At 72.3% G+C, this 461373-nt stretch carries 415 protein-coding genes, 9 tRNA genes, 3 rRNA genes, 4 pseudogenes and 1 riboswitch (2 of these 432 cut by a window edge); of the genes and pseudogenes, 285 read left to right on the top strand and 146 right to left on the bottom strand.

The window, feature by feature from the left end; genetic code table 11:
- Together NRK68_RS08105 and NRK68_RS08100 are read right to left on the bottom strand one after the other, a co-directional pair.
- Positions 1–435, bottom strand: partial view of an S-adenosylmethionine:tRNA ribosyltransferase-isomerase gene (locus NRK68_RS08105; RefSeq protein ID WP_257855461.1) — the 5' end (the start) only. Its footprint begins 786 nt before the window's first position; 435 of the gene's 1221 nt are visible here — the first part of the coding sequence; the start codon lies at positions 433–435; the stop codon falls past the left edge of the window.
- Positions 432–1184, bottom strand: coding sequence for an SDR family NAD(P)-dependent oxidoreductase (locus tag NRK68_RS08100; RefSeq protein WP_257855459.1), 753 nt, complete (start codon positions 1182–1184; stop codon positions 432–434). Before NRK68_RS08100 ends, NRK68_RS08105 begins: the two co-directional genes overlap by 4 nt.
- Before the next feature lie 195 nt (positions 1185–1379).
- Here NRK68_RS08100 and NRK68_RS08095 point away from each other — a divergent pair, with 195 nt between their 5' ends.
- The 4 genes from NRK68_RS08095 (at position 1380) to NRK68_RS08080 (ending at position 4734) form a co-directional block, all read left to right on the top strand.
- Positions 1380–2528: a GAF domain-containing sensor histidine kinase gene (locus NRK68_RS08095; protein ID WP_220819651.1), complete on the top strand. Its 1149-nt coding sequence runs from the start codon at positions 1380–1382 to the stop codon at positions 2526–2528.
- Complete coding sequence (locus NRK68_RS08090) at positions 2521–3183, top strand: response regulator (RefSeq protein WP_183069633.1); 663 nt, start codon at positions 2521–2523, stop codon at positions 3181–3183. The genes NRK68_RS08095 and NRK68_RS08090 overlap by 8 nt, the downstream gene beginning before the upstream one ends.
- 149 nt (positions 3184–3332) lie before the next feature.
- The gene (locus tag NRK68_RS08085; protein WP_030962220.1) at positions 3333–3578 is read left to right on the top strand and encodes a chaplin; all 246 of its coding nucleotides are present in this window, start codon (positions 3333–3335) and stop codon (positions 3576–3578) included.
- A 145-nt stretch (positions 3579–3723) separates the two neighbouring features.
- Positions 3724–4734, top strand: a complete 1011-nt coding sequence (locus tag NRK68_RS08080; protein WP_183069634.1) for a YVTN family beta-propeller repeat protein — start codon at positions 3724–3726, stop codon at positions 4732–4734.
- Positions 4735–5090: 356 nt separating this feature from the next.
- Here the strand turns inward: NRK68_RS08080 and NRK68_RS08075 are convergent, their stop codons facing one another.
- Positions 5091–5864 carry an Rv1486c family protein gene (locus tag NRK68_RS08075; protein WP_257855455.1) on the bottom strand — a complete coding sequence of 258 codons (774 nt, stop codon included), beginning with the start codon at positions 5862–5864 and terminating at the stop codon, positions 5091–5093.
- 138 nt (positions 5865–6002) lie between these two features.
- Between NRK68_RS08075 and NRK68_RS08070 the strand changes: the two genes are divergently transcribed.
- The 4 genes from NRK68_RS08070 to NRK68_RS08055 all read left to right on the top strand — a co-directional run bounded on the left by NRK68_RS08070 (position 6003) and on the right by NRK68_RS08055 (position 9265).
- A complete protein-coding gene (locus tag NRK68_RS08070) occupies positions 6003–6797 on the top strand; it encodes an ABC transporter ATP-binding protein (RefSeq protein ID WP_030829467.1) in 795 nt (264 codons plus the stop codon).
- A gap of 106 nt (positions 6798–6903) precedes the next feature.
- On the top strand, positions 6904–7332 hold the full coding sequence (locus tag NRK68_RS08065; RefSeq protein WP_046775451.1) for an NfeD family protein: 429 nt from the start codon (positions 6904–6906) through the stop codon (positions 7330–7332).
- An 84-nt stretch (positions 7333–7416) separates the two neighbouring features.
- A complete protein-coding gene (locus NRK68_RS08060; protein ID WP_183069636.1) occupies positions 7417–8403 on the top strand; it encodes an SPFH domain-containing protein in 987 nt (328 codons plus the stop codon).
- A 91-nt stretch (positions 8404–8494) separates the two neighbouring features.
- Positions 8495–9265, top strand: coding sequence for a sulfite exporter TauE/SafE family protein (locus NRK68_RS08055; protein WP_183069637.1), 771 nt, complete (start codon positions 8495–8497; stop codon positions 9263–9265).
- A gap of 50 nt (positions 9266–9315) precedes the next feature.
- On the opposite strand, the gene NRK68_RS08050 is transcribed toward NRK68_RS08055, so the two are convergent.
- The 3 genes from NRK68_RS08050 to NRK68_RS08040 all read right to left on the bottom strand — a co-directional run bounded on the left by NRK68_RS08050 (position 9316) and on the right by NRK68_RS08040 (position 11485).
- Positions 9316–9819, bottom strand: coding sequence for an HNH endonuclease (locus NRK68_RS08050; protein WP_183069638.1), 504 nt, complete (start codon positions 9817–9819; stop codon positions 9316–9318).
- Between the two features lie 149 nt (positions 9820–9968).
- A complete protein-coding gene (locus tag NRK68_RS08045; protein ID WP_183069639.1) occupies positions 9969–10505 on the bottom strand; it encodes a YbhB/YbcL family Raf kinase inhibitor-like protein in 537 nt (178 codons plus the stop codon).
- A 197-nt stretch (positions 10506–10702) separates the two neighbouring features.
- Positions 10703–11485, bottom strand: coding sequence for a sporulation protein (locus NRK68_RS08040; protein WP_183069640.1), 783 nt, complete (start codon positions 11483–11485; stop codon positions 10703–10705).
- A 108-nt stretch (positions 11486–11593) separates the two neighbouring features.
- Between NRK68_RS08040 and NRK68_RS08035 the strand changes: the two genes are divergently transcribed.
- The 6 genes and pseudogenes from NRK68_RS08035 (at position 11594) to NRK68_RS08010 (ending at position 20311) form a co-directional block, all read left to right on the top strand.
- Positions 11594–12235 (top strand): DNA-3-methyladenine glycosylase, encoded by a 642-nt coding sequence (locus tag NRK68_RS08035; RefSeq protein ID WP_183069641.1) that lies wholly within the window; start codon positions 11594–11596, stop codon positions 12233–12235.
- 553 nt (positions 12236–12788) lie between these two features.
- Positions 12789–14312 (top strand): 16S ribosomal RNA (locus tag NRK68_RS08030).
- 285 nt (positions 14313–14597) lie between these two features.
- Positions 14598–17717: ribosomal RNA gene (locus tag NRK68_RS08025) — 23S ribosomal RNA — on the top strand.
- 77 nt (positions 17718–17794) lie between these two features.
- A 5S ribosomal RNA gene (rrf, locus tag NRK68_RS08020) occupies positions 17795–17911 on the top strand.
- The 16S, 23S and 5S rRNA genes sit together here, the layout of an rRNA operon.
- A gap of 330 nt (positions 17912–18241) precedes the next feature.
- Positions 18242–19060 (top strand): annotated as a pseudogene (locus NRK68_RS37050) (hypothetical protein); the annotation flags it as partial.
- Positions 19061–19462: 402 nt separating this feature from the next.
- On the top strand, positions 19463–20311 hold the full coding sequence (locus NRK68_RS08010; RefSeq protein ID WP_373024416.1) for a tetratricopeptide repeat protein: 849 nt from the start codon (positions 19463–19465) through the stop codon (positions 20309–20311).
- Between the two features lie 77 nt (positions 20312–20388).
- Here the strand turns inward: NRK68_RS08010 and NRK68_RS08005 are convergent, their stop codons facing one another.
- On the bottom strand, positions 20389–21660 hold the full coding sequence (locus tag NRK68_RS08005) for a DUF1015 family protein (protein ID WP_183069308.1): 1272 nt from the start codon (positions 21658–21660) through the stop codon (positions 20389–20391).
- Between the two features lie 87 nt (positions 21661–21747).
- On the opposite strand from NRK68_RS08005, the gene NRK68_RS08000 reads away from it, so the two are divergent.
- From NRK68_RS08000 to NRK68_RS07985, 4 genes are read left to right on the top strand one after another with little or no spacing between them, the layout of a single operon-like run.
- Entirely contained in the window at positions 21748–22833 is a 1086-nt protein-coding gene (locus tag NRK68_RS08000) for an HAD-IIA family hydrolase (protein WP_257855451.1), read from the top strand.
- A 46-nt stretch (positions 22834–22879) separates the two neighbouring features.
- On the top strand, positions 22880–23938 hold the full coding sequence (locus NRK68_RS07995; protein ID WP_183069310.1) for a FecCD family ABC transporter permease: 1059 nt from the start codon (positions 22880–22882) through the stop codon (positions 23936–23938).
- A gap of 41 nt (positions 23939–23979) precedes the next feature.
- Positions 23980–24981, top strand: a complete 1002-nt coding sequence (locus tag NRK68_RS07990) for a FecCD family ABC transporter permease (RefSeq protein WP_257857793.1) — start codon at positions 23980–23982, stop codon at positions 24979–24981.
- Positions 24978–25832, top strand: a complete 855-nt coding sequence (locus NRK68_RS07985; RefSeq protein ID WP_220819578.1) for an ABC transporter ATP-binding protein — start codon at positions 24978–24980, stop codon at positions 25830–25832. Before NRK68_RS07990 ends, NRK68_RS07985 begins: the two co-directional genes overlap by 4 nt.
- Here the strand turns inward: NRK68_RS07985 and NRK68_RS07980 are convergent.
- Entirely contained in the window at positions 25829–26176 is a 348-nt protein-coding gene (locus NRK68_RS07980; protein WP_183069312.1) for an SCP2 sterol-binding domain-containing protein, read from the bottom strand. The genes NRK68_RS07985 and NRK68_RS07980 overlap by 4 nt on opposite strands.
- Before the next feature lie 65 nt (positions 26177–26241).
- Here NRK68_RS07980 and NRK68_RS07975 point away from each other — a divergent pair, with 65 nt between their 5' ends.
- The 5 genes from NRK68_RS07975 to NRK68_RS07955 all read left to right on the top strand — a co-directional run bounded on the left by NRK68_RS07975 (position 26242) and on the right by NRK68_RS07955 (position 31590).
- Entirely contained in the window at positions 26242–26595 is a 354-nt protein-coding gene (locus tag NRK68_RS07975; protein WP_257855450.1) for a hypothetical protein, read from the top strand.
- A gap of 7 nt (positions 26596–26602) precedes the next feature.
- A complete protein-coding gene (locus NRK68_RS07970; protein WP_183069313.1) occupies positions 26603–27418 on the top strand; it encodes a TlyA family RNA methyltransferase in 816 nt (271 codons plus the stop codon).
- Complete coding sequence (locus NRK68_RS07965; protein ID WP_046780610.1) at positions 27415–28323, top strand: NAD kinase; 909 nt, start codon at positions 27415–27417, stop codon at positions 28321–28323. The genes NRK68_RS07970 and NRK68_RS07965 overlap by 4 nt, the downstream gene beginning before the upstream one ends.
- A gap of 176 nt (positions 28324–28499) precedes the next feature.
- The gene (recN, locus tag NRK68_RS07960) at positions 28500–30224 is read left to right on the top strand and encodes a DNA repair protein RecN (RefSeq protein ID WP_183069386.1); all 1725 of its coding nucleotides are present in this window, start codon (positions 28500–28502) and stop codon (positions 30222–30224) included.
- Between the two features lie 253 nt (positions 30225–30477).
- On the top strand, positions 30478–31590 hold the full coding sequence (locus NRK68_RS07955) for a glycosyltransferase family 4 protein (RefSeq protein WP_257855449.1): 1113 nt from the start codon (positions 30478–30480) through the stop codon (positions 31588–31590).
- Positions 31591–31864: 274 nt separating this feature from the next.
- On the opposite strand, the gene NRK68_RS07950 is transcribed toward NRK68_RS07955, so the two are convergent.
- The 3 genes from NRK68_RS07950 to NRK68_RS07940 all read right to left on the bottom strand — a co-directional run bounded on the left by NRK68_RS07950 (position 31865) and on the right by NRK68_RS07940 (position 36830).
- Entirely contained in the window at positions 31865–33484 is a 1620-nt protein-coding gene (locus NRK68_RS07950) for a PucR family transcriptional regulator (protein WP_183069315.1), read from the bottom strand.
- A 22-nt stretch (positions 33485–33506) separates the two neighbouring features.
- Positions 33507–34892, bottom strand: coding sequence for an FAD-binding oxidoreductase (locus tag NRK68_RS07945; protein WP_183069316.1), 1386 nt, complete (start codon positions 34890–34892; stop codon positions 33507–33509).
- A 108-nt stretch (positions 34893–35000) separates the two neighbouring features.
- Positions 35001–36830 carry a glycoside hydrolase family 15 protein gene (locus NRK68_RS07940; protein ID WP_183069317.1) on the bottom strand — a complete coding sequence of 610 codons (1830 nt, stop codon included), beginning with the start codon at positions 36828–36830 and terminating at the stop codon, positions 35001–35003.
- Between the two features lie 446 nt (positions 36831–37276).
- On the opposite strand from NRK68_RS07940, the gene pyrG reads away from it, so the two are divergent.
- The 14 genes from pyrG to NRK68_RS07870 all read left to right on the top strand — a co-directional run bounded on the left by pyrG (position 37277) and on the right by NRK68_RS07870 (position 53002).
- Positions 37277–38947 carry a CTP synthase gene (pyrG, locus tag NRK68_RS07935; protein ID WP_183069318.1) on the top strand — a complete coding sequence of 557 codons (1671 nt, stop codon included), beginning with the start codon at positions 37277–37279 and terminating at the stop codon, positions 38945–38947.
- Between the two features lie 81 nt (positions 38948–39028).
- Positions 39029–39661 carry an NUDIX domain-containing protein gene (locus tag NRK68_RS07930; RefSeq protein WP_183069319.1) on the top strand — a complete coding sequence of 211 codons (633 nt, stop codon included), beginning with the start codon at positions 39029–39031 and terminating at the stop codon, positions 39659–39661.
- Between the two features lie 340 nt (positions 39662–40001).
- On the top strand, positions 40002–41978 hold the full coding sequence (locus tag NRK68_RS07925; protein ID WP_257855447.1) for a tetratricopeptide repeat protein: 1977 nt from the start codon (positions 40002–40004) through the stop codon (positions 41976–41978).
- Positions 41979–42131: 153 nt separating this feature from the next.
- Complete coding sequence (ald, locus tag NRK68_RS07920) at positions 42132–43247, top strand: alanine dehydrogenase (protein WP_030855324.1); 1116 nt, start codon at positions 42132–42134, stop codon at positions 43245–43247.
- Positions 43248–43696: 449 nt separating this feature from the next.
- Entirely contained in the window at positions 43697–44734 is a 1038-nt protein-coding gene (locus NRK68_RS07915) for a ParA family protein (RefSeq protein ID WP_225884681.1), read from the top strand.
- Positions 44719–45258 (top strand): hypothetical protein, encoded by a 540-nt coding sequence (locus NRK68_RS07910; RefSeq protein WP_220819579.1) that lies wholly within the window; start codon positions 44719–44721, stop codon positions 45256–45258. Before NRK68_RS07915 ends, NRK68_RS07910 begins: the two co-directional genes overlap by 16 nt.
- Positions 45259–45628: 370 nt before the next feature.
- Positions 45629–46777: a segregation and condensation protein A gene (locus tag NRK68_RS07905; RefSeq protein WP_257855442.1), complete on the top strand. Its 1149-nt coding sequence runs from the start codon at positions 45629–45631 to the stop codon at positions 46775–46777.
- A complete protein-coding gene (scpB, locus tag NRK68_RS07900) occupies positions 46774–47406 on the top strand; it encodes an SMC-Scp complex subunit ScpB (protein ID WP_183069321.1) in 633 nt (210 codons plus the stop codon). Before NRK68_RS07905 ends, scpB begins: the two co-directional genes overlap by 4 nt.
- Positions 47406–48677 carry a pseudouridine synthase gene (locus NRK68_RS07895; protein ID WP_257855440.1) on the top strand — a complete coding sequence of 424 codons (1272 nt, stop codon included), beginning with the start codon at positions 47406–47408 and terminating at the stop codon, positions 48675–48677. Before scpB ends, NRK68_RS07895 begins: the two co-directional genes overlap by 1 nt.
- A gap of 134 nt (positions 48678–48811) precedes the next feature.
- The gene (pnuC, locus tag NRK68_RS07890) at positions 48812–49420 is read left to right on the top strand and encodes a nicotinamide riboside transporter PnuC (protein WP_046780596.1); all 609 of its coding nucleotides are present in this window, start codon (positions 48812–48814) and stop codon (positions 49418–49420) included.
- Entirely contained in the window at positions 49417–50496 is a 1080-nt protein-coding gene (locus tag NRK68_RS07885; protein WP_183069323.1) for an AAA family ATPase, read from the top strand. The genes pnuC and NRK68_RS07885 overlap by 4 nt, the downstream gene beginning before the upstream one ends.
- On the top strand, positions 50493–51233 hold the full coding sequence (locus NRK68_RS07880) for an NUDIX hydrolase (RefSeq protein ID WP_257855438.1): 741 nt from the start codon (positions 50493–50495) through the stop codon (positions 51231–51233). The genes NRK68_RS07885 and NRK68_RS07880 overlap by 4 nt, the downstream gene beginning before the upstream one ends.
- The gene (locus NRK68_RS07875) at positions 51230–52240 is read left to right on the top strand and encodes an ADP-ribosylglycohydrolase family protein (protein ID WP_257855437.1); all 1011 of its coding nucleotides are present in this window, start codon (positions 51230–51232) and stop codon (positions 52238–52240) included. The genes NRK68_RS07880 and NRK68_RS07875 overlap by 4 nt, the downstream gene beginning before the upstream one ends.
- Positions 52241–52243: 3 nt before the next feature.
- Positions 52244–53002 (top strand): nucleotidyltransferase domain-containing protein, encoded by a 759-nt coding sequence (locus NRK68_RS07870; protein ID WP_257855436.1) that lies wholly within the window; start codon positions 52244–52246, stop codon positions 53000–53002.
- On the opposite strand, the gene NRK68_RS07865 is transcribed toward NRK68_RS07870, so the two are convergent.
- The 3 genes from NRK68_RS07865 to NRK68_RS07855 form a co-directional block, all read right to left on the bottom strand.
- The gene (locus NRK68_RS07865) at positions 52991–53671 is read right to left on the bottom strand and encodes a nucleotidyltransferase domain-containing protein (RefSeq protein ID WP_183069326.1); all 681 of its coding nucleotides are present in this window, start codon (positions 53669–53671) and stop codon (positions 52991–52993) included. The two genes, NRK68_RS07870 and NRK68_RS07865, sit on opposite strands and share 12 nt — an antisense overlap.
- 73 nt (positions 53672–53744) lie before the next feature.
- Positions 53745–54233, bottom strand: coding sequence for a Rieske (2Fe-2S) protein (locus tag NRK68_RS07860; protein WP_183069327.1), 489 nt, complete (start codon positions 54231–54233; stop codon positions 53745–53747).
- A gap of 82 nt (positions 54234–54315) precedes the next feature.
- A complete protein-coding gene (locus tag NRK68_RS07855) occupies positions 54316–54657 on the bottom strand; it encodes a DUF952 domain-containing protein (protein ID WP_183069328.1) in 342 nt (113 codons plus the stop codon).
- A gap of 57 nt (positions 54658–54714) precedes the next feature.
- On the opposite strand from NRK68_RS07855, the gene NRK68_RS07850 reads away from it, so the two are divergent.
- The 5 genes from NRK68_RS07850 (at position 54715) to der (ending at position 59462) form a co-directional block, all read left to right on the top strand.
- Positions 54715–55245 carry a YidB family protein gene (locus NRK68_RS07850; RefSeq protein WP_373023485.1) on the top strand — a complete coding sequence of 177 codons (531 nt, stop codon included), beginning with the start codon at positions 54715–54717 and terminating at the stop codon, positions 55243–55245.
- A gap of 118 nt (positions 55246–55363) precedes the next feature.
- Entirely contained in the window at positions 55364–56452 is a 1089-nt protein-coding gene (locus NRK68_RS07845) for a prephenate dehydrogenase (RefSeq protein ID WP_183069330.1), read from the top strand.
- A gap of 118 nt (positions 56453–56570) precedes the next feature.
- Positions 56571–57278: a (d)CMP kinase gene (gene cmk / locus NRK68_RS07840; protein ID WP_183069331.1), complete on the top strand. Its 708-nt coding sequence runs from the start codon at positions 56571–56573 to the stop codon at positions 57276–57278.
- The gene (locus tag NRK68_RS07835; RefSeq protein ID WP_257855434.1) at positions 57233–57922 is read left to right on the top strand and encodes a lysophospholipid acyltransferase family protein; all 690 of its coding nucleotides are present in this window, start codon (positions 57233–57235) and stop codon (positions 57920–57922) included. The genes cmk and NRK68_RS07835 overlap by 46 nt, the downstream gene beginning before the upstream one ends.
- 76 nt (positions 57923–57998) lie before the next feature.
- Complete coding sequence (gene der / locus NRK68_RS07830) at positions 57999–59462, top strand: ribosome biogenesis GTPase Der (RefSeq protein ID WP_183069332.1); 1464 nt, start codon at positions 57999–58001, stop codon at positions 59460–59462.
- 13 nt (positions 59463–59475) lie between these two features.
- On the opposite strand, the gene NRK68_RS07825 is transcribed toward der, so the two are convergent.
- Positions 59476–59928 carry a hypothetical protein gene (locus tag NRK68_RS07825; protein WP_183069333.1) on the bottom strand — a complete coding sequence of 151 codons (453 nt, stop codon included), beginning with the start codon at positions 59926–59928 and terminating at the stop codon, positions 59476–59478.
- Between the two features lie 157 nt (positions 59929–60085).
- Complete coding sequence (locus NRK68_RS07820) at positions 60086–60898, bottom strand: DUF8842 C-terminal domain-containing protein (protein ID WP_183069334.1); 813 nt, start codon at positions 60896–60898, stop codon at positions 60086–60088.
- Positions 60899–61193: 295 nt separating this feature from the next.
- Between NRK68_RS07820 and NRK68_RS07815 the strand changes: the two genes are divergently transcribed.
- Positions 61194–62030 carry a LysM peptidoglycan-binding domain-containing protein gene (locus NRK68_RS07815; RefSeq protein WP_373023484.1) on the top strand — a complete coding sequence of 279 codons (837 nt, stop codon included), beginning with the start codon at positions 61194–61196 and terminating at the stop codon, positions 62028–62030.
- A gap of 305 nt (positions 62031–62335) precedes the next feature.
- Here the strand turns inward: NRK68_RS07815 and NRK68_RS07810 are convergent, their stop codons facing one another.
- Both NRK68_RS07810 and NRK68_RS07805 read right to left on the bottom strand, forming a co-directional pair.
- A complete protein-coding gene (locus NRK68_RS07810; protein WP_257855432.1) occupies positions 62336–63412 on the bottom strand; it encodes a phosphatase PAP2 family protein in 1077 nt (358 codons plus the stop codon).
- A 238-nt stretch (positions 63413–63650) separates the two neighbouring features.
- Positions 63651–64766, bottom strand: coding sequence for a putative hexosyltransferase (locus NRK68_RS07805; RefSeq protein ID WP_257855431.1), 1116 nt, complete (start codon positions 64764–64766; stop codon positions 63651–63653).
- Between the two features lie 283 nt (positions 64767–65049).
- Between NRK68_RS07805 and NRK68_RS07800 the strand changes: the two genes are divergently transcribed.
- Positions 65050–66693, top strand: coding sequence for an MFS transporter (locus NRK68_RS07800; protein WP_257855430.1), 1644 nt, complete (start codon positions 65050–65052; stop codon positions 66691–66693).
- 159 nt (positions 66694–66852) lie between these two features.
- Complete coding sequence (locus tag NRK68_RS07795) at positions 66853–68022, top strand: acyl-CoA dehydrogenase family protein (RefSeq protein ID WP_257855429.1); 1170 nt, start codon at positions 66853–66855, stop codon at positions 68020–68022.
- 9 nt (positions 68023–68031) lie between these two features.
- Here NRK68_RS07795 and NRK68_RS07790 read toward each other — a convergent pair whose 3' ends face one another.
- Positions 68032–68481 (bottom strand): cell division protein SepF, encoded by a 450-nt coding sequence (locus NRK68_RS07790; RefSeq protein ID WP_046780579.1) that lies wholly within the window; start codon positions 68479–68481, stop codon positions 68032–68034.
- A 285-nt stretch (positions 68482–68766) separates the two neighbouring features.
- On the opposite strand from NRK68_RS07790, the gene NRK68_RS07785 reads away from it, so the two are divergent.
- The 3 genes from NRK68_RS07785 (at position 68767) to NRK68_RS07775 (ending at position 72857) form a co-directional block, all read left to right on the top strand.
- On the top strand, positions 68767–70170 hold the full coding sequence (locus NRK68_RS07785; RefSeq protein WP_183069339.1) for a DUF5685 family protein: 1404 nt from the start codon (positions 68767–68769) through the stop codon (positions 70168–70170).
- A gap of 1225 nt (positions 70171–71395) precedes the next feature.
- Positions 71396–72280 carry a S1 family peptidase gene (locus tag NRK68_RS07780; RefSeq protein ID WP_257855428.1) on the top strand — a complete coding sequence of 295 codons (885 nt, stop codon included), beginning with the start codon at positions 71396–71398 and terminating at the stop codon, positions 72278–72280.
- Positions 72281–72377: 97 nt separating this feature from the next.
- On the top strand, positions 72378–72857 hold the full coding sequence (locus NRK68_RS07775) for a hypothetical protein (RefSeq protein WP_046780577.1): 480 nt from the start codon (positions 72378–72380) through the stop codon (positions 72855–72857).
- Positions 72858–72938: 81 nt separating this feature from the next.
- On the opposite strand, the gene NRK68_RS07770 is transcribed toward NRK68_RS07775, so the two are convergent.
- The 8 genes from NRK68_RS07770 to NRK68_RS07735 form a co-directional block, all read right to left on the bottom strand.
- Complete coding sequence (locus NRK68_RS07770) at positions 72939–73847, bottom strand: DUF4231 domain-containing protein (protein WP_257855426.1); 909 nt, start codon at positions 73845–73847, stop codon at positions 72939–72941.
- A 64-nt stretch (positions 73848–73911) separates the two neighbouring features.
- On the bottom strand, positions 73912–77913 hold the full coding sequence (fxsT, locus tag NRK68_RS07765) for an FxSxx-COOH system tetratricopeptide repeat protein (protein ID WP_183069343.1): 4002 nt from the start codon (positions 77911–77913) through the stop codon (positions 73912–73914).
- Positions 77897–79288 (bottom strand): TIR-like protein FxsC, encoded by a 1392-nt coding sequence (locus NRK68_RS07760; protein WP_257857792.1) that lies wholly within the window; start codon positions 79286–79288, stop codon positions 77897–77899. Before NRK68_RS07760 ends, fxsT begins: the two co-directional genes overlap by 17 nt.
- A gap of 43 nt (positions 79289–79331) precedes the next feature.
- Positions 79332–80216 (bottom strand): AAC(3) family N-acetyltransferase, encoded by an 885-nt coding sequence (locus NRK68_RS07755; protein ID WP_308296086.1) that lies wholly within the window; start codon positions 80214–80216, stop codon positions 79332–79334.
- Positions 80213–82465: a radical SAM/SPASM protein FxsBH, inactivated beta-hydroxylase extension form gene (gene fxsBH, locus NRK68_RS07750; RefSeq protein WP_257855424.1), complete on the bottom strand. Its 2253-nt coding sequence runs from the start codon at positions 82463–82465 to the stop codon at positions 80213–80215. The genes NRK68_RS07755 and fxsBH overlap by 4 nt, the downstream gene beginning before the upstream one ends.
- A gap of 28 nt (positions 82466–82493) precedes the next feature.
- Complete coding sequence (gene fxsA, locus NRK68_RS07745; RefSeq protein ID WP_063838172.1) at positions 82494–82658, bottom strand: FxSxx-COOH cyclophane-containing RiPP peptide; 165 nt, start codon at positions 82656–82658, stop codon at positions 82494–82496.
- Between the two features lie 342 nt (positions 82659–83000).
- Positions 83001–83903: an alpha/beta fold hydrolase gene (locus tag NRK68_RS07740; protein ID WP_183069345.1), complete on the bottom strand. Its 903-nt coding sequence runs from the start codon at positions 83901–83903 to the stop codon at positions 83001–83003.
- Positions 83904–84309: 406 nt separating this feature from the next.
- Positions 84310–85326 (bottom strand): YhgE/Pip domain-containing protein, encoded by a 1017-nt coding sequence (locus tag NRK68_RS07735; RefSeq protein ID WP_257855422.1) that lies wholly within the window; start codon positions 85324–85326, stop codon positions 84310–84312.
- A gap of 163 nt (positions 85327–85489) precedes the next feature.
- Between NRK68_RS07735 and NRK68_RS07730 the strand changes: the two genes are divergently transcribed.
- The 3 genes from NRK68_RS07730 (at position 85490) to NRK68_RS07720 (ending at position 91127) form a co-directional block, all read left to right on the top strand.
- Positions 85490–89047: a DNA polymerase III subunit alpha gene (locus NRK68_RS07730; RefSeq protein WP_183069347.1), complete on the top strand. Its 3558-nt coding sequence runs from the start codon at positions 85490–85492 to the stop codon at positions 89045–89047.
- Positions 89044–90048 (top strand): DinB/UmuC family translesion DNA polymerase, encoded by a 1005-nt coding sequence (locus tag NRK68_RS07725; RefSeq protein ID WP_257855421.1) that lies wholly within the window; start codon positions 89044–89046, stop codon positions 90046–90048. Before NRK68_RS07730 ends, NRK68_RS07725 begins: the two co-directional genes overlap by 4 nt.
- Positions 90049–90266: 218 nt before the next feature.
- Entirely contained in the window at positions 90267–91127 is an 861-nt protein-coding gene (locus NRK68_RS07720; protein ID WP_183069349.1) for an esterase/lipase family protein, read from the top strand.
- A gap of 34 nt (positions 91128–91161) precedes the next feature.
- Here the strand turns inward: NRK68_RS07720 and NRK68_RS07715 are convergent, their stop codons facing one another.
- The 3 genes from NRK68_RS07715 to NRK68_RS07705 form a co-directional block, all read right to left on the bottom strand.
- Positions 91162–92244 carry a lytic polysaccharide monooxygenase auxiliary activity family 9 protein gene (locus tag NRK68_RS07715; RefSeq protein ID WP_183069350.1) on the bottom strand — a complete coding sequence of 361 codons (1083 nt, stop codon included), beginning with the start codon at positions 92242–92244 and terminating at the stop codon, positions 91162–91164.
- A gap of 230 nt (positions 92245–92474) precedes the next feature.
- Entirely contained in the window at positions 92475–92957 is a 483-nt protein-coding gene (locus tag NRK68_RS07710) for a ribonuclease FAU-1 family protein (protein WP_183069351.1), read from the bottom strand.
- On the bottom strand, positions 92942–93895 hold the full coding sequence (locus tag NRK68_RS07705) for a GNAT family N-acetyltransferase (RefSeq protein WP_257855420.1): 954 nt from the start codon (positions 93893–93895) through the stop codon (positions 92942–92944). Before NRK68_RS07705 ends, NRK68_RS07710 begins: the two co-directional genes overlap by 16 nt.
- Positions 93896–93966: 71 nt before the next feature.
- Here NRK68_RS07705 and NRK68_RS07700 point away from each other — a divergent pair, with 71 nt between their 5' ends.
- Entirely contained in the window at positions 93967–94356 is a 390-nt protein-coding gene (locus tag NRK68_RS07700) for a GntR family transcriptional regulator (RefSeq protein ID WP_257855418.1), read from the top strand.
- Between the two features lie 123 nt (positions 94357–94479).
- On the opposite strand, the gene NRK68_RS07695 is transcribed toward NRK68_RS07700, so the two are convergent.
- Positions 94480–95574, bottom strand: coding sequence for a DUF5925 domain-containing protein (locus NRK68_RS07695; RefSeq protein WP_183069353.1), 1095 nt, complete (start codon positions 95572–95574; stop codon positions 94480–94482).
- Positions 95575–95779: 205 nt separating this feature from the next.
- On the opposite strand from NRK68_RS07695, the gene NRK68_RS07690 reads away from it, so the two are divergent.
- Positions 95780–96583 (top strand): SGNH/GDSL hydrolase family protein, encoded by an 804-nt coding sequence (locus NRK68_RS07690; protein WP_183069393.1) that lies wholly within the window; start codon positions 95780–95782, stop codon positions 96581–96583.
- Here the strand turns inward: NRK68_RS07690 and NRK68_RS07685 are convergent.
- The gene (locus NRK68_RS07685; RefSeq protein WP_257855417.1) at positions 96553–98295 is read right to left on the bottom strand and encodes a serine/threonine-protein kinase; all 1743 of its coding nucleotides are present in this window, start codon (positions 98293–98295) and stop codon (positions 96553–96555) included. The two genes, NRK68_RS07690 and NRK68_RS07685, sit on opposite strands and share 31 nt — an antisense overlap.
- A 290-nt stretch (positions 98296–98585) precedes the next feature.
- Between NRK68_RS07685 and NRK68_RS07680 the strand changes: the two genes are divergently transcribed.
- Positions 98586–98855 carry a hypothetical protein gene (locus NRK68_RS07680; RefSeq protein WP_183069355.1) on the top strand — a complete coding sequence of 90 codons (270 nt, stop codon included), beginning with the start codon at positions 98586–98588 and terminating at the stop codon, positions 98853–98855.
- A gap of 54 nt (positions 98856–98909) precedes the next feature.
- Here the strand turns inward: NRK68_RS07680 and NRK68_RS07675 are convergent, their stop codons facing one another.
- The 3 genes from NRK68_RS07675 to NRK68_RS07665 all read right to left on the bottom strand — a co-directional run bounded on the left by NRK68_RS07675 (position 98910) and on the right by NRK68_RS07665 (position 101983).
- A complete protein-coding gene (locus NRK68_RS07675; RefSeq protein ID WP_257857791.1) occupies positions 98910–100106 on the bottom strand; it encodes a CaiB/BaiF CoA transferase family protein in 1197 nt (398 codons plus the stop codon).
- A gap of 108 nt (positions 100107–100214) precedes the next feature.
- Positions 100215–100997, bottom strand: coding sequence for an ABC transporter permease (locus NRK68_RS07670; protein WP_183069356.1), 783 nt, complete (start codon positions 100995–100997; stop codon positions 100215–100217).
- Positions 100994–101983, bottom strand: a complete 990-nt coding sequence (locus NRK68_RS07665) for an ATP-binding cassette domain-containing protein (protein ID WP_257855410.1) — start codon at positions 101981–101983, stop codon at positions 100994–100996. The genes NRK68_RS07670 and NRK68_RS07665 overlap by 4 nt, the downstream gene beginning before the upstream one ends.
- A gap of 73 nt (positions 101984–102056) precedes the next feature.
- On the opposite strand from NRK68_RS07665, the gene NRK68_RS07660 reads away from it, so the two are divergent.
- Complete coding sequence (locus NRK68_RS07660; RefSeq protein WP_257855409.1) at positions 102057–102782, top strand: TetR/AcrR family transcriptional regulator; 726 nt, start codon at positions 102057–102059, stop codon at positions 102780–102782.
- Between the two features lie 266 nt (positions 102783–103048).
- Here NRK68_RS07660 and NRK68_RS07655 read toward each other — a convergent pair whose 3' ends face one another.
- Positions 103049–104173, bottom strand: a complete 1125-nt coding sequence (locus NRK68_RS07655) for a type ISP restriction/modification enzyme (protein WP_183069395.1) — start codon at positions 104171–104173, stop codon at positions 103049–103051.
- A gap of 184 nt (positions 104174–104357) precedes the next feature.
- On the opposite strand from NRK68_RS07655, the gene NRK68_RS07650 reads away from it, so the two are divergent.
- On the top strand, positions 104358–104519 hold the full coding sequence (locus tag NRK68_RS07650) for a hypothetical protein (protein ID WP_183069359.1): 162 nt from the start codon (positions 104358–104360) through the stop codon (positions 104517–104519).
- A gap of 61 nt (positions 104520–104580) precedes the next feature.
- Here the strand turns inward: NRK68_RS07650 and NRK68_RS07645 are convergent, their stop codons facing one another.
- Both NRK68_RS07645 and hmgA read right to left on the bottom strand, forming a co-directional pair.
- Positions 104581–105330: a GntR family transcriptional regulator gene (locus NRK68_RS07645; protein WP_257855407.1), complete on the bottom strand. Its 750-nt coding sequence runs from the start codon at positions 105328–105330 to the stop codon at positions 104581–104583.
- A gap of 163 nt (positions 105331–105493) precedes the next feature.
- Entirely contained in the window at positions 105494–106822 is a 1329-nt protein-coding gene (hmgA, locus tag NRK68_RS07640) for a homogentisate 1,2-dioxygenase (protein WP_183069361.1), read from the bottom strand.
- Positions 106823–107107: 285 nt separating this feature from the next.
- Here hmgA and NRK68_RS07635 point away from each other — a divergent pair, with 285 nt between their 5' ends.
- The 8 genes from NRK68_RS07635 to NRK68_RS07600 all read left to right on the top strand — a co-directional run bounded on the left by NRK68_RS07635 (position 107108) and on the right by NRK68_RS07600 (position 119809).
- Positions 107108–109204, top strand: coding sequence for a right-handed parallel beta-helix repeat-containing protein (locus tag NRK68_RS07635; protein WP_257855405.1), 2097 nt, complete (start codon positions 107108–107110; stop codon positions 109202–109204).
- A 359-nt stretch (positions 109205–109563) separates the two neighbouring features.
- Positions 109564–110385 (top strand): cupredoxin domain-containing protein, encoded by an 822-nt coding sequence (locus NRK68_RS07630; RefSeq protein ID WP_257857790.1) that lies wholly within the window; start codon positions 109564–109566, stop codon positions 110383–110385.
- A 358-nt stretch (positions 110386–110743) separates the two neighbouring features.
- Entirely contained in the window at positions 110744–112072 is a 1329-nt protein-coding gene (locus NRK68_RS07625; RefSeq protein WP_373024409.1) for a hypothetical protein, read from the top strand.
- Between the two features lie 42 nt (positions 112073–112114).
- Positions 112115–112735, top strand: a complete 621-nt coding sequence (locus tag NRK68_RS07620) for a TetR/AcrR family transcriptional regulator (RefSeq protein ID WP_257857788.1) — start codon at positions 112115–112117, stop codon at positions 112733–112735.
- 492 nt (positions 112736–113227) lie between these two features.
- Positions 113228–115426 (top strand): molybdopterin-dependent oxidoreductase, encoded by a 2199-nt coding sequence (locus tag NRK68_RS07615; RefSeq protein ID WP_257855404.1) that lies wholly within the window; start codon positions 113228–113230, stop codon positions 115424–115426.
- Positions 115427–115499: 73 nt separating this feature from the next.
- A complete protein-coding gene (locus NRK68_RS07610) occupies positions 115500–117044 on the top strand; it encodes a CitMHS family transporter (RefSeq protein ID WP_257855402.1) in 1545 nt (514 codons plus the stop codon).
- Positions 117045–117140: 96 nt separating this feature from the next.
- Positions 117141–118553, top strand: a complete 1413-nt coding sequence (locus NRK68_RS07605) for an aldehyde dehydrogenase family protein (RefSeq protein ID WP_257855401.1) — start codon at positions 117141–117143, stop codon at positions 118551–118553.
- Between the two features lie 170 nt (positions 118554–118723).
- Positions 118724–119809: a Zn-dependent alcohol dehydrogenase gene (locus NRK68_RS07600; RefSeq protein ID WP_183069366.1), complete on the top strand. Its 1086-nt coding sequence runs from the start codon at positions 118724–118726 to the stop codon at positions 119807–119809.
- Between the two features lie 56 nt (positions 119810–119865).
- Here the strand turns inward: NRK68_RS07600 and NRK68_RS07595 are convergent, their stop codons facing one another.
- Positions 119866–120603 (bottom strand): TetR/AcrR family transcriptional regulator, encoded by a 738-nt coding sequence (locus NRK68_RS07595; protein ID WP_257855400.1) that lies wholly within the window; start codon positions 120601–120603, stop codon positions 119866–119868.
- Between the two features lie 90 nt (positions 120604–120693).
- Between NRK68_RS07595 and NRK68_RS07590 the strand changes: the two genes are divergently transcribed.
- The 3 genes from NRK68_RS07590 to NRK68_RS07580 all read left to right on the top strand — a co-directional run bounded on the left by NRK68_RS07590 (position 120694) and on the right by NRK68_RS07580 (position 123006).
- Positions 120694–121845, top strand: coding sequence for an acyl-CoA dehydrogenase family protein (locus tag NRK68_RS07590; protein WP_183069368.1), 1152 nt, complete (start codon positions 120694–120696; stop codon positions 121843–121845).
- Positions 121846–121986: 141 nt separating this feature from the next.
- A complete protein-coding gene (locus NRK68_RS07585; RefSeq protein ID WP_030770220.1) occupies positions 121987–122274 on the top strand; it encodes a YiaA/YiaB family inner membrane protein in 288 nt (95 codons plus the stop codon).
- Positions 122275–122370: 96 nt separating this feature from the next.
- On the top strand, positions 122371–123006 hold the full coding sequence (locus NRK68_RS07580) for a TetR/AcrR family transcriptional regulator (protein WP_183069369.1): 636 nt from the start codon (positions 122371–122373) through the stop codon (positions 123004–123006).
- 23 nt (positions 123007–123029) lie between these two features.
- Here NRK68_RS07580 and NRK68_RS07575 read toward each other — a convergent pair whose 3' ends face one another.
- Entirely contained in the window at positions 123030–123491 is a 462-nt protein-coding gene (locus NRK68_RS07575; protein ID WP_183069370.1) for a MaoC family dehydratase, read from the bottom strand.
- A gap of 104 nt (positions 123492–123595) precedes the next feature.
- On the opposite strand from NRK68_RS07575, the gene soxR reads away from it, so the two are divergent.
- On the top strand, positions 123596–124039 hold the full coding sequence (gene soxR / locus NRK68_RS07570) for a redox-sensitive transcriptional activator SoxR (protein WP_257855399.1): 444 nt from the start codon (positions 123596–123598) through the stop codon (positions 124037–124039).
- A gap of 26 nt (positions 124040–124065) precedes the next feature.
- On the opposite strand, the gene NRK68_RS07565 is transcribed toward soxR, so the two are convergent.
- From NRK68_RS07565 to NRK68_RS07550, 4 genes are all read right to left on the bottom strand, one after another.
- Positions 124066–124860 (bottom strand): 3-keto-5-aminohexanoate cleavage protein, encoded by a 795-nt coding sequence (locus tag NRK68_RS07565; RefSeq protein ID WP_257855398.1) that lies wholly within the window; start codon positions 124858–124860, stop codon positions 124066–124068.
- Complete coding sequence (locus NRK68_RS07560; protein ID WP_183069371.1) at positions 124857–125438, bottom strand: hypothetical protein; 582 nt, start codon at positions 125436–125438, stop codon at positions 124857–124859. Before NRK68_RS07560 ends, NRK68_RS07565 begins: the two co-directional genes overlap by 4 nt.
- 95 nt (positions 125439–125533) lie before the next feature.
- On the bottom strand, positions 125534–126910 hold the full coding sequence (locus NRK68_RS07555) for a serine-threonine protein kinase (RefSeq protein ID WP_257855397.1): 1377 nt from the start codon (positions 126908–126910) through the stop codon (positions 125534–125536).
- Positions 126911–127001: 91 nt separating this feature from the next.
- The gene (locus NRK68_RS07550) at positions 127002–128366 is read right to left on the bottom strand and encodes an exo-beta-N-acetylmuramidase NamZ family protein (RefSeq protein ID WP_257855395.1); all 1365 of its coding nucleotides are present in this window, start codon (positions 128364–128366) and stop codon (positions 127002–127004) included.
- 124 nt (positions 128367–128490) lie between these two features.
- Here NRK68_RS07550 and NRK68_RS07545 point away from each other — a divergent pair, with 124 nt between their 5' ends.
- From NRK68_RS07545 to NRK68_RS07535, 3 genes are all read left to right on the top strand, one after another.
- Complete coding sequence (locus NRK68_RS07545) at positions 128491–129255, top strand: SDR family oxidoreductase (RefSeq protein WP_183069373.1); 765 nt, start codon at positions 128491–128493, stop codon at positions 129253–129255.
- Positions 129240–131081 (top strand): AMP-binding protein, encoded by a 1842-nt coding sequence (locus tag NRK68_RS07540; RefSeq protein ID WP_257855394.1) that lies wholly within the window; start codon positions 129240–129242, stop codon positions 131079–131081. The genes NRK68_RS07545 and NRK68_RS07540 overlap by 16 nt, the downstream gene beginning before the upstream one ends.
- Before the next feature lie 74 nt (positions 131082–131155).
- Positions 131156–131761, top strand: a complete 606-nt coding sequence (locus NRK68_RS07535) for a TetR/AcrR family transcriptional regulator (RefSeq protein WP_183069375.1) — start codon at positions 131156–131158, stop codon at positions 131759–131761.
- Between the two features lie 89 nt (positions 131762–131850).
- Here the strand turns inward: NRK68_RS07535 and NRK68_RS07530 are convergent, their stop codons facing one another.
- The 7 genes from NRK68_RS07530 to NRK68_RS07500 form a co-directional block, all read right to left on the bottom strand.
- Positions 131851–133095 (bottom strand): acyl-CoA dehydrogenase family protein, encoded by a 1245-nt coding sequence (locus NRK68_RS07530; protein ID WP_183069376.1) that lies wholly within the window; start codon positions 133093–133095, stop codon positions 131851–131853.
- 10 nt (positions 133096–133105) lie between these two features.
- Complete coding sequence (locus tag NRK68_RS07525; RefSeq protein WP_183069377.1) at positions 133106–134173, bottom strand: phosphotransferase family protein; 1068 nt, start codon at positions 134171–134173, stop codon at positions 133106–133108.
- A 200-nt stretch (positions 134174–134373) separates the two neighbouring features.
- On the bottom strand, positions 134374–135285 hold the full coding sequence (locus NRK68_RS07520) for an MBL fold metallo-hydrolase (protein ID WP_257855393.1): 912 nt from the start codon (positions 135283–135285) through the stop codon (positions 134374–134376).
- Positions 135286–135429: 144 nt separating this feature from the next.
- The gene (locus NRK68_RS07515; protein ID WP_183069379.1) at positions 135430–135726 is read right to left on the bottom strand and encodes a hypothetical protein; all 297 of its coding nucleotides are present in this window, start codon (positions 135724–135726) and stop codon (positions 135430–135432) included.
- Positions 135727–135808: 82 nt separating this feature from the next.
- Entirely contained in the window at positions 135809–136120 is a 312-nt protein-coding gene (locus NRK68_RS07510; RefSeq protein WP_183069402.1) for a DUF202 domain-containing protein, read from the bottom strand.
- Between the two features lie 2 nt (positions 136121–136122).
- Positions 136123–136521: a YidH family protein gene (locus NRK68_RS07505; protein ID WP_030963723.1), complete on the bottom strand. Its 399-nt coding sequence runs from the start codon at positions 136519–136521 to the stop codon at positions 136123–136125.
- Positions 136522–136530: 9 nt separating this feature from the next.
- Entirely contained in the window at positions 136531–137061 is a 531-nt protein-coding gene (locus NRK68_RS07500) for an NUDIX hydrolase (protein ID WP_220819582.1), read from the bottom strand.
- 76 nt (positions 137062–137137) lie between these two features.
- Here NRK68_RS07500 and NRK68_RS07495 point away from each other — a divergent pair, with 76 nt between their 5' ends.
- A complete protein-coding gene (locus NRK68_RS07495; protein WP_183069380.1) occupies positions 137138–138793 on the top strand; it encodes an FAD-binding dehydrogenase in 1656 nt (551 codons plus the stop codon).
- Between the two features lie 101 nt (positions 138794–138894).
- On the opposite strand, the gene NRK68_RS07490 is transcribed toward NRK68_RS07495, so the two are convergent.
- Positions 138895–139320: an ASCH domain-containing protein gene (locus NRK68_RS07490; protein WP_183069381.1), complete on the bottom strand. Its 426-nt coding sequence runs from the start codon at positions 139318–139320 to the stop codon at positions 138895–138897.
- 381 nt (positions 139321–139701) lie between these two features.
- Here NRK68_RS07490 and NRK68_RS07485 point away from each other — a divergent pair, with 381 nt between their 5' ends.
- The 3 genes from NRK68_RS07485 to NRK68_RS07475 all read left to right on the top strand — a co-directional run bounded on the left by NRK68_RS07485 (position 139702) and on the right by NRK68_RS07475 (position 143960).
- Positions 139702–140649: a hypothetical protein gene (locus tag NRK68_RS07485; RefSeq protein ID WP_183069382.1), complete on the top strand. Its 948-nt coding sequence runs from the start codon at positions 139702–139704 to the stop codon at positions 140647–140649.
- A gap of 117 nt (positions 140650–140766) precedes the next feature.
- Positions 140767–142311 carry an APC family permease gene (locus NRK68_RS07480; protein WP_183067697.1) on the top strand — a complete coding sequence of 515 codons (1545 nt, stop codon included), beginning with the start codon at positions 140767–140769 and terminating at the stop codon, positions 142309–142311.
- A gap of 209 nt (positions 142312–142520) precedes the next feature.
- Positions 142521–143960 (top strand): amino acid permease, encoded by a 1440-nt coding sequence (locus NRK68_RS07475; protein WP_257855392.1) that lies wholly within the window; start codon positions 142521–142523, stop codon positions 143958–143960.
- A 334-nt stretch (positions 143961–144294) separates the two neighbouring features.
- Here the strand turns inward: NRK68_RS07475 and NRK68_RS07470 are convergent.
- Together NRK68_RS07470 and NRK68_RS07465 are read right to left on the bottom strand one after the other, a co-directional pair.
- A tRNA-Leu gene (locus tag NRK68_RS07470) sits at positions 144295–144382 on the bottom strand.
- A 143-nt stretch (positions 144383–144525) separates the two neighbouring features.
- Positions 144526–144613, bottom strand: a tRNA-Leu gene (locus tag NRK68_RS07465).
- Between the two features lie 173 nt (positions 144614–144786).
- On the opposite strand from NRK68_RS07465, the gene NRK68_RS07460 reads away from it, so the two are divergent.
- The 3 genes and pseudogenes from NRK68_RS07460 to NRK68_RS07450 form a co-directional block, all read left to right on the top strand.
- Complete coding sequence (locus NRK68_RS07460) at positions 144787–146112, top strand: M20/M25/M40 family metallo-hydrolase (RefSeq protein ID WP_046780538.1); 1326 nt, start codon at positions 144787–144789, stop codon at positions 146110–146112.
- A gap of 131 nt (positions 146113–146243) precedes the next feature.
- Entirely contained in the window at positions 146244–146477 is a 234-nt protein-coding gene (chpH, locus tag NRK68_RS07455; protein ID WP_030963738.1) for a chaplin ChpH, read from the top strand.
- A 158-nt stretch (positions 146478–146635) separates the two neighbouring features.
- Positions 146636–146821, top strand: a pseudogene (locus tag NRK68_RS07450) (chaplin); the annotation flags it as partial.
- Between the two features lie 651 nt (positions 146822–147472).
- Here the strand turns inward: NRK68_RS07450 and NRK68_RS07445 are convergent.
- Entirely contained in the window at positions 147473–147661 is a 189-nt protein-coding gene (locus NRK68_RS07445) for a DUF5703 family protein (protein ID WP_030037337.1), read from the bottom strand.
- A gap of 47 nt (positions 147662–147708) precedes the next feature.
- Between NRK68_RS07445 and NRK68_RS07440 the strand changes: the two genes are divergently transcribed.
- Positions 147709–148413, top strand: a complete 705-nt coding sequence (locus NRK68_RS07440; protein ID WP_257855390.1) for a hypothetical protein — start codon at positions 147709–147711, stop codon at positions 148411–148413.
- A 103-nt stretch (positions 148414–148516) separates the two neighbouring features.
- Here the strand turns inward: NRK68_RS07440 and NRK68_RS07435 are convergent, their stop codons facing one another.
- The gene (locus NRK68_RS07435; protein ID WP_257855389.1) at positions 148517–150520 is read right to left on the bottom strand and encodes an ATP-dependent DNA helicase; all 2004 of its coding nucleotides are present in this window, start codon (positions 150518–150520) and stop codon (positions 148517–148519) included.
- A gap of 500 nt (positions 150521–151020) precedes the next feature.
- Complete coding sequence (locus NRK68_RS07430) at positions 151021–152004, bottom strand: aldo/keto reductase (protein ID WP_183067693.1); 984 nt, start codon at positions 152002–152004, stop codon at positions 151021–151023.
- A gap of 100 nt (positions 152005–152104) precedes the next feature.
- Between NRK68_RS07430 and NRK68_RS07425 the strand changes: the two genes are divergently transcribed.
- Positions 152105–153154, top strand: a complete 1050-nt coding sequence (locus NRK68_RS07425) for an LLM class F420-dependent oxidoreductase (protein WP_183067692.1) — start codon at positions 152105–152107, stop codon at positions 153152–153154.
- Between the two features lie 193 nt (positions 153155–153347).
- Complete coding sequence (locus tag NRK68_RS07420) at positions 153348–154136, top strand: ferritin-like domain-containing protein (RefSeq protein WP_183067691.1); 789 nt, start codon at positions 153348–153350, stop codon at positions 154134–154136.
- 64 nt (positions 154137–154200) lie between these two features.
- Here the strand turns inward: NRK68_RS07420 and NRK68_RS07415 are convergent, their stop codons facing one another.
- The gene (locus NRK68_RS07415; protein ID WP_183067690.1) at positions 154201–155193 is read right to left on the bottom strand and encodes a magnesium and cobalt transport protein CorA; all 993 of its coding nucleotides are present in this window, start codon (positions 155191–155193) and stop codon (positions 154201–154203) included.
- A 55-nt stretch (positions 155194–155248) separates the two neighbouring features.
- On the opposite strand from NRK68_RS07415, the gene NRK68_RS07410 reads away from it, so the two are divergent.
- The 4 genes from NRK68_RS07410 to mshC all read left to right on the top strand — a co-directional run bounded on the left by NRK68_RS07410 (position 155249) and on the right by mshC (position 158860).
- A complete protein-coding gene (locus tag NRK68_RS07410; RefSeq protein ID WP_183067689.1) occupies positions 155249–155968 on the top strand; it encodes a histidine phosphatase family protein in 720 nt (239 codons plus the stop codon).
- A gap of 77 nt (positions 155969–156045) precedes the next feature.
- Complete coding sequence (locus tag NRK68_RS07405) at positions 156046–156636, top strand: DUF3090 domain-containing protein (RefSeq protein ID WP_183067688.1); 591 nt, start codon at positions 156046–156048, stop codon at positions 156634–156636.
- Positions 156637–156722: 86 nt separating this feature from the next.
- Positions 156723–157520 carry an SCO1664 family protein gene (locus NRK68_RS07400; protein WP_183067687.1) on the top strand — a complete coding sequence of 266 codons (798 nt, stop codon included), beginning with the start codon at positions 156723–156725 and terminating at the stop codon, positions 157518–157520.
- 110 nt (positions 157521–157630) lie between these two features.
- A complete protein-coding gene (gene mshC, locus NRK68_RS07395) occupies positions 157631–158860 on the top strand; it encodes a cysteine--1-D-myo-inosityl 2-amino-2-deoxy-alpha-D-glucopyranoside ligase (protein WP_046780530.1) in 1230 nt (409 codons plus the stop codon).
- A gap of 352 nt (positions 158861–159212) precedes the next feature.
- Here the strand turns inward: mshC and NRK68_RS07390 are convergent, their stop codons facing one another.
- From NRK68_RS07390 to NRK68_RS07370, 5 genes are all read right to left on the bottom strand, one after another.
- Complete coding sequence (locus NRK68_RS07390) at positions 159213–160250, bottom strand: PAC2 family protein (RefSeq protein WP_183067686.1); 1038 nt, start codon at positions 160248–160250, stop codon at positions 159213–159215.
- 126 nt (positions 160251–160376) lie between these two features.
- A complete protein-coding gene (locus NRK68_RS07385) occupies positions 160377–161984 on the bottom strand; it encodes a glycerol-3-phosphate dehydrogenase/oxidase (protein WP_183067685.1) in 1608 nt (535 codons plus the stop codon).
- 40 nt (positions 161985–162024) lie between these two features.
- Positions 162025–163551, bottom strand: a complete 1527-nt coding sequence (gene glpK, locus NRK68_RS07380; protein WP_183067684.1) for a glycerol kinase GlpK — start codon at positions 163549–163551, stop codon at positions 162025–162027.
- A gap of 79 nt (positions 163552–163630) precedes the next feature.
- On the bottom strand, positions 163631–164413 hold the full coding sequence (locus NRK68_RS07375; protein ID WP_257855388.1) for an MIP/aquaporin family protein: 783 nt from the start codon (positions 164411–164413) through the stop codon (positions 163631–163633).
- Positions 164414–164727: 314 nt separating this feature from the next.
- A complete protein-coding gene (locus tag NRK68_RS07370; protein ID WP_183067682.1) occupies positions 164728–165495 on the bottom strand; it encodes an IclR family transcriptional regulator in 768 nt (255 codons plus the stop codon).
- A gap of 274 nt (positions 165496–165769) precedes the next feature.
- Between NRK68_RS07370 and metH the strand changes: the two genes are divergently transcribed.
- The 4 genes from metH to NRK68_RS07350 all read left to right on the top strand — a co-directional run bounded on the left by metH (position 165770) and on the right by NRK68_RS07350 (position 173986).
- Positions 165770–169294, top strand: coding sequence for a methionine synthase (gene metH, locus NRK68_RS07365; RefSeq protein WP_257855387.1), 3525 nt, complete (start codon positions 165770–165772; stop codon positions 169292–169294).
- A 113-nt stretch (positions 169295–169407) separates the two neighbouring features.
- Positions 169408–170109 (top strand): HAD family hydrolase, encoded by a 702-nt coding sequence (locus NRK68_RS07360; protein ID WP_183067680.1) that lies wholly within the window; start codon positions 169408–169410, stop codon positions 170107–170109.
- Between the two features lie 617 nt (positions 170110–170726).
- The gene (locus NRK68_RS07355; protein ID WP_183067679.1) at positions 170727–172331 is read left to right on the top strand and encodes an ABC transporter substrate-binding protein; all 1605 of its coding nucleotides are present in this window, start codon (positions 170727–170729) and stop codon (positions 172329–172331) included.
- A gap of 71 nt (positions 172332–172402) precedes the next feature.
- Complete coding sequence (locus tag NRK68_RS07350) at positions 172403–173986, top strand: ABC transporter substrate-binding protein (RefSeq protein WP_183067678.1); 1584 nt, start codon at positions 172403–172405, stop codon at positions 173984–173986.
- Positions 173987–174118: 132 nt separating this feature from the next.
- Here the strand turns inward: NRK68_RS07350 and NRK68_RS07345 are convergent, their stop codons facing one another.
- Both NRK68_RS07345 and NRK68_RS07340 read right to left on the bottom strand, forming a co-directional pair.
- Positions 174119–174790 carry a response regulator gene (locus NRK68_RS07345; RefSeq protein ID WP_030963767.1) on the bottom strand — a complete coding sequence of 224 codons (672 nt, stop codon included), beginning with the start codon at positions 174788–174790 and terminating at the stop codon, positions 174119–174121.
- Between the two features lie 106 nt (positions 174791–174896).
- Complete coding sequence (locus tag NRK68_RS07340) at positions 174897–175784, bottom strand: RecB family exonuclease (protein ID WP_183067677.1); 888 nt, start codon at positions 175782–175784, stop codon at positions 174897–174899.
- A gap of 256 nt (positions 175785–176040) precedes the next feature.
- Between NRK68_RS07340 and NRK68_RS07335 the strand changes: the two genes are divergently transcribed.
- The 3 genes from NRK68_RS07335 to NRK68_RS07325 all read left to right on the top strand — a co-directional run bounded on the left by NRK68_RS07335 (position 176041) and on the right by NRK68_RS07325 (position 178911).
- Entirely contained in the window at positions 176041–177174 is a 1134-nt protein-coding gene (locus tag NRK68_RS07335) for a site-2 protease family protein (protein ID WP_183067713.1), read from the top strand.
- Positions 177175–177245: 71 nt separating this feature from the next.
- The gene (locus tag NRK68_RS07330) at positions 177246–178142 is read left to right on the top strand and encodes a tRNA (adenine-N1)-methyltransferase (RefSeq protein ID WP_030833375.1); all 897 of its coding nucleotides are present in this window, start codon (positions 177246–177248) and stop codon (positions 178140–178142) included.
- A 175-nt stretch (positions 178143–178317) separates the two neighbouring features.
- Positions 178318–178911: a hypothetical protein gene (locus NRK68_RS07325; RefSeq protein WP_257855385.1), complete on the top strand. Its 594-nt coding sequence runs from the start codon at positions 178318–178320 to the stop codon at positions 178909–178911.
- A 4-nt stretch (positions 178912–178915) separates the two neighbouring features.
- Here NRK68_RS07325 and NRK68_RS07320 read toward each other — a convergent pair whose 3' ends face one another.
- On the bottom strand, positions 178916–179236 hold the full coding sequence (locus NRK68_RS07320; RefSeq protein ID WP_030963772.1) for a ferredoxin: 321 nt from the start codon (positions 179234–179236) through the stop codon (positions 178916–178918).
- 264 nt (positions 179237–179500) lie between these two features.
- Here NRK68_RS07320 and arc point away from each other — a divergent pair, with 264 nt between their 5' ends.
- The 6 genes from arc to prcA all read left to right on the top strand — a co-directional run bounded on the left by arc (position 179501) and on the right by prcA (position 185666).
- Positions 179501–181267, top strand: coding sequence for a proteasome ATPase (arc, locus tag NRK68_RS07315; RefSeq protein WP_030655926.1), 1767 nt, complete (start codon positions 179501–179503; stop codon positions 181265–181267).
- A gap of 263 nt (positions 181268–181530) precedes the next feature.
- Entirely contained in the window at positions 181531–183042 is a 1512-nt protein-coding gene (gene dop / locus NRK68_RS07310) for a depupylase/deamidase Dop (protein WP_183067676.1), read from the top strand.
- 175 nt (positions 183043–183217) lie between these two features.
- On the top strand, positions 183218–183430 hold the full coding sequence (locus NRK68_RS07305; RefSeq protein ID WP_030233608.1) for a ubiquitin-like protein Pup: 213 nt from the start codon (positions 183218–183220) through the stop codon (positions 183428–183430).
- A 37-nt stretch (positions 183431–183467) separates the two neighbouring features.
- Positions 183468–184067 carry an endonuclease VII domain-containing protein gene (locus NRK68_RS07300; RefSeq protein WP_257855382.1) on the top strand — a complete coding sequence of 200 codons (600 nt, stop codon included), beginning with the start codon at positions 183468–183470 and terminating at the stop codon, positions 184065–184067.
- The gene (gene prcB / locus NRK68_RS07295) at positions 184019–184858 is read left to right on the top strand and encodes a proteasome subunit beta (protein WP_183067674.1); all 840 of its coding nucleotides are present in this window, start codon (positions 184019–184021) and stop codon (positions 184856–184858) included. Before NRK68_RS07300 ends, prcB begins: the two co-directional genes overlap by 49 nt.
- A gap of 43 nt (positions 184859–184901) precedes the next feature.
- Positions 184902–185666: a proteasome subunit alpha gene (gene prcA / locus NRK68_RS07290; RefSeq protein ID WP_030655938.1), complete on the top strand. Its 765-nt coding sequence runs from the start codon at positions 184902–184904 to the stop codon at positions 185664–185666.
- Positions 185667–185733: 67 nt separating this feature from the next.
- Here prcA and NRK68_RS07285 read toward each other — a convergent pair whose 3' ends face one another.
- On the bottom strand, positions 185734–186738 hold the full coding sequence (locus tag NRK68_RS07285; RefSeq protein WP_257855381.1) for a LacI family DNA-binding transcriptional regulator: 1005 nt from the start codon (positions 186736–186738) through the stop codon (positions 185734–185736).
- A 134-nt stretch (positions 186739–186872) separates the two neighbouring features.
- Between NRK68_RS07285 and NRK68_RS07280 the strand changes: the two genes are divergently transcribed.
- The 12 genes from NRK68_RS07280 (at position 186873) to NRK68_RS07225 (ending at position 199079) form a co-directional block, all read left to right on the top strand.
- The gene (locus tag NRK68_RS07280; protein ID WP_183067672.1) at positions 186873–188135 is read left to right on the top strand and encodes an MFS transporter; all 1263 of its coding nucleotides are present in this window, start codon (positions 186873–186875) and stop codon (positions 188133–188135) included.
- A 152-nt stretch (positions 188136–188287) separates the two neighbouring features.
- A complete protein-coding gene (pafA, locus tag NRK68_RS07275) occupies positions 188288–189649 on the top strand; it encodes a Pup--protein ligase (protein WP_030655944.1) in 1362 nt (453 codons plus the stop codon).
- Between the two features lie 114 nt (positions 189650–189763).
- Positions 189764–190705 carry an FKBP-type peptidyl-prolyl cis-trans isomerase gene (locus NRK68_RS07270; protein WP_183067671.1) on the top strand — a complete coding sequence of 314 codons (942 nt, stop codon included), beginning with the start codon at positions 189764–189766 and terminating at the stop codon, positions 190703–190705.
- A 39-nt stretch (positions 190706–190744) separates the two neighbouring features.
- Positions 190745–191125, top strand: a complete 381-nt coding sequence (locus NRK68_RS07265) for an FKBP-type peptidyl-prolyl cis-trans isomerase (protein WP_046780512.1) — start codon at positions 190745–190747, stop codon at positions 191123–191125.
- 127 nt (positions 191126–191252) lie between these two features.
- The gene (locus NRK68_RS07260) at positions 191253–192209 is read left to right on the top strand and encodes a helix-turn-helix transcriptional regulator (protein WP_046780511.1); all 957 of its coding nucleotides are present in this window, start codon (positions 191253–191255) and stop codon (positions 192207–192209) included.
- 105 nt (positions 192210–192314) lie between these two features.
- Complete coding sequence (locus NRK68_RS07255; RefSeq protein WP_046780510.1) at positions 192315–193283, top strand: helix-turn-helix transcriptional regulator; 969 nt, start codon at positions 192315–192317, stop codon at positions 193281–193283.
- 14 nt (positions 193284–193297) lie between these two features.
- On the top strand, positions 193298–193525 hold the full coding sequence (locus NRK68_RS07250; protein ID WP_183067669.1) for a CpXC domain-containing protein: 228 nt from the start codon (positions 193298–193300) through the stop codon (positions 193523–193525).
- Positions 193526–193552: 27 nt separating this feature from the next.
- Positions 193553–193753: a hypothetical protein gene (locus NRK68_RS07245; protein WP_183067668.1), complete on the top strand. Its 201-nt coding sequence runs from the start codon at positions 193553–193555 to the stop codon at positions 193751–193753.
- Between the two features lie 169 nt (positions 193754–193922).
- A complete protein-coding gene (gene tatA / locus NRK68_RS07240; RefSeq protein WP_046780508.1) occupies positions 193923–194216 on the top strand; it encodes a Sec-independent protein translocase subunit TatA in 294 nt (97 codons plus the stop codon).
- A 47-nt stretch (positions 194217–194263) separates the two neighbouring features.
- Positions 194264–195229: a twin-arginine translocase subunit TatC gene (tatC, locus tag NRK68_RS07235; protein WP_183067667.1), complete on the top strand. Its 966-nt coding sequence runs from the start codon at positions 194264–194266 to the stop codon at positions 195227–195229.
- Between the two features lie 75 nt (positions 195230–195304).
- Entirely contained in the window at positions 195305–196192 is an 888-nt protein-coding gene (locus tag NRK68_RS07230) for a diacylglycerol kinase (RefSeq protein ID WP_257855375.1), read from the top strand.
- Positions 196193–196238: 46 nt separating this feature from the next.
- Positions 196239–199079 carry a DEAD/DEAH box helicase gene (locus NRK68_RS07225; RefSeq protein WP_257855371.1) on the top strand — a complete coding sequence of 947 codons (2841 nt, stop codon included), beginning with the start codon at positions 196239–196241 and terminating at the stop codon, positions 199077–199079.
- On the opposite strand, the gene NRK68_RS07220 is transcribed toward NRK68_RS07225, so the two are convergent.
- The 4 genes from NRK68_RS07220 to NRK68_RS07205 form a co-directional block, all read right to left on the bottom strand.
- Complete coding sequence (locus tag NRK68_RS07220) at positions 199076–200059, bottom strand: RluA family pseudouridine synthase (protein ID WP_183067664.1); 984 nt, start codon at positions 200057–200059, stop codon at positions 199076–199078. The two genes, NRK68_RS07225 and NRK68_RS07220, sit on opposite strands and share 4 nt — an antisense overlap.
- Before the next feature lie 18 nt (positions 200060–200077).
- Positions 200078–201616: a serine hydrolase gene (locus NRK68_RS07215; protein WP_257855370.1), complete on the bottom strand. Its 1539-nt coding sequence runs from the start codon at positions 201614–201616 to the stop codon at positions 200078–200080.
- A gap of 178 nt (positions 201617–201794) precedes the next feature.
- Positions 201795–202634, bottom strand: a complete 840-nt coding sequence (locus NRK68_RS07210) for a siderophore-interacting protein (protein WP_257855369.1) — start codon at positions 202632–202634, stop codon at positions 201795–201797.
- Between the two features lie 47 nt (positions 202635–202681).
- Positions 202682–203587, bottom strand: coding sequence for a 5'-3' exonuclease (locus tag NRK68_RS07205; protein WP_183067711.1), 906 nt, complete (start codon positions 203585–203587; stop codon positions 202682–202684).
- Between the two features lie 312 nt (positions 203588–203899).
- On the opposite strand from NRK68_RS07205, the gene NRK68_RS07200 reads away from it, so the two are divergent.
- Positions 203900–204448, top strand: a complete 549-nt coding sequence (locus NRK68_RS07200; protein ID WP_183067710.1) for a helix-turn-helix domain-containing protein — start codon at positions 203900–203902, stop codon at positions 204446–204448.
- Between the two features lie 5 nt (positions 204449–204453).
- Positions 204454–205173 carry a helical backbone metal receptor gene (locus tag NRK68_RS07195; RefSeq protein WP_373023481.1) on the top strand — a complete coding sequence of 240 codons (720 nt, stop codon included), beginning with the start codon at positions 204454–204456 and terminating at the stop codon, positions 205171–205173.
- Positions 205174–205780: 607 nt separating this feature from the next.
- Here the strand turns inward: NRK68_RS07195 and NRK68_RS07190 are convergent.
- Positions 205781–206962: a TDT family transporter gene (locus tag NRK68_RS07190; RefSeq protein WP_183067660.1), complete on the bottom strand. Its 1182-nt coding sequence runs from the start codon at positions 206960–206962 to the stop codon at positions 205781–205783.
- Between the two features lie 70 nt (positions 206963–207032).
- Here NRK68_RS07190 and NRK68_RS07185 point away from each other — a divergent pair, with 70 nt between their 5' ends.
- Positions 207033–207956 (top strand): LysR family transcriptional regulator, encoded by a 924-nt coding sequence (locus NRK68_RS07185; protein ID WP_046780450.1) that lies wholly within the window; start codon positions 207033–207035, stop codon positions 207954–207956.
- On the opposite strand, the pseudogene NRK68_RS07180 reads toward NRK68_RS07185, so the two are convergent.
- The 5 genes and pseudogenes from NRK68_RS07180 to NRK68_RS07160 all read right to left on the bottom strand — a co-directional run.
- A pseudogene (locus NRK68_RS07180) lies at positions 207953–208249 on the bottom strand (thioesterase family protein); the annotation flags it as partial. The gene NRK68_RS07185 and the pseudogene NRK68_RS07180 sit on opposite strands and share 4 nt — an antisense overlap.
- 64 nt (positions 208250–208313) lie before the next feature.
- On the bottom strand, positions 208314–209123 hold the full coding sequence (locus NRK68_RS07175) for a hypothetical protein (RefSeq protein WP_183067658.1): 810 nt from the start codon (positions 209121–209123) through the stop codon (positions 208314–208316).
- A gap of 122 nt (positions 209124–209245) precedes the next feature.
- Positions 209246–209953, bottom strand: coding sequence for a gamma-glutamyl-gamma-aminobutyrate hydrolase family protein (locus tag NRK68_RS07170; protein WP_183067657.1), 708 nt, complete (start codon positions 209951–209953; stop codon positions 209246–209248).
- Positions 209954–209998: 45 nt separating this feature from the next.
- Positions 209999–211477 carry an ethanolamine permease gene (gene eat / locus NRK68_RS07165; protein ID WP_220819195.1) on the bottom strand — a complete coding sequence of 493 codons (1479 nt, stop codon included), beginning with the start codon at positions 211475–211477 and terminating at the stop codon, positions 209999–210001.
- A gap of 135 nt (positions 211478–211612) precedes the next feature.
- Positions 211613–212359: a FadR/GntR family transcriptional regulator gene (locus NRK68_RS07160; RefSeq protein ID WP_257855364.1), complete on the bottom strand. Its 747-nt coding sequence runs from the start codon at positions 212357–212359 to the stop codon at positions 211613–211615.
- A gap of 77 nt (positions 212360–212436) precedes the next feature.
- Here NRK68_RS07160 and NRK68_RS07155 point away from each other — a divergent pair, with 77 nt between their 5' ends.
- The 4 genes from NRK68_RS07155 to NRK68_RS07140 all read left to right on the top strand — a co-directional run bounded on the left by NRK68_RS07155 (position 212437) and on the right by NRK68_RS07140 (position 217494).
- On the top strand, positions 212437–213807 hold the full coding sequence (locus NRK68_RS07155; RefSeq protein WP_257855362.1) for a glutamine synthetase family protein: 1371 nt from the start codon (positions 212437–212439) through the stop codon (positions 213805–213807).
- Positions 213808–213844: 37 nt separating this feature from the next.
- Positions 213845–215224: an aldehyde dehydrogenase family protein gene (locus NRK68_RS07150; protein WP_183067654.1), complete on the top strand. Its 1380-nt coding sequence runs from the start codon at positions 213845–213847 to the stop codon at positions 215222–215224.
- 5 nt (positions 215225–215229) lie between these two features.
- Positions 215230–216021: a 3-oxoacyl-ACP reductase gene (locus NRK68_RS07145; protein WP_031150387.1), complete on the top strand. Its 792-nt coding sequence runs from the start codon at positions 215230–215232 to the stop codon at positions 216019–216021.
- A 177-nt stretch (positions 216022–216198) separates the two neighbouring features.
- Positions 216199–217494, top strand: coding sequence for a haloacid dehalogenase-like hydrolase (locus tag NRK68_RS07140; RefSeq protein WP_257855361.1), 1296 nt, complete (start codon positions 216199–216201; stop codon positions 217492–217494).
- Here the strand turns inward: NRK68_RS07140 and NRK68_RS07135 are convergent.
- Positions 217491–218693 carry an amino acid deaminase/aldolase gene (locus NRK68_RS07135; RefSeq protein ID WP_257855360.1) on the bottom strand — a complete coding sequence of 401 codons (1203 nt, stop codon included), beginning with the start codon at positions 218691–218693 and terminating at the stop codon, positions 217491–217493. The genes NRK68_RS07140 and NRK68_RS07135 overlap by 4 nt on opposite strands.
- Positions 218694–220000: 1307 nt before the next feature.
- On the opposite strand from NRK68_RS07135, the gene NRK68_RS07130 reads away from it, so the two are divergent.
- The 3 genes from NRK68_RS07130 to NRK68_RS07120 are packed head-to-tail and all read left to right on the top strand — an operon-like array spanning position 220001 to position 222822.
- Positions 220001–220834 (top strand): hypothetical protein, encoded by an 834-nt coding sequence (locus tag NRK68_RS07130; RefSeq protein WP_257855358.1) that lies wholly within the window; start codon positions 220001–220003, stop codon positions 220832–220834.
- On the top strand, positions 220831–222057 hold the full coding sequence (gene mycP, locus NRK68_RS07125; protein WP_257855357.1) for a type VII secretion-associated serine protease mycosin: 1227 nt from the start codon (positions 220831–220833) through the stop codon (positions 222055–222057). The genes NRK68_RS07130 and mycP overlap by 4 nt, the downstream gene beginning before the upstream one ends.
- Before the next feature lie 21 nt (positions 222058–222078).
- Positions 222079–222822: an SseB family protein gene (locus NRK68_RS07120; protein ID WP_257855356.1), complete on the top strand. Its 744-nt coding sequence runs from the start codon at positions 222079–222081 to the stop codon at positions 222820–222822.
- A gap of 75 nt (positions 222823–222897) precedes the next feature.
- On the opposite strand, the gene NRK68_RS07115 is transcribed toward NRK68_RS07120, so the two are convergent.
- Positions 222898–223281 carry a DUF1844 domain-containing protein gene (locus tag NRK68_RS07115; RefSeq protein WP_030963249.1) on the bottom strand — a complete coding sequence of 128 codons (384 nt, stop codon included), beginning with the start codon at positions 223279–223281 and terminating at the stop codon, positions 222898–222900.
- Positions 223282–223606: 325 nt separating this feature from the next.
- On the opposite strand from NRK68_RS07115, the gene infC reads away from it, so the two are divergent.
- The 10 genes from infC (at position 223607) to NRK68_RS07065 (ending at position 234807) form a co-directional block, all read left to right on the top strand.
- Positions 223607–224320: a translation initiation factor IF-3 gene (gene infC, locus NRK68_RS07110; protein ID WP_046780439.1), complete on the top strand. Its 714-nt coding sequence runs from the start codon at positions 223607–223609 to the stop codon at positions 224318–224320.
- Positions 224321–224424: 104 nt separating this feature from the next.
- Positions 224425–224619, top strand: coding sequence for a 50S ribosomal protein L35 (gene rpmI, locus NRK68_RS07105; RefSeq protein ID WP_030012385.1), 195 nt, complete (start codon positions 224425–224427; stop codon positions 224617–224619).
- Positions 224620–224725: 106 nt separating this feature from the next.
- Positions 224726–225112 (top strand): 50S ribosomal protein L20, encoded by a 387-nt coding sequence (rplT, locus tag NRK68_RS07100; protein WP_007263143.1) that lies wholly within the window; start codon positions 224726–224728, stop codon positions 225110–225112.
- Between the two features lie 198 nt (positions 225113–225310).
- The gene (locus NRK68_RS07095; protein WP_183067708.1) at positions 225311–226171 is read left to right on the top strand and encodes a TrmH family RNA methyltransferase; all 861 of its coding nucleotides are present in this window, start codon (positions 225311–225313) and stop codon (positions 226169–226171) included.
- A gap of 57 nt (positions 226172–226228) precedes the next feature.
- Entirely contained in the window at positions 226229–227470 is a 1242-nt protein-coding gene (locus tag NRK68_RS07090; RefSeq protein WP_257855354.1) for a sensor histidine kinase, read from the top strand.
- A 152-nt stretch (positions 227471–227622) separates the two neighbouring features.
- Complete coding sequence (gene pheS, locus NRK68_RS07085; RefSeq protein WP_183067647.1) at positions 227623–228750, top strand: phenylalanine--tRNA ligase subunit alpha; 1128 nt, start codon at positions 227623–227625, stop codon at positions 228748–228750.
- Positions 228750–231278, top strand: coding sequence for a phenylalanine--tRNA ligase subunit beta (gene pheT, locus NRK68_RS07080; protein ID WP_183067646.1), 2529 nt, complete (start codon positions 228750–228752; stop codon positions 231276–231278). The genes pheS and pheT overlap by 1 nt, the downstream gene beginning before the upstream one ends.
- A gap of 152 nt (positions 231279–231430) precedes the next feature.
- Complete coding sequence (locus NRK68_RS07075) at positions 231431–232468, top strand: PP2C family protein-serine/threonine phosphatase (protein ID WP_183067645.1); 1038 nt, start codon at positions 231431–231433, stop codon at positions 232466–232468.
- 411 nt (positions 232469–232879) lie between these two features.
- Entirely contained in the window at positions 232880–234220 is a 1341-nt protein-coding gene (locus NRK68_RS07070; RefSeq protein WP_183067644.1) for an NsdA family TPR-like regulatory protein, read from the top strand.
- A 53-nt stretch (positions 234221–234273) separates the two neighbouring features.
- A complete protein-coding gene (locus NRK68_RS07065) occupies positions 234274–234807 on the top strand; it encodes an NUDIX hydrolase (RefSeq protein ID WP_030029331.1) in 534 nt (177 codons plus the stop codon).
- 19 nt (positions 234808–234826) lie between these two features.
- Here NRK68_RS07065 and NRK68_RS07060 read toward each other — a convergent pair whose 3' ends face one another.
- Positions 234827–235720 carry a 3-hydroxybutyryl-CoA dehydrogenase gene (locus tag NRK68_RS07060; protein WP_046780433.1) on the bottom strand — a complete coding sequence of 298 codons (894 nt, stop codon included), beginning with the start codon at positions 235718–235720 and terminating at the stop codon, positions 234827–234829.
- A gap of 139 nt (positions 235721–235859) precedes the next feature.
- On the opposite strand from NRK68_RS07060, the gene NRK68_RS07055 reads away from it, so the two are divergent.
- Complete coding sequence (locus NRK68_RS07055; RefSeq protein WP_183067643.1) at positions 235860–237101, top strand: glycoside hydrolase family 10-like protein; 1242 nt, start codon at positions 235860–235862, stop codon at positions 237099–237101.
- Positions 237102–237130: 29 nt separating this feature from the next.
- Here the strand turns inward: NRK68_RS07055 and NRK68_RS07050 are convergent, their stop codons facing one another.
- Both NRK68_RS07050 and NRK68_RS07045 read right to left on the bottom strand, forming a co-directional pair.
- A complete protein-coding gene (locus tag NRK68_RS07050; protein WP_030656039.1) occupies positions 237131–237328 on the bottom strand; it encodes a DUF1918 domain-containing protein in 198 nt (65 codons plus the stop codon).
- A gap of 33 nt (positions 237329–237361) precedes the next feature.
- Complete coding sequence (locus tag NRK68_RS07045) at positions 237362–238291, bottom strand: DMT family transporter (protein ID WP_257855353.1); 930 nt, start codon at positions 238289–238291, stop codon at positions 237362–237364.
- Here NRK68_RS07045 and NRK68_RS07040 point away from each other — a divergent pair.
- The 8 genes from NRK68_RS07040 (at position 238290) to NRK68_RS07005 (ending at position 246577) form a co-directional block, all read left to right on the top strand.
- A complete protein-coding gene (locus tag NRK68_RS07040) occupies positions 238290–239747 on the top strand; it encodes an aminotransferase-like domain-containing protein (protein ID WP_183067641.1) in 1458 nt (485 codons plus the stop codon). The genes NRK68_RS07045 and NRK68_RS07040 overlap by 2 nt on opposite strands.
- Positions 239748–239779: 32 nt before the next feature.
- Positions 239780–240355 (top strand): histidine phosphatase family protein, encoded by a 576-nt coding sequence (locus tag NRK68_RS07035; RefSeq protein WP_183067640.1) that lies wholly within the window; start codon positions 239780–239782, stop codon positions 240353–240355.
- Positions 240356–240660: 305 nt separating this feature from the next.
- Positions 240661–241689, top strand: a complete 1029-nt coding sequence (gene argC / locus NRK68_RS07030) for an N-acetyl-gamma-glutamyl-phosphate reductase (protein WP_183067639.1) — start codon at positions 240661–240663, stop codon at positions 241687–241689.
- A complete protein-coding gene (argJ, locus tag NRK68_RS07025; RefSeq protein ID WP_257855352.1) occupies positions 241686–242858 on the top strand; it encodes a bifunctional glutamate N-acetyltransferase/amino-acid acetyltransferase ArgJ in 1173 nt (390 codons plus the stop codon). Before argC ends, argJ begins: the two co-directional genes overlap by 4 nt.
- Positions 242855–243787 (top strand): acetylglutamate kinase, encoded by a 933-nt coding sequence (gene argB, locus NRK68_RS07020; RefSeq protein ID WP_183067637.1) that lies wholly within the window; start codon positions 242855–242857, stop codon positions 243785–243787. The genes argJ and argB overlap by 4 nt, the downstream gene beginning before the upstream one ends.
- Positions 243784–244989: an acetylornithine transaminase gene (locus NRK68_RS07015; protein WP_257855351.1), complete on the top strand. Its 1206-nt coding sequence runs from the start codon at positions 243784–243786 to the stop codon at positions 244987–244989. Before argB ends, NRK68_RS07015 begins: the two co-directional genes overlap by 4 nt.
- Positions 244990–244996: 7 nt before the next feature.
- Positions 244997–245533 (top strand): arginine repressor, encoded by a 537-nt coding sequence (locus NRK68_RS07010; RefSeq protein ID WP_037925941.1) that lies wholly within the window; start codon positions 244997–244999, stop codon positions 245531–245533.
- Between the two features lie 105 nt (positions 245534–245638).
- Positions 245639–246577, top strand: coding sequence for a hypothetical protein (locus NRK68_RS07005; RefSeq protein WP_257855350.1), 939 nt, complete (start codon positions 245639–245641; stop codon positions 246575–246577).
- Here the strand turns inward: NRK68_RS07005 and NRK68_RS07000 are convergent.
- Entirely contained in the window at positions 246564–247262 is a 699-nt protein-coding gene (locus tag NRK68_RS07000; protein ID WP_183067707.1) for a L,D-transpeptidase family protein, read from the bottom strand. The two genes, NRK68_RS07005 and NRK68_RS07000, sit on opposite strands and share 14 nt — an antisense overlap.
- An 87-nt stretch (positions 247263–247349) precedes the next feature.
- Complete coding sequence (locus NRK68_RS06995) at positions 247350–248825, bottom strand: hypothetical protein (RefSeq protein ID WP_257855349.1); 1476 nt, start codon at positions 248823–248825, stop codon at positions 247350–247352.
- A gap of 241 nt (positions 248826–249066) precedes the next feature.
- On the opposite strand from NRK68_RS06995, the gene argH reads away from it, so the two are divergent.
- On the top strand, positions 249067–250497 hold the full coding sequence (argH, locus tag NRK68_RS06990; protein ID WP_257855348.1) for an argininosuccinate lyase: 1431 nt from the start codon (positions 249067–249069) through the stop codon (positions 250495–250497).
- 144 nt (positions 250498–250641) lie between these two features.
- Here the strand turns inward: argH and NRK68_RS06985 are convergent, their stop codons facing one another.
- Positions 250642–251814 (bottom strand): hypothetical protein, encoded by a 1173-nt coding sequence (locus tag NRK68_RS06985; protein ID WP_183067632.1) that lies wholly within the window; start codon positions 251812–251814, stop codon positions 250642–250644.
- A 103-nt stretch (positions 251815–251917) separates the two neighbouring features.
- On the bottom strand, positions 251918–252427 hold the full coding sequence (locus NRK68_RS06980) for an HAD domain-containing protein (RefSeq protein WP_183067631.1): 510 nt from the start codon (positions 252425–252427) through the stop codon (positions 251918–251920).
- A gap of 89 nt (positions 252428–252516) precedes the next feature.
- Between NRK68_RS06980 and NRK68_RS06975 the strand changes: the two genes are divergently transcribed.
- The 3 genes from NRK68_RS06975 to NRK68_RS06965 all read left to right on the top strand — a co-directional run bounded on the left by NRK68_RS06975 (position 252517) and on the right by NRK68_RS06965 (position 256203).
- Entirely contained in the window at positions 252517–253068 is a 552-nt protein-coding gene (locus tag NRK68_RS06975; RefSeq protein WP_183067630.1) for a TetR/AcrR family transcriptional regulator, read from the top strand.
- Entirely contained in the window at positions 253065–254609 is a 1545-nt protein-coding gene (locus tag NRK68_RS06970; protein ID WP_257855346.1) for an MFS transporter, read from the top strand. The genes NRK68_RS06975 and NRK68_RS06970 overlap by 4 nt, the downstream gene beginning before the upstream one ends.
- A 118-nt stretch (positions 254610–254727) precedes the next feature.
- Complete coding sequence (locus NRK68_RS06965; RefSeq protein WP_257855345.1) at positions 254728–256203, top strand: membrane-associated oxidoreductase; 1476 nt, start codon at positions 254728–254730, stop codon at positions 256201–256203.
- A 39-nt stretch (positions 256204–256242) separates the two neighbouring features.
- Here NRK68_RS06965 and NRK68_RS06960 read toward each other — a convergent pair whose 3' ends face one another.
- A complete protein-coding gene (locus tag NRK68_RS06960; RefSeq protein ID WP_183067627.1) occupies positions 256243–256932 on the bottom strand; it encodes a lysophospholipid acyltransferase family protein in 690 nt (229 codons plus the stop codon).
- A 244-nt stretch (positions 256933–257176) separates the two neighbouring features.
- Between NRK68_RS06960 and NRK68_RS06955 the strand changes: the two genes are divergently transcribed.
- The 3 genes from NRK68_RS06955 (at position 257177) to NRK68_RS06945 (ending at position 259578) form a co-directional block, all read left to right on the top strand.
- Positions 257177–258373, top strand: a complete 1197-nt coding sequence (locus tag NRK68_RS06955) for a glycerophosphodiester phosphodiesterase (protein WP_257855343.1) — start codon at positions 257177–257179, stop codon at positions 258371–258373.
- A 73-nt stretch (positions 258374–258446) separates the two neighbouring features.
- Positions 258447–259034: an RNA polymerase sigma factor gene (locus NRK68_RS06950; RefSeq protein ID WP_183067625.1), complete on the top strand. Its 588-nt coding sequence runs from the start codon at positions 258447–258449 to the stop codon at positions 259032–259034.
- A gap of 37 nt (positions 259035–259071) precedes the next feature.
- Positions 259072–259578 (top strand): GNAT family N-acetyltransferase, encoded by a 507-nt coding sequence (locus tag NRK68_RS06945; protein ID WP_183067624.1) that lies wholly within the window; start codon positions 259072–259074, stop codon positions 259576–259578.
- A gap of 25 nt (positions 259579–259603) precedes the next feature.
- Here the strand turns inward: NRK68_RS06945 and NRK68_RS06940 are convergent, their stop codons facing one another.
- Together NRK68_RS06940 and NRK68_RS06935 are read right to left on the bottom strand one after the other, a co-directional pair.
- The gene (locus NRK68_RS06940; RefSeq protein ID WP_308296336.1) at positions 259604–259930 is read right to left on the bottom strand and encodes a hypothetical protein; all 327 of its coding nucleotides are present in this window, start codon (positions 259928–259930) and stop codon (positions 259604–259606) included.
- Between the two features lie 85 nt (positions 259931–260015).
- Complete coding sequence (locus NRK68_RS06935) at positions 260016–260384, bottom strand: hypothetical protein (RefSeq protein ID WP_046780414.1); 369 nt, start codon at positions 260382–260384, stop codon at positions 260016–260018.
- Positions 260385–260951: 567 nt separating this feature from the next.
- Here NRK68_RS06935 and NRK68_RS06930 point away from each other — a divergent pair.
- The 8 genes from NRK68_RS06930 (at position 260952) to NRK68_RS06895 (ending at position 271995) form a co-directional block, all read left to right on the top strand.
- Positions 260952–262037, top strand: coding sequence for a methionine ABC transporter ATP-binding protein (locus NRK68_RS06930; protein WP_183067622.1), 1086 nt, complete (start codon positions 260952–260954; stop codon positions 262035–262037).
- The gene (locus NRK68_RS06925) at positions 262034–262702 is read left to right on the top strand and encodes a methionine ABC transporter permease (protein ID WP_183067621.1); all 669 of its coding nucleotides are present in this window, start codon (positions 262034–262036) and stop codon (positions 262700–262702) included. The genes NRK68_RS06930 and NRK68_RS06925 overlap by 4 nt, the downstream gene beginning before the upstream one ends.
- A gap of 121 nt (positions 262703–262823) precedes the next feature.
- On the top strand, positions 262824–263687 hold the full coding sequence (locus tag NRK68_RS06920; protein WP_183067620.1) for a MetQ/NlpA family ABC transporter substrate-binding protein: 864 nt from the start codon (positions 262824–262826) through the stop codon (positions 263685–263687).
- 246 nt (positions 263688–263933) lie between these two features.
- The gene (locus NRK68_RS06915) at positions 263934–264662 is read left to right on the top strand and encodes a GNAT family N-acetyltransferase (RefSeq protein ID WP_257855342.1); all 729 of its coding nucleotides are present in this window, start codon (positions 263934–263936) and stop codon (positions 264660–264662) included.
- Positions 264663–264732: 70 nt separating this feature from the next.
- On the top strand, positions 264733–265935 hold the full coding sequence (cbiE, locus tag NRK68_RS06910) for a precorrin-6y C5,15-methyltransferase (decarboxylating) subunit CbiE (RefSeq protein WP_183067618.1): 1203 nt from the start codon (positions 264733–264735) through the stop codon (positions 265933–265935).
- A gap of 275 nt (positions 265936–266210) precedes the next feature.
- Positions 266211–269456, top strand: coding sequence for a nicotinate-nucleotide--dimethylbenzimidazole phosphoribosyltransferase (gene cobT, locus NRK68_RS06905; protein WP_183067617.1), 3246 nt, complete (start codon positions 266211–266213; stop codon positions 269454–269456).
- Positions 269457–269903: 447 nt separating this feature from the next.
- The gene (gene cobA / locus NRK68_RS06900) at positions 269904–271139 is read left to right on the top strand and encodes a uroporphyrinogen-III C-methyltransferase (protein ID WP_257855341.1); all 1236 of its coding nucleotides are present in this window, start codon (positions 269904–269906) and stop codon (positions 271137–271139) included.
- A gap of 43 nt (positions 271140–271182) precedes the next feature.
- Positions 271183–271995, top strand: a complete 813-nt coding sequence (locus NRK68_RS06895) for a TrmH family RNA methyltransferase (protein WP_183067615.1) — start codon at positions 271183–271185, stop codon at positions 271993–271995.
- A 17-nt stretch (positions 271996–272012) separates the two neighbouring features.
- Here the strand turns inward: NRK68_RS06895 and NRK68_RS06890 are convergent, their stop codons facing one another.
- Positions 272013–273215, bottom strand: a complete 1203-nt coding sequence (locus NRK68_RS06890; protein ID WP_373023479.1) for a serine/threonine-protein kinase — start codon at positions 273213–273215, stop codon at positions 272013–272015.
- A 545-nt stretch (positions 273216–273760) separates the two neighbouring features.
- Between NRK68_RS06890 and NRK68_RS06885 the strand changes: the two genes are divergently transcribed.
- Positions 273761–273946: a hypothetical protein gene (locus NRK68_RS06885; RefSeq protein WP_046780405.1), complete on the top strand. Its 186-nt coding sequence runs from the start codon at positions 273761–273763 to the stop codon at positions 273944–273946.
- A 245-nt stretch (positions 273947–274191) separates the two neighbouring features.
- Here NRK68_RS06885 and NRK68_RS06880 read toward each other — a convergent pair.
- The 5 genes from NRK68_RS06880 to NRK68_RS06860 all read right to left on the bottom strand — a co-directional run bounded on the left by NRK68_RS06880 (position 274192) and on the right by NRK68_RS06860 (position 274656).
- Positions 274192–274266 (bottom strand) — tRNA-Val (locus NRK68_RS06880).
- Positions 274267–274306: 40 nt separating this feature from the next.
- Positions 274307–274378, bottom strand: a tRNA-Val gene (locus NRK68_RS06875).
- A 19-nt stretch (positions 274379–274397) separates the two neighbouring features.
- Positions 274398–274469: transfer RNA gene (locus tag NRK68_RS06870), tRNA-Val, on the bottom strand.
- A 1-nt stretch (position 274470) separates the two neighbouring features.
- Positions 274471–274544, bottom strand: a tRNA-Cys gene (locus NRK68_RS06865).
- 39 nt (positions 274545–274583) lie between these two features.
- Positions 274584–274656: transfer RNA gene (locus tag NRK68_RS06860), tRNA-Gly, on the bottom strand.
- A gap of 180 nt (positions 274657–274836) precedes the next feature.
- Here NRK68_RS06860 and NRK68_RS06855 point away from each other — a divergent pair.
- The 3 genes from NRK68_RS06855 to NRK68_RS06845 are packed head-to-tail and all read left to right on the top strand — an operon-like array spanning position 274837 to position 277623.
- Positions 274837–275919, top strand: a complete 1083-nt coding sequence (locus NRK68_RS06855) for a chorismate-binding protein (RefSeq protein ID WP_257855339.1) — start codon at positions 274837–274839, stop codon at positions 275917–275919.
- The gene (locus NRK68_RS06850; RefSeq protein ID WP_257855338.1) at positions 275916–276737 is read left to right on the top strand and encodes an aminotransferase class IV; all 822 of its coding nucleotides are present in this window, start codon (positions 275916–275918) and stop codon (positions 276735–276737) included. The genes NRK68_RS06855 and NRK68_RS06850 overlap by 4 nt, the downstream gene beginning before the upstream one ends.
- Positions 276738–276780: 43 nt before the next feature.
- A complete protein-coding gene (locus NRK68_RS06845; RefSeq protein ID WP_257855337.1) occupies positions 276781–277623 on the top strand; it encodes a GNAT family N-acetyltransferase in 843 nt (280 codons plus the stop codon).
- A gap of 45 nt (positions 277624–277668) precedes the next feature.
- Here the strand turns inward: NRK68_RS06845 and NRK68_RS06840 are convergent, their stop codons facing one another.
- Complete coding sequence (locus NRK68_RS06840) at positions 277669–278163, bottom strand: DsbA family protein (RefSeq protein WP_183067610.1); 495 nt, start codon at positions 278161–278163, stop codon at positions 277669–277671.
- Between the two features lie 205 nt (positions 278164–278368).
- Between NRK68_RS06840 and NRK68_RS06835 the strand changes: the two genes are divergently transcribed.
- On the top strand, positions 278369–278809 hold the full coding sequence (locus NRK68_RS06835; RefSeq protein WP_183067609.1) for a hypothetical protein: 441 nt from the start codon (positions 278369–278371) through the stop codon (positions 278807–278809).
- A 293-nt stretch (positions 278810–279102) separates the two neighbouring features.
- On the opposite strand, the gene NRK68_RS06830 is transcribed toward NRK68_RS06835, so the two are convergent.
- The gene (locus NRK68_RS06830) at positions 279103–279723 is read right to left on the bottom strand and encodes a CGNR zinc finger domain-containing protein (RefSeq protein ID WP_183067608.1); all 621 of its coding nucleotides are present in this window, start codon (positions 279721–279723) and stop codon (positions 279103–279105) included.
- A 198-nt stretch (positions 279724–279921) separates the two neighbouring features.
- Positions 279922–280335 carry an SsgA family sporulation/cell division regulator gene (locus tag NRK68_RS06825; protein ID WP_030011909.1) on the bottom strand — a complete coding sequence of 138 codons (414 nt, stop codon included), beginning with the start codon at positions 280333–280335 and terminating at the stop codon, positions 279922–279924.
- 177 nt (positions 280336–280512) lie between these two features.
- Between NRK68_RS06825 and NRK68_RS06820 the strand changes: the two genes are divergently transcribed.
- Together NRK68_RS06820 and NRK68_RS06815 are read left to right on the top strand one after the other, a co-directional pair.
- A complete protein-coding gene (locus NRK68_RS06820; protein WP_183067607.1) occupies positions 280513–281001 on the top strand; it encodes a TIGR02611 family protein in 489 nt (162 codons plus the stop codon).
- Positions 281002–281047: 46 nt separating this feature from the next.
- Positions 281048–281119, top strand: a tRNA-Val gene (locus NRK68_RS06815).
- A gap of 67 nt (positions 281120–281186) precedes the next feature.
- Here NRK68_RS06815 and NRK68_RS06810 read toward each other — a convergent pair.
- Positions 281187–283517 (bottom strand): SCO7613 C-terminal domain-containing membrane protein, encoded by a 2331-nt coding sequence (locus NRK68_RS06810; protein ID WP_257855336.1) that lies wholly within the window; start codon positions 283515–283517, stop codon positions 281187–281189.
- A 139-nt stretch (positions 283518–283656) separates the two neighbouring features.
- Between NRK68_RS06810 and NRK68_RS06805 the strand changes: the two genes are divergently transcribed.
- Positions 283657–283728, top strand: a tRNA-Val gene (locus NRK68_RS06805).
- 60 nt (positions 283729–283788) lie between these two features.
- Here NRK68_RS06805 and NRK68_RS06800 read toward each other — a convergent pair.
- Positions 283789–284514: a 3'-5' exonuclease gene (locus NRK68_RS06800; RefSeq protein ID WP_046780397.1), complete on the bottom strand. Its 726-nt coding sequence runs from the start codon at positions 284512–284514 to the stop codon at positions 283789–283791.
- A gap of 222 nt (positions 284515–284736) precedes the next feature.
- On the opposite strand from NRK68_RS06800, the gene NRK68_RS06795 reads away from it, so the two are divergent.
- Both NRK68_RS06795 and NRK68_RS06790 read left to right on the top strand, forming a co-directional pair.
- Positions 284737–285351, top strand: a complete 615-nt coding sequence (locus NRK68_RS06795) for a DUF4365 domain-containing protein (RefSeq protein ID WP_183067605.1) — start codon at positions 284737–284739, stop codon at positions 285349–285351.
- On the top strand, positions 285351–286595 hold the full coding sequence (locus tag NRK68_RS06790; protein WP_257855335.1) for a hypothetical protein: 1245 nt from the start codon (positions 285351–285353) through the stop codon (positions 286593–286595). Before NRK68_RS06795 ends, NRK68_RS06790 begins: the two co-directional genes overlap by 1 nt.
- On the opposite strand, the gene NRK68_RS06785 is transcribed toward NRK68_RS06790, so the two are convergent.
- The gene (locus NRK68_RS06785; protein ID WP_183067604.1) at positions 286537–287061 is read right to left on the bottom strand and encodes a GNAT family N-acetyltransferase; all 525 of its coding nucleotides are present in this window, start codon (positions 287059–287061) and stop codon (positions 286537–286539) included. The two genes, NRK68_RS06790 and NRK68_RS06785, sit on opposite strands and share 59 nt — an antisense overlap.
- A 961-nt stretch (positions 287062–288022) precedes the next feature.
- Between NRK68_RS06785 and thrS the strand changes: the two genes are divergently transcribed.
- Entirely contained in the window at positions 288023–289999 is a 1977-nt protein-coding gene (thrS, locus tag NRK68_RS06780; protein ID WP_030965188.1) for a threonine--tRNA ligase, read from the top strand.
- A 71-nt stretch (positions 290000–290070) separates the two neighbouring features.
- Positions 290071–290631, top strand: a complete 561-nt coding sequence (locus NRK68_RS06775; RefSeq protein WP_183067603.1) for an HIT family protein — start codon at positions 290071–290073, stop codon at positions 290629–290631.
- Positions 290632–290672: 41 nt separating this feature from the next.
- Here NRK68_RS06775 and NRK68_RS06770 read toward each other — a convergent pair whose 3' ends face one another.
- From NRK68_RS06770 to NRK68_RS06760, 3 genes are all read right to left on the bottom strand, one after another.
- Entirely contained in the window at positions 290673–291074 is a 402-nt protein-coding gene (locus tag NRK68_RS06770) for a DnaJ family domain-containing protein (protein WP_183067602.1), read from the bottom strand.
- Between the two features lie 214 nt (positions 291075–291288).
- Positions 291289–292953 (bottom strand): AbeC-like domain-containing protein, encoded by a 1665-nt coding sequence (locus tag NRK68_RS06765; RefSeq protein WP_257855334.1) that lies wholly within the window; start codon positions 292951–292953, stop codon positions 291289–291291.
- 158 nt (positions 292954–293111) lie between these two features.
- Positions 293112–295307, bottom strand: coding sequence for an elongation factor G-like protein EF-G2 (locus NRK68_RS06760; protein ID WP_183067600.1), 2196 nt, complete (start codon positions 295305–295307; stop codon positions 293112–293114).
- A gap of 313 nt (positions 295308–295620) precedes the next feature.
- Here NRK68_RS06760 and pgsA point away from each other — a divergent pair, with 313 nt between their 5' ends.
- Genes pgsA through NRK68_RS06745 form a run of 3 tightly spaced genes read left to right on the top strand, consistent with a single transcriptional unit; the run spans position 295621 to position 298360 of the window.
- Positions 295621–296286: a phosphatidylinositol phosphate synthase gene (gene pgsA, locus NRK68_RS06755; RefSeq protein WP_183067599.1), complete on the top strand. Its 666-nt coding sequence runs from the start codon at positions 295621–295623 to the stop codon at positions 296284–296286.
- Positions 296286–297191: a phosphatidylinositol mannoside acyltransferase gene (locus tag NRK68_RS06750; protein ID WP_257855333.1), complete on the top strand. Its 906-nt coding sequence runs from the start codon at positions 296286–296288 to the stop codon at positions 297189–297191. The genes pgsA and NRK68_RS06750 overlap by 1 nt, the downstream gene beginning before the upstream one ends.
- On the top strand, positions 297188–298360 hold the full coding sequence (locus NRK68_RS06745) for a glycosyltransferase family 4 protein (protein ID WP_183067597.1): 1173 nt from the start codon (positions 297188–297190) through the stop codon (positions 298358–298360). The genes NRK68_RS06750 and NRK68_RS06745 overlap by 4 nt, the downstream gene beginning before the upstream one ends.
- Before the next feature lie 47 nt (positions 298361–298407).
- On the opposite strand, the gene NRK68_RS06740 is transcribed toward NRK68_RS06745, so the two are convergent.
- Entirely contained in the window at positions 298408–298998 is a 591-nt protein-coding gene (locus tag NRK68_RS06740; protein WP_183067596.1) for a hypothetical protein, read from the bottom strand.
- Between the two features lie 107 nt (positions 298999–299105).
- Between NRK68_RS06740 and NRK68_RS06735 the strand changes: the two genes are divergently transcribed.
- From NRK68_RS06735 to NRK68_RS06680, 12 genes are all read left to right on the top strand, one after another.
- Complete coding sequence (locus NRK68_RS06735) at positions 299106–299648, top strand: LemA family protein (protein ID WP_183067595.1); 543 nt, start codon at positions 299106–299108, stop codon at positions 299646–299648.
- Positions 299649–299795: 147 nt separating this feature from the next.
- Entirely contained in the window at positions 299796–300713 is a 918-nt protein-coding gene (gene pdxS, locus NRK68_RS06730) for a pyridoxal 5'-phosphate synthase lyase subunit PdxS (RefSeq protein WP_030656154.1), read from the top strand.
- A 7-nt stretch (positions 300714–300720) separates the two neighbouring features.
- On the top strand, positions 300721–301314 hold the full coding sequence (gene pdxT / locus NRK68_RS06725; RefSeq protein ID WP_183067594.1) for a pyridoxal 5'-phosphate synthase glutaminase subunit PdxT: 594 nt from the start codon (positions 300721–300723) through the stop codon (positions 301312–301314).
- 57 nt (positions 301315–301371) lie between these two features.
- Positions 301372–302124 carry a YebC/PmpR family DNA-binding transcriptional regulator gene (locus tag NRK68_RS06720; protein ID WP_046780386.1) on the top strand — a complete coding sequence of 251 codons (753 nt, stop codon included), beginning with the start codon at positions 301372–301374 and terminating at the stop codon, positions 302122–302124.
- Positions 302125–302328: 204 nt separating this feature from the next.
- Positions 302329–302859 (top strand): crossover junction endodeoxyribonuclease RuvC, encoded by a 531-nt coding sequence (ruvC, locus tag NRK68_RS06715; protein ID WP_183067593.1) that lies wholly within the window; start codon positions 302329–302331, stop codon positions 302857–302859.
- Positions 302856–303479: a Holliday junction branch migration protein RuvA gene (ruvA, locus tag NRK68_RS06710; protein WP_257855330.1), complete on the top strand. Its 624-nt coding sequence runs from the start codon at positions 302856–302858 to the stop codon at positions 303477–303479. Before ruvC ends, ruvA begins: the two co-directional genes overlap by 4 nt.
- Positions 303480–303649: 170 nt before the next feature.
- Positions 303650–304723 (top strand): Holliday junction branch migration DNA helicase RuvB, encoded by a 1074-nt coding sequence (gene ruvB / locus NRK68_RS06705; protein ID WP_183067591.1) that lies wholly within the window; start codon positions 303650–303652, stop codon positions 304721–304723.
- A gap of 165 nt (positions 304724–304888) precedes the next feature.
- Entirely contained in the window at positions 304889–305332 is a 444-nt protein-coding gene (yajC, locus tag NRK68_RS06700; protein ID WP_183067590.1) for a preprotein translocase subunit YajC, read from the top strand.
- A gap of 153 nt (positions 305333–305485) precedes the next feature.
- Positions 305486–307264, top strand: coding sequence for a protein translocase subunit SecD (gene secD / locus NRK68_RS06695; protein WP_079026088.1), 1779 nt, complete (start codon positions 305486–305488; stop codon positions 307262–307264).
- A gap of 3 nt (positions 307265–307267) precedes the next feature.
- Positions 307268–308326, top strand: a complete 1059-nt coding sequence (gene secF, locus NRK68_RS06690; protein WP_183067589.1) for a protein translocase subunit SecF — start codon at positions 307268–307270, stop codon at positions 308324–308326.
- A complete protein-coding gene (locus tag NRK68_RS06685) occupies positions 308323–308877 on the top strand; it encodes an adenine phosphoribosyltransferase (RefSeq protein ID WP_183067588.1) in 555 nt (184 codons plus the stop codon). The genes secF and NRK68_RS06685 overlap by 4 nt, the downstream gene beginning before the upstream one ends.
- A gap of 190 nt (positions 308878–309067) precedes the next feature.
- A complete protein-coding gene (locus NRK68_RS06680) occupies positions 309068–311521 on the top strand; it encodes a RelA/SpoT family protein (protein WP_257855329.1) in 2454 nt (817 codons plus the stop codon).
- A 75-nt stretch (positions 311522–311596) separates the two neighbouring features.
- On the opposite strand, the gene NRK68_RS06675 is transcribed toward NRK68_RS06680, so the two are convergent.
- Together NRK68_RS06675 and NRK68_RS06670 are read right to left on the bottom strand one after the other, a co-directional pair.
- A complete protein-coding gene (locus tag NRK68_RS06675) occupies positions 311597–312826 on the bottom strand; it encodes a DUF349 domain-containing protein (RefSeq protein ID WP_046780380.1) in 1230 nt (409 codons plus the stop codon).
- A gap of 190 nt (positions 312827–313016) precedes the next feature.
- The gene (locus NRK68_RS06670; RefSeq protein ID WP_183067586.1) at positions 313017–313802 is read right to left on the bottom strand and encodes a peptidylprolyl isomerase; all 786 of its coding nucleotides are present in this window, start codon (positions 313800–313802) and stop codon (positions 313017–313019) included.
- A gap of 153 nt (positions 313803–313955) precedes the next feature.
- Here NRK68_RS06670 and NRK68_RS06665 point away from each other — a divergent pair, with 153 nt between their 5' ends.
- From NRK68_RS06665 to NRK68_RS06645, 5 genes are all read left to right on the top strand, one after another.
- Positions 313956–314666 carry an MBL fold metallo-hydrolase gene (locus NRK68_RS06665; protein WP_183067585.1) on the top strand — a complete coding sequence of 237 codons (711 nt, stop codon included), beginning with the start codon at positions 313956–313958 and terminating at the stop codon, positions 314664–314666.
- A gap of 10 nt (positions 314667–314676) precedes the next feature.
- The gene (hisS, locus tag NRK68_RS06660) at positions 314677–315936 is read left to right on the top strand and encodes a histidine--tRNA ligase (RefSeq protein ID WP_257855328.1); all 1260 of its coding nucleotides are present in this window, start codon (positions 314677–314679) and stop codon (positions 315934–315936) included.
- 113 nt (positions 315937–316049) lie between these two features.
- Complete coding sequence (locus NRK68_RS06655; RefSeq protein ID WP_183067583.1) at positions 316050–316667, top strand: vitamin K epoxide reductase family protein; 618 nt, start codon at positions 316050–316052, stop codon at positions 316665–316667.
- A 129-nt stretch (positions 316668–316796) separates the two neighbouring features.
- Entirely contained in the window at positions 316797–318155 is a 1359-nt protein-coding gene (locus NRK68_RS06650; RefSeq protein WP_257855327.1) for a replication-associated recombination protein A, read from the top strand.
- A 33-nt stretch (positions 318156–318188) separates the two neighbouring features.
- A complete protein-coding gene (locus NRK68_RS06645; RefSeq protein WP_257855326.1) occupies positions 318189–319094 on the top strand; it encodes a DUF2199 domain-containing protein in 906 nt (301 codons plus the stop codon).
- A gap of 37 nt (positions 319095–319131) precedes the next feature.
- Here NRK68_RS06645 and NRK68_RS06640 read toward each other — a convergent pair whose 3' ends face one another.
- Positions 319132–319827 carry a DUF2470 domain-containing protein gene (locus NRK68_RS06640; RefSeq protein WP_257855325.1) on the bottom strand — a complete coding sequence of 232 codons (696 nt, stop codon included), beginning with the start codon at positions 319825–319827 and terminating at the stop codon, positions 319132–319134.
- 286 nt (positions 319828–320113) lie between these two features.
- Between NRK68_RS06640 and rpsD the strand changes: the two genes are divergently transcribed.
- A complete protein-coding gene (gene rpsD, locus NRK68_RS06635; RefSeq protein WP_030026606.1) occupies positions 320114–320725 on the top strand; it encodes a 30S ribosomal protein S4 in 612 nt (203 codons plus the stop codon).
- A 77-nt stretch (positions 320726–320802) separates the two neighbouring features.
- Here rpsD and NRK68_RS06630 read toward each other — a convergent pair whose 3' ends face one another.
- Entirely contained in the window at positions 320803–323049 is a 2247-nt protein-coding gene (locus tag NRK68_RS06630) for an ATP-binding protein (RefSeq protein ID WP_257855324.1), read from the bottom strand.
- A gap of 160 nt (positions 323050–323209) precedes the next feature.
- Between NRK68_RS06630 and NRK68_RS06625 the strand changes: the two genes are divergently transcribed.
- The 15 genes from NRK68_RS06625 (at position 323210) to nusB (ending at position 336713) form a co-directional block, all read left to right on the top strand.
- Positions 323210–323650 carry a DUF948 domain-containing protein gene (locus NRK68_RS06625; protein WP_183067578.1) on the top strand — a complete coding sequence of 147 codons (441 nt, stop codon included), beginning with the start codon at positions 323210–323212 and terminating at the stop codon, positions 323648–323650.
- An 8-nt stretch (positions 323651–323658) separates the two neighbouring features.
- The gene (locus NRK68_RS06620) at positions 323659–324003 is read left to right on the top strand and encodes a DUF6167 family protein (protein ID WP_183067577.1); all 345 of its coding nucleotides are present in this window, start codon (positions 323659–323661) and stop codon (positions 324001–324003) included.
- Entirely contained in the window at positions 324003–326672 is a 2670-nt protein-coding gene (gene alaS / locus NRK68_RS06615) for an alanine--tRNA ligase (protein WP_257855323.1), read from the top strand. Before NRK68_RS06620 ends, alaS begins: the two co-directional genes overlap by 1 nt.
- Before the next feature lie 2 nt (positions 326673–326674).
- A complete protein-coding gene (gene ruvX, locus NRK68_RS06610; RefSeq protein ID WP_046780370.1) occupies positions 326675–327145 on the top strand; it encodes a Holliday junction resolvase RuvX in 471 nt (156 codons plus the stop codon).
- 128 nt (positions 327146–327273) lie between these two features.
- Positions 327274–329037 (top strand): endolytic transglycosylase MltG, encoded by a 1764-nt coding sequence (gene mltG, locus NRK68_RS06605; protein WP_257855322.1) that lies wholly within the window; start codon positions 327274–327276, stop codon positions 329035–329037.
- Positions 329038–329043: 6 nt separating this feature from the next.
- Positions 329044–329871, top strand: coding sequence for a shikimate dehydrogenase (locus tag NRK68_RS06600; RefSeq protein WP_183067574.1), 828 nt, complete (start codon positions 329044–329046; stop codon positions 329869–329871).
- A 114-nt stretch (positions 329872–329985) separates the two neighbouring features.
- Positions 329986–330177: a hypothetical protein gene (locus tag NRK68_RS06595; protein ID WP_183067573.1), complete on the top strand. Its 192-nt coding sequence runs from the start codon at positions 329986–329988 to the stop codon at positions 330175–330177.
- Between the two features lie 133 nt (positions 330178–330310).
- Complete coding sequence (gene aroC / locus NRK68_RS06590) at positions 330311–331495, top strand: chorismate synthase (protein WP_183067572.1); 1185 nt, start codon at positions 330311–330313, stop codon at positions 331493–331495.
- Positions 331492–332010, top strand: a complete 519-nt coding sequence (locus NRK68_RS06585; protein ID WP_046780365.1) for a shikimate kinase — start codon at positions 331492–331494, stop codon at positions 332008–332010. The genes aroC and NRK68_RS06585 overlap by 4 nt, the downstream gene beginning before the upstream one ends.
- Positions 332007–333098, top strand: coding sequence for a 3-dehydroquinate synthase (aroB, locus tag NRK68_RS06580; protein WP_183067571.1), 1092 nt, complete (start codon positions 332007–332009; stop codon positions 333096–333098). Before NRK68_RS06585 ends, aroB begins: the two co-directional genes overlap by 4 nt.
- Entirely contained in the window at positions 333095–333535 is a 441-nt protein-coding gene (gene aroQ, locus NRK68_RS06575) for a type II 3-dehydroquinate dehydratase (RefSeq protein ID WP_183067570.1), read from the top strand. Before aroB ends, aroQ begins: the two co-directional genes overlap by 4 nt.
- A 93-nt stretch (positions 333536–333628) precedes the next feature.
- Positions 333629–334399 carry an AAA family ATPase gene (locus NRK68_RS06570; protein WP_183067569.1) on the top strand — a complete coding sequence of 257 codons (771 nt, stop codon included), beginning with the start codon at positions 333629–333631 and terminating at the stop codon, positions 334397–334399.
- A gap of 144 nt (positions 334400–334543) precedes the next feature.
- A complete protein-coding gene (locus NRK68_RS06565; protein ID WP_183067568.1) occupies positions 334544–335650 on the top strand; it encodes an aminopeptidase P family protein in 1107 nt (368 codons plus the stop codon).
- Positions 335651–335709: 59 nt separating this feature from the next.
- Positions 335710–336276 (top strand): elongation factor P, encoded by a 567-nt coding sequence (efp, locus tag NRK68_RS06560; protein WP_030026187.1) that lies wholly within the window; start codon positions 335710–335712, stop codon positions 336274–336276.
- A gap of 2 nt (positions 336277–336278) precedes the next feature.
- Positions 336279–336713 (top strand): transcription antitermination factor NusB, encoded by a 435-nt coding sequence (gene nusB, locus NRK68_RS06555; protein WP_030965741.1) that lies wholly within the window; start codon positions 336279–336281, stop codon positions 336711–336713.
- A 198-nt stretch (positions 336714–336911) separates the two neighbouring features.
- On the opposite strand, the gene bldD is transcribed toward nusB, so the two are convergent.
- Complete coding sequence (gene bldD / locus NRK68_RS06550) at positions 336912–337412, bottom strand: transcriptional regulator BldD (RefSeq protein WP_030026184.1); 501 nt, start codon at positions 337410–337412, stop codon at positions 336912–336914.
- Between the two features lie 287 nt (positions 337413–337699).
- On the opposite strand from bldD, the gene pyrR reads away from it, so the two are divergent.
- The 14 genes from pyrR (at position 337700) to NRK68_RS06480 (ending at position 354327) form a co-directional block, all read left to right on the top strand.
- Entirely contained in the window at positions 337700–338275 is a 576-nt protein-coding gene (gene pyrR, locus NRK68_RS06545; RefSeq protein WP_030656222.1) for a bifunctional pyr operon transcriptional regulator/uracil phosphoribosyltransferase PyrR, read from the top strand.
- Between the two features lie 129 nt (positions 338276–338404).
- Positions 338405–339394 carry an aspartate carbamoyltransferase catalytic subunit gene (locus tag NRK68_RS06540; protein WP_183067567.1) on the top strand — a complete coding sequence of 330 codons (990 nt, stop codon included), beginning with the start codon at positions 338405–338407 and terminating at the stop codon, positions 339392–339394.
- A gap of 2 nt (positions 339395–339396) precedes the next feature.
- On the top strand, positions 339397–340683 hold the full coding sequence (locus NRK68_RS06535) for a dihydroorotase (protein WP_183067566.1): 1287 nt from the start codon (positions 339397–339399) through the stop codon (positions 340681–340683).
- A complete protein-coding gene (locus NRK68_RS06530) occupies positions 340680–341261 on the top strand; it encodes a PH-like domain-containing protein (RefSeq protein ID WP_046780359.1) in 582 nt (193 codons plus the stop codon). Before NRK68_RS06535 ends, NRK68_RS06530 begins: the two co-directional genes overlap by 4 nt.
- On the top strand, positions 341258–342406 hold the full coding sequence (carA, locus tag NRK68_RS06525) for a glutamine-hydrolyzing carbamoyl-phosphate synthase small subunit (protein ID WP_183067565.1): 1149 nt from the start codon (positions 341258–341260) through the stop codon (positions 342404–342406). The genes NRK68_RS06530 and carA overlap by 4 nt, the downstream gene beginning before the upstream one ends.
- Positions 342399–345707: a carbamoyl-phosphate synthase large subunit gene (carB, locus tag NRK68_RS06520; RefSeq protein ID WP_183067564.1), complete on the top strand. Its 3309-nt coding sequence runs from the start codon at positions 342399–342401 to the stop codon at positions 345705–345707. Before carA ends, carB begins: the two co-directional genes overlap by 8 nt.
- An 89-nt stretch (positions 345708–345796) precedes the next feature.
- Positions 345797–346906 (top strand): quinone-dependent dihydroorotate dehydrogenase, encoded by a 1110-nt coding sequence (locus NRK68_RS06515; protein WP_183067563.1) that lies wholly within the window; start codon positions 345797–345799, stop codon positions 346904–346906.
- Complete coding sequence (pyrF, locus tag NRK68_RS06510; protein ID WP_183067562.1) at positions 346903–347742, top strand: orotidine-5'-phosphate decarboxylase; 840 nt, start codon at positions 346903–346905, stop codon at positions 347740–347742. The genes NRK68_RS06515 and pyrF overlap by 4 nt, the downstream gene beginning before the upstream one ends.
- A gap of 339 nt (positions 347743–348081) precedes the next feature.
- Positions 348082–348405 carry an integration host factor gene (locus tag NRK68_RS06505; protein WP_030008746.1) on the top strand — a complete coding sequence of 108 codons (324 nt, stop codon included), beginning with the start codon at positions 348082–348084 and terminating at the stop codon, positions 348403–348405.
- 61 nt (positions 348406–348466) lie between these two features.
- On the top strand, positions 348467–349030 hold the full coding sequence (gene gmk, locus NRK68_RS06500) for a guanylate kinase (protein ID WP_183067561.1): 564 nt from the start codon (positions 348467–348469) through the stop codon (positions 349028–349030).
- Between the two features lie 74 nt (positions 349031–349104).
- Complete coding sequence (gene rpoZ / locus NRK68_RS06495) at positions 349105–349377, top strand: DNA-directed RNA polymerase subunit omega (RefSeq protein WP_004948662.1); 273 nt, start codon at positions 349105–349107, stop codon at positions 349375–349377.
- 130 nt (positions 349378–349507) lie between these two features.
- Positions 349508–350722, top strand: coding sequence for a bifunctional phosphopantothenoylcysteine decarboxylase/phosphopantothenate--cysteine ligase CoaBC (coaBC, locus tag NRK68_RS06490; RefSeq protein ID WP_373023478.1), 1215 nt, complete (start codon positions 349508–349510; stop codon positions 350720–350722).
- Positions 350723–350919: 197 nt separating this feature from the next.
- Positions 350920–352128 (top strand): methionine adenosyltransferase, encoded by a 1209-nt coding sequence (gene metK, locus NRK68_RS06485; RefSeq protein WP_183067559.1) that lies wholly within the window; start codon positions 350920–350922, stop codon positions 352126–352128.
- A gap of 99 nt (positions 352129–352227) precedes the next feature.
- Positions 352228–354327: a primosomal protein N' gene (locus NRK68_RS06480; RefSeq protein ID WP_446459250.1), complete on the top strand. Its 2100-nt coding sequence runs from the start codon at positions 352228–352230 to the stop codon at positions 354325–354327.
- 217 nt (positions 354328–354544) lie between these two features.
- Here the strand turns inward: NRK68_RS06480 and NRK68_RS06475 are convergent, their stop codons facing one another.
- Complete coding sequence (locus NRK68_RS06475) at positions 354545–355126, bottom strand: hypothetical protein (protein ID WP_183067557.1); 582 nt, start codon at positions 355124–355126, stop codon at positions 354545–354547.
- A 251-nt stretch (positions 355127–355377) separates the two neighbouring features.
- Between NRK68_RS06475 and fmt the strand changes: the two genes are divergently transcribed.
- From fmt to NRK68_RS06455, 5 genes and pseudogenes are all read left to right on the top strand, one after another.
- Positions 355378–356322, top strand: coding sequence for a methionyl-tRNA formyltransferase (fmt, locus tag NRK68_RS06470; RefSeq protein ID WP_183067556.1), 945 nt, complete (start codon positions 355378–355380; stop codon positions 356320–356322).
- A gap of 181 nt (positions 356323–356503) precedes the next feature.
- Complete coding sequence (locus NRK68_RS06465) at positions 356504–357979, top strand: RsmB/NOP family class I SAM-dependent RNA methyltransferase (protein WP_046780349.1); 1476 nt, start codon at positions 356504–356506, stop codon at positions 357977–357979.
- Between the two features lie 204 nt (positions 357980–358183).
- Positions 358184–358297: pseudogene (locus NRK68_RS36915) on the top strand (DUF6507 family protein); the annotation flags it as partial.
- Positions 358294–358803, top strand: a complete 510-nt coding sequence (locus NRK68_RS06460; RefSeq protein ID WP_257855314.1) for a hypothetical protein — start codon at positions 358294–358296, stop codon at positions 358801–358803. The pseudogene NRK68_RS36915 and the gene NRK68_RS06460, both read left to right, overlap by 4 nt.
- Positions 358804–358897: 94 nt before the next feature.
- Positions 358898–359317 (top strand): hypothetical protein, encoded by a 420-nt coding sequence (locus tag NRK68_RS06455; RefSeq protein WP_257855313.1) that lies wholly within the window; start codon positions 358898–358900, stop codon positions 359315–359317.
- 467 nt (positions 359318–359784) lie between these two features.
- Here NRK68_RS06455 and NRK68_RS06450 read toward each other — a convergent pair whose 3' ends face one another.
- On the bottom strand, positions 359785–360066 hold the full coding sequence (locus tag NRK68_RS06450) for a hypothetical protein (protein WP_257855312.1): 282 nt from the start codon (positions 360064–360066) through the stop codon (positions 359785–359787).
- A gap of 114 nt (positions 360067–360180) precedes the next feature.
- Between NRK68_RS06450 and NRK68_RS06445 the strand changes: the two genes are divergently transcribed.
- The 6 genes from NRK68_RS06445 (at position 360181) to NRK68_RS06420 (ending at position 365317) form a co-directional block, all read left to right on the top strand.
- On the top strand, positions 360181–360675 hold the full coding sequence (locus tag NRK68_RS06445) for a hypothetical protein (protein ID WP_257855311.1): 495 nt from the start codon (positions 360181–360183) through the stop codon (positions 360673–360675).
- 1477 nt (positions 360676–362152) lie between these two features.
- Complete coding sequence (gene rpe / locus NRK68_RS06440; protein WP_046780343.1) at positions 362153–362839, top strand: ribulose-phosphate 3-epimerase; 687 nt, start codon at positions 362153–362155, stop codon at positions 362837–362839.
- 138 nt (positions 362840–362977) lie between these two features.
- Positions 362978–363994, top strand: a complete 1017-nt coding sequence (locus NRK68_RS06435) for a sugar-binding transcriptional regulator (RefSeq protein ID WP_030964475.1) — start codon at positions 362978–362980, stop codon at positions 363992–363994.
- A 150-nt stretch (positions 363995–364144) separates the two neighbouring features.
- Positions 364145–364366 carry a CarD family transcriptional regulator gene (locus NRK68_RS06430; protein WP_030036649.1) on the top strand — a complete coding sequence of 74 codons (222 nt, stop codon included), beginning with the start codon at positions 364145–364147 and terminating at the stop codon, positions 364364–364366.
- A gap of 49 nt (positions 364367–364415) precedes the next feature.
- A complete protein-coding gene (locus tag NRK68_RS06425; protein ID WP_257855308.1) occupies positions 364416–364904 on the top strand; it encodes a guanyl-specific ribonuclease in 489 nt (162 codons plus the stop codon).
- Entirely contained in the window at positions 364901–365317 is a 417-nt protein-coding gene (locus NRK68_RS06420) for a barstar family protein (RefSeq protein WP_257855307.1), read from the top strand. Before NRK68_RS06425 ends, NRK68_RS06420 begins: the two co-directional genes overlap by 4 nt.
- Positions 365318–365619: 302 nt before the next feature.
- On the opposite strand, the gene NRK68_RS36740 is transcribed toward NRK68_RS06420, so the two are convergent.
- The 5 genes from NRK68_RS36740 to NRK68_RS06400 all read right to left on the bottom strand — a co-directional run bounded on the left by NRK68_RS36740 (position 365620) and on the right by NRK68_RS06400 (position 369101).
- Positions 365620–366090: a group II truncated hemoglobin gene (locus NRK68_RS36740; protein ID WP_183067546.1), complete on the bottom strand. Its 471-nt coding sequence runs from the start codon at positions 366088–366090 to the stop codon at positions 365620–365622.
- Entirely contained in the window at positions 366087–366416 is a 330-nt protein-coding gene (locus NRK68_RS36735) for a putative quinol monooxygenase (protein ID WP_030036642.1), read from the bottom strand. The genes NRK68_RS36740 and NRK68_RS36735 overlap by 4 nt, the downstream gene beginning before the upstream one ends.
- A gap of 72 nt (positions 366417–366488) precedes the next feature.
- Entirely contained in the window at positions 366489–366998 is a 510-nt protein-coding gene (gene abmR, locus NRK68_RS06410; protein ID WP_183067545.1) for an ATP-binding transcription factor AbmR, read from the bottom strand.
- Between the two features lie 55 nt (positions 366999–367053).
- Positions 367054–368805 (bottom strand): FAD-dependent oxidoreductase, encoded by a 1752-nt coding sequence (locus NRK68_RS06405; protein WP_257855306.1) that lies wholly within the window; start codon positions 368803–368805, stop codon positions 367054–367056.
- Positions 368802–369101: a UBP-type zinc finger domain-containing protein gene (locus tag NRK68_RS06400; RefSeq protein ID WP_257855305.1), complete on the bottom strand. Its 300-nt coding sequence runs from the start codon at positions 369099–369101 to the stop codon at positions 368802–368804. The genes NRK68_RS06405 and NRK68_RS06400 overlap by 4 nt, the downstream gene beginning before the upstream one ends.
- Positions 369102–369362: 261 nt before the next feature.
- Here NRK68_RS06400 and NRK68_RS06395 point away from each other — a divergent pair, with 261 nt between their 5' ends.
- From NRK68_RS06395 to NRK68_RS06265, 27 genes are all read left to right on the top strand, one after another.
- A complete protein-coding gene (locus tag NRK68_RS06395) occupies positions 369363–370187 on the top strand; it encodes a type 1 glutamine amidotransferase domain-containing protein (protein ID WP_030964488.1) in 825 nt (274 codons plus the stop codon).
- 42 nt (positions 370188–370229) lie between these two features.
- Positions 370230–371870 (top strand): thiamine pyrophosphate-binding protein, encoded by a 1641-nt coding sequence (locus NRK68_RS06390; protein WP_257855304.1) that lies wholly within the window; start codon positions 370230–370232, stop codon positions 371868–371870.
- Between the two features lie 77 nt (positions 371871–371947).
- Entirely contained in the window at positions 371948–372382 is a 435-nt protein-coding gene (locus tag NRK68_RS06385) for a nuclear transport factor 2 family protein (RefSeq protein WP_046780336.1), read from the top strand.
- A 64-nt stretch (positions 372383–372446) separates the two neighbouring features.
- Complete coding sequence (locus NRK68_RS06380) at positions 372447–372902, top strand: nuclear transport factor 2 family protein (protein ID WP_030964493.1); 456 nt, start codon at positions 372447–372449, stop codon at positions 372900–372902.
- A 15-nt stretch (positions 372903–372917) separates the two neighbouring features.
- Positions 372918–373289: a nuclear transport factor 2 family protein gene (locus NRK68_RS06375; RefSeq protein ID WP_183067541.1), complete on the top strand. Its 372-nt coding sequence runs from the start codon at positions 372918–372920 to the stop codon at positions 373287–373289.
- A gap of 10 nt (positions 373290–373299) precedes the next feature.
- A complete protein-coding gene (locus NRK68_RS06370) occupies positions 373300–374919 on the top strand; it encodes a GMC family oxidoreductase (protein WP_257855303.1) in 1620 nt (539 codons plus the stop codon).
- Entirely contained in the window at positions 374912–375523 is a 612-nt protein-coding gene (locus NRK68_RS06365; protein WP_183067539.1) for a DJ-1/PfpI family protein, read from the top strand. The genes NRK68_RS06370 and NRK68_RS06365 overlap by 8 nt, the downstream gene beginning before the upstream one ends.
- Complete coding sequence (locus tag NRK68_RS06360; protein WP_183067538.1) at positions 375523–375960, top strand: VOC family protein; 438 nt, start codon at positions 375523–375525, stop codon at positions 375958–375960. Before NRK68_RS06365 ends, NRK68_RS06360 begins: the two co-directional genes overlap by 1 nt.
- A 1-nt stretch (position 375961) precedes the next feature.
- Complete coding sequence (locus NRK68_RS06355; RefSeq protein ID WP_183067537.1) at positions 375962–377785, top strand: AGE family epimerase/isomerase; 1824 nt, start codon at positions 375962–375964, stop codon at positions 377783–377785.
- 37 nt (positions 377786–377822) lie between these two features.
- Positions 377823–378167, top strand: a complete 345-nt coding sequence (locus NRK68_RS06350) for an STAS domain-containing protein (RefSeq protein WP_046780331.1) — start codon at positions 377823–377825, stop codon at positions 378165–378167.
- Entirely contained in the window at positions 378164–380311 is a 2148-nt protein-coding gene (glgX, locus tag NRK68_RS06345; RefSeq protein ID WP_046780330.1) for a glycogen debranching protein GlgX, read from the top strand. The genes NRK68_RS06350 and glgX overlap by 4 nt, the downstream gene beginning before the upstream one ends.
- 16 nt (positions 380312–380327) lie before the next feature.
- A complete protein-coding gene (locus NRK68_RS06340; protein WP_030964503.1) occupies positions 380328–380639 on the top strand; it encodes an STAS domain-containing protein in 312 nt (103 codons plus the stop codon).
- Positions 380640–380653: 14 nt separating this feature from the next.
- Positions 380654–381109, top strand: a complete 456-nt coding sequence (locus tag NRK68_RS06335; RefSeq protein ID WP_257857786.1) for an ATP-binding protein — start codon at positions 380654–380656, stop codon at positions 381107–381109.
- The gene (locus NRK68_RS06330; protein ID WP_257855301.1) at positions 381091–382350 is read left to right on the top strand and encodes a PP2C family protein-serine/threonine phosphatase; all 1260 of its coding nucleotides are present in this window, start codon (positions 381091–381093) and stop codon (positions 382348–382350) included. Before NRK68_RS06335 ends, NRK68_RS06330 begins: the two co-directional genes overlap by 19 nt.
- Complete coding sequence (locus tag NRK68_RS06325; RefSeq protein WP_183067535.1) at positions 382351–383094, top strand: MinD/ParA family ATP-binding protein; 744 nt, start codon at positions 382351–382353, stop codon at positions 383092–383094.
- Between the two features lie 69 nt (positions 383095–383163).
- Positions 383164–383904 (top strand): type 1 glutamine amidotransferase domain-containing protein, encoded by a 741-nt coding sequence (locus NRK68_RS06320; protein ID WP_257855300.1) that lies wholly within the window; start codon positions 383164–383166, stop codon positions 383902–383904.
- 36 nt (positions 383905–383940) lie between these two features.
- Complete coding sequence (locus tag NRK68_RS06315) at positions 383941–385425, top strand: aldehyde dehydrogenase family protein (protein ID WP_183067533.1); 1485 nt, start codon at positions 383941–383943, stop codon at positions 385423–385425.
- A 31-nt stretch (positions 385426–385456) separates the two neighbouring features.
- On the top strand, positions 385457–386071 hold the full coding sequence (locus tag NRK68_RS06310; protein WP_183067532.1) for an NADPH-dependent F420 reductase: 615 nt from the start codon (positions 385457–385459) through the stop codon (positions 386069–386071).
- Positions 386068–386580 carry a (2Fe-2S)-binding protein gene (locus NRK68_RS06305; protein ID WP_373024401.1) on the top strand — a complete coding sequence of 171 codons (513 nt, stop codon included), beginning with the start codon at positions 386068–386070 and terminating at the stop codon, positions 386578–386580. The genes NRK68_RS06310 and NRK68_RS06305 overlap by 4 nt, the downstream gene beginning before the upstream one ends.
- 5 nt (positions 386581–386585) lie before the next feature.
- Positions 386586–388991, top strand: a complete 2406-nt coding sequence (locus NRK68_RS06300; RefSeq protein WP_183067530.1) for a xanthine dehydrogenase family protein molybdopterin-binding subunit — start codon at positions 386586–386588, stop codon at positions 388989–388991.
- Positions 388988–389818 carry an FAD binding domain-containing protein gene (locus NRK68_RS06295; protein ID WP_257855299.1) on the top strand — a complete coding sequence of 277 codons (831 nt, stop codon included), beginning with the start codon at positions 388988–388990 and terminating at the stop codon, positions 389816–389818. Before NRK68_RS06300 ends, NRK68_RS06295 begins: the two co-directional genes overlap by 4 nt.
- 89 nt (positions 389819–389907) lie before the next feature.
- Complete coding sequence (locus NRK68_RS06290; protein ID WP_183067528.1) at positions 389908–391128, top strand: MFS transporter; 1221 nt, start codon at positions 389908–389910, stop codon at positions 391126–391128.
- Positions 391125–392654 (top strand): ATP-binding protein, encoded by a 1530-nt coding sequence (locus NRK68_RS06285; RefSeq protein ID WP_257855296.1) that lies wholly within the window; start codon positions 391125–391127, stop codon positions 392652–392654. Before NRK68_RS06290 ends, NRK68_RS06285 begins: the two co-directional genes overlap by 4 nt.
- Before the next feature lie 12 nt (positions 392655–392666).
- Entirely contained in the window at positions 392667–393008 is a 342-nt protein-coding gene (locus tag NRK68_RS06280; RefSeq protein ID WP_183067526.1) for a nuclear transport factor 2 family protein, read from the top strand.
- Between the two features lie 101 nt (positions 393009–393109).
- Positions 393110–393754 (top strand): TMEM175 family protein, encoded by a 645-nt coding sequence (locus NRK68_RS06275; protein WP_183067525.1) that lies wholly within the window; start codon positions 393110–393112, stop codon positions 393752–393754.
- Positions 393755–393827: 73 nt separating this feature from the next.
- On the top strand, positions 393828–395138 hold the full coding sequence (locus NRK68_RS06270; protein ID WP_308296072.1) for an IS701 family transposase: 1311 nt from the start codon (positions 393828–393830) through the stop codon (positions 395136–395138).
- Positions 395138–396310, top strand: a complete 1173-nt coding sequence (locus NRK68_RS06265; RefSeq protein WP_257855294.1) for an XdhC family protein — start codon at positions 395138–395140, stop codon at positions 396308–396310. Before NRK68_RS06270 ends, NRK68_RS06265 begins: the two co-directional genes overlap by 1 nt.
- Here NRK68_RS06265 and NRK68_RS06260 read toward each other — a convergent pair.
- A complete protein-coding gene (locus NRK68_RS06260; RefSeq protein WP_183067522.1) occupies positions 396291–396656 on the bottom strand; it encodes a cupin domain-containing protein in 366 nt (121 codons plus the stop codon). The two genes, NRK68_RS06265 and NRK68_RS06260, sit on opposite strands and share 20 nt — an antisense overlap.
- Before the next feature lie 247 nt (positions 396657–396903).
- Here NRK68_RS06260 and NRK68_RS06255 point away from each other — a divergent pair, with 247 nt between their 5' ends.
- The gene (locus tag NRK68_RS06255; protein ID WP_046780468.1) at positions 396904–398367 is read left to right on the top strand and encodes a GuaB1 family IMP dehydrogenase-related protein; all 1464 of its coding nucleotides are present in this window, start codon (positions 396904–396906) and stop codon (positions 398365–398367) included.
- A gap of 104 nt (positions 398368–398471) precedes the next feature.
- Here NRK68_RS06255 and NRK68_RS06250 read toward each other — a convergent pair whose 3' ends face one another.
- The 6 genes from NRK68_RS06250 to NRK68_RS06225 all read right to left on the bottom strand — a co-directional run bounded on the left by NRK68_RS06250 (position 398472) and on the right by NRK68_RS06225 (position 405004).
- Positions 398472–399719, bottom strand: a complete 1248-nt coding sequence (locus NRK68_RS06250; RefSeq protein WP_257855293.1) for a sensor histidine kinase — start codon at positions 399717–399719, stop codon at positions 398472–398474.
- Positions 399716–401446: a sodium/solute symporter gene (locus NRK68_RS06245; protein WP_183067520.1), complete on the bottom strand. Its 1731-nt coding sequence runs from the start codon at positions 401444–401446 to the stop codon at positions 399716–399718. Before NRK68_RS06245 ends, NRK68_RS06250 begins: the two co-directional genes overlap by 4 nt.
- Positions 401447–401539: 93 nt before the next feature.
- Positions 401540–401815, bottom strand: a complete 276-nt coding sequence (locus NRK68_RS06240; RefSeq protein ID WP_046780317.1) for a hypothetical protein — start codon at positions 401813–401815, stop codon at positions 401540–401542.
- A gap of 197 nt (positions 401816–402012) precedes the next feature.
- Positions 402013–402837 carry a LytR/AlgR family response regulator transcription factor gene (locus NRK68_RS06235; RefSeq protein WP_183067519.1) on the bottom strand — a complete coding sequence of 275 codons (825 nt, stop codon included), beginning with the start codon at positions 402835–402837 and terminating at the stop codon, positions 402013–402015.
- Positions 402838–402962: 125 nt separating this feature from the next.
- Complete coding sequence (locus NRK68_RS06230; protein WP_257855292.1) at positions 402963–403910, bottom strand: SCO0930 family lipoprotein; 948 nt, start codon at positions 403908–403910, stop codon at positions 402963–402965.
- 116 nt (positions 403911–404026) lie between these two features.
- Complete coding sequence (locus NRK68_RS06225; RefSeq protein ID WP_257857784.1) at positions 404027–405004, bottom strand: GDSL-type esterase/lipase family protein; 978 nt, start codon at positions 405002–405004, stop codon at positions 404027–404029.
- A gap of 626 nt (positions 405005–405630) precedes the next feature.
- Here NRK68_RS06225 and NRK68_RS06220 point away from each other — a divergent pair.
- Entirely contained in the window at positions 405631–407121 is a 1491-nt protein-coding gene (locus NRK68_RS06220; protein WP_257855291.1) for an amino acid permease, read from the top strand.
- Positions 407122–407131: 10 nt separating this feature from the next.
- A complete protein-coding gene (locus NRK68_RS06215; RefSeq protein WP_030027017.1) occupies positions 407132–407587 on the top strand; it encodes an Lrp/AsnC family transcriptional regulator in 456 nt (151 codons plus the stop codon).
- A 42-nt stretch (positions 407588–407629) separates the two neighbouring features.
- On the opposite strand, the gene NRK68_RS06210 is transcribed toward NRK68_RS06215, so the two are convergent.
- Positions 407630–407821: a DUF1059 domain-containing protein gene (locus tag NRK68_RS06210; RefSeq protein WP_183067516.1), complete on the bottom strand. Its 192-nt coding sequence runs from the start codon at positions 407819–407821 to the stop codon at positions 407630–407632.
- A 168-nt stretch (positions 407822–407989) separates the two neighbouring features.
- Here NRK68_RS06210 and NRK68_RS06205 point away from each other — a divergent pair, with 168 nt between their 5' ends.
- From NRK68_RS06205 to NRK68_RS06195, 3 genes are all read left to right on the top strand, one after another.
- Positions 407990–408727 (top strand): SAM-dependent methyltransferase, encoded by a 738-nt coding sequence (locus NRK68_RS06205; protein WP_183067515.1) that lies wholly within the window; start codon positions 407990–407992, stop codon positions 408725–408727.
- A gap of 160 nt (positions 408728–408887) precedes the next feature.
- Entirely contained in the window at positions 408888–409688 is an 801-nt protein-coding gene (locus NRK68_RS06200; RefSeq protein WP_257855290.1) for a carbon-nitrogen hydrolase family protein, read from the top strand.
- Between the two features lie 77 nt (positions 409689–409765).
- On the top strand, positions 409766–411463 hold the full coding sequence (locus NRK68_RS06195; protein WP_183067513.1) for a flavin monoamine oxidase family protein: 1698 nt from the start codon (positions 409766–409768) through the stop codon (positions 411461–411463).
- Positions 411464–411690: 227 nt separating this feature from the next.
- Here NRK68_RS06195 and NRK68_RS06190 read toward each other — a convergent pair whose 3' ends face one another.
- The 4 genes from NRK68_RS06190 to NRK68_RS06175 form a co-directional block, all read right to left on the bottom strand.
- Positions 411691–412254 (bottom strand): hypothetical protein, encoded by a 564-nt coding sequence (locus NRK68_RS06190; protein ID WP_183067512.1) that lies wholly within the window; start codon positions 412252–412254, stop codon positions 411691–411693.
- 117 nt (positions 412255–412371) lie between these two features.
- Positions 412372–413013 carry a DUF5995 family protein gene (locus NRK68_RS06185; RefSeq protein WP_257855288.1) on the bottom strand — a complete coding sequence of 214 codons (642 nt, stop codon included), beginning with the start codon at positions 413011–413013 and terminating at the stop codon, positions 412372–412374.
- A gap of 76 nt (positions 413014–413089) precedes the next feature.
- Positions 413090–414487 carry a uracil-xanthine permease family protein gene (locus tag NRK68_RS06180; RefSeq protein ID WP_183067703.1) on the bottom strand — a complete coding sequence of 466 codons (1398 nt, stop codon included), beginning with the start codon at positions 414485–414487 and terminating at the stop codon, positions 413090–413092.
- A 163-nt stretch (positions 414488–414650) separates the two neighbouring features.
- Positions 414651–415892 carry an MFS transporter gene (locus NRK68_RS06175; protein ID WP_257855287.1) on the bottom strand — a complete coding sequence of 414 codons (1242 nt, stop codon included), beginning with the start codon at positions 415890–415892 and terminating at the stop codon, positions 414651–414653.
- A gap of 55 nt (positions 415893–415947) precedes the next feature.
- Here NRK68_RS06175 and NRK68_RS06170 point away from each other — a divergent pair, with 55 nt between their 5' ends.
- Positions 415948–417099, top strand: a complete 1152-nt coding sequence (locus NRK68_RS06170; RefSeq protein ID WP_257855286.1) for an ROK family transcriptional regulator — start codon at positions 415948–415950, stop codon at positions 417097–417099.
- Positions 417100–417173: 74 nt separating this feature from the next.
- On the opposite strand, the gene NRK68_RS06165 is transcribed toward NRK68_RS06170, so the two are convergent.
- The 4 genes from NRK68_RS06165 to NRK68_RS06150 all read right to left on the bottom strand — a co-directional run bounded on the left by NRK68_RS06165 (position 417174) and on the right by NRK68_RS06150 (position 423327).
- Positions 417174–417614, bottom strand: coding sequence for a DUF6086 family protein (locus tag NRK68_RS06165; protein ID WP_257855285.1), 441 nt, complete (start codon positions 417612–417614; stop codon positions 417174–417176).
- A 1433-nt stretch (positions 417615–419047) separates the two neighbouring features.
- Positions 419048–419914, bottom strand: coding sequence for an SDR family oxidoreductase (locus NRK68_RS06160; RefSeq protein ID WP_257855284.1), 867 nt, complete (start codon positions 419912–419914; stop codon positions 419048–419050).
- Between the two features lie 60 nt (positions 419915–419974).
- Positions 419975–420874, bottom strand: a complete 900-nt coding sequence (locus tag NRK68_RS06155) for an RNA polymerase sigma-70 factor (protein ID WP_257855283.1) — start codon at positions 420872–420874, stop codon at positions 419975–419977.
- A gap of 101 nt (positions 420875–420975) precedes the next feature.
- On the bottom strand, positions 420976–423327 hold the full coding sequence (locus NRK68_RS06150; protein WP_257855281.1) for a chitinase C-terminal domain-containing protein: 2352 nt from the start codon (positions 423325–423327) through the stop codon (positions 420976–420978).
- A gap of 296 nt (positions 423328–423623) precedes the next feature.
- A riboswitch (FMN riboswitch) is annotated at positions 423624–423753 on the top strand.
- Between the two features lie 150 nt (positions 423754–423903).
- On the opposite strand from NRK68_RS06150, the gene ribD reads away from it, so the two are divergent.
- The 10 genes from ribD to NRK68_RS06100 all read left to right on the top strand — a co-directional run bounded on the left by ribD (position 423904) and on the right by NRK68_RS06100 (position 432645).
- Positions 423904–425040, top strand: coding sequence for a bifunctional diaminohydroxyphosphoribosylaminopyrimidine deaminase/5-amino-6-(5-phosphoribosylamino)uracil reductase RibD (gene ribD, locus NRK68_RS06145; RefSeq protein WP_183067505.1), 1137 nt, complete (start codon positions 423904–423906; stop codon positions 425038–425040).
- Positions 425041–425670, top strand: a complete 630-nt coding sequence (locus NRK68_RS06140) for a riboflavin synthase (RefSeq protein WP_183067504.1) — start codon at positions 425041–425043, stop codon at positions 425668–425670.
- Positions 425667–426320 carry a nicotinamide mononucleotide transporter family protein gene (locus NRK68_RS06135; protein ID WP_046780306.1) on the top strand — a complete coding sequence of 218 codons (654 nt, stop codon included), beginning with the start codon at positions 425667–425669 and terminating at the stop codon, positions 426318–426320. The genes NRK68_RS06140 and NRK68_RS06135 overlap by 4 nt, the downstream gene beginning before the upstream one ends.
- Positions 426317–427606, top strand: a complete 1290-nt coding sequence (locus tag NRK68_RS06130) for a bifunctional 3,4-dihydroxy-2-butanone-4-phosphate synthase/GTP cyclohydrolase II (RefSeq protein ID WP_257855280.1) — start codon at positions 426317–426319, stop codon at positions 427604–427606. Before NRK68_RS06135 ends, NRK68_RS06130 begins: the two co-directional genes overlap by 4 nt.
- A gap of 53 nt (positions 427607–427659) precedes the next feature.
- The gene (gene ribH / locus NRK68_RS06125) at positions 427660–428145 is read left to right on the top strand and encodes a 6,7-dimethyl-8-ribityllumazine synthase (RefSeq protein WP_007262951.1); all 486 of its coding nucleotides are present in this window, start codon (positions 427660–427662) and stop codon (positions 428143–428145) included.
- Between the two features lie 61 nt (positions 428146–428206).
- Positions 428207–428488 carry a phosphoribosyl-ATP diphosphatase gene (locus NRK68_RS06120; protein ID WP_046780304.1) on the top strand — a complete coding sequence of 94 codons (282 nt, stop codon included), beginning with the start codon at positions 428207–428209 and terminating at the stop codon, positions 428486–428488.
- A gap of 68 nt (positions 428489–428556) precedes the next feature.
- Positions 428557–429405 carry an ATP phosphoribosyltransferase gene (hisG, locus tag NRK68_RS06115; protein WP_046780303.1) on the top strand — a complete coding sequence of 283 codons (849 nt, stop codon included), beginning with the start codon at positions 428557–428559 and terminating at the stop codon, positions 429403–429405.
- A 65-nt stretch (positions 429406–429470) separates the two neighbouring features.
- Positions 429471–429935, top strand: coding sequence for a PH domain-containing protein (locus tag NRK68_RS06110; RefSeq protein ID WP_183067502.1), 465 nt, complete (start codon positions 429471–429473; stop codon positions 429933–429935).
- A 200-nt stretch (positions 429936–430135) separates the two neighbouring features.
- Positions 430136–431605 carry a hemolysin family protein gene (locus tag NRK68_RS06105; RefSeq protein ID WP_257855279.1) on the top strand — a complete coding sequence of 490 codons (1470 nt, stop codon included), beginning with the start codon at positions 430136–430138 and terminating at the stop codon, positions 431603–431605.
- A complete protein-coding gene (locus NRK68_RS06100; protein ID WP_183067501.1) occupies positions 431602–432645 on the top strand; it encodes a hemolysin family protein in 1044 nt (347 codons plus the stop codon). The genes NRK68_RS06105 and NRK68_RS06100 overlap by 4 nt, the downstream gene beginning before the upstream one ends.
- Positions 432646–432715: 70 nt before the next feature.
- Here NRK68_RS06100 and NRK68_RS06095 read toward each other — a convergent pair whose 3' ends face one another.
- Together NRK68_RS06095 and NRK68_RS06090 are read right to left on the bottom strand one after the other, a co-directional pair.
- The gene (locus tag NRK68_RS06095) at positions 432716–434650 is read right to left on the bottom strand and encodes an AAA family ATPase (RefSeq protein ID WP_257855278.1); all 1935 of its coding nucleotides are present in this window, start codon (positions 434648–434650) and stop codon (positions 432716–432718) included.
- 389 nt (positions 434651–435039) lie between these two features.
- Entirely contained in the window at positions 435040–435675 is a 636-nt protein-coding gene (locus NRK68_RS06090; RefSeq protein ID WP_183067499.1) for a uridine kinase family protein, read from the bottom strand.
- A 109-nt stretch (positions 435676–435784) separates the two neighbouring features.
- Between NRK68_RS06090 and NRK68_RS06085 the strand changes: the two genes are divergently transcribed.
- The 5 genes from NRK68_RS06085 (at position 435785) to NRK68_RS06065 (ending at position 440177) form a co-directional block, all read left to right on the top strand.
- The gene (locus NRK68_RS06085; RefSeq protein WP_183067498.1) at positions 435785–437152 is read left to right on the top strand and encodes a C39 family peptidase; all 1368 of its coding nucleotides are present in this window, start codon (positions 435785–435787) and stop codon (positions 437150–437152) included.
- A 95-nt stretch (positions 437153–437247) separates the two neighbouring features.
- A complete protein-coding gene (locus tag NRK68_RS06080) occupies positions 437248–437679 on the top strand; it encodes an SPW repeat protein (RefSeq protein ID WP_183067497.1) in 432 nt (143 codons plus the stop codon).
- A gap of 241 nt (positions 437680–437920) precedes the next feature.
- Positions 437921–438073, top strand: coding sequence for an SCO1431 family membrane protein (locus tag NRK68_RS06075; protein WP_257855277.1), 153 nt, complete (start codon positions 437921–437923; stop codon positions 438071–438073).
- Positions 438074–438167: 94 nt separating this feature from the next.
- Positions 438168–438857: a TetR/AcrR family transcriptional regulator gene (locus tag NRK68_RS06070; protein WP_257855275.1), complete on the top strand. Its 690-nt coding sequence runs from the start codon at positions 438168–438170 to the stop codon at positions 438855–438857.
- Positions 438858–439004: 147 nt separating this feature from the next.
- Complete coding sequence (locus tag NRK68_RS06065) at positions 439005–440177, top strand: acyl-CoA dehydrogenase (RefSeq protein ID WP_257855274.1); 1173 nt, start codon at positions 439005–439007, stop codon at positions 440175–440177.
- Between the two features lie 30 nt (positions 440178–440207).
- Here the strand turns inward: NRK68_RS06065 and NRK68_RS06060 are convergent, their stop codons facing one another.
- Positions 440208–440348, bottom strand: coding sequence for a hypothetical protein (locus NRK68_RS06060; protein WP_234327941.1), 141 nt, complete (start codon positions 440346–440348; stop codon positions 440208–440210).
- A gap of 2110 nt (positions 440349–442458) precedes the next feature.
- On the opposite strand from NRK68_RS06060, the gene NRK68_RS06055 reads away from it, so the two are divergent.
- Positions 442459–443592, top strand: a complete 1134-nt coding sequence (locus NRK68_RS06055; RefSeq protein ID WP_183067494.1) for an Rv3169 family protein — start codon at positions 442459–442461, stop codon at positions 443590–443592.
- Positions 443593–443638: 46 nt separating this feature from the next.
- Positions 443639–444730 (top strand): phosphotransferase family protein, encoded by a 1092-nt coding sequence (locus tag NRK68_RS06050; protein WP_183067493.1) that lies wholly within the window; start codon positions 443639–443641, stop codon positions 444728–444730.
- A 55-nt stretch (positions 444731–444785) separates the two neighbouring features.
- On the opposite strand, the gene NRK68_RS06045 is transcribed toward NRK68_RS06050, so the two are convergent.
- Positions 444786–445256 carry a hypothetical protein gene (locus NRK68_RS06045; protein ID WP_183067492.1) on the bottom strand — a complete coding sequence of 157 codons (471 nt, stop codon included), beginning with the start codon at positions 445254–445256 and terminating at the stop codon, positions 444786–444788.
- A 212-nt stretch (positions 445257–445468) separates the two neighbouring features.
- Between NRK68_RS06045 and NRK68_RS06040 the strand changes: the two genes are divergently transcribed.
- The 4 genes from NRK68_RS06040 to fxsA (NRK68_RS06025) all read left to right on the top strand — a co-directional run bounded on the left by NRK68_RS06040 (position 445469) and on the right by fxsA (NRK68_RS06025) (position 449478).
- The gene (locus NRK68_RS06040; protein ID WP_030663734.1) at positions 445469–445909 is read left to right on the top strand and encodes an Lrp/AsnC family transcriptional regulator; all 441 of its coding nucleotides are present in this window, start codon (positions 445469–445471) and stop codon (positions 445907–445909) included.
- Between the two features lie 69 nt (positions 445910–445978).
- A complete protein-coding gene (locus tag NRK68_RS06035; protein ID WP_183067491.1) occupies positions 445979–447607 on the top strand; it encodes an amidohydrolase in 1629 nt (542 codons plus the stop codon).
- 364 nt (positions 447608–447971) lie between these two features.
- Entirely contained in the window at positions 447972–448793 is an 822-nt protein-coding gene (locus NRK68_RS06030) for a polyprenol monophosphomannose synthase (RefSeq protein ID WP_257855272.1), read from the top strand.
- A 91-nt stretch (positions 448794–448884) separates the two neighbouring features.
- The gene (gene fxsA, locus NRK68_RS06025; RefSeq protein WP_257855270.1) at positions 448885–449478 is read left to right on the top strand and encodes an FxsA family membrane protein; all 594 of its coding nucleotides are present in this window, start codon (positions 448885–448887) and stop codon (positions 449476–449478) included.
- A gap of 87 nt (positions 449479–449565) precedes the next feature.
- On the opposite strand, the gene NRK68_RS06020 is transcribed toward fxsA (NRK68_RS06025), so the two are convergent.
- From NRK68_RS06020 to NRK68_RS06010, 3 genes are all read right to left on the bottom strand, one after another.
- Entirely contained in the window at positions 449566–449940 is a 375-nt protein-coding gene (locus NRK68_RS06020) for an RNA polymerase-binding protein RbpA (protein ID WP_007262928.1), read from the bottom strand.
- A 313-nt stretch (positions 449941–450253) separates the two neighbouring features.
- Complete coding sequence (locus NRK68_RS06015; RefSeq protein ID WP_183067489.1) at positions 450254–451636, bottom strand: MFS transporter; 1383 nt, start codon at positions 451634–451636, stop codon at positions 450254–450256.
- 67 nt (positions 451637–451703) lie between these two features.
- Entirely contained in the window at positions 451704–452474 is a 771-nt protein-coding gene (locus NRK68_RS06010; RefSeq protein ID WP_183067488.1) for a glycerophosphodiester phosphodiesterase family protein, read from the bottom strand.
- Positions 452475–452646: 172 nt separating this feature from the next.
- Between NRK68_RS06010 and NRK68_RS06005 the strand changes: the two genes are divergently transcribed.
- Complete coding sequence (locus NRK68_RS06005; protein ID WP_183067487.1) at positions 452647–454149, top strand: SCO1417 family PLP biosynthesis transcription factor; 1503 nt, start codon at positions 452647–452649, stop codon at positions 454147–454149.
- A gap of 121 nt (positions 454150–454270) precedes the next feature.
- On the opposite strand, the gene NRK68_RS06000 is transcribed toward NRK68_RS06005, so the two are convergent.
- Both NRK68_RS06000 and NRK68_RS05995 read right to left on the bottom strand, forming a co-directional pair.
- Positions 454271–455839 (bottom strand): P-loop NTPase family protein, encoded by a 1569-nt coding sequence (locus NRK68_RS06000; protein ID WP_257855269.1) that lies wholly within the window; start codon positions 455837–455839, stop codon positions 454271–454273.
- Between the two features lie 69 nt (positions 455840–455908).
- Positions 455909–456103, bottom strand: coding sequence for a hypothetical protein (locus NRK68_RS05995; RefSeq protein WP_030031218.1), 195 nt, complete (start codon positions 456101–456103; stop codon positions 455909–455911).
- 301 nt (positions 456104–456404) lie between these two features.
- Between NRK68_RS05995 and NRK68_RS05990 the strand changes: the two genes are divergently transcribed.
- Both NRK68_RS05990 and NRK68_RS05985 read left to right on the top strand, forming a co-directional pair.
- Positions 456405–456821: an ankyrin repeat domain-containing protein gene (locus tag NRK68_RS05990; protein ID WP_257855268.1), complete on the top strand. Its 417-nt coding sequence runs from the start codon at positions 456405–456407 to the stop codon at positions 456819–456821.
- A gap of 320 nt (positions 456822–457141) precedes the next feature.
- Positions 457142–458539 carry a HEAT repeat domain-containing protein gene (locus tag NRK68_RS05985; protein WP_183067486.1) on the top strand — a complete coding sequence of 466 codons (1398 nt, stop codon included), beginning with the start codon at positions 457142–457144 and terminating at the stop codon, positions 458537–458539.
- 93 nt (positions 458540–458632) lie between these two features.
- Here the strand turns inward: NRK68_RS05985 and NRK68_RS05980 are convergent, their stop codons facing one another.
- The 4 genes from NRK68_RS05980 to NRK68_RS05965 form a co-directional block, all read right to left on the bottom strand.
- Complete coding sequence (locus tag NRK68_RS05980) at positions 458633–459319, bottom strand: hypothetical protein (RefSeq protein WP_257855267.1); 687 nt, start codon at positions 459317–459319, stop codon at positions 458633–458635.
- Positions 459316–459891 carry an RNA polymerase sigma factor gene (locus NRK68_RS05975; RefSeq protein ID WP_257855266.1) on the bottom strand — a complete coding sequence of 192 codons (576 nt, stop codon included), beginning with the start codon at positions 459889–459891 and terminating at the stop codon, positions 459316–459318. The genes NRK68_RS05980 and NRK68_RS05975 overlap by 4 nt, the downstream gene beginning before the upstream one ends.
- A gap of 73 nt (positions 459892–459964) precedes the next feature.
- Positions 459965–460831, bottom strand: coding sequence for a 5-oxoprolinase subunit C family protein (locus NRK68_RS05970; protein WP_257855265.1), 867 nt, complete (start codon positions 460829–460831; stop codon positions 459965–459967).
- Positions 460828–461373, bottom strand: the 3' portion of a protein-coding gene (locus NRK68_RS05965) for a 5-oxoprolinase subunit B family protein (RefSeq protein ID WP_257855264.1). It continues 93 nt past the right edge of the window; only the last 546 of its 639 coding nucleotides appear in the window; the start codon falls outside the window, past its right edge; it ends in the stop codon at positions 460828–460830. Before NRK68_RS05965 ends, NRK68_RS05970 begins: the two co-directional genes overlap by 4 nt.

Genomic DNA, 461373 nt, shown 5'->3' with positions numbered 1-461373 from the left:
CGTCCCGCCGCCCGCCGGGGCGCGCAGCTCCACCGCCCAGCGGCCGTCGTCCCCCCGGGTCGAGAAGTGCACCACCAGGGCTTCGCCGCCCAGCCGCGCGTCCACGGCTGCCGCGAGGGTGGCCGAGGTGTTCACCACCAGCACGTCGCCGGCCCTCAGCAGGTGCGGCAGCTCCCGGAAGGCGTGCAGCGACACCCGGGTGCTGCCCCGGGACACCAGCAGCCGTACCGCGTCCCGCCCCAGCCCCGGCCCCCGCTGCTCAGCCGGAATCCGGGCCAGCAGTTCGCGAGGAATGTCCCTTATATACAGTCCTGCCCTCGGCTCTTCGTGCACCGCCGCGGCCCGGCTCCCCGCCGCGGCCCGGCTCCCCGCCGCGGCCCGGCTCCCCGTCCGGCTCCCGTCCACCCCACTGCCGCGGGCACCGGTCCCGCTCATCGCCGGGTCCCGCCGCCCGCCGAGGACCCGGCCGGTGCCCGGGCCGCGGCCGAGGCCCCTGCCAGCCCCTCCGCCGTGTACCGCCCGCTGGGCAGGGCCCCCTCCAGCAGCCGCAGCAGCACCGGCGCCACCTCCTCCGGCGCCGGCAGCCCCGCCAGGTCCTCACCCGGCTCGGCCGCCGCCATCATCCGCGTCCGCATCGACCCCGGATCCGCCCACCACACCCGCAGCTCCGGCTCCTCCACCGCCAGCACGGCCGACATCAGGTCCGCCGCCGCCTTGGTCGCCCCGTACGCACCCCACGTGGCGTACGGAACCACCGCGGCGTCCGAGCTGATGTTCAGCACCGCCCCCGCCGCCGAGGCCCGCAGCAGCGGCAGCCCCTCCTGGACCAGACCCAGCGGCCCCAGCACATTGACCTCGAACGCCTCGCGCAGCCCGGCCTGCGGCTGGGCCTCCAGCGGCACCAGCGGCTCGGCCCCCAGCACCCCCGCGTTGTTCACCAGCAGGTCCAGCCCGCCCAGCCCCCGCGCGGCCGCCACCAGCGCCGCCCGGTGATCCGGCGAGGACACGTCCCCGGCCACCGCCACCACGCGCACCCCCGGGGCCCGCTCCGGCCCGGCCGCCACCTCCTCCAGCGCCGCCGCACCCCGCGCGCTCAGCACCAGGTCCCAGCCCCGCCCCGCCAGCTCCCCGGCCAGCGCCCGGCCGAGCCCCCTGGAAGCCCCCGTCACGATCGCCACCGACATGACAGCACCTCTCGCCTTCGTCCCGATCAGCAGATGCCCTCAACCTAGGAACGGCCGGGCCCCCACCGCGTCGGCCGCCGGCCCCACCCGTACAGGTCCCTTCGACCTACGCCCTGCGGGGTGCCCCGGGTCCCTCCACCGCCCGATCCCGCAGGTCACGGCCCCCGGTACGGTGAGGCCATGACCGCAAGCCCCCTGCAGGGCGGACCTCGCAGCGGCCTGGCCGCCGTGAGCACCGCGCTGCTCGCCATGAGCCGCCGCCTGGAGGTCCGCGACGTCCTGCGCACGATCGTGGTGTCGGCCCGCGAACTGCTGGACGCCGAGTACGCGGCCCTCGGCGTCCCGGACGACCACGGCGGCTTCGCCCAGTTCGTCGTCGACGGCATCAGCGCGGAACAGTGGCGGCAGATCGGACCGCTGCCCCGCCAGCACGGCATCCTGGCCGCGATGCTCCACCGGAACGGCCCCGAGCGGCTGGCCGACGTACGCAAGGACCCCCGCTTCGAGGGCTGGCCCGCCGCCCACCCCGAGATGTCCGACTTCCTCGGCATGCCCGTCCGGGACGGCGAGGAGACCCTCGGCGCGCTCTTCCTCGCGAACAAGCGCAGCGCCCCCGACGGCAGCACCCGCGTCTTCACCGACGAGGACCAGGAACTCCTCTCCCTCCTCGCCCAGCACGCGGCGATCGCCCTCACCAACGCCCGGCTCTACGAACGCAGCCGCGAGCTCACCATCGCGGAGGAACGCTCCCGCCTCGCGCACGAGCTGCACGACGCCGTCAGCCAGAAGCTCTTCTCCCTGCGCCTGACCGCCCAGGCCGCCGCGGCCCTCGTCGACCGCGACCCGGCCCGCGCCAAGGACGAACTCCAGCAGGTGGCCGCCCTCGCGGCGGAGGCCGCCGACGAACTGCGCGCCGCCGTGACCGAGCTGCGCCCGGCGGCCCTGGACGAGGACGGCCTGGTGGCCACCCTGCGCACGCACGTGCACGTGCTCGACCGCGCCCACACCGCGCACGTCACCTTCACCTGCGACGGCGTACGGGCCCTCCCCGCGGCCCAGGAGGAAGCGGTGCTGCGCGTCGCCCAGGAGGCCCTCCACAACGCCCTGCGCCACTCGGACGGCGACCGGGTCGAGGTCACCCTGGCCCGGACGCCCGCCGGGGGCGCGGTCCTCAAGGTCGTCGACTCCGGCAAGGGCTTCGACCCCCGGGCCGTCCGCCGGGCGGGCCGTCATCTGGGCCTGGTCTCCATGCGGGACCGCGCGAGCGGCGTCGGAGGCCGCCTCACCGTGCACTCGGAGCCCGGGCAGGGCACCACGATCGAGATGGAGGTCCCCGGTGGCTGAGAGCACCGGCCGAAGCGGCAGCCGCATCCGGGTCCTGCTGGTGGACGACCACCAGGTGGTCCGGCGGGGCCTGCGCACCTTCCTGGAGGTCCAGGAGGACATCGAGGTGGTCGGGGAGGCCTCCGACGGCGAGGAGGGCATCGCCCGCGCCGAGGAACTGCGCCCCGACGTGATCCTCATGGACGTGAAGATGCCGGGCACCGACGGCATCGAGGCCCTGCGGCGGCTGCGCGAGCTGGCGAACCCCGCGCGCGTGCTGATCGTCACCAGCTTCACGGAGCAGCGGACCGTGGTCCCCGCCCTGCGCGCGGGCGCCGCCGGATACGTCTACAAGGACATCGACCCCGACGCCCTGGCCGGAGCCATCCGCTCCGTCCACGCCGGACACGTCCTGCTCCAGCCGGAGGTGGCCGAGGTCCTGCTCGCACAGGAGGAGCAGAGCCCCGCGGCGGGCCGGCCCGGCGCGCTGACCGACCGCGAACGCGAGGTCCTCGGCCTCATCGCGGACGGCCGTTCCAACCGCGAGATCGCCCGCGCGCTGGTGCTGTCCGAGAAGACGGTCAAGACGCACGTCTCGAACATCCTGATGAAGCTGGACCTTTCCGACCGGACCCAGGCCGCATTGTGGGCGGTCAGGCACGGAATCACGGACTGAGGCGGCCGAATCGGACCGACTCCTTCCGGTCTGAGATTCATACGGTCGGGTGTATGTAGCCCACATGGCGTATCCCCGGCCGTGGGGCGGCCGTTCTCCATGGCGTGCCGCGACGGCTGGTCGCGGCCGACGTACTGGAGGACGAGAACGTGAAGAACTTCAAGAAGGCCGCAGCCGTCACCATGATCGCGGGCGGCCTCCTCGCCGCCGGCGCGGGTGTCTCCTCGGCGCACGGCGGTGCGTCGGCGGAGGGCGAGGCCCTGAACTCGCCCGGCGTGGCCTCGGGGAACCTCGTCCAGGCCCCGGTGCACGTCCCCGTGAACGTCGTGGGCAACACGGTCAACGTGATCGGCCTGCTCAACGGCGCCTGGGGCAACACCGGCGTGAACGCCTGACCCCGCCCCGACATGCGGCCCCGCTTCCCCCCTCTCCCTGGAAGCGGGGCCGCATCGGCGTGGCCGGACGGCGTACGGGTGCCGTCCCGCGCCCCCGGCGCGAGCCTCACCGCGCCGCGCCACCGGCCGACCTAGCGTGGCCCGCATGACAAGGAACGGGGACCTCGTACGCCGGACCGCCGCCGTACTCTGCGCGACCGCGGCCCTGACGGGACTGGCCGCCGCACCGCCCGAGCGGCCCGGCCCCGTCGTCTACGTCGCGAACCTGCACTCCGACACCGTCTCGGTCGTCGACCCCCGCACCGGCGGCGTCGTGGACGACGTGCCCGTGGGCGACGGGCCCGACAGCGTCGCCGTCAGCCCCGACGGCGCCCGCCTCTACGTCACCGACTCCGCCGCGGACACCGTGTCCGTGATCGACACCCGCACCAGGACGGTCGTCGAAACGATCGGAGTCGGGCGGGAACCGAGCAGAGTGACCGTTTCACCGGACAACGAGCGCATTTACGTGGCCAACGTCGCCGGGGACACCGTGTCGGTGATCAGCGCCGCCACCGCCACCGTCACGGACACCATCGCCGTGGGCGACGCGCCCCTGGGCCTGGCGGTGACACCGGACGGACGCACCCTGTACGTCGCCAACGCCGGTTCCGACAGCGTCTCGGTCATCCGCACCGACGACGGCACGGTCACCGGCGCCGTCCCCGTCGGCGCCGGACCCACCGCGCTCGCGCTCGCCCCCGACTGCCGCCACCTCTACGTCTCCAACCTGACCTCGGACGACGTGTCGGTGGTCGACCTCCGGGAAGGCACCGAGACGGCCCGCGTCCCGGTCGGTGACCAGCCCGCCGGCATCGGCGTACGACCGGACGGCCGCCGCGTCTACGTCGCCGACATCGGATCGGACACCGTGTCGGTCATCAGCACCCGCAGCCACACCGTCACGGACACCATCGCCGTGGGCGACGGCCCGAACGGCCTCGCCATCGCCTCGGACGGCTCCCACGTCCACGTCAGCAACTTCGACGCGGACACCTTGACCGTGATCGACACCGAAACGTCCACCCCCACAGCCACCATCCCCGTGGGCAACGGCCCCACAGGCGTCGCCACACAGACGGCCCCGCCGACCCCATCCGGCCCCGCCGGCGTCTGAGGCGCCCCCACCCACCCCAGCCCCGCCGGACCCGGGCGCGCACCGTCACGCCCCGCCGGCGGTTCGAAGCGCGGAGGGTGGGGCGGAGCCCACGGAGCCCGGGCGCGGCCCGGGTCCCCCCGTACCTCGCCGGAGGCGTATTGCTAGGGGGTGTCCGGCGGATCAGGGCCGGGCCCGGGCCGCCCGGCACCGCGGCCTGCCGCGTTGTCGTCGGTCGCCGACGCTCCGCGTGGGCTCCCTCCTCCGCCTTGCATTCCTTCCCCTCGGCCCTGCGGGCCTGGGGAGACCCCATGGCACCGGACGACCCAGGCCGTCCGACCCCGATCCGCCGGACACCCCCTAGTGCTGCTCCACCGCTAGTGCTGCTCCACCGCCGAGTTGTACGCCGCAACCAGCGCCCGCCGCGCAACCCGCTCCACCGGCCGCAGCGCCTCCGACCGCGCCGCCATCTCCGAAGCGGCCACCGCACCCCCGTGCCCGCTCTCGTACGCCAGCGACACCATCAGGTCCACCCGCTGCGCCAACGCCAGCACCCGTACCGCCCGCGCCGGATACCCCGGCGCCAGCGCCTCCCGCCCCGCGTCCGCCCGCGCCCGGTACGCCGACAGCGCCGCCTCCGCCACCGGACCCGACCCCGCCACATCCAGCCGGGTCAGTACCACCGTCGCCTCGCGCAGCGCCTCCGCCAGCTCACGTTCCGCCTCGCCGAGCGACGGCACATCCGCCGGCGGGGCCTCCCGTACCGGCAGTACGTGCCAGGTCACCGACACGTGCACGTCACCGGCCGGACCGGCCTCGACCACCTCCGGCACCAGCCCCAGCGCCGCACCCACCGCGACGACCGCCTCCTCGGCCTCCAGCGCCCGCGCGTTGAACTCCGGCGGCCCGCTCAGCCCCAGCGGATGCCCCGGCGCCGGCAGCGCGACCCGCAGACCCGACACCCCCAGCGCGCGCAGCCGGCCGAGCGCCAGCGTGAGCCCGACCGGACCCGTCTCGCCCGGCAGACCCGCCACCCGGTGCACGGAGTCCTCACCCACGATCGACATCGCGGCTTCGTCGGGCGAGACCAGACCGGCCAGCAGCGCGTTCCCCCAGGCGGCCAGCCGCCCTGAACGTGGTTCGAAAAGCATCCCCCCACTTTACGGATCGCCCCCGGCACCGGGCCCCGGCCCCGGACCCCTTCCCGAGTGGCGTAGGTTTTCCCCTGGGGCTGCGTCTACCGGCGCACAGAGAGCCGAACCGTGACTGCAAGGGGTGACAACACGCTCATGAGCGATGTTCTGGAGCTGGTGGACGTATCCGTGGTCCGCGAGGGCCGGGCTCTGGTGGACCAGGTCTCCTGGTCGGTGAAGGAAGGCGAGCGCTGGGTGATCCTCGGCCCCAACGGCGCCGGCAAGACCACTCTGCTGAACCTCGCCTCCAGCTACCTCTTCCCCACCAAGGGCTCCGCCACCATCCTCGGCAGCACCCTCGGCAAGGTCGACGTCTTCGAGCTGCGCCCCCGCATCGGCGTGGCCGGCATCGCGATGGCCGACAAGCTCCCCAAGCGGCAGACCGTCCTGCAGACCGTCCTCACCGCCGCCTACGGCATGACGGCGACCTGGCAGGAGGAGTACGAGGCCGTCGACGAGCAGCGCGCCCGCGCCTTCCTCGACCGCCTCGGCATGACCGAGTACCTCGACCGGAAGTTCGGCACCCTCTCCGAGGGCGAGCGCAAGCGCACCCTGATCGCCCGCGCGCTGATGACCGACCCCGAACTCCTGCTCCTCGACGAGCCCGCCGCCGGCCTCGACCTCGGCGGCCGCGAGGACCTCGTACGCCGCCTCGGCCGTCTCGCCCGCGACCCGCTCGCCCCCTCCATGGTCATGGTCACGCACCACGTCGAGGAGATCGCCCCCGGCTTCACCCACGTCCTGATGATCCGCCAGGGCAAGGTCGTCACCGCCGGTCCCATCGACCTCGAACTGACCTCCCGTAACCTCTCGCTCTGCTTCGGCCTCCCCCTGGTCGTCGAGCGCAACGGGACCGACCGCTGGACCGCCCAGGGCCTGCCCCTCGGCTAGGGGGTGTCCGGCGGATCAGGACCGGGCCGCCGCCGCGCCGGTCACCCTACGGGTACGGGCGCCCGCACCCTGTCCCGACCGTGCCCACCCGACCTACCATGACCACGTGGACATCGACGCGTGGGTGTGGTGGCTCATCGGCGCGGTCGGACTGGGCATCCCCCTGGTCCTGACCGCCATGCCGGAGTTCGGCATGTTCGCCGTCGGGGCGGTGGCGGCGGCCGTCACGGCGGCTCTCGGCGGGGGAGTGGTGGCCCAAGTCCTGGTGTTCGTGGTCGTGTCGGTCGCGCTCATCGCCGTCGTCCGGCCCATCGCCAACCGGCACCGCGACCAGCGGCCCCAACACCGCAGCGGAATCGACGCGTTGCGGGGCAGAACCGCAGTCGTCCTCGAACGCGTCGACGGCAGCGGCGGCCGCATCAAGCTCGCCGGCGAGGTCTGGTCCGCCCGCACCCTCGACTCGGACACCAGCTTCGAGCCCGGCCAGTCCGTCGACGTGGTGGAGATCGACGGGGCGACCGCCGTCGTGATGTGAGAAGCAGCCTGCTCGCGGCCCACAGGTCTGCGAGACTCCGATCAACGGGGCAGCACAGACAGCCGGAAGGGCACGGGGAACCGCATGCAACCGATCATCATCGTCCTGATCATTCTGGTGGTTCTGGTCTTCATCGCACTGGTCAAGACGATCCAGGTGATCCCGCAGGCCAGCGCCGCCATCGTCGAGCGGTTCGGCCGCTACACCCGCACCCTCAACGCGGGCCTCAACATCGTCGTCCCGTTCATCGACTCCATCCGCAACCGGATCGACCTGCGCGAACAGGTCGTCCCCTTCCCGCCGCAGCCCGTCATCACCCAGGACAACCTGGTCGTCAACATCGACACCGTCATCTACTACCAGGTGACCGACGCCCGGGCCGCGACGTACGAAGTGGCCAGCTACATCCAGGCCATCGAGCAGCTCACCGTCACCACGCTCCGCAACATCATCGGCGGCATGGACCTGGAGCGCACCCTCACCTCCCGCGAGGAGATCAACGCCGCCCTGCGCGGGGTCCTCGACGAGGCCACCGGCAAGTGGGGCATCCGCGTCAACCGCGTCGAGCTCAAGGCCATCGAGCCGCCCACCTCCATCCAGGACTCGATGGAGAAGCAGATGCGCGCCGACCGCGACAAGCGCGCCGCGATCCTCCAGGCCGAGGGTGTCCGGCAGTCCGAGATCCTGCGCGCCGAGGGTGAGAAGCAGTCCTCCATCCTGCGCGCCGAGGGTGAGGCCAAGGCCGCCGCACTCAAGGCCGAGGGCGAAGCGCAGGCCATCCGTACGGTGTTCGAGTCCATCCACGCGGGCGACGCCGACCAGAAGCTCCTCGCCTACCAGTACCTGCAGATGCTTCCGAAGATCGCCGAGGGCGACGCCAACAAGCTCTGGATCGTGCCCAGCGAGATCGGCGACGCGCTCAAGGGCCTCTCCGGAGCCATGGGCAACTTCGGGCCCCTCGGCGGAGGTTCGGGCTTCAACCCGCAGGGCTCCGGCAAGGACGGCGGCGGCATCCCGGCCGCACGCGACAAGGACTCCGCGGAACGTCGCGAGCAGCCCCCCATCGACTGAGCCCGCACGCCCCCTGATGCATGATCAGTGAGGCCCCTCGACCTTCATGGCGGGGAGGCGACTCACTCATGCAAAGGGGATGGCACAGTCCATGTCCATCTGGGAAGCACTCGCGGTCCTCGCCGCCGGCATCGGCGCGGGCACGATCAACACCATCGTCGGGTCCGGCACCCTCATCACCTTCCCGGTGCTGCTGGCCACCGGCCTGCCACCGGTCACCGCCAACGTGTCCAACACCCTGGGCCTGGTGCCCGGTTCGATCAGCGGGGCCATCGGCTACCGCAAGGAGCTCCAGGGGCAGCGCGCCCGCATCCTGCGCCTCGGCTCGGTCTCGGCCGTCGGAGGGCTCACGGGCGCGGCTCTGCTCCTCGCCCTGCCGTCGGAGTCCTTCGACACCATCGTGCCGATCCTGATCGGACTCGCACTCGTCCTCGTCGTCCTGCAGCCCCGGCTCGCCGCCGCCCTGCGACGGCGCCAGGAAGCCGCCGGCGGCGACACCGGCCACCCCGACGGCGGCCCGGCCCTGCTCGGCGGCATGCTGCTCTCCAGCGCCTACGGCGGCTACTTCGGCGCGGCCCAGGGCGTGCTCTACCTCGGGCTGATGGGCCTGCTGCTCCACGACGACCTGCAACGGATCAACGCCGTCAAGAACGTCATCGCCGCCCTGGTGAACGGCATCGCGGCCGTCTTCTTCCTGTTCGTCGCCGAGTTCGACTGGACGGCCGTGCTCCTCATCGCCGTCGGCTCGACGATCGGCGGGCAGATCGGCGCCAAGGTCGGCCGCCGTCTCCCGCCGACCGTCCTGCGCGGCGTCATCGTGACGGTCGGGGTCCTCGCAATCGTCCAACTGCTGGTCCGCTGAGCGACGTAGGAGCACTACGCCGCTCAGCGGAGACGGTCCAGGCGGACGGTCTAGGCGGAACGCTCCAGCCACTCCGGGAGCGCCTCCTGCCCGGCCACCCCCAGCGCGAGCAGCATGGCATCCGCCGGAGACGGCACGAAGGGCTTCCGGAGGAGCGGCATCCCCGCCTCCTCCGGAGTCCGGGCCGCTTTGCGGTGGTTGTCCTCGGCGCAGGACGCCACCGTGTTCAGCCAGGTGTCCCCACCGCCCTGGGCCCTCGGCAGCACGTGGTCCACCGTCGTCGCGCGCTTGCCGCAGTAGGCGCACCGGTGCTGGTCCCGGACCAGGACCCCCCTCCGCGACCAGGGAGCATGTCTTCGGAAGGGCACCCTGACGTACCTGCAGAGCCTGATCACACGGGGCATCGGAAGATCCATGGTGGCTGCGCGGACACGGAGATCGGGGTGCGACCGTTCGACGACGGCCTTGTCCTGGAGCACCAGAACCACAGCCCGGTTCAACGTCACCGTCGACAGCGGCTCGAAGCTCGCATTCAGCACCAGCGTGTCCCGCATCTCGCCCACCTCCCGTGTGCAGGCCCGCGACCACCATGGCGGCAGGGCCCGCAACCACTCTGGCCGCGCGCGCCACGCGGGACAACGCAATAAAAATGCCCGGTCCCGGCCTTCTTTAGACCAGGACCGGGCGAACGCCGGGCGAACGATCAGCGCGCGGCGGGCGCCTCGTACTCGGCGACGAGCTGCGCACGCCCCAGGGCGTGGAACCGCAGATGGAAACCGACGACCGCCGGCGAGGAGTCCTCGTCCGGGCCGAGCTGCTCGCGGTCCACCGCGTACACGGTGAAGACGTAGCGGTGCCGCTCCCCGCGCGGCGGGGCCGCACCGCCGAAGTCCCGCGTCCCGTAGTCGTTCCGCGCGTGCACGGCACCTTCCGGCAGGCCCGGGAAGTCCCCGGTGCCCGCACCGGCCGGCAGCTCCGTCACCGAGACGGGCAGGTCGAAGAGGACCCAGTGCCAGAACCCACTGCCCGTCGGCGCGTCCGGGTCGAAGCAGGTCACGGCGAAGCTCTTCGTCCCCTCGGGGAAGCCCTCCCAGCGCAGGTGCGGCGAGACGTTCTTCCCCGTGAGGACCTGGGCGGCGTGCAGGTCGGCTCCGTGGGAGACGTCCTCACTCGTCACGGTGAACTCGTGCACCTCGGGATGGAAATCATGGGGGAGCGGCGCCCTGTCACGTTCGGACACGTCAAGACCTCCTGGTCGGAATGGCGAACCCTGCAAGGACGGAGCCTAAAGCTCCGGCGCATGAGCGCATCGCACGGCGACACCGCCCCTGCCCGCCCCCGGACCCGGATGCGGTCCCCCACCCGCAGACGCGGACGGGCCCCGGACACCACTGGCGTCCGGGGCCCGTACCCGCCGTCCGGATCAGAAGCAGCGCGTCAGAACCAGTTGCGCTGCGAGCCCACCGAGGCGATCCACTGGTTCAGGTACGCCGCCCAGTCCGTGCCCTGGTACGACTGCAGACCCACCTGGAAGCAGCGGTAGGTGTCACTGCCCTCGCTGAACAGACCCGGCTTCTTGTCCATCTCCAGGACGACGTCCATCTCCCGGCCGTCCGAGACGAAGGTCAGCTCGACCTGGTTCAGCCCCCGGTACTGCGACGGCGGCAGGAACTCGATCTCCTGGTAGAAGGGCAGCGTCTGCCGCGTCCCGCGGATGTGCCCCCGCTCCATGTCCGCGCTGCGGAAGGTGAAGCCCAGCTGCCGGAAGGCGTCCAGGATCGCCTGCTGCGCCGGCACCGGGTGCACGTTGATCGGGTCGAGGTCGCCGGCGTCGACCGCACGGGCGATCTCCAGCTCGGTGCTGACCCCGATGTTCATGCCGTGCAGGTGCTGACCCGCGAAGTGCGTGATCGGCGTCTCCCAGGGGATCTCCATCGCGAACGGCACCACGTGCAGCGCACCGGCCTGCACCTTGAAGGCCCCGCCGAGGCGCTGCTTGGTGAAGACGACGTCCTGCTTGTATTCCTGGTCCCCGCCCTCGACCTCGACCCGCGCCTGCAGCCCGACGGACAGCCCCTCGATCTGCTGCTCCACGGATCCGCCCTGGATCCGGACCTCGCCCTGGACGATCCCGCCCGGAACGACGTTCGGCTCGGTGATGATCGTGTCCACCGAAGCACCACCGGCACCCAGGCTCGCGAACAGCTTCTTGAAGCCCATGCTCAAACTCCCCTTGAACGATCTGGCGACTACGCCGCGACTACCCCTTACCAACGCGGAACATTAGGCCCCGGTTGCAGGTGGGCGCGGTCCACTACGCTCGACCGGATGAGCGCGCGTCCTGACCGTACGCCCCTGTCCCGGTCCTTCTTCGACCGCCCGGTCCTCACCGTGGCCCCGGACCTCCTCGGCCGCACCCTCGTCCGGCGTACCGAGGAGGGCCCCCTGGAACTGCGCATCACGGAGGTGGAGGCGTACGAGGGGGAGTCCGATCCGGGCTCGCACGCCTACCGCGGGCGCACGGCACGGAACGCATCGATGTTCGGCCCGCCCGGACACGCGTACGTCTACTTCATCTACGGCATGTGGTTCAGCTTGAACCTGGTGTGCGGCCCGGCAGGCCACGCGAGCGGGGTCCTGGTGCGCGCGGGCGAGATCACGGTCGGCGCCGACCTGGCCGCCAAACGTCGGGTTTCAGCCAGAAACCCACGGGAACTCGCCAAGGGGCCGGCTCGCCTCGCCACGGCTCTGGACGTGGACCGTTCGCTGGACGGGACCGACCTCTGCGGAGGCCCCGATTCCCCCCTGTCCCTCCTCGCGGGCACTCCCACCTCGTCCGATCTGGTGAGCAGCGGGCCGCGCACGGGAGTCGGCGGAGCCGGCGCGGACCACCCGTACCGCTTCTGGATCACTCACGACCCGACGGTGAGCCCGTACCGGGCCCACGCGCCCCGCCGCCGCTCAACTTGACTCCCCCATGCCGGACGCCTAACGTAGTTCGAGCCGCTTTTACGGGCACTGCCATCGGCAGACCCCGGGAGCGGCCAACCCACTACCTACGACCTACCCTTGGCGGGGCTCTATTCGGCGTGCCCGAATTCCCGGCCGGCGGCTCGATTATGAGTCGCAAGGGAAAAGCGCTAACGTAGTGAACGCCGAAAGGCAAAGACCCCCAACGGTCACCGAATTCAAATCCGAAACCGGAAACGGCGCGGAAATGATCTGGTAGAGTTGGAAACGCAAGACAGCAGAACGAAAGCCCGGAGGAAAGCCCCAGCCGATGTTGCTGAGGGTGAGTACGAAGGAAGCGTCCGTTCCTTGAGAACTCAACAGCGTGCCAAAAATCAACGCCAGAAGTTGATACCCCGTCCACTCCGGTGGATGAGGTTCCTTTGAAAAAGACCTGTCGGGCCTTCGGGCACTGGCAGGCGACAAACACAGCGAGGACGTTGTGGCGCGTCGGTCATATTCCGACATGATGCGCCCGCTCTTTCGTGCGTGTGCACCCGATCACGGGTAAACATTCATGGAGAGTTTGATCCTGGCTCAGGACGAACGCTGGCGGCGTGCTTAACACATGCAAGTCGAACGATGAAGCCCTTCGGGGTGGATTAGTGGCGAACGGGTGAGTAACACGTGGGCAATCTGCCCTTCACTCTGGGACAAGCCCTGGAAACGGGGTCTAATACCGGATACGACTGCGGAAGGCATCTTCTGCGGTGGAAAGCTCCGGCGGTGAAGGATGAGCCCGCGGCCTATCAGCTTGTTGGTGGGGTAATGGCCTACCAAGGCGACGACGGGTAGCCGGCCTGAGAGGGCGACCGGCCACACTGGGACTGAGACACGGCCCAGACTCCTACGGGAGGCAGCAGTGGGGAATATTGCACAATGGGCGAAAGCCTGATGCAGCGACGCCGCGTGAGGGATGACGGCCTTCGGGTTGTAAACCTCTTTCAGCAGGGAAGAAGCGAAAGTGACGGTACCTGCAGAAGAAGCGCCGGCTAACTACGTGCCAGCAGCCGCGGTAATACGTAGGGCGCAAGCGTTGTCCGGAATTATTGGGCGTAAAGAGCTCGTAGGCGGCTTGTCACGTCGGATGTGAAAGCCCGAGGCTTAACCTCGGGTCTGCATTCGATACGGGCTAGCTAGAGTGTGGTAGGGGAGATCGGAATTCCTGGTGTAGCGGTGAAATGCGCAGATATCAGGAGGAACACCGGTGGCGAAGGCGGATCTCTGGGCCATTACTGACGCTGAGGAGCGAAAGCGTGGGGAGCGAACAGGATTAGATACCCTGGTAGTCCACGCCGTAAACGTTGGGAACTAGGTGTTGGCGACATTCCACGTCGTCGGTGCCGCAGCTAACGCATTAAGTTCCCCGCCTGGGGAGTACGGCCGCAAGGCTAAAACTCAAAGGAATTGACGGGGGCCCGCACAAGCGGCGGAGCATGTGGCTTAATTCGACGCAACGCGAAGAACCTTACCAAGGCTTGACATATACCGGAAAGCATTAGAGATAGTGCCCCCCTTGTGGTCGGTATACAGGTGGTGCATGGCTGTCGTCAGCTCGTGTCGTGAGATGTTGGGTTAAGTCCCGCAACGAGCGCAACCCTTGTCCTGTGTTGCCAGCATGCCCTTCGGGGTGATGGGGACTCACAGGAGACCGCCGGGGTCAACTCGGAGGAAGGTGGGGACGACGTCAAGTCATCATGCCCCTTATGTCTTGGGCTGCACACGTGCTACAATGGCCGGTACAATGAGCTGCGATACCGTGAGGTGGAGCGAATCTCAAAAAGCCGGTCTCAGTTCGGATTGGGGTCTGCAACTCGACCCCATGAAGTCGGAGTCGCTAGTAATCGCAGATCAGCATTGCTGCGGTGAATACGTTCCCGGGCCTTGTACACACCGCCCGTCACGTCACGAAAGTCGGTAACACCCGAAGCCGGTGGCCCAACCCTTGTGGAGGGAGCTGTCGAAGGTGGGACTGGCGATTGGGACGAAGTCGTAACAAGGTAGCCGTACCGGAAGGTGCGGCTGGATCACCTCCTTTCTAAGGAGCACAGTACCGATTGCAGACAAACGTTCTGCACGGTCAGCTCATGGGTGGAACGTTGATTAGTTGGCACGGTTTCTGACACTTCCTGTAAGTACTGCTTCGGCGTGGAACACAGCGAAAGTCGACGGGATCGTGCTTGGCACGTTGTTGGGTCCTGAAGGTACGGCCGTTGGTCATGTCTTCAGTGCCGGCCCCAGTGAACTTGCCAGCTTGTCTGTGATCAGGGTGATGGGTGGCTGGTCGTTGTTTGAGAACTACACAGTGGACGCGAGCATCTGTGGCCAAGTTTTTAAGGGCGCACGGTGGATGCCTTGGCACCAGGAACCGATGAAGGACGTGAGAGGCCGCGATAGGCCCCGGGGAGCTGCCAACTGAGCTTTGATCCGGGGGTGTCCGAATGGGGAAACCCGGCAGTCGTCATGGGCTGTCACCCGCTGCTGAACACATAGGCAGTGTGGAGGGAACGAGGGGAAGTGAAACATCTCAGTACCCTCAGGAAGAGAAAACAACCGTGATTCCGGGAGTAGTGGCGAGCGAAACCGGATGAGGCCAAACCGTATGCGTGTGATACCCGGCAGGGGTTGCGCATGCGGGGTTGTGGGAGTGAGCTTTCACGGTCTGCCGGCTGTGAGGCGAGTCAGAAACCGTATGGATAGGCGAAGGACATGCGAAAGGTCCGGCGTAGAGGGTAAGACCCCCGTAGCTGAAATCTGTACGGCTTGCTTGCTCATTTCCCAAGTAGCACGGGGCCCGAGAAATCCCGTGTGAATCTGGCGGGACCACCCGCTAAGCCTAAATATTCCCTGGTGACCGATAGCGGATAGTACCGTGAGGGAATGGTGAAAAGTACCGCGGGAGCGGAGTGAAATAGTACCTGAAACCGTGTGCCTACAAGCCGTGGGAGCGTCGGATGCAGCTTGCTGCATCTCGTGACTGCGTGCCTTTTGAAGAATGAGCCTGCGAGTTAGCGGTGTGTAGCGAGGTTAACCCGTGTGGGGAAGCCGTAGCGAAAGCGAGTCCGAACAGGGCGATTGAGTTGCACGCTCTAGACCCGAAGCGGAGTGATCTAGCCATGGGCAGGTTGAAGCGGAGGTAAGACTTCGTGGAGGACCGAACCCACCAGGGTTGAAAACCTGGGGGATGACCTGTGGTTAGGGGTGAAAGGCCAATCAAACTCCGTGATAGCTGGTTCTCCCCGAAATGCATTTAGGTGCAGCGTCGTGTGTTTCTTGCCGGAGGTAGAGCACTGGATAGGCGATGGGCCCTACCGGGTTACTGACCTTAGCCAAACTCCGAATGCCGGTAAGTGAGAGCACGGCAGTGAGACTGTGGGGGATAAGCTCCATGGTCGAGAGGGAAACAGCCCAGAGCATCGACTAAGGCCCCTAAGCGTACGCTAAGTGGGAAAGGATGTGGAGTCGCAGAGACAACCAGGAGGTTGGCTTAGAAGCAGCCACCCTTGAAAGAGTGCGTAATAGCTCACTGGTCAAGTGATTCCGCGCCGACAATGTAGCGGGGCTCAAGCGTACCGCCGAAGTCGTGTCATTGCAGCTATAGGGCCAACGCCCGCTGTGATGGGTAGGGGAGCGTCGTGTGCCGGGTGAAGCAGCAGCGGAAGCTAGTTGTGGACGGTTCACGAGTGAGAATGCAGGCATGAGTAGCGATACACACGTGAGAAACGTGTGCGCCGATTGACTAAGGGTTCCTGGGTCAAGCTGATCTGCCCAGGGTAAGTCGGGACCTAAGGCGAGGCCGACAGGCGTAGTCGATGGACAACCGGTTGATATTCCGGTACCCGCTTTGAAACGCCCAATATCGAATCAGGCGATGCTAAGTCCGTGAAGCCGTTCCGGACCCTTCGGGGAAAGGAAAGTGGTGGAGCCGACGAACCAGACTTGTAGTAGGTAAGCGATGGGGTGACGCAGGAAGGTAGTCCAGCCCGGGCGGTGGTTGTCCCGGGGTAAGGGTGTAGGCCGAGGGGTAGGCAAATCCGTCCCTCATACAAGGCTGAGACCTGATGCCGAGCCGATTGTGGTGAAGTGGATGATCCTATGCTGTCGAGAAAAGCCTCTAGCGAGTTTCATGGCGGCCCGTACCCTAAACCGACTCAGGTGGTCAGGTAGAGAATACCGAGGCGTTCGGGTGAACTATGGTTAAGGAACTCGGCAAAATGCCCCCGTAACTTCGGGAGAAGGGGGGCCATCACTGGTGATCCAACTTGCTTGGTGAGCTGGGGGTGGCCGCAGAGACCAGCGAGAAGCGACTGTTTACTAAAAACACAGGTCCGTGCGAAGCCGTAAGGCGATGTATACGGACTGACGCCTGCCCGGTGCTGGAACGTTAAGGGGACCGGTTAGTGACCTTTCGGGGTTGCGAAGCTGAGAACTTAAGCGCCAGTAAACGGCGGTGGTAACTATAACCATCCTAAGGTAGCGAAATTCCTTGTCGGGTAAGTTCCGACCTGCACGAATGGCGTAACGACTTCTCGACTGTCTCAACCATAGGCCCGGTGAAATTGCACTACGAGTAAAGATGCTCGTTTCGCGCAGCAGGACGGAAAGACCCCGGGACCTTTACTACAGTTTGATATTGGTGTTCGGTTCGGCTTGTGTAGGATAGGTGGGAGACTTTGAAGCATCAACGCCAGTTGGTGTGGAGTCGCCGTTGAAATACCACTCTGGTCGTGCTGGATGTCTAACCTCGGTCCGTGATCCGGATCAGGGACAGTGTCTGATGGGTAGTTTAACTGGGGCGGTTGCCTCCCAAAGGGTAACGGAGGCGCCCAAAGGTTCCCTCAGCCTGGTTGGCAATCAGGTGTTGAGTGTAAGTGCACAAGGGAGCTTGACTGTGAGACCGACGGGTCGAGCAGGGACGAAAGTCGGGACTAGTGATCCGGCGGTGGCTTGTGGAAGCGCCGTCGCTCAACGGATAAAAGGTACCCCGGGGATAACAGGCTGATCTTCCCCAAGAGTCCATATCGACGGGATGGTTTGGCACCTCGATGTCGGCTCGTCGCATCCTGGGGCTGGAGTCGGTCCCAAGGGTTGGGCTGTTCGCCCATTAAAGCGGTACGCGAGCTGGGTTTAGAACGTCGTGAGACAGTTCGGTCCCTATCCGCTGTGCGCGTAGGAATATTGAGAAGGGCTGTCCCTAGTACGAGAGGACCGGGACGGACGAACCTCTGGTGTGCCAGTTGTCCTGCCAAGGGCATGGCTGGTTGGCTACGTTCGGGAGGGATAACCGCTGAAAGCATCTAAGCGGGAAGCCTGCTTCAAGATGAGTATTCCCACCTCCTTGAGAGGGTAAGGCTCCCAGTAGACGACTGGGTTGATAGGCCAGATGTGGAAGCCCGGTAACGGGTGAAGCTGACTGGTACTAATAGGCCGAGGGCTTGTCCTCAGTTGCTCGCGTCCACTGTGTTAGTTCTGAAATAACGAACAGCTGTGATGTCAGCCAGCGTTCGAATTTCATAGTGTTTCGGTGGTCATAGCGTTAGGGAAACGCCCGGTTACATTCCGAACCCGGAAGCTAAGCCTTTCAGCGCCGATGGTACTGCAGGGGGGACCCTGTGGGAGAGTAGGACGCCGCCGAACAATCTTTCAAAGGACCCTTGGTCCAGCGTTCAACGCTGGACCAAGGGTCCTTTTTGTTTTTCACTTCTTTACGCCGAAGCGCGGCCATGGGTTGGTTGCGCGAGAATGACTAGCGGTACCCCGAAGACAGGAGTCACACCCATGTCCAACTCTCCCGACGATCGTCCGGAGCGCGAGCCTCGGCGCAACGACGGCGGTGACAGGGGCGGCTACCGCGGGGGCCGTGACGACCGTGGGGGCGACCGTCCCCCGTTCCGTCGCGACGACCGCGGCGGCAGGCCGGCCAGTGGCGGTGGCGGTGGCTACCGTCGCGACGACCGTGGCGGGCGTCCCACCGGCGGCGGTGGCGGCGGCTTCCGCCGTGACGACCGCGGTGGCGACCGTCCGTCCTACCCGCGTCGCGACGACCGGGGCGACCGGGGCGGGGACCGTCCCTCCTTCCGCCGTGACGACCGTGGCGAGCGTCCCTCGTACCCCCGCCGTGACGACCGGGGCGGCGACCGCCCCAGCTTCCCGCGTCGTGACGACCGCGGTGACCGTCCGTCGTACCCGCGGCGCGACGACGACCGTGGTGGATACCGTGGCGGCCGTGACGACCGCGGTGGCGACCGCCCGTCCTACCCGCGCCGTGACGACCGGGGCGACCGGGGCGGGGACCGTCCCTCCTTCCGCCGTGACGACCGCGGCGAGCGTCCCTCGTACCCGCGTCGTGACGACCGGGGCGACCGGGGTGACCGTCCGTCGTACCCGCGTCGCGACGACGACCGTGGCGGGTACCGCGGTGGCGACCGTCCGTCCTACCCGCGTCGCGACGACCGTGGCGGGGACCGTCCCCCCTTCCGCCGTGACGACCGTGGCGAGCGTCCCTCGTACCCCCGCCGTGACGACCGCGGTGACCGTCCGTCCTACCCGCGCCGTGACGACGACCGTGGTGGATACCGCGGTGGGCGTGACGACCGCGGTGGCGACCGCCCGTCCTACCCCCGTCGTGACGACCGGGGCGACCGTCCGTCGTACCCGCGCCGTGACGACGACCGTGGTGGATACCGTGGCGGCCGTGACGACCGCGGTGGCGACCGCCCGTCCTACCCGCGCCGTGACGACCGGGGCGACCGGGGCGACCGTCCGTCGTACCCGCGGCGCGACGACGACCGTGGCGGGTACCGCGGTGGCGACCGTCCGTCCTACCCCCGTCGTGACGACCGGGGCGACCGGGGCGACCGTCCGTCGTACCCGCGGCGCGACGACGACCGTGGTGGATACCGTGGCGGCCGTGACGACCGCGGTGGCGACCGCCCGTCCTACCCGCGCCGTGACGACCGGGGCGACCGGGGCGGGGACCGTCCGTCCTACCCGCGTCGTGACGACCGGGGCGGCGACCGTGGTGGGTACCGTGGCAGCCGGGACGACCGCGGCGGCTACCGGGGTCGCGATGACCGCGGCGGCGACCGTGGCTACCGCTCGGACCGCGACCGCGACCCGGTCAAGCGGCTTCCGATCGACGAGGACGTCACCGGCCTCGAGATCGACGCCGATGTGCGTCAGGAGCTGCTGAGCCTGCCCAAGGGGCTGGCCGAAGAGGTCTCCAAGAACCTGGTCATGGTCGCCCGGCTGATCGACGAGGACCCCGAGCAGGCGTACGCGTACTCGCGCATCGCCCTGCGCCTGGCCTCCCGCGTCGCCGCCGTCCGCGAGGCCGCCGGCTTCGCCGCGTACGCCACGCAGAAGTACAGCGAGGCCCTCGCCGAGTTCCGCGCCGCCAAGCGCATGACCGGCTCCGTCGAGCTGTGGCCCGTCATGGCCGACTGCGAGCGCGGCCTCGGCCGTCCCGAGCGGGCGCTGGCCATGGCCGGTGAGCCCGAGGTCCAGAAGCTCGACAAGGCCGGCCAGGTCGAGATGCGTCTGGTCGCGGCCGGTGCCCGGCGGGACCAGGGGCAGCTCGAAGCGGCCATCGTGACCCTGCAGAGCCCCGAGCTGGCGTCCAATGCCGTCCAGCCGTGGACCGCGCGCCTGCGGTACGCCTACGCCGACGCCCTGCTGGCGGCCGGTCGTGAGGACGAGGCCCGCGAGTGGTTCGGCAAGGCCCTCGAAGCGGACAAGGACGGGGCCACCGACGCCTCCGACCGTCTCGCCGAGCTCGACGGCGTCGAGTTCGTCGACGCCGCGGACCTGTCCGACGACGAGGACCGGGACGGGACCGAGAACCTGGTCGACGACGAGGACGGCGAGGACGGCGAGGACGAGTACGACGAGCACGAGGACGACGACCAGGACCCGGCGGAGGTCGCCGCGGCCGAGCGCGCCACCGACGTGACCGAGTACTACGACGAGGACGACGAGGAGTACGAGCCGCTGGAGCAGTCCGCGTCCGACACCGACGTCCGCGGCGACAAGGCCTGAGCCACGTCGACGTGACAACGAGAAGGGCGGTACCCCGACCGGGGTACCGCCCTTCTTCGTGTCCGGTCCGGGAGACCTCAGCCCAGTCCGCGCAGGACCAGGCCGGTCGCCGGCTTGGGCCCGAAGGACGTGGACTTCCGGGGCATCGTGACCCCCTGGCGGGCGAGGTCGCGCACGACCTCCTCCCGTACGGGGTGCATCAGGACGGCCGTGCCGCCGTGGCGTTCGGCCATGGCCACCGTGGACGCGGCGTCGTGGATGTAGGTGATCTGGTCGGGGGTGTCCGGCACGTGCCAGAGGGCGTCGAGCAGCGTCGCGTGCAGCACGGTGGCGTCCAGCCGGCGCCAGGCCTCGGGGCGGTCGTGGCGGACCGTGCGGTCGAGGAGGGCCGGATCGGGATCGGTGACCAGGTGGAAGGTGCCGGCGCCGGCGAGGAGGAAGGCGTTGCCGCGTTCCGCCGCGTCCGCGAGGGACTCCAGGGCCAGCGGGAGCGGCCCGTCGACCGTACGGACCCGGAAGTGACCGGCGACGGCGGCCAGCGCGTCGGCGACCGGCAGCCGGCGCAGCATGCGGTGGATGGCGCGGACCTGGAGCGGATAGCGCGCGGTGTCGACGAGCAGGACCAGGCCGAAGTCCCACGCGGTGGGGGAGCCGTGCTCCTCCTGGAGGCGCAGGTACGTCGCCCAGCGGTGGTGGCCGTCGGCGATGAGGGCCTGGCGGTGGCTGAGATCGGCTGTGACGGCGGCCAGTTCGGCCGGGTCCGTGATCGCCCAGAGGCGGTGCTGGACGCCGTCCTCGGTGGTGGTCGACAGCAGGGGCGCGCGCTGGGCGGTCCGCTCGACGACCGCCGCCGCACCCGCGCCGGGGTCGTCTCCCCGGTAGGTGAGCAGCAGCGGCTCGAGGTTGGCGGAGGTGGCGCGCATCAGGCCGGCCCGGTCGGTCACCACGTCCGGCATGACGTCCTCGTGCGGGAGGACGATGCCGGCGTCGGCGGTGGACAGGGCGAGGGCGCCGATGACGCCGCGCTGCAGCAGCCCGGTCCGGCGCTGTTCGTACACGTAGAGCGCGGGCTCGGGGTCGGCGGAGAGGATGCCCTCGGCGAGCCAGTGCCGCAGCGTGCGCGCGGCCTGTTCGTTGCGCGCGGCCGGGGTGCCGGCCTGCGGGAGGATCAGACGGACGATGTTGTGCGGGTCGGCGGATTCGAGGTGGTCGACTCCGTCGGGGCGCACGACCACGTCGTACGGCGGCGAGGTGACGGCGGCGAGGCTGCCGACACGCTCGGGGACGTAGCGCAGGCCATGGAACGGGATGAGGCGCAGCCCGTGGTCCGCGGTGCCAGGAGTGGTCATTAGTGCATGGTAAGTCGCGTCTCGCCATGCGGGATGATCGGGGCAGCAGGGAATCGGACAAGATCGATCACAGAGGGAGCGGCCAGGATGACCCGGCAGATCAGGACCAGTCCCGCGGCGTGTGACCAGAGTCTGCACCAGGCGTACGACACCGCTCTCCTGGACCTGGACGGTGTGGTGTACGCGGGCGGGCGGGCCATCGGCCACGCCGTGGAGTCGCTCGCGGCGGCCCGCGCCGACGGCATGCACCTCGCGTACGTCACGAACAACGCCCTGCGGACGCCGGAAGCCGTCGCGGAACACCTGGGCGAGCTGGGCATCCCGACGGAAGCGGCCGAGGTGATCACCTCGGCGCAGGCGGTGGCCCGGCTGATCGCGGAGCAGGTGGAGCCGGGGTCCAAGGTGCTGGTGATCGGCGGGGAGGGGCTGCGGGTCGCACTGCGCGAACGCGGGCTGGAGCCGGTGGACTCCGCCGACGAGGAGGGACTGGCGGCGGTCGTGCAGGGCTACGGGGGGCCGGACCTGGCGTGGGGCCGGTTCGCGGAGGCCTCGTACGCGATCAACCGGGGCGTGCCGTGGTACGCGTCGAACACCGACCTGACGATCCCGGGGGCGCGGGGCATCGCGCCGGGCAACGGGGCGGCCGTGGAGGTCGTACGGATCGCCACGGGCGCGGAGCCGCAGGTGGCGGGCAAGCCGCTGCCCCCGATGCACCGCGAGACGGTGCTGCGGACCGGGGCGAAGCGGCCGCTGGTCGTCGGGGACCGGCTGGACACCGACATCGAGGGCGCCTTCAACGGGGAGGTGGACTCGCTGCTGGTGCTGACCGGGGTGACCGACGCGGAGCAGCTGCTGCGGGCCGAGCCCCGGCACCGGCCGACCTACGTGGACCGGGACCTGCGCGGGCTGCTGGCCGGGCAGCCGGAGGTGGTGCCGGCCGCGGAGGGGTTCCGCTGCGGCGGCTGGACGGCGGTCGCGCTCAACAGCGGTGTGCTCGAACTGAGCGAGGCCGACGAGCAGGACGGGACGGGCGGGCAAGACCCCGCAGGACGGGCCGGCCTCGACCCGCTGGACGGGCTGCGGGCGTTGTGCGCGGCGGCCTGGACGGCCGGCGCGGAGGGCGTGTGCACGCTGGACGCGGCGAAGGCGCTGGCCAGGCTGGGTTTTCAGTGACCTCCGGGGGTCCGTTCGAGGCGGAGGGTAGGCTAACCTAACCTCCGTGTTGGTTGAGAGTCCTCCCGAATCCGGGCCGAGCGCGGCGCACCCGCCGGACGCCGTCGCCCGCCCACGTCATGCCGCACGCGCCGCGGGTCTGGCCGGCGCCCTCGTGGTGCTCGCCCTCATCGCGGTGGTGAGCATCTCCGTGGGCGCCAAGCAGATGCCCCTGGAAGAGGTCTGGCACGGCCTCTTCCACTACTCGGGAACCACCTCGGACGTGGTCGTGCGGGACCTCCGGGTCCCGCGCACCCTCCTCGGGCTGATGGTCGGTCTCGGGCTGGGCCTGTCCGGGGCGGTCATGCAGGCGCTGACCCGCAACCCGCTGGCCGAGCCCGGCATCCTCGGTGTCAACGCCGGCGCCGCGGCCGCCGTGGTGTCCGCGATCAGTTTCCTCGGCGCGAGCTCGCTGTCGGAGTTCGTGTGGTGGGCCTTCCTCGGCGCCGCCGTCGTCTCCGTCGTCGTGTACGTGCTCGGCGGCAGCCGCAGCGCCACACCGGTACGCCTCGCGCTCGCCGGTACGGCGGCCAGTGCGGCCCTCGTCGGCTACATCAACGCCGTGCAGCTGATGGACAGCAAGGCGCTGGACAAGCTGCGCTTCTGGACGGTGGGCTCGCTGGCCTCGGCCAACATGGACACCGTCCGGCAGGTCGCCCCGTTCCTGCTGGCCGGCGCGGTGATCGCGCTGGCGCTCGGCCGGCCGCTGAACGCGATGGCGATGGGCGACGACACGGCCAGGGCACTCGGCGCGAACCTGACACGGACCCGGGTCGGCGCGATGCTCGCCATCACCCTGCTCTGCGGTGCGGCGACCGCCGCCTGCGGGCCCATCGTCTTCATCGGCCTGATGATCCCGCACCTCGTGCGCGTGTTCACCGGACCGGACATGCGCTGGGTGCTCGCCTACTCGGCCGTCCTGTCGCCCGTCCTGCTGCTCGGCGCGGACGTCGTCGGCAGGGTCGTCACCCGGCCCGCCGAACTCCAGGTCGGCATCGTCACCGCGCTCATCGGCGGGCCCGTCTTCATCTACCTCGTCCGGCGCAAGAGAATGGCCCAGCTGTGACCGTGACCGCCAAAGCCCGTCCCGTGCGGCTCCCGGGCGGGATGTCGCTGCGGATCGAGCGGCGCGCCCTGGCCGTCGGCGGCCTGCTCGCCCTCGCCGCGTTCGTCATGGCCGTCCTGCTCATCGGCACCGGCGACTTCGACATCGCGCCGTGGGACGTCGTACAGACCCTGCTCGGCAACGGAACCCCCGCCAACGACTTCATCGTCAACGACCTGCGGCTGCCCCGGGTGCTGGTCGCCCTGCTGGTCGGCGCGGCCCTCGGGATGGCCGGAGCCGTCTTCCAGTCGGTGACCCGCAACCCGCTCGGCTCGCCCGACCTGCTCGGCTTCTCGTACGGGTCCGCGGTCGGCGCCCTCGTCGTGATCATCCTGCTGAACGGCTCGGCGACCGAGGTCGCCGCCGGTGCGCTGCTGGGCGGGCTGCTGGCCGGCGCCGCCGTTTACCTGCTGGCCTACAAGCGGGGCATCCACGGCTACCGGCTGGTCCTGGTGGGCATCGGCGCGTCCGCGATGCTGGTGGCCGTCATCCAGTACCTGATCACGAAGGCCCAGCTGGTGGAGGCCTCGCGGGCGATGGTCTGGCTGACCGGTTCGCTGGCCGGCCGGGACTGGGCGCAGGTGTGGCCGCTGCTGGCGACCTGTGCGGTGCTGTTCCCGCTGGTGCTGGGGCAGAGCCGGGCCCTGCGGATGATCGAGATGGGGGACGACGCGGCGTACGCGGTGGGGGTGCGGGTGGAGCGCACCCGAATGCTGCTGATGCTGGCGGCCATCCTGCTGACCACGGCGGCGAGCGCCGCGGCCGGGCCGATCAGCTTTGTCGCGCTGGCCGCGCCGCAGCTGGCCCGGAGGCTGACCCGCTCGCCCGGTGCCAACCTGCTGACCGCCGCCCTCATGGGCTCGGTGGTGCTGCTGCTCTCGGACTGGGCCTCGCAGCGGGCCTTCGGCGCGGACCAGCTGCCGGTGGGCGTGGTGACCGGGCTGGTCGGCGGTGTCTATCTGCTCTGGCTGCTCGTCACCGAGCGCAAGGCAGGACGTATATGAACCTCAGGAGTGCGCAAGTGCAGCGGTTGACCGCGGAGAACGTGACCCTCGGCTACGACCAGCGGGTCATCGCCGAGAACCTGTCGGTGGAGATCCCCGACAACTCCTTCACGGTGATCGTCGGCCCGAACGCCTGCGGCAAGTCCACGCTGCTGCGGGCCCTGTCGCGGATGCTGAAGCCGTCCGAGGGGCGGGTGCTGCTGGACGGCCAGGCCATCGGGTCGATGCCCGCGAAGCAGGTCGCCAAGACCCTCGGCCTGCTCCCGCAGTCCTCGATCGCGCCCGACGGCATCACGGTGGCCGACCTGGTCTCGCGCGGCCGGTACCCGCACCAGGGGCTGCTGCGGCAGTGGTCGCCCGAGGACGAGCGGGTCGTGAACGAGTCGATGGCCTCGACCGGGGTCGCCGAACTCGCCGACCGTGCGGTGGACGAGCTGTCGGGCGGGCAGCGGCAGCGCGTGTGGATCGCCATGGCGCTGGCGCAGCAGACCCCGCTGCTGCTGCTCGACGAGCCGACGACGTACCTGGACATCCAGCACCAGATCGACGTGCTGGACCTGTGCGCCGAACTGCACGAGACGCAGGGGCGCACGCTCGTCGCGGTGCTGCACGACCTCAACCACGCCGCCCGCTACGCCACGCACCTGATCGCGATGCGGGGCGGGAAGGTCATCGCCGAGGGGCCGCCGCAGGAGGTGGTCACCGCGGAGCTCGTGGAGAAGGTGTTCGGGCTGCGCTGCCAGGTCATCGACGACCCGGAGACGGGCACGCCGCTGGTGATCCCGGCGGCGCGACGCTCCCGCGCACAGGCCTCCGCCGAGGCCGGCGCCCTCACCGGCGGCAGTGCCTAGAGCAGGCTCTTCAGCCGCAGCAGGTCGCGGAAGCCGGCCTCCAGCCTGACCCGGCCGGAGGCCCAGGCCTTCGCGAACTTCAGCTCGCCCGCGACCAGCGAGACCAGGTCGTCGCCGGTCATCGCCAGGCGGATCTCGGCCTTGTGCGCGGGCGGGCCCGGAGCGACCCCGTCCACGCGGATCCGGCCTCCGTCGAGCCGGCCCGTGAAGGTCCGGTCCAGGTCCGTGATGTGGCAGCTGAGGGAGCGGTCGAACGCGGCCGCGCCGCGCACGCCGGCCTCGGCCCGCTCGAGGTTGTCGGAGAGTCGGTCGAGTGCTTCACGGCACTCCTGGATCGTAGCCATCGTGATCACGACCGTACCGCAGAGCCGCGCGTGGCCGTGGGGGCGCTTCGGGGTAGCGTCGTGGCATGACCGACGAAGCAGCCGAGACCCGGGCCGAGGCCCCGAGCGCGGCCGGAGCCGGAGCCGGCGCAGAGGCCGGGGCGGAAACCCCCGTGGAGCCGGCCGAGCCCGCCGAGCCCGCTGAGCCCGCCGAGCCCGCGGGGCCGGCCGAGCCCGCCGGGCCCGTGGCGCTGGGCGTCGTACGCACCCCCACCGGCCACGCCGGGGTGGACGCGCACCTGGCGCGGCTGGCGGACGCGGACCACCTCGGGGCGGACGGACACGTCGAGGTGTACGAGGATGTCCACCGGGGGCTGCGTGAGGCGCTGACCGCGCTGGACGCACCCTCCGTCCCCGGACCGTACGAAAACAGGAGCTGAACCGAACGTGGCAGGAGTGGCACGCCGCCGCCTGGACGCCGAACTGGTACGCCGCAGCATGGCCCGCTCGCGCGAGCACGCCGCGCAGCTGATCGCCGCGGGCCGGGTGACCGTGGGCGGCACCACCGCGACCAAGGCCGCCACCCAGGTCGAGACCAGCGCGGCCCTCGTCGTCCTCAAGGACGACGACGACCCCGACTACGTCTCGCGCGGCGGACACAAGCTCGCGGGCGCCCTCGCGGCCTTCCGGCCGCAGGGCCTGCGGGTCGAGGGCCGCCGGGCGCTGGACGCGGGCGCCTCCACCGGAGGCTTCACCGACGTGCTGCTGCGCGCGGGCGTGGCCCACGTGATGGCGGTCGACGTCGGCTACGGGCAGCTCGCCTGGTCGCTGCAGAGCGACGACCGGGTCACCGTGAAGGACCGCACGAACGTGCGCGAGCTGACGGTCGAGCAGCTCGACGGCGTCCCGGTGGACCTCGTCGTCGGCGACCTGTCCTTCATCTCCATCGGCCTGGTGCTGCCCGCGCTGGTGCGGTGCACGGCGCCGGACGCGGACCTGGTGCTGATGGTGAAGCCGCAGTTCGAGGTCGGCAAGGAGCGGCTGGGCAGCGGCGGCGTCGTGCGCAGCCCGGAGCTGCGGGCGGAGGCCGTGCGCGAGGTCGCGGCCCGGGCCGCGGAGCTGGGGCTGGGCGTTCTCGGGGTGACCGCCAGTCCGCTGCCGGGGCCGTCGGGGAACGTGGAGTACTTTCTGTGGCTGAGGGCGGGGGCACCGGCACTCGACCCGGCGGATGTTGACCGTGCAGTGGCGGAGGGGCCTCAGTGACAGATTTTCCGGGGGAACGGACCGTATTCCTGCTCGCGCACACCGGGCGGCCCGCGGCCATCCGCAGCGCCGAGCTGGTCGTCAAGGGACTGCTGCGCTGCGGGCTGGGCGTACGGGTCTTCGAGCACGAGGCGGTGGACCTGCCGCTGCCGCCGGAGGTGGAGCTCGTCACCGAGTCCACGCCGGGGGTGCTCGACGGGTGCGAGCTGCTGGTGGTGCTGGGCGGCGACGGGACCCTGCTGCGGGGCGCCGAGTTCGCGCGCGCCTCGGGCGTGCCGATGCTGGGCGTCAACCTGGGCCGGGTCGGCTTCCTCGCGGAGGCCGAGCGCGACGACCTCGACAAGGTCGTGGACCGGGTGGTGACGCGTTCGTACGAGGTCGAGGAGCGGATGACCCTCGACGTGATCGTGCGCACGAACGGCGACGTCGTCCACCGGGACTGGGCGCTGAACGAGGCCGCGGTCCAGAAGGTGTCCCCGGAGCGGATGCTGGAGGTCGTCCTGGAGATCGACGGGCGCCCGGTGACCGGCTTCGGCTGCGACGGGATCGTCTGCGCCACGCCGACGGGTTCGACGGCGTACGCCTTCTCCGCGGGCGGGCCGGTGGTCTGGCCGGAGGTGGAGGCGCTGCTGATGGTGCCGATCAGTGCGCACGCGCTGTTCGCGAAGCCGCTGGTGACCTCGCCGAACTCGGTGCTGGCGGTGGAGGTGCAGAACGGCACCCCGCACGGTGTCCTGTGGTGCGACGGCCGGCGCACGGTGGAGCTGCCGGCCGGGGCCCGGGTGGAGGTCCGGCGGGGGGCGGTGCCCGTACGGCTCGCCCGGCTGCACCACGCGTCGTTCACGGACCGGCTCGTCGCGAAGTTCGCGCTGCCCGTGTCGGGCTGGCGGGGCGCACCCCACTGACGGCTTGTGCCGGAGGCCGGCGGGGCCGTGGCCCCCAAGCCCGGCCGGGATTCCGGGTGTTGCCGTCCGGTGCCCTTCGCGACAGCATTAATAGCACACGCGTTCGAGAAACTCGGAGCGGGTGACGTCACATGGCACCCGGGAAACCTCGGTATCGTCGTCCCGTGCTTGAGGAGATGCGGATACGGTCGCTCGGGGTCATCGACGACGCGGTGGTCGAGCTGTCGCCCGGTTTCACCGCGGTGACCGGCGAGACCGGCGCGGGCAAGACGATGGTCGTCACCAGCCTCGGGCTGCTGCTCGGCGGCCGGGCCGACCCGGCCCTGGTACGGATCGGGGCCAAGGCGGCGGTGGTCGAGGGCCGCATCGTCATGCGCCCGGACGCCCCCGCCGCGGTACGCGCCGAGGAGGCGGGCGCCGAGCTCGACGACGGCGCCCTGCTGATCAGCCGGACGGTGTCCGCCGAGGGCCGCTCGCGCGCCCACGTCGGCGGCCGGTCCGTGCCCGTCGGCCTGCTCGGCGAACTCGCCGACGACCTGGTCGCCGTACACGGGCAGACCGACCAGCAGGGCCTGCTCCGGCCGGCCCGCCAGCGGCAGGCGCTCGACCGGTACGCCGGGGACGCCGTCGCCGTCCCGCTGGAGAAGTACGGCTCGGCCTACCGCAGGCTGCGCGCGGTCACCGTGGAACTCGACGAGATCACCACCCGGGCCCGGGAACGGGCCCAGGAGGCGGACCTGCTCCGCTTCGGGCTCGACGAGATCGCCGCCGTGGAGCCGGTGGCCGGCGAGGACGCCGAGCTGGCGGCCGAGGCGGAACGGCTCGGGCACGCCGAGGCGCTGGCCCAGGCGGCCCAGGCGGCCCACGGCGCGCTCGCGGGCAACCCCGAGGACCCCGAGGCCATCGACGCGAACATGCTCGTCGCCGGAGCCCACCGGGCGCTGGAAGCCGTACGGTCGCACGACCCGGCGCTCGCCGCGCTCGCCGAGCGGATCGGTGAACTCGGCATCCTGCTGTCCGACGTGGCCGGGGAACTGGCGGGCTACGCCGACGACCTCGACGCCGATCCGCTGCGGCTGGCCGCGGTGGAGGAGCGCCGGGCGGCCCTGACGCAGCTGACGCGCAAGTACGGCACCGAAGGCACCGTGGAGGCCGTACTGGCGTGGGCCGAACAGGGCGCGGCGCGCCTGCTCGAACTGGACGGCGACGACGAGCGGATCACCGAGCTGACCGCGGAACGCGACGGGCTGCGCTCCGAACTGTCGCTGCTGGCCCAGGCCCTGACCGACGCCCGGGTGGAGGCGGCGACCCGCTTCGCCTCCGCGGTGACGGCGGAGCTGGCGTCGCTGGCGATGCCGCACGCCCGGGTGACGATCGACATCCGGCAGACCGAGGACCCCGAAGGAGTGGATGTGGACGGCCGCCCGGTCGCCTACGGCCCCTCCGGTACCGACGAGGTCGAACTGCTGCTGGCTCCGCACCCCGGCGCCCAGCCGCGGCCGATCGCCAAGGGCGCCTCGGGCGGTGAGCTGTCCCGCGTGATGCTCGCGGTGGAGGTCGTCTTCGCGGGCACCGACCCCGTTCCCACCTACCTCTTCGACGAGGTCGACGCCGGCGTCGGCGGCAAGGCGGCCGTCGAGATCGGCCGGCGGCTGGCGAAGCTCGCCAGGTCGGCACAGGTCGTGGTCGTCACCCACCTGCCGCAGGTGGCCGCCTTCGCCGACCGGCAACTGCTGGTGGAGAAGACCAACGACGGCTCGGTCACCCGCAGCGGGGTCACCGTCCTGGAGGGCGAGGACCGCGTCCGTGAGCTGTCGCGCATGCTCGCGGGCCACGAGGACTCCGTCTCCGCGCGGGCACACGCCGAGGAACTGCTGGCGGCGGCGCGCGCCGACATGTGAGCCCGAACACCACCCGAGGGCCCGGAACGCATGGCGTTCCGGGCCTTCCGCTTGTCCGCGACAGACCGGTTCGGAACCGAAAGGGATCGATCGGAGCGTCACTCTCCGGATTCCGCTTACGCCGTGTGAGTGAGGCCGGGGGGTGTCCTGCCGTATCTCGCACAGGATCCGCACCCGTATGGTCCCGGAACGCGCGTGCGGACTGGCATTCTTGGCGACGTCTCTGACTCCCCTCATCCTGGAGCTTCGGCCAGTGAGCAGCTCCCCGGTCTCCACCTCCGTCGCGGCACAGCCCTACGGGCGCCCGCCGCTGCGCACCGTCCAAGTGCTCGGCGACGGTGCGGGCGCCGGCAGCTGCGCGCACGTCCGATCACTCGCCACCGGGCTCGCCGCGCGCGGGGTACGGGTCACGGTGTGCGCCCCCGTCCAGGCGGAGGGTGAGTACGACTTCACCGGCGCCGGGGCGGAGTTCGCGCCCGACGCGGTGAGCGTGCTGCGGGCCGCGTGCGCCGGCGCGGACGTCGTCCACGCGCACGGAGTGCGGGCCGGCCTGCGGGCCGCGCTGGCCATACGCGGGCGCCGGGTGCCGCTGGTGGTGAGCTGGCACGGCGAAGGCCCGACGGCGCACGGCGCGCTCGGACGGCTGAGCCGGATACTGGAACGGCGCGTGGCGCGGGCCGCCGCGGTGGTCCTCGGGGCCTCCTCCGACCTCGTGGACCTGGCCCGCCGGCGGGGCGCCAGGGACGCGCGGCTGGCGCCGGTGGCCTTCCCGGCGGGCCCGGAAACGCCGTCGGACCCGGGCAAGGTGCGTGCGGAACTCGGCGTCGTGGAACGGCCGTTGCTCATCGCGGTCGGCAGTCTCGTGGCGCACCGCGGGTACTCCGTCCTGCTCGACGCGGCGCGGGAGTGGCGGGCCCTGGAACCAGCGCCGCTGCTGGTGATCGCGGGGGAGGGGCCGCTACGGGCCGAACTGGCCCGCCGGATCGCGGCGGAACGGCTGCCGGTCCGGCTCCTCGGCCGCCGCCGGGACGCGGCGCACCTGCTGGCCGCGGCGGACCTGGCGGTGCTGCCGAGCCGGTGGGAGGCGCGGGCCCTGCTGGCGCAGGAGGCGCTGCGGGCGGGCGTACCGCTGGTGGCGACGGCGGTGGGCGGTGTGCCGGAGCTGGTGGGGGAGGGCGCGGTGCTCGTCCCGCCGGGGGAGGCGGGGGCCCTGGCGTCGGCCGTGGCCGGCCTCCTGGCCGATCCGGCCCGCCGGTCCGACCTCGTCGCCGCAGGGCGCATCCAGGCCGCCACGTGGCCGTCGGAGGACGACACCGTGGCCCAGGTCCTGTCCGTCTACGACGAACTGACGGAACGCCGCCGTTAGCCCCGGCGGTGACGGACGGGGCGCCCCGCCGCGGGGCTCCGCGTACCCAGCCCCGCCGGCGATTGAGGCGCGGTCCGGGCAGCGCCCGCGTACCCAGCCCCGCCGGCGTTCGCAGGGCCACCCCGCCACGTCCGGCCGCGCCGCCGCCGCGGGGGCTCCGCCGCCGAACCCCCGCGCCTCAAACGCCGGCGAGGCTGAATCGGCCTGGCCCGGAGTCCGGCGCAGCGGCCGAAGCCCGCGAGGCCCCCAGGGGCCGAGCGGTGCGAGGGGCGCGTCAAGAAGGCGTGGTGTGGCGGCGGGCTCTGAGGGCCAGGCTGAGGGAGAGCACCGTCTCCGGGTCGTCAAGGTCCGTGCCCAGCAGCTCCGAGATGCGCGCCAGCCGGTTGTAGAGGGTCTGCCGGTTCAGGTGGAGCTCACGGGCCGTCTCCGCCTTGCGGCCCGCATGCGCCAGGTACGTCTCCAGCGTCGGCAGCAGCGGCGGCCGCGACGTCGCGTCGTGCGCCCGCAGCGGGCCGATCGCGCGGTCCACGAAGGCCGCCAGGTCCGGGTGTTCGCGCAGCCGCCACAGCAGCAGGTCGATGTCGAGGCGGCGGGCGTCGTACCAGGGCCTGGCCGGCAGGCCGTGGGCCGCCGTGGCGGTCTCCGCCGCGTGCCGCAGGCCCGAGGAGGCGGCCGCCCAGCCGCCCGCGACGCCGACGACCACCGCCGGCGGGGCGGTGGCCCGCTCCAGGCCCGCCCGTTCCACACCCGCCCGCAGCGCCGCCGCGACCCGGTCGGCGACCGCCGTGCGTTCCGACTCCGCCCGCAGCGACACCAGCAGCGGCACCCGGCCCTCGACCGGGCGGACCCCCAGCAGGACCGGCACCCCGACGGACGACAGCTCCTCCAGCACCGCGCGGGCCAGCACGGCCCAGTTGCCGGACGGGCCGAGGTCCGAGAGCCGCATGACCACCGGCAGCAGCGGTCCGGCACCCGGCCTGAAACCCAGCACCCGGGCCTGCGCCGGCGCGTCCTCCGCCGAGATCCGGCCCTCCGCCAGGTCCGTGAGGAAGTCGCCGCGGCCGCGTGCCGCCAGCTCCTCCTCCTGCCGCGCCTGCATCAGCACCACGGCCAGCACACCCGCGATGCGCTCCGCCGCCATCCGGTGCACCGGGAGCAGCGGGGCCGAGACCCCGACCAGCACCACCCGGGCCCGCACCGAGCCGGTGCCGTGGCCGCCGCCCGGTACGTCGATCACCACCGTGTTCGCGGACGGTTCGGCCTCGCGCTGGCCGCGCAGCCCCTCCCACACCTGGAGCGGGTCCGCGCCGGGGTCCCCGGCCGAGCTGGCGGCCGCGTACAGCAACTGCCCGTCCGGGGTCTCCAGGAAGACCGGGTTCCCCGTGAAGTCGGCCACGATGCGCAGCACCTGCGGGATGCCCCCGCCGCCCAACAGGGCCTCCGTACAGCGCCGGTGGACCTCCTCCGCCCGCTGGAGCAGCGCGTAGTGGCCGTTGACGATCTCGGTGTGGACCTCTTCGGTGACCGCGACGAAGGGGACCTCCCGGTGGAGCTGGACCAGTGGCAGTCCCGCCGTGCGCGCCGTCTCCACGATCGTGGCGGGCAGCCGCGTGAAGCGCGGGCCCAGTTCGACCACCAGCGCGGCGATGCCCCGGTCCGCGAGGCGGCGTACGAAGGCCCGCTGTTCGGCGGGGCGGGTGCCCAGGCCCAGCCCCGTGGTCAGCAGCAGCTCGCCGCCCTTGAGCAGGGAGGCGATGTTCGGCACCTCGCCCGCGTGCACCCAGCGGACGGTGCGGCCCAGGCGGTCGGCGCAGGCCACCACCTCCGGCAGGCCGCTGCGCAGCCCCGGCAGCTCCAGTGCCCGCTGAACCGTGATCCCGCCCTGGTTGTCCATGTCGCGGGACGCTATCAGGGGGTCAGGCCGGCCGGATGTTGTGGTTGAAGCGGAAGACGTTGTCCGGGTCGTACTCGCGCTTCACCCGTTCCAGGCGGCGCATGTTGTCCGCGCCGAGCCCGGAGACCACCCGGTCCGAGCCCTCGTCCCCGGTGAAGTTCAGGTACACCGCGCCGGTGCTCCACGGCTCGACGTCCGCGCGGACGTCCTTGACCCACTGCCGGCAGCGCTCGTCGTCGGCGGGGTCCTCCCAGATCCCGAACGGGTGCACCACCCAGGGGGAGTCCCGGTACGGCACCGGGTAGTCGGCCGGGCCGGAGGCGATCGCGCCGCCCTGAGGGAACAGGATGTGCTGGGTCCCGGTCGGCACCGGCATCGACGCGGCCCGGGAGCAGAACACGTCGACGAAGGCGTCCGGGGCGCCGGTCAGGTACTCCGCGGACCAGTAGTTCCGCAGCCCCGGCGGGTCGTCGATCATGCATTGGAGATCGGCGTACGCAATGGCGGTGACCAGCGCCGCCTCGTGCGGCAGCGCCAGCAGCGGCTCGGCGAGCTTCCGCAGCCGCTCCTCCGGGCCCGCGTACGTGAGCAGCGCCGCGCACACCAGCCGCCCGGCCAGGTGCGGGGGCACGAGCTCGTCGTCCGGGGGACCGGTCAGGAAGATCACGCCCCCGCTCGCCTCCGGCGGCCCGCCCTCCAGGATGTCCCGGTAGGTCCGCATCACCTCGGGACCGTTCTCCGGCAGGTACAGGACGAACGCGATGGCCATGCCGGGCAGTTCGTGCAGCCGCAGGGTGATCGCGGTGGCCACGCCGAAGTTGCCGCCGCCGCCGTGCAGGGCCCAGAACAGCTCCGGGCGCTCCTCGGAGGTGGTCTCCACGACCGAGCCGTCGGCCGTCACCAGCTCCACGCCCAGCAGGTTGTCCACGGCCAGCCCGCACTTGCGGTCCAGCCAGCCGCTGCCGCCGCCCAGGACGAAGCCGCCGACGCCGGTGGTGGAGGCCCGGCCGCCGGTGGTGGCCAGCCCGTACGGGGCGCAGGCCCGGTCCAGGTGGCTCATCGTCGCCCCGCCCTCGACCCGTACGGCGTGGGCCCCGGGGTGGACGGTGACCTCGTGCATCCGGCGCAGGTCGATCACGAGCGCGCCGTCGCCGAGGGCGGAACCGGAGACGCTGTGCCCGCCGCCCCGTACGGCGATCTTCAGGTCGAGGTCCCTCGCGAAGCGCACGGCGGTGGCCACGTCCTCCGGGCTCTCGCACTGGGCGATCACGGCGGGCCTGCGGTCGATCATCGCGTTGAAGACGGTCCGGGCCTCGTCGTAGCCCGGATCGTCCGGAGCGAACACCTCGCCGGACAGATCCTCGCGGAGCGCGGTCAGGGCCGCGCCCGCCTTCGAGAGGGGAGCCATGGCTGCCCCCTTCCAACGGACGGAGGGCATAAGACCATTCCAGCCTAGGCCCGGCGGATCACCGGGGCGCGGCGAACCGCACCGCACCCCGGGCGGGTCGTGGCCGGCTCAGCCGCCGTAGGCCCCGCTCGCGGTCAGCCGCAGCGCCGTGTCGATCAGCGGAACGTGGCTGAAGGCCTGCGGGAAGTTCCCGACCTGCCGCTGGAGCCGGGGGTCCCATTCCTCCGCGAGCAGGCCCAGGTCGTTGCGGAGCGCCAGCAGCCGCTCGAACAGCCGTCGTGCCTCGTCCACCCGGCCGATCATCGCCAGGTCGTCGGCCATCCAGAACGAGCAGGCGAGGAAGGCCCCCTCGTCGCCCTCCAGGCCGTCGACACCGGCCTCCTCACCCGCCGTCGGGTAGCGCAGGATGAAGCCGTCGGGCGTGGACAGCTCGCGCTGGATCGCCTCGATGGTGCCGATGACCCGCTTGTCGTCCGGCGGCAGGAAGCCCATCTGCGGGATCAGCAGCAGCGAGGCGTCCAGCTCCTTCGACCCGTACGACTGGGTGAAGGTGTTGCGTTCCTTGTCGTAGCCCTTCTCGCACACGTCCTGGTGGATCTCGTCGCGCAGTTCCCGCCACCGCTCCAGCGGGCCGTCCGCGTCCCCGCTCTCGATCAGCTTGATCGTGCGGTCCACGGCCACCCACGCCATCACCTTGGAGTGCACGAAGTGCCGGCGCGGGCCGCGCACCTCCCAGATGCCCTCGTCCGGCTCGGACCAGTGCGTCTCCAGGTAGCGGATCAGCTTGAGCTGGAGCACGGAGGCGTAGTCGCTGCGGGCCAGGCCGGTCATGTGGCCCAGGTGCAGGGCCTCGGTGACCTCGCCGTACACGTCGAGCTGGAGCTGGCCCGCGGCGCCGTTGCCGACGCGCACCGGGCGGGAGCCCTCGTATCCGGGCAGCCAGTCCAGCTCGGTCTCGCCGAGCTCGCGTTCGCCCGCGATCCCGTACATGATCTGCAGGTTCTCCGGGTCGCCGGCCACCGCGCGCAGCAGCCACTCGCGCCAGGCGCGGGCCTCCTCACGGTAGCCGGTGCGCAGCAGCGAGGAGAGGGTGATGGCCGCGTCCCGCAGCCAGGTGTAGCGGTAGTCCCAGTTGCGGACCCCGCCGATCTCCTCCGGGAGGGAGGTGGTCGGCGCGGCGACGATCCCGCCCGTGGGACCGTACGTGAGGGCCTTGAGAGTGATCAGCGAGCGGACCACGGCCTCCCGGTAGGGCCCGTGGTACGTGCACTGCTCGACCCACTCGCGCCAGAACTCGGCGGTGGACTCCAGGGCCGCCTCGGCGTCGGGGGCCTCGGGCGCGCCGCGGTGCGAGGGCTGCCAGCTGATGCTGAACGCGACCCGGTCGCCGGGTCCGACGGTGAAGTCGGAGTACGTCGTCAGGTCCTTGCCGTAGGTCTCCGCGTCGGTGTCCAGCCAGACCGAGTCGGGACCGGCGACGGCGACGGTGCGCCCGTCGACCTTGTGCACCCACGGCACCACCCGGCCGTAGCTGAAGCGCATCCGCAGGGTCGAGCGCATGGGGACGCGCCCGCTGACGCCCTCCACGATGCGGATCAGCTGCGGTGCGTGGTGCTCGCGCGGAGGCATGAAGTCGATCACGCGGACGCTGCCCCGGGGGGTGTCCCATTCGGACTCCAGCACCAGGGAGTCGCCGCGGTAGCGGCGGCGGGTGGCCCGCGGGGCCTCGGAGCCCGCCGGGAACGCCGGGCCGATCCGCCAGAACCCGTGATCCTCGGTGCCGAGAATGCTCGCGAACACGGCATGGGAGTCGAAGCGGGGCAGGCACAGCCAGTCCACCGCCCCGTCCCGGCAGACCAGCGCCGCGGTCTGCATGTCCCCGATCAGTGCGTAATCCTCGATGCGCCCGGACACGTGCATCTCCAGTCGAACGGCCACGTCCGCCCCGAAGGGCGCTTGCAATGCGCGTTTGCGCGGTCTCCTGTGTGCAGGTATCGCCGCGTGAGCCCATGATTCCGTATATCGGCCCGGTTAGGCCGTCCGACGGACTGCCCGGCGGTGATGTGTGCAATATCCGAGCAGGATATGACGGCACCCTAGTGATCTTCCCCAGGCCGCGGGGAATGCCGTTGCGCCGAACGGGTGAGCCGCGGGATCTCCGCCCCGGCGCACTTCGGCGCTCTGCTACGAGCCGTCGACGGCGCGTGGCCGGAGGCGGACCGGCCCGGGCGCTGATAGGCTGGTACCCCGTGGACCGGTGGTCTGCCTGTGCGAATCAGGGGCCCCGAAACCGCAGCTTCGGCGCCCCCTGAAACCCTTCCGGATCGACGGTGGCCGGCGTCGGACGCACCTCACTTCGCGACCACGGGAGCCCCCTCTTGGCGATGCCGCCCGCTGCTTTCCGAAACAGCACAGCCATGACGACCAAGCACATCTTCGTCACCGGGGGTGTCGCTTCCTCCCTCGGCAAGGGCCTGACGGCCTCCAGCCTGGGTGCGCTTCTGAAGGCGCGCGGCCTGCGGGTCACGATGCAGAAGCTCGACCCGTACCTGAACGTCGACCCCGGCACGATGAACCCGTTCCAGCACGGCGAGGTGTTCGTCACCAACGACGGCGCCGAGACCGACCTGGACATCGGCCACTACGAGCGCTTCCTCGACGTCGACCTCGACGGCTCGGCCAACGTCACCACCGGCCAGGTCTACAACACGGTCATCGCCAAGGAGCGCCGCGGCGAGTACCTCGGTGACACCGTGCAGGTCATCCCGCACATCACCAACGAGATCAAGCACCGCATCCGCCGCATGGCGACCGAGGACGTCGACGTCGTCATCACCGAGGTCGGCGGCACCGTCGGCGACATCGAGTCGCTGCCGTTCCTGGAGACTGTCCGCCAGGTCCGCCACGAGGTCGGCCGCGACAACGTCTTCGTCGTGCACATCTCGCTGCTGCCCTACATCGGCCCCTCCGGCGAGCTGAAGACCAAGCCGACCCAGCACTCCGTCGCGGCCCTGCGCAACATCGGCATCCAGCCCGACGCCATCGTGCTGCGCGCCGACCGCGACGTGCCGACCAGCATCAAGCGCAAGATCTCGCTGATGTGCGACGTGGACGAGGCGGCCGTGGTCGCCGCCATCGACGCCAAGTCGATCTACGACATCCCGAAGGTCCTGCACACCGAGGGCCTCGACGCGTACGTCGTGCGCAAGCTCGACCTGCCCTTCCGCGACGTCGACTGGACCGTCTGGGAGGACCTCCTCGACCGCGTCCACAACCCCGACCACGAGGTCAAGGTCGCGCTCGTCGGCAAGTACATCGACCTGCCCGACGCGTACCTGTCGGTGACCGAGGCGCTGCGCGCCGGCGGCTTCGCCAACAAGGCCCGTGTCCAGATCAAGTGGGTCACCTCCGACGACTGCAAGACCCCCGCGGGCGCGGCGGCCCAGTTGTCCGACGTGGACGCGATCTGCGTGCCCGGCGGCTTCGGCGACCGCGGCGTGAACGGCAAGGTCGGCGCGATCACCTACGCCCGCGAGAACAGGATCCCGCTGCTCGGCCTCTGCCTGGGCCTGCAGTGCGTGGTCATCGAGGCCGCGCGCAACCTCGCGGGCATCGAGGACGCCAACTCCACCGAGTTCGACGCCTCCACCCCGCACCCGGTCATCTCGACCATGGAGGAGCAGCTGGCCTTCGTCGAGGGCGCGGGCGACCTGGGCGGCACCATGCGCCTGGGCATGTACCCGGCGAAGCTCGCCGAGGGCTCCATCGTGCGCGAGGTCTACGGCGACCAGGCGTACGTGGACGAGCGCCACCGCCACCGCTACGAGGTCAACAACTCCTACCGCGGTGAGCTCGAGAAGAAGGCCGGCCTGGTCTTCTCCGGCACCTCCCCGGACAACAAGCTCGTCGAGTACGTCGAGTACCCGCGCGAGGTCCACCCCTACCTGGTGGCCACCCAGGCCCACCCGGAGCTGCGCTCGCGCCCGACGCGCCCGCACCCGCTGTTCGCGGGTCTGGTCAAGGCGGCGGTGGAGCGGCAGCAGTCCGCGAAGTGAGCGCCTGACCGCATAACGTAGACGGCCGGGGTACGGAAGATCCGTACCCCGGCTGTCGCGCGTTGTGGAGGGCTTCGGGGCATGAACATCAAGGACACGTCGGAAACCTGGGAGACGCTGTCGAGCCGACGGCCGTTCCAGGGCGCGAAGACGGCGGTGGACTCCGACGAGGTCCGGATGCCGGACGGCTCGACCGCCCGCCGCGACTACCAGGTGCACCCCGGCTCGGTGTGCGTGCTCGCGCTGGACGAGGACGGGCGGGTGCTGGTCCTCAGCCAGTACCGGCACCCGGTGCGGCGGCGGCTGTGGGAGCTGCCGGCCGGGCTGCTCGACGTCCCCGGCGAGAACCCGCTGCTCGGCGCCCAGCGCGAACTCTACGAGGAGGCGCACGCCAAGGCCGAGGACTGGCGGGTGCTGGTCGACTTCTACGCCTCGCCCGGCGGCTCGGACGAGGCGATCCGGGTCTTCCTCGCCCGGGGCGTGTCGGAGGCGGACGGCGAGCGCTACTCCGAGTCCGGGTCGGAGGAGGCGGACATGGAGGTGACCTGGGTGCCGCTGGCCGAGCTGGTACGGGGCGTCCTGGCGGGCGAGCTCGGCAACCCGGGCCTGGTGACGGGCGTGCTGGCGCTGTCCGCCGCGCTGGCCGGCGAGGGCGGCGTCGACGCCCTCCGCCCGGCCCTCGCGCCGTGGCCGGCCCGGCCGTACGAGGCGTAGCCGAGGAATCCCGCCCGCAGCCCCGGCCCGCAGCCCCGGCCCGCGGCCCCGGCCCCGGAGATTGCGGGCCCCGTCGGAGATCGGGGCGCGGGCTGCGGGGCAGAGCCCCCGGGTAACGGCGCGACGGCGGGTCGGGGAGGGCCCCGCGCGGCGGCGAACCCCGGCCGCGTTGCCGCGGCCCGGCCCGGTCCGCGGCAACCCGGCCGCGCCGCCGGGCACCGCACGGGAAAAAGCGGACCATCCGCTGATCCGATTGGGGGATTTACCCGCCGCGCTCCCCACGGGCCGTCGCTCTGCGTGAACTACGCTCGCAATCCGAAGCAGGGAGAGGAGCGGATCCGTGACGGATTTCGTCGGGCGGCGGCGTGAGCTCAAGGAGCTGCGCGAGGACATCGCGCGGACCGGGCTCGACACCCTCTCCGGCCGCAAGGCCAAGGCCCCGCGGGCGCGGGTGCTGCTCGTCGCCGGCCGCCCCGGATCCGGCCGGACCGCCCTCGCGGAGACGTTCGTGCGCGAGGTCGCCGACCAGTACCCCGACGGGGTGCTGCGGACCAGGCTCACCGCCCCGGGCGGGGAGACCGTCGCGACCGAGCGCGCCCTGCGGGGCCTGCTCGCCGGGCTGGGCCGGCGCACCCCGCCCGGCGCCGGTGAGGACGAGCTCAGCTCCGCCCTGCGTACCGCGCTCCAGGAGCGGCGGGCGATCATCCTGATCGACGACGCGGCCGATCCGCACCAGGTCGACGCCCTGCTTCCGGACACCCCCGAGTGCCTCGTCGTCGTCACCGCCGAGGGCCCGCTCACCGGCATTCCCGACGTACGCCCCTGCACCCTCGGCGGCCTGGACACCGTCTCCGCCGTCGCGATGCTCGCCCGCCGCATCGGCGACACCCGCATCACCGCCGACCCGCGGGCCGCCGAGGCCCTCACCGAGGCCTGCGGGGGCCAGCCCGCCGCCCTCGAACTCGTCGGCGGCTGGCTCGGGGCCCGCCCCAAGGCCGCCGTCGCCGACGTGGCCAAGCAGCTCCACGACACTCCCGCCGGCGCCGGCGGGCCGCTCGCCCGCGCCTTCCGGCTCGTCTACGACTCCCTGCCGCAGCCCGCCCAGCGCACGCTGCGCCTGCTGCCGCTCGCCCCGGCCGGCCTCGTCGACTCGCACACCGCCTCCGCGCTGGCCGGCTGCTCCGTGGCCGCCGCGCAGTCCACGCTCGACGACTTCGCCGCTCTGGGGCTGCTCCGGCACGCCCCCGACGGCCTGTTCCTGCTGCCCGGCTGCCTCGCGCCGATGCTCCAGGCTCTGCTGGAGACCAAGGAGCGGCCCGCCGAGGTCCAGCTGGCCCGCGCCCGGATGCTGGAGCGGACCGTCCGGCTGCTCCACTCCTGCCGGGCCATGGCGGCCGCCGAGGGCGACGCACTCGACGCCGACCTCCAGGAGCTGCTGGACGGCCTCCCGCGCGCCCTGCGCTTCCCCGACCGGCGTGCCGCCGCCGTCTGGCTGGACACCCGGCTCCCGGCGCTCTCCGCGGCGGCCTCCCTGGCGGTCGCCGACGGTGAGCTGGACACCCTGGCCCGCCGGCTGGTCGCCGCCCTCGTACGGGCCCTCGCGGACCACCGGGGGACCACGGAGGCGGCCCCCGAGCTCTACGGGCTGCACCGTCTGGTGCTGGACGTGGCCGAGCGCCGCGGCCTGCACCGGGAGCAGGCGGCGGCGCTGCTGAACCTGGCCGACCTGGACGCGGAGACCGGCCGCACGCAGGAGGCCCTGGAGCGCTACCGGGCCGCGCTGGACGCCGGACGGGCGGCGAACGACCCGTACGCGACGGGCCGCGCGATGGAATCCGTAGGGGGTGCCTACCAGGAGCTGGCCGACTGGCACCGGGCCTCCGACTGGTTCGGCCGGGCCCTGTCCCAGGCACTCTCGCGCGGGGAGCGGGCGGACGAGGCCCGGCTGTACGGGCGCCTCGGCAACGTCCACACGTACGCGGGCCGGTACGGGGACGCGCTGCGCAGCTGGCGGGCGGCCGCCGCGGGCTACCGCAAACTCGCCGATGTGCCGGGCCAGGCCAAGGCGTTGAGCGAGATGGCGCGGGTGCAGGAGTACGCGGGCCGGCCCGAGGAATCCCTGCACACCTGCCGCGAGGCGGTGGAGCTGGCGCGCCGGGCCGGGGACCAGCGACTTCAGGCCGCGCTGCAGGTCCGGCTGGCCGACACGCTGGACCGGCTGGGGGACCCCGCGGCGGCGAGACTGCACCGCTCCGCCGCAGACAGATTGCTGGGAGACGACCCCGCTGCCTGCGAAATCCGCAGTGGATCCGACTGAGATTATTGGTTTGCAAGGCTAGACAGCGACTCATCCTTCATTAAACTGGCTTCACCACGTCATCTCGTGGTGCATCCCGTTGCGCACTCTTGTGGGCGGGTATGTATGGAAGTGCCCCGTTATTTCCCCCTGAGTCAAGGACCGTGATCGACGATGAAGGTCGGCATCCCCCGCGAGGTCAAGAACAACGAGTTCCGGGTCGCCATCACGCCTGCCGGCGTGCATGAGCTGGTCCGAAACGGCCACCAGGTCTTCATCGAGCAGAACGCCGGCGTCGGCTCCTCGATCACGGACGCCGAGTACGTCGCGGCGGGCGCGGAGATCCTCGGCACCGCCGACGAGGTCTGGGCCACCGCCGACCTGCTGCTGAAGGTCAAGGAGCCGATCGCGGAGGAGTACCACCGTCTCCGCAAGGACCAGACGCTCTTCACCTACCTGCACCTGGCGGCCTCCCGCGAGTGCACGGACGCCCTGCTGGAGTCCGGCACCACCGCCATCGCCTACGAGACGGTCGAGCTCGCCAACCGCGCGCTCCCGCTGCTCGCCCCGATGTCCGAGGTCGCGGGCCGCCTGGCCCCGCAGGTCGGCGCCTACCACCTGATGCGCTCGGCCGGCGGCCGCGGCGTCCTCCCGGGCGGTGTCCCCGGCACCCACGCCGGTGAGTGCGTCGTCATCGGCGGCGGCGTCTCCGGCTGGAACGCCGCGCAGATCGCCATCGGCATGGGCTTCCACGTGACCCTGCTCGACCGCGACATCAACAAGCTCCGTGAGGCCGACAAGATCTTCGGCACGAAGATCAAGACGATCGTCTCCAACGCCTACGAGCTGGAGAAGGCCGTCGTCGAGGCCGACCTCGTCATCGGTGCCGTCCTGATCCCGGGTGCGAAGGCCCCGAAGCTGGTCACCAACGAGCTCGTCGCCAAGATGAAGCCCGGAAGTGTACTTGTCGACATTGCAATCGACCAGGGCGGCTGCTTCGAGGACTCCCGTCCGACCACCCACGCCGAGCCGACCTTCCAGGTCCACAACTCGGTCTTCTACTGCGTCGCCAACATGCCGGGCGCGGTGCCGAACACCTCCACCTACGCGCTGACCAACGCCACGCTGCCCTACATCGTGCAGCTCGCGAACCTCGGCTGGGTCGAGGCGCTGCGCCGTGACCCCGCGCTCGCCCTGGGCCTCAACACCCATGACGGGCAGGTCGTTTACGGTCCGGTCGCCGAGGCCCACGGCCTGGAGACCCTCGAGCTCGGCACCCTGCTGGGCTGACCCGTCAACGACTGACGTCAATCTCACGTATCCGGCCGGACCTTGCCCGCAAGGTCCGGCCGGACGTGTTTGCGGACTGTCCCGGGATCCCGCTCAACTCGCCTCGAACGTAACCCTTTAACCCTTTCGCGCACCCGCGAAACTTCGCGGCGGCGGCGTGGACGCCCTTGACAGAGTGGTGTTCGGTTGCCGACACATCGTGCCGGGTCCGGCGGATTGTGTTGCCGCTGGGTGGTGACACGCCATAGAGTCGCCAACCGTCGGCATGGTGCCACGCTGACCTATCGATAAGTGTCCTGGTCACGTCCGAGGAGGTAAGACGACTTGTGAATGAGTCGACATTTACTCCTGGGGGTGGTGCAGCAGGCGTCCCTGAGCGGGGCCAGAGTCCTGCCGGGCTCGAAGCTGTCGGCTCCGTCGCAGTACGCACCTTCGCAAACCACCAGCACATGACGACGCCCCAAAAGAGCATGGACGGCCTAGACGTGAACTCCAGGGCCGGCGACCTGAGCGGCGATACGCCCACGGGATTCGCCGACTACGACAATGTGCCCGAGGGGCACTTCTACGACCCCGACGCGGAGTACGAACCGGACCCCGAGTACGCGGCCACCCTCGCCCCCGACGCTGCCCGCCAGCGCCGTGAGCGGATCGGCCCGACCGGACGCCCGCTCCCGTACTTCCCGATCCCGGGTCCGCTGACCGACCACGGTCCGGCGAAGATCATCGCGATGTGCAACCAGAAGGGCGGCGTGGGCAAGACCACGTCGACCATCAACCTGGGCGCCGCACTCGCCGAGTACGGGCGCCGCGTGCTGCTCGTCGATTTCGACCCGCAGGGCGCGCTGTCCGTGGGCCTCGGCGTGAACCCGATGGAACTCGACCTGACGGTCTACAACCTGCTCATGGAGCGGGGCATGTCGGCCGACGAGGTGCTGCTCAAGACGGCGGTCCCCAACATGGACCTGCTGCCCAGCAACATCGACCTGTCCGCTGCGGAAGTGCAGCTGGTCAGCGAGGTCGCGCGCGAGTCCACCCTGCAGCGGGCCCTGAAGCCCCTGATGGCCGACTACGACTACATCGTGATCGACTGTCAGCCCTCGCTCGGTCTGCTGACCGTGAACGCCCTGACGGCGGCTCACAAGGTCATCGTCCCGCTGGAGTGCGAGTTCTTCGCACTGCGCGGCGTGGCGCTGCTGACCGAGACCATCGAGAAGGTGCAGGAGCGGCTCAACCCCGAGCTGGAGCTCGACGGCATCCTCGCCACGATGTACGACTCCCGTACGGTGCACAGCCGCGAGGTGCTGGCGCGTGTCGTCGAGGCGTTCGACGACCACGTCTACCACACGGTCATCGGCCGCACGGTGCGCTTCCCGGAGACCACGGTCGCCGGTGAGCCGATCACGACGTACGCGTCCAACTCCGTCGGCGCCGCCGCCTATCGCCAGTTGGCCAGGGAGGTGCTCGCCCGTTGTCACGCCGAGTGAGTCTGCCCGGCGCCGACGAACTGTTCCGCACGACCGGGGGGATGGCGCTGCAGTCGTCCTCGCCGCGCCGCGGGGCCGAGGAGGCACCCGCCGCGGAACACTCGGCCGCTCCGGCCGGGGGTACGGCGGGAGAGGGCCGCAGCCGGGAGGCTGAGGCCGGTACGGACGCGGGCGGACCCGTCGTGGGGCAGCCGCGGCGAGCGCAGGAAGGTTCTGTCAGCCCGGCCGGGCAGACCGCCGGGGCGGCCGCCGCCCCGGCCGGGGCGACCCGGCGGGGCAAGGGCCAGGGCCGCGGCGCGAACCGGCGGCCCAGCGGCCGCGAACGGCACGACGAGAAGATCACGGTCTACGTCTCCGCCGAGGAGCTGATGGACCTGGAGCACGCGCGGCTGGTGCTGCGCGGGGAACACGGCCTGGCCGTCGACCGCGGCCGCATCGTCCGCGAGGCGGTGGCGGTCGTCCTCGCCGACCTGGAGTCCCGCGGCGACGCCAGCATCCTGGTCCGCCGCCTCCGCGGCCGCTAGGCCCCCTGCGGGCCGCCTGCGGCGCCGCTCAGCCGGGACGGAACCGTGCCGTGCCCGATGTCTTGCCGAGAGGCCGCCGACCTGCCGTCGGCGGCCTCTCCGCTTCGCAGTCTGCGGCGCCACCTGCGGTGCGCTTCCCGGGCTGCCGGCCGCCGGCCCGCAAGCGCCTGCCTGGACGGCCCGCCTGCCGCGGGCTCTGCGGCCCCACTCCCGTGCGGGCGCCGCGTGCCGATCGGCCGGCGGGGTGCCGCCGGGCCAAGCCCGGCGCGGCGGTCGCTGCGGCCCGGCCCGCCGGGCGGGGAATCGTTCGGGCAGGGCCTAGGCTTTTCGTGGCCGACCTGCCGTTTCTTCCGTACCCACCTGGACCGCCATGCCCCCCGATCACCACGCCGCCCGCCCGGCCCGCCGGAGCCTGGGGCGCGGGCCGGGCGCCGCCGAGGCCCCGGTGTCCGACCCGGAGGAGGCCGAGGCCCCCGTCACCGGCCCGGCTGGGCCCGTCGGCGGTAGCTCGGCCGCCGCACGCGTCACCGAGGTGCCCGGCGCCGGGCCGGGTGCCGCCGAGGCCCCGGCCCCCGCTGCGGTCGCGCCCGAGCCGGCCGGCGGGACCGGGGAGCCGGCCGGGTCTGTCGACGGGGCCGGCGGGGCGACGGAGGCGGCCGGGGCCGCTGCGGGGGCGGGGGCGCGGGAGCCCGCGGGCGCCGGCGCGGCGGGTCCCGCGGGAGGCGACGGGCGGTTCACGTTGCGGCTCGACAACTTCGAGGGGCCCTTCGACCTGCTGCTCCAGCTGATCTCCCGGCACAAGCTCGACGTCACCGAGGTCGCGCTGTCCAAGGTCACCGACGAGTTCATGACGTACATCCGGGCCATGGGGCCCGACTGGGACCTCGACCAGACCACCGAGTTCCTCGTCGTCGCCGCGACCCTGCTCGACCTCAAAGCCGCCCGGCTGCTGCCGGTGGCCGAGGTCGAGGACGAGGCCGACCTCGCCCTCCTGGAGGCCCGGGACCTGCTCTTCGCGCGCCTGCTGCAGTACCGCGCGTACAAGCAGATCGCCGAGATCTTCGAGCGCCGCGCGGAGACCGAGGGCCGCCGCTACCCCCGGACGGTCGGGCTGGAACCGCACCACGCCGACCTGCTGCCCGACGTCGTCATCAGCATCGGCGCGGAAGGGTTCGCCCGGCTCGCCGTCAAGGCCATGCAGCCCAAGGCCAGGCCCCAGGTCTACGTGGACCACATCCACGCGCCCCTCGTCAGCGTGCGCGAGCAGGCCGGCGTCGTGGTGCGGATGCTGAAGACGCGCGGCGAGGCGACCTTCCAGGAGCTCACCGAGGACGCCGAGGACACCCTCACCGTCGTGGCGCGCTTCCTGGCCCTCCTGGAGCTCTACCGGGAGAAGGCGGTCGCCCTCGACCAGGAGGAGGCCCTGCGGACGCTCACCGTGCGCTGGAGCGGCGGGGACGGCGACGGCATGCCGACGGTGACCGACGAGTTCGACCAGATCGTGGAGGCGAAGGATTGAGCAGCGACGTCGGCGCGGTCGCCGCGCTGGAACTGAAGCCGGCCCTGGAGGCCGTCCTCATGGTCGTGGACGAGCCCGCGACCGAGGCGCACCTCGCCAAGGTGCTGGAGTGCACCCCGCGTGAGGTCGCGGACGCGCTGCGGGAGCTCGCCGACGAGTACACGGCCGCGCGCCGGGGCTTCGAGCTGCGGCTCGTCGCGGGCGGATGGCGTTTCTACACCCGGGCGCAGTACGCCCCGGCCGTGGAGGCCTTCGTCCTCGACGGCCAGCAGGCCCGGCTCACCCAGGCGGCGCTGGAGACCCTGGCGGTCGTCGCGTACCGCCAGCCGGTGAGCCGGTCGCGGGTCTCCGCCGTACGCGGAGTCAACTGCGACGGGGTCATGCGGACCCTGCTCCAGCGCGGTCTGGTGGAGGAGGCGGGGACGGAACCCGAAACAGGTGCGATCCTATACAGGACGACGAACTACTTTCTGGAGCGGATGGGCCTGCGCGGCCTGGACGAGCTCCCGGAGCTCGCGCCCTTCCTCCCCGAGGCGGACGCGATCGAAGCCGAGACGCAAGAAGGTGTGCCGTCGTTCGATCCGGACGCACCGGACACCGATGAAGACGACAAGACGACGGAACTTTGATGCGAAGCAGCGGCAACGGCAACGGTGGCAACAGGAACAGCGGCGGCGGTGGCGGCGGCGGGCGCGGTAGCGCCCGTGGCGGCGGCTCCGGCGGCGGCGGTGGCTACCGCGGCGGCTCCGGCAGCGGCGGCTCCCGTGGCGGCAGCGGTTCCGGCGGTGGCGGCTACCGGGGCGGCAGCGGCTCGGGCGGCGGCTCCGGCAGCGGCGGTGGCTACCGCAGCGGTCAGGGCGGCTCGCGCGACCGCGACCGCGACCAGGCGCCCCAGCGTCCCCGCAACCCCCGCCCGGAGGAGCGCCGCTACGACGTCGGCCCCGAGGGCGAGCGCACCCGCGGCGCCCGCGGTGACGCGGCGCGCGGCGGCGCCAAGGGCGGTCCCCGCACCTCCAAGACCCCCGGCATCGGCGGCGCCGGCGGCCCGCGCCGCGGTCCGGGCAGCCGCAGCGGCCAGTCCCGCCCGCGTGAGCTGGACGCGCGCATCGAGGAGCGCGTGCGCGACCGGTACGCCGACAAGCCCGTGATCCGGACCCCGAAGACGTTCCCGGGCGCCGAGCAGGAGGGCGAGCGGCTGCAGAAGGTCCTCGCCCGCGCCGGCATGGGCTCGCGCCGTGCCTGTGAGGAGCTCATCGAGCAGGCCCGCGTCGAGGTCAACGGCGAGATCGTCACCGAGCAGGGCAAGCGCGTCCAGCCGAAGGACGAGATCAAGGTGGACGGCCTGACCGTCGCCACCCAGTCGTACCTGTTCTTCGCGCTGAACAAGCCGGCCGGTGTCGTCTCCACCATGGAGGACCCGGACGGCCGCCAGTGCCTGGGCGACTACGTCAACAACCGCGAGACGCGCCTGTTCCACGTCGGCCGGCTCGACACCGAGACCGAGGGCATCATCCTGCTCACCAACCACGGTGAGCTGGCCCACCGCCTCACGCACCCGAAGTACGGCGTGAAGAAGACCTACGTCGCCGCGATCACCGGCTCGCTGCCGCGCGACATCGGCAAGCGGCTCAAGGACGGCATCGAGCTCGAGGACGGCTGGGCCCGCGCCGACAACTTCCGCGTGCTGGACCAGGTCGGCAAGAACTACATGGTCGAGGTGACCCTCCACGAGGGCCGCAAGCACATCGTCCGCCGCATGCTGTCCGAGGCGGGCTTCCCCGTCGACAAGCTCGTCCGGACCTCCTTCGGACCGATCGAGCTGGGAGACCAGAAGTCCGGCTGGCTGCGCCGCCTGACCAACACCGAGGTCGGCATGCTGATGCGCGAGGTCGGTCTGTAGGACCCCGCGCCACCCGCTCCACCCCGCTCCACGAAAAGCCCGCAGTGCCCACGGCACCGCGGGCTTTTCCCTTGCCCCCGCCCCGCATCCCTGTTTATAGTCACAGTGACTATTAAAGGAAGTGGGGGCCGGGCATGAACTGGACCTTGAGCTGGACCGAGGTGCTCGGGTTCGCCACGGGCGCCCTGTGCGTCTGGCTGGTGGCCCGCCAGCACATCGCCAACTGGCCGATCGGCATCGCCAACAACGTCTTCTTCATCGTTCTCTTCACCCAGGCCGGCCTCTACGCCGACGCCGGGCTCCAGATCGTCTTCATCGCCCTCGCCGCGTACGGCTGGTGGTCCTGGACCCACGGGGGTGGACCAGGAACCGCCGAAGCCCTGCCGGTGCGCCGCACCACGCGCACCGAATGGGTCTGGCTGGCCGCGGCGGGGGCGGCGGGGACCCTCGGCCTGACCCTGCTCCTGTCCCGGGCCACCGACTCGACCGTCCCCTTCTGGGACGCCGTCACGACCGCGCTCTCCCTCACGGCGACGTACGGCCAGTGCCGCAAGCTGGTCGAGTCCTGGTGGCTGTGGATCGCTGCCGACCTCGTCTACATCCCGCTGTACGTCCACAAGGGGCTCCACCTCACCGCCCTGCTCTACGTCGGCTTCCTCGCGCTCTGCGTCGTCGGCCTGCTCGGCTGGCGGCGCACGCTCGCCGAACGCGGCACCCGCACGGCCCTGGGGGCGACGGCATGAGGCGCTTCGGCCACGGGCTGGTGCTCGGCAAGTTCTACCCGCCGCACGCCGGCCACCACCACCTGGTGCGCACCGCCCAGGACCGCTGCGAGCGGCTGACCGTCCTGGTCTGCGCGGCCTCCGTGGAATCGGTGCCGCTCGCCGACCGCGTCGCCTGGATGCGCGAGGCCCACCCGGACGCGGACGTCGTCGGAGCCGTCGACGACATCCCCGTCGACCTGCACGACCCCGAGATCTGGGAGGCCCACATGGCGATCTTCCGGGCCGCGGTCGGCCGCCCCGTCGACGCCGTCTTCACCTCGGAGGAGTACGGCACCGAACTCGCGCGCCGGTTCGGCGCCGAGGAGGTCTGCGTGGACCCCGCCCGGACCCTGTTCCCGGTCTCCGGGACGGCGGTCCGGGCCGACCCGGCCGCCTGCTGGGACTTCCTGGGACCCGCCGTACGGGCCCGCCTCGCGCGCCGTGTCGTCGTCCTCGGCGCCGAGTCCACCGGGACGACCACCCTGTCCCGGGACCTGGCCGCGCATCTCCGGGCCCGCGGCGGGGTCTGGGCGGCCACGGGCTGGGTCGAGGAGTACGGACGCCGCTACAGCGAGGAGAAGCTCGCCGCGGCCCGGGCCGCCGACCCGGCCGCCACCTGGGCGGACGTCTCCTTCACCTCGGAGGAGTTCCCCGTCATCGCCCGCCGCCAGGACGAGGAGGAGGAGCGGGCGGCCCGCCAGGGCTCCCCGGTGCTGGTCTGCGACACCGACTCCTTCGCCACCGGCATCTGGCACGAGCGGTACATGGGCGGCCGCAACGCCGAGGTCGAGCGGATCGCCGCGCGCACGCACCGGAACCTGTACCTGCTCACCGAGGACGCCGACGTGCCCTTCGAGGACGACGGACTGCGCGACGGGCCCCACCTCAGACCGTGGATGACCCGGCGCTTCCGCGAGGAGCTGGAAGCCACCGGCAAGCGCTACGTGTCCGTGCGGGGCGACCGCCGGGAGCGGCTCGCCACGGCGGTGACGGCCGTCGACGCACTGCTCGCCGAAGGCTGGCGGTTCGCCGACCCCCTCCCGGAGAACCGGTGAACGGGGCGGCGGGGCCGGGCTATGACCCGTATGCCTTCGAGCCGTTCGCGGTGACCGTCGACCTCGCTGTCTTCACCGTGCGCGGCGGCGCCCTGCACGTCCTGCTGATCCGGCGCGGCCAGGAGCCGTACGCGGGCTCCTGGGCGCTGCCCGGCGGGTTCGTCCTGCCCCGGGAGTCCGCCGAGGCGGCCGCCCGGCGTGAACTGGCCGAGGAGACCGGCCTGCCCGAACACATTGTGGCGGCCCTGCACCTGGAACAGCTGCGCACCTACAGCGAGCCCGACCGGGACCCCCGGATGCGGGTCGTCTCGGTGGCCTTCACGGCCCTCGTCCCGGACCTGCCCGAGCCGGCTGCCGAGGGCGGAGGGGACGCGGCGCAGGCCCGCTGGCTGCCGCTGGGCGAGGCCCCGGACCTGGCCTTCGACCACGCGGTGATCCTGGCGGACGCGCGTGAGCGGGTCCGCTCGAAGCTGGAGTACACCTGCCTGGCCACCGCCTTCTGCCCGCCCGAGTTCACCCTCGGGGAGCTCCTGGCCGTCTACGAGACCGTCTGGGACACCGTGCTCGACCGCCCCAACTTCCGCCGCAAGGTCCTGACGACGCCCGGGTTCGTCGAGGCCGTACCGGGCGCCGCCCGGCTCACCGGGGGACGCGGCAAACCGGCCGCCCTCTACCGGGCCGGCCCGGCGACCGCCCTCCATCCACCTCTGCTCCGACCGGAAGGACCCACACGATGACCAAACGAGCCGCGACCGGCGCACTGATCGGCCTGGCCCTGGGCGACGCCCTGGGCTTCCCGACCGAGTTCAACGACGTTCCCGCGATCCTCGCCAGGACGGGCCCGTGGCGCGAGATGCACCTGCCCCGCCCCGCGATCGTCACGGACGACACCCAGATGACCCTCGCCCTGGCCCGCGGCATCCGCACCGCGACGGCCCGCGGCCACATAGGACCGCTGTGGCTGACCCCGCCCGTCCGCCAGGAGTTCGTCGACTGGTACCACTCCCCGGAGAACAACCGGGCGCCCGGCAACACCTGCCTGCAGGCCTGCAGCCTGCTGAACGACCCGCAGCGCGACTGGCGCGACGCCAGCCGGACCGGCTCCAAGGGCTGCGGCGCGAACATGCGAGTGGCCCCCGTCGGGCTGGTGCCCGGCTGGACCGACGAGGAACGGGCCGGCGCCGCCCAGCTCCAGTCCGCCCTCACCCACGGCCACCCGACGGCGCTCGCCGCCTCCGACCTGACCGCGCGGGCGGTGCACCTGCTGGCCGCCGGCATCGAGGTCACCGGGCTCGTCGGACAGCTGCGCTCGTACGCCCTGGAGAACCGCACCCGCTATCACGAGCGCTGGCTCGGCGACCTCTGGATGCGCACCACCTCCGACGCCACGCCCGAATCCTTCATCGCGCGCGGCTGGGACGAGTGCCTGGAGGTGCTCGACCGGCTGGCGGCCGCCCTGAAGACCCCGTCCCCCGAGACCGACCCCTGCCTGACCACCGGCGACGGCTGGATCGCCGAAGAGGCCCTCGCCACCGCCCTGCAGTGCTTCCTCCTCTTCCCGGACGAGCCCCTGACCGCCCTGCGCCGCGCCGCCTGCACGAGGGGCGACTCCGACTCCATCGCCTGCCTCGCCGGCGCCTTCGCCGGAGCCCACCTCGGGGCGGACGTCTGGCCGCGCGAGTGGGAGGGCCGCATCGAGTACCGGGACGAACTCCTGGCCTTCGGCACCCTCTGGGATGCTTGATCCATGCTGGACGCCCTGAGTATCGACCTGACCCCCGTCGTGGCGGAGCAGCCCGACCCGCTGCTCTTCGCCACGGTCTCGGGCGCACACCTGTACGGCTTCCCCTCCCGGGACTCCGACATCGACCTGCGCGGGGCGCACCTGCTCCCCGTCGAGGACCTCCTGGGCCTGCGCGAGCCCGAGGAAACCCGCACCCGCATGTGGGACCGCGACGACGTGGAGATGGACCTCGTCACGCACGACCTGCGCAAGTTCGTCCGCCTCATGCTCAACCGGAACGGCTATGTGCTCGAGCAGCTGCTGTCCCCGCTCGTGGTCCACACGACGGAGGCCCACGAGGAGCTGGTCGCGCTCGCCCCGGGCGTCCTGACCTCCCACCACGCCCACCACTACCGGGGGTTCGCGAACACCCAGTGGCGGCTCTTCGACAAGGCAGCCGAACTCAAGCCGCTCCTCTACGCCTTCCGGGCGCTGCTCACCGGCATCCACCTGATGAGGGCGGCCGAGGTGCAGGCGCATCTGCCGACCCTGCTGGCCGAGGTTCCCGAGGCGCCGCCGTACCTCGCCGCCCTGATCGAGGCCAAGGCCGACGCCGAGCACGGGGGCTACCAGGGCCCGCCCGTCGCCGCCGTACGGGAGGACTTCGAGGCGCTGCACGCGCTGCTGGACACCGCGCAGGCGGGCACCGCGCTGCCCGCGCACGGGTCGGCGTACGACGCGCTGGACGCGTTCGTCGTCGCCCGCCGGGTCCTACGAGGCTGACGCCCGCCGGGTGCGGACAAGGAAGTCCTCCACCCGGGCACGGTCCGGGTCCTCCGGCAGGGGAGTGCCGGCCAGGGCCCGCTCCGTCTCCTCCTGCAGGCGGGTCATCCAGGCGTCGACCTCGTCCCAGGTGAGCTCCCCGCGGCGGACGGCGAGGAGGCGGTCGCGGTACGGGCCCGCGTCGATGCTCAGGAGGCCCGTGCGCAGCAGGTCGCGGCAGGACAGCAGCAGGCGCAGCAGGTGCATCGCGTGCTTCCAGCGCGGCGCCCCGTGGACGCGGACGTCCGCGACGAGTTTGCCGTGCTGGGAGGCCGCGTACCGGCTGAAGCTGGTGTGCGCCCGGCGGGAGAGGAAGGCCCCGCGCAGCGACAGCAGCTCCCGGCCGACCGGGTCGGCATGCTCGACCAGGGGCGAGTGCAGGCACTCCAGGATGTTCGGGTTGGCCCGCAGGGCGAGTTCGCAGAAACGTTCCAGCTCCCAGGAGAACTCCTCCTCCCGGGGCCCCTCGACGTGCGTGGGCGGCTTCTCGAACCGCCAGAACAGCGGTGTCGGGGCGAGGTAGACGCCGCGCCGGTCGGTGTCGCTGCTCTCCGTGGCCAGCCCGAACGCACGGGAGCCCATCACGCACCGGTAGACCGTGTGGTCCCGTACCAGCGTCAGATCGTCCATCCGGGGAGCCTATGCCAGGGCGCACCCGCCCTGCCGGGCCTTTTCCGCGGGCCGGCAGGGCTGCGAGCGCCCGCTACGCGAGCGTGATGCTGCCGTCCGCCGAGACCGTGATCTTCTTCTCGGCGAGCCCCTTGGTGGCCGGTCCCGAGATCTTCGAGCCGTCCGTGGCCTTGAACTCGCTGTTGTGGCAGGCGCAGTTGATGGTGTTGTCCGCCACCTTGCTCACCAGGCAGCCCTGGTGGGGGCAGACCGCCGTGAAGCAGCGGAAGGAGCCCGCCGTGGGCTGGGTGACCACGAGCTTCTCCTCCTTGAGGACCTTGCCGCCGCCCACGGGCACGTCCGCCGCCTTGGCGATGGACTTCGTACCGGCGGCCGCGCCGCCCGCCGAGGGCGCGTCGGCCGGGGCGGAGCCGGGCGGCGGGGTGGCGGCGCCGTTCGGTTCGCCGGTCGCTGCGCTCCCGCCGTCGCCGCCACCGCCGCAGGCGGTGAGCGCACCGCCGGCCAGGGTGGCCGCTCCGATCACCAGTACCTTGCGCCGGGCGGTCTGCGTGGGGTCGCTCATCAGTCTCTCCTCGCTGTGTGGCGGATCGGCGTGCAGCATCCTGACGTGCGGCGGGCCCCAGGTGAAGCCTGCCGCGCCCGAATCACGAGCTCCACTGCCACGGTGTCAGTGATGCGGGTGTGCCAGGTGTGCGTACGACCTCCCACACGTGGACCACGGCGTCCCGGTTCAGCGGACCGAAAACATGTGGGAAACGGTCGCCGGAATCACCCTCCCGGCGGACCTCCGCGGTCAGCGCGTCCTCGTCGAGCTCGACCGCCAGCAGGGTCCCCGGCTGCTCCCGGTAGTGCGTGTCGGCGATCCCGAGCGCCGTCGTACGGTCCGCCGAACAGTGCACGAACCCCTCGGAGTCGAGCGAGGGCGGGGCGTACGGCAGCTCGGGTGCGGCGGTCCAGTCGGCGAGCGGGACGATGTGGAAGATCATGCGGATCGTTCTACCGCAGCGGAACCGGGCCCGGGTGCCGGGTGGCGACACCACCCGGTGTGGGCGACATTGTCCGTGTCCCGAAGCCGGGTACGGGCGCTGTCCGCGCGGCCCGGCCCTTCTGCGAAAGGCACGACGATGGCAGGCAACGACCTCGGCTCGCTCCTCGGCGGCCTCCTCGGCGGTGGTGGCGGGCAGGGCGGCAGCGGGAGTGGCGGGGGCGGCGCAGGAAACGTCCTCGGCGCCCTGCTCGGCGCGCTCATGGGCGGCGCCGGCGGTGCCCGGACGGGCGGCGGCGCGAACAACCCGCTCGGCGGCCTCATGGACATGCTGACCAGGTCCGGCCTGGCCGACCAGGCGCAGTCCTGGATCGGCACGGGCGAGAACCAGCCGGTCAGCGGCGCGCAGATCAGCGAGGCCCTGCCGGACGAGACCCTCCAGCAGGTCGCCGCCCAGGCCGGCGTCTCCCCGGAACAGGCCGCGGACCAGATCGCGCAGAGCCTGCCGCAGGCGGTCGACAGGCTCACCCCGGGCGGAGAGATCCCCTCCGGTTCGATCGAGGACATCATCCGGCAGCAGAAGTTCTGAAGACCTGGTCCCACCAGGGCCCGGCCGCCGTCCCACAGGGCGGGCAGCCGGGCCCTCGCCGCGTACCGTCTGGCTACCCTGAGTCAGAACCTGTCGTCACGCACCTGTGGAGCGCCCCGTGAGAACCGCCGTCGTCATCGGAACCGGACTGATCGGCACCTCCGCGGCGCTCGCCCTGACAGCCCGCGGGGTCACCGTGCACCTCGCCGACCACGACCCGGACCGGGCCCGTACCGCCGCCGCCCTCGGGGCCGGCACCGACGAGCCCCCGCACGAGCAGGTCGACCTCGCGATCGTCGCAGTCCCGCCGGCCCACGTCGCCGCGACCCTGGCCGACCTGATAGGGCGCGGCGCGGCGCGGGCCTACGTCGACGTGGCCAGCGTCAAGGGCGGACCGCGGCGGGAACTGGCCGCGCTCGGCGTGGACGCCACCGCCTACATCGGCACGCACCCGATGGCGGGCAAGGAGCAGTCGGGGCCGCTCGCCGCGACGGCGGACCTCTTCGAAGGCCGCCCCTGGGTGCTCACCCCGACCCGCGAGACCGACCACGAGGTGCTCAACCTCGCCCTGGAGCTCGTCGCCCTCTCCCGGGCCGTACCGGTGGTGATGGACGCCGACGCCCACGACCGGGCCGTCGCGCTCGTCTCGCACACCCCGCAGCTCGTCTCCAGCATGGTCGCGGCCCGGCTGGAGGAGGCCGACGAGACGGCCGTACGGCTGTGCGGGCAGGGCATCCGTGACGTGACCCGGATCGCCGCCTCCGACCCGCGGATGTGGGTGGAGATCCTGTCGGCCAACCCGGGACCGGTCGCCGACGTCCTCGCCGGGATCGCCGCCGACCTGGAGGAGACCGTCGACGCGTTGCGCAGCCTCCAGTCCGCCGACGTGGAGAAGCGCCGCGGCGGCGCCGCGGGCATCGAGGACGTACTGCGCCGCGGGAACGCGGGCCGCGTACGGGTGCCGGGCAAGCACGGCGCGGCGCCCACGGTCTACGAGACGGTGGCCGTGCTCATCAGCGACCAGCCGGGCGAGCTGGCGAGGATCTTCGCCGACGCCGGCCGCGCAGGCGTCAACATCGAGGACGTGCGGATCGAGCACGCCACGGGCCAGCAGGCCGGTCTCGTCCAGCTCATGGTCGAGCCCCGGTCCGCCGCCGCCCTCACGGCCGAGCTGCGGGAAAGGGGCTGGGCCCTGCGCACCTCCTGAGCCCGCGAGGTGCGCAAACCACGGGCGGGGCCGGGGGGTGGCCGGGGCCCGGTAACCTTGGAGAGGGGCGCTTTGCCGCGCCCTGACACGCACGCGCAACCAGGAAGGTGCCCGCACCGTGGAAACCGCAGCTCCGTCCGCCGTGATCGTCGCCATCGACGGTCCCTCCGGCACGGGCAAGTCCAGCACCTCCAAGGCCGTGGCCGCCAAGCTCGGGCTGCGCTACCTGGACACCGGTGCCCAGTACCGGGCCATCACCTGGTGGATGATCTCCAACGGGGTCGACACCGACGACGCGCAGGCCGTGGCGGTCGCCGCCGGCAAGCCGTCCATCGTGTCCGGCACCGACCCTGCCGCGCCCACCATCACCGTGGACGGCCTCGACGCCGCCGGTCCCATCCGGACCCAGGAGGTCACCTCCAGGGTCAGCGCCGTCAGCGCGGTCCCCGAGGTGCGCACGCTCATCACCGAGCTGCAGCGTGCCATCGCCGCCGAGGCGGCCCGGGACGCGGACGGGATCGTCGTCGAGGGCCGGGACATCGGCACGACCGTCCTCCCCGACGCCGACCTCAAGATCTTCCTGACGGCCTCCGCCGAGGCGCGCGCCGCCCGGCGCAGCGGAGAACTCCGCGGCAAGGAGGCCGCCGACCTCGCGGCCACCAAGGCGGCGCTGATCCGGCGCGACGCCGCGGACTCCGGCCGCAAGACCTCGCCGCTGGCCAAGGCCGGCGACGCGGTCGAGGTGGACACCACCGAACTCACGCTCGACCAGGTGATCGAGTGCGTCGTGACGCTCGTGGAGGAGAAGCGGGCGGGCCGCAAGTGAGCGCAGCGCCCTCCCTCAAGGGTGCGGCGGTCGGCAGGCGCATCGGCATCGGCCTCATGTACGGGCTGTGGAAGCCGCGCGTACTGGGCGCCTGGAAGGTGCCCGCCTCGGGCCCCGTCATCCTCGCCGTGAACCACACCCACAACATAGACGGCCCCATGGTCATGGGTACCGCACCCCGCCCCCTGCACTTCCTGATCAAGAAGGAAGCGTACGTGGGTCCGCTCGGCCCCTTCCTGGACGGCATCGGCCAGGTCAAGGTCGACCGCTCCGGCGCCGACCGGGCGGCGATAGGCCGCGCCCTCGCCGTGCTCGACCAGGGCGGGGCCCTGGGGATATTCCCCGAGGGCCGCCGGGGCGAGGGCGACTTCGCCTCCCTGCGCGCGGGACTCGCGTACTTCGCGGTCCGCAGCGGCGCGCCCATCGTGCCCGTCGCCGTCCTCGGCAGCGCCGAGGGCCGCGGCAGGCTCATCCCGGGCCTGCCGCCCTTCAAGAGCCGGGTCGACGTCGTCTTCGGCTCGGCCTTCGACGCCGGGGACGGCAGCGGCCGCCGCACCCGTACCGCCCTGGACCTGGCGACCGTACGCATCCAGGACCGGCTGACCGCCCACCTGGCCGACGCCAAGCGCCTGACCGGGCGCTGAGCGAGACTTGAACCCAGTAGTGGAACCGCGCTGCGCGGGCACCACCGATCACCACGAACGACGAGGAACGGACTTCATGAACGACCAGCACGACCACGGAGCACTTGGCGACGCCGAGTACGCGGAGTTCATGGAGCTCGCCGCGGAAGAGGGCTTCGACCTCGAAGACGTCGAAGGTGCCATCGAGGAGGCGGGCCACGGCCCGCTGCCCGTCCTCGCCGTCGTGGGGCGCCCCAACGTCGGCAAGTCCACCCTGGTGAACCGCATCATCGGCCGCCGCGAGGCGGTCGTCGAGGACAAGCCCGGCGTCACCCGCGACCGCGTCACCTACGAGGCCGAGTGGGCGGGCCGCCGCTTCAAGGTCGTCGACACCGGCGGCTGGGAGCAGGACGTCCTCGGTATCGACGCGGCCGTCGCCGCCCAGGCCGAGTACGCCATCGAGACCGCCGACGCGGTCGTCTTCGTCGTGGACGCCAAGGTCGGCGCCACCGACAGCGACGAGGCCGTCGTCAAGCTGCTCCGCAAGGCCAAGAAGCCCGTCGTCCTGTGCGCCAACAAGGTCGACGGCCAGAGCGGCGAGTCCGACGCGGCCTCGCTGTGGTCGCTGGGCCTCGGCATGCCGCACCCGGTCTCCTCCCTGCACGGCCGCGGCACCGGCGACATGCTGGACGCCGTCCTCGACGTCCTGCCGGACGCCCCCGAGCAGACCTTCGGCGGCGCCGCCCCCGGCGGCCCCCGCCGCATCGCCCTGATCGGCCGCCCGAACGTCGGCAAGTCCTCGCTCCTGAACAAGGTCGCGAAGGAGAACCGGGTCGTCGTCAACGAGCTGGCCGGCACCACCCGCGACCCGGTCGACGAGCTGATCGAGCTCGGTGGCGTCACCTGGAAGTTCGTCGACACCGCCGGCATCCGCAAGAAGGTCCACCTCCAGCAGGGCGCCGACTACTACGCCTCGCTGCGCACGGCCGCGGCCGTCGAGAAGGCGGAGGTGGCGGTCATCCTGATCGACACCACCGAGACCATCAGCGTCCAGGACCAGCGCATCATCACCATGGCCGTCGAGGCCGGCCGCGCGATCGTGATCGCCTACAACAAGTGGGACGAGCTCGACGAGGAGCGCCGCTACTACCTCGAGCGCGAGATCGAGACCGAGATGCAGCAGGTCTCCTGGGCGCCCCGGGTGAACGTCTCGGCGCTCACCGGCCGTCACATGGAGAAGCTGGTCCCGGCGATCGAGACCGCCCTCGCGGGCTGGGAGACGCGCGTTCCCACCGGCCGGCTGAACGCCTTCCTCGGTGAGGTCGTCGCCGCCCACCCGCACCCGATCCGCGGCGGCAAGCAGCCCCGCATCCTGTTCGGTACCCAGGCGGGGAGCAAGCCGCCGCGGTTCGTCCTCTTCGCCTCCGGCTTCCTGGAGCACGGCTACCGGCGCTTCATCGAGCGCCGTCTGCGCGAGGAGTTCGGCTTCGAGGGCACCCCGATCCACATCTCGGTGCGGGTGCGCGAGAAGCGCGGCGCCCAGTACAAGAAGAAGAAGTAGCGGCGGTCCGGGGTCAGTAGCCCCGGCGTGGAGCGGGCGGCAGGGCCGCCGGGATGTGCGTCATCCCGGTCTGGTGCTGCCGCCCGTCGGCGTATCCGGAGCCGCCCGCGTACGAGTAGGCGGGCTGCGACGGGGCCGGTGCGGGCGGGGGCGGCGCCGGTGACGGCGTCTGCGGGGTGTAGGAGGGCTGCCAGTCGGTCCGCTGCCATGCCGAACCGTTCCAGCCGCTGCCGTAGGTGCCCCCGGTGTAGCCGCCCCCGTACGAGAAGGCCGTGAAGCCGAGATCCTCCTCGCCCGTACGGTCGCCCGGCAGGGCCCGGAAGGCGCGCAGGTACTCCGAGTACAGCGTGTCGTAGATCGGGGTGTGCGAGACGGCGGCCGGAGAGCTGTCCCGGTCCCGTACGGGACGCATGGCGGGAACGGTGCTCGGATAGGACGGGGCGCGGGAGGAGTCGTATGGATGCACGTATCAGCCAACGAAACCGGCGCGCTGCGGATGCGGGGTGAGGGGGCGGGAAACGCAGATCGCCGGGGGTGTGCGGGACGGACCGCACACCCCCGGCGCACGCCGCCCGGCCCCCACTGCGGGGGGCCGGGCGGCCGCTTTCGGTACCGGCTCGGGATCAGGCGCCGGGCGTTCCCGCCAGCGGCATGGCGGCGGCCACGAGCTTGCCCGCGGCGGCGGCCTTGTCGAGCGCGTCGCGCAGCAGGTCCTCGCGCGGCTGCTGGCCGATGGAACCGACCGGCGCGGCGTAGATCAGCACGCGCTGGGTCTTCTGGACGGCGGTCCGCCAGCCGTCGGTGACCGACAGCGCCTGGTGGGCCTGCCACCAGGCGACCTGGCCGCCGCCGTCGGTGCCGGGCTGGAGCACGGCGTGCAGTTGTCCGGCCGCGAGCAGGACCGACCAGCCGCCGAGGAGGGTGGGCAGTTCGGTCGTGTCGGTCACCGGGATGAAGCCCTGCTCGATCAGGAGCGGCAGGAAGTCGTCGCCGGGGCCGTCGCTGCCCGGGCGGGCGATGGGCGCGGTCGGCTCGACGACCAGGGCGGGGTGCAGCTCGCCGCCGATCAGCACGAGGCCGCTGGTGATGCCGAGGACGGCCTGTCCGCCCGGCACGTTCTGCGGGGCGGGCGCGCCCGTGTCCTGCGCGGGCGCCGGGCTGTCACCGGTGATGCTGCGGACGGCGCCCTGGAGCTGCTCCTCGGAGACGGAGACGACCTGCGAGGGGATGCAGGTGGCGTGGGCGAAGGCGAGGACGGCGGTCTCCTCGCCGACGAACAGCACCGTGCTGGTGCGGTCGTTCTCGGGGTCGCCCGGAGTGCGGCAGGAGGTGCAGTCGTAACTGCGCGGCGCGTCGTCGCCGACGAGCAGCCTGTCGGCTTCTTCGTCGCCGATCTCGGCACGTACCTCATCACTGACGTCGAGCATGCGCGGCACGGGGTGGCTCCTCGGCATAGGTGCGGGTCCGGGAGGCTCCCGGCTCGCCGGGCACAACGCAGGAGCGGCGGCCGGGGTCACGCCATTTGAGGGAACGGATTCGAACCGGGCGCCCGGAAGGGTGAACCGTGCGTCCCGGGCTTCGGTTTTGTGCCAACTGTTTTCTGGTTGTGCGCAGTTGGTGGCCGGGTGTGGCCGTTTCGGCGGGATCGGGGGGTCGGCCGACCGGGTGGGGTGGCGTGACCGCCGCGTGGCGGGCCCCGCAAGCCCGTGGAGTGCTGCGTAGCGTGACCCGATGCCCAACCTCCGGACCCCCCGGGCCCACCGGGCCGCCCGCGCCGCTGCCGTCGTCGCCTCCGTGCTGGCGCTCGTACCGCTCGGGGGGACGGCGGCCGCGGCACCACCGCCGCCCGCGCCGGGTCCGGCCGGGGCCGCGCACCCGGGCTCGCCGGGCGTGATCGGGAGCGGGCCCGGGGACTGCGGCCCGGGCGGGGAATGGCCCTGGGACTGCGTGGCCGACTGCGAGAGCGGTGGCCGGTGGGCCGTGAACACCGGCAACGGCTTCTACGGCGGGCTGCAGTTCTGGCAGCCGACGTGGGAGGAGTACGGCGGCCTGGTGTTCGCGCCGCGGGCCGACCTGGCGGAGCGCGCGCAGCAGATCCGGGTGGCACAGGAGGTCCTCGCCGCGCAGGGCTGGAACGCGTGGCCGGTCTGCTCCAAGCGGTACGGGCTCGCCGGGCGGATGCACACCGTACGGAGCGGGGACACGCTGGTCACGATCGCCCGCGAGCGCCGGGTGCGGGGCGGCTGGCAGGCGCTGTACGAGGCCAACCGCGAAACGATCGGGCCGAAACCGGAGGCGATCACGGTGGGCACCCTGCTGCTCCTCCCGGAGCCGAACCCCGTGCCGCACCCCGTGCCGAACCCTGTGCCGAACCCCGTGCCGACGGCGAAGCCGAAGCCGCATCCGGTGCCTGTGGCCGTGGTCAAGCCGACGCCCGCGCCGGTGCCCGAGGCGAAGCCGAACGCCGCGGCCGTGCCGGGGAACCGGCCGACGCGCACACCTGCCTGCTGTGCACCGGGCCGCGAACCCGGACGTTCCGGTGATTCACATCATGCTGCTCGGCCGTGAGTTCGAAGTGAAGGAAATGTAGCGGATCTGAGGGGGATTCAGCCGGCCCGGTCCAGACGGTCCATGGAAATCCGATGCGGCAATTCTGTGGTTCTCGGTGGAAATTCGAATACGTCTGGACGCCGGGCGTGTCGTGCTTCGGAAAGCAATTGGCGACTGTAGATATTCTGTGACACAAGCGTGACCCGGGATGGACGAACGTCCGGGCGCGGCGCTGACGAACGCCGAAGGCGGGCCGGGTCGACGACCCGGCCCGCCTTCGCGTCGCGGGGGTGGATGGTGCGTACCGCCCCCTTCGTGGAACGTCAGCCGCCGGCCACCGGACGGGCCGCGGTGCCGCGGGTCCCGGCCCGCTCGGTGTGTGCCGTGTGCGCGGGGCGGCGGCTGCCGGCCGGGGTGAGCGGCGTCCGCTCGGAGCGGATCAGGTGCGGCCGGTTGGCGGGGTGCGCGATCGAACGGTGCGCCGGGGCGTGCCCCGTGGCGGCACCGGCCGGCGTGGCCGGGGCGGGCGCCGTGGACGGTCCCTCGGCGGGCACCGCCACCGGCTTCAGCTGCCACTTGCCGCCCGCGGAGAGCAGCGGCGTGAGCGCGGTGACGACCGGGGCGGGCATCCGCCCGGTCTCGGCCCGGCGGCGCAGCAGCTCGCGCAGGTCGAAGACGTAGGCCTCGGTCCGTGCGATGAGCGGCTCGAACCAGGGGAGCGCCAGCATGATCAGCAGACCCGCGGACCAGCCCAGCAGGACGTCGCTGACCCAGTGCGTGCCGAGGTACACGGTGGTGGCGCCGACGCTGAGCGAGACGACCGCGGACACCACGGACAGCACCCGCCGGGTGACCACGGTGGACGCCAGGTAGGCAAGGATTCCCCAGGTCACGACGGCGTTGGCGGTGTGGCCGGAAGGGAATATATCGCCGCCCGCGAAGAGTTCGGCCGAGCCGATCTCCGTCGCGTAGTGCGGGCCGAGCCGGCCGAGGCCGAGCTTCACGGACCCGACGGTGACGTTGAGCAGCAGCAGCGCGACGCCGAGGGTGATCAGCGGGCGGAGGGTGTGCTGGCGCCATGAGCGCCAGCCGAGCCACGCGGCGACCATGACCGCGGTGGGCCCGCGCTGGCCGAGCACGACCAGGTAGTCGAGGAACGCGTGCAGCTGCGGCCACTGCTCGTAGGGCCGGAAGAACATGATCTGCCAGTCCAGGCGGACCAGCCACGACGTGGTCAGTACGGCCACCACGATGGCGAGGTAGAACGCGAGGGTCGACCCCAGGAGCACGACGCGGTGCCGGCTCATCTGCGGGGTCTGCAGATGAGCCGGTCGCTCCGGTTCCCGGTCCAGCCGGGCGAAGACCCGCTCCAGACGGGTCAGGATTTGATCGGTACGCACTCAATCGACGTTACCGTGAGGGGATGGTCGGCCCGGGCGAATCGCGGGGTTTGTGATGACCATGTGATGTGGAGTTGGTCTCACGCCGGCCCTAATTCCCGGTATTCCGGCAGGGGTTGGATCCTTCCCGATCCGATGTCCGGAAATTGTTTCCGATGCTTATTCGGACTTTATTGCCGCAGGTCGATTCCCTCACCCGTGGACGGCCGGCGAAGATCCGCCCGGACACGCGGGGTTCCTACGGAGGGCCCGAGCCGTTCAGCCAGAACGCCCCGTACACCGCCGAGACCAGCGCGGCCGCGCCCACCACCAGGACCGCCCGCCGGGCCCGCCACCGGGCGAGCGCCACCGCCGGCACCAGCATCAGCGGGAAGGCGGGCAGCAACAGCCGCGGCTTCGACCCGAAATACCCGGACGCGCACAACGCCAGCGCCACGACCACCCCGCAGTACACGAGCAGCGGCGCCGGCTGCCGCTGCCGTACGCACGCCACGTACAGCCACAGCACCAGGACGACCCCGGCGACCAGACCCAGCCCGGCCGGGAAGGCGGACGAGGTCAGCTTCGCCCCGACGAAGCGGGCAAAGGCCCAGCCGCCGTCGAACCCGTTGCCCCAGCCGGCCTGCACCTCCAGGTACCCGAGCAGCCCGCCCCCGGTGCGCGCCCCCACCCACAGCACGTACGCCGCCGCCCCCGCCGGAGCCAGCAGCGACCCGGCGGCCATCCGCCACGACCGCTCCCCGCGCCGCAGGGCCAGGACGGCGGCCACCCACACCGCCAGGACGACGGCCGCACCGACCGGGCGGGTCAGGCCGGCCCCGGCTGCGAGCAGGCCCGCCGTCAGCCACCGGCCGCGCAGGGCCCCGTACAGCGACCACGCGGCGAGCGCGGTGAACAGCGACTCGCTGTACGCCATCGACTGCACGATCCCGACGGGCAGCGCCGCCCAGACGGCCACCGCGAACACCCCGGTCCGCCGGCCGTGCAGCAGGTCGGCCACCGCGAAGATCCCCCACGCCGCCGCGAGCCCCGCGCACACCGACACCACCAGGCCCGCCGAGCCGTACGAGAGCCCGGTCGGCGCCGCCACCACCCGCTCCAGCCACGGCAGCAGCGGGAAGAACGCCAGGTTCGAGTGGACGTCCCCGTTGGGGAGGGCGATCTCGTAGCCGTACCCCTCGGCGGCGATACGGGCGTACCAGAGCGAGTCCCATCGGGCCGACAGCAGCGTGTGCGGGCTGCTGCCCGCCACCGCCCCCCACACCGCGAGCACGGTCAGCCCCAGCAGCCGGACCGCGGCGAAGGCGGCCAGCGCGGGCGCGGCCCGGCGAAATCCAAGATCTTCCACGGGCATGATTATCGGTGGCGTCCGACCTGGGCCGACGCCGAGAACCACGGACCGTGATCGGGCGTGTACGCGGGGGGAGGCTTCGGGGTGGGGGAGTGGCGCACGCCACACGGGGGGCGTCGCCGGGATGAGAGCTTGGCCACGTGCCGGGCTCACGAACTCGCGTACGCTGACCGTTCACTCGCGTGTCGATGCCGGACCCCGTTGGATGCCGCACAGCGCACCACCCCCCGTGGCTCCACAAGACGCTGGTCCACCGAGCGCGAGGGATCACCTGGGAGGTACATGCATGGCGGGGACGAACGCGGCCACGGCCGGGACCCCTTCGCCCTGGCAGCGGCTGGGAGCGGCCTCCGGCGGCGCCAACCGCTGGGTCGTCCTGGCGGTTCTCTGCGTCAGCCTGGTCCTCGTCGCGCTCGACGCGACGATTCTGCACGTGGCGGTCCCGTCCGTCACGGAGGACCTGCGGCCCGGCCCGATCGAGCTCCTCTGGATCGTCGACGCCTACCCGCTGGTCTGTGCCTCGCTGCTGATCCTCTTCGGCACCCTCGGCGACCGGGTCGGCCGCCGCCGCATCCTCCTCCTCGGCTACGGACTCTTCGGCGTGGCCTCCGCGATAGCGGCCCTCGCCGACAACGCCCAGGTGCTCATCGCCGCCCGCGCCCTGCTGGGCATCGGCGGCGCGATGATCATGCCGGCCACCCTGTCGATCCTGCGCCAGGTCTTTCCCGACCGGCGCGAGCGGGCCCTGGCCATCGGCATCTGGACCGCCGTCGCCGCGATCGGCGCGGCCAGCGGCCCGGTCCTCGGCGGCTTCCTCATCGAGCACTTCTGGTGGGGCTCCGTCTTCCTCATCAACATCCCCCTGATGGCGCTGATCCTGCCGCTCGGACGCTGGCTGCTGCCGGAGTCGCGCGGCTCCGCGGACGGGCCGTGGGACGTGCTCGGCGCGCTGATGGCCGCCGCCGGCGTGCTCGGCTCGGTGCTCGGGATCAAGCGAATCGGCGCCGAACGGCACCTCCTCGACGCGCAGGCGCTGGTACCGCTGCTGCTCGGCGCGGTGCTGCTCGTGCTGTTCGTACGCCGCCAGAAGCGGCGCGAGCACCCCCTGATCGACATGCGGATGTTCTCCCGGGCCGCCTTCTCCACCTCGGTCGCCTGCATCGTCCTCGCCATGCTCGCGCTGGTGGGGCTGGAGCTGATCGCCGTCCAGTACCTCCAGCTGGTGCTGCACCTCAGCCCGCTGGAGACCGGCCTGCGGCTGCTGCCGCTGACCTTCGCCGCCATGGCCGCGGGTGCCACCGGCTCCTACACGCTGGCCCGGGTCGGGCCGCGCACCATGGTGTCGCTGGGCTTCCTGCTGACGGGCTTCGCCGTGCTGCTGCTGACGCTGATGGGCCAGCAGGACCGGCCGGTGCTGCTGACCGTCGGCTTCATCCTGCTCGGCTTCGGACTGCAGACCACGCTGTTCGCCGCGTACGAGTCGATGCTGAGCGAGGCCCCGGCCGAGACCGCGGGCGGGGCGGCCTCGATCGGCGAGACCTCCTACCAGCTGGGCGCGGGCATCGGCATCGCCCTGCTGGGCAGCGTGATGAACGCGGCGTACCGGCCGGGCCTCGTCTCCGTCCCCGGCGTCCCGGCGGCGGACTCGGCGGGCGCGGCGAACTCCCTGGGCGAGGCCTACCAGATCGCGGCGGGCCTCGGCGGCCCGGCCGGGGCCGCGCTGTACGCGGCGGCGCGGCACTCCTTCGTGCACGGGCTGCACGTCACGCTGCTGGTGAGCGCGGCGCTGCTGTTCGCGGGGGCGGTGATGGCGCTGAAGCTGCCGCGGGTCATGGACTGCGGGGCGTCCGAGGACGCCGAGCCCGTGCGGTTGCCCGCGCAGGCGAAGGGCGACGCGGCGCGGCCGACCCCGGTCGAGCAGGCCGGCTGACCGGAGCCGGCCGCACTTCGCACACCGGCGGGGGGCCGGAGCGGTGAGGGCCGGCCGGAGCCGTGAAACAGGGCTGGATTTGCCCGCCGCAGGCCAATAGCTTCGGGTGGGCGCAAAAACTTGCGCCGCTAGGTTCCGCTCAGGCCGCCGGGAGGCCCCGTGTCCTTCGTTCCCACCGATCCGCTCGGGCTCGACGAGCTCCTCGGGCCCGAGGACCTCGCCGTCCGGGACACCGTCCGCGGCTGGGCCGCCGACCGGGTGCTGCCGCACATCGCCCAGTGGTACGAGAGCGGAGAGCTGCCCGCGATCCGGGAGCTGGCCCGGGAACTCGGTGCCATCGGGGCGCTCGGCATGTCCCTGGAGGGCTACGGGTGCGCCGGTGCCAGCGCCGTGCAGTACGGCCTCGCCTGCCTGGAGCTGGAGGCCGCCGACTCCGGCATCCGCTCGCTGGTCTCCGTACAGGGATCGCTGGCCATGTACGCGATCTGGAAGTACGGCTCCGAGGAGCAGAAGCAGCGCTGGCTGCCCGGCATGGCCGCCGGCGAACTGATCGGCTGCTTCGGGCTGACCGAGCCCGACGTCGGGTCGGACCCCGCCGCGATGCGGACGTACGCCAAGCGCGACGGCACCGACTGGGTGCTGAACGGCCGCAAGATGTGGATCACCAACGGCTCCGTCGCCGCGGTGGCCGTGGTGTGGGCGCAGACCGACGACGGCATCCGCGGCTTCGCGGTGCCCACCGACACGCCCGGGTTCTCCGCCCCGGAGATCAAGCACAAGTGGTCGCTGCGGGCCAGCGTCACCAGCGAGCTGGTCATGGACGACGTACGGCTGCCCGCCGACGCGGTGCTGCCGCTCGTCACGGGTCTCAAGGGGCCGCTCGGCTGCCTCAGCCACGCGCGGTACGGGATCATCTGGGGATCCATGGGCGCGGCGCGCGCCAGTTTCGAGGCCGCGCTCGACTACGCGAGGACGCGGGAGCAGTTCGGCAAGCCCATCGGCGGCTTCCAGCTCACCCAGGCCAAGCTCGCGGACATGGCCCTCGAACTCCACAAGGGCATCCTGCTCGCCCACCACCTGGGCCGGCGGATGGACGCGGGCACCCTGCGGCCGGAGCAGATCAGTTTCGGCAAGCTCAACAACGTCCGCGAGGCCATCGAGATCTGCCGCACCGCGCGGACCATCCTCGGCGCCAACGGGATCTCCCTGGAATACCCCGTCATGCGGCACGCCACCAACCTCGAATCGGTCCTCACCTACGAGGGCACCGTCGAGATGCATCAGCTGGTGCTGGGCAAGGCGCTCACCGGGCTCGACGCCTTCCGGTGAGAGCCCTGCTCAGCTCTGGTTGAAGAAGTCGCGCGAGCGGCCGCCCGCCTCGCCACTGACGATCTGGGTGTCGGCCGGGGTCAGCAGGAAGACCCTGGTCGCCACCCGCTCGATCGAACCGCGCAGCCCGAAGGTCAGACCGGCCGCGAAGTCCACGACGCGCTTCGCGTCGGTCGGGTCCATCGACGACAGGTTCACGATGACCGGGACGCCGTCGCGGAACAGCTCGCCGATGCCGCGCGCGTCACGGAATCCGTCCGGGGTGACCGTGGCGATCCGGCGGCCGTGCTCCACGGCCGACTCGGAGGCCACCTTGACACGGGGGTCGGTCACCCACTGGTCACCGGGGCCCGCCACGGAACCGTGGGAGCCCTCCGCGTAGTCATCGTCGTAGTAGCGCTCGTCGTCGCTGTCCTCCACGAGACCCAGCCAGGCACTCGCCTTGCGCACCGAACCCATGGACTGCCTCCTTTCACCGCGGTCAGTCTGTCTTTCTCTCCGCTGCCCCTATGCTCGTCCATGATGCTGACAACGCGCCAAGTGGATAGTCGCCGCGCAGGGGTTTCGTGACGGTACTGGTGCAGAACATCCGTTGCACGGTCAAGGATCCTGGTCGTCACCGCTGCTGACTGAGTGAAAATACGACGACCGCCGCCGTACGGGTGGGCGACGGGGACGTACGGGTGAAAGACGCGGGTCGATACGATGCCGGGCAAGCACGCGTACGACACACGGGGGAGCAGCTTGTTCGGCATAGTCAGACCCTGCACGCACCGGCTCGGGGAGCGGTTCAAGGCGGAGTGGATGGCCCATCTGTGCGGGCTGTGCCTGGCACTTCGGGGGGATCACGGGCAGTTCGCCCGGATCGTTACGAACTATGACGGGTTGCTCGTCTCTGTTCTGACGGAGGCTCAGTCGGGTCCCGCACCCGGCTCCCGGCGCACCGCAGGCCCCTGCCCGCTGCGCGGGATGCGCACCGCCGCCGTCGCCAAGGGCGAGGGCGCCCGGCTCGCGGCCGCCGTCTCGCTCGTCCTGGCCTCCGCCAAGGTGCGCGACCACGTGGCGGACCGGGACGGGCTGTTGGCCCGGGCCCCGATCGCCCTTGCCGCGCGCAAGGTGGCCCGCGGCTGGGACCGCGCCGGTGCGCGCACCGGCGCCTCGCTCGGCTTCGACACCGCGGTGCTCGTCGACGCCGTGGACCGGCAGGCGGGCATCGAGACGCTGGCCGGCCTCGGCACGTCCGTGCTCGTCGTGACCGAGCCGACGGAGACCGCGACGGCCGCCGCCTTCGCGCATACCGCACAGCTGGCCGGACGGCCGGGCAACGCCGCCGCGCTCGCCGAGGCCGGCCGGTACTTCGGGCGGCTCGCGCACCTGCTGGACGCGGTCGAGGACCAGGGCGCCGACGCGGAGGCGGGCGCCTGGAACCCGCTCACCGCCACCGGGACCTCGCTCACCGAGGCCCGCAGGCTCTGCGACGACGCCCTGCACGGCATCAGGCTGGCGCTGGGCGAGGTCGAGTTCGCGGACGCGGGCCTCGCCCACAAACTGCTCGTGCACGAGCTGCGCACCTCCGTGGACCGGGCCTTCGGAACCATGAGCTGCGGCCACACGGCCACCGCCTCGGCCGGGCAGGGCCCGAACCCGTACGCCTCGAACCCGTACGACGGGAACGGCGGCGGCCCCTACGGCGGCAACCCCTACGGCGGTGCTCCGCACGGCGCGCAGCCGTACGGCGCCGGCCCGCACGGTGTGAACGCCCCGCAGGCCCCGGGCGGCGGCAGCGGCCCCGGCGGGTACGGCGGTGGCGGAGGCGGCGGCTTCGGCGGGGGCGACGGCTTCGGCGGCGGTGGCTTCGGTGGCGGCGGTCAGCACCCGCAGCGGCCGCGTCGCGGCCTGCTGGCCGGCTGCGCCGTGGCCATCGGCCTCTTCTGCACCTGTCAGATCTGCTGCACCGAGCACGAAGGCCCATGGTCGCGCAAGAAGCGCGACCCGTGGTGCGACGCCTGCGAATGCTGCGACTGCTGCCCGTCGGGCTCCTCGTCGGCCGGCGGCTCCGGAGGCTCCGGCGGTTCCGGCGGCGGTTCCGGTGGCGGCGGGGGCGACGGCGGCTGCTGCGACTGCAACTGCGGCTGCTGCTGCGACTGAGTCCGCGTCAGTTCCACACGTCCGGACGGCGTATGCGGGGATTCCCGTCCGGACGCGCGTGGAAGGGCTGAGCGGATGAGCGATCACGCAGACGATCCGCACGCGGCCCGGCGGACACGGCGCGCACACGGCCGCGCCCGGGTCCGCCGCGGGCGCTCCACCCGGCCCCCCGCCCCGCCCGGCTCCCTGGCCCCGCCCGGCACCCCCGCCCCGCCCGGCCCCCGCGCGCCGGGCGGTGGCCTCCGCCCCGCCGGACACCCGGAAGGTCGAATTCCGGCCGTTCCGGGGCCGCGGACCCACTGCCGGGTGGTGCCCCCGGGCCCCGCGGCGCCGGGCACCGCACCTCGCCGCGTTCGCGGGCGCGCCCGCGTGCGTCCGGTACGCGGGAGGCCCGCCGCCGTGCGGGCCCGGGGAGACCTTCGGGCGCCGCACGCCGGGCGGCCCGCGCACCCGGCGGGCGGTGCCGCTCGGCGGTCGGTCCCCGGCCGCGCCCGCGGCGGCGGCAGGCTCCGGGCCGCCACCACCGGGGACCGCGCACCGCGGCCCCGCGTGCCCGCCGCGGACGGTGCCGTCCCGGCCCTCGCGGCGCGGCCGCCCGCACGGTGCGAAGGTGCGGCCGTGACCGCCCGGGCCGTCGCCGTCGGGCCCGAACGGCACCGGGCCGCAGGCGTTTTCGGCCTTGTCACCGCGGGTGTCGAGCCCCTCCGGGGCGCCCCCGCGGCCCCGCCGCCGGGGAGCCCGCCGCCGTACGCCCGCGACCGTACCGGTCACGTGGCGCAGACCCGAGGGTGCTCATACGGCCGCGGCGGCAGGCCGCCCGTCGCTCCCGGCGCCGTCGGGCCCGTGGCGCGGACCGCCGTCGGCGACGTCCCGTACGGGGTCGGCCGGCGCCCCTCCCGCCGCCCGCAGGCCGGCATATCCGGCGCGCGGGGCGCGATCACCGCGGAGCCCGACCGGGCTCCGCCGCGCCGCCCGACCGCGCCTTCACGGACCCCTTCCCACGGCCTTTCCCCCCACCGGGGAGCACGCCGCCCCCCACGGTGAAAGGCGGCGGGCGAAGGCCGAAAGCCGCTCTTGCGACCGGTATCCGACGCCAGGACACTCCCGACAGCGCTTGTCAGGGACACGGCCAAAGTTCATGCGCCCGTCGTGCCCCCGGCTGCGCCTCACGGGCCCTGGCACCCCCACGACCGCCGGCCCCCGACCCTCTCCAGGAGGACGAGAAGTGAGGATCAAGCGCACCACCCGTAACAGGCTGCTCGCGGTGGCCACCGGCCTGGCCGCCGCCGCAGCGCTCGCCGCCCCCACCGCGGCGAGCGCGGACCCCCAGGACGGCGGCTTCAGCGCCGACCGGCTCGCCTCCGCCGGCGCCTCCGTCCTGCGGGCCGACGTCGCGGGCACCGCCTGGCACGCCGACCCCGCCACCGGAACCCTCGTGGTCTCCGCCGACTCCACCGTCTCCGCCGCCGCCATCGCGAGAATCAAGCGCGAAGCCGGGACCGACGCCGGGGCACTGCGCATCGAGCGCATCCCGGGCAGACTCACCAAGCTCGCCTCCGGCGGCGACGCCATCTACGCCAACAGCTGGCGCTGCTCGCTCGGCTTCAACGTCCGCAGCGGAAGCAACTACTACGCCCTGACCGCCGGACACTGCACCGACGGCGCCGGCACCTGGTGGACCAACTCCGCCCGCACGAACGTCCTCGGCTCCACGACCGGGTCCAGCTTCCCCAACAACGACTACGGCCTCATCAAGTACGCCAGCAACACGCCCACGCCCCCCGGGACCGTCGGCGGCCAGGACATCACCAGCGCCGTCAACGCCACGGTCAACATGTCCGTGACCCGGCGCGGCTCCACCACCGGCACCCACAGCGGCCGGGTCACCGGCCTCAACGCCACCGTCAACTACGGCGGCGGCGACATCGTCTACGGCATGATCCGCACCAACGTGTGCGCCGAGCCCGGCGACAGCGGCGGCCCCCTCTACTCGGGCACCCGCGCCGTCGGCCTCACCTCCGGCGGCAGCGGCAACTGCTCCTCCGGCGGCACGACCTTCTTCCAGCCCGTGGTCGAAGCGCTCAACGCCTACGGGGTCAGCGTCTACTGACCGTGCCCCGTGCGCCCCTGCCGGCACCCTGGACGTCCTCCCGCCTTCTGGGAGGATGTCCAGGGCGGCCGTGTCCACGGGGGAAGCAGGTTCCTGCATGAAACGCATCGGCGTGACCGGGCACCGGTCCCTTCCCGACTCGGTGCTCGGCCATGTGGAGAACGGCCTGCGGGCCGTACTGGACGGCCACGAAGGCCCGCTGGAGGCCCTCTCCAGCCTCGCCGACGGAGCGGACCAGCTGTTCGCGGCCATCGCACTCGAATGCGGCGCCGACCTCACCGTGGTGATCCCCAGCGAGGACTACGAAGAGGCCTTCGAGGGCGCCGAGGCACTGGACCGCTACCGGCGCCTCAGGCTCCGCGCCACCCAGGAGATCCGCATGGACTTCGCCCGCTCCACGGACGAGGCCTACTACGCCGCGGGCACCTACATCGCCGACTCCTGCGACCGGCTCGTCGCCGTCTGGGACGGCCGGCCCGCCCGCGGCCACGGCGGCACCGCCGAGATCGTGGCCTACGCCCGGGCCCTGGGCAAGCCGGTCACCGTCCTGTGGCGCGAGGGCGTGACCCGGGACTGAGCCACGCCCTCCCACCCGCGACCGGCACCTCTCGACCGCTGTGCCGTCTGACCGCTGTGCCGGATCAACCGCTGTGCCGTCTCAACTGCTGTGCCGAACCAGCCAGTCCGTGTGCTGCGGCGACACGTACCGCTCGGTCTCGTACACCGACGACGGCCACTGGACCTCGGTGATGGTCGTCTGCATCACGACCATCATCGCCGCCAGGTCCTGCTCGATCAGCGTGTGCGCCTCGATCAGCGGATGGTGGCGGCGCACCTCGTTCCAGGCGATGCCGGCCGCCGCCGCCGTGCTCAGCAGCCCGGTCAGGCCCGCCCCCGGGCCCGAGCCGAACGTCCTCAGCAGCGCGAACAGCAGCGCCAGACAGGTCAGCAGGACGATCGTCCACGACCACAGGCGCGTCGCCCGCCGGGACACCTCCGTCCGCCGCCGGTACCAGTTGCGCTGCTCGATCAGCCGGTCCCGTACATACGTCTCGCGCCGCACGTGGTAGTCCCTGCCGCGCAGCCGCCGCATCGCCCCGGTGATCTCCGCACCCTCCGGCACCGCGCCCGCCGTCCGCGGATCCTCCCAGCCCATCTTCCGCAGCTCGGCAAGACCCGCCTCCAGCCGCGTCCGGTACGTCTCCCCGGGATCGGCCACATCACTGCCGAACGGCGCCCCGTGCACCGCGTACCGCCAGGCCAGCGACTTGATGAACTCCGCCGCACTGCGGTTGAGCTGCCACTGCGGCCGGGCCCGGCGCCTGGTCGCCCGCATCCCCACACCCAGCACCGCCGCGTACGAGACCACGCTCAGCAGCCCGAACAGGTGCAGCGGGCCGAGCTCCGGCCCCGGCGGCAGGGCGGCGGCCCCCGCGGCCGCGACGAGCAGCAGCAGCTGCGCCCGCGTGGCATGGGTGGACTCCCGCTGCCGGGAGACCGCCGCCTGGTCCGTGTGGTGGAAGAGGGCCGGCAGGTCCTCGTTTCGAAAGGTCGTACTGTCGGTCACAACGCCCCCCTCGTCTCGGGTGGCGGGCGGCGGGGACCGAGGGCCCCCGCCGTCCTCCGTCGGATCACACGGCGAGCGGCTCCAGGTCCCGGTGGACCCGCCGCTCGTCACGCGCGTACCGGGTCAGGCTGTGGTCCTCGCCGAGCAGCCGGGTCAGCTCGGACACCACCTCGGCGCGCAGCCGGGCCGCCTCCTCCTTGCGGCCCATCGAGTCCAGGCTGATCGCCATGTTGGAGCTGCTCGCCAGGGTCTCCGGATGGTGTGCCCCGAGCGCCTCGCGCAGCCGCAGCACGGCGAGCCGCTCCAGCTCCAGGGCACCCTCCGGATCACCCAGGTCGGCCCGGGTGTTGGCCAGGTTGAGATGCGCGAACACCGTGTGCGGGTGGTTGTCGCCCAGGACGTCCCGCATCAGCCGGATCGTCTGCCGCAGCATCGCCTCCGCCGGCTCCGCCGCGCCCGTGCCCCAGTGGAAGACCGCCAGGTTGTTCACGGCCGCCAGCGTGTACGGGTGCCGCTCGCCCGGGACCTTCATGTACTCGTCGACCACCTCCTGCGCCAGATCCCGCGCCCCGCCCGGGTCCCCGGTCGCGAACAGGTCCGAGGCCAGGTTCAGTTCGCAGGAGAGCAGGTCCGGATTGACCGAGGTGTACTTGGCCCGGTAGCGGGCCCGGGTGGCCGTCGTCAGCCGCAGCGCGTCCTCCAGCTGCCCGGCCCGGCGCAGCGACACCGCCAGGTTCTTCGCGGCCGACAGGGTGCCCGGGAACGCCCTGCCCAGCGTCCGCTTGTAGATCTCGTACGTCCGGCTCAGCAGCTGCACCGAGTCCTCGTACCGGCCCACCTCGCGCAGGTCGCGGGCGAGGTTCTGCGCGGACGACAGGGTGTACGGGTGCTCCGGGCCGAGCACCTCCGTGCGCAGGTCGTACACCTCCGTGTCGATCTCGCGGGCCCGGGTGTACTGGCCGACCAGCCGCAGGTTCAGCGCCAGGTTGTTCGCGGCGGCCAGGGTCCGCGGGTGCGCCTCGTGGAAGATCTGGCTGAAGCCCTCGTGGGCGTCGGTCGCCAGCTCCATCGCCTGCCCGTACTGGCCCAGCGCGCCGAGGGTGTTGGCCAGACCGCTCATGGTCATGTACGTGTGCGGGTGCGAGGGGCCGAGCACCGCGCGCTGCCGCTCCAGCGTGACCTCGTCCAGCTCCTTCGCCTCCACGAACCGGCCCTGCGAACGCAGGATGTTCGACAGGTGGAACCGCAGGTACAGGTACTGCAGGTCGTCGTTGCCGAGCATCTCCTTCCAGGCGTCGCGCAGTTCCTCGCCGAGCTGGTAGGCGGCCTTGAAGTCGCCGCGCTTCCAGAGGTAGCGGACCCGGTCGATCAGCAGCCTGCGCGTCTCCGGCTCCTTGCAGTACCGGGCCTCGGACGGGGTGAGGTGCGACCAGATGGTGTTGAACCGCGGCCAGGTCTCCGGGTTGTCGATCGGCTCGTCGTCGTCCGGGCGGGCGCCCGCCAGGATCCGGTGGACGGCGTGCCGGGCCTCCCGCTGATCCTCCTCCGGCATCTGCGACCGGATCACCGCCTGCACCAGCCGGTGCACCTGGATGCTGTTGCTGACCTGGTCCACCTTGGCCAGCGCGAAGCGGCCGATCTCCCGGATCACCCGGCCCAGCACCAGCTTCTCCTGGAGCGAGGCGTCGTACGGCTTGAGTGCGTCGATCATCTCCTTGCTGTAGAGCAGGTTCGCGGAGATCGGCTCCGGCGCGAGGAAGGCGCACAGCTGGAGCAGCCGGACCGCGGCCGGGGAACGGGACTGGAGCCGTTCTATGGAGATGTTCCACGTCGCGGCCACCGGCTCCGGATATCCGGGCGGCTGGTTCAGGCCCAGCACGCTCGCCGCCTGCTGGGCCAGCTGCTCGATGTACGCGGCCACCGGCGTCGCGGTCTCCGCGATCCAGGCGCCCGCCTGCTCGACGGCCAGCGGCAGGTCGCCCACCGCGATCGCCACCTGCTCGGCGTCCTCCTTGGTGAGCCCCGGGGCCCGCCGCTGGAGGTGCTCGATGGACTCCTCGCGCAGGAACACGTCCACCGGCAGCGCGTCGCCGTACTGCGACCAGGACTGGTTGCGGGAGGTCACCAGCACATGGCCCGGACCGCCCGGCGGGAAGAACCGCTTGAGGGTCTCGGGATCGTCCGCGTTGTCGAAGACCAGCAGCCAGCGGGAGGACGGCACCCCGCGCCGCAGCAGGTCGATGGCCTCCTGGGAGGCGGCCGCCATGTCCTCGCCGGTCTGCGCCCCCAGCCGTACGGCCAGTTCCGCGAGCGCGGCCACCACGTCGTCGGTCTGCTCCGAGGAGATCCACCACACCAGGTCGTAGTCGGCCATGAACCGGTGCACGTACTCCAGCGCCACCTGGGTCTTGCCGACGCCGCCGAGGCCGAACAGGGTCTGCGGCTGCGGGAGCACCACGGCCATGCCGCCGCCGAGCTGGTCGCGCATCCGCTCCAGCACGATGCTGCGGCCGGTGAACCCGGGATTGCGGGGCGGAGCGTTCCAGATCTTCGGAACGGTCCCCGGGAAACGGGGGCCGGGCTGCGAGGCGCTCGCCACGCTGTCGGGCAGGGCCATGGGCCGCTCCACCGCACGCAGCAGGGCGGCGGTGGCGTGCACCTCGTCGAGGCGGAACAGGTCCACCGGGTTGCGGTCGATGTACGGCGTGGACAGCCGTACGTCACCCACCCTCAGCGGCACCAGCTGGCGCCGGCCCCCGGTCGGGTCCTCGGCGGCCGCCCGCTCCCACACGTCCACGGCCCGCGCGGACTTCAGGTAGGCCGTGGAGAGCAGCACCACGGTCCGGGCGGCGGTGTCGACGCTGATGCCCGTGCCGCCGCCCAGCGTGTCCCCGCCGGACCCGGTGCCCGCGGCCGGCGCCGGGCGCTCGGCCGAGACGTCCTTCGGCACCACCCGGAAGCCGGCCCGGGTCAGCACCGACTCGATCCAGTCGGCCCACATCCGGTTCTCGGCGACGTACGACAGGAACAGGTCGGCCGGCAGCGCCGGGCGCCGCCGCGTGAAGGCGTCCCTGATGCGCAGACGGACCTCCTCGCCGATGGCGGGCATGGAGGTGATCTCACCCTCGGTGACCACGGCGGTCAGCCGCTCGAAGGCCGAGAGCAGGGAGTTGGTCAGCCCCGCCTCGTCGCCGAAGGTGGCCAGCGTCTCCTCGTAGGCGTAGTACGGCCGGTAGGGGATCTCCACCGCGCCCCAGTAGGAGGTCAGCTCGTCCCCGACCAGGCCGCCCGGGAACCGGTCGAACTTGATCCGGGCCAGCGCCCGGCCCGCGTCGGCCTTCTCCTTCTCGCCCTCGTCGATCCGCATCGGAACGGGATAGATCTTGATGCCGCGGTCGTTGAACCGCTCGTCGATCTGACGGGCGACGGACGCGGCACCGTCGATGGACTGGTCGGACAGCGTGAAGCAGTCGACGAGGACATCCGGCAGATGCACGGTGCAGATGTCCGCGATGTCGGACAGGCCCGTACGGCTGTCGATCAGGACGTAGTCGTAGTTGCTCTTCATGTCGGCGCGTAAGGCGTCGAAGAACAGCCCGCCGCCGAGCCGGTCGTAGAAGTTGTCCCAGTCGAAGGTGGACACCGTCGCCGAGTACTCGCGGTTCTGCCGGCCCGCCGAGACGAAGTCCAGGGTTCCGCCGTCCGGGAACTCCCAGCCCAGCGTCTCCGGAGTGAGGGAGACGGCGTGCGGCTGGATCCGCGCGTAGTCCTTGTGCCAGTCGTCCGCGCGCGTCACCGGACTGGTGGCCGCCCACGCGTACTCGCTGATCAGGTCGATGACCCCGGTGGTGGCCCCGAGCGTCGACGGGTCCAGGAACGGGTGGAAGAACCGGTGCAGGCCCGGCGCCTCCAGGTCCCAGTCCACCGCCAGGACCCGCTTGCCGTTGGCCGCCAGGATCCAGGCGGTGTTGGCGAGGGCCATGGTGCGGCCCGTGCCGCCCTTGTACGAGTAGAAGGTGACGATGCGTCCGTCACGGCCGTCCCTGCTGTCACGACTCGCTGTCATCCGCGTCCCCCCGGTCGGTGTCGTTGCTGTCGTTGCCGTCGTTGTGGCCGCCGAACGTGTCGGGCGGGAAGGGCGCCCGCGGCGGGGCCGGAGGCCCGCTCATCCCCATCGGCCCCAGCAGTCGAGGGCGTTCGGTGTGGGTGCTGCCGGCCGGCAGGTAGACCTGGGCGTGCCTGAGGAACTGCTGCGCCGCGGCCTCGACCACCTGCGGCAGGATCTGCCCGAGGGTCTCCATGTTGGCCACCCCGTTCGCGGCGGCCCGGCAGGCGGCCCGGCCCTGGCCCATCTTGACGGGCAGCGTCTCCTCCAGCCGCCGCGCCAGCTCGGTCTCCTTCGCGCGGCTCTGGTGGTCGTAGCGGTTCCACGGCACGACCACGTTGACCCACGGGCGGGACTCCTGGTCGAAGGCGGCCAGCCGCTGGCGCCGGTGCTCGTCCTCCACCACCCAGCGGTCGACGATCAGGATCTCCGGCCGGGTCGGGGGCTGCTTGCTGTCGTAGTGCCCGGCCTCGTCGTCGAAGGAGCCGATGCTGGTCTGGTAGTTGAGGTTCTTGACCAGGTCCTCGGCGACGTAGGCGATGGGCCGCTGCGCCACCGGGTGGTACGGGTTCCACTCCAGCGCGTTGTCCCCGTAGTACTCGGGGCTGCGGCCGTCCGGCAGGTCGTGCCGGGAGGCGGCGGCGACGGTCACGTGCAGGGTGCGGGCGGGACTGCCGCCGCCTGTGGGGCCGAAGGCGCTCGGCACCCCCCGGTAGTCCAGCGGGCGGACCGGTTCGAGCCGGACGGTCTCGGCGACCCGGACGATGCGCTTGGCGAGCTCGTACACGGCCCGCTCGTACTGCTCGGCGTAACCGCGCAGTTTGATCAGCCCGTACAGCCCGTCGGTGACGTAGCGCTCGCCGAAGGTGTTGTGGTTGAACTGCAACCGCTCGGCCGGACCGGGGAGTTGCGAGGGAGGCACCGGCACCCATAACGCGGGCACGATGGCCTCGGCGGGCTGGTTGCTCAGGGCCCCCTGATGGATCGCCCGCTGCGCGAAGGCGTACCACTCCTTGCCGCACATCTCACTGGCGAAGTACCGCGGCGAGAACAGCGGGACGAAGACCCGGCAGGTGGCGAGCGCCGCCCCGAGCCGCTCCGACCAGCCCTCGCCGCTGCGTATCTCCCGGTCCATGAAACCGGCCTCGGCCCCCGCGGGCAGATCCGTCAGCGCCATGACATGGCTGCAGAGATCCCGGAACAGGCGCTCGACCCACATGTCGGGGTCGGGCCCCCCGGCCCCGAATCTCGGTGTATGCGCATAACTGAGAAAAAAGTACGGCTGCACTGATGCGGGCACACGCCCCCCGTCCCGAAGCTGCGAGCGAAGAAACATCATTCCGGAGCTGCTTCGCCACATCCCCTCATCGTTCAGTCAATCAGCGTCTGTTTTCGGTCATCCAGTCAAGGGCGTGGTCAACGGCTTCCGGGACGGAGAAGAGCATGCACGACGCCGCTGCGACCCGCCCCCTGCGCACCCGCGAATCCGGGAACGCCCTGCCGATCTCCGCGAAGTCACGGTCGTCCAGTGCGACGTCCTCGTATGCGGTCCACTCCCCCTCCTGGCGGGACCCCTGATGACCCTCCGGAAGGTTCACCTTCACCACACACTCGTACATGCGCAAGGGGGGCTTCGGAATTCGGTACTCCGCGAGATGGAAAGCGGTGCAAACGGAAAACCCCACATTGATCATGAGTACCTGTCCGCCCTCCCAGCACAGCTTTCCCAGGGGTGTCTCCTCCCCCAGGTGGCTTTCCAGGCGGTGGCCCGCACAGAGCCGCTCCGCGTCCGCGCCGAGCGCGGCGAAGGAGGTCTGCGGGTGGGAGCTGCGCGCGGCGCCGGGCGCGGTCCGGACGGCCTCCGCGAGGGAGCCCATGCCCTGGCTGGGGGTGCTCGCCGGGTCGAAGGGGGGCATCCGGTCGACGAAGGCCCGCACCTCGGCCTCGTCCATCCCGGCGATCCGCTCCAGGTGGGCGCTGGACGTCCTGGAGTTCTGCGGGGTGAACGCCGGCACCACCAGGGTCCCGCGCGGGCCCAGGACGCCCCTGAGGGCGTCACGCAGCTGCTCCGGGCGCAGTCCGGTCCCGCGCAGCGAGGCGTGCACCAGGAGCCGCATCCCGGGCCGTACCCCCAGCAGCCGCAGCTGCACCGCGAGCTGCAGGGCGCCCGTGGTCCGGCGGCCCCGGCCCGGGCCCGCCGGGGAGGGCGCCGGGGCCGGGGAGTGGGCGTGCGAGTGGGAGTGGGCGTGGGAGTGTGCGCTCACGCGTCGACCGCTTTCAGTTCGTAGCGCAGCTCCGCCACCAAATGCTTGCCGGTGACCGTCAGCTCGGCCGCGGCCGAGAGCCGGTCCAGCGCCTCGTGGATACGGTCCGCGCCGCCCGGCTCGGGACCCGCCGTCGCCCGCCGGTACGCCTCCACCGCCACCCGCTCGTGCACGTCGGCCAGCAGCCGCGACACCGGCACCGGGCGCGACCGCCACGGCGACGGATGCTGCCACTGCCCGTCCAGCGCGTACAGGTCGGCGACCTCGGTCAGGGCCCGCAGCCGGGTCCGCCGCCGACCGGTCAGCAGCGCGAGCGCGGTCTCCCGTACTCCCGCCGCGTACGGCACCCCGAGCGCACCCGGCCCGTGCCGGCCCGCCTCGCCCCAGCCGCCGGCCCGCGGGCCGCCCGCGAGCGGGGTCAGGGTGGTCAGCCCGGCCGCCGCCGCCCGGGCGAACCCGGGCACCGCCTTGTGCAGCAGGGCCCAGGCCCGGTCGAGCCTGCCCCGCCACTCCTCGGTCTCGCCGGCGCCGAGCCGCAGCCGGGGCGGGCGGGGGAAGCAGTTGCGGTACGGGTCGAGGTCCTCCAGCGCCACCGGCGCCGTGTCCGGGCCGGGCGACCAGGTGCGTACGGGCTGCCAGCGGGCGTCGCCGGCCGCCGGCCCGAAGCGGTGCTCGGAGCGGCCGTCCCGGGCGGCGTAGCCGTCGTCGGTGACGCGCAGCGAGGCCCGGCCCTGCGTGCCCGGCTCCCCGAGCCGCAGCAGCCCGAGCGTCGGCAGGTACACCTCGCCGTCCCGGTAGGCCACCTCGGCCGGCAGGTCCAGCCCGCCGCGCAGCACCGCCGCGGCGGCCAGCGCGGTGAGCCGGCGGGCCGCCTCCGGGCCGCCGGGGCGGCCGTCCCGCGCGGCGTCCAGGGCCGCCAGCACCCAGGTCCGGGTGAAGGGGTGGTCCAGTACGGCGTCCAGCGCGTCGGCGCCCGCCTCTCCGGCCCGCTCCACGGCGGCCACCAGCTCCCAGGCCTGCGCCCAGTCGGGGTCGCCGGCCAGGTCCGCATTCAGCCGGGCCAGCAGCATCCGGGTCAGCTCCTCCTGGGAGCGGGCCAGTTCGGCCGGGTCGCAGAGCTGGGGAGCGGTCTCCCGGAGCGCGGTGCGGCCCTCGACCCCGTCCACGAGTTCGCGCAGGTCGGTGCAGTACACGGAGGGGTTGTCGAAGCCGTTGCGGTCGCGGTACCGGTGGGTGTAGAGCCCGCCCCCGCACGAACGTACGACGGGGCAGCGGCGGCATGTGTCGCTGACGCCCGCGAGGCCCAGTTGCCGGGCGCGGACCCCGGGATGGGCCGCGACCTGGTCGAACGAGTGGTCGAAGACGTTGAACCCGGTGGCGGCGGCCCCCTCGAAGGCGCTCTTGAGGGAATCCACCTGCTCCAGGGTGCCGTCGGTCTCGACGACGACGAGGTCGGTGGGCGCGAGGCCGAGCGACTCGGTGAGGCTGGGGCCGCCGCGCAGGGTGGACAGCAGGGACTCGAAGAGCCGTACGGGCACCGGGCGGCCCAGCCGCTCCCAGTGGTCGAAGATCCGCAGGAGCCAGCGGGCGTAGGCGTCCGGCTCCCCGTCCGGACGGGCGGGGGGTGTCTCCCAGGTGGCGTGCGGAAGGAGGAAGTCCACCCGCGGGGGTTCGAGTTCGACGAGCGCGTCGAGCACGGCGACGGGGTCGTTGGCCACGTCCACGGTGCAGAGCAGGCCCTGGTAGAGGTGGCGGTAGGGCGCGGAGCGCAGCCGCTCGACGGCGGCGAGGACCAGCGGATGGCTCGTACGGCCGTCGGCGAAGCGGCGGTGGCGGTCGTTGGCGGCGCGGTCCCCGTCGAGGGAGATGCCGACCCGGACGCCGAACTCGGCGAAGAGGTCGAGGCAACGGGTGCCGAGCTGGAGCCCGTTGGTGTGGATCCGCAGGTCGAGGGCGGCGATCCCGGAGAGCGCCCGGCTGAACTCCTCGCAGACGAGTCGGAGCCGGGCCGTGCCCGCCAACAGGGGTTCCCCTCCGTGGAGAATCACCGTGACGGAGGGGAGTGCATGGTCACGGGCATGTTCGGCGAGCCTGGACGCGGTATGTGAAATAACCTCGGGGGAGATCACTTTCGGCCGGGCCCGCCAGCTCTGATCTGCATGTTCGTAGACGTAGCAATGATCACAAGCGAGATCGCATCTGCTGTGAACTTTCAGGACGATCTCGCGAAATGCGATCAGGCCGGTCATTTGGCCAGTCTAGAGCTCTCGCTCCGCCTCAGAGCGCGGAGTTGAAGATCGGTGCCTGAACCGGACGGCCGGATGCGGCCGGGAGCACGCGACCGAGCGTCGTGGCCGCGGACGCGGTTTCGACGTCGATCTTGGCGAGCGGGACCCGGCGGGCCTTGACCGTGCTGGTCGGGGGGGTTGCGGAAGTGTTCACGACACCGTCCTCGGGGAAGTCAGTGGAATGGGCATGTGAATGACAACAGCGACGCGCTGCCGTCAAGCGTGGACTTTACTCGGCCACACCCCATTGGCAACCGAGACATGACGCCTGGTCAACCGTTCTATAGCGAGTGCGGCGTATTTCCCGAGGTGGCTTGTTCGGCCGTTCGCCGGACGGCAAGATCCTTTTCTTTCGGCGGTGCACGGGAGGGCCGCCCCGGAGGCCCGGCCGGGGCTCGGCGTGACACTGTTCGAGGTGCTCGCCGTAGCGGCGGGGCGCACCTCGCCGGGGGCCGGGCGGGGCCCCTGGGGGTGCTGCGGGGAGGCCGAACGGCCGTTACGCGGGCTGCTGTTCGCTGAGTGGCGGGGTCGGGAGGTCGCGCAGCAGCCAGTTCAGTACGTCGGGCAGCGCGCGCAGGGCCGCGAAGTGGGCTGCGGCCGGCTCGATCGTGGTGGTGGCCCCGGGGATCCGGCGGGCCAGCCAGCGGGAGTGGCCCACGGGGGAGAACACGTCGAGCTCCCCGTGCCAGATCAGTACCGGGCAGCGGATGTCGGCCGGGTCGAAGCCCCAGGGGCGGCTGAAGGCGAGGACGTCGTCGATCCAGCCGTACGCCGAATGGCGCAGCCCCTCGCGGTAGTTCCGCAGCAGCATCGACCGCAGCCCGGCGTCCGAGACGATCATGCGGTCGTTGTCGGTCAGTTCCCGGCGCAGCTCGTCCAACAGCCGTCCCGGATCCTTGCGGATGCCGTCGGCGCGCGGGATCAGCCGGGCGGCCAGTTCCTCGGGGTCGGTGGAGGCGGTGGTGTACTCCCGGACGTTCGACGCGGCCATTCCGGCGAACCAGTCCAGGTCCTCCGCGTCCCGGGGGGCCAGCCCGACCATCGCCGCGGTGCGGGTGACCCGCTCCGGCAGCAGCGCGGCGCAGGCGAGGGCGCCGGCGGCGCCTCCGGAGCGGCCCGCCACCGCGAACCTGTCCAGACCGAGGGAGTCGGCCACGGCGGCAACGTCATGGGCCACGTCCGCGACGGTGCGGCCCGGGTGACGGTCGGAGCCGCCGTAGCCGGGTCTGTCGTAGGCGATGAGCTGCATCCGGCGCTGGTAGAGGACCATGCCCCGGGGGGCCGGGCCCAGGCGGCTTCCGGGCATGCCGTGGAGCAGGAAGACGGGCTTGCCCTCCGGATCGCCCCAGCGCTCCACGGTCAGAGCACGCCCGTCCGCTGTGCGCACCTGATGGCGCACGCGCTCCCTCCCTCACGGTCGGTGTGGATCGGTGTGAGTCGTCACGGCGATTGTGCTCGCTGGGGGAGGAGTGCGGTAGGGCGCACTCAGGGGGCAATTCCGGTGCCGGCCCCCGCAGGCGCACGCCGCCGCCCCCGCCGCCCGGCTCCCGCCGGTGGTGCTGGGGCTCCGCCCCGGGCCCCGCGCCTCAAACGCCGGCGAGGCTGAGTTTGCCGCTGCGCGGCTGGGCGGTGGGGTGCGGCGCCCCGGCGGAAGCCGGCTCGGCACGACAAGGCCGCACGCGCCGGGCCGAGGAGACACCCCTGCCCGGCCCCCCGACCGCGCTCCACCGTGCCCGTATCCCGCCCCGCAGGACGATCCGGACCCCGCGAAGCAGCCCCGGACCCGCCGAGCAACCCCGCAGGGGTTACGTCGGGCGGCCTCGGCGGAGGGTGGCGCAGGCCAGGGTGATGGCTGAGCCGGCCACGGCCCAGGCGCTCAGTACCAGCATCGGTCCGCCGGCCCCGTTGCCGCTGAAGTAGGTGATGGAGCGCGCGGCGTACGTGCCGGCGCCCGGCGGCAGGGCCGGGCCGATGGTGCTCCAGAACGGCGGCAGCAGCGGGTACGGGTAGGCACCGCCCGCGCTCGGGTTGCCCAGGACCACGATCACCAGGATCGCCAGGCCGATGCCGATCACGCCCGCCAGCCCCTGGAAGGCGAGGGTGATCGCGCCGACCGCGAAGACGACCAGGGTGCCCAGTCCCCACAGGCCCCAGATGCTGCCGGGCAGCGCGTCCAGGACCGGGCCGGCGATGACCGCGCCGAGCAGTCCGGCCGCGAGCGCGTACACGAGCAGGGCGCCGAGCCGGATGACGGCGCGGTGTGGGTTGGCGGGCCGCGCGCCGGAGCTGATCGCGAGGATCGCGGCGCACAGGTAGCCGCCCACGCACCAGCCGATGACGAGGTAGAAGGAGCTCAGGCCACGGCTGTCGCCCTCGGCGGCCGGGGCCACGTCGGTGACCCGCAGGGTCCGCCCCTGGGCCCGTTCGGCCGCGCCGACGACCTCCTCCAGGGCCTGGGACAGCGAGGCTCCGGCGCCCGAGGCGACCAGCAGCCGGTCGGTCCGGCCGGCCGGGGCGATGATCAGCGCGCCGTCCACGTCCCGGTTCTCGACCTGGGCGCGCGCCGCGGCCTCGCCCTCGACCACGCGGGGGTCGAGCGGGTCTCCCGGCAGGGCGCCGAGCTGTTGCGCGGACCGCTCGGCCACCGGCGCGGCGGGCGCGGTCACGGCGATGGGGATCTCGCTGGGCTTCGGATGGTGGAAGGCCCCGATGTACGAGGTGATGAAGGCGAGCTGGAGCGCCAGTACCCCCAGGACGAGCAGCGCCGCCCGGGTGGTCACGGCGTCCTTGATCTCGGCGAGGAAACCTTGGGACGGGGTCATGTCTCACACGCTCGGCGTGCGCGGGGCGGGCCGCAGCAGGGGCGGGCCGAACGGATGACCTCGTCGCACCCCGGTGATCGAACATCTGTTTCGCACGGGTATTCGAATTGCTCTATGGTGGAGAGCGGGGGTGGTGTTCTACGAGCGAAGCAGGAGGCCGCGGGTGCCTGGTTTTACGCATCTGCACACCGTTTCGGGGTTCTCCATGCGCTACGGAGGCTCGCACCCGGAACGGCTGGCGGAGCGTGCCGCCGAGCGGGGCATGGACGCCCTCGCCCTGACCGACCGCGACACCCTGGCGGGCGCGGTCCGGTTCGCGAAGGCGGCGGCCGAGGCGGGCATCCGGCCGCTGTTCGGCGTGGACATGGCGGTGCCGCCCGCCGGTTCCCCCACGGCGGGCCCGGCCGGGCCGGGGGGCTCGACCGCGTCCTCCGCGGGCGGCGGTCCGGGCGAGGCGTCGTACCGGCGGCGCACCCCCGTCAAGGGCGGGGCCTTCCTGGACGAGTCCGCCGCCCGGGCCGTCTTCCTGGCCCGGGACGGGGCCGCCGGCTGGGCCGAGCTGTGCCGGATGGTCACCGCCGCCCACGCCGGCGCGCCCGAGGTCCCGCTCGTCCCCTGGGACGCCCTGCGCGGGGAGGGTGTCTTCGTGCTCCTCGGGCCCGGCTCCGAAGTGGGGCGGGCGCTCGCCGCGGGCCGCCCCGACCGGGCCGCCCGGCTGCTCGCGCCCTGGCGCGAGGTCTACGGGGACTCCCTGCGCCTGGAGGCCGTCCATCACGGCCGCACCGGTACCGGCCCCGGCTCGCTGCGGCTGGCCGCCCGTACCGTCGGCTTCGCCGCCGAGCAGGGCGTCCCGGCCGTGCTCACCAACGCCGTCCGCTACGCCGACCCCGGCCAGGGCCCGGTCGCCGACATCCTCGACGCGGCCCGCCGCCTGGTCCCCATCGACCGCCGCGGCCCCCTCGACACCGGCGAGCGCTGGCTCAAGGCCCCCGCCGCCATGGCCGAGGCCGCCGACCTGATCGCCCGGGCGGCCGGCCTCGGCCCCGCCGACGCCCGCCGCCTGCTCGCCCAGACCCGGCACACCGCCGAGGCCTGCTCCGTGGACCCCGAGGACGACCTCGGCATCGGCTCCGTGCACTTCCCCGAGGCCCGGCTCGTCGGCGCCGCCCACCGCAGCGCCCAGCGGGTCCTCACCTCCCGGGCCTCCGCCGGCATGGTGCTGCGCGGCTACGCGGGCGACCCCGCCTACTGGGAGCGGATGCACCACGAGCTCGACATCATCGCCCACCACGGCTTCGCCTCCTATTTCCTGACGGTTGCTCAAGTGGTGGACGACGTGAGGGAAATGGGGATCCGGGTGGCCGCCCGGGGATCCGGAGCGGGTTCCCTCGTCAACCACCTGCTCGGGATCGCGCACGCCGACCCCGTCGAGCACGGCCTGCTGATGGAGCGCTTCCTGTCCAAGCGCCGGCGGGTCCTGCCCGACATCGACATCGACGTGGAGTCCGCCCGGCGGCTGGAGGTCTACCGGCGGATCATCGACCGGTTCGGCGCCGAGCGCGTCGCCACCGTCTCCATGCCCGAGACCTACCGGGTCCGGCACGCCGTCCGCGACGTCGGCGCCGCCCTGTCCATGGACCCGGCCGTCGTCGACCGGCTCGCCAAGGCCTTCCCGCACATCCGGGCCCGCGACGCCCGCGCCGCGCTGGAGGAGCTGCCGGAACTGCGCGACGTACGCGGGGAGTCGTACGGGCGGCTGTGGGAGCTCGTCGAATCGCTGGACGCGCTGCCGCGCGGGATCGCCATGCACCCGTGCGGGGTGCTGCTCTCCGACGCCTCGCTGCTCGCCCGTACGCCCGTGGTCCCCACCAGCGGCGAGGGCTTCCCCATGTCCCAGTTCGACAAGGACGACGTGGAGGAGCTCGGGCTGCTCAAGCTGGACGTGCTGGGCGTACGGATGCAGTCCGCGATGGCCCACGCGGTCGCGGAGATCCGGCGCGGCACGGGGGAGGAGCTCGACCTGGACGACCCGGCGCAGGTGCCGCCGGGCGACCGGGCGACATACGAGCTGATCCGTTCGGCCGAGACGCTGGGCTGCTTCCAGATCGAATCGCCGGGCCAGCGGGACCTGGTGGGACGGCTCCAGCCGGCGACCTTCCACGACCTGGTCGTCGACATCTCCCTCTTCCGCCCGGGTCCGGTGGCCGCCGACATGGTGCGGCCCTTCATCGAGGCCCGGCACGGGCGGGCGCCGGTGCGCTTCCCGCACCCGGACCTCGCCGACGCGCTGCGCGAGACGTACGGGGTGGTGGTCTTCCACGAGCAGATCATCGAGATCGTGGACGTCATGACCGGCTGCGGGCGGGACGAGGCGGACCGCGTGCGGCGCGGGCTGTCCGACCCGCCGTCGCAGGCGCGGATCAAGGTCTGGTTCGCGGCGAAGGCCGCCGAGCGCGGCTATCCGGTGGAGGTGATCGCCCGTACCTGGGAGATCGTGGAGGCCTTCGGCAGCTACGGCTTCTGCAAGGCGCACGCGGTGGCCTTCGCGGTGCCCACCTACCAGTCGGCGTGGCTGAAGGCGCACCACCCGGCGGCCTTCTACGCCGGGCTGCTGACCCACGACCCGGGGATGTACCCGAAGCGGCTGCTGCTGGCGGACGCCCGGCGGCGGGGCGTTCCGGTGCTGCCGCTGGACGTGAACCGGTCGGCGGTCGCCCACCGTATCGAACTGGTGTCCGATGCGGGTGGTGTGTGGGGACTGCGGCTGGGGCTCGCCGACGTCCACGGCATCAGCGGGGCCGAGGCGGCCCGGATCGAGTCCGGGCAGCCGTACGCCTCCCTGCGCGACTTCTGGGACCGGGCCCGTCCCGGGCGCCCGGTCGCCGAACGGCTCGCCCAGGTGGGCGCCCTGGACTCCTTCGGCGCCAACCGGCGCGACCTGCTCCTGCACGTGACCGAACTGCACGGCGCGCAGCGGGCGGCCGGCGTGCGCGGCCCCCAACTCCCGCTGGAGGGAGGCCGGTCCACGGCGTCCGTCGGACTGCCCGACCTGTCCGACGCGGAACGGCTCAGCGCCGAGCTGGGCGTCCTCGGCATGGACACCTCGCGCCACCTGATGGGCGACCACCACGCCTTCCTGGCCGAGCTGGGAGTGATCCCGGCGCGCCGGCTGCGGGAGGCCGAGCACGGACGGACCGTCCTGGTCGCGGGAGCCAAGGCGGCCACCCAAACCCCGCCGATCCGGTCCGGGAAGCGGGTCATCTTCACGACGCTGGACGACGGCACGGGCCTGGTCGACCTGGCCTTCTTCGACGACAGTCACGAGCGGTGCGCGCACACCGTCTTCCATTCCTTCCTGCTGCTGGTACGAGGCGTCGTGCAGCGCAGGGGCCCGCAGAGCCTGAGCGTGGTCGGGGCGGCCGCGTGGAACCTGGCGGAGCTGGTGGAACTGCGCGCGACAGGCGGCCTGGACGCGGTCGCGGCCCGCCTCGCCGAGCCGCCCGGCAACGGCACCGGCGGCGGCACCGGCGAACCCGCCGCCCCGGGCGGGGACGCGGCCGGCGACGCGGCCGGCGGGGAGCCGCCGGCGAAGGGGCCCGGGCGCACGATCCGCATGCCCACGGGGTACGAGATGAACCCCTGGGCGGACCTCCGGCCGCCGGGCACCGGCCCCGCGACCGGCCGCAAGCTGTGGCACTCCAGCCCGGGGAGCGCGGGATGAGCGCCACCGGGAACGCCGTGCTGTGCCTGCGGCTGCACCCCGCCGGCGGCGGACCGCTCGGGGCGCGGGAGTACGCCGGGGTGCTCGCGCTGCTCGGCGGGATCACCCCGGCCGTGCAGGCGCTGCCGCCGGACGCCGCCCTCGCCGATGTCGGCGGCGCGCTGCGCTACTTCGGCTGCGACGCCCGTCGGCTGGCCGCCCTGATCCGGGTCCGGGCCCTCGCCCTGTACGGCGTGGACGCCGCCGTCGGCGTGGCCGGCAATCCGATGCTGGCCCGGGCGGCGGCCCGCGAGGCCCGCCCCGGGGGAACCGTGCTGCTCCCCGAAGACCCCGCCGCCGTACGGGCCTTCCTGGCGGACAAGCCCGTCACCGCGCTCGACGGGGTCGGTCCCAAGGCCGCCCGCACCCTGTGCTCCTACGGCCTCGATTCCGTCGGCCGTGTCGCCGCCGCGCCGCCCGCCGCCCTGCGGCGGATCCTCGGCGCCCGGCTCGGCCGCGAGGTGCACGAGCGCGCCCTCGGGATCGACCGGACCCCGGTCCGGCCGGGCGCGGCCGCCCGCGCCCTCGCCGCCGAGCGGCTCTTCGACCGGGACGAGCTGGATCCCGTACGGCACCGGCGGGCCCTGCTCTCGCTGACGGAGGAGCTCGGAGCGAAGCTTCGTACACAGGAGGGCGGGCAGGTGTGCCGCGTCCTGTCGCTCACCGTGCGCTGCGCCGACCGCACCACGCTCACCCGGACCCGCACCCTGGCCGAACCCACCGCGCACTCGGCGGCCCTGACCGCCGCGGCCTACGCCCTGTACGAGGGCCTCGGCCTGCAACGGGCCCGCGTGCGCGCGCTGTCCCTGCGGGCCGAGGAGCTGATCCCGGCCGGACGGGCCGCGCGGCAGCTGAGTTTCGACCCCGAGGACGAGAAGGCCCGCCGGCTGGAGGCCGTCACCGACCGGGTCCGTACGCGCTTCGGTCCGCACGCCATCGCCCGTGGCACGTTGGCCGCCTGACGGACGGACGGACGGACGGACGGTCGGACGGTCGGTCAGGGTCGGTCGTCCTGTCCGGCGCACAGCGCTTCGGGCGACACACGAGTTTTTACCGACGCGTAACTTCCCTGCCTTGCTACTGGCCCGTAATTTAGCGGCAGCAGCGCCCTCTTGTGATCCGGATCACGGGACGAATCCCCACGCTCATCCCCTTGAGTCGAACGCAAGGAGATCACACGATGCTGCCCTGGAGACGCCTGCTCCGCCCGCTGGCCGTCCTCACCCTCACCGCAGCCGCACTCGTCGCCCCCACCGGCACGGCGCAGGCCGCATCCGCCCCCAGCAGCGGCTGGAACAACTGGTCCTGCAAGCCGTCCGCCGCCCACCCCCGCCCCGTCGTCCTCGTCCACGGAACCTTCGGCAACTCCTGGGACAACTGGCTCGGTCTCGCCCCGTACCTGGTGCACCGCGGGTACTGCGTCTACTCGCTCGACTACGGCCAGCTGCCCGGCGTGCCCTTCTTCAACGGGCTCGGCCCCATCGACAAGTCCGCCGAACAGCTCGACGTCTTCGTCGACCGGGTGCTCGCCGCCACCGGCGCGTCCAAGACCGACATCATCGGACACTCCCAGGGCGGCATGATGCCGCGCTACTACCTGAAGTTCCTCGGCGGCGCCGAGAAGGTCAACGCGCTGGTCGGGCTCGCCCCCGACAACCACGGCACCACCCTGCTCGGGTTCACCAAGCTCCTCCCGTACTTCCCCGGGGCCGAGGACCTGATCAGCAGCGCCACCCCCGGCCTCGCCGACCAGATCGCCGGCTCCGCCTTCCTCCAGAAGCTCAACGAGGGCGGGGACACCGTGCCCGGCGTGAAGTACACGGTGATCGCCACCAAGTACGACGAGGTGGTGACGCCGTACCGGAGCGGCTTCCTGGAGGGGCCGAACGTACGCAATGTCGTGCTCCAGGACCTGTGCTTCCTGGACCTCTCGGAGCACGTGGCCATCGGGCTCACCGACCGGATCGCCTGGCACGAGGCGGTCAACGCCCTCGACCCGGCCAACGCCGAACGGACCACCTGCGCCTCGGTCTTCGACTGACCCGAGACGCGGGCGGTCCGCCCGGGGACACCCCCTAGCGGCCGCGCCGGCCCGCCGTCGTCGCACGGCGGCGGGCTGCCGCGAACAGCACGGCCGCGCCGACGGCCAGGGCGCCGGCCCCGGCGATGGCGATGGACGGGGTGGCGCTGTTGCCGCCGGTCTCCGCCAGGTTGCCGTGTGCCGACGCGCCCGGGTCCGCCGGGTTCGCGGGGGCGGGCGAGGACGGGGACGGGAGGGAGGCACCGGCCGCGCCGTTCGTCTTCGGGTCGTTGTCGCCGTGGCCGTTGTGCTCCACCGAGGACTTGCCGGCGCCGTCGGCGATCTGCTGGTCCGTCGGGGCCGAGGGCTTCTCGGACGGCTTGGACCCGGTGCCGGTGCCGGTGCCGGTGCCGGTACCCGTGCCGTTGCCCGTGCTGGGCCTGGTGCTCGGCGCGGCCCCCGTACCGCCGTTGCCGCCGTTCCCGCCGCCGTTGTCCTTGCCGAAGACCACGTCCGAGCAGGTGTAGAAGGCCTCCGGGCTGTCGGAGCGCTGCCAGATGCTGTAGATCAGGTGGCGGCCGGACTTGTTCGGGACGGTCCCGGAGAACACGTAGTCGCCGTTCTGCATGCCCGGGTCGGTGGCCTTCGCGAACGGCGCGGGCTCCAGGTCGGACCACTTCAGCGGCTTCGTCGGGTCGTAGCCGTCCTTCGTCACGTACAGCTCGAAGGAGCCCTTGTGCGGGGCCGTGCCCTTGTAGCGGAAGGTGTGCGGGCCGGCGGACATCGGGCCGGCCGGCCAGTCCGCGCGGGCCAGGTCCAGCCCCTGGTACTTGTCGTTGCCGGCGGAGCACAGCTGACCGTTGGGGATCAGCGCCCGGTGGTTCCCGGCCGCGTTGGCGATGTTCACGGCGTTCCAGTCGTAGAACGCCTGTGTCCCGCTCGCGGCGACGGCCGCCTTGCACGCCGCGGACTTCGGCGACTCCGGCCCCTCCGCGTAGCACGCCGCGACCCTGCTGACCGGGTCCGTCATCGAGCCGTGTGCGGCCGCGGGCACGGCGGCGTACGCGACCAGCGCGAGCGGGGCGAGACCGGCGGCGGCGATACGGGTCGGCGTCACGGTGCGGCGGCGTGCGGACATGAGGGATCTCCTTCGGGCAAAGGCAGGGGCGTGCCGGCGAATCGGGCTCGGCGGCGCCGCCCCCCGGCGGCGCCACGACCGGCCCTTCCTGTCCTGGCCCCGCCAAGCTAGCCCCCGGACCACGCCTTTTCGCCGCCCGGACCGCCCCGGAGAGGATCCTTAGGGTCCGCTTAAGGCTGGCACAAGCACCGCCTCAGGAACCGGCCCCCGGCCCGTGCGGAGCCGGTGTTTCAGGGCAGGAGTGCGGCCAGGCCGGGAGCGGAGCGGGCCTGGTCGTCCAGGGCGTCCAGGGCGCGGACCGCCTGGGCCGCCGCCTCCGGGTCGCTCGTGGCCAGCCCGCTCTCGGCGAACTCGTCCTCGTCCAGCCGCAGCACCGACGTCCCGTCCGCCGAGACCCACAGGTCGAGGTCCAGGTCCTCCACCAGGATCTCCCCGCTGCGGACCAGGGCCGGGCGCGTCACGTCGCAGTACCAGCCCTTCAGGACGCCGTCGCCCGTCCACACCTCCTTGACCGCGTACCACCGCGTCCGCCAGAAGTGCTCGACGAACACGTCGCCCGGCTCGAAGCGGACGAAGCCGAAGTCCCGTACGCCCTCCGCCGCCCAGGGGGCCCGGACGGAGATGCGGTCGCCGTCGTCGGCGACCTGCGTCGCCGGATAGCGGATCTTGGTCCGGCCCGCCTTGGTCAGGACGACGGTCAGTTGCTCGGCCACTGGGTTCCCAGCCTCCTCGTGAAGTGCGTCTCGGTCGCGCAGATCTCGTACCCGAACCACCTGTTGATGGCGAGCATCGGTTCGTTGCCGCTGTCGTTGCCGGTGAACGCCTCGGTGTAACCGGCCGCGCGGGCCCGGTGCAGGGAGGCGTTCTTGGCGAGCTTGGCCAGGCCACGTCCCCGGAAGGCGCGCAGGGTGCCGGTCATCGCCGAGCCGTAGCGGGTGGCGCCGTCGGTCCGGGCGGCGCTGAAGGCCACCGCCCGCCCGTCGACGAGGGCGACGATCGTCAGCGTCTTGTCGAGGGAGGGGTGGTGCCAGGTGTGGTTCAGCCAGTCCTGGTAGTCGTCGAGGTCGGCGCCCACGTCACTCGGCTCGTCGGCCGTCGCCTCGGCGTCGATCGCGAAGAGGGGACGGGGATCCGCGGCGAAGGCCTCCGCGGGCAGCAGCTCCACCCCGGCCGGGAGGGCGTCGGGCAGTGCGGGCAGCTCGGCCGCCGCCAGGTCCAGGCGCAGGAAGTGCCCGGAGCGGCCGGGGCGGTAGCCGTGCCGCTCGGCGAAGGCGCGGTGCGCGGGCTCGTCGAGGACCCAGGCGTAGGAGTCCACCGCGCCCTGGGCGGCGAGATGCTCCTCGGCCGTGCGGAGCAGCAGCCGGCCGGCGCCGATACCGCGGCGGGCGGGGTCGACGTACGCGTTGACGTAGCCCTGGCCGGGCCGCGGGCTGTCGTGGGCGATACCGGCCTGGGCGGTGCCGAGGACCTCTCCGTCCGGGGTCTCGGCGACGAGGACCCGGTGGTGCTTCGCGGGATGGGCGGAGGAGAGTTCGAAGGTCAGGTCCCCGGCGCTGGTGATCAGGAACGGCAGGGCCGCGCGGCGCACCCGTACCACCGACTCCACGTCCCGGAGGTCGTCGGGACGCAGATCTCGGATCAGAATGCTCATGCGCCAGACGCTACGTGGGCGCTCGCGCCCGGCGCCTCCCAATTAACCGCCGATGGTGGACAATCAGCCGCGTGAGCTCGACGAACCTGAAGATCACCATTGACGGCTCGGCCGGGTCGGCCGCCCCGTACGAACAGCTGCGCGCGCAGATCGCCGCCCGGGCCCGGTCCGGGAAGCTGCCGGCCGGCTTCAAGCTGCCGACGGTACGGGGGCTGGCGGAGGACCTGGGACTGGCCGCCAACACCGTCGCGAAGGCCTACCGGGCGCTGGAGGCGGACGGGGTGGTCGAGACGCGGGGCCGCAACGGGACCTTCGTCGCGGCGGCGGGAGAGGGCGCGGCGCGCGAGGCCGCGTCGGCCGCGCAGGCGTACGCGGAGCGGGTACGGCGGCTGGGTCTGACGGAGGCGGAGGCGGTCGCCGCCGCCACCGAAGCCCTCCGGGCCCGGTACGCCGCCGAGTAGCCCTGCCCGTTCGCCGGGGCCCCGCGCCCGCCGCCGAGGCGCAGCCGCGGGCCGGTTGCGGGCCGGTTGCGGGGGCTCCGCCCCGGGCCCCCGCGCCTCGAACGCCCGCGGGGCCGAGTTCCGCTAGAGGTAGAGGCCGGCCTCCGAGTGGGGCTGTGGCGGCAGGACCGCCGCCGGGCCCGTGCCGCGGCGGAGGGCGAAGAGTTCCGCCAGGGTGGCGCCCTCGCGGGAGACGCCCTCCTCGGTGCCCAGCCAGTCCACCGCCTCACGGTGGGTCAGCCGGCCCACCTCGATGCGGGCCAGGCAGCGCCCCGGGCGGACCACCGCGGGGTGGAGCCGCTCCAGGTCCTCGTTGGTCGTCACGCCGACCAGGACGTTGCGGCCCTGCCCCAGCAGACCGTCCGTCAGGTTCAGCAGCCGCGACAGTGCCTGGCCGGCGGTGTGCCGGGCCTCGCCGCGGATCAGTTCGTCGCAGTCCTCCAGCAGCAGGAGCCGCCAGCGGCCCTTCGCCGTGCCCTCGTCCTCGCCGATCGCGATGTCCATCAGGTAGCCGACGTCGTTGAACAGCCGCTCCGGGTCCAGGACGCAGTCCACCTGGCACCAGTCCCGCCACGACCGGGCCAGGGTGCGCAGGGCCGAGGTCTTGCCGGTGCCCGGCGGGCCGTGCAGCAGGAGCAGCCGGCCCGCGATGTCGTCCGGGGTCACCTTCATCAGCCGGTCCATCGCCCCGGCGACCGGCGCGGTGTAGTTGGGCCGCACCTCCGCCCAGGTCCCGGCCGCGATCTGGCGGGTCGTCCGGTACGGGCCGCGGCGCGGGGAGACGTACCAGAAGCCCATCGTGACGTTCTCCGGCTGCGGTTCCGGCTCGTCCTGCACCCCCTCGGTGGCCTCGCCGAGCACGCCGGCGGCGAGTTCGTCGCTGACCGCGGTCACGGTGACGTCCGCGCCCCGGCTCCACCGCGAGACGAGCATGGTCCAGCCCTCGCCCTCGGCGAGGGTGGCGCTGCGGTCGCTGTCGCGCGCCGAGCGCAACACCGTGGCCTCCGGCGGCAGAAGCGTCGCCTCCGCCTTGACCCGCTCGATCGACACGCTGTGCGAGTAGGGCTGCTCGCCCGAGGCGAACCGGCCGAGGAACAGCGCGTCGACGACGTCCGACGGCGAGTCGCTGTCGTCGACGTTGAGCCGGATCGGCAGCGCGTCATGCGGGTTGGCTGGCATGGCGCCCATGATCCGGCACGAGGTGCCGTCGTGCACCCGTGTTTCGCCGGATCGGGTGCCAAGTTCCCCCTTCAAACGCAGGGCGGGTGAAGATTCGGCCCTCGACCCTGCTCCGAACATTCTTGGCATGGACACTTCCGGCGACCCTCGGCTGCTTGTACCACGGACTCAGGAGTAACCCCCACAAGGAGCCGCATACATGAGCATGAAGATGTCGCGCTTCGCTGCCCTGACCTCCTCCCTCCTCCTCGCTGCCGGTGCCGCACTCTTCGGCGCCGGCCAGGCTGCCGCCGCCCAGGCGGACTTCGGTTACGTCGCCCTCGGCGACTCGTACTCCTCCGGCCTCGGCGCCGGCAACTACGACGGCACGAGCGGCAACTGCAAGCGCACCACCCGCGCCTACCCCGCCCTCTGGGCCGCGGCCCACTCCCCGCAGACCTTCGCCTTCACCGCCTGCTCCGGTGCCCGTACGGGTGATGTGCTCTCCGGCCAGCTCGGCCCCCTCAACTCCGGGACCGACCTGGTCAGCATCACCATCGGCGGCAACGACGCCGGTTTCTCCGACGTCATGACGACCTGTGTGCTCCAGTCCGAGTCCACCTGCGTCAGCCGCGTGAACCAGGCCAAGGCCTACGTGGACTCCACCCTCCCCGCCCAGCTCGACCAGGTCTACAACGCCATCGACAGCCGGGCGCCCGCCGCCCGCGTCGTCGTCCTCGGCTATCCCCGCTTCTACAAGCTGAACGGCACCTGCACCGCCGGCCTGACCGAGGGCGAGCGCGCCGCCATCAACGGCGCCGCCGACCACCTCAACGCCGCCATCGCCAAACGCGCCGCGAACCACGGCTTCGCCTTCGCCTCGGTCGCCGGCACCTTCACGGGCCACGAGATCTGCTCCGGCAGCCCGTGGCTGCACAGCGTCAACTGGCTGAACATCCCCGAGTCCTACCACCCGACCGCCGCCGGACAGTCCGGCGGCTACCTGCCCGTCCTCACCAGCGCGGCCTGATCCGCACCGCCCGACTCCCCGGCATCCGGGGTCGCCGCGGGACTCGCCGTCGGCGACACCGGGGAGGCCGGGGGCGGGCTCGTACCGGGGGAGGTGGCCCCGCCCGTCGGGGTCGCCTCCTCGCACGTCACGGAGGTCGCCACCCACTCGGTGGCGACCTCCGCCGGTCCCCGCACCTCCAGCCGGACCGCGTCCTGGAAGAGCCCGCCCGGCACGTGCGTCAGCTCGCTGTGCTCCAGCCGCCGGCTCCTGGGCCCCGCCGCCTCGTACGTGACGGACTGCCAGCCGGGCCCGGAGGTCCGCCCGCTCCGCGTGGCCCAGCGGTACTCCAGCGCCACCGGGACCCGCTCCACCTCGACGGTCGCGCTGAAGGCGGGCGCGTGCCCGGCGGGCGGCGGACAGCTACCGGTGTAGGCGGTGCGCACGGCGTCGACGTACACCGAGACGTGCTGGGCCGCGGAGGGCGAGGCCGAGGGTGGCGCGGACGCGGACGCCGGAGCGGTGTCCGGGGGAGCCGTGGTGGCGGCCGGAGCGGTGGCCGCCGGTTTCGTGGGCGCACCCGGGCTCCCGGCGCGGCCGCCCTTGTCCCCGAGGTCCTTGAGCAGGACCCAGCCCAGCGCGGCCAGGGCGAGCAGCAGCAGGGCGATCCCGGCGGCGAGCACCGGGCCGGCCGCGCCCCGGCCCTCCCCGGTTCCGGCCGCGGCGGCCGTTGTGCCCGCCGTCCCGTACGCCGGGCCGTGCGCCATGCGGTTCGCCGGCCCGTTTCCCGCCACGGGCATGGGCATGGGCACGGGCATGGGCACCGGAGGCTGTCCGAGTGCGGGAGTGCGGGGCGCCGACGGCCCGTACGGCCCCGACACCGGCCCGCCGGAGGCCCGTACGGTCCCGCCCGCGCCCACCACCCGGAGCATCGGGGCCGCCTCCGCCGCGTCCAGCCGCTCGGCGGGGTCCTTGCGGAGCAGCCCCGCCAGTACGGGCTCCAGCGGACCGGCCCGGCGCGCCGGGGGAGGCTCCTCGTCCACCACGGCCCGCAGCGTGTCCAGCGCGGTGGCCCGGCGGAACGGCGAGACCCCCTCGACGCAGGCGTAGAGCATCACCCCGAGCGACCACAGGTCCGATCCCGGTCCGGGGTCCCGCCCCGACGCCCGTTCCGGCGCGAGGAATTCGGGGGAGCCGACCACCTCGCCGGTCATGGTGATCACCGAGGAGCCCTCCAGGCTCGCGATCCCGAAGTCGCTGAGCACCACCCGGCCGTCGTTGGCGATCAGTACGTTGGCCGGCTTCACGTCCCGGTGCAGCACCCCCGACTCGTGCGCGGAGCGCAGCGCCGCCAGGACCTGTTCGCCGATGTGCGCCGCGCGCTGCGGGGTCATCGGCCCCTCGGCCTCCAGCACGTCGGCCAGCGAGAGCCCGCGCACCAGCTCCATCACGATCCAGGGCCGGCCGTCCTCGGAAGCCACGTCGTAGACCGTGACCACCCCGCGGTGCGAGACCCTGGCGGCGGCCCAGGCCTCGCGCTCCAGCCTCCGGTACATGCGCTCCAGTTCGGCGGTGTCCAGCCCGGCCGGGGCGCGCACCTCCTTGACGGCGACATCGCGGGCCAGCACCTCGTCGCGGGCCCGCCACACCACACCCATCCCGCCGCGGCCGATCTGCTCCAGCAGCCGGTAGCGGCCCGACACGACACGATCGGAGTTGGATTCCTCACTCACGCGAGCCCCCCGAATGCTTCTGTGCGCCCATGTGTCATCGCCCGGTCACTCCAAGTTAGCGCAGTGTGCGCCAAGTGACCCCAGTCGTGACGAGACTCGCGCAGAGGTCTTCCGGAGCGTGATTCCCGCACCGCCTTCGGTGCGGAGAGTAACGGGCGACTCCGCTGAGTAATCGTCAACTCCCCGTCGCCGCAGGGGTAATTCACACCACCGGGATACCCGCGCGCAACGCGGGGGCGATAGGGTTAACCTGCCCGGGCCGGGTGCCCTCGTACGGGTGGGGAGAGATCATGGAACAGATAGCAATGCGCAGCAGGCCGCCTCGCGTGCCTGCCATCACCTGCGGCAGCAGTGCGACCAGCTCGCGCCTCGACCGCCATCTCGCCGTGCTGGGCGGGCCCGCCGTCCCGCACCGGGAGGCCGCGGAGGCGACGCTGCTGATGCGGGAGCTCACCTCCCGCGACCATACGCACCGTCTGCGGAGCCGGAGCGCGCGCGTCTCGCTCTTCGCGCCGCTGCGCCGTCTGCGTCGCTCGCTCTTCGGCAGCCGCCGCTCGTAACTGACCCCGCACCCGCGGCCGTTCGCCCGTCCGGCGGCGTCCGGCCACCCGGCCCTACGCGATCACACCGTCCCGGCGCAGTTCCGAGATCTGTGCGCCCGCCATCCCCAGGGCGCTCAAGAGATCATCGGTGTGCTCACCCAGCGCGGGCACCGCACCCATGTGCGGTGCCGCGCCGCCCGGCAGCCCGATCGGCGGCAGCAGGGCCCGCAGCGGACCCACCGGCGATCCCACCTCCCGCCACCGGTCCCTGGCCGCGAGCTGCGGATGCCCGGCCAGTTGCGCCACCGAGTTCAGCCGCGCGCAGGCGATGCCCGCCGCCTCCAGCCGCCCGATCGCCTCGTCCGCGCCCAGCCGGCCCAGGGCCTCGGCCACGACCGCGTCGGTCTTCTCCCGGTTCCCGGTACGCGCCGTGTTCGTCGCGTACGCCGGATCGTCCGCCAACTCCGGTTGCTCCAGAACCTGTTGGACGAGGCGCCGCCACTCCCGGTCGTTCTGCACCGACAGCAGCACCCGGTCCCCGTCCGCCGTCGGATAGGCGTCGTAGGGGGCGATCACCGCGTGCGCGAGCCCGGTGCGCACCGGCTGCTCCCCGCCGTGCATGGTGTGGTGCAGCGGATGGCCCATCCACTCGGCGAGCGCGTCCAGCATCGACACCTCCACCGGGCCGCCGCGCCCGGTGATCCCACGGCGCAGCAGCGCGGCCAGCACCCCGGAGAAGGCGTACATGGCCGCCGCGATGTCCGCCGCCGGGATCCCCGCCTTGACGGGCTGCTCCGGGGTGCCGGTCACCGACACCAGGCCCGCCTCGCACTGCACCAGCATGTCGTAGGCACGCTTGTGGGCGTACGGGCCCTGTGCGCCGTAGCCGGACACGTCCACGGCCACCAGCCGCGGGTAGCGGGCGCACAGGGCGGCCGAGTCGAGCCCGAGGCGCGCGGCGGCTCCCTGGGCGAGGTTCTGCACGAAGACGTCCGCGTCGGCCAGCAGGCCGTGCAGCACCTCACGGCCGCGCGGGTCCTTCAGGTCGAGCGCGATCGACTCCTTGCCCCGGTTGGCCCACACGAAGTGCGAGGCGAGTCCGTGTGCGGCGGTGTCGTAGCCACGGGCGAAGTCGCCGCCGTCGGGCCGCTCCACCTTGATCACTCTGGCGCCGAGGTCGGCGAGCTGGCGGGTGGCGAAGGGAGCCGAGACGGCCTGTTCGACGGCGACGACGGTGATGCCGTCCAGGGGCAGCGGTTCGGTGGTCATGGGGCTGGTCATGGGCCCTGCCTACCTGTTCGGGAGGGTGTCTGTCACCACTCCCGGGTGATTCGGCCGGTGCCGCGGGCCGCGATCCGCCCGTCCGTCCCCGACCGTCTACCCGCGGGCGAAGCGGCGGGTGGCCGGCGGTACGAACACCACGAGGAGCAGCAGCGACCACAGCAGCGCCCCGGCCACCGGGTGCGCGGCGGGCCAGGCGGCGTCCGCGCCGGCCTGCGCGCCCGCGTTCCCGCACAGCTCGCGCACGGCGGTCGCGACGGCGCTGATCGGGTTCCACTCGGCGATCGTGCGCAGCCATCCGGGCAGGCCGTCGGTCGGCAGGTACGCGCTGGAGAGCATCGGCAGGACGAAGGTGGCGCCGGCCAGTTGGCCCGCCGCCTCCTCGCTGCGGCTGAGCAGGCCCAGGTAGGTGCCCACCCAGGCGGTGGCGAAGCGGAACAGCAGCAGCACGCCCAGGGCCCCCAGCGCGCCGGGCAGGCCGTTCTCGATCCGCCAGCCCATCGCCAGCCCCACCAGCATCAGCGGCACCATCGACACGGCCGTGGTGAGCAGGTCGGCCGCGGTCTGCCCGAGCGGGACGGCGGCGCGGCTCATCGGCAGGGTCCGGAAGCGGTCCATCACCCCGCGGTGGGCGTCCTGAGCGGCCGTGAACATGCCGGTCATCAGGCCGTTCGCGGCGGTGGCGGCGAGCAGCCCAGGCACCAGGAACTCCCGGTACTCGGCTCCGGGCATGGCGAGCGCGCTGCCGAAGACGTAGCCGAAGAAGAGCAGCATCGTGATCGGCATGGTCTGGGTGAGGATCAGGAGCGCCGGTGCGTGCCGGGCCTTCTGGAGCTGGCGGGTGAGCACGGCTCCGCCGTCGGACAGCAGCGTGCTCATGCGGCGCTCTCCTGAAGATCCTGCTCGTGGCCGGCGGGCGCGGTGCGGGGCCGGGGGCGGGTGAGGCGGAGGAACACCTCGTCGAGGGTGGGCGGGCGCAGGCGAGCGTCGGTGACCGGGACGCCTGCGGTGTCGAGCTCGCGGATGATCCGGGGCAGGGTGATCCCGGCGTCGAGGACGGTCACGCCGACGGTCAGCCGTTCCTCGTCGAGCACGGGCCGGCCGCCGGTGAGCCGGTCGAGTACGGCGGCGGCGCCGGCGAGTTCCTCGCGCGCGGTGACGGCGACCTCGGCGCGGGACCCGATGCGGGCCTTGAGCCGGGCCGGGGTGCCTCCGGCGAGGGCGCGGCCTTCGGAGACGACGGTGATGTCGTCGGCCAGCCGGTCGGCCTCCTCCAGGTACTGGGTGGTGAGCAGCACCGTGGTGCCCTCCTCGGCGAGCGCGCGCACCGCCGTCCAGATGTGCTCGCGGGCGGCGGGGTCCAGTCCGGTGGTGGGCTCGTCGAGGAAGAGTACGCGGGGGCGGGTGACGAGTCCGGCGGCCAGGTCCAGGCGTCGTCGCATGCCGCCGGACCAGGTGGAGGCCATCCGGTCGGCGGCCTCGGCGAGCCCGAAACGCTCCAGCAGTTCGTCGGCGCGGGAGCGGCCTGCGGGGCCCCGCAGTCCGGCGAGCCGGGCGAACAGCCGGAGGTTCTCGCGGCCCGTCAGATCCCCGTCGACGGAGGCGTACTGGCCGGTCACGCCGATGGCGCGGCGGACGGCCGCCGGGTCTCGGGTGACGTCGTGGCCGGCGACGAGGGCGCGGCCGCCGGTGGGTGCGGTGAGGGTGGTGAGGATCTGGACGGCGGTGGTCTTGCCCGCGCCGTTGGGGCCGAGGAGGCCGCAGACCGAGCCCTCGGGGACGGCGAGGTCGAGTCCACGCAGGGCGTGGATCCGGCCGTAGCTCTTCTCCAGACCTTCACTAAGTACAGCGTACGTAGTCGTCATGCGCGTCACCGTACCTCATTACGTACGCCGTACGTAACTAAGATGGTGTCGAGACGACGAGGTGATCTGAGCGATGACAGCCGGCGGGCGACCCGCTGAACCCGAAGTGATCTGGTCCCGCCCCCAGCGGGCCGGCCGCGGCCCCAGGCCCGCGCACAGCCGTGAGTCGATCGCGGCCGAGGCGGTGCGGATCGCCGACGCGGAGGGGATCGAGGCCGTCTCCATGCGGCGCGTCGCCGCCGGGATCGGCGCGGGGACCATGTCCCTCTACAACTATGTGCCGCGCAAGGAGGAGCTCTACGAGCTCATGGTCGACGCGGTCGGCGGGGAGTACGAGTTCACCGCGCCGACCGGCGACTGGCGGGCCGATCTGCTGGCCCTCGCCCGCCAGACGCGGGCGCTGATGCACCGCCATCCATGGCTGCCGCGCCTGCTGAGCCCCGTGTACGGCTTCAGTCCGAACGCCCTGCGCTACCTGGAGCACAGCCTGGAGTGCCTGGCGCCGCTGGACGTGCCGGAGGCCGAGAAGCTCGAACTCGTCGCCGCCGTCAACGGCACCGTCGCGACCTATGTGGCGGGGGAGCTGGCGCTGGCCGAACGGGCCCGCGCGCTGCCCTGGAGCGAGGACGAGGAGCAGGGGATACGGACGGCCTGGCTCGGCTCCCGCCTCGCCACGGGGCAGTACCCCCGCCTGGCGGCGGCCGTCTCCGGTGCCGGCCCGGTCCCCGGAGCGGGCCTGGACATGGCCGCAGTCTTCGACCGCTCGGTGACCCGCCTCCTGGGAGCCTGGGGCGCGTAGCGCCCGGGCCCGCGGTGCGGACCCGCGGGCCCGGGCCGCCGTCGGCGGGCGGGCCGGTGGCGCGGTGGCCCGGGCGCGGCCCGCTGACCCGGTGCCGCGGTGCCGCGGTGCGTCGGGGCGTCGGGCGGGCCCGCGGGCCGGTGCGGTGCGCCGCAGGCCGGCGGCGCCCCCGGCTCGCGGCACGGTGCCTCGCCGCGTGGCCGGCGGGCGCGCCCGGCGGGCCGCATCGGACACCGCCCCGGTGCGACCTTGCCCCCGGCGGCCGGTCACAGCAGGGCGAACTGGCCGCCCGGGCCTTCCTCCTGGTGGTCCAGTACGGAGGCCGGGCGGCGGCTCCAGGCGGGCGGCGGCAGTACCCCCGCCGCCCGCAGTTCCGCGGCCGGCAGGCTCGGGCCGGGGTCGAACGCGGCCCGTTCCGGGGCCAGTTCGGCCAGCAGTGCCAGCGTCGTCACCAGCGCCAGCAGCTCCGAGGTCCAGCTCTGCGGCCACTGGGCCGGGCCCAGCGCCGCCAGGCCGTCGGCCTCCGGCCCGCGGTGCGCCGTGCGCGCGGCGAACCAGCTCTCCAGTACCCGCACGCCCTGCGCCTCGTACTCCCACGCCCCGGCCGGTACGGGCGAGACCGTCCCGCTTCCCAGCGCCAGCGTCCCGGTCTCCGCGTCGTACGAGAGCCCGTGCGGCCATCCCCCGACCGCGGAGCGGACGTACGGGCGGCGCCCGCCGGGCAGCCGCGGCGCCTCACCGCCGCGCGCACCGCGCAGCTGCACGGTGAGCAGCCGGTGGCCCAGGTCCAGCCCGGCCCGCCAGCGTTCCGGGTCGGCGGCGAGCGGCACCTCGTACCCGCGCGGACCGGGCCGGCCGGCCGCCAGGATCCAGCACAGGACGTCCTCGGGGGTCACCCGGCCGCCGTGGCGCTCGCTCAGCAGCGGCAGCAGGCCGGGGGCGAGGTTCGGCTCGGCGCCGCCCGGACGCCGGTGCAGCGGGCGGATCCGGCCGAGCCGGCCCGCCGGCAGGTGCGCGGTGACCAGCGGTTCCGGGGTCTCGACCAGGAACAGCTGGTGCTCGTCGAGGACCCGCCAGAGCTCCGGGCGGGCGGTGTCGATGAGCCGCTGGTCGGGCAGGAGCCACTGCTCGTCGAAGGGCTCGCGCAGCACCCGTACGGGGTCGGGGCACGGGCCGGGAGCATCGGCGAAACGGGCCGTCGCCGCCGAGCGCTGCCCCGGCAGGGCCGCAGCCGAGCCGGTGGGCGTACGGCTGCGGCTCGGGCGGAACAGCCGGTCCCGCTCAGCCCCTTCGGCGCCCGCCAGGGCCGCCCAGCGGGTGCGCAGGGCCGCCGGATCGGGCGCGGCCACCCAGTCCCGGCCCAGGCGCAGGCCGCCCACGGCCCAGGGCATCAGATCGTCCAGCAGCGGGTCCTGCTCCAGGTCCTGCTCCAGGTCCGGCTGCGGGTCCGGCTGCGGTGTGTCAGCGCTCACGCCGCCGATGGTAGCGACGGGCTCCGATGGCCGGGCTGCGTCCAGGACGAAGAGCTACGCTCCTTATGTATGCATACGTGCGGTTTCGAGCGAGGAGGCGGTCATGAGCCAGTACGACGAATACTCGACTCCGTCCCAGGCCGAGGGCGAACGCCTCGACGAGGACATGGACGAGGGCCAGCGCAAGGAGCGCCACCCCCAGACGATGCGGACCACACCGTCCCAGGCGGAGGGCGAGCGCACCGCCGACGACGACAGGAAGTGACAGCACCTGCCGTCGGCGTCGGCGTCGGGGCCGGCGTCGGGGCCGGCTTCGGCCGTCAGGGTCAGTGGGCGTCCACCGTCACCGTGAAGGAGAACCGGTCGCCCCGGTAGCGGATCCGCGCGACGTCCACCACCCGGCCGTCCTCGTCGTAGGTCACGCCCGTGTAGTGCAGGATCGGGCTGAGCAGCGGTACCTGAAGCAGTTCGGCGGTCTCCGGGTCCGCGAGCCGCGCCTCCACGGTGTCCGTGATCCGGCTGATGCGCACCCCCACGACGTCCCGCAGCACCTTCGTCATCGGCCAGCGCTCGAGATCGGCGACGTCGACGGCCTCGGCGAACTCCGGCAGGACCGCGTTCTCCGCCCAGTTCGTCGGCTCGCCGCTCTCGCGGTCGCGCCGCAGACGCCGGTACGTCACCACCTCGGGCATGTCCGGGAAATGGTCCAGCAGCTCCCCGGCCACAGGCGTGCGCGCGTGACCGAGGACCGTGGTGCGCTCGCCCGACTGCTGGGCCACGATCGCGTCGACGGAACCCAGCAGCCGGACCGGGGTGCTGCGCAGCGCACCCGGCTCGATGAAGGTCCCGCGCCGCCGGTGCCGGCTGATCAGCCCCTCGCCCTCCAGCTCCTTGAGCGCCTGCCGCATGGTCAGCACGCTCACCCCGTAGTGCTCGGCCAGCTGCTCCTCGGTGGGCAGGCGCAGCGACGCGTCCGGGGTGCGCCCCAGTATCGAGGCGCGGAGCGACTGCGAGACCTGGTACCAGAGCGGCAGCTTCCGGTTCAGGACCAGCGAGTCGGGGGCGAAGGCGGTCACGGGTGGATCTCCGAACGGCTGACGGCAGACGGCTGACGGGCGACGGCTTACGACTTACGGCTTGTGCCTCACGGCTTGCGCCTCACGGCTTGCCTTGCGGCGGCTTACGGTGCTGACCTGCATGCGCACGCGGGGCGGGCGCATGCAGGGTACGCAGTACGGGTCAGGCGCGGAAGTGGCGCTGCAGACCCTGCCACACGTCGTCGTAACCGCGCTGGAGGTGATCCGCGCCGGCCGCCTGGGCGGTGGCGGTGATCGGCCAGCGGGTCTCGAACATGAAGGCCAGGCCGTCGTCGATCTTCTGCGGCTTCAGTTCGGCGGCGCTGGCCTTGTCGAAGGTCTCGTGGTCGGGGCCGTGCGCGGACATCATGTTGTGGAGCGAGCCGCCGCCGGGGACGAAGCCCTCCGCCTTGGCGTCGTAGGCGCCCTCGATCAGGCCCATGTACTCGCTCATCACGTTGCGGTGGAAGTACGGCGGGCGGAAGGTGTCCTCGCCGACCAGCCAGCGGGGTGCGAACACCACGAAGTCCACGCCCGCCAGGCCCGGGGTGTCCGAGGGCGAGGTCAGGACGGTGAAGATCGACGGGTCCGGGTGGTCGTAGCTGATCGTGCCCAGGACGTTGAAACGGCGCAGGTCGTAGACGTACGGGACGTGCGTGCCGTACCAGGCGACCACGTCGAGCGGGGAGTGGCCGTAGGTGGCCGACCAGAGGTTGCCGCAGAACTTGTTGATCACCTCGGTGGGGCGCTCGACGTCCTCGTACGCGGCCACCGGGGCCCGGAAGTCCCGCGCGGCGGCGAGGCCGTTGGCGCCGATCGGGCCGAGGTCCGGCAGGACGAAGGGCTGGCCGTAGTTCTCGCAGACGTAGCCGCGGGCGTCGGCGTCCAGCAGTTCGACGCGGAAGCGGACGCCGCGCGGGATGATCGCCACGTCGCCCGGACGGGCGGCGAGCAGGCCCAGCTCGGTGCGCAGGAGCAGGCCGCCGCGCTCGGGGACGATCAGCAGCTCGCCGTCGGAGTCGCTGAACACCCGGTCCGTCATGGACGCGTTGGCTGCGTAGAGGTGGACGGCCATGCCGGTGCGCTGGGTCGCGTCGCCGTTGCCGCCGAGGGTCCACAGGCCGGCCAGGAAGTCGGTGCCGGGTGCCGGGTCGGGCAGCGGGTTCCAGCGCAGCCGGTTCGGGTCCGCGGGCGCCTCGGTGAAGGGGGCGGTGCGCAGGGCCCCGTTGTCGATGCGGGTGAAGGGCGGGTGCGCGGCCGAGGGGCGGATCCGGTAGAGCCAGGAGCGGCGGTTGTGGCTGCGGGGCTCGGTGAAGGCGCTGCCGCTGAGCTGCTCGGCGTAGAGGCCGAGGGGGGCCCGCTGGGGCGAGTTCCGGCCGAGCGGCAGTGCGCCGGGGACGGCCTCGGAGCTGTGTTCGTTGCCGAAGCCGGTGAGGTACTCCAGTGCCTCGGCCGTCTTCCGGGCCTGCTCGCTGCCGGCCTGCTCGCTCATGTGCTGCTCCCACTCCGTCGAAGGAATCCTATGGTCGACAGTAGGATTCCGCGGCCCGTGCGTCAACGGCGTCCCGGCGTCGCCCTGGGGCGGCCCGGTGCCGTCCTGGTGCCGTCCTGATGTCGTCCTGATGTCGTCCTGGCGCCGTCCGTCATGGGTCCGGGGTGGCGGGGCGGGAGGAAACGACAGGATCCGGGAGGAAGGCCCGCAGGGTGGCCGGGCGGTGGCCGCGGATTCGCTCCCGGGGGGCTCACAAAAGATGAACATTGCTCTACTCTCACGCGCATGTCGTGGACCCGCAGGTTTCCTGCCGTGCCGGCGGCGCTCCTCGCCGCCCTTCTCGCGCTTCTGTCCCTCTTCGCCGCCGCGCCCGCCGCCCGCGCGCACGAAGAGCGCCCGGTCACCTTCCCGGACGGCTCCGGCTCTGTCCCGGAGTACCGCAAGGCCGACCCCGACCTCATCGTATGCAAGGCGGACCGGCCGGCCTTCGAACGCCGGATATCCGCCTTCCCCGAGGAGCTCAGGCAGCGCAACCTCGCCCTGTACGAGCGGTGCGCGGCGAGCGGCTACCGGCACCTCCAGGAAGCCGTCGACGCCGTGGACCGGCCCGGGATGAACATCGCGATCCTCCCCGGCCTCTACGAGGAGGAGCCCTCGCTGCCCAAGCCGACGGGGGAGTGCGCCGCGCTCAAGGCGCCCGACTCCGCACTCGGCTACCAGATCCTCTCCTACGAGCAGCAGGTGCGGTGCCGGCACAACCAGAACCTCGTCGCCATCCTCGGCAAGAAGAACCTGCAGATCGAGGGCACCGGCGCGTCACGGCTCGACGTGGTGATCGACGCCAAGTACCAGAAGCTGAACGCCATCCGCGCCGACAAGTCCGACGGCGTCTACTTCCGCAACTTCACCGCCCAGCGCACCACCTTCAACTCGCTGTACGTGCTCGCCGCCGACGGCTTCGTCATCGACGACGTGCTGACCCGCTGGAACGACGAGTACGGCTTCCTGACCTTCGCCAGCGACCACGGGCTCTACAAGAACTGCGAGTCCTACGGCAACGGCGACTCCGGCATCTACCCCGGCAGCGCCTCCAACATCAACGACGGCCGCGGCTACGAGGTCCCCCGCTACTCCATCGAGATCACCGGCTGCCGCAGCCACCACAACATGGTCGGCTACTCCGGCACCGCGGGCGACTCGGTGTGGGTGCACGACAACGAGTTCGACCACAACATGGGCGGCGCCTCGATGGACAGCGCCTTCCCCGGCCACCCCGGACTCCCGCAGAACCACGCCAAGTTCGAGCGGAACCTGATCCACGACAACAACCAGGACTACTACCGCCACGTCGCCGACGGAACCTGCGCCAAACCGCCGATCGAGCGCGGCTACGAGCGCGGCGTCGTCTGCCCCCAGATCAGCATGCCGCCGGGCACCGGCATCATCACGGCGGGCGGCAACTGGAACCTGTACGAGGGCAACTGGGTGTACGGGCACCAGCGCGCCGGCTTCTTCCTCAGCGCCGTCCCCGCCTTCATCCGCGGCGAGGAGGCGTGGTCGAAGCAGACCGACACCTCCCACCACAACCGCTACGCCGGCAACGTCCTCGGCAAGGACAAGTCCGGCGCCTCCCACCCCAACGGCATGGACGTCTGGTGGGACGGCCAGGGCAGCGGCAACTGCTGGCAGGACGGCCCCGACGGCTCCAGCCCCGGCACGGTCCCGCAATGCGGCGAGCGGCGGGGCGACGTCTCCGGTGCCTCGGCCCGCCTGGTCGGCGAGCCGGTCAAGCTGGTCCAGCTCCTCGTCTGCGCGGACTACAACGTCCAGGCACGCAAGCTCCCTGCGGGCTGCGACTGGTACGGCGCGCGCGGAGCGGAGCGGGTGGAGACCCAGCTCGCCCTGGCCGTGGCCGCGGTGCTGCTGCTGGTCGGCGGGGTGCTGTGGTGGCGCCGCCTGCGCGGCTCCCGCCTGGGCACGGTGGCCTCCCTGCTGGGCCTGGCCGGCCTGGCCCTCGACGTGGCCGGCTCCACCATGGCGCTGAACGCCACCTTCGTCCCGGCCCTCGCCCTCCTCCTGCTCGGCCTGTGGTGGACGGGAGCCGGCCTGGCGCTGCGCCCCACCCGCCCCTGGCTGGCGCGCCTGACCCTGCTGCTGGCCGGGCTCACCCTGCTGGACGCCTTCGACAAGGCGGTCCTGATGATCCCGTGGACCCCGCTGAGCCCGGCCTGGGTGCGGGCCCTGGTGGCCGTGGTCTGGGTCCTGTGGGCGGTCGTCGCCTCCGCCCGCCCGGCCACCGCCCCGGCCGCCGACGACCCCGAAGCCACCCGGCCGGCCCCGGCCCCGGCCCGGGCCCCCGGGCCCACGGGAGGCCAGCCGTGAGCGACGCCCGGCCCGATGCCCGACCTGACAACCGCCCCGACGCCCGATCCGACGCCGGGCCCGGCGCCCGGCCCGGCGTCCGAGCCGATGCCCGATTCGGCGCCCGGCCCGTTGCTCGGCCTGACGACCGGCCTGGCGGCCGATCCGGCGTCCGGCCCGTTGCTTGGCCCGAGGCCCGACCCGGCACCCGGCCCGAGGCCCGACCCGGCGGCCGATTCGATGCCCAGCCCGACGCTCGGCCCGAGGTCCGGCCCGATGGCCGGCCCGGCCCCCGGCCCGACGCTCGGATCCGGTGCGGCGCCTGCGGTACGCCGCCCACCGGGGCCCGCGGGCACCGCCGGGCCGCACGCACCGCGGCCCTGCTCGCCCTCGCCCTGCTCCTCGCGGGCGGCGCGGCGACGGGCTGCGGCGGGCGGGCCACCACCCACCACAAGCCCGGCACCAGCCATGAGCAGGCCTCCGGCAACGTCGGCACCCTGCTCACCACGGGCGACTCGGCCGGCCACAAGCTCCGCGAGGTACCGTCCCAGGGCGCCCCGGAGGTCCAACTGGCCCTCCGCCCGGACTCCGAGGACGGCTGGAACCTCCAGCTGAGCGTGAAGAACTTCCGCTTCACACCCGACAGCACCGGCGGCGCCGCTCTCCCGGGCGCCGGTCACGCCCACCTGGAACTCGACGGACGCAAGATCGCCAGGCTGTACGGCCCCTGGTTCCACCTGCCCGCGGCGCAGGTCCCCGACGGCGCGCACACCCTGACCGTCCGCCTCTACGCGGACGACCACACCGCCTGGGCGGTCTCCGGCAAACCCGTGGAGGGAACGGCGCAGCTCACCGCCCCCGCCCCGGGTTCGTCCGGCGGCCACAGCCACGGCGAAGCCCCGTCGCAGCCGCCTACGCCGGGCCAGGCGCAGGCGGAGGCGGACCGCACGGTCACCATCACCGTCCGGGACGGCAAGGTCAGCCCCGCCCCGGCCCGCACCGAGCTGCGGCGCGGCGAACGCATCGCCCTGCGCGTCACCAGCGACCGCGCGGACACCCTGCACGTCCACGGCTACGACAAGGAACTCGCCCTGCCGGCAGGCCAGGAGGCCACCCTGATCCTGACGGCCGACCGTACGGGCCTCTTCGAGGTCGAGACCCACGAGTCCCGCCTCGTCCTGACCCAACTCCTCGTCCGATGACCGCCCACCACCCCACGCCCATACCCCAAGCTCCGCCCAGCCCGCCGAGGCCGAGTGCCGGACCCTGTCCCAGCCGCAGCGCCGGTGCCGGGCCCAGGCTCAGTGCCGGCGCTGCGGCCGGGCGCAGCACCGGTGCTGGTGCCGTTTTGGTCGGGGGCGGGCCCGAGTCGGGGGCCGGTGGCGTGGTCGGGGCCGGGCCCAGGCTCGGTGCCGGGGCTGCCGGGGACAGTGCCGTTGCCGCGGCCGAGGGCGGCGCTGGGCCCGAGACCGGGCCCGAGACCGGGCCCGAGACCGGGCCCGGGGCGCAGGGACGCGCCGTCGGTGGTGCTCGGTGCTCGGAGGTGCGGTGGTGAGCCCGATCTCCTACGGTCACGGCCGGAGCGTGGTCGTTCACCCGGCCGAACCGTTCACCCCCCTCGCGCACGGAATCGGCTCCCAGCACGATCTGCCCATCTCTCCCTTCTACGCATTCGCCGGTGCCTTCGCCGCGCTGTTCGTCTCCTTCCTCGCACTCGGCCTGCTCTGGTCCACCTCCCGCTTCCGCGGAGAGGACTCGGGGCTCGCCCTGCCCGTCGCCCTCCAGCGGGTGGCCGACGCGCCGCCCACCCGAACCATCCTGCGCGCGCTGGGACTCGCCGCCGCGCTCCTCGTCCTGCTCCACCTCCTCCTCGGTCCCGACGACCCCGCTCACAACCCCGCTCCCGGCGCCGTCTACGTCCTCCTCTGGGTCGGACTCGTGCCCGCCTCCCTTCTCCTCGGCCCCGTATGGCGCCTGCTCAACCCGCTGCGCACCCTGCACCGCCTGCTCGCCCGGTCCCTGCGCCGCCCCCGTACCGGCAACCACCCCCTTCCCGCCCGGCTGGGGCTGTGGCCCGCCGCCGCCGGACTGCTCGGCTTCACATGGCTCGAACTCGTCTCTCCCGACCCCGCATCGACCACCACCCTCCTGATCGCACTCGCCGCCTACGCCACCGCCCAACTGCTGCTCGCCGCCCGCTACGGCGAGAGCTGGTTCGCGGACGGGGACGCCTTCGAGGCGTACTCCGCCCTTCTCGCCCGTCTCTCCCCCCTCGGCCGCCGCGGCGACGGCCGTCTCGTCCTGCGCAACCCCTTCCACGGACTCGACGCGACGCCCGAGCGGCCCGGACTCGTCGCCACCGTCTGCGTCCTGCTCGGCTCCACCGCCTACGACGGCTTCTCCGACAACCCCTCCTGGATCAACACCCTTCAGACCTCCCCCCTCGGCCGCACCCCCACGGCCACGCTCGGACTGCTCGGCTCCGTCGCCCTCGTCGCCACCCTCTACTGCCTGTGCGCGGCCGCCACCCGCCTCGTCAGCGGCCCGCACCCCGGCCCGCTGACCGCCTTCGCGCACTCACTCGTCCCCATCGCCCTCGGCTATCTCTTCGCCCACTACTTCTCCCTTCTGGTAGTCGAAGGACCACGCACAGTAAGCATGGCACTCGGCACTGACAACGCCCCCGAACCCGCGCCACCACTGGGTCCCGGCGGCCTCGCGGCCCTCCAGGTCATCGCCGTCGTCACCGGCCACGTCCTCGGTGTCGTCGCGGCCCACGACCGCTCCGTACGCCTCTTCCCGCCCGCGAAAGCGGTGGCCGGCCAACTGCCGCTGCTCACCCTGATGATCATTTACACGATCGGAGGTCTCAGCCTCCTGCTGAACTGAGAACTGAGGCCCCCGCCGGACCCGGAAACGAGGAGCGGCATGATGGACCCCGTGCCTCCCGCCCACTCCCTGCGCCGTACGCCGATCCAGCAGCGCAGCGCCGACCGGCTCGCCCGGATCCTCGACGCCTGCGCCGAACTGCTCGACGAGACCGGGTACGAGAACCTCACCACCCGCGCCGTCGCCCTGCGCGCCGGCGTACCGATCGGCTCCGTCTACCGCTTCTTCGGCAACAAGCGAGCCATGGCGATCGCCCTCGCGCACCGCAACCTGGACCGGTACGTCGACGGCATCGCGGACCGCCTCGCCGACCTTCCCGCCACCCACTGGCGGCCGGTGGTGGACGCCGTGCTGGACGAATACCTGGCGATGAAGCGGGGCGTGCCGGGCTTCGCGCTCGTCGACTTCGGCGTGCCCGCGCCGCCGGCCGACGACCTTGAGGGCGATCCCAACCACCAGGTCGCCACCCGCCTGACCGAACTCCTCTCCGCCCACCTCGGCCTGACCGCCGACGCCACCCTGGAACGGGCGGTTCTCGTCGCCGTCGAGGCCACCGACGCGCTGATCCAGCTGGCCTTCCGGACCGACCCGGCAGGGGACCCCGGCATCGTCGCCGAGACCCGCGCGATGATGCACGCCTACCTGGCCCGCGTACTGGACTGAACCCTTCCTCCGGCGCCCGCTGTGGCGCCCGCTCCGGCGGTCGCTGCGGCGGTCGCTGCGGCGGTCGCGCCTCCCTGGCCCGCTGCCCGCGGGCCGCCCGCCCCTCGTCGCCCGCCGTGGACGTGGCCGCCCCCCGAGGCGGCCGCCCTCGCCCGGTCAGCCGTCCCTCCCGGCGCCGCCCTCCCCGTCCCGGACCCCGCCCCCACCCCTCCCGGGCCCCCGCCTGCCCGGCCGGTTCATCCGCACCCGTCCCGGGCCTCGCCCGCCAGGCCTCCGCCCGCACCCGTCCCGGGCCCCCGCCCTGCCCGACCGGTTCCCCCCGTCCGGTCCTGCGCGCCCCTGCCTTCGCCGCACTCGTCCGGGCCCCAACGTGCCCCGGCCCCGCCGTGGATTCCGTGGAGTGGCATCGTTCGCTCCCTCGCCACCGTGCCTACCGGTCGGTATGCTCGGGCTTCCCGCGTCCGCGCCGCAGCCTGCCGCCCTGGAGGGCCCATGCCCCGCACCGCCCTGCGCATCTGCCCCCTGTGCGAAGCCACCTGCGGGCTCACCCTCACCGTCGAAGGCACCACGGTCACAGGCGCCCGCGGCGACCGGGACGACGTCTTCAGCCGTGGCTTCATCTGCCCGAAGGGCGCCGCCTTCGGGCAGATCGACGCCGACCCCGACCGGCTGCGCACCCCGCTCGTCCGCCGGGCCGGCCGGCTCCGGGAAGTCACCTGGGAGGAGGCCTACGACGCCATCGCCGCCGCCGTGCCCGAACTCGTCCGGGAGCACGGACCCCAGGCCGTCGGCGTGGTCCTCGGCAACCCGAACGTGCACACCATGGCCGGCGCGCTCTACCCGCCGCTGCTCGTCAAGTCCCTCGGCACCCGCAACCTCTTCACCGCCAGCACGCTCGACCAGATGCCCAAGCACGTCTCCAGCGGACTCCTCTTCGGGGACCCCCTGGCCATCCCGGTCCCCGACCTCGACCGCACCGATTTCCTGCTGCTGCTCGGCGCCAACCCGGTCGAGTCCAACGGCTCCCTCTGCACCGCCCCGGACTTCCCCGGCCGGCTCAAGGCCCTGCGCGCCCGTGGCGGCACCCTCGTCGTCGTCGACCCGCGCCGCACCCGGACCGCGGCCCTCGCGGACCGGCATCTCACGCCGCGTCCCGGCAGCGACGTGTTCCTGCTCGCCGCCCTCGCGCACACCCTGATCGCCGAGAAGCTCGCCGCTCCCGGGGCGCTGGAGGAACATGTCGAGGGACTCGGGGAACTCGGCGCCGCCCTCGGGAGTTTCACTCCTGAGGCCGTCGCCCCCGCCTGCGACCTCACGGCCGACGAGATACGTGGCCTCGCCCGCCAACTCGCCGCCGCACCCACCGCCGCCGTCTACGGACGGATCGGCAGCTGCACCGTCGAGCACGGCACGCTCGCCAGCTGGCTCGTCGACGTACTGAACATCCTCACCGGCAACCTCGACCGGCCCGGCGGAGCCCTCTTCCCGCTCTCCGCCACCGACCGCGCCCCCCGGCCGGCCGGTCCCGGCAGGGGGTTCGCGGTGGGCCGCTGGCACAGCCGGGTCAGCGGCCACCCCGAAGCGAAGAGCGAACTGCCCATCGCGGCCCTGGCCGAGGAGATCGAGACGCCGGGGGAGGGGCGCATCCGTACCCTGATCGCCATCGCCGCCAACCCCGTCCTCTCCGCACCCGACGGCGACCGCCTCGACCGGGCGCTGGCCGGCCTCGACTTCATGGTCTCGGTCGACCCGTACCTGAACGAGACCTCCCGCCACGCCCACGTCGTGCTGCCCCCGCCGCCGCCCGCGCAGAGCGCGCACTACGACTTCGCGTTCAACGCCTTCGCCGTACGCAACCAGGCCCGCTACTCGCCGCCCGCCATCCCCCTGGAGGAGGGGCGGATGGACGAGTGCGAGATCCACGCGCGCCTGATCCTCGCCGTGTCGGGGCTGCACGGAGCCCCGCCGGGAGCCGTCGACGAACGCGTCATCGGCGACACGCTCGCCCGGGCCGTCACCGACGTGCACTCGCCGCTGCACGGCGCCGACCCGGCCGAGCAGGCCCGCCGGCTGACCGGTCGCACCGGCCCGGAGCGGCGACTGGACATGATGCTGCGCCTCGGACCGTACGAGCTGGGCCTGGAGGACCTGCTGACGGCGCCGCACGGCATCGACCTGGGCCCGCTGCGCCCCCGGCTTCCGGACGTGCTGAGGACGCGCAGCGGCAGGATCGAGCTGCTCCCGGACCCGATCGCGGCCGAACTCCCCGGGCTGCGCGCGGCGCTCGCCGACCGCCCCGCAGCCCTGGTGCTCGTGGGCCGCCGCCACCTGCGGTCCAACAACAGCTGGTTGCATAACGTCCCGGCCCTCACCGGAGGTTCCAACCGCTGCACACTGCACGTCCACCCGCAGGACGCAGCCCGCCTCGGGCTCACCGACGGCGGGCGGGCCAGGGTCACCGCCGACGGCGGCAGCGTGGAGGTACCCGTCGAGGTCACCGACGCCGTCCGCGCGGGAGTGGTGAGCCTCCCGCACGGCTGGGGCCACGACCGCGCCGGCACCCGCCTGGGCGTGGCGTCCGCCGCGCCCGGAGTCAACGTCAACCAGCTCCTCGACGGCACCCGGATCGACCGGCTCTCCGGCACGGCCGTGCTCAACGCCTTCCCCGTCGAGCTGACACCCCTGCCCTGAGCTGGGGTTTTGCTCGTATTGCTCACGCTTCCACGTCTTGTTGGCCCCAGGAGGCGACGCCTACCTTCCCCCCATGCTGACCTTCCTCGGCTTCGCTATGATCGCGACCTTCCTGGTCCTGATCATGATGAAGAAAATGTCGCCCATCGCGGCGCTCGTCCTCATCCCCGCCCTGTTCTGCGTGTTCGCAGGCAAGGGCGCACACCTCGGCGACTACGTCATCGAAGGCGTCGGCAAGCTCGCACCGACCGCCGCCATGCTGATGTTCGCCATCGTCTACTTCGGCCTGATGATCGACGTCGGCCTCTTCGACCCGATCGTCCGGGGCACCCTGCGCTTCTGCAAGGCCGACCCGATGCGCGTCGTCGTCGGCACGGCCGTCCTCGCCGCGATCGTCTCGCTCGACGGCGACGGATCGACCACCTTCATGATCACGGTCTCCGCCATGTACCCGCTCTACAAGCGGCTCGGCCTCAGCCTGGTGGTCATGACGGGTGTCGCGGCCACGGCCAACGGTGTCATGAACACCCTGCCCTGGGGAGGTCCCACGGCCCGCGCCGCGACCGCCCTCAAGCTCGACGCCGCCGACATCTTCGTCCCGATGATCCCGGCCCTCGCGGTGGGCCTGCTCTTCGTGTTCGCCCTGGCGTATGTCCTCGGCCTGCGGGAGCGCCGGCGCCTCGGAGTGCTGGCGCTGCCCGGGCAGAAGGCACCCCGGGATGTCGCGGAAGCCGAGGAGGTCGAGCGGACCGAGCGGACCGAGCAGACCGAGCGGACCGAGCGGACCGAGCAGACCGAGCAGACCGAGAGTGTCGAGGGGGACCTGGTCGCAGCAGCCGCCGGGAGCGCCGCCCACAGCGGTTCCGCCGGTTCGGCCGCGCCGGGAGCGACCACCGGGCCGACGCCCGCCGCGACACCCCTCCCCACGCCCACCGCCGCCCCCGGCTCCGCGGCCGTGGCCGCCCCCGAGGACGGGTTCCAGGGCCTCGACCCCGACCGGGCCACCCTGCGCCCCCGCCTCTACTGGTTCAACGCCGGTCTCACCGTCGCCCTCCTCGCCGCGATGATCATGGAGTTGCTGCCCATCCCGGTGCTGTTCCTGCTCGGCGCCGCCCTCGCCCTCACCGTCAACTTCCCGCACATGCCCGACCAGAAGGCCAGGCTCGCCGCCCACGCCGACAACGTCCTCAACGTCGCCGGCATGGTCTTCGCCGCCGCCGTCTTCACCGGAGTCCTCACCGGCACCGGCATGGTCAAGCACATGGCCGACTGGCTGGTCGGAGCCATCCCCGAGGGCATGGGCCCGCACATGGCACTCGTCACCGGTCTGCTCAGCCTGCCGCTCACCTACTTCATGTCCAACGACGGCTTCTACTTCGGCGTCCTGCCCGTCCTGGCCGAGGCCGGCGCCGCCCACGGCGTGTCCCCGCTCGAGATCGCCCGCGCCTCCCTCGTCGGCCAGGCGCTGCACATGTCCAGCCCGCTGGTTCCGGCCGTCTACGTCCTGGTCGGCATGGCCCGCGTCGAGTTCGGCGACCACACCCGGTTCACCGTCAAGTGGGCGGCCCTCACCTCGCTCGTCGTCCTCGCGGCAGGGATGCTTTTCGGCATCATCTGACCCGGCCGTACCCTGGCCGCCAAAAACTACCGACGCTAGTTTGTAGGGTGACGGAGAGGTCGGACCACGCGCACCTGCGTACTCGGGAGGAATGCCATGAAGGCCCAGGACGGGATGTACATCGACGGCGCATGGCGGCCCGCCGTCGGCCCCGGCCGGATCGACGTCGTCAACCCGGCCGACGGCCAGGTCATCGCCCAGGTCCCGGCCGGCACCGAGGAGGATGTGGACGCCGCCGTACGCGCGGCCCGTGCGGCCCTGCCCGGCTGGGCGGCCACGCCGCCGGCCGAGCGGGCGGCCCTGATCGGCGCACTCCGCGACGCCCTGCAGGACCGCAAGGGGGAGCTGACCGAGACGGTCACCGCCGAACTCGGCGCCCCGCTCCCCTTCGCCAAGGCCGTCCACGTCGGAGCGTCGATCGCCGTGGTCTCCACCTACGTCGACCTCGCCGCCTCGTACGCCTTCGAGGAGCGCATCGGCAACTCCACCGTCCTGCTGGAACCGGTCGGCGTGGTCGGGGCCATCACGCCCTGGAACTACCCGCTGTACCAAGTCGTTGCAAAGGTGGCACCCGCTCTCGCCGCCGGCTGCACCCTCGTCCTCAAGCCGGCGGAGGACACCCCGCTGACCGCGCAGCTCTTCGCCGAGGCCGTGCACGAGGCGGGGATCCCGGCCGGAGTCTTCAACCTGGTGACCGGTACGGGCCCGGTCGCGGGCCAGGCACTGGCCGCCCACGAGGGAGTCGACTTCGTCTCCTTCACCGGCTCGACCGCCGTCGGCAAGCAGGTCGGCGCCACGGCCGGCGCCGCGGTCAAGCGCGTCGCCCTCGAACTGGGCGGCAAGTCGGCGAACGTCATCCTGCCCGGGGCCGACCTTCCCAGGGCCGTCGCGGCCGGCGTCGGCCACGTCATGAACAACACCGGTCAGAGCTGCAACGCGCTCACCCGGATGCTCGTCCACCGGGACCGGTACGAGGAGGCCGTCTCGCTCGCGGTCGCCGCCGTCGCCGACCACCCCACCGGCGACCCCCGTACGGAGGGCACCCGCGTCGGCCCCGTCGTCAACGCCAAGCAGCACGAACGCGTCCGCGGCTTCATCGCCAAGGGCGTGGAGGAGGGCGCGCGCCTGGTCGTGGGCGGCCCGGACGCGCCGTACGAAAAGGGGTACTTCATCGCCCCGACCGTGTTCGCCGACGTGACCCCCGACATGACCATCGCCCAGGAGGAGATCTTCGGGCCGGTGCTGTCGATCCTCGCGTACGAGGACGAGGAGGAGGCCCTGCGCATCGCCAACGGCACGGTCTACGGCCTGGGCGGCGCCGTGTGGGCCGCGGACGAGGAGACGGCCGTCGCCTTCGCGCGCCGCATGGACACCGGGCAGGTGGACATCAACGGCGGCCGCTACAACATCCTCGCGCCCTTCGGCGGCCACAAGCAGTCGGGCGTCGGCCGTGAGCTGGGCCCTCATGGTCTGGCGGAGTACCTTCAGACCAAGTCCCTGCAGTTCTGAACCAGTTCTGAAGCAGTTCTGAACCAGTAGCAGCCGCAGCACCCGCTGCAACCCGCAGTGGTACCACTCGCCCCCGCCGCACCGGCTGCCCCCGCCGCATCGGCTGCACCCGCTGCACCCGCCGCATCCGCACGCTCCCGCCCCCGTACCGGAAAGTCGAGACGACGACCATGGTCCGCGCCGCCATCCTGCCCGCCGTCGGAGCACCGCTGGAGATCAGGGAGATCGTGCTGCCCGATCCCGGGCCCCGGCAGGTCCGTGTCCGGCTGACCGCGGCCGGCGTCTGCCACTCCGACCTCTCCCTCACCAACGGCACCATGCGGGTCCCCGTGCCCGCCGTCCTCGGCCACGAGGGCGCGGGCACGGTCCTCGCTGTCGGCGAGGGCGTCACGCACGTCGCCCCAGGCGACGGCGTGGTGCTCAACTGGGCCCCGTCCTGCGGGACCTGCCACCACTGCACCATCGGCGAGGTCTGGCTGTGCGCCACCGCGCTCGCCGGGGTCGGGAACGTCCACGCACACGACGTCGATGGCACCGCACTGCACCCCGGGCTGAACGTGGCCGCGTTCGCCGAGGAGACAGTCGTCGCGGCCGACTGCGTGCTGCCCGCACCCGCGGGGATCCCGCTCACCGAGGCAGCGCTGCTCGGCTGCGCCGTCCTCACCGGCTACGGGGCCGTCCACCACAGTGCCCAGGTCCGCCCGGGCGAGTCGGTGGCCGTCTTCGGCGCCGGCGGGGTCGGCCTGGCCGCGCTCCAGGCGGCCCGGATCGCACAGGCGGGCCCGGTGATCGCCGTCGACGTGTCACCGGCCAAGGAGGAACTGGCGCGCGCGGCCGGTGCCACCGAGTTCGTGCTCGCCTCGGACACCACCGCCCGGGAGATCCGTGCGCTCACCGGCGGGCGGGGCGCGGACGTCGCCGTCGAGTGCGTCGGCCGGGCCGAGACCATCCGCGGGGCGTGGGAGTCGACCCGCCGCGGCGGCCGCACCACGGTCGTCGGCATCGGCGGCAAGGAACAGCAGGTCACCTTCCACGCCCTGGAGATCTTCCACTTCGCCCGCACCCTCACCGGCTGTGTCTACGGCAACAGCGACCCCGCCCGCGACCTCCCTGTGATCGCCGAGCACGTCCGCGCAGGCCGCCTCGACCTGGGCGCCCTGGTGACCGACCGGATCACTCTCGACGACATCCCGGCCGCCTTCGACGCGATGCTGGCCGGCAAGGGCGGCCGCTCCCTCGTCGTCTTCGGCCAGTGACCTGAGTCGGAGACGCACCAGCCGTACGGCCGGCACCGTGCGGCGGCTGCGCCGTGTCAGGCGGGCCGTTCCCCGCGCCGCAGCGTCTCGTACTGGAGGGCCAGGCCGTCCAGCAGTGCCTCCAGGCCCGTCTCGAACGCGCCCTCGTCCACCTCGCGCTGCCGCTCGGCCAGCAGGTGCGCCTGGCCCAGGTGCGGGTAGTCCGCCGGGTCGTACGCCGCGCGGTCGTCGACGAACCCCCGGGCGAAGGAACCCACCGCCGAGCCCAGGATGAAGTACCGCATCAGTGCGCCGATCCGCGTCGCATGCGCCGCCGGCCACCCGGCCGCGGTCATCGCACCGAACACCGCGTCGGCCACCCGCAGGCCCGCCGGGCGGCGCCCGGGTCCGCGCGCCAGCACCGGCACGATGTTGGGGTGGTCGGCCAGGGCGTCCCGGTACGAGTGCGCCCACGCCTGCAGGGCGCCCCGCCAGTCCTGCCCGCCCCCGCCTCCGGCCTCGCCCCCGCCTCCGCCCTCGCCCCCGTCCCCGGCCCCGCCCCCGCCCCCGGCGTCGCCGCCGGCCCCGACGCCTTCGAACATGGACAGATCGACACGCGAACTCACCGCGTCCGCCACCGCGTCGAGGATCTCGTCCTTGGTGCGGAAGTGGTTGTAGAGCGAGGGCCCGCTGACCCCGAGCGCGGCCGCCAGCCGCCGGGTCGACACCGCCTCCAGCCCCTCCGCGTCGACCAGTGCCCCGGCCGCCTCGACGATGCGGTCCCGGCTGAGAAGGGGCTTGCGCGGTCTGGCCATGCGCCACATAGTAAGCCTGCCCGCCAAAAACTACCGGTGCTAGTTAAAACCGCGCCGGCCCCACCCGCCATCCGCCTGGAGGAGGTCCCGGTGAATCTGGAGCTGAGCGAGGAGCAGAGTGCCGTACGCCGGCTCGCCCGCGAGTTCGCCGAGCGCGAGATCGTCCCGTACGCCGCCGAGTGGGACCGCGCCGAGAGCGTGGACCGGGCCGTCGTGAAGAAGCTGGCCGCGCTCGGCTTCCTCGGCCTGACCGTCCCCGAGGAGTACGGCGGCTCCGGCGGCGACCACCTCTCCTACGTCCTGGTCACCGAAGAGCTCGGCCGCGCCGACTCCGCCGTGCGCGGGATCGTCTCCGTCTCCCTCGGCCTGGTCGCCAAGACCGTCGCCGCCTGGGGGAACGAGGAGCAGAAGCGCACCTGGCTGCCCCGCCTGTGCTCCGGCGACGCGCTCGGCTGCTTCGGGCTGACCGAGCCCGGCACCGGCTCCGACGCCGCGAACCTCGCCACCCGCGCCGTGCGCGAGGGGGACTCGTACGTCCTCCACGGGACCAAGATGTTCATCAGCAACGGCACCTGGGCCGATGTCGCGCTGCTGTTCGCCCGCACCGGCGAGGAGCCGGGCCACCGCGGTGTCTCCGCCTTCCTCGTCCCCACCGACACCCCCGGCCTGACGCGCCGCGAGATCCACGGCAAGCTCGGCCTGCGCGGGCAGCCCACCGCCGAACTCGTCCTCGACGGCGTCCGCGTGCCCGCCTCCGCACTGCTCGGCCCGCCGGGCAAGGGCTTCTCGGTGGCCATGTCCGCCCTCGCCAAGGGCCGCATGTCGGTCGCCGCCGGCTGTGTCGGTATCGCGCAGGCCGCCCTGGACGCGGCCGTCTCCTACGCCGCCCACCGCGAGCAGTTCGGCAAGCCCATCGCCCAGCACCAGCTGGTCCAGGAGCTGATCGCGGACATCTCCGTCGACGTGGACGCGGCCCGGCTGCTGACCTGGCGCGTCGCGGACCTCATCGACCGCGGACAGCCCTTCGCCACCGAGTCCTCCACCGCCAAGCTGTTCGCCTCCGAGGCCGCCGTGCGCGCCGCGAACAACGCCCTCCAGGTGCACGGTGGTTACGGATACATCGACGAATACCCGCCGGGGAAGCTGCTGCGCGACGCCCGCGTGGCAACCCTGTACGAGGGCACCAGCCAGATCCAGAAGCTCCTCATCGGCCGCGCCCGCACCGGGGTGTCCGCCTTCTAGCCACCCGCCCCCCGCCCCGCCGCCCCCGCCCCCCCGGCCCGCCGCCCCCGCCCCCGCTCCCCACGCGGGTGAGTACCGGTGCCACCGCTATGAGTACGCGTGCGGATGTGCACCGCCGAGCCGCGCCCCGATGCTCGACGCATGAACGAGACACCGGTCAAGCAGCAGAGCACGGGGGCGTACTACGGACAGGCCGTCGCCTCCTTCGCCATCGCCCTCATCGCCGTGGCCGTGGGGATCTACCGACTGGAGGCGGACGGCTGGGTCCGTGCCTTCCTCGGGATCGCGGTCCTCTACCTCACCACCTCGGCCTTCACCCTCGCCAAGGTGATCCGCGACCGGCAGGAGGTCACGCAGATCGTCAGCCGGGTGGATCAGGCGAGAATGGAGAAGATCATGGCCGAGTACGACCCCTTCGCGCCGAAGTAGTCGGCGCGGCCGGTCAGGCCCGGCCGAGAACGCTAAGCGCTTGCTCACCCTCCGTGTAGGGTGTTCACTCCCGAACGGTGAAGAGGTGAGTGAGCGATGGGCAGCGCGGAGGACACGGCCGACGGCTACCGACCGTGGTCCGAGGTCACCCCGGACGCCGCACGGCGGCTGCTCGTCGCCGCCGTCGACGCCTTCGCCGAGCGCGGCTACCACGCCACCACCACCCGCGACATCGCCGGCCGTGCCGGCATGAGCCCGGCCGCGCTCTACATCCACTACAAGACCAAGGAAGAGCTGCTCCACCGGATCAGCCGGATCGGGCACGACAAGGCGCTGGAGATCCTCACGGTCGCCGCCGACGGCCCGGGCTGCGCCGCCGAGCGCCTCGACGCGGCCGTGCGGTCCTTCGTACTGTGGCACGCCGCGCACCACACCACCGCGCGCGTGGTCCAGTACGAACTCGACGCCCTCGCCCCGGAGCACCGCTCCGAGATCGTGGCCCTGCGCCGGCGGAGCGACGCCGCGGTGCGCCGCATTCTCGCCGACGGTGTCGCGGCGGGGGAGTTCGACGTCCCCGACGTGCCGGGCACCACCCTCGCCGTGCTGTCGCTGTGCATCGACGTGGCCCGCTGGTTCAGCGCGGCCGGACAGCGCACGCCCGACGAGGTCGGCGCGCTCTACGCCGACCTCGTGCTCCGCATGGTGGGCGCGCGGCCGCGCCCTCGGAAGTAGTTGCGAAGTAGTTCAGAAGTGGTTCAGAAGTAGTAGCGGGACACCGACTCCGCCACGCACACCGGCTTCTCGCCGCCCTCGCGTTCCACCGTGACGGTCGCCGTGACCTGTACGCCGCCACCCGCCTCCGCCACCTCAGTGATCACGGCGGTGGCGCGCAGCCGTGAGCCGACCGGCACGGTCGCCGGGAAACGGACCTTGTTCGTACCGTAGTTGAGGCCCATGCGCATGCCCTCGACCCGCATGACCTGCGGCACCAGGCTGGGCAGCAGCGACAGCGTCAGGTAGCCGTGCGCGATGGTGACGCCGAAGGGTCCGGTCGCGGCGCGCTCCGGGTCCACGTGGATCCACTGGTGGTCGCCGGTCGCGTCCGCGAAGAGGTCGATCCGCTTCTGGTCCACCTCCAGCCACCCGCTGGGGCCGAGCGGTTCGCCGATCCCGGCGTGCAGTTCCTCGGCGGACGTGAAGACCCTCGGCTCGGCCATGCCTGTTCCTGTCTCTCGCGGAGTACTGACGGACGAATAAGCGCTTGCTCAGCATGCTGGGACCGTATGTGTATGTCAACGGACCTCCGACTACCCTCGGCCGGGTGCCGCAGATTCCCGAGCAAATCCACGAACTCACCGTCGGTCAGCTGTCCGCCCGCAGCGGCGCGGCCGTCTCGGCGCTCCACTTCTACGAGTCCAAGGGCCTGATCAGCAGCCGCCGCACGAGCGGCAACCAGCGCCGCTACACCCGTGACGCGCTGCGCCGGGTGGCCTTCGTACGCGCGGCCCAGCGGGTGGGCATCCCGCTCGCCAGCATCCGTGAGGCACTGGCCCAGCTCCCCGAGGAGCGCACCCCCAACCGCGAGGACTGGGCCCGTCTTTCCGAGGCCTGGCGCACCGAGCTCGACGAACGCATCGGCCGGCTCGCCCGTCTGCGCGACCACCTGACGGACTGCATCGGCTGCGGCTGCCTCTCGATGGAGACCTGCGCCCTGTCCAACCCGGACGACGTCTTCGGCGCACGGCTCACCGGCTCGCGCCTGTAGAGGGTGTCCGGCGTGCGTCAGCCGGTTCACCCCTCCCGCGGCAGCAGTTCCCGGGCCGCCGCGACCAGTTGGGCGTTGGACCGGGCCGGCCGCCCGTCCGGCAGGTGCAGCACGTCCCCTACGCCGGTGCGCGCGGCCGTGCCGCACCGGGCGGCCAGCCGCAGCGTCGGCCAGGAGGCCCCGTCCCGCCCGAAGAGCAGCACCCCTCCCGGCGGCGGCTCGCGCCACCCGGCCGGCAGCCCCGCCCGGGCAACCGCCTCGGTCGGTCGCCCGGGCCCGGCGCGGAAGGTGTCCGTCCGGGGGCCGGTGATCTCCGCGGCCACGCGGACCCCGTCGGCGCCGGCGCCCGGGATCCGCGTCAGCCAGGACCGGAGCCGCTCCAGCGGCTCGGGGCCGGCCGGGCCGGCCAGCGGCACCACCGCGTCCACCGCGACCCCCCGCTCCAGCAGGGCCAGAGCCAGTGCGGCCGCCCCCGGCTCCGCGAAGTGCACCACCGCGCGGTCCGGCAGTACCGTCCACGCCCGGATCCGTGCCCGCCGCTCCGCCGGATCCGGCTCCGCCCCGATGCTCGCCGGCACCGTCAGAGGTACGCCCACCCCCGCGCCCCGCAGCACCTCCAGCAGCGGCCCGACCACCCGCGGCGAAAGGCTCTCCCGCCCGCACGGCGTCCGCGGGTGCACCAGCACCTCGGCCGCCCCGGCGGCGACCGCCCCCACCGCCGACTCCGCCAGGTCCTGCGGCGACATCGGCACGGCGGGCCCGTCGGCGGCACCGCGCGAACCGTTGAGCGACACCACGGCCGGCCGGGCCGCCGTTCTCACGCCGCGCCCGCCGCGGGGAAGTCCGCCAGAGCCGGTCTCGGCACCACGATCCCGCAGCCCGCGCACACCGGTCCGTCCCAGGCCGGCGCCCCCTCCCAGGGGCCCACCGGTGCCACCTCCGGCCACCGCAGCTCGGTGTCCCCGCACACCGGGCACGCCGTCCCCGGCTCCGACTCCAGCGCCCGGACCAGCCGCCGCAGCACCTCGCCCAGCGCGCCTTCCGGCCGCACCCACGGGTCCGCGCAGCGCACCACCGCGTCCCCGCTCCCGCCCCACGCCCACTCCGGCCGGCGCAGCCCGTGGTGCTTCTCCCGCCGACGCCGCTCCGCGAACTGGCGCTCGTACTCCAGCCAGACCCTCCGCGCGTCCTCCAGTTCCTCCAGCGCGGCGACCAGCCGCAACGGGTCGGCCCCCCGGTCCTCGGGGGCGATCCCGTGCCGGTCGCACAGGTGCCACCAGGTGGCCCGGTGCCCGTAGGGCGCGAACCGCTCCAGGCAGCGGCGCAGCGAGTGGCGCCGCAGGGCCCGGTCATTGCGCGCGTCGCGCACCTGGTAGGCCAGACTCCGGAATCCCGCCATCACGCCATCACCTCCGCCGATGTGCCCAACATGCCCGGCCGGGAGCGGGCGCATGCGGGGGCGGACGAGGCGTGCGGGTGGCACATGGCCGGAAGTCAGCGCCCCATACGTCCCGCGGACACCACCACCCGGGCCAGTTCCTCATGGCAGATGTCGCTGTGCGCCCCCGAGGGAGCGCCGCCGCGCCGCACCACGGAGCCCGCGTCCACGCTGACGCAACCGGCCGCGGGAACCCCCTCGCGCAGGACGGTGTCGAGGCTCAGCCGCGGCGCCCCCGGCACCGCCCGGACCCCGTCGTGCCCGATCGCGCCCCAGCGTTCGTCGAATCCGAGCAGACCGGCCGAATCACCCGCCATCCGGGACGCCAGCGGATAGAAGACCCTGAGGGCCGAGTCGTGCGGGGAATGGCAGGCCACCACCGGTCCGTCGACCTTCCGGTGCAGGCCGCGCAGGGCCCCGCCGCGGCCCTTGTCGTGCGGCAGCCGGTCGGCGAATGCGTAATGGGAGAAGGCGCCCTGGAGCAGGGTCACGGACCGCACGTACCGGGCCCCGTCCGGCACGGCGCGCAGCGAGAAGGACACCACCCGCGCCCCGAAGCTGTGCCCGATCAGGTGGAAGCGCACGGCCGGACGGTCCGCCGCCAGCTCCGCCAGTACCGGGCCCAGCCCCCGCTCACCGACCACGCCCGCCCGCTTCTTCATCTTGTAGTACGCCGCCTGGCGCAGCAGTTCCTTGGCGCCGCCCCACAGGCCGCGCAGGCCGCCGCCGGCCGTGAGCCCCGCCCCCTCGGCGGCAGCGCCGGCGTCGGCGCCTGCTCCGGCCGCGGCCTCGGCTCCCGCGCCCGCCTCTGCGCCGGCCCTGGCCAGGGCCAGTGTGAGGGCCCGGCAGACCTCCAGCACGTCGTCCGTGAAGATCGCGGGGACCGCCGGCGCGACCGCCGCGTGCACGGCGTCCACCCCGGCGAGCTCCCGCACGAGCGCGCCGAACTCGATGAAGGCGGCAGCCGACTCCGGCCGCTCCGCCAGCAGCTCCGCGAGCCGGTCCAGCTCCGCGCCCCGCCCCGGCCAGAACTCCCCGAGCGCCTGCCGGGTGAGGGGGTCCAGCGCGCAGCCGTGGCCCGGCTCCGCGAGGGCCCCGGCCGCCTCGAAGTCGGGTATCGGCTCGTCGGAGAACCGCATCGACGGCCACACGACACCCACGTACCCCAGCCGCACCCCCGGCCCCACCAACGCGGGGAAGGGCGCGAAGAACCGGTCGTAGAGCCGGGTCGCCGTGGACCGGTCGCTGTTCCAGCCGTGCGCGAAGACGAGCACGTCCGTCGCCTCCATCCGGGCCACCGCCCCCTGCGAGGCGCGGTCCACGTCCCCTTCGGAGTCGAAGGTCAGCTCCGCGTACGGCGCCACCCCGATCCCGATCCCCGTCCTGCTCCCGGCCCCTGTCCCGAAGCCGAATCCGCCACCGACGTTCGCCATGACGTCCCCCCTCCACGCCGTCCACGCCGTGCCTGGTGCAGTCAGCATCCTGCTGCGGCGCCCGCCCGGCCAGCCCCCCGGCGCGGCCGGCTCAGGGGTAGAGCAGGTACCGCGCGCGCACCGCCTCGAAGCGGGCCAGCCCCGCCGCCCAGTCGTCCGCGACCTCCTCCACCCCGGCGCCCGCGTCGATCAGCTTCCGCACCCGGTCCGAGCCGGTCAGCCGGTCGATCCAGTGGTCCGGGCGCCAGCCGAAGCCGCTCCACACCCGGCGCGCGGTGACCAGCAGCCCGATGCCCGCCCGTACCGGGTCAAAGGCCTCCCGGTCGTGCACGATCAGCCGGACCCCGCCGCAGACCTTCCCCATGTGCTTGGAGAAGGTCGGGGTGAAGTAGGCCTCCCGGAACCAGACCCCGGGCAGGCCCAGCGCGTTCGCCGCCTCCGCCCACCGCCGGTCGATCCCCTCCGCCCCGAGCACCTCGAAGGGGGTGGTCGTGCCACGCCCCTCGGAGAGGTTCGTCCCCTCGAACAGGCAGGTGCCGGCGTACGCGAGGGCCGTGTCCGGTGTCGGCATGTTCGGGCTCGGCGGCACCCAGGGCAGGCCGGTCTCCCCGAAGAACGACCCGCGCCGCCACCCGGACATCCCCACCGTGGTCAGCCTGACCGGGGCGGCTCCCAGGAACTCGCCGTTGAACAGCCGCGCCAGCTCGGCCGCGGTCATACCGTGCGCGAGCGCGATCGGCTCCCGGCCCACGAAGCCGGCGTACGGCCGCTCCAGCACCGGGCCCGCCGCCCGCCGGCCGCCCACCGGATTGGGCCGGTCCAGGACGACCACCGCCTTGCCGGCGAGGGCGGCCGCGCGCATGCAGTCGTAGAGGGTCCAGATGTAGGTGTAGAAGCGCGCCCCCACGTCCTGGATGTCGAAGACGACGGTGTCGATCCCGGCCGCCGTGAACACATCGGCGAGCCGCTGCCCGCTCTTGCCGTACGTGTCGTACACGGGCAGTCCGGTCGCAGGGTCCCGCGAGGCACCCTCGGAGTCCCCGGCCTGGGCCGTCCCGCGGAAGCCGTGCTCGGGCCCGAACACCGCAACGAGGTCGACGCGTTCGTCCGCGTGCAGCACGTCGACGAGGTGCCGGGCGTCCGGGGTGATCCCGGTGGGGTTGGTGACCACCCCGACCCTCTGTCCGGCCAGGACGGCGTACCCGTCCGCGGCGAGCCGCTCGAAGCCGGTGCGCACCCGGCCCGCCGCCCGCGGCGCGGCCGCCCCGGCGGCCCCTGCCGTCCCGGAGGTCCCGACCGTCCCCTTGGCTCCCGCCGTCCCGATCGTCTCCGCAGTCCCGGCAGTCCCGGCAGTCCGGGCAGTCCCGGCCGGACCGGCTGCGCCCAGGGCGCCCATCGCGCCCGCCGATCCCACGGCACCTGCCAGCCCCAGCACCCCGCGTCGCGACAGCGTCATCCCGACACGCTACGGGCCGGGCCCCTTCCGCCCCGACATACCGACTGGTTAGTCTGCCCAGATCCGGAACCCGGCCGCCCCGGCCGCCCCCGGCCGCCCAGGCCCGTACGAGAGGTGTGATCCCGTGAGCGCGTACCAGGACCAGCGAGTCGTCGTCACCGGCGCGGGCGGCGGCATCGGCGCCGCGCTCGCCCACCGCTTCGCGGCGGAGGGCGCCACGGTCGTCGTCAACGACCTCGACCCGGCCCGGGCCGCCGAGGTCGCGGGCGCCATCGGCGACCGGGCGATCCCGCTGCCGGGCGACGCCTCGCAGATCGTCGCCGGGGCCCGCGAAGCCCTCGGCGGGACCGTCGACGTCTACTGCGCCAACGCCGGACTCGCCTCGGGCGGCGGGGCCGACGCCGAGGAGGCCGTCTGGGAAGCGGCCTGGAGCGTCAACGTCATGGCCCACGTCCGGGCCGCCCGGCTGCTGCTGCCCGACTGGCTGGAGCGGGGGACCGGCCGCTTCGTCTCCACCGTCTCCGCCGCGGGACTGCTCAGCATGATCGGGGCCGCCCCGTACAGTGTCACCAAGCACGGTGCGCTCGCCTTCGCGGAATGGCTCTCGCTGACCTACCGGCACCGCGGTGTCCAGGTCCACGCCATCTGCCCGCAGGGAGTGCGCACCGACATGCTGACCGCCGCGGGCTCGGCGGGCGAACTCGTCCTCGCGCCGACCGCGATCGAGCCGGAAGCGGTCGCGGACGCGCTGTTCGACGGCATGGAGAAGGGCCGCTTCTTGATCCTCCCGCACCCCGAGGTCGCCGACTACTACGCGGTCCGCGCCACCGACCCGGACCACTGGCTGAGCGGTATGAACCACCTCCAGCAGACATGGGAGACCAGGTGACCTCCGCCGACGGCCCGGGCCCGCGCTCCACTCCTGCTCCGGCCTCCGCCGACGGGCCGGGCCCGCCCTCCACTCCCGCTTCGGCCTCCGCCGACGGCTCCCGCTACGCCGCCCGGCCCTGGCGCGGACTGCTCTCCCCGGTCCAGCTGGCGCCCGTCGCGCCGCCGCCGACCGTCCTGCACGCCTTCCGCGCGGCCGTCGCCCGTGCCCCCCAACGCACCGCGCTCGCCTACTTCGACGGCCGGATCGGCTACGCCGAGGCCGACGCCTACTCCGACTCCGTCGCCGGACACCTCGCGGCGCACGGCATCCGCCACGGCGACCGGGTCGCGGTCATGCTCCAGAACACCCCGCACTTCGTGCTCGCCGTCCTCGGCGCCTGGAAGGCCGGGGCCGTCGTCGTCCCCCTCAACCCCATGTACAAGTCCGGCGAGGTCGGCCACGCGCTGCACGACTCCGGGGCCGCCGCGCTCGTGTGCGACGGCCGCGCCTGGACGGCGTACCTGCGGGAAGCCGTGCGGGGGACGGCCGTACGGGCCGTGCTGACCGCATCGGACCGGGACCTCCAGACCCGCGACGACCCGCGCGTCTTCGGCCCGGCGCCCGGCCCGGCGGGCCCCTCCATACCGCACCAGCCGACCGGGCCCGCGGACGCCGACGCCGCCGGGTCCGCGGACGCCGACGCCGGGCCCGCGGGCCCCCACACCGCCGACCTTCTCACCGTGGCCCGTGCCCGGCGCCCCGCCCCGGACGGCCCCGGCCTCACCGCCGCCGACACCGCCCTCATCAGCTACACCTCCGGCACCAGCGGCACCCCCAAGGGCGCGATGAACCCGCACGGCGCGCTCACCTACAACGCCGTACGCCAGGTCACCGCCCACCCCATCGCCGAGGGCGCCGGTTACTTCGCCCTCGCGCCCCTCTTCCACATCACCGGCATGGTCTGCGAGCTCACGGCCTGCTTCGTCAACGCCGGCACCCTCGTCCTCGCCCACCGCTTCGACGCCGGCGCCGTCCTCGACGCCTTCCTGGAACACCGCCCCGCCTACGCCGTCGGCCCGGCCACCGCCTTCATGGCTCTGGCCGCCCACCCCGCCGCCACCCCGGACCACTTCGCCTCCTTCCAGGTGCTCTCCTCCGGCGGCGCCCCGCTCCCGCCCGCGCTCGTCGAGCGCCTGCGCACGGCCTTCGGCTTCTACCTCCGCAACGGCTACGGCCTCACCGAGTGCACCGCCCCGTGCGCCAGCGTGCCCGTGCACCTCGAAGCCCCCGTCGACCCCGCCTCCGGCACCCTCTCCGTGGGCCTGCCCGGCACCGACACGGTCGTCCGCATCCTCGACGAGCAGGGGGCCGAGCTGCCCTTCGGCCGGACCGGCGAGATCGCCGTCCGCGGCCCCCAGGTCGTACCCGGCTACTGGGGCCTGCCCGCCGAGACCGCCGAGGCCTTCCCGGACGGCGAACTGCGCACCGGGGACGTCGGCTTCATGGACGCGGACGGCTGGCTCTACGTCGTCGACCGCAAGAAGGACATGATCAGCGCGTCCGGCTTCAAGGTCTGGCCGCGCGAGGTCGAGGACGTGCTCTACACCCACCCCGCCGTCCGCGAGGCGGCGGTGGTCGGCGTCCCCGACCCGTACCGCGGGGAGACCGTGAAGGCGTACGTGAGCCTGCGCCCCGGCGCCTCGGCCGAGCCGGAGGAGCTCGCGGCCCACTGCGCAGAGCGCATCGCCGCGTACAAATACCCGCGTCAGGTCGAGATCCTGCCTGTCCTTCCGAAGACGACCAGTGGCAAGATCCTGCGACGAGAACTGCGCGACCGCGGCTGAAAACATTCGGACGGTCGTACAGCTGGTCGCACCGGCCAGGCAGGAACGAGAACGAGGAAGGGAAGGTCAGCACCATGGCGGCCAGGACCACGGAACCCGCAGGGACGCACGATGCCCCGGTACCGCAGCGGCTGCTGGCCGTCGCCACCCGGCTGTTCGCCGAGCGCGGCTACGACCGCACGTCCGTCCAGGAGATCGTCGAGGCGGCCGGGGTCACCAAGGGCGCGCTCTACCACTACTTCGGCTCCAAGGACGACCTGCTGCACGAGGTGTACGCGCGGATGCTGCGCCTGCAGCAGCAGCGCCTGGATGCGGTGGCCGCGTCCGACGCCCCCGTCGAGGAGCGGCTGCGGGCCGCGGCCGCCGACGTGGTCGTCACCACCATCGAGAACCTCGACGACGCCATGATCTTCTTCCGGTCGATGCACCAGCTCAGCCCGGAGAAGTTCAAGCAGGTACGGGCGGAGCGCCGGCGCTACCACGAGCGCTTCCGGGCACTGATCGAGGAGGGGCAGCGGACCGGCGTGTTCTCCACCGCCACCCCCGCCGACCTGGTGGTGGACTACCACTTCGGGTCCGTGCACCACCTGTCCACCTGGTACCGGGCGGACGGCCCGCTCACACCGCAGCAGGTCGCCGACCACCTCGCGGACCTGCTGCTGCGGGCGCTGCGGCCCTGATCCCCCGGGGGTGGCCGGCGAGGGGTGGCCGGTGTGCGGCCCCCGGGCCCCCGGCCCCGGACGTACCGGGACCGGGGACCGGACCCCCACTACATGTACTGCCGCAGTTCGCGGCGGGCCAGGGAGCGCTGGTGGACCTCGTCCGGGCCGTCGGCCAGACGCAGGGTGCGCGCCGCCGCCCACAGTTCGGCCAGCGGGAAGTCCTGGCTCACCCCGCCCGCGCCGTGCAACTGCACCGCGTCGTCCAGGATCCGCACCACCGCCCGCGGCGTCGCGATCTTGATGGCCTGGATCTCGGTGTGCGCGCCCCGGTTCCCGACCGTGTCCATCAGCCAGGCCGTCTTGAGCACCAGCAGCCGCAACTGCTCCACCGTCACCCGGGCGTCGGCGATCCAGTTCTGTACGACGCCCTGCGCGGCCAGCGGCTTGCCGAAGGCCGTACGCTCCACCGCCCGTCGGCACATCAGCTCGATGGCCCGCTCCGCCATGCCGATCAGCCGCATGCAGTGGTGGATGCGGCCCGGACCGAGCCGCGCCTGGGCGATGGCGAAGCCCCCGCCCTCCTCGCCGATCAGGTTCGCCGCCGGGACCCGTACCCCGTCGAACACCACCTCGGCGTGACCGCCGTGGTCGTGGTCCTCGTACCCGTACACCGTCATGGCGCGGCGCACCTCGACGCCCGGGGTGTCCCGCGGGACCAGGATCATCGACTGCTGGCGGCGCGGATCGGCGCCCTCCGGGTCGGTCTTGCCCATCACGATGAAGACCTTGCAGTCCGGGTTCATGGCACCGGAGATGAACCACTTGCGGCCCGTGACCACGTACTCGTCACCCACGCGCTCGATCCGGGTCTCGACGTTGGTCGCGTCCGAGGAGGCCACCTCGGGCTCCGTCATCGCGAACGCGGACCGGATCTCGCCCTCCAGCAGCGGCTCCAGCCACTGCTTCTTCTGCTCCTCGCTGCCGAACTGGGCCAGCAGCTCCATGTTCCCGGTGTCCGGAGCCGCGCAGTTGGTCGCCGTCGGGGCCAGGTGCGGGCTGCGGCCGGTGATCTCCGCCAGCGGGGCGTACTGGAGGTTGGTCAGTCCCGCGCCGTGCCCCCCGCCGTTCCCGGAGCCCGGAAGGCCGTGCTGGTCCACGAAGAAGAGGTTCCACAGGCCCTGACGGCGCGCCTCGGCCTTCAGTTCACCGAAGACGGCCGGGGTGTCCCAGGGCGAGGCCAGCCGTGCGCGCTGCTCGGCGGCGACGGGCTCCGCCGGGTAGACGTACTCCTCCATGAACGCGAGCAGCCGCTCGCGGAGTTCCTCGGTCCGGGCGTCGAATGCGAAGTCCATGCCGTGTGCCTCAGCCTTCCTGGCCGTTTTCGAATGGATGGAGGCCCTGGAGTGTGGTCAGCCCGTGCTCGATGAAGACCGGGACCAGCTCGCCGATCCGGTCGAAGCCCGCGCCGAGGGTCTGCCCGAGCGTGTAGCGGTAGTGGATGCCCTCGAGGATCACCGCGAGTTTGAACCAGGCGAAGGCCGTGTACCAGGCGATGGCCCCGGTGTCCCGCCCCGACCGGGCCGCGTACCGCTCGACCAGTTCGGCGGGCGTCGGATGCCCCGGAGCCCCGCTCGTCGTACTGACCGGGGACGCGGCCAGGCCCAGGTCGGAGCTGTACATCACCAGCAGCCCGAGGTCCGTCAGCGGATCCCCGAGCGTGGACATCTCCCAGTCCAGCACCGCCCGGATCTCGTCGGTGCCGGACGGGGACGTGCCGATCAGCACGTTGTCGAGCCGGTAGTCGCCGTGCACCACGGTCGGGGCGGGGGAGCGGGGCAGCCGGCGGCCCAGGGTGCCGTGCAGCTCGTCGATCCCGGCGAGGTCGCGCCCCCGGGAGGCCGCGAGCTGCTTGCCCCAGCGCCGCAGCTGCCGGTCGAGGAAGCCCTCCGGCCGGCCGAAGTCGCCCAGGCCCACCGCCTCCGGATCCACCGCGTGCAGTTCGACGAGGGTGTCCACCAGGCCGAGCACGGCCCGCCGGGTGCGGTCCGGGCCGATCGCCGCCAGCTCGCCGGCCGTGCGGTACGGCACCCCGTCCACGTACTCCATGACGTAGAACGGTGCCCCGAGCACCTCCTCGTCCTCGCACAGCAGCACCGGCTCCGGCACCGGCACGGCCGTTTCGTGCAGCGCCGCGATGACCCGGTGCTCGCGGCGCATGTCATGGGCGGTGGCCAGTACATGGCCCAGCGGAGGCCTGCGCACCACCCAGCGGGCGGTCCCGTCGGTGATCTCGTACGTGAGGTTCGACCGGCCGCCCTCGATCAGCCGGCCGCGCAGCGCACCGGCCACGAGTCCCGGCCGGACCCGGTCGAGATGACCGCGCAGCCGCTCCAGGTCCAGGCCTCGGGGGTCTGCCGGGGCTGGGGTCATGTGCGCACCTCCGTGCGGGGGAGTGGACGAGGACGAGGAGGAAGAGCGGAGGTGCGTCGGCGCACCTCCGCACGCCATGATGCCGACCAGTCGGTATGTCGTCCAGGGGGCGGGCCGAAAAGAACACTTCCGGCCCGCCGGGCTCAGGCCTGCCCGCCGGGCTCACGTCTGCCCGCAGGTCTCAGGCCGGCCCGCCGGTCTCAGGCGTGGCAGAGGATCGGCGTACCGCCGTTCATCACCGTCATGTCCCGCAGGACCGCCAGTATGTCCAGCGGCGCGCCCTGCGGCTCCCCGGCCAGCTCCGCGTAGGCCCGGTGCACGTTCGCCACCAGCCGCTCGCTCTCCCGCCACGCGGCGAACTCGCCGAGGTCGGCCTGCCGGGCGACCTCCAGCGGGGTCAGCCCCTTGGCCCGCCCCTCCCGCGCCAGCTCGGCCACGTAGCGCAGGTAGCGCTCGGTGGAGTCGTAGGCCGACGGGTCGGTCAGCGGTCCGTGGCCCGGTACGACGGTCTCCGCGTCCAGCGACCGCAGCAGCTCCAGCGCCCGCAGGGAGCCGGCGAGCGAGCCCATGGCCAGGAACGGCGTGCCCCCGGCGAAGACCAGGTCGCCGGTGAAGACCACCCGCTGCCGGGGCAGCCAGACGACCGAGTCCCCGGTGGTGTGCGCGACGCCCGGGTGGACGACCTGCACCTCGGTCCCGCCCACGTGCACGGTCGCCCGGTCGCTGTAGGTGAGGTCGGGTGCGGTGATCTCTATCGCCCCGAAGTCCGTCGCGGGCCAGATCATCTCCAGCTGGTGGCCGGCGGCGAGCTGCTCGGCCCGGGCGTTGTCGTGCCCGAGGACCAGCGCCTGCGGAGTGAAGACGGAGTTGCCGTAGGTGTGGTCGCCGTGGTGGTGGGTGTTCACCACGGTCCGCGGGAGCGGCACCCCGGCCGCCACGACCGCGTCGCGCAGCGCCAGGGCCCGCCGCTCGGTGGCGGCCGTGTCGACGAGCAGCGTGCGGCCGCCGTCGCTCACGAAGCCGGCGTTGTTCAGGCACCAGCCGCCGTCGGGCTGCACATAGGCGTACACCCCCGGCGCGGGCTGGACGAGGTACGGGTCGTCGACGGGCATCTGCGCTCTCCCCGGGTCGCTCTGACAGTCGGTCGGCATCCTGCCAGCCGTCGCCGCGCGAGGGAGGAGCGGGTGTCGTCCGCCGCCGTACCCAGAGGTCCGGGACGGACGCCCGGGGGAGTCGCTCAGGGGTGGCGGCGCCCGTCAGTGGTCGTCGTAGTGCCCGTCGTGCGCGGCGTGCCGGTGCCCGTCGTGCAGGTAGTCGACGTGGTCGCCGTGCCGGACCGTGTCGTGCCCGCAGCCCGCGCCGTGCGCGTGGGCGTGCCCCTCGTGGGCGGTGTGGCCGGCCGGCTCGCACTCGTCCCAGTGCCCCGAGTGCTCCCGGTGCAGGTGGCCGTCGTGCGCGTAGTCCACGTGGTCGCCGTGCGGAACCGCCTGGTGGCCGCAGTCCGTGCCGTGCGCGTGCTCGTGCGTCGGGTGTTCGTGGTGGAGGGTCGTCATGGGGCCGAGACTAGTGCGAATGGTCGGCTATCGCCCGTTGTGTCCTGATCGCCGGGGGAAGTGGGACGATCCGGCGGACGGATCAGAGGATGACCGCCACCGCGAACACCGCCAGCGCCACCGTGCACACGACCACCACCAGGGCCGACGCGGGCTCCAGCACCCGCGGCCGGACGGCCGCCAGCGCCCGGATCCTGCGGTGCGCCACCCACAGGAACACCAGCCAGATCAGCCCGATCACCGCGGCCCCGGCCAGCTCCGCCGGCGAGCCGGACCCACGCAGCGCCTGCCGCAGCGCCAGGACCGCCACCACCGAGGACGCGAGCGTCGTACGCCGCCACGCGAGCCGGGTCCGCTCCGGCTGCAATCCGGCGTCGCGGTCCGTGCCCGGAATGCTCACCGCCCCGACGTCCAGCCCAGCAGCACGACCACCACCATCGCCACCGCGACCAGTCCCACGCCCAGGCTCAGCACCACCGGGAACCGCGACAGTGGCAGGTCCTCGTGCCGCCGCATCGCCCGCTCGCAGCGCACCCAGTGGTTCACCGCCCGCAGCGCGCAGGCCGCACCGACCGCGAGCAGCGCGAAGGCCATGCCCACCCGCACCCCCCACCGCAGGTCGGGCAGGAACTGGTCGACGGCGAAACCACCGCCGACCAGGGCCAGCGCGGTCCGGATCCAGGCGAGGAACGTACGCTCGTTGGCCAGCGAGAAGCGGTAGTCGGGGGTGTCGCCCTCGTCCTTCAGCCGCGACGGCGCGAACCACAGGCGTACGTCCTTGACGAAGTCGATCACCTGATCAATCTACTGGCGGGACCCGCGGTGCGCGCGCAGCCGCCGGTAGGCCTCCAGCCCGTCGGGCACCCACGGCCACTCCCCGCTCCCGATCCGCCGGTCCAGCTCCTCCCGCGTGAGGAAGGCGTACCAGTCCACCTCGGAGACCTGCGGGGCCACCGGCAGCTCGCACCGCACTTCGTGCACGGCGGACCACCAGGCCCCGCCCGGGCCCTCGTACAGGAACGTGAACAGGGGCTCCGGCTGCGGCAGCCCCCGTACGCCCAACTCCTCCTCGGCCTCCCGCAGCGCGGCCCGCCCGTAGCTCTCGCCGGCGCCCACCACCCCGCCCACGAACATGTCGTAGTGCGCGGGGAAGACGAGCTTCGACGCGGTCCTCCGGTGTACGAAGATCCGGTCCTGCGCGTCCCTGGCCAGCACGAACACACAGCGGTGGATCAGCCCGCGGGCGTACACCTCGCCCCGCGGGGCCTGCCCGGTGACCCGGTCGTCCCGGTCCACCACGTCCAGTACTTCATCAGCGGCACTCACAAGGTCCATCCAAGCACCGCTGTTGACTGGTTACCGCTCCGTAGCAAAGGATCTGCCCCACCAGCGACGGAGGACGGGTATCCGCATGACGTACGACGCAGACGTGATCGTGATCGGAGCCGGGCTCGCGGGCCTCGTGGCCACCGCCGAGCTCGTCGACGCGGGCCGCAAGGTCATCCTGCTCGACCAGGAGCCGGAACGGTCCGTCGGAGGCCAGGCGCACTGGTCCTTCGGCGGGCTGTTCCTCGTGGACTCGCCCGAGCAGCGCCGGATGCGGATCAAGGACAGCCGGGACCTCGCCCTCCAGGACTGGCTGGGCACCGCGGGTTTCGACCGCGAGGAGGACGCCTGGCCGCGCCGCTGGGCCGAGGCCTACGTCGACTTCGCGGCCGGGGAGAAGCGCCCCTGGCTGCACGCCCGCGGTGTCCGCTTCTTCCCTGTCGTCGGCTGGGCCGAGCGCGGCGGCTACGACGCGAACGGCCACGGCAACTCGGTCCCCCGCTTCCACATCACCTGGGGCACCGGCCCCGGACTGGTCGAGCCGTTCGAACGGCGGGTCCGGGAAGGCGTCGCCCGCGGCCTGGTCCGCCTGGCGTTCCGGCACCGGGTGACCGGGCTGGCCGCCACCGCCGGCGCCGTGGACACCGTCACCGGTGAGATCCTGGAGCCGTCCGACGCCGTACGGGGCACCGCCAGCAGCCGCGAGGCCACCGGCTCCTTCTCCCTGCGGGCCCAGGCCGTGATCGTCACCAGCGGCGGCATCGGCGGCAACCACGACCTCGTCCGCGCCCAGTGGCCCGCCCGGCTCGGCACCCCGCCCGAGCGGATGCTGTCCGGGGTCCCCGCGCATGTCGACGGCCTGATGCTGGGCATCGCGGAGGCGGCGGGCGCCAGCCACATCAACAAGGACCGGATGTGGCACTACACCGAGGGCATCCAGAACTGGGACCCGATCTGGGCCAAGCACGGCATCCGCATCCTCCCCGGTCCGTCCCCGCTCTGGCTGGACGCCACCGGCAAGCGGCTGCCCGTACCGCTCTTCCCCGGCTTCGACACCCTCGGCACGCTCGACCACATCATGAAGACGGGCCACGACCACACCTGGTTCGTGCTCAACCAGCGCATCATCGGCAAGGAGTTCGCCCTCTCCGGCTCCGAGCAGAACCCCGACCTCACCGGCCGTTCGGTGCGCGACGTCATCAACCGGGCGCGCCAGGCCGTACCCGGCCCGGTCAAGGCCTTCATGGACAACGGCGCCGACTTCGTCGTCGAGCGCGACCTGTCCGCCCTCGTGCGCGGCATGAACGCGGTGACCAAGGAGGACCTCCTCGACGAGGCCACCGTCCGGCGCGAGATCGTGGCCCGCGACCGGGAGATCGCCAACCCCTTCACCAAGGACCTCCAGGTGACGGCCATCCACGGAGCCCGCCGCTACCTCGGCGACAAGCTGATCCGCACCGCCGCCCCGCACCGGATCCTGGACCCCAAGGCCGGTCCGCTGATCGCGGTACGGCTCTCCATCCTGACCCGCAAGTCGCTGGGCGGGCTGGAGACCGACCTGTCCTCCCGGGTGCTGACGGGCACGGGCGAACCGCTCCCGGGCGTCTACGCCGCGGGCGAGGCGGCCGGTTTCGGCGGCGGCGGCGTCCACGGCTACCGCGCCCTGGAGGGCACCTTCCTCGGCGGCTGCATCTTCTCCGGCCGCGCAGCCGGCCGAGCCGCAGCCCGGTCGGTGGCCTGACCCGCTCGCGGCGGTACGCGCGCCGGGCGCGGTGCGGCGTCCGCGGCCCCGCCCCGGCCCGCCCCGGCTCGCCCCGGCCCGCTCCGGGCCGGGCCGGAGCGTCAGGCCAGGCGTTCGATGACTCGGAAGCGTTCCGCGATGACGAGGGTGTCGTCGTCGACCGTGAACCCCAGGTCGCCGATCACCGTCCGCACCGGCTCGCTGTGCCAGAACTCCTCGTGTGCCGTACGCCATTCGGCCACCGACGTGTATCCCTCCCCCTCGTCGAGCGCGTGCTCCAGCGTCACCTCGGCGAGCCGCAGGACCTCCACGGCCGTCACCTCCACCACCGCCACGCCGCGCTCGTCGGAGTCGACCAGCAGGGATCGCGAGCCGGGCTCCGGCAGCGGTTCCCGCTCCGCCTCGTACTCGGCGAGCAGGCCGGTGGTGCTGGTCTTCGCCCCGCTCAGCACGGCCGCGACCAGCTGGTCCCGCAACGGGCCGGGGAACCCCAGAAGGTAGGGGGGAAGATCGTCATATGCAGTCATACGGGCACCCTACGGCGCGGCCCGCGGCGGCCCGGAACGAATATCGCGCGCCAACTGGCACGGCCCGCGGAGCAGTTGAAACCCGCCACGCAGTGGACTGGACCTTGACTCGGAGCTGCGCGTACCGCTTTGCTGTGCGTGATCACCGGAGTGCGTACCGGAGTTCCGGCCGGATTCCGGCCGGTTCCGCCCGTGTTCCGGGCGACCCCTCGAGTTCCACCGCACTTCCTCCGGAGTTCCGTCGGGGCTTCCGCCGAGCTCCACCGGCACGATCCCCGGAGCCCAGCCCGACCGCCGACCGTGCGCGTGCGCCCCGCGCGTGCGACGGCCCCCACCGAACCCGATCCCCCGTCCACCCGCGTCCTGGAGGGAAACCCGCGGATGTCCCCGCCTCCGCCGCCCCTCGGCCGCGCCCGCAAGCGGGACGCCCAGCTCTTCGACCCGGCCCTCTGCGACGCCGAACTCATCGACGTGCGCACCCAGTTCACCCAGGGACGCTGGGCCAGGGTCCGTTCCCTCCTCGTCGGCACCGGCGACGACTGGGACCGCCGGGGCCACCGCGTCGTCGTCCTCGCCCAGACCCCGGCGGCCACCGCCTGGGCCCGCGAGTGGCTGCTGGCCGAACCGGACAGCGCCGACGCCGCCACCCTCCTCGCCTGCGCCGCCGTCTTCGGCGCCCTGCGCCGCAAGGGCACCCCGGCCGCGGCCGAGGAGGCCTGCCGCCGGGCCGCCGCCCTGCTCCCCGACGACCCCACGCCCTGGCTCGGACTGCTCCTGCTGTCCCGCGCCTTTGGCACCGAGGAGGAGTTCAGCCGCCACTTCGACCAGGTCCGGGCCCGCCACCGCGAGCACCACCACGCCCACCACCTCATGGTGGCGAGGCTGGCCGAACGCACCCTCGGCCCCGGCCAGGGCCCGCTCCACGAGGTCTACGACTTCGCGGCCTGGGCCGCCGAGGAGTCCCCGGCCGACTCGCCGCTGGCCGTCCTCCCCGTCGTCGCGCACGCCGAGCGCTACCGGGTGCTCGCCGCCACGCAGGGCCACACCCCCGAGGCGGCCGCCGCGCACTGGGAGGGACGCCGCGCCCGCCAGGTCCTGCGCTCCGCCTTCGACTGGTGGCTGGAGTGGGAGCGCGACGACCACCCCCGCAACCGGGTCGACCTCAACTTCCTCGCCCACGCCAAACTCTGCGAGGGCCGCCCCGCCGAGGCCGCCGCGCTCTTCCACCGCATCGGCAGCCACGCGACCCCCGCCCCCTGGTCCTATCCCGACCGGGACCCGCAGAAGGCCTTCCTCGCGGCGCGCAACGTCGCGCTCGGCACCGCCTGACCCCCACGCCCCCACTCCGACCCACCCCGCCCCCACTCCGACCCACCCCCGCCCCACCCCACCCCGCTCCACCCCCATCCGCCCCCGAAAGAACCGCGCCCCCGAAAGGACGCCGCCATGCCGACGGGCAGACCCACCACGCTCCAGGAGCCGTCCGAGATACGCACCTACAAGGGCCAGGACCGCGCTCTGCGCGCCGACCGCCTCGGCACCGCCGGCCTGCTGCTCTCCGTACTCGCCGCGAGCGCCCCCCTCATGGTGGTCGCGGGTGTCATGCCCACGACATTCGGCCTGATGGGTGTCGTCGGACAGCCCCTGCTCTTCGTCATCCTGGGCCTCGTCCTCGCGCTGTTCAGCGTCGGCTACGCCGAGATGAGCCGCCACGTCCACAACGCCGGCGCCTTCTACGCCTACATCGCCCGCGGCCTCGGCCCCACCGCCGGCGCCGCCGCCTCGCTCGTCGCCCTCGTCGCGTACAGCGCCATGCAGGTCGGTGTCTACGGCATCCTCGGCTTCGAGATCTCCGGCCTCTTCGCCACGTACCTGCACATCGAACTCGCCTGGTGGATCCCCGCCCTGCTCGCCGTCGCCGTCACCGGCGCACTCGGCTGGCTGAAGATCGACCTCAACGCCAAGGTCCTCGGCGTCCTCCTGCTGATCGAGTGCGCCCTGGTCGTCGTCTTCGACGCCGCCGCCCTCACCGAGCCCGGCCCCGAAGGCCTCTCGCTGCACGCCTTCAACCCCGAGACCCTCTCCGGAGCCGGCCTCGGCACCGCCCTGTGCTTCTGCATCGCCGCCTTCGTCGGCTTCGAGCAGTCCCCGGTGTACGCCGAGGAGACCAGCAGGCCGCACATCGTCGTCTCCCGCGTGATGTTCCTCGCGGTCGGCTTCGTCGCCCTCTTCTTCGCCTTCAGCGCCTGGGCCCTCACCGTCGCCACCGGCCCCGGCGAGGTCGTCAGGACGGCCGGCGAGGCCGGTCCCGGCCTGCTCTTCCAGCTGACCGAGGCCCGCCTCGGCACCGCCTTCACCGACGTCCTCCACGTCCTGTTCGTGACCGGCATGTTCGCCGCCATGCTCAGCTTCCACAATGTGGTCGCCCGCTACGCCTTCGCCATGGGCCGCGAGGGCCTGCTCCCGGCCGCCTTCGGCCGCACCAACGCCGGCACCGGCGCCCCCGCCACCGGCTCGCTGCTCCAGACCGGCGTCGCGACCCTCGTCGTCCTCGCCTTCGCGGTCACCGACGACCTCCCGGCCGGCGACCCCACCGCCCCCGTCCTGCACCTGTTCACCTGGATGGGCAGCGTCGGCGCCCTCGGTGTGACACTCCTCATGGCCGCCGCCTCCTTCGCCGTGATCGCCTTCTTCGTCCGCCGCGGCACCGCCGGGGCCCAGGTCTGGCGGCTCGCCGCGGCCGGCGCCGCGGGCCTCGCCCTGCTCGCCATCGCCATCTACACCGTGAAGGACTTCGGCGTCCTCGTCGGCGCCGAGAAGGGCTCCGCCCTCAGCTGGGTCCTGCCCGGCGTCATCGGCGCCGCCGTCGTCGTCGGGCTGCTGTACGGGGTCCTCCTGCGCCGCAGCCGCCCCGAGGTCCACGCCCGCATCGGACTCGGCAACGAAGCCTTCCGTCTCGATCAGGCGGCCGATGTCACACCCGCCGACTGACCTCGCTTTCGAGGCTCTACGAAGCCCCCGACGCCCGTTTCCAAGGTCGTCGGGGGCTTCGGCGTGCAGGGGGCGATTTTGGCGGCTGGCAGAGCCTCGTGGTCTCCTATGGCGATCAAAACACCCGGAACGCGTCACAGGGGACACCACCCAGCTCCCCTGCGAGGCCGTCCGGGCTGCCTGTCCCACCCACGAAGGCGAAGTCGTAGATGAGTGACCGCACCTTGACCGAGGCACCCGCCCCGGCGTCCTCCCGCCATGTCGACGCCGGTGACGAGGGTTACAGCAAGGACCTCAAGTCCCGCCACATCAACATGATCGCGATCGGCGGAGCGATAGGCACCGGCCTGTTCCTCGGCGCGGGCGGCCGCCTCGCCGGCGCCGGCCCCTCCCTCGCGATCGCCTACGCCGTGTGCGGCGTCTTCGCCTTCTTCGTGGTCAGGGCCCTCGGCGAGCTCGTCCTCTACCGGCCCTCCTCCGGCGCCTTCGTCTCCTACGCCCGCGAGTTCATGGGCGAGAAGGGCGCGTACACCGCCGGCTGGCTGTACTTCCTGAACTGGTCCACCACCACCGTGGCCGACATCACGGCCGCCGCCGTGTTCGCCCACTACTGGTCCGCCTTCACCGACGTACCCCAGTGGGTCCTCGCGTTCATCGCCCTCGCCATCGTCCTCACCGCCAACCTGATCTCGGTGAAGTACTTCGGCGAGATGGAGTTCTGGTTCTCCATCGTCAAGGTCAGCGCCCTGGTGATCTTCATGCTGGTCGCCATCTACCTGGTCGCCACCAGCCACCCGATCGACGGCCACACCCCGGGCCTCGCGACCATCACCGACAACGGCGGCCTCTTCCCCTCCGGCGTCCTCCCGATGCTCCTGGTCGTCCAGGGCGTCGTCTTCGCGTACGCCTCCGTCGAGCTGTGCGGCGTCGCCGCGGGCGAGACCGAGAACCCGGAGAAGATCATGCCGAAGGCGATCAACTCCATCATGTGGCGCGTCGGTGTCTTCTACGTCGGCTCGGTCGTCCTGCTGGCCCTGCTGCTCCCGTACACGGCCTACTCCGCCGACCAGTCCCCGTTCGTGACCGTCTTCGACAAGCTGGGCATCCCCGGCACCGCGGGCATCATGAACCTGGTCGTGCTGACCGCCGCCCTGTCCTCGCTGAACTCCGGCCTGTACTCCACCGGCCGCATCCTGCGCTCGATGGCCCTGTCCGGCTCCGCCCCGAAGTTCACCGGCGTCATGAACAAGGGCAAGGTCCCCTACGGCGGCGTCCTGTTCACCGCCGCCTTCGGTGTCGCCGGCGTCGGCCTGAACTACTTCATGCCCGGCGAGGCCTTCGAGATCGTCCTCAACCTCGCCTCCATCGGCATCCTCGGCACCTGGGGCATGGTCATGCTCTGCTCGCTGTTCTTCTGGCACCGCTCGAAGAACGGCCTGGTCTCCCGCCCGTCCTACCGCCTGCCCTGGGCCCCCTACACCCAGATCGTGACCCTGATCTTCCTCGCCACGGTCCTGGTCCTGATGTGGTGCGACGGAGGCGTCGGCCGCACCACGGTCATGCTCGTCCCGGTCATCGCCGCCGCCCTGGTCGGCGGCTGGTTCCTGGTCCGCGGCCGAGTCGCCGAACTGGCCACCCCCCGCGACTGACCCCAGCACCCCGCACCCCGCGGTCCACGAGACCCCCGCGCCGGAACCCGTTCCCGCGCGGGGGTCTCGCCGTTCACTCCGGGCCACGGGACCGGGCTCCCGGCCGCGCCACCGGGACTTCGCGCGGCAGGGCCGCCGGAGGTCCGTAGGACGCCCTGAACTGCCGAGACGGGCGCCTGTGGGCTGGGAAGCCACCGCGTGCGTTCCGGTGGCGCAGGGCGCAGGGCGCAGGGCGCAGGGCGCGCGGGACGGTACGTACGCCGTTTCCGTCCCCCGCACTGGCCGGAAACGCACGAGAGGCCGGTCGGGATTTCTCCTGACCGGCCTCTCGCCGTGGTGTCCGAGGGGGGACTTGAACCCCCACGCCCGATAAAGGGCACTAGCACCTCAAGCTAGCGCGTCTGCCATTCCGCCACCCGGACCGGGTGTGTGTCGTGCGGCCCCACGGGCCGTTGCGACGAGCGAAACACTACCAAACATTCCGGGGTCGCCGCCGCGCGCCCGGTGCCGCCTGCGGCGGCTTCCGGGAACGAAGAAGGACCCCGCCGAAGCGGGGTCCTTCTGCTGGTGTCCGAGGGGGGACTTGAACCCCCACGCCCGATAAAGGGCACTAGCACCTCAAGCTAGCGCGTCTGCCATTCCGCCACCCGGACCGGGTGAGTGCCGTCCGTCCCTCGCGGGCCGTTCCGACGTGGAAAACATTACCAAACGGCGGGGGGTCCTCGATCACACCCCCCGACGGCCGGGGATCGCCCTTGGGGAGAGCGGCCCGGGGGCGCGAGGATGGGAGGGTTCGGTACTGCGTGGATCAGTGGGAGGAAGCAGCGTGAGCCAGGCGAGCGCGGGCAAGACCGTCTCCGGCGAGGACGAGGTCGTCGACCTCTGCCGGGACCTCATCCGGATCGACACCAGCAACTACGGCGACCACTCGGGCCCCGGGGAGCGCAAGGCGGCGGAGTGGGTCGCCGAGAAGCTCGCCGAGGTCGGGCTGGAGCCGCAGATCTTCGAATCGCACAAGGGCCGCGCCTCGACGGTGGCGCGGATCGAGGGGGAGGACCCCTCGCGGCCCGCGCTGCTGATCCACGGGCACACCGACGTGGTTCCGGCCAACGCGGCGGACTGGACGTACGACCCGTTCGCGGGCGAGATCGCCGACGGCTGCGTGTGGGGCCGCGGCGCCGTCGACATGAAGGACATGGACGCGATGACGCTGGCCGTCGTCCGCGACCGGATGCGCAGCGGCCGCAAGCCCCCGCGGGACATCGTGCTGGCCTTCCTCGCCGACGAGGAGGCGGGCGGCATCTACGGCGCCCGCCACCTCGTCGACAAGCACCCGGGGCTGTTCGAGGGCGTCACCGAGGCGATCGGTGAGGTCGGCGGGTTCTCCTTCACCGTGAACGAGAACCTCCGGCTCTACCTCGTGGAGACCGCCCAGAAGGGCATGCACTGGATGCGGCTCACGGTGGAGGGCACCGCGGGCCACGGCTCCATGACCAACAACGACAACGCCATCACGGAGCTGTGCGAGGCCGTGGGCCGGCTCGGCCGCCACCAGTGGCCGGTGCGCGTGACCAAGACCGTACGGTCCTTCCTGGACGAGCTCTCGGACGCGCTCGGCACCCCCCTGGACCCGGACAACATGGACGCCACGCTCGCCAAGCTCGGCGGCATCGCCAAGATGGTCGGCGCGACCCTGCGGAACTCGGCGGCCCCGACGATGCTCGGCGCCGGCTACAAGGTCAACGTCATCCCGGGCCAGGCGACGGCCCACGTCGACGGCCGCTTCCTGCCGGGTTACGAGGACGAGTTCTTCGCCGACCTCGACCGCATCCTCGGCCCCCGCGTGAAGCGCGAGGACGTGCACGGGGACAGGGCGCTGGAGACGGACTTCGACGGCCGGCTGGTCGAGGCGATGCAGGGCGCCCTGAAGGCGGAGGACCCGATCGCGCGGGCGGTCCCGTACATGCTCTCGGGCGGTACGGACGCGAAGTCCTTCGACGACCTCGGCATCCGCTGCTTCGGTTTCGCGCCGCTGCAGCTGCCGCCGGAGCTGGACTTCGCCGGGATGTTCCACGGCGTGGACGAGCGGGTGCCGGTGGAGGGGCTGAAGTTCGGGGTGCGCGTGCTCGACCGGTTCATCGACAACGCCTGACATTCGAGAAGGTGTGCGCATTCCACTGAGAAGAGTGAATGCACTCATACGCTCGTAGCCCTGGTGATCCCTCCTCGTTACAGGTGGTGCGGTCCGCGGCTGGGACCGCACTTTGCCTACTAGGAGGAACAATGCTCAAGAAGGTTGTCGCCGCTGCGGCTGCCACCGGTGGTCTGGTTCTCGCGGGTGCGGGTCTGGCCGTCGCCGACGCGGGTGCCCAGGGTGCGGCCATCGGCTCCCCGGGTGTCCTGTCCGGCAACGTCGTCCAGGTCCCGGTCCACATCCCGGTGAACGTCTGCGGCAACACCGTGTCCGTCATCGGCCTGCTGAACCCGGCCTTCGGCAACACCTGCGTCAACGCCTGACGCGTCTGAAGTCTTCGGCCCCGGAGCGCAATCCAGCGCTCCGGGGCCACCGGGCTTTTACGGCCCGGAACCACTTTTCGGAGTACCAGGCGGGGGAGCCTGGGCGGCCGGGCCTCCGAGCGCCCGGCCGACACGTACACACCAGGGGACGAGTACAGATGCGACGACCGGCACAGGTCACCAGGAAGACCCTGATCACCATGGCTGCCGCGGGGGGTGTCCTCGCGCTCGCCGGGGGCCACGCACACGCGGATTCCGGCGCTTCGGGGCATGCGAAGAACTCTCCGGGCCTGCTGTCCGGGAACACCGTGCAGGCGCCCGTGGACGCGCCGGTGAACGCCTGCGGGAACACGGTGACGGTGGTGGGAGGCCTCAACCCGGCCTTCGGTAACCACTGCGCCAACACCTCGGGCCACGGCAAGCCGGGTCACCCCGGTCACCCGGGGCACCCGGGCAACCCTGGCCACCCGGGCAACCCCGGTAACCCGGGCAACCCTGGTAACCCGGGCGACGACGAACCGTGCGACGACCACCCGGGCAACCCCGGGAATCCGGGGAACCCTGGGAACCCTGGGAATCCGGGGAACCCTGGGACTCCGGGGAACCCTGGGAACCCCGGCAACCCGGGCAATCCTGGGAACCCCGGCAACCCGGGCAATCCTGGGAACCCCGGCAACCCGGGCAATCCCGGGAACCCCGGGAACCCTGGTACCCCCGGCAATCCTGGGAACCCCGGAACCCCGGGCACGCCCGGCACCCCGGGTAACCCCGGCACCCCGGCCAACCCGGGTACGGGTACTCCCGGCACGGGAACCGGCACCGGCACCGGCATCGGGGTGAACCCCAGCCTCGCCGAGACCGGGTCCGGCGACGTCCTGACCGCCGGCCTCCCGATCGCGGGTGGCCTGCTGCTCGCCGGCACCATCCTCTACCGGCGCTCCAGGAACGCCGCCTGACGGACATCAACACGCGGGCCCCGCCCCCGGGGCCCGCGTTCACCAGGTCGCGCGGACCTGACGGATGATCCGGCGGCGCAGCCGCACGCGGCGGCTGCCGTCCCGGTGCAGGCTCAGCCGGTCGATCTCCCAGTTCCCGTACTCGGCATGGTCGGTCAGCAGGCGGGTGGCCTCCTTGCGAGGAACCCCGCGGGGCACGTACACGTCGACAAATTCGTATTCCGGCATCGCATCTATTGTGCGGGCACAGCCCTGCTACGGATAGCGTCTGCTCTATGTCTGATGCCGCTCTGCCCACTGTTGCCGAGGTCCGCGCCGCCGCCGAGGCGGTCAAGGCCGCGCTCGACCGCCACCTCGCCGCGGTCGAGCGCAGGATCGGGGACGAGGATCCGGACGTCTACGCCGCCTTCAACGAACTCGCCGCCGCCGCCGAGGAGTACGACGAACTCCTCTACGACCGCTACGACGAGGTCACGCCCTTCGAGATCCCGACGCCCGAGGACGGCGTCCCGTACACCGGCCCCGCCGAGCCCGCCGCCTTCAGCGTGCTCATCCGCCGCGACTACGCCGTCGTCGAACCGGCGCGGCTGATCGCACAGGCCGAACGGGTCGCCGCGCACGACCTGGACGCCGACTTCGCCCACGACGGCGGCACCGCGGACGCCCTCGGCGTGCTCTTCGGGGAGTACGAACCCGACGAGATCGCCTCCCGCTCCAAGGACTTCGGGCTGGAGGAGGGCGACTCCACGCTCTGGATCGCCGCCTCGGAGGAGATGGCGGAACCGGGGGAGTGGCTGGGCTCGCCCTTCGCGCACACCGACCCGCAGGACGTGCTGCACCGCTTCGACGTCAGTTCCGTCTTCGACGAGGAGACGGACGAGTTCGACGAAATCGACGACCAGGCACAGGATCAGGGCAAGAGCCAGGGCCAGGACCGGGACGGGGGCCGGACCGCCCGGCCGGGACTGACCCCCGCCTGACCCCCGCCTGACACCGCGACCGCGCACCGGCGCGGCCCGGCGCGGCCCGGCGCGGCCCGGCACCGTGGCCTCCCGCCCCTCGGGGGCGGGAGGCCACGGCCGACTACTGCTCCGGCTGTCCGCCCGCCGCGGCCAGGGCCTTCAGCAGACCCGTCAGCCGCGTCGTCCGCGGCTTCGGCAGCACCTCGGCGACCGCGCGCGGCAGCGCCTGATCGACGCCGTGCACCACCGACAGGTGCCGCCCGGCCCGCCCGAACGCCGTGTAGACCCAGTCCCGGGACAGGGACTGCGCCGCGTCACCCGGCAGGACCACGACCACCGCCGGCCAGCGCGAGCCCACCGCCTGATGCGCCGTCACCGCCCAGCCGTGCCGCACCTGGGACTCGACGAGCTCCTTCGGTACGACGATCCGCACGCCCGCTCGCTCCAGATGCAGCCCCTGTGCGTCCGCCGACACCACACGGGCCGGCAGGGCCCGCCCGGGAGACGGCACGTGGACCACCCGGTCCCCGGGGTCGAAGCCGCCGAACCGGCCCGGACCGGGATTGAGCCGCTCCTTGAGCGCGGCGTTCAACGCCCGCGTCCCCGCGGGACCGCCGTGCCCCGGGGCGATCACCTGAACGCCGTCCGCCGGGACCCCGAAAGCCCGCGGCACCGACTCGGCCACCAACTGCACGGCACGGTGCACGGCCTCGCCGGCGTCCTGCACCGGGACGATGACGACCTCCTTGCCGGGGGCGTCGACCTGGTTCAGCTCCCCGATCCCCACGCCCGAGACCAGCTCACCGAGGGGACCCGGATCCGGGGTACGGGAGACCAGCTGCGGGCAGGTACGCGCCGCCAGCACATCGGCGAACACCCGCCCCGCCCCCGCGGAACCGAGCACGCCGGGGTCGCCGGACAGGACCAGCCGGGCCCCGTCCGGGACGCCCTCGACCAGCGCGGCCGCGCTCTCCACGTCCAGCTGCGGCGCGTCCAGCACGACCAGCAGGTCCAGCGCGAACTGCCCGTCCGCGTCCCGCCCGGGCCCCTCCTCGCCGGAGAGCAGCCCCGCCACCGTCACCGCGTCCGGGCCGCCGCCGGGAGCGTGCGCGGCCACGCAGACGCGCAGGCCCAGCTCACGGGCCGCCGCGGCCAGAGCGAGCGGCTCGGCCCGGGCGGCCTCACCACCGGTGTGGGTGACCAGACCGTGGCCGGCGACCGCGCGGATCAGCTCGCCGGAGGACCGGTCCGGCGCGGCCGAGGCGGCCTGCTCCCAGTCCGCCGGCCCGGCGAAGGTACCGGACAGCCGGGCCAGGCCGTCGGCCAGGCTCTCCTCGGCCATCGCGGCGCCCTCCAGGCCCACGAGGATCCGTACCGGCTGCTCCTCGCCCTCCTCCACCGGCGGGCCCAGGGGCTCGTGGAAGACCAGTACCGACGCCTCCGCGACGGCCTGTTCGAGCGCCTCGGCCGGATCGGGCACGCCGTACTGGGCCAGGGCCTTCTCCAGGACCGGTGCCTCCAGCGCGGTGTGGCCCTTCAGGCCGGCCTGGTCCAGCAGCCAGCCGACCAGGACGGCCGTACGGCGCTCGTCGCCGGGACCGGCCCCGGCGCCCAGCAGCGCACGGGCGAAGCCGTCCGCCTGCGTCGGCCGTACGGCGGGTACGGCCAGCAGCCGCCACGGGTTCTCCGCGAGTTCCTCGGCGGCGCCGTCGCCCAGGGCCGCGGCCACGGGACCGGCCAGCGACTCGGGAGCACCACCGCGGGCCAGGACGGCCCGTACGCCGTCGACGGCGTCGGCGGAGGGTACGGGGGCCGCCTTCGGCGCCGGAGCGGGCGGGCGGGGTGCCGGGGGAGCGGGCGCCGCCTTACGGGGCGCGGCCGGGGCGTCGTCGAAGTAGACGGGGGAGGGCTTCGCGCCGCTCTCCACGGCCCGTACGGCGGCCAGCAGGTCGGCGGCCTTTCCGCTGAGCTTGGCGCCGGCGTCGACGGGATGCTCCCGTTCCGCCTTGCGGCGGGCGATCCGCTCCCGCTCGACCTTCTGCGCGGCCAGTTCGGCCTGAGCCTCACTGATGCCGCCGCCGTCCGCTGCCGCCTCGGGGGTGGGCCCTGCGGGGCTTTCCCCCACCCCGCCCCTTCCCGAAACCGAGGGCTCCGCCCCCGGCCCCCCGTCCCCGCCCGGACCCGCGGCGCCCGCCCCGGCCGGGTCTTCCGCGTCCGCGGCCTCGCCCTCGGGCCGCGCCTCGGCCGGGTCTTCCGCGTCAGCGGTGTCGCCTTCGGGGTCGCCCGAGTCAGCCTGTGCCCCGGCCGGGCCCTGTGCGCCGGCGGTATCCGCCTCGCCTGCGGGCCGCGCCTCGGCCGGGTCTTCCGCGTCAGCGGTGTCGCCTTCGGGGTCGCCCGAGTCAGCCTGTGCCCCGGCCGGACCCTGTGCGCCGGCGGTATCCGCTTCGCCTGCGGGCTGCGCCTCGGCCGGGTCTTCCGTGTCAGCGGCACCGCCTTCGGGGTGGCCCGAGTCAGCCTGTGCCCCGGCCGGACCCTGTGCGCCGGCGGTATCCGCCTCGCCTGCGGGCCGCGCCTCGGCCGGGTCTTCCGCGTCAGCGGGTTCGGCTTCGGCGTGACGGTCCGTGCTCACAGCGTGCTCCAGTCCTGATCGGGATAGCGGTGCTCCGGCGCCGAGACGTCGTCCAGCGCCCGGCAGATCTCCTCGGGAAGACTAAGCTCCTCCACCGACAACGCCGCCGCGAGCTGCGCCGACGTCCGCGCGCCGACGATCGGCGCGACCACCCCCGGCCGGTCGCGGACCCACGCCAGCGCCACCTGGAGCGGGGTCACGGCCAGGCCCTGGGCCGCCGTCACCACCGCGTCCACGATCCCGGCCGCCGCCTCGTCAAGGTACGGCTCCACCAGCGCGGACAGGGCCGGCGAGGCGCCCCGGGAGTCCGCCGGGGTGCCCTCCCGGTACTTGCCCGTCAGCACCCCGCGCCCCAGCGGGGACGAGGGCAGCAGGCCGACCCCCAGGTCCAGCGCGGCCGGCAGCACCTCCCGCTCGACGCCGCGCTGCAGCAGGGAGTACTCCATCTGCGTCGAGGCGAGCCGGGTCCGTACCCCCGGAGCCGCGAGCTGCCAGGTCGCCGCCTTCGCCAGCTGCCAGCCGCAGAAGCCGGCCACCCCGGCGTAACGGGCCCGGCCGCTGCTCACCGCCAGGTCGAGGGCCTGCAAGGTCTCCTCCACCGGAGTCACCGGATCGAAGGCGTGCACCTGCCAGAGGTCGACGTAGTCGGTGCCCAGCCGGTCCAGCGAGTCGTCCAGGGCCGCGAGCAGATGGCCGCGCGAGCCGTCGAAGCGCCGGTCCGGGTCCCGGACGCTGCCCGCCTTGGTCGCGATGACCAGGTCCCGGCGCGGGACGAGCCCGCCCACCAGCCGCCCCAGGAGGTACTCCGCCTCCCCGCCGCCGTACACGTCGGCGGTGTCGACGAGCGTGCCGCCCGCCTCCCAGAACGTCTTCACCTGTTCGGCGGCGGCTTCCTCGCCGGTGTCGCGGCCCCAGGTGAGGGTGCCGAGGCCGATCCGGGAGACGCGCAGTCCGGTGCGGCCGAGATGCCTCTGCTCCATGAGCGCTGAGACTACTGGGGCGCTGACGTGGAGCGCCCGGGCGCGCTACAGTCCCCGCACACCAACGTTACTGATCGGTACACCGGTAAGGGGACGACACATGCGGCTCGGCATCAATCTCGGTTACTGGGGCGCGGGCATGGACGCCGACAACCTCGCCGTCGCCCAGGAGGCCGACCGCCTCGGATACGACGTCTGCTGGGCCGCCGAGGCGTACGGATCCGACGCGCCGACCGTGCTCTCCTGGGTCGCCGCCCAGACCGAGCGCATCGACGTCGGCTCCGCGATCATGCAGATCCCGGCCCGCCAGCCCGCCATGACCGCCATGACGGCGGCCACCCTGGACTCCCTCACCAAGGGCCGCTTCCGCCTCGGCCTCGGCGTCTCGGGCCCGCAGGTCTCCGAGGGCTGGTACGGAGTCACGTTCGACAAGCCGCTCGCCCGCACCCGCGAGTACGTGGAGATCGTCCGCAAGGCCATGTCCCGCGAGCGGCTGAGCTACGACGGCGAGCACTGGACCCTCCCGCTGCCGGGCGGCCCGGGCAAGCCGATCAAGCTGACCGTGCACCCCGAGCGCGAGCACATCCCGCTCTACATCGCCGCCATCGGGCCCAAGAACCTGGAGCAGACCGGCGAGATCGCCGACGGCGCCCTGCTGATCTTCCCGGCCGCCGAGCACCTGGAGGCCACCGCGCTCACCCACATCCGGGCGGGCCGGGAGAAGGCCGGGCTGACGATGGACGGCTTCGACGTCTGCCCGACCGTGCCGCTGGCCCTCGGCGAGGACGTGACCGCCCTCGCCGACATGTTCCGCCCGTACACCGCCCTGTACGTGGGCGGCATGGGCAGCCGGAAGCAGAACTTCTACAACCAGCTGGCCCAGCGCATGGGCTACGAGAAGGAAGCCGCCGAGATCCAGGACAAGTACCTGGCCGGTGACAAGACCGGCGCGGCCGAGGCCGTCCCGCACTCGCTGATCGACTCGACGACGCTGCTCGGCCCGGTCGCGCGGATCGCCGACGGGATGCGGGCCTACGCGGAGGCCGGCGTCACCACCCTCACGCTGGCCCCGGCCGGCTTCACCCTGGACGAGCGGATCGCCGCCCTGCGCGCCGGCACCGAGGCCATGGAGCTCGCGGGCCTCGCCTGAGCCGGCTGCCGCGGGAAGCTTCTGCGGCCGTGGTGGGGGCTCGGGGGGTCTTCCCCGCCACGGCCGACACAGCCAACAACGCACCGGACGCCCGCGGGGTTACGCACGCCGCCCGGCCCGGAGGTTCGTTCATTCGGACGAGTGGTGCCACCTCGCGGTTGCCCGCCCCGCACAGCGGCGTTTGACTCGTTGCATGCTCTCTGCCCGCAGCCTGTTCCAGGAGATCGTCGACAACGACGACTCCTTCCAGCTGTTCTGCTCCATCGCCGCCAGCGGGGAAGCCCAGGGCGGCTGGGAGAACGCCCGTATCGCGGCCCTGGTGCCGGACGCCATGCGCCACCTCGCACCCAAGATCACCCGGCACGGCGCCGACGAGGACAAGCACGGCCGGATCTTCCACGCCCTGCTGCGCAAACGCGGCCTGCACGCCGTCCCCGTACCGCCCGAGACCGACTACACGATGCTGCTCGAACGCCGCGGCATCGGACTGGCCCACGACAAGCTGCGCCGGCAGGAGGCGCTCACCGAGGACGACATCGTCGTCTACCTCGCCCACAGCCGGGTCACCGAACAGCGCGCCGCCGACCAGATGGACATGCTGGTCAGGTACTTCGGCGACCACCCCGTGGTGGGCAAGGCCATCCACATGATCAGCAACGACGAGGACAACCACCTCGCCTACTGCCACGAGGAACTGCTGCGGCTGGCCCGCGCCGGGCACGGCCGGACCATCCAGCGGGTGCTGCGCGAGAGCGCGCTCGCCGAGATCGCCGTCTACCGCGATGTGAGCCTCGCCGTCATGGACCACATGGGACGGCTGCTGCACTGGCCCGCGCCGAAGGCGGCCCTGCTGGCCGCCGGCATCCGCGGGACGTACGCGTACGAGCGCTTCAGCGGCTGGCACCGGATGGTCGGCCTGCGGATGCCCGAACGGCGCGACGCGCTCGGCGGCGCACCCCTCACCACCCCCGAATACGCCTGACCGGCGCCCCCCGACCCCCCGGCCCCCCCGACCATCCGACCGCCTCACCGCCCGGGGCAGGTCCCTAGAGCCAGCCCCGGCGCTTGAAGAGGCGGTGCAGGCCCAGACAGGCGCCCGTCATGAGCAGCAGCACGCCCGGATATCCCCACCACCGGTGGAGCTCCGGCATGTGGTCGAAGTTCATCCCGTAGATCCCCGCGACCATCGTCGGGACGGCCGCGATCGCCGCCCAGGCCGAGATCTTCCGCACGTCGTCGTTCTGCCGCAGCCCCGTCTGCGCGAGATGCGCGGCCAGCGCGTCCGACAGCAGGCGGTCCAGGCCCTCGATGTACTCGCTCGCCCTGGTCAGATGGTCGGCGACATCGCGGAAGAACGGCCGCGCGTGCTCGTGGACGAAGGGCACCTCGCCGAAGGCCAGCCGCTCCATCGGCGCAAGCAGCGGGTTCGTCGCCCTGCGGAACTCCAGCACCTGCCGCTTGAAGCCGTAGATCCGGGCGGCGGTGTTCTTGGTGTCCGAGGCGTTCGGGGCGAAGACCTCCGCCTCCAGCTCCTCCAGGTCCGCCTGCAGTTCGGCCGCCACCTCGATGTAGTGGTCCACCACCGCGTCGGACACCGCGTAGAGCACCGCCGTCGGGCCGTGCCGCAGCACGTCCGGATCGTGCTCCAGCCGTCGGCGTACGGCGGCCAGCGGGGCCCCTTCGCCGTGCCGGACCGTGACGACGAAAGAGTCGCCGATGAACAGCATCAGTTCGCCCGCGGACACCGTGTCCGTGGCCTCGTCGTAGAGCACCGGCTTCAGCACGACGAACAGCGAGTCGTCGTACACCTCCAGCTTGGGGCGCTGGTGGGCGTTGAGCGCGTCCTCCACCGCCAGCGGATGCAGGCCGAACTCCCGGCGGACGTGATCGAACTCCGTCTCGGTCGGCTCGTACGTGCCGATCCAGAGGAAGGCGTCACCGCTCGCCCGGGCCTCGTCCAGGGCGTCCGAGAAGTCCTCCGGACCCTCGGCGCGACGTCCGTCCCGGTAGAGCGCGCAGTCGACAATCACGCCGAACATTCTCCCCCGCCGCCGACGGGCCCGCACCCGTCCGGCACCGCCTACGCTGGCCCCCATGGCCACGCTGATCCTCGTACGACACGGGCGGTCCACCGCCAACACCGCAGGGCTGCTCGCCGGATGGACCCCCGGCGTGGGCCTCGACGAGCGCGGCGCCGAGCAGGCCGCCGCGCTCCCCGGACGGCTGGCCGGCGTGCCGCTCGCCGCCGCCGTCACCAGCCCGCTCCAGCGCTGCCGCGAGACCCTGGCACCCCTGCTGGCCGCGCGGCCCGAGCTGGAACTCCACACGGACGAGCGGATCGGCGAATGCCACTACGGCGACTGGTCCGGCCGCAAACTCTCCGAACTGTCCGAAGAACCGCTGATGAAGATCGTGCAACAGCACCCGTCGGCGGCCGCCTTCCCCGGCGGCGAGTCCATGCGGGCCATGCAGGCGCGCGCCGTGGACGCCGTACGGGACTGGAACGCGAGGATCGAGGAGAGCGACGGCAGCGACGCCGTCTTCCTGATGTGCTCGCACGGCGACATCATCAAGTCGCTTGTCGCGGACGCCCTGGGCATGCACCTGGACCTCTTCCAGCGCATCCACGTCGACCCCTGCTCGGTGACGGCGATCCGCTACACGCCGACCCGCCCGTTCGTGTTCCGGCTGGGCGACACCGGGGACTTCGGCTCCCTCGTGAAGCGACCGGCCGCACCCGAGCCCGTCGCCTCCGACAAGGACTCCGAGGACGCCGGGAACGCCGTCGTGGGGGGCGGCGCGGGCGCGGCGTGATCGCACGGCGCAGTAGGGTGGACGGGCCCACTCAAGGGCGCAGATTCGCCGCCGCCACCGAGACTTGGAGACTGGACGTGCCCCGTCAGGTGTTCCTCTACGACCCGCCGGACCGCTTCGTGGCCGGCACGGTCGGCTTGCCGGGACGCCGTACGTTCTTCCTGCAGGCCTCCTCCGGCCCCCGCGTCACCAGCGTCTCCCTGGAGAAGACCCAGGTCGCCGCACTGGCCGAGCGGATGGACGAGCTGCTGGACGAGGTCGTGCGGCGCACCGGCGGAAACGCCCCGGTCCCGGCCATGGCCCCCGCGGAGGCCGCCGACACCGCCCCGCTGGACGTCCCCGTCGAGGAGGAGTTCCGCGTCGGCACCATGGCCCTGGCCTGGGACGGCGAGGAACAGCGGATGATCGTCGAGGCCCAGGCCCTGGTGGAGCTCGACGCCGACTCCGACGAGGACCTCGCCGAGGCGGAGGAGCGGCTGCTCCAGGACGAGGAGAACGGCCCGCCGATGCTGCGGGTCCGCCTCACCGGCGCCCAGGCCCGCGCCTTCGCCAAGCGCGCCCTGGACGTGGTCAACGCCGGCCGCCCGCCGTGTCCGCTGTGCAGTCTGCCGCTGGACCCGGAGGGCCACGTGTGCCCGCGCCAGAACGGCTACCGGCGCCAGGCGTGACGGGCCAGGGGGACATGCAGGAGCACACGCGGGGACACGGGCAAGGGCACCTGCCGGGACACACGCCGGGGCCCGCGCCGCGACGCATGGAGGAACTGCTCGCCAAGGGCGAGCTGACCGTCGTCGGCCGGATCCGCGAGGCGTCCAACGCGGTCCTGCTGTGCACCGTCACGTACGACGGGGCGAGCGCCGACTGCGTCTACAAGCCCGTCAAGGGGGAACGGCCGCTGTGGGACTTCCCCGACGGCAGCCTCGCCCAGCGCGAGGTCGCCTCCTACCTGGTCTCCGAGGCCACCGGATGGGGCCTGGTGCCCGCCACCGTGCTGCGCGACGGCCCCTACGGCGAGGGCATGGTCCAGCAGTGGATCGAAGCCCGGCAGCCGCAGGACGACTCCCCCGAGGACGGGCTCCTCGCGCTGGTCGAGGGTGAGGAGGCCGGTGAGGGCTGGAAGCCGGTGGCCTTCGCGGAGGTCGGCGAGGGCCGCACCGCCCTGCTGGTCCACGCCGACGACCCGAGGCTGCGCCGGCTCTCCGTCCTCGACGCCGTGATCAACAACGGCGACCGCAAGGGCGGGCACCTGCTGCCCGCGCCCGACGGACGGATCTACGGCATCGACCACGGAGTGACCTTCCACACCGAGGACAAGCTGCGCACCCTGCTGTGGGGCTGGGCGGGGGAGCCGCTGACGGACGAGGCCCGCGGGGCGCTCACGGCACTGGCCGCGGAACTGGCCGAGGGAGCCCCCCTCGCCACCCGGCTGGCCGAACTGATCACCGCGGCCGAGCTGGCCGCCGTACGGGAGCGGGTGGCGCACATGCTGCGCACCGGAACGCACCCGGTGCCGTCCGGGCAGTGGCCGTCGATCCCGTGGCCACCGGTCTGAACCGGCCATCGGCGTCACGCACAGAACCGGCCGGACCGCAAGAGCGCCGATCAGGACAACACTGCAGGTCCAGTTCGTTTCCGGAACATCCGTCCGGTTAGGCTCGAGACATGCATGCCTGGCCCGCTTCTGAGGTCCCCGCCCTTCCTGGTAAGGGCCGCGACCTCCAGATCCACGACACCGCGACCCAGGGGACGATCACCCTCGCCCCCGGTCCCGTCGCCCGCATCTACGTCTGCGGCATCACCCCGTACGACGCGACCCACATCGGTCACGCGGCGACCTACAACGCGTTCGACCTCGTGCAGCGCGTGTGGCTCGACACCAAGCGGCAGGTCCACTACGTCCAGAACGTCACGGACGTCGACGATCCGCTCCTGGAGCGGGCGCTGCGCGACGGCCACGACTGGACCGAGCTGGCCGAGCGCGAGACCGCGCTCTTCCGCGAGGACATGACGGCCCTGCGGATGCTGCCGCCGCAGCACTACATCGGAGCCGTCGAGGCCATACCCGGCATCGTGCCGCTGGTCGAGCGGCTGCGGGACGCGGGCGCCGCGTACGAGCTCGAGGGCGACATCTACTTCTCGGTCGAGGCCGACCCGCACTTCGGCGGCGTCTCCCACCTCGACGCCGAGGCGATGCGGCTGCTCTCGGCGGAGCGGGGCGGCGACCCCGACCGTCCGGGCAAGAAGAACCCGCTGGACCCGATGCTGTGGATGGCGGCACGTCCGGGCGAGCCGAGCTGGGACGGCGGCTCGCTGGGCCGCGGCCGGCCGGGCTGGCACATCGAGTGCGTCGCGATCGCCCTCGACCACCTGGGCATGGGCTTCGACATCCAGGGCGGCGGCTCCGACCTCGCCTTCCCGCACCACGAGATGGGCGCGTCGCACGCGCAGGCGCTGACGGGCGAGTTCCCGATGGCCCAGGCGTACGTCCACGCCGGCATGGTCGCCCTGCACGGCGAGAAGATGTCCAAGTCGAAGGGCAACCTCGTCTTCGTGTCGGCGCTGCGCCGCGCCGGGGTGGACCCGGCGGCGATCCGCCTGGCGCTGCTCTCGCACCACTACCGGGCGGACTGGGAGTGGACGGACGCCGTCCTCGACGAGGCCGTGGCCCGGCTGGACCGGTGGCGCGCGGCGGTGTCCCGCCCGGACGGCATCCCGGCGGACGCGGTCCTCGAAGAGGTCCGCGAGGCCCTGGCGAACGACCTGGACGCCCCCGCGGCACTGGCCGCGGTCGACCGCTGGGTGGACCTCCAGAACGCCACCGACGGGGACGACGAGTCGGCCCCCGGCCTGATCTCCCGCACGGTCGACGCCCTCCTGGGCGTGGCCCTGTAGCCGATCGGATCGGCATGAGCGCGCCCCCGGCCGGTCGGCCGGGGGCGCACTCCGTCGTTCCACGGCCTCCTCATACAGCTGCGCCACCGGTATCAGCGGGTGCGGACCCTCCGGCAGCAGCGACGGATCGTGGCCGGCTCGGATGGGGGAGACCTCGGCGTGGTCCTCGTCCGTCCGGACGCCGAGGGCGCGGATCCGCCGGAGGGTGCGCACCTCCTCGGGCCTGTTCAGCGCGAAGGGGGCGTCGTGCTCCAGCGAGCACGACGCCCAGGGCGGTACGGGTCATGCTTCCCTCTCCCGGAAACGGCAACCCGTACCCACGCAGGGCGTACTGACACCCGGACAGCCCGCCCTAGGTCCCGGGGGTCTCCCCGTCGCCCGCGCCGTCGCCCTCGGCCTCGCCCCCGGCGGGACCGTCCGCCGGGCCGCCCTGCGGCGGCGCGTCGTCCTGGTCCGCCGCGTCGTCCGGCTTCGGCTTCGGCTGGGCGCGGCCGCCGGACAGGTCCCGGAAGTAGGAGCCGTCGCCCGGATCCGCCGCCGGGCCCGCCGCCGGGTCACGCCGGCGCAGGTACCGCTCGAACTCCCGCGCGATCGCGTCGCCCGAGGCCTCCGGCAGGTCCGCGGTGTCCCGGGCCTCCTCCAGCGTCTGGACGTACTCCGCCACCTCGCTGTCCTCGGCGGCCAGTTGGTCCACGCCCAGCTGCCAGGCCCGCGCGTCCTCCGGCAGCTCGCCCAGCGGGATCCTGATGTCGATCAGGTCCTCCAGCCGGTTCAGCAGAGCCAGCGTCGCCTTCGGGTTCGGCGGCTGCGACACGTAGTGCGGCACCGCCGCCCACAGCGACACCGCCGGCACCCCCGCATGCGTACAGGCCTCCTGGAGGATGCCCACGATGCCCGTGGGGCCCTCGTACTTGGTCTCCTCCAGGTCCATCGTCCGAGCCAGGTCCGCGTCCGAGGTGACCCCGCTCACCGGCACCGGCCGGGTGTGCGGCGTGTCCCCGAGGAGCGCCCCGAGGATGACGACCATCTCCACGCCCAGCTCGTGCGCGAAGCCCAGGATCTCGTTGCAGAACGACCGCCACCGCATGGACGGTTCGATTCCGCGCACCAGCACCAGGTCGCGCGGTTTGGCCCCGCCGATCCGGACCACCGAGAGCCGGGTCGTCGGCCACGTGATCTTCCGTACCCCGTTGTCCAGCCACACCGTCGGCCGGTTGACCTGGAAGTCGTAGTAGTCCTCGGCGTCCAGAGCCGCGAAGACCTCGCCCTTCCACTCCCGGTCCAGGTGTGCGACCGCACCGGAGGCCGCGTCACCCGCGTCGTTCCAGCCCTCGAACGCGGCCACCATGACCGGGTCGATCAGCTCGGGCACGCCCTCAAGCTCGATCACCCAGGTCTCCTTCCGAAGTTCCTTGCGTACGTGGGTCAGCCTAAGCCTTGGAGGGACACCGGCCACAGCCCACGACAGAGGGGCGGTTCCCCTCGGAACCGCCCCTCTTCCCCACCTGCGTGAGAGCTATGCCTTGCGGGCCAGCATCTCCTCGACCCGGGCCTTGACGGAGTCGTCGTCCAGGCCGCGGATCGTGACCGTCGTGCGGCGGCGCAGCACGTCGTCGACGGTCTCGGCCCACTCGTGGTCACGGGCGTAGGCCACCTGCGCCCAGATCTCAGGACCGTCCGGGTGGATGCGCTCGGCCAGTGCCGGGTCCTCGTTCGCCAGGCGGGCGATGTCGAAGGCCAGGGAGCCGTAGTGCGAGGCCAGGTGGCGCGCGGTCAGCGGGTCCATCCGGGTGCCGGGCTCACGGTCCACCAGCAGCCGGTGCGCGACCGCGTTCGGGTTGGCGACACCCGGCAGCGCGATCCGGCGTACGAGGGACTTCACCGGCTCCATGTCCTCGGTCAGCGGGCTGCCCGGGAGCTTGGCGAGCTTGTCCATGACGACACGGCCGATGTGGCGGTACGTCGTCCACTTGCCGCCGGCGACCGACAGCATGCCGCCCGCGCCCTCGGAGACGACGGTCTCGCGCTTGGCCTTCTCCACGCCGCCGGGGCCGCCGGGCAGCACGCGCAGGCCGGCGAAGGCGTACGTCATCAGGGAGCGGTCGAGGTCGGCGTCCTTCACCGAGAAGGCCGCCTCGTCCAGGATCTGCTGGATGTCGGACTCGGTGGCGCGCACGTCCGCCGGGTCGCCCTCGTACACCTCGTCGGTGGTGCCGAGCAGCAGCTGGTCCTCCCACGGGAGGGCGAAGGTGATGCGGTACTTGTCGATCGGGGTGGCCATGGCGGCCTTCCACGGCGACTTGCGCTTCATGACGATGTGCGCGCCCTTGGAGAGGCGGATCGACGGCAGGGAGTGCTTGTCCTCCATGCGCCGCAGGTGGTCCACCCACGGGCCGGTGGCGTTGAGCACGACGCGGGCGTCGATCCCGAACTCGGTGCCGTCCAGGCGGTCCTTGAGCTCGGCGCCGGTGACCCGGCCGCCGGTCTTGCGCAGTCCGGTGACCTCGGCGTGGTTGAGGACGACGGCGCCCGACTCGACGGCCGCGCGGACCGTCATGACGGCGACGCGGGAGTCGTTCATCTGGTGGTCGTAGTAGACCGCGACGGCCTTGAGGTTGTCGGTCTTCAGACCGGGGTTGTCGGCGACGGCACGGGCGGGGGATATGACCTTGCCCATGCCGTCGCCGAAGGCCGAGAGGGCGGAGTAGGCGAAGACGCCCGCGCCCAGCTTGGCCGCACCCACCGGACCGCCCTTGTAGACCGGCAGGTAGAACGTGAGCGGGTTGACCAGGTGCGGGGCCACGTCCTTGGCCAGCACCCGCCGCTCGTGGTGGTTCTCCGCGACCAGCTTGACCGCGCCGGTCTGCAGGTAGCGCAGGCCGCCGTGGACGAGCTTGGAGGAGGCCGAGGAGGTGGCGCCGGCGAAGTCGCCGGCGTCCACCATGGCAACCCGCAGACCCGACTGCGCGGCGTGCCAGGCCACCGAGGTGCCCAGGATTCCACCACCGATGACCAGCAGGTCGTACGTGGCCTTCGCCAGCTGCTCGCGGGTCTCGGCACGGCTCGCGTTCGCGCCGGCGGTCGGGTGCGTACCCAGGGCGGGGACGCTCTGCAGGGTGCTCATATCTCTTTCAGCTCCTCGTCGATTGACTCAGCTGGTGCGGTCAGCTGGCGTCTTCGTCGTCGACCCAGCCCATGGACCGCTCGACGGCCTTGAGCCAGCTCTTGTACTCGCGCTCCCGCTGCTCGGCGGGCATCCGCGGGGTCCACTCCGCCGCACGGCGCCAGTTGGCGCGCAGGGCGTCGGTGTCGGGCCAGAAGCCGACGGCCAGGCCGGCGGCGTAGGCGGCGCCGAGGCAGGTGGTCTCGGCGACCATGGGACGGACCACGGGGGCGTCCAGGAAGTCCGAGAGCGTCTGCATCAGCAGGTTGTTGGAGGTCATGCCGCCGTCGACCTTGAGGGCGGCGAGCTCGACGCCCGAGTCCTTGGTCATGGCGTCGGTGATCTCGCGGGTCTGCCAGGCGGTGGCCTCCAGGACGGCACGGGCGATGTGCGCCTTGGTGACGTACCGGGTGAGGCCGGCGATCACACCGCGGGCGTCGGAGCGCCAGTACGGGGCGAACAGGCCGGAGAAGGCCGGTACGAAGTAGGCGCCGCCGTTGTCCTCGACGGACAGGGCCAGGGTCTCGATCTCGGCCGCGGACTTGATCAGGCCCATCTGGTCGCGCATCCACTGGACGAGCGAGCCGGTGACGGCGATGGAGCCCTCCAGGGCGTAGACCGGCTTCTGGTCGCCGATCTGGTAGCCGACCGTGGTCAGCAGGCCGCTGTAGGAGTTGATGATCTTGTCGCCGGTGTTCATCAGCATGAACGTTCCGGTGCCGTACGTGGACTTGGCCTCGCCCTCGGCGAAACAGGTCTGGCCGAAGAGCGCGGCCTGCTGGTCACCGAGCGCCGAGGCGACCGGGACACCGGCGAGGACGCCCTCCTTGACGTGGCCGTAGACCTCGGCGGAGGACTTGATCTCGGGGAGCACGTTGAGCGGGACGCCCATCGACTCCGCGATCTTCTCGTCCCAGGCCAGGGTGTGCAGGTTCATCAGCATGGTGCGCGAGGCGTTGGTGACGTCGGTGACGTGCGCACCGCCCTGGGCGCCGCCCGTGAGGTTCCAGATGACCCACGAGTCCATGGTGCCGAAGAGGATGTCGCCGGCCTCGGCGCGCTCGCGCAGGCCCTCGACGTTGTCGAGCAGCCAGCGGACCTTGGGGCCGGCGAAGTAGCTCGCCAGCGGCAGGCCGGTCTCGCGGCGGAAGCGGTCCTGCCCGACGTTGCGGCCGAGTTCCTTGCACAGGGCGTCGGTGCGGGTGTCCTGCCAGACCAGCGCGTTGTGGACCGGCTCGCCGGTGTTCTTGTCCCACAGGACGGTGGTCTCGCGCTGGTTGGTGATGCCGATCGCCTTGACGTCGGCGGCGGTGATCTCGGCCTTGGCGATGGCCCCGGCGACGACCTCCTGGACGTTGGTCCAGATCTCGGTGGCGTCGTGCTCGACCCAGCCCGGCTTCGGGAAGATCTGCTCGTGCTCCTTCTGGTCGACGGCGACGATACGGCCGTCGCGGTCGAAGACGATGCAGCGGGAGGAGGTGGTGCCCTGGTCGATCGCGGCGATGAAGGGGCCGGTGCTGCTGGTCATGATGGCTGCTCCTGGCAGGTCTGGTGTGTAGGCGGAATCAGGAGTGCGGTGCGGATCTTACGAGCGCTGCAGATGCTGATCAGGCGAACGCGATGTTGTAAAGACCGCCGGCGAGCACGGCACCGATGAGCGGGCCGACCACCGGGATCCAGGAGTATCCCCAGTCGGAGCCGCCCTTGTTGGGGAGCGGCAGCAGGGCGTGGACGATGCGCGGACCGAGGTCGCGGACCGGGTTGATGGCGTAACCGGTGGGGCCACCGAGCGAGAGGCCGATGCCGACGACCACGAAGGACGTGATCAGGACACCTATGACACCGAGGCCCTTGCCGCCGTCCTGGAGGCCCTGGGTCAGGATCGCCAGGATCAGGACGGCGGTGCCGATGATCTCGGTCGCGAGGTTCTGCACGACGTTACGGATCTCGGGACCCGTGGAGAAGATGCCGAGCACGGGGCCGGCCACGTCGTGCGGGTGCGGGTCCTCCGGACCGAGCTTGGCGTCGCGGATGTGCTCCGGGTCCGCCAGGTGGGCGCGGAACTGGCCGTAGTAGGTGACCCACATGACGACCGCGCCGAGCATCGCGCCCAGGAGCTGGCCCGCGAAGTAGACGGGGGTGTCGCCCCAATCGCCGGTCTTGACGGCGAGGCCGACGGTGACCGCCGGGTTGAGGTGCGCACCGGAGAGCGGCGCGGAGACGTAGGCCGCGATCAGAACGGCGAAGCCCCAGCCGAAGGTGATCGCGAGCCAGCCCGCATTGCGGGCCTTGGAGCTCTTGAGCGTCACTGCGGCGCAGACGCCACCGCCGAGCAGAGTGAGCAGGGCGGTACCGATGGTCTCGCCGATGAAGATGTCGGAGCTGGACACCCGCGACTCCTTACGTACGTCCAGGGGTGGGCGGAAACCGGGTCCCTCCGGTGGTTCCGCGCACTCGGTGAGTGCTGCACCGGTCCTTGGCCTTGTCGCATCCTAGCGCGTATTGCCGGTAGGTGTTCGACAATGTCGACCGGTGAACGGCAGTTTTCCGCCCAGGTGAAGAATGCGTCAAGAGTCGGCCAGGCCAATGTGTCGGATCGTTACCCGTAGGTGTGATCAGCCAAATCCAGCCATCTCAAGGTCGAGATATGGCGAAAAATGGGCAGAAGGGTGCCAGGTGATGGCCGAAGCCTGCTAAAGGGAGGTCAGAACCGGCCTGCGCCGAGGTCGCGTGAAACCGCGCGCGCACAGTCCCGCACCGAGGCCACGAGGGCCGCACGGGGCTCCCCGGACTCGCCGCAGACCCGCTCCACGGCGCCCGCGACCGCCACGGCACCCACCGGCATCCGGCGCCGGTCGTGGATCGGCGCCGCCACCGAGGCGATGCCCTCCCACGTCTCCTCGACGTCCGCGGCCCAGCCGCGCGCCCGGGTCAGGCCCAGGATCTCCTCGAAGCCGACGGCATCCGTGACCGTACGCGGGGTGAACGACTCGCGCTCCACCTCCAGCGCCTGGGTGTGCGCGACCGGGTCGTACGCCGACAGCACCTTGCCCAGCGCCGTCGAGTGCAGCGGCTGCATCGCCCCGACCTCCAGCACTTGACGGCTGTCGTCGGGCCGGAACACGTGGTGCATGATCAGCACCCCGCTCTGGTGCAGCACGCCCACGTACACGCTCTCGCCGCTCGCCCGGGCCAGGTCGTCGGTCCACACCAGGGCGCGGGCCCGCAGCTCGTGCACGTCGAGATAGCTGTTGCCCAGGCGCAGCAGCTCCGCGCCCAGCTGGTAGCGCCCGGAGGCCGGGTCCTGCTCGACGAAGCCCTCGGCCTGCAGGGTGCGCAGGATGCCGTGGGCCGTGCCCTTGGCCAGGCCCAGCGACGAGGCCACGTCGGAGAGCCCCAGCCGGCGCTCGCCGCCCGCCAGGAGTCGCAGCATCGCAGCGGCTCGTTCGAGCGACTGGATGTTCCGTGCCATCGCGCAGCCTCCTGCTGACCTTCGTTACTACTGACATCTTGACGCGGTTCGACAATGCTGAACAGTATCGGTCGATGCCGACCTCGCGCACCGTCGGACGATCTGTTCGCCGTACGGGCAACGGGACACCCCTGACAACTTCCCGCCACAGAATGCAGTCCGCCACGTGGGACACCCACACCGGGGCGGGGGCCTCGCGGTTACCCTGGCCGCGTGCACCCCTGACACAGCGGGGGTGCAAAGCCGACAGCCGTCGCATCCCAGGGAGCACTCCATGGCCTCGTTGCCGAACCCGCCCGCCGACACCCAGACCCGGGCCGATGCCCTCCGGGAGGCGCTCGCGACCCGCGTGGTCGTCGCCGACGGAGCCATGGGAACGATGCTCCAGGCGCAGGACCCCACCATGGAGGACTTCCAGCAGCTCGAAGGCTGCAACGAAATCCTCAACATCACCCGCCCCGACATCGTGCGCTCCGTCCACGAGGCGTACTTCTCGGTGGGCGTGGACTGCGTCGAGACCAACACCTTCGGCACGAACTACGCCGCCCTCGCCGAGTACGACATCGCCGACCGGAACTTCGAGCTGTCCGAGGCCGGCGCCCGCATCGCCCGCCAGGTCGCCGACGAGTTCACCGCCTCCACCGGACAGCAGCGGTGGGTGCTCGGCTCCATGGGACCCGGCACCAAGCTGCCCACCCTCGGCCACATCACCTACGCGCAGATCCGCGACGCCTACCAGACCAACGCCGAGGGCCTGCTCGCCGGCGGCGCCGACGCGCTGCTCGTCGAGACCACCCAGGACCTCCTGCAGACCAAGTCCTCCATCATCGGCGCCCGCCGCGCCATGGACGCCCTCGGCGCCAACGTCCCGCTGATCTGCTCCGTCACCGTCGAGACCACCGGCACCATGCTCCTCGGCTCCGAGATCGGCGCGGCCCTGACCGCGCTGGAGCCCCTCGGCATCGACATGATCGGCCTGAACTGCGCCACCGGCCCCGCCGAGATGAGCGAGCACCTGCGCTACCTCGCGCGCAACGCCCGCGTCCCGCTCTCCTGCATGCCCAACGCCGGCCTGCCCGTCCTGACCAAGGAGGGCGCGCACTACCCGCTGACCGCCGCCGAGCTCGCCGACGCCCAGGAGACCTTCGTCCGCGAGTACGGCCTCTCCCTGGTCGGCGGCTGCTGCGGCACCACCCCCGAGCACCTGCGCCAGGTCGTCGAGCGGGTCCGCGGCGCGGCGGTCGTCCAGCGCGACCCCCGGCCCGAGCCCGGTGCCGCCTCGCTCTACCAGACCGTGCCCTTCCGCCAGGACACCTCGTACATGGCGATCGGCGAGCGCACCAACGCCAACGGCTCCAAGAAGTTCCGCGAGGCCATGCTGGAGGGCCGCTGGGACGACTGCGTCGAGATGGCCCGCGACCAGATCCGCGAGGGCGCGCACATGCTCGACCTCTGCGTGGACTACGTCGGCCGCGACGGCGTCGCCGACATGGAGGAGCTCGCCGGCCGGTTCGCCACCGCCTCCACCCTGCCGATCGTCCTGGACTCCACCGAGGTCCCCGTCATCAAGGCGGGCCTGGAGAAGCTCGGCGGCCGCGCGGTCATCAACTCGGTGAACTACGAGGACGGCGACGGCCCCGAGTCCCGCTTCGCCAAGGTCACCCGGCTGGCTCAGGAGCACGGCGCCGCGCTCATCGCGCTGACCATCGACGAGGAGGGCCAGGCCCGCACCGTCGAGCACAAGGTCGCCATCGCCGAACGCCTCATCGAGGACCTCACGGCCAACTGGGGCATCCGCGAGTCGGACATCCTCATCGACACCCTGACCTTCACCATCTGCACCGGCCAGGAGGAGTCCCGCGGCGACGGCATCGCCACGATCGAGTCCATCCGTGAACTCAAGCGCCGCCACCCCGACGTCCAGACCACCCTGGGCCTGTCGAACATCTCCTTCGGCCTCAACCCCGCCGCCCGCGTCCTGCTGAACTCCGTCTTCCTCGACGAGTGCGTCAAGGCCGGCCTCGACTCGGCCATCGTCCACGCCTCCAAGATCCTGCCGATCGCCCGGTTCGACGAGGAGCAGGTCTCCACCGCCCTCGACCTGATCTACGACCGGCGCACCGAGGACTACGACCCGCTGCAGAAGCTGATGGCCCTCTTCGAGGGCGTCAACACCAAGTCCCTCAAGGCCGGCCGCGCCGAGGAACTCCTCGCGCTGCCCCTGGAGGAGCGCCTGCAGCGCCGCATCATCGACGGCGAGAAGAACGGCCTGGAGGCCGACCTCGACGAGGCCCTCCGGACCCGCCCCGCCCTCGACATCGTCAACGACACCCTCCTGGAGGGCATGAAGGTCGTCGGCGAGCTCTTCGGCTCCGGCCAGATGCAGCTCCCCTTCGTCCTGCAGTCCGCCGAGGTCATGAAGTCGGCCGTGGCGTACCTCGAACCCCACATGGAGAAAGTCGCGGACGGCGAAGGCGCGGTGGGGAAGGGCACCATCGTGCTGGCCACCGTCCGCGGCGACGTCCACGACATCGGCAAGAACCTCGTCGACATCATCCTGACCAACAACGGCTACAACGTCGTCAACATCGGCATCAAGCAGCCCGTCTCCGCGATCCTCGAGGCCGCCCAGGAGCACAAGGCCGACGTCATCGGCATGTCCGGCCTGCTCGTGAAGTCGACCGTGATCATGAAGGAGAACCTGGAGGAGCTGAACCAGCGCAAGCTGGCCGCCGACTACCCGGTGATCCTCGGCGGCGCCGCGCTCACCCGCGCCTACGTCGAGCAGGACCTCCACGAGATCTACGAGGGCGAGGTCCGCTACGCCCGCGACGCCTTCGAGGGCCTGCGCCTCATGGACGCCCTCATCGCCGTCAAGCGCGGCGTGCCGGGGGCCGCCCTGCCCGAGCTCAAGCAGCGCCGCGTCGCCAAGCGGGACACGCCCGCCTTCCAGGCGGAGGAGCCGGAGGAGGCCGGCGGCCGGTCCGACGTGGCCGTCGACAACCCGGTGCCCACCCCGCCGTTCTGGGGCACCCGGGTGGTCAAGGGCATCCCGCTCAAGGACTACGCCTCCTGGCTGGACGAGGGCGCCCTCTTCAAGGGCCAGTGGGGTCTGAAGCAGGCCCGCGCCGGCGGTGCCACCTACGAGGAGCTCGTCGAGAACGAGGGCCGCCCGCGCCTGCGCGGCCTGCTGGAGAAGCTGCACACCGAGAACCTGCTGGAGGCGGCCGTCGTCTACGGCTACTTCCCCTGCGTCTCCAAGGGCGAGGACCTGATCATCCTCGACGACGCCGGCAACGAGCGGACCCGCTTCACCTTCCCGCGCCAGCGCCGCGGCCGCCGCCTGTGCCTCGCGGACTTCTTCCGCCCGGAGGAGTCCGGCGAGACCGACGTGGTCGGCCTCCAGGTGGTCACCGTCGGCTCGAGGATCGGCGAGGCCACCGCCAAGCTGTTCGCGTCCGACTCCTACCGCGAGTACCTGGAGCTGCACGGCCTGTCCGTCCAGCTCGCCGAGGCCATGGCCGAGTACTGGCACGCCCGGGTCCGCGCCGAGCTCGGATTCGGCGGCGAGGACCCGGCGAAGGTCGAGGACATGTTCGACCTCAAGTACCGGGGTGCCCGCTTCTCCCTCGGCTACGGCGCCTGCCCCGACCTGGAGGACCGGGCGAAGATCGCCGCCCTCCTCCAGCCGGAGCGGATCGGCGTCCACCTCTCGGAGGAGTTCCAGCTCCACCCGGAGCAGTCGACGGACGCGATCGTGATCCACCACCCCGAAGCGAAGTATTTCAACGCACGCTGAGCTCCGCCGACGTACACTTGTCGGTCCCATACAGGCCGGTCGCCTGTTCCGAGGGGTGGTATGCCCCGAGGAAGAGGTGACCGGCCTTCTCGTCCCTTCGGAGAGGCATGCGCATGACGAGCACCGTTCCCGCCCCGGTCACCCGCACGGCCGACGGTTCGGCCCTGCAGGCGGTGCTCCTCGACATGGACGGCACCCTGGTGGACACCGAGGGCTTCTGGTGGGAGATCGAGGCGGAGATCTTCCAGGAGCTCGGGCACCGGCTCGAGGACGCCTGGCGCGACGTGGTGGTCGGCGGCCCCATGAGCCGCAGCGCGGGCTTCCTGATCGAGGCCACCGGCGCCGCCATCGGCATCGCCGAGCTGAGCGTCCTGCTCAACGAGCGCTTCGAGGCGCGCATCGCCGACCGGGTCCCCCTGATGCCGGGCGCCGAGCGGCTGCTGACCGAGCTGGCCCGGCACAACGTGCCCACCGCCCTCGTCTCCGCCTCCCACCGCCGGGTCATCGACCAGGTCCTGCTCACCCTCGGCCGCGACCGCTTCACGATGACTGTCGCCGGCGACGAGGTGGCCCGTACCAAGCCGCACCCCGACCCGTACCTCTTCGCCGCCCGGTCGCTGGGCGCCCACCCCTCGCGGTGCGCGGTCATCGAGGACACCCGCACCGGCGTGGCGGCCGCAGAGGCCGCCGGCTGCCGGGTCGTGGCGATCCCCTCCGTCGGTGTCATCGAACCGGCTCCGGGGCGCACGGTCGTCCGCTCGCTGGAGGACGTCGACCTCACGTTCCTGCGCTCCCTCATCGCCCCGATGAACTGAGCGAGGCTCACCGAGAGTGACGCTCCGGCCGGTCCCGCCGCCCGGAGTGCTCCTCTTCCCGCGTGTACACAGCGCAAGCGGACACATCGGCATGCACTGACCTACATCGGTATGCATTGCCACGCACCGGATTGCCGTGAACACGTTCCGTACCGAACGGAACCCCGTCCACGCGCATCACGACGGAAGGATCTTCCGCCGCGGGCCCCGGAGGCTGAAATTCCATCCCCTCCGGGGTTGTTGCGCAGGGTGACCTTGGTCACGCGTCACACCCCCGACGGCCCTGTCCGAGGGCCCATCCGGCTTCCCATGTGTCCGCATTGATCAGCCCCTGACCGAATCTGCGGAGCCCTGCCTGTGAACAGGCAGTTCGCTCCGATCACGGTGCGATTACGCCCCAAGTCCGGTGCGTTCCAGCCACCCCGCCCCGGACCACTAGTGTCGATCCGGGCACTGCGCCGCACCCAGCCGCGTTCCGGACACACACCCCTGTTCCGGAACCGCGTGGACCGATCGTCATACCACCGGCCCGATCGTTCCGCCCCGAACGGGCGACCGCCGCGAAGTGCCCTTCACACCGCTTTGACCAAGTGCCGGTTACAGGGAGTACTTCCAGCATGAACCGCAAGACCATGGTGCTGACGGCCGCGGCCGGACTGCTCACCCCCGCGCTGGCCGCATGCGGCACCGCGAGCGGTGGAGGAGCCGGATCCGCGGCGATCGTCGTCGGGACCACCGACCGGTTCGAGGCCGCAGACTTCGCTCCCGCCCCCTTCGACCCCGCCTACGCCTACGACGCCGGCGCCTGGAACATCCTGCGCCAGACCGTCCAGACGCTGATGCACACCCCGCGGGGCGGCGGCCAGCCCGTCCCCGAGGCAGCCTCCGCCTGCCGCTTCACCGACTCCGGCAACGAGAGCTACCGCTGCACCCTGCGCCCCGGGCTCAAGTTCGCCAGCGGCGACCCGCTCACCGCCAAGGACGTCAAGTTCTCCATCGACCGGGTCCTCGCCATCAAGGACGAGAACGGCCCCTCCTCGCTGCTCTCCACCCTCGACAACGTCGAGACCAAGGGCGAGGACACCGTGATCTTCCACCTGAAGACCCCGGACGCGACCTTCCCCTTCAAGCTCTCCACCCCCGCCGCCGGCATCGTCAGCGAGAAGGACTACGACGCCAAGAAGCTCCGCGAGGGCTTCGAAGTGGACGGCTCCGGGCCCTACACCATGAAGGCCGAGGTCAGGGAGAACCGCCTCGTCCGCGCCGTCTTCAGCAAGAACCCCCACTACAAGGGCGACATCAAGCTGCAGAACGACAAGGTCGAGCTGCGCACCTATCCCGACTCCACGGCCATGGGCAAGGCCCTCACCGACGGGAAGATCCACATGGTCTCCCGCACCCTGTCGCCCGCCCAGATCACCGAGCTCAGCGCCAACCCGCCCAAGGGCGTCAAGCTGGTCCCGATGCCCGGCCTGGAGATCCGCTACCTCGGCTTCAACACCGACGCCCCCGTCGTCAAGGACAAGGCCGTACGCCAGGCGCTCGCCGCCGCCGTCGACCGCGGCGCGCTCATCTCCAAGGTCTACGGCAAGTCCGCCCAGCCGCTCTACTCGCTGGTCCCCACCTCCGTGACCGGCCACGTCAACTCCTTCTACAACAAGTACGGCGACGGCAACACGCCCAAGGCCGCCGCACTCCTGAAGGAGGCCGGGATCAAGACCCCGGTCAAGCTGACGCTGCACTACACCAGCGACCACTACGGCGACGGCACGGCGGCGGAGTTCGAGGCCCTCAAGGCGCAGCTCAACTCCACCCAGCTCTTCGACATCACCGTCCAGGGCAGCGAATGGGGCGACTTCCGCCCCGCCCAGAAGAAGGGCGACCACGCCGCCTACGGGCTCGGCTGGTTCCCCGACTACCCGGACGCCGACAACTTCCTCGCCCCGTTCCTGGAGCAGGACAACTTCCTGGGCACGCCGTACGCCAACAACGCGGTGCGCACCAGGCTCCTCCCCGAATCCCGGCGCGCGGTCGACCGTAACGTCGCCGCCCCCGCGATCACGGAGATGCAGGACATCGTCGCCGAGGACGTACCCGTCCTGCCCCTGTGGCAGGGCAAGCAGTACGTCGCCGCACGCGACGGGATCACCGGAGTGGAGTGGTCGGTCAACGCCATCTCCGACCTCCAGTTGTGGGAGCTCGGCCGCGGCGTAAGCGGCTGAGCGAGGTAAAGACCGGCAGCGGGTGTCGCGGGCCGGAGCAACGAAACAGTTCGACTGTGAAGGACGTTCGCGTGAATCGACGTAACCAGTGGCTCGCGGCCCCGCTCGGCGCGGCCACCGCCGCCGCGCTGCTCAGCGGTTGCGGTTCGACCGATGGCTCCAATGCCGGCAGCGGCAAGGGCGTGGTCATGGGCATATCCGACAAGGTGAAGTCCACCGACCCGGCGTCCGGCTACGACCCGGGCTCCTGGCTGCTCTTCAACAACGTCTTCCAGTCGCTGCTGAGCTTCCCCAAGGGCGGCACCACCCCCGAGCCCGACGCCGCGCAGAGCTGCGCCTTCGAGGGCGGCGACAGCAAGCTCTACAAGTGCACGCTGAAGCCCGACCTGAAGTTCAGCAACGGCCACGACCTCACCTCGAAGGACGTCAAGTACTCCTTCGAGCGCACCCTGAAGATCAACGACGAGAACGGTCCCGCCGTCATGCTCTCCTCGATCGCGGGCATCGACGCCCCCGACGAGCAGACCGTCATCTTCCGGCTGAAGAACTCCGACGCCACCTTCCCGAGCAAGATCGCCTCGGGTGCGGGCTCCATCGTCGACCACCGTGAGTACCCGGCCGACAAGCTCCGCACCGACAACAAGGCCGACGGCTCCGGCGTCTACAAGCTCGACTCCTTCAGCGAGAAGAGCGCCACCTTCTCGGTCAACGAGTCCTACACGGGCAAGGCCAAGCCCAAGAACACCGGCGTCACCCTGAAGTTCTTCAACGGCGACCAGGCCGGCCTCAAGACCACCCTCGAAAGCGGAGACGTCGACTTCGCCTTCCGCGGCCTCGCCGCCAAGGACATCGCCGCCCTCGCCTCCTCCAAGACCGGCGACAACAAGGTCGACGTCGTCCAGGGCACGGGCGCCGAGGTCGAGCACATGGTCTTCAACGTCAACGACCCCGTCGTCGGCAAGCTCCCCGTGCGCAAGGCCATCGCCTACCTCGTGGACCGCGAGGCCCTCGTCAAGGACGTGTACGCCGGCACCGCCACCGCGCTCTACTCCATCGTGCCGACCGGCATCGCCGGCCACACCACGCCGTTCTTCGACCGCTACGGCGGCACCCCGCAGCCCGAGAAGGCCAAGGCCGTCCTCAAGGCCGCGAACATCAACGGCAAGGTCAAGGTCACCCTGTACTCGACCCCGTCCCGCTACGGCCCCTCCACCGACCAGCAGTTCGAGGTCATCGCCAAGCAGCTCAACGACAGCGGCCTCTTCGAGGCCGACGTCAAGTCCGTCGAGTACGAGCAGTACGAGAAGGACATCCAGGCCGGCAAGTACGGCATCTACGTCAAGGGCTGGGTCCCCGACTACCCGGACGCCGACAACTTCACCCAGCCGTTCTTCGGCCCGGGCAACGTCCTGAACAACAACTACGACAACAAGGAGATCACCGGGACGATCATCCCGTCGACCTCCGCGAAGTCCGACCGCACCGCGGCCAACACCGACTACAACCGGCTCCAGGACATCGTCGCCGACGAGCTCCCGCTCCTCCCGCTCTGGCAGGGCAAGCAGTACGCCGTCACCCGCCAGAACGTGAACGGCCTGCAGTGGTCCCTGGACGCCTCCACGGTCTTCCGCTTCTGGGAGATCAGCAAGGGCTGACCCTCCGGCCCTCCCCGGACACACCACGGGGCCGCACGCGCGACCTTCCCTCGCGCGTGCGGCCCCGTGCCCGTTCCCGGGCGTGTTCCCGAACCTCCCGGACCCGGCTACGGCGCCCCGGACCGGACCTGGCTACTGCGCCCCGGGCCGGACCAGACCGCTCTCGTACGCGTACACCGCCGCCTGGACCCGGTCACGCAGCCCCAGCTTCGTCAGGACGTGCCCCACATGCGTCTTGACCGTCGTCTCGCTCACGAACAGGTCCGCGGCGATCTCCGCGTTCGACAGGCCCCGCGCCACCAGCTTCAGGACCTCCACCTCGCGCTCGGTCAGCGTCCCCAGCGTGTCCGGCAGACGCTCCTCACCCGACGGCAGGTGCCCCGCGTACTTGTCCAGCAGCCGGCGCGTGATACTCGGCGCGAGCATTGCCTCACCCGCCGCCACCACCCGGATCGCCTGCACCAGCTCGCCCGCCGGCGCGTCCTTCAGCAGGAAGCCGCTCGCCCCCGCCCGCAGCGCCTCCACCACGTACTCGTCCAGATCGAACGTGGTCAGCACCAGCACCTTCGCCGGACCGTCCCGCCCCGGACCGGTGATCCGGCGCGTCGCCTCGACCCCGTCCATCCGCGGCATCCGGATGTCCATCAGCACCACGTCCGGCTGCAGCGCCCGCACCTGGTCCAGCGCCTGCAGACCGTCCCCGGCCTCGCCGACCACCGCCAGGTCCTCCTCCGCCTCCAGGATCATCCGGAATCCGGTGCGCAACAGGGGCTGGTCGTCGACCAGGAGAACGCGGATGGCCACGGGCGATACCTCGTATTCGTCGGACAGCTCGGACGGCTCGGGCGGACACGCCCATTCTGCCCTGACCCGACGATCAAGAAATCCCGCCCCCGGCCGAGGACACCCTCTAGGCCTCCGGGCTCCGCGCCGGCCTCGGCACGACCGGCAGCGGATACACCGGGGGAGTACCACCGAACTCCGGACACGACGCCTGGTGATCGCACCAGCCGCACAGCTTCGTCGGACGCGGCCGCCACTCACCCGACTCCGTCGCCTCCCGGATCGCCTCCCACAGCGCGAGCAGCTTGCGCTCCACCCGCTCCAGGTCCGCCACCACCGGGTCGTACGTCAGCACATCCCCGCTGCCCAGATACACCAGCTGCAGCCGCCGCGGCACGACCTGCTTCAGCCGCCACACCACCAGCGCGTAGAACTTCATCTGGAACAGCGCACCCTCGGCATACTCCGGCCGCGGCGCCTTGCCCGTCTTGTAGTCGACGATCCGCACCTCACCCGTCGGCGCCACGTCCACCCGGTCGATGATCCCGCGCAGCCGAAGCCCCGACTCCAGCTCCGTCTCCACGAAGAACTCCCGCTCCACCGGCTCCAGCCGCGTCGGGTCCTCCAGCGTGAACCAGCGCTCGACCAGCGCCTCGGCCTCCGTCAGCCAGCGCGCCAGCCCCGCCCCCTCGTCACCCTCCGGGAACAGCTCCGACAGCTCCGGCCGCGACTCCAGCAACCGGTCCCACTGCCCCGGAATCAGCTCCTTCGCCCGCGGCGCCGTCCGCTCCTGCGCGGGATGGTCGAAGAGCCGCTCCAGCACCGCGTGCACCAGCGTCCCCCGCGTGGCCGCCGCACTCGGCTTCTCCGGCAGCTTGTCGATCACCCGGAACCGGTACAGCAGCGGGCACTGCATGAAATCGCTCGCCCGGGAAGGAGAGAGCGAAGAGGGCGCCACAGCGCCCGGGCTTGCGGCTTCGGCCGCACCGGGCACGGCACCGGGGCTCGTCGTCATGGACAAAACCCTACGACCCGCGACCGACAGCACGCGCATACCATCGACGCCGGGCCCCCTCGCACTGCATGATCGGAGCATCACCCGGCGCCACGCACACCGCGCCCCACACCGCGAGAATCCCCCCGGAACCACACGAGAACCGCACGAGAACCGCACGAGAACCCCCAGCACCGAACGAAGGACAGACGTGGCAGACACCGACCAGACCGGCGAGCGCGACAAACGGCGCTCAGGACCGGGCGGCGGACTCCTCATGGGCCGCCCCTTCGGCGTGCCCGTCTACGTCTCACCCAGCTGGTTCCTCGTCGCCGCCCTCATCACCTGGGTCTTCGGGGACCAGCTCGACCGCGTCCTGCCCCACCTCGGACCCGTCCGCTACCTGGTCTCCCTCTTCTTCGCCGTCGCCTTCTACGCCTCGGTCCTCGTCCACGAACTCGCCCACACCGTCGCCGCCCTCCGCTTCAAACTCCCCGTCCGCCGCATCCAGCTCCAGTTCTTCGGCGGAGTCTCCGAGATCGAGAAGGAATCCGAGACCCCCGGCCGCGAATTCGTCCTCGCCTTCGTCGGCCCCCTGCTCTCCCTCCTCCTCGCCGGCGGCTTCTACCTCGGCATGAAGGCCGTCGACCCCGCGACCGTCCCCGGTGTCCTCCTCGCCGGCCTCATGATCTCCAACCTGCTCGTCGCGGCCTTCAACCTGCTCCCCGGCCTCCCCCTCGACGGCGGCCGCATGCTCCGCGCCGTCATCTGGGGCATCACCGGCAAACCCATGGCCGGCACCGTCGCCGCCGCCTGGGTCGGCCGCGCCCTCGCCGTCGCCGTCCTCCTCGGCCTGCCCCTGCTCACCCACACCGGACTCCTCGGCAACCGCACCGAGGAGATCGGCGGCATGGACACCGTCATGGACGCCCTCCTCGCCGCCATCCTGGCCGCCATCATCTGGACCGGAGCCGGCAACAGCCTCCGCATGGCCCGCCTGCGCGAACACCTCCCCGAACTGCGCGCCCGCAGCCTCACCCGCCGCGCCATCCCCGTCGAAAACACCACCCCCCTCTCCGAAGCCCTCCGCCGCGCCAACGAAGCCGGAGCCCGCGCCCTCGTCGTCGTCGACGGCCAAGGAGACCCCACCGCCATCGTCCGCGAGAGCGCCATCGCCTCCGTCCCCGAACACCGCCGCCCCTGGGTCGCCGTCAGCACCCTCGCCCAGGACCTCACCGACGGCATGAAGGTTTCCGCGGAACTCACCGGCGAAGAACTCCTCGACCACCTCCGCGCCACCCCCGCCACCGAATACCTCGTCCTCGAACCCGGCGGCGCCATCTACGGCGTCCTGTCCACCCTCGACGTCGAGAAGGCCTTCGTAAAGGCCATGGCCCGGCCCCAGACCTAGAGGATGTCCGGCCACGGCCCCCGCCCCGGGCCGTGGCACGGCCCCAGTCCTGAAGCCAATACACTGGTCACATGTCCGAACCGACCGGTGCCGCCCGCCGACGCGGGCCCTTCAAGGTCGGGGACCAGGTTCAGCTCACCGACCCCAAGGGCCGCCACTACACGTTCACGCTCGAAGCCGGGAAGAATTTCCACACCCACAAGGGTTCCTTCCCCCACGACGAGCTGATCGGTGCTCCCGAAGGCAGTGTTGTCCGTACCACGGGGAACGTCGCGTACCTCGCGCTGCGCCCCCTGCTCCCCGACTACGTCCTGTCCATGCCCCGCGGCGCCGCCGTGGTCTACCCCAAGGACGCGGGTCAGATCCTGGCCTTCGCCGACATCTTCCCCGGCGCCCGCGTCGTGGAAGCGGGCGTGGGCTCCGGCTCCCTGAGCAGCTTCCTGCTGCGCGCCATCGGCGACCAGGGCATGCTCCACAGCTACGAGCGCCGCGCGGACTTCGCCGAGATCGCCACCGCCAACGTGGAACGCTACTTCGGCGGCCCCCACCCGGCCTGGCAGCTCACCGTGGGCGACCTCCAGGACAACCTGTCCGACACCGACGTCGACCGCGTCATCCTGGACATGCTCGCCCCCTGGGAATGCCTGGAGGCCGTCTCCAAGGCCCTCGTCCCCGGCGGCATCCTCTGCTGCTACGTGGCCACCACCACCCAGCTGTCCAAGACCGTCGAGTCCATCCGCGAGATCGGCTGCTTCGCCGAGCCGCAGCCCTGGGAATCGATGATCCGCAACTGGCACGTCGAAGGCCTCGCCGTCCGGCCGGACCACCGCATGATCGGCCACACCGGCTTCCTCGTCACCGCCCGCCGCCTCGCGGACGGCGTCGAGCCCCCCATGCGCCGCCGCCGCCCCGCCAAGGGCGCCTACGGCGAGGACTACGAGGGACCCGGCAGCGACCGCTCCGCGTAACCCCCGGCCCACCCAACACGACGGCGCTGTGGCGTAGTTCCCCCGACCCCGGGGGAACTACGCCACAGCGCCTTTTCGTTGTCCCCGTGCCGACCCGGCCCCTGCCGTTCCGCCCCCGTGTGAGGTGTGGCACGATGCTGGCTCCCCGTCACCCTTCGCACAGGAGACACCCCGCGTGCTGCACACCCCCGCCACGCTGGCAACCCCGGACACCCTGGCCCACACCCGGACCAGGCCCCTCCACTGGCTCGCCACGGCCACCGCCATGGCCGCCGTCATAGCCGCCGCGGGACTCGTACAGCCGGCCACCGGCACCCCCGCGGCCACCGACGAGCCCGCCGCGAAGGGCCCCCAGGCCACCGCACCCGACCCGGCGGCGGCCACCTACCCCCTCGACTGCAAGGGCGCGCCCCGGGCCATCACCGCCACCGCCCAGGGCGACCTCGACGGCGACGGCCGCCCCGAGACCGTGGCGGCCGTCCGCTGCGACGCGGGCTCCGGCACCCCGCCCCATGCGATCTACGTACTCACCCAGGACCCGGCCGAGGACGCCCGCCCCCGCGTCGTCGCCACCCTCCTGGACACCCCGCAGCGCCGGACCGCCACGGAACTGACCGTGCGCGACCGGACCGTCACCGCGAGCCTCCTCGGCTACTCCGGACCCGAGGTCCCGCGCTGCTGCCCCGACAAGAAGCAGCTCGCCAAGTGGCGCTGGGCCGACGGAAAATTCCGCCAGGAGCTGACGGACTCGGCCGCCAGGAGTGTTTGAAGCGTCACTCCGCGTCCGGGCCGAAGACCTCCACCCCGTCCGAAACGCGCCGTACGTGAATGCAGTCGCCCGGGCATTCCTTCGCCGAGTCCACCACGTCCTGGAGCAGCGGCAGCGGCACCGGAGTGGTCGCCCCCACCTCCTGCAGGAGCTCGTCGTCCGCGCTCTTCACGTACGCCAGACCGTCGATGTCCAGCTCGAACACCTCGGGCGCGTACTGCGCGCAGATGCCGTCCCCGGTGCAGAGGTCCTGGTCGATCCAGACCTCTAGCGGCTCGCCGGCCCCACCGGCGCCGCCCGTCGGAGCGTCCTGCTGCACGGTCATATCTCCTGCCGTTCCCTGCGGTGAGTGATCCATCCCGGTCACAACCCGCAGCAAGTCGCGCGGGCCCTGACGGGTGTTGAACACTTCGACCTTACAACCGGCGGCATCCCGAGTTTGAGGGGTGGGTATTTCCTTGGCGTGAGGGAGTACGCAAGGGTGAAGATCGGACACACCTCTATCGTCTTTGTGATCTAGGGGTTTCAATCACCACCAGCCCAGGTAGGGTCAGGAAGCGTCCAGCTCCCCTTGGAGGAGGTGAGGACCGTGGCAGCCCACGACGACGACATCAACCGCGGCATCCGGCCCGCGCGAGGGTCCGAGGACCCCGCCGGCCAGGTTGCCTATCTCGAGCAGGAAATCGCCGTCCTGCGACGTAAGCTCGCCGACTCTCCGCGACACACGAGGATTCTCGAAGAGCGGATCGTCGAGCTCCAGACAAATCTGGCCGGCGTCTCCGCACAGAACGAACGACTCGCGAATACCCTCCGTGAGGCCCGCGACCAGATCGTGGCCCTCAAGGAAGAAGTCGACCGGCTCGCACAGCCGCCGGCAGGCTTCGGTGTCTTCCTCCAGGCGAACGAGGACGGCACCGTCGACATCTTCACCGGAGGCCGAAAGCTCCGCGTGAACGTCAGCCCCAGCGTCGACCCGGAGGACCTCCGGCGCGGCCAGGAAGTCATGCTCAACGAGGCCCTCAACGTGGTCGAGGCCATGGAGTTCGAGCGGGCCGGGGACATCGTCACCCTCAAGGAGATCCTCGAGGACGGCGAGCGCGCCCTGGTGGTCGGGCACACCGACGAGGAACGGGTGGTGAGGCTCGCCGAGCCGCTCCTGGACATCACCATCCGCCCCGGCGACGCCCTCCTGCTCGAACCCCGCTCCGGCTACGTCTACGAGGTCGTCCCCAAGAGCGAGGTCGAGGACCTGGTCCTCGAAGAGGTCCCCGACATCGACTACGACAAGATCGGCGGCCTGGGCGACCAGATCGAGCTGATCCGCGACGCGGTCGAGCTCCCGTACCTCTACCCCGACCTGTTCAAGGAACACGAACTGCGGCCCCCGAAGGGCATCCTGCTCTACGGCCCGCCCGGCTGCGGCAAGACGCTCATCGCCAAGGCCGTCGCCAACTCCCTTGCCAAGAAGGTCGCCGAGGTGACCGGACAGGCCCAGGGGAAGTCGTACTTCCTGAACATCAAGGGCCCCGAACTCCTCAACAAGTACGTCGGCGAGACCGAGCGGCACATCCGCCTGGTCTTCCAGAGGGCCCGCGAGAAGGCCAGCGAGGGCACCCCCGTCATCGTCTTCTTCGACGAGATGGAATCCCTCTTCCGCACCCGCGGATCCGGCGTCAGCTCGGACGTGGAGAACACCATCGTCCCGCAGCTCCTCGCCGAGATCGACGGCGTGGAGGGCCTGGAGAACGTCATCGTCATCGGCGCCTCCAACCGCGAGGACATGATCGACCCGGCCATCCTGCGCCCCGGCCGCCTCGACGTGAAGATCAAGATCGAGCGTCCGGACGCCGAGGCCGCGAAGGACATCTTCGCGAAGTACCTCAAGGCCTCGCTGCCCCTGCACACGGACGACCTGTCCGAACACCAGGGCTCCACGGCCGGCACCGTCCACAGCATGATCCAGACCGTCGTCGAGCAGATGTACGCCGAAACCGAGGAGAACCGCTTCCTCGAGGTCACGTACGCCAACGGCGACAAGGAAGTCCTTTACTTCAAGGACTTCAACTCGGGCGCGATGATCCAGAACATCGTCGACCGTGCCAAGAAGATGGCCATCAAGGCCTTCCTCGAACACAACCAGAAGGGCCTCCGGGTCTCCCACCTCCTCCAGGCATGCGTGGACGAGTTCAAGGAGAACGAGGACCTGCCCAACACCACCAACCCGGACGACTGGGCCCGAATCTCCGGTAAGAAGGGCGAGCGGATCGTATTCATCCGCACCCTCGTCACCGGAAAGCAAGGGGCGGACACCGGACGCTCCATCGACACGGTGGCCAACACCGGTCAGTACCTCTGATGCGGAGCGGCTGCGGATGCCCTCCCCGGGCATCCGCAGCCGCCTGCTTTACCCGACCGACCGACCGGCCGTATTCCAGCCGGTGACAGGGCAGATTCAATGACGGAAATGATCTCCCCACGAGCGCGCAGTGGTTCTAGGCTCTTCCGTACCGCCGGTCGCGCAGTGCGGGGACGGGCACCGCACAGTCACACGCACCGGAGCACCAGCGGTACTTGAGCGCCGCCCCCGTAAGGGGGGCGCCGCCGGGCAAGGAGGGCCGCATGACCGTACGGCGAGTAATGGGGATCGAGACGGAGTACGGGATCTCCGTCCCCGGTCACCCGAACGCCAATGCCATGCTCACCTCGTCCCAGATCGTCAACGCCTACGCGGCGGCGATGCACCGGGCGCGACGCGCCCGCTGGGACTTCGAGGAGGAGAACCCGCTGCGGGACGCCCGCGGCTTCGACCTCGCCCGCGAGGCCGCCGACAGCAGCCAGCTGACCGACGAGGACATCGGCCTCGCCAACGTCATCCTGACGAACGGCGCACGGCTCTACGTCGACCACGCGCACCCCGAGTACAGCTCCCCGGAGATCACCAACCCGCTGGACGCCGTACTCTGGGACAAGGCCGGCGAACGGATCATGGCCGAGGCCGCCGTCCGGGCCGCCCAGCTGCCCGGGGCCCAGCCGATCCACCTCTACAAGAACAACACCGACAACAAGGGCGCCTCCTACGGCACGCACGAGAACTACCTGATGAAGCGGGAGACCCCCTTCTCGGAGATCGTGCGCCACCTGACCCCCTTCTTCGTCTCGCGACAGGTCGTGACCGGAGCGGGACGCGTGGGCATCGGCCAGGACGGCCGCGAGCACGGCTTCCAGATCAGCCAGCGCGCGGACTACTTCGAGGTCGAGGTCGGCCTGGAGACCACCCTGAAGCGGCCCATCATCAACACCCGGGACGAGCCGCACTCCGACGCCGAGAAGTACCGCCGGCTCCACGTGATCATCGGCGACGCGAACCTCTCGGAGATCTCCACCTACCTCAAGCTCGGCACCACAGCCCTCGTCCTGTCCATGATCGAGGACGGGTTCATCGGCGTCGACCTGGCCGTCGACCAGCCCGTACGCACGCTCCACCACGTCTCCCACGACCCCTCGCTGAAGTACCTGATCACGCTGCGCAGCGGCCGGACACTGACCGCCGTGCAGCTCCAGATGGAGTACTTCGAGCTGGCCAGGAAGTACGTGGACGAGCGTTTCGGCTCGGACGCGGACGAGCAGACCAAGGACGTGCTGTCCCGCTGGGAGGACGTGCTGGGCCGGCTGGAGAGCGACCCGATGAGCCTGTCGGGCGAGCTGGACTGGATCGCCAAGCGGGAGATCCTGGAGGGCTACCGGCGCCGGGACGGCCTCGACTGGGACGCGGCGCGGCTGCACCTGGTGGACCTCCAGTACTCGGACGTACGGCCCGAGAAGGGCCTGTACAACCGTCTGGTGGCCCGCGGCAAGATGAAGCGGCTGGTGGACGAGGCGGCCGTGGAACGGGCCCAGAGCAAGCCTCCGGAGGACACCAGGGCGTACTTCCGCGGACGCTGCCTGGAGCAGTACGCGGACGACGTGGCGGCGGCCTCCTGGGACTCGGTGATCTTCGACCTCCCGGGCCGGGACTCGCTCCAGCGCGTCCCGACCCTCGAACCCCTGCGGGGGACCCGCAACCACGTCAAGGAGCTCCTGGACCGCTGCCGCACGGCGGAGGACCTGGTCCGGGTGCTTTCGGGGCAGTGAGCGCGGCTGAAATGCGGCCGGTCCGGGAATCATGAGGAGAACCGGACGTTGTGAAAGTCCGGGGACGAATGCCGGGCCCTCCCTATAGGGTCCGACGTAGGGTCTGATCTTGAGAGATCCCGAAATCCCGGGGTCTCTCGACATGAGCGTGCGAACCGAGCGGGGTGAGGTAGACATGGCGACCAAGGACACCGGCGGCGGACAGCAGAAGGCGACGCGCTCGACCGAGGAGGTCGAGGAGGCGGCGGTCGAGGAATCGACCGACCTCAAGGAGCGCCAGGAGAAGCTCTCCGACGACGTCGACTCCGTACTTGACGAGATTGACGATGTACTCGAGGAGAATGCCGAGGACTTCGTTCGGAGTTTCGTACAAAAAGGCGGCGAATAGCCTTCGAATCTAAGGTGAGCTCGCCAGCATTGGCTCCATGTTCAATGGAACGAAGTGGTGTCGCGGCTGCAGCCGGGACGTGCCGCTGAGCGGGTTCGCCCTGGACCGGAACCGTGGTGACGGCCTGCAGCCGAGGTGTCGCGAGTGCGTGGCTGAGTACAGTGCCGCGCACTACCGGCGCCGCCAGGCGGCCAGAGGCAAGGTCGTCAGGGAGAAAGTGGATGTCCCGTCCGGCCACAAGCTCTGCCGGCAGTGCGGTGAGGTCAAGCCGCACAGCGAGTGGCACAAGAACGCTTCGGCGTCTGACGGCTTATCCACTCGGTGCAAGGCGTGCCGAGCCATCCAGGGCCGGGCGGGGCATCTCAAACGCTCCTACGGCATGACCGAGGCCGATCGGGACGAGATGATCGCAGCTCAGGACGGGCTCTGCTGCATCTGTCTCAAGGCTCCGGCCATACATGTGGATCACTGCCACAAGACGGGTAGGGTCCGAGGCGTACTGTGCTTCAACTGCAACACGGCCATCGGCAAGTTGGGTGACGACCCCGACGCAGCCCGTCGGGTCGTCTCATACTTGGAGGGACACGCGTGGAAGCCAACAATCGTGGCACAGGGCGTCTACCGGCAGCCTTCCTGACGCCGGGGTCTTCGTCCTTCATGGACTTCCTGGGCGCGCACTCGCCCGAGATGCTGCCCGGCAACCGCAAGCTGCCGGAGGGTGTCGTCGAGGCGCCGCACGGGACGACCATCGTGGCCGTCACCTTCCCCGGCGGGGTCGTGCTCGCCGGTGACCGGCGGGCCACCATGGGGAACATGATCGCGCAGCGGGACATCGAGAAGGTGTTCCCGGCCGACGAGTACTCCGCGGTCGGCATCGCCGGTACGGCGGGCCTGGCCGTGGAGATGGTCAAGCTGTTCCAGCTGGAGCTGGAGCACTTCGAGAAGGTGGAGGGGACGACCCTCTCCCTGGAGGGCAAGGCCAACCGGCTCTCCACCATGATCCGGAGCAACCTCGGCATGGCGATGCAGGGCCTGGCGGTGGTGCCGCTCTTCGCCGGCTACGACGAGGCCAAGGAGAAGGGCCGGATCTTCTCCTACGACGTCACCGGCGGCCGCTCCGAGGAGCACGGCTACGCGGCGACCGGTTCCGGTTCGATCTTCGCGCGGGGCTCCATGAAGAAGCTCTACCGCCCGGACCTGACCGAGGAGCAGGCCACCACGCTGGTGGTGCAGGCGCTGTACGACGCCGCCGACGACGACTCGGCGACCGGCGGGCCGGACCTGTACCGCCACATCTACCCGATCGTCACCGTCATCACCGACGAGGGCTTCCGCCGGCTGACCGAGGACGAGTCGCAGGCGCTCGCCCGCTCGGTCACCGATCGTCGTCTCGAGCAGCCCGACGGCCCGCGCGCCGCCCTGCTCTGACCGCCCGTCACCTCGTCGCCCAGAAGAAAGGGACGGAAAGCCGGTGTCGACTCCGTTCTATGTGTCACCCCAGCAGGCCATGGCCGACCGGGCGGAATACGCCCGGAAGGGCATCGCCCGCGGTCGCAGCCTTGTCGTGCTGCAGTACGCCGACGGCATCGTGTTCGTCGGCGAGAACCCGTCCCGCGCGCTGCACAAGTTCAGCGAGATCTACGACCGGATCGGCTTCGCGGCCGCCGGTAAGTACAACGAGTACGAGAACCTGCGGATCGGCGGTGTGCGCTACGCGGATCTGCGCGGATACACCTACGACCGTGACGATGTGACGGCCCGTGGGCTGGCCAACGTGTACGCGCAGACCCTCGGCACGATCTTCTCCAGTGCCGGTGAGAAGCCGTACGAGGTGGAGCTGGTGGTGGCCGAGGTCGGTGCGACGGCCGCCGGTGACCAGATCTACCGGCTGCCGCACGACGGGTCGATCGTGGACGAGCACGGCTCGGTCGCGGTCGGCGGCAACGCCGAGCAGATCAGCACCTACCTGGATCAGCGCCACCAGGACGGGATGACGCTGTCGGAGGCGCTGAAGCTGGCCGTGGCGGCGCTGTCCAGCCAGGCCAACGGTGCCGACAAGGCGATTCCCGCGGAGCGGCTGGAGGTGGCGGTGCTGGACCGGACGCGGTCGCAGCAGCGCAAGTTCAAGCGGATCCGTGGCCGGCAGCTGTCGCGGCTGCTGGAGGCGGACGTGCCGGCCGCGGCGCAGGCGGACGCGGTGTCGAACGACGAGGCGCCGGAGGACGACGCCGAGTAGGACCAGGACCCGGGTGTGTGGCTCCGGTCGCCCCTTCGGGGGTGGCCGGGGCTTCGTCGTGTCCGGCTCAGGAGGCGGGGGCGGGGGCGGGGGCGGTGGAGTCGCGGACGACGAGGGTGACGGGGATGTCGGGGGCGGTCCAGGGGGTGCCTTCGAGGACGGCGAGGAGGGCGGTCATGCCCTGTTCGCCGACGCGTTCGGCGGGGAGGTGGACCGTGGTGAGCTCGGGTTCGACGGCGGTGGCGAGGGCGAGGTCGTCGAAGCCGGTGACGGAGAGGTCCTCGGGGACGCGCAGGCCGAGGCGGCGGGCGGCCTTGCAGGCGCCGGCGGCGAGGATGTCGTCGTCGCAGACGACGGCGGTCGGCCGGCCCAGGGGGGCCGCGAGGGCGGCTTCCATGGCCGTACGGGCGCCGTCGGCGGTGAGGGGGGACCGTACGGTGCGCAGCTCGGTGCCGGGGCCCAGGAGGGTCGTGAGGGCTTCGGCGCGGGTGTCGAAGGTCCAGGAGTCGACGGCGGAGGCGAGGTGGAGGAAGCGTCGGTGGCCGAGGCCGAGGAGGTGCTGGGTGACCTGGCGCATGCCGTCGGCCATGGCGAGGTTGACGTGGGCGGCGGCGCCTCCGGCGCGGGGGTCGCTGTCGAGCATGACGAGGGGGAGGGTGTCGCCGCCGATGGCCTGGAGGGCGTGGGCGGCCATGGAGGAGGCGATGACGCCGTCGAGGGCGGCGCGGGCGGAGGCGAAGGGGTCGCGGGCGGGGCCGGTGCCGTCGGGGGAGGGGTAGAGGACGACGCCGAATCCGTGTTCGGCGGCGACGCGGGCGGCGCCGGTGTAGACGCGGGCGAAGAACTCGTTGGTGAGGGCGGGGACGACGAGGAGGGCGGTGCGGGTGGAGCCGAGGCGGAGGTTGCGGGCGGCGAGGTTGGGCCGGTAGCCGAGGCGGGTGGCGGTCTCGCGGACGAGGGCGGCGGTGCGTTCGGAGACGCGGCCGGGCCATTTGTCGCCGAGGACGAGGGAGACGGTGGCCTGGGAGACCCCGGCGGCGGTGGCCACGTCCCGGCTGGTGGGTCTCGTCACACGGGGCTCCTGCGGGGCGGGGTCGGGGGTGGTTTCGCGGTCTGCGGGGTGGACCCGTGGACTGTGGCCATGGTACGTATGACGAGTCACGTTATACGTATTACCCCGGCTGGGCCGGGCAGAAGGGGGCCGTCATGGCCGCGGGATACGCGGAGCTGCTGAGGACCCGGCACGCCGCGAGGCTGCTGGCGGGGACGCTCGTGGGCAGGCTGCCGAACGCCACCGCGCCGATCGCGATCGTGCTGTTCACGCGCGCGGAGGGCGGCAGCTACAGCCTGGCGGGGGCGCTGGCCGCGGTGTACGGGCTGGCGAACGCGGTGGGCCAGCCGTTGCTGGGGCGGGCCGTGGACCTGTTCGGGCAGCCGCGGGTGCAGCTGCCGGCGGCGCTCCTGTCCGCGCTCGGGATGGTGTGGCTGGCGCTCGCGGGCACGGGCTCGGCGGTCGCGGCGTACGCCGCGGTGGTGGTCGGCGGGCTGTTCACGCCGCCGCTGGAGGGCGGGCTGCGGGCTCTGTGGCCGAGCGTGCTGGGGGGCCGTGAGGAGAAGGTCCACGCGGCGTACGCGATGGACGCGGTGGCCCAGGAGATCATGTTCACCGTCGGTCCGCTGCTGGTGACGCTGTTCGTGGCGGTGTGGTCGCCGGCCGGGGCGCTGCTGGCCCTGAACGCGATCGGGGTGCTGGGCGCGCTGTCGGTCGTGGCCAGCGAGCCGTCGCGGACGTGGCGCTCGGAGCCGCGGGAGGCCCACTGGCTGGGGGCCCTGCGCTCGCGGGGGCTGCTGGCGCTGCTGGGTGCGTTCTTCTTCGTGGGTATGGCGCTGGGTTCGATCACGGTGGCCGGTGTGGCGTACGCGGACGGCAACGGTGGCCAGGCGGTGTACGGCTGGCTGATGGCGGCGCTCGGGCTGGGCGCGCTGATCGGCGGGGTGTTCTACGGCGCCCGTCAGTGGGCGGGTGCGCCCGAGCGGCGGCTGCGGCTGCTGGTCGCGCTGCTCGCGGTCTGCTACCTGCCGTTGCTGCTGACCCCGGGGCCGGTGGCGATGACGGCGCTGGCGGCGCTGTCGGGCGTGTTCCTGGCGCCGGCTCTGGCGTGCGCGTTCATCGTGGTGGACCGGCACGCGCCGACGGGCACGGTGACCGAGGCCTTCTCGTGGCTGGTGACCTTCTTCGGGGTGGGTGCGGCGATCGGTACGGCGGCCGCCGGTCCGGCGGTGGAGCTGGGCGGCACCGCGTGGGGCTTCGGCGTGGCGTGCGCCGCGGGCGGTGCGGCGCTGCTGGTGCTGATGGTGACTCAGGGGGCGCTGGCAACTGCGGGGCGCAGCCGTGCGGTGGCGGGTTCTCCGCGGGCAGTGCCGGACGGCTCGGGCGAGGTGGCTCCGCAGGCCCGGTCGGCGCAGTGAGGTCCGGGCGCGCCGGTGCGGCGCGCCCGTGGTGGTCACGGCCCGTGCGGCGGGCGTTCGGCGGCCCGTTCGGCGGCCTGCTCGGGGGAACTGATCGAAACGGCGGCTGCGAACCCGGTTTCAGAAGAGGGCAGAAGGCGTAATGTTCAGTCATGGACCGCCGCATTTTCGGGCTGGAGAACGAGTACGGCGTCACGTGCACGTTCAGGGGACAGCGCCGACTGTCTCCTGACGAAGTGGCGCGCTACCTCTTCCGCCGTGTCGTGTCATGGGGCCGCAGCAGCAATGTGTTCCTGCGGAACGGTGCCCGCCTCTACCTCGACGTGGGTTCGCATCCGGAATACGCAACTCCCGAATGCGACAACGTGACCGAGTTGGTCACGCACGACAAAGCAGGCGAGCGCATTCTTGAAGGCCTGCTCGTCGACGCCGAACGCCGCCTGCACGAGGAGGGAATCGCGGGCGACGTCTATCTCTTCAAGAACAACACCGACTCGGCGGGCAACTCGTACGGCTGCCACGAGAACTACCTGGTGGCCCGGCACGGGGAATTCTCCCGCCTGGCGGACATTCTCATTCCGTTCCTCGTGACGCGTCAGCTGATCTGCGGCGCGGGCAAGGTGCTGCAGACCCCCCGGGGCGCGGTCTACTGCGTGAGTCAGCGGGCCGAGCACATCTGGGAGGGCGTCAGCTCCGCCACGACGCGTTCGCGGCCGATCATCAACACGCGCGACGAGCCGCACGCGGACGCGGAGCGGTACCGCCGCCTCCACGTCATCGTCGGCGACTCGAACATGTCCGAGACGACCATGCTGCTGAAGGTCGGGGCGACCGACCTGGTGCTGCGCATGATCGAGGCGGGCACGGTGATGCGGGACCTGACCCTGGAGAACCCGATCCGGGCGATCCGCGAGGTCAGCCATGACATCACGGGCCAGCGCAAGGTGCGCCTGGCGAGCGGCCGGGAGGCCTCCGCGCTGGAGATCCAGCGGGAGTACTACGACAAGGCGGTGGACTTCGCCGAGCGCCGGGGCATCCGTACCGGTGTGGTGGACCAGGTGCTGGAGCTGTGGGGCCGCACGCTGGACGCGATCGAGGCGGAGGACCTGGACCGGATCGGCACCGAGATCGACTGGGTGATGAAGTACCAGCTGATCGAGCGGTACCGCGGCAAGCACAACATGACCATGTCGAATCCGAGGGTGGCTCAGATAGACCTCGCCTACCACGACATCCACCGCCGGCGGGGGCTGTACTACCTGCTGGAGCGCAAGGGGCAGGCGGCGCGGATCTGCAACGACCTCAAGATCTTCGAGGGCAAGTCGGTGCCCCCGCAGACCACGAGGGCGCGGCTGCGCGGCGACTTCATCCGCCGGGCGCAGGAGCAGCGGCGGGACTTCACGGTCGACTGGGTGCACCTGAAGCTCAATGACCAGGCGCAGCGGACGGTGCTGTGCAAGGACCCGTTCCGGTCGGTGGACGACCGGGTGGAGAAGCTGATCGCCGGGATGTAGCGGGTGGTGTGACGCCTCACTTCTCGCCGGGGCCCCGTACGTCTCTCGTACGGGGCCCTGTGCACGGCTTAGAGTGGCGGGCGACCGCCTTGCCGTCTGAGATCTGAGGAACACGTGCGCCGACTTGCCGGCCTGCTTGTCGTACCCCTTCTGCTGCTGTCGACAGCGGCCTGTGGCGACGACAGCGGCTCCGACTCCGCCCAGATGAAGAACGGAGCGCCCGCGATCACGAAGGGCGCCGAGTTCGGGGAGACGCCCACCCTGGCCAAGGGGAAGGGCGAGCCGCCCAAGGAGCTGAAGGTGGTGACCGTCAAGGAGGGCACCGGCCAGGTGCTGAAGAAGGGCGACATCGCCCAGGTCAACTACTACGGCCAGGTGTGGGACGGTGCCGAGCCCTTCGACCAGAGCTTCGGCAAGGGCAAGCCGTTCGACGTGACGATCGGCGCGGGCGCCGTCATCAAGGGCTGGGACCAGGGCCTGGAGGGTCAGAAGGTCGGCAGCCGTGTCGTGCTGGTGATCCCGCCGGACCTCGGCTACGGAGCCCAGGGCTCGCCCCCGAAGATCAAGGGGAACGCCACGCTGGTGTTCGTCGTGGACATCGTCAAGGGTGCCACGGTCCCGGCCTCGGCCACGGGCAAGGAAGTCGCGCAGGACAACAAGGACCTGCCGAAGGTCGGTACGAACACGGACGGCAAGGAAGTCTCCGTGGCCGTCCCGAAGGACGTCACCCCGCCGGCGAAGCTGGTGTCGAACTACGTCCTGGAGGGCGACGGTCCGGCGGTGACGGACACGAACAGCGTCGTCGTCAAGTTCCACGGCAAGACCTGGAAGGACGACAAGACGTTCGAGAGCACCTACACCTCCGGGCAGTCGGTGACCTGGCCGCTGGAGCAGCTGCAGGTGAAGGGCCTGAAGGACGGCATCGTCGGCAAGAAGGTCGGCAGCCGCATCCTGCTGGTGATCCCGCCGGACATGGGCTTCGGGGACAAGGAGCAGGGGACCATCCCGGCCAACTCGACGCTGGTCTTCAGTCTCGACATCCTCGCGGTGATGTAAGACTGTCCCGGTTGTCCACATAGTTTGAGGAGCAGTTCCGTGAGCGACAAGCTCGAAAAGCCCGAGATCGACTTCCCCGAGGGCCCGGCCCCGACCACGCTGGTCAAGGAGGACATCTGGCTGGGCGACGGTGCCGAGGCCAAGGCCGGCGACCGTGTCTCCGTCCACTACGTGGGTGTGGCCTTCTCCACCGGTGAGGAGTTCGACGCTTCCTGGAACCGCGGTTCCGCGCTCCAGTTCCAGCTCGGCGTCGGTCAGGTCATCGCCGGCTGGGACCAGGGTGTCCAGGGCATGAAGGTCGGCGGCCGCCGCAAGCTGGTCATCCCGGCCGACCTGGCCTACGGCGACCGTGGCGCGGGCGGTGCGATCGCCCCGGGCGAGACGCTGATCTTCGTCTGCGACCTGGTCAAGGTCGGCTGAACGGAACATCCGTGAGCAGTGCAGGGGCCCCGCCGTGAGGCGGGGGCCCTCGCTTTTTGTCCGGGACCGCCGGGGCGGTACGGTCAACGGTCACGAGTGTGTGTCGAGAACGGGGGGAAGGGCGTCGATGGCGATTGCCAAGGCCGAGCGTCTGATGAATCTGGCGCTGTGTCTGCTGGGGACCCGCCGGCCGCTGAGCAAGCGCGAGTTGCGCGGTTCGATCGAGGCCTACATGGAAGCCGGCAACGACGAGTCCTTCAACCGCATGTTCGAGCGGGACAAGGACGACCTGCGTGAACTCGGTCTGGTGATCGAGACGGTGGAGAACCTGGAGGGGGAGACGGGCTACCTGGCCCGCCGGGACAGCAACCGGCTGCCCCCGGTCTCCCTCGACGCGGAGGAGGCCGCGGCCCTGGGGCTGGCGGCCAAGGTCTGGCAGCAGGCCCGCCTCGCGGGAGCCGCCAGTGGCGCCCTGCAGAAGCTGCGGGCGGGCGGGATGCCGGAGGCCGACAACCCGTACGAGGGCCAGTCCAGCGCCATCGAACCGCGGATCCCGGTCCACGAGGCGGCCTTCGAGCCGCTGATGCTGGCCTGCCGGGACCGCCGGCCGGTGGTCTTCGACTACCGCAAGTCGACCGCGGCCCGGCCCGAGACCCGTCAGGTGGAGCCCTGGGCGCTGGAGTGCTGGCGCGGCCACTGGTACCTGGCCGGCTTCGACCGCGACCGCGGGGCGGAGCGGGTGTTCCGGCTCTCGCGGATCACCGGGAAGGTCCGCTCGCGCGCGGCGAAGTACACCGCGGAGGTACCGGACGTGGTGACCGTACGGGAGACCGTGGCGAGCTGGGCCGGGGAGAGCGCGGACCGGTCCGCGCTGATCCGGCTGCGGGCCGGGGCCGGCTACCCGCTGCGGGCCAAGGCCACGGCGGTCCGCGAGGGCGCGGACGGCTGGGACGAGCTGGAGATCCCCTACGGGCACGGGCTCGACGCCTGGCTGGTGGAGTTCGGCCCCGACGTCGTCGTGGTCGGGCCCGCCGATCTGCGCGCGGACGTGGTCGACCGGCTGCGGGCAGTGGCCGGGGCCTGACACGCTTTCCGGGTACCGCCCCCGGTGCCGGGCCGGTCCGCCCGCCGCCGCACCATTCATCACCGCGACATCCACAGACGTGCCCTGAGGGGGAGACGTACCAGCATGGCTGCCAACGCCATCGACCAGACCCGCCGGATGCTGTCCCTGGTGACGTACCTGCGCGAGCGCCCGGGTGCGCACGTCGCCGACGTCGCCCGCGCCTTCGGCATCACCGAGGACGAGCTGATCTCGGACCTCGACGTGCTGCCCATGTGCGGCACCAGCTTCCGGGGCGGGGACCTGCTCGACATCGACACCGACGGGGAGCGCATCTGGTGGCGCAATCCCGACGCCTCGGGAGAGTCCACCGCCGAACCGCTGCGGCTGGCCGCCGACGAGGCGACCGCGCTGCTCGTCGCCGCGCGCGCGGTGGCGACGCTGCCGGGGCTGCGCGAAAGCGACCGGGACGCCCTGCTGCGGGCCACCGCGAAGCTGGAGGCGGCCGCCGGCGAGGCGGCCGGGGCCAGCTCCCGGCTGTCGGTGACCTTCGAGTCCGAGGGCGGGGTCTTCGCGGACGTCGACCGGGCCATCGCCGAACGTCGGCGGCTGTGGCTGCGCTACTACTCGCCGGCCCGTGACGAGCTCACCGAGCGCGAGGTCGACCCCATCCGGCTCTTCGCGGTGGGACACACCTACATGGAGGGCTGGTGCCACCTCTCCGAGGCCCGGCGCACCTTCCGGCTCGACCGGGTGGCCGAAATCCGGCTGCTGGACGAGCGGGCGGAACCGCCCGCCATCGAGCCGCGCGACCTGTCCGAGGGCCTCGTCCAGCCGTCCGCCGAGGACCCGGAGGTCGTCGTCGAGGTCGGCCCCGGCGGACGCTGGGTCGCCGAGTACTACCCGCACGACAGCGCCGAGGAGCTCGCGGACGGTGGCCTGCGCATCACGCTGCGCACCCCCGACCCGGGCTCGCTGCGCCGTCTCGCGCTGCGGCTGGGCCGGGAGGGGCGGATCGTGGCCCCCGCCGAACTGGCGGACAGCGCGCGCAGCGCCGCCCGGGAGGCCCTCGCGGGGTACGGGGAACAGGTCTGAGGGGAGCGCGGTCGATGTCTCCAACGTCCGGGCCGGTCGCCTTCAAGGCCTCCTGTCCCGAGTGCCGCGCCCGCTTCGAGCTGGACGCGGGCGCCCTGCGGCTGGCCATCGGCGGCAGCCGCAGGGCCACGTTCTACTCCTTCACGTGTCCTGCATGCGGTGCCGCCGTCCGCAAGCCGGCCGGCGACCGCATCGTGGAGCTGCTGACCGGCGGCGGCGTCAGCACCCTGCGCAGCATCTGAGGCGGCCGGTGGCCTAGGCTCGGCCCCATGCTGTGGCCGATGTTCGCAATTGTCCTGGGCTTCCTCGGAGTGGCCGTGCTCGCCGTGCTCGCCGTGCGCGTGTACACGGAGGTGCGACGGCTCTCCGCGGAGGTGGCGCTGGCCGGCCGGCGGATCGGCGCCGCGTCGGCCGACCTGGAGCGGGAGGCGGCGGGGCTGGCGCGAGCGGGCCACGACGTACGGCCGTAACGAACGAGACAGCCGTGTGACCGGGGGATTGACAACCGGCCAGGACGCAAGCCGGGGTATGCCGGGGGATTGCCGGGCGTTTACCCCCTGGGGTTACGATCCTCGGTAGAGACAGTCCCAGGCGCCCGTGTCCGGTGTGCTGTGAACCTCGGAGAAAAGGAAGATACCTATGTTCGGCAACCTCAGGGGTTGGGAAATCTTCGTCATTCTCGGAGTCATCATCCTGCTGTTCGGCGCCAAGAAGCTCCCCGACATGGCCCGCTCCCTCGGCAAGTCGGCCCGCATCCTCAAGAGCGAGGCCAAGGCCATGAAGAAGGACGGCGAGTCCGACGACGCGGCCGCCGCCCCGGCCGCCGACGCCTCCGCGCAGCAGCCGGTCGCCCCGCGCACCATCCAGGCGGCGCCCGGTGACGTCACCAGCTCCCGGCCGGTCAGCGAGCCGAACCGCACCGCCCAGGGCTGACGGACGCCCGTCACGCCAGTCATCTGCAACGAGACAAGGGACGTGGGTTGCTCAAGTCTGCCCGCAAGCAGGAGAAGCAAGAACGAAAGGCAAAGGACGCCGAAGGGCGCATGCCTCTCGTCGAGCACCTGCGCGAACTGCGTAACCGCCTGCTGAAGTCGGTCCTGGCGATCCTCGTCATCACGATCATCGCGGCCTTCTTCTACCGGGACATCATCAACTTCCTGTTGAAGCCGATGCTGGACTCCGTCGGCTGCACCAACGGGGTGGTGACCCAGCGCAACGGGCGCCCCTGTGCCGACATGACCGTGAACGGCCTGATCTCGGCGTTCTCGATCGCCCTCAAGGTCTCGCTGATGGCCGGTGTCGTGCTCTCCGCACCGGTGTGGCTCTACCAGCTGTGGGCGTTCGCCGCGCCCGGGCTGCACAGCCACGAGAAGAAGTACGCGCGCAGCTTCGTCGCGGTCGGAGCGCCCCTGTTCATGGCCGGCGCCGTGCTCGCGTACAAGATCCTCCCGCAGACCGCGATGATCATGCTGGAGTTCACGCCCGACCACGCGCGCAACCTGCTGCCGGTCGACGACTACCTCGACCTGGTCACCCGCATGGTGATCGTCTTCGGTCTCGCCTTCGAGCTGCCGCTGCTGCTGATCCTGCTGAACTTCACCGGCGTGCTCACCGGCAAGCGCCTCGCCGGCTGGTGGCGGGGCATGGTCCTCGGCATCACGGTCTTCGCCGCCTTCGCGACGCCCACCGGTGACCCGCCGACCATGCTCGCGCTGGCCCTGCCCATCGTGGCCCTCTACTTCGCGGCCGTCGGCCTCTGCCTCCTCAACGACCGCCGGCGCCGCCGCAACGACCCCGACGCGGGCCTGAGTGACGACGAGGCCTCGCAGCTCGACCTCACCCCCGAGCCGATCGGCCGGATGGAAACCGTCCAGGCCCCCGCCGCGCTGCCCGGACAGGCCGACGGCGGACGCCAGCGGATCAACGGGTACGACGACGCCACCTGACGGGTACGCCCCCGGCACTGCCGGGGGTCCCCGGGGCGCCCGGGCCCGCGGACGGGCTCCGGTACATTCCCGGGAGTGAGCTACGAGGTCACTCTCTTCGTCAATCCCACCGCGGGACGCGGCCGGGGCGCGCACGCCGCGCAGCCGGCCGCTTCCGCTCTGCGGGCGGCAGGCTTCTCCGTACGGACCCTGGTGGGCGCCGACGCACCCGACGCGCTGGCCCGGCTGACCGGCGCGGTCCGCGAGGGCACCGGCGCCGTGGTCGCGGTGGGCGGCGACGGCATGGTCTCCCTGGCGCTCCAGGCGCTCGCCGGCACCCCGGTGCCGCTCGGCGTGGTCGCGGTCGGCACCGGCAACGACTTCGCCCGGGCCACGGGCCTGCCCGTACGCGATCCCGCGCGGGCCGGCCGGCTGGCCGCCGAGGCGCTCAAGGAGAGCCGGATCCGCGACGTCGACCTCGGGCGCGTGGGCAGCACCTGGTACGGGACCGTGCTGTGCTCCGGCTTCGACTCGAAGGTCAACGACCGCGGCAACCGGATGCGGCTGCCGGCCGGCCGCTTCAAGTACGACCTGGCGATGATCGCGGAACTGGCCGCCTTCCGGCCCTTCCCCTACCGCATCACCCTCGACGACGGCCCGGTGATCGAGACCGAGGCCACGCTGGTGGCCGTCGGCAACGGCTCCTCCTACGGCGGCGGCATGCGCATCTGCCCGGACGCCGCACCCGACGACGGCCTCTTCGACGTCACGGTCGTCGGCGACTGCGGCCGGGCCACCCTGCTGACGGTGTTCCCGCGGGTCTACCGGGGCGGACACGTCTCCCACCCCAAGGTGAGCGTCCACCGCGCCCGGAAGATCACCCTGGAGTCGCCCGGACTGACCGCGTACGTCGACGGGGAGCCCCTCGGGCCCCTCCCGGTGACCGCCGAGTGTGTGCCCGGGGCGGTCCGGCTCCTCACATAAATGATCGAGACTGTTGTCAGACCCGGCGGGTAGGCTCGACAGCAAGATGACCGAAGAACTCTCACCCGCCGAGCGGTACGCCGCTGCCCGGATCCGCGCCGCCGAAGAGGCCACCGCCCTGGCCCCCTTCCGCGAGATGTACGACTTCGACCTGGACCCGTACCAGGTGGAGGCATGCAAGGCGCTGGAGGCCGGCAAGGGCGTCCTCGTCGCCGCCCCGACCGGCTCGGGCAAGACCATTGTCGGCGAGTTCGCCGTGCACCTGGCCCTCGCCCAGGGCCGCAAGTGCTTCTACACGACGCCGATCAAGGCGCTCTCGAACCAGAAGTACGCCGACCTCGTCAAGCGCTACGGCGCCGACAGGGTCGGCCTGCTGACCGGCGATAACAGCGTCAACTCCGAGGCGCCGGTGGTCGTGATGACCACCGAGGTGCTCCGCAACATGCTGTATGCGGGCTCCCAGTCCCTCCTCGGCCTCGGCTACGTCGTGATGGACGAGGTCCACTACCTCTCCGACCGGTTCCGCGGAGCCGTCTGGGAGGAAGTGATCATCCACCTCCCCGAGTCGGTGACCCTGGTCTCCCTCTCCGCCACCGTGTCCAACGCCGAGGAGTTCGGCGACTGGCTCGACACCGTGCGCGGCGACACCGAGGTGATCGTCTCCGAGGAGCGGCCCGTGCCGCTGTGGCAGCACGTCATGGCCGGCCGCCGGATCCACGACCTCTTCGAGGAGGAGTCCGACCACGGCGGCCGCGGCTCCGCGCGCCGGGAGGTCAACCCCGACCTGCTGCGCATGGCCCGCGAGGAGAACAGCCGCAGCTACAGCCCCAAGGACCGGCGGCGCGGCAAGATGATCCGCGAGGCCGACCGCGAGCGCGAGCGGCGCTCCCGCGGCCGGATCTGGACCCCGTCCCGCCCCGAGGTCATCGCCCGCCTCGACAACGACGGGCTGCTGCCCGCCATCAACTTCATCTTCAGCCGGGCCGGCTGCGAGGCCGCCGTCCAGCAGTGCCTGTTCGCGGGCCTGCGGCTCAACGACGAGGCCGCGCGGCTGAAGGTCCGTGAGCTGGTCGAGGCCCGCACCGCCGCCATCCCCACCGAGGACCTGCACGTCCTGGGCTACTACGAGTGGCTCGAAGGCCTGGAGCGGGGCATCGCCGCGCACCACGCCGGCATGCTCCCGACCTTCAAGGAGGTCGTGGAGGAGCTCTTCGTCCGCGGCCTGGTCAAGGCCGTCTTCGCCACCGAGACCCTGGCGCTCGGCATCAACATGCCCGCGCGCACGGTGATCCTGGAGAAGCTGGTCAAGTGGAACGGCGAGCAGCACGCCGACATCACCCCCGGCGAGTACACGCAGCTGACCGGCCGGGCCGGCCGGCGCGGCATCGACGTCGAGGGCCACGCCGTCGTGCTCTGGCAGCGGGGCATGGACCCGGCCGGACTCGCCGGCCTCGCCGGCACCCGTACGTATCCGCTGCGCTCCAGCTTCAAGCCCTCGTACAACATGGCCGTCAACCTGGTCAGCCAGTTCGGGCGGCACCGCTCGCGCGAGCTGCTGGAGACCTCCTTCGCACAGTTCCAGGCCGACCGCTCGGTCGTCGGGATCTCCCGGCAGGTCCAGCGCAACGAGGAGGGACTGGAGGGCTACCGCGAGGGCATGACCTGCCACCTGGGGAACTTCGAGGAGTACGCGCAGCTGCGCCGCGACCTCAAGGACCGCGAGACGGAGCTGGCCAAGCAGGGCGCGGCCCAGCGGCGGGTGCAGGCGGCCAGTTCACTGGAGAAGCTCAAGCCGGGCGACATCATCCACGTGCCGACGGGCAAGTTCGCCGGACTCGCGCTGGTCCTGGACCCGGGCGTACCGGCCGGACGGGTCCACGGCAGCCGCGGCTACGAGTACGCCGAGGGCCCGCGCCCGCTGGTGCTCACCGCCGAGCGGCAGGTCAAGCGGCTCGCCGCGATCGACTTCCCGGTCCCGGTCGAGGCGCTCGACCGGATGCGGATCCCCAAGACCTTCAACGCCCGCTCGCCGCAGTCCCGTCGGGACCTGGCGTCCCAGCTGCGCAGCAAGGCCGGGCACATCACCCCGGAGCGGCGCTCCCGCGGCCGGGCCGCGGCCGCCGACGACCGTGAGATCGCCAGGCTGCGCACCGAGCTGCGGGCGCACCCCTGCCACGGCTGCGACGAGCGCGAGGACCACGCCCGCTGGGCGGAGCGCTACCACCGGCTCAAGCGGGACACGCAAGCGCTGGAGCGGCGGATCGAGGGCCGGACGAACACCATCGCCCGTACCTTCGACCGGATCCACGCCCTGCTGACCGAGCTGGACTACCTGCGCGAGGACGAGGTCACCGTGCACGGCAAGCGGCTCGCCCGGCTGTACGGCGAGCTCGACCTGCTGGCGTCCGAATGCCTGCGCGCCAGGATCTGGGAGGGCCTGAACCCTGCCGAACTGGCCGCCTGCGTCTCGGCGTTGGTCTTCGAGGCCCGGCAGTCCGACGACGCGGTCGCGCCGAAGGTACCGGGCGGCGCGGCGAAGGCGGCGCTCGGCGAGATGGTCCGCATCTGGGGGCGGCTCGACGCGCTGGAGGAGGAGTACCGCATCAACCAGGCGGAGGGCGTGGGCCAGCGCGAGCCGGACCTCGGCTTCGCGTGGGCGGCGTACCAGTGGGCCTCCGACAAGAGCCTGGACGAGGTGCTGCGCGAGGCGGAGATGCCGGCCGGTGACTTCGTGCGCTGGTGCAAGCAGGTCATCGACGTGCTCGGGCAGATCGCGGCGGCGGCCCCGTCGGCCGCCGGCGACAGCGGCAGCACGGTCGCGAAGAACGCCCGCAAGGCCGTCGACGCGCTCCTGCGGGGCGTGGTGGCCTACAGCTCCGTCGGCTAGCCGTACCGGGGCGTCGCCGGCTGGGAGGTGCCCGCCTCCCAGCCGGGGCGGTCGTGCCAGGCCTGGAGGGTGCGGGTGCTGTCGAAGCGGTGTGCGGTGCCGGTGACCGGGTCGGTGAACGCCAGTACCCGGGCGAGGAGTTGCAGGGGCCGCCGGTAGTCGTCCGGAGCCGGGTCGGTGACCTGCGGGTAGACCGGATCGCCCAGGATGGGCAGGCCCAGGCCGTTCATGTGCACCCGCAGCTGGTGGGTGCGGCCGGTGTGCGGGGTCAGCCGGTAGCGGCCCAGGCCGCCGCGGACGTCGACGAGTTCGATCAGGCTCTCGGCGTTGGGCGGGCCGGGGACCTCGGTCGCGGCGATCACCCCGCGGACCTTCTCGATCCGGCTGCGGACCGTGCGCGGGAAGGCCAGCGCCGCGTCGCGGGGCGCGAGGGCCTCGTACTCCTTGTGCACCTCGCGCCGCTGGAAGAGGAGCTGGTAGGCGCCGCGGTCCTCGGGCCGGACGCTGAACATCACCAGGCCCGCGGTGAGCCGGTCCAGCCGGTGTGCCGGGCTGAGCCCGGGCAGGTCCAGCTCCTCGCGCAGCCGGGCCAGGGCGGTCTCGGTGATGTGGCTGCCGCGCGGGGTGGTCGCCAGGAAATGCGGCTTGTCCACGACGAGGAGGTGCTCGTCCCGGTGGACCACGCGGACCGCGAACGGCACCCGGGGCTCCGGTTCCGTGTCCCGGTGGAACCACAGGTAGCCGCCGGGCTCGTACGGGTCCCGCGCGCGCAGCACCCGGCCGCCCGGGCCCAGGACCCGGCCGGCGGCCAGCAGCCGCGCCATGGACTCCTCGCCGCGGGTGCCGGCGTAGCGGGCGGTGAGGTAGCTGCCGAGGTCCGGCCAGGTCCCGCCGGGGTCGGGCGGCAGCCGGAGCCGGACCGGGTCGATGCCGGCCCGCTGGGGGAGGGGCGAGGGGGGCGGCTGGGTTCTGCGTCTCATCGGGGACAGGCTATGCGGCTACTGCCGGGTGAAGGTGCCCAGGTGGTTCTCGTCGAGGTACTCGACGCGGAGTTTGCCGTCCGTGAAGAACACGCCGGTGCGGCCGACGGCGTTCTCGCCGGTGGTCTCGAAGCTGAAGGTGTCGCCGTCGTAGTGGGTCAGCGGGAAGCGCATCGGCTTCGGGCCGAGGGAGAGGGTGAGCGCGCCGTCGCCGGCGGCGGTGACGGTGGCCTTGCCGTAGTAGGGGTTGTCGTAGGTGCCGGTGTACGCGGCGCTGTCGCGGGCCGGCTTCGCACCGGCGGGCGGGTGGGCGTAGTCGGTCTCGGACCGGCCGACTGAGAACGTCTGGGCGTAGCTCGCGGCCACCAGCGGCAACCAGTCGGTGGTGGGCTTGCCGTACTGGGCCGTGTCGAAGAAGTCCAGGGCGACGGAGTCGGCCAGCCCGACCGGGGCGCCGTTGGTCAGGACGACGATGCCGAGCCGCTCCAGCGGGAGCATCGTGACGTTGGAGTTCACGCCGAGGGCGAAGCCCCCGGAGTGGCTCAGGCGCAGCCGGCCCGCGTCGTCGTAGGAGACGTTCCAGCCGAGCCCGTAGAACTGCGGGGTGCCGCGGCCGGTCACGGCCTGGGACACGATCTCGGGCTGGTAGGTGCGGGCGAGGGCGTCGGCCGGGACGATCCGCTTCCCGTCCAGGCTGCCGGTGTCCAGGTGGAGCCGCAGCCAGCGGGACATGTCGCGGGCGGTGGAGCTGGCCCCGCCCGCAGGGGTCTGGGCGTCGGCGTCGCGGACGTAGCGGGGGCTCCAGGTGCCGTCCGGGTTGCGGACGTGGCCCCACGCCCGGTCCGGGGCTTTGGCGTAGGCGTCGAACTCGGTACTGGTGCGGGTCATCCCGGCGGGCTTGAAGAGCGTGTCCTCGCTGAGCTTCTGCCAGCTCACGCCCTGGCCACGGGCGACGGCCTCGGCGGCGGCGGTGAGCCCGAAGTTGGTGTAGGCGTAGCTCGCACGGAAGGGGGTCAACGGCTCCTCGCGCAGGTGGTCGAGGATGTAGGCCCGGTCGTAGCCGAGATCCTCGAGGAGGTCCCCGGCGTGGTCGGGGAGGCCGCTGCGGTGCGAGAACAGGTCGGCGGGGGTGACGTGGGAGGTGACCCAGGGGTCCTTGAGGGCGAAACCGGCGAGGGAGCCGGCAAGGGGCTTGTCCCAGGCACCGGGATCGGCCAGGGCGCCGGCGATGACGGTGGAGGACACGGGCTTGGAGACGGAGGCCAGCTGGAAGACGCTGTCGGGGTCGACCTTGGCACTCTCGCCGGTGCGACGCAGGCCGAAGCCTTTGAGGTAGACCACCTCGCCGTTGTGGACGACGGCGACCGCGACGCCCGGGACGCCGGTGCGGCGCATCTTTTCCGCGATGGAGCCGTCTAGGGCGGCGACGGCCCTGCCGACGGCGGCGTCGGTCAGTTGGGGGCGCGGAGCGGGGGGCGGGCTCGGTGCCGCCGTGGCCGCCGAGGCGGTGAGGAGGACCGCGGCCCCTGCCGCTCCGAGGGTGCGAAGCGTACGCATGGGGACATTCTCCCGCCGTACGCCGGTTGGCGCGCGCCGCGGCCGGGGGTGCGCGGTGCGACGCCGTTGCGGGGGCGCCGCGCCCGTGCCCCCGCGCCTCGAACGCCGGCGGGGCTGGAGCGTGCGGGGTGCCGCCCCCGCGGGGCCCGGGGGACGGACCGCTGACCGCCCCGGAGGGTCAGGCGGCGGCGCGGTGTTCCTGTTCGGCTTCGACGGTTGCGTTCCAGTCGCGCTTGATCGCGCGCCAGCCCTCGTCCGTCTCGCCCAGGCGCCAGTAGCCCGAGATCGACAGGCGTTCGCGGGCGATGCCGCGCTCCAGGCGGAGGTGGCGGCGCAGGTCCTTGACGAAGCCGGCTTCGCCGTGGACGAAGGCGTGGACGTCCGTCGAGGGGAACTCCATGGCCTGGACCGCCTCGACGAGGGCCGCGCCGACCGGGCGGTCGCCGCGGTGGAGCCAGACCGGTGCGACGCCGTCGGGGGTGGCGACCTTCAGCTCGTCGGCCGGGCCGTCGATCTCCACGATGGCGTGGACCCGCGCGCCCGCCGGCATCCGCTCCATGGCCGCGGCGATCGCCGGCAGCGCGCTCTCGTCACCGACCAGGAGGTGCCAGCCCGCTGTCGGGTCCGGGGCGTAGGCGCCGCCCGGGCCGAGGAAGTGCACGATCTCGCCCGGCCGGGCACGGGCGGCCCACGGGCCGGCCAGGCCCTCGTCGCCGTGGACGACGAAGTCGAGGGTCACCTCGTTGCGGACCGGGTCCCAGTTCCGCACGGTGTAGGCGCGCTGGCGCGGCCACTGCGCCCGCGGAAAGTCGCCGCGGATACGTTCCAGGTCCCACGGAGCAGGGTAGGCGACACCCTCGGGAGCGAAGAGGAGTTTCACGTAATGGTCGGTGTACTCGCCCGCGCCGAAGTCGGCCAGGCCCTCACCACCCAGCACGAGCCGCACCATGTGCGGCGAGAGCCGCTCGGTGCGTACGACAACGGCGGTGCCGACAGAGCGGCCGCGTCCTTCTGCCACGGTATCCCCTGACTCCCATGAAACTTAGCCTTACCTAAGTTAGCACCTCAGAAGCGCAGGGCGCCGCTCAGACGGGACACAGCCCCACCCAATCCCCACCGATGGGCTAGTGCGTCGACCAGCTCGGGCTGCGCCGGGGCCGCCGGAAGGACCGCGTCGAACTGCGGAAGCGGCACGTCGGAGGCCACCTTGACCACCTTCGGGGCCACCGCCAGATACGGCCGTGACTCGTCCAGCCGCTTGCGCTGGGTGGGGGTCAGCTTCGACTTCGGGTCGTCGACGGCCGCGACGATCCCGGCCAGGTTCCCGTAGGCGTCGAGCAGCTTCGCCGCCGTCTTCTCACCGATGCCGGGGACGCCCGGCAGGCCGTCGCTCGGGTCGCCGCGCAGCAGGGCGAGGTCCGCGTAACCGGGGCCGTCCACCCCGTACTTCTCCCGCAGCCACGCCTCGTCGGTCACCTGCAGGGTGCCCACGCCCTTGAGCGGGTACAGCACCCGCCGCTGCCGGGCGTCGTCCACGAGCTGGTACAGGTCCCGGTCGCCGGTGACGATGTCGACCGGGCCCGTCGCGCGGGAGGTGAGCGTCCCGATCACGTCGTCCGCCTCGTACCCGGCGACGCCGACCCGGGCGATGCCGAAGGCGTCCAGGGCGGCCTCGATGATCGGTACCTGCGGGGCGAGCGTGTCCGGGGTCTCCTCCACATCGGGGCCCGTCTCTGTCTCGACGGCGACCCGGTGCGCCTTGTATGAGGGGATCAGCTCCACCCGCCAGTGCGGCCGCCAGTCGGCGTCCATGCACGCGACCAGGTCGTCCGGCCGGTGGTCCTGAACGAGCCGGGCGATGAAGTCGAGGAGCCCGCGCACGGCGTTGACCGGGGTGCCGTCCGGGGCCTTCACGGAGTCCGGCACCCCGAAGTAGGCGCGGTAGTAGAGGGAGGCGGTGTCCAGGAGCATCAGGCGTCGTGTCGTCACGGAGACGATGATGCCGCAATGCGCCATGGCGCCCTTCCTGTCACCGGGCGCCCCCACGCGCACCCGACCGCCCCCCTGAACACCACGCACCGTGAGCGGGTGGGTACGGGAAGACCGGTGCGGGCGAAACCGGGGGCGGTTGCTGCGTAAGGTGCTTACAGCACACCGATGTGCGACGGACATGGGGAGGGCAGCCCCGAGATGAACGACAGGGACGGCACGGACGGCCTGAGCGGCAAGCTGGACGACAGGGACGACAAGAGCAAGGACAAGGACGGCAAGGAACCGCTGCGGGTGGGAGTGGCCGTGCGCAAGCGCCGCCGTGCGCTCCACCTGACGCTGGCCGCCGTGTCGGCGCGGAGCGGTCTGTCGGTGCCCTTCCTGAGTCAGATAGAGAACGAGCGGGCCCGGCCCAGCATGCGCTCCCTGGAGCGCGTCGCGGACGCCCTGGAGACCACGGCCGTCGAGCTGCTGGCCGCCTCCGACACCGCGCGCACGGTGGACCTCGTACGGGCCGGGGACGAGTCCGGGCTGACCCCCGTGCCGGGCGTACGGCCCCTCGTCCGCGGCCACCACCAGCTGCACGCCCTGGAGTTCACCGGGGACCAGGACGCCGGGCGCGAGTACCAGCACCGCAACGACGAACTCATGTACGTGGTCGAGGGCGCCTGCCAGGTCGAGGCCGAGGGCCGGGCGTACCGGCTGGAGAGCGGGGACGCGCTGTTCCTCTCCGGGGGCGTGCGCCACCGCTGGCGGGCCGTCAGCGAGGACACCCGGATCCTGGTGGTCGCGGTGGGCGACCACATCCACGCGACGTCCGAGCCCCCGTCCCCCGGGCAGTGAGCGGCGTGCGGCGCGTCGTGTCGCTGGTGCCGTCGCTGACGGAGGCGGTGGCCGTGAGCGCGCCGGGTCTGCTGGTCGGGGCGACCGACTGGTGCACGCACCCCGCGGACCTCGGGGGCGCGGAGCGGATCGGCGGGACGAAGAACCCCGACGTGGGCAGGATCGCGGCACTCCGCCCGGATCTGGTGATCGCCAACGAGGAGGAGAACCGGGCACCGGACCTGGACGCGCTGCGCGCGGCGGGCGTGGAGGTGCTCGTCACCGAGATCCGCGACCTTCCGCAGGCGCTGCGAGAACTGGACCGGGTACTGGTGGGGGCGCTGGGGCTGGCGAGGCCCGGGTGGCTGGTGGACGCGGAGGCGGCGTGGGCCCGCGCGGTGCCGGTGGAAGAGCTCACGGCCTTCGTGCCGGTGTGGCGGCGGCCGTGGATGGTGCTGGGCCGGGACACCTTCGCGGGGGATCTGCTGGGGCGGCTGGGCGTGCGGAACGTTTATGCGGGGCATGCGGAGCGGTACCCGCGGGTTTCGGTGGAGGAGCTGGCCGCGGCGGGCTGTGATCTGGTGGTGCTGCCGGACGAGCCGTACGCCTTCGCGGCGGGCGACGGGCCGGAGGCCTTCCCCGGCCTGCCGGCGGCGCTCGTCAGTGGCCGCCACCTGACCTGGTACGGGCCATCGCTGGCGGAGGCGCCGACGGTACTGGCGCAGGCCCTGCGGGCGGCGCGCTGATCGGCTCCCGCCGGGGTGGCCACTGGTCCTGCTGGGCGGTGGTGTGCGGTGCGGGGCGGTGCGCTTCGGCTCCCGCCGGGGGTGCTGGGGCTCCGCCCCAGACCCCGCGCCTCAAACGCCGGCGGGGCTGGATTTCGCCGGCCAGGAGTGCACAGGGTGGGGCGGTGCCCCGGCGGAATGTCTCCTCGGCTCGGCGCGGACTGTTCGTCCCGGGCCAGGCGGCCTTGGTCGCGCCTCGTCCTGCGGGGACACTCCGCCGTGTCCCCGCCCCACGGCACGGCTCCGCCTGGGCAACACCATGGTTCCCGGAGCCGGCTCGCGCTGCTGGAGGGGGGACGGGCAGGGGTGTCCCCGCAGGACGAGGCGCGACCAGAGCCGCCTGGCCGGGCCAAGGCAGCACGCGCCGAGCCGAGGAGATACCCCTGCCCGGCACCCCGACCGACCCGGACCGTGCCCGTACCCCGGTCCAGCCGCGCACTCAGGCCTGACCGGACCGCCGAGCAGCCCCGCAGGGGTCCGGCGCACCCCGACCGACCCGGACCGTGCCCGTACCCCGGTCCAGCCGCGCACTCCGGCCTGACCGGACCGCCGAGCAACCCCGCAGGGGTCACGCACCGCGCCGGTACCCCGGCTCAGCCGAGCACTCCGACCTGACCAGACCGCCGGGCGGCCCCGTAGGGAGGAGGCGGCCCGTCAGGAGGCCTCGGAGGGTGTGGAGGGTGGCCAGGAGCCAGGCGGTCAGGAGGGCGAGGAAGAGGGCCGCGGCGAGCCAGGCGAGGGCGGTGAGGCCGGTGTGGCGGGCCAGGCCGGCGGCGCCGGTGACGCACGTGCCGACGGGGAAGGTCAGCGCCCACCAGGTCATCGCGAAGCCCATGCCCTCCCGGGCCGCCCGGACCAGCAGGCACACGGCGAGCGCCAGCCACAGCAGGGCGAAGCCCATCACGGGCACCCCGTAGACGACCGCGAAGGCGCCGAGCGCGCCGGCATAGGGGGCGCCGATCGCCTGGGGGGCCATGTCGGCGAGCTGGTTCACGGCGGTGGTGGACTGCCCGAGCGGGCCGAGGACGAGGAACAGGGTCGGGGTCAGGGCCAGGGGCAGCGGGCCGGCCACGATCAGCCGGCCGAGGATCAGGGGGAGCATCAGCAGGGTGGCGAGCAGGCTGATCCCGAACATGGCGTAGCAGGCCAGCAGCATGGCCTCGCGGGGCTGGCCGGGGGACAGGTGGGGTATCAGCAGCGGGCCGAGGGCGGCGGAGACCATGGGGGCGACGAGGGGCAGCAGCCACACGGGGGTGGCCTGCCGGGGGTCGACCTTGTGGCGCACCACCATCAGGTACGGCACGGCCACGGCCGCGACCAGGCCGATCGCGGTGCCCGCGGTGAACAGCACGGCGTCCACGGCCACGGCGGCGCCGGTGCCGATGAGGTCCTTGCCGACGACGAGGGTGCCGCCGCCGACGGCCAGCAGCGCCATCGGCAGGCAGCCGTAGAACGGGGCGACGGCGGGGTCGAGCAGGTGGGCGCGGGCCTGGTCGCGGTGGTGGAGCCAGTGCCCGGCGCGGGCGGTGAGCAGGACGGCGAGGGCGACGGCGGACAGCGCCCAGACGAGCCGGCAGGCCACGCGCTGGCCGGGGAGCTGGTACGGGAGGGTCGCGCCGGCGGTGGCGACGATCGCGGTGCCCATGACGGAGGCGTACCAGTTGGGGCCGAGGTGTCGCAGCGCCGGTGCCTTGTGGGCGGTGGGTGCGGGTTCGGTGAGGGTGCGGGGTCGCACGAGGGTGGTGGCCATGGGTCCAGCGTCATGCCGGGGTGGGCCGAACGGCAGGGATCATCTGTCTATAAGGCCATAAACTGATGTTATGGGTGAGGAGAACTTGGTTCCGCTGGCGCACCGCGTACCGGACCTGGGGGCGCTGGAGCTGCTGCTGGCGGTGGCCCGGGTCGGGAGTCTGAGCGGGGCCGCCCGGCGGCTGGGCATCACCCAGCCCGCGGCGAGCAGCCGGATCCGGGCGATGGAGACCCGGCTCGGTGTGGCGCTGGTGGACCGGTCCCCGCGGGGGTCGACGCTGACGGCCGAGGGGGCGCTGGTCACCGACTGGGCCCGGCGGGTGGTGGAGGCTGCGGAGGCCTTCGACGCGGGGGCGCAGGCGCTGCGGGGGCGGCGGGACTCGCGGCTGCGGGTGGCGGCCAGTATGACCATCGCCGAGTACCTGATGCCGGGGTGGCTGATCGCGCTGCGCGGGCAGCGGCCGGACACGGCGGTGTCGCTGCACGCGGGTAATTCGGCGGTGGTCGTGCAGCGGGTGCTCACGCACGAGGCCGACCTGGGCTTCGTGGAGGGGCTGTCGGTGCCCGAGGGGCTGGACTCGGCGGTGATCGCGCAGGACCGGCTGGTCGTGGCGGTGGCGCCGGTCCATCCGTGGGCACGGCGTTCGCGGGGGGTGGAGGCGGCGGAGCTGGCCGCGACGCCGCTGATCCTGCGGGAGCGGGGGTCGGGCACGCGCCAGGTGCTGGACGCGGCGCTGGCCGGGCACGGCGGGCTGGCCGCGCCGCTGCTGGAGCTGGCGTCGACGACGGCGGTGAAGGCGGCCGCGCTGGGCGGCGCGGGGCCGTGCGTGCTGTCGGAGCTGGCGGTGGTGGACGAGCTGGCGGCGCGCCGTCTGGTGGAGGTGCCGGTGACGGGCGCCGAGCTGGGCCGGGCCCTGCGGGCGGTCTGGCCGGCGGGCGCCCGCCCGGCGGGCCCGGCCCGGGACCTGCTGTCCCTGACCCGCGGGACCCCCTAGGAGAGCGGGCGGACCGTGAGGATCTGTTCGGCGTGGCCGACCGGGCCGTCGAGGTCGTGCAGGACGCTGCTGGTGAGCCCCTGCCCCGACGGGCCGAAGGTGACGGTGGTGTCCAGGCCGGTCCAGGGGCCGCGCGGCTGCCGGTGCAGATGGATGGTCAGGTCGAGGTTCGGGAACATCCACGCGGTGGGGTCCTGCTGGACCGCGACGCCGTTCGCGGTGTCCACGAGCGCGAGATACGAGGCGAGGGCGACCACTTCACCCTGCGGCCCCTCACGGGCCGGGGCTCGGAGCGCCTGACGCTCCGCTCGGTCGTCTTCAGCCGCTGACGGGTGGGAGGGGGGCGGGAGCCCGCCGTCAGGCGGGTTCCTGATCGGCCCGGGACTGGAGGGTTTTCGTCAGGAGCGAGCCCACGACGATCAACGCGGCTCCCAGCCACCACATGTTGTCGAAGATCAGGACGGCGATGCCGACCGGTACGAGCGTGCCCGCCAGCGGCACCAGAAACCCCGCCCACGGCGTGGGCTCGGGAGGCAGGCCGGCGGCCTCGCGGACCGCCCGGGCGCGGGCCACGTCCGGGTACCAGACGGTGAACTTCACCGCGGCGACGATCGCCAGGATCTGGATGATCCAGCCGGTCCACATGTTGCTCGGGTTGTGCAGGACCAGGTCCCCGTAGGCCCCCGCGGCGGCCGCCACGAGGAAGGCGATGCCCCAGGCCCCAGTGATCATGTAGTTGGTCCGCAGGAAGCCGCGGGTGTGCCAGAGCGACGGATCGACCTGCTCGCGGGCGTACTGGAGGGTGAACGGCATCCGGACCGCCATCGAGCCGAAGGCGATCACCGCCAGCGCGATGTTGGCGACTTCGCCCGCGTACGTCTCCAGCCAGTTCAGGGTGCCCTCGCTCGCCAGGGCGCCGATCACGGCCATCGCGGCGAAGAAGACGATGTCGGCCAGTTCCAGAATCTTCCAGGAACTGTCGCGATCGACCAGGTGGCTCAGCACGGTCAGGGCGACCGACACGGCCAGGGCCAGTCCGACCGCGAGTTCGAAGCGTCCCGGGCCGACCAGCAGCGAGAAGATGATCCACGGCGCCATGCCCACGACCGGGTTGTCCAGGAACCCGGCCATCGGACCGGTCGCCTTGCCATGTGCCTGTGCGCTCATCTTTTCAGCCTGCACGTCCTGGGGCCGCAGGACCATTCGTGCGGAGCGAGGGGAAGGCGGCGGGGCCGGGCGCGGGGCTCCGGCGCCGGGGAAGGTGCCGGAGCCCGGCGCCCGGCGGCCGGTCAGGCCACCGGTACCGCGCTGCGTGCCGTGGCCGCCTCGATCAGGGACGCCATCACCCGGGTGTCCTCGTCCCGCTCCGGGTGCCACTGGACGCCCAGCACCCAGCGCGCCGGGTCGGGGATCTCGATCGCCTCCACCGTGCCGTCGAGCGCGTGCGCCGAGACGACCAGGCCGCGGCCCAGGCGTTCGACCGCCTGGTGGTGGTAGGTCGGGACCTGTGCCTCCTCCGGGACCAGGTCCGCGTACCGGGTGCCCGGGACCGGGCGGACCGGGTGCCAGGACATGACGCCCGGGGTGTCGACGTGGCCGTCGATGTGCTGGATCAGCGTGCCGCCCAGGGCCACGTTCAGCGCCTGCATGCCCCTGCAGATGCCGAGTACGGGCACGTCAGCCTCCAGCGCGGCGCCGATCAGGGCCAGCTCCCACTGGTCACGGACCGTCGCGGGGGCGCCCGTACGGGGGTCGCGCGCGGCGCCGTAGTGGACCGGGTCCACGTCCGGGCCGCCCGCGACGACCAGGCCGTCCACCCTGCTCAGCACCTCCGCCGCCGCACCGGGCTCGTCCGGGGGCAGCAGTACGGCCGCGCCGCCCGCCGCCTGGACGAGTTCGTGGTACCCGGTCGGTACGAGGGACGTCGGGACGTCCCACACGCCGTAGCGGGTGGATTCCTCGACGTAGGTGGTGATGCCGATGAGCGGCCTGGGCACGTTCGATACCTCCGGAAGGGGGCGGGGACGGACGGTGACAGGGTTTCAGTCGCGGGCCAGTTCCGCCTCGGCTTCCGCGAGGGCCGCGAACTCCTCCTCGGGGGCCGAGGCCACGAGGTGGTGCCGGCTGTAGAAGGCGAAGTAGGCCAGGGCGACGGCGTACACGGCCAGCGCGATGAACGCCGCGTCCTTGTCCACCAGGAAGGTGGCGACCAGGGCCGAGAGGGCGAGGACGAAGGCCACCGAGGAGGTCAGGATGCCGCCCGGGGTGCGGTACGGGCGCTCCAGCTGCGGCTCCCGGCGGCGCAGCACGATGTGGGAGAGCGCCATCAGGGCGTAGGAGATGGTGGCGCCGAAGACCGCGATGTTGAGCATGCGGGCGCCGTTGCCGGTGGCCGCGGCCAGGGCGAAGCCGATCGCGCCGGGGATGATCAGCCCCAGGTACGGGGCCTTGCGCTTCGAGGTCAGGGACAGGAAGCGGGGCAGGTAGCCGGCGCGGGAGAGGGCGAAGAGCTGGCGGGAGCCCGCGTAGATGAGGGAGAAGAAGGAGGCGACGAGGCCGGCCAGGCCCGCGTAGTTCACGAAACGGCTCAGGGCGGTCGGGCCGCCGTCCCCCTCCAGCGCCACGACCAGCGGGTTGCCGGCCGACTTGACGGCTTCGGCGCCCTGCGCGCCGGTCGCCGCGAAGAAGGTGATCAGGGCGAGCAGGGCGAGGATGCCCATGGAGATGGCCAGGGCCTTCGGCATGGAGCGGACCGGGTCCTTGGCCTCTTCGGCCGCCAGCGGTACGCCTTCCACACCGAGGAAGAACCACATGCCGAAGGGGAAGGCGGCCCAGATGCCGAGCAGGCCCAGCGGCAGCCAGGAGTTCGAGCCGAAGGCGTCCGGGTCGACCGGGATGTCGTTCAGGCCGTCGGCGCTGAATTCGGTGAAGGCGCCCACCGCGAAGATCAGCAGCGCGGCGACGGCCACCGCGGTGACGACGAGGCTGAAGCGCAGGGCCTCGCCGACGCCCCACAGGTGCACCCCGATGAAGATCACGAAGCAGCCGAGGTAGACGGGCCAGCTGGAGGTCAGGCCGAAGAGGCCGAGGGACTCCACGTAGTCGCCGATGAAGATGACGATCGCCGCCGGGGCCAGGATGTACTCGATGAGGATGGCGGTGCCGGTGAGGAAGCCGCCCCAGGGGCCCAGTGCGCGGCGGGCGAAGCCGTAGCCGCCGCCCGCCGTCGGCAGGATGGTGGACAGTTCGGCGAGGGAGAAGACCAGGCAGGCGTACATGGCGCCCATGAGGACGGTGGCGATGGCGAGACCGCCGAAGCCGCCCTTGTCGAGGCCGACGTTCCAGCCGGAGAAGTCCCCGGAGACGACGTAGGCGACGCCGAGTCCGGTCAGCAGCAGCCAGCCGGCGCTGCCGCGGCGCAGGGTGCGGCGCTCCAGGTAGTCGTCCGGGCCGTCCCCGCCGGCGGGTGACGTGGTGGGTGCGGGCACGGCGCTCAGCCGTGCCTCGATGTCGTCGGCCATCGTGCGCTCCTGCCTCAGGGCAATGGTTGTGGGGCGTACCTTTGTCCTAGTGGAGCGGAGCGCGCAAGACCTCTGCGTAAAACAGAAGTTACGAAAACCTCTCGGACACCCCCCGGCCCGCCGTCCCCGTCCGCCTCAGGCGAGGAATCCGCGCAGCAGCGCCGCCGTGCCGCAGCAGTGCTCGCGCATGGTCTCGCGCGCCCCGGCCGCGTCCCGTTCCAGCACCGACTCCACCAGCGCGGTGTGCTGCTGCTGCGAGTGCTCCAGGTTGCGGACCAGCAGCGGTATGCAGTCGAGCAGGTCGTTGACGGTGGCCCGGACGGCCGCGTACTGGGCGGTCAGGGTGGCGGACCCGGCGAGCTCGCACAGGGTGAGGTGGAAGAGCGTGTCCTGGCGGCGGTAGTCGGCGAGCGGTGCGTCGTGGGTGGCCCCCAGCGCGGCCAGCAGCCGTTCGGTGCCCTCCTCGGTCAGCCCCTGCGAGGCGCACAGCCCGGCCGCCCCCACCTCCAGCACCTCGCGGAAGCGCAGGACGTCCTCGATGTCCACGCCCGCCACCCGCCGGCGCAGCTCCTCCTCGGTGCCGCCGGCCGGGGTGTCGGGGCGGGGGCGTACGAACGTCCCGCCGTACCGCCCGCGCCGCGCCTCCACGAGCCCCTGGTCCTGCAGCACCTTCAGGACCTCGCGCAGGGTGACCCGGCTGATTCCCATCCGCTCCGCCAGCTCGCGCTCGGGCGGCAGCCGTTCGCCGCCGGGCACCAGGCCCAGGCGGACCACCTGGAGGATCTGCTCCAGCGCCTCCTCGAACCCGTTGCCCGCCCGCACCTGGCGCAGCACCGGGTTCAGGCGCCGGGCGGCGTCGCCTTCGCTCGCCGTATCGGTCATCTCGGCTCCTCCCCTTCCCAAGCAATGGTTCTATTCAATACCTTAGGCCTCCTCGGCTCACCGAAGGAGAGAATCCCGTGGTAGACCGCAAGCCGCCGCTCGCGCCCGAGGAGCTCCGCGCCCTCGTCGCCAGCGGTGAGATCGACACAGTCGTCCTGGCCTTCCCCGACATGCAGGGGCGGCTCCAGGGCAAGCGGTTCGCCGCACAGTTCTTCCTGGACGAGGTCCTCGCGCACGGCACCGAGGGCTGCAACTACCTCCTCGCCGTCGACACCGACATGAACACCGTCGACGGCTACGAGATGTCCTCCTGGGACCGGGGCTACGGCGACTTCGCCATGCACCCCGACACCGCCACCCTGCGCCGCATCCCCTGGAACCCCGGCAGCGCCTTCATCCTGGCCGACCTGGCCTGGAACGACGGCACCCCCGTCGTGGCCGCCCCCCGGCAGATCCTGCGCCGCCAGCTGGACCGCCTCGCCGAGCACGGATACACCGCGATGGTCGGCACCGAGCTGGAGTTCATGGTCTTCCAGGACACCTACGAACAGGCCTGGAACGCCAACTACCGCGGCCTGACCCCCGCCAACCAGTACAACATCGACTACTCGGTCCTCGGGACCGGCCGCATCGAACCCCTGCTGCGCCGGATCCGCAACGAGATGCAGACCGCCGGGCTGACCGTCGAGTCGGCCAAGGGCGAGTGCAACCTCGGCCAGCACGAGATCGCCTTCCGCTACGACGAGGCGCTCACCACCTGCGACCAGCACTCCGTCTACAAGACCGGCGCCAAGGAGATCGCCGCCCAGGAAGGCGTCTCGCTCACCTTCATGGCCAAGTACGACGAGCGCGAGGGCAACTCCTGTCACATCCACCTCTCACTCACCGACACCGACGGACGCAACGTGATGGCCGGAGAGGGCCACGAGGAACACGGCATGTCCCCCGTGATGCGGCACTTCCTGGCCGGCCAGCTCGCCGCGCTGCGCGACTTCTCCCTTCTCTACGCCCCGAACGTCAACTCGTACAAGCGTTTCCGGCCGGGATCCTTCGCACCGACCGCCGTCGCCTGGGGCCTCGACAACCGCACCTGCGCCCTGCGGGTCGTCGGCCACGGCCGCTCCATGCGCTTCGAGAACCGCCTCCCCGGCGGCGACGTCAACCCCTATCTCGCCGTCGCCGGCCTGGTCGCGGCCGGGCTCTACGGCATCGAGAACCGCCTGGAACTGCCGCCGATCTGCACCGGCAACGCCTACACCGGCGACTACGCCCACGTCCCCGCCACCCTGCGCGAGGCCGCCGAACTCTGGGAGAACAGCGAGATCGCCAAGGCCGCCTTCGGCCCCGAGGTCGTCGCCCACTACCGCAACATGGCCCGCGTGGAACTGGACGCCTACGACTCCGCGGTCACCGACTGGGAGCTGCGCCGCTCCTTCGAACGCCTGTAGCCCCGCACACCACCGAACCGAAACTGTGAGGCACCACGTGTCCGATGCGAAGGCCCTTTCTCAACTGAGTGTGCTGAATCCGGCCACCGAGGAACTCGTCGCCGTCGTCCCGGCCGCCACACGGGACGACGTCGACACCGCCGTCGCCCGGGCCGCGGCGGCCCAGCGCGCCTGGGCGGCGGCCGCCCCCGCCGACCGGGCCCGCCTGCTGCGCCGCTTCGCCGCGGTCGTCGACGGGCACATCGAGGAACTGGCCCTGCTGGAGGTCCGCGAAGCCGGCCACACCATCGGCAACGCCCGCTGGGAAGCCGGCAACGTACGCGACCTCCTCGACTTCGCCGCCGGGGGAGTGGAGCGGCTCTCCGGCCGCCAGATCCCCGTCGCCGGCGGCATCGACGTCACCTTCCTCGAACCCCTCGGCGTCATCGGCGTGATCGCCCCCTGGAACTTCCCCATGCCGATCGCCGCCTGGGGCCTCGCCCCGGCACTCGCCGCCGGCAACGCCGTCATCCTCAAGCCCGCCGAGACCACCCCGCTCACCGCGCTGCGCCTCGCCGAACTCGCCCTCGAAGCCGGGATCCCCGAGCACCTCTTCCAGGTGCTCCCCGGGCGCGGGGACACCGCCGGCGACGCGCTCGTCGAACACCCCGGCGTCGCGAAGATCGTCTTCACCGGCTCCACACGCGTCGGCAAGCAGATCATGGCCAAGTGCGCCGACCGGGTGAAGCGCGTCACCCTCGAACTCGGCGGCAAGAGCCCCAACATCGTCTTCGCCGACGCCGACCTGGAGGCCGCCGCGGCCGCCGCCCCCATGGCCTTCCTCGACAACACCGGCCAGGACTGCTGCGCCCGCACCCGCATCCTCGTACAGCGCTCCGCCTACGACCGCTTCCTCGACCTCGTCGCCCCCGGCATCGCGGCCGTCGCCGTCGGCGACCCGCTCGACGAGAAGACGCAAGTAGGCCCGCTGATCTCACGGGCCCAGCTGGACCGCGTACGGTCCTTCGTCACCGACGACCTCACCACCGTGCGCGGCACCGCCCCCGAAGGCCCCGGCTTCTGGTACCCGCCGACCCTCGTCACGGACGTCGCCCCCACCGCGCCCGTCGCCGCCGAGGAGGTCTTCGGCCCCGTCGCCGTCGTCCTGCCCTTCGACGACGAGGAGGACGCCGTACGCCTGGCCAACGCCACCGAATACGGCCTCTCCGGCTCCCTGTGGACCCGCGACATCGGCCGAGCCCTGCGCGTCTCGCGCGCCGTCGCCGCCGGCAATCTGTCCGTCAACTCCCACAGCAGCGTCCGCTACTGGACCCCCTTCGGCGGCTACAAGCAGTCCGGACTCGGCCGCGAGCTCGGACCCGACGCCCTCACCGCTTTCACCGAGACCAAGAACGTCTTCATCAGCACGGAGGCCTGAACCACATGTCCGTAGAGCCCACCGAGATCATCTGCCGCCGCCTCGTCGGCCGCACCGCCGTCATCACGGGAGCCGGCAGCGGCATCGGCCTCGCCACCGCCCGCCGCCTCGCCTCCGAAGGCGCCCACGTCGTCTGCGCCGACATCGACGAGACGGCCGGCAAGGCCGCCGCCGAGGAGGTCGGAGGCCTCTTCGTCAAGGTCGACGTCACCGACAAGGAGGACGTCGACGCCCTCTTCAAGACGGCCTTCGACACCTACGGCTCCGTCGACATCGCCTTCAACAACGCGGGCATCTCGCCCCCGGACGACGACTCCATCCTCACCACCGAACTCGACGCCTGGCGCCGCGTCCAGGACGTCAACCTCACCTCCGTCTACCTCTGCTGCAAGGCCGCCCTGCCCTACATGCAGCGCCAGGGCCGCGGCTCCATCATCAACACCGCCTCCTTCGTCGCCATCATGGGCGCCGCCACCTCCCAGATCTCCTACACCGCCTCCAAGGGCGGCGTCCTGGCCATGTCCCGCGAGCTCGGCGTCCAGTTCGCCCGCGAGGGCATCCGCGTCAACGCCCTGTGCCCCGGGCCCGTCAACACCCCGCTCCTGCAGGAGCTGTTCGCCAAGGACCCCGAGCGCGCCGCCCGCCGGCTCGTGCACATCCCGCTGGGCCGGTTCGCGGAGCCCACCGAGATCGCCGCCGCCGTCGCCTTCCTCGCCAGCGACGACTCCTCCTTCATCAACGCCACCGACTTCCTCGTCGACGGCGGCATCTCCGGCGCGTACGTCACCCCCCTCTAGAGCCCTGTCGTCAGAGTCCCGCCCGGCCCGCGGTGCCGGACACCGCGGGCCCGACCGGCACCGGACACGCACCACCCCCCCCAGCTCCCCCCACCCGACAGCCGGGCGTCAGCACGACGCCCGGCTGTCGTGCTCCACCACACCCGTGACGCCTTCACCGCCAAGGAGCGCTCACCCATGTCCCCACGCGCCACCACCCGCCGCCTCCAGGCGCTCGCCGCCGCCGCGATCACCGTCGCGGCCCTCGTCGCCGTCGCACCCACCGCGGAAGCCGCACACCCCGGAGCACCCTGTACCACCCCGCAGCTGAAGACCGGCTGGTACGGCGACAACCGGGCGCGCCTCCAGCAGCTCATCGACCGCTACGGCCGCTGCACCCCGTACCGGCCCGCCCGCACCCGACCCGTCGCCGTCTTCGACTGGGACAACACCGTCGTCAAGAACGACGTCGGCGACGCCACCATGTTCTGGCTGCTCCGCAACTCCCGGATCCGCCAGCCCGCCCACGGCGACTGGAGCACCACCAGCCGCTTCCTCAGCCCCGCCGCGGCCGACGCCCTCACCGACGCGTGCGGAGCCCTCGCCCGCCCCGGCACCCCGCTGCCCACCGCAACACCCGCCGGAGCCGGCTGCGCGGACGAGATCCACGCCGTCTACGGCACCGCCGCGACCCGCACCGGAGCCGCCGCCTTCACCGGCTGGGACCGCCGCACCATGGAACCCGGATACGCCTGGCTGGCCCAGCTCATGCACGGCTGGACCGCCCGCGAGATCCGCGGCTTCGCCGCCGCCGCCCGCACCGAGAACCTTGCCGCGCCCATCGGCGCCACCCAGCAGGTCGGCACCGGCCGGGCCACCGGCTGGGTCCGCTACTACGACCAGCAGCGGGACCTGATCGACAGCCTCCGGAAGGCCGGCTTCGACGTCTGGATCAGCTCCGCCTCCCCCCAACCGGTCGTCGAGGTCTGGGCCGAGAGCGTCGGAATCGACGCAGGCCACGTCATCGGCATCCGCAACACCACGACCCGCGGCGGGGCGTACACCAGCCACCTCCAGGGCTGCGGATCCGTCGCGGACGGCGCCGACACGATGATCAACTACATCGACGGCAAACGCTGCTGGATCAACAAGGAGGTCTTCGGAGTGCGCGGCCCCGCCGCCGAGAAGATCCAGCCGGCCGCCCGCCGCCAGGTGTTCGCGGCGGGCGACTCCGACACCGACATCTCGTTCCTGCGGGACGCCACCGCCCTGCGGCTCGTCGTGAACCGGAACAAGAACGAACTGATGTGCCGGGCCTACGACAACAGCGACGGCAAGTGGATCGTGAACCCGATGTTCATCGAGCCGAAGAAACAGCGGACCAGCCCCTACCCCTGCTCCACCACCGGCTACGTCGACCACGACGGCACGGCCGGCCCGGTCCGCCGCGGCGACAGCACCGTCATCCCGGACCAGACGGACACCGTCCACTAGAGGAAGGTGCGGCCCTCACCCCGGTACGTCGGCACGCTGTCCGTGACCCGGTCGCCCTCGACGAGGTGCAGGGTGTCGAACCGTTCGCACAGCTCGCCCGCCTTGGCATGGCGGAACCAGACCCGGTCGCCGATCAGCAGATCGTCGGCCGGGCCCCCCAGCAGCGGGGTCTGCACCTCGCCGGCACCCTCCTGCGGGTCGTAGCGCAGCCCCTGCGGCAGGTACGGCACCGGCAGCCGGTCCGGCCCCGCCGCACCGGAGGCCGGATAGCCGCCGCCGAGCACCGTCACCACCCCGACACCGGGCCTGCGCACCACAGGCTGCGCGAACAGCGCCGCCGGACGCCCGCGGAACGAGGTGTAGTTGTCGAAGAGCCGCGGTACGTACAGCCCAGACCCGGCGGCGATCTCCGTCACCGCGTCCTCGGCCGCGGTCTGCTGCACGCTGCCGGTACCGCCGCCGTTGACGAACTCCAGCTCCGGTACGACGGCCCGCACGGCCGCCACCACCTCGGCCCGCCGCGCCGCCAGCTCCCTGCGGGCCGCACCCTGCATCAGCCGGATGGCCCGGGACCGCAGCGGGCGCCCCGCCAGCGCGTCCCCGACCCCGGCGACATGGCCCTCGTACGCCATCAGCCCCACCACCCGGAAGCCGGGCCGGGCGGCGACCGTACGGGCCAGCGCGGCCAGCTGTGCGGGCTCGCGCAGCGGAGAGCGGCGCGCCCCGACCCGGATCCGGCCGCCCATCAGGTGCAGGGCGGTGTCCAGTTCCAGGCAGACCCGGATCTCCTCGGCCCCGCCGTCCCGGGCCGCGTCGATCAGCTCCAGTTGCGCGGGGTCGTCCACGAGTACGGTCACGGCGCCGGCCAGCTTGGCGTCGCCGGCCAGCTCGGCGAAACCGGCCCGGTCGGCGGAGGGGTACGCGAGGAGCACGTCCTCGAACCCGGACCGGGCCAGCCACAGCGACTCGGCGAGCGTGTACGACATGATCCCGGCGAACCCGGGCCGGGCCAGCACCCGTTCCAGCAGGGCGCGGCACCGGACCGACTTGCTGGCGACCCTGACCGGCTTGCCGCCGGCCCGGCGCACGAGGTCGTCGGCGTTGGCGTCGAAGGCCTCGAGATCCACGATGGCCAGCGGCGCGTCCAGGTGCGCGGTCGCCCGGTCGTACCGGGCGCGGTCGGCGGCGGGGGAGTTCATGGGCGGCAGCTTGCCAGAGGTCTGTACCGGTGGGTAGGGGTCCCGGCATCCACCCCGAAGCTCCGCCCCGCCCCGGCCTTGCCGGGAGCCGGGAGGTCGGGTGCGGGGTCAAGGCCCTGCGGTTCCGCCCTGGTCCCCGCGCCTCAATCGCCGGCGGGGCTGAAATGCAGCCGGGCGGGGCTGAGAGGGGGGCCAGCGGCGGTGGACGGGGACTGGCGGGGCTGAGGGTGGACCGGCGGAGGCGAGATGGGGTTTGGCGGGGGCCGGGAGGTCGGGTGCGGGTCAAGGCTTGGGGCTCCGCCCCGGGCCCCGCGCCTCAAACGCCGGCGGGGCTGAAATGCAGCCGGGCGGGGCTGAGAGGGGGGCCAGCGGCGGTGGACGGGGACTGGCGGGGCTGAGGGTGGACCGGCGGAGGCGGGAAGGGGGTTGGCGGGGGCCGGGAGGTTGGGTGTGGGTCAAGGCTTGGGGCTCCGCCCCGGGCCCCGCGCCTCAGTCGCCGGCGGGGCTGAAATGCGGCTGGCGGGCTGCAAGGGAGCCGGCGGAGCTGAAAGTGGACCGGCGGAGGCGGGAAGGGGGTTGGCGGGGGCCGGGAGGTCGGGTGCGGGTCAAGGCCTGGGCTCCGCCCCGGCCTCCGCGCCTCGAACGCCAGCGGGGCTGAGAGAGAAGCGGCCGGGGCTTGAAGCGGGCCAACGGGGGATGGATGGGGGTCGGCGGGGGCTGAAAAGGGAGCAGGTAGGGGAGAACGGGTGGCTGTGGGGGCTCGCAGGGGCGGGGGTGGGGGTGGGGTGGGGTGTTGGCCGGGACGTAAAACGTGATTTGTTGGCGCGTTGGGAGCCCGTACGGGCAGGCCCGGCCGAGGCGCCATAAATCATGCAGTCCCGGACGACATCCCACCCCGGCCCCGGCACCGACCCCCCTTCCACTCCCGCCCGGCCCCGCCAAGGCCGGGCCCCGGCGCCGACCCCCGCTGCCACTCCCGCCCCCCGGCCCCGCCAAGGCCCGGCCCCGGCACCGATCCCCGCTTCCGCTCCCGCCCGGCACCGCCAAGGCCCGGCCCCGGCGCCGCCCCCCTGCCACTCCCGCCCGGCCCCGCCTCGGCAGGGCCCGGACCGGCCCCTGCGCCGAGTTCGTCCCCACCGCGCGCGGCCCCGCAAAGGCTGCGTCGGCCCTGGGCCCCGCCCCCGCCCCGCAAAGGCTGCGTCGGCCCGGGGCCCGGCCTCCCGCCCCGCGGGGAGCGGCGGGGCGTTCTCGGGGACCACGTAGAGTACGGACAGGCAGCCGTACGGAACGGGGGGCGGAGCCGCCGGATGACCACGACGACACCGCGGACCACGATCCCGGGCGAGCCCGACCCCTGGTCCCCGCCGCCCCAGCCCGCCCACGCACCACCGCGCCGCCACCCCGGCCGCGTCGCGGCCGCCACCCTCTGCCTCCTCCTCGGCGGCGGCCTCCTCGGCGGCGCCGCCGTCACCACCTGGTCCGAACACCGCGCCGCGCACAGCCCCCTGCCCGCCGACGCCGCTCACCGCAAGGCCGGCTCGCTCTGGCGCTCGGCCCCCGTGGACAGCCTCCTCCCGCCCGTCCTCGCCGGCCCCTCGGCCGGCCCCGGCGGCGCCGACCGCACCTGGACCCGCATCGCCCTCGCCCCCGACGCCGACTGTCCGGCCGCCCTCGCGGCGGACTGGCAGGCCCTGCTGGCCCCCACCGGCTGCACCCGCGTCCTGCGCGCCACCTACACCGACGCCACCCGCAGCTCCCTGATCGCCGTCGGCATGGTCTTCACCCCCGCCGACGGACCCACGATGAAGACGCTCGACGGCCGCCTCCCCGCCCCGCCCGGCTACGGGTTCGACGACAGCCGGCGGGCCGCCTGGGCGGCCTCCGTACGCACGGAGGCCCCCGTCGTCGTGTACGCCGTCTCCGCCTTCGCCGACGGCCGTACCCAGGACGCCCCCCGCCCCGCCGAGGACCTCGTCAAGAAGGACGCCACGGGCGCGGCCGCCCAGGCCGGCCTCGGCCACGACGCCAAGGCCCTCGCCGAACGCCTGGGGCACGGCCTGGCGACCCTCGCCGCACCACCCGCAACGGACGCAACGGACGCCACCGCGCGCGCCACACCCGCCTCGAAGGCCGCACGATGACCCCCGCCCCCGCCCGCGCACAAACCTCCGCCCCCGCCCCCGCCCGCGCCGCGGCCGTGCTCGCCGCCGTCGCGCTGCTCGCGACCGCCACCGCCGCCCCGGCCGCCGCCGACACCATCCGCGACCGCCAGTGGGGCCTCCTGGCCCTGCGCGCCGAGGAGGCCTGGGGGACCACCCGCGGCGACGGCGTGACCGTCGCCGTCCTCGACACCGGCGTCGACGAGTCCCACCCGGACCTGTCCGGGCAGGTCCTCGCCGGCACCGACCTCATCGGCATGGGCGCGGGCCCCGGCGACCGCGCCTGGGCCCGCCACGGGACGGCCATGGCGAGCATCATCGCCGGGCACGGCCACGGCCCCAGCCGGAGCCAGGGCGTCCTCGGCATCGCCCCCCAGGCGCGGATCCTGCCGGTACGGGTGATTCTCGAAGAGGGGGACCCGGGCCGCGCCAAGGCCCGCGAGAGCAAGGGCGGCGCCCTGGCCGAAGGGATCCGCTGGGCCGTGGACCACGGGGCCGACGTCATCAACCTGTCCCTCGGCGACGACAGCGACTCCGCCCACCACGAGGCGGGCGAGGACGAGGCCGTCCAGTACGCCCTCTCCAAGGGCGTGGTCGTCGTCGCCTCGGCGGGCAACGGCGGCGAGTCCGGCGACCGCGTCTCCTACCCGGCCGCCTATCCGGGAGTCATCGCCGTGACCGCCGTCGACCGCCGCGGCCGTAAGGCCAAGTTCTCCACGCGCAACTGGTACGCCACCGTGAGCGCCCCCGGCGTCGACGTCGTCATCGCCGACCCCGACCGCTCCTACTACGAGGGCTGGGGCACCAGCGCAGCGGCGGCCTTCGTCTCCGGGGCGGCGGCCCTCGTCAAGGCCGCGCACCCCGACCTGTCCCCGGCCCAGGTCAAGAAGCTGCTGGAAGACACCGCCTCCGACTCCCCGGCGGGCGGCCGCGACGACGCCCGCGGCCACGGCATGGTGGATCCCGCCGCCGCCCTGCAGGTCGCGGAGGCGATGCGGCCGGAGGCCGCGGTGCCCGCCCCGGCCGCGGCCGGGAGCACGTACTTCGGCCCGGGTCCCGAGCCGGTCCGCCCGCCCGAGCGGTCCGCCCGGCTCGGCGCCCCGGCCGCCGCGGTCGCCGGAGCGGCACTGCTCGTCCTGGCCGCCGTACTGGCCCGGAGGCCGCGACGGGGTACCCGGGGCGGCGACGCGCACCCGGCACAGTAGGGTCGGGTAACTGTGGCGAACATGGCGAACAAGAACATTCCCGACCCGGGCTTCTCCGACGACGACGGCTCCGCCGATCCCGAGCTGACCGCGGCCCTCGCCGCGTGGGCCGAGGACCGCACCCAGGAGCCGCGGGTGCTGGCCGCGCTCAAGGGCGCCCGGCTGCTGGTCCCGGTGGTCGCGATGCTCGGCGAGGTGGAGACCGACCCGGAGACCGGCCTCAAGCGGGAGAAGACCAGCGACATGGCCGTCCCGACCCTGCGGGCGGGCGACCGCCGGGCCCTGCCCGCCTTCACCTCGATCGCCTCGCTCGCGCTGTGGGACCCGGCCGCCCGGCCGGTGGCCGTCCCGCTGCACCAGGCACTGGCGGCCGCCGCACACGAGAAGGCCGACACCATCGTGGTGGACCTGGCCGGCCCGGTCGCCTACCAGCTGACCGGTCCCGCGCTGCTCGCGCTCGCCGAGGGCCGCACGGACACCGACCCGCTGGCCGACCCGGCGGTGCGGGAGGCCGTACGGGCCGCCGTGTCCGGCGAGCCGGCCGTACTGCGCGCCCACCTCGGCCCGGGCGGGCCCGACGCCGACGGAATCCTCGCGATCGTGCTCGCCGCCGACGACGCGCAGGCGCCCGCCGCGGCCCGCCGCGTCGCCGAGGCCCTGGCGGCGGACACCACCCTGCGGGCCCGCCTGGTGCGCGGCCTGAACCTGGCGCTGCTGCCGGCGGACGCCCCGGTCCCGCCCGGCGAGCCGCTCTTCACCCGCTGAACGACGAAGGAGGGGCGGGCCGTGGATCACGGCCCGCCCCTCCTTCGCCGTTCCCGGTACGGGACCGGCCGGTGATCAGCCGAAGACCGGACCGGTGAACTTCTCGCCCGGGCCCTGGCCCGGCTCGTCCGGCACGATCGAGGCCTCGCGGAAGGCCAGCTGCAGCGACTTCAGGCCGTCGCGCAGCGGGGCGGCGTGGAAGGAGCTGATCTCGGTGGCGCTCGCGGTGACCAGGCCGGCGAGGGCCGTGATCAGCTTGCGGGCCTCGTCGAGGTCCTTGTGCTCGGAGTCCGGCTTGTCCAGGCCCAGGTTGACCGCCGCGGCGCTCAGCAGGTGCACGGCCACCGTGGTGATCACCTCGACGGCGGGCACGTCCGCGATGTCGCGGGTCATGGCGTCGTAGTCGGGGGCGCCGTCGGCAGCGGAATCGGTGGGGGTGGAGGGTGTCGCGTCAGTCATGCGCCCCACGATATGCCGTGCGGCGGGCTTGCAACGCGGGTGCTAGTATGTACATCGACCGGCCGGATGCTGTGGTGTCCGGCCCACAAGTGGAGGCTCCGTTCTCCCACCTGACCGCCTTCCGGGGCGGCGGGTCACCGGTCAGGCGGCATCCATCGTTCCGTACGGACGATGGAAAGCCGCCCGAGTCTGCGCCCCGCGTCTCGCATGCGGCGGTGCTCCGGTCGTATTGGAGCCCCTGCCTGTGCCCGGCGGGGCTTTTTTCATTCTCCCGCTGTGGTCGGTCTGACGGAAATACACGTCAGCGGCTGTCTGCCAGGCAGTCGTGTGGTGCTACCGAGGAGGATCCATCAGCACCGAGCCCCGCATCAACGACCGGATTCGCGTTCCCGAGGTACGACTCGTCGGTCCCAGCGGCGAGCAGGTCGGCATCGTGCCGCTTGCCAAGGCGCTTGAGCTCGCGCAGGAGTACGACCTCGACCTGGTCGAGGTCGCGGCGTCCGCACGCCCGCCGGTCTGCAAGCTCATGGACTACGGCAAGTTCAAGTACGAGTCGGCCATGAAGGCCCGTGAGGCGCGCAAGAACCAGGCGCACACGGTCATCAAGGAAATGAAGCTCCGGCCGAAGATCGACCCGCACGACTATGACACCAAGAAGGGTCACGTCGTTCGGTTCCTCAAGCAGGGCGACAAGGTCAAGATCACGATCATGTTCCGTGGTCGCGAGCAGTCCCGGCCGGAACTCGGCTACCGACTGCTGCAGCGTCTCGCTTCGGACGTCGAGGAGCTCGGCTTCATCGAGTCGAACCCGAAGCAGGACGGCCGAAACATGATCATGGTCCTCGGTCCGCACAAGAAGAAGACCGAGGCGATGGCCGAAGCCCGCGAGGCGCAGGCCGCCCGCAAGGCCGAGCGCCAGGGTGCCGCCGCTGCCGACGAGGCGACTCCTTCCAAGGAGGCCGCCCCGGTCGAGGCGACGGACACCAAGGATGCCGAGGTCACCGAGGCCGACGCCGGTGAGGCGAACGCCGAGGCCTGATTCCGAGGCACCTGTCTCGAATCACCTACACACCATGACGCTCCCACCAGCCGGTCCGGTCCGGACCGGCGAGGGAGCGCCACCGACGAGGAGATAACGGCGCCATGCCGAAGAACAAGACGCACAGCGGTACCAAGAAGCGCTTCAAGGTCACCGGCTCCGGCAAGGTGCTCCGCGAGCGCGCCGGCAAGCGCCACCTGCTCGAGCACAAGTCGTCCCGTGTCACCCGCCGCCTCACCGGCAACGCGGAGATGGCTCCCGGCGACGCCGCGAAGATCAAGAAGCTTCTCGGCATCTGACATCCACCGCTCCCCTGCCGGGAGCGGATGCATGTCGAGACCGGGACCCCATCGAATTTCCGGGTCGTGTGAAGACACCCACGGCCCCGCTACAAGGAGTTAAAAAGTGGCACGCGTCAAGCGGGCAGTAAACGCCCACAAGAAGCGCCGGGCGATCCTCGAGGCGGCCTCCGGCTACCGCGGTCAGCGTTCGCGCCTGTACCGCAAGGCCAAGGAGCAGGTCACCCACTCGCTGGTCTACAACTTCAACGACCGCAAGAAGCGCAAGGGCGACTTCCGTCAGCTGTGGATCCAGCGCATCAACGCCGCTGCCCGCCAGAACGGCATGACGTACAACCGCCTCATCCAGGGTCTGAAGGCCGCCAACATCGAGGTGGACCGCAAGATCCTCGCGGAGCTGGCCGTCAACGACGCCAACGCGTTCGCCGCGCTCGTCGAGGTCGCGCAGAAGGCCCTCCCGGCCGACGTCAACGCCCCCAAGGCCGCCGCGTAAGGCCTGGCCGGCCGCTCGATCGGCCGGCACCCTCGGACCCGCAGGCGAACCGCCTGCGGGTCCGAGTGCTTTCCCCGCCCCGCAGGGGGCGCACCGCCCGCGCTCCGCGCGTTGCGCGCGCCCCGCACCACCGGGCTCCGCACCACCGCGCCCTGGGCGCCCGCACCCCGAGAGAGAACCGCAGAGACCATGGCTGACCTGGGTCACCCCGCCGAGCTGATCTCCCCCCGATCCCCGCGGGTGGCCGCCGCCAGGCGGCTGGCGCGGCGCAACTTCCGCACCAAGGAGCGCCGGTTCATCGCCGAGGGCCCCCAGGCGGTCCGCGAGGCCGTCGAGCACCGCGGCCCCACGGGCGCCCCGACCCTGATCGAGCTGTTCGCCACGGTCGAGGCCGCCGAGCGCTACTCCGAGATCATCGGTGCGGCCCTGGATGCGGGCGCCCGCGTGCACCACGCCTCCGACGAGGTGCTCGCCGAGGTCTCCCAGACCGTCACCCCGCAGGGACTCGTCGGTGTCTGCCACTTCCTCGACTCGCCCTTCGAGGAGATCCTCAAGGCCGGGCCCAAGCTCGTCGCGGTCCTCGCGCACGTCCGCGACCCCGGCAACGCCGGTACGGTGCTGCGCTGCGCGGACGCCGCCGGCGCCGACGCGGTGGTGCTGACCGACGCCTCGGTCGACCTCTACAACCCCAAGTCCGTACGGGCCTCCGTGGGCTCCCTCTTCCACCTCCCGGTCGCGGTCGGCGTCCCGGTGGAACAGGCCGTGGAGGGGCTGCGCGCGGCCGGCGTACGGATCCTGGCGGCCGACGGAGCCGGTGAGGACGACCTCGACGCCGAACTGGACGCGGGCACCATGGGCGGCCCCTCCGCCTGGGTCTTCGGCAACGAGGCCTGGGGCCTGCCGGAGGAGACCCGGGCCCTCGCGGACGCCGTCGTGCGGGTCCCGATCCACGGGAAGGCGGAGAGCCTGAACCTGGCGACGGCCGCCGCCGTGTGCCTCTACGCATCCGCGCGTGCACAGCGGGCGCCCGGAGGGTGCCGCTCCGTGACCCCCAGCTAGTAGTGTGGCGGCCCGGAGGGGCCCACTGCGCTACTCGGAGATGTGGGGTACGGGGACATGACCGTCGGTACGAACAGCTCACCCGGAGCCGCTGACGCGGCCGAGGAGCGGTTCCGGGACGCCCCCGCAGCCCCGGCCGCGGCCGTGGATGGGCTGTGCGGCGTGCCGCCGCAGGCCGTGGACTCGGGCCGCGCGCGAGGCGCCCGGCCGCCGGTCCGGACCGGCCGGGCGGCCGGCGAGGCCCCGGCCGGCGGCCTCGGCTTCGCGATGGACCCCGACTGCCTGCCCGACGGGCTCGTCGTCGCCGACGAGCGCGGCCGGGTGGTCTGCTTCAACGCGGCCGCCGCCCGGATCACCCAGCTCGCGCCGGAGCGGGCGCTCGGCGCCCCCATCGACCGGGCCCTTCCGCTGGAGGACCTCGAAGGCCGCCGCTGGTGGGCGCTGACGGACCCGTACGGGGGCCTCGCCACCCGCCGCGGGCAGCCCGAGCGGAACCTGCTGCTCCCCGGGGGCCGCGAGGTGCTCGTCTCCGCGAGCTACGTCCGCACCCACCCCACCGGCCCGGTGCGCCGCCTCGTGGTCACCCTGCGCGGCACCGAGGCCCGCCGCCGCACCGAGCGCAGCCACGCCGAACTGATCGCCACCGTCGCCCACGAGCTGCGCTCCCCGCTGACCTCCGTCAAGGGGTTCACCGCGACCCTGCTCGCCAAGTGGGAACGGTTCACGGACGACCAGAAGCGGCTGATGCTGGAGACCGTCGACGCCGACGCCAACCGCGTCACCCGCCTCATCGCGGAGCTCCTGGACATCTCGCGCATCGACTCCGGCCGGCTGGAGGTGCGCCGCCAGCCGGTGGACATCGCCACCGCCGTGGGCCGGCACGTCCAGGCGCTCACCGCGAACGGCCAGGACCCCGCACGCTTCCTCGTCAGCGTCAGCCGCCCGCTGCCCGACCTGTGGGCCGATCCGGACAAGATCGACCAGATCCTGGGCAACCTCCTCGAAAATGCGGTGCGCCACGGCGAAGGAACGGTCACCATCGGGGTGTCGCCGCATGAGAAGGGAACCGCCGTCACCGTGTCCGACGAAGGCCCCGGGATCCCCGAGGAGTCGATGGCCCGCGTCTTCACCCGCTTCTGGCGGGGAAGCAAGCGCGGCGGCACCGGCCTGGGCCTGTACATCGTCAAGGGCATCGTGGAGGCGCACGGCGGCACCATCACGGTCGGCCGCGGCCCCGGAGGGGGCGCCGAGTTCCGATTTATCCTGCCCGTGAGCGCCCCGGCCTATCTCACGCAGTAGTCCTGCGGAGGGTCTCGCCGGGCGGCCCACGGGCTCCTTCACCCCCAGCGACCTTTAGACTCGTCCTTTGGCACCTTTGTGTCCTTGTGCCGAGCGCGTCCTGCGCGTCGCGCGGGGGACCCACCAGCCAGCCATCGGAAGTACGGGAAGAGATGTCGGCACCGAACAAGTCGTACGACCCTGTCGAGGTCGAGGCACTGAAACCGGAAGAGATCGAGCGCATGCGGGACGAGGCGCTCGCCGCCTTCGCGTCCGCCGGCGACCTCGACGCGCTGCGCGAGGCGAAGACCGCGCACATGGGCGACCGCTCGCCCCTGGCGCTCGCCAACCGCGAGATCGGCGCCCTGCCCCCGCAGGCCAAGGCCGATGCGGGCAAGCGCGTCGGCCAGGCCCGCGGCGCCGTGAACAAGGCCTTCGGGGCCCGTACCGTCGAGCTCGAGGCCGAGCGCGACGAGCGGGTGCTGGTCGAGGAGGCGGTGGACGTCACGCTGCCGTACGACCGCACGCCCGCCGGCGCCCGCCACCCCCTGACCACGCTGATGGACCGCGTCGCGGACATCTTCGTCGCCATGGGCTACGAGGTCGCGGAGGGCCCCGAGGTCGAGGCGGAGTGGTTCAACTTCGACGCCCTCAACTTCACGCCCGACCACCCGGCGCGCCAGATGCAGGACACCTTCTTCGTCAAGGGGCCCGAGGGCACCGAGGGCGACGAGTCCGGTGTCGTGCTGCGCACCCACACCTCCCCGGTGCAGGCGCGCTCGCTGCTGGAGCGCAAGCCCCCCGTCTACATCGTCTGCCCGGGCCGCGTGTACCGCACCGACGAGCTCGACGCGACGCACACCCCGGTCTTCCACCAGGTCGAGCTGCTCGCCGTGGACGAGGGCCTGACCATGGCTGACCTGCGCGGCACCATCGACCACATGGTCAAGGAGCTGTTCGGCGAGGAGACCACCACCCGGCTGCGCCCGCACTTCTTCCCCTTCACCGAGCCGTCCGCCGAGATGGACATGCAGTGCTACGTGTGCCGCGGCGAGTCGGTGGGCAACCCCGACCGTCCCTGCCGCACGTGTTCCAGCGAGGGCTGGATCGAGCTCGGCGGCTGCGGCATGGTCAACCCCAAGGTGCTGACCGCCTGCGGTGTGGACCCGGAGAAGTACAGCGGGTTCGCCTTCGGCTTCGGCATCGAGCGGATGCTGATGTTCCGTCACAACGTTGAAGACATGCGAGACATGGTCGAGGGTGACGTTCGTTTCACCCGGCCTTTCGGGATGGAGATCTGATGCGGGTCCCGCTTTCGTGGCTGCGGGAGTACGTCGACCTCCCCGCCGGTGAATCCGGTCGCGACGTCGCGGCCAAGCTCGTCGACGCCGGCCTGGAGGTCGAGACGGTCGAGCAGCTCGGCGCCGGCCTCAAGGGCCCCCTCGTCGTCGGCCAGGTGCTGACCATCGAGGAGCTCGAGGGCTTCCGCAAGCCGATCCGGTTCTGCACCGTCGACGTCGGCTCCGCCAACGGCACCGGTGAGCCGCAGGAGATCGTCTGCGGCGCCCGGAACTTCTCCGTCGGCGACAAGGTCGTCGTGGTCCTGCCCGGCGCCGTCCTGCCCGGCGACTTCGCGATCGCCGCGCGCAAGACGTACGGCAGGACCTCGCACGGCATGATCTGCTCCGGCGAGGAGCTCGGCATGGGCGACGACGGCACGCACGGCATCATCGTGCTGCCGCCGGAGCACGAGACCGGCACCGACGCGATCGAGCTGCTCCAGCTCGTCGACGAGGTGCTGCACATCGACGTCACCCCGGACCGCGGCTACTGCATGTCCCTGCGCGGCATCGCCCGCGAGGTGGCCACCGCCTACGGCCTGCCGCTGCGCGACCCGGCCCTGCTCGACGTGCCCGGACCGAACTCGTACGGCTACCCGGTCAGGATCGACGACCCGGCCGGCTGCGACCGCTTCACCGCCCGCACCGTCACCGGTCTCGACCCCGAGGCCCGCTCCCCGATCTGGCTCCAGCGCCGCCTGCAGAAGGCCGGCATGCGCCCGATCTCGCTCGCCGTCGACATCACCAACTACGTGATGCTCGAACTGGGCCAGCCGCTGCACGCCTACGACCGCTCGCGGATCGACGGCACCATCGGCGTCCGCCGCGCCGAGCAGGGCGAGAAGTTCACCACCCTCGACGGTGTCAAGCGCACGCTCGACGCCGAGGACCTGGTGATCACCGACAACAGCGGGCCGATCGGTCTCGCCGGTGTCATGGGCGGCGCCAACACCGAGATCGCCGACTCCGTCACCGACCCGGAGACCGGCGCCGTCACCGGCACCACCGACGTGGTCATCGAGGCCGCGCACTTCGACTCCGTGTCGATCTCGCGCACCGCCCGCCGCATGAAGCTCTCCTCCGAGGCCTCCAAGCGCTTCGAGCGGGGCGTCGACCCGCTGGCCGCCGCCGCGGCCGCACAGCGCACCGTCGACCTGCTCGTACTTCTCGCGGGCGGCACCGCCGAGGCCGGGGTCACCGAGGTCATCGCCCCCGGCGCGCCGCGCACCATCGCGATGGCCGCCGACCACCCGGACCGGGTCGCGGGCATGGACTACGGCCGTGAGACCGTCGTACGCCGCCTCCAGGAGATCGGCTGCGACGTCTACGGCCAGGACGAGCTCGTCGTCACGCTGCCCTCGTGGCGGCCCGACCTCGCCGCACCCAACGACCTCGCCGAAGAGGTCATCCGGCTGGAGGGCTACGGGAACCTCCCGTCGACCCTGCCGCAGGTGCCCTCCGGCCGCGGCCTGACCGCCCGCCAGCAGCTGCACCGCCGGGTCGGCCGCGCGCTGGCCGGCGCCGGCTACGTCGAGGCGCTCAGCTACCCCTTCCTCGGGGAGGGCGTCTTCGACCAGCTCCAGCTGCCGGCGCACGACGCCGCCCGCCAGGTCGTCACGCTGGTCAACCCGCTCTCCGACGAGGAGCCGGCGCTGCGCACCACGCTGCTGCCGGGTCTGCTCGGCGCGCTGCGCCGCAACGACAGCCGGGGCAGCCACGACCTCGCGCTCTTCGAGACCGGTTCGGTCTTCCGGGCCGCCGCGCAGCCGGGTGTCGCCGTACGGCTGCCCGTCGACCGGCGTCCCACCGACGAGGAGATCGCCACCCTGGACGCGGCGCTGCCCGCGCAGCCGCGGTACGCCGCGGTCGTGCTGGCCGGTGCCCGCGAGCAGGCCGGCTGGTGGGGCAAGGGCCGCCCGGCCGACTGGGCGGACGCCGTCCAGGCGGCCCGTGCGCTGGCCGTCGAGGCCGGCGCCGAGCTCGTCGTCCGCCAGGGCCAGTACGGCCCCTGGCACCCGGGCCGCTGCGCCGAGCTGGTCGTCACCATCGACGGTGTGGAGCAGGTCATCGGCCACGCCGGCGAGCTGCACCCGCGTGTGGTCAAGGCCATGGGCCTGCCGGCCCGCACCAGCGCGATGGAGCTCGACCTGGACCGCCTCGCCGCGGCCGGCGGAGAGGCCGTCCAGGCGCCCCGGATCTCCTCCTTCCCGGTGGCGACCCAGGACGTCGCGCTGATCGTGGACGCGTCCGTCCCGGCGTCCTCGGTGGAGGCCGCGCTGCGCAAGGGCGCGGGCGAACTCCTGGAGTCGCTGCGCCTGTTCGACGTGTTCACCGGTGAGCAGGTCGGCGAGGGCAAGAAGTCCCTGGCGTACGCGCTGCGCTTCCGCGCGACCGACCGGACCCTGACCGCCGAGGAGTCCACGGCCGCGCGCGACGCGGCGGTGGCGCTCGCCGGGGAGCGGACCGGGGCGGTGCTCCGGGGCGCGTAGCCGTACGGTCCTCGGACCCGTTCGAGGCCTGGTGAGGGGCCTGTCCGCCATCGGACAGGCCCCTCACTCATTCGGGTGAGAAGCTCCGCGGCCCATGTCGGGGGCCGCCGTCCGGTCGACACAATCGACCCGGCCGGAGGGGAGTCCTACGGATGATCACGCGCAGGGAGATGACCCGGGTGCGCCGGGTGTGCGTCGCCGCCTGGGGTGGTGCCGCGGTGTCCTGGGAGCTGGCCACGCCGGGGCCGCTGGTGCCGAGCCTGGCCACGTGTGCGGCGTTCCTGCTGCTGGCCACCGGGTGCGCGCTGCACATCCGGCGCGGGCTGCTGGCCGAGCTGCGCCGGTCGCAGGAGATCGCGGGCGCCGCGCAGCGGGCCCTGCTGCGGCCGCTGCCGGGCCGCGTCGACGGTGTGACCCTGGCCGCGGCGCAGCTCTCCGCGAGCCGGGGCGCCGCGGTGGGCGGCGATCTGTACGAGGCCGTGCCGACGGCGCACGGGATCCGGGTGGTCATCGGGGACGTACGCGGCCACGGGCTGCCGGCGCTGGGTGCGGCGGCGGCCGTCCTCGGGGCCTTCCGCGAGGCCGCGTACGACGAGCCGTCGCTCGGCGGTGTCCTGCTGCGGATGGAACGGGCCCTGGGCCGGCACGTACGGGACCGGGCCCGCGCGGAGCATCCGGCCGTGTGCGCCGGTGAGCCGGAGTCCCCGGCGGCCGAGGAGTTCGTGACGGTCCTGCTGCTCCAGATCGCCCCGGACGACACCCTGACCGCCCTGAACTGCGGCCACCCGTGGCCGTATGTGATCAGACCGGCCCCGGAGCCCTGCGCGGTGCGCAGCGGTGGCTCGGCCCCGGACCCCGCCTCCCGGTCGTCGCCCCGGTCGCCGGCGGGGCTCGCATGGCTCGCCGGGGAGACCCTGCCGCCGCTCGGCGTGGTGCCCTTACCGCCGGATCCGCGGCCGCAGGCGTGCGGGGAACTGCGGCCCGGGGAGACGCTGTTCCTGCACACCGACGGGGCCGAGGACGCGCGGGACGCCGCCGGGCGGTTCTTCCCGCTGCGGAGCGTCCTCGCCGAGGCGCCGCTCACGCCCGCGCGGCTGGTCGCAGGCGTGCACGCGGCCCTGCTGCGGCACACCGGCGGGAGACTCGCCGACGATGTCGCCCTGCTGGTGCTCCGCAACGACCGGCACTGACCACCGGCACCGACCACCGCACCGACCAGCGGCACGACCACCGGCACCGGCCACGCACGCCGGGCCCGGTGGATGGGCCCGGCGCGCGTCCGGTCCGGTCCGCCGCCGGGGCCCGGCGACCAACCGGGCGCCGGCGGAACCGGAAGGCGCCGCCCGCCTGCCATGGAGTGTCGGGCAGACAGCAGGACGGGCGGCGCGGTGACGGGTCGTCGCACTGTTCGAGGGGGAGCCGACGACCCGAGCTCCTCTTGGCGAGGGTCTTCAGTCAAGCGCCTCCGGGGGGCCGTGCGGCAGAGTGCGGAACGCATTTATGCGCGTACTTACTTCACACCCCGTGTGAATCGAATGCAGTACACCCCGTGTGAACCCTGCACCCACTAGCCTGATACCGACGAGCTCCGGGAGCGGCCCATGCAGCCCAATGTCCTGCTCGACGCCCTCCTCGCCGAGGCGGGCATGTCCCACGCCGGGCTCGCCGCGCACGTGAACCAGGCGGGGCGTATCCGCGGGCTGGCCCTGCGCTACGAACACACCGCCGTGACCCGGTGGCTGAAGGGGCAGCGGCCGCGCGGCCAGGTCCCCGACCTGATCTGCGAGGTGCTCGGCGGCCGGCTGCGGCGGCCCCTCGGGCTGGACGACATCGGCCTCGGCGTGCCGGACCAGCCGGTCTCCCTGCATGCGTCCCCGCTCAGCGGGTTCGTGGACCGGGCCGCCGCCCTGTGGCGCTCCGACGGCCAGGCCCGGCCCCAACTGCTCACCGCCGAGGCGGTCACCGGCACCCCGGCCGTCATCCCGGTCTGGGAATGGGAGAATCCGCCCGAGGACGCCGACGTCTCCCGCGACGGGCCCCTGCGGATCGGTCCGGAGCACGTCGAGATGCTGAAGGCCGCCCGCGTCCACTACGAGCTGATGTACCGCCGGGCCGGCGGCATGGCCACCCGTGACCGGATCGTCCGCTTCCTCGGCACCGAGACCGCGCCGATGCTGCGCGGGAGTTACCCCGACGACCTCGGCCGGCGGCTGCACCGGGCCACCGGCTCGCTGGTGGCGGTGGCGGGGATCTGCGCGTACGACTCGGACGCGCACGGGCTGGCCCAGCGCTACTTCCACCAGGCGCTGCGGCTGGCCAAGGCGAGCGGCGACCGGGGGCTCGGGGCGTATGTGATCGCCCTGATCGTCAACCAGTCCCTGCACCTGAGGGAGTACCGCCAGGCCGTCGCCTTCGCCGAGGCCGCCCTGCGGGCCGCGGGCCGGCACACCACCCCGGCGCTCGCCGCCGACCTGCACGCCATGCAGGCCAAGGCGTACGCCCAACTCGGCGACGCGCAGGCCGCGCTGGCGTGCATCCGGGGCGCCGAGGCGGCCGCCGCGCGGATCCGGCCGGGCAGCGAACCGGACGAGACCGGCTACGTGCAGCCCGGCCTCGTCAACGTGCAGGTCGCCGAGGCACTGCTCAGTCTGGGGGATCTGGAAGCCGCGCGGGTCCAGGCGGCCGCAGCCGTCGGTACCCCCGCGCACGACCGCGGCCGGGTGCACCGGCTGGCGATGCTCTGCGAGATCCAGCTACGGCAGGGGGAAGCGGACCGGGCCGCGGCGGGTGCGGCCGAGATGGCCGAGCGGGCCCGGGGGATGGAGTCGCTGCGGCTGCGCGACCGGCTGTACGCGGTCCGTGAACAGCTGCTGACCAGCGGTTGTTCGGACGCCCAGGAGACCGTGCGGCTCATCGACGGGGCATTGCGCGTTCCGCTGTGACAGGGCAACTGCTGCGATGTTTGCCACCTACTCGAACGGAAGGTGGCACAGCCGTGCAGTGGACGAACCTGAGTGAGCAGACTGTGTACAAGAACCGCTGGTTCGATGTGAATCTCGCCGATGTGGAACTTCCCGACGGCCGGCACCTGGACCACTTCGTGATCCGGCTGCGCCCGGTGGCCGTGGCCACGGCCGTCAACGAGGCCAACGAGGTGCTGCTGCTCTGGCGGCACCGCTTCATCACCGACAGCTGGGGCTGGGAACTGCCCGCCGGGGTGGTCGAGGACGGCGAGGACATCGCCGCCGCGGCGGCCCGCGAGATGGAGGAGGAGTCGGGCTGGCGGCCCGGCCCCCTCCACCACCTGATGACCGTCGAGCCGTCCAACGGTCTGACCGACGCCCGGCATCACCTGTACTGGGCGGACGGGGCCACCTACACCGGCCACCCCGAGGACGACTTCGAGTCCTCGCGCCGGGAGTGGGTCCCCCTCAAGCTCGTGCCGGACATGATCGCGGACGGGGAGATCCCGGCCGCCAACATGGCGGCCGGGCTGCTCCTGCTGCACCACCTGCGGCTCGGCAGGTAGCTGCGGCTCACCCGGGCGGTCAGCCGTACGGGTAGAAGCCCGCGCCCGTCTTGCGGCCCAGGCGGCCGGCGTCGACCATCCGCTGGAGCAGCGGAGGAGCGGCGTACAGCGGCTCCTTGTACTCCGCGTACATCGAGTCGGCGATCGAGGCGATGGTGTCCAGACCGATGAGGTCGGACAGCTTCAGCGGGCCCATCGGGTGGGCGCAGCCCAGCTCCATGCCGTTGTCGATGTCCTCGCGGCTCGCGATGCCCGACTCGAACATCCGGATCGCGGACAGCAGGTAGGGGACGAGGAGGGCGTTGACGACGAAGCCGGAGCGGTCCTGGGCGCGGACCGCGTGCTTGCCGAGCACGTCCCGCACCAGGGCCTCCGCCCGCTTGATGGTCTCCTCGCCCGTGGTCAGCGCCGGGATCAGCTCGACGAGCTTCTGCACGGGGGCCGGGTTGAAGAAGTGGATGCCGATGACCTGGTCGGGCCGCGAGGTCGCGACGGCCAGCTTGACCAGCGGGATCGAGGAGGTGTTGGAGGCGAGGATCGCGTCCGGCCGGGTGATCACCTGGTCCAGGACCTGGAAGATCTCCGTCTTGACCTGCTCGTTCTCGACGACCGCCTCGATGACGAGGTCGCGGTCGGCGAACTCGCCGAGGTCGGTGGTGAAGGTGAGGCGGGCCAGGGTGGCGTCCCGCTCCTCTTCGGTGATCTTGCCGCGCTCGGCGGCCTTGGTCAGGGAGTTCTGAAGCCGGGTACGGCCGATCTCCAGGGCTTCGCCGGTGGTCTCGGCGACCTTGACCTCAAGGCCGCTTCGGGCGCACACCTCGGCGATACCCGCGCCCATCTGGCCACAGCCCACTACGCCGACGCGTGTGATGTCGGAAGGGAGGTCAGTCACTTCGTGCCTTTCGCAGCTCATCCGTCGGCGGGTCCCCCGTACGATTCCGGCGCCCGCCACGCCCCCCGACGTTACTCCCGACCTTGCGCGGCACGGCGGGCCGGGGCGGGCATGCTGGGCGGGCACCGCGCATCGTCACTCAGCGAAACGGAGGCGTCACATGGCGCACATCGGCCGACGGGCACTGCTGGCAGGAGCGGCGGGGGTGATCGCCGCCGCGACGGGGGGACCGGTGTTCGCCGGGCCGCGCAGGTCCGGCCCGCTCCCCGCGGGGGGAGCCGGCACCCCCGAGTTCCGGGGGATGTGGATCGCGACCGTCTCGAACGTGGACTGGCCCTCGCGCAGCGGGCTGTCCGCGGCGACCCAGCGCAGGGAGCTGCTCGCCCTGCTCGACACCGCCGTCCGCCGCCGGCTCAACGCCGTGATCCTCCAGGTCCGGCCGGCCGCCGACGCGCTGTGGCCGTCCCCGTTCGAGCCCTGGTCGCAGTGGCTGACCGGACAGCAGGGGGTCGATCCGGGCTGGGACCCCCTCGGCACGGCCGTCGCCGAGGCGCACGCCCGCGGTCTGGAGCTGCACGCGTGGTTCAACCCGTACCGGGTGGCCAACCACACCGACTTCGACCGGCTGGTGCCCGAGCACCCGGCGCGGCAGGACGGCTGGACGGTCGAGTACGGCGGGAAGCTCTACTACAACCCCGGGGTGCCCGAGGTGCGCCGGTTCGTGCAGGAGGCCATGCTCGACGCGGTGACCCGCTACCCGCTGGACGCGGTCCACTGGGACGACTACTTCTACCCCTATCCGGTCGAGGGCGAGTACTTCGACGACGACGCCGCCTACGAGGAGTACGGCGGCGGCTTCTCCTCGCGGGCGGCCTGGCGCCGCGGCAACACCGACACCCTGGTCCGCGAGATGTCGCAGCGGCTGCGCGCCCTGCGGCCCGCGGTCAGGTTCGGCATCAGCCCCTTCGGGATCTGGCGCAACTCCGACCGGGACCCGGCCGGCTCGAAGACCCGTGGCCTCTCGGCGTACGACGACCTGTACGCGGACACCCGCAAGTGGGTCCGCCAGGGCTGGATCGACTACGTCGTGCCGCAGGCCTACTGGCACATCGGACATCCGACGGCCGACTACGCGGCGCTCGTCCCCTGGTGGGCCCGGACCGTCGCGGGCACCGGTGTGGACCTGTACGTGGGGGAGGGGCTGTACCGCTGCGACGCGAACAGCCCCACCGCGGCCTGGCGGGATCCGGCGGAGCTGTCCGAGCACGTGCGGTTCGCCCGCGGATACCCGGAGGTCCGCGGCCACGTCTACTTCTCGGCGAAGCAGGTGGCCGCGGACCCCAACGGGGCGATGGCACGTGTGGTCGCCGACCATTACGGCTCGGCCGTGCCGCCGCGGTGACTCAGTGCCTGTCGGTGCCCGTCAGAGTGTCAGTGCCTGGGCTCTGCGGGGTGGCGGACCACGCAGTCGGGTCCGGGAGCCATCAGCGCTTCGTGTCCGTCCTGGAAGCGGACCCGGTACGGGGGCGTCCCGTTCTCGCCGAGCACCTGGGTGATCTCGCCTACTTTGTCGGGTTGTCCGACGATCCTGCCGTGCTGCACCAGCTGGTCGCCCTCGGTAGCTCGCATGTCTGACCTCCTCGGTGGCGCTCCGATCCGGTGCTAGCAGTTTAGGTCGTTCCGGGGTTGTTTGACCCGTTGGGTCACCACGATGCAGACGAGAACCGCGCAGGCCGCGGCCGGTGCGGCGGGGGCGAGGTGCTCCCCGAGGAGCGCCACGGACCAGACCAGGGTCAGCAGCGGCTGCGCGAGCTGGAGCTGGCTGGCCCGGGGCGCTCCGATCTCGGCCATGCCCCGGTACCAGACGTACAGGCCGAGGAAGGTCGAGCCGGCCGCCGCCCAGACCAGCCCGGCCAGACCGTGGCCGGTGAGGTGCACCGGTTCGTACGCGAGCCCGAGCGCCGAGCCGGCCACGCTGAGCGGCAGGCACAGCACCAGGGCCCAGCCGATCACCTGCCAGCCCGGCAGGACACGGGCCAGCCGGCCGCCCTCGGTGTAACCGGCCGCACACACCAGCAGCGCGGCGAACAGGTACCCGTCGCCGGCGGAGAGGGAGCCGCCGCTCTGCGCCAGGGTGAAGCCGAGCACCACCACGGCCCCGGCCACGGCGGCGGCCCAGAAGGCCCGCGGGGGCCGGGTACCGGTGCGCAGCGCGGACAGTGCGGCCGTGGTCAGCGGAAGCAGGCCGACCACGACGGCGGCGTGCGAGGTGGTGGACGTCCGCAGCGCCAGGGTCGTCAGCAGCGGGAAGCCGACGACCACCCCGCCGGCGACGACGGCGAGCCCCGCCCAGTGCTCACGGGCCGGCGGCGCCACCCGGCGGGCCAGCAGGAAGACGCCCGCGACAGCGGCCGCCAAGACGCTGCGCAGGGCCACGAGGGACCACGGGCCGAAGCTCTCCAGGCCCCACGCGGTGGCGGGGAAGGTCAGCGAGAAGGCGACGACGCCGAGCGAGGCGAGAGCCGTACCCCGCAGCAGCGGATTCTTCACCGCTATCGCGTTCGGGAGAGTAGCGCTATTCTGTGCTGTCATGTATGAGCGTAGCAGTGTCGCGGAGCTGGCAGATTCACTGCGGTCCGAACTGAATCGCTACTCGATAGGTGGAAAGCTGCCGTCGAGCCGGGCCCTGGTCGAGCGCCACCGGGTCAGCCCTGTCACCGTCTCCCGGGCTCTCGCCCAGCTCGCCGCCGAAGGTCTCGTCGTCACCAGGCCCGGAGCCGGCGTCTTCCGCGCCGCGCCGCGTACGCCGCTGCCGGCGGCCGGGGACACCTCCTGGCAGGAGGTCGCCCTCAGCGCCGAGGGGGCCGGTGACATCGTCCCGCGCTCGGTGGACGCCTCCGGGGTGCTGGCCTGCCTGGCCGCGCCGCCGCCCTCGGTGATCGCCCTCAACAGCGGATACCTGCACTCCTCCATCCAGCCCGAGCGGGCCATGGCCGCCGCGCTCGCCCGGGCCGGGCGGCGCCCCGGGGCCTGGGACCGGCCGCCCATGGAAGGGCTGCCGGAGCTGCGCGACTGGTTCGCCCGCGAGATCGGCGGCGCGGTCGCGGCCGCCGACGTCCTGGTGACCGCGGGCGGGCAGAGCGCGCTGACCACCGCCCTGCGGGCGCTGGCCCCGCCCGGGGCGCCGGTCCTGGTGGAGTCCCCGACCTACCCCGGGCTGCTGGCCATCGCCCGCGCCTCCGGGTGCCGGCCGGTGCCCGTGCCGGTGGACGCCGACGGGGTCCGGCCGGAACTGCTGGCCGCCGCCTTCGAGGCGACCGGGGCGCGGGTGTTCGTCTGCCAGCCGCTCTTCCAGAACCCCACCGGCGCCGTCCTGGCTCCCGGGCGGCGCCCGGAGGTGCTGCGGATCGCGCGGGCCGCCGGGGCCTTCGTGGTCGAGGACGACTACGCCCGCGCGCTGGCCCACGACGACTCCGGGCCGCTGCCCGCGACCCTGGCCGCCGAGGACCACGACGGCGTCGTCGTGCATGTCAGGTCCCTGACCAAAGCCACCTCGCCCAGCCTGCGGGTCGGCGCACTGGCCGGCCGGGGCCCGGTGGTGGAGCGGCTGCGCGCCGTCCAGGTCGTGGACAGCTTCTTCGTACCCCGCCCGCTCCAGGAGGCGGCCCTGGAACTGGTCGGCGCGCCCGCCTGGCCGCGCCACCTGCGCACGGTGGCCGCCGAACTGCGCCACCGCCGCGACGTGCTCGCCGGCGCGCTGCGGCGGGAGCTGCCCGGCCTGACCGTGCCCCATCCGCCCACCGGCGGTTACCAGCTGTGGGCCAGGATGACCGGGGGCGGCGACGACGCGTCCTTCGCGGCCGCGGCCCTGCGCGCCGGTGTCGCGGTGGCTCCCGGACGCCCCTACTTCTGCGCCGAACCGCCCGCCCCGTACGTCCGGCTGAGCTTCGCCGGAGTCTCCGGCCCGGGCGAGCTGGTGGAGGCCGTCCAGCGGCTGAGGGCGGGCCTGGGCGAGGAGCCGGGCGGCGGCCTCACCTCCGATGCTTGACCCACCGCCACCGCGCGGCCCACCATCACCAGATGCATGTTCGGGTCTCGCTCGTCGCCGCAGCCCGCAGTTCCTCGCTGCTCGCCGAGCGCTTCGACGACGACCGTCCGCTGGACGGAGCCGGCTGGCGGTCGGTGGAGTCCGCCGCGCGGGGCCTGGTCCCCCTGGCGGCGGCCGAGTTGCGCTACTGCTCACCCACGCCGCGCAGCCGGGCCACCGGCGAGGCCCTCGGGTACGCGCCCCTGGCCCAGCCGGCGCTGCGCGAGTGCGACATGGGCCGCTGGCGGGGGCTGACCCTCGGCGAGGTGGCCTCGCAGGAGCCCGACGCGGTCGACCAGTGGCTCAGCGACCCGCTGGCTGCCCCGCACGGCGGGGAGTCGCTGCTCGCCTTCATCGCGCGGATCGGGGGGTGGCTCGACACCCGGCCGGCCGAGGACGGCGGCGCGATCGTGGCGGTGGCGGAGCCCTCGGTGGTCCGCGCCGCCCTCGTCTACGCCCTGCAGGCACCCCCGCTGACCTACTGGAACGTGGACGTCCGGCCGCTGTCGACGATGACCCTCACGGGCTGCCCCGGCCAGTGGCACCTCTGCCTCCAGGCCCCGGCCTGACCGGCCCCCTCGCGAACGGCCCCTCGCGAACGGCTCCGAACGCCCCGCTCGCGAACGGCCCCGAACGGCCCCTCGCGAACGGCCCGGCGCCCGGTGCCGCACCGGGCGTCCAGTGCGGTCCGGCTCCAAGGCCGGCTCCCGGCGCCACCGGCTGATTCGCCGCCGGGCCGGGGCCTTTCCTGCTAGACATCTTCCGTAGGGCGTCTGCCGCGCCCCGTCCCGTGCGTGACCCTCCCGCCGAGATCGAAGACATTGCATAAACGTGCGGAAGTACGTATAGTCATGCCATCGATGAGGAGGGTCCGATGGTGGTACGTGCAGCGGTGGCCGGAGCGAGCGGGTACGCGGGCGGAGAAGTCCTGCGCCTGCTGCTCTCGCACCCCGAGGTGGAGATCGGCGCGCTGACCGCCAACTCCAACGCCGGACAGTTCCTCGGCTCCCTGCAGCCGCACCTCGTGCCGCTCGCCGGACGCACCCTGGAGGCGACCACCCCGGAGGTACTCGCCGGCCACGACGTCGTCTTCCTCGCCCTCCCGCACGGCCAGTCCGCCGCCGTCGCCGCCCAGCTCGGCGACGACGTCCTCGTGGTCGACATGGGCGCCGACCACCGTCTGAAGGACGCCGCGGACTGGGACCGGTTCTACGGCGCCCCGCACGCCGGGACCTGGCCCTACGGCCTCCCCGAACTGCCCGGCGGCCGCGCCGGACTGGAGGGCGCCAAGCGGATCGCGGTCCCCGGCTGCTTCCCCACCGCCGTCTCCCTCGCGCTCTACCCGGCCTACCAGGCGCAGCTCGCCGAACCCGAGGCCGTGGTCGTCGCCGCCACCGGCACCTCCGGCGCGGGCAAGGCGCTCAAGGCGCACCTGCTCGGCGCCGAGGTCATGGGCAACGTGACCCCGTACGGGGTGGGCGGCGGCCACCGGCACACGCCCGAGATGGTGCAGAACCTCAGCCCGCTCGCGGGCGAGCGCGTCTCGGTCTCCTTCACGCCGACCCTCGTACCCATGGCCCGCGGCATCCTCGCCACCTGCTCGGCCAAGGCACGGCCCGGCACCACCGCGGAATCGCTGCGCGCCGCCTACGAGAAGGCGTACGCCGACGAGCCCTTCGTCCACCTGCTGCCCGAGGGCCGGATGCCGTCCACCAAGTCCGTCCACGGCTCCAACGCCGTCCACGTCCAGGTCGCCTACGACGAGTCCGCCCGGCGGATCATCGCCGTCAGCGCCATCGACAACCTCACCAAGGGCACCGCCGGCGGTGCGGTGCAGAGCATGAACATCGCCCTCGGGCTGCCCGAGCAGCTCGGGCTTTCCACGATTGGAGTCGCGCCGTGACGGTTACGGCTGCACAGGGATTCACGGCGGCGGGCATCGCCGCCGGAATCAAGGCCAACGGCAATCCGGACCTGGCCCTCGTGGTCAACCACGGGCCGCGCCTCGCCGCCGCGGGCGTCTTCACCTCCAACCGCGTCAAGGCCGCGCCCGTCCACTGGTCCGAGCAGGTCCTGCGCGGCGGCACCGTCAGCGCCGTCGTCCTCAACTCCGGCGGCGCCAACGCCTGCACCGGACCCAAGGGCTTCCAGGACACCCACGCCACCGCCGAGAAGGTCGCGGCCGTGCTCAACGAGAACGGCCCCGGCGAAGAACACAACGCCGGCGAGATCGCCGTCGCCTCCACCGGCCTGATCGGCGTCCTGCTCCCCATGGACAAGCTGCTCCCCGGCATCGAGACCGCCGCCGCGGCCCTGTCGGAGAACGGCGGCGAGGCCGCCGCCATCGCCATCAAGACCACCGACACCGTGCACAAGACGGCCACCGTCTCCCAGGACGGATGGACGGTCGGCGGCATGGCCAAGGGCGCCGGCATGCTCGCCCCGGGCCTGGCCACCATGCTCGTCGTCCTCACCACCGACGCCGACGTGGACGCCGCCGTCCTCGACAAGGCGCTGCGCTCCGCCACCCGCACCACCTTCGACCGGGTCGACTCCGACGGCTGCATGTCCACCAACGACACGGTGCTGCTGCTCGCCTCCGGGGCGTCCGGCGAGGTCCCCGCGTACGCGGACTTCGCCGAGGCGGTCCGCAAGGTCTGCGACGACCTGGCCCGCCAGCTGATCGGCGACGCCGAGGGCGCCAGCAAGGACATCCGCATCGAGGTCATCGGCGCGGCCAGCGAGGACGACGCGGTCGAGGTCGGCCGCTCCATCGCCCGCAACAACCTGCTCAAGTGCGCCATCCACGGCGAGGACCCCAACTGGGGCCGTGTGCTGTCCGCGATCGGCACCACCCGGGCCGCCTTCGACCCGGACCGGCTGGGCGTCGCCATCAACGGCGTGTGGGTCTGCAGGAACGGCGCGGTCGGCGAGGACCGCGACCTGGTCTCCATGAAGGACCGCGAGGTCCGCATCACCGCGGACCTGTCCAACGGCGGCGAATCCGCCGTCATCTGGGCCAACGACCTGACCGCCGAGTACGTCCACGAGAACAGCGCCTACTCCTCATGAGCGACGAGAAGGCCGGCCAGCCCGGCACCGCCCGCAAGCACACCGCCCTGCCCAAGGCGCAGATCCTCATCGAGGCCCTGCCCTGGCTCCGGCGCCACAACGGCAAGGTCGTCGTCATCAAGTTCGGCGGCAACGCCATGATCGACGAGGACCTCAAGGCCGCCTTCGCCCAGGACGTGGTCTTCCTGCACCAGGCCGGGCTCAAGCCGGTCGTCGTGCACGGCGGCGGCCCGCAGATCAATGCCCAGCTCGACAAGCAGGGCCTGGTCAGCGAGTTCAAGGCCGGCCTGCGCGTGACGACCCCGGAGGCCATGGACGTCGTACGGATGGTCCTGGCGGGCCAGGTCCAGCGCGAACTGGTCGGGCTGCTCAACCAGCACGGGCCGCTCGCCGTCGGCATGACCGGCGAGGACGCCCGCACCATCACCGCGACCAAGCACAGCCCGGAGATCGACGGCGAGATCATCGACATCGGCAGGGTCGGCGAGATCACCGACGTCGACACCGGCGCCATCGAGGCGCTGCTGGCCGACGGCCGGATCCCGGTCATCTCCTCCATCGCCCGCAGCGCCGACGACCACCACGTCTACAACGTCAACGCCGACACCGCGGCCGCGGCCCTCGCGGCCTCCCTCGGCGCCGAGACGCTGATGGTCCTCACCGACGTCGAGGGCCTCTACGCCGACTGGCCGCACAGCGACGAGGTCATCAGCCGGCTCACCGTCGGCGAGCTGGAGAAGCTGCTGCCCGAGCTGTCCAGCGGCATGGTCCCCAAGATGGAGGGCTGCCTGCACGCCGTGCGCGGAGGCGTCGGCACCGCCCGCGTCCTCGACGGGCGGATCCCGCACTCGATCCTGCTGGAGATCTTCACGGACTCCGGCATCGGCACGATGGTCGTGCCCGACCAGCAGCCAGGGGGAGCAGCATGACGCAGGGCACCGGCAACCAGGAGTACGGCGCACGCTGGCGGGGCGCGCTGACCGACAACTACGGCACGCCCGCCGTCGCCCTCGTACGCGGCCGCGGCGCCCAGGTGTGGGACGCCGACGGCAAGCAGTACACCGACTTCGTCGGCGGCATCGCCGTCAACGCCCTCGGCCACGCCCACCCGGCGATCGTCACGGCCGTGACCGAGCAGGTCTCCACGCTCGGCCACGTCTCCAACCTCTTCGCCTCCGAGCCGGTCGTCGCGCTCGGCGAGCGGCTGCTCCAGCTCTTCGGCCGCCCCGGCAAGGTCTTCTTCTGCAACTCCGGCGCCGAGTCGGTCGAGGCCGCCTTCAAGATCGGCCGGCTGACCGGGCGGACCCACATGGTCGCCACCGACGGCGGCTTCCACGGCCGGACCATGGGCGCCCTCGCGCTCACCGGCCAGCCGAAGAAGCAGGAGCCCTTCCTGCCCCTGCCGGGCGATGTCACCCACGTCCCGTACGGCGACGTCGAGGCCCTGCGGGCCGCCGTCACCGAGGAGACCGCGCTCGTCGTCATCGAGCCGATCCAGGGCGAGAACGGTGTCGTCGTACCCCCCGCCGGGTACCTGACGGCCGCCCGCGAGATCACCCGGGCCACCGGCACGCTGCTGGTCCTCGACGAGGTCCAGACCGGCATCGGCCGCTGCGGCCAGTGGTTCGAGCACCAGGCGCACGAAGGCGTCGAGCCCGACATCGTCACCCTGGCGAAGGGACTGGGCGGCGGCCTGCCGATCGGCGCCGTGGTCGCCTTCGGGCCCACCGCCGACCTTCTGAAGCCCGGCCAGCACGGCACCACCTTCGGCGGGAACCCCGTCGCCTGCGCCGCCGGACTCGCCGTCATCGACACCATCGCCGCCGAGGACCTGCTCGACCGGGTCAAGGTGCGGGGCGAGCGGCTGCGCTCCGGAATCGAGTCCTCCGGACACCCACTGGTATCCCACGTCAGGGGCGCCGGACTGCTCCTGGGTATCGTGCTGACCCAGCCGCTCGCAGCCCAGGTGCAGCAGGCGGCCCAGGACGCCGGCTTCCTGGTCAACGCGCCCGCCCCGGACGTCGTACGGCTCATGCCCCCGTACGTACTCACCGAGGCCGAGGCGGACGCGTTCGTCCGGGCACTGCCCGGCATTCTCGACGCAGCAGGCGGGGACGGATCCGGAGAATGAGACGACGATGAGCCAGGCGCAGGACAACGAGCACGGCGGGCAGGCCGTCCCGCAGACCCGCACGGCGCGTCACCGCCGGATCGTGGACATCCTCAACCGGCAGCCGGTCCGCTCGCAGAGCCAGCTGGCGAAGCTGCTCGCGGACGACGGGCTGAGCGTCACCCAGGCGACGCTCTCCCGCGACCTCGACGAGCTGGGCGCGGTGAAGATCCGCAACACCGGCGGCGAGCTGATCTACGCGGTGCCCAGCGAGGGCGGTTTCCGCACCCCGCAGGCCCCGCTCGGCGAGTCCGCGAAGGAGGAGCGCATGCGGCGCCTCTCCGGTGAACTGCTCATCTCGGCGGAGGCCTCCGCGAACCTCGTGGTCCTGCGCACCCCGCCGGGCGCCGCGCAGTTCCTCGCCTCGGCCATCGACCAGGCCGAGCTGCGTGAGATCCTCGGCACGATCGCCGGCGACGACACCCTGATGCTGATCAGCCGGGACCCGGTGGGCGGCCAGGCCCTCGCCGACCACCTCCTGCGGCTGGCGCAGAAAGAAGGCTGAGCAGGGGGGCGGGTCAGGGGCCGTCAGGTCCGGTGCGGTCGGCTGCGGTCCGGTGCGCGAGAAATCCCGGTGCCGGACCGGAGCCCGCCCGCATAGCCTCGCGACGTGCGCCAATTCGCCCTCGCCGTCCTGGTGTCCGCCGTGACCGCCGCCGTCTACGCGCCCATCGCCCTGCTGTGGTGGCGCCGTGCGCGGGTCCGCGGCCGGACGCTCCGGCTCGTCGCCGCCGTCGAGCCGGAGTCGTACCACGCGGCCGTGCTGCGCGGTGAGGCCACCGAGGCGGCCGCCGCCGAACTCGTCCTCGGCGGATACCTCCGGATCGACGGGGAGGGGGCGGCGTTCCTGACCGAGCACGGCCGCGACCCCGCCCGTACGCCCGTCCATCCGCTGCCCGCCGCCCTGCTGGAGGCCGTCCGCCGGCACGATCCCGAGCCCGTTTCGATCGGCTGGATCCACTGGTGGGACGAGGACTACCCGGCGCGCCTGCGCGCGTACCGGCGCGAACGGGACGCCCTGCTGCCCGTCATCCCACGGATGCCCGGAGGCGAGCGGAACCCGCTGCTGGCCTGCTGTGGTTGTGCGGCTGTCGCCCTGGTGATGCTGTTCTGGCTGCTGGCGGGCGCGCTCCTGGTGACCGGTCGCCCGCAGGGCCTGCGGGAATGGGGCTGGACCGCGGTGGCCGCCTTCGGTCTGGCGGCGCTGCTGCTCGCCGAGAAGGCCTCCCGGACGGTCCGAGAGCGTACGGAGCCCGGCGACCCGCTGGGCGACCGGGTCCGCGCCGAGCCGCACCCGGCCCTCGCGGCGCTGGACGAGGAGCAGCGCACGCTCGTGCTGCGGAGCCTCGGCGAGCGGGACAGGTGGCGCGGCGTCGACACGATCGTCCACGAGGAAGCGGACGACGAGGGCGATGAGGACGACGAGGGCCACGAGGGCGACGACGAGTGGCTGGACGACAAGGTCTGGTGGGAGGACGCGTACGAGTACCGGGCCTCCGACGAGGACGAGCCCGACGCCACACCTCCCCGGCCCGCTAGTAGCGGGTGATCGCGAGCGGTCCGTCCTGCGTGCCGATCGCGATGTGCGGGCGCCGGTCCGGGTCCGCCCAGCGCAGGATCGCCCGCATGTCCCGCTCGGGCACCGAGACACAACCGGCCGTCGCGCCCTTGCCGTTGACGTGCAGGAAGATCCCGGCGCCCCGGCCGCGCACCGGCCGGTCGTAGTTGAAGGCGATCAGCAGCGCGTGCGCGTACTGCTTGTCGTAGGTGACCAGGTGCTCGGCCTCGCCGGGCGCGCAGTCCGCGGGCAGCGGCTCCACCCAGCGGTTGTAGGCGGCCGACGCGTTGTCCTGGCACCACCAGGAGTCCGCGGTCACCCGCCGGTAGCCGTACTCCGTCCCGGCCGGCGCCCGCCGGATCCCGAAGGCGTACGGCAGGGCGTACAGGCCCGCCGGGGTGGTGCCGGTGCCCTGCGTACGGGTCGAGCCCTCCGTGAGGCCGCCCGCCCCGAACCGGGCGGGCGCGCTCCCGGCCTGGTACCAGCGCCCGGCCCGCCGGTCCCACCAGGTCAGGCGGCCGGTCGTGGAGCCCGGCGCGGGCGCCACGGCGGTGATCAGCTGACTGCCGCCGCCGGTGTCGGCGAGCCGGGCGGGCAGCGGCCCGGGCGCGGCCCCGGCGCCCTGCGGGAGCAGGATGGTGGCGATCAGTGAGCCCGTGACAAGAGCGGTACGCAGCACGTCCCCGACGGTACGTGTCGGAAGGGGCGGCGGCGGTGCAGGCAGGCCGCGCGGGCTCGTCGCGATGCGCCCGGGCGGGGGAATTCACCTCCTGACGCCCAGCCGGTTGCGGCGCAGGCCGAGGTCGTGGTCGTGGAAGAGCTTCGCCGACCGTTCGAGCAGGGCCGCCAGTTCCGCGGTGTCCGCCTCCCCTGCGAACTGCGCCGGGTGCCACGCGCAGGCGCGCACCGCGGCCCGTGCCGTCTCGCGCGTCCTGGGGTGCCAGTCGTCGATCAGCGCGACGGACGCCCGGAGCGCGTGGATCCCGCCGCGGGCGCGCAGCAGCCGGAAGGCGGCGCGCCGGACGTGCAGCGGGCCCCGTACGCCCAGCCGCTCGGCGAGGTACGCGGGGTCCAGGCGCCGGACCGCCGGCAGCAGGGCCAGGCTCGCCTCGCGGGCCACGGACGGCGCCGGGTCGTCGAGCAGCGCCAGCAGGACGGAGTCCGCCACGACGGCCTCGCGGCGCCGCAGCCCGGCCAGCGCGGCGGCCCGGACCGGCCCGGCGGGGTGTGCCACGAGCCCGCGCAGCAGTTCCGTGTCCTCGCCGCGGCCGCACTCGGCGAGTCCGGTCACCGCGTACGGGGACGGCCCGGCGGGGTCGCAGACCAGCCAGCGGTAGTGCGCGTGGGCGTCTCCGCCGTCCTGGGCGACCAGCCAGCGGGCGCACGCCCGTACGAAGCCGGAACGGTCGGCGAGGTGCCCGGCGCCCTCGGCGGCGCGGCCGGCCCGGCGCAGCGCGGTGACCCCGGCGGCGCGCACGGCGGGGATCCTGGCGCCGGTCAGGAGGTCGATCACCGCGTCGTCCCCGGACCCGGGCGCGGCCATGGCGGCGTCGGTCCACAGCGCGGCCGTCGCCGGGTCGGGTTCGGCGGCGGCCCGACGGGCGCATGCCAGGGCGTCGGCCCGGCCGGGGCCGGTGAGGGCGAGCCGGACGGCGAACTGCCGGGCCCGCCGGTCGGGGCTATCCAGCAGTCCGGTGAGGACGGCGTCGGCCGGGCCGGCCGGACCGGCCGGACCGGCCGACGGCCCGGGCAGGTGCCACCAGGACGGCGCGGCGGCCTCGGCCTGCCGGCGCAGGGTCCCCTCGAACAGGTCCAGGATCCATCCGCCCCTGTCACGCCGTCCGAGCCGCAGCGCGAGCGGGGTCACCGCCCGGAGGGTGGATTCCGGGCGGGCGTGGAGGGTGCGTTCGACGAGGGCGCGGGCCCGGTCCCGTACGGGAGCGGCCCAGTCGGTGGTCAGGACCGCGACCAGCTCCACGGGGGCGTCCGGCTCGGCGAGGGCCGCCTCGCGGACCCACCCCCGCGGGTGGCAGAGCCGTAGCGCCGGGGGCGCGGGCACCGGGAACCGCCGCCCGCCGTGGCCCGTGCTGCGGATCTGCTCAGCGAAGGCCAGCCAGACGTCCGGACCCGCACCCGGCGGCGGCACCGAGGTGGCGGACCCGTCCATCAGCCCGTCGGCCAGGGCCCGCCCCGTCGCGGCATCGGTGCCGGGTTCCGTGCCGGGTCCCCTGCGGTTCATCTGGCGCCACCTCTCCCCAAGGCCGTTCGACCCTGATCGTAGGCGGCGGCCGAGGTCGCGGGCCCGCAATATCCGCCGCGCCCGCAGGGGTACGCGCCGCCATCGATTGACGAAACATACGGACCGATGCATAGTTATGCCTATCGCTGAACGTCGGCCCGCACGAAGACGGCCTCCCCGTTACCTCCGCGGCGGGGAGGCCGTTGCACATCCATACATGCAGTCATGAGGAGCAGTAGCTGTGAGCAGCAACAACGCTGGTGACGTCCGGCTCTGGGGCGGCCGGTTCGCCGACGGCCCCGCCGAGGCCCTCGCGAAGCTGTCCGCGTCGGTCCACTTCGACTGGCGCCTCGCGCCGTACGACATCGCCGGCTCGCGCGCCCACGCCCGCGTGCTGCACACGGCGGGGCTGCTCACCTCCGACGAGCTGGAGCGCATGATCGACGGCCTGGACCGGCTGGAGGCCGACGTCGCCGACGGCTCCTTCACCGGCACCATCGCCGACGAGGACGTGCACACCGCGCTGGAGCGGGGCCTGCTGGAGCGGCTCGGCGCCGAGCTCGGCGGCAAGCTGCGCGCCGGCCGGTCCCGCAACGACCAGGTGGCCACCCTCTTCCGGATGTACCTGCGCGACCACGCCCGGATCATCGGCGGCCTGATCGCCGACCTGCAGGACGCGCTGGTCGGCCTCGCGGAGAGCCACGCCGACGTGGCCATGCCGGGCCGCACCCACCTGCAGCACGCGCAGCCGGTGCTCTTCGCGCACCACGTACTGGCGCACGTGCAGTCCCTGTCCCGGGACGCCGAGCGGCTGCGGCAGTGGGACACGCGGACGGCGGTCTCGCCGTACGGCTCCGGCGCGCTGGCCGGTTCCTCGCTGGGCCTGGACCCGGAGGCGGTCGCCGCGGAGCTGGGCTTCGAGCGGGGCTCGGTGGGCAACTCGATCGACGGCACGGCCTCGCGCGACTTCGTCGCCGAGTTCGCCTTCGTCACCGCGATGATCGGGATCAACCTGTCCCGGATCGCCGAGGAGATCATCATCTGGAACACGAAGGAGTTCTCCTTCGTGACGCTGCACGACGCCTTCTCCACCGGCTCGTCGATCATGCCGCAGAAGAAGAACCCGGACATCGCGGAGCTGGCGCGCGGCAAGTCCGGCCGGCTGATCGGCAACCTGACGGGCCTGCTCGCCACGCTCAAGGCGCTGCCGCTGGCCTACAACCGGGACCTCCAGGAGGACAAGGAGCCGGTCTTCGACTCCTGCGACACCCTCGAGGTCCTGCTGCCGGCCTTCACCGGCATGATGGCCACGCTCACCGTCAACCGTGAGCGGATGGAGGAGCTGGCCCCGGCCGGTTTCTCCCTCGCCACCGACATCGCGGAGTGGCTGGTCAAGCAGGGCGTCCCGTTCCGGGTGGCGCACGAGGTGGCCGGCGAGTGCGTGAAGGAGTGCGAGGGGCTCGGTATCGAGCTGGACGAGCTGACGGACGAGCAGTTCGCGAAGATCTCGGAGCATCTGACCCCCGAGGTCCGCACCGTCCTCAACGTCAAGGGCGCGCTCGCCTCCCGCAAGGGCCGCGGCGGCACCGCCCCCTCGGCCGTCGCGGTCCAGCTGACCGAGCTGAAGGCCGATCTGGTCATCCAGCACGCCTGGGCGGTCCACAAGCAGTAGCCGTCCCCACAGTCACCGCCGCCCTGCGGCCCGCACGCCCGCCGGACGCGGGTCGGGGCCTGTACGTCCGCACGCGGCGGAATGCCCGGAGGGGCGGCCGGAGCACTGTGCTCCGGCCGCCCCTCCGGCGCGTCCGCCCCCGGCTCAGCCGAGCGGGTGGTCCGGCTCGTAGTTGGTCAGCACGCAGCCCTCGACCAGGGACTTCTCCAGCCGGTAGCCCGACGGGGCAGAGAAGCCGGGAATGCAGTTCAGGTACAGGAACTGCAGCTGGTAGAGGCCGTGACGGGAGGACGGGCTGTTGGTCTCGACGGCGATGTTCTGCCCGACGAGCAGCCGGCTCGCGGTCTGCCGGAGCTTGCCGTCGTCCTTGTAGTCGGCCAGCTGGGCGGCCTTCGCCCTGGTCTGGAGCAGCTTCATGTCCCCGACGGTGTCGAGCCAGCTCAGGTTCCGGGCGCGCTGCGCCCCGGCGGGCTCCCCGCACAGGGCCCGGCCCGTCACACCCCACTCCAGCGCGCTGCCCGTCACCACCGGCGCGTAGTCGATCGACTCGATCGCGACGGCTTCGGGGTCGGTCGAGAAGTGCTTCTCGCAGTCGAGGCTGTTGCCCACGAGCGTGCGCAGCTCGGCGATGCTGCCGGCGCGCGGGAGCCCGAGGCTGCCCGTCTTCGGCTGCCCCGCCTTCTCGCCCCCGCCCGCCGGGTCCTGGGGGGTTTCGAGATTGGGGCTGCCCGATCCGTCCTCGGATCCGACGAAGTCGCTGAGGTTGCAGTGCTCGACCAGCGGCTTCTCCCGCTTGTAGCCCTTGGGGACGGGGGCACCCGGGTTGCACGTCAGGACCCGCAGGTCGGAGCGGACCAGTGCGAGGGCCGTCTTGGTGCTCGTCGGGAACGCGACGAAGCCCTTGCCGATCAGGACCCGGCTCTCCAGCCCGTACGAGCCATCACCGCCGTCCATCCTGTCCAGGACGTACTTCTTGTAGCCCTCCTGGAACTGCTTCATGTCCGTGGGAACGGCGATGACGATCTCGCCCTGCCGGACCTTGTCGCTGCAGACGCCCAGCTCCTTCACCGACCACTGTCCGGCCTTGGGGAAGTCGGCCGCCGGTATCCGGGGGTCGTCGGGCCGATCGCTCAAGTCGTCGCAGTTGGCGAACTGGCGCAGGTACTGCTGGGCCGTGGTGAGCGGGCCCGTGTCGGTGGCCGTGGCCGAGGAGGACGCGGCGGCCGGTGTGGCCGGCTGCCCACCCTCCTCGCACGCGGCGAGTGGGGCGAGGCATCCGAGGGCGGCGGTCGCGGCGAGGATCCGCTGAAGGCGCATGGGTGGCTTTCGTCGGTACGGGTCTGGGGGGGCATGTGCATGCTAAGTCGCGGCCGGAGCGTGATCAAAAAACCGGTCCGCGGCGGCCGTTCGCCGCCGCACGTCACGCCGCCCAGTCCGCCAGCGCGTCGAAGTCCCCGCGGACCAGCCCGATCCGCTCGTCGATGCGCAGCAGCAGGGTCCGCGCGGGGTGGCGCTGGTCGACGTACTCGCGGTCCATCGCCGTGATGTCGTCGTCGATCCAGGCGAAGGGCCGCTCGCCGGCGTACTCCAGGATGTACTGGGTCTTCCAGAAGGTGCCGCGCGGTGCCCGGCCGTGCATCACCGGCCAGTCGATGAACGGGAGCCGGGGCAGCCCCAGGTGCGGGCCTATCCAGTCGTTGGCCTCGTCCTTCCAGGTGGTCGCCCAGACCAGCTCGTACGCGTCCGCGAGCGCGAGCAGCTCCGCGCCGTGGCCGTGATTCAGCCAGACCCGCAGCGGCTTCGCGCTCTCCTTCTCCGTCCAGCCGGCCGGCCGCATCCGGTGGGTGGAGTAGCCCGCGGGGCGGCGCTGCGGCTGGGCCGCGTAGGGGTTCAGCGGTCCGTCGACGTCGATCAGCAGCAGTGGCTTCATCTCGGCAGGATTCCGTTCCGGCCGCCCGGGGGCAGGCCATTTTTCGCAGGAATGAGACGTGGGTGTCTCATTCGGGGTATGCTTGTCTCATGGCCATGGATCGTGACCAGGTGCTCCGCGACGCGGCCGCCCTGCTCTCCCGTAAATCGACCGCCACGATGGACGAGGTCGCCCGTGCCGCCGGAATCGGCCGCGCGACCCTCCACCGGCACTTCGCCGGCCGCGACGCCCTCGTGCGCGCCCTCGAAGACCTCGGCATCCGCGCATTCGAGGTGGCGTTCGACCGTGCCCGCCTCGACCAGGGCACCGCGGTGGAGGCGCTCCGGCGCCTCGTCGCCGAGGCCGAACCCAACGCCCAGCTGCTGGCCTTCCTCGTCACCGAGAACCAGCTGTTCGAGGGTGACGAGGTCAACGAGGGCTGGGCCCGGCTCGACGCCCGCGTCATCGCCCTGTTCCGGCGCGGCCAGGAAGAGGGCGACATCCGGATCGACCTCAGCCCCGCCTGGCTCACCGAGGCCCTCTACGGCCTCATCGGCAGCTGCGCCTGGGCCGTCATGGACGGCCGGGTCGCCGCCAAGGACTTCCAATACATGATCACCGAGCTGCTGCTCGGTGGCGCCCGACGGAGTGTGGAGAAATGAGCCGTACCGAACAGCTGATACGTCCGACGGGGGTGGAGGAGAAGAGCCGCGGACGCTGGCTCGCGCTCTCCGTGCTCGTCCTGGCCGTGCTGCTCGTCGCGGTCGACGCCACGGTCCTCGGCCTTGCCACGCCCTCCCTCAGCGAAGACCTCAAGCCGTCCGGCACCCAGCTGCTGTGGATCGGCGACATCTACTCCTTCGTCATCGCCGGACTCCTGGTGTCCATGGGCTCCCTCGGCGACCGGATCGGCCGCAAGAAGCTGCTCCTCGTCGGAGCCACCGCCTTCGGCGCCGTCTCGGTCCTCAACGCCTACGCCACCAGCCCCGAGATGATGATCGTCGCCCGCGCCCTGCTCGGCGTGGCCGGCGCCACCCTCATGCCGTCCACCCTCGCGCTGATCCGCAACATCTTCACCGACCCCCGGGAGCGCAGCCTCGCCATCGGCATCTGGGGCGCCACCGCCTCGGCCGGCGCGGCCGTCGGCCCGGTCGTCGGCGGAGCCCTGCTCCAGCACTTCTGGTGGGGCTCGGTCTTCCTGATCAACCTCCCCGTCATGATCGCCCTGGTCCTCGTCGGCAGCAAGCTCCTTCCCGAGTCCAAGAACCCGGTCGCCGGCCCCTGGGACCTGCTCAGCGTCGGCCTCTCCCTCGTCGGGGTCATCGGTGTGGTCTACGCCGTCAAGGAAGCCGCCACGCACGGCATGACCTGGGAGGTCGCGCTCGCCGCGGTCCTCGGCGCGGCCGCGCTGTACGGCTTCGTCCGCCGCCAGTTCACCCTGCCGTCCCCCCTGCTCGACATGCGGCTCTTCCGCCACCGCGGCTTCTCCGGCGCGGTCCTCGCCGACCTGCTCACCGTCTTCGGACTCTCCGGACTGGTCTTCTTCCTCTCCCAGTTCCTCCAGCTCGTCCAGGGCCGCGGCCCGCTGGAGGCCGGCCTGGCCGAACTGCCCGCCGCCATCGGCGCGGTGGCCACCGGCCTGGTAGCGGGCCGGTACGCCCGCAGGTACTCGGTGCGCTCCGTCGTGACCGGCGGCCTCGCCGCCATCGGTGCCGCGCTGGCCGTCCTGACCGTGGTCCACAAGGAGAGCGGCTACCCGCTGCTCGGCGCCGCCCTCCTCGTCGTCGGCCTCGGCGCCGGCTTCTCCTTCACCGTCACCGCCGACGTGATCCTCTCCAGCGTGCCCAAGGAGCAGGCCGGATCGGCCTCCGCCGTCTCCGAGACGGCGTACGAACTCGGCGCCGCCCTCGGTATCGCACTGCTCGGCTCCATCGTCACCGGCGTCTACCAGGGCTTCACCGCCCCGGCCTCCGTCGGCGGGCCGGTGGCCGACGCCGCGCACGAATCCCTCGGCGGAGCCGTGGAGGCCGCCAGGACGCTGGACCCGGAGACCGCCGCCCACATGGTCGGCGCCGCCCAGGAGGCCTTCGTCGACGGTCTGCGCCTCGCCTCCGGCGTCGGCGCGGCCGTACTCCTGGCCACCGCCGCGGCCGCCTGGTTCCTGCTCCGGGGCCAGCGGCTCCAGGAGAGCGTCGAGCACTGACACTCGGACATCCGCCCGATCCGTCGCCTGACGAGCCCGCCGGCCGCACCTCCGCGTCAAGGGCCGGTGTCCCGGGACGAGTTGACAGCCCGTCGAACTCCGGGACACCATCCCCGCGATGGAGATCAACGATCTGACCCCGGCCGAGCGCCGCGTATGGGAGGCCTTCCCGCGCGGCGACGGAGTCGACTTCCGGGAGCACCCCGAGGACAGCTCCGTGGACGGAGCCGGCTGGGGACCCGGACGCACCCTGCGGGCCGAGGTGCTGCGCGCCCTCCTGCTGGGCGCCGCACCCGCCGTGGAGGGCCGGGTCGCCGGGCTCAAGATCAAGGGCGCGAGGATCGTCGGCAAACTCGACCTCCGCTACGCGGTGGTCGACCACCCCATCCGGATGCGCGACTGCTGGTTCGAACGCACACCGCTCCTGTACGGCGCCCAGCTCAAGGCCCTCGTCCTCGGCTACTCCACCCTGCCCGGCCTCACCGCGGCCACCCTGCGCGTCGACGTCGTCCTGCGGCTCTCCTGCTGCCGCATCAGCGGCCCCGTCCGGCTCCAGGGCGCCAAGATATCCGGCGGCCTCTTCCTGCAGGGCGCGGTCGTCGGACCCGTGACGGGTGAGGAGGCGGACGAGCCGCCGCTCCAGCTCAACCACGTGGAGATCGGCACCGACATCATCGCCAACGACCTGACCGTCCACGGCCAACTCCGCCTCAACGGCGCCGTCGTCGGCGGGCAGATCAACCTGGAGAACGCCCAGCTGCTCGCCCCGGACGGCACCGCCCTCCAGGCAGAGACCCTCACGGTCGGCACCAACCTCCACGCCGCCCGCGCCCGGACCCAGGGCCGCCTCAACCTCACCGGCTCCCGGATACCCGGCCGCCTCAACCTCGCCCACGCCGTCCTCGACAACCCGGGCGGCATCGCCCTGCGCGCCTCCAGCTGCACGGTCGGCGAGATGTGGCTGCCCGCCTGCGAGGACGTACGGGGCACGGTGAACCTGCGGCGTTCACAGTTCGACCTGCTGAACATGCGACCGGGGACCTGGCGGGACCCGCTGCGCCTGGACGGCCTGACCTACCGCGCACTGGGCCCCCACCTGCCCGCGCAGGAGCGGCTGGCCGCGCTGGAGACCGGTGAGCCCGGATACCTCCCGTACCCGTACGAGCAGCTGGCCGCGGCCTACCGTACGGCGGGCGACGAGGAGGCGGCCCGTACGGTCATGCTCGCCAAACTGCGCAGGCACCGCCGCACACTGCCCCGGCACGCACGCCTGTGGGGGCTCCTCCAGGACGCGACCGTCGGCTACGGCTTCCGGCCGCTGCGCGCGGCGGGCTGGCTGACGGCGCTGCTGCTCACCGGGGCGATCGCGTTCGCGCTCCAGCCCCCGCGCCCGCTCAAGCAGGGCGAGGCGCCGGACTTCAACGCCGTCTTCTACACCATCGACCTGATGCTGCCGATCATCGGTTTCGGCCAGGAACAGGCCTTCGCGCCGAGCGGCTGGCACCAGTGGCTGTCGTACCTGCTGATCGTGACCGGCTGGATCCTGGCCACCACGACGGCGGCGGGCGTCAGCCGGTCACTGAGGCGGCAGTGAGACCGTGAGGACCCGAAGGACCCCGGTGGACCGCAGGTACTACGCGGCCTTCGCCTTGGTCGCGTACATGTCGACATACTCCTGGCCCGAGAGCCGCATGACCTCGGCCATCACCGAGTCCGTGACGGCACGCAGCACGTAGCGGTCGCGGTCCATGCCCTCGTAGCGGGAGAACTCCATCGGCTCGCCGAAGCGGACGGTGACCCGGCCCGGACGCGGCATGCCGGCGCCGCCGGGCTGGAGCTTGTCGGTGCCGATCATCGCGAACGGCACCACGGGGGCGCCGGTCATCAGGGTGAGGCGGGCGATGCCGGTGCGGCCGCGGTAGAGCCGGCCGTCGGGGGAGCGGGTGCCCTCGGGGTAGATGCCGAAGATCTTGCCCTCTTCGAGGATCCTGCGGCCGGTCATCAGGGCCGCGACCCCGCCGTTGGCACCGTCACGGTCGACGGGGATCATGCCGGCGCCGGTGAAGAACCACGCCATGAGCCGGCCCTTGAGCCCCTTGCCGGTCACGTACTCGTCCTTGCCGATGAAGTGGACCGTGCGGTCGCACACCAGCGGCAGGATCATGGAGTCGATGAAGGTGAGGTGGTTGCCCGCCAGAATCACCGGCCCGGAGCCGGGGATGTTCTCGACGCCCTCCACGCGGGTGCGGAACATCGTGCGCATGACCGGTCCGACAGTGGCTTTGATGAGCTTCGTACGGAACAACGTGGGCCCCTCCGGCATCGAAAAGCGGCTCGCGCTCCCACCACTCGGCGGTAGCGCAGGTGAGGACGATACTCGTGGGTCAGCTCCGAGCGCACATCGGGTTCACGTGTCGGATACGTAATGTTGACGCGCGTTTTCGCCAAGTTCCCCGGCTGGGCCCGAGAGGCACCCCCTGCGGTCACCCCCCTTTGCCTACCATCGGCACCCCGATCACGGCCTTCACGGCTACGGCCTCACGGCCTTCACGACGAGGAGTGGCAGCATGACGCAGGGTGGGGCAGCGCGGCGCACGGTCCTGGGAGCGGCGGTCCTGGCGGCGGGGACGGGGATCACCGGCCTCGCGGCGGGACCGGCCTCCGCGGCGGGGGCGTCCCCGGAGTCTTCGCCGTCGGCCGCGTCCGCCGCTGACGGCGCGGGCGGCTTCCGGGGCCTGCCGTACCCCACGGTCATAGGCCACCGCGGCGCCAGCGGCTACCGGCCGGAGCACACGCTCGGCTCGTACCAGCTGGCCCTCGACCTGGGCGCGGACGTTATCGAGCAGGACCTGGTCCCCACCCGGGACGGCCACCTGGTGTGCCGCCACGAGAACGAGATCGGCGGCACCACCGACGTCGCCGACCACCGCGAGTTCGCCTCCCGGCGCACCACCAAGTCCGTCGACGGGGTCCAGGTCACCGGCTGGTTCACCGAGGACTTCACCCTCGCCGAGCTGAAGACCCTGCGCGCGAAGGAACGTATCCCCGCCGTCCGCCAGCGCAACACGCTCTACGACGGCCAGTGGGCGGTCCCCACCTTCGAGGAGGTGCTCCGCTGGGCCGACCGCGAGGGCAGGCGGCGCGGCCAGCGGATCTGGCTGCACGTCGAGACCAAGCACCCCAGCTACTTCCGGGACCTGGGCCTCGGCCTGGAGGAGCCCCTCGCCCGGCTGCTGCGCCGGTACCGCCGCGACGGGCGGGACGCCGCCGTCTTCCTCCAGTCCTTCGAGCCCTCCAGCATCCAGCGGCTCTCCCGGCTGGTCTCCGCGCCCCGCGTGGTCCTGCTCTCCGCCGCGGGCACCCGCCCCTGGGACTTCGAACAGGCGGGAGACCCGCGCACCGTCGCCGACCTGGTCAAGCCCGAGGGCCTCAAGTGGATCGCCGGCTTCGCCCAGGGCATCGGCCCCACCATGGACCTGATCATCCCGCGCGACGCGGCCGGCCGGCTCGGCACCCCCACCACCCTGGTGAAGGACGCCCACGCCCGCGGCCTGCTGCTGCACCCCTACACCGCACGCAACGAGAACAGCTTCCTGCCCGCCGAATACCGCAGGGGAACGGACCCGGCCGCCTACGGGGACGCCCTCGGCGCCTTCCGTACCTACTTCGAGCAGGGCATCGACGGGATCTTCACCGACAACCCGGACACCGGACTGCTGGCCGCCGAGGCCTTCCGCCCGGGCCGGCGCCCCGTCAACCGCTGAGCACCGCTTCCCGAACGAGTGGGCCGCGCCGGGCGGGGAAACCGCCGGGCCCGGCCCACTCGTCCCGCTCGGCATGGACCTGCTGAAGGACCCCGACCTCGTGAACGAACTGGGCCCGCTGCTCTCCGCCGAGGCTGCGGCGGAGGCCCCGGCCGCCGGAATGGACGCGGCCGACCTCGAACAGGCCGTCTGGGTCAGGCTGCTGGAGAGCGGCCGGCGCGCCCCCGATCCCGCCGACCCGGCCGAGCCGGCCCGCTGGCTGCGCCGTGCGGTACGGGCCGAGGCCCGGCTCGCCCGGCGCCGGGCGCAGCGCGAGATCCCCTACGACCACCGCCGCACCCCCGCGGACGCCCGCCGGCGCCGCTTCACGGACACCGGCCCGCGGACCGGCGCCGTCTCCGGGCCGGCGCCCGAAGACGCCCTGCTGCACGGGGAGGAGAACCGCGCACTCCGATCGGCCGTCGCCCGGTTGCCCGGGCGCTGTCCCGAGCTGATGCGGGCACTTCTTTCGCCCAGAGACCTCACATACCGTGAAATCGCAGGAGAGTTGGGTATCTCACAAGGAAGTTTAGGGCCTGTACGTTCCCGTTGCCTGGGATGTCTGCGCAGAATGCTCGCGGCAGAGGTTGCGGCTCCTGGCCTTCGGGGAAGGGAGCGGTAGACCAACGGGCTACCAGGTGAGCTGGAGGCATGCGCACATGGGCATGAGCGTGACCATTTCGGCGGCGGTCGCCGAGGACGCCGAGCAGATCTTCAAACTGCAGTACCTGGCCTTCCAGCGCGAGGCCGAGCTGTACGGCAACTACCTCATCCAGCCGCTCACCCAGTCCCTGGACTCCCTGAAGGGCGAGCTGGCGACGGACACCGTCCTGGTGGCCCGGCTCGGCGACGAGATCGTCGGCACCGTCCGCGGCAGCGTGGACGAGGAGGGCACCGCCAAGATCGCCAAGCTCTGCGTCCACCCGCGCCTGCAGGGCCACGGGCTCGGCGCGCGCCTGCTGCGCGCCGTGGAGGAAGCCCTCGCGGGCCCCGGCACCGCCACCCGCTTCCGTCTGCACACCGGTCACAAGAGCGAGTCCAACCTGCGCCTCTACCGCAAGGCCGGCTACGTCAGGGTCGGCGGGCGCACGGCGTCCGACGGCGTGCAGCTGGTGATCCTGGAGAAGGAAGCCAAGGACCCGACCGACTTCGCGGTCAGCGCCTGAGGGCGACCCTGAACCGGCGTCGGGCTCAGCGCCTGCGCAGCCAGAGCATCCCGGTGACCGGCAGGATCACCGGGATGAACAGGTAGCCCAGCCCGAACTGCGACCAGACGGTCGTGTCGGGGAAGGACTCCGGGCGCAGCAGGGTCCACGTACCCACCGTCAGCACGCCCGCGAGTTCCACGGCGCAGCACACCAGCGCCGCCCTGCGCGCCGCCTCACCGCCGCGCACCAGGGAGTACGTGATGAACGCGTAGGCCAGCGCCGCCACCGCGGACAGCGAGTAGGCCAGCGGCGCCCGGTCGAACTCGGTCGAGATCTGGAAGGCCGAGCGGGAGACCGCGCCCACCACCATCACCCCGTACAGCCACACCAGCAGCAGCCCGGGCCCGGAGACCAGCCGCTTGCGCCCGGCGGGAGTGGCGGTCGTCGTGTCAGCGTCAGGCACCGGTGGTTCCCCAGATGTCGTAGAGCCGTACTTCGAGGACGGCGAGGACCACCGCGCCGGCGGCCACGGTCACCGATCCCCACTTGGTCCGCTCGGTCAGCGAGAGCAGCCCGGCGGCCGGTACCGCGGCGAACGCGCCGAGCAGGTAGGCCACGAAGATCACCGAGCCCTCGTCGGGCTTCTCGCCCCTGGCCAGCTGGACCAGGCCGATCACCAGCTGGGCCAGGACCAGCACGGTCACCACGGCCATGCCGATGAAGTGCCAGTCCTTGGTCGGCTGGTCCCGCAGCGCGGCGTAACCGCACCAGGCGGCGAGGGCGAGTGCGGCCACGCCGATGGCGACCGTCAGGGCGTCGAGCATGCAGCGAGGGTATTACGGGCCGAAAGACCCGATGCGCGCGCCCCGCTCCCGGCCCGCCCCGAGGCCGTGGTCTTGACCACAGAGGCCCTTGCGGGCGGGCCCCGCGGCGACCTCGGGGCGTGGGCCCGCGGGACGGCGTCGGCGCAGGTCAGAGGGGAAGCCCGGGGGAGGGGACGGATGGTCGGGACCGACCTGTCCTGTCCGCTGTGCGGCCGAATCCCGTCCGCTATCCGGACAACTTTGATCGGTGAGGGGATACGTCTGCTTTACTGGGGCCCATGACCACGACGAGCAGCCGCACCCTTGCGACCGAGGCGACGATGACGCCCGGTGCTCGCTGTATGTGTCGAATGTGCGCCTTCTGAGGGCCCCTTCCTGAGCCTCGCGCCCCGAAGCGAGACCGGCCGCGCCAGTACGTCACCACCTGATGGACAGCACGGCCCACTCATGCCCCGCGCACGCGTCGAAGCCATCGATTTCTGACGGTTCGTCCCGTATCGCGTCCCAGATGTATGCCCCGTGCCCGGCACTCCGCTGCGCCGCGCACTCGACAGCGACGGAATTCCTGTGATCACCACATCGGGCCTCACGAAGGTCTACCAGTCCCGTGGCCGCGAGGTCACCGCCCTGGACGGCGTCGACCTCCACGTCCGCGAGGGCGAGGTCTACGGAGTCATCGGCCAGAGCGGCGCCGGCAAGTCCTCCCTGATCCGCTGCGTGAACCTGCTGGAGCGCCCCACCACCGGCACCGTGCACGTCGACGGCGTCGACCTCACGGCGCTCGCCGGCCGCGGCCGGCGCGCAGGCAAGGAACTGCGCGAGGCCCGCAGCCGCATCGGCATGGTCTTCCAGCACTTCAACCTGCTGTCCTCGCGCACCGTCCAGGCCAACATCGAGCTGCCCCTGGAGATCCTCGGCGTCTCCGGCCGCGAGCGCTCCCGCAAGGCCCTCGAACTGCTCGACCTGGTCGGCCTCGGCGACAAGGCCAAGGCCTACCCCACCCAGCTCTCCGGCGGCCAGAAGCAGCGCGTCGGCATCGCCCGCGCCCTGGCCGGCGACCCCAAGGTGCTGCTCTCCGACGAGGCGACCAGCGCCCTCGACCCCGAGACCACCCGCTCCATCCTGAAGCTGCTGCGCGACCTCAACGAGCAGCTCGGCCTCACCGTGCTGCTCATCACGCACGAGATGGACGTCGTCAAGACCGTCTGCGACTCGGCCGCCCTCATGAAGAAGGGCCGGATCGTGGAGTCCGGCACCGTCGCCGAACTGCTCGCCACCCCCGGCTCCGAGCTCGCCGGCGAGCTGTTCCCGGTCACCGGCGCCGCCTCCGGCCCCGACCGCACGGTCGTCGACGTCACCTTCCACGGCGAGGCCGCCGCCCAGCCCGTCATCTCGCAGCTCGCGCGCACCTACAACATCGACATCTCGATCCTCGGTGCCGCGATGGACACCGTCGCCGGCCGGCTGATCGGCCGTATGCGCATCGAACTGCCCGGCCGCTACGAGGACAACGTCGTGCCCGTCGGCTTCCTGCGCGAGCAGGGCCTCCAGGTCGATGTCGTCACCGAGGAGGCCGACGCGGCCGACGGCGCCGACGGGATCGACAACGAACTGGCCGAACTGGCCGCACTGGTCAAGGATGGTGCCAAGTGACCTGGTCCGAGATGCAGCCCCTGCTCACCCAGGGCACCTACGACACCCTCTACATGGTGCTGTGGTCCACCCTGGTCACCGTGCTCGGCGGACTGCCCATCGGCATCCTGCTGGTCCTCACCGACAAGGGCGGCCTGCTGCAGAACCAGCCGCTCAACAAGGTCCTCGGCGTGATCGTGAACATAGGCCGCTCGCTGCCGTTCATCATCCTGCTGATCTTCCTCATCCCGGTCACCACCGCGGTCGTCGGCACCTTCATCGGCCCCACCGCCATGATCGTCCCGCTCGCGATCGGCGCCATCCCCTTCTTCGCCCGGCTCGTCGAGACCGCCGTCCGCGAGGTGGACCACGGCCTGATCGAGGCCGTCGAGTCCATGGGCGGCGGCATTACGACCCTGGTCGGCAAGGTGCTCCTGCCGCAGGCCCTGCCCTCCCTGGTCGCCGGCGTCACCACCACCGTCATCACCCTCGTCGGCTACTCCGCCATGGCGGGCGCCGTCGGCGGCGAAGGCCTCGGCTCCAAGGCCATCACGTACGGCTTCCAGCGCTTCGAGACCGGCTTCATGGTCGCCACCGTCGTGGTCCTCATCGTCCTCGTCACGGTCGTCCAGCTGATCGGCGACGGCGTCGTACGCCTCCTGGCCCGCCGCGGCCGCACCGCCTGACCGCCTGACCGGCACCCAGGGCAGCCGCCCCCACCGATTTCCGCCATAGAGCCCGCACTTGTCGTGCTTGGGCCACCACCAGCAAGTCATCGGTACTTGTTCAGCAAGAAAGGCACTCTTCGTGCGTAAGAACATCAAGCTCACCGCCCTCGCCGCCACCGCCACCGCGCTGACCCTCGGCCTCACCGCCTGCGGCAGCTCCTCGGACCCGTCCTCCGCGAAGGCCGACGGCGGCAAGGCCGACGAGAGCAAGCCGCTCGTCATCGCGGCCTCCCCGACCCCCCACGCCGACGTCCTGAACTTCGTCAAGGACAAGCTCGCGGCCAAGGAAGGCCTCAAGCTGGAGGTCAAGGAGTTCACGGACTACGTCCTGCCCAACACCGCCACCGAGCAGGGCCAGGTCGACGGCAACTACTTCCAGCACAAGCCGTACCTCGACGACTTCAACAAGAAGAACAACACCCACGTCGTCCCCGTCGTGAACGTGCACCTGGAGCCCCTCGGCCTCTACTCCAAGAAGGTCAAGTCGCTCGCCGACATCAAGGCCGGCCAGACCATCGCCGTCCCCAACGACACCACCAACGAGGGCCGCGCGCTCCAGCTGCTGGCCGCGAACAACCTGATCACCCTCAAGGAGGGTGTCGGCACCGGCGCCAAGCTGTCCGACATCACCGACAAGAAGGGCCTGGAGTTCAAGGAGCTGGAGGCCGCCACGGTCCCGCGCGCCCTGAGCGACGTGGACGCCGCGGTCATCAACGGCAACTACGCCCTGGAAGCCGACCTGGCGCCCGCCAAGGACGCGCTCGCCCTGGAGAAGGCCGAGGGCAACCCCTACGCCAACTTCCTCGCGGTCAAGGACGGCAACCAGAACGACCCGCGGATCCAGAAGCTCGCCAAGCTCCTGAACTCCGACGACGTCAAGAAGTTCATCGAGGAGAAGTACCAGGGCTCGGTCGTCCCGGCCTTCGGCACCCCCGCCTCCTGACCCCGTCCCTGCACCCCACCGCCCGACCCCGTCGGCCCCGGACGGTCATGCATCTCGGCCCCGTACGCCCCTGTCGGCGCGCGGGGCCGAGTCCTGCCCGCTCCCGGGCAACCCGGCCCTGCACATCCCCCCGCCGATGCTGCATGCTGTGGCCTACGGCCCGTGGACCCGGTTGCGCACCAACTGCCCCCGCCCACGGTCGCATCGCACCACGGTCGCACCACGTTCTCAGGCATGGAGCTGCGCATGACTACCACCTTTCCGGACGTCACCATCAGCACGGACCGGCTGGTGCTGCGCCCGTTCGAGGAGGAGGACGTCACCGCGCTCGCCGAGATGATGAACGACGAGAACATCACCGCCTGGACCTCCGTACCGCACCCCTACACCCACGCCGACGCGCGGGCATGGGCCACCCGGGACTCCCACGCCGAACGCGCCGAGGGCCGCGGCATCGTCTTCGCCGTCACCGAGTTCCTCACCCAGCGCCTCGTCGGCATCGTCCACCTCCGCAACACCGACTGGCGCACCCGCGCCACCGAGGTCGGCTACGTCACCGCGCCCTGGGCCCGCGGCGAGGGCTACGCCTGCGAGTCCGTCCTGGCCGTCGCCCAATGGCTCTTCCGCGAGCAGGCGTTCGAGCGCCTGGAACTGCGCACCGCCGCCGACAACACCGCCTCCCAGCAGGTCGCCCAGAAGATCGGCTGCATCAGCGAGGGCGTCCTGCGCAACGCGTGGACCGTGCGCACGCAGACGGCCGACGGCGGCTGGGCCGACACCCGCACCGACCTGATCGTCTGGAGCCTCCTGCCCGAGGACCTCGACGAGGGCGACGGCCTCGACGGATACGACGGCTACGAGAGCTACGACACCCACGACACCCACGGCGGCGGCCGGGGTGCGTACCCGGGCCACATCGTCCCCGGACAGCGGTCCGACGCGAGCGGCCACCCCGTCGGCGCCGACCGGAAATGAACCGATGACCGGGTAGTCTCACCGTGCCCGCCCCTCCCTCCCGCCCCCCCACATCAGGAGACAGACGACGATGGCCGACCGGGTCACGGTGATCGGCTGGGACGGTTCGCCCCTGACCTCGGCCGCCCGGTCCGCGCTCTCCGCCGCCACCCTCGTGGCCGGAGCCGCCCACCACCTCGCGCTCCCCGAAGTCCCGCCCACCGCCGAACGCATCCGCCTGGGCAGCCCGGGCCTGGCCGCCCGCCGCATCGCCGGCCACCGCGGCACCGCGGTGGTCCTCGCCGACGGCGACCCCGGCTTCTTCGGCGTCGTACGCACCCTGCGCGCCCCCGAGCACGGCCTGGAGGTCGAGGTCGTCCCCGCCGTCTCCTCCGTCGCGGCCGCCTTCGCCCGCGCCGGCATGCCCTGGGACGACGCACAGGTCGTCGTCGCCCACCCCCGCACCCTGCGGCGCGCCGTCAACGTCTGCCGCGCGCACCCCAAGGTCGCCGTCCTCACCTCGCCCGGCGCCGGCCCCGCCGAACTCGCCCTGCTCCTCGACGGGGTCCACCGCACCTTCGTGGTCTGCGAGGAACTCGGCACGGACCGCGAGCAGGTGAGCGTCCTCACCTCCGACAAGGCCGCCGACCACAGCTGGCGCGACCCGAACGTCGTCATCGTCATCGGCGGCGCGGGACAGGCGCCCGCCGCCGAGCCCGGCTGGCTGCTCGGCCAGACCCCCGCGCACTCCGCCGAACGCGGCTGGGCCCGGGCGCGGCCCGGCGCGGGGGAGGGGGAGTCGGGACTGCTGCACGCCGCCCAACTCGCCCGGCTCGGCCCGCGCACCGGCGACCTCGTCTGGGACATCGGCACCGGGTCCGGCGGCGTGGCCGTGGACGCGGCCGCCCTCGGCGCGGCCGTCATCGCCGTGGACGCCGACCCCGCGGCCCGCGACCGTGTGACCGCCGCCGCCCGCGCCCGCGGAGTACAACTGCAGTTCGTCGACGGGCGGGCACCGCACGTCCTGGAGAACCTGCCCGAGCCCGACGTCGTCCGTGTCGGCGGCGGCGGCGCCGAGGTCGTCGCGGCCGTCGCCGACCGGCGCCCCGGACGGATCGTCAGCCACGCCTCCACCCGCGACGAGGCGGAGGCCATCGGCCGGGTCCTCACCGAACACGGTTACGACGTCGAGTGCGCGCTCCTGCAGTCCGTCGGCCTGGACCCCCGCACCTGGGCCGAACAGGACCGTTCCGTGGTGTTCCTCCTGGCAGCTCAGCGCCCTGTCACCCGCTGAGACGAGGGCCGGGGTAGGCTGGCCGATCGTCGTACTGCGCGGACGTTTCGGGCATCGCGACACGGCCTGGACGCGCGACGTGGCGCAGTCCACAGAGGACCGTGGTGGTTATGGCCGCCACGATCGCTAACGGGCGCGACAATGCTTACTGGTTGTCGCGCAGGCGCACGTGAGACGGACTCGTCGCACCCGCGACACCGCACGGCAACTCCGCTCGGAGGCCTCGTGGGCGACCGGGTGATCGAAGAGGCAACACCGATGGGCGAGGGGTAAGCATGACTGACACCGGCCAGGTCCCGGGCGAGGGTCTCCCGGACAACACGGGCATGGTGGATCAGCAGGGCATCCCCGCCCCGGTCCAGATGCCGGCACCGATGCCCGGCTACGCCTTCCAGGACCTCATGGACCCGGCCGAGCCGGAGGACGAGGAACTCCTGCTCATGCCGAGCGCCCAGGGCTCCTGGAGCGACCCGCAGGTCGTTCCGCAGGTCCCGGCCTTCCCGGTGGAGCCCCAGGCCGTCGAGCCGCAGCTGTACGCCGACCCGTCCTACGGCACCGACGCCGCCTACCCCGGCGCCCCGGCGGCGTACCCCGAGCCCGGCGCGTACACCGAGTTCCCCCAGCCCGTCTTCCCCGACGGCTCCTACAGCGCGGGCGCCCACGAGACGGGCGGCCGGGACTCCGGCGCGCTCGACCTCGGCGGACTCGTTGTCCCGCCGCCCGCGGCCCCCGCCGCCCCGACGGCCCCCGCGACTCCCGTCCGGCGCCCGCTGCACATGGGCCCGCCCATGCCCGACGCCACCGGCGGAGTCGTACGGTCCCTCGCCGACCGCGGCCCGGCCGCCGCGCCCGCGCAGGCCGCCCCGATCGCCTCCGCCCCGAACACCGCCACGGGGGCCACCCCGCTCCACCAGGCCGGCCCCCCGACCATGGGGCCCGAGTACCTGGACGTGCCCCGCGCGGAGGCCGCCCAGGAGCCCGCCCCACAGCTCGGCGAGGTCCCGCCGCAGGCCGGGGCGCCCTGGACGCCGGAGCCCGTCGCCGCGCCGGAGCCGCCGGCGGCCGAGGCAGCCCAGGCCCCCGAGCCGGTCGCAGCCCCCGAGCCGGCCCAGGCCGCCGAGCCCGTACAGGCCGCCGCGGAGCCCGAGGCTCCGGCCGCACCCGCCGAGCCGGTGGCGGCCCAGGTCCCGCAGCAGCCCGACGCCGTACCGGCCGAGGTGCCCGCCCCGACTGCGGAGACCCCCGAGCCGGTGGCCGCCGAGGCACCCGTCGCCGCCCCCGGGACGGCCGCACCCGTGGAGCCCGCGGAGCCGGTTGTCGAGGCCGTCGTCGCGGAGCCGGTCCAGCCGGTGCCGGCCGAGGCCGTCGCTCCCGTCCCGGTCCAGCCCGTGGACGCCCCGCCGCAGCCCGTGGCGGTCGCCCCCGCGGAGGTCGCGGAGCCGGTCGAGGCGGTCGAGCCCGCCGCGCCCGTCGTGCCCGTCGTGCCCGAGCCGGTCCACCCGGAGCCCGTGGCCGTCGCCGTGGAGCCCGCCGAGCCGGCCGTCGCTGCCGTTGTCGTGGAGCCCGTCCAGCCGGTGCCCGCCGAGGCCGTCGCCGCCGTCCCGGCCCAGCCGGTGGCCGACCCGGCCCCGCCCGTTGTGACCGGCCCCGGGGAAGCCGCCCAGCCGCTCGCCGAGGCCGTCGCCGTGGAGCCCGTCCAGCCGGAGCCCGCCGAGGCCCAGGACGCCGACGGGCCGGAGCAGGCCGAGGCCGAGCAGACCGAGGCCGAGCAGGCCGAGCCCGCCGCGGGCGAGCCGGCCCCCGGCTACGACGACGCCGAGCGCGAGGCCGTCCTGCGCGTCATGCGCGAGCGCCGCGACATCCGCAAGGGCTTCCGCACCGACCCGATCCCGCACGAGGTGCTGCTCCGCGTCCTGGAGGCGGCCCACACCGCGCCCAGCGTCGGCCACTCCCAGCCCTGGGACTTCGTCGTCATCCGTTCCGCGGACACCCGCCGGACGATGCACGAGCTCGCCCAGCGCCAGCGCGAGGCCTACGCGAAGTCGCTGCCGAAGGGCCGCGCGAAGCAGTTCAAGGAACTGAAGATCGAGGCCATCCTCGACACCCCGGTGAACATCGTGGTCACCGCCGACCCCACCCGCGGCGGCCGCCACACCCTCGGCCGGCACACCCAGCCGCAGATGGCCCCGTACTCCTCGGCCCTCGCCGTCGAGAACCTCTGGCTCGCCGCGCGCGCCGAAGGCCTCGGCGTCGGCTGGGTCAGCTTCTTCGACGAGCGCGAGATGGTCCGCGAGCTCGGCCTGCCCGAGCACCTCGAGGTCGTCGCCTACCTGTGCGTCGGCTACGTCGACGAGTTCCCGGAGGAGCCCGAGCTCGCCCAGGCCGGCTGGTCGCAGCGCCGACCGCTCTCCTGGGTGGTCCACGAGGAGACCTACGGCCGTCGCGCGCTGCCCGGCGAGGAGCCGCACGACCTCCTCTCCGAGACGGTCGCCGGCATCCGCCCGCTGGACGCGAAGGCGCTCGGCGAAGCCTGGGAGCGCCAGAAGCGCATGACCAAGCCCGCCGGGGCCCTGGGCATGCTGGAGATCATCTCCGCCCAGCTCGCGGGCCTGTCCCGGGTCTGCCCGCCGCCGATCCCCGAGCCGGCCGCGGTCGCGATCTTCGCGGGCGACCACGGGGTCCACGCCCAGGGCGTCACCCCGTGGCCGCAGGAGGTCACCACGCAGATGGTCGCCAACTTCCTGGGCGGCGGCGCGGTCTGCAACGCCTTCGCCAACCAGGTCGGCGCCGAGGTCTGCGTGATCGACGTCGGTGTCGCGGGCGACCTCCCGGCCACCCCCGGCCTGCTCCCGCGCAAGGTCCGCCCGGGCACCGCCGACCTGTCCACGGGCCCGGCGATGACCCGCGAGGAGGCGATCGCGGCCATCGAGGTAGGCATCGAGACGGCCCGCGACCTGGTCGCGGCGGGCAACAAGGCGCTCCTCACGGGCGAGATGGGCATCGCGAACACCACGGTCTCCGCCGCCCTCATCTCCGTCTTCACGGGCGTCGACCCGTCCGAGGTCACCGGCCGCGGCACGGGCATCAACGACGAGACCCACGCCCGCAAGGTCGACGTCGTCCGCCGCGCCCTGGAACTGCACCAGCCGGACCCGGCGGACCCGGTCGGCGTCCTCGCGGCGATCGGCGGCCTGGAGCACGCGGCGATCGTGGGCCTCCTGCTGGGCGGCGCGTCCCTGCGTACGCCGGTGATCCTGGACGGCGTCAGCGCGGGCGCGGCCGCCCTGGTGGCCCGTGCCATCGCGCCCGAATCCCTCTCGGCCTGCATCGCGGGCCACCGCAGCGCGGAGCCCGGTCACGTGGCCGCCCTGAACAAGCTGGGCCTGCGCCCCCTGGTCGACCTGGACCTCCGTCTCGGCGAGGGCACCGGCGCCCTGCTCGCCCTTCCGCTGGTCCAGAGCGCGGCCCGCGCGATGCACGAGGTCGCCACCTTCGACTCGGCGGGCGTCACGGAGAAGTAACCCGTCCCTGGCAGAGCCTCCGCCCCGCCCCTCGCACGCAGGCGGGGCCGGTTCTGCGGTACGGGCTGCCGTGGGGCGGGGACACTCCGGGAGGTCCCCGCAGGCCGAGCGAACCCACCGCCGACCGGCGAGCCGGTTCGCTCGGGGTTCGCGAGCCGAGGAGACCTGCCGGAGGGGCACCGCCCCACCGCGAAGCCCCGCCCGGACCGGGCCGCCGCCCCCGGCGGGCCGTACGGCCGCCGCCGCACGGCGGAGCCGCTCCACCGCGGCGTGCGGGGTGCGCGGGGCGGAGCCCCGGGGGAAGCCGGGGCGCAGCCCCCGTCCGTACCTCGGGACGGTCCGCGCCGTATGGTGGACCCGCACCGCATCACCGCACGTCAGCAATCCCGCCGCTCCAGAGCCGCAGCGGCACGACAGAACGACTGCCGCACCAGGAGCCGCACTGCCATGGCCGACACCCCCGCCTACCCCGTAGGCCTCCGCCTCGCCGGCCGCCGCGTCGTCGTCATCGGCGGTGGCCAGGTCGCCCAGCGCCGCCTCCCCGCGCTCATCGCGGCCGGCGCCGACGTCCTCCTCGTCTCGCCCTCCGCCACCCCCTCCGTGGACGCCATGGCCGAGACCGGCGAGATCCGCTGGGAGCGCCGCCGCTACCAGGACGGCGACCTCGCCGGCGCCTGGTACGCCCTCATCGCCACGCAGCACCGCGACGTCAACGAGCGGGCCTCCGCCGAGGCCGAGCGCGAGCGCGTCTGGTGTGTGCGCGCCGACGACGCCGCCGCGGCCACCGCCTGGACCCCGGCCACCGGCCGCATCGAGGGTGTCACCGTCGCCGTGCTGACCGGCAACGACCCGCGCCGGTCCGCCGCCGTCCGGGACGCCGTGGTCGAGGGCCTGCGCGACGGCAGCCTCGCCGCCCCCGGCCACCGCCACAGGTCCACCCCCGGCGTCGCCCTCGTCGGCGGCGGCCCCGGCGACCCGGACCTGATCACCGTGCGCGGCCGCCGCCTCCTCGCCGAGGCCGACGTGGTCATCGCCGACCGGCTCGGCCCCCGCGACCTGCTCGACGAGCTCCCCCCGCACGTCGAGGTCATCGACGCCGCGAAGATCCCGTACGGCCGGTTCATGGCCCAGGAGGCCATCAACAACGCGCTGATCGAGCACGCCAAGGCCGGCAAGGCCGTGGTCCGGCTCAAGGGCGGGGACCCGTACGTCTTCGGCCGCGGCATGGAGGAGCTCCAGGCCCTCGCCGAGGCCGGTATCGCCTGCACCGTCGTCCCCGGCATCTCCAGCTCCATCTCCGTGCCCGGCGCCGTCGGCATCCCGGTCACCCACCGCGGAGTCGCCCACGAGTTCACCGTGGTCAGCGGCCACGTCGGCCCCGACGACCCGCGCTCCCTCGTGGACTGGGCCTCCCTCGCCAAGCTCACCGGCACCCTGGTGATCCTCATGGGCGTCGACAAGATCGGCCTGATCGCCGAGGCGCTCGTCCGGCACGGCCGCTCCGCCGACACCCCCGTCGCGGTCGTCCAGGAGGGCACCACCGCCACCCAGCGCCGGGTGGACGCCACCCTCGCCACGGTCGGCGAGACGGTCCGCGCCGAGGAGGTCCGCCCGCCGGCCGTCATCGTCATCGGCGAGGTCGTCCGCGTCGGAAGCCCGGACGTTCCCACCACCAGCGCCTGACAAGGCCGTTGGCACCACACCCAGGACAAGGCAGTATCACCCTGTGGCTGATCTCATCACCATCACCGACCCCGACGACCCCCGCCTGCGCGACTACACGGGCCTGACCGATGTCGAACTGCGGCGCAGGCGCGAACCCGCGGAAGGCCTCTTCATCGCCGAGGGCGAGAAGGTCATCAGACGGGCCAAGGACGCCGGGTACGAGATGCGCTCGATGCTGCTCTCCGCCAAGTGGGTCGACGTCATGCGCGACGTGATCGACGAGATCCCGGCCCCGGTCTACGCCGTCAGCCCCGACCTCGCCGAACGCGTCACCGGCTACCACGTGCACCGCGGCGCCCTCGCCTCCATGCAGCGCAAGCCGCTGCCCACGGCCGAGGAACTCCTCGCCACGACCCGCCGCGTGGTCGTCATGGAGGCGGTCAACGACCACACCAACATCGGTGCCATCTTCCGCAGCGCCGCCGCCCTCGGCATGGACGCCGTGCTGCTGTCGCCCGACTGCGCCGACCCGCTCTACCGGCGCTCGGTCAAGGTCTCCATGGGCGCGGTGTTCTCCGTGCCCTACGCCCGGCTGGAGGCCTGGCCCAAGAGCCTGGACCCGGTGCGCGAGGCCGGCTTCAAGCTGCTGGCGCTGACCCCGCACGAGAAGGCGACCCCGATCGACGTGGCGGCCCCGCAGTCCCTGGAGCGGGTCGCGCTGATGCTCGGCGCCGAGGGCGACGGCCTGTCCACGCAGGCGCTCGTCGCCGCCGACGAGTGGGTGCGCATCCCCATGGCCCACGGCGTGGACTCCCTGAACGTGGGCGCCGCCGCCGCGGTCGCCTTCTACGCGGTGGCCCAGGGCCGCCCGTAGCGGCCCGCGGGGCGGCGCTACAGCTTCTGCGCCGCCGCGATGCCCAGCGCCACGATCAGCGTGACCACGATGAACACGATCAGGCGCTGGCGCATCAGCTTCGGGTCCGGCCGCGAGGGCCGCCGCCCCGCACCCGTGGTCCTGGGCGCCGGACGGCCGCCCGTACGCCCCGCGGTCGGCCGGGAGGACGGGCCGCCGGGACTGCGCGGGTGGCGCGGGGAGGAGGGCCGCGAGTGCGGGCCGCCGGGCGCGCCGCCCTGCGGCCTGGGCGCGCTGCCGCCCGTACGGCGCTCCGTACGCAGTTCCGCGTGGTCCGCGGACCCCTCGGGCAGTCGTCCCGTCGGCCGTTCGACACGGGCCCGCTGGGCCGGCGGGCGGCCGTCCGGCAGCCCCTGCGCCTCGCGGGCCGCGATCTCCTTGAGCCGCATCGACAGCTGGAGCGTGCTGGGGCGCTCCTCGGGGTCCTTGGCCAGGCAGGCCCGTACGAGGGGCGCCAGCGCGTCCGGGACGCCCTGCAGGTGCGGTTCCTCGTGCACCACGCGGTACAGCATGACCTCGGAACTGCCGTGCCCGAAGGGCGAGTCGGCGGTCGCCGCGTAGGCGAGGGTGGCGCCGAGGGCGAAGACGTCCGTGGCCGGGGTGACGGCGGCGCCGCGCACCTGCTCGGGGGCGAGGAAGCCGGGGGAGCCGACGGCCGTACCCACATGGGTGAGGGTGCTCGCCCCGGTCGCCCACGCGATCCCGAAGTCGATGATCCGGGGGCCCTTGGGGGACAGGAGGATGTTCGAGGGCTTGAGGTCGCGGTGGACGACCCCCGCCTCGTGGACGGCCACCAGACCCTCGGAGAGCGCGGCGCCGACGGCGGCGATCTGCGCGGCCGTCAGGGGGCCCTCCTCGGCCACCTTGTCGTGCAGCGAGGGCCCGGGTACGTACTGGGTGGCGAACCAGGGCCGCTCGGCCTCCAGGTCCGCGGCGACCAGGCGTGCCGTGCACCCGCCCCGGATCCGCCGGGCCGCGGACACCTCGCGGGCGAACCGCGAGCGGAACTCCTGGTCCTCGGCCAGATCCGGCCGGATGACCTTGAGCGCGACGCGCTGCCCGCGCCGGTCCGATCCCAGGTAGACCACGCCCATGCCGCCGGCCCCGAGCCGCCGGTGCAGTCTGAACGAGCCGACGACACGCGGGTCCTCGCGCCGGAGCCGCATCATCGCCATGTCCACCCCGCTGACCGGTCGTCCTGTTGACGAGCCACAGCTTACGGACCATCCGGCATGCGTGCTCAGAGGCCGCGCCCTCGTCGGGAGATTCGATTGTCAGTGCGGCACAGCACACTTGAGGGAGCTTCAGGGATCCGGCCGGCCTTTGCCGCGGGGGCGCACGGCAGCTCCAAACGGCCCTTCGGCCAAGGGGATTGGCGCCCCGCTGCAGGCCGGAGCGCGCCGGAGTGCGCGCCGGCGCCGCCGCGAGCCGAGTCGATCTTGCGGATGCCCGGTCGGCGGACACGCGGGGCCAGCGAGTGACGGAAGTGAGGGAAGTCACTGCCCTCCGGTCATCCCCTCCGGGATGACCCCGACGTGAGGGGGACGGTCTCCACCCAGGGGAGTACACGGGAGGGCCGTCCTCATCCTCCCGGAGGCCCGGAAATGGGTACGAGGGCATGAGGCCTGCGGCCTTCCGCCCGCCTAGTGTTGAAGTCAAGCGGCGGGTGATGCACTCGTCCCCCGAGGTCAAGAGCCCGCCGCTGCCAGACGACAGGGAGAGGGCCATGGCGGGCATCGCACGGCAGGGACGCAAGGCATTCGCGTTCAACGGCCATGAGTCCGGTACCCGCCACCCGCTGGTGGCCGCGGCCATGGTGCTCCCCCTGGCCGCCCTGCTGCTCTTCCTCTTCGGAGGATTCGACCAGCTGGCGGCACAGGCGTCGTCCGTGGGCATGATGCCGGGGCGCTGAGCGGCGCCCCGGGCCCGGGAGAGCGGCCCGGGCCGGGACATCGGCCTGTCGTACCCCGTGGGGACGGGGGCGCGACGGACGGCAGGTGAAGGGTGCTGCCCGTACGACTGGGGAGTCGTACGGGCAGCACCCTTTTTGACGTTCCCGCAGGAGCCGGCGGAGGCCCGCCGGAGCCGGCGGGAGGCCGCGTACCCGTGTGGCGGAACGCGAAAGCCCCGGCCGTGGAGACGGCCGGGGCTTTCCGGTGGTGCGCGATACTGGGATTGAACCAGTGACCTCTTCCGTGTCAGGGAAGCGCTCTCCCGCTGAGCTAATCGCGCGGGACCGCGGTATGAAACCGCAGATGGTGCGTGTACTGCGTGCGCGATACTGGGATTGAACCAGTGACCTCTTCCGTGTCAGGGAAGCGCTCTCCCGCTGAGCTAATCGCGCGGGGATCCTTGCGGATCAGTGGACGATACTGGGATTGAACCAGTGACCTCTTCCGTGTCAGGGAAGCGCTCTCCCGCTGAGCTAATCGTCCTTGGAGGTGGAGACGGGATTTGAACCCGTGTAGACGGCTTTGCAGGCCGTTGCCTCGCCTCTCGGCCACTCCACCATGGAGCTGCAGGGGTTCTCGGGAAGATCCCCCACTTCGAGCGGACGACGAGACTCGAACTCGCGACATCCACCTTGGCAAGGTGGTGCTCTACCAACTGAGCTACGTCCGCAGGTCACCTTGTTCGCTCCGGGGTTTTTCCCCTTCGCTCCCTGGCGACGTGTTGAACTCTAGCGGATTACCGGGCCAGCTCAAAAACGCGTTTCCGCAGCGTGCTGCCGCACGATCACCACAGGTCACCCGGCCGTCACCGCACCGGCGCTCCCGCGTCGCCGGTCATAGACTCGCAGCCGTGCACGACCTGCCACCCATGGCCCGCTTCGGCGGCCTCCTCGCGACCGACCTGCGGGATGTCACCAGTGATCCCGCCGCCCTCGACTCCACCGGCTTCTGGGCGGTGGCCGCCGACTTCGAAGGGCGCCTCGTCTGCGCGCGCTTCGGGGACGTACGGCCCGACCCCGTCCCCGCGCCCGTCCCCGGTGCCTGGGCCGGTCCCGACGCCGACCAGTGGACCTCCTCCCTCGACCGCGCCGCGTACGTCGCCGGGGTGCGCCGCATCCGCGAGCACATCGCGGCCGGCGAGGTCTACCAGGCCAACCTCTGCCGGGTGATGTCCGCGCCGCTGCCGCGCCCGGACCTCGCCGACGTCGACGCCCTCACCGCGCTTCTCGCGCGCGGCAACCCCGCGCCCTTTGCAGGAACGATTCGGCTCGCCGCGCACGGCGTGGAGATCGCCACCGCCTCCCCCGAGCTGTTCCTGCGCCGCGACGGCCGCCGGGTCGAGTCCGGGCCCATCAAGGGAACGGGCCGCACCGCCGCGGACCTCCTGCCCAAGGACCACGCCGAGAACGTGATGATCGTGGACCTCGTGCGCAACGACCTCGGCCGGGTCTGCGCCACGGGCTCCGTGACCGTTCCCGAGCTGTGCGCCGTCGAGGAGCACCCCGGCCTCGTCCACCTCGTCTCCACCGTGAGCGGCGAACTCGCCGACGGCGCCGGCTGGCCCGAACTCCTCGCCGCGACCTTCCCGCCCGGATCGGTCACCGGCGCACCCAAGTCCTCCGCCCTGCGGATCATCGAGGCCCTGGAGACCGCCCCGCGCGGCCCCTACTGCGGCGGCATCGGCTGGGTCGACGCGGACCGCGGCACCGGCGAGCTCGCCGTCGGGATCCGTACCTTCTGGATCGACCGGGAAGCCCCCGGCGGCCCCCGGCTCCTCTTCGGCACCGGAGCCGGCATCACTTGGGGGTCCGACCCCGACCGCGAATGGGCGGAGACCGAACTCAAGGCCGCCCGCCTGCTCCGGGTCGCGGCCGGCCGGGAGCCCATCGCCCCCCAGGGGGCCAACCACACCAGTGGAAGGACCGCACCATGAGAATCTGGCTCGACGGATCCCTCAGGGACCTCGACGACGCCACGGTGTCCGTCCTCGACCACGGGCTCACCGTGGGCGACGGCGTCTTCGAGACGCTCAAGGCCGAGCGCGGCCGGGCCTTTGCACTCACCCGCCACCTGGAGCGGCTGACCCGCTCGGCCCGCGGCCTCGGCCTCCCCGACCCCGACCTCGACGAGGTGCGCCGGGCCTGCGCCGCCGTCCTGGACGCCGAACCGGTCGAACACGGCCGCCTGCGCATCACCTACACCGGCGGCCTCGCCCCACTCGGCTCCGACCGCGGCGACGCCGGCACCACCCTGATCGCCGCCGTCGCCGCCTCCCCCCGCCGCCCGGACACCACCGCCGTGATCACGGTCCCCTTCGTGCGCAACGAGCGCTCCGCCGTGGCCGGCCTGAAGACCACCTCGTACGCGGAGAACGTCGTCGCGCTCGCCGCGGCCCACCGGGCGGGCGCCTCCGAGGCGCTCCTGGCCAACACGGTCGGACGGCTCTGCGAGGGCACCGGGTCCAACGTCTTCGTCGTGCTCGACGGGGAACTGCACACCCCGCCCCTGGATTCCGGCTGCCTCCCCGGCATCACCCGGGCCCTCGTCGTCGACTGGGCCGGCGCCAAGGAGACCGACCTGCCGCTGGAGGCGCTCGAACAGGCCGAGGAGGTCTTCCTGACGTCCTCGCTGCGCGACGCCCAGGCGGTCGTCCGCCTCGACGGCCGGGACATCGCCACGGAGCCCGGACCGGTCACGGCCGAGGTCATGCGGATCTTCGAGCTGAAGGCCGGCGACGACATCGATCCGTGAGCACCGGTGACGCGGAGCCGTGGGGCAGGTAGAACTCCAAGTGATGACCACCACCCTGCGGCCCGCGCAGCCGCTTCAGCGAAACAGCGACGGCACCCGGCGGCGGACCTACGAGGTCCGGGTCAACAGCCGTCGCGTCGGCACGCTCGAACTGGCCACCCGCTCCGCGGCCCAACCCGGCATCGGCGTGATCCGCGGGCTGTGGATCGACGAGGAAGACCGGCGGCGCGGTCGCGGCACGGTGGCCGCGCTCGCCGCCGAGGAAGTGCTGCGCTCCTGGCGCTGCACCGGGGTCGCCGTGTCGGTGCCCGCCGACGCCGGGCCGGCGCTGCGGATGGCCGCGGCCCTCGGCTACCGGGAGACCGGCCGGATCATGGTCAAGGACCTGCCGGCGCAGCCGCCGGTCCTCCCGGCGGGCAGCGTCGGGCGGCCGATGACCCGGGCCGAGTACGACGCCTGGCTGGAGCCGGGCATCGTGGAGTACGGCCGCCGGCTCGTCGCCCCCGGCATGACCGACGAGCAGGGCGTGGCGGCCTCCCGCGCCGAACACGCCAGGATGCTGCCCGACGGCCCGGAAACCCCCGGGACGCACGTCCTCCTGCTGGAGACCGCGGCGGGGGAGGCCCTGGGCACGCTGTGGGTGGGGTTGTGCGAGCTGCCCGGCCCCGGCACCGTCCCGTACGTGTACGACGTGAAGGTCGCGCCCGAACACCGCGGGCAGGGTCACGGGCGCAGCCTCATGCTCCTCGCCGAGCGGACCGTCCTGGCCGCCGGAGGGAGCCGGCTGGGCCTGCACGTCGTCGAGGGCAACACCCCGGCCCGGCGGCTGTACGAGTCGCTCGGGTACCGGGACATCGCCGTGAACGCCGCGAAGGAACTGATCTAGGCGGTTGTCCGGCGGCTCGGGCGTCCCGGCGGGGGAGCGGACCGGTCAGGCGGCGAGGAGGCGGTCGACGATCTCCTCGATGCGGGCACGCAGGCCCTCCTGGCTCTTGCCGCCGTCCAGGCGCTCGCCGTCGATCACGTACGTCGGGGTGCCGGTCACGCCGATGGCCTTGCCCTCGGCCTGGTCGGCGTCGACGATCAGGATGTGCCGTCCGTCGATCAGGGCCGTGTCGAACTCCTCGACGTCGAGGCCCAGGCCGCGGGCCACGTCCAGCAGCACCGGCTCACCGCGCTCGGCCAGCTCCACCGTGCGGGCCAGCAGGGCCTCCGCGTACGGCCAGCCCTGCCCCTGCTCGGCGGCCTCCTCGGCGGCCTGCGCGGCGGCGAAGGCGTGCTTGTGCTTCTCCAGGGGGAAGTGGCGCAGCCGGATGTCCAGCCGGTCGCCGTAGCGGGCCCGCAGGGCGCGGACGTCGTCCAGGGCGCGGTGGCAGTCCGAGCACTGCAGTTCGCACCAGACGTCGAGGATCACGGAATCGGTCATACGGACAGTCTCCCAGCCCCCGCCCGCCCCACCGACCGCCACCTCGGAAGGAGGCCGACCCCTAAGGGGTGGCCCGCAGACGCCCCAGATCTCCCGGAGATCCGGGCGGGGCGGGCGCAGAGCCTGGCCGCTGCGGCGGCGGGCGGTGCACGATGGATGGACGGACGGGACACACCTCTCCGCCGCCGAGAGTCCGGAGGACCGCATGCTTGCCGAGACCATTTGCTCCGCGGTGTCCGCGGCGGGCCTGGGCATCGCCGTGGTGACCGCCTACCGCAGGCGGTTCCTGGCCGCCGCGCGGATCGCCGCGTACTCGCTCGTGCCCGTCGGCCTCGTGATGACGGGTGTCGTGGAGTGGCTGACCGGCATCGTCTTCAACCCGACCGTCTGGATCGGCTTCGGGCTGCTGGGGCTGGCCTGGCTGATCCTCTTCACCACGCGAGCCGTCGAGCGGCGCAGCCCGGGCGGGTCCGGGAAGCCCGCGAAGAAGCAGGCGAAGGCGCGCGCCTCCGCGGACGCCGTCGCCCCCGCCGCCTCCAAGCCCTCCCTGGGCGCGGCCGCCCCGCCCCGCCGCGACCAGCCGTCCACCACCCCCGCGGACGACTTCTCCGACATCGAGGCCATCCTCAGGAAGCACGGCATCTGACCACCGCGCCCGCGGCGGGTCACGCCAGTGTCGGCGCGCGGTGTCCAGCGGCAGGAAGCACGGCGGGCGGGGTGGGGGGTGCGGGATCGTGATACGTCCACGAGATCGAGCGAACTGCCGCGCGAGTGTTGGCGTGTTGTGGAGTGCGGGGCGGTTCGCTGCGCCATCATCGGCGCGACATGTTCGAGACATCGCAGAGTGACCCCGCGGTGCCCGTCGCGGTACCCGACCCCGTTGCCGACGAGCCGCGAGGCTGTCTGTTCGCGCTTTCCCAGCCGCCCCTGATGATCTTCCTAGCGGTGATCGGGATCCTGCTGCTGCTCGCCGCCGTGCACGATCTCTTCCTGCTCTGACGCTCCCGCGTCGGCCTCCTTGCGACGGGCCCGGTACGCCGCCACGTGCAGCCGGTTCCCGCAGGTCCGGCTGTCGCAGTAGCGCCGGGAGCGGTTTCGCGAGAGGTCCACGAAGGCCCGCCTGCAGTCGGGGGCCTCGCAGCGGCGCAACCGCTCCTGCTCGCCGGAGACCACGATGAAGGCCAGCGCCATGCCGCCGTCGGCCGCCAGGTGGTCGCCCACCGACGCGCCGGGCGCGAAGTAGTGCACGTGCCAGTCGTAACCGTCATGGTCGGTCAGCTGCGGGGTGGTGCCCGCGGTCGCCACGAGCTCGTTGATCAGCACGGACGCGGCGCGGGCGGTGGGCGCCGCGAAGACCTGGGCGAACTTCGAGCGCACGGTCCGGACGCCGGCCAGATCACGGGCGCCGAGCTCGCCGACGTCGCTGATCGAGTACTCCTGGACGAAGCCGCGCAGCGCGCCGATGTCCGAGAGCCCGTCCGGCTGGTCCGGTTCGGCCGCGGTGTTCACCAGCGCGACGACGACGTCGAGCGCGCGACGGGTGTCGTGTGGGATCTGCACGGTGTCTCCCTCGGGGGCCGGGCCTGCGGCGACGGGCGTGCCGCCGATGCCGCCCGACAATAGCCGGTCCCCGCGCAGCACACAGGCGCCGTCCTCGCGGGTGGCTTCCGCGGGAACAGCGCCGGCGCAGGCGTATGTGGTTGTCCGCTCCGCACCGTCGCCCCGAGTCGGACGGTGTCGAGCGGCCGGGAGCCTGGCTCAGCTCTCGGCCAGGATGTGGGAGAGCTCCTTGTCGAGGTCGAAGTGCCGGTGCTCGGTCCCGGGTGGAACCGCGGCGTCCGTCCGCTTGAGGAACGACTCCAGGGCTCGGGCGGGTGCTTCGAGAAGCGCTTCTCCCTCCGGTGAGCTCAGGGCGATGCAGACGACGCCCTGACCGTGACTGCGGGAGGGCCAGACGCGGACGTCGCCGGTACCGGTGGGCCGGTGGAGGCCCTCCGCGAGGAGGTCGCGGGCGAACACCCATTCGACCGTCTCCTCGGCGCCGGTGTGGAAGGTGGCGTGCACGGCGTAGGGATCGGCCGTGTCATACCGCAGGCCCGCGGGAACAGGCAGTGAGGACTCGCTCGACACAACGAGGCGCAGGTGCAGCTCGCAGCTGACCGTGGTGTTCATAAGCGCCAGGGCCTTTCGCTCAGTGTGCGCTCGGGGATTCGCACGTCGGCGAAATCGACATGCCACCTACGGTGTCGTTGTAAACCCCTCTGACCGTTTTGCGGACCTCTGGGTCCCTCGGACGGCGGATCCAAACCATCGTTCCCGTGTGCTTCGAGCTCGGGTAGATTCGGGACCATGAATACGGGGAGTGACCGCGGAACGAACGAGTCCGCTGCCGGCGACACCACGGGAACCACCGCGCCGACCTCCGCAGACACCACTGCGGAGACCGCCGAGACCGCGGAGGAGACGCAGCACGTCTCGAAGGCGCCCGCCTTCATCAAGGCCCGCAGGACCCTGCACCTCAGCTGGCAGGTCGGCGTCTTCGTCGTCGGCCTCGCGGTGATCGCCGCGGGCGTCGCCATGCTCGTCCTGCCCGGCCCCGGCTGGGTGGCGATCTTCGCGGGCCTGGCGATCTGGGCCACCGAGTTCGCCTGGGCCCACTTCGTGCTGCGCTGGACGAAGCGCAAGGTCAGCGAGGCCGCCCAGAAGGCGCTCGACCCGAAGGTACGCCGCCGCAACATCATCCTGACCACCACGGGCCTCGTCATCGCGGGCGCCCTGATCGGCTTCTACCTGTGGAAGTACGGGTTCGTCCTGCCCTGGGACCTCAAGGACCAGTGATGGTCAAAGAGCACCGCTGACATGGGGTAATGTTTGCGGTGCGTCCGGGCGATTAGCTCAGTGGGAGAGCACTTCGTTCACACCGAAGGGGTCACTGGTTCGAACCCAGTATCGCCCACCCGGACCAGAGGCCCGGAGACATTAACCGTCTCCGGGCCTCTGGCGTTCTCCGCCGCGTGCCCGGCCTACCGCAGCCGGCCGATCGCGGCCCGCAGCCGACGGGCGTCCCGCAGGCGCTTCTCGTACGTCGCCCCCACCGCCAGCAGCAGCACGCCCGCCAGTGCCGGCGGCACCCAGCGCGGCAGCGCCCCGGCGACCTGCACCACATACGGCGCCAGCTCGTGCACCGCCACCGCCGCCAGCACCGCGCCGCCCAGCAGGAGCGGTGCCTGCAGCCGCCGGTGCGCACCCGCCAGGGCCACCGCCAGCGCCGCCGCACCCAGCACCAGCGGGCGCACCCAGCCGGTGTCCCCCCAGGCCGCCAGCAGGCTCGGCACCAGCGTCGCCGCCAGCCCCGGTGCGTACGCCGTCCACGACGAGGCCTGCGCGTCCCGGCGCCGCCGCAGGAAGCCCACCGCGAGAGCCGGCAGCGTGACCGGCAGGGTGTACGCCTCCGGCGCCGTCACCCCGGCCTCCGCCAGCCGTACCCACGTCGCCGCCACGAACAGCGCGCCCGCCGCCCAGCCCAGCACCCGCCGCTCCGGCCGCACCGCGGCGCCCGCGCACACCACCCCGGCCAGAGCCAGGGTCAGCGCCAGCGTCCCCGGCCGCCCCGCTGCCAGGGCCAGCGCCAGGACCCCCGACACCCCCGCCGCGATCTCCGCCGGCAGCCGTACGGCGCCCAGCCGCGGCCCGAGCGCCGCCACCGACGCCGGCGCCGCGAGCACCGGCAGCGCCCACCAGACCACAGCCAGGTCCGACACCGCGGCCGCGGCCACCAGCAGCCCCGTCCCGTAGCCGACCGCGCACACGGCCGCCCCCGACCGGACCCACCGGGCCGCGGGCCCGTACGCCGCTCCCGCGGCGCAGCCGGCCCCCAGCAGCCCCCACACCGCGAAGGTCGCCACGCGGCCGTCCAGCGCGCCCAGGGACACGTTCGCGGCCCCCGCCAGCGCGCACACCGCCGCGGCGATCCCGGCCCCCCGCGCAGGGGGGCGCAGGGCCAGCGCCCCCGCGGCCCCCGTCACCGCGAGCTGCACGGCGAAGACCACCGCCACCGGGAACCCCAGCAGCACCGGCGCCGTGAACAGCGCCGCCCAGGCCGGCACCACCGCCACCACGACGGGCTCCGGCCGCGCCGACACCCGCCACAGCCACCAGGACGCCCCCGCCGTCATCAGCAGCGCGACCGTGGCCGACGCCCCCGGGCCGTACGGATCCGCCACCGGGGCGGTCGCCGCCCACACCTCGTCGAGCACCCGCAGCCGGGCCACCAGCACCGGCACCACCGCCGCACCCGCCGCCAGCGCCCCCAGGGCGCCCACCACGACACCGGCCACGACCGACCCGCGCCGGACCGCCTCCGGCAGCGCGGGCACCCGCAGCGCCACCAGCAACGGCAGACCCACCAGCAGGTGCGCCACCAGCGCCCAGCCCGGCTCGAGCTCCGGCCGGGCCACACCGGCCACCGCCACCACCGCCGCCAAGGCACCCACCGGCGCCGCCGCCCGGGCGCGCGGCTCCCGCCAGGCCGCCGCCGTACCCAGCGCCGCACCCGCCAGCAGCAGCGCCGCCGGAGCCAGGGCCTGCGCCGCCGAATCCGCCGACCACGACCGGGCCGCCCCGACGAGCAGCGCCGCCGAGCCCAGCACGGCCGCCGGGACCGCCGCCGCGCGGACCCGCAGCGCCAGCGCCGCGTCCAGCGCCGCCGTCACCAGCAACGCCCAGCCGAGCCCCAGCGGGCCCGCCTCCCCGGCGACCGCCGCCAGCGGCAGCGGCAGCTGCGCCGCGACCACCGCCGCCGGCAGCGGGAGCCGCAGCGTGCGCAGCGCCGACCCGTACCCGGCCCACACCGCCGCCAGCACCGCCGCCGCGCCGGCCGCGTACCCGGTGCCGTCCGTGTCCGGCATGCCGAGCGCGTACAGCGCGTACGCGTCCAGCACCGTCAGCAGCAGCCCCACCGCGGCCACCGACTCAGCCGTCGACCGCAGCCCGCGGCGCAGCAGCACCACGGGCGCGGCCAGCGCCGCCGCCGTCACCGCACCCAGCACCGCCGAGCGTCCGGCGATCCCCATGGACCCCCAGCTGATCAGCGTGAACGCCAGCGCGGCCACGGCCAGCAGCACCGCGCCCAGGGTCAGCAGAACGTTCTGGGCGCCCGGGGCCGAAGCCTCCTTCGCGGGCCCGGCGGGCGCGGGCGCACCCCAGCGCAGCGGAGCCGGTGCGGCCGTGGACTGCTGCAGCAGACGCAGCAGCCAGTCCCGCCGGCCCAGCAAGTACAGGCGCCGGGCATCGAGTTGGGCCAGCTCACGGTCGATGAGCGCCAGCTCTTCGGCCGGCGGCAGAGGCGAGTTCATAAGCGGAGTGTGGCCCCCGTCACCCGGTCAGGACATGGGCGGGGGTACTCAAGTACGTACTGAGTACCCCAGGCCGGAGCCCGGCGGGGGAAGCGGTTTGAACCAGCCCCGAGGCTTCTGTATTGTTCAGTGCGTTCCCGGGCGATTAGCTCAGCGGGAGAGCACTTCGTTCACACCGAAGGGGTCACTGGTTCGATCCCAGTATCGCCCACCGGGTCAGGCCGGTCCGTCGATGACGGACCGGCCTTCCGCATGTCCGGGCCGTGCCGTCCTACGCGGCCGCCGACAGATCCGGCCGCAGCGGCCAGTGCGGGTCCACCGCCTCCGGGGTCCCCTGCCGCGCGAACCACGCCTGGAGGCCGCGCGCCTGCGCCGCGTGCCACACCGCCTGGAGCGTGTGCAGTTCGGCCGGCGTCAGCCGCTCCAGCCGCGAGGCGAACCGGCGGCCCACCGCCCGTACGAGCTCCAGCGAGGCCATGGCGTCCGCCGCCGCGTCGTGCGCGCCCTCCAGATCGATGCCGTAGTGCGCGCACAGGTCCGTCAGCGTCCGGCGGCCCTTGCGGTACCGGTCCAGATGCTTGTCCAGCACCCGCGGATCCAGCACCGTCAACGGCCGGTTGTCCAGGTACCGCGACAACGACGACGCCCGGTGCCGACGCAACTCCCGGTCCAGCAGCGTCAGGTCGAACGGCGCGTTCATCACCACCACCGGCCGGCCCGCGATCTGCTGCTCCCCGAGCGCACGGGCTATCTCCTCCACCACCGGCGCCGGCCAGCGCCCGTGACGCTGCAGGTGCTCGTCGGTGAGGCCGTGCACTTCCGTCGCACCCGGGGGCACCGGAACACCGGGATTGACCAGCCAGCGCGTCGTGCGGACCCGGCCGCCCGCGCACTCCTGCACGATGAGCGCGGCGGACACGATCCGGTCCTGCTCCACGTCCACCCCGGTGGTCTCCGTGTCGAATGCGGCCAGCGGGCCCTCGTACCAGCGTGTCATGGCGAACTCCTCGTCCCCGGTCGGCAGTTGGGGTGCAGCCGGGCGCCGCCGCCTCGGAACGTGCCGCCCCTGCCCGAATCGGTGATACCCGGGCTGTTTGTTCCGTACGCCGTTTGCGGCGACCCGGGTGCGGAGACAACAACCATGGGGGACCGTACACATGACCGGTCGTCACCCCACCCACCACCGAGAGCAGAGCCCGGAAGGCATGGGGAGCCGGCCATGGCGCTCGCACAGCCCGAACCGGGCGGGGTGCTGGCGGGGCAGATCGATCCGCGGACCGGGAGCGGCGCAGGCGCGCCGGACGGGACGCGGGCCGTACCGCTGCGCGGCACACTCGCCACCACCGCATGCATGGAGACCCTCCAGGTGGGATACCTGCACGCCGTCGCCGCCGCGGCCGGCTGCTCGCTGTCCCAGCCCTTCCCCGACAACGGCGTCGACTGGCACGTCAGCCACGGCGCCCCCGAGCACGTCGTCGACGACGAGGTCACCGTCAAGGTGCAGTTGAAGGCGACCTACCAGGTACCGCCCCGGCCGCCCGGGCCGACCTTCGCCTTCACCCTCGACAACGAGCACCTGGTGAAGCTGGCCCGCACCCCGGTCGCCGTCCACAAGATCCTCGTCGTGATGCTCGTTCCGCGGGAGCGCGACCAGTGGCTCGCCGCCGGACACGACCGGCTCGACCTGCGGCACTGCTGCTACTGGACCAACCTCGCCGGACACCCCGTGACCGGCCGGCGCCGGACCACCGTGAGGATCCCCACCGCGCGGATCTTCGACGACCGGGCGCTGTGCGAGATCATGACCCGGGTCGGGTCGGGAGGGACACCCTGATGCACTGGCACCCGCCGAACCTCGAACCGCTGCTGCCCCCGGACCACGGGAGTCACGGGCACTTCCCGGACTTCCCCGGCTTCCCGCGCTCCGCCGCGCCCGATCCCGGGCAGGTCGACCCCGCCGTGCTCGGTGCGCTGCTGCACCGGCACGGCTGGCTGCGCCGGGGCGGCGCCGCCGGGCGGTACGGGCGCTGGACACCGCCCGGGCACGACGGCACCAGCGTGCTCGTCCCCGAGAACCGGGCCTTTCCCGACTGCACCGACCTGCTGGAGGAGGCGCTGACCGCGCTGTCGCGCAGCACGCTCCCGTCGGCGCGGGAGGTGCTCTACGGGCTGAGCGTGCCCAGCGACGAGATCCGCTGGGAGCGGGAGGTCCCGCCGGGGGCGTACGGGCTGGGCGGCGAAGCGGCCTGGACGGTGCAGGAGCAGCTGCGCTCGGCCGCCCGGCAGCTGCTGCTGGCGGGGGCGCTCGCGGCGCGGGCGCGGGCCGGCTACTACGGCGCCCGGCACCGCGCGCAGGCCGAACGGGTGCTGGACGCGGTGCTGGTGGGGCCGCAGCCGGGCGGGCGGCGGCTGAGCGCGTACGTGCCGGTGGACGGCGGTCGGGGCACCGTGACCCGGCTGCACCACGCGCTGCACGCGGCCCGCGAGGCCGTGGACTACCAGCGGGCCACCGGCGGGATGGAAGCCTTCGACGCCGCCGTCGCGGCAGGGGTCAGCCGGGAGCTCACCGAGGCACTGATCGCGCTGGTGCGGGGCTCGGAGGGGGCCCGTGTCGCCCTCGCCTGGGCGCCGGCGGCGGGGGTCCCGGCGGGCTGCGCGGCCCGGCCGGAGCCGGTGGAGTTCTCCCCGGGCGACCTGCCGGTCCTGCGGGAGGCGGCCGCGCGCTACACCCGCGACGAGCCGGCCGTGCGGGTGCGCGTCGCGGGGGCGGTGGTCCGGATGCGGCGCTCGGCCCCGGGCGGCGGGGGCACGGTGCGGCTGCGGGTGCTGGCCGGGGCGGAGGTCCCGTACGTACGTGCCGCGCTCGACGAGGAGGCGTACCAGGTGGCCGGCCACGCGCACCTGGTGGGCCTGCCGATCCGGATCAGCGGGCGGCTGCAGCGGCGGGGCGGCTTCCGCCGGCTCACGGACGCCACGGACGTGACCCCCGTCCCGCTGGACGAGGTCGAGCGGGACCGCCTCATGAAGTCCCTGGACGAGTCCCTGGACCCTGCGGATGTCCTGCCGTCGGACGACTGAAGGAGGCCATCACCAGACCCGGGGCGGGGGAGAAGTCCGGGCCGCGGCTGAAACCGAAGGCCTCGTAGAGGCGGACGGCCGGGGTGTTCGCGGCTCCGGTGGTCACCTGGACCGGGCGGCCGGGGAAGAGCTCGGCCAGCTCGGCCAGCGCGTGGCGCAGCAGCAGGGAGGCGATGCCGCGGCGGAAGAAGGCGGGGGCGACGCAGAGCCGGTCGATCCCGGTGGCGGGGCCGTTGGGCTCCTCCCCCCAGGCGAGGAACCCGGCCGGCTCCCCGTCCTCGGAGACGGCCCCGACCCAGTGCAGTGCCTGCGCGCGCATCTCGGCGAGGCTCTCGCGCAGGGCGGGGATCCCGTCGAAGCCGATGAGCTCCGCCTCGACGGTGTACGCGGCCCGGCCGATCCGGTGCACGGCGGCGGCGGTGGCGTCGTCGGTCAGGTCGAGTGAACGGACGTGCAGGCTCGGCATACGGGTCCCTCCGGGGGCTGAGGCAACCCCTCACGCTACCGGCGCCGCCCGGCGGCGCGACCGAATTTCCCGGCGGGCCGGGGCGGGGCGGGGCGGGCCGGGGCGGGCGGGGCGGGGTCCGGGCCGTGGCCGGGGGCGCGGGCTTGGTGGCGCGGCCTGCTTTCGCCGGAGCCGGGGCTTCGGAGGTGCGGCCCGCACCTGCCGGGGCCCGGCGGTGGCTTCGGTGTGGGGCGGTGCCCCTCCGGGGCGTCTCCTCGGCTCGCGAACCCTGAGCGGGACCGCCCTGTGACCCGGTGGTGGGTTCGCTCGACCTGCGGGGACGCCCCGGAGTGTCCCCACCCCACGGCCGCTCTTTCCGGTGGGGTGGGGGCGCGCCGGGATCTCCCCGCGGGTCGAGCGAACGCACCGCTGGGCGGCGGGCCGGTCTGGTTCGGTGTTCGCGAGCCGAGGAGAGGTCCCGGGGTGGCCCCGCCCCACGCCCCGCCTGCGCCGTCTCGTGCCCGGCCGGAGCTTCGGGGCCCTGTTCCCCCCCGTACCCGGCCGGAGCCCGGGCCCTGCCGGGGTTTCGGGGGACCCCACACCCGCCTGCGCCTGCCCGTGCCGGGCCGAGGTTTGCGGTGGGGTGGGGGCGCGCCGGGATCTCCCCGCAGGTCGAGCGAACGCACCGCTGGGCGGCGGGCCGGTCTGGTTCGGTGTTCGCGAGCCGAGGAGAGGTCCCGGGGTGACCCCGCCCCACGCCCCGCCTGCGCCGTCTCGTGCCGGGCCGGAGCTTCGGGGCCCTGTTCCCCCCGTGCCCGGCCGGAGCCCCGGCACAGCCGCACGTGCCGCCTGCGGCTGTCCAGGGGATACGGGCGGGGGCGGGCGGAGCCCGGGAGTAACCGTTTAGCGGCGCAGCCACTCGGCTCGGTACGATTCACGCGCGCAGCGTTCGCTCGCGCATCCCCTGAGTCAGGAGTGACCGGTGTCAGACGTCCGTGTGATCATCCAACGCGATTCCGAGCGGGACGAGCGCGTGGTGGCCACGGGCACTACGGCGGCGGAGCTCTTCGCCGGCGAGCGCACCATCGTCGCCGCCCGCGTCGCGGGCGAGCTCAAGGACCTCGCCTACGAGGTGCAGGACGGCGAGACCGTCGAGCCGGTGGAGATCTCCTCCGAGGACGGCCTCAACATCCTGCGCCACTCCACCGCGCACGTCATGGCGCAGGCCGTGCAGGAGCTGTTCCCCGAGGCCAAGCTCGGCATCGGCCCGCCGGTCCGTGACGGCTTCTACTACGACTTCGACGTGGCCCGGCCCTTCACGCCGGAGGACCTCAAGGCCGTCGAGAAGAAGATGCAGGAGATCCAGAAGCGCGGCCAGCGCTTCTCCCGCCGTGTCGTCACCGACGAGGCGGCGCGCGAGGAGCTCGCCGACGAGCCGTACAAGCTGGAGCTCATCGGCATCAAGGGTTCCGCGTCCACCGACGACGGCGCGAACGTCGAGGTGGGCGGCGGCGAGCTGACCATCTACGACAACCTGGACGCCAAGACCGGCGAGCTGTGCTGGAAGGACCTCTGCCGCGGTCCCCACCTGCCCACCACCCGCAACATCCCGGCGTTCAAGCTCATGCGCAACGCCGCCGCGTACTGGCGCGGCAGCGAGAAGAACCCGATGCTCCAGCGCATCTACGGCACCGCGTGGCCGTCGAAGGAGGAGCTGAAGGCCCACCTCGACTTCCTCGCCGAGGCCGAGAAGCGCGACCACCGCAAGCTCGGCAACGAGCTCGACCTCTTCTCCATCCCGGACGAGATCGGCTCCGGCCTCGCCGTCTTCCACCCGCGCGGCGGCATCATCCGCCGGGTCATGGAGGACTACTCGCGCCGCCGGCACGAGGAGGAGGGCTACGAGTTCGTCTACTCCCCGCACGCCACCAAGGGCGCCCTCTTCGAGAAGAGCGGCCACCTGGACTGGTACGCGGAGGGCATGTACCCCCCCATGCAGCTCGACGGTGGTACCGACTACTACCTCAAGCCCATGAACTGCCCGATGCACAACCTGATCTTCGACGCGCGCGGCCGCTCCTACCGCGAACTGCCGCTGCGCCTGTTCGAGTTCGGCACCGTGTACCGGTACGAGAAGTCGGGCGTGGTGCACGGCCTGACCCGCGCCCGGGGCTTCACCCAGGACGACGCGCACATCTACTGCACCCGTGAGCAGATGGCCGAGGAGCTCGACCGCACCCTCACCTTCGTGCTGAACCTGCTGCGCGACTACGGTCTGACCGACTTCTACCTGGAGCTGTCCACCAAGGACCCGGAGAAGTTCGTCGGCTCGGACGAGGTCTGGGAGGAGGCCACCGCGGTCCTCCAGCAGGTCGCCGAGAAGCAGGGCCTCCCGCTGACCCCCGACCCGGGCGGCGCCGCCTTCTACGGTCCGAAGATCTCCGTGCAGGCGCGCGACGCCATCGGCCGCACCTGGCAGATGTCGACCGTGCAGCTGGACTTCAACCTGCCGGAGCGCTTCAACCTGGAGTACACCGCCCCGGACGGCTCCCGCCAGCGTCCGGTCATGATCCACCGCGCCCTGTTCGGCTCGATCGAGCGGTTCTTCGCCGTGCTGCTGGAGCACTACGCGGGTGCCATGCCGCCGTGGCTGGCCCCGGTCCAGGCCGTCGGTATCCCGATCGGCGACGGACACGTCGAGTACCTGCAGGAGTTCGCCGCTGCGGCGAAGAAGCAGGGCCTGCGCGTGGAGGTGGACGCCTCTTCCGACCGCATGCAGAAGAAGATCCGCAACCATCAGAAGCTCAAGGTCCCGTTCATGATCATCGTTGGTGACGAGGACATGGCGGCGGGCACCGTCTCCTTCCGCTACCGCGACGGTTCGCAGGAGAACGGCATCCCGAAGGACGAGGCGCTGGCCAAGCTGGCGAAGGTCGTCGCGGACCGCGTCCAGGTCTGATCCGTACGGCGCGGGCCCCCGGAAAGTGATCACTTTCCGGGGGCCTTCCTCGTCCGCACGGGCAAGGTCATATGCTGCATGGCATGACGACTGAGCCGGAGCAGCAGATCGGGGTCGGCACGCAGGACGCGTTCCAGCGGCTGTGGACGCCCCACCGGATGGCCTACATCCAAGGGGAGAACAAGCCGACCGGCCCGGAGGCCGGGGACGGCTGCCCCTTCTGCGGGATTCCGGAGATGTCCGACCAGGACGGCCTGGTCGTGGCGCGGGGCAAGCACGTCTATGCCGTGCTGAACCTCTACCCCTACAACGGCGGCCACCTGATGGTGGTCCCGTACCGGCACGTCGCCGACTACACCGAGCTCGACGGTCCGGAGACGGCCGAACTGGCCGACCTCACGAAGCGGGCGATGGTGGCGCTCCGCAAGGCCTCGGGTGCCCACGGTTTCAACATCGGCATGAACCAGGGCGCGGCGGCCGGCGCCGGTATCGCCGCGCACCTGCACCAGCACATCGTGCCCCGCTGGGGCGGGGACACCAACTTCATGCCCGTCGTCGGTCACACCAAGGTGCTGCCCCAACTCCTCGCGGACACGCGCCAGATGCTCGCCGACGCCTGGCCCCAGGGCTGACCCCCGGGGCTCCGGCCCCCACCAGCCGTGCCGGACGCCCGCTACGAGGCGTGCCGCTCGCGCCGGGCCCGCAGCTCGGCCTCGACGTCGAACTCCTTCAGGTTGAGGGGAGGGCCCGGCGGGGGCATCCGCAGGGCCGAGCGGATCTTCTCGTTCACCTCGGTGAGCAGGGCCCGCGCCTCGCGTTCCGTACGCGCCGCCGCGGCCGCCTCACGGGCGTCCTCGGCCTCCTTGCGCAGCGCGAGCGCCGGCGGGAGGGCGGCGAAGCCCTCCCGGTGCATCTTGTCCCGGATCCACCACAGCTCGTCGTACGGGGCGTCGAGCGAGGCCAACGGTTTGCCGAAGCCCGGCAGCTCCTTGAAGTCGCCGCGTGCGGTGGCCTGCCTGATCTGCCGGTCCACGAAGGACTCGAAGTCCACGCCCGGCGGTTTGCGCTCGGTCACGGTCGCCTCCTCGGCCCGTCTCCTCGTCCCTCCACCCTAGCCACCGGATCCTAGGCCGCCTCTTCCGGATCTTGCCTGACCCGCGCCGCCCTGCACCGCGCCTCGCCGCGTTGTCGAGGCACCCGAGTACGTCCAGTACACGGGAGCCTCTCCGCCTTGCGATGCACGGCACCGGACGACGCGGGCTCAATCGGCAAGATCCGGAAGAGACGACCTAGGCGTCGTAGACGTCCGCCTTGCGCGGTGCCGGCTCCTGGATGAGTCCGCTCATGATCGAGGAGCGGTTGGTGAAGCGCTCGGTGTCCACGCCGTTCTCCTCGAGGACCTTGAAGGTCGCCGTGTGGATCGACCTCAGGACCGGGGCGACCGTGCGCAGGGCGTCGTCGGCCATGAACCGGTGGCGCCACATCGAGCTCGCCCAGACGTGCCGCAGGCCGAAGGGCTCGGGCAGCACCAGCTTGCCGCCGAAGAAGTCGAGGATCGGCGGGTACCAGGTCAGCGGCGCGCGCACGGCCAGGCGCACCACCTCCTGGGTGTCGACCAGCGCCAGCGGCTTCTCCACGGTCTCCCAGAAGCGAATGCTCTTGGGCACCTCCACCACCGGTGCCTTGGACTTGGTGGTGAAGAGGCCGTGCACGGGGCCCAGGGCGTGCGCGGTGACGTCCACGCGCAGGGTCTTGTAGAGCACGGTGACCGTGACCAGCATGTTGATGATCAGCTGGCCGTCCCAGAGCGGGTACTGGATGCCCAGGTAGTGCCGGTTGCCGGAGTTGAACTGCTGCTCGTTGCAGATCCGGGTGACCTCGTGCGGCTTGACGAGGAAGGCGTCGACGTTCTCCCCGGTGGGGCGGGCCACCTCGGCGGCGCCCTCGCCGACCGGAGTGACGATCCAGTGCTGGATCGCGGCCGGCGGGAAGCCGCCGGTGTGCAGCGGGCCCCGCTCCAGCTTGCGCAGCTGGGCGTCGATCGCGCGGATGACGTCCCAGGCCCGGAAGGGGTGGATCTCCTTGCCCTCGTCCTTCGGGGCGAGCTCCTCGGCCATCTGCCAGTTGCCCCAGCGGGTGCCCATCCCGAGGATGCCCTTGGGGCCGGCGTAGAAGACCTGGTTGCTGCGGTCCTCGGCGGTGAGCTTGGCGAGCTGGTGGCGCAGGTCCTCGCGGGCCTTCTCGTCGGGGTTGCCGGGCACGGCCTCCGGGATCTTGGCGGCGACACCGCCGCCGGACAGCAGCCCGTCCCAGCGTTCGCGCAGATCACGGGCGGTGGACTCGCAGGTGCGGCGGGCCAGCAGCCAGCCCAGCGCGGGCGCGATGACCATGCCGCGTGCGTAGAGGCCGAGGAAGCCGGTGAGCGGCAGCCTGAACATCAGGACGGCAACCACGACGCCCACGCCCACCAGGAGCGCGGTGCCCAGCCAGGAGTGCTTGCCCTCCTTGGAGGCGAGGGACTTGCGGAGCTGGAAGAGCCCCAGCCACAGCAGCAGCCCGGGCAGGAACAGCACACCGCAGACCAGCATGATCACGCGGAGCCTGCGGTCGCGCTCCTTGCGGATGCGGGACGCGGCCAGGCAGTGCTCCACGACCGTCTGCGGGTCGGCGCCGAAGGACTGGATGAGCGGCTTGCGGCCGGCCCCCAGGGTGCGGGCCTCGACGGCCCGGCAGAAGGCCTCGCCGAGGCTGGGCTCGAAGAGCGAGAGCTTCGGGGGCTTCACCGTGGCCGGGTGGTTCTCGCTGTTGGCCCCGAGTATCGCGTCGAGCCGGGTGTCCTTGCCGCCATCGCGGTACGCGGCCGAGGCGAGGGCGTTGGTCGCCGCCGTCTGCCCTCCGCCGTTCTGCAGAGGAATCTGCGCGCCGGGCCTGAAGTCGAATCCGTCGTCCGCCACCGCTGCCCCCACCCCATCGCTGTGCGTTCCTGCTGTGTTCCTGCTGTTCTGATGCGCCGAAGAGCCTATCGGCGGATCCCGCCCCGTGGTCATGGGACAGGGAAATGCCGCCCATCGCAAGCTGGTTGGACGGGCGGCACACCCCGGGGCTACCTCAACTAAGTTCCCTTCTCTGCCTGTTCACGCACCTTTTCCGCGATCTGGGGCGGCATGGGCTCGTGCCGGGCGTAGGCGCGGGCGAAGCGGCCGGTGCCGTGCGAGACCGAGCGCAGCTCGACGGCGTAGCGGCCGATCTCGATCTCGGGGATCTCGGCACGGACCCGGGTGCGCCCGGACCCGGCCTGGTCGGTGCCGACGACGCGGCCGCGGCGGCCCGCGAGATCGCTCATGACGGGCCCGACGTACTCGTCGGGGATCAGGACGTCGAGCTCGGCGACCGGTTCGAGCAGGTCGATCCGGGCCTCGGCGGCGGCCTCGCGCAGGGCGAGCGCGCCGGCGGTCTGGAAGGCGGCGTCCGAGGAGTCCACCGAGTGCGCCTTGCCGTCCAGGAGGGTGATGCGGATGTCGACCAGCGGGTAGCCGGCCGCGACCCCGCGGGCGGCCTGGCTGCGGACGCCCTTCTCCACGGACGGGATGAACTGGCGGGGCACCGCGCCGCCGACGACCTTGTCGACGAACTCGATGCCGCTGCCCGGCGGGAGCGGTTCCACCTCGATCTCGCAGATGGCGAACTGGCCGTGTCCGCCGGACTGTTTGACGTGCCGGCCGCGGCCGGCCGCCTTGCCGCCGAAGGTCTCGCGCAGGCTCACCTTGTGCGGGACGGGATCGACCTGGACGCCGAAGCGGGTGCGCAGCCGCTCCAGGGCGACGTCCTGGTGGGCCTCGCCGAGGCTCCACAGGACGACCTGGTGGGTGTGCGGGTTCTGCTCCAGCCGCATGGTCGGGTCCTCGGCGACGAGCCGGGCCAGGCCCTGCGAGAGCTTGTCCTCGTCGGCCTTGCTGTGGGCCTCGATGGCGAGGGGGAGCAGCGGGTCGGGCATGGTCCAGGGCGCCATCAGGAGCGGGTCGTCCTTGGCGGAGAGGGTGTCGCCGGTCTCGGCCCGGCTGAGTTTGGCCACGCAGGCCAGGTCGCCGGCGATGCACCGGCCGAGGACGCGCTGCTGCTTGCCGAAGGGGGCGGTGAGGGTGCCGATCCGCTCGTCGACGTCGTGGTCCTCGTGTCCGCGGTCGGACAGGCCGTGCCCGCTGACGTGGACGGTCTCCTCGGGGTTCAGGGTGCCGGAGAAGAGGCGTACGAGGGAGACGCGGCCGACGTAGGGGTCGGACGAGGTCTTGACGACCTCGGCGACCAGGGGGCCGGCGGGATCGCAGGTGACGTCGGGGCGGGCGGTGCCGTCGGGACGGGTGACGGTGACGGCGGGGCGCTCCAGGGGCGTCGGGAAACCGCCCGTGATCAGTTCGAGGAGTTCCACGGTGCCGAGGCCCTGGCGGGCGCCGTCGGCGGCGGGAGCGGCCATCAGGACAGGATGGAAGGTGCCGCGGGCCACGGCCCGCTCCAGGTCCTCGACGAGCGTCTTCAGGTCGATGTCCTCGCCGCCGAGGTAGCGGTCCATGAGGGTCTCGTCCTCGCTCTCGGCGATGATCCCCTCGATCAGGCGGGAGCGGGCCTCGGTGATGAGGTCCAGCTCGGCCGGGTCCGGGTCGCGCTCCACGCGCTCGCCGGAGGTGTACTCGTACACGCGCTGGGAGAGCAGGCCGAGCAGGCCGGTGACGGGGGCGTGCCCGTCCGGGCCGGCGGGGCCGTGCAGGGGGAGGTGGAGGGGGATGACCGCGTCGGGGTCGTCGGCGCCGAAGATCTCGCCGCAGACCGCGGTCATCTGCGTGTAGTCGGAGCGGGCGGCCTCCAGGTGGGTCACGACGATCGCGCGCGGCATGCCGACGGCCTCGCACTCGTCCCAGACCATGCGGGTGGCGCCGTCGATCCCGTCCGAGGCCGAGACGACGAAAAGGGCCGCGTCCGCCGCGCGCAGACCGGCCCTGAGTTCCCCGACGAAGTCGGCGTATCCGGGGGTGTCCAAGATATTGATCTTGATCCCGTCCCATTCGACGGGGACGAGGGAGAGCTGGATGGAGCGCCCGCGCCGGTGTTCGATCTCGTCGTAGTCGGAGACGGTGGCGCCGTCCTCGACCCGGCCGGCCCGGTTGACCGCTCCGGCGGTCAGGGCGAGGGCTTCGACCAGTGTGGTCTTGCCGGATCCGCTGGGGCCGACCAGCACGACGTTCCGTATGGAGGACGGGCGGTCGGCCGTCAGTGCCCTGCCGGCGGCTCCGGCTTGGTGTGATGTGGCTCCCATGGTGCTCGTGCCTCCCGGTGGTGACGGTGAGGAGGGTGGGTTCCTTGTCCCCGCGCATGAGGAATGCGCGGTTCTACGAGCTTTGCACCGCTGTCACGCGGCGTCCATACGTCGTACCGCGGACGTACCGGCGGCGTACAGGGGGCGTACGGGGCGCGCGCCCGGGACGCGCCGCGGACCGGCCGCGGCACGAAGTACGCCTTACGGAGCGAGAACCGGTGGGTGCGCGGCGTTCCGGCGGCGGCGTGCTGGCTACGATGGGCCAGCCGGTGGCCGTGGTGGCCGTGCGGCCCAGCGACCCTCCGGGAAGGCCATGCTGAACAAGTACGCGCGTGCATTCTTCACGCGTGTTCTCACGCCATTCGCCGCATTTCTGCTCCGGCGGGGGGTGAGCCCGGACGCGGTCACCCTGATCGGCACGGCCGGAGTGGTGGCGGGCGCGCTGGTCTTCTTCCCCCGCGGGGAGTTCTTCTGGGGCACCATCACGATCACCCTCTTCGTCTTCTCCGACCTCGTCGACGGGAACATGGCCCGCCAGGCGGGGATCTCCAGCAGGTGGGGCGCCTTCCTCGACTCCACCCTCGACCGGGTGGCCGACGCGGCGATCTTCGGCGGCCTCGCCCTCTGGTACGCCGGCTCCGGCGACGACAACGCACTGTGCGCGGTGGCGATCTTCTGCCTGGCCAGCGGCCAGGTGGTCTCGTACACCAAGGCACGGGGCGAGTCGATCGGCCTTCCGGTGGCCGTCAACGGGCTCGTCGAACGCGCCGAGCGCCTGGTGATCTCGCTGGTCGCGGCCGGTCTGTCCGGACTGCAGACCTTCGGGGCGCCGTCCTGGCTCGGCGTCCTCCTGCCGGTCGCCCTGTGGGCGGTCGCGGCCGGCTCGCTCGTCACGCTGATCCAGCGCGTGGTCACCGTACGCCGCGAGGCCGCCGAGGCCGACGCCGCGGCCGCCGCTGCCGAGGGGGGCGCGGCCTGATGGGCGCCGCACAGGACAAGCTGGTCGACGGGCTGTACGGACTCGGCTGGGCCGGGGTCAGGAAGCTGCCCGAGCCGGCCGCCGTGGCCCTCGGCCGGCGGATCGCGGACTTCGCGTGGAAGCGCCGCGGCAAGAGCGTGCTGCGGCTGGAGTCGAACCTGGCCCGGGTGGTGCCGGACGCGGGCCCGGAGCGGCTGCGCGAGCTCTCCCGGGCCGGCATGCGCTCGTACATGCGGTACTGGATGGAGTCCTTCCGGCTGCCGACCATGGACCCGAAGCGGTTCAGCACGGACGTCGAGTTCAAGGACGAGCACCTCCTGCGCGAGGCCCTCGCCTCCGGGCGCGGGGTCGTCGTCGCCCTGCCGCACCTGGCCAACTGGGACCTCGCCGGGGCCTGGGCCATCGGCCACATCGGCTCGCCGTTCACCACGGTCGCCGAGCGCCTCAAGCCCGAGAGCCTCTACGACCGCTTCGTGGCCTACCGCGAGAGCCTGGGCATGGAGGTCCTGCCGCACAGCGGCGGCGCCGCCTTCGGCACCCTCGCCCGGCGGCTGCGCTCCGGCGGCCTGGTCTGCCTGGTCGCCGACCGGGACCTGTCGGCCTCCGGCGTCGAGGTGGACTTCTTCGGCTCGACGGCGCGCATGCCGGCCGGGCCGGCGCTGCTGGCCCAGCAGACGGGAGCGGTGCTGCTCCCCGCCACCCTGCACTACGGCGACACGCCCAAGATGTACGGCCGGATCCACCCCGAGGTGGAGGTCCCCAAGGCCGGGACCCGGGCCGAGAAGACCACCGCCATGACCCAGGCGGTCGCGGACGCCTTCGCGTGGGGGATCGCCGAGCACCCCCAGGACTGGCACATGCTCCAGCGGCTCTGGCTGGACGACCTGGAGGAGCGCACGCAGTGAAGATCGGCATCGTGTGCCCCTACTCCTGGGACGTGCCGGGCGGCGTCCAGTTCCACATCCGGGACCTGGCCGAGCACCTGATCGGTCTCGGCCACGAGGTGTCGGTGCTGGCCCCGGCCGACGACGAGACCCCGCTGCCGCCGTACGTGGTCTCCGCCGGGCGGGCCGTGCCGGTCCCGTACAACGGATCCGTGGCCCGGCTGAACTTCGGCTTCCTGTCGGCGGCCCGGGTACGGCGCTGGCTGCACGACGGCACCTTCGACGTGATCCACATCCACGAGCCGGCCTCGCCCTCGCTGGGGCTGCTCTCCTGCTGGGCGGCGCAGGGGCCGATCGTGGCCACCTTCCACACCTCGAACCCGCGCTCCCGGGCGATGATCGCCGCGTACCCGATCCTGCAGCCCGCCCTGGAGAAGATCAGCGCGCGGATCGCGGTGAGCGAGTACGCGCGGCGCACGCTGGTGGAGCACCTCGGCGGGGACGCGGTCGTGATCCCGAACGGCGTGGACGTGGACTTCTTCGCGAAGGCCGAGTCCAAGGCGGAATGGGGCGGCGGGACGCTCGGCTTCATCGGCCGCATCGACGAACCGCGCAAGGGCCTGCCGGTGCTGATGGCGGCCTTCCCGAAGATCGTGGAGGCCTGCCCGGACGTACGCCTGCTGGTCGCGGGCCGCGGTGACGAGGAGGAGGCGGTGGCCTCGCTCCCCGCCGGCCTGCGCTCGCGCGTGGAGTTCCTCGGGATGGTCTCGGACGAGGACAAGGCGCGGCTGCTGCGCAGCGTCGACGTGTACGTGGCCCCGAACACCGGCGGCGAGAGCTTCGGCATCATCCTGGTCGAGGCCCTGTCGGCGGGCGCCGCGGTGCTGGCGTCCGACCTGGACGCCTTCGCGCAGGTCCTGGACCAGGGCGGGGCGGGCGACCTCTTCGCCAACGAGAACGCGGACGCCCTGGCGGCCGGCGCGATCGCCCTCCTGCGCGACCCGGAGCGCCGCGCGGAGCTCAGCGCGCGGGGCTCGGCCCACGTGCGCCGCTTCGACTGGTCCACGGTCGGCGCGGACATCCTGGCCGTCTACGAAACGGTCACGGACGGCGCGGCGGCGGTCGGCGCCGACGAACGCGTCCCCCTCCGCACCCGCCTGGGCTTCTCCCGCGAGGCCTCCGACTCCTGACCCCACCCACGCCCCCTCGGCCCCCGGCGGGGGCGGGCGCCGACGGCCTACCAGCCCGCGCTCACGGTCCGGTCCGGCCGTCCGCCGGGTGCCACGGTCACCTCGTGGAGCACGCCGCCCGAGGTGGTCAGCCGGATCCGGTCCGGGCCCGTCCAGACGGCCTCGCGAAGCTCGTTGTCGGTCGCGTCGCCGTTGAAGTAGCCGACGGCCCAGCGGCGCTCGCGGGGCCAGGTGCCCTGGTGGACGTACACGAACCACAGCGGGTCGATCATGGCCGAGCCCGTCTCGACGACCAGCCGCCGGTCGTCCCTGCCGGGGGCCGGCAGGCTCTCCGCCCGCTCCTGCCCGCCGTCCAGCATGGCCAGGAGGCTGACGATGCACATGACCGGGGCGCCGAGGGCGAGCACCGGCACGCCGACCGTGACGCGCGTCATGGGCCTGCGCACCCCCAGCAGGACCGCCCCGCACAGGGCGGCCAGGGACAGCCAGCCGAGGGCGACGAAGTGCCGGCCCACCTGGTCCAGCACGACGAGGCCGCCGTCCGGGCCGCCCCAGCGGAAGGCGGCCAGGACGGTCGCCACGAGGACGACCGCCAGTGCGATCAGTACACAAGCCAGTGGTCTGCGGTACGGCGCCATGTGTCTCGTCCCCCCCGGGTCTTCGGTGATCACGCACCCTACGGGCCACGGCCCGCGCCCAGGGCCGGTGGGGGGTGGGGGGTCGTGGAGCGGTAGGGTCGCGCAGCGTGATCGAAACCCTTGTCTGGATCGCCCTGGCCCTGGCGGTCATCGGCGTGTACCTCAGCTGGACCGCCGGTCGGCTGGACCGGCTGCACTCGCGGATGGACGCCGCGCGGGCGGCGCTCGACGCACAGCTCGTCCGGCGCGCCTCCGTGGCGCTGGAGGTGGCCACCTCCGGGGCGCTCGACCCCGCCTCCTCGCTCGTGCTGTACGAGGCCGCGCACGCCGCCCGGCAGGCCGCGGAGGACCACCGTGAGGTCGCCGAGAGCGAGCTGAGCCAGGCGCTGCGGGCGGTCTTCGCCGACGCGGACCAGGTCGAGGTGCTGAAGGCCGCTCCCGGCGGGGCGCAGGCCACCGAGGAGCTGGCGGCGGCCGTCCGCCGGGTGCCGATGGCCCGCCGCTTCCACAACGACGCCGTACGGGCCGCCCGCGCGCTGCGCCGCCATCGCAAGGTCCGCTGGTTCAGACTGGCCGGACACGCGCCGTTCCCGCTGGCCTTCGAAATGGACGACGAGCCTCCGGCGGACCTCGCGGACCGGCCGACCTGACCCCTCGGAGAGACCTCCTAGGGCCACGGGGGACAAATGAAAGAGCCACTGGCTCCATATTGGCCCTTGTAGTGGACTGATCCCCTGGGGTTTCCTCGGCCGAGTAGTACGCGCAGTACCCGTCTTCCTTTCGAGTGAGGTCAATCCGTGAGCACGCTTCCCACCTCCCCCCAGTCCGCCGAGTCGGCGATCGGCACCTCGCGCGTCAAGCGCGGCATGGCCGAGCAGCTCAAGGGCGGCGTGATCATGGACGTGGTCAACGCCGAGCAGGCGAAGATCGCCGAGGACGCGGGCGCCGTGGCCGTCATGGCCCTGGAGCGGGTCCCGGCCGACATCCGCAAGGACGGCGGCGTCGCGCGCATGTCCGACCCGAACATGATCGAAGAGATCATCGAGGCCGTGTCCATCCCCGTGATGGCCAAGTCCCGCATCGGTCACTTCGTCGAGGCCCAGGTCCTGCAGTCCCTCGGCGTCGACTACATCGACGAGTCCGAGGTCCTGACCCCGGCCGACGAGGTCAACCACTCCGACAAGTGGGCGTTCACCACCCCCTTCGTCTGTGGTGCCACCAACCTGGGCGAGGCCCTGCGCCGCATCGCCGAGGGCGCGGCCATGATCCGCTCGAAGGGCGAGGCCGGCACCGGCAACGTCGTCGAGGCCGTCCGCCACCTGCGCCAGATCAAGAACGAGATCGCCAAGCTGCGCGGCTTCGACAACAACGAGCTGTACGCCGCCGCCAAGGAGCTGCGCGCCCCGTACGAGCTCGTCAAGGAGGTCGCCGAGCTCGGCAAGCTCCCCGTCGTGCTGTTCTCCGCCGGTGGTGTCGCCACCCCCGCCGACGCCGCCCTGATGCGCCAGCTCGGCGCCGAGGGTGTCTTCGTCGGCTCCGGCATCTTCAAGTCGGGCGACCCGGCCAAGCGCGCCGCCGCCATCGTGAAGGCCACCACCTTCTTCGACGACCCGAAGATCATCGCGGACGCCTCCCGCAACCTGGGCGAGGCCATGGTCGGCATCAACTGCGACACCCTCCCCGAGGCCGAGCGCTACGCCAACCGCGGCTGGTAGTCCCGATATGACGAACACCCCCGTGATCGGTGTCCTGGCCCTCCAGGGCGACGTACGGGAGCACCTGATCGCCCTGGCCGCGGCGGACGCCGTGGCCAGGCCGGTCCGGCGCCCCGAGGAGCTCGCCGAGGTCGACGCCCTGGTGATCCCCGGCGGCGAGTCCACCACCATGTCGAAGCTCGCCGTGCTCTTCGGCATGCTGGAGCCGCTGCGCGAGCGCGTGGCCGCCGGCATGCCCGTGTACGGCACCTGCGCCGGCATGATCATGCTGGCGGACAAGCTCCTCGACGGCCGGGACGACCAGGAGACCCTGGGCGGCATCGACATGATCGTGCGCCGCAACGCCTTCGGCCGGCAGAACGAGTCCTTCGAGGCGAAGATCGACTTCGCGGGCATCGAGGGCGGACCGGTCGAGGGCGTCTTCATCCGCGCCCCGTGGGTCGAGTCCGTCGGCGGCGCCGCCGAGGTGCTCGCCACCTACGACGGCCACACGGTCGCCGTGCGCCAGGGCAACGTCCTCGCGACCTCGTTCCACCCCGAACTGACCGGCGACGACCGCGTCCACGCGTACTTCGTCGAGATGGTGCGCGCCGGGCTGTGACGAGCTCCCGGTAGGATCGAAGACGAACACTGTTGGTGACGCGAAGGAGACAGGCGGATGTCCGGCCACTCTAAATGGGCTACGACGAAGCACAAGAAGGCCGTGATCGATGCCAAGCGCGGCAAGCTCTTCGCGAAGCTGATCAAGAACATCGAGGTCGCGGCCCGCATGGGCGGCGCCGACATCGACGGCAACCCGACGCTCTTCGACGCGGTCCAGAAGGCCAAGAAGCAGTCGGTCCCGAACAAGAACATCGACTCCGCGGTCAAGCGCGGCGGCGGCCTCGAGGCCGGCGGCGCCGACTACGAGACGATCATGTACGAGGGTTACGGCCCCAACGGTGTCGCGGTGCTCATCGAGTGCCTCACCGACAACCGCAACCGCGCCGCCTCCGACGTCCGCGTCGCCATGACCCGCAACGGCGGTTCGATGGCCGACCCGGGCTCGGTCTCGTACCTGTTCAACCGCAAGGGCGTCATCGTCCTGCCCAAGGCCGAGCTGAGCGAGGACGACGTCCTCGGCGCGGTCCTGGAGGCCGGTGCCGAAGAGGTCAACGACAACGGCGACACCTTCGAGATCATCAGCGAGGCCACCGACCTGGTCGCGGTCCGCACCGCGCTCCAGGAAGCCGGCATCGACTACGACTCGGCGGACTCCAGCTTCGTCCCGACCATGCAGGTCGAGCTCGACGAAGAGGGCGCCCGCAAGATCTTCAAGCTCATCGACGCGCTGGAGGACAGCGACGACGTGCAGAACGTCTTCGCCAACTTCGACGTCTCGGACGAGGTCATGGAGAAGGTCGACGCGTAACGCCGGCGCGAGCCGAGCGCAACCGGCGGGCCGACAGGACACACCCTGTCGGCCCGCCGTCGCATTGTCAGTGCGGGCGGATAGCCTGACGGCGTCAACCGGGTGTGCGCCCGTTTTCGGACCGCAACCATCGATGGAGCAGCCACGACGCTGCTCGGCCACCTCCGCGCGAGCGGCGGCGGTTCAGCCGCACAAGGGGGCGCGGTGCGTGTACTGGGCGTGGACCCGGGGCTGACGCGATGCGGCGTCGGCGTCGTGGAGGGCGTCGCGGGCCGTCCCCTCACCATGCTCGGGGTGGGGGTCGTACGGACGCCCGCGGACGCGGAGCTGGGCCACCGGCTCGTCGCCGTCGAGCAGGGGATCGAGGAGTGGCTCGACACGCACCGGCCCGACGTCGTCGCCGTGGAGCGGGTCTTCAGCCAGCACAACGTCAGCACCGTGATGGGCACCGCCCAGGCCAGCGCCGTCGCGATGCTGTGTGCCGCCCGCCGCGGGATACCGGTCGCGCTGCACACCCCCAGCGAGGTCAAGGCCGCCGTCACCGGCAGCGGCCGGGCCGACAAGGCCCAGGTCGGCGCGATGGTCACCCGGCTGCTGCGGCTGGCCGAGCCGCCCAGGCCCGCCGACGCCGCCGACGCCCTCGCCCTCGCCATCTGCCACATCTGGCGGGCCCCCGCCCAGAACCGCCTCCAGCGGGCGGTCGCCCAGCACGCCTCGAAAGGCCGTACCCGATGATCGCCTTCGTCAACGGCGCGGTCGCCGCGCTCACCCCCAACCTCGCCGTGATCGAGGTCGGCGGAGTGGGGATGGCCGTGCACTGCACGCCGAACACCATCGCCGGCCTGCGCGTCGGGCAGCAGGCCCGGCTGGCGACCTCCCTGGTCGTCCGGGAGGACTCGCTGACCCTGTACGGCTTCGCCGACGACGACGAGCGCCAGGTGTTCGAGCTGCTCCAGACCGCGAGCGGGGTCGGGCCCCGGGTGGCGCAGGCCATGCTCGGCGTGCACACCCCCGACGCCCTGCGGGTGGCCTTCGCCTCGGGTGACGCGAAGGCGCTGACCGCGGTGCCCGGCATCGGCCCGAAGGGCGCACAGAAGCTGTTGCTGGAGCTCAAGGGCAAGCTGGGCGCCCCGGCCCCCGTGGTGGGCGCCCAGCGCGCGGTGGCCTCGGGGCCCGCCCCCTGGACCGAGCAGCTCACTGCCGCCCTGATCGGCCTCGGCTATGCGTCGCGGGAGGCGGATGAGGCCGTGGTGGCGGTGACCCCGCAGGCGGAGGCGGCCATCGCCGCCGGCGGCTCGGCCCCGGTGCCCCAGCTGCTGCGCGCGGCCCTGCAGTCCCTGAACCGCGCCCGCTGACCGTTTCGCCGCCGCGCGGGTCCGGACGCCGCGCACCGGTGCGCTCGGACCCCGCGCGGGCCGAACGCCGCGCGGGCCGGGCCCGCCGCCCGGCCCCGCCGCCCGGCGGCCCACGCGCAGCCACAGCCCCCGCACAGACCACCGCACGACGCAGAAGGCAGACTGACACCGTGAACTGGGACGACGAGACCGACACCACCGAGCCGGACCGGCTCGTAGCGGCGGCAGCCGACGGTGAGGACACCGCCGTCGAGGCGGCCCTGCGCCCCAAGGACCTCGGCGAGTTCGTCGGCCAGGAGAAGGTCCGCCAGCAGCTGGACCTGGTGCTGAAGGCGGCCAGGCAGCGCGGGGCCACCGCCGACCACGTCCTGCTGTCGGGCGCGCCCGGACTGGGCAAGACCACCCTCTCCATGATCATCGCCGCCGAGATGGGGGCACCCATCCGGATCACCTCCGGCCCCGCCATCCAGCACGCCGGCGACCTCGCCGCGATCCTCTCCTCCCTCCAGGAGGGCGAGGTCCTCTTCCTCGACGAGATCCACCGCATGTCCCGGCCCGCCGAGGAGATGCTCTACATGGCCATGGAGGACTTCCGCGTCGACGTGATCGTCGGCAAGGGTCCCGGAGCCACCGCGATCCCGCTGGAGCTGCCGCCCTTCACCCTCGTGGGTGCCACCACCCGGGCCGGACTGCTGCCCCCGCCGCTGCGGGACCGTTTCGGCTTCACCGGCCACATGGAGTTCTACGCCCCCGAGGAGCTGGAGCGCGTCGTCCACCGCTCCGCCCGCCTCCTCGACGTGGAGATCGACACCGCCGGCGCGGCCGAGATCGCCGGGCGCTCCCGCGGCACCCCGCGCATCGCCAACCGCCTGCTGCGCCGCGTGCGCGACTACGCCCAGGTCCGGGCGGACGGGGTGATCGACCGGGAAGTGGCCGCCACCGCCCTGCAGGTGTACGAGGTGGACGCCCGAGGCCTCGACCGACTGGATCGAGCCGTTCTGGAGGCCCTCCTGAAGCTGTTCGGCGGCGGCCCCGTGGGGCTGTCGACCCTCGCCGTGGCGGTGGGGGAGGAGCGGGAGACCGTGGAGGAGGTCGCGGAACCCTTCCTGGTCCGCGAGGGCCTGCTCGCGCGCACCCCCCGGGGCCGGGTCGCGACCCCCGCCGCATGGGCTCACCTGGGGCTTGTCGCACCACAGCACGGCGCCGGTGGATCAACCGGGCAACAGGGCCTGTTCGGGGCCTGACGGCGCGGAGGTTCGCCCGGTCGGGAACGCCGGTGCCATGCTGGGCGTTGTTCCATCGGTGCGGACTCGCCTAGACTCCGCCGATGCCGACCCTTCGGGTCGGTGTGCCCACCCCCGTAGAAAAGGCCGCCGTCCGCGTGCGGTCGTGCGAAGGATTTCCGTCCCGTGAATCTCGTGACACTCCTCCCGTTCATCGTGCTCATCGGGGCGATGTTCCTGATGACCCGCTCCGCGAAGAAGAAGCAGCAGCAGGCCGCGCAGATGCGCGACCAGATGACGCCCGGCACCGGCGTCCGCACCATCGGCGGCATGTACGCCACGGTGAAGGAGATCGGTGACGACACGGTCACCCTCGAGGTGGCTCCCGGCGTCCACGCGATCTACGCGAAGAACGCCATCGGCGCCGTACTGGAGGACGCGGAGTACAACCGCATCGTCCACGGCTTCGACGACGTGACGACGGACACGCCCGTCGTCCCGGACGACGCCTCCTCCCTCACCAAGGACGAGGCCGAGGCCCCGAAGCTGGACCTGGGCAAGAAGGACGAGCCCAAGGGCGACGACAAGCCCGAGGACGGCAAGAACGACGGCGAGGCCGGCGCGAAGTAGCGCGCGGCCGGGGACCGTGCGGGCGCCCGACCGGCGGCCGGCGCGGTCCCCGTCAGTGACACTTCTGCGGGGGGCAGGGGTCCCCACCACACATTTCGTGGCCGTCCGCGCGCTGACCCGGCGCGGGACGGTTGGACAGGGAGAAACGACAAGGTGGCAGCACCGAAGAAGGGCCGGCGGCCCACGGGGGCTCAGGGGAGGCCGGGGCGTGCCCTGGCGATCATCCTGATCGCGATGGTGGCGCTCACCGCGGGGATGTTCATCTCCAAGCAGACGACTCCCCGGTTGGGCATCGACCTCGCCGGCGGCACGAGCATCACGCTCAAGGCCAAGAGCGAACCCGGCAAAGAGAACGCCGTCAACGAGACCAACATGAACACGGCGGTCGGCATCATCGAGCGCCGTGTCAACGGTCTCGGTGTCTCCGAGGCCGAGGTCCAGACGCAGGGCCGCGACCACATCATCGTCAACATCCCCAAGGGGATGAACGAGAAGCAGGCGCGCGAGCAGGTCGGCACCACCGCCCAGCTCTACTTCCGCCCGGTCATCGCGTTCGCGGACGGCGCCCCCGCCGCTCCCGAGGGCAGCCCGAGCCCGAACCCCTCCGCGAGCGGCTCCGGCGCTCCGAAGGCCCAGGACGGGAACAAGACCAGCCCGTCCGCCACCCCGTCGTCCAGCGCCACTTCCCAGGGCCGCGCGCTCAGCGAGGGCCTCAAGGCCCCGAACGCGCCCACTCCCACGCCGTCGGCGAGCGAGTCGAAGAAGGCAGACGACAAGGCGGCCCCGTCGCCGTCCGCGAGCGCCCCCGCGCCCGACCCGGCCGCCGCGGACCTCCAGGCCAAGTTCGCCGCACTCGACTGCACCAACGAGGAGCAGCGCACCAACGTCGACAAGGGCATCAAGCCCAGCGACCCGACGCTCGCCTGCGGCCAGCGCGGCGACCAGTGGGGCAAGTGGATCCTGGGCCCGGCCGCGGTCGAGGGCAAGGACGTGAAGAGCGCCAAGGGCGAGATCGACCCGCAGTCGGGTCAGTGGATCGTCACGATGAACTTCAACGACCACGGCGCCGACGCCTTCGCGAAGGTCACCGGTGAACTGGCGGCCAAGCAGATGCCGCAGAACCAGTTCGCGATCGTCCTCGACGGCGACGTCATCTCGGACCCGTCCGTCAGCACCGCGATCACCGGCGGCAACGCACAGATCTCCGGTGGCTTCAACCAGCAGTCCGCGCAGGACCTGGGCAACATGCTGTCGTACGGCGCCCTGCCGCTGTCCTTCCAGGAGGACAGCGTCACCACCGTCACCGCCGCGCTCGGCGGCGAGCAGCTGCGCGCCGGCCTGATCGCCGGTGCGATCGGCCTCCTCCTCGTGGTCGTCTACCTGCTGGTCTACTACCGCGGTCTGGCCTTCATCGCGATCGTCAGCCTCCTGGTCTCCGCGATCCTGACCTACACGATCATGGCGCTGCTCGGTAAGGGCATCGGCTTCGCGCTGAACCTGCCGGCCGTCTGCGGTGCGATCGTCGCCATCGGTATCACCGCGGACTCGTTCATCGTGTACTTCGAGCGCATCCGCGACGAGATCCGCGAGGGCCGCACGCTGCGCCCGGCCGTCGAGCGCGCCTGGCCGCGTGCCCGCCGCACGATCCTGGTCTCCGACTTCGTGTCGTTCCTGGCCGCCGCGGTGCTGTTCATCGTCACCGTCGGCAAGGTGCAGGGCTTCGCCTTCACGCTGGGTCTGACCACCCTGCTCGACGTGGTCGTGGTGTTCCTCTTCACCAAGCCCGTCATGACGCTGCTGGCCCGCACGAAGTTCTTCGCCAGCGGTCACCCGTGGTCCGGGCTGGACCCGAAGCGGCTGGGCGCCAAGCCCCCGCTGCGCAGCTCCCGGCGCACCGCCGCACCCGCCCCCGTCGAAGCAAAGGAGGCGTGAGAGATGTCGAAGCTGGGAGATCTCGGCGCCAAGCTGTACCGCGGTGAGGTCGGCTACGACTTCGTCGGCAAGCGCTTTCTCTGGTACGGCGTTTCCATCCTGATCACCATCACGGCGATCGTCGCCCTGGCCGTCCAGGGCCTCAACATGGGCATCGAGTTCAAGGGCGGTGCCGTCTTCACCACCCCGAAGACGGCCCTGTCGGTCGCCAAGGTCACGGAGGCCGCGGAGGAGGCCTCCGGCCACGACGCGATCGTCCAGGAGCTCGGCACCGGCGGTATGCGCATCCAGATCTCCGGTCTGGACACCGACGCCGCGACCGACGTGAAGAAGGAACTGGCCACCGACCTCAAGGTCACCGAGGCCGACATCAACGCCGACCTGGTCGGCCCCAGCTGGGGCGAGCAGATCGCGAACAAGGCCTGGACCGGCCTCGGCGTCTTCATGATCCTCGTGGTGATCTACCTCGCCATCGCCTTCGAATGGCGCATGGCCGTCGCCGCGCTGATCGCCCTGATCCACGACCTCACGATCACCGTCGGCGTGTACGCGCTCGTCGGCTTCGAGGTCACCCCGGGCACCGTCATCGGTCTGCTGACCATCCTCGGTTACTCCCTCTACGACACCGTCGTCGTCTTCGACGGTCTGAAGGAGGGCTCGAAGGACATCACCAAGCAGACCCGCTTCACCTTCAGCGAGGTCGCCAACCGCAGCATCAACGGCACGCTGGTCCGCTCGATCAACACCACGGTCGTGGCGCTGCTCCCGGTCGCTGCCCTGCTGTTCATCGGTGGCGGCTTCCTGGGCGCCGGCATGCTGAACGACATCTCGCTGTCGCTGTTCGTCGGTCTCGCGGCCGGTGCGTACTCCTCGATCTTCATCGCGACCCCGCTGGTCGTGGACCTCAAGGAGCGCGAGCCGGCGATGAAGGCGCTGAAGAAGCGGGTGCTCGCCAAGCGCGCGGCCGGGGCGGCCAAGGGCGAGTCCGCGGACGCCGTCCACGGCTCCGACGACGAGCCGCAGGTCGTCTCGCAGGGCCGGCAGCCGGGACGGCGACGTTGACCGCGCAGCTGCCCGAGGACGTCCGGTCCCTCCTGCTCAGCCGGATCAAGGACGTGGCGGACTATCCGAAGCCGGGCGTGATGTTCAAGGACATCACCCCGCTGCTGGCGGACCCCGAGGCGTTCGGCGCGCTGACCGGCGCGCTCGTCGAGCTGGCCGGGCGGTACGGCGCCACGAAGATCGTCGGGCTGGAGGCGCGCGGGTTCATCCTCGCCGCCCCGGTGGCGGTGCAGGCCGGGATCGGCTTCGTACCGGTCCGCAAGGCCGGCAAGCTCCCGGGCGCGACCCTCGCCCAGTCCTACGAGCTGGAGTACGGCACGGCGGAGATCGAGGTCCACGCCGAGGATCTGGCGACCGGTGACCGGGTCATGGTCATCGACGACGTGCTGGCCACCGGCGGTACGGCGGAGGCATCCCTCTCGCTGATCCGGCGGGCCGGGGCCGAGGTCGCCGGCGTGGCCGTCCTGATGGAGCTGTCGTTCCTCCCGGGCCGGGCCAAGCTGGCCGGGTCCCTGGCGGGAGCCCCGCTGGACGCGCTGATCGTGGTCTGACCGCGCCCACCGGCGTACGGCGGCGGGTATCCGGAATCCTCCGGGTGCCCGCCGTTCGTGTGCCCGGGCCGCCTCGACGGGCTCGGCGAACGGGGTGACCGAACCCTCGCTACGATGGGTTATCCGGACCGGACACGGGCACCGGATCCTCTCCCGGACTCCGTCCGGGGGACCCCCGTGAGGAGCGCTCTTGCCAGACGAGGTCCAGCCAATCTCCGCCGCGCAGCCCGACCCGCAGGCCGAGCGGGCCCCGGCGGCCGCCGCCACGCCCCCGCCGGCCCCGCCGGTCAAGCCCGCCCCGGCCAAGCCGGCGCCGGCCAAGCCCGCGCCGGCGAAGTCGGCCGCGTCCTCCAACCGGGTGCGCGCCCGCCTGGCCCGGCTCGGTGTACAGCGCTCGAACCCGTACAACCCGGTGCTGGAGCCTCTGCTCCGCATCGTCCGCAGCAACGACCCGAAGATCGAGACGTCGACGCTGCGCCAGCTCGAACAGGCCTACCAGGTGGCCGAGCGCTGGCACCGCGGCCAGAAGCGCAAGAGCGGCGACCCGTACATCACCCACCCGCTCGCGGTCACCACCATCCTCGCCGAGCTCGGCATGGACCCGGCCACCCTCATGGCCGGTCTGCTGCACGACACCGTCGAGGACACCGAGTACGGCCTGGAGGACCTGCGCCGCGACTTCGGCGACGCCGTGGCGCTGCTCGTCGACGGTGTCACCAAGCTCGACCGGGTGAAGTTCGGCGAGGCCGCCCAGGCCGAGACCGTCCGCAAGATGGTCGTGGCGATGGCGAAGGACCCGCGCGTCCTGGTCATCAAGCTGGCCGACCGGCTGCACAACATGCGCACGATGCGCTACCTCAAGCGGGAGAAGCAGGAGAAGAAGGCCCGCGAAACCCTGGAGATCTACGCCCCGCTGGCGCACCGGCTGGGCATGAACACGATCAAGTGGGAGCTGGAGGACCTCTCCTTCGCGATCCTCTACCCCAAGATGTACGACGAGATCGTGCGCCTGGTCGCCGAGCGGGCACCCAAGCGCGACGAGTACCTCGCCCTCGTCACGGACGAGGTCCAGGTGGACCTCAGAGCCGCCCGGATCAAGGCCACCGTGACGGGCCGCCCCAAGCACTACTACAGCGTCTACCAGAAGATGATCGTCCGCGGCCGCGACTTCGCGGAGATCTACGACCTGGTGGGCATCCGCGTCCTCGTCGACACCGTCCGGGACTGCTACGCGGCCCTCGGCACCGTGCACGCGCGCTGGAACCCGGTCCCCGGCCGGTTCAAGGACTACATCGCGATGCCCAAGTTCAACATGTACCAGTCGCTCCACACGACGGTCATCGGGCCCAGCGGCAAGCCCGTCGAACTGCAGATCCGCACCTTCGACATGCACCGCCGCGCCGAGTACGGCATCGCCGCGCACTGGAAGTACAAGCAGCAGACCGTGGCGGGCACCTCCAAGGTCCGCACCGACGTCCCGCAGGCCGCCAAGGGCAGTGCCGGCCAGGACACGGTCAACGACATGGCCTGGCTGCGCCAGCTGCTGGACTGGCAGAAGGAGACCGAGGACCCGGGCGAGTTCCTCGACTCGCTGCGCTTCGACCTCTCGCGCAACGAGGTCTTCGTCTTCACCCCCAAGGGCGACGTCATAGCGCTGCCCGCCGGCGCCACCCCGGTGGACTTCGCCTACGCCGTCCACACCGAGGTCGGCCACCGCACGATAGGGGCCCGGGTCAACGGCCGGCTGGTCCCGCTGGAGTCGACCCTCGACAACGGCGACCTGGTCGAGGTCTTCACCTCCAAGGCCGAGGGAGCCGGCCCCTCCCGCGACTGGCTGGGCTTCGTCAAGTCCCCGCGGGCCCGGAACAAGATCCGCGCATGGTTCTCCAAGGAACGCCGCGACGAGGCCATCGAGCACGGCAAGGACGCCATCGCACGGGCCATGCGCAAGCAGAACCTGCCGATCCAGCGCATCCTGACCGGCGACTCGCTCGTGACCCTCGCGCACGAGATGCGCTACCCGGACATCTCCTCCCTGTACGCGGCGATCGGCGAGGGCCACGTGGCCGCGCAGGGCGTCGTGCAGAAGCTGGTGGCGGCCCTCGGCGGCGAGGAGGCGGCCAACGAGGACATCGAGGAATCGATCCCGCCCGCACGGGCCCGCAGCAAGCGGCGCAGCAACGCCGACCCCGGCGTCGTCGTCAAGGGCGTCGACGACGTGTGGGTCAAGCTGGCCCGCTGCTGCACCCCGGTACCGGGCGACCCGATCATCGGGTTCGTCACGCGCGGCAGTGGCGTATCGGTTCACCGCGCGGACTGCGTCAACGTCGACTCCCTCTCCCAGCAGCCCGAGCGGATGCTTGAGGTCGAGTGGGCGCCCACCCAGTCCTCGGTCTTCCTCGTCGCCATCCAGGTCGAGGCGCTGGACCGGTCCCGGCTGCTGTCGGACGTCACCCGCGTCCTGTCCGACCAGCACGTCAACATCCTGTCGGCGGCCGTCCAGACCTCCCGCGACCGGGTGGCCACCTCGCGCTTCACCTTCGAGATGGGCGACCCCAAGCACCTGGGCCACGTCCTGAAGGCCGTCCGGGGCGTGGAGGGCGTCTACGACGTCTACCGCGTCACCTCGGCCCGCCGGCCGTAGCCGGCGGCCACGGCGACACGACGAGGGCCCCGGTACGGAATCCGTACCGGGGCCCTCGCCGTGGTGGCGGCCGGATCAGCCGCCGAACTCCTCCAGGCCCTTCAGCGCCTGGTCCAGCAGGGCCTGGCGGCCCTCCAGCTCACGCGCCAGCTTGTCGGCCTTGGCGTTGTTGCCCGCCGCACGCGCCGCGTCGATCTGCTCACGCAGCTTGTCGACCGCCGCCTGCAGCTGCCCGGTCAGACCGGCCGCACGGGCCCGCGCCTCCGGGTTCGTACGGCGCCACTCGCCCTCCTCGGCCTCCTGGATGGCCCGCTCCACGGCGTGCATCCGGCCCTCGACCTTCGGCCGGGCATCGCGCGGCACGTGGCCGATGCCCTCCCAGCGCTCGTTGAGGGAGCGGAACGCGGCCCGGGCCGCCTTCAGGTCCGTCACGGGGACGAGCTTCTCGGCCTCCTCGGCCAGCTCCTCCTTGAGCTTCAGGTTCTCGATCTGCTCGGCGTCACGCTCGGCGAACACCTCGCTGCGGGCCGCGAAGAACACGTCCTGCGCACCGCGGAAGCGGTTCCACAGGTCGTCCTCGGCCTCGCGCTGCGCCCGGCCCGCCGCCTTCCAGTCCGCCATCAGCTCGCGGTAGCGGGCGGCCGTCGGACCCCAGTCGGTCGACTTCGACAGCGACTCGGCCTCCGAGACCAGCTTCTCCTTGGCCTTGCGGGCGTCCTCGCGCTGCGCGTCCAGCGAGGCGAAGTGCGCCTTGCGGCGCTTGGAGAAGGCGGAACGGGCGTGCGAGAACCGGTGCCACAGCTCGTCGTCCGACTTGCGGTCCAGGCGCGGCAGGCCCTTCCAGATGTCCACCAGGGCGCGCAGCCGCTCACCCGCGCTGCGCCACTGGTCGCTCTGCGCCAGCTGCTCGGCCTCGGTGACCAGCGCGTCCTTGGCCGCCCGTGCCTCGTCCGCCTGCTTGGCCTTGGCGACCTTGCGCTCCTCGCGCCGGGACTCCACGGTCTCGACCAGCTTGTCCAGCCGCACGCGCAGGGCGTCCAGGTCCCCCACGGCGTGGTGCTCGTCGACCTGCGTGCGCAGGTGGTCGATCGCCGTCTGGGCGTCCTTGGCGGACAGATCAGTGGTCCGCACCCGCTTTTCGAGGAGGCCGATCTCGACCACCAGGCCCTCGTACTTGCGCTCGAAGTAGGCCAGAGCCTCCTCAGGGGTGCCGGCCTGCCACGATCCGACGACCTGCTCGCCATCGGAAGTACGCACGTACACGGTGCCCGTCTCGTCGACTCGGCCCCACGGGTCGCTGCTCACAGCGCCTCCTCCACCTGATGCCTGCGAGGGGGGTTCACCCCCTGGGCATCGTCCACAGTTTCCTGGGGCGGGCAGCGCCCGCCCTGCACAACGCCAACATAGGCGACCGCCGGGCCGGCTGTCCGCATCCCGCACGACGGAATATCGGCGCACGGGGGCGGGCCGGCCGGCCCCGGGGCCGCAGCACCCGTCAGTTCTGGGTGACCGAGCCCTTCTCGATCTTGATCTCGGTCTTCGGCGCACCGTCCTGGCCGCCGTCGACCGTACCGGCCTTGGCGATCTCCTCCAGGACCTTCAGGCCCGCCGCGTCGATCTTGCCGAACGGCGTGTACGTCGGCGTCAGCGGGCTGTCCTTGTAGACCAGGAAGAACTGGCTGCCGCCCGAGCCGGGCTGGCCGGTGTTGGCCATCGCCACGGTGCCGGCCGGGTAGATCACCTGGCCCTGCTCGTTCGGCTTGCCCAGGGAGTCCAGGTTCTCGTCGGGGATGTTGTAGCCCGGGCCGCCCCGGCCGGTGCCCTCCGGGTCGCCGCACTGGAGCACGAAGATCCCGCCGGCCGTCAGCCGGTGGCACTTGGTGTTGTCGAAGTAGCCCTTGTCGGCGAGCGACTTGAACGAGTTGACGGTCTGCGGGGTCTTCGCCGCGTCCATCGCGAAGGTGATGTCGCCGGCGCTGGTCTTCAGTGCGAAGGTGTACTTCCCCTTCTGGTCGATGGCCATCTCCGGCGAGGGGGACTGCTTCGGCTCCGGCGGGGTCGCCGAGGCCGACGGGTCCGCCGCCGTGTCCTTCGTGTCCTTGTCCGAGTCGAAGACACCGCCCACGATCAGGCCGACCAGCGTCGCGACCACCACGGCCACCGCCGCGCCGATCACCGCCGCCCGCTGCCGGTTCTTCTTCCGGGCCTCGGCGCGGCGCTTCTGCTGGCGCTCGTACTTCTCCCTGGCGAGCTGTCGCCGCCGCTGATCGCTCGTGACCACCGGGTCGTCTCCTTGTACGTGTCTGATACTGCTGTCCGGGCTGGGATAGGCCGTACCGTATATGGGTTCGCTGTGTAATGAGCGGCGCCGGTAGGCTCTGAGCAGCAGGATTGACGGCCTGCGGCCTCCCGCCGACGACGATTGAGGACGAACGTGCTGATTGCCGGGTTCCCCGCAGGTGCTTGGGGTACCAACTGCTACGTGGTCGCCCCCGCCGCCGGTGAGGAGTGCGTCATCATCGACCCGGGCCACCAGGCCGCCCAGGGCGTCGAGGAGACGCTGAAGAAGCACCGGCTCAAGCCCGTCGCGGTCGTTCTGACCCACGGCCACATCGATCATGTGGCCTCGGTGGTCCCGGTGTGCGGAGCACACGACGTACCGGCCTGGATCCACCCCGAGGACCGCTACATGATGAGCGACCCGGAGAAGGCCCTCGGCCGCTCCATCGGGATGCCCCTCATGGGCGAGCTGACCGTGGGCGAGCCGGACGACGTCCGCGAGCTGGCCGACGGAGCCGCCCTGAAATTGGCCGGAATGGACTTCTCCGTGGCGCACGCGCCGGGCCATACCAAGGGGTCGGTGACCTTCCGGATGCCCGAGCTGGCCGCCATCCCGCCGGTCTTCTTCTCGGGCGACCTGCTCTTCGCCGGCTCCATCGGACGAACCGACCTGCCGGGCGGCTCCCACGCCGAGATGCTCGATTCGCTGGCCCGTGTGTGCCTGCCGCTCGACGACTCGACCGTGGTGCTGTCCGGCCACGGTCCCCAGACCACCATCGGCCGCGAGCGCGCGACCAACCCGTACCTTCGGGAGGTCGCCGCCGGGCTCGGAGACGGCACCGCCGCTCCACGACGAGGAATGTGACGAAAGCTTCGTGGCTACTTTCCAGGCCCCCAAGGGCACGTACGACCTGATCCCGCCGGTCTCCGTGAAGTACCTGGCGGTACGCGAGGCCATCGCGGCCCCGCTGCGCAACTCCGGCTACGGCTACATCGAGACCCCCGGCTTCGAGGACGTGGGCCTCTTCGCCCGCGGCGTCGGCGAGTCCACCGACATCGTCTCCAAGGAGATGTACGCCTTCGAGACCAAGGGCGGCGACCAGCTGGCCCTGCGCCCCGAGGGCACCGCCTCCGTGCTGCGCGCCGCCCTGGAGGCGAGCCTGCACAAGAAGGGCAACCTGCCGGTCAAGCTCTGGTACTCCGGCTCCTACTACCGTTACGAGAAGCCGCAGGCGGGCCGCTACCGCCACTTCTCGCAGGTCGGCGCCGAGGCGATCGGTGCCGAGGACCCGGCGCTGGACGCCGAGCTGATCATCCTGGCCGACCAGGCGTACCGCTCGCTCGGCCTGCGCAACTTCCGGATCCTGCTGAACTCGCTGGGCGACAAGGAGTGCCGCCCGGTGTACCGGGAGGCGCTGCAGTCCTTCCTGCGCGGCCTCGACCTCGACGAGGAGACCGTACGCCGGGCCGAGATCAACCCGCTGCGCGTCCTCGACGACAAGCGGGCCGACGTCCAGAAGCAGCTCGTCGGCGCTCCGGTGCTGCGCGACTACCTGTGCGACGCGTGCAAGGCGTACCACGAGGACGTACGGGCGCTGGTGACGGCGGCCGGCGTCGCCTTCGAGGACGACGAGAAGCTGGTGCGCGGGCTGGACTACTACACCCGCACCACCTTCGAGTTCGTCCACGACGGTCTGGGCTCGCAGTCGGCGGTCGGCGGCGGCGGCCGCTACGACGGCCTGTCCGAGATGATCGGCGGACCGGCGCTGCCGTCGGTGGGCTGGGCGCTCGGCGTGGACCGCACGGTCCTCGCGCTCCAGGCCGAGGGCGTCGAACTGGACATCCCGGCGTCGACCTCGGTGTTCGCCGTGGCGCTGGGCGAGGCCAAGCCGACCGTGTTCGGCCTCGTGACGCAGCTGCGCAAGGCGGGCATCGCCGCGGACATGTCGTACGGCGGCAAGGGCCTCAAGGGCGCCATGAAGGACGCGAACCGCAGCGGCGCCCGCTTCGCGATCGTCGCGGGCGACCGCGACCTCGCCGAGGGCGTCGTCCAGCTCAAGGACATGGAGTCCGGCGACCAGACGGCCGTGCCCGTCGGCGAGCTGATCGACACGGTCAGGGCGCGCCTGGCCTGAGCGGGCGGCGTGGCGGACGGGGCCGGGGATCCTTCCCCGGCCCCGTCCGTTCACAGGCTCGTACGGCACAATGGCCCGGGCCTTGATCACCTCGCAGATGTGGAGCGGGCGGTATGACGACACGAAGCACGGACGCGGACACCGCCGGGGGGACGACCTTCGGGGCGAGCCGGGCGCTGGCCCTGCTGCTGGTGATCACCGGGGCCGCGGGCCTCCTCGCCGCCTGGGTGATCACGATCGACAAGTTCAAGCTGCTGGAGGACCCGAACTTCACGCCGGGCTGCAGCCTCAACCCGGTCGTCTCCTGCGGCAACATCATGAAGAGCGACCAGGCGGCCGTCTTCGGCTTCCCGAACCCCATGCTCGGCCTCGTCGCCTACGGCATCGTGATCTGCGTCGGCATGAGCATCCTGGCCGGCGCCCGGTTCCGCCGCTGGTACTGGCTCACCTTCAACGCCGGCACCCTCTTCGGCGTCGTCTTCTGTGCCTGGCTGACCTACCAGTCGCTCTACAACATCAACGCGCTGTGCCTGTGGTGCTGCCTGGCCTGGGTCGCCACGATCCTGATGTTCTGGTACGTCACCTCGCACAACGTCCGTGCCGGGCTGCTGCCGGCGCCGGGCTGGCTCAGGAGCTTCTTCGAGGAGTTCACCTGGGTGCTGCCGGTGCTGCACATCGGCATCATCGGCATGCTGATCCTGACCCGCTGGTGGGACTTCTGGACCTCCTGACCCGCGGCCCCGCGGCCCCGGTGACCCGCTGACCCGCGGCCCCCGCCGACGCGCCGACCTGCGGCCCCGCGGCCCCGCCGACCGGCGGCGGGCGGCCGCCCTGTCGGTGGACTCGCTTAGGCTTCCCGTGTGGAACCAGACCTGTTCACCGCCGCCGCCGAAGAGCGCCAGGAGAAGGACCCCGCCAGCTCGCCGCTCGCCGTGCGGATGCGCCCGCGCACCCTGGACGAGGTCGTCGGCCAGCAGCACCTGCTGAAGCCCGGATCACCGCTGCGGCGGCTGGTCGGGGAAGGGAGCGGCGGCCCGGCCGGCGCCTCCTCGGTGATCCTCTGGGGCCCGCCCGGCATCGGGAAGACGACCCTCGCCTACGTGGTCAGCCAGGCCACGCAGAAGCGCTTCGTGGAACTCTCCGCGATCACGGCCGGCGTCAAGGAGGTACGGGCCGTCATCGAGGGCGCCAAGCGCGCGGCCGGGGGCTACGGCAAGGAGACCGTCCTCTTCCTCGACGAGATCCACCGCTTCAGCAAGGCCCAGCAGGACTCCCTGCTGCCGGCCGTCGAGAACCGCTGGGTCACGCTGATCGCCGCCACCACGGAGAACCCGTACTTCTCGATCATCTCCCCGCTGTTGTCGCGATCGCTGCTGCTGACGCTGGAACCGCTGACCGACGACGACCTGAGCGCGCTCATGCGGCGCGCCCTCACGGAGGAGCGGGGCCTGGCCGGGGCGGTGACCCTGCCCGCGGACGCCGAGGCCCACCTGCTGAGGATCGCCGGCGGCGACGCCCGGCGGGCCCTGACGGCGCTGGAGGCGGGGGCCGGTTCGGCCATCGCCCAGGGCGAGGACGAGATCACCCTCCGGACGCTGGAGGAGGCGGTCGACCGGGCGGCGGTCCGCTACGACCGCGACGGCGACCAGCACTACGACGTGGCGAGCGCGCTGATCAAGTCGATCCGCGGCTCGGACGTGGACGCCGCGCTGCACTACCTGGCGCGGATGATCGAGGCCGGCGAGGACCCCCGGTTCATCGCGCGCCGCCTGATGATCTCCGCGAGCGAGGACATCGGCCTGGCCGACCCCACGGCCCTGCCGATCGCGGTCGCCGCGGCCCAGGCGGTGGCGATGATCGGCTTCCCGGAGGCCGCGCTGACCCTCTCGCACGCCACGATCGCCCTGGCCCTCGCCCCGAAGTCGAACACCGCCACGACCGCGATCGGCGCGGCACTGGCCGACGTACGGGCGGGCCTGGCCGGCTCGGTCCCGACGCACCTGCGGGACGGGCACTACAAGGGCGCGGCGAAGCTGGGGCACGCGGTGGGATATGTGTACCCGCACGACGTGCCCGGCGCCATCGCGGCCCAGCAGTACGCCCCGGACGAGATCCACGGGAAGCGGTACTACGAGCCGACCCGCTACGGAGCCGAAGCCCGCTACGCGGACGTGGTGGAGAAGGTCCGCGAGCGCCTGCGCGGCACCGACCGCGGCTGAGGCCTCCCCGCCGGGGGTGTCTAAGCTGCCCGCGTGACCACGCATCTCCCCGCCTGCGCCTGCTGCGGCGACCCGCTCGCCGACGAGCGCCGCATCGACTTCGGCTTCAACCTGCCCGACGCCGCCCTCGGCGCTCCCGAGGAGACCCTCCACCGGTTCGGCGGGCGCGCCCTGCTCCGGGTGGACGGGGTCGGCTGCTTCATCCGCTGCCTGCTGCCCGTCCGGCTGACCCAGGACACCGAGCTGGTCCTCGGCGCCTGGGTCGAGGTGGACGAGGCCACCCTGCGGCGCGCCCACGAGCTGTGGGAACAGCCCGGCTACGCGGACCTGTCCGTCGAGGGCACCTTCGCCAACCGGGTCCAGCCCTGGGGCGACGATCTGCTCGGGGCGCCGGTCACCGCGAAGGTCGCCGACCCGGAGGAGCTGCCCTGCGTCGTCGAGGTGCGCCACCCGGTGGCCGCCCGGGTCCTGACCCGGACCTGGGACCGCGACCACGTCCTCAGCCGCTTCCCGTACCCGCTGCCCGTGGACGTGCGCACCGACCTCGGCGGCCGCTGGTCGGTCGTGCGCACCGCCGGTCTCACCGCCTCCTTCGCCGACGGGACCGACCACTTCACCGCCGGGGACCGCAGTGCCTCCGTCAACCTGATGCGGGACGAGGTCCCCGGCCGCGCCCCAGCGGACTTCCTCACGGCGCTGCTGTCCGGCGCACCCGACACCCGGCCCGCGCAGCGCCTGAGCGAGCCGCTGGGCCGGGGCGTGCGGTACGCGTTCTGGCTGACCCCGCAGGACCACGGGCGGCCGCGCCACGAGTTCTACGGCATGGCCGTGGCGCCCGGGATCGCCGCCGGGATCTTCTGCACCTACGAGGACGCCGCCGGCCTGGCCTGGGCCCGGACGATCTGGCGCTCCCTCGACCACGCCGTGAACACCCCCTAGCGCGGTGTCTCGCCGGCCGGGCCGGGCCTGCGGGCTCTCAGTGGGCGGCGGCCGAGAAGAGGGCGCGCATGGCACGGCGCAGGCCGCAGATGTCCGTCACCGGATCCGGGAAGTCGAAGCGGGCGTCGAAGGAGCCGCCGGCGGCGCCGCCGGTGAAGCGGACGCGCAGGCCCACGCGGTCCAGGGCGAGCGGGACGGCGGTCATGCCCCGCGCCCCGCGGTCGCCGAGCAGGCCGCACAGCTCGGCGATCCGGTCGCCGTGGGAGGAGTGCAGGTGCTGGAGCAGCTCCGCCTCGTGCGGGGACACCGGGTCCGGCTCCGCCGAGGCCAGGTCCTCGGGGTCCACCTGCTCGGCGCCCCACAGGTCGTCCACCGTGATCTCGCCGACCTCCAGCCGCAGCATCATCCAGGCCGGGCGGCCGCCGCCCCGGAGAAGATCTGCGGGGGTGTCGAGGGATTCGCCGAGGCCCAGCAGCTCGCCCACCGGGTGGCGCTCGGCGAGCAGTGCGGCGCAGGCCGCGCGGTCGTCCCCGCGCACCGGAGTCAGCCACCCGGCCAGCCACGCACGGCCTCGGATACGATGTGGGACGGACACCGGCGCCACATCCGTGATCTCGATCACGGCGGTGAGGTCGTCGTCCTGGGCGTGAGCGGCTGCCCTGGCAGCCGCGGATTCCCCGGAAACAAGGAGAATCACGTCCCCGTCCGGGGTGACGGTCCGCGCGACCGGCATCCCTGTCCCGAACTCCTCGGCACCGTGACTGTCACGAGCACCGATCAGCGTGAGGGATACTGAGGCGTTGGACTCTACGAGGGTTCGTACGCGTTCGGCTCCGGTGAGCTGCCGAACGCCTTCCCTGGGACGCGGCTGACCTTGCTTATCGTCGGCGCAAGCGGTTTCTGTTTCGTTGGAATCCGAACTGCGTTGCGCACTGGGCAGGGGGATCCCATGTGGTCGAGACATTACGTCCTCCTCGCTAAGGTAAGCCTCACCTAACTTACATGGAGGTAGGTTCCCCGTGAACCAGAAGCGACCCAAGGTCAAGAAGTCTCGCGCCCTCGGCATCGCCCTGACGCCGAAGGCCGTCAAGTACTTCGAGGCCCGCCCCTACCCGCCGGGCGAGCACGGCCGTGGCCGCAAGCAGAACTCGGACTACAAGGTCCGTCTGCTGGAGAAGCAGCGTCTGCGCGCTCAGTACGACATCTCCGAGCGCCAGATGGCCCGCGCGTACGACCGCGCCAAGAAGGCCGAGGGCAAGACGGGCGAGGCGCTGGTCGTCGAGCTCGAGCGTCGTCTGGACGCCCTGGTCCTGCGTTCGGGCATCGCCCGCACGATCTACCAGGCCCGCCAGATGGTCGTCCACGGCCACATCGAGGTCAACGGCGCCAAGGTCGACAAGCCGTCGTTCCGTGTCCGCCCGGACGACGTCATCACCGTGCGCGAGCGCAGCCGCGAGAAGGTTCCGTTCCAGGTCGCCCGTGAGGGTGGCTACGCAGGCGAGGGCGAGACCCCGCGCTACCTGCAGGTCAACCTGAAGGCCCTGGCCTTCCGCCTGGACCGCGACCCGAACCGCAAGGAAATCCCGGTCATCTGCGACGAGCAGCTCGTCGTCGAGTACTACGCCCGCTGATCTTCCGGCAGGCGTAGCCCTCACAGGCTGGTGGAAACCCGCCGTCCCCTCCGGGGGGCGGCGGGTTTTCCGCTTCCCTACGGCTGGTCGGCCGGCGCCGTACTGCGCGGGAGACGGGGACCGGGCATCGCGCCCGGTGCGCCGGCCGTCCGCGGCGCCGACGCCGCCCCGCGCAGCGCCCGCACCACCAGCGACTCCCGGCTCAGCTCCCGCCCCTCGGCCTCGTACGCCGCGTACCGCTCCGCGCCCAGCAGCTCGCCCGCCCGCTCCCGGCAGAGCAGCCGCGGGGCGTTGAAGTACCCCGAGCCGAACAGCTGCAGCCCCACCCCGCCCCACAGCGGCTCCGCGGCGCCCTGGAGCACCGCGGCCTCGGCCGGCTCGCCCTCCGCGACGGTCACCAGCGCGAGCAGCTCCAGCGCCAGCACCAGCCCGACCAGGTCGTTGAAGGCGTGGTTGACCTCCACGCACTCGGTCAGCAGCCGCCTGGCCTCCCGCGCACCGCCCGCCTCCAGGGCCGCGTACGCCAGCACGTACAGGGCGTACGCCTTCGTCCAGAGCTCCCCGCGCTCCTCGCAGATCTCCCGGACCTCCCCGCACAGCGCGAGCGCCCCCGGCAGGTCCCCGAGGAACGCCAGCGCCATCCCCAGCTCCACCTGGCACATCAGGACGTTGCTGTTCAGCTCCCCGGCCGCCCGGTACTGCTCCAGCGCCTCGCCCAGCAGCTCCCGGGCCCGGGCCATGTCGTCCGACACCAGGGCCAGACAGCCCAGCCGGTGCACCGCGTACGCCGCCGCCACCCGGTTCCCGCTGCGCGCCGCCGCGTCCCGGCACTCGTGCAGGGCGCACATCGAGGCCGTCGCGTCCCCCTGCAGGGCCGCGACGTAACCCAGCACCCACAGGGCCTTCAGCCGCGAGCTCTCGTACTCCGTCGCGGCCCCGCCCGGAGCGTCCAGGGTCCGGTCCAGCCAGTGCCGGCCCTCCGTCAGGCGGCCGCAGCCGGCCCAGAAGAACCACAGGGTGCCCGCCAGGTACTGGCCCAGGTGCAGCTCGTCCGGCGCGTCCAGGCAGCACTCCAGGGCCAGCCGCAGGTTCGGCAGCTCCACCTCCACCAGCGCGGCCACCTCGTACTGACGCGGGCTGAACCAGTCCAGCTCGCACCAGGTCGCCAGCCCCATGTACCAGTCCCGGTGCCGCCGCCGCAGCCGCACCGCGTCGCCCAGCGACTCCAGCCAGCCCGCCCCGTACAGCCGTACGGTCTCCAGCATCCGGAAGCGGACCCCCGCGGCCGTCTCCTCCCGGACCAGCAGGGACTGGGCGAGGAGCTCGCCCACCAGGTCCAGCACGCCCTCCACCGGCAGGTCCGGACCGGCGCACACGTACTCGGCGGCGTCCAGGTCGAACTGCCCCGCGAACACCGACAGCCGCGCCCACAGCAGCCGCTCCGCCGGAGTGCACAGCTCATGGCTCCAGCCGATGGCCGTACGCAGCGCCCGGTGCCGGGGGAGCCCCCCGCGCGCACCGCCCGTCAGCAGCCCGAAGAGGTCCTCCAGCCGGGCGAGCACCTGGGCCGGGGACAGCGTCCGCAGCCGGCCCGCCGCCAGCTCCAGGGCGAGCGGGATCCCGTCGAGGCGCGCGCACAGCTCCACGAGATCGGCCCGGTTGGCCGCGGTCACCGTGAACGCCGGGTCGGCGGCGGCCGCGCGGACCGCCAGCAGCTCCAGCGCCTCCGCCGGGGCCGGCGGGGCGAGCGGGAACACGTGCTCCCCCTCCAGCTCCAGCGGGCGCCGGCCGGCCGCGAGCACCCGCAGGCCGGGGCAGCGCAGCAGCAGCTCCCGCACCAGAGCGGCGGTCTCCTCCACCAGATGCTCGAAGCCGTCCACGACCAGCAGCAGGTCCTGGCCGGCCAGATGCTCGGCCATTACCGTCCGGGGCGGCCGGGTGGTGTGGTCGGTCAGCCCGAGCGCCTCGGCGAGCGTCAGCTCCAGCAGCCCCGGATCCCGTACGCAGGCCAGCTCGGCCAGCCGGACGCCGTCGCGGTGGCGTACCCGCCCCGGCGCACGCGCCCCTCGTGCCCCCTGTGCTTCCTGCGCTTCCTGTGCCTGGGGCGCTCCCTCCGCGGCTTCCCGCGCCCCTTCGGCGGCCGCCCGGGCCGCCGCCAGCACCAGCCGGGACTTGCCGACCCCGCCCACACCCGTCACGGTCACCAGCCGCGAGTCCTCCAGCAGGCGCCCCAGCGCGGCGAGTTCGGCACCCCGCCCGATGAACCCGCTCAGCTCCGAGGGAAGATTGCCCCGGCCGGTATGTCGAAGGGGTCTGTGTCGCATGGGACACGGAGCGTACTGGCCCGGATGCGTTGCGTCCAAGCAGGTGCCCCCGACCCCGAATTCGGGTACGGCCGGGTATCCCCGGCGCGATAGGGTCGGAGGGTCGTTCGTAGGAATCGCCACTGCCGGCGATCCGGGTAGAGACAGAGAGCGGTGTGACGTGTCCGGTGTAGAGGTGGCCGGGATCATCGTGGCCGTCTTCTGGGCCATCCTGATCTCCTTCCTCGCCGTCGCCCTGGTGCGGCTGGCGCAGGTGCTCAGGGCGACCACCAGACTGGTGTCCGAGGTCACCGACCAGGCCGTACCGCTCCTGGCCGACGCCGCCGACACCGTGCGCTCCGCGCGCACCCAGCTCGACCGGGTCGACGCGATCGCGAGCGACGTCCAGGAGGTCACCTCGAACGCCTCCGCGCTGTCCTCCACCGTGGCCACCGCCTTCGGCGGCCCGCTCGTGAAGGTCGCCGCCTTCGGCTACGGCGTCCGCAAGGCACTGGGCAAGGGGGACGCGGCCCCGGGCGGCGTGCCGCCGAAGGGATCCCGCCGTACTGTGATCGTTGGCCGAACGGTGCCGGCCGCCCGGCGCCGGAAGCAGAAGGGCTGAGACCGCCGATGTTCCGCCGAGCCTTCTGGTTCACCGCCGGCGCAGCCGCCGGCGTGTGGGCCACCACCAAGGTCAACCGGCAGCTCAAGAAGCTGACCCCGGAGAGTCTCGCAGCCCAGGCGGCGGACAAGGCCGTCGAGGCGGGTCACCGCCTCAAGGACTTCGCCCTCGACGTCCGCGCGGGAATGACGCAGCGCGAGGACGAGCTGAACGATGCGCTGGGGCTCCACCAGGACCCCGACCGGCCCGACAACGTCACCGCCCTCCCCGGGCCGCGGCGGCTGCGGGCCATCCAGAACGACCAGACCAACCACCGACCAAAGCTTTCGTACAACCGGAATGAGGACCACTGATGGAGTCGGCTGAAATCCGCCGCCGCTGGCTGAGCTTCTTCGAGGAGCGCGGTCACGCCGTTGTCCCTTCGGCGTCGCTCATCGCGGACGACCCGACTCTGCTGCTGGTCAACGCGGGCATGGTCCCCTTCAAGCCGTACTTCCTCGGTGAGACCAAGCCCCCGGCCCCCCGGGCCACCAGCGTGCAGAAGTGCGTCCGTACGCCGGACATCGAAGAGGTCGGCAAGACCACCCGCCACGGCACGTTCTTCCAGATGTGCGGCAACTTCTCCTTCGGTGACTACTTCAAGGAAGGCGCCATCAAGTACGCCTGGGAGCTGCTCACCAGTTCCGTGGCGGACGGCGGCTACGGCCTGGAGCCCGAGAAGCTCTGGATCACGGTCTACCTCGACGACGACGAGGCCGAGCAGATCTGGCGCGAGAAGATCGGCGTGCCCGCCGAGCGCATCCAGCGCCTGGGCAAGAAGGACAACTTCTGGTCCATGGGCGTCCCGGGCCCCTGCGGCCCGTGCTCCGAGATCAACTACGACCGCGGTCCGGAGTTCGGCGTCGAGGGCGGCCCCGCCGTCAACGACGAGCGCTACGTGGAGATCTGGAACCTGGTCTTCATGCAGTACGAGCGCGGCGCCGGCGAGGGCAAGGAGGACTTCCCGATCCTCGGCGACCTGCCGTCGAAGAACATCGACACCGGCCTCGGCCTCGAGCGCCTCGCCATGATCCTGCAGGGCGTGCAGAACATGTACGAGACCGACACCCTGCGCGTGGTCATGGACAAGGCCACCGAGCTGACCGGCGTGCGCTACGGCGCCGCCCAGGGCACCGACGTCTCGATGCGCGTGGTCGCCGACCACATGCGCACCTCCGTCATGCTCATCGGCGACGGCGTCACCCCCGGCAACGAGGGCCGCGGCTACGTGCTGCGCCGCATCATGCGCCGCGCCATCCGCAACATGCGCCTCATGGGCGCCACGGGCCCCGTCGTGCAGGACCTCGTCGACGTCGTGATCGACACGATGGGCCAGCAGTACCCGGAGCTCGTCACCGACCGCAAGCGCATCGAGACCGTCGCCCTCGCCGAAGAGGCCGCCTTCCTCAAGGCCCTCAAGGGCGGCACGAACATCCTCGACACCGCCGTGACCGAGACCAAGGCCGCCGGCGGCACGGTCCTCTCCGGCGACAAGGCGTTCCTGCTCCACGACACCTGGGGCTTCCCGATCGACCTCACCCTGGAGATGGCCGCCGAACAGGGCCTCTCCGTGGACGAGCCGGGCTTCCGCCGCCTGATGCAGGAGCAGCGCGACCGCGCCAAGGCCGACGCCAAGGCCAAGAAGACCGGCCACGCCGACGTCGCCGCCTACCGCGAGATCGCCGACGCGGCCGGCGCCACCGAGTTCACCGGCTACGCCACCAACCAGGGCGAGTCCACCATCGTCGGCCTCCTGGTCAACGGCGTCTCCGCGCCCGCCGCCTCCGAGGGCGACGAGGTCGAGGTCGTCCTCGACCGCACCCCCTTCTACGCCGAGGGCGGCGGCCAGCTCGCCGACCAGGGCCGGATCAAGCTCGACACCGGCGCCGTGATCGAGGTCCGCGACGTCCAGCAGCCGGTTCCCGGCGTCTCCGTGCACAAGGGATCCGTCCAGGTCGGCGAGGTGACGGTGGGCGCCTCCGCGTACGCCGCCATCGACGTCAGGCGCCGCCGGGCCATCGCCCGCGCCCACTCGGCCACGCACCTGACCCACCAGGCGCTGCGCGACGCGCTCGGCCCGACCGCCGCCCAGGCCGGTTCGGAGAACAGCCCCGGCCGCTTCCGCTTCGACTTCGGCTCGCCGAACGCCGTCCCCGGCTCGGTCCTCACCGACGTCGAGCAGAAGATCAACGACGTGCTCTCGCGCGAGCTCGAAGTGACCGCCGAGATCATGAGCATCGACGAGGCGAAGAAGCAGGGCGCCATCGCCGAGTTCGGCGAGAAGTACGGCGAGCGGGTCCGCGTCGTGACCATCGGTGACTTCTCCAAGGAGCTGTGCGGCGGCACGCACGTCGGCAACACCGCCCAGCTGGGTCTGGTGAAGCTGCTCGGCGAGTCCTCCATCGGCTCCGGTGTGCGCCGCGTCGAGGCCCTCGTCGGCGTGGACGCGTACAACTTCCTCGCCAAGGAGCACACGGTCGTCGCCCAGCTCCAGGAGCTGGTCAAGGGCCGTCCGGAGGAGCTGCCGGAGAAGATCTCCGCCATGCTCGGCAAGCTGAAGGACGCCGAGAAGGAGATCGAGAAGTTCCGCGCGGAGAAGGTCCTCCAGGCCGCCGCCGGGCTCGCCCAGAACGCCCAGGACATCAAGGGCGTCGCCCTGGTCGTGGGCCAGGTGGCGGACGGCGTCGGCGCCGACGACCTGCGCAAGCTGGTCCTCGACGTCCGCGGCCGCATCCCCGGCGACCGCCCGGCCGTCGTGGCCCTGTTCACCGTGGCGAACGACCGCCCGCTGACCGTCATCGCCACCAACGAGGCCGCCCGCGAGCGGGGCCTGAAGGCCGGCGACCTGGTCCGTACGGCTGCCAAGACCCTCGGTGGCGGCGGTGGCGGCAAGCCGGACGTCGCCCAGGGCGGCGGCCAGAACCCGGCAGCCGTCCCGGAGGCCATCAGCGCCGTCGAGCGCCTCGTCGTCGAGACGGTCTGACGATGACACTGCGCCGCGGCCGCCGACTGGCCATCGACGTCGGGGACGCCCGGATCGGGGTCGCGTCCTGCGATCCCGATGGGGTGTTGGCCACACCGGTGGAGACGGTTCCGGGCCGGGACATCCCCTTCGCCCACCGGCGGCTGCGGCAGCTCGTCGAGGAGTACGAGCCCCTCGAAGTCGTGGTCGGCCTCCCTCGCTCGCTCAGCGGGCGGGAGGGGCCGGCCGCGGCCAAGGTGCGCGCCTTCGCGACCGAACTGGCCAAGGGCATCAAGCCGGTGACGGTCCGTCTGGTCGACGAGCGGATGACCACGGTCACCGCCGCCCAGGGCCTGCGGGCCTCCGGAAGGAACGCGAAGAAGGGCCGGTCGGTCATCGATCAGGCCGCCGCTGTGGTGATCCTCCAGAACGCTCTTGAGACCGAACGGGTATCGGGTAATCCGCCTGGTGAGTGCGTCGAAGTGGTTGTCTGATCGCGATACGGTAACGTTCCGCGCGATGAGGCGGCATTCGAACAGCCGTCGATCACCGTCAAAGAGGCGGAACCGGTTGCCACGGATGACGGAGTCCGTGGCCTCCGTCTCGCGGCTCTAGGGGACCGATGACTGACTATGGCCGGGGCCGTGGCCCCGAACCCTGGCACCCTGAGGACCCCCTGTACGGGGACCAGGGGTGGACCGGGCACCAGACCCAGCAGGGCCCGGTGCCGTACGCCGGTGCGCCGCAGCAGGAGTACCAGCAGGAGCCCCAGTACCAGCAGCCGTACCCCCAGCAGCCTCAGTACCAGGAGTACCAGGAGTACCAGCAGTACCCCGGGTACCCACAGCAGCAGCAGTACGCGCAGCAGCACTACCCCCAGCCTCAGCAGGGGTACGCCCCGCAGCAGGCTCAGCAGGCTCAGCAGGCTCAGCAGCCGCAGCACCAGCAGTACGCGCAGCAGCCGCAGCCCCAGCAGCCGGTCTACGACAGCCAGGGCTGGGACACCGGCCAGGGCCAGTACACGGCCGCGGTGCAGACCGACCCGTACGCGGGTGCGGACTACGCCCAGCACCCGTCGGCCGGCTACCCGGGGGAGACCCCGGACCTCTACGGCACCGACGAGGCCTTCCCGCCGCCGCAGCCCCCGGGCCGGCGTCACCTGGAGCCGGAAGCGGTCGAGGAGGAGGAGCCCGAGGGCGACCTCCGCGTCGGCGACGCCGGCCGGGACGGCGACGACGACGGTGACGACGACGAGCCCGACGGCCGTCGCGGCGGCCGTACGAAGGGCGGCAAGCCCAAGAAGCGCAGCGGCATGGCCTGCCTGATCGCGGCCGTCGTCATCCTCGGCGTGGTCGGCGGTGGCGGCTACTACGGCTACAGCTACATCAAGGCGAGGTTCGCGCCCGCCGAGGACTTCGCGGGCGAGGGCGCCGGCGAGGTGGTCGACGTCGAGATCCCCAAGGGCGCGGGCCTGGGGCAGATGGGCCGCATCCTCAAGGAGGCCGGCGTCGTCGCCAGCGCCCAGGCCTTCGTCGACGCGGCGAACGCCAACCCCAAGGGCAAGTCCATCCAGCCCGGCGTCTACCCGATGAACAAGAAGATGTCGGGTGCGGCCGCCGTCGCGCTGATGATCGACCCCACCAAGCTGAACGTGATCACCGTCACCGAGGGCATGCGCAACTCCAAGGTGTACGAGGCGATCGACAAGAAGCTGGGCAAGCCCGACGGCACCACCAAGGAGATCGCCCAGCGCGAGGCCAAGAATCTGGGGCTGCCGGCCTGGGCCGGCAACAACCCCAAGCTCATCGACCCGCTCGAAGGCTTCCTGTTCCCCACCCGCTACGACCTCAGCAAGGACAGCACCCCCGAGTCGCTGCTCAAGCAGATGGTCAAGAACGCCTCCGACAAGTACGCGGAGCTGGGCATCGAGGCCAAGGCCAAGGAGCTGGGGCTGGAGAACCCGCTGCAGGTCGTCACGGTCGCCAGCCTCGTCAACGCCGAGGGCAAGAACCACGACGACTTCCGCAAGATGTCCGAGGTTGTCTACAACCGCATGAAGAAGACCAACGACGTCACGAACCAGAAGATCGAGTTCGACTCGACGTACAACTACGTCAAGAACCAGAGCGAGATCAACTTCAACCTGAAGGAAGCCCAGGCGTTCAACAACCCGTACAACACCCACTTCATCAAGGGCCTGCCGGTCGGCCCGATCGGGAACCCGGGCATGGACGCGCTTACCGCTACGCTCAACCCGGATCACGGCGGCTGGATGTTCTTCGTGTCGGTCGACGGCAACACGACGACCTTCACCAAGACCTACGACGAGCACCTCAAGCTCGTCGCCGAGTTCCAGGAACGGCAGAAGCAGAAGAACGGCGGGTAGCAGGACATGACACGGATACGGGCCGCGGTGCTGGGTTCACCCATCGAGCACTCGCTCTCACCGGTGCTCCACCGTGCCGCGTACCGGGAGCTGGGCCTCGTCGACTGGTCGTACGACCGGTTCGAGATCGACGAGGCCGCGCTCCCGGGGTTCGTGTCCGGGCTCGGCCCCGAGTGGGCCGGGCTGTCGCTGACCATGCCGCTCAAGCGGGCGGTCATCCCGCTGCTGGACGGGGTCAGCGACACGGCGGCCTCGGTCGAGGCGGTCAACACGGTCGTCCGCACCGAGGACGGCCGGCTCCTGGGCGACAACACCGACATCCCGGGCATCGTCGCCGCGCTGCACGAGCGCGGGGTGGAGAAGGTGGCCTCGGCGGCCATCCTCGGCGCCGGGGCCACCGCCTCCTCGGCGCTCGCCGCGCTCTCGCGGATCTGCACCGGTGAGGTCACGGCGTACGTCCGCTCGCGGGCCCGTGCCGACGAGATGCGGCAGTGGGGCGAGCGGCTCGGCGTGGCCGTCCGCACGGCCGACTGGTCGCGGGCGGCCGCGGCGCTCGAAGCGCCGCTGGTCATCGCGACCACCCCGGCCGGAGCCACCGACGAACTGGCCGCGGCGGTACCGGACGCTCCGGGCACCCTCTTCGACGTCCTCTACGACCCGTGGCCCACGGCCCTGGCCGCCGCCTGGTCCGGGCGCGGGGGCAACCTCCTCGGCGGGCTGGACCTGCTGGTGCACCAGGCGGTCCTCCAGGTCGAGCAGATGACCGGCCGCTCCCCGGCGCCGCTCGAAGTGATGCGGCGGGCGGGCCTCGCGGCCCTCTCCGGAGCCCACTGACGCTCCGCGCCGCCGGGCCGGTCCACCGTCCCGGACGATCTTGGCAGGATCTGGCCTACTCGCCGGTAATGTCACGCATTACCCTGTTCACCTGCACCTTTACAGGGGGATGGGATGGACGGGACCGACCCGGAACAGCTACTCGCGTCGAAGTGGGACCTCCCCTTCGCGTTGTTCGCCATGCTCAGGGTCGCCTTCGGCGACCTGCCGATCTGGGCCAAGGCCCTGGTCTTCGGACTCCTCGGTTCCGTCGGCGTGTGGACGGCCGTCAGCTGGCTCCGCGGGCGCCGCGGCCGGGTCCGCTGACCAGCGGGGCGTCCGATAGCTGGACCGGGGCCCGTGAAACCACTCCGGACGTGGGAGGATTCGGGTGAGGCGGGTCCGGGCCGCGCACCCGATCGCGCCGTCGCAGTACCAGGCGCGAGCATGAGGAGCATCGTTGAGCAGGTTGCGTTGGCTGACCGCAGGAGAGTCGCACGGACCGGCACTGGTCGCGACGCTGGAGGGCCTTCCCGCCGGCGTCCCGGTCACCACCGAGCTGGTGGCCGATCACCTGGCCCGGCGCCGGCTCGGCTATGGCCGCGGTGCCCGCATGAAGTTCGAGCAGGACGAGATCACCTTCCTCGGCGGCGTCCGCCACGGGCTGTCCCAGGGCGGCCCGGTAGCGGTCATGATCGGCAACACCGAGTGGCCCAAGTGGGAGACCGTCATGTCGGCCGACCCGGTCGACCCCTCGCTGCTCAAGGACACCGGCCGCAACGCGCCGCTGACCCGCCCCCGCCCCGGCCACGCCGACCTCGCGGGCATGCAGAAGTACGGCTTCGACGAGGCCCGGCCGATCCTGGAGCGCGCCAGCGCCCGTGAGACCGCCGCCCGCGTCGCCCTCGGCGCCGTCGCCCGCTCCTTCGTCAAGGAGGTCGCGGGCATCGAGATCGTCTCCCACGTGGTGGAACTGGCCTCGGCCAAGGCGCCCTACGGCGTCTACCCGACCCCCGCCGACGTCGACAAGCTCGACGCCGACCCGGTGCGCTGCCTCGACGCCGACGCGTCGAAGGCGATGGTCGCGGAGATCGACCAGGCCCACAAGGACGGCGACACCCTCGGCGGCGTTGTCGAGGTCCTCGCCTACGGCGTCCCGGTGGGCCTCGGCTCGCACGTCCACTGGGACCGCCGGCTCGACGCCCGCCTCGCTGCCGCCCTCATGGGCATCCAGGCCATCAAGGGCGTCGAGGTCGGCGACGGCTTCGAACTCGCCCGCGTGCCCGGCTCCAAGGCGCACGACGAGATCGTCTCCACCCCCGAGGGCATCAAGCGCACCTCCGGCCGCTCCGGCGGCACCGAGGGCGGCCTGACCACCGGCGAACTGCTGCGCGTCCGCGCCGCGATGAAGCCCATCGCGACCGTCCCGCGTGCCCTGGCCACCGTCGACGTGGCCACCGGCGAGGCGGCGGTGGCCCACCACCAGCGCTCCGACGTGTGCGCCGTCCCCGCAGCCGGCATCGTCGCCGAGGCGATGGTCGCCCTCGTGCTCGCCGACGCCGTCGTCGAGAAGTTCGGCGGCGACTCGGTCCCCGAGACCCGCCGCAACGTCCGCGCCTACCTCGACAACCTGCAGATCCGGTGACGGCCGGACCGCTCGTCGTCCTCGTCGGGCCCATGGGGTCCGGCAAGTCCACGGTGGGGGCGCTGCTCGCCGAGCGGCTCGGCGTCCCCTACCGGGACACCGACGCGGACATCGTCACGGCCCAGGGCCGGCCGATCTCCGACATCTTCGTCGACGAGGGCGAGCCGTACTTCCGTGAGCTGGAGCGGCAGGCCGTCGCGGCCGCCGTCGCCGAGCACACCGGAGTCCTCGCCCTCGGCGGCGGCGCCGTCCTCGACGAGGGCACCCGCACGCTGCTGACCGGCCTGCCCGTCGCCTACCTCTCGATGGACGTCGAAGAAGCCGTACGGCGCGTGGGCCTCGGTGCCGCGCGCCCGCTGCTCGCCGTCAACCCGCGCCGCCAGTGGCGCGAGCTGATGGACGCCCGGCGCCCCCTCTACACCGAAGTCGCACGCGTCGTCGTGGCCACCGACGACCGAACCCCCGAAGAGGTCGCCCAGGCGGTCCTCGACGCTCTGGAGTTGAAGGACGTATGACAGACCAGGTGACGCGGATCCACGTCGGCGCGAGCGCCGGACACGACGCGTACGACGTGCTGGTCGGGCGGCAGCTGCTCGGCGAGCTCGGCTCCCTGATCGGTACGAAGGCCCAGCGGGTCGCCGTGATCCACCCCGAGGCCCTCGCCTCGACCGGTGAGGCGCTGCGCGACGACCTCGCGGGCCAGGGCTACGAGGCGATCGCCATCCAGGTGCCGAACGCCGAAGAGGCCAAGACGGTCGAGGTCGCCGCGTACTGCTGGAAGGCACTCGGCCAGTCCGGCTTCACCCGCACCGACGTCATCGTCGGCGTCGGCGGGGGAGCCACCACCGACCTCGCCGGCTTCGTCGCCGCCAGCTGGCTGCGCGGCGTGCGCTGGGTCGCCGTACCCACCACCGTCCTCGCGATGGTGGACGCGGCCGTGGGCGGCAAGACCGGCATCAACACCGCCGAGGGCAAGAACCTCGTCGGCGCCTTCCACCCGCCTGCCGGCGTGCTCTGCGACCTGGCGGCACTGGAGTCGCTGCCGGTCAACGACTACGTCAGCGGCCTCGCCGAGATCATCAAGGCCGGCTTCATCTCCGACCCGGTGATCCTCGACCTGATCGAGGAGGACCCGCAGGCCGCCCGCACGCCCGACGGCCCGCACACCGCCGAGCTGATCGTGCGCTCCATCCAGGTCAAGGCCGACGTGGTCTCCAGCGACCTCAAGGAATCGGGGCTGCGGGAGATCCTCAACTACGGCCACACCCTCGCGCACGCCATCGAGAAGAACGAGCGCTACAAGTGGCGGCACGGCGCGGCCGTGTCGGTCGGCATGGTCTTCGCCGCCGAGCTCGGCCGGCTCGCCGGCCGCCTCGACGACGCCACCGCCGACCGGCACAAGGAGGTCCTCGCCTCCGTCGGCCTGCCGCTGACCTACCGCGGCGACCAGTGGCCCAAGCTGCTCCAGACCATGCAGGTCGACAAGAAGTCCCGCGGCAACCTGCTGCGCTTCATCGTCCTCGACGGACTGGCCAAGCCGACCGTCCTGGAGGGCCCCGACCCGGCGCACCTGATCGCCGCCTACGGCGAGGTGTCGGCGTGAGCCGCCGCGTCCTCGTGCTGAACGGCCCGAACCTGGGCCGGCTCGGCTCGCGCGAGCCCGACGTGTACGGGGCCACCTCGTACGCCGGGCTGGTGGACAGCTGCCGCTCGCTGGGGGAGGAGCTCGGCTTCGACGTCGAGGTCCGTGAGACCAACGACGAGGGCGAGATGATCCGCTGGCTGCACGAGGCGGCGGACGGGAAGATCCCGGTGGTCATCAACCCCGGGGCCTTCACCCACTACTCGTACGGCATGCGGGACGCGGCCGCGCAGCGCACGGCGCCGCTGATCGAGGTGCACATCTCGAACCCGTACGCCCGCGAGGAGTTCCGGCACACCTCGGTCATCGCGGCCGTGGCGACCGGGACCGTCGCGGGCTTCGGGATCGGTTCCTACCGGCTGGCGCTGCGGGCGCTGGCGGACGAGACCGACGTCTGACACTCCCGCCCGGTGGCCTGGTGGACGGCCGGGCCCCCGCGGTCATATAACGTTCTCGCATCAGTGGCAGGAACGAGACGAAAGTGGCAGCGGATGCACCAAGGAGTGGGTGGCGGGGGCTGGGGGCAGCCGGGGCAGCGTCCTTCTGCGCCCCCGCAGCCGCCCATACCCCCGGCCCAGGGCTGGCCGGGCGCGCACCCGCCGGCGCCGCCGTCCCAGCACCCGGCCCCGCCGCCGCCCCAGGTGGCGCCCGTGCCGGAGCCCACCGGGCACATCCCGCTGCCGCCCGCGGTGTCGGGAACGGGCGGCGCCGTGCTCGCCGTCCTGCTGATCGGGCCCGCCGGCGCGGGCAAGACCACCGTGGCCCGGCACTGGGCCAGCACCCGGCCCGTGCCGACCGCCCACATCAGCCTCGACGACGTGCGTGAATGGGTGTGCTCCGGCTTCGCCGACCCGCAGGCCGGCTGGAACGAGCACTCCGAGGCGCAGTACCGCCTCGCCCGCCGCACCTGCGGTTTCGCGGCCCGCAACTACCTGGCCAACGGCATCTCCTGCATCCTCGACGACGCCGTCTTCCCCGACCGGCCCGTGGTGGGCCTGGGCGGCTGGAAGCGGCACGTGGGGCCGACGCTGCTGCCGGTCGTGCTCCTGCCCGGCCTGGAGATCGTCCTGGAGCGCAACGCCGAGCGCTCCGGCAACCGCAGGCTCTCCGACGAGGAGGTGGCCCGCATCCACGGCCGGATGGCCGGCTGGTACGGATCCGGGCTGCCGATCATCGACAATTCCCAGCTCGACGTCGAAGGCACCGCCCGCGCCCTCGACGAGGCCCTGGCCAGGGCCCTCCCGGCCCCCGGCGGCTGGTAGCCGGCCGGGGCAGGGGAGAACAGGGCCGGTCCGCCGATCCGGCCCGCCGATCCTGCCCGCCGATCCGGCCCGCCGTGTCCTGCCGGGCCCCGTCCGGACGCGCTCACCGGGCCGGATCCGCGGGGCGCTCGTACGCTCGAAGACATGTCAGACGTGTACGCCGCCCGTCGGGGCCTGCTTCGCGACCGATGCGCCGCCGCGGGGAACGCCGCCGCGCTGATCACGCGTCCGGCGAACGTCCGCTACCTCACCGGGGCGTCACCGCTCGGCGCCGTCCTCCTCGTCGGACCGTCCGAGGACGCCCTGTTCTGCGCCGGCGCACCCACCGGCGAGGCCGACGAGGGCCGCCTCGACGAACACCTCCGGGTCACCGTGCTGGCCGGCCGCGGTGGGGACCCCGCCGTCGCGGCGGCCGACGCCGCCTCCTCCGTACGCGCCGACTCCCTCGCCGTGGAGGAGCACCACCTCACCGTCGCCCGGCACCGGGCGCTGCGGTCCGTCGCGCCCAAAGTGCGCCTCGCCGACCTCGGAACCGCGGTGGAGCAGCAGCGCCTCGTCAAGGACGAGGGGGAGATCGCCTGCCTGCGGATCGCCGCCGAGATCGCCGACCAGGCCCTGGGCGAGCTGCTGGAGTCCATCCTCGTCGGACGCACCGAACGCCACCTCGCCCTGGAACTGGAGCGGCGCCTCGTCGACCACGGCGCGGACGGCCCGGCCTTCCCGACCTCCGTCGGCACCGGACCGCACTCCGGCCGCTCCCGGCACCGGCCCTCCGACCGCAGGGTGGAGGAGGGGGACTTCCTCTCCGTCTGCCTGGGCGCCAACTACCGCGGCTACCGGTGCGAGATCGGCCGGACCTTCGTCATCGGCACCACCCCCGCCGACTGGCAGATCGAGCTGTACGACTGCGTCTTCACCGCCCAGCGGGCCGGACGGGAGGCACTGCTGCCGGGGGCCGCCTACCGGGAGGTGGACCACGCGGCCCGCTCCGTACTGGACTCCGCGGGCCACGCGGAGGCCCTCGCGCCATGGACCGGACACGGCGTCGGCCTCGAAATCGACGAGGACCCGCAGCTTGCACCTACGGCAATGGGTAAACTGGACGCTTGCGTGCCGGTCACCGTCGAACCGGGGGTTCACCTCCCCGGCCGGGGAGGTGTCCGGATCGATGACACGCTCGTCGTACGCCCCGAGGCGGACGGCGGTCCCGAGCTACTCACCATTACGACCAAGGAGCTGCTCGCGCTCTAGCCCGCACTGCCGGGTGGTGCGTGCACCCGTGGTCTTCCAGTGCAGGAGATTCCGCAACCGTGGCTTCCACGAACGACCTCAAGAACGGCATGGTGCTCAAGCTCGACGGTGACCAGCTCTGGTCCGTCGTCGAGTTCCAGCACGTCAAGCCCGGCAAGGGCCCGGCCTTCGTGCGCACCAAGCTCAAGCACGTGCTTTCCGGCAAGGTCGTCGACAAGACCTTCAACGCCGGCACGAAGGTCGAGACCGCCACCATCGACCGCCGTGACATGCAGTTCTCGTACATGGACGGCGAGTACTTCGTCTTCATGGACATGCAGACCTACGACCAGCTGATGGTCGACCCCAAGGCCGTCGGCGACGCCGCCAACTTCCTCATCGAGGGCTTCACCGCCTCGGTCGCGCAGCACGAGGGCTCGGTGCTCTACGTCGAGCTCCCCGCCGCCGTCGAGCTCACCATCGAGCACACCGACCCGGGCGTCCAGGGCGACCGCTCCACCGGTGGCACCAAGCCGGCGAAGCTGGAGACCGGCCACGAGATCCAGGTCCCGCTGTTCGTCAACACGGGCGAGAAGGTCAAGGTCGACACCCGCACCAGCGACTACCTCGGCCGGGTGAACAGCTAACCGTGGCTGCCCGGAGCAACGCGCGCAAGCGCGCCTTCCAGATCCTCTTCGAGGCCGACCAGCGCGGGGTGTCCGTCCGCGAGGTCCTCGCGGACTGGATCCGCCACGCGCGGTCGGACGACCGGCAGCCGCCGGTCAGCGCCTTCACGATGGATCTCGTCGAGGGTTACGCCGACAAGGTGAACCGCATCGACGACCTGATCGTCACCTACGCCGTGGACTGGGACCTCGACCGCATGCCGGCCGCGGACCGGAACATCGTGCGACTCGGTGCCTACGAGCTGATCTGGGTGGACGACACCCCGGACGCCGTGGCCATCGACGAGGCCGTCCAGCTGGCCAAGGAGTTCTCGACGGACGAGTCCCCCTCGTTCGTGAACGGGCTGCTGGCCCGTTTCAAGGACCTGAAGCCGAGCCTGCGGCGCAGCGAGAGCTGACCGCACGCCGCCCCGCAGCAGCACCGGCACCGCCGTACGGAAGGGCCCGCAGCGCACGCGCTGCGGGCCCTTCCGTCGCCCCGCTCCCGCTGCGGGCGCCGCGGGAGCGAAAAGGGCACGAAAAACCGGTGGGTGCCGGACCCCCACAAGGGTCCGGCACCCACCGGTAAACGTTTCTGCTGGTGTCAAGCCCGAGGATCAGACGTCCTCGTGCGCCACCGCCCGGCGGGCGTCCGCGTCCAGCACGCCCCAGCTGATGAGCTGCTCGGTCAGAACCGAGGGCGACTGGTCGTAGATGACGGCCAGGGTGCGCAGGTCGTCCTGGCGGATCGACAGCACCTTGCCGTTGTAGTCGCCGCGCTGGCTCTGGATCGTGGCCGCGTAACGCTGCAGCGGGCCGGCCTTCTCGGCGGGCACGCCCGCCAGACGCTCCAGGTCGAGGCGCAGCTTCGGCGGCGGCTCGGCCGCTCCGCCGGGAGTGGTACCCGGCAGCAGTTCCTGCACCGGAACCCCGTAGAAGTCCGCCAGTTCGGCCAGGCGCTGGACGGTCACGGCGCGGTCCCCGCGCTCGTACGACCCGACCACCACGGCCTTCCACCGGCCCTGCGACTTCTCCTCGACACCGTGGAGGGAAAGGCCCTGCTGGGTGCGGATGGCGCGGAGCTTGGCCCCGAGCTGTTTGGCGTATTCGCTGGACATAACGCTCCCGGACGCTGTGACGCTGTGACTGCATGGACACTGCGACTACATAACTACGTGCGGCTCCGCCGCGCGGCTGGTAACTCACTGTGAGGTTACGCAGCGTTACTTGGGTGCGTCAAGCCGAATGGTCTTCATCCCCCCGCGAGGGCGGCGCCAGCAGCCCCGTGGGCGCCCCCGGGCCACCCCCGGGTGCCGGGCCACCGCCGCCGCCCTGGTACCGTGGGAGACGTACATCAGACGTCCTTTAAGGTCCGTCCCGTGAGGCGGAGAAGGAGGTCCTTTTCATGGACGCCCAGCAGAATTCCGATTCCGCGCGCCCCGTACTGGAAGCGCAGGACATCGCACGGGTCCTGACCCGTATCGCCCACGAGATCGTCGAACGCGCGAAGGGCGCCGACGACGTGGTGCTCCTCGGCATCCCCACCCGCGGTGTGTACCTGGCCCGCCGGCTGGCGGCCAAGCTCGAAGAGATCACCGGCACGAAGATCCCGGTCGGCTCCCTCGACATCACCATGTACCGCGACGACCTGCGGATGAAGCCCGCCCGCGCCATCGGCCGCACCGAGATCCCCGGTGACGACCTCGACGGCCGCCTCGTCGTCCTCGTCGACGACGTCCTCTTCTCCGGGCGCACCATCCGCGCCGCACTCGACGCCCTCGGCGACCTCGGCCGCCCCCGCGCCGTGCAGCTCGCCGTGCTCGTCGACCGCGGCCACCGCGAGCTGCCGATCCGCGCCGACTACGTCGGCAAGAACCTCCCCACGTCGCTGCGGGAGACCGTCAAGGTCCAGCTCCAGGAGGAGGACGGCCGTGACGCCGTGCTGCTCGGCCAGCGGACCGCCCAGGCAGCAGGGCAGTAGCCCACCCCGACGACGGACCCCGGCGGGGTCCGCGCAGAGCCCTGCCCTGCCCGCCCGCACGCCTGCACGTCAGTCCGCTGCACGTCAGTCCGCCTGCACCACGCCCTCCCGACCTACGGAGCCATCCAGATGAAGCGCCACCTCATCTCGGCCGCCGATCTCACGCGCGACGACGCCGTCCTGATCCTCGACACCGCCGAGGAGATGGCCCGCGTCGCGGACCGGCCGATCAAGAAGCTGCCCACCCTGCGCGGTCTCACCGTCGTCAACCTCTTCTTCGAGGACTCGACCCGCACCCGGATCTCCTTCGAGGCGGCCGCCAAGCGGCTCTCCGCCGACGTCATCAACTTCTCCGCGAAAGGTTCGTCCGTTTCCAAGGGCGAATCCCTCAAGGACACCGCGCTGACCCTGGAGGCCATGGGCGCCGACGCGGTCGTCATCCGCCACCACGCCTCCGGCGCCCCCTACCGGCTCGCGACCTCCGGCTGGATCGACTCCGCCGTCGTCAACGCCGGCGACGGCACCCACGAGCACCCCACCCAGGCCCTGCTGGACGCCTTCACCATGCGCCGCCGCCTGGTCGGCCGCGACGCCGGCCTCGGCAAGGACCTCTCCGGCCGCCGCATCACCATCGTCGGCGACGTCCTGCACAGCCGCGTGGCCCGCTCCAACGTCCACCTGCTGCACACCCTCGGCGCCGAGGTCACCCTGGTGGCCCCGCCCACCCTGGTCCCGATCGGTGTCGAGACCTGGCCGTGCGAGGTCTCGTACAGCCTCGACGACGTGCTGCCGAAGTCCGATGCGGTGATGATGCTCCGTGTGCAGCGCGAACGCATGAACGCCGCCTTCTTCCCGACCGAGCGCGAGTACTCCCGCCGCTACGGCCTCGACGGCGACCGCATGGCCAGGATGCCCGAGCACGCCATCGTGATGCACCCCGGCCCGATGAACCGCGGCATGGAGATCACCGCCCAGGTCGCCGACTCCGACCGCTGCACGGCCGTCGAGCAGGTCGCCAACGGCGTCTCCACCCGGATGGCCGTCCTCTACCTGCTGCTCGGAGGCTCCGAGCCCGCCGTCACCACCACCCCCGCCGCCCGCACCGAGGAGAGCAAGTAACCATGAGCAAGATCCTTATCCGTGGCGCGAAGGTACTCGGCGGCGAGGCGCAGGACGTCCTGATCGACGGCGAGACCATCGCGGAGGTCGGCACCGGCCTGTCCGCCGACGGCGCGACCGTCATCGAGGCCGCCGGCCAGGTCCTCCTCCCCGGCCTCGTCGACCTGCACACTCACCTGCGCGAGCCCGGCCGCGAGGACTCCGAGACCGTCCTGACCGGCACCCGCGCCGCCGCCTCCGGTGGCTACACCGCCGTCTTCGCCATGGCGAACACCTTCCCGGTCGCCGACACCGCCGGCGTCGTCGAGCAGGTCTGGCGCCTGGGCAAGGAGTCCGGCTACTGCGACGTGCAGCCCATCGGCGCCGTCACCGTCGGCCTGGAGGGCAAGCAGCTCTCCGAACTGGGCGCCATGCACGAGTCCGCCGCCCGCGTCACCGTCTTCTCCGACGACGGCAAGTGCGTCGACGACGCCGTGATCATGCGCCGCGCCCTGGAGTACGTGAAGGCCTTCGGCGGCGTCGTCGCCCAGCACGCCCAAGAGCCCCGCCTCACCGAGGGCGCCCAGATGAACGAGGGCGTCGTCTCCGCCGAGCTCGGCCTCGGCGGCTGGCCCGCCGTCGCCGAGGAGTCGATCATCGCCCGCGACGTCCTCCTCGCCGAGCACGTCGGCTCCCGCGTCCACATCTGCCACCTCTCCACCGCCGGCTCCGTCGAGATCGTCCGCTGGGCCAAGTCCCGCGGCATCGACGTCACCGCCGAGGTCACCCCGCACCACCTGCTCCTCACCGACGAGCTCGTCCGCTCGTACAACGCGGTCTACAAGGTCAACCCGCCGCTGCGCACCGAGCGCGACGTCATGGCCCTGCGCGAGGCGCTCGCCGACGGCACGATCGACATCGTAGCCACCGACCACGCCCCGCACCCGCACGAGGACAAGGACTGCGAGTGGGCCGCCGCCGCCATGGGCATGGTCGGCCTGGAGACCGCGCTCTCCGTCGTCCAGCAGACGATGGTGGAGACCGGGCTGATCGACTGGGCGGGCGTCGCCGAGCGGATGAGCTTCGCCCCGGCCCGCATCGGCGGTCTCGAGAACCACGGCCGTCCCGTCTCGGCAGGTGAACCCGCGAACCTGACTCTGGTCGACACCTCGTACCGTGGTGTCGTGGACCCCGCACATTTCGCCTCCCGCAGCCGCAACACGCCTTACGAGGGCCGCGAGCTGCCGGGACGCGTCACTTACACCTTCCTGCGGGGCCGGGCAACGGTCGTGGACGGGACACTGGCGTGACACCTGCAGTAATCCAACTGGCCGCCGAGGCCGCCGAACGACAGTCGGCGGAGGTGACCGAAGTCGGCGCCCGCATCGCATGGGTGATCGGCCTGGTCGTCTTCATCGCGTTCGTGTACTGGCTGATGCGGCAGGGCTGGAAATGGCGAGGGGCCCTGCAGAACGATCTGCCCGAGCTCCCCGCCGCCCCCGACGGTCTCCCCGAACACCGGCTGGCACTCACCGGCCGGTACCACGGGTCCACCACCGCCGGGCAGTGGCTCGACCGGATCGTCGCCCACGGCCTGGGCGTCCGCAGCCGGGTCGAGCTCACGCTCACCGACGCGGGCCTCGACGTGGTCCGACCGGGTGCAGGCGACTTCTTCGTACCGGCCGCGCAGCTGCGCGGCGCCCGCCTCGACAAGGGAATCGCGGGCAAGGTACTCACCGAGGGCGGTCTGCTCGTCGTCACCTGGGCGCACGGCGACAAGCTGATCGACTCCGGATTCCGCTCCGACCGCGCGGCCGAACACGCCGCATGGGTCGAAGCGATCAACCTCATGAACTCATCCATCACGACGGAAGGCGCCGAACGATGACGACCTCCACCAGGGGAGCAGCCAAAGCTCCCGCCGTACTCGTCCTGGAGGACGGCCGCATCTTCCGCGGCCGCGCCTACGGCGCAGTGGGGGAGACCTTCGGCGAGGCCGTGTTCTCCACCGGCATGACCGGATACCAGGAGACCCTCACCGACCCGTCGTACCACCGCCAGGTCGTCGTCATGACCGCCCCCCACGTGGGCAACACCGGCGTCAACGACGAGGACCCCGAGTCCTCCCGCATCTGGGTCTCCGGCTACGTCGTGCGCGACCCCGCACGCGTCCCCTCCAACTGGCGCTCCCGGCGCACCCTGGACGAGGAGCTCGTCCGGCAGGGCGTCGTCGGCATCTGCGGCATCGACACCCGCGCCCTGACCCGCCACCTGCGCGAGCGCGGCGCCATGCGCGTCGGTATCTTCTCCGGCGACGCCTGGGCCGGCATCCATGACGAGGCCCTGCTGGCCAAGGTCCGCTCCCAGCCCGAGATGAAAGGCGCGAACCTCTCCGCCGAGGTCGCCACCAAGGAGACGTACGTCGTCCCCGCGATCGGCGAGAAGCGCTTCACCGTCGCCGCCGTCGACCTCGGCATCAAGGGCATGACCCCGCACCGCATGGCCGAGCGCGGCATCGAGGTCCACGTCCTGCCCGCCACCGCCACCGTCGAGGACGTGTACGCGGTGAACCCGGACGGCGTGTTCTTCTCCAACGGCCCGGGCGACCCGGCCACCGCCGACGGCCCCGTCGCCGTCATGCGGGGCGTCCTGGAGCGCAGGACCCCGCTCTTCGGCATCTGCTTCGGCAACCAGATCCTCGGACGCGCCCTCGGCTTCGGCACCTACAAACTGAAGTACGGCCACCGCGGCATCAACCAGCCGGTCCAGGACCGCACCACCGGCAAGGTCGAGGTCACCGCGCACAACCACGGCTTCGCCGTCGACGCGCCCCTCGACAAGGTCTCCGAGACCCCCTACGGCCGCGCCGAGGTCTCCCACGTCTGCCTGAACGACAACGTCGTGGAAGGCCTCCAGCTGCTCGACCAGCCGGCCTTCTCCGTCCAGTACCACCCCGAAGCGGCCGCCGGCCCGCACGACGCCGCCTACCTCTTCGACCGCTTCGTATCCCTGATGGAGGCCGAGCGTGCCTAAGCGCACCGATATCCAGTCCGTCCTGGTCATCGGCTCCGGCCCGATCGTCATCGGCCAGGCCGCGGAGTTCGACTACTCCGGGACCCAGGCCTGCCGCGTGCTCAAGGCCGAGGGCCTGCGCGTCATCCTGGTGAACTCCAACCCGGCGACGATCATGACCGACCCGGAGATCGCCGACGCCACGTACGTCGAGCCGATCACCCCCGAGTTCGTCGAGAAGATCATCGCGAAGGAGCGCCCCGACGCGCTGCTCCCGACCCTCGGCGGCCAGACGGCCCTGAACACCGCCATCTCCATGCACGAGCAGGGTGTGCTGGAGAAGTACGGCGTCGAGCTCATCGGCGCCAACGTCGAGGCCATCAACAAGGGCGAGGACCGCGACCTCTTCAAGGGCGTCGTCGAGGCCGTCAAGGCCAAGATCGGCTACGGCGAGTCCGCCCGCTCGGTCATCTGCCACTCGATGGACGACGTCCTCAAGGGCGTCGAGACCCTCGGCGGCTACCCCGTCGTCGTCCGCCCCTCCTTCACCATGGGCGGCGCCGGCTCCGGCTTCGCCCACGACGAGGACGAGCTGCGCCGCATCGCCGGCCAGGGCCTCACGCTCTCCCCGACCACCGAGGTGCTCCTGGAGGAGTCCATCCTCGGCTGGAAGGAGTACGAGCTGGAGCTGATGCGCGACACCAAGGACAACGTGGTCGTCGTCTGCTCCATCGAGAACTTCGACCCGATGGGCGTCCACACCGGCGACTCCATCACCGTCGCCCCCGCGATGACGCTCACCGACCGCGAGTACCAGCGGCTGCGCGACATCGGCATCGCGATCATCCGCGAGGTCGGCGTCGACACCGGCGGCTGCAACATCCAGTTCGCGATCGACCCGGTCGACGGCCGCGTCATCGTCATCGAGATGAACCCCCGCGTCTCGCGCTCCTCGGCGCTCGCGTCGAAGGCCACCGGCTTCCCGATCGCCAAGATCGCCGCCAAGCTGGCCATCGGCTACACCCTCGACGAGGTCCCCAACGACATCACCGAGAAGACGCCGGCCTCCTTCGAGCCGACCCTCGACTACGTCGTCGTCAAGGCCCCGCGGTTCGCATTCGAGAAGTTCCCGGTCGCCGACGCCACCCTCACCACCACCATGAAGTCGGTCGGCGAGGCCATGGCCATCGGCCGCAACTTCACCGAGGCCCTCCAGAAGGCCCTGCGCTCCCTGGAGAAGAAGGGCTCGCAGTTCACCTTCGTCGGCGAGCCCGGCGACAAGGACGAGCTGCTGGCCACCGCGGTCCGCCCCACCGACGGCCGCATCAACACCGTCATGCAGGCCATCCGCGCCGGCGCCACCCAGGAAGAGGTCTTCGCGTCCACGAAGATCGACCCCTGGTTCGTCGACCAGCTCTTCCTGATCAAGGAGATCGCCGACGAACTCGCCGGCGCCGAGAAGCTGGAGCCCGAGCTCCTCGCCGAGGCCAAGCGCCACGGCTTCTCCGACGCCCAGATCGCCGAGATCCGCGGCCTGCGCGAGGACGTGGTCCGCGAGGTCCGCCACGCCCTCGGCGTCCGCCCGGTCTACAAGACGGTCGACACCTGCGCCGCCGAGTTCGCCGCCAAGACCCCGTACTTCTACTCCTCCTACGACGAGGAGTCCGAGGTCGCCCCGCGCACCAAGCCCGCGGTCATCATCCTGGGCTCCGGCCCGAACCGCATCGGCCAGGGCATCGAGTTCGACTACTCCTGCGTCCACGCCTCCTTCGCCCTCAGCGACGCCGGCTACGAGACCGTGATGGTCAACTGCAACCCGGAGACCGTCTCCACCGACTACGACACCTCCGACCGCCTGTACTTCGAGCCGCTGACGCTCGAGGACGTGCTGGAGATCGTCCACGCGGAGTCGCTCGCCGGCCCCATCGCCGGCGTCGTCGTCCAGCTCGGCGGCCAGACCCCCCTGGGCCTCGCCCAGGCCCTCAAGGACAACGGCGTCCCCGTCGTCGGCACCTCGCCCGAGGCCATCCACGCCGCCGAGGACCGCGGCGCCTTCGGCCGCGTCCTGGCGGAGGCCGGCCTGCCCGCCCCCAAGCACGGCACCGCCACCACCTTCGCCGGCGCCAAGGCGATCGCCGACGAGATCGGCTACCCGGTCCTGGTGCGCCCGTCCTACGTGCTCGGCGGCCGCGGCATGGAGATCGTCTACGACGAGACCCGCCTGGAGTCGTACATCGCGGAGTCCACCGAGATCTCCCCGACCCGCCCCGTGCTGGTCGACCGCTTCCTCGACGACGCCATCGAGATCGACGTCGACGCCCTCTACGACGGCAACGAGCTCTACCTCGGCGGCGTCATGGAGCACATCGAGGAAGCCGGCATCCACTCCGGCGACTCGGCCTGCGCCCTGCCCCCGATCACCCTCGGCGGCTACGACATCAAGCGCCTGCGCGCCTCCACCGAGGGCATCGCCAAGGGCGTCGGCGTCCGCGGCCTGATCAACATCCAGTTCGCGATGGCCGGCGACATCCTCTACGTCCTGGAGGCCAACCCCCGCGCCTCCCGGACCGTCCCCTTCACCTCGAAGGCCACCGCCGTCCCGCTCGCCAAGGCCGCCGCCCGCATCTCGCTCGGCGCCACCATCGCCGAGCTGCGCGAGGAGGGCCTGCTCCCGAAGAACGGCGACGGCGGCACCCTGCCGATCGACGCGCCGATCTCCGTCAAGGAGGCCGTCATGCCGTGGTCGCGCTTCCGCGACATCCACGGCCGCGGCGTGGACACCGTCCTCGGCCCGGAGATGCGCTCCACCGGCGAGGTCATGGGCATCGACGCCGTCTTCGGCACCGCCTACGCCAAGTCGCAGGCCGGCGCCTACGGCCCGCTGCCCACCAAGGGCCGCGCCTTCATCTCCGTCGCCAACCGCGACAAGCGCTCGATGATCTTCCCGGCCCGCGAGCTCGTCGCCCACGGCTTCGAGCTGATGGCCACCTCCGGCACCGCCGAGGTCCTGCGCCGCAACGGCATCAACGTCACCGTCGTGCGCAAGCTCAGCGAGGGCGAGGGCCCGAACGGCGAGAAGACCATCGTCCAGCTGATCCACGACGGCCAGGTCGACCTGATCGTCAACACCCCGTACGGCACCGGCGGCCGCCTCGACGGCTACGAGATCCGCACGGCCGCCGTGGCGCGCGGCGTCCCGTGCCTGACCACGGTCCAGGCGCTCGCCGCGGCCGTCCAGGGCATCGACGCGCTCAACCGCGGCGACGTGGGCGTCCGCTCCCTCCAGGAGCACGCGGAGCACCTGACCGCGGCCCGCGACTGACACCCGTACAGCCCGGAATGGGGGAGGGGGACACCGGTTTTCACGACGGGTGTCCCCCTCTTCACGAGCGCAGAGGGATCCTCTCGACGATGTACAAGATCTTCTTCAACCTGGTCTTCAAGCGGATGGACCCGGAAGCCGCCCACTACATGGCCTTCCGGTGGATCCGCCTCGCGGCCCGCACCCCCGTGCTGCGCACCTTCGTGGCGGCCGCCCTGGCCCCGCGGTACGAGGAGCTGCGCACCGAGGCTCTCGGCCTGCGCATGCACGGCCCCTTCGGGCTCGCGGCCGGCTTCGACAAGAACGCCGTCGCCATCGACGGCATGTCGATGCTCGGCTTCGACCACATCGAGATCGGCACGGTCACCGCCGAGGCGCAGCCCGGCAACCCCAAGAAGCGGCTGTTCCGGCTCGTGCCGGACCGTGCCCTGATCAACCGCATGGGCTTCAACAACGAGGGCTCGGCGGCGGTCGCCGACCGCCTCGCGGCCCGCCAGGCGGTCTTCCGGACCGTCGTCGGCGTCAACATCGGCAAGACGAAGGTCGTGCCCGAGGAGGAGGCCGTGGGGGACTACGTCACCTCCACCGAGCGCCTCGCCCGCCACGCCGACTACCTCGTCGTCAACGTCTCCTCGCCCAACACGCCCGGGCTGCGCAACCTCCAGGCCACCGAGTCGCTGCGCCCCCTGCTGACGGCCGTGCGGGAGGCCGCGGACCGGGTCGTCACCGACCGCCGGGTCCCGCTGCTGGTCAAGATCGCCCCCGACCTCGCGGACGAGGACGTCGACGCCGTCGCCGACCTGGCCCTGGAGCTCGGCCTGGACGGCATCATCGCCACGAACACCACCATCGCGCGCGACGGCCTCGGCCTGAAGTCCTCGCCGTCCCTGGTCAAGGAGACCGGCGGGCTCTCCGGCGCACCCGTCAAGGAGCGCTCCCTGGAGGTCCTGCGCCGGCTGTACGCCCGCGTGGGCGACCGCCTGGTGCTGGTCGGTGTCGGCGGCATCGAGAACGCCGAGGACGCCTGGCAGCGGATCCTGGCCGGCGCCACGCTGATCCAGGGCTACAGCGCCTTCATCTACGAGGGCCCGTGCTACGCCCGTGCCATTCACAAGGGCCTGGCCGCGCGCCTGGCCGCCAGCCCGTACGCGACGCTCGCCGACGCGGTGGGCGCCGAGACCCGAAAGGCCGCACAGTGACCCTGACCCCGTTCGGCACCCGTCTGCGCGCCGCGATGGACTCCCGCGGCCCGCTGTGCGTGGGCATCGACCCGCACGCCGCCCTGCTGGCGCAGTGGGGCCTGAAGGACGACATCGCGGGCCTGGAGCGCTTCTCCCGCGCGGTCGTCGAGGCGCTCGCGGAGTCGGTGGCGGTCTTCAAGCCGCAGGCCGCCTTCTTCGAGCGGTTCGGCTCCAAGGGCGTCGCCGTCCTGGAGCGGACCGTCGCGGACGCCCGCGCCGCCGGGACCCTGGTCGTCATGGACGCCAAGCGCGGCGACATCGGCTCGACGATGGCCGCGTACGCCTCGGCCTTCCTGGACCCGGCCTCGCCGCTGTTCTCGGACGCGCTGACGGTGTCCCCGTACCTGGGCTACGGCTCCCTGGGGCCCGCTGTCGACCTGGCCCGGGAGTCGGGCGCGGGCCTGTTCGTCCTGGCCCTGACGTCGAACCCGGAGGGCGCCGAGGTCCAGCGGGCGGTCCGCGAGGACGGCCGCACCATCGGGGCCACGATGCTGGCGCACCTGGCCGCGGAGAACGCGGACGCCGCCCCGATGGGATCCTTCGGCGCGGTGGTCGGTGCCACCCTGGGCGACCTGTCCTCCTTCGACCTGGACATCAACGGGCCGCTGCTGGCCCCCGGCATCGGCGCGCAGGGCGCGACCGCCGCGGACCTGCCGACGGTCTTCGGCAAGGCCGTGCGCAACGTGGTCCCGAACGTCTCGCGCGGTGTCCTGAAACACGGCCCGGACGTGAACGCCCTGCGCGACTCGGCGCGGCGCTTCGCCGACGAGATCCGCGAGGCCGTTTCCGCATAGGGAAATGCCCGCAGGGACCTCCCGGATCCCCTCCGGGATGTCCTCCCGGGACCCCGCTCCGCCGCCGCTCGGAGCGGGGTCTCGCACTTTCTGACGAAAATCGAACGCTCTTCATCGGACAAAACAGGGGTATTTTGTCCGTGATGTACGGTTCAGCAGAGGCTGACCAGGACTTTTCGTTCGTTCTCGCTGACTGGAGCGGTGTTGGCCGCTAGTCTCCGAGCAGAGTGAACGCGCAGCGAACGAGTTCCATCGCTGTTCGGGAGCTCGCCTGGTGTGGTGCCCTTGGGTTCCCCACCGGTCCGTATCCGACAGTTCGACATCCGAGGTGACGTAGGCGTGGCTCTTCCGCCCCTTACCCCTGAACAGCGCGCAGCCGCGCTCGAAAAGGCCGCCGCGGCTCGCCGGGAGCGGGCCGAGGTGAAGAATCGACTCAAGCACTCCGGCGCCTCGCTCCAAGAGGTCATCAAGACGGGCCAGGAGAACGACGTCATCGGCAAGATGAAGGTCTCCGCCCTGCTGGAGTCCCTGCCTGGCGTGGGCAAGGTGCGCGCCAAGCAGATCATGGAGCGTCTCGGCATCTCCGAGTCCCGGCGTGTCCGAGGTCTCGGCTCCAACCAGATCGCCTCTCTGGAGCGCGAGTTCGGCAGCACCGGCGCCTGAGGCGTCGCCTGGCGTTCTCCCGGTGTTCTCAGGCAGTCCTGGGAACCTGGATAATCGCTCTATGGCAGCAGAGGTTCGTCCGCGGCTGACCGTGCTCTCCGGCCCCTCAGGGGTCGGCAAGAGCACGGTCGTCGCGCATATGCGCAAGGTTCACCCCGAGGTATGGCTCTCGGTGTCGGCCACCACCCGCAAGCCGCGGCCCGGTGAGCGACACGGAGTCCAGTACTTCTTCGTCAACGACGACGAGTTCGACAAGCTGATCGCCAACGGCGAGCTGCTGGAGTGGGCCGAGTTCGCGGGCAACCGCTACGGCACACCGCGCGGCGCGGTGCAGGAGCGCCTGGAAAGCGGCGAACCCGTACTGCTGGAGATCGACCTCCAGGGCGCACGGCTCGTCCGCGAGTCGATGCCCGAGGCCCAGCTGGTCTTCCTGGCCCCGCCGAGCTGGGAGGAACTGGTCCGCCGGCTGACCGGCCGGGGCACCGAATCGGCCGAGGTGATCGAGCGCCGGCTCGCCGCCGCCAAGATCGAACTCGCTGCCGAGTCGGAGTTCGACGTCACCCTGGTCAACACCTCCGTCGAGGACGTGGCACGTGAGCTGCTAGCCTTGATGGACGTTGTCTGAATCGTCGATCGATCTTCACAGAAGTCGCCCGACCCGGACGGCCCCATCTTTCATCCATCTTCGGAAGGTAGAGCGTGTCCTCTTCCATCACTGCGCCCGAGGGCATCATCAACCCGCCGATCGACGAGCTGCTCGAGGCCACGGACTCGAAGTACAGCCTCGTGATCTACGCGGCCAAGCGCGCGCGTCAGATCAACGCGTACTACTCGCAGCTCGGTGAGGGCCTGCTCGAGTACGTCGGCCCGCTGGTGGACACCCACGTCCACGAGAAGCCGCTTTCGATCGCGCTGCGCGAGATCAACGCGGGTCTGCTGACCTCCGAGGCCATCGAGGCCCCGGCCCAGTAAGGCACCGAGAAATTCCTTCACCACAGGCCCGGCAGAACATCTGCCGGGCCTGTGGTGTGTCATGGGTGGGTACGACGAACAGAGCCGAACGCGGCGGACGTGTCGAGAGTGTCAAAAGGGGTGTGCGCGGATGGGTAAGCCGAAGGTCGTGCTGGGCGTCAGCGGCGGGATCGCCGCCTACAAGGCGTGCGAGTTGCTGCGCCGGCTGACCGAGTCCGGGCACGACGTGCGGGTGGTGCCCACGGAGTCCTCCCTGAACTTCGTCGGCGAGGCCACCTGGGCCGCCCTGTCCGGGAACCCGGCCTCCACCGAGGTGTGGGAGACCGTCCACGAGGTGCCCCACGTGCGCATCGGCCAGGGCGCCGACCTCGTCGTCGTCGCCCCCGCCACCGCCGACATGCTGGCCAAGGCCGCCCACGGGCTCGCCGACGACCTGCTCACGAACACGCTCCTCACGGCCCGCTGTCCGGTGGTCTTCGCCCCCGCGATGCACACCGAGATGTGGGAGCACCCCGCCACCCAGGAGAACGTGGCCACCCTGCGCCGCCGCGGGGCCCTCGTCATCGAGCCCGCCGTGGGCCGGCTCACCGGCAAGGACACCGGCAAGGGGCGGCTGCCCGACCCCGAGGAGATCTTCGAGGTGTGCCGGCAGGTCCTGCGCCGCGGGGTGGCCGAGCCGGACCTCGTCGGCCGCCACGTCGTGATCAGCGCCGGCGGCACCCGCGAGCCGCTCGACCCGGTGCGCTTCCTCGGCAACCGCTCCTCCGGCAAGCAGGGCTACGCGCTCGCCCGCACCGCCGTCGCCCGCGGGGCGCGCGTCACCCTGGTGGCGGCCAACACCGCCCTGGCCGACCCCGCCGGGGTGGACGTCGTACGCGTCGGGACGGCCGTACAGCTGCGGGAGGCCGTGCTCAAGGCGGCGGGGGACGCCGACGCCGTGGTCATGGCCGCGGCCGTGGCCGACTTCCGGCCCGCCGAGTACGCCGGCGGCAAGATCAAGAAGAAGGACGGGGAGGACCCCGCCCCGGTGGCACTCGTGCGTAACCCGGACGTCCTCGCCGAGGTCTCCGCCGACCGGGCGAGGGAGGGCCAGGTGGTCGTCGGCTTCGCGGCCGAGACCGACGACGTGCTCGACAACGGCCGCGCCAAGCTCCGCCGCAAGGGATGTGATCTTCTCGTCGTGAACGAGGTCGGTGAGGCGCGCACCTTTGGATCCGAGGAGAACGAGGCGATCATCCTGGCCACCGACGGGTCGGAAATCCCGGTGCCCTACGGTCCCAAGGAAGCCCTCGCCGAGGTGATTTGGGACCAGGTTACGCGGCGGTTCACATCACGACGCGCCTGAGCCGATTCCCCTTCACTCGGTCATCTCTGTGCGCAAGAATGTCAGTGCCGCAGGTCACACGGCTCCCACAAGGCGAGACGGATGGTCCGGGCAACGGTGACGACCGATAAACTGCATCCGGAACGTGATCGGGCGCAGCCCCCGATGTGGTCCCGCCAAATGATCAGCCAGCAGCCGCTGCAACCCCAGGGAGCGTTGTGTCCCGTCGTCTCTTCACCTCGGAGTCCGTTACCGAGGGCCACCCCGACAAGATCGCTGACCAGATCAGCGACACGATCCTCGACGCACTCCTCACCGAGGACCCGACCTCGCGCGTCGCCGTCGAGACCCTCATCACCACGGGTCTCGTGCACATCGCGGGTGAGGTGACGACGAAGGCCTACGCGCCGATCGCGCAGCTCGTCCGGGACAAGATCCTCGAAATCGGCTACGACTCCTCGAAGAAGGGCTTCGACGGCGCCTCCTGCGGCGTGTCGGTGTCCATCGGCGCCCAGTCCCCGGACATCGCGCAGGGCGTCGACACCGCCTACGAGAAGCGGGTCGAGGGCGACGAGGACGAGCTCGACAAGCAGGGTGCCGGCGACCAGGGCCTGATGTTCGGCTACGCCTGCGACGAGACTCCCGAGCTCATGCCGCTGCCGATCCACATCGCGCACCGGCTCTCGCGCCGCCTGTCCGAGGTCCGCAAGAACGGCACCATCCCGTACCTGCGCCCCGACGGCAAGACCCAGGTCACCATCGAGTACGACGGCGACAAGGCCGTCCGCCTCGACACCGTCGTGGTCTCCTCGCAGCACGCCTCCGACATCGACCTCGACTCGCTGCTCGCACCCGACATCCGCGAGTTCGTCGTCGAGCACGTCCTGGCCCAGCTCGTCGAGGACGGCATCAAGCTCGACACCGACGGCTACCGCCTCCTGGTGAACCCGACCGGCCGCTTCGAGATCGGCGGCCCCATGGGTGACGCCGGCCTCACCGGCCGCAAGATCATCATCGACACCTACGGCGGCATGGCCCGCCACGGTGGCGGCGCCTTCTCCGGCAAGGACCCGTCCAAGGTCGACCGCTCCGCCGCCTACGCCATGCGCTGGGTCGCCAAGAACGTGGTCGCCGCCGGCCTCGCCTCGCGCTGCGAGGTCCAGGTCGCGTACGCCATCGGCAAGGCCGAGCCCGTCGGCCTCTTCGTCGAGACCTTCGGCACCGCCAAGATCGAGACGCAGAAGATCGAGGACGCGATCGGCGAGGTCTTCGACCTGCGCCCGGCCGCGATCATCCGCGACCTCGACCTGCTGCGCCCGATCTACGCCCAGACCGCCGCCTACGGCCACTTCGGCCGCGAGCTGCCGGACTTCACCTGGGAGCGCACCGACCGCGTCGAAGCGCTGCGCGCCGCCGCCGGCCTGTAGGCACCACGCAGGACCATCCGCGACAAGGCCCCGGACCCCACGGTCCGGGGCCTTGTCGCGCAGGCCCGCATGTCAGAGCGATTTGGTAAGAATGCTGATGTGAGCAGCGCGAATGATTCCCCGCCGGAGCAGCTCGCACTGATCCGGGAGATGGTCGCCGAGGCGAAGGCCAAGGCGCCCAAGGCGAAGCCGCGTACCTGGCGGGGAGCCGCCCTGGCCGAGGAACTGCCCGTCGCCCGCGTCCTGGTGAACAAGGGCGTGCTCCATCTCGACCGCACCTTCGACTACGCCGTGCCCGCCGAGCTCTCCGAAGCCGCCCGGCCCGGTGTCCGCGTCCGCGTCCGCTTCGGCGCCGGCTCCCACCAGGTCCACGGAGGCAGACGCGAGGGCGGCGGCCTCATCGACGGCTTCATCGTCGAACGCCGCGCCGAGTCCGACTACAACGGCGCCCTCGCCGCCCTCGCCCAGGTCGTCTCGCCCGAGGTCGTGCTCAGCCCCCGCATGCTCGCCCTCGCCCGCGCCGTCGCCGACCGCTACGCCGGCAGCCTCGCCGACGTGCTCCAGCTCGCCCTGCCCCCGCGCAACGCCCGCGCCGAGGCCAAACCCTCCCCGCAGCCACTGCCGCCGCCCGCCGCCCCCGAGCCCGGCGGCTGGGAACGGTACGCGGCCGGCCCCGGCTTCCTGCGCGCCCTCGCCACCGGCGGCACACCGCGCGCCGTGTGGACCGCCCTGCCCGGCCCCGGCTGGGCCGACGAACTCGCCCGCGCCATGGCCGCCACCCTCGCCTCCGGACGCGGCGCCCTCGCCGTGCTCCCCGACGGGCGGACCGCCGGCCGGGTGGACGCCGCCCTGACCGCCCTGCTCGGCGAAGGACGGCACGCCCTGCTGACCGCCGAGTCCGGACCCGAGAAGCGCTACCGCCAGTGGCTCGCCGTCCACCGGGGCTCCGTCCGCGCCGTCATCGGCACCCGGGCCACGATGTTCGCTCCCGTCCGCGACCTCGGACTGGTCGCGATCTGGGACGACGGCGACTCCAGCCACAGCGAGGACCGCGCCCCCTTCCCGCACGTCCGCGAAGTACTCGAACTGCGCGCCGTCAGCGACGGCTGCGCCTTCCTCGCCGGCAGCACCAGCTGCACCGTGGAGGCCGCGCAGCTCGTCGAGTCCGGCTGGGCCCGCCCGATCGTCGCCGCCCGCGAGACCGTACGGGCCCACGCGCCCCGGATCCGCACCGTCGGCGACGAGCTGCTGGCCCGCGACGAGGCGGCCCGCGCCGCCCGGCTGCCCAGCCTGGCGTGGGAGACCGTACGGGAGGGACTGAAGACCGGGCCCGTCCTCGTCCAGGTGCCCCGCCGGGGCTACGTGCCACGGCTGGCATGCGAGCGCTGCCGGACACCCGCCCGCTGCACCGTCTGCGCCGGACCGCTGGAGGCCCCCGACGAACGGGACCTCACCTGCGGCTGGTGCGGCCGCGACGAGCCGTCCTGGCACTGCGAGGAATGCGGGTCCTTCCGACTGCGCGCCCAGGTCGTCGGCGCCCGGCGCACCGCCGAGGAACTGGGCCGGGCCTTCCCGGCCGTGCCCGTGCGGACCTCCGGCCGCGACCACGTCCTCGACGAGGTGCCGGACCGGCCCGCGCTCGTCGTGAGCACCCCCGGCGCCGAACCCGTCGCGGCGGGCACCGGATACGCCGCCGCCCTGCTCCTCGACGGCTGGGCCATGCTGACCCGCCCCGACCTGCGGGCCGGCGAGGACGCCCTGCGGCGCTGGATCGCCGCCGCCTCCCTCGTCCGCGCGGACGGCCAGGTCGTGGTGGTCGCCGAGCCGACACTGCGCCCCGTACAGGCGCTCGTCCGGTGGGACCCGGTGGGCCACGCCGTACGGGAGCTCGCGGAGCGGGCCCAGCTCGGCTTCCCGCCCGTCTCCCGGATGGCCGCGGTCGCCGGGCGGGGCGAAGCCGTGGAGACCTTCCTCGCCGGGGCCGGGCTGCCGCCCGACGCCGAGATCCTCGGCCCGGTGCCGCTGCCCGGACGGCGCGGGGAGCCGTCGCCGGGGGAGCGGGCCCTGGTCCGGGTCCCGCCGGGCAGCGGAGCCGCCCTGGCGGCGGCTCTGAAGTCCGCGCAGGCGGCGCGCCTGGCCCGCGGTGTTCCCGTGGCGGACGCGGTACGGGTCCGGATCGACCCGGCGGACATCGGCTGACACGGGCAGACGTCGCCCGTCGGCTGACAGCGCCCCGGTGGACCCCGGCGTACCCGGGTGGACCCCGGTGGGCCCCGGTAGACCCCGGCGGATACCGGTGGGCCCGAACGCCGAAGCCCCGGCGGGGAGCCCGTGAGGGCGTCCCGGCCGGGGCCATCGCATGCGGGGCGGCCCGGAGCCGGCCGTCGGGGGTCGGCGTCCCGGCGGCGGGACGGCGTCAGCCGCTGCGCGGCCCCGGGAAGGCAGGGGACCGCGGAACCTCCCCGAGGCCGCGTACGGGAGGACCTCCGGCAGTGGCGGTGGCGGTGGCGGTAGCGGTGGCGGTGGCGGCCTGGGCCTCCTCGCGCACCGGCTGCGGCGGCACCGAACGGGCGGCCGGGACGGTGGGCAGCGGCCCGAGGGTCCGGGTGGTCGTCCCCTCGGCCAGCGGCTCGGCGGCCTCCGCGGACTGCGCCCGGCGGGCACCGTAGCGGCGGTGCACCGCCTGCTTGGTGACACCGAGCGCCGAGCCGACCGCGTCCCACGAGAAGCCGAGCGAGCGGTCGAAGTCCACCGCGGCGGTGACCAGCGTCTCCACGCTGTCCCGCAGCTCCTGGGCGAGGCGGACGGTGGGCGCGGGCGCCCGGCCGTAGACGACGAAGCCCGTGGAGGGGCCCGAGCGACGCGGGCGGTACACGTTGCCGAGCTGGGCGGTGAGCGTACGCAGGGCATCCACCTGCCGGCGAACCCGCTCGATGTCCCGTACCAGGAGGTGCAGGCTGGCCCGGGCTTGGGCGTCGTGGGTGGCGTGGTCGGCCATGAAGAAGCCTCTCGAACCGGTGCTGAAGGGCGGACCGGGCCGCAGACATCGTTCGCACGCGGCCCGTTTCGGTCAATCTCTCTTGACCAACGCGCCACCCGTCGTGCAGGTCACGCTGTGGGGGCGTGTCGGCATATGCGAGTGGCGCGCGCGTGTACGCACGCCCCCTCCGGACCACGGGTGGGGCGTCCGGCTGACGCCCCATAGACTGGTGCGCTGCTGACAGCCGACATAGCGAGGTAGGACCCCCAGTGAAGCTCGTCTTCGCAGGCACCCCCGAGGTCGCCGTACCCGCCCTGGACGCCCTGATCGCCTCCGGGCGGCACGAGGTCGCGGCCGTCGTCACCCGGCCCGACGCACCGGCCGGCCGCGGCCGGCGGCTCGTCGCCAGCCCGGTCGCCGAACGCGCCGAAGAGGCCGGCATCGAGGTCCTCAAGCCCACCCGGCCGCGCGACCCCGAGTTCCAGGCCCGGCTGCGCGACATCGCCCCCGACTGCTGCCCGGTCGTCGCCTACGGGGCCATCCTCCCCAAGAGCGCCCTCGACATCCCGCGCCACGGCTGGGTCAACCTGCACTTCTCCCTGCTGCCCTCCTGGCGCGGAGCCGCCCCCGTCCAGCACTCGATCATGGCGGGCGACCAGCTCACCGGCGCCTCCACCTTCCAGATCGAGGAAGGCCTGGACTCGGGTCCGGTCTACGGCGTCCTCACCGAGGAGATCCGGCCCACCGACAACAGCGGCGACCTGCTGACGCGGCTCGCGTTCGCCGGCGCCGGACTCCTCGCCGCCACCATGGACGGCATCGAGGACGGCACCCTGCGCGCCGTCGCCCAGCCCGGCGACGGGATCTCCCTCGCACCCAAGATCACGGTGGAGGACGCCCGGATCGACTGGACGGCCCCCGCCCTGCGCGCCGATCGCGTCGTGCGCGGCTGCACGCCGGCCCCGGGCGCGTGGACCGTCTTCCGTGGGGAGCGGCTCAAGCTGATCTCGCTGGGCATGGTCGCCGACCGCACCGACCTGGAGCCGGGTGCGCTGTCCGCCACCAAGAACAACGTCCACGTCGGCACCGGCTCGCACGCCGTCGAGCTGCTCTGGGTCCAGCCGCAGGGCAAGAAGCCGATGCGGGCGGCCGACTGGGCGCGCGGGGTGCGGATCGCCCCCGGCGAGCGGCTCGGCGGGGCCGACGTAGGCTGAACAGTGCGGCACGGTGCGCCGTGCCGTGCCGCCCGCGACACGCCTGCCTCCGCACCTGCGCACCCCCGACCCCCGCCCTCCCGGCGGCCGCACCACTCGTAGCACCTCGCGGGCACCTCGTAGCACCTCGCAAACACCTCGCAGCATTTCGTAGCACTCGTACATCCGGAGCACCTTTCACGTGAGCGAACAGCCCCGTCAGCCCCGCCGCAGGCCCGCCCCCGCAGGAGCGGGCGGCAAGCAGGCCAAGCCGTACCGCCGGCCCCAGAAGGACCCCGTCCGGATGCTGGCCTTCGAGGTGCTGCGGGCGGTGGACGAACGCGACGCCTACGCCAACCTCGTCCTGCCGCCGCTGCTCAGGAAGGCCCGCCAGGACGAGAAGTTCCAGGCGCGCGACGCGGCGCTGGCCACCGAACTGGTCTATGGGACGCTGCGCCGCCAGGGCACCTACGACGCGGTCATCAAGGCCTGCATCGACCGCCCCCTGCGCGAGGTGGACCCGCCGGTCCTGGACGTCCTATCCCTCGGTGCCCACCAGCTCCTGGGCACCCGGATCCCCACCCACGCGGCCGTCTCGGCGAGCGTGGAGCTGGCCCGGGTGGTGCTCGGGGACGGGCGCGCCAAGTTCGTCAACGCCGTACTGCGGAAGATCGCCGCGCACGACCTGGACGGCTGGCTGGAGCGGGTCGCGCCGCCGTACGAGGAGGACGCCGAGGAGCACCTCGCCGTCTACCACTCGCACCCCAGATGGGTCGTCAGCGCCCTGTGGGACGCGCTGGGCGGCGGACGCGCCGGGATCGAGGACCTGCTGGAGGCCGACAACGAGCGGCCCGAGGTGACCCTGGTCGCCCGGCCGGGCCGGTCCACCCCGCAGGAACTGCTGGAGGCCGTCGGCGAGGAGTCGGCGCTCCCCGGCCGCTGGTCGCCGTACGCCGTCCGGATGGCCGAGGGCGGCGAACCGGGCGCGCTGGAGGCGGTGCGGGAGGGCCGCGCCGGCGTCCAGGACGAGGGCAGCCAGCTGGTGGCGATGGCCCTCGCGGCCGTACCCGTCGAGGGCCGTGACGAGCGCTGGCTCGACGGCTGCGCCGGCCCGGGCGGCAAGGCGGCCCTGCTCGGCGCGCTCGCGGCCGAGCGCGGGGCTTTCCTGCTGGCCTCGGAGAAGCAGCCGCACCGGGCCCGGCTGGTGGAGCGGGCCCTCGCGGGCAACCCGGGCCCGTACCAGGTCATCACGGCGGACGGCACCCGCCCGGCGTGGCGGCCGGGTTCCTTCGACCGCGTCCTGATGGACGTGCCGTGCTCCGGCCTCGGCGCACTGCGCCGCCGCCCGGAGGCCCGCTGGCGGCGTCGCCCCGAGGACCTGGAGGGCTTCGCGCCGCTCCAGCGCGGGCTGCTGCGGCAGGCCCTGACGGCGGTGCGGGTCGGCGGGGTCGTCGGCTACGCGACGTGCTCCCCGCACCTGGCGGAGACCCGGGTCGTGGTGGACGACGTCCTCAAGGGCCGCGGCGCCGGCAACGCACCGGTGTCCGCCGAACTCATCGACGCCCGGCCGTTCATGGCGGGCGTCCCCGCCCTGGGCGACGGCCCGGACGTCCAGCTCTGGCCCCACCTGCACGGCACGGACGCGATGTACCTGGCCCTGCTGCGCCGCACGGCGTAGCGCACGACCCGGGCACCACGCCCCGAAGCCCCCCGCGACGACCTCCGCCGCGGGGGGTTTCGCATACCTGCGGGGTGAAACGGCCAGGGAGCCGGTCCGTGCTCTGTCGCAACTCCGTGACAGCGGCCGGCCCGAGGCCGGAACGACCCACATTCACTTTGCAGACAGCCAGTTCCTTCCCCGCCGGACGGGTCCACCACCGGTGCGCGCCTGGCCACCGAGGAGTACGTCAAGGGCGACCTGCAGATGGCGAAGAACAAGCAGGAGGAGTACGCCAAGGCTCCGACCGCGGAAGAGCTGAAGGGCCCCAAGAAGTGATCGACGTCGGGAAGATACCGACCTTCACCGGCAACCTGGGGACCCTGGAGACGCACGCGGCCGCACTGAAGACGACCGCCTCCGGCATCCGCGGCACGGGCAAGGACGTGCACAGCGCCTTCCAGGCGCTGGACGCCCTGGAGTCCGTCAGCGGTGCGCTGACGAGCTTCGCGACGAGCGCCCGGCCGCTGGTCGCCAAGATGAAGCAACTTCGCGTGGATGCGGAGAAGTTCGTCGCCGACCACAAGAACGACGAGGACTGCCAGCAGGACCAGGGCAAGATCGACGAGAACGCTGGTGCGCGAGGTCGGTGTGACGTGGGTGGCGTTCCATGGCGTCGAGTGCGACGCCGCCAACAAGATCACCACCCTGGTCTTGGGGTACGGCCGACGAGCGCGAGTACACGGGTCTGCGCACGGCGGGAGTGGACGAAGGACAACGTCGGCAGCGACTTGGAGGGCTTCTTCGTCGACGGCGTCTGGGGCACCCTTCCAGGACGGGACTGACCACGGGTTCGAAGGGTATTTCGACCCGATCACCGGTGACGCGAAGACCATTTACTCGCTCATGCCGAAGTAGGCAAGAAGGAGAAACAGAGCAGTGATCCGCACCAAGTACTACGTCGAGGACGCCTTCGGGGTCCCGTCCTTCTCGGGCCCTGCGGAGCTGAACATCCTGGGGCAGTGGGTCACGGCCGACATCCAGCTCTCGCCGTTGTCCGTCCTGGAGGCGATCGACCTGGTCGCCGAGGCCAAGGCCAATCCGCGATTCACGCCGGAGGACCTGGACGGCAACGCGCACACCGTCACCATCAGCCCGCAGGGCGTGAGGGTGGAGAACTATTTCGTCGAGCACGTTCAGGGCGAATACACGCTCGACGATGCCTTCCGCGTGCTGGTCGACTTCTGGGACTACTGCTGCGTGGCGAATCCTCAGAAGGCCGACTCGCGACGCCGCGAGTACGTCGCGGAGTACGGTCTCGATCCGCTTGCCGGAATCCGCGACTATCTCGGGGCGTGACCGCCCAGCCCTGACGTCCGCCCCGAGCGGCCCCCGGCTACGAGTACGCCGACCCGCAGGGCAACAAGCGTGTCGTCGGCCACGACGGCACCATCCGCGACGAGCACGGCAACGTCGTCCCCGACACCGAGCCCGTCCGGGAGCCGCACAAGGACGATTTGCCCAGCACCCACGAGCCCGCCCCGGCCAGAGAACGCATCCTCGAAGGCGCAGGCGGCCCCAGCCGAGCGGAGAGCTCCACGGGCCACCCGACGGGTGACAGCCGGCACACCGGTGGTCCCCCGGCACCGCACGCCGGGCACGATCCGTCGGGCGGCGGCTCTCATGCACCGACCTCGCCCGTCGGTGGGCGCGGCGGAGGCGCACACGACGGCGCAGGGCACGCGACGGGTGGGCACCACGAGCCGCCAGGCTTGGGCCACGGGCCTGGTTCGGACGCACCCCGCACTCCCACCGGCCCGGGCGAACTACCGTCCCGCGACGGCGGCGCCGGTGGTACGCCGGGACACGGCGGCGACGAGAGTGCCGGAAACGTAGGAGGCGGGAACGAGACTCCCGTCAACAAACACCCCCTGGGTACGCCGGAGAACTCCCACCCGGTGGCCGATGTCCAGCAGGCCGACTTCATGAAGAGCCAGAGTGAACTCGACGGGATCAGCAGGAAGAAGAAAATAGGCGCGGTTGGCCGCGGGATCGAGGTAAACGGTCAGAAATGCAATCCGGAAGCGCCTCTGCTTCACGAAGGTCATGGCTGCATCGAGTACATGCCCGACGGTACGACGCGCATGCCCAATGCTCTCTTTTGTCAAGGTGTACCCCAACGGCAAGGTCCACGGCTCCCCGACCACGAGACAGGAATCACGATGAGTTTCTCGATTCAGGCAGGCTGCCCGGCCGTTCGGAAGTGTGAATCCGCTGCCGACATGGCTGACGCGGTCGGTGAGATGTACTCCTCCGAGGCCGAGGACGCCATTCTTGTGTGGAATATGGTGCCGGTCCGCGTGCCGTACGGCTATGACCTCGCGGCCCTTCTGGACGACTTGGTGCCGCTTCTTGAGGAAATTCAGCAGACGGATTTTGCGGAGACGGGAGTCTTCTGGGGGTCCGACACATTCTCGGCCGAATGGAAGATTGCCCGGGAAGGTGATTCCCTGAGGATTCAAGCATGCTGGCACAGCACGCTGGGCAACTATGAATCCCTGCTCGCCGAGCGGGGTGATGTGGTGGTCGACGCGCAGGTATTCGCGAGCGAGTGGGCGAAGGTACTGCGGCGGATCGTGGCCGATATCGAGGCGGAGTCCGTGCAGTTGGACGACGACGACATCTTCCTCCGGGCGAAGGCCCTGATCAGGGCCTGAGCCGGCACTGCGGTGAAGCGTTCGTCGAGGCCGTGGGTTCCGGTCGCGCCCAAGCCTCGGCGGACGATTGGTCCGGTCAGACGGCCGGGACCGCAGCTGAACCAACGGAGGAACCTCGGCCCACCTGTTGATGTGCCTTGACCGACCGTCCCGCCCCGGAAATCCGAAAGACTGCCGGGAAACCCCCAAAGGAACGGGCCGGGGGGAGACAGAGACAGACGGGGAGGCCGGAAGGCCCGGGCGAAGCCCGGTGCGCCCCCAATCGCTACGCGCTCCTGTCGGAGGGCGTCTGCAAGCCTCTTGGGCTGGACATAGGCCGCCTGCAATCGCTACGCGCTCCTCGAAGACGGCGTCTGCGGGCCTCTGTGGCTGGTCATAGGCCGCCCACATTCGCTACGTGCTCCTGCCGGGAGGCGTCTGCGAGCCCCTTGGGCCGGTCATAGGCCGCGACAGATCACTGGGTGCTTCTCGAAGACGGCGAGTGCGAGCCCCAGGGGTCGGGCAGGGGCCGCCATCGATCGCTACGCGCTCCTCCGAGAGGGCGTCGCCGCCAGTTGGGGGCTGATCGGGGCGAATGGGAGGCTCGAAGGGCGGATCCATCGGCTCAGCCGAACTCAATCCCCGTCAGGGTGACCGTGAGATCCCATCCACGCGCACAGACACGGGCAATTGGGGCATATTGAAGCCTCTTTGAGGTGCCTACCCTCTCAGACCCGGATGGGATTCGCCTCAGCCGTCATCTGCCGCTTTTCCAGTCCCCGACAGCCCGCAGGCGCCATCTGTGGGAGCCCATTCCGGCCCCTGCGGCCTGTGAGCCACCCCTGACGGTCTGCGGACGCGTGATCGAGAAGCGCGTAGCGATCGATGGCGGCCTATGACCAGCCACAGGGACTCGCAGACGCCTTCCGACAGGAGCGCGTAGCGAATGTGGGCGGCCTATGCCCAGCCCACGGGGCTCGCACTCGCCGTCAGGCAGGAGCGCGTAGCGATTAGTGGCGGCCTATGTCCAGCCAGGGGCTCGCAGTCGCCGTCGGGCAGGAGCGCGTAGCGATTGTGGGCGTACCGGGCTTCGCCCGCGCAGGGCACCGTCCCTTAGGTGTCTTGCTCCCCCGGCCCGTTCCATTGGGGGTTTCCCGGCAGTCTTTCGGATTTCCGGGGCGGGACGGTCGGTCAAGGGTGGAGCGCAGCGACATCGCGAAGCGACGCGACGAAGGAGCGCCCTTGACGGGCCGGCACGACACGGAGAGACGATGGGACTGACGGAAAACCCTCATACCCACTCTGGCAAGGCTCGGGGGGCTCCCGCCCCTACACCACCGCTCCGCCCCGTCCTGGCTCGGGGTCGTGCTCGGCTCGGGCTGAAGGGGATCTGTAAGGGTGGCTTAAGGGTATTCCGGTCTTCCTTTAGCGTCGCTGTGTGCGTCCCGACTTGCGGGGTCGTGGCCGGAAGAGGCCGGAGGCATGGCAGGCTTGGGGCATGGCCGCTCAGATTTATCCCAGCATCCTGTCCGCCGACTTCGCCCGTCTCGCCGAGGAGGCGAAGGCCGTCGAGGGGGCCGACTGGCTGCATGTCGACGTCATGGACAACCATTTCGTCCCGAACCTCACCCTCGGCGTGCCGGTCGTGGAGTCCTTGAGCCGGGCCACGGACATCCCGCTGGACCTGCACCTGATGATCGAGAACCCGGACCGCTGGGCTCCGCAGTACGTGGAGGCGGGCGCGGGCTCGGTCACCTTCCACGCCGAGGCCGCGGCGGCGCCCGTACGCCTCGCGCGCGAGATCCGGGCCAAGGGGGCGCGGGCCTCCATGGCGCTCAAGCCCGCGACGCCGATCGAGCAGTACGAGGACATCCTTCCCGAGCTCGACATGCTGCTGATCATGACGGTCGAGCCCGGCTTCGGCGGCCAGCCCTTTCTCGACATCATGCTCCCCAAGATCCGCCGTACCCGGGAGCTGATCGCCAAGCACGGTCTGGAGCTGTGGCTCCAGGTCGACGGCGGGGTGTCGGCCTCCACCATCGAGCGCTGCGCCGAGGCCGGCGCGGACGTCTTCGTGGCGGGCAGCGCGGTCTACGGGGCGGTCGATCCGGCGGCCGCCGTCCGCACGCTGCGTGACCAGGCGGGTGCGGCGATCGCAGCGGCGCCGTGGGCTTGTGACCACTGAGCCGAGCGTTGATGAACAGCTCGGTGAACGGGAGCTGTCCAGGCTGATCAACGGCCGTCGGATCTGACAGGATGAACGACGAGTCGAGAGTGTGAACACGAGAGTGTGAACAGCAGTGAGGAGAACGCGGTGTCTGCAATGTCGGCGGGACGGTCAGCCCTGCGGATGGGACCCGCGGAGCTGGTGCAGGCGGCGGCCATGGCGCGCCGCTTCTACCTGGAGGGCAAGTCCAAGATCCAGATCGCCGAGGAGTTCGGCGTGAGCCGCTTCAAGGTGGCCAGGGTGCTGGAGACCGCCCTCGAACGCGACCTCGTACGCATCGAGATCCGGGTGCCGGCCGAGCTCGACGCCGAGCGGTCGGACGCGCTCCGGGCCCGGTACGGGCTCCGGCACGCCGTCGTGGTGGAGTCGCCCGCCGACACCACCGAGGACGCCCCGGACCCGGAGAACCTGGGCGCGGTCGCCGCCGACCTGCTGGGCGAACTGGTCAGCGAGGGCGACGTACTGGGCCTCGCGTGGGGCCGGTCGACCATCCACATGGCGGCGTCCCTGCACCGCCTCCCGCAGTGCACCGTGGTCCAGCTGACCGGCGTGTACGACGCGGGGACGGCGGAGCGCGGCTCGGTGGAGGCCGTACGCAGGGCCGCTCAGGTCTCGGGCGGCGACGCGCACCCGATCTACGCGCCCATGCTGCTCCCCGACCCGGCGACGGCGGCCGCGCTGCGCAGCCAGACCGGGATCGCCCGCGCCTTCGACTACTTCGACAAGGTGACGGTCGCGGCCGTCTCCATCGGTTCGTGGGAGCCGGGCATCTCGACCGTCCACGACATGCTGACGGACGAGGAGCGGGCGCACTACGCCTCGCTGGGTGTCGCGGCCGAGATGTCCGCCCACCTCTTCGACGCCGAGGGCCGGCGGGTCGGCCGGGACCTCGGCGAGCGGTGCATCACGGTCGAGGCGGACCGGCTGCGGCGGATCCCCGAGGTCGTGGCGATCGCGGGCGGGCTGCGCAAGGCCTCCGCGATCGGCGCGGTGCTGCGGTCGGGGCTGGTGACCAGCCTGGTCACGGACACGGCGGTCGCCGACTACCTGCTGACCGAGTCGGCTCCGGGGCTGCGGCCGGCGCTGGACCGGGCCGACCCCGACGACCTGTAGGGCGTACGGGGCGCCGCCGGCGGACGCCCCGACGGGCATCCCGAGGGACACCACGTCGGAGGCGCCGACGGGGTGGATGGTGCGGATGGTGCCGGGATCGAGACCTGAAGGGCGGCCGCGAGGCGGCCCGCTGGGCGCATACTGGCTCCGATGACAAAATCAGCAGTGCCTCGCCGCCATTTGCCGTCCAGCCCGTTCAAAGCCCCCGTGGAACAGCCCATCCGGCAGTTCAACGTCGGCGACCGGGTCACCCACGACGAGCACGGTCTCGGCCGTGTCGTCGGAATCGAGGAGGGGATCGCCGTTCTCGTCGACTTCGGTTCGGTCCAGAAGCGCATCCTGAGTCCCTACAGCAAGATGGCCGCTCTCTGACGCGACCGAGCGATTCGCGGGCGAATCGGATATTTGACACGATCGGCGCATGATCTTCCGGAACGTGCCCCGATGGTTGCTGCGTTCGCTGGGGGCCGTGTTCCTCTGTGTCGTGCTCGTCGCCGTGGCGGGCTGTGGCGCGCGGGGACCCGGCCCCGCCGTCGCCAGTGGCAGTGCCGACCGCGGTGCGACTCCCAGCGGGGCCGCCGCCCGTACGGACCCCGCCGGCGTTCCTGACGCCGTTCCCGGCTGGGCGCGGGGGATGGCCGTCGTACGGGCCGACGCGCTGCCGCGGCAGGCGCGGGACGTCCTCGCGCTGATCGACAAGGGCGGCCCGTACCCGTACCGGCAGGACGGCACCGTCTTCGGGAACTTCGAGAAGGTCCTGCCGCGCCAGAAGCGCGGCTACTACCACGAGTTCACGGTGCGCACGCCGGGGGAGCGGGACCGCGGTGCCCGGCGGATCGTGACGGGTGAGGGCGGGGAGTTCTACTACACGGACGACCACTACGAGACCTTCAAGGCGGTTCTCCGATGACCCTTGAACCGCAGCCGCTCGCCCCGGCGCTCGCAGCCGCCGAGGAGGCGGGCTGGACGACCCTGCGGCTGGACCTGGACGGCGTACGGAGCAAGGCCGGGCTGATGGGGCGGTGCGGGGAGGCCTTGCGGCTGCCGGAGTGGGTCGGCGGGAACTGGGACGCGCTCGCGGATGCGTTGCGGGATCTGTCCTGGTTGCCGGGGGCCGCGGGGCGGCTGGTGGCGGTGACCTCGTGGCGCGGGTACGCGGGGGCGCGGCCGGGGGAGTGGGAGACGTTCGTGGAGGTGCTGGAGGAGGCGGTGGATTTCTGGCGGGGGAGTGGGGACGGCGAGCCGGGGTTCGCGGTTGTACTGGCCGGGCCGGAGGCGGGGGCTCGTGACGGGGGCCCGCGCCTCGATCGCCGGCGGGACTGAAAGACTGCGGCTCCGCCCCCGGCCCCGCGCCTCGATCGCCGGCGGGGCTGGAGGGTGCGGCGGGGCTGGATGGTGCCGGCCGAGTGAAAGACCGGCGCTCCGCCCCTTGCCCCGCGTCTCGATCGCCGGCGGGGCTGGAGGGTGCGGCGGGGCTGGATGGTGCCGGCCGAGTGAAAGACCGCGGCTCCGCCCCCGGCCCCGCGTCTCGATCGCCGGCGGGGCTGGACGGTGCAGCTCGGCCGGGAGAGTGCCTCGGGCGGCCGGGGCACCGGGTGGGGTGGAGCCACCCGGTGCCGGCGTTCTCAGTCCGTCTTCGGGATCCAGGGCGGGGTCTGGCCCCAGGACCAGACCGGGATCTCGGCCGCGTCGACCGGTGGGGGGTTGGGGCCCGAGTAGATCAGGGCCATGCGGGTGCCCCACTCGATGTAGTAGGCGAACACCCCGCGGAACTCCGGGTCCGTCGGGAGGCCGACCTCGTCGGCCGTGTCCATCAGCAGGTCCACCCAGCGGCGGCGCTGCCGCTCGGTGATCGCCCGGCCCAGGTGCTTGGTGGCCATGTGTTGGTGGCCGCCGTGGTGGGCGGTGTAGTCCGCCGGGCCGCCGAAGACCTCCGACAGCCACACCGCGACGTGCTGGGGGTGCTCCGAGTCCATGCCCGCGAAGACCGGGGCCAGGATCTCGTCCTGGAGGGCGTGGGCGTAGAAGGCGTCGGTGAGGCGGTTCATCGCCTCCGCCCCGCCCATCCACTCGTAGATGGTGGGTGTGGTGCTCATCGCTGTCCGGCGCCCTTTCCCGTGCCCACGACGCCCGTCACGAGGTAGTGCTGCATCTCCTCGATGGCCGTCACGTAGGGGCGGATCGCGCTGAAGAAGGCCGGGAAGTGCTCCCCCTTGCGGAAGCCGCCCAGGTGCGCCTCGATCGAGGTCCAGCGGATCCGGAGGATGTAGCGCTCCTTCTCCTCCTCGCACCGGGCGAGTTCGTAGTCGATGCACTCGGGCGAGGCGGCCAGGGACTCGGCCGCCCGGGCGTACGCGTCCTCGAAGGCCTGCTGGTCGTCCAATGCGATCCGGTAGCGGATGTATTCGACGGTGGTCGTCATGGTGCGTACCTCTCCCTGGGTGTAGGTCCTGGCCAGCCTTACGCGATCACGCGGCGTCATGGGCCGGATTCGTCATTCGGACCCGGACTTCATGGAGTCGGTCGTGCCGGAGACGTCGGGACCCTGGGCGCGGACCCGGCCGACCTGGTCCAGGGAGTCGCGCAGTTCCGTCAGCCAGCTGTCGGTGTTGCGCCCTACGAGGCGGACGCACCAGGCCAGCGCGTCGGCCCGGCTGCGGGCGACGCCGCCGGCGACCAGGGTGTCGAGGACCTGGCGTTCGGACTGGCGCAGCCGGGTCATGACGGGGACGGCGAGGTGGGTGAAGAGCGTCGTCTCCTCACCCACCCGTACGCCCCAGGCGACCTTGCGGCGGTAGAGCTCCTCGGCCTCGCGGGCCACCTCGATGCGCTGTTCGCGGGTGCGTTCGCGGAACTCCCGTACCGACTCGGTCGCCGGGATGCTGCCGACGACCGTGATCTCCTCGCGGTCGGCGGTGACCGAGTCGAGGGACTCGTACACGTCGACCGGCAGGCGCTCGGCGAACCATGCGCGGAGCTGTTCGCTCTGTTCGGCTGTAATCATGTAATCAACGTTGCATCCGCCCGGGTCTTGATCGCAAGGACCGGGGTGTTCGCTCTCAGCCCATCGAGCGGTAGCGGTGGATCAGCGAGACGGCCATCGCCCCCTCGCCCACGCCCGAGGCGACGCGTTTGACCGAGTGGGCGCGGACGTCGCCCGCCGCGAAGACGCCGGGCACGCTCGTCTCCAGGGGGTAGGGCGCGCGCTCCAGGCTCCACTCGGCCGGGAGCTCGCCGCCGTTCGCGATCAGGTCCGAACCGGTGAGGACGAAGCCGTACTCGTCCCGATCGACGACGCCCGCGAGCCAGTCGGTGTGCGGGCGGGCCCCGATGAAGGTGAACATGAAGCGCGCCGGGATCTCGGTGTCGCGCACCGTCTGCGCGTCGTGGAGGGTCAGCCGTTCGAGGTGCTCCTCGCCGTCCAGCCGGACCACTGTGGTGCGGACCCTGACCTCGATGTTCGGGGTGCGTCCGATCTCGTCGATCAGGTAGCGGGACATGCTCGCGTCCAGGGAGGACGCGCGCACCAGGATCGTCACGCGGGCGGCGTACTTGGCGAAGTGCACGGCGGCCTGCCCCGCCGAGTTGGCCCCGCCCACGATGAACACGTGCTGGGAGATGCAGGCCGAGCTCTCGGTGGTCGCCGCGCCGTAGTAGAGGCCGGCCCCCTCGAAGCGGTCGGCGCCCGGCGCGTCGAGCCGGTTGTACGAGACGCCGGTCGCGAGCAGGACCGTCTCCGCGGAGATCTCCGTGCCGTCGGCGAGGGTGAGGATCTTCGCCGGGTCGTCGCGGGTCAGTGAGACCACCTCCACCGGGTGCAGGATCTCGGCGCCGAACCGGGAGGCCTGGATGGTCGCCCGGCGGGTCAGGTCGCCGCCCGAGAGGCCCGAGGGGAAGCCGAGGTAGTTCTCGATCAGGCTGGAGGTGCCGGCCTGGCCGCCCGGGGCGCGGGAGTCCAGCATCAGCGTGGACAGGCCCTCGGAGGCCGAGTAGACGCCGGCCGCCAGGCCCGCGGGGCCCGCGCCGACGATGACGCACTCGTAGTGCGGGCGGGAGGCGGTGGTGGCCAGGCCCAGGCGCTGGGCGAGCTGGGTGTCGGTCGGCGCCGAGAGCACCGACCCGTCCGGGAAGCGGACCAGGGGCAGGGCGCCGTCGGGCTGGGCGGCGATCAGCGTCAGCGCCTCGGGGTCCCGTTCGACGTTGAGGAAGCGGAACGGCTGGCCGTTGCGGGTGAAGAAGTCCCGCACGGCGTGGGTGCCGGGGGAGACCAGGTGGCCGACGACGATGATCCCGTCGTAGGCGGGCCGGTAGGTCGCCAGCCAGTCCGAGAGCAGGTCGTCCAGGACGGGGAAGAGCCGCTCGTGCGGCGGGTCCCACGGTTTGAGCAGGTAGTAGTCCAGCCGGACCCGGTTGATCGCGGTGATCGCCGCGTCGGTCTCGGCGTACGCGGTCAGCAGCACCCGGCGGGCGTCCGGGAAGCGGCTGACCGCCTCCAGCAGGAACTCGACGCCGGTCACGTCCGGCATGCGCTGGTCCACGAGGAACAGGGCCGGGTCGTGGCCCCGCTCGTCGAGGGAGTCCAGGATCTTCAGGGCGTCGGCGGCCGAGGAGGCGCCGAGGACCCGGTAGCGGTCGCCGTAGGCGCTGCGCAGGTCCCGGCGGACGGCGCGCAGCACCTGCGGGTCGTCGTCGACGGCCAGGATCACCGGCTTGCGGCTCTCCGCGCGCTCGGCGGCGCCCGGGGACGCGGCGGGCGTGGCGGGCGTGGCGGGAGCGGCGGGCGCGGGGGAACTCTCCCGGGCCGTGCTCATGCGGGGTCCAGCATCAGCTTGTCGGCGTAGCACCAGGCCCAGTCCTCGCCCGGCTCGTGCGAGGCCGCGATCGGGTGCTCGGTGCGCCGGTAGTGCCGGGTGGCGTGACGGTTCTTCGACGAGTCGCAGCACCCGACGTGTCCGCAGGTCAGGCACAGCCTCAGGTGCACCCAGGTGTCGCCGGCGAGGAGGCACTCCTCACAGCCCGCCGCGGTGGGCTCCACCGGGCGTATCCGATCGATGTGTGTGCACAGCAGATCCGTCGTCATCGTCGCCGTCCCTCTCCTCGTGCTCATGCTCGTCACAGCAACACGGCTCGCGCGCCCGCGATTCACGGCGCGTCCAGACCTTAGGTCGGGGCCCGCGAAATGGTTCACCGATTCGGCCGAAGTCAGGTAGTCCTGGAGGTACTTCATGACCTCCGCGAACGACTTCCTGAAGTGCTGCCGTCGCCCGTACCGCTACCTCACGAAGTCGCATGCCGGCGCTTTGACGAAGGCCCGGGGCCCGGCCAGTGTGGGGAACGCCAACGACAACAGGCGGCGCTGGAGGAATACGTGAGCAGAAAGATTCTGGTCATTGTCTCCGAACACGGTTACTGGGCCGAAGAACTGATAGGGCCCGTCTCGAAGTTCGACGAGCGGGGCTACGAGGTCATATTCGCCACGCCGACCGGGAAGCGTGCACACGCTCTTCCGCCGAGCCTCGACGCGAAGTACATCGACCCGCCCCTCGGACGCTCGGTGACCACCGAGGAGAACGCCAGGCTCGGGCGGGAGTTCGAACAGTCGAGCCGGCTGGACTCACCGCTCGACATCGAGGCGTGGGTGCCCGAGCGCCCGTACACGAGCGACGCGGCCTACCTGCCCAAGCTGGAGCAGTACCACCGCGACCTCGACAAACTTGACGCCGACATCGCCGGATACGACGCGGTCCTCATCGTCGGCGGCAGCGGCCCGATCGCCGACCTCGCCAACAACGAGCGCGTGCACGCCCTGATCCTGGCCTTCCGGAAGGCCGGCAAGGTCGTGGCCGCCGAGTGCTACGGGGTCGCCTGCCTGGCCTTCGCCCGGGACTGGGACGACCGCAGGAGCATCATCTGGGGCAAGCACGTGACCGGCCACTGCAAGGAGTACGACTACAAGGACGGCACCGGATTCCTCGGTACCGACTTCAACATGGGCCCGCCGCCGTATCCGCTGGAGTACATCCTGCGCGACGCGACGGGGCCGCGCGGCGCGTATCACGGGAACTTCGGCAAACCCGTCTCGGTGATCGTCGACTTCCCCTTCGTCACCGGACGTTCCACCCCCGACTCCTATCTGACGGGACAGAAGATCGTAGAGGTCCTGGAGGACGGGCTCACCCGATACGGCTGGTAGTCCCGGAAGGCAACGGGAAATCGAATGGTCGAGGGGGAATTCATGGAAGCCACTCCCGGACGGGAAAGGCTGATCGAGCAGTTCAAGGCCGACGGCCTGAAGGTGATGTTCGGAAATCCGGGGACGGTGGAACAGGGATTCCTCGACGCGGTGGACGCGGCGGAGGACTTCGGTTACGTCCTCGCCCTCCAGGAGACCGTCGCCGCCGGCATCGCCGACGGGTACGCCCGGGCGACCGGCGGCGCGGCCCTCCTCCAGCTCCACGCCGGGGTGGGCCTCGGCAACGGCATCGGGATGCTCTACCAGTCGCTGCGCGGCCACACCCCGCTCGTCGTCGTCGCCGGCGACGCCGGGGTGCGCTACGACGCCATGGACGCGCAGATGGCGTCCGACCTGGTCGCGATGGCCAGGCCCGTCACCAAGTACGCGACGCGCGTCACCGATCCCCGCTCGGTGCTGCGCACCGTCCGGCGGGCCGTGAAGATCGCGCTCACCCCGCCCCGCGGGCCCGTGTTCGTCGCGCTGCCGATGGACGTGCTGGACGAGCTCAACTCCGAGCCCGTGCTGCCGGCCACCGTCCCGCTCACGGACGTGGCGCCGTCACCGGCGTCGGTGGGCCGGGCGGCCGAACTGCTCGCCTCCGCCGAGCGGCCGGTCGTGCTGGTCGGGGACGGGGTGGCGCTCTCCGGGGCGCAGCGCGAGCTCGTCGCCGTCGCCGAGCTGCTGGGCGCCGACGTGTACGAGGTCGACTCCTCCGAGGTGAACATCGCGGCCTCGCACCCGCTGCGGCGCGGCCAGACGGGCCACATGTTCGGCCCGCACAGCAAGGAGCTGGTCGGCGACGCCGACGGGGTGCTGATCGTGGGCACCTACGTCTTCCCGGAGGTGTTCCCCGAGCTGGAGAGCCCCTTCCGGGCGGGTGCGAAGGTCGTCCACATCGACCTCAACGCCTACGAGATCGCCAAGAACCACCCGGTCGACCTGGGGCTCGCCGCCGACCCCCGGCAGGCGCTGCACGCGCTGGCCGGGGTACTGGAGCGGCAGCTGACCCCGCAGCGCCGGGCCGCCGCGGCCGCCCGGCTCGACGTACGGTCCCGGGAGCGGGCCCGGGCGGCGGGCGCGGCCGCCGAGGACGACGGCACGCCGATGGCCGTCTTCCTGCGGACCCTGGCCGAGCGCACCGGCGGGGACCTGATCGTCTTCGACGAGGCGCTGACCACCTCGCCGCTGGTCACCCGGTACCTGCCGGCGGAGCGCCCCGGCGACTACCACCTCACCCGGGGCGGATCGCTCGGCGTGGGCTTCCCGGGAGCGGTCGGCGCGAAGCTGGCCCGCCCGGACCGGCTCGTCGTGGGGTTCGCGGGCGACGGCGGGTCCATGTACACCTACCAGGCGCTGTGGACCGCGGCCCGGCACGGCATCGACGCGAAGTTCGTCGTCTGCAACAACCGCAAGTACCGGCTGCTGGACGACAACATCGCCCAGTACTGGCGGGAGCGGGACATCCCGGAGCACGGCTTCCCGGGCTCCTTCGACCTCTCGCATCCCGAGATCGACTTCGCCGGACTGGCCCGCTCGCTCGGCGCCGGCGGGATGCGGGTGGAGAAGCCGGACGAGGCGGTCGCCGCGGTGGGCCGGATGCTGTCCCACCCCGGGCCGTTCCTCGTCGACGTGCAGATCTGACCGCTCCCTCCCGCAGACGGAACAGACGGAACAGACGGAGATGTAACCGCGCAACAGACGGAACAGGAGGAGACCGCATGCCCGCCGAGCGGCAGCTGACCGAGGACGCGATCCGCACCTTCGCCGAGAACTGGTACGTGGCGCTGGACCAGCACGTGGGCCCGGCCGATGTGCTCGCCCTGATCACCGAGGACCTGGAGTTCAAGGTCCCCGAGGACACCTTCCTCGGGCACGAGGGCTTCGGCCGCTGGTACGAGGCCGTCACCCACCGCTTCTTCGACGAGGTGCACACCGTCACGAAGGTGGAGCCCGTCATCGAGGGCGACCGTGCGGTCGTCCGGGTGCTCGTCAACTGGCAGGCCAGGATCTGGGACCCGCCGGCCGCCCGCAGCCAGTGGCTCGGCTTCGACGCCGACCAGACCTGGACCGTGGTCGCCGGCCCGGACGGACCGCTGATCCAGCAGTACACCGTCAACGACCTGGCCCCGATGCCCGGTTCCGCCTCCCTGTGACCGCGACCGCGACCGCGACCGTGACGGTGACCGTGACCGCGACCGCGGTGAAGGAGGAGCGACCATGACCGAAGTGACGCGGGAGCGGGTCCGGGAGGCCTACGCGGCCCTCGGCTCCGGCGACCGGGCACGGATCCTGGAGTACTACTCCGAGGACCTGCGCTGGCTGGTGCCGGGCAACCACCCCCTGGCCGGCTGGTACGAGAGCCTGGACGCCTTCCTGGAGCTGATGGGCCAGACCCACAAGCTCACGGGCGGCACCTTCCGGATGGACCTGGAGGCGGTGCTGGTCGGCGAGGACTGCTCGGCGGACGTGTGCCGCAACGTCGCCCTGCGGGCCGGCGCGGCCGACGCGAGCGGGTCCCCGTACGAGCGGATGGACTACCCGGTCTTCCACTTCATGCGGTGGCGGGACGGCCGGATCGTCGAGGGCCGCGACGGGCTCTTCGGGGACTCGGCGACCGCCTTCAGCCAGTTCTGGGCGCCGTTCGCGCCGGACGGAACCCGCAGGGACCGATAGAGGGGGATGAGCGCGATGGACGCACGACAGATCCTGCAGAAGTACTACGAGTACGCCAACGCCGGGGACTGGGACCGCTGGTGCGACCTGTTCGCCGAGGACCAGGTCATGGACGAGCAGCTGGCCGGCCACATCGAGGGCCTGGAGGTGCTCCGCTCGATGATGAAGGGCATGGGGACCATGTACCGGGTCTTCCGCAACGAGCCCGTGCACTTCCTCGTCGACGGGGAGAAGGCCGCGGCCGTCTCCCACCTGACCGCGGTCAGCGCCTCGGGCGAGCCCATCGAGGCCGAGGTCATGAACTTCTTCCGGATCGTGGACGGAAAGATCGCCTACATGGCGAACTACCACGACACGGTCCCCTTCCAGGTGCTGAGCCAGGACTGAGGGGGCACAGGTGAGCGTGGAAGAGTACGACTACATCGTCGTGGGATCGGGCACCGCCGGCAGCGTGCTGGCGGGCCGGCTCTCCGAGGACCCGGACGTCACCGTCCTCGTCCTGGAGGCGGGCGGCTCCCGGATCCCGCCCGAGGTGGACGACCCGTCCTCCTGGTACAAGCTCCTCGGCGGCCCCGTGGACTGGGGCTACACCAGCACCCCACAGCCCGGGCTCGACGGCCGCCGCACCTACGAGCCGCGCGGCAAGGCCCCCGGCGGCAGCAGCAACCTCTACATCATGATGCACATCCGCGGCCACGCCTCGGACTTCGACAACTGGGCCTACCAGGGGGCGGCAGGCTGGGCGTACGAGGACGTGCTCCCGTACTTCGCCCTGCTGGAGGGCCAGGAGGACGTCACCGCCGCCACCACCGGCACCCGCGGCCCGCAGCGGATCACCAACGCCGGGCTGCACGGCCCCAACCCGGTCTCCCGCGCCTTCATCGACGCGGCCGTCGAACTGGGCCACGAGGAGATCGCCGACTTCAACACCGACGGGCCCCGGCGCGGCCTGTTCGGCACCGGCTGGCACCACATCGACGTGGCCGACGGCCGCCGCCAGGGAGCCCTCGCCGCCTATCTGGAGCCGGCGCTCGACCGGCCGAACCTGACCCTGCGCACCAACGCGCAGAGCACCCGGCTCCTCCTCGACGGGGACACCTGCACGGGCGTCGAGTACGTCCAGCTCCGGCCCCCCGCGACACCTCCGGGCGGCGACGTCCCCGGCCGGACCGTCCGCGACGGCCACAGCCGTGCCGCCGCGCCCGGCCTGCACACCGTACGGGCCCGGCGCGAGGTGCTCGTCGCCGCCGGGGCGATCGAGTCGCCGAAGCTGCTGCTGCTCTCCGGCATCGGCCGCCCCGAGCAGCTGCGCGAGCACGGCATCGAGGTCACCGCGGCCCTGCCCGGGGTCGGCGAGAACTTCCACAACCACGTCCTGACCGGGCTGATGGCCGAGGTCACCCAGGAGCTCCCGGCGCCCGCGCAGAACCTCTCCGAGAGCGCTCTGTTCCTGTCCTCGCAGCCGGGACTGCCCGCCCCCGACCTGCAGATCGCCTTCGTCCACGTGCCCTTCGACGTGATCGTCGGCAAGGACCACCCGAACACCGTGTCCATCCTGCCCGGGGTCGTGCGCCCGGTCTCGCGTGGCTGGATCCGGCTCGCGAGCGCCGATCCGCTGGCTCACCCGCTGATCAACCCGAACTACCTGGGTGACCGCTGGGACCTGGAACGCATGGTGCAGGGCGTCAGGATCGCCCGGGAGATCTTCGCGACCTCGGCGTTCTCGCCCTGGTACAAGCAGGAGCTGCAGCCCGGACCCGGATACGTCAGCGACGCCGACCTGCGGACCTTCGTGCAGCAGAAGTCGGAGAGCTACCACCACCAGGCCGGCTCCTGCCGCATGGGCAATGACGACCTCGCCGTCGTCGACCCGCAGCTGCGGGTGCACGGCGTACGGAACCTGCGCGTGGTCGACGCGAGCGTGATGCCCGCGGTCCCGTCCGGCAACTGCCACACCGCCATCGCGATGATCGCCGAGCGCGCGGCGGACTTCCTGAGGGGGACCTCCCGTGTCTGATGCCGTCCTGCGTGAGGGCGCCCTGTCCGGGACCCGGATCGCGGTCCTGGTCGAGAGCGACTTCTACGAGCCGGAGATCTTCTACTACCGGAACCGGTTCGCCGAGGAGGGCGCCGAGGTCGACTTCCTGACCCGGCTGTGGGGCAACGACTCCCTCACCTTCACCGGGCACGAGTACCGGGCACCCTTCACCGTGAACCGGTCCCTGGAGGGGCTGGGCGACGAGGAGCTGCGCCGGTACGCGGCGATCATCGTGCCCTCGGGCATGGTGGCCGACCGGCTGCGCTACACCGAGGACGTGGACGTCCTCGCCCCGGCGACCGAGCTGCTGCGCCGGGCCTTCGAGGAGCCGACGGTCCTCAAGGGGATCATCTGCCACGGCATGTGGCTGGCGTCCTCGATCCCCGGGAAGATCCGCGGCCGCAAGGTGGTCTGCCACAACAACCTGATCGGCGACGTCCGCAACATGGGCGGGGAGTACGTCGACGAGGACGTGGTGGTCGACGGCGACCTGGTCACCGGCCGCACCGGCGCGCACCACCACCTGTTCGCCCGCCGGATCATCGAGCTGATCGCGGCCGGCCGGGGCCGGGGGGCCGGCTGATGGCCGCCGGGCTGCGCTGGTCCCACGTGGGCCTGAACTGCGTGGACCAGAAGACCACCGAGGAGTTCTACACCCGGTACTTCGGCTTCTCCCGGGCCCGGGTCGTCGACCTCGGGGAGGCGCAGATCGTGTTCCTGCGCAAGGGGGACGCGTACCTGGAGCTCTTCGCGGCCGGGGGGACCGCACCGGCCCGCAGGGCGGACGACGACGGGCCGCAGGCCCCCGGCCGGATGCGCCACCTGGCCTTCCAGACCGACAGCGTGGACGCGTTCCTGGCCGGCCTGGGCGACGCGGCGGAAGTGACCCTGGGCCCGCTGGACTTCGACGACTTCATCTGCGGCTGGCGGACCGTGTGGGTCCGCGACCCCGACGGCGTGATCGTCGAAGTGAGCCAGGGATACGAGGACGACAGCACTCACGACAAGGACGGTGCATGACATGGCGGACGCCGTGAGCTTCTCCTTCTCCGACACCATCGCGGGCTACGTCGTCCGCTTCGACTCCGGTACGCGCCTGCTGCGGCTGAAGACCTCGGACGGCCGCGAGTTCGACGTCTCGCTGGCCGGTGACCCCAGCGCCGAGCTGGTCCGCAACCTGGACGAGCCCTACATCGACGCGTCCGGGCACATCGACGAGATGCTCTCGCCGGGCCGGTTCCTCTTCGTCCAGGGCATCCACTACCCGGAGCACGGCGGCCGTTTCGACGCCAAGCGCCTGGTGTTCCTGGGCCGCGGCGCCGAGGACTACCGCTTCGAGGAGGGCAGCTGGTGGATCAAGCAGATCGAGTCGCTGGCCGACTTCTACAAGCGGGCGCAGTTCGGCGACGGGCCGGTGGACTTCACCGAGTACCGCACCGAGATCCGGCTCGGCGGTGACAAGACCGCCAGCCACGTCCAGGAGACCGACACGATCTCCCGCCTGGTCTACGGCATGGCCTCGGCCTACCTGCTGACCGGCAAGGACGAGTACCTGGAGGTCGCCGAGCGCGGCACCGAGTACCTGCGCAAGCACATGCGGGTCGTGGACGGCGAGGAGGACGTGGTCTTCTGGTACCACGGCATCAGCGTCGACGGGGACAGCGAACGCAAGCTGTTCACCTCGGAGTTCTCCGACGACTACGACGCGATCCCGATGTACGAGCAGATCTACGCGCTGGCCGGCCCCGTCCAGACCTACCGGGTCACCGGTGACGTCCGGATCAAGAACGACGCGGACGCCACCATCCGGCTGTTCGACAAGTTCTTCTTCGACCCCGAGCAGGGCGGCTACTACTCCCACATCGACCCGATCCTGTTCAGCGCGGACCACGAGTCCCTCGGCGAGAACGCCGAGCGCAAGAACTGGAACTCGGTCGGCGACCACGCCCCCGCCTACCTGATCAACCTGTACCTGGCGACGGGCGAGCAGAAGTACGCCGACTTCCTCGAGTACACCTTCGACACGATCGCGGACAAGTTCCCGGACTACAAGAACAGCCCGTTCGTCCAGGAGCGCTTCATGCGCGACTGGTCGCACGACAAGGCGCACAGCTGGCAGCAGGACCGCGCCGTCGTCGGCCACAACCTGAAGATCGCCTGGAACCTGATGCGGATGAACTCGCTGAAGGCCAAGCCGGCGTACGAGGAGCTCGCCAGGAAGATCGGCGAGATCATGCCGGCCGTCGGCAGCGACGTGCAGCGCGGCGGCTGGTACGACGTCGTGGAGCGCGTGAAGCAGGGGGACCAGGAGACGTATCGTTTCGCCTGGCACGACCGCAAGGCCTGGTGGCAGCAGGAGCAGGCGATCCTCGCCTACCTCATCCTGAACGGCACGGTCGGCGGCGAGGCGAACCTGCGTGAGGCCCGGCAGGCGCAGGCCTTCTACAACACCTTCTTCCTCGACCACGACGAGGGCGCCGTCTACTTCAACGTCCTCGCCGGCGGGACGCCGTACCTGCTCGGCACCGAGCGGCTCAAGGGCAGCCACTCGATGTCCATGTACCACTCGGCGGAGCTCTGCTACCTCGCCGCCGTCTACAACAACCTGCTCATCAACGGCCGGGAGATGGACTTCCACTTCCAGCCCGACCCGACCGGCCTGCCCGACCGGATCCTGCGCGTCTCGCCCGACCTGCTGCCCGCCGGCGCGGTGCGGATCGCGTCCGTGGAGATCGACGAGAAGCCGTACACCGACTTCGACGCGGAGGCGCTCACCGTGCGCCTGCCCGATGTCCAGAGCCGCGTCAGGGTCAAGGTCCGGCTGCGGCCGACGGCCAAGAAGTAGCGCTCAACGGGGGGCGCCCCAACCAGAGGGGAAGGCAATGACTCTCAACGTCAAGGAACGCCGGAACAAGACGGGCACCGTGCTCGTCGCCACCGGCGAGATCAACAGCGAGACGTCCGGCACACTGCTCCAGGCCCTGCTGCCGCTGGTCCGCGAGGGCAAGCCGCTGCGGATCGACCTCACGGCGGTGACCTACGTCTCCAGCGCGGGCCTGCGCACCCTGCTCGTCGTCTACCGCGAGGCCCAGCACGCCGGCGTGGCCGTCACCCTCTACGGGGTGAGCGAGGAAGTCCGGTTCGTCATGTCGGCCACCGGCTTCCTCGACTTCTTCGAGACCGGCGAGGCCGCCGCGGCCGCCGCCCGGGCCAAGGCCGCGCGATGAGCGAGACCCGGTCCGAGCAGGTCCTGCGCGTCGACGCGTACCCGACCCACGAGGTGGGCGGGTACCGCGTCCGCGCCGGCAAACCGTTCCCCTTCGGGGCCAACGTGGTCCCCGGCGGCGTCAGCTTCTCCGTCTTCTCCGACCAGGCCACCTCCATGACCCTGGTCATCTACCGGCGCGGAGAGCCCGAGCCGATGGCCGAACTGGAGTTCCCCGAGGAATTCCGCACCGGCAGCGTGTTCGCCATGACGGTCTTCGGCCTCGACCACGAGAACATCGAGTACGGGTACCGGGCCGACGGCCCCTACGACCCGGTCACCGGCCACCGCTTCGACGCCCGGCAGGTCCTCTCCGACCCCTACGCCCGGCTGATCGCCGGCCGTGACGTGTGGGGCGTGGAACCGGACTACAGCCGCGGCTACCAGTACCGCTCCCGCGTCTGCCTCCAGGACTTCGACTGGGGCGACGACACCCCGCTCGGCATCCCCGCCGAGGACCTCGTCGTCTACGAGGCCCACGTGCGCGGCTTCACCCGGCACCCCAACTCGGGCGTCACCGCGCCCGGCACGTTCGCCGGGCTGCGCGAGAAGATCCCGTACCTGAAGGAACTCGGGATCAACTGCATCGAACTGCTGCCCGTGTTCGAGTTCGACGAGAGCGACAACCCGCGCTCCAACCCGGAGACGGGCGAGAAGCTCTTCGACTACTGGGGCTACAACACCGTCTCCTTCTTCGCGCCCAAGGCCGGCTACGCGGCCACCGGACGCTACGGCATGCAGGGCGACGAGTTCCGCACCCTGATCAAGGACCTGCACGCGGCCGGCATCGAGGTCATCCTCGACGTCGTCTTCAACCACACCGCCGAGGGCAACGAGCAGGGGCCGACGATCTCCTTCAAGGGGCTCGACAACGCCACCTACTACATGCTCACGCCCGAGGGCTACTACTTCAACTTCAGCGGCACCGGCAACACGGTCAACTGCAACCACCCCGTCGTACGCAACTTCGTCCTCGACTGCCTGCGCCACTGGGTCGCCGACTACCACATCGACGGGTTCCGCTTCGACCTCGCCGCCATCCTCGGCCGGTCCCTGGACGGCACCCCGCTGCCCAACCCGCCGCTCCTGGAACTGCTCGCCTACGACCCGGTCCTGCGGCACACCAAGCTCATCGCCGAGGCCTGGGACGCCGGCGGCCTCTACGAGGTCGGCAACTTCCCGGCCTACGGCCGCTGGGCGGAATGGAACGGCAAGTACCGCGACACCGTGCGCCGCTTCCTCAAGGGCGACCCCGGAGTCACCGGCGAACTGGCCACCCGCATCGCCGGCTCGCCCGACCTCTACTCCAGCCGCGGCACCGCCGCCTCGGTCAACTTCCTGACCGCACACGACGGCTTCTCCCTCGCCGACCTGGTCTCCTACAACGACAAGCACAACGAGGCCAACGGCGAAGGCAACAACGACGGCGCCAACGACAACAACAGCTGGAACTGCGGCGCCGAGGGTCCCACCGACGACCCGGAGATCAACGCACTGCGCACCCGGCAGATGAAGAACGCCCTCGCCATCCTCCTCACCAGCCAGGGCATCCCGATGCTGCTCTCCGGCGACGAGGTCGGCCGGACCCAGCAGGGCAACAACAACACCTACTGCCAGGACAACGAACTGTCCTGGTTCGACTGGGACCAGGTCGACGACAACGCCGAACTGCTCCGCTTCACCCGCCAGATGATCGCCTTCCGGGGGCGCCACCGCGAGCTGCGCTCCACGTGCCACCCCACCGGACGGGTCCGCGAACACCTCGGCCTGCCCGACATCAGCTGGCACGGGGAACGGGCCTGGCAGCCCGACTGGTCGGCCGACAGCCGGCTGGTGGCGGTCGCCCGCTGCGGCGCCGGTGACGACGACGTGGTGTACGTCGCCATGAACGCGCACTGGGAATCGCACGACCTGGAACTCCCGGCCCTGCCCGGCGGACGCAGCTGGCACCTGTTCGCCGACACCGGGGCCGAGGCACCGTACGACATCCACACCCCGGGGGCCGAGCCGGAGCTCGACAACGCCGGCAAGTACCTGATCGGCCCGCGGTCGGTGGTGATCCTGGTGGGCCGCACGAACGACCCCGACCCATTCGACACGCCCTGACCGAAGGAGACCTGACATGCCGCTTTCCGTGTCCCTGAGCATCGAGGGCGACACCACCGTGATCGAACTGTCGGGCGAGCTCGACGCCAAGACCGCGCCGGACTTCCACCGGACCATCGAGAAGGCCGCCGGACACGGCACCACCACCGTCGAGATCAGGATGGCCGGCGTCGGCTACATGGCCAGCGCCGGACTGCGCTCCCTGGTCTTCGCCCAGCAGAAGGTCGCCGACGACGTCACCATCAAGGTGGTCGGTGCCATCGAGCCCGTCTCCCGGACCATCCGGACGGCCGGCCTCGACCGCAGCATCGTCCTCTCCGATGAGTGACGACCGTGAGTGACATGGTCGAGCTGGCGAGGACGCCTGTCGTACTGGAGGTGCCCGCCACCGTGGGGGCACTGGGCGACGTCGCCGCGTTCGTCCTGCGGCTGGCCGGACGGGCGGGGCTGGACCGGCGCGCCGCCTACCGGCTCCGCCTGGCCGTCGACGAACTGGCCACGAACATCGTGATGCACGGATACCGGGGCGGCGACGGACGGATCACCGTCCGCGGCCGCTCCGGCCCCGGCGGGGTGCAGATCACCCTCGAGGACTCCGCCCCCGCCTTCGACCCCGTCGCGGGCCGCCTGCCGCCCTGCCCCGGGGTCCCCCCGCAGGACCGGCGGATCGGCGGCCTCGGCATCCACCTGGCGCTGACCAGCGTGGACGCGTTCGCCTACGTGCACAGGGACGGCCGCAACATCAGCACGCTGACTGTGAAGGCTGAGGGGACGGACCCATGCCCTCCACGACCGTGATCATCCTCGACGCGTACCCGGCACCACCGCCCGAACTGCTCGACGCGCTGCGGACGATGGACGCCTCACTCGTCACCCGCACGCTGACGGAGCTGCGCGAGGGCCCGCTGGAGCTGCTGCCCGTCGCCGACGTGCTGCTCGCCCCGGCCGAGTCCGACGGCGACGCCGTACGGACGGCCGTACGCCGGCTGCGCCGCTGGGCCGGGGCCCCCATCGTGGTCGTCTGGACCGTGACGGAGTTCGCCGCCCTGGAGGAGCACGTCCGGATCGGGCACGACTACCTCGTACCGCCCTTCCTGCCCGCCCTCGTCGGGGCCCGGCTGCACAGCTGCTCGGAGCGCGCCGGACTCGGCCGCACCCTGCGGGAGGCCGACGCCCGCGCCGAACTCATGGGCTACGAGAAGGAACTGGAGATCGGCCGGGAGATCCAGGCGGGCTTCCTGCCCGAATCACTGCCCGTCCCCGACGGCTGGGAGATCGACGTACGCTTCCGGCCCGCCCGGCAGGTCGCCGGGGACTTCTACGACGTCTTCGAGATCTCCCGCGGCCGCCGGCTGGCCTTCGTCGTCGCCGACGTCTGCGACAAGGGGGTCGGCGCCGCCCTCTTCATGGCACTCATCCGCTCCCTGCTCCGGCACACCGCGCAGAACAGCGGACTGCAGCACCTGGTCGCCGCCGGACGGGCCGGCGGCAGCCGGCGGATCCCGGTCGTCGGTGCCACCCCCCTGCTCACCGCGGTCACCGCCACCAACGGCTACCTCACCAGCAACCACCTGCGGCAGGGGTACTTCGCCACCCTGTTCTTCGGGGTCCTCGACCCGCTCACCGGCAGCCTCGTCTACATCAACGGCGGCCACAACCCGCCCCTGCTGCTGCCCTCCGACGGCAGCCCGCCCGCACCCCTGGACATCACCGGACCGGCCGTCGGCGTCCTGCCCGACTGCGTCTACACGCTCGGCTACGCCCAGCTCGACCCGGGCGACACCCTCTTCGTGTTCACCGACGGAGTGCCCGAGGCACGCTGCCCGAACGGCAGCTTCCTCGGCGACGAACGGATGCTGGAACTGCTCGCAGGCCCACCGGCCAGCGGCGCGGAGGTGGTCGACCGGATGGACCTGGCGGTGCGCGAGCACACCGGCACCGCCGAACAGCACGACGACGTCACCATGCTCGCCCTGCACCGGCCGCGTACGGCGCGGGGGCCGTACGCGGCCGGCCCCGGCCACCGGGTGGTGGCCTAGATGGCCCGCACCATCGTGGTGCACTCGCACCGCGGCGGCACGGGCAAGTCCTCCGTACTGGCCAACCTCGCGCTGCTCATCGCGGCCGGGGGACGCCGGGTGGGGGTCGTGGACACCGACATCCAGTCACCCACCCTGGACCTGCTGTTCCGGCTCGGCCCCGGCCCCTCGCTGGCCGACTACCTGCTCGGCCGCTGCGAGATCGAGGCCACCGCCCAGCGGGCCGGCGTGCCCGGGCTGTACGTCGTACCGGCCCGGACCGGGACGGCGGCACTGCGGGAGCTGATGGCCGGCGGCTACGACGTGGGCCTGCTCCCGGAGGGCTTCGACCGGCTCGCCGGCCACTACGCGCTGGACGTGCTGCTGCTCGACACCCACGCCGGGCTCAACAACGAGTCGGTGACCGCGATGGCGAGCGCCGACGTACTGATGATCATGGCCCGGGCGGACCGGATCGACCTCTCCGGGGTCGAGGAGACCATCGCCCTCGCCGGGCGCCTGGCCTGCCGCCGGACCCTGGTGCTGAGCATGGCACCCGCCGGCATCGACCGGGAGGCGGCCCGGCGGCGCTCCGAGGAGGTCTACGGCGCGCCCGTGGCGGGGATCCTGCCCTACTCGCCGGAAATGGCCTCCTTGTACGGCGAGCGCATATTTGCAGAAGCCCATCCCGACCACCCTCTGGTCGGTGAATTCCGCACCATCATCTCGGCGTTGGACGCACGTGACGAAGTATCGCGGGCCTGACGTCACCCCCTTACGCCCCCTGCTGGGGGCGTGTTGAATCGGCAGCGAATCCAGAACAAGGAGAGAATCATGAAGATTCTCGTCGTCATGACGGCCAAGGCGACCCTGCACCTGCTGGACGGTGAACAGCATCCCTCGGGATTCTGGGCGGAGGAATTCGTCGTTCCCTTCTCGCTCTTCAAGGCGGCCGGACACGACGTGGACGTGGCGACGATCGGCGGCCGCGCGCCCACGGTCGACCTGACGAGCATCGACCCCCAGTTCCTCCGGTGGGTCCGGCCCCAGGGTTCCCCCGACGAGGACGCGGTCAACGCCGCCGAGTACGTCCGGGTCATCGAGAACACCCCGCAGCTGAAGGCGCCCCTGGCCCTGGAGTCCCTCACCGAGAAGGACGTCGCCGACTACGACGGCGTCTACGTCAGCGGCGGCCACGGCGCGATCGGCGACCTGCCCAAGTCCGACGAACTCGCCCAGATCCTGCGCTGGGTCATCGCCCAGGACAAGCCCCTCGCCACCGTCTGCCACGGCCACACCTCGCTGCTCGCGCTGCGCGACGGCGAAGGCCGCTGGCCGTTCGAGGGCTACCGGATGACGGCCTTCTCCCACGACGAGGAACTGGTCACCAACATGGCCGGCCGGCTCCCGCTGATCCTGGAGGTCGAGCTCACCCGGCTCGGCGCCCGCTACGAGAAGGCCGACGCGATCTGGGACTCGCATGTCGTCGTCGACCGCAAGCTGACGACCGGCCAGAACCCGTACTCCTCAAAGGCCCTCGCGGAGACGTTCCTAGCCCAGCTCGCGAAGGGCTGACCCCGCCCGATTCGCAACCGACACCGGAAGGCAGCCATGACCAAGCGTGAGCTGAGCGGCCCGCCCCTCGCCAACCCCGGGAAACTGTTCATCGGCGGCAGATGGGTCCCGGCCCGGGACGGCCGTACCGAGCCGGACGTCAGCCCCGTGGACGGACGGGAGATCGTTCCGGTGGCCCAGGCCGCCGCGGCCGACGCGGACGCGGCCGTGGCCGCCGCCCGAACGGCGTACGAGGAAGGGCCGTGGAGCAGACTGTCCGCCCAGGAGCGGGCGCTGCGGCTGAACCGGGTCGGTGAGCTCATCGAGCGCGACCTGGAGGAGATCGCCCTGCTGGAGACCGTGGACATGGGCAAGCCGTTCGCGTTCTCCAGCACGGTCGACGCCCCCATGGCCGCCCAGCTCATGCACTACTACGCCGGGGCCGTGACCCGCGTCGACGGCTCCTCGCGCGCCCCGGCCGGCGGACAGCTCGCCTACACCCTGCGCGAACCGCTGGGCGTGGTCTGCGCGATCACCCCGTTCAACTTCCCGCTGCTGCTGTCGATGACGAAGATCGCACCGGCTCTGGCGGCGGGCAACACGGTCGTCCACAAGCCCTCCCCGGCCACCCCGCTCACCGCACTGAAGATCGCCGAGCTCTTCCAGGAGGCGGAGATCCCCGACGGGGTGCTCAACGTGGTCACCGGCCCCGGCGTGGAGCTGGGCGAGACCCTCACCGACCACCCCGGCATCGACAAGATCGCCTTCACCGGCTCCACCGTGGTCGGCCAGTCGATCATCCGCAGGGCGGCCGGCACCCTGAAGAAGGTGACGATGGAACTCGGCGGCAAGTCCGCCAACATCGTCTTCGCCGACGCCGACCTCGACGCCGCCGAGGAACTGGCCTTCTTCGGCATCTACTACAACAAGGGCGAGATCTGCACCGCCGGCTCCCGGCTGCTGCTCCAGCGTCCCATCCACGACGAGCTGGTCGAACGCCTCGTGCGCCGGGCCGCCGCCCTCAAACCCGGCGACCCGCGCGACCCCGCCACCCTCTTCGGGCCCCTCGCCCACCGCGGCCAGTTCGACAAGGTCAGCTCGTACATCGAGATCGGCGAGAAGGAGGGCGCGGTCCTGCGGACCGGCGGCACCGGCTGGACCCCCGAGGGAGCCTCCAGCGAAGGCCTGTACTTCCTCCCGACCGTCTTCACCGGCGTCGACAACGGGATGCGCATCGCCCAGGAGGAGATCTTCGGCCCGGTCCTGTCGGTCATCCCCTTCGACACCGAGGAGGACGCCGTCCGCATCGCCAACGACAGCGCGTACGGCCTCGCCGCCGGCGTCCACACCAAGGACCTGCGCCGGGCCCACCGCGTCGCCTCCCAGATCAAGGCCGGCACGGTCTGGGTCAACTGCTACAACCAGTACGACCCCGCGGTGCCCTACGGCGGCTACAAGGCCTCCGGCTTCGGCCGCGAGTGCGGTCCCGAATCCCTGGAGAGCTACACCCAGACCAAGTCGGTCTGGATCGGCATGGACTGACAGCGGCGGATCCCCTTCCCGAGGAGCGGCTATGCGGACAGGCATCATCGGCACCGGGCGGATCGGCACGGTCCTCGCGAGGATCCTCGTGGCGGCGGGCCACCAGGTGGTCCTCGCGGGCTCCCGGGGCCCGCAGGCCCTCGGCCCGCTCGTGGCCGAGCTGGGACCGGCGGCCTCGGCGGCGCACCCCGCCGAGGCCGCCGCCCAGGCGGAACTCCTGGTGCTGATGGTGCCCTTCGAGCGCGTGAGGGGACTGCTCCCGCCGCGCGTCGTGCAGGACAAGGTGCTGGTGGACGCGACGAACGCGTTCGGCGGCCCCGGCGCCCCCGCCGACCTCGGCGGGCGCGCCTCCAGCGACCTGGTCGCCGAGTGGTATCCGGACGCCCAGGTCGTGAAATCACTGAACACCATGCATTTCGAAACACTCGCCGTCGCGGGAACCGCACCCGGAGAGCGCCTGGCGCATTTCACCGCGGGCGACGACGCGAAAGCGAAGGAAATCGTCGCGGGAATCATCACGGATCTCGGATTCGCCCCCGTGGACACCGGTCCGCTGCACTCCGGTGGAATTCTCCAACAGCCCGGCGGGCCCCTCTTCAACCGGCCCCTCACGAAAGCGCAGGCGCTGGCATGGATATCACACTGAACGTGAACGGAAGACCCGAGCGGTTCTCGGCGCCACCGAACGAACTGCTCGTGGAACGGCTCCGCGACGGCCTCGGCCTGACCGGCACCAAGGTCGGCTGCGACACCGGCCAGTGCGGCTCCTGCGTGGTCCGCCTCGACGGCCGCTCCGTCAAGAGCTGCCTGGTCCTCACCGCCTCCGCCGCCGGCGCCGAGGTCGCCACCATCGAAGGCGTCACCACCCGCGGCGGGGAACTGTCCGGCCTCCAGGAGGCCCTGCGCCGGGAACACGGCACCCAGTGCGGCTTCTGCACCCCCGGCATGGTCATGGCCCTCGGCGAGCTCGTCGACGCCACCGCCGACGGCCCGGCCCCCACCGAGCCCGAGATCCGCGAGTGGCTCACCGGCAACCTGTGCCGCTGCACCGGCTACCACAGCGTCGTACGGGGAGTGCAGCGCGCCTGCGCGGCCGGCCGCGACGAGGTGCCCGCCGGCACCGCCGCATCCACCGCAGCCGCACCGGAGGTGTGAGGGACATGACCACCGTGACGGGGGAGCCCCCGGCCGACCGGGGCGGCGTACTCGGGCAGCCGCTGGACAGCCGCGAGGATCCGCAGCTGCTGCGCGGCGAGGCCACGTACGTGGCGGACATCGACCTGCCGGGCACCGCGCACATGGCCATCCTGGGCAGCCCGGTGGCCCACGCGCGGATCCTGTCCATCGAGACCAAGGCCGCCGAGCAGCTGCCCGGAGTGCTGAAGGTGGCCACCGCGGCCGACTTCACCGACGTCATGCCGCTGCCCTGCATCTGGATCCCCGGCGGCGTCGAGAGCCACTTCCCGCCGCACCCCTACGGACTGCCCGGCGCCCGCCCGGTCCTCACCGGCGACACCGTCCGCCACGTCGGCGACCCCATCGCCGCGGTCGTCGCCGAGACCCCGCGGCAGGCCGCCGCGGCCCTGGCCGCCATCGCCGTCGAGTACGAGCCGCTGCCCGTCGTCACCCGCGCCGACGAGGCCCTCGCCGACGGCGCGCCCCAGCTCCACGAGGCCGTCCCGGGCAACCTCAACGCGTACTGGACCTGCGGCGACAAGGACCGCACCGACGCCGCTATCGCCGCCGCCGAGGTCACCGTCGAACTCGACCTGGTCAACCAGCGCACCATCAACAGCCCCATCGAACCGCGCGGAGCCGTCGGCGACTACGACCCGGCCACCGGCGAGTACACCCTCTACGCCTCCACCCAGGGCCCGCACAACCACCGCTTCCTGCTCTCCGCGCTGGTCCTCGGCATCCCCTTCAACAAGCTCCGGGTGATCGCCCCGACCGTCGGCGGCAGCTTCGGCACCAAGGGCTACCTGTATCCCGACATGCCCCTGGTCCTGCTGCTCTCCAAGGCGCTCGGCCGGCCCGTGAAATGGGTGGACACCCGTACCGGGCTGATGAACTCCACCGTCCAGGGCCGCGACCACCGCCAGCACGTCACCCTCGCCGGCACCCGCGACGGCCGCATCACCGCGGTGCGCTGCACCAGCCACGCCAACCTCGGCGCGTACCCCTCGACGATCGGCCCCGGCGTCGCCACCGCCCTGATGGGCCGCTCCATCAGCGGCATGTACGCCATCGACGCCGCCTTCTGCGAGGTGTACGCCGCCTTCACCAACACCGTCCCGCTCGGCGCGCAGCGCGGCAGCGGACGCGCCGAGGCCGCCTTCCTCATGGAGCGGCTCGTTGACCGGTACGCCTCCGAGATCGGCATGGACCCGGCGGAGGTGCGGCGCAGGAACCTGGTGCCGAAGGAGAAGTTCCCCTACGACAACGGTCTCGGCTGGACCTACGACTCCGGGGACTACCGGCTGAACTTCGACAAGGCCGTCGAACTGTCCGGCTACGCCGACATGCCCGCCCGCAAGGCCGAGGCCCGTACCCGCGGCAAGCGCCTCGGCGTCGGCATCGCCACCTACGTCGCGATCTGCGGCGTCGGCCCCTCGACCCGGATGTCGCAGGAGGGCATGCTCGGCGGCACCTGGGAGAGCGCCAACATCCGCGTCCACCCCACCGGCGAGGTCACCGTCACCGTCGGCTCCGCCTCCACCGGCCAGAGCCACGGCACCGTCTTCGCGCAGGTCGCCGCGGACGAGCTGGGCATCGACCCCGCGACCGTCCAGGTCCACGAGGGCGACACGCAGAAGGCCCCGTACGGACAGGGCACCTACGGCTCCCGCTCCTACAGCATGGCCGCGCCCGCCGTGGCCCTCACCGCCCGCAAGCTCAAGGCCAAACTGGTCCGGGCCGGCGCCGTCTTCCTGGGCGTGCCCGAGGACAGGGTCGTCTACGAGGGCGGCGGCGTCCACGAAGAGGGGAACCCGCAGAACGCCAAGACCTTCGCCGAACTGGCCATGGCCATGTGGTACGGGTGGGGACTGCCCCCCGAGATCGAGCCGGCGCTGGACGAGACCACCCACTTCGACCCGCCGGACTTCAACTACCCTTTCGGCACGCACGTCGCCGTCGTCGAGATCGACGAACTGACCGGCGAGACCGAGGTGGTCGCCTACACCGCCGTCGACGACGCCGGCCACATCGGCAACCCGAAGATCGTCCAGGGGCAGATCGAGGGCAGCATCGTGCACGGCCTGGGCCAGGCCCTGATGGAGGCAGCCGAATACGACGAGAACGGCCGGCTGCTCAGCGCCGACCTCGGCCACTACGCCCTGCCGCGCGCGGCCGACGTGCCGTTCTTCGCGCTCGACAAGACCGTCACGCCCAGCCCGCACAACCCGCTCGGGGCCAAGGGAGCGGGCGAGATCGCCACCGTCCCACCCGCCGCCGCCGTGGTCAACGCCGTCGTCGACGCCCTCTCCGACCTGGGCGTCCGGCACATCGACATGCCGCTCACCCCCGAGAAGGTCTGGCGCCGCCTGAGAGGGGAATCCCAGTGATCCTCACCGAGTTCGACTACGCCCGCCCCGCCGGCCTCGACGAGGCGCTCGCCCTGCTGGCGGGGACCCGCGGCGCCCGGGTGCTGGCCGGCGGCCAGAGCCTGCTGCCCGACCTGCGTACCGGAGCCGACGAGGCCCGCCTGCTCGTCGACATCCGGCAGCTGGCCGAGCTGCGCGGAACCACCCGCACCCCGGACGGCCGCCTGCTGCGCGTCGGGGCCCTCACCACACTCGCCGGCCTGGCCGCCGACCCGCTGGTGCTCGCCGGAGCACCGGAACTGGCCGCCGCGGCCCGCGCCAACGGCGACCCGCAGGTCCGCAACCTCGGCACGGTCGGCGGCAACCTGGCCGCCGCCGGGCGGCCCACCGACCTGCCGGTCGCCGCCCTCGCCGCCGACGCCGTCGTCGAACTGGCCGGGCCGGGCGGCCGCACCACCCTCCCGGCCGAGGAGTTCGCCGCCGCCGGCGCACCCGCCGGCCAGATCCTCACCGCCCTGCTCGTGCCCGCCGCCGGGCCGGCCGCCGCCTTCGAGAAGTCCGCCGACCGCGCCACCCGCTACCCCGTCTGCGCCACCGCCGTACGGATCACCCCCGACGGGCCGCGCATCGCCGTCACCGGAGCCACCCCCCGGCCGCTGCGCCTGCGCGGGGTCGAGGACCGGCTGCGCGGGGGCCCGTACGACACGGACGCCGTACTCACCGCCTTCCGCGCCGAACCCCGGGAGCTGTTCGTCCCCGGCCGCGGCACCTCGGCCGAGTACCTCGGCCACCTCGCGGGGGTCCTCACCGCCCGAGCACTGCAGAGGGCCGCGCGGGCCCTCGCCTGACCGACCGACCACGGGCCCTCCCGGGGCCCATCACGGGGGAGTTGAGTGAAGCAGTGGCCGAACCGTCCCGATCGACCACGGAGACATCCGTGTCCCCAGCCGCCCGCGCGGCCGGCCCGCCCAGAGGCTCCGGCTTCTGGGTGGTGGGCGCCGTCCTCGTGCTGCTGATGCTCTCCTCCTCCGTACCCTCCGCCCTCTACGTGCTCTACCAGCAGAAGTGGGACCTGTCCTCCGGCACGATCACGGTGGTCTTCGCCCTGTACGCCGTCACCGTGCTGGCCGGGCTCCTGCTCTTCGGCTCCCTCTCCGACACCCTGGGCCGGCGCCCGGTCCTGGGCACCGGACTGGTCCTGGCGATCGTCTCCATGGCCCTGTTCGCCGGAGCCCAGGGGCTCGGACCGCTCCTCGCCGCCCGCGCCGTGCAGGGGCTCGCCGTGGGCCTCGCCACCGGCGCGATGGGCGCGGCCCTGCTGGAACTGGCCCCCGCCTCCCGCCCGGCCCTGGGAGCCCAGGTCAACAGCGCCGGACCGACCATCGGGATCGGGCTCGGCGGGATCGGCGCCGGACTGCTCGTCCAGTACGCGCCCGCACCGACCGTCCTCAGCTATCTGCTGCTCATCGGGGCCTTCGCCGTCACCCTGGTGGGTGTCGTGCGCATGCCGGAGAGCGCTCCCGGCGCCGGCGGCCGGCCGCGGGTGGTCCCGCACCGGATCCACGTACCGGCGGGCGCCCGGGGCCGCTTCCTGGTCCTCGTCCTGACCATCGTGGCCGTCTGGTCCGTGGGCGGCTTCTACCTCTCGCTCGGCCCGCACCTGGCCCTGTCCCTGCTCCGGTCCACGAACTACCTCGTCGGCGGGGCCACGGTCGCCCTGCTCGCCGGCGCCGCCACCGTCGCCCAGCTGATGCTCGGCCGCACCGCGGCGCTGCGCACCGCCGTCCTCGGGCTGCTCGGCATGCTCACCGGTCTCGGGGCGGTGCTGCTCGCGCTGGGCCTCGGCTCGGCTCCCGTGTTCCTGGTGGCCACGGCCGTCCTCGGCGGCGGCTGGGGGGCCGCCTTCCTCGGCGCCTTCCGGGCGCTGAGCGGACTGGCGGATCCGGCACACCGCGGTGAACTGACCGCCGCGGTCTACGTCTTCGCGTACCTCGCGATGAGCGTGCCGGCCGTGCTCGCCGGGATGCTCACCAACATCCACGGGCTGCACCGGACCTCGGTCGGCTTCATGGCCGCCGTCGCCGCGATGTGCGCGGTGGCCCTGCTGGCCACCGTACGGCTGGCCGCCCGGACCCGGGCAGAGGGGAGCGCGGCATGAACACGCGGGAGCTGCGCTCCGCCCTACGGGCCCTGGAGGTCTTCGCGGGGATCACCGAGGAACAGCTGGACTGGCTGGTCTCGGTGTCCCGGCCGCAGGTCCTCGCCGACGGGGAGGTGCTCTTCCGGGACGGGGAGGAGGCCACCAGCTTCCACGTGCTGCTCTCGGGCGGGCTCGTCGTCACCAAGGTCGTCGACGGCCGGGAGGAGGTGCTCACCCGGCACTCCACCGAGGAGGAGGGCGCCGCGGCCGAGGACCACGACGGCAAGCCCCCGGCCGCCCACCGCTTCACCGGCGAACTGCCGCTGCTGACGGACGGCGCGTACGTGGCCACCGCCGCCGCGAGCGGGCCGTCGACCACGGTCGTGGCCTACCCCAGGGCGGTCTTCTTCGAGATGCTCACGCGCTGCCACGGGGTGGCCGCCGTACTGATCCCCGTCCTGGCCTGGCGCATCAAGTCCTCCGAGGTCCAGGCCCGCAAACGGGCCACCGTGGAGGCGCTGGGCACCCTCGCGGCGGGGCTCGCGCACGAGCTGAACAACCCGGCGGCCGCGGTCGCCCGGGCCGCGCAGGAACTGGCCCCCGCCCTGGAGCGGCTCACCAGGACCGCCCAGGAATGGGGCGCGGCCGCCACCCCCGCCGAGCGGGCCGTCCTCGACCGGCTCACCGGGGAACTGGACGCGCTGCCGCCGCCGGTCACCACCGACCCGCTGGCCCAGGCCGACGCCGAGGAGGAGATCGCCGACTGGGCGGAGAGGGCCGGCGCCGAACGCTCCGGCCTGCTCGGCTCGGGCGTCTCCGACCTCGGACTCGACCTGGGCCGGCTGCTGGAGCGGACGGAGGGCGTCGGCAAGGAGGCCCTCGCCCGGGCCCTCGACCACCTGGCGGCGCTGCTGGAGGTCCGCTCGCTCGCCGCCGAGCTGCGGGCCGCGGGCCCGAGGATCTCCCAACTCGTCTCGGCCACCCGGGATTACGCCAATCTCGACCGGGCGCCCGAGCAGCGCTTCCCGGTGACCGAGGGACTGGAGAACACGCTGGTCGTGCTGCGTGCCAAGCTCGACGGCATCAGCATCGTCCGTGCGTACGAGCCGCACCTGCCCGAACTGACGGGCTATCCGAGCGAGTTGAACCAGGTGTGGACCAACCTCGTCGACAACGCCGTCGAGGCCATGGAGGGCGCCGGCGTACTGACACTGAGCGCCCGGGCCGAGGGCGTCTGCATGGTCGTGGAGATCACCGACACCGGCCGGGGCATCCCGGCGGAGTCCCTGCCGCGGATCTTCGAACCCTTCTACACGACCAAGGACGTGGGCAAGGGAACGGGCCTGGGGCTGCACCTCAGCTACCGCATCGTGACCCAGCGCCACCGCGGGTCGCTCACGGCCCGCTCACGCCCCGGCGAGACCCGGATGGTCGTGCGGCTGCCCTTCGCGGGCAGCGCCGAATCCTGCCTCCCACCTGCGCACACACCCGATACCGCACAGGAAACCGCATCCTCGCGCGCCCCGGGCGCCCTTCCCAGTTGAAACGGAGTCGACATGGCCAAGTACGACATCTCCACGCTGCACCCGGTGTTCGTCCGCCAGATGGAGGCGCTGGCCGCCCTGGACATCGAGGCGGTGATGAAGAACTACACCGACGACGCCGTGCTGCTGCGCTTCGAGGGCGTCTCGGTGGGCATCGAGGCGGTCCGTGAGACCTTCACCGGCTATCTCACGGTGAAGCCCACGCTGGTGGAACTCCAGGAGTACATCGAGACCGAGGACACCATCTTCTACCGGGCGATCATGAACCTGAACGGCGAACCGGAGCACGCGTTCGGGACACTCGTGGTCCGCGATGGCCGAATCTGGCGCCAGACGGCCGGCTTCGGCGGCTGAGACCGGAAATCTGGGTAGCGTGTGCGGGGAGGGGCGGCAGAACGCGCTCTCCCCGTATGCGCGGCCCACGGCCCGCGTAGAGAAACGGTAAAGGGGAGGTCATGGAAAATGAAACCGGGCGGGTCGAGGCATTCAGTGACGGCGTATTCGCCATCATCATTACGATCCTCGTCCTGGAATTAAAGGTTCCGGAAGAAACCGGGGCCGACTTCTGGCACGGCGTCCGCGAACAATGGCCCCATTACGCCGCCTATGTGGTGAGCTTCCTCATCATTGGTGTGATGTGGGTGAACCACCACACCATCTTCAGTCACCTGAAGCGGGTCGACCGTCCGCTGTTGTTCCTGAACCTCATGGTGCTGATGGTGGTCTCGGTGATCCCGTACACCACCAACGTGCTCGCCGAACACCTCACCGAAGGCGGCTCCGCCGGCCCGGCCGCCGTGCTCTACAGCCTCGTCACCGTGGCCTACGCCTTGGCGTTCCTGCTCTTCTGGTGGTACGTCACCCGGGTGGGGCACCTCTTCCACGAGCAGGTGGACAAGGACGGCGCACGAGCCACGCGAGTGCGTTTCGGCCTCGGCGCCATCGCCTACCCCTGCACGGTCGTCCTGGCCTTCTTCTCCGCACCGCTCACCCTTGTCGCGCACTTCCTGATCGCGATCTACTATGCGGCGAACCAGATCCCCATCCCCCTCGTGGTAGAGGAAGAGCGGCTCCAATCTGCCAGCGACCTCAGGAAGTAGCCGCAGGGGCCTACGGCCGTTCTCCGCGGTCAAGTAGGGTATCGGATCTAGCTGGTCGCGGGGGAGGCACCAGATGGCTCGCGCAGTCCTGCCGGAGGATTCCGCCAAGGAAGTCCCCGAATTGATCGATGTCATGATCTCTCTTCTCTTTGAGTCCTTACCCCGGCGGGACCAGCGAAACTGGGCCCGCGTTTATCTGAACGGCCTCGTGCGGACCAACGGGAAGAAAACAATCCGTAACATCGCCGGAACCGGAGCGAGCTCCGTCGAGCAGAGCCTGCAGCAGTTCATCAGCAAGTCCCCCTGGGACTGGACGCCCGTACGGCGCTCCCTCGCCCAGCACCTCGAACGCACCGCACAGCGCCCGCTGGCCTGGGTGCTCCAGCCCATGGTCATCGAAAAGGCCGGCGACCGCTCGGTCGGCGTCGGCCGGCAGTTCGTCCCCCAGCTCGGCCGCACCGCCAACTGCCAGCAGGCCAGCGGGATCTGGCTCGCCTCCAGCGAGGCCAGCTTCCCCGTCGAATGGACCCTCACCCTCCCCGGACCCTGGACCAGCGAACTCATGCGCCGCCGCCGGGCCGGCATCCCCGACACCGCCCGCTCCCTCACCCCCGCCCAGGACGCCGTACACGCCGTCCAGCGGATGGCCGCCACCTGGCAACTCCAGCGCCGGCCCGTGGTGATGGAGGTCGCCAACGGCGACCTTCCGCAGAGCATCGACTCGTTCGCCCTCCAGGACATCCCCTTCGTCTTCAAGGTCGACGGCTCGCTGCCCGTCTCCTTCGGCGGTGCGGGCCGGCACAAACCCGGCCCGCACACCGCCCCCGCACGCGAACTCATCGACTCCCTGCGCTCCCAGCGCCGCGTCGTCGAATGGACCCGGCACGGCCGGGCCGAAGGAGCGGTGACCCTGCTGACCTCGGCCCCGATCTTCGCCGCCCCCTGCGAGGACCGCCCCGCGTCCGCCCCGCCCATCCCGCTGCTGCTGGTCGGGGCCTGGACCGAAACGGCCCTGCTCCCCTCCGAGTTCTGGATCACCAACATCGGGGACCGGCCGCTCGCCCAGCTCTTCCTGCTCGCCAAACTCACCGACCGGGTCTCCCTCGACTTCACCGAGACCTGCGAACCGGTCGGCATCCGCGACTTCGAGGGCCGCTCCTTCCGCGGCTGGCACCACCACGCCACCCTGGCGAGCGTCGCCCACGCCGCGAAACTGCTCTCCGCACGCCCCCACGCCCGTGACCCGTACCCCGGCCCCGCGCGCCCCGCCGCCCTCAGGCAGACCACCACCCTGCCCCGGCCCGCCGCAGCACACCCGGCCACCCCCGCCGTGCTGCCGCCGCACCTGCCCGGACAGACCCCACGCCGCGAATACATCCGCTGATGCTCGACATCGCCGCGGAGCTGCGCGCCTGGTGCGCCGCGCGCCGGGAATTCGCCCTGGCCACCGTGGTCGCCGTCAGCGGCAGCGCGCCGCGCGGCCCCGGCGCCTCGCTCGCCGTCGACGACCGCGGCACCGCGCTCGGCTCCGTGTCCGGGGGCTGCGTCGAATCCGCCGTCCACGACCTGTGCCTCGACGCGATCAGCACCGGCCGCGGCGGCCTGCACCGCTTCGGCTACAGCGACGACGACGCCTTCGCCGTGGGCCTGACCTGCGGCGGAGTCCTCGACATCCTGGTCACCCCGGTGCGCGGCCGCGACCCGGTACGGCCCGTCCTCGGCTCGGTCCTCGACGCCGCCGCGGACGGGGCCCGGGCCGCGCTCGCCCGCGTCGTGTCCGGCCCGCCGCGCCAGCTCGGCCGGGCCCTCGCCGTCCACGCCGACGGCTCCTACGAGGGCGGACTCGCCGGCGGCGCCGCCCTCGACCGGGCCGCCGCCGTCCGGGCCCGTGCCCTGCTCCTCGCCGGACACACCGGCACCGCCGAGCTCGGCACCGCCGGCGGGCTGTGCGGGGAGCCCCTGACCCTGCTCGTCGAGTCCGCCGCCGAACCGCCCCGGCTGATCGTCTACGGGGCCATCGACTTCGCCGCCGCCCTGGCCCGGATCGGCGCCTTCCTGGGCCACCGGGTCACCGTGTGCGACGCCCGGCCCGTCTTCGCGACCCCGGCGCGCTTCCCCGCCGCCGACGAGGTGGTCGTCGACTGGCCCCACCGCCATCTCGCCGCGGAGTGGGAAGCGGGCCGGCTGGACTCCCGTACCGCCGTCTGCGTCCTCACCCACGACGCGAAATTCGACGTACCGCTGCTGGAGCTGGCCCTGCGGCTGCCGCTCGGCTACGTCGGCGCCATGGGATCGCGGCGCACCCACACCGAACGCGTCGGGCGGCTGCGCGAGGAAGGGGTCACGGACGGCGCCCTGGCCCGGCTGCGCTCACCCATCGGCCTCGACCTCGGCGGCGCCACCCCCGAGGAGACCGCGCTGGCCATCGCCGCCGAGTTCACGGCCCTCCGGCACGGCGGATCGGCCGCCCCCCTGACCGCCACCACCGGCCCCGTCCACCGCAGACCGGCACCCGCACCCCGCGCCGTGGCCGCCCTCAGCCCGCCCCGCCCCTGACGTGCTCCACGACCCGGTGGAACTCCGCCGACGGGGAGAAATCGACGTACTCCGTGTCGGCGAGCGCCACGGGGACGTGCCCCGGACCCCAGTAGAAGGCCTGCCCCTCCTCGTACACCTGCTCCCCGTCCCGGGTGCGCATCAGCAGCCGGCCCTTGAGGAGGTACCCCCAGTGCGGGCACGGGCACATGTCGTCCGGAAGCCCCTTGAGGGCCTCCGTGAAGTCGGTGCCCTGCGGGAGCCGGAAGAACCCGACGGTGAGATCGCCGCCGATCTCCCGCACCCGCACCTCCAGTCCGCCGCCCTCCACCGCGATGGGTGCCTCTTCCCGCGTCGTCGCCGTCATGGATCCTCCACCCGGCCGTTCGGCCCGGACGTCCCGGGACCGTCCTTGCCCTTCCACTGTGACCCGGACCGGTGCATCCTGCCCCTGCGGGGGCGGGCCGCCGCACCCCTACGGGACCAGGGTCCCGTAGGAAGACACCACACGGTCCGCGACGCCTTGGACGATCGGCCCGGGCGGCATGAACCCGAGGCCGTGGGAGAATGAAGTACGTGCGTTTCCTCGGCTGCACCCTGTCGAGGTACCTCCGATTGACTGGGATGTTCAGCACGTGCGTTTCCTCAATGACCTGAAGCCGCCGTACGACCTCACGTACGACGATGTGTTCATGGTGCCGAGCCGCTCCGCGGTCGGTTCCCGCCAGGCCGTCGACCTCTCCTCGCCCGACGGGACCGGCACCACCATTCCCCTGGTCGTGGCGAACATGACCGCGATCGCCGGCCGCCGGATGGCCGAGACCGTCGCCCGCCGCGGCGGCATCGTCGTCATCCCGCAGGACATCCCGATCGAGGTCGTCACCGACGTCATCTCCTGGGTGAAGACCCGCCACCTCGTGCTCGACACCCCGATCACACTGGCGCCCACCCAGACCGTCGCGGACGCACTGTCCCTGCTGCCCAAGCGCGCCCACGGCGCCGGTGTCGTCGTCGACGGCGAGGGCCGCCCGGTCGGCGTCGTCACCGAGCACGACCTGAGCGGCGTCGACCGCTTCACCCAGCTCTCCGAGGTCATGTCGAAGGAGCTGCTGCTCATCGACGCCGACATCGACCCGCGCGAGGCCTTCAACCAGCTCGACGCCGGCCACCGCAAGCTGGCCCCGGCCGTCGACAAGGACGGCAGGCTCGTCGGCATCCTCACCCGCAAGGGCGCCCTGCGCGCGACCCTTTACACCCCGGCCACCGACGCCAACGGCAAGCTGCGCATCGCGGCCGCCATCGGCATCAACGGCGACTTCGTGGCCAAGGCCAAGCAGCTGCTCGACGCGGGCGTGGACACGCTCGTCATCGACACGGCGCACGGCCACCAGGAGTCGATGATCAACGCGATCAAGGCCGTCCGCGCCCTGGACCCGCAGGTCCCGATCGTGGCCGGCAACATCGTCGCCGCCGAGGGCGTCAAGGACCTCATCGACGCCGGCGCGGACATCATCAAGGTCGGTGTGGGCCCCGGCGCCATGTGCACCACCCGCATGATGACCGGCGTGGGCCGCCCGCAGTTCTCCGCGGTGCTGGAGTGCGCGGCCGAGGCCAAGAAGTACGGCAAGCACGTCTGGGCCGACGGCGGCGTCCGCCACCCGCGCGACGTGGCGATGGCGCTGGCCGCCGGCGCCTCCAACGTCATGATCGGCTCCTGGTTCGCCGGTACGTACGAGTCCCCGGGCGACCTCCAGCAGTCCGCCGAGGGCCGCCTGTACAAGGAGTCCTTCGGTATGGCCTCCGCCCGCGCGGTGCAGAACCGCACGAGCGAGGAGTCGGCCTACGACCGCGCCCGCAAGGGCCTGTTCGAGGAGGGCATCTCCACCTCGCGCATGTTCCTCGACCCGGCCCGCCCGGGCGTCGAGGACCTGATCGACTCGATCATCGCGGGCGTCCGCTCCTCCTGCACCTACGCCGGTGCCGGCTCCCTCGCGGAGTTCGAGGAGAAGGCCGTGGTCGGCATCCAGTCCGCCGCCGGCTACGCCGAGGGCAAGCCGCTGCACGCCAGCTGGAGCTAGTTTCCGTACCTCGCCGTGGCCCGACGGGCCTGTCCTGCGCGGACGGGCCGGTCGGGCCACGGGCGTTCAGGCCCGGGGCGGGTCCGGGGCGGGTCCGGGGCGGTTCAGGTCCGGGGTGGCAGGGCCTGAACCGACGGGGAACTGTGCACGCCCGCCCGGTACTTGGGGATGCGTACCGTCACCTTCATGCCGGCGCCGACCCCCGTCTCCATCACCGGGCCGTACGCGTCCCCGTACACCTGCCGGATCCGCTCGTCGACGTTGGGCAGTCCCACCCCCGACGAGGAACCCGCCCGCTCCCCGGCCAGGATCCGGCGCAGCAGCTCCGGATCCATCCCCACCCCGTTGTCCTCGACGGTGATCACCGCGTCGGGGCCCGCGTCCTGCGCCGTGATCGTGATCCGGCACTCCTCGGTGGAGTCCTCCAGCCCGTGCTTGACGGCGTTCTCCACCAGCGGCTGCAGACACAGGAACGGCAGCGCCACCGGCAGCACCTCCGGCGCCACCTGCAACGTCACCTTCAGCCGGTCACCGAACCGGGCCCCCGCCAGCGCCAGATACTGCTGGATGGAACGCAACTCCTCGGCCAGCGTGGTGAAATCCCCGTGCCGCCGGAAGGAGTACCGCGTGAAGTCCGCGAACTCCAGCAGAAGTTCCCGCGCCCGCTCCGGATCGGTCCGCACGAACGAGGCGATCGCCGCCAGCGAGTTGAAGATGAAATGCGGGGAGATCTGAGCCCGCAGCGCCTTGATCTCCGCCTCCATCAGCCGGGTGCGTGAGCGGTCCAGCTCCGACAGCTCCAACTGCACCGACACCCACCGGGCCAGCTCCGTCGCGGCCCGCACCAGAACCGCCGACTCCCGCGACCCATACGCCACCAGCGCCCCCAGCACCCCGTCCTCGCCGGTCAGCGGGGCGAACACGGCCCACTTCAACGGACAGTCGGGCCGCTGGCACTCGGTCCGCACGCTCTGGCTGCGCCCCGACTCCAGCATCACCGCCACCCGGGCCATCGCCCGCCGCTGGTGGTGGTCGGCCCCCGGGCCGTCCCACGCCAGCACCGCCTCCCGGTCCGTCAGGCACAGCGCCTCCGTACCCAGCAGCGACCGCAGCCGCCGGGCCGCCTTGCGGGCCGCGTCCTCGGTCAGCCCCGCCCGCAGCGGGGGAGCGGCCAGCGAAGCCGTGTGCAGTGTGTGAAAAGTGGCCCGCTCCACCGGCGTCCCCAGATCCAGGCCCGCCAGACGCTCCCCGCGGCGCGCGTGCCAGCGCCCCGCCGCCCAGCCGACGCCCAGCATCAGGGCCGCGCCCGCCACCGCCAGCACGGCGAGCAGGGCCTGTCCCGCCCCGGTCACCGCCGTCCCCCCGCCCCGTCCCCGGCCACGACCTCCGGCAGGTGCAGCCGGGCCAGGGTGGCCGCCGTACCGGCCGGGATCCGCGACCGGGTGGCCAGCGACACCGCCACCATCGTCAGGAACCCGAGCGGCACCGACCACGCCGCCGGCCAGGCCAGCATCGTGTGCGTCCAGCCTGTCGGAGCCAGCCCGGCCCGCGTCGCCAGGACCGCGCTCAGCGCCGCCCCGCCACCCGTGACCAGCCCCGCCACCGCCCCCGGCGGCGTCAGCCCCCGCCACCAGATGCCCAGCACCAGCAGCGGACAGAACGACGAGGCCGACACGGCGAACGCCAGCCCCACCGCATCCGCCACCGGCACCTCCGTGGCCGCCACGCTCACCCCCAGCGGCACCAGGATCGCCAGCAGCGCCGCCGAGCGGAAACTGCGCACCCCGCGCGTCGGCAGCACGTCCTGGTGCAGCACCCCGGCCACCGCCATCGTCAGCCCCGACGCCGTCGACAGGAACGCCGCGAACGCGCCCCCGGCCAGCAGCGCCCCCAGCAGTTCCCCCAGCACGCCGCCCAGCATCCGCTCGGGCAGCACCAGCACCGCCGCGTCCGCGTCACCGGTCAGCGCCAGCTCCGGGGCGTAGATCCGGCCCAGCGCCCCGTACACCGGCGGCAGCAGGTAGAAGGCGCCGACCAGCCCCAGCACCGCCAGCGTCGTGCGCCGCGCCGCCCGCCCGTTGGGGCTGGTGTAGAACCGCACCGCCACGTGCGGCAGCCCCATCGTCCCCAGGAACGTGGCCAGGATCAGCCCGTACGTGGCGTACAGCCGGTACTCCCGCAGCTCCCCGGACGGCGGCTCCGACCAGGTGCCCGCCCCGGAACCCGGTTCCTCCCGCGCGTCCGGCACCGGCGTGTCCGGGGCGAACTCCAGCCGCGCGTGGGCCCGCACGGCATGCTCGCCGGCGGCCAGCACCAGCGGCTCCGCCACATGGGAGCGCCCGTCCACCTGCCCCGTCACCGTCACCGCGAGCGGCTCCTTCACCGACAGCCGCACGTCCTGCGCGAGCGTCACCGACGTGGCCTCGCGGAAGACCGCCGGGGCGTCGAAGGTGGCCCGCGGCGCGCCGTCCCCGGCCCACGCGGCGATCAGGAAGAACGCCGGGACCAGCAGAGCGGTGAGCTTGAGCCAGTACTGGAAGGCCTGCACGAAGGTGATGCTGCGCATCCCCCCGGCGGCCACCGCGACGCTGACCACACCGGCCACGACCAGCCCGCCGGCCCAGTGCGGGGCCCCGGTGAGGATCTCCAGGGTCAGCCCGGCCCCCTGCAACTGCGGCAGCAGGTACAGCCAGCCCACCCCGACCACGAACAGCACCGCGATCCGGCGCACCGTCCGGGACTCCAGCCGCGCCTCCGCGAAGTCGGGCAGCGTGTACGCGCCGGAGCGGCGCAGCGGCGCCGCGACCAGGGCCAGCAGCACCACATACCCGGCGGTGTAGCCCACCGGGTACCAGAGCATCCCCGGCCCCTGGAGCAGCACCAGACCCGCCACGCCGAGGAACGACGCGGCGGAGAGGTACTCCCCGCTGATCGCCGCCGCGTTCAGCCGCGGCCCCACCGTCCGTGAGGCCACGTAGAAGTCCGAGGTGGTCCGGGATATCCGCAGGCCCAGCGCGCCGAGCAGCAGCGTGACCAGCACGACGACGGCGACCGCGGTCAGCGCGTACGTCTGGTTCACCGGGGCGGTCCTTCGGACGGGGAGGGGTGACCGGAGTCTACGCACGCCCCCGACCGGGCGACAGACACGATTCGGACCCTGCCGGTCCCCCGCTCAGACGGCCGGGTCGCGGTGCTCGGCGCAGTCCCGCAGGGCGATCTCCAGCTCCACGTACGACTCCTCGGCCCGCCGGAACGCCAGCGTCAGCGCCGCCTCCGCGCGCGGCGGGACCTGGTCGCGGGCGCCCTCGCAGGACTCGTAGAGGATGTCCGCCCAGCGGGCGGCCGCACTGCGCAGCAGGGCGAGCAGCGCCTCGGCCTCGGCGGGCCCCGCCGGCCGCCTCCGCGGCAGCCCGCTCAGGGCGTCGACCAGCGCCTGGACCTCGGACATCTCGCTCCTCCCGCGCCGGGAAGATCCACGATACGCAGCGGCGACCGCCTCGGCCGGTCGTTCACACCACCGGTGCGGCAGGCGGCTCCCGCGGATCGCCGTACGCCCCTCCCGGTGCGGTGAACGGCATCCGCGCGCGCCCGGCGGTCGCCCGGCCGAGTCCGGCGGTGGCCGTCGGCGGCCGTCGGCGGCCGGTTTCAGCCGGTCGCGTGCCGCATCAGGAGGTCCCGCAGCTCCCGCGCGTGCCTGCGGCTCACCTGGAGCACCGCCGACCCGACCCGGACGGTGGTGGTGCCCGAGTCCAGCCGGAGCTCGTCGATCCGGGCCAGCGCCACCAGATGGCGGCGGTGGATCCGTACGAACCCGCGCGCCGCCCACCGCTCCTCCAGCGTGGACAGCGGGATCCGCACCAGATGGCTGCCCTCGTCGGTGTGCAGGCGCGCGTAGTCGCCCTGCGCCTCGACGTAGGCGATGTCGGCGATCGCCACGAAGCGGGTGACGCCGCCCAGTTCGACCGCGATCTGCTCCGGGCCCCGGTCGGGTACGGCCGCCTCCGGGGCCGGCCGGGGCGCCGCCACCACGGCCGGCGGGACCGCCGGCGGCGCGGCGGCCACCGGCACCTCCTCGGCCCGGCCCAGCTGCGCGCAGGCCCGCCGTACGGCCTCGGCCAGCCGCTCCGGCCGCACCGGCTTGAGTACGTAGTCCACGGCCTTGAGGTCGAAGGCCTGCACGGCGAAACCCTCGTGGGCGGTGACGAAGACGATCAGCGGCGGCCGTGCGAAACCGGCCAGCAGCCGGGCGATGTCCAGCCCGGTCAGACCGGCCATGTGGATGTCGAGGAAGACCACGTCGATGCCGTCGGGCCCGTCCGGACCGGACTCCAGCGCCCGGGTGACCCGGCGCAGGGCCTCGGTGGCGTCCGAGGCGCCCTCGGCGCTGTGCACCCGGGGGTCCGAGCGCAGCAGGTAGAGGAGTTCCTCCAGGAGCGGCTTCTCGTCGTCGACAGCGAGCACACGCAGCATGCGCCCGAGTCTATGACCTGACCCCGCGTACTCCCGGGGCGCGGGAACAGGGCGCGGCCCCTGCCCGGGGGGAGGTGGGGCAGGGGCCGCGCGGACCGTGGTGGGGGGCCGGAGGACCGGAGCGGCTACTGGACGGTGATCAGCTTGCCGTCGGGGGAGACGGCGTACCAGGTGCCGCCCACGCCCTGCCCGTTGGTGTCACCGGGCTTCTTGTCGCCGGAGAAGGTGTAGATCGGCCAGCAGTCGACGGTCTGCTGCTGCTTGCCGTCCGGGCGGTCCATGACCCGGTAGTTCTTCTCGGTGATGCCCTTGGCGTTCGCCTTGTCCACCGGGGGCACGACCGGCCACTTGGTCAGGCAGTCGCCGACGCAGTTGGAGACCATCGGCCAGGCGGTGTCCTTCTTGAAGCGGTAGACGGTCATGCCCTTGCCGTCGACGATGTACTCGCCGAGCTTCGGGTCCTTCGCCACGGACAGGCCGGGCGCCGCCGCCGCGGGGGCCGCCCCGCCCGGTGCGGGCGAGGCGGCGGGAGCCTCCGAGGGCGCGGCCTCGGCCGGGGCGCCCTTCGCCGCCTTCCTGCCGTCCGGGCCGAACGCGAACCACACCCCGCCGACGCCCTGCCCGTTGACGTCACCCGGCTTGGCGTCCTTGTTGAAGCGGTAGGCGGGCCAGCCCGCCACCGTCAGCTGCTTCGTGCCGTCGGCGCGCACCACCTCGCCGAGCAGCGACGGGTTCATGCCCGCGGCGGCGGTGACGTCACCGGCCGCGACCACCGGCCAGGTCTTGGCGCAGTCGCCCTCGCAGTTCGACTTCGGCGGCTCGGCCGTGTCCTTGTCGAAGCGGTAGAGCGTCAGGCCCGCGCTGTCGGTGAGGACGGGGCCCGCCTTCTCGGTGTTGGAGACGGCCAGTTGTCCGCCGGGCTGGTTGCCCGGGCCCGATGCCGCCGCCGGAGCTGCGGCGCCGGCCGGCTGGGCCGTGTCCGATGCCTTGTAATCCGACGGGCCGCAGGCGCTGGCCGCCAGGACGACGGCTACTGCGGCCGCGGCGAAGGTGGTTGCGCGCTTCATGCCCATGTTGATCTCTCCCACATCGTGTCTGTCGTGCCGTCGCCCCCAGCGGCGGCAACTGTGCACAGGACACGCCCCGGTGGGCGGGATCTGTTCACCGCGTCCGGTGTGGGCTGTTTCACTCACCCCGCGCCGAACCCGGTGCGCCGCAGGGCCGTGGCCACAGCGAGGCCGAGCACCTGGTGTCCGGAGTCGTTGGGGTGCAGCCCGTCCGCGAGGTGCTCGGGTCCGAGCAGGTCACGGCCGGGGAGGACGGCGAGCCGGTCGTCGCCGGCGGCGATCCGGTCCCGGGCGGCGCGCTCCATCGCGTCGCGCAGGGCGCCCAGGGTGGCGCCGAGCTTGTTCGGGGTGCGCTCGGCGTCGGGCCGCAGCACGGGGGAGACCAGCAGCAGGGGGGTCCGCGGGTGCCCCTGGCGGACCAGTTCGAGGAAGGCCCGCGTGGTCTCGTACAGCAGGGGCGCCGAGAAGGGCACCCGGGACCAGCAGTTGGTGCCGAAGGCGAGGGTGAGGGCGTCCGCCGGCAGGCCCGCGAGCTGTTCGGCGGTGGCCAGTTCGCCGCGCGCGGCGCCCGCGTAGCCGAGGTTGACGGTGTCCCAGCCGAGGGCCCGGCCGGCGACGGCGGGCCAGCCGTGGGCGGGGCGGGTGGACCACCAGCCCTCGGTGATCGAGTCGCCGTGGACCACCCAGCGCGGCGCCGGCGGCGCGGGGGCCAGGGCGCCGCCGATCCCGCGCAGGCCGAGGACGAGGGGCGACTGGTTCTCGGGCGGGTGGATGGTGAAGGGGCCGCGGAAGGGGCCGTCGCCGGCCCCGAGCCCGATGCGTACGACGGCCTCCGCGGCCGGTTCGGTGAACACCTCGGTGACCACTCCGTGGCGGTCCCACAGCGCGAAGCCGTGGGCGAGGTCGCGCAGGGAGTCCGTGGGGCCGGGCACGGTGGCCCGGTAGCGGATCTCGACGGCCCGCGCGGTCTCGGTGGTGAACTCCAGGCGCACCCCGATGGGCAGGGTGGCCCGCTCACCGGTGTCCCAGGGCAGCCGCATCGTGTCCGCCGGGTCGGCGCGCACCGGACGGCCCTTGTCCAGCCAGGCGACCCCGCGCAGGAAGGGCTGCGGGTCCTGCCACCCGCCGGGGACCTCGTCCCGTTCCCCGCCGCCCTGCCGCCGTTGCGGCCACGCGCCCTGTTCCGGCCAGGCTCCTTGTCCCCACCGGCCGGTCCGCTCCTGCCCTGGTCCGGGCCGGCCCTCGTCGTGCACCGGTGCGCTCACCCTTCGCCTCCGATCGTCGGATACGGGAACTCCATGCCGGCCCGGGCGGCCCCGGGGCCACCGCGTTCACCCGTACCCCGCGGCGTTCGCCCCTACCCCGCACGGGCCCGGTTCCCCCGCGGGCGTGCGGATCCAGGGCGGCACGCTGCGACAGATCTGACGGAGTGTCAAGGGAGGGGGTTTCCGGCGGTCTGCGCAGCGATCGATCATCCCTACGCAACAAACGACTGTCAGTGACCGATCCGCGCAATGATCGTGCGCCAATGTGCAAGGATGGTCCATTACGGGCGGTATCACTCAGCTCGTAGGCTCACTCGCTGTACGTGGAGTGGCGCGGATCGCCTGCTCGGCGGTCCCCCATGCCAGGCCCTTCCCCCGTCGGGCCCTGTCCTGCTCCGGACCGTCGCGGTCGACGCCTCATCCCCGACCTCTGTCGATCCGCAGTGACAAGGAGTCCCCTCGTGCTCGACCACGGCCAGGCGCCACCGCTCGCTTCCGAGCCCCGCAGGCCCGCCCACCCGCTGCTCCGCCGCAAGCCGGTCGAGCTGCTGGTCGCCGAAGGCGGCCAGGGTGAGGGCGGCGCGCTCAAGCGTTCGCTCACCATGTGGCAGCTGACCATGATCAGCATCGGCGCGACCCTGGGCACCGGCATCTTCGTCGTCCTCGGCGAGGCCACCCCGGTCGCCGGCCCGGCCGTCTTCATCGCCTTCATCGTCGCGGGCCTCACCGCGCTGTTCTCGGCGCTCTCCTACGCCGAGCTCGCGGGCTCCATCCCGGTCTCGGGCTCCTCGTACTCCTACGCCTACGCCACCATGGGCGAGCTCATAGCCTGGATCTGCGGCTGGTGCCTGATCCTGGAGTACGGCGTCTCCGTCGCGGCCGTCGCCGTCGGCTGGGGCCAGTACCTCAACGAGCTGCTCGACGGCACGCTCGGCTTCACCATCCCCGAGGGCTTCTCCGCCCCGCTGGGCGAGGGCGGCTACATCAACCTCCCCGCCCTCGTCGTGGTGCTCCTGTGCATGGTCTTCCTGCTCCGCGGGGCCAAGGAGAGCGCCCGGATCAACACGATCATGGTCGTCGTCAAGATCGTGACGCTGGCGCTGTTCATCGTCATCGGCTTCATGGGCATCAAGGCCGGCAACTACACCCCGCTGGCCCCGCTCGGCATCACCGCCATCAGCACCGCCGCCTCCATGCTCTTCTTCTCCTACATCGGTTTCGACGCGGCCTCCACCGCCGGTGAGGAAGCCAAGAACCCGAAGAAGGACCTGCCCCGCGCGATCATGCTCTCGCTGCTGATCGTCACCGCGATCTACTGCCTCGTCGCCCTGGTCGCCGTCGGCGCCATGCCGTGGCAGGAGTTCGAGGGCAGCGAGGCCGCCCTGGCCCAGATCATGGAGAACGTCACCGGCCACTCCTTCTGGAGCGTCATCCTGGCCGCCGGTGCGGTCGTCGCCATCGCCAGCGTCGTCTTCGCCGTGCTCTACGGCCAGACCCGCATCCTCTTCGCCATGTCCCGCGACGGCCTGATGCCGAAGGCCTTCGCCAAGGTCGACGAGAAGACCGGCACCCCGAAGGTCAACACGATCATCGTCTGCCTCTTCTGCGGACTGCTCGCCGCGTTCATCCCGCTGGGTGAGCTGGCCAACGCCACCAGCATCGGCACGCTCTTCGCCTTCGGCCTGGTCAACGTGGCCGTCGTCATCCTGCGCTACACCCGCCCCGACATGCCCCGCACCTTCAAGGTCGCCCTCTTCCCGGTCACCCCGATCCTGGGCTTCCTCTTCTGCGCGTACCTCATGATCGAGCTGCCGATGGCCACGTGGCTGTGCTTCGGTGGCTGGATGGCGGTCGGGCTCGTGATCTACTTCTTCTACGGCATGCGCCGCTCCAGCCTGGCCACCGTGGCCGCCGTGGCCGCCTCGGCCGCGGAGGTCGCTGAACAGAAGTGATTCACCCCCCGTGCGACTGAACGATCTCGACGAACGCATCGTGCACGCCCTCGCCGAGGACGCCCGCCGCTCCTACGCGGACATCGGCTCCGAGGTCGGGCTCTCCGCCCCCGCCGTCAAGCGGCGCGTGGACCGGCTGCGCGCCGAAGGCGCCATCACCGGATTCACCGTCCGCGTCGACCCGGCCGCCATGGGCTGGGAGACCGAGGGCTTCATCGAGATCTACTGTCGCCACAACACCTCGCCGGACGACATCCGGCGAGGACTGGAGAGATACCCCGAGGTGGTGTCCGCGTCGACCGTCACCGGCGACGCGGACGCCCTCGTCCAGATCTTCGCCTCCGACATGCGGCACTTCGAGCGGGTCCTGGAACGCATCGCGGGCGAGCCCTTCGTCGAACGCACGAAGTCCGTCCTCGTCCTGTCCCCGCTCCTGCGCCGCTTCACCTCGGGCGCCCCCGCATAGACCCGCCCGCGCGGGCCGGGAGCGCACCGGTGCCGCGCGGCCTCAGGCGTGCTGCGACGCCTCGTCCTTGATCATCCCGCGCAGCGAGGCCCGGAACTCCGGAGTGTCCTCGTGGCCGTGCACGGTCGCGGCGTGCTGGGCCGCCGCCGCAATGACCTCTTCCTCCTCGCCCGAGATCGCGAGGGTGCAGTTCATCTCGCTGGGGTAGTCCCTGCAGTCCATGACCTTGCGCATGACGAGCCTCCCGGGACGGGTGTCCGCCGGCGCCGACGCCGGACGGTGCGCCTCCCATGATCCTCCTCGCGGGGCCACGGCGAAACCCGGGCGGGGGCCCGTGCCGGCCCCGGGGCGCGACCGGAAAACCGGATGCCCGGAGCACCCGCCGAACGGGAAGGTGTCCCGGTGAACCGAGAAACGATCTCCCACCTGGCCCACGCCCACCACCCCGTCGCCGCCCCGCTGAGCGACACCGCCGTGGCCCGGCTCCTGGACCGCGCCCTGCCCCGCGGTACCGAACGCGTCCTCGACCTCGGCTGCGGCCCCGGTGAATGGCTGCTGCGGTCCCTGCGCGACCGCCCCGCCGTGCACGGCGTCGGCATCGACGTCTCCCGGACCGCCCTCGACCGGGCCGCGGCCGCCGCCCAGGCCCTCGGCGTCGCCGACCGGCTGTCTCTGCACCTGCGGCCCGCCGCGGACCACACCGACCCGCACCCCTACGACCTCGTCCTCAGCGTCGGCGCGGCGCACGCCTTCGGCGGGCTCCTGCCCACCCTCGACGCGGCCCGCACCCACCTCGCCCCCGGGGGCCACGTCCTCGTGGGAGACGGCTACTGGGAGCACCCGCCCACCCCCGCCGACCTCCAGGACTTCGGCCCCCTCGCCGACCTGCCCACCCTCGTCGACCAGGTCACAGCGGCCGGCTGGACCCCGGTGTACGGTCACCTCAGCACCCGCGAGGAACTCGACGACTACGAGTGGTCCTGGACCGGCTCCCTGGCCGCCTGGGCCCTCGACCACCCCGACCACCCCGACAGCGCCGAAGCCCTCGACGCAGCGCATGGTCACCGCACCGAATGGCTTCGCGGATACCGTGCCACCTGGGGTTTCGCCACCCTCCTGCTGCGCCGGACCGCCGACTGACCGGCCTCACCGGGCGCGTCGCGCAACGAATCGCCGCCAGAGCCCCTCAACGCGCAACGAATCGCACACCAGCGCGCAACATCGGCGCCTTGTTGCGCCGGGAGGGCGAAACGTACCGTTCATAGGACCGCACCCACCCCTCCTGCCACAGAGGTAGCCCATGCCCCCGCTGCGCACCGCCCTCCTCCAGAGCTCCGGAGTCCTCGGCGACATCGCCGAGAACCTCAAGGCTCTCGACGAGGCCGCCGAGCGCGCCGCACAGGCGGGGGCCGGGCTGCTGGTCACCTCCGAGATGTTCCTGACCGGCTACGCGCTCGACCTCGAGGCCGTCCCCGGCCTCGCCGAGGCGAGCGACGGCGACTCCGCCCGCACCATCGGCGAGATCGCCCGCCGCCACGGCCTCGCGGTCCTCTACGGCTACCCCGAGCGCGACGGCGACACGGTCTACAACTCCGCCCAGCTCATCGGCCCCGACGGCGCCGCCCTCGCGAACTACCGCAAGACCCACCTCTTCGGCTGCTTCGAGCAGGACGCCTTCACCCCCGGCGACACCCCCGTCGTCCAGGCCGACCTCGGCGGCATCCGCATCGGCATCATGATCTGCTACGACGTGGAGTTCCCCGAGAACGTCCGCGCCCACGCGCTCGCCGGCACCGACCTCCTCCTGGTGCCGACCGCCCAGATGCACCCCTTCCAGTTCGTCGCCGAGCACCTCGTCCCCGTCCGGGCCTTCGAGAACCAGATGTACGTCGCGTACGTCAACCGCACCGGCCCCGAGGGCGAGTTCGAGTTCGTCGGCCTCAGCTGCCTGGCGAGCCCCGACGGCACCACCCGTACCCGCGCCGGCCGCGGCGAGGAAATGGTGTTCGGCGAGGTCGACCCCGAGCTGCTCGGCGCCTCGCGCGAGAACAACCCCTACCTGCGCGACCGCCGGCCCGGGCTCTACGCCTCGCTCGTCTGACCCGCACCAGCACTCCCCGCCCCACCCCGCCCCCGCCGCTCCACCCCCCGAGCCCCGCCCGCAAGGAGTCGTACCCCATGACGTCCACGGTGCCCACCACCGCCGTCCCGCACAGCGACGGACAGCCGCCGATCACCATGTTCGGTCCGGACTTCCCGTACGCCTACGACGACTTCCTCGCCCACCCGGCGGGCCTCGGCCAGATACCCGCGACCGAGTTCGGCACCGAGGTCGCCGTCATCGGCGGCGGACTCTCCGGCATCATCTCGGCCTACGAGCTCATGAAGATGGGCCTCAAGCCCGTCGTCTACGAGGCCGACCAGATCGGCGGCCGCCTGCGCACCGTCGGCTTCGAGGGCGCCGAGACCGAGGGCCTCACCGCGGAGATGGGCGCCATGCGCTTCCCGCCCTCCTCCACGGCCCTGCAGCACTACATCGACCTCGTCGGCCTGGTCACCGAGCCCTTCCCGAACCCGCTCGCCGAGGCCACCCCCTCCACGGTCGTCGACCTCAAGGGCGAGTCCCACTACGCGGAGACCATCGCCGACCTCCCGCAGATCTACCGCGATGTCGCCGAGGCCTGGAACGCCTGCCTCGACGAGGGCGCCGACTTCTCCGACATGAACACCGCGATGCGCGAGCGGGACGTCCCGCGCATCCGCGAGATCTGGGCCAAGCTCGTCGAGAAGCTCGACGACGAGACCTTCTACGGCTTCCTGTGCAAGTCGGAGGCCTTCAAGTCCTTCCGCAAGCGCGAGATCTTCGGCCAGGTCGGCTTCGGCACCGGCGGCTGGGACACCGACTTCCCGAACTCTATCCTCGAGATCCTGCGCGTGGTCTACACCGAGGCCGACGACCACCACCGCGGCATCGTCGGCGGCTCGCAGCAGCTGCCGCTGCGCCTGTGGGAGCGCGAGCCCGAGAAGATCGTCCACTGGGCCCAGGGCACCTCGCTGGCCACCCTGCACGGCGGCACCCCGCGCCCCGCCGTGACCCGCCTGCACCGCACCGCCGGCAACCGCATCACCGTCACCGACTCCTCCGGCGACATCCGCACGTACCGCGCCGCGATCTTCACGGCCCAGTCCTGGATGCTGCTGTCGAAGATCGAGTGCGACGACACGCTGTTCCCGATCGACCACTGGACGGCGATCGAGCGCACCCACTACATGGAGTCGTCGAAGCTGTTCGTCCCCGTCGACCGGCCGTTCTGGCTGGACAAGGACGAGGAGACCGGCCGCGACGTCATGTCGATGACGCTGACCGACCGGATGACCCGCGGCACCTACCTGCTGGACAACGGCCCGGACAAGCCCGCCGTCATCTGCCTCTCGTACACCTGGTGCGACGACAGCCTGAAGTGGCTGCCGCTGTCCGCGAACGAGCGGATGGAGGTCATGCTGAAGTCCCTCGGCGAGATCTACCCCAAGGTCGACATCCGCCGCCACATCATCGGCAACCCGGTCACCGTCTCCTGGGAGGACGAGCCCTACTTCATGGGCGCGTTCAAGGCCAACCTCCCCGGCCACTACCGCTACCAGCGCCGCCTGTACACCCACTTCATGCAGGACCGCCTCCCCGAGGACAAGCGCGGCATCTTCCTCGCGGGCGACGACATCTCCTGGACGGCCGGCTGGGCCGAGGGCGCGGTCCAGACCGCCCTCAACGCCGTCTGGGGCGTCATGCACCACCTCGGCGGGTCCACGGACTCCACCAACCCGGGCCCGGGCGACGTCTACGACGAGATCGCCCCGGTCGAACTCCCGGAGGACTGACCCTCCCGGCCCTCCGACAGGGCCCCATGATCACGGGCCGCCGCCCCGCGCCGTCAGCACGCGGGGAGGCGGCCCGTTCTCATACCCGCGTCCCTGCGCCGCGTCGGTCATGCCCGCGTCCCTGCGCCGCGTCGGTCATGCCCGCGTCCCTGCGCCGCGTCGGTCATGCCCGCGTCCCTGCGCCGCGTCGGTCATGCCCGCGACGCCGCCCCGGGCGCCCGGCCCGCTCAGCACTGCCACAGCAGGGCGGCTCGGCCGCACCCGCCGCACACGTGGGCGTACGCCTCCCCGGACCCGAAGTTCATGGCCGTGACCGGGTCCGGCCCCTCCGCCAGGCCCGCCACGAACCCCATCGGCCGGGCGCACGCGGGGCAGTCGGGGGTCTCGTCGTACTGCAGCCAGTCGGGCTCGCCGCCGAGCGAGCCCAGCACCGCCCGCCCGTCCGCCGCGGCCCCCGCGGGCACGACCGCCCGTACGGCGCCCAGCCCCAGCACCTCCGGATCTGCACCGCGCGGCAGGGGTACGGGCATCAGCCCCTCGGTGGGCATCAGCAGGGCCAGGTTCCCGCCCGCGGAGGGGCTCCACTGCTCGCACTCGCCGGGCCGGTGCGCGCACATGAACAGGGCCAGCACACCCGCGCCGAGCACGAGCTGGGCGAGGAACTGCAGTGGGCCCGCGCATGTGCGGCACACGGGCCAGACCATCCCGGCGGGACCCAGCGGCACGCCACCGGTCCGACTGACCGGGGCGTCCGGGGCGACCGGACCGCCGTCGAGGAGAAGTGTCGTCATGGCCGGAATCTATCGGCCGGCCCCGACAGCGGGCCCGGCAGCGCCCCGACGCGGCCCTGACCGTGGCCACAGCGGTCCGGGCCGGGGCGTACGGCGCCCGGAGCCGGGAGCCCGGCGTCAGCCCCGCGGGGTCAGCAGGCAGCGGCCCACCAGGCCGACGCCCGCGTCCAGGGAGTCCGTGAACTCCTCGGCCAGGTCCGGCGCCCGGCGCAGCGTCCACAGCAGCCGGGCCGCCGACCAGGCCCCGGCGCGGGCCCGCTCCAGACTCCACGAGCCGACCAGGTGGGTCAGCGGGTCGGCGATCTCCAGCAGGTCCGGACCCGGCATCAGGTCCTCCCGGATGTGCTCCTCCAGCGCGACCAGCGTGTCGCCGACCCGGTCGAAGTCCGCCTCCAGGGCCCGCGGTTCGCAGTCCAGCTCCCCGCACGTGGACACCACCGCGAGCGCCAGGTCGTGCCCGATGTGCGCGTTGATCCCGGCCAGCGCGTGCTGCAGCGGCCGGATCCCGGGATGCCGGCGGTACTGCAGCAGCGGGCGCCAGCAGGCCGGGGCCCGGTCCGCCTCCACCGCCGTCAGGTACCGCTCCGCGAACCGCACGCTCAGGGTCGCCGCCCGCCGGGGCGCCGGGAAGCCCCCGTGCTCGATCCGCCGGTGCAGGGCCTCCGTCACCGTCAGGTAGACCCGGTTGAAGACGGCGACACCGTCCTGCGCCGGTAGCCGCTCCTCCAGGGCGCGCATCCGCGCCAGCACCGCTTCCATGGGAGGCAGGGTCGCAGGCGCCGGCACGGATCCGGGGAACTTGGCCGTACGCTTCCCCGGTTCGGGCGAAACCCCGTCAACGGGGCTTGTCCTCCGCCGCACCGCCGTCGTCGTAGGCGGACGTGCCCGCGTCGAGCAGGGGCTCCTGTGGCTTCAGGTGCGCGGGGGCGAAATACCGCAGCGCGTGGTAGCCGCCGATGACCACGATCGTGCCCAGCGCGATACCGCCCAGCTCGAAACTGTCCGTGATCTGCAGCTTCACACCGCCGACGCCGATGATGATGCCCGCCGCGGCCGGCACCAGGTTCAGCGGATTGCGCAGGTCCACCCGGCCGTTGACCCAGATCTGGGCGCCGAGCAGGCCGATCATCCCGTACAGGATGACCGTGATCCCGCCGAGCACCCCGCCCGGGATCGCGGCGACGACCGCGCCGAACTTGGGGCACAGGCCGAAGAGCAGCGCGAAGCCCGCAGCCGCCCAGTAGGCCGCCGTGGAGTAGACCCGGGTGGCCGCCATGACGCCGATGTTCTCGGAGTACGTGGTGTTCGGCGGGCCGCCGACCGCCGTGGACAGCATCGACGCGGCGCCGTCCGCCGCGATCGCCGTGCCCAGCTTGTCGTCGAGGGGATCACCGGTCATCTCGCCCACGGCCTTGATGTGCCCCGCGTTCTCGGCGATCAGCGCGATCACCACGGGCAGGGCGATCAGGATCGCCGACCACTCGAAGGACGGCCCGTGGAAGGACGGCAGCCCGATCCAGTCGGCCTTCGCGACGGCGGAGAGGTCCAGACGCCAGTGGTCCACGGCCGCCTCCCCGCCCACCGTCGAGTGGATCTTGCCGAAGAGCAGGTCGAAGAGCCAGGAGATCGCGTACCCGAAGACCAGCCCCAGGAAGATCGCGATACGTGACCAGAAACCGCGCAGGCACACCACGGCGAACCCGGTGAACAGCATGGTCAGCAGCGCCGTCCACTGGTCCTGCGGCCAGTACGTCGACGCCGTCACCGGCGCCAGGTTGAAGCCGATCAGCATCACCACCGCGCCCGTCACGATCGGCGGCATCGCCGTGTGGATGATGCGCGCGCCGAACCGCTGCACCGCGAGACCGGCCAGGAACAGCGCCACGCCGACGACGAACACGGCACCCGTGACGACCGCACTGTCCCCGCCCCCGGCCCGGATCGCCGCCGCGACACCGACGAAGGACAGCGAACAGCCCAGGTACGACGGCACCCGGCCGCGCGTCGCCAGCAGGAAGATCACCGTCGCGATACCGGACATCATGATGGCCAGGTTCGGATCCAGGCCCATCAGGACCGGTGCGACGAAACTCGCGCCGAACATCGCCACGACGTGCTGGGCGCCCAGCCCGGCGGTCCGCGGCCACGACAGCCGCTCCTCGGGCCGCACCACGGCGCCGGGTGCCGGGGTCCGCCCGTCTCCGTGCAGGGTCCACCCCACGCCGAGGCCCATGTTCCACTCCTCTTTCCCGGTCTTCCCGGTCTTCCCGGTATTCCTGGTCATGCTTCCCGGTATTCCTGGTCATGCGGACGAGCGCGGCAGCGGCCGCCCACACAGCCGCGCACACATCGAAGCCGCAGCGCACGGGTGCGTGCCGCTGCGGCCAGTCGACATATTACGGCCGTATATCGGCAGGTTCGTCGAGATCGGCCGCCGGACCGGCCTGCCCGGCGAACCGGCTCCCGGACCGCCCGGCCCGCGGCTTCGGGCGCAGCACCGACGCACCCACCACCAGCGCGAACGCCAGCACCGTCACCAGCCCGAACGACACCACCAGCGAGGTCGCGTCGGCCACCGCCCCGATCGCCGACGGCGCGATGAGCCCCGACGTGTACGTGATCGTCGCGACACCGGCGATCGCCTGCGCCGGCGCCGGCCCGCTGCGCCCCGCCGCGGCGAAGGCCAGCGGGACCACCACCGCGATACCGAGCCCGATCAGGGCGAACCCGGTCAGCGCGCCCGCCGGAGTGCGGACGCCGACGACGAGCAGCCCGCCGAGGGTGGCCAGCACACCGCCCGCCCGGACCGTGCGCACCGCACCGAAGCGGTCCACCACCCGGTCGCCGACGAGCCGGGCCACGGCCATCGTCAGCGCGAAGGCGGTGGTGGAGGCGGCCGCGAGGCCCGCGTCCGTGTGCAGGACGTCCCGCAGGTAGACCGCCGACCAGTCCAGGCTCGCGCCCTCGGCGAACACCGCGCAGAAGCCGATCGCGCCGATGAGCAGCGCGGACTTCGGCGGCAGCGCGAAGTGCGGTGGCGCCTCGGCGCCCTCCGCGCTCCGCAGGTCCAGTACGCCCTGTACGGCGATCAGAGCGGCCGCGGTCAGCACGAGCGCGGCGACCAGGTGGTGCAGCCGGGCGTCGGTCCCGGCGTGCGCGGCGACCGTACCGGCGGCCGACCCCAGGAGCGCGCCCACGCTCCACATGCCGTGCAGGGAGGACATGATCGAGCGGCCCAGCCGGTTCTCGGTCTCCACGCCCAGCGCGTTCATCGCCACGTCCGACATGCCCGCGGTGGCCCCGTACACGAAGAGGGCGAGGCACAGCACCGGCAGGTTCGGGGCGAGGCTCGGCAGGATCAGCGAGAGGGTCCACAGCACCAGCAGCCCGCGCAGCGCGGTACGCGCCCCGAACCGGTGGTTGATCCGCCCGGCCAGCGGCATCGCGAGCGCCGCGCCCAGGGCGGGGAAGGCGAGCGCGAGCCCCAGGGTGCCCGCGCCGAGCTGGGCGTGGTTCTGGATCCACGGGATGCGGGTGGCGAAGGAGCCGGTGACGGCGCCGTGGGCGCAGAAGACGGCGGCGATGGCGATACGGGCATGGCGCAGGCGCGCCGGGCTGAGGTCGGTGTCCCCGGTCATGACGCATAAACTATCAGGGAACCTGCCTGATAGATAATGGCCCCGACTCCCTAGGATGGGCGCCGTGACTCCAGCCCACGCCCCGCTACCGTCCCCGGCCTCACCCAGCACGGCCCGGGCCATCAACGACCGCCTCGCCCTGCGACTCCTCCAGGACTCCGGGCCGCTGACGGCGACCCAGCTCAAGACCATGACCGGCCTCTCCCGCCCGTCCGTCGCCGACCTCGTCGACCGGCTCACCGACGCGGGCCTCATCGAGGTCGTCGGCGAATCCGGCGCACAACGCCGCGGCCCCAACGCCAAGCTCTACGGGATCGTCGCCGGCCGCGCCCACCTGGCCGCCCTCGACGTCCGCACCGACCGGGTCACCGCCGCCGTCACCGACCTGCTCGGCCACACCCTCGCCGAGGCCGCCCTGCCCGTCGGCGCACCCGAGGACGCGGTCGCCGCCCTGCTGCGCACCGCCCGCGAGGCCGGCGCCGACACACTGCACACCGTCGTCGTCGGCGCCCCGGGCCTGGTCACCCCCGCCACGGGCGAACTCCGCGACACCATCGGCCTCCCGGCCTGGCACCGGGACCTGGTGACCGCCCTGCAGCGGACCCTGCCCGCCGACGTGGCCGTCGAGAACGAGACCAACCTCGCCGCCCTCGCCGAGCAGCGCCTGGGCGTGGCCCGCGACCTGGACTCCTTCGTCCTGCTGTGGCTCGGCGCCGGGGTCGGCGCGGCCGTGGTCCTGGACGGCAGGCTGCGCCGGGGCGCCTCCGGCGGGGCGGGCGAGATCGGCTTCCTCCCCGTACCGGGCACCGGCGGGCTGCCCTCGGCCGCCGACTGCGCGGGCGGCTTCCACGCCCTGGCCGGCCGGGACGCCGTGACCGCACTGGCGCGCGAACACGGCTTCGCGGGCTCCGCGGAACAGGCCGTCACGGGGGCCGCCGGCGAACCCTTCCTCGAAGCCCTCGCCGAACGCCTCGCCCTCGGCGCGGCGGCCGCCGCGGCCCTCCTCGACCCGGGCTGCGTGGTTCTCGCCGGAGAACTCGGCCGCGCGGGCGGCCCCGCCCTGGCCGCCCGGGTCTCCCACCGCCTGGCGAAGCTGACCCCGGTCCCGACGGAGATCCGCGCCACGACCCTGGGCGACCCGGCGGTCCTCGCGGGCGCCCGCCTGGCAGCCCGCGAAGCGGCCCAGCGGGTGCTGTTCGGAGGCTGAGGCGAAAGCCAGGCCGAATGGCCGGCTCTGCCTGCCGGCTCTGCTGGCCGGCTCTGCTCGCCGACCGTGACCGGTCAGCGAGGCATGCGCCCTCCCAGCTCCCGGGCCTTCTCGCGCAGTCCCGCACTCCAGGCTCCGCCGTCCGCGGCGACCGGCCACCCCGCGCCCGCGCAAACCTGCACGTCCGCGAAAGGGGCCGCAGGAGCGGATCCGAGCCGCGCCCAGTCCAGGCTGATGCCGGCGCGCTCCGCGAGTACCACCATGGTCGCGGTGAAGCCTTCGGAAAGGGCGAGGATGATGGCGTGGCCCGTTCTTCGGTGCCGCGCCAACAGAGCGTTGACGAAGGCCTCAAGTGCGACGGGATCGATCTGGCACTCGTCGTTCTCCATCGGCCCGATGCCGGAGGGCAGTTCGAGCTCCGCCTCGAAGAGCGCGACGTGGCGCCGGAACATGCGCGAGGCGCCGTTGGAAGGGTTCCACAGGGTCTCGCCACCCAGGTCGAAGTACTGGCTCACCACGGCACCTCTCTCCACTCGCAACTCTCAACTGACCATGTGGCGGGGCAGCGTACCGAGAACGGCGCTGCGGGGCCCCGAGCATTTCCGGAGCGGGCGGGGTGTGAGGCGGGGCGGGCGGGGCGGCGGTGGCGGTGGCGGGGCGGGGGTGTGAGGCGGGGCGGTGGTGTGGGGGAGCGGAGGTGCGGCGGGGCGGGGGTGGGGAGGCGCGGGGGTGGTGTGGGAGCTTGATCCAGCCGGGCGGCATCAGAGTGGGTATGGGGGTTTTCCGTCAGTCCCATCGTCTCTCCGTGTCGTGCCGGTCCGTCAAGGGCGCTCCTTCGTCGCGTCGCTTCGCGATGGCCTTCGGCCACCCTTGACCGACCGTCCCGCCCCGGAAATCCGAAAGACTGCCGGGAAACCCCCAAAGGAACGAGCCGGGGGAGCAAGACACTTACGGGGGCGGTGCCTGCGCGGGCGAAGCCCGGAGCGCCCACAATCGCTACGCGCTCCTGTCGGAGGGCGTCTGCGAGTCTCTTGGGCTGGTCATAAGCCGCCACTAATCGCTACGCGCTCCTGTCGGAAGGCGTCTGCGAGCCCCGTGGGCCGGCCATAGGCCGCCATCGATCGCTACGCGCTTCTCCGAGACGGCGTCCGCCCCCAGTTGGGGGCTGATCGGGGCGAATGGGAGGTCCGAAAGGCCTATCCATCGGCCCAGCCGAACTCAATCCCCGTCAGGGCCACTGCGAGATCCCATCCGCCCGCCCAGAAGAGGGCAATTGGGGCATATTTCAGGCTCTTTGAGGCTCGCACCCTCCCAGACCCGGATTGACTTCGTCTCAGCCGTCATCTGCCGGATTTCCAGCCCACGACCGCCTTCGGACGCCGTCCGTGGTGGGTGAAGGAAGGTACTGCGGCTTCTGCCCAGCCCCGGGCGGTCTGCGGGCGCGTGATCGAGAAGCGCGTAGCGATCGATGGCGGCTCATGACCAGCCCAAGAGGCTCGCAGACGCCGTCTTGGAGAAGCGCGTAGCGATTGGTGGCGGCTTATGACCAGCCACAGGGACTTGCAGACGCCTTCCGACAGGAGCGCGTAGCGATTGGTGGCGCACCGGGCTTCGCCCGCGCAGGGCACCGCCTCGTCTGTGTCTTTACTCCCCCCGGCCCGTCCTTTTGGGGGTTTCCCGGCAGTCTTTCGGATTTCCGGGGCGGGACGGTCGGTCAAGGGTGGAGCGCAGCGACATCGCGAAGCGACGCGACGAAGGAGCGCCCTTGAGGGACCGGCACGACACGGAGAGACGATGGGACTGCCGGGAAACCCCCATACGCGTCACTGGCCAAGGCTCAGCGACACCACCGCCTCTACACCCCCGCCCCGCCTCTACCGCTCCCTACCGTCCCCCGCCCCGCCTCGCCCCCGCCCCGCCTCGCCCCCGCCCCGCCTCGCAACCGCCCCTACCGCCCCCGGCGTGCCGAGAACTGGTCGAACGTTTCGTGGCCGACCGCGTGGGACGGGGTGAGGTGGCCGCCGCGGCGGAAGGCCGCGTAGGCCTTGCCCGGCAGGGGGAGGGGGAGGACGCGGCGGTTGCGGCCTGTCGCCCGGAGGTGGACGCGGGCCAGGTCCGGCAGGCTGCGGATCTGCGGGCCGCCCATGTCCGGGACCCGGCCCGACGGGGTCGGGACGGCCAGCTCCGCCATGCGGTCCGCGACCTCGCCGACCGCGATCGGCTGCACGGGTACGCCCTTCGGGACCGGCACGACCGGCAGCTTCGCCATGGCGTCCGTCAGCATCGCCACGAGGTCGTGGAACTGCGTCGTACGCAGGATCGTCACGCCCAGCCCGGACGTCTCCAGCAACCGCTCCACCCGGAGCTTGCGCCGGTAGTAGCCGAGCGGGACCACGTCCACCCCGACGATCGAGATGTAGACGATGTTCCTGACGGTGCCGGCCCGCCGGGCAGCCTCGATGAGGTGCCCGGCGGCCACGTCGTCGCCCCTGCCCGCCCCGCGCGTGTTGCTCGCGCAGTGCACGATCACCTCCGCGCCCGCCAGCGCCGCGTCCAGCCCGGTGCCGTCCCGGAGGTCGACGGGATGGTCCGGGGCGTGCCGGCTCAGCACGCGGACCTCGTGCCCGGCCGCCCGCAGCCGTTCGGCGACGAGTGAGCCGAGCGTTCCGGTGCCTCCGGTGACGACGATGGTGCCCGCAGCGCCCGCAGCGCCCGCAGCGCCCGCAGCGCCCGCAGCGCCCGCAGCGCCCGCAGCGCCCGCAGCGCCCGCAGCGCCCGAGGTGCCTGAGGTGCCCGAGGTGCCTGACGTGCCCATGGTGTCGGTCCTTCCCTGGTGCGGTGAGGGTGCGTGCACCAGGGAAGGACCGGACAGCCGTCAGGAATGTGACAGCTGCCGCCGGAGGAATTCCAGCTTCTCCGGGTTGACCACCGTGCTGATGCCGCTGACCAGCCCATTCTCGAATTCGACCAGCAGGACCGCCACCTCGCCGAAGAGCAGCGCGGGCGTTCCGTTGACCTCCGCGACACTGACCGGCACACCGGCCACGTACTTCGCCATGGCGCCCAGCGCGAACCGGGCGACGGCGTCGCGGCCCAGGATCGGCCGCCGCGCCGCGCTGACCACGCCGCCACCGTCCGACACGTACCGCACGTCGGCCGCCAGCACCCCCTCCAGCTGGGCCAGGTCCCCGCTGCGCGCCGCCGTCAGGAAGCTCTCCACGAGGCCCTGCCACCGTTCGGGGTCGGCGGAGAACCGCTTCGCCTGCGTGTCCGCCCGGTCGGCCTCCACCCGACCCGCCGCCCGCCGGTAGATCTGGCGGCAGTTGGCCTCGGTGAGGTCCAGGAGGCCGGAGATCTCCCGGTGGCTGTAGGCGAAGGCCTCGCGCAGCACGTACACGGCGCGCTCGACCGGGGTGAGCCGTTCCAGCAGCAGGAGCAGGGCCAGGGACACGCTGTCGCGCTGCTCCGCGGTCTCCAGCGGGCCCAGGGCGCCGTCCCCGGTGAGGACGGGTTCGGGGAGCCAGGGGCCGACGTAGCTCTCGCGCCTGGCGCGCGCCGAGGTGAGGCTGTTGAGGCAGAGGTTGGTGACGACCTTGGCCAGCCAGGCCCCCGGGTTCTCGATGCCGGACCGGTCCGCGCCGTCCCAGCGCAGGTAGGCGTCCTGCACGATGTCCTCGGCCTCCGCGGCGGAGCCGAGCATGCGGTAGGCGATGCCGAACATCCGGGGCCGGTGTTGCTCGAAGTCCGCTGCGGGGGCGGTGACATGTGTGATCACCCGGCCAGCCTACGAGGGCCGGCCGGGCGGCGACGTGCGAGGACCCGGTGGCCGCCGGGCCACCGGGTCCTCACGTGCGGTCACCCGTCAGGGCGGTCCGGTCAGCAGGCGCCCTGGTCCTTCCAGACGCCCCACTCGCCGGTGGTGCCGGGCTCCTCGTTCTGCGTCCACCACTGGGCCTTCCAGGTGCGGCCCTTGTGGGAGACGAGGTTCCCGCTGTTGTAGACCGTGCCCGCCACGTACGCCGGGCTGGTGCAGGTGCCGCCCGGCGGGGTGGTCGGCGGGGTGGTCGGCGGGGTGGTCGGGGGCGTGGTGGGCGGGGTGGTGCCGCCGCCCGGCTCGCCGACCGTGGTGCCGCGCGCCAGGTCACCGGCGAGGGCGTACGTCGTGCCGGAGATGTTCACCGTCCAGTTGGAGGGGGTGGACACCGGCAGGTAGTAGTTGAAAGCCAGGTCGACGGAGGCGCCGGGGGCCAGCGACTGCCAGGCCGGGAGCTTCAGCGACACCCGGTGGAAGTCGCCCTTCAGGCCGCCCACGTTGCTGCCCGTGTGGCCGCTGCTGATGACCTTCGTGCCGAAGCCGGACTGGTCGGAGGCGTTGTTCGGGGCCGAGGTCGAGTAGTCGAACTGGAACTCGGTGCCGCCCGGGAGGGCTGTCTTCGTGTTGTTCGTGATCTTGATCTTCGGGGTGATCGGGTAGTTCGAGTCGCCGAGCTTGAATTCGGTGAACTCGGTCCTGATGTCGACCGCCTGGGCCGGCGGCACGGTGGTGCCCGCCTTCTTCGCCCCGTACGGGGAGGCCGCCTTGAACTTGTCGTACATCAGCGAGGTGAGGGTGGAGCCCATCTCGTACTGGCCCTTGGCCGCGTTCCAGCCGTAGTCGCCGGCCATCTCCCAGACCATGGTGCCGCCGATGCCGCGGTTGACCACGTAGTCGGCCTTGGCGGCCACCGACTGCTCGTCCTCGGTGGAGAGGAAGACCTTCTTCTGCGCGTTCCACAGCCACGGTGCGACCAGGGTCGAGTCGTACTTGCGGGCGTAGGTGCCGGTCAGCGAGGTGTTCGCCGGGAAGCCGTACTGGGTGACGTAGTCCCCGACGATTCCCTTCTCCAGGTTCTTGGCGTGCCACATCGGGTTCGAGCCCGCCGGGGACTCGTTGCCGTTGTCGTCCTTGTCGTGCCACAGGTTGTCGATGCCGACCGCGCCGTCACCGCACTTGGTCAGTCCCGAGCCGGCCGGGCAGCCGGTCGCCGCCGCCTTGCCCCACAGGCCGTCGGTGCCGCCCTGCACGTTCTTGTGGCCGCGGGTGTAGTACGGCAGGCCGATGTTGATCCGGCCGGCCGGCATGGAGCCGCGGAAGTAGTGGTAGGCCCAGTCGGTGTTGAGGTAGCCGATGCCGCCGTACTGCTGGGAGCCGTAGACGCCGGCCGCGGCGAGCTCGCCGTCCTTGCCGTCGTCGAAGAGGGAGGCGTTGGGTCCGACGTACTCGTTCCAGGCGCCGTGCAGGTCGTAGGACATGATGTTGACGTAGTCCAGGTACTGCTGCATCTGGAACGTCTCCATGCCGCGCAGCAGGTAGCCGGAGGAGGGGGCGGCGACGGTCAGCATGTAGTGCTTGCCGTCGGCGGCGCCGGCCGCGTCCAGCTTCTGGCGCAGGCTCTTCATGAGGGCGTCGTAGCCCTTGACCAGGCCGGCGCGGCGGGCGTTGGCGATCTGCCAGTCCAGCGGGTTGCCGGCGTCCTTCATCGTGGTCGGGTACTCGTAGTCGATGTCGACGCCGTTGAAGCCGTACGTGCGGATGAAGTCGACCGAGGACTGGGCGAAGGTGTCGATGCCCGCCTGGTTGACGGATCCGTCGGCGTTGGTGGCCATGCTGTAGAAGCCGCCGGAGGCGACGCGCTTGCCGTCCGCGCCGAAGTAGCCGCCGGTCTCGGCCCAGCCTCCGACGGAGATCAGGGTCTTCACGTCGGGGTGCTGCTTCTTGTACTTCGTGAGCAGGTTGAAGTGGCCCTTGTAGGGGAGCGCCGGGTCCATCTCGGCTCCGGCGACGCCCGGCCAGGTCATCCCGGTGGCCTCGTTGGTGGGGCTGTCGGCGCCGACGGAGATCTTGTTGTCGCTGCCGACGTGCGCGAAGGCGTAGTTGATGTGGGTGATCTTGTCCCACGGGATGTTGTTGACGAGGTACGAGGGCTGGCCGTTCTTGCCGGTGCGCCAGCCGGTGAAGTAGCCGATGACGCGGCGCTGGTGGTCGGCGCCCATCTTCTCGCGGCCCTCGGTGTCGTAGACCGAGCAGTACGGGACGTCGACGCCGGCCGTCTTGTAGAGGCCGTCCGGGCGACAGCTCTCGTTGTCTGCCGCGTGCGAGACGCCCGTCGAGAGCCCGCCGACCAGCAGTCCGGCGATCGCGGCGCCGGATGCCAGGAGCATCGCTCTCGTACGTGTGGGGGACAGCATTGTGCCTCCTGGGGAGGGGAGGATGCAGGACACAAATGGACACAACATGAAGCAACGTGACTGGTGCGGAAGCCTGTTGGCCCGTGACACGCGTACATCTGGCGGGCTGCTCCCGGAAGTTGAAGGGAACGTTAAGAGGACTAGACCAACCCGTCAATAGGTCTGGACCAACCGCGTCCCCACTCGACCGGGTCCGCACCGCCGTGGCCCCGGCGTCACCCTCTGTGAGCCAGGCCACACCGCATCACCCGCATGGCGGGCGACAGGCCGTGGCAGACTGGCTGGAGTACCAGTAGCAGCGCACTCCGGGGTCGGTGTAATTCCGAACCGGCGGTATAGTCCGCGACCCGTCCGCAGCCAGCGGCCGGTTGACCAGGTGAAATTCCTGGACCGACGGTTAAAGTCCGGATGGGAGGCAGTGCGCGGCGGGCCAGTCACCGGTACGCCGCCGTCGGCGGTTCATCGGCATATCCCCGTGGATGTGCCCGGTCGAACCGTTTCTCCGGCCTCGGCGTCCCCGCGTGAGCTGTTCCGCTTCATCTGTCGTATCCCGACAGGCCCCGGAGTCCGTGCCCGATGAGGCAGGAGGACCCGGTGGCGACAGACGCCGCGCACGCAGCACCCGCACCCGACGCGGGCACCCGTGCCATGCGACGGGCCATCGAGCTCGCCGCCCGCGGACTCGGCTCCACCAGCCCCAACCCGGTCGTCGGCTGCGTCATCACCGACACCTCCGGCACCGTCGTCGGCGAGGGCTGGCACCAGCGGGCCGGCGGCCCGCACGCCGAGGTCCACGCCCTGCGCGCCGCAGGCACCGCCGCCCGCGGCGGCACCGCCTACGTCACCCTCGAACCCTGCAACCACACCGGCCGCACCGGACCCTGCGCCCAGGCCCTCCTCGACGCCGGCGTCACCCGCGTCGTCTACGCCGTCCCCGACCCGAACCCGCAGGCCAGCGGCGGCGCCGCCACCCTGCGCGCCGCCGGGATCGACACGGAGGCCGGGCTGCTCCGAGCCGAGGCCGAGGCCGGCAACACCGCTTGGCTGACCTCCGTACGCCTCGGCCGGCCCCACGTGACCTGGAAGTACGCCGCCACCCTCGACGGCCGCAGCGCCGCCGCTGACGGCAGCAGCCGCTGGATCAGCTCCGCCGAGTCCCGTGCCGACGTCCACCGGCTGCGCGCCGAGGCCGACGCCGTCCTCGTCGGTGGCGGCACCCTGCGCGCCGACGACCCGCACCTGGCCGTCCGCGGCATCGACGGCGCCACCCAGCCCCTGCGCGTGGCCCTCGACACCCGCGCCGGCCTCCCGCCGGCCGCCCGCATCCTCGACGACGCCGCGCCCACGCTGCTCGTCGTCGCCGAGGACGCCGACACCCGCCACCTGCCCGGCGTCGACCTGCTCCGGCTGCCCCTGCGCGACGGCCGGATCCCCCTCGACCAACTCCTGACGCAGCTGTACGCCCGCGGCGTGCGCTCCCTGCTCCTGGAAGGCGGCCCCACCCTCGCGGGCGCCTTCCTCGAAGCCGGAGCCGTCGACCGCGTCGTCGGCTACCTCGCCCCCGCCCTGCTCGGCGCCGGCCCCGCCGCCCTCGGCGACGCGGGCATCACCACCATCACCCACGCCCTGCGCCTCGACATCACCGAGGCCGTCCGCGTGGGCCCCGATCTGCGCATCACCGCCCTTCCCGCCACCGCCCCCAAGGAGCACTGAGTGTTCACCGGAATCGTCGAAGAACTGGGCGAGGTCACCGCCGTCGAGCAGCTCCAGGAAGCCTCCCGCTTCCGGCTGCGCGGCCCCCTCGTCACCCAGGACGCCAAGCACGGCGACTCCATCGCCGTCAACGGCGTCTGCCTGACCGTCGTGGAGACCGCCGACGGCGAGTTCACCGCCGACGTCATGCAGGAGACCCTCAACCGCTCCAGCCTCGGCGCCCTGACCGAGGGCTCCCGGGTCAACCTGGAACGCCCCATGGCCCTCGGCGGACGGCTCGGCGGCCACCTGGTCCAGGGCCACGTCGACGGCACCGGCGAGATCCTCTCCCGGACCCCGTCCGAGCACTGGGAGATCGTCAAGGTCGCCCTCCCGGAGAACCTCGCCCGCTACGTCGTCGAGAAGGGCTCCATCACCGTCGACGGCGTCAGCCTCACCGTCGTCGAGGCCGCCGCCGACTGGTTCACCATCAGCCTCATCCCCACCACCCTCGCGCTGACCACCCTCGGCATCAAGCAGCCCGGCGACCCGGTCAACCTCGAGGTCGACGTCCTCGCGAAGTACGTCGAGCGCCTCCTGGCCGCCGGCGTGGACCCGCTGCGCGCGAACCCGGCGGGAGAGCCCCGGTGAGCGCCCTGACCTGGCTCAACACGGAGGCCTTCACGGTCTTCGGCCAGAAGGTCATCTGGTCCGACATGATCGGCAACCTGATGGGCCTGGCCGCCCTCGCCCTCGGCTGGCGCCGCTCCATCTGGACCTGGCCCGCCCAGCTGCTCTCCGGGCTCATCCTCATCGCCGCCTACGCCTCCGCACACCTCGCCGGCGGCGTCGGCAAGCAGCTCCTGGTCATCGGCGTCGCCGTCTTCGGCTGGATCTCCTGGCAGCGCGGCAAGCAGCAGGCCCAGGACGGCTCCATCGCCGTACGCACCGCCACCTGGACCGAACGCGGACTCCTCCTCGGCGGAGCGGCCCTCGGCACCCTCGCCGTCGGCGGCCTCTTCACCCTCTACCCGTCGCTGTCCTGGAGCCCCTGGGCCGACGCCTACATCTTCGTCGGCACCATCGTCGCGATGGTCGCCCAGGCCCGCGGACTCGTCGAGTTCTGGTTCGCCTGGCTCCTCGTCGACCTGGTCGGCGTCCCCCTCGCCTTCACCGGCGGCCTCGCCTTCTCCGGACTGGTCTACGTCGTCTACTTCGCCCTCGTGGTGTGGGGCGCCTACGACTGGTACCAGCGCTCCCGCACCAACCCCGCCCCGGCCCTCGAAGGAGCAGCGGCATGACCACCCTCAAGCCCGTGCCCGACATTCCCGAAGAGACCTTCCGCCTCGACCCCGTCGAGCAGGCGATCCGCGACATCGCGGCGGGCCGCCCCGTCGTCGTCGTCGACGACGAGGAACGCGAGAACGAGGGCGACCTCGTCATCGCCGCCGAGAAGGCCACCCCCGAGATCATCGCCTTCATGATGAGCGAGTGCCGCGGCCTGATCTGCGCCCCCATGGAGGGCCCGGAGCTGGACCGGCTCGAACTCCCGCAGATGGTCCAGAACAACACCGAGTCGATGAAGACCGCCTTCACCGTCTCCGTCGACGCGAGCGCCGCCCACGGCGTCACCACCGGCATCTCCGCCGCCGACCGCGCCACCACCCTGCGCCTCCTCGCCGACGGCGTCAGCGGCCCCGGCGACTTCGTCCGCCCCGGCCACATCTTCCCGCTGCGCGCCAAGCCCGGCGGCGTCCTGGTCCGCAACGGCCACACCGAGGCCGCCGTCGACCTCGCCCGCCTCGCGGGCCTGCGCCCGGCCGGTGCCATCGTGGAGATCGCCGGCGAGGACGGTGTCATGCTGCGCCTGCCCGAGCTGATCCCCTTCGCCCGCAAGCACGGCCTGACGATCATCTCCATCGAGGACCTGATCGCCTACCGGCGCTCCGCCGAGCCCACCGTGCGCCGCGAGGCCGAGGTCCACCTGCCGACCGCCTTCGGCGACTTCACCGCGCACGGCTACCGCTCCACCGTCGACGGCGTCGAGCACGTCGCCCTCGTCCACGGCGAGATCGGCGACGGCTCCGACATCCTGGTCCGGATGCACTCCGAGTGCCTGACCGGCGACATCTTCGCCTCCCAGCGCTGCGACTGCGGCCCCCAGCTGCACGCCTCCATGGAACGCATCAAGAACGAGGGCCGCGGCGTCGTCGTCTACCTGCGCGGCCACGAGGGCCGCGGCATCGGACTGCTGTCCAAGCTGCGCGCGTACGAGCTCCAGGAGCGCGGCCGCGACACCCTCGACGCCAACCTGGAGCTGGGCCTGCCCGCCGACGCCCGCGACTACGCGGCCGGCGCACGGATCCTCGCCGACCTCGGCGTGCGCAGCGTCCGGCTGCTGACGAACAACCCCGACAAGTCCGCCGCCCTGGAACAACACGGCATCACGGTCACCAGCCGGGAGTCGATGCCCGTCGAGGCGGGCGAGCACAATCTGCGGTACCTGCGCACCAAGCGGGACCGGATGGGCCACGACCTGCCCTGGCTGGACGGTGCCGTGACCACCTCCGCCTGCGGCAACCAGTAAGCACGCACCACCCCACCCGTACGTACATCCACGAACCACCGAGGAGCAGAGCTGTGAGCGGCAAGGGCGCACCCGAACTGAGCGTGAAGAACTGCGGCGACCTGCGCGTCGCCGTGATCGCGGCGCAGTGGCACGAAAAGGTCATGGACGGACTGGTCGACGGCGCCCTGCGGGCCCTGCACGAGCTGGGCATCGACGAGCCCACCCTGCTGCGCGTCCCCGGCAGCTTCGAGCTCCCGGTCGTGGCGAAGGTGCTGGCCGGCCGCGGCTACGACGCCATCGTCGCCCTCGGCGTGGTCATCCGCGGCGGCACCCCGCACTTCGACTACGTCTGCCAGGGCGTCACCCAGGGCCTGGTCCAGGTGTCGATCGACACCGGGGTCCCCGTCGGCTTCGGCGTTCTGACCTGCGACAACGACGAGCAGGCGCTGGACCGCGCCGGGCTCGAAGGATCGAACGAGGACAAGGGCCACGAAGCGGTCACCGCCGCCGTCTCCACCGCCATGACCCTGCGCACCGTCAGTGAACCCTGGCGCTGAGTGTCCGAGGAGTGAACCCCGGCACCGGGACACCCGGGTGAGCCCGTACTCTAAGGACATCATGGCGAACAAACCCTCCAAGACCTTCGAGGAGCTCTTCACCGAGCTCCAGCACAAGGCCGCCGAAGGCGACCCCAGCACCTCCCGCACCGCCGAGCTCGTCCACAAGGGCGTCCATGCCATCGGCAAGAAGGTCGTCGAGGAGGCCGCCGAGGTCTGGATGGCCGCCGAGTACGAGGGCAAGGAAGCCGCCGCCGAGGAGATCTCCCAGCTGCTGTACCACGTCCAGGTGATGATGGTCGCGCGCGGGATCTCCCTCGACGACGTCTACGCGCACCTCTGAGCACGGGCCGCCCACCCGCCCGGTCACACCCACGCACATCCCGCACACCACGCCTCAAAGGAAGCCCCATGCTGCGCATCGCCGTCCCCAACAAGGGTTCACTCTCCGGACCGGCGTCGGCGATGCTCCATGAGGCCGGCTACCGGATGCGCAAGGAGTCCAAGGAGCTCGTGGTCGTCGACCCCGAGAACGAGGTGGAGTTCTTCTACCTCCGCCCCAAGGACATCGCGATCTACGTCTCCTCCGGCAAGCTCGACATCGGCATCACCGGCCGCGACCTGCTGCTCGACTCCGGCGCCAGCGCCGAGGAGATCCTCCCGCTGAACTTCGGCCGCTCCACCTTCCGTTACGCCACCACCCCCGGCACGGCGAAGGGCCCCGAGGACTTCACCGGGATGACGATCGCCACCTCCTACGAGGGAATCGTCGCCAAGCACCTCGCCGACCAGGGCATCGACGCCTCCGTCGTGCACCTCGACGGCGCGGTCGAGACGGCCATCCAGCTCGGCGTCGCCCAGATCATCGCGGACGTCGTCGAGACCGGCACCAGCCTGCGCAACGCCGGCCTGGAGGTCATCGGCGAGCCGATCCTCACCTCCGAGGCCGTCGTCATCCGCGGCAACGGCGCCGACGCCGCAGACCCGCAGGTCCAGCAGTTCCTGCGCCGCCTGCAGGGCGTCCTCGTGGCCCGCAGCTACGTGATGATGGACTACGACTGCCGCGCCGAGCACCTGGAGCGCGCGGTCGCCCTCACCCCGGGCCTGGAGTCGCCGACCGTCTCCCCGCTGCACAACGAGGGCTGGGTCGCCGTCCGCGCCATGGTCCCCGCCAAGGAGGCCCAGCGCATCATGGACGACCTGTACGAACTCGGCGCACGCGCGATCCTCACCACCTCGATCCACGCCTGCCGCCTCTGAGGCCCCGCGTGCCCGACCGGCACGCCGCCCCCTCACCCGTACGCCACCCCAGAAGGCAACGCACCATGGCCGAGTCCGCCGCCCCGCCCGCACCGCCCACCCTGCCGGTCACCTTCCGGCCGACCCGCACCCGGGTTGTCCTGCTGGGCGTCGGGCTCGCCATGTTCGCCACCATCACGGCCATCGCCGTACTGCTGGAACGCCTCCAGCCGGGTGAGCGCATCAGCTTCGTCTTCACCGCCGTCCTGCTGACCTCCGTCCTCGTCCTGCTCAGCCGCCCCAAGGTGGTCGCCGACGAGGAAGGCGTCACCGTCGTCAACCTCACCAACACCCGCCGTCTGGCGTGGGCCGAGATCCTCCGGGTCAACCTCCGCCCCGGCGACCCGTGGGTGTTCCTGGACCTCAGCGACGGCACCAGCCTGCCCGTACTCGGCATCCAGCCGGGCGTGGCCAGGCAGCAGGCCATCAACGACGCGCGCGCCCTGCGCGCCCTCGCCGAAATCCGCGGAACCGGCACGAACGACCACTGACAGCACCGAACCTCGTCGCTGCGTACCGTTGCGGCCGCGATCCCAATGACTACCCTGGTGGCGGGGCGCAGCCGTGCGCCCTCCCACCGGCCCCGGGACCCCGAGGCCCGCGGGCACCTGCAACTCGAGGAGTGACTCCCTCCAGCAATGGACGGATCGTCCGGTAATACCCGCGCCGCCCTCCCCCCGGAGGCGGCGGCATGACCATCCCGCTACTCCTGCTCGCGGCGGCATTCGCCCTGATCCTCGCCAACGGATTCTTCGTGGCGGCCGAGTTCGGCCTCGTCACCGTGGAACGCCCCGAGGCCGAGCGCGCCGCAGCCGACGGGGACCGCCGTGCCCGCACGGTCGTCAAGGCCCTGCGGGAGCTGTCCTTCCAGCTCTCCGGCACCCAGCTCGGCATCACCATCACCTCCCTCGTGGTCGGCATGCTCGCCGAGCCCGCCCTCGCCGCACTGCTGGCCGGGCCGCTCTCCGCGACCGGCCTCCCCAAGGGAGCCGCATCCGGCGTCGCCGTCGTCATCGGCATGCTGCTCGCCTCCGCCGTCCAGATGGTCGTCGGCGAGCTCGTCCCGAAGAACTGGGCGGTCTCCCGGCCCCTCCAGGTGGCCCGCTTCGTCGCCGGCCCCCAGAACGCCTTCTCACGGGTCTTCCGGCCCGTCATCGCCGGCCTCAACGCCGTCGCCAACCGGCTCGTACGGGCCCTCGGCGTGGAGCCCACCGAGGAGATGGCCTCCGCCCGCACCCCGGGCGAGCTCGTCTCCCTGGTCCGCCATTCGGCCCAGGCCGGCGCCCTCGAACAGGACACCGCGGACCTCTTCGTGCGGACCCTGTCGCTGGGCGAGCTGACGGCCCAGCACGTCATGACCCCACGGGTGAAGGTCAGCGCCCTCCAGCAGACGGCCACCGCGGCCGACGTGCTGAACCTGACCCGCGCCACGGGCCTGTCCCGCTTCCCGGTCTACCGCGAACGCATCGACGAGATCACCGGCGTGGTCCACCTCAAGGACGCCCTCGCCGTCGCCGAGTCCGAGCGCGACCGCATCAGCGTCGGCCGGATCTGCGTCCCCCCGCTGCTGGTGCCCGGCTCCCTGCCCGTGCAGCCGCTGCTGGAGCGGCTGCGCAGCGAGCAGCCGATGGCCGTGGTCGTCGACGAGTACGGCGGCACCGCCGGCGTCGTCACCCTGGAGGACATCGTGGAGGAACTGGTCGGGGAGGTCCGCGACGAGCACGACCTCGCCGAGGACGAGACCCCCGAACTCGCCGCCGTGCCCGCCGAGGACGGCCGCCCCTCCTGGGAGGCCGACGGCAGCTGCCGCGTGCAGACCCTGCGCCGGATAGGCCTGGAGGTCCCCGAGGGCCCCTACGAGACCGTCGCCGGCCTCGTCGCCGACCTCCTCGGCCGGATCCCCGCCCCCGGGGACCGCGCCGACCTCCCCGGCTGGAAGCTGTCCGTCCGCAGGGTCGGCCGCAACCGGGCGGAACGCGTCCGGCTGGTCCGGCTGACAGCCGTACCCGCCGCGGGCCCCCATCCGGCCGTACCCGTCGCGGGCTCCCACCGGCAGGCCGACCGGCAGGCCGCGGACCATACCGGCGCCTCCGTGCCCGGCTCCGGCCGCCACGGCGACGCCGCCCCGCAGCCGGCCGCGCTGGAAGGCGCCGCCCGGTGAACGCGCTCCAGCTCGTCTTCGCACTGCTCCTGGTCCTCGCCAACGGCTTCTTCGTCGGCGCCGAGTTCGCACTCGTCTCCGTCCGGCGCAGCCAGATCGAGCCCCTCGCGGCCGAGTCCAAACGGGCCCGCCAGGTGCTCCACGGCCTGGAGAACCTGCCCCGCATGATGGCCGCCGCGCAGTTCGGCATCACCATCTGCTCGCTCACCCTGGGCGCCGTCGCCGAACCCACCGTGGCCCGGCTGCTGGAGCCCGTCTTCCACGCCGTCCACGTCCCGCAGGGCCTGATCCACCCTCTCGGCTACGCCCTCGCGCTCGCCGCCGTGGTCTTCCTGCACCTGGTCATCGGCGAGATGGTCCCCAAGAACCTCGCCATGGCCGCCCCCGAGAAGACCGCCCTGTGGTTCAGCCCCGGCCTGGTCGCCTTCGCCCGCCTGTGCGGGCCGGTCACCACCGCGCTCGGCGCCTGCGCCAAGGTCGTCCTGAAGCTCTTCAAGGTCGAGCCCAAGGACGAGGTCGAGGCCGCCTACACCTCCACCCAGCTGGGCCGGCTCCTCAAGGACTCCCGGCAGGCCGGGCTCCTGGAGCCGGTCGAGCAGGAACGGCTGGAGGACGCCCTGGAACTGGGCAGCCGCCCCGTCACCGACGTCCTCCTCGACCCCGACCGCCTGGTCACCGTCGGCCCGGCCGTCACCCCGCGGCAGATCGAACAGCTGACCGTACGTACGGGCTACTCCCGGTTCCCCGTCCGTGCCGACAGCGGCGCCTTCATGGGCTACCTGCACGTCAAGGACGTACTGGACCTGGAGGACCGGGAACGGGCCGTGCCGCAGCGGGTCTGGCGGCGCATGACCACCCTGTGCGCCACCGTCCCGCTGGACGACGCCCTCGGCGTCATGCGTCGCGACGCCACCCACCTGGCCCAGGTCGCCGACCAGAGTGGGCGGGTGCTCGGCCTGGTCACCCTGGAGGACGTCCTGGAAATGCTGGTCGGTGAGGTCCGCGACCCGGCGCACCGGGTCCCGGCGGGCCGTTCGTAGCCCGGCGGGCCGCAGCGACCGCACACCGCCGTTCCGGCCCCGCCGTCCGTTCCCGTCAGCCGCCGGTCCCCTACAGGGCCGGCGGCTCCGGGCGCTCCTGCGGGCCGCGGCCCGACAGGACCTCCCCGTACGCCTGCATCAGGTCCGGCAGCCGCAGGGTCGCCAGGTCGTCACGCGACGGCTCGCCCGCGAAGCCCGCCAGCCGCAGGTCCCGGTAGGCACAGCTCTTCTCGTACAGGGTGCGCAGGAAGCGGCCGTTGCCGAGCTCGTCGATCCAGCCCTGCTCCACCACGTGGCCGCTGATGCTGCGCAGCTCCTCCAGGGCCTCCTCGTCCCACCGGTCGCCGTTGGCGTCCGCCAGGACGCCGCCGATCGCGGTCAGCTCGGGGGGCCGGTAGCTGGGGAAGTCCACCCGCGTGGTGAACCGCGACGACAGCCCCGGATTGGCCGCCAGCAGCCGGTCCATCCCGGCCGGATACCCGGCCAGGATCACCACCAGGTGGTCCCGGTTGTCCTCGGCCCGCTTGAGGAGCACCTGCAGGGCCTCGTCGCCGTACGCGTCACCCTTGCTGTAGCCCGTGTTCGACAGCGAATACGCCTCGTCCACGAACAGCACCCCGCCGATCGCCGAATCGATCAGCTCGTTGGCCTTCACCGCGGTCTGCCCGAGGAACTCGCCCACCAGATCGGCCCGCTGCGCCTCGACGAGATGGTCCCCGCCGAGCAGGCCCAGCGCGTAGAACACCCGGCCCAGGATCCGCGCCACCGTGGTCTTGCCGGTGCCGGACGGGCCGGAGAACACGAAGTGCCGTTTCGGCGGCTGCACCGGCAGCCCCTGCCCCGCCCGCAGCCGCGCCATGTGCAGCTGCGCGGAGAGCGCCTTCACCTGTCGCTTGACCGGCTCCAGGCCCACCATCCGCTCCAGCTCCGCCAGCGCCTCCGCCAGCGCCGCCGGGTCCGGCGGCCCGGCCGGAAGCCCGTCCGCCGAGCCCTGCGGCGGGACGGACGCCTTGCGCCGTACGCCCTCCATCCGGCCGGGCGGGGGAGGGGGCGGAGCCAGTGGATCCAGCCCCGCCGGACCGTCCGCGGCGAGATCCTGGACGGGCCCGCCGCCCAGCGGGACGCCCCCCAGGGCGACCCCCGCGAAGTCCCCGCCGGCCGGGGACGGGCCGTGCGCCGCGTAGCCGCCGTACCCGGAGTACCCGGCCAGGCCCGCCAGATCGGCCATGCCGTCGGTGTCGTCACCGTCCTCGATGGCCGTCAGCCGGGCCGCCGTGTCCATGAACGAGGGATCCACCCGGTGCACCGCCCGGTACAGCGGCAGCGCCGCCGCGCTGCGGCCCGTCCCCTCGTGCGCCCGCGCCAGCCAGTACCGCAGCTCCTTGCGCTGCGGCTGCTCACTGCGGCAGCGCATCAGCGCCGCCGACAGCAGCGGCTCCGCCTGCCCGTACATCTCCAGCCGGACCCGAGCCATCCCGCCGAACAGGCCCGCCTCGATCCCCAGCAGCGGATCGTTCACCAGCGGCTCGGTGTGCCGGACCAACTGCTCCCAGTCCTTGACCAGGTAGGCCCGGCAGGCGTGCAGGAACCGCACCTGCGCGTCGGTGTCGACCGGTGGCAGCGCGGCGAGGGCCTGGTCCAGCTCGGGCACGTGGCGGCCGTCCAGCCAGTGCGAGGCGTGGGCGAGCAGCAGGTCCCGCCGGTTCTCCAGCACCGGCTGCACCCACCAGCCCAGCCAGTACCAGGAGTTGAGGGTCCTGCGGTGGCGGGCCCGCTGCTCGCCGAAGCGGTCCCGGTGCGCGTACATGCGCAATAACGCGTTGCCCGTGTCGACCCGCAGCGCGTGCAGGCCCAGCCACGCGTCGGCCATCGAGGGGTCGAGCCGCACGGCCGTCCGGAACTCCTCCTCGGCCTGCGGGTAGGCGCCCATGGTGCAGGCGTCGACCCCCCGCAGCCAGGCGAGTTCGGCCGGGGCGTGCATGCTGCCCGGCGTGGCGAAATCCATCACGTCCCCCACAAGCCTGCCCGTGGTGCGCGGCAACCCCCGCTCAGAGCGCGCGAGTTGTACCGGTGCCCCCGCCTGACGTCGCTGAAATCAGGGCTGCATCGTACCTGCGCTTTCGCACCTTACGTAGGGTGCGGCGGGCCCGGTTCGGGAGCGGACCCGGCACGCCCGAGGTGACACAGAGTGAACGTCGGGGGTGCGTGTGCCGCACACGGCACCCCTGCCGAGGGGGCTCGCGGGCAGAACGAAGCCCCCGGTCACGGGGGAACAACCGGGGGCTTCGTGTGCGCGGCGGCCGGTGAAGGCCCCGCATTGAGAACGTAAGGCCGCCGCGGTCCCCGGGTCAAGGAGGTCGGCGCAGGCCCGGCCGGGCGGAAATCCCAGGCCGATCAGGCCCGGGGGAGTTCGTCACGGTCGGTGAGGGAAGCAGGGTTTCCCGCCGTCGCTCCGGTCCCTGAAGACCACTCGTATCCCGTACTGCTCTGGCGTACCAGAGTGTCGGCGAAGGGGCGCGAAGGATCACTGGAGAAGTGCGCACGCTCCGCGCGCTCCCATCCGTCCCAGAAACCGGCGAGTTCACGCCCGTCCCGCTCACGCCCCCGCAGCCAGGACTCCGCCCGCGGGGTCTCCATCCACACCAGCCGTGCCAGGTGCGGGCGCAGCGCCCGCCGCCCCGCGCCGACCCCCTCCACCAGCAGCACCGGCGCCGGCTCCAGCACCCGCTCCGGTCCCCAACGGCGCTCCACCCAGTCGTACGGCGCCCAGTGCGCGGGCCGGCCGCCGGCGAGCGGCTCCAGCACCTGGACGCGCAGCCGCTCCTCCCAGCCGAACAGCTCCGCGTGGCTGGCCACGTCGTCCAGGTGCAGCACGGGCGCCCCGCCCAGCGCCTCGGCGAGCCGCCCCGCGAAGGTGCTCTTACCGGATCCGGCGTGCCCGTCGATCCCGATCAGGCGCACCGGCCCGAGCGAGGCGGGCAGGACGGCGAGCTCCCGGGCGAGTGGCTCAAGTGACTGGTGCGGCTCCACCCGACCAGCGTAGACAAGCCCGACACGACCCGTGGCTTGGGCCCTCGCCCGCCGGGAACCTGGAAGGGTGACACCACCGAAGCGCCGACCCACCCCGGGGGACCACGCGATGACCGCACCCACGCCACGCAGGGCCGTACTCGTCGCCGCGCTCGCGGTCGCCACCGCGGCCACCGCCGCCTCCGTCCCGGGCGGCGGCACCCCGGCGGCCGCCGCCGGGGCCCCCCGCGCGCAGGGCCCCACCGTCGACAACCGCTTCTGGTTCTCGTACGGCCACTGGCGGGCCGGCGCCCACCGCGGCACCACCGCCGTCGCCGGCGCCCGCCCCGGCCTGGAGATCCGTACGGCCGTCGGCCGCACCGAGTACGCCGACCCGCACACCGGGCGCAAGAGCACCTGGGAGTACGCCACGTGGACCTCCCCGGTGCACGGCTCCACGGTGCCCGCCACCGAGGTCGTCACCTCCTGGAACGCCCGCACCCCGGCCGGCACCTGGATCCAGGTCGAGCTGCGCGCCGCCTACACCGACGGCGTCACCGGCCCCTGGTACGTGATGGGCCGGTGGGCCTCCGGCGACGCGGACATCCGGCGCACCTCGGTGGACGGCCAGACCGACGGCAGGTCCACCGTCTGGACCGACACCCTCGCGGTCGACGCGCCCGCCGCGGCCGGCGGCCTGCGCATCGCCGGCTGGCAGCTGCGCCTGACCCTCCACCGCCGGCCCGGCGCCGGCACCGGCCCGACGGTGTGGCTGGCGGGCGCGATGGCCTCCGACGTCCCCGACCGGTTCACGGTCCCCGCCTCCCGCCCCTCCGGCACCGCCCACGAGCTCGCCGTCCCGCGCTACTCGCAGCAGACCCACTCCGGGCGCTATCCCGAGTACGACAACGGCGGCGAGGCCTGGTGCAGCCCCACCTCCTCCCAGATGGTCATCGAGCACTTCGGCCGCAAGGCCGACCCCGCCGCCCTGGCCTGGGTGGACCCCGCCTACTCCGACCCGCAGGTCTGCCACGCCGCCCGCTCCACCTACGACGCCGCCTACAAGGGCTGCGGCAACTGGTCCTTCAACGCCGCCTACGCCGCCACCTACAGCGGCCTCGCCGGGGTCGTCACCCGCCTCGCCTCCCTGACCGACCTGGAGACCGTGGTGAGGGCCGGCATTCCCGCCATCACCTCCACGTCCTTCCGCGCCGAGGAGCTCACGGGCGCCGGCTACGGCACGGCCGGCCACCTGATGACCGTCGTCGGCTTCACCGCCGCCGGGGACGTGGTCGTCAACGACCCCCACGCCCCCGACAACCCGTCCGTGCGCCGGGTCTACCGGCGTGCCCAATGGGAGAACATCTGGCTGCGCACCAAGCGCACGGCCGCCGCAGGGAAGATCGCCTCCGGGAGCGGCGGGGTCTGCTACCTCTACGCGCCCGCCCTGCCGGGACCGGGTCAGGTCCGGGCCCTGCGGGCGGTCGGCGTGCTGTGAGGAAGCGCGAAATTGCCCGTTGACCGGGCAGGCGGTAGGGCGGAACATTATGGGGTAAATGGCACATAAAGGCTTCTCATAGGAGGCGGCCCGCCATGACCACCCACCCCAGCATCGAGCACCACCCCGACCTCGCCGAGATGCGCACCCGGTTCGAGCGGGTGACCACCACTCCCCGTGCGCAGGCCGTCGAAGCGCTGGCCCTGATAACCGGCATATACCTGGCCGCCTCTCCGTGGATCGCGGGATTCGGCATCCTGCTCCCGTTGGCGATCAACAACCTGATCGTCGGCCTGGCGTACTGCCTGTGCATGGGCGGCCTGGGCTCCGCCTACGAGCGCACCCACGCGATGGCGTGGACCGCGGTCGCCCTGGGCGCCTGGACGATCATCGCCCCGTGGGCCATCGCCGGTGAGATGGACGCCACGCGCGCGGTGGTCAGCAACGTGATCACCGGCGCCGTCGCCCTGTGCCTCGGCCTCGCGATGGCGGCCATGGCCGGCCGCAGGGGTGAAACCCGGGTCTGACGCGGAAGCCGTCCGACACGGAAACCGCCCGGAAGGGGACGGCGTCCGGCACGAAACCGTCCGATACGCAAACAAGAACCGTCGGAAACCGACACCGGAAGGAACCGGCAGCCGGGCCCCGACCGCACCGCGCACCAGCCGGAGCGGCCGGGGCCCGGCGGCGTGACGTGCGCCACCAGTGACCCTCGTCTCCCTGGTCCTGGCTACCGCGAATGCCGCGAACGCTGGCACATTGGACACCATGACCGCAGACACCGCCGCCCCGACCGCATCCTCCGGGAGCCTCGCCCGCACCGGGGGCCCCGATGAGGACTCCAGCTGGCTGGAGCACGTACTCGGCTGGACCCTCGTGGTCGTCGTGGCCATGTTCGTCACCCAGGTGGGCTGGCTCTGACGCCTTCTGGCGCCTTCCCGAGCGGGGGGCGGGCCTGACGCCCCGGTCTGCCATACTTCGGCCATCCTGTGGCAGTTCGAGGCTGGGGCCGAATTTGAACAATAGTCAACAGCGTGGAGTGACCGGGCGCTCGCAGGTGCGCAGGGCCGAACTCATAGCCATCGGCCGCAAGTTGTTCGCCGACACCTCCTACGACACGCTCTGCATGGACGACATCGCCAAACAGGCCGGCGTCGCCAAAGGGCTGATCTACTACTACTTCCAGAGCAAGCGCGGCTACTACCTCGCCATCGTCGAGGACTCCATGGCCGGGCTCGTCGCGCGCGCCGGCGGCGACACCGGCCTCCCGAACGCCGAGCGGCTCCACCGGACCCTCGACGGCTACCTCGAGTACGCCGAGCACCACCACGCCGCCTACCGCACCATCGTCACCGGAGGTGTCGGCTGCGACGCCGAGGTCCTCGCCATCCGCGACACCGTACGCGAGGAACTGCTCGCCGCCATCGCCGAAGGCGCGTACGGGCGCCGCACCCTCCCGCCGATCGCCCGTCTCGCCCTCGTGGGCTGGCTCTCCGCGGTCGAAGGGACCACCCTGGAATGGATCGGCGGGCCGAGCGCCCCGGACCGGCCCGGACGCGCCCGGCTCGGAGCCCTGCTGGTACGCCAGCTGCGCGCGACATTGGCGGTGATCGAGGAGTTCGCCCCGGAGTGTCCGGCACCTCCCCCTGCCGAAGAGCCGTTCGAAACGGTCGGTGATCTTGCCCCGGTGACGGGAAGCCCCTGATCGGGCATACTCAAGCCGCCGCAGCCGCTGAACAGCCTCTTCCGTGACCCGGGAGGGCAGCACCGGCTGCGCAGAGCCCGACATCCGGCGGCGCGTCCCACACCTCACGCGCCGCCGCCGTGCCCGACCAGGGAGGAGAGCGCCGCCATGACAGACCGCGCCCCGCAGCCGGTGGACCGACAGCTGCCCACCGAGGAGTCCCGCGACCTCCTCGCCCTCGTACGCGAGATCGCCCAGCGCGAGATCCGTCCCCGGGCCGCCGAGGAGGAGGACTCCGGGCGGTTCCCCCGAGAGGTCTTCACGCTGCTCTCCGAGGCCGGGCTGCTCGGCCTCCCGTACCCCGGTGAGTACGGCGGCGGCGAGCAGCCGTACGAGGTCTACCTCCAGGTCCTGGAGGAGCTGGCCGCGGCCCGTCTGACCGTCGGTCTCGGCGTCAGCGTGCACTCCCTCGCCTGCCACGGCCTCGGCGGCTACGGCACCAAGGAGCAGCAGGCCGCCCACCTGCCCGCCATGCTCGGCGGCGGCCTCCTGGGCGCCTACTGCCTCTCCGAGCCGGCCGCCGGCTCCGACGCCGCCTCGCTGAGCACCAAGGCGGTCCGCGACGGCGACGACTGGATCATCACCGGCACCAAGGCCTGGATCACCCATGGCGGCGTCGCCGACTTCTACACCGTCCTCGCCCGCACCGGCCTCGAGGGCCCCAAGGGCATCACCGCCTTCCTGGTCCCGGGGGACTCGGAGGGCCTGACGGCGGCCGTGCCCGAGAAGAAGATGGGCATGAAGGGCTCGCCCACCGCCCAGCTGCACTTCGACGGCGTACGCGTACCGGACTCCCGCCGCATCGGCGAGGAGGGGCAGGGGTTCTCCATCGCCCTGGCCGCGCTCGACGCGGGCCGGCTGGGCATCGCTGCCTGCGCCATCGGCGTCGCCCAGGCGGCACTGGACGAGGCCCTCGCCTACGCGCTGGACCGCAAGCAGTTCGGTCACCCCATCGCGGACTTCCAGGGGCTGCGCTTCATGCTGGCCGACATGGCCACCAAGATCGAGGCGGGCCGGGCGCTGTACCTCGCCGCCGCGCGGCTGCGGGACGCGGGCAAGCCGTTCTCCCGGCAGGCGGCCATGGCCAAGCTGTTCTGCACGGACGCGGCGATGGCCGTCACCACGGACGCGGTGCAGGTCCTCGGCGGCTACGGCTACACCGCGGACTTCCCCGTCGAGCGGCTGATGCGCGAGGCGAAGGTGCTCCAGATCGTCGAGGGCACCAACCAGATCCAGCGCATGGTCATCGCCCGCCACCTGGCCGGGCCCGAGACCCGCTGACGCGGTCCGCCGCGTCCGACGCGGGACGGGTCAGTACAGCCCGCTGCTGGTGGAAGGCCAGACCGGAGAGGACGTGAGGCGCGACCACTCCGGGTCCCGCCGGCCGGGCAGAGTCCGGCCGGCGTCCGCCCAGCGGGCCAGCAGGTCGCGGTAGATCGGCGGATCGGGCACCTGCTGCTCACGTTGCGGCTCACGCCGAAGGGGGCGCTGAACCGATTCTTCGAAACCCGAGGACATCGGACGGCGCCTTCGGCCCGCTGAAGACTGAAGCGTGCTCATACCGGGCCAACGCCGTACCGAAGCCACGGGTAATCGCCCCCGCGGTACGCGTATCCGTTCGACGGGTCACGGGGGCGGGGGCGGGGCGGGGGCGAGCACAGGCGGGCACGGCACGCAGGCGGGCAGGGGGCGGGATCCACCCGGGCGGCGGCCAGAGAGGGTATGGGGGTCTCCCGTCAGTCCCATCGTCTCTCCGTGTCGTGCCGGTCCCTCAAGGGCGCTCCTTCGTCGCGTCGCTTCGCGATGTCGCTGCGCTCCACCCTTGACCGACCGTCCCGCCCCGGAAATCCGAAAGACTGCCGGGAAACCCCCAAAGGAACGGGCCGGGGGCAGAAAGACACAGACGGGGCGACCGGAGGGGCGCGGGCGAAGCCCGATGCGCCCCCAATCGCTACGCGCTCCTACCGGAAGGCGTCTGCGAGCCCCTTGGGCTGGACATAGGCCGCCACAGATCGCTACGCGCTCCTGCCCGACGGCGACTGCGAACCTCTGTGGCTGGTCATAGGCCGCCATCAATCGCTACGCGCTCCTGCCTGACGGCGTCTGCGAGCCTCTTGGGTCGGTCATAGGCCGCCATCGATCGCTACGCGCTTCTCGATCACGCGTCCGCAGACCGTCAGGGGTGGCTCACAAGCCGCAGGGGCCGGAATGGGCTCCCACAGACGGCGCCTGCGGGCTGTCGGGGACTGGAAAAGCGGCAGATGACGGCTGAGGCGAATCCCATCCGGGTCTGGGAGGGTGGGCACCTCAAAGAGGCTTCAATGTGCCCCAATTGCCCCTTTCTGTGCGTGTGGATGGGATCTCACGGTCACCCTGACGGGGATTGAGTTCGGCTGAGCCGATGGATCCGCCCTTCGGGCCTCCCATTCGCCCCGATCAGCCCCCAACTGGCGGCGGACGCCGTCTCGCAGGAGCGCGTAGCGATCGATGGCGGCCCCTGCCCGACCCCCGGGGCCCGCACTCGCCGTCTTCGAGAAGCACCCAGTGATCTGTCGCGGCCTATGACCAGCAACAGAGGCTCGCAGTCGCCGTCAGGCAGGAGCGCGTAGCGATTGATGGCGGCCTATGTCCAGCCCAAGGGGCTCGCAGTCGCCGTCAGGCAGGAGCGCGTAGCGATCGATGGCGGCCTATGTCCAGCCCAAGAGGCTTGCAGACGCCCTCCGACAGGAGCGCGTAGCGATCGGACGCGCACCGGGCTTCGCCCGCGCAGGGCACCGCCTCGTCTGTGTCTTTACTCCCCCCGGCCCGTCCTTTTGGGGGTTTCCCGGCAGTCTTTCGGATTTCCGGGGCGGGACGGTCGGTCAAGGGGGGCCGAAGGCCCTCGCGAAGCGACGCGACGAAGGAGCGCCCTTGAGGGACCGGCACGACACGGAGAGACGATGGGACTGACGGAAAACCCCCATACGCGTCACTGACCAAGGCTCGGGCGGCTCCCGCCCCCACACCACCGCCGCGCCTCTGGCTCCCGCCTCGCTGTGGTTCGCCCTCACACCGCCGCCGCGCCTCTGGCTCCCGCCTCGCTGTGGTTCGCCCTCACACCGCCGCCGCGCCTCTGGCTCCCGCCTCGCTGTGGTTCGCCCTCACACCGCCGCCGCGCCTCTGGCCTCCGTCCCGCCGTGGTTCGCTCCCCGGAAGCCGCCCCGCGCCTCTGGCCTCCGCCTCGTCGTGCCTCCGCCCCGTGTCGCCGCCCGTCGTTTCGTGTCCCGCCGCGCTGTGCTGCCGCCCCCGCGTCGCCGTCGTGCCTTCCACCCCCGCCTCGTCGTGCCCCCACCCAGTGCCGCCGCCCGTCGTTTCGTGTCCCGCCGCGCTGTGCTGCCGCCCTCGCGTTGCCGTCGCGCCTTCCGCGCCCGCCGGACCGTGCCCCCGCCCACCCCCGCCCACCCCCGCCACTTCGTGCCCTGCTGTCAGGGCGTGCCAGAAGGGTGGTCGACGGATGGGTTTCTGACGTACCGTCATATTCGCTCGCGCCGCCCCCCGCCGTCACCCGCCCCGGAGGTCCGTCATGCCCGCAGACCGGCCCGTCGCCCTCGACGAGTACCCCATCCACCAGGCCCCCTTGTCGATGAAGCACCTCGTGAGCGGCGACCGGAACGCCTACGACCGGTGCATCTTCCACGTCTTCGACCACGCCGGCCGCGCCGTCCTGATCCTCGGCCTCGGCGTCTACCCCAACGCCGGGGTCATCGACGCCTACGCCACCCTCCGCCTCGGCGACGAACTCCTGGCGGTCCGGGCCTCCGACGCCCTCACCGACGACCGGATGAACCTCTCCGTGGGTCCCCTGTCCATCACCGTCGACGTGCCGCTCCAGCGGCTCACACTGCGCTGCGCCCCCGACGCGGACGACCCGCACGGGCTCTCGTACGACATCACCTGGACCGCGGAGTTCCCCGCCGTCTGGGAGCCGCACCACATCCAGCGGCGCGGCGACCGGCTCATGCTGGAAGGCCGGCGCTTCGTCCAGGCCGGCAACGTGACGGGCACGATCCGCGCCAAGGGGGAGGAGTTCACCCTCACGGCGGGGGAGTGGACCGGTACGCGCGACCGGAGTTGGGGCGTGCGCCCGATCCCCGGAGAGGAGGGCGGCCGGGCGGCCGAGGAGTACCGCCCCGACGGCTTCCACTGGCTCTGGATCCCGGTTCGCTTCGCCGACCGTTTCGTCATGGTCATCGCCCAGGAGGACGCCGACGGCCACCGCACCCTGAACGAGGCCGTGCAAGTCTTCCCCGAGGGCAGCGGCCGCGCGGACGTCCAGCTCGGCTGGCCGCACTCCGAGATCCGCTACCGCCCCGGCACCCGGCACCCCGAGAGCGCCACGGTCCACCTCACCGACCCGTCCCGGAAACCCCTGGAACTGGGCGTGGAGATACTGAACTCCTCCCCGCTCGCCGTCGGCGCCGGCTACCCGCCCGCAAGCGACTGGCAGCACGGCACCTGGCAGGGCCGCGGCTGGAGCGACCGCCGCGTCTACGACCTCTCCCACCCCGCCGCCCACCCCATGGCCGCCTTCGGGGTCACCGACCACTCGGCCCGCTTCACCCTCGACGGGCGGACCGGTCACGGCATCTTCGAGCACGGCAGCTTCGGGCGCCACGATCCGAGCGGCTTCGCCGACTACTCCTCCGTCGCACCGTAAGCCCGACCTCCCGATCCAGGACCCGAGCGTGAGAAGAGGGGTACCCATGGCAACCGCACCACGTCCGCGCACCTCCACCCGCGAACCCGAGGAGCTCGGCCGCCGCCTCGGCGCCTGGCTCGACGGCAGGCTCCCCGGGGCGAAGATCACCAACATCTCCGTCCCCGGCTCGAACGGCATGTCCAGCGAGACCCTGCTCTTCGACATAGAGCACCCCGACACCCCGCTGCGCGCCTGCGCGCTGCGCCTCGCCGCCGACCCGGCGGCCTACACCGTCTTCCCGACCTACGACATGCCGCGCCAGCACCGGGTGATGAGCCTGGTCGCCGAGCACACCGACCTGCCCGTCCCGCGCGTGCAGTGGCTGGAGGAGGACGCCGGGCCGCTGGGGGCGCCGTTCTTCGTGATGGCCCGCGCGGAGGGCCGGGTCCCGCCCGACGTCATGCCCTACACCTACGAGGGCAACTGGCTGCACGCGGCGACGGACGCCGAGCGCGGAGCGCTCCAGGAGGCGAGCATCTCGCTGCTGGCCCGGCTGCACGACCAGTTCCCCGCGAAGGAGGCCGAGTTCCTCCTGCCCGAGGGCGAGGGCAGCCCGCTGCGCCGGCACGTGGACGCCCAACGCGCCTACTACACCTGGGTGGTGGGCGGGCTCGCGCCCTCCCCGCTGATCGAGCGGGCCTTCGCCCGGCTCGAGGAGCTGTGGCCGGCCGACGAGGGTCCCGCCGTCCTGAACTGGGGTGACGCCCGCATCGGCAACGTCGTCTACGACGGTTTCACGCCGGTGGCCGTCCTGGACTGGGAGATGGCGGCGTACGCCCCGCGCGAGGTGGACCTCGGCTGGACCGTGTACCTCCACCGGTTCTTCCAGGACCTCACCGTGAGCTTCGGCCAGCCCGGCCTGCCGGACTTCCTGCGCCGTGCGGACCTGGAGCGCCGCTACGCCGAACTCACCGGCCACACGCCGCGCGACATGGAGTTCCACACCCTGTACGCCGCCTTGCGGCACGCGATCGTGATGCTGCGCATCGCCTACCGGCAGGCCCACTTCGGCGAGGTCGAGGTCCCGGCGGACCCGGACGGCCTGATCCTGCACCACGCCAGCCTGGCCGCCATGGTGCAGGGGACGTACTGGTAGCGGATCGGGGGAGCGGGAGGAGCGGAAAAGGACGGGCGGCGCGCCCCGGTGGCCCTCAGGCCGCCTGGGCGTGCTGCTGGCGCGTCTGCGCCTGCGGCTGCGCCAGCACCGGGCGCACGACGCGGATCGGGCGCGAGCCCGGGCCGCCGACGTGCGAGAACGGCTGCGTCCGCCAGTCCAGACCCTGGGGCAGGGCCGGCCGGGTGAAGGAGTCGGCCTCCGGCGCCGGCGCCGGCTGGTTCGTGCCCAGGCCGGGCAGGGCGTCGCCGGCGGGCCGGCCGGTGCCGGCGCACACGGTGAGCCCGAAGGGGTTCCACGGGGTCAGGCAGAGCGCGTGCTGCGGCAGGTACTCCTCGTCCGCGACGAGGGCGATGGACTGGCCGCAGTCGGGGCAGATCGCGTGGTGGATCTCGAACCCCTCGGTGTCGTCGAGGTATTCGCCGTCCTCGGGGTAGGTGTGGTCCCCGGAGTCGAGCGGTTCGAGAGGCTCCGGTTCGGTGCGACCGGCGCGCTGGTTGTTCGGCATGGATGTACTCCCCCTTGGGTGGGCCGGGCAGGTTCTTCGGCCTCGGCCACAGCAACCACTTCCCGCCGTGCGTCACGAGTAACCACAACGGACCGGCCTCCACCTGCATACCCGTGTGGCCTTGGTCACATGCCCGGCGCAGATGCCTCCAGTGGGCGGACAGCACTGGGCCTGGAGTGCCTTTGGCCGTAAGTTGAGCGGCTATGAGTGCAATGGAGGAGCTGGACCGCCAGATCGTGGATCTGCTCGTGCGGGACGGGCGGATGAGCTACACGGATCTGGGCAAGGCCACAGGACTGTCCACGTCGGCGGTCCATCAGCGGGTACGCCGTCTCGAGCAGCGCGGGGTGATCCGCGGTTACGCGGCCGTGGTCGACCCGGAGGCCGTCGGCCTGCCGCTGACCGCCTTCATTTCGGTCAAGCCCTTCGACCCGAGCGCCCCGGACGACATCGCCGACCGGCTGTCCGGCGTACCCGAGATCGAGGCCTGCCACAGCGTCGCGGGCGACGAGAACTACATCCTCAAGGTACGCGTCGCCACCCCGCTGGAGCTGGAGGACCTCCTGGGCCGGCTGCGCGCCCTCGCCCATGTCGCGACCCGTACGACCGTGGTCCTCTCCACCCCCTACGAGGCACGCCCGCCCCGCGTGTGACACCGGGGACGGTGCCGCGGGGGGACCCGGCGGTCGGAAGGGGTGGGGCGACGCGGGACACTGGTCGGCATGACTGACCGCACCGCCCACTCCGCCGACGCCGCCGGAGCGCCGACCAGGACCGTCCTCCTCCGCGGGGGCGAGGTACACAGCCCCGCCGACCCCTTCGCCACGGCGATGGTCGTCGAACGCGGCCATATCGCCTGGGTCGGTTCCGAGGGCGCGGCCGACGCGTTCGCCCAGGGCGTCGACGAGGTCGTCGATCTCGGCGGCGCGCTCGTGACCCCCGCCTTCACCGACGCGCACGTCCACACGACCTCCGCGGGTCTGGCCCTGACCGGGCTGGACCTGACGGGAGCGCGGTCGCTGGCCGCCGCGCTGGACCTGGTCCGCGCGTACGCCGCGAGCCGGCCCGCCGACCGGGTGCTCCTCGGGCACGGATGGGACGCCGCCCGCTGGCCCGAGCGGCGCGCGCCGCGCCGTGCCGAGCTCGACGAGGCCGCCGGCGGCCGTCCTCTCTATCTGAGCCGTATCGACGTGCACTCGGCCGTGGTCACCACGGCCCTGCTCGACCTGGTCCCCGGGGTGCGCCCCGACGGGGACCTGCCGCTGACCGCCGAGGACCACCACGCCGTCCGGCGGGCCGCGCTCGCCGCCGTCACCCCGGCCCAGCGCGCCGAGGCGCAGCGGGCCGCGCTGGACCGGGCGGCCTCCCTCGGCATCGGTTCCCTGCACGAGTGCGGCGGGCCCGACATCTCCTCCGCCGAGGACTTCACCGCTCTGCTCGCGCTGGCGGCGGAGCGGCCCGGGCCGCGTGTGTTCGGGTACTGGGCCGACCGGGACCTGGGCCTGGCCAGGGAGCTGGGGGCCGTGGGGGCGGCGGGCGACCTCTTCGTGGACGGCGCCCTGGGTTCGCACACCGCCTGTCTGCACGCTCCGTACGCCGACGCCTCGCACACGGGGACGGAGTACCTGGACGCGGTCGCCGTCGCCGAGCACGTGGCGGCGTGTACGGAGGAGGGGCTGCAGGCCGGCTTCCACGCCATCGGCGACGCGGCGATCACCGCGGTGGTCGAGGGTGTCCGGGCGGCGGCCGAGAAGGTGGGCCTGGCCAGGATCCGTGCGGCCCGGCACCGGGTCGAGCACGCCGAGATGATGACCCCGGCCACCATCGCCGCCTTCGCGGAGCTGGGGCTCACGGCGTCGGTGCAGCCCGCCTTCGACGCGGCGTGGGGCGGCGAGGACGGGATGTACGCCGACCGGCTCGGGGCCGACCGCGCCCGCACCCTCAACCCGTACGCGGCCATGCTGAAGGCCGGGGTGCCGCTGGCCTTCGGTTCGGACGCGCCGGTCACCCCGCTCGACCCGTGGGGCACCGTGCGCGCGGCCGCCTTCCACCGGACGCCCGGGCACCGGGTGTCGGTGCGGGCCGCCTTCACCGCGCACACCCGGGGCGGCTGGCGGGCCCTGGGCCGTGACGACGCGGGAATCCTCGTCCCCGGCGCCCCGGCCGACTACGCGGTCTGGCAGACCGGCGAGCTGATCGTCCAGGCCCCGGACGACCGGGTCGCCCGCTGGTCCACCGACCCCCGCTCGGGCACCCCCGGACTGCCCGATCTGACCCCCGGCTCCGAACTGCCGGTGTGCCTGGCCACCGTCGTCGGGGGCCGGGAGGTATTCGTACGCCCACAGGGGTGATCCGGTCGGCCTCGGTTCGGTGCGGGCGGCCGGACCCGGATAGGTTCGGCCGGGTCCACCACAGGACGTCGTGCCGGACGGATCCGTCTGCTCAGCGCGCCCGCGCCTCGGGGGCGAGGGAAGGTTTCGCCGGGCGGCGGGTGGCCCCGGGTCGGGGTCCGGCGGTCCAGTAGACAACGGTCACGGCGGCCCGCAGCCAGCGGGAGTCTGATCGGCCCGAAGGACCGCGGGCCCCGATCACCCGTTACGGCACCGCCGGGGCGGCCCGGGTGTCGGCACCGCCGGGGCGGGCCGTGGCCGATGTTCTAGAGTCATCCTCTGCGACCGGACGTACAGGACGTGCAAGCGCACAAAAGGGGACTCAGTGAGCGACGGCGGACAGCGGACCCATGGCCCGCTCGGTACAGCCTTGGTGATCATTCCGACCTACAACGAGGCGGAGAACATCGGGCTGATCGTCGGCCGTGTCCGGGCGGCGGTTCCCGAGGCCCACATCCTGGTCACCGACGACAACAGCCCCGACGGCACCGGCAAGCTCGCCGACGAGCTCGCGGCCGGCGACGACCACGTGCACGTCCTGCACCGCAAGGGCAAGGAGGGGCTGGGCGCCGCCTACCTCGCGGGCTTCGTCTGGGGCCTGGACGAGGGCTACGGCGTGATCGTCGAGATGGACGCCGACGGATCCCACCAGCCCGAGGAGCTGCCCCGCCTGCTGACCGCGCTGGCCGGGGCCGATCTGGTCCTGGGCTCGCGCTGGGTGCCGGGCGGCCGCGTCGTCAACTGGCCCAAGACCCGGGAGTTCCTCTCGCGCGGCGGTTCGACGTACTCCCGGCTGATGCTGGACGTCCCGATCCGGGACGTGACCGGCGGCTACCGGGCCTTCCGGCGGGAGACGCTGGAGGGTCTGGGCCTGGAGGAGGTGGCCTCCGCGGGCTACTGCTTCCAGGTGGACCTGGCCCGCAGGGCCGTGAAGAAGGGGTTCCGCGTGGTGGAGGTCCCCATCACGTTCGTCGAGCGTGAGTTCGGCGACAGCAAGATGAGCAAGGACATCGTCGTGGAGGCCCTGTGGCGGGTCACCCAGTGGGGCCTCAAGGCCCAGGCCGCCAAGCTGCTCGGCAAGGACAGCGGCAAGGACACCGGCAAGGACAGCGGCGAGGGCACCGGCAAGCGGGACGGCAGTGCCTGATGCGGCCCGACCGGCGGGGCACGCCCCTTAGGGGGTGCCCCGTACCTCCGGCTGAGGACACTTTTATCCGGACCCAGGCACACTGGGTGCCATGACGACCGGCACTGGATCCCTGCGAACGGGCACCCCGACGGCCCCCCGTCGGCGCTCGCCCGCCCGAACCTTCCTCCCCCTGGCCATAGCCGCCTGGCTGATCCTGGAGATCTGGCTGCTCGGGATGGTCGCCGACGCGGCCGGCGGGCTCGCCGTGGCCGCGCTGATCGCCGGCGGACTGGTCCTGGGCGGGGTGGTCATCAAGCGCGCCGGGCGCCGGGCCTTCAAGAACCTGACGGACACCTTCCAGCAGGCGCAGCAGGGCGTGCAGCCCACCCCGCAGCAGCCCGGCCGGGGCAACGGCCTGACCATGCTGGCGGGCCTGCTCCTCATGCTGCCGGGCCTGCTCTCCGACGTGGCGGGCCTGCTCCTGCTGCTCCCGCCCGTCCGGGCGTGGGCCGGCCGCAGGGCCACCCGTTCCCTGGAGCGGAAGATGGCTTCGGCCCCCGCCGGCAGCTTCGGCGACGCCTTCCAGCAGGCCCGTATCCACTACCCCGACGGCAAGGTCGTCCAGGGTGAGGTCATCCGTGAGGACCGCCCGGGCCCGCAGGACGGCCCGGACACCACCTATCGCCCGCCGCTGACGCCGTAACGGCCGCGCCGCAGGGCACGGGAACGCCGAGGGGCCCCGCCGCACACTGTGCGGCGGGGCCCCTCGGCTTGTGCGTTCGTCCGGCTGTCAGGCGGACTTGCGGCTGTCCCGCGGATGCACGGCAATGTTCATGGCGCCGGAGCGCAGGACCGCCAGCCGTTCGGCCAGCACTTCCTCCAGCTCCTCGCGAGTGCGTCGCTCCATGAGCATGTCCCAGTGCGTTCGCGCAGGCTTGCCCTTCTTCTCTTCGGGCCCGTCCCCGTCCACCAGGAGTGCCATGGCGCCGCACGCCTTGCACTCCCACTCCGGCGGAATCTCTGCCTCAACCGAGAACGGCATCTCAAATCGATGTCCGTTCTGGCATGCGTACTCCACCGCCTGGCGCGGGGCCAGATCGATGCCGCGGTCCGTCTCGTAGCTGGTAACCACGAGGCGCGTACCGCGGAGAGCTCGCTCACTCATGAATCGTGCCTCCCGGGCTTGTCGCCCACAGGACAGGTGTCGCTGTCGTCGTCATCCGGTCAACGTCCGGTCGGCGGTATAGATTCCCGCTCCGGGTCGTGCGTCGCCCGTCGTACCGCCCCTTGTTGTACCCACCAGTGCCCGTTTTGTCACATCTGGCAGCAGATGTCACCCAACGTCTAGACTTCTTTGGCGCGCAGTAACGGTCCGCCTGGCAGGCCAAAGGCGTACACTACCGGCCCTTCGCCGCAACGTCTAAATCCGTTCGGAATTCGTTCGTGGATCCGGACCGGGCGCGGGCGCGGACCCGGTCTCAGAGCCGCTCCGGTACAGGATTGCCCGCCGCCTCCACCGCGCGCCGCACCGGCACTCGCGCGAGCAGCAGGAACCCCAGTGCGAAGAACGCCACCAGCGAGATGATCGCGTCCCGGTAGCTGCCCGTCACCTGGTAGGTCAGGCCGAAGACGAGCGGACCCACCCAGCTCAGGCCCCGGTCGCTCATCTCGTACGCCGAGAAGTACTCGGCCTCCTTGCCCGCCGGTACCAGGTGCGAGAAGAGCGAGCGCGACAGCGCCTGGCTGCCGCCCAGCACCAGGCCGATCATGGCGGCGAGGGCGAAGAACCACACCGGCGTCCGCGCGGGCAGGAAGTAGCCGACCCCCAGCGTCACCGCCCAGGCGGCCAGTGAGCCCAGGATCGTCCGCTTGGCGCCGTAGATCCGGGCCAGCCGGCCCATGCCCAGCGCGCCGCCGACCGCCAGGACCTGCACCAGCAGCACCGCCCCGATGAGGGTGGACTGCTCCAGCTGCAGCTCCTCCGAGCCGTAGATGGAGGCCTGGGAGATCACCGTCTGCACGCCGTCGTTGTAGATCAGGTACGCCAGCAGGAACGACAGGGTCAGCGGGTAGCGCCGCATGTCCTTGAGGGTGGCGACCAGCTGCTTCCAGCCGCTGACGGCCGGCGCCGCCCCCGGCTCCCGGACCACGGCCCGGTCCCGCAGCCGCCGCAGCGGGATCAGCGCGAAGGCGCCCCACCACAGGCCCGCGGAGGCCAGGCAGATCCGGACGGCCGTGCCCTCCGAGACGCCGAAGGTGTCGTGCCCCAGGTAGAGGGCCAGGTTCATGACGAGCATCACCGAACCGGCGGTGTAGCCGAAGGCCCAGCCGCGCGAGGACACCGTGTCCCGCTCGTCCGGAGTGGAGATCTGCGGCAGGTAGGCGTTGTAGAGCACCATCGACACCGACAGCGAGGCGTTCGCCACGACCAGCAGGAACCCGCCCAGCAGGTACCGCTCGCCGCCCAGGAAGAACATCGCGGTCGTCGCCGCGGCCCCGGTGTACGCGGCCACGGCCAGCAGCGGCTTCTTGCGGCCCGTCCGGTCCGCCACCGCGCCCGCGAGCGGCATCAGCAGCACGGCCAGGATCACCGAGGCCGAGACCGAGTAGGCGAAGAAGGACCCGGCCCGCACCGGTATGCCCAGCGGGTGCACGAAGCCCTGGGCGTCCGCGGCGGCCTTGGCCAGCTCGGTCAGGTACGGCCCGAGGAACACCGTCAGCACGCTCGCCGAATACACCGACACGGCGAAGTCGTAGAAGTACCAGCCGCGCTGCTCGCGCCTGCGGGACGCGGCGGCGGCTCTGTCGTCCTCCGCCCCCGGTTCCGCTTCCTCGGTCCTGCTGCTCTTGTCCGCGCTCACGCGTCGTCCCCCTCGGTGGTCCTCTACCGCACCGGCCGCCGCATCCGCCGCGGCGGCCGGGAGAGGGTCAGACCCAGGCGCCGCGCCGGTCCAGCACCGTGCGCAACAAGTCGATGTGGTCGGTCATGATGCCATCGACACCCAGGTCGAGGAGAGCCTCCATACGTTCCGGTTCGTTCACGGTCCACACGTGGACCTGCAGGCCGCGCGCGTGCGCGGTCCGTACGAAGCGTTCGTCGACCACCCGGATGCCCGCCTGGGTCTCCGGGACCTGGGCGGCCACCGCCCCGACGCGCAGCGCCGCCGGGATCGCGTACGAGCGCAGCCGCAGCCCGACCACACCGCGCACGCCGTACGAGGTCGCCAGCCGGGGGCCGGCGATCCGCTGGGCGCGCGCCACCCGGCTCTCCGAGAAGGAGCCCACGCAGACCCGGTCCCAGAGCCCGGCCCGCGCGATCAGGTTGACCAGCGGGTGCAGCGCCGACTCCGCCTTGATGTCGATGTTCCAGCGGGCGTCCGGGAACTCCTCCAGCAGCTCCTCGAAGAGCGGCAGGGGCTCGGTGCCCCCGACCCGGGCCTCGCGCACCTGTTTCCACGGCAGCTCGGCGATCCGGCCCCGGCCGTCGGTGACCCGGTCCAGCGTGGAGTCGTGGAAGGCGACGAGCTTGCCGTCGGCCGTGGCGTGCACATCGGTCTCGAAGTACCGGTAGCCGGCCCCGGCGGCTCGGCGGAAGGCGGCGGCGGTGTTCTCCAGCCCGTCCGCGGCACCTCCCCGGTGCGCGAAGGGAATCGGAGCCGGGTGGTCCAGATACGGATGGCGAAGGCGTACGTGCGTCACGGCGGCAGTATCCCCCGTGGCGGCCGGGACCGGTGGTACGCGAGGTGAACGGGATGCAGGGGGTCGCGTACGGCCTGGTGCAAGTGGACTGACTCGTGGCACGCTGTGCCCCGGACAGCAATCCAATCCAGGCCTCCTCCGAGGCCAATCGGACGAAAGTGGACCGCACGCCATGGCCGAATGGACCTCAGCGGTCGGTGCCGCACAGCTGGCCCGTCTCATCACCTCCCAGCAGGAGCGGACCGCCGTACCGGGGGCCCGCAAGCCGCCCGCCTACCGCACCCTCGCCGACGGGATCCGGCTGCTGGTCCTGGAGGGCCGCGTCCCCGTCGCCGCCCGGCTGCCCGCCGAGCGCGAGCTCGCCGTCGCCCTGTCCCTCAGCCGCACCACCGTCGCCGCCGCCTACGAGGCTCTGCGCGGCGAAGGCTTCCTGGAGTCCCGCCGGGGCGCCGGCAGCTGGACCTCCGTCCCGGCCGGGAATCCGCTGCCCGCCCGCGGCCTGGAGCCGCTGCCGCCCGAGTCCCTCGGCTCGATGATCGACCTCGGCTGCGCCGCCCTCCCCGCCCCCGAACCGTGGCTGACCCGGGCCGTCCAGGGCGCCCTGGAGGAACTGCCCCCGTACGCGCACACGCACGGGGACTACCCGGCGGGCCTGCCGGCGCTGCGCCGGATGCTCGCCGACCGCTACACCGATCAGGGCATCCCCACCATGCCCGAGCAGATCATGGTGACCACCGGGGCGATGGGCGCCATCGACGCCATCTGCAGCCTCTTCGCCGGCCGCGGTGAGCGGATCGCCGTCGAGTCCCCCTCCTACGCCAACATCCTCCAGCTGATGCGCGCCGCCGGCGTCCGCCTCGTACCGGTCGCGATGGGCGACGGACTGACGGGCTGGGACATGGACGTCTGGCGGCAGGTCCTGCGCGACTCCGCCCCGCGCCTCGCCTATGTCGTCGCCGACTTCCACAACCCCACCGGGGCCCTCGCCTCCGAGGACCAGCGCCGCGCCATGGTCGAGGCGGCCCGCTCCGCGGGCACGGTCCTCGTCGCCGACGAGACCATGCTGGAACTCCAGCTGGATCCGGACCTGGAGATGCCCCGACCGGTCTGCTCCTTCGACCCGGCCGGCAGCACGGTGATCACTGTGGGCTCCGCCAGCAAGGCCTTCTGGGCGGGCATGCGGATCGGCTGGGTCCGCGCGGCCCCCGACGTGATCCGCAGCCTGGTGGCGGCCCGCGCCTACGCCGACCTGGGCACGCCGGTGCTGGAGCAGCTGGCGGTGAACTGGCTGATGCGGACCGGCGGCTGGCAGGAAGCGGTGGAGGTCCGCAGGCAGCAGGCCCGGGAGAACCGGGACGCGCTCGTCGCGGCGGTCCGCCGGGAGCTCCCGGACTGGGAGTTCGAGGTCCCCGCCGGCGGCCTGACCCTGTGGGCCCGCGCGGGCGGCCTGTCCGGCTCCCGCCTGGCCCAGGTGGGCGAACGGGTCGGCGTACGGGTCCCCTCGGGTCCCAGGTTCGGCGTCGACGGAGCCTTCGAGGGCTACGTCCGGCTGCCGTTCACCGTGGGCGGCCCGGTGGCCGAAGAAGCCGCCACCCGCCTGGCGGCGGCAGCCCGCCTGGTCGCCACAGGCGCAGGCGACAGCGGCACGGAACCGCCCCGCACGTTCGTCGCGTAGTGCGGCGCAGGCGGGCCGGACGACACCCCGCCCTGGCACCGGCCCCACCGCTCCACCCCCGCCCGGCCAGGGCAAGGCCCCATCCCGGCCCCGCCCCGGCCCCGCCCGGCCAGGGCAAGGGCTACGCCTCCGGCGCCTGTCCCTGGAACGCCTTCGCCAGCGCCGCCCCCGGCGCGGGCCCCTGCTGCCGCTCCGGCAGGAGACCGAGCACGGCCTGCCGGTGCGCCGGATGCGTGCCCTCGTCGTAGGGGTCCGGGGTGGCCGGCACCTGGAGCCGGTGCACCGGCCCGGTGCCCAGCCGGGCGTACCCGCGCCCCGGTGGCACCTGCGCCGTGGGCGTGGTGTGCGGCGGCAGCCCCAGCACGTCGGTGATCTGCTGGATCGCGGCCGGCCCGAGCACGATCCGCGCACGGGTGTGCTGCCACACGGCGTCGTGCAGCACCTCCAGGTGGTCGAACTGTTCGGCCACCGCCACCGTGACGTGCGCCGGCCGGCCGTGCCGCAGCGGCACCTGGAGATGGTTCATGGGATCGGGCCCGCCCTCGGCCACCGCGAGGTGCGCCAGCACGCTCGGCTGGTCCAGCAGGATCCACAGCGGGCGCCGGGTGTCCTCCGGTGCGGGCCGGCCGGCCTCGCGGGCCCGGTGGATGGCGATGAGCCGGCGTTCGGTCTCCTGCGCGGCCCACTCCAGCGTGGCGACCGCGCCGACCGGCCCGCACTCCACGGCGAGGACCCCGCTGCGGCCGGTCAGGCAGGCGTATTCGCCGGTGCCGCCGCCGTCGACGATCAGGACGTCGCCGCCGTGCCGCAGGGCCTGCAGGGCGAGGGAGCGGAGCAGGGTGGAGGTGCCGCTGCCCGGCTGGCCGACGGCGAGCAGGTGGGGTTCGGTGGAGCGGGGGCCGGTGCGCCAGACGACCGGCGGGACGTCGCGGGGCCGATCGCCCTCCAGTACGGGCAGGGTGCGCTGCACGGTGCCCGAGTCGGTGAAGCCGAGCACGCTCTCGCCGGGGGAGGTGACGAACGGCTGGGCGGCGATGCCCGTCGGCAGCGCCGGCAGCACGCTGAGGTCGAGCCGGTTGCCCTCCTCGTCCCAGTCGAAGAGGTACTCCCGGCCGCGTCCGGACTTGGCGTGCAGCAGTGCCTCGATCCGGGCCCGTGAGGCGGCCTCGCCGTCGGTGAAGTACGCCGGGTAGCGGATGTGGAGCCGGGTGATCCGGCCCGCCTCGTCGAACTCGTAGCCACTGAAGGCCTTGTCCCACTCCCCGCCGTGGGCGAAGAGCGGACTGGGGTCGTCCGGGATGGAGAAGTACGGCACGAGGGCTTCGTAGAGGGAGCCGAGCCGTTCGGCCTCGGTGTCGCTGGGTCCGGTCTTCGCGGGGGTGCGGTCCCGCCCGTGCCAGGCCGCGGCCGCCATGAGGGTGATCAGGGCGAGCAGCGGCCCGTAGGGGACGAGTGCGACCACGAGGACGCAGGCGGCGCCCAGGAACAGGGCGGGACCGCGCTTGTCCTTGGGGGTCTCGGACCATTTGCGCCGCCCGGCCGCGGCCAGGACGCGCAGGCCGCGTCCGATGACGAGGAGCGGATGGAGGACGTCCGTGGCACTGTCGGCGGCCGTGCGAGCGAAGTCGCGGCCCCGGGCCAGCGACGCGGTGCCGCTGCTGAGAATGCGGGGAAGTGGGCGCCGGGCCACGGGCGTCTCCTGGAGTTGTGGTCGTGAGCGTTGTTCCGGGTGGGGCTGGGGTTCCTGCTCGGGGGGCGGCTAGAGCTTGATCCCGCCGAGCAGGCTCGCGAGGCTCGCGGTGCTCGCCGTGATGCTCGGGGCGATGGCGGAGCCGGCGAGGAAGAAGCCGAAGAGCGAGCAGACGAACGCGTGGGTCAGCTTCATCCCGTCCTTCTTGAAGAACAGGAAGCAGATGATGCCGAGCAGGACCACGCCTGAGATGGACAGGACCATGGGAGGTTCTCCTGGTTGGTGGGGACAGTCACCATCAGTTGTTCCAGGCTCACAGGAAGTATCAATGCGAAAAAAGGTGCATACGGGTGAATCTGTGGGTTTTTCACTTGACCGGCTCAGCCCGGGTGGCGCGCCCGCCGCGCAGGGGGTCCGGGGTGATCCGTCCCTCGGACCGGCCCGGACATGCGCAGGCCAGGGCGCTACCCTGGCGATTCACCCGTACGGCCGCAGTGCCGTGCACCCCTGCCCGCACGGCCCGGGGAAGCTCCATGCCAGCAGCGAGTGAAAGGCGGTACGCACGATGAGCGAGCACACCGAAGGCGCCTCCCCGGAAGGTCCCGACGAGGACGTCATCGAACTGGCGACCAAGATCTTCGACCTCGCCCGCCAGGGCGAGAGCGCGCAGCTCGCCGCGTACCTCGACGCCGGGGTCCCGGCGAACCTCACCAACGACCGCGGCGACACCCTCGTCATGCTCGCCGCCTACCACGGCCACGCCGACACCGTCACGGCGCTGCTGGCCCGCGGCGCCGAGGCCGACCGGGCCAACGACCGCGGCCAGACCCCGCTCGCCGGTGCGGTCTTCAAGGGGGAGGGGGCGGTGATCCGCGCCCTGCTCGCCGGAGGGGCCGACCCGAACGCCGGAACGCCCTCCGCGGTGGACACGGCGCGCATGTTCGCCAAGGCCGACCTGCTGGAACTCTTCGGAGCCCAGTAGTCCGCTTTTTGCCGGGCCACGACCGGCGCAGAGCTCACAGGTTGGTCACGGCGGCCGTAAATGTGGTCGCGGCGCACAAACCGGCTGGGTCATCATGGCGTCGGATTCGATTCGCGAGCACGGGGGACGGGCAGACGGGCAGGACACACGGAGTGTCCGGCCCCGGTCCGGCCACCCCTGGTCACGAACCACCGACGAGAGTGAGAAGGCAATGGTCTACATCGAGCGGAACAAGACGGCGGACGTCCTCACATGCTGTTACGCGGCCCTGTGAATCCCGATTCCCGGTTGCGTCCCCAGCTTGATTTGAGGCCATTCCCATGTTCGAACCAGTCATAGCGCCGAGCGGTACCCTGCTCGGCCTCCTCCAGCGGGGCCGTGGCGACGGCACGCTGCACGCACTCGCGGCGCCCAGGGCGGAGGCCCTCGCGGCCCTCAACCAGTGCGTGCTCCGTGATCCGCGCCAGGACTGGCAGGTCGAGAACCGCTCGCTGTACTACGCCAGGCTCTACCTGGACCTCGACGGCCCCCTCGGCGAGATCGAGAGCCACCTCTTCGGCGCCGACGACCTCGTCGACGACACGGACCACCGCACGGGCCTCGCCCTGTCCGTCCTGGGCCACCTGGCCTCGTACGGACGCGACGACGCGCTCATGCTGCTGCGCCGCTACGCCGCGTCCGGAGCCAACTGGGCATGGGCCCTCGACGAGCTCGCGCTGCGCGACGACGACGAGGGACTGCGGTCACTGGCCGCGCCCGTGCTCGCCCGCTTCCCCGCCACCGCGGAGGGTGAGGCGCGGCTGGCCGCCGCCGTCCGCGACGCCTACGAGCCCCGGCCGTGGTCCCTGTGGGAGGAGTCCCCGCTGTACGGGGAGCGCTTGAGCGCCGCCCGTCGGCAGGGCTCCTTCGACCGCTGGCAGCGGCAGCTGACCCCGAGCGGGCCCCGGCCCGGCTGGGGCGTCCAGGCCGTGTTCGACTGGGCCGCCGACGGCCTGCGCCGCGGCACCCCGCTGCACGTGCCCGCCGCCCGCTGCCTGGCCGCCGTGGCCCAGCCCGAGGACCGCTCCGCCATCCTCGCGGCCGCCGCCGGCGCCGACGGTGAGGCCGCCCGCGCCACCGCCCTGCACCACCTGGTCCTCGCCGAGCCGGACAACCCGGCCGTGCTGGACCTGATCGAAGCCGCCGCCGACGAACCCGCCGTGGCCGCGTACGAGCGCATGTGCGGCCCCGAGGCCGTCGAACGCGCCCGGCGCTGGGTCCACCGGCCCGACGCCCTCGGCGAGGCCGCCGCGGCCGTCCTGGCCGCCCGGGGCGGGGCCGAGGACGCACCTTTGGTCCTGAGCGCCCTGAGGTCCACCGTCCGCGGCTCGGGCCCCGACACCCAGCGGCTGTTCGCCCTGGTCGACGGCGCCGGCCGGCTCGCCATCGGCTGCGCGGCGCCCGTACTGCGCCACGTCTACCGCGAGACGTCCTCGTCCCACCTGCGCGGCCGGGCCGCGCGCGCCCTCGCCAGCACCGACCCGTCCTTCGCGGCCGGCTTCGCCGTCGAATGCCTCTGGGACTGCGAGGAGACCACCCGCGAGGTGGCCGCCCGCCACGCCGAGACCGCCGACGCCCGGGTCGCCCCGCGCCTGCGCCGCCTGGCGTCGGACCCGGCGGAGGAGGAGGACGTACAGTCCGCGGTCCGCAGCCGCATCGCCCCGGAGTCGGCCGTGTAGCGCCGCCGGTCCGTACCACGACACGCCTCGGCCCGGCCCCCGACAAGAGGGGCCGGGCCGAGTGCTGTGACGGCGTGCGGCAGCGGAACGCGATCAGGGCGAAACGGGGGCCGGTGCGCCGGTGGGGACCGATACGCCGGGGGGCAGGGTGGGGGGCCCCAACCGCTGCGCCTCCTCGGCGGCTTCCCGGAAGTCGACCGAGCAGTACGGGACGTGTTCGTCCCGCAGGATTCCGAAGGCGAGTCCTTGCCTCCCCTCCCACCACGGCTGGTAGTACGTCCACGTCAAAACGAGTGTGCGTCCCGGGGGGACCGCCTTCGGGTTGACCTTGAGGGTGTGTCCGTCATCGCCGCGCGACAGACCGGCCGCGGGATCGTCCTGCGGGCCGCGGACCCAGCCCTTGATCGCCGTGCACTGGCGTTCCGGCAGCAGCTGCGGGACCGCGAAGGCCCGGACCCCCAGTTCCTTCAACCGGTCGGCCAGAGCCGGGAGCTGTGCCTGCCGGGGCGGAGCGAACCGCAGCGACCCGTCCGGCTCCCTCGTGATCTCGGGCGCGTCCGAGGCCGACCGGCTCGGCGTGCCGGCCGGGGGGGACCCGGTGCGGGTGCTGCCCGTGAGGGTCATGACGGCGACCACGGTGGCCGTGGCGACGCCCACCGCGACCGGTATGCCGTACCGCCGGGCGAAGGAGCGGGCCGGCGTCGGGGGCGGGGTCTCCGGGAGGCGGGCCAGGAGGGCCGCCTTCAGGCGGTCCTCGAAACCGCTGGGCCGGGTGCTCATCGGGCTGCCTCCAGTCGGTGTTCGGTGACGGAGCCCGAGGCTCCACGCAGGGCACGGCGCGCCCGGTGCAGGCGTACGCGGATCGTCGCCTGGGTGACGCCGAGAGCCTGCGCGGCCTCGGCCGGGGTGAGTTCGTCCACGACGACCAGGTCGAGCGCGGCGCGCAGCGGCTCGGACAGGGCGGCGTGGCGCTCGGCCACGTCCCTGAAGGCCCGCTGGGCGTCGATCCGCTCCTCCAGTGCCGCCACGTCCTCGTCGTCGAGGAGGCGGCGGCCGCTCAACCGCGCCAGGGCGCCGCTCTCGCGGGCTCGTCCGCGGGCGTGCCCCGAGAGGACGTTGCGGGCTATGCCGAACAACCAGGCGACCGGGGCTCCCCTGTGACCCCGGTAGGCGCCGGCCGATCCCATCGCCGCGAGGAAGATGTCCGCCGTCAGGTCCGCCGCCAGGTGCGGGTCGGCGACCCGGCGGGTGACGAAGCCGAGCACGGCGTCGATGTGTTCCTCGTAGAACGCCCCGAATCCCTCGGGCGTGGTGAGATCCGGCGGGCCGGTCTCGTGTCGTGGGCTGCGCACCCGGTTCCTCCCCTGCACAGGGGACCCCGTCGGCCCCCTCACTCCGTACTTGGCCGCAGCCCCCGAAGGCGTTTCACCGGGCCCGTACGAACCTGACCGGCGTGCCCGGCCGGGCCTGCGCCGCCGCGTCCAGCGCCGGGCCTGGACCGACCACCCCGACCACCGGATAGCCGCCGGTCACCGGATGGTCGGCCAGGAACACCACCGGCAGGCCGTCCGGGGGCACCTGGACCGCGCCCAGCACCATGCCCTCGCTGGGCAGCTCCCCGGCCCGCGCGCGCACCAGCGCGGACCCGCCCTCCGTGCGCAGCCCGATCCGGTTGGAGCTCGGCGACACCCGGAACGCCGAGCGCCACAGCCCGGCGAGGGACGCCCCGGTGAACCAGTCCGCCCGCGGCCCGAGCCGCAGCGGCAGCACCAGCTCCGACGGCGCCGCGGGCAGCCCGTACGCGTCCGCGCCGGGCACCGGGTCCGGCCCGGCGGGTCCCACCGGAAGCGTCGTCCCGGCCGTCAGGACCGCCGGCCCCAGGCCCGACAGCAGGTCCGTCGAGCGGCTGCCCAGCACCGGCGCGACGGCCAGGCCGCCCCGGACCGCGACGTAGCCGCGCACCCCGGACTCCGCCCGGCCCACCTCCAGCTCCGCCCCGGCCGGCAGCCCGACCGGTGCTCCCCAGGCCACCGGGCGCCCGGAGACCCGTACCGGACAGGGCGCGCCCGTGACCGCCACGACCGTCGCGGCCAGGGCCCGCAGGGTCACCCCGTCCAGCGTGGTCTCCAGCACCGCCGCGTCCGGCGGGTTGCCGAGCAGCCGGTTCGCCAGTGCGTACGCCGCCGTGTCCAGCGCCCCCGAGCGGGGGACCCCCAGGTGCGCGTACCCGGGGCGGCCCCGGTCCTGGACCGTCGTCAGCGCCCCCGCCCGCACCACCAGCAGCCCGGTCACGCCCGCTCCTCCTGCGCGAACCGCACCCGGACGCCCGGGGCGAACAGCGCCGCCGGTTCCCGCTCCGGGTCCCAGAGCACGGCGTCGGTGGAGCCGATCAGCTGCCAGCCGCCGGGGGAGGAGCGCGGGTACACCCCGGCGTACTCGCCCGCCAGTGCCAGCGAACCCGCCGGGACGGCCGTGCGCGGGGTGTCCCGGCGCGGTACGTGGAGCCGCTCCGGCAGCCCCGTCAGATAGCCGAAGCCCGGCGCGAAACCGCAGAAGGCCACCCGGAACTCGGTCGCGGCGACGATGCCCGGCACCTCCCCGGCGGCCACGCCCCACAGCCGGGCCACCTCCGCCAGGTCGGGCCCGTCGAAGCGGACCGCGACCGTGACCAGCGGGCCCTCCCGGCGGGTGAGCGGCGGCACCTCCCAGGAGGCGATCCGCGCCCCGAGCGCGGCCGGATCCGGTACCCCGTCCAGCAGGACGGTCCGGGCCGCCGGTACGAGGTCCCGTACGGGCCCCAGGTCGCCCGCGTCCCGGCGGCGCAGCAGCTCGGC

Origin of the sequence: Streptomyces yangpuensis (genome assembly GCF_024666385.1) — a bacterium.
GTDB classification, from domain to species: Bacteria; Actinomycetota; Actinomycetes; order Streptomycetales; family Streptomycetaceae; genus Streptomyces; species Streptomyces yangpuensis.
Note: the sequence above shows the minus strand (reverse complement) of the source record. Positions and strands in the feature narration are given on the sequence as shown.

Bases quoted from the DNA above. Each gene is read 5' to 3' on its own strand.
- NRK68_RS07650 (WP_183069359.1), top strand. From the start codon at position 104,358: ATGAGCCAGTACGACGAATACTCGACTCCGTCCCAGGCCGAGGGCGAA.
- NRK68_RS07225 (WP_257855371.1), top strand. From the start codon at position 196,239: ATGACCGAAGAACTCTCACCCGCCGAGCGGTACGCCGCTGCCCGGATC.
- NRK68_RS06045 (WP_183067492.1), bottom strand. From the start codon at position 445,256: ATGCCGAACAACCAGCGCGCCGGTCGCACCGAACCGGAGCCTCTCGAA.
- NRK68_RS08055 (WP_183069637.1), top strand. From the start codon at position 8,495: ATGTCCATCTGGGAAGCACTCGCGGTCCTCGCCGCCGGCATCGGCGCG.
- NRK68_RS07215 (WP_257855370.1), bottom strand. From the start codon at position 201,616: ATGCGTACGCTTCGCACCCTCGGAGCGGCAGGGGCCGCGGTCCTCCTC.
- NRK68_RS07930 (WP_183069319.1), top strand. From the start codon at position 39,029: ATGAACATCAAGGACACGTCGGAAACCTGGGAGACGCTGTCGAGCCGA.
- NRK68_RS07915 (WP_225884681.1), top strand. From the start codon at position 43,697: ATGACGACGCCCCAAAAGAGCATGGACGGCCTAGACGTGAACTCCAGG.
- NRK68_RS07705 (WP_257855420.1), bottom strand. From the start codon at position 93,895: ATGAGCATTCTGATCCGAGATCTGCGTCCCGACGACCTCCGGGACGTG.
- rpmI (WP_030012385.1), top strand. From the start codon at position 224,425: ATGCCGAAGAACAAGACGCACAGCGGTACCAAGAAGCGCTTCAAGGTC.
- NRK68_RS06280 (WP_183067526.1), top strand. From the start codon at position 392,667: ATGGCCAAGTACGACATCTCCACGCTGCACCCGGTGTTCGTCCGCCAG.
- NRK68_RS07205 (WP_183067711.1), bottom strand. From the start codon at position 203,587: ATGCTCCTGGACACCGCCTCCCTCTACTACCGCGCCTACTTCGGGGTG.
- NRK68_RS07800 (WP_257855430.1), top strand. From the start codon at position 65,050: ATGGCGGGGACGAACGCGGCCACGGCCGGGACCCCTTCGCCCTGGCAG.
- NRK68_RS06750 (WP_257855333.1), top strand. From the start codon at position 296,286: ATGGGCGCCGCACAGGACAAGCTGGTCGACGGGCTGTACGGACTCGGC.
- NRK68_RS07075 (WP_183067645.1), top strand. From the start codon at position 231,431: ATGATCACGCGCAGGGAGATGACCCGGGTGCGCCGGGTGTGCGTCGCC.
- NRK68_RS07330 (WP_030833375.1), top strand. From the start codon at position 177,246: ATGTCCGAACCGACCGGTGCCGCCCGCCGACGCGGGCCCTTCAAGGTC.
- NRK68_RS06435 (WP_030964475.1), top strand. From the start codon at position 362,978: ATGTCGGCGGGACGGTCAGCCCTGCGGATGGGACCCGCGGAGCTGGTG.
- NRK68_RS06130 (WP_257855280.1), top strand. From the start codon at position 426,317: ATGACCACCCTCAAGCCCGTGCCCGACATTCCCGAAGAGACCTTCCGC.
- NRK68_RS08005 (WP_183069308.1), bottom strand. From the start codon at position 21,660: ATGACCACTCCTGGCACCGCGGACCACGGGCTGCGCCTCATCCCGTTC.
- NRK68_RS07500 (WP_220819582.1), bottom strand. From the start codon at position 137,061: ATGGACCTTGTGAGTGCCGCTGATGAAGTACTGGACGTGGTGGACCGG.
- NRK68_RS06385 (WP_046780336.1), top strand. From the start codon at position 371,948: ATGCCCGCCGAGCGGCAGCTGACCGAGGACGCGATCCGCACCTTCGCC.
- NRK68_RS07245 (WP_183067668.1), top strand. From the start codon at position 193,553: ATGCTGTGGCCGATGTTCGCAATTGTCCTGGGCTTCCTCGGAGTGGCC.
- NRK68_RS07425 (WP_183067692.1), top strand. From the start codon at position 152,105: ATGCGGCTCGGCATCAATCTCGGTTACTGGGGCGCGGGCATGGACGCC.
- NRK68_RS06040 (WP_030663734.1), top strand. From the start codon at position 445,469: ATGGAGGAGCTGGACCGCCAGATCGTGGATCTGCTCGTGCGGGACGGG.
- NRK68_RS06655 (WP_183067583.1), top strand. From the start codon at position 316,050: ATGACGACACGAAGCACGGACGCGGACACCGCCGGGGGGACGACCTTC.
- NRK68_RS06775 (WP_183067603.1), top strand. From the start codon at position 290,071: ATGCTGCATGGCATGACGACTGAGCCGGAGCAGCAGATCGGGGTCGGC.
- aroB (WP_183067571.1), top strand. From the start codon at position 332,007: ATGACAGACCAGGTGACGCGGATCCACGTCGGCGCGAGCGCCGGACAC.
- NRK68_RS07515 (WP_183069379.1), bottom strand. From the start codon at position 135,726: ATGACGACCCTCCACCACGAACACCCGACGCACGAGCACGCGCACGGC.
- NRK68_RS07430 (WP_183067693.1), bottom strand. From the start codon at position 152,004: ATGGAGCAGAGGCATCTCGGCCGCACCGGACTGCGCGTCTCCCGGATC.
- NRK68_RS07735 (WP_257855422.1), bottom strand. From the start codon at position 85,326: ATGACCCCGTCCCAAGGTTTCCTCGCCGAGATCAAGGACGCCGTGACC.
- ruvX (WP_046780370.1), top strand. From the start codon at position 326,675: ATGACACTGCGCCGCGGCCGCCGACTGGCCATCGACGTCGGGGACGCC.
- NRK68_RS06240 (WP_046780317.1), bottom strand. From the start codon at position 401,815: ATGTCCGAGGTCCAGGCGCTGGTCGACGCCCTGAGCGGGCTGCCGCGG.
- NRK68_RS06975 (WP_183067630.1), top strand. From the start codon at position 252,517: ATGGCCATGGATCGTGACCAGGTGCTCCGCGACGCGGCCGCCCTGCTC.
- NRK68_RS07445 (WP_030037337.1), bottom strand. From the start codon at position 147,661: ATGCCGGAATACGAATTTGTCGACGTGTACGTGCCCCGCGGGGTTCCT.
- NRK68_RS05980 (WP_257855267.1), bottom strand. From the start codon at position 459,319: ATGAGCACCCGGCCCAGCGGTTTCGAGGACCGCCTGAAGGCGGCCCTC.
- NRK68_RS06515 (WP_183067563.1), top strand. From the start codon at position 345,797: ATGTACAAGATCTTCTTCAACCTGGTCTTCAAGCGGATGGACCCGGAA.
- NRK68_RS07875 (WP_257855437.1), top strand. From the start codon at position 51,230: ATGACCAAACGAGCCGCGACCGGCGCACTGATCGGCCTGGCCCTGGGC.
- pnuC (WP_046780596.1), top strand. From the start codon at position 48,812: ATGAACTGGACCTTGAGCTGGACCGAGGTGCTCGGGTTCGCCACGGGC.
- NRK68_RS06965 (WP_257855345.1), top strand. From the start codon at position 254,728: ATGGAGATCAACGATCTGACCCCGGCCGAGCGCCGCGTATGGGAGGCC.
- NRK68_RS07400 (WP_183067687.1), top strand. From the start codon at position 156,723: ATGGAGGAACTGCTCGCCAAGGGCGAGCTGACCGTCGTCGGCCGGATC.
- NRK68_RS06835 (WP_183067609.1), top strand. From the start codon at position 278,369: ATGCTTGCCGAGACCATTTGCTCCGCGGTGTCCGCGGCGGGCCTGGGC.
- NRK68_RS06210 (WP_183067516.1), bottom strand. From the start codon at position 407,821: ATGCGCAAGGTCATGGACTGCAGGGACTACCCCAGCGAGATGAACTGC.
- NRK68_RS07475 (WP_257855392.1), top strand. From the start codon at position 142,521: ATGAGTGACCGCACCTTGACCGAGGCACCCGCCCCGGCGTCCTCCCGC.
- NRK68_RS06445 (WP_257855311.1), top strand. From the start codon at position 360,181: ATGAGTTTCTCGATTCAGGCAGGCTGCCCGGCCGTTCGGAAGTGTGAA.
- NRK68_RS06075 (WP_257855277.1), top strand. From the start codon at position 437,921: ATGACCGCAGACACCGCCGCCCCGACCGCATCCTCCGGGAGCCTCGCC.
- NRK68_RS06600 (WP_183067574.1), top strand. From the start codon at position 329,044: ATGACACGGATACGGGCCGCGGTGCTGGGTTCACCCATCGAGCACTCG.
- NRK68_RS06960 (WP_183067627.1), bottom strand. From the start codon at position 256,932: ATGCCGGAGGGGCCCACGTTGTTCCGTACGAAGCTCATCAAAGCCACT.
- NRK68_RS06260 (WP_183067522.1), bottom strand. From the start codon at position 396,656: ATGACGGCGACGACGCGGGAAGAGGCACCCATCGCGGTGGAGGGCGGC.
- NRK68_RS06270 (WP_308296072.1), top strand. From the start codon at position 393,828: ATGGCTCGCGCAGTCCTGCCGGAGGATTCCGCCAAGGAAGTCCCCGAA.
- NRK68_RS07680 (WP_183069355.1), top strand. From the start codon at position 98,586: ATGGAACAGATAGCAATGCGCAGCAGGCCGCCTCGCGTGCCTGCCATC.
- NRK68_RS07665 (WP_257855410.1), bottom strand. From the start codon at position 101,983: ATGACGACTACGTACGCTGTACTTAGTGAAGGTCTGGAGAAGAGCTAC.
- NRK68_RS08070 (WP_030829467.1), top strand. From the start codon at position 6,003: ATGAGCGATGTTCTGGAGCTGGTGGACGTATCCGTGGTCCGCGAGGGC.
- rpe (WP_046780343.1), top strand. From the start codon at position 362,153: ATGGCCGCTCAGATTTATCCCAGCATCCTGTCCGCCGACTTCGCCCGT.
- NRK68_RS07945 (WP_183069316.1), bottom strand. From the start codon at position 34,892: ATGGCTCCCCTCTCGAAGGCGGGCGCGGCCCTGACCGCGCTCCGCGAG.
- NRK68_RS07480 (WP_183067697.1), top strand. From the start codon at position 140,767: ATGCCGACGGGCAGACCCACCACGCTCCAGGAGCCGTCCGAGATACGC.
- NRK68_RS07525 (WP_183069377.1), bottom strand. From the start codon at position 134,173: ATGACCCCAGCCCCGGCAGACCCCCGAGGCCTGGACCTGGAGCGGCTG.
- mltG (WP_257855322.1), top strand. From the start codon at position 327,274: ATGACTGACTATGGCCGGGGCCGTGGCCCCGAACCCTGGCACCCTGAG.
- NRK68_RS07660 (WP_257855409.1), top strand. From the start codon at position 102,057: ATGACAGCCGGCGGGCGACCCGCTGAACCCGAAGTGATCTGGTCCCGC.
- NRK68_RS05985 (WP_183067486.1), top strand. From the start codon at position 457,142: ATGTTCGAACCAGTCATAGCGCCGAGCGGTACCCTGCTCGGCCTCCTC.
- fxsT (WP_183069343.1), bottom strand. From the start codon at position 77,913: ATGACAGCGAGTCGTGACAGCAGGGACGGCCGTGACGGACGCATCGTC.
- secF (WP_183067589.1), top strand. From the start codon at position 307,268: ATGTCGAAGCTGGGAGATCTCGGCGCCAAGCTGTACCGCGGTGAGGTC.
- NRK68_RS07860 (WP_183069327.1), bottom strand. From the start codon at position 54,233: ATGAGCGACCCCACGCAGACCGCCCGGCGCAAGGTACTGGTGATCGGA.
- NRK68_RS08035 (WP_183069641.1), top strand. From the start codon at position 11,594: ATGAGCGCGCGTCCTGACCGTACGCCCCTGTCCCGGTCCTTCTTCGAC.
- NRK68_RS06110 (WP_183067502.1), top strand. From the start codon at position 429,471: ATGGCCGAGTCCGCCGCCCCGCCCGCACCGCCCACCCTGCCGGTCACC.
- NRK68_RS07415 (WP_183067690.1), bottom strand. From the start codon at position 155,193: ATGTTCGGCGTGATTGTCGACTGCGCGCTCTACCGGGACGGACGTCGC.
- NRK68_RS07440 (WP_257855390.1), top strand. From the start codon at position 147,709: ATGTCTGATGCCGCTCTGCCCACTGTTGCCGAGGTCCGCGCCGCCGCC.
- NRK68_RS07145 (WP_031150387.1), top strand. From the start codon at position 215,230: ATGTCCGTAGAGCCCACCGAGATCATCTGCCGCCGCCTCGTCGGCCGC.
- pdxT (WP_183067594.1), top strand. From the start codon at position 300,721: ATGACGAACACCCCCGTGATCGGTGTCCTGGCCCTCCAGGGCGACGTA.
- NRK68_RS06355 (WP_183067537.1), top strand. From the start codon at position 375,962: ATGGCGGACGCCGTGAGCTTCTCCTTCTCCGACACCATCGCGGGCTAC.
- NRK68_RS07320 (WP_030963772.1), bottom strand. From the start codon at position 179,236: ATGACCGTGCAGCAGGACGCTCCGACGGGCGGCGCCGGTGGGGCCGGC.
- NRK68_RS07775 (WP_046780577.1), top strand. From the start codon at position 72,378: ATGAAACGCATCGGCGTGACCGGGCACCGGTCCCTTCCCGACTCGGTG.
- NRK68_RS06720 (WP_046780386.1), top strand. From the start codon at position 301,372: ATGTCCGGCCACTCTAAATGGGCTACGACGAAGCACAAGAAGGCCGTG.
- NRK68_RS06340 (WP_030964503.1), top strand. From the start codon at position 380,328: ATGCCGCTTTCCGTGTCCCTGAGCATCGAGGGCGACACCACCGTGATC.
- NRK68_RS06945 (WP_183067624.1), top strand. From the start codon at position 259,072: ATGGGCATGAGCGTGACCATTTCGGCGGCGGTCGCCGAGGACGCCGAG.
- NRK68_RS07575 (WP_183069370.1), bottom strand. From the start codon at position 123,491: ATGGCCGAGCCGAGGGTCTTCACGTCCGCCGAGGAACTGCACGCCGGG.
- NRK68_RS36735 (WP_030036642.1), bottom strand. From the start codon at position 366,416: ATGACGACCACCGTCGAATACATCCGCTACCGGATCGCATTGGACGAC.
- NRK68_RS06185 (WP_257855288.1), bottom strand. From the start codon at position 413,013: ATGGAAGCGGTGCTGGCGCGGATGCGCGCCCTGGAGGAGCGGCTACCG.
- NRK68_RS07580 (WP_183069369.1), top strand. From the start codon at position 122,371: ATGGGCAGCGCGGAGGACACGGCCGACGGCTACCGACCGTGGTCCGAG.
- tatA (WP_046780508.1), top strand. From the start codon at position 193,923: ATGTTCGGCAACCTCAGGGGTTGGGAAATCTTCGTCATTCTCGGAGTC.
- NRK68_RS06790 (WP_257855335.1), top strand. From the start codon at position 285,351: ATGCACTGGCACCCGCCGAACCTCGAACCGCTGCTGCCCCCGGACCAC.
- NRK68_RS07070 (WP_183067644.1), top strand. From the start codon at position 232,880: ATGCAGCCCAATGTCCTGCTCGACGCCCTCCTCGCCGAGGCGGGCATG.
- NRK68_RS07035 (WP_183067640.1), top strand. From the start codon at position 239,780: ATGCATGTTCGGGTCTCGCTCGTCGCCGCAGCCCGCAGTTCCTCGCTG.
- NRK68_RS07675 (WP_257857791.1), bottom strand. From the start codon at position 100,106: ATGACCACCGAACCGCTGCCCCTGGACGGCATCACCGTCGTCGCCGTC.
- NRK68_RS07255 (WP_046780510.1), top strand. From the start codon at position 192,315: ATGGCTGCCAACGCCATCGACCAGACCCGCCGGATGCTGTCCCTGGTG.
- NRK68_RS07280 (WP_183067672.1), top strand. From the start codon at position 186,873: ATGGCCGCGGGATACGCGGAGCTGCTGAGGACCCGGCACGCCGCGAGG.
- der (WP_183069332.1), top strand. From the start codon at position 57,999: ATGAACGACCAGCACGACCACGGAGCACTTGGCGACGCCGAGTACGCG.
- NRK68_RS06825 (WP_030011909.1), bottom strand. From the start codon at position 280,335: ATGAACACCACGGTCAGCTGCGAGCTGCACCTGCGCCTCGTTGTGTCG.
- NRK68_RS07985 (WP_220819578.1), top strand. From the start codon at position 24,978: ATGAACCTCAGGAGTGCGCAAGTGCAGCGGTTGACCGCGGAGAACGTG.
- NRK68_RS07555 (WP_257855397.1), bottom strand. From the start codon at position 126,910: ATGGCGAACGTCGGTGGCGGATTCGGCTTCGGGACAGGGGCCGGGAGC.
- NRK68_RS07550 (WP_257855395.1), bottom strand. From the start codon at position 128,366: ATGACGCTGTCGCGACGCGGGGTGCTGGGGCTGGCAGGTGCCGTGGGA.
- mycP (WP_257855357.1), top strand. From the start codon at position 220,831: ATGACCCCCGCCCCCGCCCGCGCACAAACCTCCGCCCCCGCCCCCGCC.
- NRK68_RS06475 (WP_183067557.1), bottom strand. From the start codon at position 355,126: ATGGCCGACCACGCCACCCACGACGCCCAAGCCCGGGCCAGCCTGCAC.
- NRK68_RS07130 (WP_257855358.1), top strand. From the start codon at position 220,001: ATGACCACGACGACACCGCGGACCACGATCCCGGGCGAGCCCGACCCC.
- NRK68_RS06350 (WP_046780331.1), top strand. From the start codon at position 377,823: ATGACTCTCAACGTCAAGGAACGCCGGAACAAGACGGGCACCGTGCTC.
- NRK68_RS07885 (WP_183069323.1), top strand. From the start codon at position 49,417: ATGAGGCGCTTCGGCCACGGGCTGGTGCTCGGCAAGTTCTACCCGCCG.
- pheS (WP_183067647.1), top strand. From the start codon at position 227,623: ATGTCGGCACCGAACAAGTCGTACGACCCTGTCGAGGTCGAGGCACTG.
- recN (WP_183069386.1), top strand. From the start codon at position 28,500: ATGCGGATACGGTCGCTCGGGGTCATCGACGACGCGGTGGTCGAGCTG.
- NRK68_RS06970 (WP_257855346.1), top strand. From the start codon at position 253,065: ATGAGCCGTACCGAACAGCTGATACGTCCGACGGGGGTGGAGGAGAAG.
- NRK68_RS07980 (WP_183069312.1), bottom strand. From the start codon at position 26,176: ATGGCTACGATCCAGGAGTGCCGTGAAGCACTCGACCGACTCTCCGAC.
- NRK68_RS07615 (WP_257855404.1), top strand. From the start codon at position 113,228: ATGCCCCGCACCGCCCTGCGCATCTGCCCCCTGTGCGAAGCCACCTGC.
- NRK68_RS07560 (WP_183069371.1), bottom strand. From the start codon at position 125,438: ATGGCGGGATTCCGGAGTCTGGCCTACCAGGTGCGCGACGCGCGCAAT.
- NRK68_RS06810 (WP_257855336.1), bottom strand. From the start codon at position 283,517: ATGAACTCGCCTCTGCCGCCGGCCGAAGAGCTGGCGCTCATCGACCGT.
- NRK68_RS06935 (WP_046780414.1), bottom strand. From the start codon at position 260,384: ATGCTCGACGCCCTGACGGTCGCCATCGGCGTGGCCGCACTCGCCCTC.
- NRK68_RS06005 (WP_183067487.1), top strand. From the start codon at position 452,647: ATGGCCGAATGGACCTCAGCGGTCGGTGCCGCACAGCTGGCCCGTCTC.
- NRK68_RS07535 (WP_183069375.1), top strand. From the start codon at position 131,156: ATGGCGGCCAGGACCACGGAACCCGCAGGGACGCACGATGCCCCGGTA.
- NRK68_RS07950 (WP_183069315.1), bottom strand. From the start codon at position 33,484: ATGGACAACCAGGGCGGGATCACGGTTCAGCGGGCACTGGAGCTGCCG.
- NRK68_RS06065 (WP_257855274.1), top strand. From the start codon at position 439,005: ATGACAGACCGCGCCCCGCAGCCGGTGGACCGACAGCTGCCCACCGAG.
- NRK68_RS07410 (WP_183067689.1), top strand. From the start codon at position 155,249: ATGGCCACGCTGATCCTCGTACGACACGGGCGGTCCACCGCCAACACC.
- NRK68_RS06320 (WP_257855300.1), top strand. From the start codon at position 383,164: ATGAAGATTCTCGTCGTCATGACGGCCAAGGCGACCCTGCACCTGCTG.
- NRK68_RS06740 (WP_183067596.1), bottom strand. From the start codon at position 298,998: ATGGCGCCGTACCGCAGACCACTGGCTTGTGTACTGATCGCACTGGCG.
- metH (WP_257855387.1), top strand. From the start codon at position 165,770: ATGGCCTCGTTGCCGAACCCGCCCGCCGACACCCAGACCCGGGCCGAT.
- NRK68_RS07520 (WP_257855393.1), bottom strand. From the start codon at position 135,285: ATGCCCGTCGACGACCCGTACCTCGTCCAGCCCGCGCCGGGGGTGTAC.
- pheT (WP_183067646.1), top strand. From the start codon at position 228,750: ATGCGGGTCCCGCTTTCGTGGCTGCGGGAGTACGTCGACCTCCCCGCC.
- NRK68_RS06360 (WP_183067538.1), top strand. From the start codon at position 375,523: ATGGCCGCCGGGCTGCGCTGGTCCCACGTGGGCCTGAACTGCGTGGAC.
- NRK68_RS06955 (WP_257855343.1), top strand. From the start codon at position 257,177: ATGACGCAGGGTGGGGCAGCGCGGCGCACGGTCCTGGGAGCGGCGGTC.
- NRK68_RS07260 (WP_046780511.1), top strand. From the start codon at position 191,253: ATGGCGATTGCCAAGGCCGAGCGTCTGATGAATCTGGCGCTGTGTCTG.
- NRK68_RS07140 (WP_257855361.1), top strand. From the start codon at position 216,199: ATGTCCCCACGCGCCACCACCCGCCGCCTCCAGGCGCTCGCCGCCGCC.
- NRK68_RS06080 (WP_183067497.1), top strand. From the start codon at position 437,248: ATGACCACCCACCCCAGCATCGAGCACCACCCCGACCTCGCCGAGATG.
- NRK68_RS06950 (WP_183067625.1), top strand. From the start codon at position 258,447: ATGGACCTGCTGAAGGACCCCGACCTCGTGAACGAACTGGGCCCGCTG.
- NRK68_RS06565 (WP_183067568.1), top strand. From the start codon at position 334,544: ATGTCAGACGTGTACGCCGCCCGTCGGGGCCTGCTTCGCGACCGATGC.
- NRK68_RS07090 (WP_257855354.1), top strand. From the start codon at position 226,229: ATGACCGTCGGTACGAACAGCTCACCCGGAGCCGCTGACGCGGCCGAG.
- NRK68_RS07670 (WP_183069356.1), bottom strand. From the start codon at position 100,997: ATGAGCACGCTGCTGTCCGACGGCGGAGCCGTGCTCACCCGCCAGCTC.
- NRK68_RS07870 (WP_257855436.1), top strand. From the start codon at position 52,244: ATGCTGGACGCCCTGAGTATCGACCTGACCCCCGTCGTGGCGGAGCAG.
- eat (WP_220819195.1), bottom strand. From the start codon at position 211,477: ATGGCCGACGACATCGAGGCACGGCTGAGCGCCGTGCCCGCACCCACC.
- NRK68_RS06845 (WP_257855337.1), top strand. From the start codon at position 276,781: ATGACCACCACCCTGCGGCCCGCGCAGCCGCTTCAGCGAAACAGCGAC.
- cobA (WP_257855341.1), top strand. From the start codon at position 269,904: ATGGCCGACACCCCCGCCTACCCCGTAGGCCTCCGCCTCGCCGGCCGC.
- NRK68_RS06170 (WP_257855286.1), top strand. From the start codon at position 415,948: ATGGGCGCCGTGACTCCAGCCCACGCCCCGCTACCGTCCCCGGCCTCA.
- NRK68_RS07120 (WP_257855356.1), top strand. From the start codon at position 222,079: ATGGCGAACAAGAACATTCCCGACCCGGGCTTCTCCGACGACGACGGC.
- NRK68_RS06195 (WP_183067513.1), top strand. From the start codon at position 409,766: ATGACGTCCACGGTGCCCACCACCGCCGTCCCGCACAGCGACGGACAG.
- NRK68_RS06150 (WP_257855281.1), bottom strand. From the start codon at position 423,327: ATGCTGTCCCCCACACGTACGAGAGCGATGCTCCTGGCATCCGGCGCC.
- NRK68_RS07655 (WP_183069395.1), bottom strand. From the start codon at position 104,173: ATGCCCTGGGCCGTGGGCGGCCTGCGCCTGGGCCGGGACTGGGTGGCC.
- pafA (WP_030655944.1), top strand. From the start codon at position 188,288: ATGGACCGCCGCATTTTCGGGCTGGAGAACGAGTACGGCGTCACGTGC.
- NRK68_RS06175 (WP_257855287.1), bottom strand. From the start codon at position 415,892: ATGACCGGGGACACCGACCTCAGCCCGGCGCGCCTGCGCCATGCCCGT.
- carA (WP_183067565.1), top strand. From the start codon at position 341,258: ATGACGACCTCCACCAGGGGAGCAGCCAAAGCTCCCGCCGTACTCGTC.
- NRK68_RS06055 (WP_183067494.1), top strand. From the start codon at position 442,459: ATGCCCGCAGACCGGCCCGTCGCCCTCGACGAGTACCCCATCCACCAG.
- NRK68_RS06315 (WP_183067533.1), top strand. From the start codon at position 383,941: ATGACCAAGCGTGAGCTGAGCGGCCCGCCCCTCGCCAACCCCGGGAAA.
- NRK68_RS07895 (WP_257855440.1), top strand. From the start codon at position 47,406: ATGCGAAGCAGCGGCAACGGCAACGGTGGCAACAGGAACAGCGGCGGC.
- NRK68_RS07420 (WP_183067691.1), top strand. From the start codon at position 153,348: ATGCTCTCTGCCCGCAGCCTGTTCCAGGAGATCGTCGACAACGACGAC.
- NRK68_RS07855 (WP_183069328.1), bottom strand. From the start codon at position 54,657: ATGATCTTCCACATCGTCCCGCTCGCCGACTGGACCGCCGCACCCGAG.
- NRK68_RS06020 (WP_007262928.1), bottom strand. From the start codon at position 449,940: ATGAGTGAGCGAGCTCTCCGCGGTACGCGCCTCGTGGTTACCAGCTAC.
- NRK68_RS07490 (WP_183069381.1), bottom strand. From the start codon at position 139,320: ATGACTGCATATGACGATCTTCCCCCCTACCTTCTGGGGTTCCCCGGC.
- NRK68_RS06035 (WP_183067491.1), top strand. From the start codon at position 445,979: ATGACTGACCGCACCGCCCACTCCGCCGACGCCGCCGGAGCGCCGACC.
- NRK68_RS07305 (WP_030233608.1), top strand. From the start codon at position 183,218: ATGGCGACCAAGGACACCGGCGGCGGACAGCAGAAGGCGACGCGCTCG.
- NRK68_RS06275 (WP_183067525.1), top strand. From the start codon at position 393,110: ATGGAAAATGAAACCGGGCGGGTCGAGGCATTCAGTGACGGCGTATTC.
- NRK68_RS07585 (WP_030770220.1), top strand. From the start codon at position 121,987: ATGAACGAGACACCGGTCAAGCAGCAGAGCACGGGGGCGTACTACGGA.
- NRK68_RS07355 (WP_183067679.1), top strand. From the start codon at position 170,727: ATGAACCGCAAGACCATGGTGCTGACGGCCGCGGCCGGACTGCTCACC.
- NRK68_RS06535 (WP_183067566.1), top strand. From the start codon at position 339,397: ATGAGCAAGATCCTTATCCGTGGCGCGAAGGTACTCGGCGGCGAGGCG.
- NRK68_RS06995 (WP_257855349.1), bottom strand. From the start codon at position 248,825: ATGAACCGCAGGGGACCCGGCACGGAACCCGGCACCGATGCCGCGACG.
- hmgA (WP_183069361.1), bottom strand. From the start codon at position 106,822: ATGAGCGAGCAGGCCGGCAGCGAGCAGGCCCGGAAGACGGCCGAGGCA.
- NRK68_RS06540 (WP_183067567.1), top strand. From the start codon at position 338,405: ATGAAGCGCCACCTCATCTCGGCCGCCGATCTCACGCGCGACGACGCC.
- NRK68_RS07055 (WP_183067643.1), top strand. From the start codon at position 235,860: ATGGCGCACATCGGCCGACGGGCACTGCTGGCAGGAGCGGCGGGGGTG.
- NRK68_RS07250 (WP_183067669.1), top strand. From the start codon at position 193,298: ATGTCTCCAACGTCCGGGCCGGTCGCCTTCAAGGCCTCCTGTCCCGAG.
- NRK68_RS07335 (WP_183067713.1), top strand. From the start codon at position 176,041: ATGGGCCGCCCCTTCGGCGTGCCCGTCTACGTCTCACCCAGCTGGTTC.
- NRK68_RS08050 (WP_183069638.1), bottom strand. From the start codon at position 9,819: ATGCGGGACACGCTGGTGCTGAATGCGAGCTTCGAGCCGCTGTCGACG.
- gmk (WP_183067561.1), top strand. From the start codon at position 348,467: ATGGCAGCAGAGGTTCGTCCGCGGCTGACCGTGCTCTCCGGCCCCTCA.
- NRK68_RS06050 (WP_183067493.1), top strand. From the start codon at position 443,639: ATGGCAACCGCACCACGTCCGCGCACCTCCACCCGCGAACCCGAGGAG.
- NRK68_RS07115 (WP_030963249.1), bottom strand. From the start codon at position 223,281: ATGACTGACGCGACACCCTCCACCCCCACCGATTCCGCTGCCGACGGC.
- NRK68_RS07370 (WP_183067682.1), bottom strand. From the start codon at position 165,495: ATGGCACGGAACATCCAGTCGCTCGAACGAGCCGCTGCGATGCTGCGA.
- NRK68_RS06800 (WP_046780397.1), bottom strand. From the start codon at position 284,514: ATGACACGCTGGTACGAGGGCCCGCTGGCCGCATTCGACACGGAGACC.
- NRK68_RS07760 (WP_257857792.1), bottom strand. From the start codon at position 79,288: ATGTTTCTTCGCTCGCAGCTTCGGGACGGGGGGCGTGTGCCCGCATCA.
- cbiE (WP_183067618.1), top strand. From the start codon at position 264,733: ATGGCCGACCGGGTCACGGTGATCGGCTGGGACGGTTCGCCCCTGACC.
- NRK68_RS07495 (WP_183069380.1), top strand. From the start codon at position 137,138: ATGACGTACGACGCAGACGTGATCGTGATCGGAGCCGGGCTCGCGGGC.
- NRK68_RS06200 (WP_257855290.1), top strand. From the start codon at position 408,888: ATGCCCCCGCTGCGCACCGCCCTCCTCCAGAGCTCCGGAGTCCTCGGC.
- NRK68_RS07715 (WP_183069350.1), bottom strand. From the start codon at position 92,244: ATGTCCGCACGCCGCCGCACCGTGACGCCGACCCGTATCGCCGCCGCC.
- NRK68_RS07190 (WP_183067660.1), bottom strand. From the start codon at position 206,962: ATGGCCACCACCCTCGTGCGACCCCGCACCCTCACCGAACCCGCACCC.
- NRK68_RS06915 (WP_257855342.1), top strand. From the start codon at position 263,934: ATGACTACCACCTTTCCGGACGTCACCATCAGCACGGACCGGCTGGTG.
- NRK68_RS06400 (WP_257855305.1), bottom strand. From the start codon at position 369,101: ATGAGCACGAGGAGAGGGACGGCGACGATGACGACGGATCTGCTGTGC.
- NRK68_RS06235 (WP_183067519.1), bottom strand. From the start codon at position 402,837: ATGCTGCGTGTGCTCGCTGTCGACGACGAGAAGCCGCTCCTGGAGGAA.
- NRK68_RS06120 (WP_046780304.1), top strand. From the start codon at position 428,207: ATGGCGAACAAACCCTCCAAGACCTTCGAGGAGCTCTTCACCGAGCTC.
- NRK68_RS07340 (WP_183067677.1), bottom strand. From the start codon at position 175,784: ATGACGACGAGCCCCGGTGCCGTGCCCGGTGCGGCCGAAGCCGCAAGC.
- NRK68_RS07790 (WP_046780579.1), bottom strand. From the start codon at position 68,481: ATGGGTTCGGTGCGCAAGGCGAGTGCCTGGCTGGGTCTCGTGGAGGAC.
- NRK68_RS06180 (WP_183067703.1), bottom strand. From the start codon at position 414,487: ATGGGCCTCGGCGTGGGGTGGACCCTGCACGGAGACGGGCGGACCCCG.
- NRK68_RS06375 (WP_183067541.1), top strand. From the start codon at position 372,918: ATGGACGCACGACAGATCCTGCAGAAGTACTACGAGTACGCCAACGCC.
- dop (WP_183067676.1), top strand. From the start codon at position 181,531: ATGACCGTACGGCGAGTAATGGGGATCGAGACGGAGTACGGGATCTCC.
- NRK68_RS06330 (WP_257855301.1), top strand. From the start codon at position 381,091: ATGCCCTCCACGACCGTGATCATCCTCGACGCGTACCCGGCACCACCG.
- NRK68_RS06595 (WP_183067573.1), top strand. From the start codon at position 329,986: ATGGACGGGACCGACCCGGAACAGCTACTCGCGTCGAAGTGGGACCTC.
- NRK68_RS07815 (WP_373023484.1), top strand. From the start codon at position 61,194: ATGCCCAACCTCCGGACCCCCCGGGCCCACCGGGCCGCCCGCGCCGCT.
- NRK68_RS06265 (WP_257855294.1), top strand. From the start codon at position 395,138: ATGCTCGACATCGCCGCGGAGCTGCGCGCCTGGTGCGCCGCGCGCCGG.
- NRK68_RS06160 (WP_257855284.1), bottom strand. From the start codon at position 419,914: ATGGGCACGTCAGGCACCTCGGGCACCTCAGGCACCTCGGGCGCTGCG.
- NRK68_RS07050 (WP_030656039.1), bottom strand. From the start codon at position 237,328: ATGCGAGCTACCGAGGGCGACCAGCTGGTGCAGCACGGCAGGATCGTC.
- argC (WP_183067639.1), top strand. From the start codon at position 240,661: ATGGTGGTACGTGCAGCGGTGGCCGGAGCGAGCGGGTACGCGGGCGGA.
- argB (WP_183067637.1), top strand. From the start codon at position 242,855: ATGAGCGACGAGAAGGCCGGCCAGCCCGGCACCGCCCGCAAGCACACC.
- chpH (WP_030963738.1), top strand. From the start codon at position 146,244: ATGCTCAAGAAGGTTGTCGCCGCTGCGGCTGCCACCGGTGGTCTGGTT.
- NRK68_RS06310 (WP_183067532.1), top strand. From the start codon at position 385,457: ATGCGGACAGGCATCATCGGCACCGGGCGGATCGGCACGGTCCTCGCG.
- NRK68_RS07045 (WP_257855353.1), bottom strand. From the start codon at position 238,291: ATGACAGCACAGAATAGCGCTACTCTCCCGAACGCGATAGCGGTGAAG.
- NRK68_RS06795 (WP_183067605.1), top strand. From the start codon at position 284,737: ATGGCGCTCGCACAGCCCGAACCGGGCGGGGTGCTGGCGGGGCAGATC.
- NRK68_RS07865 (WP_183069326.1), bottom strand. From the start codon at position 53,671: ATGGACGATCTGACGCTGGTACGGGACCACACGGTCTACCGGTGCGTG.
- NRK68_RS08075 (WP_257855455.1), bottom strand. From the start codon at position 5,864: ATGCTTTTCGAACCACGTTCAGGGCGGCTGGCCGCCTGGGGGAACGCG.
- NRK68_RS07360 (WP_183067680.1), top strand. From the start codon at position 169,408: ATGACGAGCACCGTTCCCGCCCCGGTCACCCGCACGGCCGACGGTTCG.
- NRK68_RS07905 (WP_257855442.1), top strand. From the start codon at position 45,629: ATGCCCCCCGATCACCACGCCGCCCGCCCGGCCCGCCGGAGCCTGGGG.
- NRK68_RS06300 (WP_183067530.1), top strand. From the start codon at position 386,586: ATGACCACCGTGACGGGGGAGCCCCCGGCCGACCGGGGCGGCGTACTC.
- NRK68_RS06450 (WP_257855312.1), bottom strand. From the start codon at position 360,066: ATGACCTTCGTGAAGCAGAGGCGCTTCCGGATTGCATTTCTGACCGTT.
- NRK68_RS06325 (WP_183067535.1), top strand. From the start codon at position 382,351: ATGGCCCGCACCATCGTGGTGCACTCGCACCGCGGCGGCACGGGCAAG.
- NRK68_RS07600 (WP_183069366.1), top strand. From the start codon at position 118,724: ATGGTCCGCGCCGCCATCCTGCCCGCCGTCGGAGCACCGCTGGAGATC.
- NRK68_RS06405 (WP_257855306.1), bottom strand. From the start codon at position 368,805: ATGAGCACGGCCCGGGAGAGTTCCCCCGCGCCCGCCGCTCCCGCCACG.
- NRK68_RS07635 (WP_257855405.1), top strand. From the start codon at position 107,108: ATGTCGTGGACCCGCAGGTTTCCTGCCGTGCCGGCGGCGCTCCTCGCC.
- NRK68_RS06430 (WP_030036649.1), top strand. From the start codon at position 364,145: ATGACAAAATCAGCAGTGCCTCGCCGCCATTTGCCGTCCAGCCCGTTC.
- NRK68_RS06380 (WP_030964493.1), top strand. From the start codon at position 372,447: ATGACCGAAGTGACGCGGGAGCGGGTCCGGGAGGCCTACGCGGCCCTC.
- NRK68_RS07610 (WP_257855402.1), top strand. From the start codon at position 115,500: ATGCTGACCTTCCTCGGCTTCGCTATGATCGCGACCTTCCTGGTCCTG.
- NRK68_RS07185 (WP_046780450.1), top strand. From the start codon at position 207,033: ATGGGTGAGGAGAACTTGGTTCCGCTGGCGCACCGCGTACCGGACCTG.
- NRK68_RS05995 (WP_030031218.1), bottom strand. From the start codon at position 456,103: ATGGTCCTGTCCATCTCAGGCGTGGTCCTGCTCGGCATCATCTGCTTC.
- NRK68_RS06850 (WP_257855338.1), top strand. From the start codon at position 275,916: ATGAGAATCTGGCTCGACGGATCCCTCAGGGACCTCGACGACGCCACG.
- NRK68_RS07605 (WP_257855401.1), top strand. From the start codon at position 117,141: ATGAAGGCCCAGGACGGGATGTACATCGACGGCGCATGGCGGCCCGCC.
- bldD (WP_030026184.1), bottom strand. From the start codon at position 337,412: ATGTCCAGCGAATACGCCAAACAGCTCGGGGCCAAGCTCCGCGCCATC.
- NRK68_RS06335 (WP_257857786.1), top strand. From the start codon at position 380,654: ATGGTCGAGCTGGCGAGGACGCCTGTCGTACTGGAGGTGCCCGCCACC.
- NRK68_RS07385 (WP_183067685.1), bottom strand. From the start codon at position 161,984: ATGAGCACCCTGCAGAGCGTCCCCGCCCTGGGTACGCACCCGACCGCC.
- pgsA (WP_183067599.1), top strand. From the start codon at position 295,621: ATGCTGAACAAGTACGCGCGTGCATTCTTCACGCGTGTTCTCACGCCA.
- NRK68_RS05990 (WP_257855268.1), top strand. From the start codon at position 456,405: ATGAGCGAGCACACCGAAGGCGCCTCCCCGGAAGGTCCCGACGAGGAC.
- NRK68_RS06985 (WP_183067632.1), bottom strand. From the start codon at position 251,814: ATGCGCCTTCAGCGGATCCTCGCCGCGACCGCCGCCCTCGGATGCCTC.
- NRK68_RS07720 (WP_183069349.1), top strand. From the start codon at position 90,267: ATGCTGCCCTGGAGACGCCTGCTCCGCCCGCTGGCCGTCCTCACCCTC.
- NRK68_RS06640 (WP_257855325.1), bottom strand. From the start codon at position 319,827: ATGCCGGTCGCGCGGACCGTCACCCCGGACGGGGACGTGATTCTCCTT.
- NRK68_RS06630 (WP_257855324.1), bottom strand. From the start codon at position 323,049: ATGCGACACAGACCCCTTCGACATACCGGCCGGGGCAATCTTCCCTCG.
- NRK68_RS07135 (WP_257855360.1), bottom strand. From the start codon at position 218,693: ATGAACTCCCCCGCCGCCGACCGCGCCCGGTACGACCGGGCGACCGCG.
- NRK68_RS06085 (WP_183067498.1), top strand. From the start codon at position 435,785: ATGACCGCACCCACGCCACGCAGGGCCGTACTCGTCGCCGCGCTCGCG.
- NRK68_RS06820 (WP_183067607.1), top strand. From the start codon at position 280,513: ATGAATACGGGGAGTGACCGCGGAACGAACGAGTCCGCTGCCGGCGAC.
- NRK68_RS07805 (WP_257855431.1), bottom strand. From the start codon at position 64,766: ATGCCCGTGGAAGATCTTGGATTTCGCCGGGCCGCGCCCGCGCTGGCC.
- NRK68_RS06230 (WP_257855292.1), bottom strand. From the start codon at position 403,910: ATGGGCATGAAGCGCGCAACCACCTTCGCCGCGGCCGCAGTAGCCGTC.
- glpK (WP_183067684.1), bottom strand. From the start codon at position 163,551: ATGACCAGCAGCACCGGCCCCTTCATCGCCGCGATCGACCAGGGCACC.
- NRK68_RS06980 (WP_183067631.1), bottom strand. From the start codon at position 252,427: ATGAAGCCACTGCTGCTGATCGACGTCGACGGACCGCTGAACCCCTAC.
- NRK68_RS07620 (WP_257857788.1), top strand. From the start codon at position 112,115: ATGGACCCCGTGCCTCCCGCCCACTCCCTGCGCCGTACGCCGATCCAG.
- NRK68_RS06420 (WP_257855307.1), top strand. From the start codon at position 364,901: ATGACCCTTGAACCGCAGCCGCTCGCCCCGGCGCTCGCAGCCGCCGAG.
- ald (WP_030855324.1), top strand. From the start codon at position 42,132: ATGAAGGTCGGCATCCCCCGCGAGGTCAAGAACAACGAGTTCCGGGTC.
- NRK68_RS08080 (WP_183069634.1), top strand. From the start codon at position 3,724: ATGACAAGGAACGGGGACCTCGTACGCCGGACCGCCGCCGTACTCTGC.
- NRK68_RS07300 (WP_257855382.1), top strand. From the start codon at position 183,468: ATGTTCAATGGAACGAAGTGGTGTCGCGGCTGCAGCCGGGACGTGCCG.
- ruvA (WP_257855330.1), top strand. From the start codon at position 302,856: ATGATCGCCTTCGTCAACGGCGCGGTCGCCGCGCTCACCCCCAACCTC.
- NRK68_RS07220 (WP_183067664.1), bottom strand. From the start codon at position 200,059: ATGAGACGCAGAACCCAGCCGCCCCCCTCGCCCCTCCCCCAGCGGGCC.
- NRK68_RS08040 (WP_183069640.1), bottom strand. From the start codon at position 11,485: ATGGGCTTCAAGAAGCTGTTCGCGAGCCTGGGTGCCGGTGGTGCTTCG.
- coaBC (WP_373023478.1), top strand. From the start codon at position 349,508: ATGGGTAAGCCGAAGGTCGTGCTGGGCGTCAGCGGCGGGATCGCCGCC.
- NRK68_RS08100 (WP_257855459.1), bottom strand. From the start codon at position 1,184: ATGTCGGTGGCGATCGTGACGGGGGCTTCCAGGGGGCTCGGCCGGGCG.
- NRK68_RS06940 (WP_308296336.1), bottom strand. From the start codon at position 259,930: ATGGTGGTGGGCGCGGTCTCCCGCTCGGCCTTCCAGATCTCGACCGAG.
- NRK68_RS07160 (WP_257855364.1), bottom strand. From the start codon at position 212,359: ATGACCGATACGGCGAGCGAAGGCGACGCCGCCCGGCGCCTGAACCCG.
- NRK68_RS06760 (WP_183067600.1), bottom strand. From the start codon at position 295,307: ATGGGAGCCACATCACACCAAGCCGGAGCCGCCGGCAGGGCACTGACG.
- NRK68_RS06190 (WP_183067512.1), bottom strand. From the start codon at position 412,254: ATGACGACACTTCTCCTCGACGGCGGTCCGGTCGCCCCGGACGCCCCG.
- NRK68_RS06620 (WP_183067577.1), top strand. From the start codon at position 323,659: ATGTTCCGCCGAGCCTTCTGGTTCACCGCCGGCGCAGCCGCCGGCGTG.
- fxsBH (WP_257855424.1), bottom strand. From the start codon at position 82,465: ATGACCGGCCTGATCGCATTTCGCGAGATCGTCCTGAAAGTTCACAGC.
- NRK68_RS07725 (WP_257855421.1), top strand. From the start codon at position 89,044: ATGAGCGCCACCGGGAACGCCGTGCTGTGCCTGCGGCTGCACCCCGCC.
- NRK68_RS07175 (WP_183067658.1), bottom strand. From the start codon at position 209,123: ATGAGCGCACAGGCACATGGCAAGGCGACCGGTCCGATGGCCGGGTTC.
- NRK68_RS06570 (WP_183067569.1), top strand. From the start codon at position 333,629: ATGCACCAAGGAGTGGGTGGCGGGGGCTGGGGGCAGCCGGGGCAGCGT.
- pyrR (WP_030656222.1), top strand. From the start codon at position 337,700: ATGGACGCCCAGCAGAATTCCGATTCCGCGCGCCCCGTACTGGAAGCG.
- NRK68_RS07690 (WP_183069393.1), top strand. From the start codon at position 95,780: ATGAAGATGTCGCGCTTCGCTGCCCTGACCTCCTCCCTCCTCCTCGCT.
- NRK68_RS06285 (WP_257855296.1), top strand. From the start codon at position 391,125: ATGAACACGCGGGAGCTGCGCTCCGCCCTACGGGCCCTGGAGGTCTTC.
- NRK68_RS07540 (WP_257855394.1), top strand. From the start codon at position 129,240: ATGGGAGACCAGGTGACCTCCGCCGACGGCCCGGGCCCGCGCTCCACT.
- NRK68_RS06885 (WP_046780405.1), top strand. From the start codon at position 273,761: ATGGCGGGCATCGCACGGCAGGGACGCAAGGCATTCGCGTTCAACGGC.
- NRK68_RS08060 (WP_183069636.1), top strand. From the start codon at position 7,417: ATGCAACCGATCATCATCGTCCTGATCATTCTGGTGGTTCTGGTCTTC.
- NRK68_RS07060 (WP_046780433.1), bottom strand. From the start codon at position 235,720: ATGAGCTGCGAAAGGCACGAAGTGACTGACCTCCCTTCCGACATCACA.
- ribD (WP_183067505.1), top strand. From the start codon at position 423,904: ATGAGGCAGGAGGACCCGGTGGCGACAGACGCCGCGCACGCAGCACCC.
- abmR (WP_183067545.1), bottom strand. From the start codon at position 366,998: ATGATTACAGCCGAACAGAGCGAACAGCTCCGCGCATGGTTCGCCGAG.
- NRK68_RS06785 (WP_183067604.1), bottom strand. From the start codon at position 287,061: ATGCCGAGCCTGCACGTCCGTTCACTCGACCTGACCGACGACGCCACC.
- NRK68_RS08000 (WP_257855451.1), top strand. From the start codon at position 21,748: ATGACCCGGCAGATCAGGACCAGTCCCGCGGCGTGTGACCAGAGTCTG.
- NRK68_RS07015 (WP_257855351.1), top strand. From the start codon at position 243,784: ATGACGCAGGGCACCGGCAACCAGGAGTACGGCGCACGCTGGCGGGGC.
- hisG (WP_046780303.1), top strand. From the start codon at position 428,557: ATGCTGCGCATCGCCGTCCCCAACAAGGGTTCACTCTCCGGACCGGCG.
- NRK68_RS06390 (WP_257855304.1), top strand. From the start codon at position 370,230: ATGGAAGCCACTCCCGGACGGGAAAGGCTGATCGAGCAGTTCAAGGCC.
- NRK68_RS06425 (WP_257855308.1), top strand. From the start codon at position 364,416: ATGATCTTCCGGAACGTGCCCCGATGGTTGCTGCGTTCGCTGGGGGCC.
- NRK68_RS07485 (WP_183069382.1), top strand. From the start codon at position 139,702: ATGTCCCCGCCTCCGCCGCCCCTCGGCCGCGCCCGCAAGCGGGACGCC.
- NRK68_RS06095 (WP_257855278.1), bottom strand. From the start codon at position 434,650: ATGGATTTCGCCACGCCGGGCAGCATGCACGCCCCGGCCGAACTCGCC.
- NRK68_RS36740 (WP_183067546.1), bottom strand. From the start codon at position 366,090: ATGAGCACCACACCCACCATCTACGAGTGGATGGGCGGGGCGGAGGCG.
- NRK68_RS07695 (WP_183069353.1), bottom strand. From the start codon at position 95,574: ATGCCAGCCAACCCGCATGACGCGCTGCCGATCCGGCTCAACGTCGAC.
- mshC (WP_046780530.1), top strand. From the start codon at position 157,631: ATGCATGCCTGGCCCGCTTCTGAGGTCCCCGCCCTTCCTGGTAAGGGC.
- fxsA (WP_257855270.1), top strand. From the start codon at position 448,885: ATGACGACCGGCACTGGATCCCTGCGAACGGGCACCCCGACGGCCCCC.
- pyrG (WP_183069318.1), top strand. From the start codon at position 37,277: ATGCCGCCCGCTGCTTTCCGAAACAGCACAGCCATGACGACCAAGCAC.
- alaS (WP_257855323.1), top strand. From the start codon at position 324,003: ATGGAGTCGGCTGAAATCCGCCGCCGCTGGCTGAGCTTCTTCGAGGAG.
- NRK68_RS07040 (WP_183067641.1), top strand. From the start codon at position 238,290: ATGTATGAGCGTAGCAGTGTCGCGGAGCTGGCAGATTCACTGCGGTCC.
- NRK68_RS06840 (WP_183067610.1), bottom strand. From the start codon at position 278,163: ATGACCGATTCCGTGATCCTCGACGTCTGGTGCGAACTGCAGTGCTCG.
- NRK68_RS07530 (WP_183069376.1), bottom strand. From the start codon at position 133,095: ATGGACTTCGCATTCGACGCCCGGACCGAGGAACTCCGCGAGCGGCTG.
- NRK68_RS07975 (WP_257855450.1), top strand. From the start codon at position 26,242: ATGACCGACGAAGCAGCCGAGACCCGGGCCGAGGCCCCGAGCGCGGCC.
- NRK68_RS07010 (WP_037925941.1), top strand. From the start codon at position 244,997: ATGAGCCAGGCGCAGGACAACGAGCACGGCGGGCAGGCCGTCCCGCAG.
- cobT (WP_183067617.1), top strand. From the start codon at position 266,211: ATGACTGACACCGGCCAGGTCCCGGGCGAGGGTCTCCCGGACAACACG.
- glgX (WP_046780330.1), top strand. From the start codon at position 378,164: ATGAGCGAGACCCGGTCCGAGCAGGTCCTGCGCGTCGACGCGTACCCG.
- NRK68_RS06105 (WP_257855279.1), top strand. From the start codon at position 430,136: ATGACCATCCCGCTACTCCTGCTCGCGGCGGCATTCGCCCTGATCCTC.
- NRK68_RS07990 (WP_257857793.1), top strand. From the start codon at position 23,980: ATGTCGCTGCGGATCGAGCGGCGCGCCCTGGCCGTCGGCGGCCTGCTC.
- NRK68_RS07595 (WP_257855400.1), bottom strand. From the start codon at position 120,603: ATGGCCAGACCGCGCAAGCCCCTTCTCAGCCGGGACCGCATCGTCGAG.